The 458,660-nt window shown below is 72.2% G+C and carries 378 protein-coding genes, 4 tRNA genes, 3 rRNA genes, 1 other RNA gene, 6 pseudogenes and 1 riboswitch (1 of these 393 running past the window's edge); of the genes and pseudogenes, 159 read left to right on the top strand and 233 right to left on the bottom strand.

Annotated elements, in window-relative coordinates; genetic code table 11:
* From OEIGOIKO_RS26300 to clpS, 4 genes are all read right to left on the bottom strand, one after another.
* Positions 1–189 carry the 5' portion of a M67 family metallopeptidase gene (locus tag OEIGOIKO_RS26300; protein ID WP_031007361.1) on the bottom strand. It extends 234 nt beyond the left edge of the window, so only the first 189 of its 423 coding nucleotides appear in the window; the start codon lies at positions 187–189; its stop codon lies beyond the left edge, outside the window.
* A gap of 91 nt (positions 190–280) precedes the next feature.
* On the bottom strand, positions 281–1,753 hold the full coding sequence (locus tag OEIGOIKO_RS26295) for an amino acid permease (RefSeq protein ID WP_125056080.1): 1,473 nt from the start codon (positions 1,751–1,753) through the stop codon (positions 281–283).
* Between the two features lie 387 nt (positions 1,754–2,140).
* Positions 2,141–2,779, bottom strand: coding sequence for a DUF2017 domain-containing protein (locus tag OEIGOIKO_RS26290; RefSeq protein WP_125056079.1), 639 nt, complete (start codon positions 2,777–2,779; stop codon positions 2,141–2,143).
* The gene (clpS, locus tag OEIGOIKO_RS26285; protein ID WP_238782702.1) at positions 2,779–3,138 is read right to left on the bottom strand and encodes an ATP-dependent Clp protease adapter ClpS; all 360 of its coding nucleotides are present in this window, start codon (positions 3,136–3,138) and stop codon (positions 2,779–2,781) included. The genes OEIGOIKO_RS26290 and clpS overlap by 1 nt, the downstream gene beginning before the upstream one ends.
* Positions 3,139–3,219: 81 nt before the next feature.
* Here clpS and OEIGOIKO_RS26280 point away from each other — a divergent pair, with 81 nt between their 5' ends.
* Positions 3,220–4,548: a nicotinate phosphoribosyltransferase gene (locus OEIGOIKO_RS26280; RefSeq protein WP_125056078.1), complete on the top strand. Its 1,329-nt coding sequence runs from the start codon at positions 3,220–3,222 to the stop codon at positions 4,546–4,548.
* Positions 4,549–4,694: 146 nt separating this feature from the next.
* A complete protein-coding gene (locus tag OEIGOIKO_RS26275) occupies positions 4,695–5,291 on the top strand; it encodes an isochorismatase family protein (protein ID WP_125056077.1) in 597 nt (198 codons plus the stop codon).
* A 1,120-nt stretch (positions 5,292–6,411) separates the two neighbouring features.
* On the opposite strand, the gene OEIGOIKO_RS43055 is transcribed toward OEIGOIKO_RS26275, so the two are convergent.
* Positions 6,412–6,723, bottom strand: a complete 312-nt coding sequence (locus tag OEIGOIKO_RS43055; RefSeq protein ID WP_125056075.1) for a hypothetical protein — start codon at positions 6,721–6,723, stop codon at positions 6,412–6,414.
* A 116-nt stretch (positions 6,724–6,839) separates the two neighbouring features.
* Positions 6,840–9,239, bottom strand: coding sequence for an immune inhibitor A domain-containing protein (locus OEIGOIKO_RS26260; protein ID WP_170251864.1), 2,400 nt, complete (start codon positions 9,237–9,239; stop codon positions 6,840–6,842).
* A gap of 399 nt (positions 9,240–9,638) precedes the next feature.
* On the opposite strand from OEIGOIKO_RS26260, the gene OEIGOIKO_RS26255 reads away from it, so the two are divergent.
* Positions 9,639–9,980, top strand: a complete 342-nt coding sequence (locus tag OEIGOIKO_RS26255; protein WP_125056073.1) for a hypothetical protein — start codon at positions 9,639–9,641, stop codon at positions 9,978–9,980.
* Positions 9,981–10,095: 115 nt separating this feature from the next.
* Here OEIGOIKO_RS26255 and OEIGOIKO_RS26250 read toward each other — a convergent pair whose 3' ends face one another.
* Together OEIGOIKO_RS26250 and OEIGOIKO_RS26245 are read right to left on the bottom strand one after the other, a co-directional pair.
* Positions 10,096–10,893: an RDD family protein gene (locus tag OEIGOIKO_RS26250; RefSeq protein WP_125056072.1), complete on the bottom strand. Its 798-nt coding sequence runs from the start codon at positions 10,891–10,893 to the stop codon at positions 10,096–10,098.
* Between the two features lie 87 nt (positions 10,894–10,980).
* Positions 10,981–12,597, bottom strand: coding sequence for an RDD family protein (locus tag OEIGOIKO_RS26245; RefSeq protein ID WP_125056071.1), 1,617 nt, complete (start codon positions 12,595–12,597; stop codon positions 10,981–10,983).
* A gap of 249 nt (positions 12,598–12,846) precedes the next feature.
* On the opposite strand from OEIGOIKO_RS26245, the gene OEIGOIKO_RS26240 reads away from it, so the two are divergent.
* Positions 12,847–13,323, top strand: a complete 477-nt coding sequence (locus OEIGOIKO_RS26240; RefSeq protein WP_125056070.1) for an SsgA family sporulation/cell division regulator — start codon at positions 12,847–12,849, stop codon at positions 13,321–13,323.
* A gap of 22 nt (positions 13,324–13,345) precedes the next feature.
* Here the strand turns inward: OEIGOIKO_RS26240 and OEIGOIKO_RS26235 are convergent, their stop codons facing one another.
* From OEIGOIKO_RS26235 to hppD, 5 genes are all read right to left on the bottom strand, one after another.
* On the bottom strand, positions 13,346–13,756 hold the full coding sequence (locus OEIGOIKO_RS26235) for a VOC family protein (protein ID WP_125056069.1): 411 nt from the start codon (positions 13,754–13,756) through the stop codon (positions 13,346–13,348).
* A 197-nt stretch (positions 13,757–13,953) separates the two neighbouring features.
* Positions 13,954–15,417 (bottom strand): dihydrolipoyl dehydrogenase family protein, encoded by a 1,464-nt coding sequence (locus tag OEIGOIKO_RS26230; RefSeq protein ID WP_125056068.1) that lies wholly within the window; start codon positions 15,415–15,417, stop codon positions 13,954–13,956.
* A gap of 111 nt (positions 15,418–15,528) precedes the next feature.
* Positions 15,529–15,822 carry a ribosomal protein L7/L12 gene (locus OEIGOIKO_RS26225; RefSeq protein ID WP_125056067.1) on the bottom strand — a complete coding sequence of 98 codons (294 nt, stop codon included), beginning with the start codon at positions 15,820–15,822 and terminating at the stop codon, positions 15,529–15,531.
* Positions 15,823–15,898: 76 nt separating this feature from the next.
* Complete coding sequence (locus OEIGOIKO_RS26220) at positions 15,899–17,263, bottom strand: FAD-binding oxidoreductase (protein WP_125056066.1); 1,365 nt, start codon at positions 17,261–17,263, stop codon at positions 15,899–15,901.
* Between the two features lie 212 nt (positions 17,264–17,475).
* Complete coding sequence (gene hppD / locus OEIGOIKO_RS26215) at positions 17,476–18,621, bottom strand: 4-hydroxyphenylpyruvate dioxygenase (protein ID WP_125056065.1); 1,146 nt, start codon at positions 18,619–18,621, stop codon at positions 17,476–17,478.
* Positions 18,622–18,750: 129 nt separating this feature from the next.
* Here hppD and OEIGOIKO_RS26210 point away from each other — a divergent pair, with 129 nt between their 5' ends.
* From OEIGOIKO_RS26210 to OEIGOIKO_RS26190, 5 genes are read left to right on the top strand one after another with little or no spacing between them, the layout of a single operon-like run.
* Complete coding sequence (locus OEIGOIKO_RS26210; RefSeq protein ID WP_031007388.1) at positions 18,751–19,218, top strand: Lrp/AsnC family transcriptional regulator; 468 nt, start codon at positions 18,751–18,753, stop codon at positions 19,216–19,218.
* A 15-nt stretch (positions 19,219–19,233) separates the two neighbouring features.
* Positions 19,234–19,881: an ABC transporter permease gene (locus OEIGOIKO_RS26205; protein WP_125056064.1), complete on the top strand. Its 648-nt coding sequence runs from the start codon at positions 19,234–19,236 to the stop codon at positions 19,879–19,881.
* Positions 19,874–21,127 carry a betaine/proline/choline family ABC transporter ATP-binding protein gene (locus OEIGOIKO_RS26200; RefSeq protein ID WP_125056063.1) on the top strand — a complete coding sequence of 418 codons (1,254 nt, stop codon included), beginning with the start codon at positions 19,874–19,876 and terminating at the stop codon, positions 21,125–21,127. Before OEIGOIKO_RS26205 ends, OEIGOIKO_RS26200 begins: the two co-directional genes overlap by 8 nt.
* A complete protein-coding gene (locus tag OEIGOIKO_RS26195; protein ID WP_125056062.1) occupies positions 21,124–22,023 on the top strand; it encodes an ABC transporter permease in 900 nt (299 codons plus the stop codon). Before OEIGOIKO_RS26200 ends, OEIGOIKO_RS26195 begins: the two co-directional genes overlap by 4 nt.
* Positions 22,020–23,033, top strand: a complete 1,014-nt coding sequence (locus OEIGOIKO_RS26190) for a glycine betaine ABC transporter substrate-binding protein (protein ID WP_125056061.1) — start codon at positions 22,020–22,022, stop codon at positions 23,031–23,033. The genes OEIGOIKO_RS26195 and OEIGOIKO_RS26190 overlap by 4 nt, the downstream gene beginning before the upstream one ends.
* 29 nt (positions 23,034–23,062) lie before the next feature.
* On the opposite strand, the gene OEIGOIKO_RS26185 is transcribed toward OEIGOIKO_RS26190, so the two are convergent.
* The 4 genes from OEIGOIKO_RS26185 to OEIGOIKO_RS26170 all read right to left on the bottom strand — a co-directional run bounded on the left by OEIGOIKO_RS26185 (position 23,063) and on the right by OEIGOIKO_RS26170 (position 28,412).
* Positions 23,063–23,842, bottom strand: a complete 780-nt coding sequence (locus OEIGOIKO_RS26185) for a S16 family serine protease (protein WP_125056060.1) — start codon at positions 23,840–23,842, stop codon at positions 23,063–23,065.
* Between the two features lie 136 nt (positions 23,843–23,978).
* The gene (locus OEIGOIKO_RS26180) at positions 23,979–24,620 is read right to left on the bottom strand and encodes an IclR family transcriptional regulator (RefSeq protein WP_030025056.1); all 642 of its coding nucleotides are present in this window, start codon (positions 24,618–24,620) and stop codon (positions 23,979–23,981) included.
* 391 nt (positions 24,621–25,011) lie between these two features.
* Positions 25,012–26,808, bottom strand: coding sequence for a DEAD/DEAH box helicase (locus tag OEIGOIKO_RS26175; protein WP_031007405.1), 1,797 nt, complete (start codon positions 26,806–26,808; stop codon positions 25,012–25,014).
* 41 nt (positions 26,809–26,849) lie between these two features.
* On the bottom strand, positions 26,850–28,412 hold the full coding sequence (locus OEIGOIKO_RS26170) for an MFS transporter (protein ID WP_246177537.1): 1,563 nt from the start codon (positions 28,410–28,412) through the stop codon (positions 26,850–26,852).
* Positions 28,413–28,561: 149 nt separating this feature from the next.
* Here OEIGOIKO_RS26170 and OEIGOIKO_RS26165 point away from each other — a divergent pair, with 149 nt between their 5' ends.
* The 4 genes from OEIGOIKO_RS26165 to OEIGOIKO_RS26150 all read left to right on the top strand — a co-directional run bounded on the left by OEIGOIKO_RS26165 (position 28,562) and on the right by OEIGOIKO_RS26150 (position 31,803).
* The gene (locus OEIGOIKO_RS26165) at positions 28,562–29,425 is read left to right on the top strand and encodes an alpha/beta fold hydrolase (RefSeq protein ID WP_125056059.1); all 864 of its coding nucleotides are present in this window, start codon (positions 28,562–28,564) and stop codon (positions 29,423–29,425) included.
* 136 nt (positions 29,426–29,561) lie between these two features.
* Positions 29,562–29,633: transfer RNA gene (locus OEIGOIKO_RS26160), tRNA-Cys, on the top strand.
* Between the two features lie 1,167 nt (positions 29,634–30,800).
* Positions 30,801–31,655: a helix-turn-helix domain-containing protein gene (locus OEIGOIKO_RS26155; RefSeq protein WP_125056058.1), complete on the top strand. Its 855-nt coding sequence runs from the start codon at positions 30,801–30,803 to the stop codon at positions 31,653–31,655.
* On the top strand, positions 31,597–31,803 hold the full coding sequence (locus OEIGOIKO_RS26150; RefSeq protein WP_125056057.1) for a DUF397 domain-containing protein: 207 nt from the start codon (positions 31,597–31,599) through the stop codon (positions 31,801–31,803). Before OEIGOIKO_RS26155 ends, OEIGOIKO_RS26150 begins: the two co-directional genes overlap by 59 nt.
* 290 nt (positions 31,804–32,093) lie before the next feature.
* On the opposite strand, the gene OEIGOIKO_RS26140 is transcribed toward OEIGOIKO_RS26150, so the two are convergent.
* The 7 genes from OEIGOIKO_RS26140 to OEIGOIKO_RS26110 form a co-directional block, all read right to left on the bottom strand.
* Positions 32,094–34,424 (bottom strand): xanthine dehydrogenase family protein molybdopterin-binding subunit, encoded by a 2,331-nt coding sequence (locus OEIGOIKO_RS26140; RefSeq protein ID WP_125056055.1) that lies wholly within the window; start codon positions 34,422–34,424, stop codon positions 32,094–32,096.
* A complete protein-coding gene (locus OEIGOIKO_RS43050; protein WP_246177536.1) occupies positions 34,421–37,096 on the bottom strand; it encodes a 2Fe-2S iron-sulfur cluster-binding protein in 2,676 nt (891 codons plus the stop codon). Before OEIGOIKO_RS43050 ends, OEIGOIKO_RS26140 begins: the two co-directional genes overlap by 4 nt.
* Positions 37,093–37,989, bottom strand: a complete 897-nt coding sequence (locus tag OEIGOIKO_RS26130; protein WP_031007419.1) for an FAD binding domain-containing protein — start codon at positions 37,987–37,989, stop codon at positions 37,093–37,095. The genes OEIGOIKO_RS43050 and OEIGOIKO_RS26130 overlap by 4 nt, the downstream gene beginning before the upstream one ends.
* A gap of 469 nt (positions 37,990–38,458) precedes the next feature.
* Entirely contained in the window at positions 38,459–40,147 is a 1,689-nt protein-coding gene (locus OEIGOIKO_RS26125) for a beta-N-acetylhexosaminidase (RefSeq protein WP_125056054.1), read from the bottom strand.
* A 73-nt stretch (positions 40,148–40,220) separates the two neighbouring features.
* The gene (locus tag OEIGOIKO_RS26120; RefSeq protein WP_125056053.1) at positions 40,221–41,111 is read right to left on the bottom strand and encodes a carbohydrate ABC transporter permease; all 891 of its coding nucleotides are present in this window, start codon (positions 41,109–41,111) and stop codon (positions 40,221–40,223) included.
* Entirely contained in the window at positions 41,108–42,001 is an 894-nt protein-coding gene (locus OEIGOIKO_RS26115) for a carbohydrate ABC transporter permease (RefSeq protein WP_246178104.1), read from the bottom strand. The genes OEIGOIKO_RS26120 and OEIGOIKO_RS26115 overlap by 4 nt, the downstream gene beginning before the upstream one ends.
* 62 nt (positions 42,002–42,063) lie before the next feature.
* Positions 42,064–43,362: an extracellular solute-binding protein gene (locus OEIGOIKO_RS26110; protein WP_125056051.1), complete on the bottom strand. Its 1,299-nt coding sequence runs from the start codon at positions 43,360–43,362 to the stop codon at positions 42,064–42,066.
* A gap of 299 nt (positions 43,363–43,661) precedes the next feature.
* Between OEIGOIKO_RS26110 and OEIGOIKO_RS26105 the strand changes: the two genes are divergently transcribed.
* Positions 43,662–44,087 (top strand): SSI family serine proteinase inhibitor, encoded by a 426-nt coding sequence (locus tag OEIGOIKO_RS26105; RefSeq protein WP_170251862.1) that lies wholly within the window; start codon positions 43,662–43,664, stop codon positions 44,085–44,087.
* 161 nt (positions 44,088–44,248) lie between these two features.
* On the opposite strand, the gene OEIGOIKO_RS26100 is transcribed toward OEIGOIKO_RS26105, so the two are convergent.
* Entirely contained in the window at positions 44,249–44,545 is a 297-nt protein-coding gene (locus OEIGOIKO_RS26100; protein WP_125046688.1) for a DUF3039 domain-containing protein, read from the bottom strand.
* Between the two features lie 95 nt (positions 44,546–44,640).
* Here OEIGOIKO_RS26100 and OEIGOIKO_RS26095 point away from each other — a divergent pair, with 95 nt between their 5' ends.
* Positions 44,641–45,006: a hypothetical protein gene (locus OEIGOIKO_RS26095; protein ID WP_125056049.1), complete on the top strand. Its 366-nt coding sequence runs from the start codon at positions 44,641–44,643 to the stop codon at positions 45,004–45,006.
* A 120-nt stretch (positions 45,007–45,126) separates the two neighbouring features.
* On the opposite strand, the gene OEIGOIKO_RS26090 is transcribed toward OEIGOIKO_RS26095, so the two are convergent.
* Positions 45,127–45,717 (bottom strand): YqgE/AlgH family protein, encoded by a 591-nt coding sequence (locus OEIGOIKO_RS26090; protein WP_030018029.1) that lies wholly within the window; start codon positions 45,715–45,717, stop codon positions 45,127–45,129.
* Between the two features lie 298 nt (positions 45,718–46,015).
* Between OEIGOIKO_RS26090 and murA the strand changes: the two genes are divergently transcribed.
* The gene (murA, locus tag OEIGOIKO_RS26085) at positions 46,016–47,362 is read left to right on the top strand and encodes a UDP-N-acetylglucosamine 1-carboxyvinyltransferase (RefSeq protein ID WP_031007446.1); all 1,347 of its coding nucleotides are present in this window, start codon (positions 46,016–46,018) and stop codon (positions 47,360–47,362) included.
* A 544-nt stretch (positions 47,363–47,906) separates the two neighbouring features.
* On the opposite strand, the gene OEIGOIKO_RS26080 is transcribed toward murA, so the two are convergent.
* The 6 genes from OEIGOIKO_RS26080 to OEIGOIKO_RS26050 form a co-directional block, all read right to left on the bottom strand.
* A complete protein-coding gene (locus OEIGOIKO_RS26080; protein ID WP_004571953.1) occupies positions 47,907–48,188 on the bottom strand; it encodes an HU family DNA-binding protein in 282 nt (93 codons plus the stop codon).
* A gap of 307 nt (positions 48,189–48,495) precedes the next feature.
* Positions 48,496–49,929, bottom strand: coding sequence for an NAD-dependent malic enzyme (locus tag OEIGOIKO_RS26070; protein ID WP_031007448.1), 1,434 nt, complete (start codon positions 49,927–49,929; stop codon positions 48,496–48,498).
* A 466-nt stretch (positions 49,930–50,395) separates the two neighbouring features.
* On the bottom strand, positions 50,396–52,870 hold the full coding sequence (locus OEIGOIKO_RS26065) for a HelD family protein (protein ID WP_174857220.1): 2,475 nt from the start codon (positions 52,868–52,870) through the stop codon (positions 50,396–50,398).
* A 284-nt stretch (positions 52,871–53,154) separates the two neighbouring features.
* Complete coding sequence (locus OEIGOIKO_RS26060) at positions 53,155–53,895, bottom strand: zf-HC2 domain-containing protein (RefSeq protein WP_125056048.1); 741 nt, start codon at positions 53,893–53,895, stop codon at positions 53,155–53,157.
* Positions 53,892–54,494 (bottom strand): sigma-70 family RNA polymerase sigma factor, encoded by a 603-nt coding sequence (locus tag OEIGOIKO_RS26055; RefSeq protein WP_371858966.1) that lies wholly within the window; start codon positions 54,492–54,494, stop codon positions 53,892–53,894. The genes OEIGOIKO_RS26060 and OEIGOIKO_RS26055 overlap by 4 nt, the downstream gene beginning before the upstream one ends.
* A 501-nt stretch (positions 54,495–54,995) precedes the next feature.
* Complete coding sequence (locus tag OEIGOIKO_RS26050; protein WP_125056047.1) at positions 54,996–55,637, bottom strand: CGNR zinc finger domain-containing protein; 642 nt, start codon at positions 55,635–55,637, stop codon at positions 54,996–54,998.
* A 155-nt stretch (positions 55,638–55,792) separates the two neighbouring features.
* Between OEIGOIKO_RS26050 and OEIGOIKO_RS26045 the strand changes: the two genes are divergently transcribed.
* Positions 55,793–56,569, top strand: coding sequence for a class I SAM-dependent methyltransferase (locus OEIGOIKO_RS26045; protein WP_125056046.1), 777 nt, complete (start codon positions 55,793–55,795; stop codon positions 56,567–56,569).
* Positions 56,570–56,616: 47 nt separating this feature from the next.
* On the opposite strand, the gene OEIGOIKO_RS26040 is transcribed toward OEIGOIKO_RS26045, so the two are convergent.
* Positions 56,617–57,867 (bottom strand): uroporphyrinogen-III synthase, encoded by a 1,251-nt coding sequence (locus OEIGOIKO_RS26040; RefSeq protein WP_125056045.1) that lies wholly within the window; start codon positions 57,865–57,867, stop codon positions 56,617–56,619.
* 140 nt (positions 57,868–58,007) lie between these two features.
* Positions 58,008–59,507 (bottom strand): nitrate/nitrite transporter, encoded by a 1,500-nt coding sequence (locus tag OEIGOIKO_RS26035; protein WP_125056044.1) that lies wholly within the window; start codon positions 59,505–59,507, stop codon positions 58,008–58,010.
* A gap of 309 nt (positions 59,508–59,816) precedes the next feature.
* Between OEIGOIKO_RS26035 and OEIGOIKO_RS26030 the strand changes: the two genes are divergently transcribed.
* From OEIGOIKO_RS26030 to OEIGOIKO_RS26015, 4 genes are all read left to right on the top strand, one after another.
* Entirely contained in the window at positions 59,817–59,960 is a 144-nt protein-coding gene (locus OEIGOIKO_RS26030; RefSeq protein WP_125056043.1) for a lasso RiPP family leader peptide-containing protein, read from the top strand.
* Positions 59,961–60,158: 198 nt separating this feature from the next.
* Entirely contained in the window at positions 60,159–62,036 is a 1,878-nt protein-coding gene (locus OEIGOIKO_RS26025) for an asparagine synthase-related protein (RefSeq protein WP_125056042.1), read from the top strand.
* Between the two features lie 5 nt (positions 62,037–62,041).
* Positions 62,042–62,296: a lasso peptide biosynthesis PqqD family chaperone gene (locus OEIGOIKO_RS26020; RefSeq protein ID WP_031007465.1), complete on the top strand. Its 255-nt coding sequence runs from the start codon at positions 62,042–62,044 to the stop codon at positions 62,294–62,296.
* Positions 62,293–62,703: a lasso peptide biosynthesis B2 protein gene (locus OEIGOIKO_RS26015; protein ID WP_371858965.1), complete on the top strand. Its 411-nt coding sequence runs from the start codon at positions 62,293–62,295 to the stop codon at positions 62,701–62,703. The genes OEIGOIKO_RS26020 and OEIGOIKO_RS26015 overlap by 4 nt, the downstream gene beginning before the upstream one ends.
* Positions 62,704–62,731: 28 nt before the next feature.
* Here OEIGOIKO_RS26015 and OEIGOIKO_RS26010 read toward each other — a convergent pair whose 3' ends face one another.
* Together OEIGOIKO_RS26010 and OEIGOIKO_RS26005 are read right to left on the bottom strand one after the other, a co-directional pair.
* On the bottom strand, positions 62,732–63,259 hold the full coding sequence (locus tag OEIGOIKO_RS26010) for a DUF4232 domain-containing protein (protein ID WP_246177535.1): 528 nt from the start codon (positions 63,257–63,259) through the stop codon (positions 62,732–62,734).
* A 103-nt stretch (positions 63,260–63,362) separates the two neighbouring features.
* The gene (locus tag OEIGOIKO_RS26005) at positions 63,363–64,334 is read right to left on the bottom strand and encodes a LysR family transcriptional regulator (protein ID WP_125056041.1); all 972 of its coding nucleotides are present in this window, start codon (positions 64,332–64,334) and stop codon (positions 63,363–63,365) included.
* 124 nt (positions 64,335–64,458) lie between these two features.
* Here OEIGOIKO_RS26005 and OEIGOIKO_RS26000 point away from each other — a divergent pair, with 124 nt between their 5' ends.
* Positions 64,459–65,763, top strand: coding sequence for an MFS transporter (locus OEIGOIKO_RS26000; RefSeq protein ID WP_125056040.1), 1,305 nt, complete (start codon positions 64,459–64,461; stop codon positions 65,761–65,763).
* 121 nt (positions 65,764–65,884) lie between these two features.
* Here the strand turns inward: OEIGOIKO_RS26000 and ssrA are convergent.
* The 5 genes from ssrA to ftsE all read right to left on the bottom strand — a co-directional run bounded on the left by ssrA (position 65,885) and on the right by ftsE (position 69,796).
* Positions 65,885–66,254: a transfer-messenger RNA gene (gene ssrA / locus OEIGOIKO_RS25995) on the bottom strand.
* A 116-nt stretch (positions 66,255–66,370) separates the two neighbouring features.
* Entirely contained in the window at positions 66,371–66,880 is a 510-nt protein-coding gene (gene smpB / locus OEIGOIKO_RS25990; protein ID WP_125046675.1) for an SsrA-binding protein SmpB, read from the bottom strand.
* 18 nt (positions 66,881–66,898) lie between these two features.
* Positions 66,899–68,095 carry a S41 family peptidase gene (locus OEIGOIKO_RS25985; protein WP_125056039.1) on the bottom strand — a complete coding sequence of 399 codons (1,197 nt, stop codon included), beginning with the start codon at positions 68,093–68,095 and terminating at the stop codon, positions 66,899–66,901.
* Between the two features lie 67 nt (positions 68,096–68,162).
* On the bottom strand, positions 68,163–69,074 hold the full coding sequence (gene ftsX / locus OEIGOIKO_RS25980; RefSeq protein WP_125056038.1) for a permease-like cell division protein FtsX: 912 nt from the start codon (positions 69,072–69,074) through the stop codon (positions 68,163–68,165).
* Positions 69,075–69,106: 32 nt separating this feature from the next.
* Positions 69,107–69,796, bottom strand: coding sequence for a cell division ATP-binding protein FtsE (gene ftsE / locus OEIGOIKO_RS25975; protein WP_030025118.1), 690 nt, complete (start codon positions 69,794–69,796; stop codon positions 69,107–69,109).
* A gap of 294 nt (positions 69,797–70,090) precedes the next feature.
* Between ftsE and OEIGOIKO_RS25970 the strand changes: the two genes are divergently transcribed.
* Positions 70,091–70,279, top strand: a complete 189-nt coding sequence (locus OEIGOIKO_RS25970) for a hypothetical protein (protein ID WP_125056037.1) — start codon at positions 70,091–70,093, stop codon at positions 70,277–70,279.
* A 158-nt stretch (positions 70,280–70,437) separates the two neighbouring features.
* Here the strand turns inward: OEIGOIKO_RS25970 and OEIGOIKO_RS25965 are convergent, their stop codons facing one another.
* From OEIGOIKO_RS25965 to OEIGOIKO_RS25950, 4 genes are all read right to left on the bottom strand, one after another.
* Positions 70,438–71,373 (bottom strand): hypothetical protein, encoded by a 936-nt coding sequence (locus tag OEIGOIKO_RS25965; RefSeq protein ID WP_125056036.1) that lies wholly within the window; start codon positions 71,371–71,373, stop codon positions 70,438–70,440.
* Between the two features lie 391 nt (positions 71,374–71,764).
* On the bottom strand, positions 71,765–72,877 hold the full coding sequence (prfB, locus tag OEIGOIKO_RS25960; protein WP_031007486.1) for a peptide chain release factor 2: 1,113 nt from the start codon (positions 72,875–72,877) through the stop codon (positions 71,765–71,767).
* Positions 72,878–72,979: 102 nt separating this feature from the next.
* Positions 72,980–74,326, bottom strand: a complete 1,347-nt coding sequence (locus OEIGOIKO_RS25955; protein ID WP_125056035.1) for a serine/threonine-protein kinase — start codon at positions 74,324–74,326, stop codon at positions 72,980–72,982.
* A gap of 248 nt (positions 74,327–74,574) precedes the next feature.
* The gene (locus OEIGOIKO_RS25950) at positions 74,575–76,356 is read right to left on the bottom strand and encodes a serine/threonine-protein kinase (protein ID WP_125056034.1); all 1,782 of its coding nucleotides are present in this window, start codon (positions 76,354–76,356) and stop codon (positions 74,575–74,577) included.
* A gap of 475 nt (positions 76,357–76,831) precedes the next feature.
* Here OEIGOIKO_RS25950 and OEIGOIKO_RS25945 point away from each other — a divergent pair, with 475 nt between their 5' ends.
* The 5 genes from OEIGOIKO_RS25945 (at position 76,832) to OEIGOIKO_RS25925 (ending at position 85,459) form a co-directional block, all read left to right on the top strand.
* Positions 76,832–80,239: an FtsK/SpoIIIE domain-containing protein gene (locus OEIGOIKO_RS25945; protein ID WP_125056033.1), complete on the top strand. Its 3,408-nt coding sequence runs from the start codon at positions 76,832–76,834 to the stop codon at positions 80,237–80,239.
* 313 nt (positions 80,240–80,552) lie between these two features.
* Positions 80,553–81,941: an ABC transporter substrate-binding protein gene (locus OEIGOIKO_RS25940; RefSeq protein WP_125056032.1), complete on the top strand. Its 1,389-nt coding sequence runs from the start codon at positions 80,553–80,555 to the stop codon at positions 81,939–81,941.
* Between the two features lie 103 nt (positions 81,942–82,044).
* Positions 82,045–83,397 carry a carbohydrate ABC transporter permease gene (locus tag OEIGOIKO_RS25935; RefSeq protein ID WP_125056031.1) on the top strand — a complete coding sequence of 451 codons (1,353 nt, stop codon included), beginning with the start codon at positions 82,045–82,047 and terminating at the stop codon, positions 83,395–83,397.
* Positions 83,394–84,275 (top strand): carbohydrate ABC transporter permease, encoded by an 882-nt coding sequence (locus OEIGOIKO_RS25930; protein WP_031007498.1) that lies wholly within the window; start codon positions 83,394–83,396, stop codon positions 84,273–84,275. The genes OEIGOIKO_RS25935 and OEIGOIKO_RS25930 overlap by 4 nt, the downstream gene beginning before the upstream one ends.
* Positions 84,276–84,475: 200 nt before the next feature.
* Complete coding sequence (locus OEIGOIKO_RS25925) at positions 84,476–85,459, top strand: class I SAM-dependent methyltransferase (RefSeq protein ID WP_125056030.1); 984 nt, start codon at positions 84,476–84,478, stop codon at positions 85,457–85,459.
* 17 nt (positions 85,460–85,476) lie between these two features.
* Here the strand turns inward: OEIGOIKO_RS25925 and OEIGOIKO_RS25920 are convergent, their stop codons facing one another.
* On the bottom strand, positions 85,477–87,777 hold the full coding sequence (locus OEIGOIKO_RS25920; RefSeq protein WP_125056029.1) for a bifunctional glycosyltransferase/CDP-glycerol:glycerophosphate glycerophosphotransferase: 2,301 nt from the start codon (positions 87,775–87,777) through the stop codon (positions 85,477–85,479).
* A 352-nt stretch (positions 87,778–88,129) separates the two neighbouring features.
* Here OEIGOIKO_RS25920 and OEIGOIKO_RS25915 point away from each other — a divergent pair, with 352 nt between their 5' ends.
* Together OEIGOIKO_RS25915 and galE (OEIGOIKO_RS25910) are read left to right on the top strand one after the other, a co-directional pair.
* Positions 88,130–89,779, top strand: a complete 1,650-nt coding sequence (locus tag OEIGOIKO_RS25915; protein WP_170251860.1) for a glycosyltransferase family 2 protein — start codon at positions 88,130–88,132, stop codon at positions 89,777–89,779.
* A 165-nt stretch (positions 89,780–89,944) separates the two neighbouring features.
* Positions 89,945–90,922 carry a UDP-glucose 4-epimerase GalE gene (galE, locus tag OEIGOIKO_RS25910; protein WP_125056027.1) on the top strand — a complete coding sequence of 326 codons (978 nt, stop codon included), beginning with the start codon at positions 89,945–89,947 and terminating at the stop codon, positions 90,920–90,922.
* Between the two features lie 84 nt (positions 90,923–91,006).
* Here galE (OEIGOIKO_RS25910) and OEIGOIKO_RS25905 read toward each other — a convergent pair whose 3' ends face one another.
* The 3 genes from OEIGOIKO_RS25905 to OEIGOIKO_RS25895 all read right to left on the bottom strand — a co-directional run bounded on the left by OEIGOIKO_RS25905 (position 91,007) and on the right by OEIGOIKO_RS25895 (position 96,347).
* On the bottom strand, positions 91,007–92,152 hold the full coding sequence (locus OEIGOIKO_RS25905; RefSeq protein ID WP_125056026.1) for a glycosyltransferase family 2 protein: 1,146 nt from the start codon (positions 92,150–92,152) through the stop codon (positions 91,007–91,009).
* Positions 92,153–92,221: 69 nt separating this feature from the next.
* Complete coding sequence (locus OEIGOIKO_RS25900; protein WP_125056025.1) at positions 92,222–93,376, bottom strand: glycosyltransferase; 1,155 nt, start codon at positions 93,374–93,376, stop codon at positions 92,222–92,224.
* Positions 93,363–96,347, bottom strand: a complete 2,985-nt coding sequence (locus OEIGOIKO_RS25895) for a bifunctional glycosyltransferase/CDP-glycerol:glycerophosphate glycerophosphotransferase (RefSeq protein WP_246177534.1) — start codon at positions 96,345–96,347, stop codon at positions 93,363–93,365. The genes OEIGOIKO_RS25900 and OEIGOIKO_RS25895 overlap by 14 nt, the downstream gene beginning before the upstream one ends.
* Positions 96,348–96,715: 368 nt before the next feature.
* On the opposite strand from OEIGOIKO_RS25895, the gene OEIGOIKO_RS25890 reads away from it, so the two are divergent.
* The 3 genes and pseudogenes from OEIGOIKO_RS25890 to OEIGOIKO_RS25880 all read left to right on the top strand — a co-directional run.
* The gene (locus OEIGOIKO_RS25890) at positions 96,716–99,310 is read left to right on the top strand and encodes a YfhO family protein (protein ID WP_246177533.1); all 2,595 of its coding nucleotides are present in this window, start codon (positions 96,716–96,718) and stop codon (positions 99,308–99,310) included.
* Positions 99,311–99,388: 78 nt separating this feature from the next.
* On the top strand, positions 99,389–100,360 hold the full coding sequence (locus OEIGOIKO_RS25885; RefSeq protein ID WP_125056023.1) for a glycosyltransferase family 2 protein: 972 nt from the start codon (positions 99,389–99,391) through the stop codon (positions 100,358–100,360).
* Positions 100,357–100,818, top strand: a pseudogene (locus OEIGOIKO_RS25880) (GtrA family protein); the annotation flags it as partial. The gene OEIGOIKO_RS25885 and the pseudogene OEIGOIKO_RS25880, both read left to right, overlap by 4 nt.
* Before the next feature lie 128 nt (positions 100,819–100,946).
* Here OEIGOIKO_RS25880 and OEIGOIKO_RS25875 read toward each other — a convergent pair.
* Both OEIGOIKO_RS25875 and OEIGOIKO_RS25865 read right to left on the bottom strand, forming a co-directional pair.
* Positions 100,947–103,181, bottom strand: coding sequence for a PIG-L family deacetylase (locus OEIGOIKO_RS25875; RefSeq protein ID WP_170251858.1), 2,235 nt, complete (start codon positions 103,179–103,181; stop codon positions 100,947–100,949).
* A 359-nt stretch (positions 103,182–103,540) separates the two neighbouring features.
* Positions 103,541–104,173: a TetR/AcrR family transcriptional regulator gene (locus tag OEIGOIKO_RS25865; RefSeq protein WP_125056021.1), complete on the bottom strand. Its 633-nt coding sequence runs from the start codon at positions 104,171–104,173 to the stop codon at positions 103,541–103,543.
* 391 nt (positions 104,174–104,564) lie between these two features.
* On the opposite strand from OEIGOIKO_RS25865, the gene OEIGOIKO_RS25860 reads away from it, so the two are divergent.
* Both OEIGOIKO_RS25860 and OEIGOIKO_RS25855 read left to right on the top strand, forming a co-directional pair.
* Positions 104,565–105,500, top strand: a complete 936-nt coding sequence (locus OEIGOIKO_RS25860; RefSeq protein ID WP_125056020.1) for an ABC transporter permease — start codon at positions 104,565–104,567, stop codon at positions 105,498–105,500.
* The gene (locus OEIGOIKO_RS25855; protein WP_125056019.1) at positions 105,493–106,317 is read left to right on the top strand and encodes an ABC transporter ATP-binding protein; all 825 of its coding nucleotides are present in this window, start codon (positions 105,493–105,495) and stop codon (positions 106,315–106,317) included. Before OEIGOIKO_RS25860 ends, OEIGOIKO_RS25855 begins: the two co-directional genes overlap by 8 nt.
* Before the next feature lie 107 nt (positions 106,318–106,424).
* Here OEIGOIKO_RS25855 and OEIGOIKO_RS25850 read toward each other — a convergent pair whose 3' ends face one another.
* On the bottom strand, positions 106,425–111,401 hold the full coding sequence (locus OEIGOIKO_RS25850; protein WP_125056018.1) for an NAD-glutamate dehydrogenase: 4,977 nt from the start codon (positions 111,399–111,401) through the stop codon (positions 106,425–106,427).
* 543 nt (positions 111,402–111,944) lie between these two features.
* Here OEIGOIKO_RS25850 and OEIGOIKO_RS25845 point away from each other — a divergent pair.
* The gene (locus OEIGOIKO_RS25845; protein WP_125046652.1) at positions 111,945–112,511 is read left to right on the top strand and encodes a DJ-1/PfpI family protein; all 567 of its coding nucleotides are present in this window, start codon (positions 111,945–111,947) and stop codon (positions 112,509–112,511) included.
* Positions 112,512–112,591: 80 nt separating this feature from the next.
* Here OEIGOIKO_RS25845 and OEIGOIKO_RS25840 read toward each other — a convergent pair whose 3' ends face one another.
* Positions 112,592–113,314, bottom strand: coding sequence for an HAD family hydrolase (locus OEIGOIKO_RS25840; protein WP_125056017.1), 723 nt, complete (start codon positions 113,312–113,314; stop codon positions 112,592–112,594).
* Between the two features lie 69 nt (positions 113,315–113,383).
* Entirely contained in the window at positions 113,384–113,890 is a 507-nt protein-coding gene (locus OEIGOIKO_RS25835) for a DUF6912 family protein (RefSeq protein ID WP_125056016.1), read from the bottom strand.
* A gap of 309 nt (positions 113,891–114,199) precedes the next feature.
* Here OEIGOIKO_RS25835 and OEIGOIKO_RS42180 point away from each other — a divergent pair, with 309 nt between their 5' ends.
* Entirely contained in the window at positions 114,200–114,733 is a 534-nt protein-coding gene (locus OEIGOIKO_RS42180; RefSeq protein ID WP_174857219.1) for an Rv3235 family protein, read from the top strand.
* 103 nt (positions 114,734–114,836) lie between these two features.
* Here OEIGOIKO_RS42180 and secA read toward each other — a convergent pair whose 3' ends face one another.
* Positions 114,837–117,671: a preprotein translocase subunit SecA gene (gene secA, locus OEIGOIKO_RS25820; RefSeq protein WP_125056014.1), complete on the bottom strand. Its 2,835-nt coding sequence runs from the start codon at positions 117,669–117,671 to the stop codon at positions 114,837–114,839.
* Between the two features lie 554 nt (positions 117,672–118,225).
* On the opposite strand from secA, the gene OEIGOIKO_RS25815 reads away from it, so the two are divergent.
* Together OEIGOIKO_RS25815 and OEIGOIKO_RS25810 are read left to right on the top strand one after the other, a co-directional pair.
* A complete protein-coding gene (locus tag OEIGOIKO_RS25815) occupies positions 118,226–118,807 on the top strand; it encodes a GNAT family N-acetyltransferase (protein WP_125056013.1) in 582 nt (193 codons plus the stop codon).
* Between the two features lie 71 nt (positions 118,808–118,878).
* Positions 118,879–120,084, top strand: coding sequence for a winged helix-turn-helix domain-containing protein (locus tag OEIGOIKO_RS25810; RefSeq protein ID WP_125056012.1), 1,206 nt, complete (start codon positions 118,879–118,881; stop codon positions 120,082–120,084).
* A 51-nt stretch (positions 120,085–120,135) separates the two neighbouring features.
* Here the strand turns inward: OEIGOIKO_RS25810 and OEIGOIKO_RS25805 are convergent, their stop codons facing one another.
* The 10 genes and pseudogenes from OEIGOIKO_RS25805 to mtnA all read right to left on the bottom strand — a co-directional run bounded on the left by OEIGOIKO_RS25805 (position 120,136) and on the right by mtnA (position 130,886).
* Positions 120,136–120,891: a response regulator gene (locus OEIGOIKO_RS25805; protein WP_125056011.1), complete on the bottom strand. Its 756-nt coding sequence runs from the start codon at positions 120,889–120,891 to the stop codon at positions 120,136–120,138.
* 236 nt (positions 120,892–121,127) lie between these two features.
* On the bottom strand, positions 121,128–121,820 hold the full coding sequence (hpf, locus tag OEIGOIKO_RS25800) for a ribosome hibernation-promoting factor, HPF/YfiA family (RefSeq protein ID WP_125056010.1): 693 nt from the start codon (positions 121,818–121,820) through the stop codon (positions 121,128–121,130).
* 320 nt (positions 121,821–122,140) lie between these two features.
* Positions 122,141–122,425 (bottom strand): ComF family protein, encoded by a 285-nt coding sequence (locus OEIGOIKO_RS25795; RefSeq protein ID WP_371859029.1) that lies wholly within the window; start codon positions 122,423–122,425, stop codon positions 122,141–122,143.
* 650 nt (positions 122,426–123,075) lie between these two features.
* A complete protein-coding gene (locus tag OEIGOIKO_RS41780) occupies positions 123,076–123,414 on the bottom strand; it encodes a hypothetical protein (RefSeq protein ID WP_170251856.1) in 339 nt (112 codons plus the stop codon).
* Positions 123,415–123,835: 421 nt separating this feature from the next.
* Positions 123,836–124,174, bottom strand: a pseudogene (locus OEIGOIKO_RS43045) (hypothetical protein); the annotation flags it as partial.
* A gap of 97 nt (positions 124,175–124,271) precedes the next feature.
* Entirely contained in the window at positions 124,272–124,556 is a 285-nt protein-coding gene (locus OEIGOIKO_RS42175; RefSeq protein WP_174857101.1) for a hypothetical protein, read from the bottom strand.
* Positions 124,557–124,594: 38 nt separating this feature from the next.
* Positions 124,595–126,331 carry an LpqB family beta-propeller domain-containing protein gene (locus OEIGOIKO_RS25775; protein WP_246177532.1) on the bottom strand — a complete coding sequence of 579 codons (1,737 nt, stop codon included), beginning with the start codon at positions 126,329–126,331 and terminating at the stop codon, positions 124,595–124,597.
* A 178-nt stretch (positions 126,332–126,509) separates the two neighbouring features.
* Positions 126,510–128,684, bottom strand: a complete 2,175-nt coding sequence (gene mtrB, locus OEIGOIKO_RS25770) for an MtrAB system histidine kinase MtrB (protein ID WP_125056008.1) — start codon at positions 128,682–128,684, stop codon at positions 126,510–126,512.
* Positions 128,685–129,039: 355 nt separating this feature from the next.
* Positions 129,040–129,717, bottom strand: a complete 678-nt coding sequence (gene mtrA / locus OEIGOIKO_RS25765) for a two-component system response regulator MtrA (RefSeq protein ID WP_030017937.1) — start codon at positions 129,715–129,717, stop codon at positions 129,040–129,042.
* Positions 129,714–130,886 carry an S-methyl-5-thioribose-1-phosphate isomerase gene (gene mtnA / locus OEIGOIKO_RS25760; protein ID WP_125056007.1) on the bottom strand — a complete coding sequence of 391 codons (1,173 nt, stop codon included), beginning with the start codon at positions 130,884–130,886 and terminating at the stop codon, positions 129,714–129,716. The genes mtrA and mtnA overlap by 4 nt, the downstream gene beginning before the upstream one ends.
* Positions 130,887–131,056: 170 nt before the next feature.
* Here mtnA and OEIGOIKO_RS25755 point away from each other — a divergent pair, with 170 nt between their 5' ends.
* The 5 genes from OEIGOIKO_RS25755 to OEIGOIKO_RS25735 are packed head-to-tail and all read left to right on the top strand — an operon-like array spanning position 131,057 to position 136,685.
* A complete protein-coding gene (locus OEIGOIKO_RS25755) occupies positions 131,057–132,496 on the top strand; it encodes a DUF7544 domain-containing protein (RefSeq protein ID WP_125056006.1) in 1,440 nt (479 codons plus the stop codon).
* Positions 132,497–132,539: 43 nt separating this feature from the next.
* Positions 132,540–133,196 carry a DUF4129 domain-containing protein gene (locus OEIGOIKO_RS25750; protein ID WP_125058943.1) on the top strand — a complete coding sequence of 219 codons (657 nt, stop codon included), beginning with the start codon at positions 132,540–132,542 and terminating at the stop codon, positions 133,194–133,196.
* Entirely contained in the window at positions 133,193–134,419 is a 1,227-nt protein-coding gene (locus OEIGOIKO_RS25745) for a DUF4350 domain-containing protein (RefSeq protein ID WP_125056005.1), read from the top strand. The genes OEIGOIKO_RS25750 and OEIGOIKO_RS25745 overlap by 4 nt, the downstream gene beginning before the upstream one ends.
* Positions 134,400–135,365 carry an AAA family ATPase gene (locus OEIGOIKO_RS25740; protein ID WP_125056004.1) on the top strand — a complete coding sequence of 322 codons (966 nt, stop codon included), beginning with the start codon at positions 134,400–134,402 and terminating at the stop codon, positions 135,363–135,365. Before OEIGOIKO_RS25745 ends, OEIGOIKO_RS25740 begins: the two co-directional genes overlap by 20 nt.
* Positions 135,366–135,374: 9 nt before the next feature.
* The gene (locus OEIGOIKO_RS25735; RefSeq protein ID WP_125056003.1) at positions 135,375–136,685 is read left to right on the top strand and encodes a DUF58 domain-containing protein; all 1,311 of its coding nucleotides are present in this window, start codon (positions 135,375–135,377) and stop codon (positions 136,683–136,685) included.
* A 410-nt stretch (positions 136,686–137,095) separates the two neighbouring features.
* Here the strand turns inward: OEIGOIKO_RS25735 and rrf are convergent.
* The 4 genes from rrf to OEIGOIKO_RS25715 all read right to left on the bottom strand — a co-directional run bounded on the left by rrf (position 137,096) and on the right by OEIGOIKO_RS25715 (position 144,003).
* Positions 137,096–137,212, bottom strand: a 5S ribosomal RNA gene (gene rrf / locus OEIGOIKO_RS25730).
* A gap of 76 nt (positions 137,213–137,288) precedes the next feature.
* Positions 137,289–140,410, bottom strand: a 23S ribosomal RNA gene (locus OEIGOIKO_RS25725).
* Positions 140,411–140,712: 302 nt separating this feature from the next.
* A 16S ribosomal RNA gene (locus OEIGOIKO_RS25720) occupies positions 140,713–142,241 on the bottom strand.
* The 16S, 23S and 5S rRNA genes sit together here, the layout of an rRNA operon.
* A gap of 754 nt (positions 142,242–142,995) precedes the next feature.
* Complete coding sequence (locus tag OEIGOIKO_RS25715; RefSeq protein WP_125056002.1) at positions 142,996–144,003, bottom strand: stage II sporulation protein M; 1,008 nt, start codon at positions 144,001–144,003, stop codon at positions 142,996–142,998.
* A gap of 130 nt (positions 144,004–144,133) precedes the next feature.
* On the opposite strand from OEIGOIKO_RS25715, the gene OEIGOIKO_RS25710 reads away from it, so the two are divergent.
* Positions 144,134–145,249, top strand: coding sequence for an RDD family protein (locus OEIGOIKO_RS25710; protein ID WP_174857218.1), 1,116 nt, complete (start codon positions 144,134–144,136; stop codon positions 145,247–145,249).
* 112 nt (positions 145,250–145,361) lie between these two features.
* Here the strand turns inward: OEIGOIKO_RS25710 and OEIGOIKO_RS25705 are convergent, their stop codons facing one another.
* Together OEIGOIKO_RS25705 and ahcY are read right to left on the bottom strand one after the other, a co-directional pair.
* A complete protein-coding gene (locus OEIGOIKO_RS25705; RefSeq protein ID WP_125056001.1) occupies positions 145,362–145,976 on the bottom strand; it encodes a hypothetical protein in 615 nt (204 codons plus the stop codon).
* A gap of 132 nt (positions 145,977–146,108) precedes the next feature.
* Entirely contained in the window at positions 146,109–147,566 is a 1,458-nt protein-coding gene (ahcY, locus tag OEIGOIKO_RS25700) for an adenosylhomocysteinase (RefSeq protein ID WP_125056000.1), read from the bottom strand.
* A gap of 923 nt (positions 147,567–148,489) precedes the next feature.
* Between ahcY and OEIGOIKO_RS43040 the strand changes: the two genes are divergently transcribed.
* Positions 148,490–151,591 (top strand): fructose-specific PTS transporter subunit EIIC, encoded by a 3,102-nt coding sequence (locus OEIGOIKO_RS43040; protein ID WP_371858964.1) that lies wholly within the window; start codon positions 148,490–148,492, stop codon positions 151,589–151,591.
* Between the two features lie 411 nt (positions 151,592–152,002).
* Here OEIGOIKO_RS43040 and OEIGOIKO_RS25675 read toward each other — a convergent pair whose 3' ends face one another.
* The 7 genes from OEIGOIKO_RS25675 to OEIGOIKO_RS25645 all read right to left on the bottom strand — a co-directional run bounded on the left by OEIGOIKO_RS25675 (position 152,003) and on the right by OEIGOIKO_RS25645 (position 159,816).
* Entirely contained in the window at positions 152,003–152,962 is a 960-nt protein-coding gene (locus OEIGOIKO_RS25675) for a cation diffusion facilitator family transporter (protein WP_125055999.1), read from the bottom strand.
* A 189-nt stretch (positions 152,963–153,151) separates the two neighbouring features.
* Positions 153,152–154,453: a mannose-6-phosphate isomerase, class I gene (manA, locus tag OEIGOIKO_RS25670; RefSeq protein ID WP_125055998.1), complete on the bottom strand. Its 1,302-nt coding sequence runs from the start codon at positions 154,451–154,453 to the stop codon at positions 153,152–153,154.
* A 90-nt stretch (positions 154,454–154,543) separates the two neighbouring features.
* Positions 154,544–155,686 (bottom strand): SIS domain-containing protein, encoded by a 1,143-nt coding sequence (locus OEIGOIKO_RS25665; RefSeq protein WP_125055997.1) that lies wholly within the window; start codon positions 155,684–155,686, stop codon positions 154,544–154,546.
* 64 nt (positions 155,687–155,750) lie between these two features.
* Positions 155,751–155,933: a Trm112 family protein gene (locus OEIGOIKO_RS25660; RefSeq protein WP_125055996.1), complete on the bottom strand. Its 183-nt coding sequence runs from the start codon at positions 155,931–155,933 to the stop codon at positions 155,751–155,753.
* A 129-nt stretch (positions 155,934–156,062) separates the two neighbouring features.
* Positions 156,063–157,421 (bottom strand): phosphomannomutase/phosphoglucomutase, encoded by a 1,359-nt coding sequence (locus OEIGOIKO_RS25655; RefSeq protein ID WP_174857217.1) that lies wholly within the window; start codon positions 157,419–157,421, stop codon positions 156,063–156,065.
* Positions 157,422–157,571: 150 nt separating this feature from the next.
* Entirely contained in the window at positions 157,572–159,206 is a 1,635-nt protein-coding gene (locus OEIGOIKO_RS25650) for an L-lactate permease (protein WP_125055994.1), read from the bottom strand.
* Between the two features lie 166 nt (positions 159,207–159,372).
* Positions 159,373–159,816, bottom strand: coding sequence for a DUF3499 domain-containing protein (locus OEIGOIKO_RS25645; protein WP_125055993.1), 444 nt, complete (start codon positions 159,814–159,816; stop codon positions 159,373–159,375).
* 271 nt (positions 159,817–160,087) lie between these two features.
* Between OEIGOIKO_RS25645 and OEIGOIKO_RS25635 the strand changes: the two genes are divergently transcribed.
* Positions 160,088–160,627 (top strand): metallopeptidase family protein, encoded by a 540-nt coding sequence (locus tag OEIGOIKO_RS25635; protein ID WP_174857216.1) that lies wholly within the window; start codon positions 160,088–160,090, stop codon positions 160,625–160,627.
* A 40-nt stretch (positions 160,628–160,667) separates the two neighbouring features.
* Here the strand turns inward: OEIGOIKO_RS25635 and OEIGOIKO_RS25630 are convergent, their stop codons facing one another.
* The 3 genes from OEIGOIKO_RS25630 to OEIGOIKO_RS25620 form a co-directional block, all read right to left on the bottom strand.
* Entirely contained in the window at positions 160,668–162,218 is a 1,551-nt protein-coding gene (locus OEIGOIKO_RS25630) for a DUF5719 family protein (protein ID WP_125055992.1), read from the bottom strand.
* Positions 162,215–166,108 (bottom strand): glycosyltransferase, encoded by a 3,894-nt coding sequence (locus OEIGOIKO_RS25625; protein ID WP_125055991.1) that lies wholly within the window; start codon positions 166,106–166,108, stop codon positions 162,215–162,217. Before OEIGOIKO_RS25625 ends, OEIGOIKO_RS25630 begins: the two co-directional genes overlap by 4 nt.
* A gap of 292 nt (positions 166,109–166,400) precedes the next feature.
* Complete coding sequence (locus OEIGOIKO_RS25620; RefSeq protein WP_003983763.1) at positions 166,401–166,664, bottom strand: WhiB family transcriptional regulator; 264 nt, start codon at positions 166,662–166,664, stop codon at positions 166,401–166,403.
* 691 nt (positions 166,665–167,355) lie between these two features.
* Here OEIGOIKO_RS25620 and OEIGOIKO_RS25610 point away from each other — a divergent pair.
* Genes OEIGOIKO_RS25610 through OEIGOIKO_RS25600 form a run of 3 tightly spaced genes read left to right on the top strand, consistent with a single transcriptional unit; the run spans position 167,356 to position 170,195 of the window.
* A complete protein-coding gene (locus tag OEIGOIKO_RS25610; protein WP_125055990.1) occupies positions 167,356–167,853 on the top strand; it encodes a cysteine dioxygenase in 498 nt (165 codons plus the stop codon).
* Positions 167,854–167,865: 12 nt separating this feature from the next.
* Positions 167,866–168,822, top strand: a complete 957-nt coding sequence (gene cofD, locus OEIGOIKO_RS25605) for a 2-phospho-L-lactate transferase (protein ID WP_125055989.1) — start codon at positions 167,866–167,868, stop codon at positions 168,820–168,822.
* Entirely contained in the window at positions 168,819–170,195 is a 1,377-nt protein-coding gene (locus tag OEIGOIKO_RS25600; RefSeq protein WP_125055988.1) for a coenzyme F420-0:L-glutamate ligase, read from the top strand. The genes cofD and OEIGOIKO_RS25600 overlap by 4 nt, the downstream gene beginning before the upstream one ends.
* 33 nt (positions 170,196–170,228) lie before the next feature.
* Here the strand turns inward: OEIGOIKO_RS25600 and OEIGOIKO_RS25595 are convergent, their stop codons facing one another.
* The 3 genes from OEIGOIKO_RS25595 to OEIGOIKO_RS25585 all read right to left on the bottom strand — a co-directional run bounded on the left by OEIGOIKO_RS25595 (position 170,229) and on the right by OEIGOIKO_RS25585 (position 173,970).
* Positions 170,229–171,143, bottom strand: a complete 915-nt coding sequence (locus tag OEIGOIKO_RS25595) for a DNA-3-methyladenine glycosylase family protein (RefSeq protein WP_125055987.1) — start codon at positions 171,141–171,143, stop codon at positions 170,229–170,231.
* A 162-nt stretch (positions 171,144–171,305) separates the two neighbouring features.
* Positions 171,306–172,388, bottom strand: coding sequence for a mannose-1-phosphate guanylyltransferase (gene manB / locus OEIGOIKO_RS25590; protein ID WP_125055986.1), 1,083 nt, complete (start codon positions 172,386–172,388; stop codon positions 171,306–171,308).
* Between the two features lie 73 nt (positions 172,389–172,461).
* Positions 172,462–173,970, bottom strand: coding sequence for an N-acetylmuramoyl-L-alanine amidase (locus OEIGOIKO_RS25585; RefSeq protein ID WP_125055985.1), 1,509 nt, complete (start codon positions 173,968–173,970; stop codon positions 172,462–172,464).
* A 127-nt stretch (positions 173,971–174,097) separates the two neighbouring features.
* On the opposite strand from OEIGOIKO_RS25585, the gene OEIGOIKO_RS25580 reads away from it, so the two are divergent.
* The 4 genes from OEIGOIKO_RS25580 to OEIGOIKO_RS25565 all read left to right on the top strand — a co-directional run bounded on the left by OEIGOIKO_RS25580 (position 174,098) and on the right by OEIGOIKO_RS25565 (position 180,683).
* Complete coding sequence (locus OEIGOIKO_RS25580) at positions 174,098–174,850, top strand: TIGR03089 family protein (protein ID WP_125055984.1); 753 nt, start codon at positions 174,098–174,100, stop codon at positions 174,848–174,850.
* Between the two features lie 410 nt (positions 174,851–175,260).
* Complete coding sequence (locus OEIGOIKO_RS25575; protein ID WP_125055983.1) at positions 175,261–176,598, top strand: LCP family protein; 1,338 nt, start codon at positions 175,261–175,263, stop codon at positions 176,596–176,598.
* A 228-nt stretch (positions 176,599–176,826) separates the two neighbouring features.
* Positions 176,827–178,641, top strand: coding sequence for an LCP family protein (locus OEIGOIKO_RS25570; RefSeq protein WP_125055982.1), 1,815 nt, complete (start codon positions 176,827–176,829; stop codon positions 178,639–178,641).
* Between the two features lie 110 nt (positions 178,642–178,751).
* Entirely contained in the window at positions 178,752–180,683 is a 1,932-nt protein-coding gene (locus OEIGOIKO_RS25565; protein ID WP_125055981.1) for an LCP family protein, read from the top strand.
* Here OEIGOIKO_RS25565 and OEIGOIKO_RS25560 read toward each other — a convergent pair.
* The 3 genes from OEIGOIKO_RS25560 to OEIGOIKO_RS25550 all read right to left on the bottom strand — a co-directional run bounded on the left by OEIGOIKO_RS25560 (position 180,671) and on the right by OEIGOIKO_RS25550 (position 184,578).
* A complete protein-coding gene (locus OEIGOIKO_RS25560; RefSeq protein WP_125055980.1) occupies positions 180,671–181,777 on the bottom strand; it encodes a polyprenyl synthetase family protein in 1,107 nt (368 codons plus the stop codon). The two genes, OEIGOIKO_RS25565 and OEIGOIKO_RS25560, sit on opposite strands and share 13 nt — an antisense overlap.
* 35 nt (positions 181,778–181,812) lie before the next feature.
* Positions 181,813–183,243 carry an MFS transporter gene (locus OEIGOIKO_RS25555; RefSeq protein WP_170251852.1) on the bottom strand — a complete coding sequence of 477 codons (1,431 nt, stop codon included), beginning with the start codon at positions 183,241–183,243 and terminating at the stop codon, positions 181,813–181,815.
* A gap of 276 nt (positions 183,244–183,519) precedes the next feature.
* Positions 183,520–184,578 (bottom strand): glycosyltransferase family 2 protein, encoded by a 1,059-nt coding sequence (locus OEIGOIKO_RS25550; protein ID WP_125055978.1) that lies wholly within the window; start codon positions 184,576–184,578, stop codon positions 183,520–183,522.
* Between the two features lie 285 nt (positions 184,579–184,863).
* Between OEIGOIKO_RS25550 and OEIGOIKO_RS25545 the strand changes: the two genes are divergently transcribed.
* Positions 184,864–186,336: an LCP family protein gene (locus OEIGOIKO_RS25545; RefSeq protein ID WP_125055977.1), complete on the top strand. Its 1,473-nt coding sequence runs from the start codon at positions 184,864–184,866 to the stop codon at positions 186,334–186,336.
* Between the two features lie 43 nt (positions 186,337–186,379).
* Positions 186,380–187,135 (top strand): hypothetical protein, encoded by a 756-nt coding sequence (locus OEIGOIKO_RS25540; protein ID WP_125055976.1) that lies wholly within the window; start codon positions 186,380–186,382, stop codon positions 187,133–187,135.
* Between the two features lie 52 nt (positions 187,136–187,187).
* Here the strand turns inward: OEIGOIKO_RS25540 and OEIGOIKO_RS25535 are convergent, their stop codons facing one another.
* A complete protein-coding gene (locus OEIGOIKO_RS25535; protein WP_125055975.1) occupies positions 187,188–187,634 on the bottom strand; it encodes an ATP-binding protein in 447 nt (148 codons plus the stop codon).
* Between the two features lie 244 nt (positions 187,635–187,878).
* On the opposite strand from OEIGOIKO_RS25535, the gene OEIGOIKO_RS25530 reads away from it, so the two are divergent.
* From OEIGOIKO_RS25530 to OEIGOIKO_RS25510, 5 genes are all read left to right on the top strand, one after another.
* Positions 187,879–188,727 carry a Scr1 family TA system antitoxin-like transcriptional regulator gene (locus OEIGOIKO_RS25530; RefSeq protein ID WP_125055974.1) on the top strand — a complete coding sequence of 283 codons (849 nt, stop codon included), beginning with the start codon at positions 187,879–187,881 and terminating at the stop codon, positions 188,725–188,727.
* 13 nt (positions 188,728–188,740) lie between these two features.
* Positions 188,741–188,932, top strand: coding sequence for a DUF397 domain-containing protein (locus OEIGOIKO_RS25525; RefSeq protein WP_125055973.1), 192 nt, complete (start codon positions 188,741–188,743; stop codon positions 188,930–188,932).
* A gap of 238 nt (positions 188,933–189,170) precedes the next feature.
* The gene (gene tgmA / locus OEIGOIKO_RS25520) at positions 189,171–189,470 is read left to right on the top strand and encodes a putative ATP-grasp-modified RiPP (protein ID WP_125055972.1); all 300 of its coding nucleotides are present in this window, start codon (positions 189,171–189,173) and stop codon (positions 189,468–189,470) included.
* Positions 189,470–190,429 carry an ATP-grasp ribosomal peptide maturase gene (tgmB, locus tag OEIGOIKO_RS25515; protein WP_125055971.1) on the top strand — a complete coding sequence of 320 codons (960 nt, stop codon included), beginning with the start codon at positions 189,470–189,472 and terminating at the stop codon, positions 190,427–190,429. The genes tgmA and tgmB overlap by 1 nt, the downstream gene beginning before the upstream one ends.
* Positions 190,426–191,610, top strand: coding sequence for a methyltransferase domain-containing protein (locus OEIGOIKO_RS25510; protein ID WP_170251850.1), 1,185 nt, complete (start codon positions 190,426–190,428; stop codon positions 191,608–191,610). Before tgmB ends, OEIGOIKO_RS25510 begins: the two co-directional genes overlap by 4 nt.
* 27 nt (positions 191,611–191,637) lie before the next feature.
* Here the strand turns inward: OEIGOIKO_RS25510 and OEIGOIKO_RS25505 are convergent, their stop codons facing one another.
* On the bottom strand, positions 191,638–192,192 hold the full coding sequence (locus OEIGOIKO_RS25505) for an acyl-CoA thioesterase (RefSeq protein ID WP_030021674.1): 555 nt from the start codon (positions 192,190–192,192) through the stop codon (positions 191,638–191,640).
* Between the two features lie 203 nt (positions 192,193–192,395).
* Here OEIGOIKO_RS25505 and OEIGOIKO_RS25500 point away from each other — a divergent pair, with 203 nt between their 5' ends.
* The 8 genes from OEIGOIKO_RS25500 to OEIGOIKO_RS44100 all read left to right on the top strand — a co-directional run bounded on the left by OEIGOIKO_RS25500 (position 192,396) and on the right by OEIGOIKO_RS44100 (position 197,115).
* A complete protein-coding gene (locus OEIGOIKO_RS25500; RefSeq protein ID WP_125055970.1) occupies positions 192,396–193,721 on the top strand; it encodes an LCP family protein in 1,326 nt (441 codons plus the stop codon).
* A 433-nt stretch (positions 193,722–194,154) separates the two neighbouring features.
* Entirely contained in the window at positions 194,155–194,361 is a 207-nt protein-coding gene (locus OEIGOIKO_RS25495; RefSeq protein ID WP_125055969.1) for a hypothetical protein, read from the top strand.
* Positions 194,345–194,875 (top strand): DUF6879 family protein, encoded by a 531-nt coding sequence (locus tag OEIGOIKO_RS25490; protein ID WP_125055968.1) that lies wholly within the window; start codon positions 194,345–194,347, stop codon positions 194,873–194,875. Before OEIGOIKO_RS25495 ends, OEIGOIKO_RS25490 begins: the two co-directional genes overlap by 17 nt.
* Positions 194,872–195,702 carry a helix-turn-helix domain-containing protein gene (locus tag OEIGOIKO_RS25485; RefSeq protein WP_125055967.1) on the top strand — a complete coding sequence of 277 codons (831 nt, stop codon included), beginning with the start codon at positions 194,872–194,874 and terminating at the stop codon, positions 195,700–195,702. The genes OEIGOIKO_RS25490 and OEIGOIKO_RS25485 overlap by 4 nt, the downstream gene beginning before the upstream one ends.
* A gap of 32 nt (positions 195,703–195,734) precedes the next feature.
* Positions 195,735–196,049, top strand: a complete 315-nt coding sequence (locus tag OEIGOIKO_RS25480; protein ID WP_125055966.1) for a hypothetical protein — start codon at positions 195,735–195,737, stop codon at positions 196,047–196,049.
* 39 nt (positions 196,050–196,088) lie between these two features.
* Positions 196,089–196,319, top strand: a complete 231-nt coding sequence (locus OEIGOIKO_RS25475) for a DUF397 domain-containing protein (RefSeq protein ID WP_125055965.1) — start codon at positions 196,089–196,091, stop codon at positions 196,317–196,319.
* Between the two features lie 92 nt (positions 196,320–196,411).
* Complete coding sequence (locus tag OEIGOIKO_RS25470) at positions 196,412–196,876, top strand: hypothetical protein (RefSeq protein WP_125055964.1); 465 nt, start codon at positions 196,412–196,414, stop codon at positions 196,874–196,876.
* A gap of 17 nt (positions 196,877–196,893) precedes the next feature.
* Complete coding sequence (locus OEIGOIKO_RS44100; protein WP_125055963.1) at positions 196,894–197,115, top strand: DUF7848 domain-containing protein; 222 nt, start codon at positions 196,894–196,896, stop codon at positions 197,113–197,115.
* 60 nt (positions 197,116–197,175) lie between these two features.
* Here OEIGOIKO_RS44100 and OEIGOIKO_RS25460 read toward each other — a convergent pair whose 3' ends face one another.
* The 6 genes from OEIGOIKO_RS25460 to OEIGOIKO_RS25430 all read right to left on the bottom strand — a co-directional run bounded on the left by OEIGOIKO_RS25460 (position 197,176) and on the right by OEIGOIKO_RS25430 (position 203,356).
* Positions 197,176–198,549, bottom strand: a complete 1,374-nt coding sequence (locus OEIGOIKO_RS25460; RefSeq protein WP_125055962.1) for a DUF3987 domain-containing protein — start codon at positions 198,547–198,549, stop codon at positions 197,176–197,178.
* 88 nt (positions 198,550–198,637) lie between these two features.
* Positions 198,638–199,381, bottom strand: coding sequence for an Lsr2 family DNA-binding protein (locus OEIGOIKO_RS25455; protein WP_125055961.1), 744 nt, complete (start codon positions 199,379–199,381; stop codon positions 198,638–198,640).
* A gap of 895 nt (positions 199,382–200,276) precedes the next feature.
* Complete coding sequence (locus OEIGOIKO_RS25445) at positions 200,277–201,188, bottom strand: phage major capsid protein (protein WP_125055960.1); 912 nt, start codon at positions 201,186–201,188, stop codon at positions 200,277–200,279.
* 14 nt (positions 201,189–201,202) lie between these two features.
* Positions 201,203–201,556, bottom strand: a complete 354-nt coding sequence (locus tag OEIGOIKO_RS25440; RefSeq protein ID WP_125055959.1) for a hypothetical protein — start codon at positions 201,554–201,556, stop codon at positions 201,203–201,205.
* A gap of 1,008 nt (positions 201,557–202,564) precedes the next feature.
* A complete protein-coding gene (locus OEIGOIKO_RS25435; RefSeq protein WP_125058938.1) occupies positions 202,565–202,717 on the bottom strand; it encodes a helix-turn-helix domain-containing protein in 153 nt (50 codons plus the stop codon).
* A gap of 93 nt (positions 202,718–202,810) precedes the next feature.
* Positions 202,811–203,356 (bottom strand): hypothetical protein, encoded by a 546-nt coding sequence (locus tag OEIGOIKO_RS25430; RefSeq protein WP_174857215.1) that lies wholly within the window; start codon positions 203,354–203,356, stop codon positions 202,811–202,813.
* A gap of 132 nt (positions 203,357–203,488) precedes the next feature.
* Between OEIGOIKO_RS25430 and OEIGOIKO_RS25425 the strand changes: the two genes are divergently transcribed.
* The gene (locus tag OEIGOIKO_RS25425; RefSeq protein ID WP_125055957.1) at positions 203,489–204,667 is read left to right on the top strand and encodes a tyrosine-type recombinase/integrase; all 1,179 of its coding nucleotides are present in this window, start codon (positions 203,489–203,491) and stop codon (positions 204,665–204,667) included.
* 200 nt (positions 204,668–204,867) lie between these two features.
* Here the strand turns inward: OEIGOIKO_RS25425 and OEIGOIKO_RS25420 are convergent, their stop codons facing one another.
* Positions 204,868–206,040: an acyl-CoA dehydrogenase family protein gene (locus OEIGOIKO_RS25420; protein ID WP_125055956.1), complete on the bottom strand. Its 1,173-nt coding sequence runs from the start codon at positions 206,038–206,040 to the stop codon at positions 204,868–204,870.
* 199 nt (positions 206,041–206,239) lie between these two features.
* Between OEIGOIKO_RS25420 and OEIGOIKO_RS25415 the strand changes: the two genes are divergently transcribed.
* Positions 206,240–207,580, top strand: a complete 1,341-nt coding sequence (locus OEIGOIKO_RS25415; protein WP_125055955.1) for a UDP-glucose dehydrogenase family protein — start codon at positions 206,240–206,242, stop codon at positions 207,578–207,580.
* 67 nt (positions 207,581–207,647) lie between these two features.
* On the opposite strand, the gene OEIGOIKO_RS25410 is transcribed toward OEIGOIKO_RS25415, so the two are convergent.
* From OEIGOIKO_RS25410 to OEIGOIKO_RS25400, 3 genes are read right to left on the bottom strand one after another with little or no spacing between them, the layout of a single operon-like run.
* On the bottom strand, positions 207,648–208,835 hold the full coding sequence (locus OEIGOIKO_RS25410) for a dipeptidase (RefSeq protein ID WP_125055954.1): 1,188 nt from the start codon (positions 208,833–208,835) through the stop codon (positions 207,648–207,650).
* Positions 208,832–209,371, bottom strand: coding sequence for a 5-(carboxyamino)imidazole ribonucleotide mutase (purE, locus tag OEIGOIKO_RS25405; protein ID WP_125055953.1), 540 nt, complete (start codon positions 209,369–209,371; stop codon positions 208,832–208,834). Before purE ends, OEIGOIKO_RS25410 begins: the two co-directional genes overlap by 4 nt.
* Positions 209,368–210,564, bottom strand: a complete 1,197-nt coding sequence (locus OEIGOIKO_RS25400) for a 5-(carboxyamino)imidazole ribonucleotide synthase (RefSeq protein ID WP_371858963.1) — start codon at positions 210,562–210,564, stop codon at positions 209,368–209,370. The genes purE and OEIGOIKO_RS25400 overlap by 4 nt, the downstream gene beginning before the upstream one ends.
* 144 nt (positions 210,565–210,708) lie before the next feature.
* Here OEIGOIKO_RS25400 and OEIGOIKO_RS25395 point away from each other — a divergent pair, with 144 nt between their 5' ends.
* Together OEIGOIKO_RS25395 and OEIGOIKO_RS25390 are read left to right on the top strand one after the other, a co-directional pair.
* Complete coding sequence (locus OEIGOIKO_RS25395; RefSeq protein ID WP_125055952.1) at positions 210,709–211,146, top strand: protease inhibitor I42 family protein; 438 nt, start codon at positions 210,709–210,711, stop codon at positions 211,144–211,146.
* Between the two features lie 135 nt (positions 211,147–211,281).
* Positions 211,282–211,818 carry a GtrA family protein gene (locus OEIGOIKO_RS25390; RefSeq protein WP_125055951.1) on the top strand — a complete coding sequence of 179 codons (537 nt, stop codon included), beginning with the start codon at positions 211,282–211,284 and terminating at the stop codon, positions 211,816–211,818.
* A 70-nt stretch (positions 211,819–211,888) separates the two neighbouring features.
* On the opposite strand, the gene OEIGOIKO_RS25385 is transcribed toward OEIGOIKO_RS25390, so the two are convergent.
* Both OEIGOIKO_RS25385 and OEIGOIKO_RS25380 read right to left on the bottom strand, forming a co-directional pair.
* A complete protein-coding gene (locus tag OEIGOIKO_RS25385) occupies positions 211,889–213,136 on the bottom strand; it encodes an ATP-binding protein (RefSeq protein ID WP_125055950.1) in 1,248 nt (415 codons plus the stop codon).
* Between the two features lie 58 nt (positions 213,137–213,194).
* Positions 213,195–213,875 (bottom strand): response regulator transcription factor, encoded by a 681-nt coding sequence (locus OEIGOIKO_RS25380; RefSeq protein ID WP_030021664.1) that lies wholly within the window; start codon positions 213,873–213,875, stop codon positions 213,195–213,197.
* 521 nt (positions 213,876–214,396) lie between these two features.
* On the opposite strand from OEIGOIKO_RS25380, the gene OEIGOIKO_RS25375 reads away from it, so the two are divergent.
* Entirely contained in the window at positions 214,397–215,926 is a 1,530-nt protein-coding gene (locus OEIGOIKO_RS25375; RefSeq protein WP_125055949.1) for a peptide MFS transporter, read from the top strand.
* Positions 215,927–216,018: 92 nt separating this feature from the next.
* Here the strand turns inward: OEIGOIKO_RS25375 and OEIGOIKO_RS25370 are convergent, their stop codons facing one another.
* From OEIGOIKO_RS25370 to OEIGOIKO_RS25345, 6 genes are all read right to left on the bottom strand, one after another.
* A complete protein-coding gene (locus tag OEIGOIKO_RS25370; protein WP_246177531.1) occupies positions 216,019–217,473 on the bottom strand; it encodes a hypothetical protein in 1,455 nt (484 codons plus the stop codon).
* A complete protein-coding gene (locus tag OEIGOIKO_RS25365) occupies positions 217,473–218,624 on the bottom strand; it encodes a hypothetical protein (protein WP_246177530.1) in 1,152 nt (383 codons plus the stop codon). The genes OEIGOIKO_RS25370 and OEIGOIKO_RS25365 overlap by 1 nt, the downstream gene beginning before the upstream one ends.
* A gap of 8 nt (positions 218,625–218,632) precedes the next feature.
* The gene (locus OEIGOIKO_RS25360) at positions 218,633–219,670 is read right to left on the bottom strand and encodes a COG1470 family protein (RefSeq protein WP_125055948.1); all 1,038 of its coding nucleotides are present in this window, start codon (positions 219,668–219,670) and stop codon (positions 218,633–218,635) included.
* An 89-nt stretch (positions 219,671–219,759) separates the two neighbouring features.
* On the bottom strand, positions 219,760–220,545 hold the full coding sequence (locus OEIGOIKO_RS25355) for an LPXTG cell wall anchor domain-containing protein (RefSeq protein ID WP_125055947.1): 786 nt from the start codon (positions 220,543–220,545) through the stop codon (positions 219,760–219,762).
* 351 nt (positions 220,546–220,896) lie between these two features.
* Positions 220,897–221,394, bottom strand: a complete 498-nt coding sequence (locus OEIGOIKO_RS25350; RefSeq protein WP_031009363.1) for an ATP-binding protein — start codon at positions 221,392–221,394, stop codon at positions 220,897–220,899.
* Between the two features lie 181 nt (positions 221,395–221,575).
* A complete protein-coding gene (locus tag OEIGOIKO_RS25345; RefSeq protein ID WP_031009365.1) occupies positions 221,576–221,944 on the bottom strand; it encodes an STAS domain-containing protein in 369 nt (122 codons plus the stop codon).
* Between the two features lie 261 nt (positions 221,945–222,205).
* Between OEIGOIKO_RS25345 and OEIGOIKO_RS25340 the strand changes: the two genes are divergently transcribed.
* Positions 222,206–223,213, top strand: a complete 1,008-nt coding sequence (locus OEIGOIKO_RS25340; RefSeq protein ID WP_174857214.1) for an RNA polymerase sigma factor SigF — start codon at positions 222,206–222,208, stop codon at positions 223,211–223,213.
* Positions 223,214–223,360: 147 nt separating this feature from the next.
* On the opposite strand, the gene OEIGOIKO_RS41775 is transcribed toward OEIGOIKO_RS25340, so the two are convergent.
* The 10 genes from OEIGOIKO_RS41775 to OEIGOIKO_RS25290 all read right to left on the bottom strand — a co-directional run bounded on the left by OEIGOIKO_RS41775 (position 223,361) and on the right by OEIGOIKO_RS25290 (position 235,655).
* Positions 223,361–223,801 carry a hypothetical protein gene (locus OEIGOIKO_RS41775; RefSeq protein WP_170251848.1) on the bottom strand — a complete coding sequence of 147 codons (441 nt, stop codon included), beginning with the start codon at positions 223,799–223,801 and terminating at the stop codon, positions 223,361–223,363.
* A 177-nt stretch (positions 223,802–223,978) separates the two neighbouring features.
* On the bottom strand, positions 223,979–225,184 hold the full coding sequence (hutI, locus tag OEIGOIKO_RS25330) for an imidazolonepropionase (RefSeq protein ID WP_125055945.1): 1,206 nt from the start codon (positions 225,182–225,184) through the stop codon (positions 223,979–223,981).
* Positions 225,185–225,213: 29 nt separating this feature from the next.
* Positions 225,214–226,539, bottom strand: coding sequence for a formimidoylglutamate deiminase (locus OEIGOIKO_RS25325; RefSeq protein WP_125058935.1), 1,326 nt, complete (start codon positions 226,537–226,539; stop codon positions 225,214–225,216).
* A gap of 74 nt (positions 226,540–226,613) precedes the next feature.
* Positions 226,614–227,849, bottom strand: a complete 1,236-nt coding sequence (locus tag OEIGOIKO_RS25320) for an allantoate amidohydrolase (protein ID WP_125058934.1) — start codon at positions 227,847–227,849, stop codon at positions 226,614–226,616.
* 296 nt (positions 227,850–228,145) lie between these two features.
* A complete protein-coding gene (gene hutU / locus OEIGOIKO_RS25315) occupies positions 228,146–229,804 on the bottom strand; it encodes a urocanate hydratase (RefSeq protein WP_125055944.1) in 1,659 nt (552 codons plus the stop codon).
* A gap of 121 nt (positions 229,805–229,925) precedes the next feature.
* Positions 229,926–230,525 carry a hypothetical protein gene (locus OEIGOIKO_RS25310; protein WP_246177529.1) on the bottom strand — a complete coding sequence of 200 codons (600 nt, stop codon included), beginning with the start codon at positions 230,523–230,525 and terminating at the stop codon, positions 229,926–229,928.
* A gap of 96 nt (positions 230,526–230,621) precedes the next feature.
* Positions 230,622–231,650: a proline racemase family protein gene (locus OEIGOIKO_RS25305; protein WP_125055943.1), complete on the bottom strand. Its 1,029-nt coding sequence runs from the start codon at positions 231,648–231,650 to the stop codon at positions 230,622–230,624.
* A gap of 11 nt (positions 231,651–231,661) precedes the next feature.
* Complete coding sequence (locus OEIGOIKO_RS25300; protein ID WP_125055942.1) at positions 231,662–232,636, bottom strand: dihydrodipicolinate synthase family protein; 975 nt, start codon at positions 232,634–232,636, stop codon at positions 231,662–231,664.
* Complete coding sequence (locus OEIGOIKO_RS25295) at positions 232,633–234,408, bottom strand: FAD-dependent oxidoreductase (protein ID WP_246177528.1); 1,776 nt, start codon at positions 234,406–234,408, stop codon at positions 232,633–232,635. Before OEIGOIKO_RS25295 ends, OEIGOIKO_RS25300 begins: the two co-directional genes overlap by 4 nt.
* Positions 234,396–235,655 carry an NAD(P)/FAD-dependent oxidoreductase gene (locus tag OEIGOIKO_RS25290; RefSeq protein WP_125055941.1) on the bottom strand — a complete coding sequence of 420 codons (1,260 nt, stop codon included), beginning with the start codon at positions 235,653–235,655 and terminating at the stop codon, positions 234,396–234,398. The genes OEIGOIKO_RS25295 and OEIGOIKO_RS25290 overlap by 13 nt, the downstream gene beginning before the upstream one ends.
* Positions 235,656–235,807: 152 nt before the next feature.
* On the opposite strand from OEIGOIKO_RS25290, the gene OEIGOIKO_RS25285 reads away from it, so the two are divergent.
* Together OEIGOIKO_RS25285 and OEIGOIKO_RS25280 are read left to right on the top strand one after the other, a co-directional pair.
* On the top strand, positions 235,808–237,166 hold the full coding sequence (locus OEIGOIKO_RS25285) for a type III PLP-dependent enzyme domain-containing protein (RefSeq protein WP_125055940.1): 1,359 nt from the start codon (positions 235,808–235,810) through the stop codon (positions 237,164–237,166).
* Positions 237,167–237,195: 29 nt separating this feature from the next.
* On the top strand, positions 237,196–238,575 hold the full coding sequence (locus tag OEIGOIKO_RS25280; protein ID WP_246177527.1) for an APC family permease: 1,380 nt from the start codon (positions 237,196–237,198) through the stop codon (positions 238,573–238,575).
* Between the two features lie 15 nt (positions 238,576–238,590).
* On the opposite strand, the gene OEIGOIKO_RS25275 is transcribed toward OEIGOIKO_RS25280, so the two are convergent.
* The 4 genes from OEIGOIKO_RS25275 to OEIGOIKO_RS25260 all read right to left on the bottom strand — a co-directional run bounded on the left by OEIGOIKO_RS25275 (position 238,591) and on the right by OEIGOIKO_RS25260 (position 243,181).
* The gene (locus OEIGOIKO_RS25275) at positions 238,591–239,190 is read right to left on the bottom strand and encodes a hypothetical protein (RefSeq protein ID WP_125055939.1); all 600 of its coding nucleotides are present in this window, start codon (positions 239,188–239,190) and stop codon (positions 238,591–238,593) included.
* A 148-nt stretch (positions 239,191–239,338) separates the two neighbouring features.
* The gene (locus OEIGOIKO_RS25270) at positions 239,339–240,205 is read right to left on the bottom strand and encodes a MurR/RpiR family transcriptional regulator (RefSeq protein WP_125058930.1); all 867 of its coding nucleotides are present in this window, start codon (positions 240,203–240,205) and stop codon (positions 239,339–239,341) included.
* A 244-nt stretch (positions 240,206–240,449) separates the two neighbouring features.
* On the bottom strand, positions 240,450–241,982 hold the full coding sequence (locus tag OEIGOIKO_RS25265) for an aromatic amino acid lyase (protein ID WP_125055938.1): 1,533 nt from the start codon (positions 241,980–241,982) through the stop codon (positions 240,450–240,452).
* Between the two features lie 170 nt (positions 241,983–242,152).
* Positions 242,153–243,181: a LacI family DNA-binding transcriptional regulator gene (locus OEIGOIKO_RS25260; RefSeq protein ID WP_125055937.1), complete on the bottom strand. Its 1,029-nt coding sequence runs from the start codon at positions 243,179–243,181 to the stop codon at positions 242,153–242,155.
* A gap of 167 nt (positions 243,182–243,348) precedes the next feature.
* Here OEIGOIKO_RS25260 and OEIGOIKO_RS25255 point away from each other — a divergent pair, with 167 nt between their 5' ends.
* The 4 genes from OEIGOIKO_RS25255 to OEIGOIKO_RS25240 all read left to right on the top strand — a co-directional run bounded on the left by OEIGOIKO_RS25255 (position 243,349) and on the right by OEIGOIKO_RS25240 (position 246,885).
* Positions 243,349–244,245: an amidohydrolase family protein gene (locus tag OEIGOIKO_RS25255; RefSeq protein ID WP_125055936.1), complete on the top strand. Its 897-nt coding sequence runs from the start codon at positions 243,349–243,351 to the stop codon at positions 244,243–244,245.
* An 11-nt stretch (positions 244,246–244,256) separates the two neighbouring features.
* The gene (locus tag OEIGOIKO_RS25250) at positions 244,257–244,886 is read left to right on the top strand and encodes a cysteine dioxygenase (protein ID WP_246177526.1); all 630 of its coding nucleotides are present in this window, start codon (positions 244,257–244,259) and stop codon (positions 244,884–244,886) included.
* Positions 244,887–244,952: 66 nt separating this feature from the next.
* On the top strand, positions 244,953–246,458 hold the full coding sequence (locus tag OEIGOIKO_RS25245) for a purine-cytosine permease family protein (RefSeq protein ID WP_125055935.1): 1,506 nt from the start codon (positions 244,953–244,955) through the stop codon (positions 246,456–246,458).
* Positions 246,459–246,468: 10 nt separating this feature from the next.
* On the top strand, positions 246,469–246,885 hold the full coding sequence (locus OEIGOIKO_RS25240; RefSeq protein WP_125055934.1) for a hypothetical protein: 417 nt from the start codon (positions 246,469–246,471) through the stop codon (positions 246,883–246,885).
* Between the two features lie 367 nt (positions 246,886–247,252).
* On the opposite strand, the gene OEIGOIKO_RS25235 is transcribed toward OEIGOIKO_RS25240, so the two are convergent.
* Complete coding sequence (locus OEIGOIKO_RS25235) at positions 247,253–248,644, bottom strand: cystathionine beta-synthase (protein WP_125055933.1); 1,392 nt, start codon at positions 248,642–248,644, stop codon at positions 247,253–247,255.
* A 311-nt stretch (positions 248,645–248,955) separates the two neighbouring features.
* On the opposite strand from OEIGOIKO_RS25235, the gene OEIGOIKO_RS25230 reads away from it, so the two are divergent.
* From OEIGOIKO_RS25230 to OEIGOIKO_RS25220, 3 genes are all read left to right on the top strand, one after another.
* The gene (locus tag OEIGOIKO_RS25230) at positions 248,956–249,987 is read left to right on the top strand and encodes an SGNH/GDSL hydrolase family protein (RefSeq protein ID WP_170252064.1); all 1,032 of its coding nucleotides are present in this window, start codon (positions 248,956–248,958) and stop codon (positions 249,985–249,987) included.
* A 341-nt stretch (positions 249,988–250,328) separates the two neighbouring features.
* Entirely contained in the window at positions 250,329–251,549 is a 1,221-nt protein-coding gene (locus OEIGOIKO_RS25225; protein WP_125055931.1) for an acetyl-CoA C-acetyltransferase, read from the top strand.
* Between the two features lie 428 nt (positions 251,550–251,977).
* On the top strand, positions 251,978–252,889 hold the full coding sequence (locus tag OEIGOIKO_RS25220) for a hypothetical protein (RefSeq protein WP_125055930.1): 912 nt from the start codon (positions 251,978–251,980) through the stop codon (positions 252,887–252,889).
* Between the two features lie 57 nt (positions 252,890–252,946).
* On the opposite strand, the gene OEIGOIKO_RS25215 is transcribed toward OEIGOIKO_RS25220, so the two are convergent.
* Positions 252,947–253,261, bottom strand: a complete 315-nt coding sequence (locus OEIGOIKO_RS25215) for a hypothetical protein (protein ID WP_125055929.1) — start codon at positions 253,259–253,261, stop codon at positions 252,947–252,949.
* A 98-nt stretch (positions 253,262–253,359) separates the two neighbouring features.
* Between OEIGOIKO_RS25215 and OEIGOIKO_RS25210 the strand changes: the two genes are divergently transcribed.
* On the top strand, positions 253,360–253,587 hold the full coding sequence (locus OEIGOIKO_RS25210) for a DUF4287 domain-containing protein (protein ID WP_003984087.1): 228 nt from the start codon (positions 253,360–253,362) through the stop codon (positions 253,585–253,587).
* Positions 253,588–253,696: 109 nt separating this feature from the next.
* On the opposite strand, the gene OEIGOIKO_RS25205 is transcribed toward OEIGOIKO_RS25210, so the two are convergent.
* The gene (locus OEIGOIKO_RS25205; protein ID WP_125055928.1) at positions 253,697–254,554 is read right to left on the bottom strand and encodes a Bax inhibitor-1/YccA family protein; all 858 of its coding nucleotides are present in this window, start codon (positions 254,552–254,554) and stop codon (positions 253,697–253,699) included.
* A 256-nt stretch (positions 254,555–254,810) separates the two neighbouring features.
* Positions 254,811–255,209, bottom strand: a complete 399-nt coding sequence (locus OEIGOIKO_RS25200) for a rodlin (protein ID WP_125055927.1) — start codon at positions 255,207–255,209, stop codon at positions 254,811–254,813.
* Between the two features lie 225 nt (positions 255,210–255,434).
* Here OEIGOIKO_RS25200 and OEIGOIKO_RS41770 point away from each other — a divergent pair, with 225 nt between their 5' ends.
* A complete protein-coding gene (locus tag OEIGOIKO_RS41770; protein WP_170251845.1) occupies positions 255,435–255,596 on the top strand; it encodes a hypothetical protein in 162 nt (53 codons plus the stop codon).
* Between the two features lie 126 nt (positions 255,597–255,722).
* Here OEIGOIKO_RS41770 and OEIGOIKO_RS25195 read toward each other — a convergent pair whose 3' ends face one another.
* From OEIGOIKO_RS25195 to OEIGOIKO_RS25175, 5 genes are all read right to left on the bottom strand, one after another.
* Complete coding sequence (locus OEIGOIKO_RS25195; RefSeq protein WP_125055926.1) at positions 255,723–256,124, bottom strand: rodlin; 402 nt, start codon at positions 256,122–256,124, stop codon at positions 255,723–255,725.
* A gap of 136 nt (positions 256,125–256,260) precedes the next feature.
* On the bottom strand, positions 256,261–256,569 hold the full coding sequence (locus OEIGOIKO_RS25190) for a hypothetical protein (protein ID WP_125055925.1): 309 nt from the start codon (positions 256,567–256,569) through the stop codon (positions 256,261–256,263).
* 235 nt (positions 256,570–256,804) lie between these two features.
* Complete coding sequence (locus OEIGOIKO_RS25185) at positions 256,805–257,038, bottom strand: chaplin (RefSeq protein WP_031009422.1); 234 nt, start codon at positions 257,036–257,038, stop codon at positions 256,805–256,807.
* 283 nt (positions 257,039–257,321) lie between these two features.
* Positions 257,322–257,723, bottom strand: a complete 402-nt coding sequence (locus OEIGOIKO_RS25180; RefSeq protein WP_125055924.1) for a rodlin — start codon at positions 257,721–257,723, stop codon at positions 257,322–257,324.
* Between the two features lie 348 nt (positions 257,724–258,071).
* A complete protein-coding gene (locus tag OEIGOIKO_RS25175; protein ID WP_030021621.1) occupies positions 258,072–258,362 on the bottom strand; it encodes a hypothetical protein in 291 nt (96 codons plus the stop codon).
* 343 nt (positions 258,363–258,705) lie between these two features.
* On the opposite strand from OEIGOIKO_RS25175, the gene OEIGOIKO_RS25170 reads away from it, so the two are divergent.
* Positions 258,706–259,263, top strand: a complete 558-nt coding sequence (locus tag OEIGOIKO_RS25170; RefSeq protein WP_125055923.1) for an STAS domain-containing protein — start codon at positions 258,706–258,708, stop codon at positions 259,261–259,263.
* An 80-nt stretch (positions 259,264–259,343) separates the two neighbouring features.
* On the opposite strand, the gene OEIGOIKO_RS25165 is transcribed toward OEIGOIKO_RS25170, so the two are convergent.
* Positions 259,344–259,425 (bottom strand) — tRNA-Leu (locus OEIGOIKO_RS25165).
* Positions 259,426–259,851: 426 nt separating this feature from the next.
* Here OEIGOIKO_RS25165 and OEIGOIKO_RS25160 point away from each other — a divergent pair.
* Together OEIGOIKO_RS25160 and OEIGOIKO_RS25155 are read left to right on the top strand one after the other, a co-directional pair.
* On the top strand, positions 259,852–260,631 hold the full coding sequence (locus OEIGOIKO_RS25160; protein ID WP_125055922.1) for an ABC transporter ATP-binding protein: 780 nt from the start codon (positions 259,852–259,854) through the stop codon (positions 260,629–260,631).
* Positions 260,632–260,678: 47 nt separating this feature from the next.
* Positions 260,679–263,219, top strand: coding sequence for an ABC transporter permease (locus OEIGOIKO_RS25155; protein WP_125055921.1), 2,541 nt, complete (start codon positions 260,679–260,681; stop codon positions 263,217–263,219).
* 123 nt (positions 263,220–263,342) lie between these two features.
* Here the strand turns inward: OEIGOIKO_RS25155 and OEIGOIKO_RS25150 are convergent, their stop codons facing one another.
* The 4 genes from OEIGOIKO_RS25150 to OEIGOIKO_RS25135 all read right to left on the bottom strand — a co-directional run bounded on the left by OEIGOIKO_RS25150 (position 263,343) and on the right by OEIGOIKO_RS25135 (position 268,505).
* Positions 263,343–264,653 carry an SAM-dependent methyltransferase gene (locus OEIGOIKO_RS25150; protein ID WP_125058929.1) on the bottom strand — a complete coding sequence of 437 codons (1,311 nt, stop codon included), beginning with the start codon at positions 264,651–264,653 and terminating at the stop codon, positions 263,343–263,345.
* Positions 264,654–264,878: 225 nt separating this feature from the next.
* Complete coding sequence (locus OEIGOIKO_RS25145) at positions 264,879–266,291, bottom strand: NAD(P)/FAD-dependent oxidoreductase (RefSeq protein WP_125055920.1); 1,413 nt, start codon at positions 266,289–266,291, stop codon at positions 264,879–264,881.
* Between the two features lie 462 nt (positions 266,292–266,753).
* Positions 266,754–267,329, bottom strand: coding sequence for an HD domain-containing protein (locus OEIGOIKO_RS25140; protein WP_125055919.1), 576 nt, complete (start codon positions 267,327–267,329; stop codon positions 266,754–266,756).
* A 21-nt stretch (positions 267,330–267,350) separates the two neighbouring features.
* A complete protein-coding gene (locus OEIGOIKO_RS25135; RefSeq protein WP_125055918.1) occupies positions 267,351–268,505 on the bottom strand; it encodes a helix-turn-helix domain-containing protein in 1,155 nt (384 codons plus the stop codon).
* 268 nt (positions 268,506–268,773) lie between these two features.
* Here OEIGOIKO_RS25135 and OEIGOIKO_RS43035 point away from each other — a divergent pair, with 268 nt between their 5' ends.
* Both OEIGOIKO_RS43035 and OEIGOIKO_RS25125 read left to right on the top strand, forming a co-directional pair.
* Positions 268,774–269,166 (top strand): ATP-binding protein, encoded by a 393-nt coding sequence (locus tag OEIGOIKO_RS43035; RefSeq protein WP_246177525.1) that lies wholly within the window; start codon positions 268,774–268,776, stop codon positions 269,164–269,166.
* Positions 269,157–269,660 carry a hypothetical protein gene (locus OEIGOIKO_RS25125; RefSeq protein WP_125055916.1) on the top strand — a complete coding sequence of 168 codons (504 nt, stop codon included), beginning with the start codon at positions 269,157–269,159 and terminating at the stop codon, positions 269,658–269,660. The genes OEIGOIKO_RS43035 and OEIGOIKO_RS25125 overlap by 10 nt, the downstream gene beginning before the upstream one ends.
* 53 nt (positions 269,661–269,713) lie before the next feature.
* Here OEIGOIKO_RS25125 and OEIGOIKO_RS25120 read toward each other — a convergent pair whose 3' ends face one another.
* From OEIGOIKO_RS25120 to OEIGOIKO_RS25080, 9 genes are all read right to left on the bottom strand, one after another.
* On the bottom strand, positions 269,714–270,655 hold the full coding sequence (locus tag OEIGOIKO_RS25120; RefSeq protein ID WP_125055915.1) for a Ppx/GppA phosphatase family protein: 942 nt from the start codon (positions 270,653–270,655) through the stop codon (positions 269,714–269,716).
* Positions 270,652–271,197: a DUF501 domain-containing protein gene (locus tag OEIGOIKO_RS25115; protein ID WP_125058928.1), complete on the bottom strand. Its 546-nt coding sequence runs from the start codon at positions 271,195–271,197 to the stop codon at positions 270,652–270,654. Before OEIGOIKO_RS25115 ends, OEIGOIKO_RS25120 begins: the two co-directional genes overlap by 4 nt.
* Before the next feature lie 98 nt (positions 271,198–271,295).
* A complete protein-coding gene (locus tag OEIGOIKO_RS25110) occupies positions 271,296–271,745 on the bottom strand; it encodes an FtsB family cell division protein (protein WP_125055914.1) in 450 nt (149 codons plus the stop codon).
* 187 nt (positions 271,746–271,932) lie between these two features.
* The gene (eno, locus tag OEIGOIKO_RS25105; RefSeq protein WP_031009438.1) at positions 271,933–273,213 is read right to left on the bottom strand and encodes a phosphopyruvate hydratase; all 1,281 of its coding nucleotides are present in this window, start codon (positions 273,211–273,213) and stop codon (positions 271,933–271,935) included.
* 378 nt (positions 273,214–273,591) lie between these two features.
* Positions 273,592–274,296 carry a transglycosylase family protein gene (locus OEIGOIKO_RS25100; protein WP_125055913.1) on the bottom strand — a complete coding sequence of 235 codons (705 nt, stop codon included), beginning with the start codon at positions 274,294–274,296 and terminating at the stop codon, positions 273,592–273,594.
* A gap of 1 nt (position 274,297) precedes the next feature.
* Positions 274,298–274,468, bottom strand: a riboswitch (cyclic di-AMP (ydaO/yuaA leader).
* Positions 274,469–274,720: 252 nt separating this feature from the next.
* Positions 274,721–275,731, bottom strand: a complete 1,011-nt coding sequence (locus OEIGOIKO_RS25095) for a LysM peptidoglycan-binding domain-containing protein (protein ID WP_125055912.1) — start codon at positions 275,729–275,731, stop codon at positions 274,721–274,723.
* A gap of 246 nt (positions 275,732–275,977) precedes the next feature.
* Positions 275,978–277,243 (bottom strand): cytochrome P450 family protein, encoded by a 1,266-nt coding sequence (locus tag OEIGOIKO_RS25090; protein ID WP_174857324.1) that lies wholly within the window; start codon positions 277,241–277,243, stop codon positions 275,978–275,980.
* Between the two features lie 141 nt (positions 277,244–277,384).
* A complete protein-coding gene (locus OEIGOIKO_RS25085; RefSeq protein ID WP_241269521.1) occupies positions 277,385–277,783 on the bottom strand; it encodes a DUF6479 family protein in 399 nt (132 codons plus the stop codon).
* Between the two features lie 108 nt (positions 277,784–277,891).
* Entirely contained in the window at positions 277,892–278,854 is a 963-nt protein-coding gene (locus tag OEIGOIKO_RS25080; protein WP_246177524.1) for a LysR family transcriptional regulator, read from the bottom strand.
* A 161-nt stretch (positions 278,855–279,015) separates the two neighbouring features.
* Here OEIGOIKO_RS25080 and OEIGOIKO_RS25075 point away from each other — a divergent pair, with 161 nt between their 5' ends.
* A complete protein-coding gene (locus OEIGOIKO_RS25075) occupies positions 279,016–280,281 on the top strand; it encodes an MFS transporter (RefSeq protein WP_125055910.1) in 1,266 nt (421 codons plus the stop codon).
* Here OEIGOIKO_RS25075 and OEIGOIKO_RS25070 read toward each other — a convergent pair.
* The 5 genes from OEIGOIKO_RS25070 to OEIGOIKO_RS25050 form a co-directional block, all read right to left on the bottom strand.
* The gene (locus OEIGOIKO_RS25070) at positions 280,227–281,237 is read right to left on the bottom strand and encodes a nucleoside triphosphate pyrophosphohydrolase (RefSeq protein ID WP_125055909.1); all 1,011 of its coding nucleotides are present in this window, start codon (positions 281,235–281,237) and stop codon (positions 280,227–280,229) included. The two genes, OEIGOIKO_RS25075 and OEIGOIKO_RS25070, sit on opposite strands and share 55 nt — an antisense overlap.
* Positions 281,238–281,298: 61 nt before the next feature.
* A complete protein-coding gene (locus OEIGOIKO_RS25065) occupies positions 281,299–281,940 on the bottom strand; it encodes a SurA N-terminal domain-containing protein (protein WP_125055908.1) in 642 nt (213 codons plus the stop codon).
* Between the two features lie 175 nt (positions 281,941–282,115).
* The gene (locus OEIGOIKO_RS25060; RefSeq protein WP_125055907.1) at positions 282,116–283,876 is read right to left on the bottom strand and encodes a serine/threonine-protein kinase; all 1,761 of its coding nucleotides are present in this window, start codon (positions 283,874–283,876) and stop codon (positions 282,116–282,118) included.
* Positions 283,873–284,550, bottom strand: coding sequence for a hypothetical protein (locus tag OEIGOIKO_RS25055; protein WP_125055906.1), 678 nt, complete (start codon positions 284,548–284,550; stop codon positions 283,873–283,875). The genes OEIGOIKO_RS25060 and OEIGOIKO_RS25055 overlap by 4 nt, the downstream gene beginning before the upstream one ends.
* Before the next feature lie 145 nt (positions 284,551–284,695).
* Complete coding sequence (locus OEIGOIKO_RS25050) at positions 284,696–286,753, bottom strand: N-6 DNA methylase (RefSeq protein WP_125058927.1); 2,058 nt, start codon at positions 286,751–286,753, stop codon at positions 284,696–284,698.
* 325 nt (positions 286,754–287,078) lie between these two features.
* On the opposite strand from OEIGOIKO_RS25050, the gene OEIGOIKO_RS25045 reads away from it, so the two are divergent.
* Entirely contained in the window at positions 287,079–287,858 is a 780-nt protein-coding gene (locus tag OEIGOIKO_RS25045) for a DUF4190 domain-containing protein (protein WP_125055905.1), read from the top strand.
* 87 nt (positions 287,859–287,945) lie between these two features.
* Here the strand turns inward: OEIGOIKO_RS25045 and OEIGOIKO_RS25040 are convergent, their stop codons facing one another.
* Positions 287,946–288,746: an HNH endonuclease family protein gene (locus OEIGOIKO_RS25040; RefSeq protein WP_125055904.1), complete on the bottom strand. Its 801-nt coding sequence runs from the start codon at positions 288,744–288,746 to the stop codon at positions 287,946–287,948.
* A 79-nt stretch (positions 288,747–288,825) separates the two neighbouring features.
* Here OEIGOIKO_RS25040 and OEIGOIKO_RS25035 point away from each other — a divergent pair, with 79 nt between their 5' ends.
* A complete protein-coding gene (locus OEIGOIKO_RS25035) occupies positions 288,826–290,289 on the top strand; it encodes a DUF2079 domain-containing protein (protein ID WP_125055903.1) in 1,464 nt (487 codons plus the stop codon).
* A gap of 17 nt (positions 290,290–290,306) precedes the next feature.
* Positions 290,307–290,876 carry a chloramphenicol phosphotransferase CPT gene (cpt, locus tag OEIGOIKO_RS25030; protein ID WP_125055902.1) on the top strand — a complete coding sequence of 190 codons (570 nt, stop codon included), beginning with the start codon at positions 290,307–290,309 and terminating at the stop codon, positions 290,874–290,876.
* An 88-nt stretch (positions 290,877–290,964) separates the two neighbouring features.
* On the opposite strand, the gene OEIGOIKO_RS42170 is transcribed toward cpt, so the two are convergent.
* The 3 genes from OEIGOIKO_RS42170 to mfd all read right to left on the bottom strand — a co-directional run bounded on the left by OEIGOIKO_RS42170 (position 290,965) and on the right by mfd (position 296,024).
* The gene (locus tag OEIGOIKO_RS42170; protein WP_174857100.1) at positions 290,965–291,522 is read right to left on the bottom strand and encodes a hypothetical protein; all 558 of its coding nucleotides are present in this window, start codon (positions 291,520–291,522) and stop codon (positions 290,965–290,967) included.
* 144 nt (positions 291,523–291,666) lie between these two features.
* Positions 291,667–292,200, bottom strand: coding sequence for a hypothetical protein (locus tag OEIGOIKO_RS25020; RefSeq protein ID WP_125055900.1), 534 nt, complete (start codon positions 292,198–292,200; stop codon positions 291,667–291,669).
* Between the two features lie 284 nt (positions 292,201–292,484).
* A complete protein-coding gene (mfd, locus tag OEIGOIKO_RS25015; RefSeq protein ID WP_125055899.1) occupies positions 292,485–296,024 on the bottom strand; it encodes a transcription-repair coupling factor in 3,540 nt (1,179 codons plus the stop codon).
* A gap of 574 nt (positions 296,025–296,598) precedes the next feature.
* Here mfd and OEIGOIKO_RS25010 point away from each other — a divergent pair.
* Positions 296,599–298,227: an MFS transporter gene (locus OEIGOIKO_RS25010; RefSeq protein ID WP_174857323.1), complete on the top strand. Its 1,629-nt coding sequence runs from the start codon at positions 296,599–296,601 to the stop codon at positions 298,225–298,227.
* A 94-nt stretch (positions 298,228–298,321) separates the two neighbouring features.
* On the opposite strand, the gene OEIGOIKO_RS25005 is transcribed toward OEIGOIKO_RS25010, so the two are convergent.
* The 4 genes from OEIGOIKO_RS25005 to OEIGOIKO_RS24985 form a co-directional block, all read right to left on the bottom strand.
* Entirely contained in the window at positions 298,322–299,563 is a 1,242-nt protein-coding gene (locus OEIGOIKO_RS25005; RefSeq protein WP_307721243.1) for a coiled-coil domain-containing protein, read from the bottom strand.
* Positions 299,564–299,672: 109 nt separating this feature from the next.
* A complete protein-coding gene (locus OEIGOIKO_RS25000) occupies positions 299,673–300,743 on the bottom strand; it encodes an LCP family protein (protein ID WP_371858962.1) in 1,071 nt (356 codons plus the stop codon).
* A gap of 87 nt (positions 300,744–300,830) precedes the next feature.
* The gene (locus OEIGOIKO_RS24995; protein WP_174857212.1) at positions 300,831–303,734 is read right to left on the bottom strand and encodes an SUKH-4 family immunity protein; all 2,904 of its coding nucleotides are present in this window, start codon (positions 303,732–303,734) and stop codon (positions 300,831–300,833) included.
* Positions 303,735–303,740: 6 nt separating this feature from the next.
* On the bottom strand, positions 303,741–304,748 hold the full coding sequence (locus OEIGOIKO_RS24985) for an SMI1/KNR4 family protein (protein WP_125055898.1): 1,008 nt from the start codon (positions 304,746–304,748) through the stop codon (positions 303,741–303,743).
* 341 nt (positions 304,749–305,089) lie between these two features.
* Between OEIGOIKO_RS24985 and OEIGOIKO_RS24980 the strand changes: the two genes are divergently transcribed.
* Both OEIGOIKO_RS24980 and OEIGOIKO_RS24975 read left to right on the top strand, forming a co-directional pair.
* Positions 305,090–305,602, top strand: a complete 513-nt coding sequence (locus OEIGOIKO_RS24980) for a YwqJ-related putative deaminase (protein WP_125055897.1) — start codon at positions 305,090–305,092, stop codon at positions 305,600–305,602.
* 8 nt (positions 305,603–305,610) lie between these two features.
* A complete protein-coding gene (locus OEIGOIKO_RS24975; RefSeq protein ID WP_125055896.1) occupies positions 305,611–306,189 on the top strand; it encodes an SUKH-3 domain-containing protein in 579 nt (192 codons plus the stop codon).
* Between the two features lie 119 nt (positions 306,190–306,308).
* Here the strand turns inward: OEIGOIKO_RS24975 and OEIGOIKO_RS24970 are convergent, their stop codons facing one another.
* Positions 306,309–307,754: a sensor histidine kinase gene (locus tag OEIGOIKO_RS24970; RefSeq protein ID WP_125055895.1), complete on the bottom strand. Its 1,446-nt coding sequence runs from the start codon at positions 307,752–307,754 to the stop codon at positions 306,309–306,311.
* 156 nt (positions 307,755–307,910) lie between these two features.
* Between OEIGOIKO_RS24970 and OEIGOIKO_RS24965 the strand changes: the two genes are divergently transcribed.
* From OEIGOIKO_RS24965 to OEIGOIKO_RS24935, 7 genes are all read left to right on the top strand, one after another.
* The gene (locus OEIGOIKO_RS24965) at positions 307,911–308,783 is read left to right on the top strand and encodes a hypothetical protein (protein WP_125055894.1); all 873 of its coding nucleotides are present in this window, start codon (positions 307,911–307,913) and stop codon (positions 308,781–308,783) included.
* 15 nt (positions 308,784–308,798) lie between these two features.
* Positions 308,799–308,873 (top strand) — tRNA-Gln (locus OEIGOIKO_RS24960).
* 105 nt (positions 308,874–308,978) lie between these two features.
* A complete protein-coding gene (gene glmU, locus OEIGOIKO_RS24955) occupies positions 308,979–310,436 on the top strand; it encodes a bifunctional UDP-N-acetylglucosamine diphosphorylase/glucosamine-1-phosphate N-acetyltransferase GlmU (RefSeq protein WP_125055893.1) in 1,458 nt (485 codons plus the stop codon).
* Positions 310,437–310,506: 70 nt separating this feature from the next.
* On the top strand, positions 310,507–311,481 hold the full coding sequence (locus OEIGOIKO_RS24950; RefSeq protein WP_030374403.1) for a ribose-phosphate diphosphokinase: 975 nt from the start codon (positions 310,507–310,509) through the stop codon (positions 311,479–311,481).
* Between the two features lie 222 nt (positions 311,482–311,703).
* Positions 311,704–312,288, top strand: a complete 585-nt coding sequence (locus OEIGOIKO_RS24945) for a 50S ribosomal protein L25/general stress protein Ctc (protein ID WP_125055892.1) — start codon at positions 311,704–311,706, stop codon at positions 312,286–312,288.
* Between the two features lie 102 nt (positions 312,289–312,390).
* Entirely contained in the window at positions 312,391–312,984 is a 594-nt protein-coding gene (gene pth, locus OEIGOIKO_RS24940; RefSeq protein WP_031006974.1) for an aminoacyl-tRNA hydrolase, read from the top strand.
* 121 nt (positions 312,985–313,105) lie between these two features.
* Positions 313,106–313,639: a hypothetical protein gene (locus OEIGOIKO_RS24935; RefSeq protein WP_125055891.1), complete on the top strand. Its 534-nt coding sequence runs from the start codon at positions 313,106–313,108 to the stop codon at positions 313,637–313,639.
* 85 nt (positions 313,640–313,724) lie between these two features.
* Here OEIGOIKO_RS24935 and ppc read toward each other — a convergent pair whose 3' ends face one another.
* Positions 313,725–316,517, bottom strand: a complete 2,793-nt coding sequence (gene ppc, locus OEIGOIKO_RS24930; RefSeq protein ID WP_371858961.1) for a phosphoenolpyruvate carboxylase — start codon at positions 316,515–316,517, stop codon at positions 313,725–313,727.
* Between the two features lie 405 nt (positions 316,518–316,922).
* Here ppc and OEIGOIKO_RS24920 point away from each other — a divergent pair, with 405 nt between their 5' ends.
* On the top strand, positions 316,923–317,912 hold the full coding sequence (locus OEIGOIKO_RS24920) for an acyl-CoA desaturase (protein ID WP_125055890.1): 990 nt from the start codon (positions 316,923–316,925) through the stop codon (positions 317,910–317,912).
* Between the two features lie 25 nt (positions 317,913–317,937).
* The gene (locus OEIGOIKO_RS24915) at positions 317,938–318,624 is read left to right on the top strand and encodes a TetR/AcrR family transcriptional regulator (protein ID WP_031006966.1); all 687 of its coding nucleotides are present in this window, start codon (positions 317,938–317,940) and stop codon (positions 318,622–318,624) included.
* A 23-nt stretch (positions 318,625–318,647) separates the two neighbouring features.
* On the opposite strand, the gene OEIGOIKO_RS24910 is transcribed toward OEIGOIKO_RS24915, so the two are convergent.
* Entirely contained in the window at positions 318,648–319,013 is a 366-nt protein-coding gene (locus tag OEIGOIKO_RS24910) for a VOC family protein (RefSeq protein ID WP_125055889.1), read from the bottom strand.
* 19 nt (positions 319,014–319,032) lie between these two features.
* Positions 319,033–319,851, bottom strand: coding sequence for a trans-aconitate 2-methyltransferase (locus OEIGOIKO_RS24905; protein ID WP_125055888.1), 819 nt, complete (start codon positions 319,849–319,851; stop codon positions 319,033–319,035).
* 174 nt (positions 319,852–320,025) lie between these two features.
* On the opposite strand from OEIGOIKO_RS24905, the gene OEIGOIKO_RS24900 reads away from it, so the two are divergent.
* The 3 genes from OEIGOIKO_RS24900 (at position 320,026) to OEIGOIKO_RS24890 (ending at position 323,823) form a co-directional block, all read left to right on the top strand.
* On the top strand, positions 320,026–320,523 hold the full coding sequence (locus tag OEIGOIKO_RS24900; RefSeq protein ID WP_031006950.1) for a MarR family winged helix-turn-helix transcriptional regulator: 498 nt from the start codon (positions 320,026–320,028) through the stop codon (positions 320,521–320,523).
* Positions 320,524–320,598: 75 nt separating this feature from the next.
* On the top strand, positions 320,599–321,537 hold the full coding sequence (locus OEIGOIKO_RS24895; RefSeq protein WP_246177522.1) for an SDR family NAD(P)-dependent oxidoreductase: 939 nt from the start codon (positions 320,599–320,601) through the stop codon (positions 321,535–321,537).
* A gap of 201 nt (positions 321,538–321,738) precedes the next feature.
* Entirely contained in the window at positions 321,739–323,823 is a 2,085-nt protein-coding gene (locus tag OEIGOIKO_RS24890; RefSeq protein ID WP_125055887.1) for a beta-galactosidase, read from the top strand.
* Between the two features lie 52 nt (positions 323,824–323,875).
* On the opposite strand, the gene OEIGOIKO_RS24885 is transcribed toward OEIGOIKO_RS24890, so the two are convergent.
* The 4 genes from OEIGOIKO_RS24885 to galT all read right to left on the bottom strand — a co-directional run bounded on the left by OEIGOIKO_RS24885 (position 323,876) and on the right by galT (position 328,272).
* The gene (locus OEIGOIKO_RS24885; RefSeq protein WP_032927488.1) at positions 323,876–324,655 is read right to left on the bottom strand and encodes a response regulator transcription factor; all 780 of its coding nucleotides are present in this window, start codon (positions 324,653–324,655) and stop codon (positions 323,876–323,878) included.
* A gap of 343 nt (positions 324,656–324,998) precedes the next feature.
* Positions 324,999–326,261, bottom strand: coding sequence for a galactokinase (gene galK, locus OEIGOIKO_RS24880; RefSeq protein WP_125055886.1), 1,263 nt, complete (start codon positions 326,259–326,261; stop codon positions 324,999–325,001).
* A complete protein-coding gene (gene galE / locus OEIGOIKO_RS24875) occupies positions 326,258–327,229 on the bottom strand; it encodes a UDP-glucose 4-epimerase GalE (RefSeq protein WP_125055885.1) in 972 nt (323 codons plus the stop codon). Before galE (OEIGOIKO_RS24875) ends, galK begins: the two co-directional genes overlap by 4 nt.
* Positions 327,226–328,272 carry a galactose-1-phosphate uridylyltransferase gene (gene galT / locus OEIGOIKO_RS24870; RefSeq protein WP_125055884.1) on the bottom strand — a complete coding sequence of 349 codons (1,047 nt, stop codon included), beginning with the start codon at positions 328,270–328,272 and terminating at the stop codon, positions 327,226–327,228. Before galT ends, galE (OEIGOIKO_RS24875) begins: the two co-directional genes overlap by 4 nt.
* A 234-nt stretch (positions 328,273–328,506) precedes the next feature.
* Between galT and OEIGOIKO_RS24865 the strand changes: the two genes are divergently transcribed.
* Both OEIGOIKO_RS24865 and OEIGOIKO_RS24860 read left to right on the top strand, forming a co-directional pair.
* On the top strand, positions 328,507–330,177 hold the full coding sequence (locus tag OEIGOIKO_RS24865) for a sodium:solute symporter family protein (protein WP_125055883.1): 1,671 nt from the start codon (positions 328,507–328,509) through the stop codon (positions 330,175–330,177).
* Between the two features lie 33 nt (positions 330,178–330,210).
* Positions 330,211–330,507, top strand: coding sequence for a hypothetical protein (locus tag OEIGOIKO_RS24860; protein WP_125055882.1), 297 nt, complete (start codon positions 330,211–330,213; stop codon positions 330,505–330,507).
* Positions 330,508–330,516: 9 nt separating this feature from the next.
* Here the strand turns inward: OEIGOIKO_RS24860 and OEIGOIKO_RS24855 are convergent, their stop codons facing one another.
* The 8 genes from OEIGOIKO_RS24855 to rsmI all read right to left on the bottom strand — a co-directional run bounded on the left by OEIGOIKO_RS24855 (position 330,517) and on the right by rsmI (position 339,593).
* Positions 330,517–331,233 carry a helix-turn-helix transcriptional regulator gene (locus OEIGOIKO_RS24855; protein ID WP_125046533.1) on the bottom strand — a complete coding sequence of 239 codons (717 nt, stop codon included), beginning with the start codon at positions 331,231–331,233 and terminating at the stop codon, positions 330,517–330,519.
* 251 nt (positions 331,234–331,484) lie between these two features.
* The gene (locus OEIGOIKO_RS24850; protein WP_125055881.1) at positions 331,485–333,287 is read right to left on the bottom strand and encodes an ABC-F family ATP-binding cassette domain-containing protein; all 1,803 of its coding nucleotides are present in this window, start codon (positions 333,285–333,287) and stop codon (positions 331,485–331,487) included.
* A 152-nt stretch (positions 333,288–333,439) separates the two neighbouring features.
* Complete coding sequence (locus tag OEIGOIKO_RS24845; RefSeq protein ID WP_125055880.1) at positions 333,440–334,345, bottom strand: 4-(cytidine 5'-diphospho)-2-C-methyl-D-erythritol kinase; 906 nt, start codon at positions 334,343–334,345, stop codon at positions 333,440–333,442.
* Positions 334,342–335,235 carry a 16S rRNA (adenine(1518)-N(6)/adenine(1519)-N(6))-dimethyltransferase RsmA gene (gene rsmA / locus OEIGOIKO_RS24840; protein WP_125055879.1) on the bottom strand — a complete coding sequence of 298 codons (894 nt, stop codon included), beginning with the start codon at positions 335,233–335,235 and terminating at the stop codon, positions 334,342–334,344. Before rsmA ends, OEIGOIKO_RS24845 begins: the two co-directional genes overlap by 4 nt.
* Positions 335,236–335,321: 86 nt before the next feature.
* Positions 335,322–336,998 carry a resuscitation-promoting factor gene (locus OEIGOIKO_RS24835; RefSeq protein ID WP_174857211.1) on the bottom strand — a complete coding sequence of 559 codons (1,677 nt, stop codon included), beginning with the start codon at positions 336,996–336,998 and terminating at the stop codon, positions 335,322–335,324.
* A 124-nt stretch (positions 336,999–337,122) separates the two neighbouring features.
* Positions 337,123–337,998: a TatD family hydrolase gene (locus tag OEIGOIKO_RS24830; RefSeq protein ID WP_125055878.1), complete on the bottom strand. Its 876-nt coding sequence runs from the start codon at positions 337,996–337,998 to the stop codon at positions 337,123–337,125.
* A gap of 57 nt (positions 337,999–338,055) precedes the next feature.
* Positions 338,056–338,553: a hypothetical protein gene (locus OEIGOIKO_RS24825; RefSeq protein WP_125055877.1), complete on the bottom strand. Its 498-nt coding sequence runs from the start codon at positions 338,551–338,553 to the stop codon at positions 338,056–338,058.
* A 170-nt stretch (positions 338,554–338,723) separates the two neighbouring features.
* A complete protein-coding gene (rsmI, locus tag OEIGOIKO_RS24820) occupies positions 338,724–339,593 on the bottom strand; it encodes a 16S rRNA (cytidine(1402)-2'-O)-methyltransferase (protein WP_125055876.1) in 870 nt (289 codons plus the stop codon).
* A gap of 152 nt (positions 339,594–339,745) precedes the next feature.
* On the opposite strand from rsmI, the gene OEIGOIKO_RS24815 reads away from it, so the two are divergent.
* Positions 339,746–341,473 (top strand): dolichyl-phosphate-mannose--protein mannosyltransferase, encoded by a 1,728-nt coding sequence (locus OEIGOIKO_RS24815; RefSeq protein ID WP_125055875.1) that lies wholly within the window; start codon positions 339,746–339,748, stop codon positions 341,471–341,473.
* Positions 341,474–341,520: 47 nt separating this feature from the next.
* Here the strand turns inward: OEIGOIKO_RS24815 and OEIGOIKO_RS41760 are convergent, their stop codons facing one another.
* Positions 341,521–341,859: a nuclear transport factor 2 family protein gene (locus OEIGOIKO_RS41760; RefSeq protein WP_170251843.1), complete on the bottom strand. Its 339-nt coding sequence runs from the start codon at positions 341,857–341,859 to the stop codon at positions 341,521–341,523.
* Positions 341,860–342,260: 401 nt separating this feature from the next.
* On the opposite strand from OEIGOIKO_RS41760, the gene OEIGOIKO_RS24805 reads away from it, so the two are divergent.
* The 3 genes from OEIGOIKO_RS24805 to OEIGOIKO_RS24795 all read left to right on the top strand — a co-directional run bounded on the left by OEIGOIKO_RS24805 (position 342,261) and on the right by OEIGOIKO_RS24795 (position 345,479).
* On the top strand, positions 342,261–342,608 hold the full coding sequence (locus OEIGOIKO_RS24805; protein WP_125055873.1) for a hypothetical protein: 348 nt from the start codon (positions 342,261–342,263) through the stop codon (positions 342,606–342,608).
* Between the two features lie 133 nt (positions 342,609–342,741).
* Complete coding sequence (locus tag OEIGOIKO_RS24800; RefSeq protein ID WP_125055872.1) at positions 342,742–344,400, top strand: penicillin-binding transpeptidase domain-containing protein; 1,659 nt, start codon at positions 342,742–342,744, stop codon at positions 344,398–344,400.
* 233 nt (positions 344,401–344,633) lie between these two features.
* A complete protein-coding gene (locus OEIGOIKO_RS24795) occupies positions 344,634–345,479 on the top strand; it encodes a DMT family transporter (protein ID WP_125055871.1) in 846 nt (281 codons plus the stop codon).
* On the opposite strand, the gene OEIGOIKO_RS24790 is transcribed toward OEIGOIKO_RS24795, so the two are convergent.
* The 6 genes from OEIGOIKO_RS24790 to OEIGOIKO_RS24770 all read right to left on the bottom strand — a co-directional run bounded on the left by OEIGOIKO_RS24790 (position 345,476) and on the right by OEIGOIKO_RS24770 (position 350,735).
* Complete coding sequence (locus OEIGOIKO_RS24790; protein ID WP_125055870.1) at positions 345,476–346,294, bottom strand: SDR family NAD(P)-dependent oxidoreductase; 819 nt, start codon at positions 346,292–346,294, stop codon at positions 345,476–345,478. The two genes, OEIGOIKO_RS24795 and OEIGOIKO_RS24790, sit on opposite strands and share 4 nt — an antisense overlap.
* Positions 346,295–346,370: 76 nt before the next feature.
* The gene (locus OEIGOIKO_RS41755) at positions 346,371–346,532 is read right to left on the bottom strand and encodes a hypothetical protein (protein ID WP_170251841.1); all 162 of its coding nucleotides are present in this window, start codon (positions 346,530–346,532) and stop codon (positions 346,371–346,373) included.
* A gap of 79 nt (positions 346,533–346,611) precedes the next feature.
* Positions 346,612–347,817 (bottom strand): serine hydrolase domain-containing protein, encoded by a 1,206-nt coding sequence (locus OEIGOIKO_RS24785; RefSeq protein ID WP_125055869.1) that lies wholly within the window; start codon positions 347,815–347,817, stop codon positions 346,612–346,614.
* An 89-nt stretch (positions 347,818–347,906) separates the two neighbouring features.
* Positions 347,907–348,740: an energy-coupling factor ABC transporter ATP-binding protein gene (locus OEIGOIKO_RS24780; protein ID WP_125055868.1), complete on the bottom strand. Its 834-nt coding sequence runs from the start codon at positions 348,738–348,740 to the stop codon at positions 347,907–347,909.
* Positions 348,728–349,489 (bottom strand): cobalt ECF transporter T component CbiQ, encoded by a 762-nt coding sequence (cbiQ, locus tag OEIGOIKO_RS24775; protein WP_125055867.1) that lies wholly within the window; start codon positions 349,487–349,489, stop codon positions 348,728–348,730. Before cbiQ ends, OEIGOIKO_RS24780 begins: the two co-directional genes overlap by 13 nt.
* A 1-nt stretch (position 349,490) precedes the next feature.
* Positions 349,491–350,735 (bottom strand): energy-coupling factor ABC transporter permease, encoded by a 1,245-nt coding sequence (locus tag OEIGOIKO_RS24770; RefSeq protein ID WP_125055866.1) that lies wholly within the window; start codon positions 350,733–350,735, stop codon positions 349,491–349,493.
* 150 nt (positions 350,736–350,885) lie between these two features.
* Here OEIGOIKO_RS24770 and OEIGOIKO_RS24765 point away from each other — a divergent pair, with 150 nt between their 5' ends.
* Both OEIGOIKO_RS24765 and OEIGOIKO_RS24760 read left to right on the top strand, forming a co-directional pair.
* Positions 350,886–352,931: an MFS transporter gene (locus OEIGOIKO_RS24765; RefSeq protein ID WP_125055865.1), complete on the top strand. Its 2,046-nt coding sequence runs from the start codon at positions 350,886–350,888 to the stop codon at positions 352,929–352,931.
* A 231-nt stretch (positions 352,932–353,162) separates the two neighbouring features.
* A pseudogene (locus OEIGOIKO_RS24760) lies at positions 353,163–354,361 on the top strand (serine hydrolase domain-containing protein).
* Between the two features lie 176 nt (positions 354,362–354,537).
* Here OEIGOIKO_RS24760 and OEIGOIKO_RS24755 read toward each other — a convergent pair.
* Positions 354,538–356,745, bottom strand: a complete 2,208-nt coding sequence (locus OEIGOIKO_RS24755) for an MMPL family transporter (RefSeq protein ID WP_125055864.1) — start codon at positions 356,743–356,745, stop codon at positions 354,538–354,540.
* Positions 356,746–356,884: 139 nt separating this feature from the next.
* The gene (locus OEIGOIKO_RS24750) at positions 356,885–357,457 is read right to left on the bottom strand and encodes a TetR/AcrR family transcriptional regulator (protein ID WP_125055863.1); all 573 of its coding nucleotides are present in this window, start codon (positions 357,455–357,457) and stop codon (positions 356,885–356,887) included.
* 219 nt (positions 357,458–357,676) lie between these two features.
* Between OEIGOIKO_RS24750 and OEIGOIKO_RS24745 the strand changes: the two genes are divergently transcribed.
* Both OEIGOIKO_RS24745 and OEIGOIKO_RS24740 read left to right on the top strand, forming a co-directional pair.
* The gene (locus tag OEIGOIKO_RS24745) at positions 357,677–361,012 is read left to right on the top strand and encodes a S41 family peptidase (RefSeq protein ID WP_246178094.1); all 3,336 of its coding nucleotides are present in this window, start codon (positions 357,677–357,679) and stop codon (positions 361,010–361,012) included.
* A 30-nt stretch (positions 361,013–361,042) separates the two neighbouring features.
* Entirely contained in the window at positions 361,043–361,639 is a 597-nt protein-coding gene (locus tag OEIGOIKO_RS24740; RefSeq protein WP_125055861.1) for a L,D-transpeptidase family protein, read from the top strand.
* A 72-nt stretch (positions 361,640–361,711) separates the two neighbouring features.
* Here the strand turns inward: OEIGOIKO_RS24740 and OEIGOIKO_RS24735 are convergent, their stop codons facing one another.
* Genes OEIGOIKO_RS24735 through OEIGOIKO_RS24725 form a run of 3 tightly spaced genes read right to left on the bottom strand, consistent with a single transcriptional unit; the run spans position 361,712 to position 365,084 of the window.
* Positions 361,712–362,593 carry an SDR family oxidoreductase gene (locus OEIGOIKO_RS24735; protein WP_125055860.1) on the bottom strand — a complete coding sequence of 294 codons (882 nt, stop codon included), beginning with the start codon at positions 362,591–362,593 and terminating at the stop codon, positions 361,712–361,714.
* Positions 362,590–363,552: an alpha/beta fold hydrolase gene (locus OEIGOIKO_RS24730; protein ID WP_125055859.1), complete on the bottom strand. Its 963-nt coding sequence runs from the start codon at positions 363,550–363,552 to the stop codon at positions 362,590–362,592. Before OEIGOIKO_RS24730 ends, OEIGOIKO_RS24735 begins: the two co-directional genes overlap by 4 nt.
* Positions 363,552–365,084, bottom strand: a complete 1,533-nt coding sequence (locus OEIGOIKO_RS24725) for a flavin-containing monooxygenase (RefSeq protein WP_125055858.1) — start codon at positions 365,082–365,084, stop codon at positions 363,552–363,554. Before OEIGOIKO_RS24725 ends, OEIGOIKO_RS24730 begins: the two co-directional genes overlap by 1 nt.
* 271 nt (positions 365,085–365,355) lie before the next feature.
* Here OEIGOIKO_RS24725 and OEIGOIKO_RS24720 point away from each other — a divergent pair, with 271 nt between their 5' ends.
* The gene (locus OEIGOIKO_RS24720; RefSeq protein WP_125058919.1) at positions 365,356–366,099 is read left to right on the top strand and encodes a MerR family transcriptional regulator; all 744 of its coding nucleotides are present in this window, start codon (positions 365,356–365,358) and stop codon (positions 366,097–366,099) included.
* Between the two features lie 28 nt (positions 366,100–366,127).
* On the opposite strand, the gene OEIGOIKO_RS24715 is transcribed toward OEIGOIKO_RS24720, so the two are convergent.
* Together OEIGOIKO_RS24715 and OEIGOIKO_RS24710 are read right to left on the bottom strand one after the other, a co-directional pair.
* Entirely contained in the window at positions 366,128–367,741 is a 1,614-nt protein-coding gene (locus tag OEIGOIKO_RS24715) for a phosphatidylinositol-specific phospholipase C domain-containing protein (protein WP_170251839.1), read from the bottom strand.
* A 148-nt stretch (positions 367,742–367,889) separates the two neighbouring features.
* Positions 367,890–368,540, bottom strand: a complete 651-nt coding sequence (locus tag OEIGOIKO_RS24710; protein WP_125055856.1) for a hypothetical protein — start codon at positions 368,538–368,540, stop codon at positions 367,890–367,892.
* Positions 368,541–368,808: 268 nt separating this feature from the next.
* Between OEIGOIKO_RS24710 and OEIGOIKO_RS24705 the strand changes: the two genes are divergently transcribed.
* Entirely contained in the window at positions 368,809–369,570 is a 762-nt protein-coding gene (locus tag OEIGOIKO_RS24705; protein ID WP_125055855.1) for an ALF repeat-containing protein, read from the top strand.
* 56 nt (positions 369,571–369,626) lie between these two features.
* Here OEIGOIKO_RS24705 and OEIGOIKO_RS24700 read toward each other — a convergent pair whose 3' ends face one another.
* From OEIGOIKO_RS24700 to OEIGOIKO_RS24685, 5 genes are all read right to left on the bottom strand, one after another.
* A complete protein-coding gene (locus OEIGOIKO_RS24700) occupies positions 369,627–370,544 on the bottom strand; it encodes an AraC family transcriptional regulator (RefSeq protein WP_125055854.1) in 918 nt (305 codons plus the stop codon).
* Positions 370,545–370,567: 23 nt separating this feature from the next.
* Positions 370,568–371,476 carry a zinc-binding dehydrogenase gene (locus OEIGOIKO_RS24695; protein ID WP_125055853.1) on the bottom strand — a complete coding sequence of 303 codons (909 nt, stop codon included), beginning with the start codon at positions 371,474–371,476 and terminating at the stop codon, positions 370,568–370,570.
* Between the two features lie 136 nt (positions 371,477–371,612).
* Entirely contained in the window at positions 371,613–371,738 is a 126-nt protein-coding gene (locus tag OEIGOIKO_RS43580; protein ID WP_281288384.1) for a hypothetical protein, read from the bottom strand.
* A 70-nt stretch (positions 371,739–371,808) separates the two neighbouring features.
* On the bottom strand, positions 371,809–372,105 hold the full coding sequence (locus OEIGOIKO_RS24690) for a hypothetical protein (protein ID WP_125055852.1): 297 nt from the start codon (positions 372,103–372,105) through the stop codon (positions 371,809–371,811).
* Between the two features lie 84 nt (positions 372,106–372,189).
* Positions 372,190–373,398: a methyltransferase domain-containing protein gene (locus OEIGOIKO_RS24685; RefSeq protein WP_125055851.1), complete on the bottom strand. Its 1,209-nt coding sequence runs from the start codon at positions 373,396–373,398 to the stop codon at positions 372,190–372,192.
* Positions 373,399–374,049: 651 nt separating this feature from the next.
* On the opposite strand from OEIGOIKO_RS24685, the gene OEIGOIKO_RS24670 reads away from it, so the two are divergent.
* From OEIGOIKO_RS24670 to OEIGOIKO_RS24660, 3 genes are read left to right on the top strand one after another with little or no spacing between them, the layout of a single operon-like run.
* Complete coding sequence (locus OEIGOIKO_RS24670) at positions 374,050–374,877, top strand: helix-turn-helix domain-containing protein (protein ID WP_125055848.1); 828 nt, start codon at positions 374,050–374,052, stop codon at positions 374,875–374,877.
* Positions 374,874–375,092: a DUF397 domain-containing protein gene (locus tag OEIGOIKO_RS24665; RefSeq protein WP_125055847.1), complete on the top strand. Its 219-nt coding sequence runs from the start codon at positions 374,874–374,876 to the stop codon at positions 375,090–375,092. Before OEIGOIKO_RS24670 ends, OEIGOIKO_RS24665 begins: the two co-directional genes overlap by 4 nt.
* Positions 375,093–375,134: 42 nt before the next feature.
* On the top strand, positions 375,135–376,625 hold the full coding sequence (locus tag OEIGOIKO_RS24660) for a DUF397 domain-containing protein (RefSeq protein WP_125055846.1): 1,491 nt from the start codon (positions 375,135–375,137) through the stop codon (positions 376,623–376,625).
* Between the two features lie 19 nt (positions 376,626–376,644).
* Here OEIGOIKO_RS24660 and OEIGOIKO_RS24655 read toward each other — a convergent pair whose 3' ends face one another.
* Together OEIGOIKO_RS24655 and OEIGOIKO_RS24650 are read right to left on the bottom strand one after the other, a co-directional pair.
* Positions 376,645–377,469 carry an ATP-grasp domain-containing protein gene (locus OEIGOIKO_RS24655; protein ID WP_125055845.1) on the bottom strand — a complete coding sequence of 275 codons (825 nt, stop codon included), beginning with the start codon at positions 377,467–377,469 and terminating at the stop codon, positions 376,645–376,647.
* A 100-nt stretch (positions 377,470–377,569) separates the two neighbouring features.
* Positions 377,570–378,154 carry a TetR/AcrR family transcriptional regulator gene (locus OEIGOIKO_RS24650; RefSeq protein WP_125055844.1) on the bottom strand — a complete coding sequence of 195 codons (585 nt, stop codon included), beginning with the start codon at positions 378,152–378,154 and terminating at the stop codon, positions 377,570–377,572.
* Positions 378,155–378,309: 155 nt separating this feature from the next.
* Between OEIGOIKO_RS24650 and OEIGOIKO_RS24645 the strand changes: the two genes are divergently transcribed.
* Positions 378,310–379,182, top strand: a complete 873-nt coding sequence (locus OEIGOIKO_RS24645) for a class I SAM-dependent methyltransferase (RefSeq protein WP_125055843.1) — start codon at positions 378,310–378,312, stop codon at positions 379,180–379,182.
* 79 nt (positions 379,183–379,261) lie between these two features.
* Here the strand turns inward: OEIGOIKO_RS24645 and OEIGOIKO_RS24640 are convergent, their stop codons facing one another.
* The 6 genes from OEIGOIKO_RS24640 to OEIGOIKO_RS24620 form a co-directional block, all read right to left on the bottom strand.
* On the bottom strand, positions 379,262–380,470 hold the full coding sequence (locus OEIGOIKO_RS24640) for a cytochrome P450 (RefSeq protein ID WP_125055842.1): 1,209 nt from the start codon (positions 380,468–380,470) through the stop codon (positions 379,262–379,264).
* Positions 380,467–381,141, bottom strand: coding sequence for a class I SAM-dependent methyltransferase (locus OEIGOIKO_RS24635; protein ID WP_170251837.1), 675 nt, complete (start codon positions 381,139–381,141; stop codon positions 380,467–380,469). The genes OEIGOIKO_RS24640 and OEIGOIKO_RS24635 overlap by 4 nt, the downstream gene beginning before the upstream one ends.
* A gap of 184 nt (positions 381,142–381,325) precedes the next feature.
* Positions 381,326–381,454 (bottom strand): hypothetical protein, encoded by a 129-nt coding sequence (locus tag OEIGOIKO_RS43575; RefSeq protein ID WP_281288383.1) that lies wholly within the window; start codon positions 381,452–381,454, stop codon positions 381,326–381,328.
* A complete protein-coding gene (locus OEIGOIKO_RS24630) occupies positions 381,451–381,798 on the bottom strand; it encodes a hypothetical protein (RefSeq protein WP_125055840.1) in 348 nt (115 codons plus the stop codon). Before OEIGOIKO_RS24630 ends, OEIGOIKO_RS43575 begins: the two co-directional genes overlap by 4 nt.
* A gap of 105 nt (positions 381,799–381,903) precedes the next feature.
* The gene (locus tag OEIGOIKO_RS24625; protein WP_125055839.1) at positions 381,904–382,707 is read right to left on the bottom strand and encodes an exodeoxyribonuclease III; all 804 of its coding nucleotides are present in this window, start codon (positions 382,705–382,707) and stop codon (positions 381,904–381,906) included.
* Positions 382,708–382,836: 129 nt separating this feature from the next.
* On the bottom strand, positions 382,837–383,166 hold the full coding sequence (locus tag OEIGOIKO_RS24620; RefSeq protein ID WP_125055838.1) for a hypothetical protein: 330 nt from the start codon (positions 383,164–383,166) through the stop codon (positions 382,837–382,839).
* Between the two features lie 293 nt (positions 383,167–383,459).
* Here OEIGOIKO_RS24620 and OEIGOIKO_RS24615 point away from each other — a divergent pair, with 293 nt between their 5' ends.
* Positions 383,460–383,993: a GNAT family N-acetyltransferase gene (locus OEIGOIKO_RS24615; protein ID WP_125055837.1), complete on the top strand. Its 534-nt coding sequence runs from the start codon at positions 383,460–383,462 to the stop codon at positions 383,991–383,993.
* A 104-nt stretch (positions 383,994–384,097) separates the two neighbouring features.
* Here the strand turns inward: OEIGOIKO_RS24615 and OEIGOIKO_RS24610 are convergent, their stop codons facing one another.
* The 3 genes from OEIGOIKO_RS24610 to OEIGOIKO_RS24600 form a co-directional block, all read right to left on the bottom strand.
* Positions 384,098–384,601 carry a DUF1269 domain-containing protein gene (locus tag OEIGOIKO_RS24610; RefSeq protein WP_125055836.1) on the bottom strand — a complete coding sequence of 168 codons (504 nt, stop codon included), beginning with the start codon at positions 384,599–384,601 and terminating at the stop codon, positions 384,098–384,100.
* Between the two features lie 105 nt (positions 384,602–384,706).
* A complete protein-coding gene (locus OEIGOIKO_RS24605; protein WP_125055835.1) occupies positions 384,707–386,002 on the bottom strand; it encodes an ATP-binding protein in 1,296 nt (431 codons plus the stop codon).
* A gap of 6 nt (positions 386,003–386,008) precedes the next feature.
* Complete coding sequence (locus tag OEIGOIKO_RS24600; protein WP_125055834.1) at positions 386,009–386,494, bottom strand: hypothetical protein; 486 nt, start codon at positions 386,492–386,494, stop codon at positions 386,009–386,011.
* A gap of 309 nt (positions 386,495–386,803) precedes the next feature.
* On the opposite strand from OEIGOIKO_RS24600, the pseudogene OEIGOIKO_RS24595 reads away from it, so the two are divergent.
* Both OEIGOIKO_RS24595 and OEIGOIKO_RS24590 read left to right on the top strand, forming a co-directional pair.
* Positions 386,804–387,606 (top strand): annotated as a pseudogene (locus tag OEIGOIKO_RS24595) (MerR family transcriptional regulator).
* Positions 387,603–388,889: a glycosyltransferase gene (locus OEIGOIKO_RS24590; protein WP_125055833.1), complete on the top strand. Its 1,287-nt coding sequence runs from the start codon at positions 387,603–387,605 to the stop codon at positions 388,887–388,889. Before OEIGOIKO_RS24595 ends, OEIGOIKO_RS24590 begins: the two are co-directional and overlap by 4 nt.
* 53 nt (positions 388,890–388,942) lie before the next feature.
* Here the strand turns inward: OEIGOIKO_RS24590 and OEIGOIKO_RS24585 are convergent, their stop codons facing one another.
* The 6 genes from OEIGOIKO_RS24585 to OEIGOIKO_RS24560 form a co-directional block, all read right to left on the bottom strand.
* Positions 388,943–392,011, bottom strand: coding sequence for an alpha-mannosidase (locus tag OEIGOIKO_RS24585; RefSeq protein ID WP_125055832.1), 3,069 nt, complete (start codon positions 392,009–392,011; stop codon positions 388,943–388,945).
* A gap of 126 nt (positions 392,012–392,137) precedes the next feature.
* Positions 392,138–394,327: an endo-beta-N-acetylglucosaminidase gene (locus tag OEIGOIKO_RS24580; protein ID WP_125058918.1), complete on the bottom strand. Its 2,190-nt coding sequence runs from the start codon at positions 394,325–394,327 to the stop codon at positions 392,138–392,140.
* A gap of 97 nt (positions 394,328–394,424) precedes the next feature.
* Positions 394,425–395,657: a glycoside hydrolase 5 family protein gene (locus OEIGOIKO_RS24575; protein WP_125058917.1), complete on the bottom strand. Its 1,233-nt coding sequence runs from the start codon at positions 395,655–395,657 to the stop codon at positions 394,425–394,427.
* A gap of 41 nt (positions 395,658–395,698) precedes the next feature.
* Positions 395,699–396,625: a carbohydrate ABC transporter permease gene (locus OEIGOIKO_RS24570; RefSeq protein ID WP_125055831.1), complete on the bottom strand. Its 927-nt coding sequence runs from the start codon at positions 396,623–396,625 to the stop codon at positions 395,699–395,701.
* Complete coding sequence (locus tag OEIGOIKO_RS24565; RefSeq protein WP_125058916.1) at positions 396,622–397,497, bottom strand: carbohydrate ABC transporter permease; 876 nt, start codon at positions 397,495–397,497, stop codon at positions 396,622–396,624. Before OEIGOIKO_RS24565 ends, OEIGOIKO_RS24570 begins: the two co-directional genes overlap by 4 nt.
* 171 nt (positions 397,498–397,668) lie before the next feature.
* Entirely contained in the window at positions 397,669–399,219 is a 1,551-nt protein-coding gene (locus OEIGOIKO_RS24560; protein ID WP_246177519.1) for an ABC transporter substrate-binding protein, read from the bottom strand.
* Between the two features lie 530 nt (positions 399,220–399,749).
* Here OEIGOIKO_RS24560 and OEIGOIKO_RS24555 point away from each other — a divergent pair.
* Positions 399,750–400,862, top strand: a complete 1,113-nt coding sequence (locus OEIGOIKO_RS24555) for a LacI family DNA-binding transcriptional regulator (RefSeq protein ID WP_125055830.1) — start codon at positions 399,750–399,752, stop codon at positions 400,860–400,862.
* Positions 400,863–400,982: 120 nt separating this feature from the next.
* Positions 400,983–401,516, top strand: a complete 534-nt coding sequence (locus tag OEIGOIKO_RS24550; RefSeq protein WP_125055829.1) for a M23 family metallopeptidase — start codon at positions 400,983–400,985, stop codon at positions 401,514–401,516.
* A gap of 940 nt (positions 401,517–402,456) precedes the next feature.
* Here the strand turns inward: OEIGOIKO_RS24550 and OEIGOIKO_RS42160 are convergent.
* The 9 genes from OEIGOIKO_RS42160 to galU form a co-directional block, all read right to left on the bottom strand.
* A complete protein-coding gene (locus OEIGOIKO_RS42160; RefSeq protein WP_174857210.1) occupies positions 402,457–403,269 on the bottom strand; it encodes a hypothetical protein in 813 nt (270 codons plus the stop codon).
* A gap of 147 nt (positions 403,270–403,416) precedes the next feature.
* Complete coding sequence (locus OEIGOIKO_RS24540; protein WP_125055828.1) at positions 403,417–403,848, bottom strand: DUF3995 domain-containing protein; 432 nt, start codon at positions 403,846–403,848, stop codon at positions 403,417–403,419.
* 1,284 nt (positions 403,849–405,132) lie between these two features.
* Positions 405,133–405,205 (bottom strand) — tRNA-Ala (locus tag OEIGOIKO_RS24530).
* Between the two features lie 75 nt (positions 405,206–405,280).
* Positions 405,281–406,453: a divisome protein SepX/GlpR gene (gene sepX / locus OEIGOIKO_RS24525; protein ID WP_125055826.1), complete on the bottom strand. Its 1,173-nt coding sequence runs from the start codon at positions 406,451–406,453 to the stop codon at positions 405,281–405,283.
* A 151-nt stretch (positions 406,454–406,604) separates the two neighbouring features.
* The gene (locus OEIGOIKO_RS24520; protein WP_125055825.1) at positions 406,605–407,228 is read right to left on the bottom strand and encodes a GNAT family N-acetyltransferase; all 624 of its coding nucleotides are present in this window, start codon (positions 407,226–407,228) and stop codon (positions 406,605–406,607) included.
* Positions 407,225–407,836: a MogA/MoaB family molybdenum cofactor biosynthesis protein gene (locus tag OEIGOIKO_RS24515; protein ID WP_246177518.1), complete on the bottom strand. Its 612-nt coding sequence runs from the start codon at positions 407,834–407,836 to the stop codon at positions 407,225–407,227. Before OEIGOIKO_RS24515 ends, OEIGOIKO_RS24520 begins: the two co-directional genes overlap by 4 nt.
* Positions 407,833–408,315 carry a cyclic pyranopterin monophosphate synthase MoaC gene (gene moaC, locus OEIGOIKO_RS24510; RefSeq protein ID WP_125055824.1) on the bottom strand — a complete coding sequence of 161 codons (483 nt, stop codon included), beginning with the start codon at positions 408,313–408,315 and terminating at the stop codon, positions 407,833–407,835. The genes OEIGOIKO_RS24515 and moaC overlap by 4 nt, the downstream gene beginning before the upstream one ends.
* Positions 408,316–408,520: 205 nt before the next feature.
* Positions 408,521–409,837 (bottom strand): molybdotransferase-like divisome protein Glp, encoded by a 1,317-nt coding sequence (glp, locus tag OEIGOIKO_RS24505; RefSeq protein ID WP_125055823.1) that lies wholly within the window; start codon positions 409,835–409,837, stop codon positions 408,521–408,523.
* Between the two features lie 4 nt (positions 409,838–409,841).
* On the bottom strand, positions 409,842–410,744 hold the full coding sequence (gene galU / locus OEIGOIKO_RS24500; RefSeq protein ID WP_125055822.1) for a UTP--glucose-1-phosphate uridylyltransferase GalU: 903 nt from the start codon (positions 410,742–410,744) through the stop codon (positions 409,842–409,844).
* Positions 410,745–410,824: 80 nt separating this feature from the next.
* Between galU and OEIGOIKO_RS24495 the strand changes: the two genes are divergently transcribed.
* On the top strand, positions 410,825–411,457 hold the full coding sequence (locus OEIGOIKO_RS24495) for a 5-formyltetrahydrofolate cyclo-ligase (RefSeq protein ID WP_125058913.1): 633 nt from the start codon (positions 410,825–410,827) through the stop codon (positions 411,455–411,457).
* A 133-nt stretch (positions 411,458–411,590) separates the two neighbouring features.
* Here OEIGOIKO_RS24495 and OEIGOIKO_RS24490 read toward each other — a convergent pair whose 3' ends face one another.
* A complete protein-coding gene (locus OEIGOIKO_RS24490) occupies positions 411,591–414,500 on the bottom strand; it encodes a penicillin acylase family protein (protein WP_174857209.1) in 2,910 nt (969 codons plus the stop codon).
* A gap of 274 nt (positions 414,501–414,774) precedes the next feature.
* On the opposite strand from OEIGOIKO_RS24490, the gene OEIGOIKO_RS24485 reads away from it, so the two are divergent.
* The 5 genes from OEIGOIKO_RS24485 (at position 414,775) to mscL (ending at position 421,080) form a co-directional block, all read left to right on the top strand.
* The gene (locus tag OEIGOIKO_RS24485; protein WP_246177517.1) at positions 414,775–416,493 is read left to right on the top strand and encodes a potassium/proton antiporter; all 1,719 of its coding nucleotides are present in this window, start codon (positions 414,775–414,777) and stop codon (positions 416,491–416,493) included.
* Positions 416,494–417,022: 529 nt separating this feature from the next.
* Positions 417,023–418,246 carry an MFS transporter gene (locus OEIGOIKO_RS24480; RefSeq protein WP_359872819.1) on the top strand — a complete coding sequence of 408 codons (1,224 nt, stop codon included), beginning with the start codon at positions 417,023–417,025 and terminating at the stop codon, positions 418,244–418,246.
* A 69-nt stretch (positions 418,247–418,315) separates the two neighbouring features.
* Positions 418,316–418,675, top strand: a complete 360-nt coding sequence (locus tag OEIGOIKO_RS24475) for an FmdB family zinc ribbon protein (protein WP_125055820.1) — start codon at positions 418,316–418,318, stop codon at positions 418,673–418,675.
* Between the two features lie 279 nt (positions 418,676–418,954).
* Positions 418,955–419,788, top strand: a complete 834-nt coding sequence (locus tag OEIGOIKO_RS24470) for an S-methyl-5'-thioadenosine phosphorylase (protein WP_125055819.1) — start codon at positions 418,955–418,957, stop codon at positions 419,786–419,788.
* 773 nt (positions 419,789–420,561) lie between these two features.
* Positions 420,562–421,080: a large conductance mechanosensitive channel protein MscL gene (gene mscL, locus OEIGOIKO_RS24465; protein ID WP_125055818.1), complete on the top strand. Its 519-nt coding sequence runs from the start codon at positions 420,562–420,564 to the stop codon at positions 421,078–421,080.
* A gap of 49 nt (positions 421,081–421,129) precedes the next feature.
* Here the strand turns inward: mscL and OEIGOIKO_RS24460 are convergent, their stop codons facing one another.
* Positions 421,130–421,408 (bottom strand): hypothetical protein, encoded by a 279-nt coding sequence (locus tag OEIGOIKO_RS24460; protein ID WP_125055817.1) that lies wholly within the window; start codon positions 421,406–421,408, stop codon positions 421,130–421,132.
* A gap of 131 nt (positions 421,409–421,539) precedes the next feature.
* Here OEIGOIKO_RS24460 and OEIGOIKO_RS24455 point away from each other — a divergent pair, with 131 nt between their 5' ends.
* Positions 421,540–422,757, top strand: coding sequence for a helix-turn-helix domain-containing protein (locus OEIGOIKO_RS24455; RefSeq protein WP_125055816.1), 1,218 nt, complete (start codon positions 421,540–421,542; stop codon positions 422,755–422,757).
* A gap of 182 nt (positions 422,758–422,939) precedes the next feature.
* The gene (locus tag OEIGOIKO_RS24450; RefSeq protein ID WP_174857208.1) at positions 422,940–423,356 is read left to right on the top strand and encodes a recombinase family protein; all 417 of its coding nucleotides are present in this window, start codon (positions 422,940–422,942) and stop codon (positions 423,354–423,356) included.
* 84 nt (positions 423,357–423,440) lie between these two features.
* Here the strand turns inward: OEIGOIKO_RS24450 and OEIGOIKO_RS24445 are convergent, their stop codons facing one another.
* Positions 423,441–423,956, bottom strand: coding sequence for an AMP-binding protein (locus OEIGOIKO_RS24445; RefSeq protein ID WP_246177516.1), 516 nt, complete (start codon positions 423,954–423,956; stop codon positions 423,441–423,443).
* A gap of 287 nt (positions 423,957–424,243) precedes the next feature.
* Here OEIGOIKO_RS24445 and OEIGOIKO_RS43020 point away from each other — a divergent pair.
* Both OEIGOIKO_RS43020 and OEIGOIKO_RS43015 read left to right on the top strand, forming a co-directional pair.
* Positions 424,244–424,786, top strand: a pseudogene (locus tag OEIGOIKO_RS43020) (MFS transporter); the annotation flags it as partial.
* A 438-nt stretch (positions 424,787–425,224) separates the two neighbouring features.
* Positions 425,225–426,031, top strand: coding sequence for a hypothetical protein (locus tag OEIGOIKO_RS43015; RefSeq protein ID WP_246178290.1), 807 nt, complete (start codon positions 425,225–425,227; stop codon positions 426,029–426,031).
* On the opposite strand, the gene OEIGOIKO_RS24435 is transcribed toward OEIGOIKO_RS43015, so the two are convergent.
* Complete coding sequence (locus OEIGOIKO_RS24435; RefSeq protein ID WP_125055815.1) at positions 425,991–427,424, bottom strand: MBL fold metallo-hydrolase; 1,434 nt, start codon at positions 427,422–427,424, stop codon at positions 425,991–425,993. The genes OEIGOIKO_RS43015 and OEIGOIKO_RS24435 overlap by 41 nt on opposite strands.
* 415 nt (positions 427,425–427,839) lie before the next feature.
* Between OEIGOIKO_RS24435 and OEIGOIKO_RS24430 the strand changes: the two genes are divergently transcribed.
* The 3 genes from OEIGOIKO_RS24430 (at position 427,840) to OEIGOIKO_RS24420 (ending at position 431,186) form a co-directional block, all read left to right on the top strand.
* Entirely contained in the window at positions 427,840–428,625 is a 786-nt protein-coding gene (locus OEIGOIKO_RS24430) for a GntR family transcriptional regulator (RefSeq protein WP_125055814.1), read from the top strand.
* Between the two features lie 229 nt (positions 428,626–428,854).
* Complete coding sequence (locus OEIGOIKO_RS24425; protein ID WP_125055813.1) at positions 428,855–429,766, top strand: sulfite exporter TauE/SafE family protein; 912 nt, start codon at positions 428,855–428,857, stop codon at positions 429,764–429,766.
* Positions 429,767–429,980: 214 nt separating this feature from the next.
* On the top strand, positions 429,981–431,186 hold the full coding sequence (locus OEIGOIKO_RS24420; protein WP_125055812.1) for an NAD(P)/FAD-dependent oxidoreductase: 1,206 nt from the start codon (positions 429,981–429,983) through the stop codon (positions 431,184–431,186).
* 8 nt (positions 431,187–431,194) lie between these two features.
* Here OEIGOIKO_RS24420 and OEIGOIKO_RS24415 read toward each other — a convergent pair whose 3' ends face one another.
* The 3 genes from OEIGOIKO_RS24415 to OEIGOIKO_RS24405 all read right to left on the bottom strand — a co-directional run bounded on the left by OEIGOIKO_RS24415 (position 431,195) and on the right by OEIGOIKO_RS24405 (position 433,848).
* On the bottom strand, positions 431,195–431,887 hold the full coding sequence (locus OEIGOIKO_RS24415; protein ID WP_174857207.1) for a TetR/AcrR family transcriptional regulator: 693 nt from the start codon (positions 431,885–431,887) through the stop codon (positions 431,195–431,197).
* Between the two features lie 63 nt (positions 431,888–431,950).
* The gene (locus OEIGOIKO_RS24410) at positions 431,951–433,150 is read right to left on the bottom strand and encodes a MerR family transcriptional regulator (protein WP_246177515.1); all 1,200 of its coding nucleotides are present in this window, start codon (positions 433,148–433,150) and stop codon (positions 431,951–431,953) included.
* A gap of 89 nt (positions 433,151–433,239) precedes the next feature.
* Positions 433,240–433,848 carry a dihydrofolate reductase family protein gene (locus OEIGOIKO_RS24405; protein ID WP_125055811.1) on the bottom strand — a complete coding sequence of 203 codons (609 nt, stop codon included), beginning with the start codon at positions 433,846–433,848 and terminating at the stop codon, positions 433,240–433,242.
* A gap of 70 nt (positions 433,849–433,918) precedes the next feature.
* Here OEIGOIKO_RS24405 and OEIGOIKO_RS24400 point away from each other — a divergent pair, with 70 nt between their 5' ends.
* Positions 433,919–434,494: a TetR/AcrR family transcriptional regulator gene (locus tag OEIGOIKO_RS24400; RefSeq protein WP_125055810.1), complete on the top strand. Its 576-nt coding sequence runs from the start codon at positions 433,919–433,921 to the stop codon at positions 434,492–434,494.
* 95 nt (positions 434,495–434,589) lie between these two features.
* Here the strand turns inward: OEIGOIKO_RS24400 and OEIGOIKO_RS24395 are convergent, their stop codons facing one another.
* Positions 434,590–435,939: a M20/M25/M40 family metallo-hydrolase gene (locus OEIGOIKO_RS24395; protein ID WP_125055809.1), complete on the bottom strand. Its 1,350-nt coding sequence runs from the start codon at positions 435,937–435,939 to the stop codon at positions 434,590–434,592.
* 575 nt (positions 435,940–436,514) lie between these two features.
* Between OEIGOIKO_RS24395 and OEIGOIKO_RS24390 the strand changes: the two genes are divergently transcribed.
* From OEIGOIKO_RS24390 to OEIGOIKO_RS24350, 8 genes are all read left to right on the top strand, one after another.
* On the top strand, positions 436,515–436,868 hold the full coding sequence (locus tag OEIGOIKO_RS24390) for a type VII secretion target (RefSeq protein WP_125055808.1): 354 nt from the start codon (positions 436,515–436,517) through the stop codon (positions 436,866–436,868).
* An 83-nt stretch (positions 436,869–436,951) separates the two neighbouring features.
* Positions 436,952–437,347 carry a hypothetical protein gene (locus OEIGOIKO_RS24385; RefSeq protein ID WP_125055807.1) on the top strand — a complete coding sequence of 132 codons (396 nt, stop codon included), beginning with the start codon at positions 436,952–436,954 and terminating at the stop codon, positions 437,345–437,347.
* A 136-nt stretch (positions 437,348–437,483) separates the two neighbouring features.
* Positions 437,484–439,103: a cysteine peptidase family C39 domain-containing protein gene (locus tag OEIGOIKO_RS24380; protein ID WP_125055806.1), complete on the top strand. Its 1,620-nt coding sequence runs from the start codon at positions 437,484–437,486 to the stop codon at positions 439,101–439,103.
* An 8-nt stretch (positions 439,104–439,111) separates the two neighbouring features.
* Entirely contained in the window at positions 439,112–440,011 is a 900-nt protein-coding gene (locus OEIGOIKO_RS24375) for a hypothetical protein (RefSeq protein ID WP_125055805.1), read from the top strand.
* 53 nt (positions 440,012–440,064) lie between these two features.
* Positions 440,065–441,216, top strand: coding sequence for a low temperature requirement protein A (locus OEIGOIKO_RS24370; RefSeq protein WP_125058907.1), 1,152 nt, complete (start codon positions 440,065–440,067; stop codon positions 441,214–441,216).
* Between the two features lie 348 nt (positions 441,217–441,564).
* Entirely contained in the window at positions 441,565–442,377 is an 813-nt protein-coding gene (locus OEIGOIKO_RS24360; protein ID WP_125055804.1) for a L,D-transpeptidase family protein, read from the top strand.
* A 153-nt stretch (positions 442,378–442,530) separates the two neighbouring features.
* A complete protein-coding gene (locus OEIGOIKO_RS24355; protein ID WP_125055803.1) occupies positions 442,531–443,760 on the top strand; it encodes a P1 family peptidase in 1,230 nt (409 codons plus the stop codon).
* 54 nt (positions 443,761–443,814) lie between these two features.
* Complete coding sequence (locus tag OEIGOIKO_RS24350) at positions 443,815–444,438, top strand: YIP1 family protein (RefSeq protein WP_246177514.1); 624 nt, start codon at positions 443,815–443,817, stop codon at positions 444,436–444,438.
* A gap of 59 nt (positions 444,439–444,497) precedes the next feature.
* Here the strand turns inward: OEIGOIKO_RS24350 and OEIGOIKO_RS24345 are convergent, their stop codons facing one another.
* Complete coding sequence (locus OEIGOIKO_RS24345; RefSeq protein ID WP_125055802.1) at positions 444,498–444,764, bottom strand: hypothetical protein; 267 nt, start codon at positions 444,762–444,764, stop codon at positions 444,498–444,500.
* A gap of 407 nt (positions 444,765–445,171) precedes the next feature.
* On the opposite strand from OEIGOIKO_RS24345, the gene OEIGOIKO_RS24335 reads away from it, so the two are divergent.
* Both OEIGOIKO_RS24335 and OEIGOIKO_RS24330 read left to right on the top strand, forming a co-directional pair.
* Positions 445,172–446,329, top strand: coding sequence for a CaiB/BaiF CoA transferase family protein (locus OEIGOIKO_RS24335; protein WP_125058905.1), 1,158 nt, complete (start codon positions 445,172–445,174; stop codon positions 446,327–446,329).
* An 80-nt stretch (positions 446,330–446,409) separates the two neighbouring features.
* Complete coding sequence (locus tag OEIGOIKO_RS24330; protein WP_125055801.1) at positions 446,410–447,684, top strand: L,D-transpeptidase; 1,275 nt, start codon at positions 446,410–446,412, stop codon at positions 447,682–447,684.
* A gap of 77 nt (positions 447,685–447,761) precedes the next feature.
* Here the strand turns inward: OEIGOIKO_RS24330 and OEIGOIKO_RS24325 are convergent, their stop codons facing one another.
* From OEIGOIKO_RS24325 to OEIGOIKO_RS24310, 4 genes are all read right to left on the bottom strand, one after another.
* Entirely contained in the window at positions 447,762–449,759 is a 1,998-nt protein-coding gene (locus tag OEIGOIKO_RS24325) for a PTS fructose transporter subunit IIABC (protein ID WP_125055800.1), read from the bottom strand.
* 96 nt (positions 449,760–449,855) lie between these two features.
* On the bottom strand, positions 449,856–450,803 hold the full coding sequence (pfkB, locus tag OEIGOIKO_RS24320; RefSeq protein ID WP_125055799.1) for a 1-phosphofructokinase: 948 nt from the start codon (positions 450,801–450,803) through the stop codon (positions 449,856–449,858).
* Positions 450,800–451,570, bottom strand: a complete 771-nt coding sequence (locus OEIGOIKO_RS24315) for a DeoR/GlpR family DNA-binding transcription regulator (protein ID WP_125055798.1) — start codon at positions 451,568–451,570, stop codon at positions 450,800–450,802. Before OEIGOIKO_RS24315 ends, pfkB begins: the two co-directional genes overlap by 4 nt.
* Before the next feature lie 354 nt (positions 451,571–451,924).
* Positions 451,925–452,926, bottom strand: coding sequence for a sigma-70 family RNA polymerase sigma factor (locus OEIGOIKO_RS24310; protein WP_125055797.1), 1,002 nt, complete (start codon positions 452,924–452,926; stop codon positions 451,925–451,927).
* Between the two features lie 174 nt (positions 452,927–453,100).
* On the opposite strand from OEIGOIKO_RS24310, the gene OEIGOIKO_RS24305 reads away from it, so the two are divergent.
* Together OEIGOIKO_RS24305 and OEIGOIKO_RS24300 are read left to right on the top strand one after the other, a co-directional pair.
* Entirely contained in the window at positions 453,101–453,622 is a 522-nt protein-coding gene (locus tag OEIGOIKO_RS24305) for a GNAT family N-acetyltransferase (RefSeq protein ID WP_125055796.1), read from the top strand.
* A 114-nt stretch (positions 453,623–453,736) separates the two neighbouring features.
* On the top strand, positions 453,737–454,318 hold the full coding sequence (locus OEIGOIKO_RS24300) for a hypothetical protein (RefSeq protein WP_174857206.1): 582 nt from the start codon (positions 453,737–453,739) through the stop codon (positions 454,316–454,318).
* A gap of 105 nt (positions 454,319–454,423) precedes the next feature.
* Here OEIGOIKO_RS24300 and OEIGOIKO_RS24295 read toward each other — a convergent pair whose 3' ends face one another.
* Entirely contained in the window at positions 454,424–454,987 is a 564-nt protein-coding gene (locus OEIGOIKO_RS24295) for a pyridoxamine 5'-phosphate oxidase family protein (protein ID WP_246177513.1), read from the bottom strand.
* Positions 454,988–455,141: 154 nt separating this feature from the next.
* Here OEIGOIKO_RS24295 and OEIGOIKO_RS24290 point away from each other — a divergent pair, with 154 nt between their 5' ends.
* Positions 455,142–456,197, top strand: a complete 1,056-nt coding sequence (locus OEIGOIKO_RS24290; protein ID WP_125055795.1) for a questin oxidase family protein — start codon at positions 455,142–455,144, stop codon at positions 456,195–456,197.
* A gap of 143 nt (positions 456,198–456,340) precedes the next feature.
* Positions 456,341–456,838, top strand: a complete 498-nt coding sequence (locus OEIGOIKO_RS24285) for a MarR family winged helix-turn-helix transcriptional regulator (protein ID WP_125055794.1) — start codon at positions 456,341–456,343, stop codon at positions 456,836–456,838.
* A 205-nt stretch (positions 456,839–457,043) separates the two neighbouring features.
* Here OEIGOIKO_RS24285 and OEIGOIKO_RS24280 read toward each other — a convergent pair.
* Positions 457,044–458,577 (bottom strand): annotated as a pseudogene (locus OEIGOIKO_RS24280) (MFS transporter).
* Between the last annotated feature and the right edge of the window lie 83 nt (positions 458,578–458,660).

Raw genomic sequence — 458,660 nt, 5'->3', positions numbered from 1 at the left:
GAGCTTGAGCAGGTCCTGGGAGTCGAACTCGTAGAAGGTGGGCGAGCGGGCGGCGTTGAGCATCGGGATGAACCGCTCGGGGCGGCCGCTGCCGGCCGGACCCGCGACCATGCCGCAGGCCTCGTCGGGGTGGTCCTTGCGGGCGTGTTCCACGATCTGGTCGTACAGGGCCTTGGTAAGGGTCAGCATGGGCCCCAGAATAAGCAGGCGGGCCGGCTCGTACCGAAGGTTGGTACGAACCGGCCCGCATGCTGGACAGCCCGTCGTGAGCGGGCCGCCCTCAGCCCTGCCGGCCGCCCTGCGGCGCGGACGTGGCGACGGCCGCGGTGTCGCCCTTGCCGAACATGTCGGGATTGCGGGACTTGAGCACCAGGTAGCTGACGGCCAGCACCAGCCCCCACAGCGGCGCCGCGTACAGCGAGACCCGGGCGTCGGGGTCGGCGCCCATCATCACGATGACCATGCCGATGAAGGCCAGCGCGAAGATCGAGGTGTACGGGGCGCCGGGCGCCTTGAACTCGGACTGCGGCAGTTCGCCGCGGTTGGCCTTGGCGCGGAACCGGAGCTGGGCGAGCAGGATCACGATCCAGGCCCACATGCCGGAGATCGTCGCGAAGGAGACCACGAGGTCGAACGCCTTGCCCGGCCACTGGTAGTTGATCCAGACGCCGAACAGCATCATCGCCACCGAGACGCCGGTGCCCCAGGTCGGCAGGCCGTTCTTGCTGAGCCGGGTGAACAGCTTCGGGCCCTGGCCGTTGAGCGCCAGGTCACGCAGCATCCGGCCGGTGGAGTACATGCCGGAGTTGGCCGAGGACAGCGCCGCGGTCAGCACCACGAAGTTGACGATGGCCGCACCGGCCGGCAGGCCGATCTGCTGGAAGGCCGCGACGAACGGGCTCACGCCCGGCTTGAAGACGGTCCAGCTCACCACGGACAGGATGATGATCAGCGCGCCGATGTAGAAGAGACCGATCCGCCACGGCACGGTGTTGATCGCCTTGGGCAGGACCTTCTTCGGGTCGGTGGCCTCCCCCGCGGTGACACCGACGAGTTCGACCGCCATGAAGGCGAACATCACGATCTGGAGGGTCATCAGCGTGCTGCCGATGCCCTTCGGGAAGAATCCGCCGTCCGACCAGAGAAGGCTGAAGGAAGCGGTGTCACCGGCCTTGGAGAATCCGATGGTGATCACGCCGAGGCCGATGAGGATCATGCCGATGATCGCGGTGACCTTGACCATCGAGAACCAGAACTCCAGCTCACCGAAGAGCTTCACGGAGATCAGGTTGATTCCGAACAGGGCGACCGTGAAGACCAGGGCGGACGCCCACTGGGGTATTCCCTTGTTCCAGTACTGCACATAGGTGGCTGCTGCAGTCACTTCGGTGATACCGGTGACCACCCAGAACAGCCAGTACGTCCAGCCCGTCACGAATCCCATGAACGGGCCGAGGAATTCCCGGGCGTACTCCGAGAAGGAGCCCGACACCGGCCGGTACATGAGCAGCTCGCCCAGGGCGCGCATGATGAAGAAGATGACCAGGCCCACGATGGCGTAGGCCAGGATGATGCTGGGTCCCGCTTTGGAGATCGCCTTGCCCGCTCCGAGGAACAGACCGGTTCCGATGGCGCCACCGATGGCGATCATCTGGATCTGCCGGTTTCCCAGCCCCCGCTGGTAACCCTCTTCCGAGGCAGATCCCGCGGCGTCGCTGCCGCCGGCGTTCTTTTCGACCTGCACAGAGGTCATGTGTGGTGCGCCCTTCTCCATTCCGACCCGGTCTGTCCGGATCGGGTTCCGATCCCCCCGGATGGAGTTCCTGCACGCCGACGGTCGGCCGGCCAAGCGCTCCCGGAGTGACAGGGGTGGCGTCACTCACGGCAGGTTCGTGAACATGTATCACGGCCCCTTGGACATCTACCAGTGATGTCTTGGAGCCGAGCACAAGAAAAGTAGGATAAATGCTGGAATGGGCTGGTGGGTAGTCAGGGTCGGTGACGCGATCGTTATCCGGATTTGAGCGTCCGTTGAGCGGCCCCCCGCGATCGGGACATCCGGGACAGGCGGCGCGGGAGGACGGGCGGCCGGGCGGCGCGCCGGGCGGAAGCTCCGGCTCCGGGCCCGAAAGCCCGGGAGTCAGGCCGTCAGCGTCTCGATCAGGCTCTCCTGGAGCCCGCCCAGCCACAGGTACGCCATCACCATCGGCTTGCGCGGGTCGCTGTCCGGAAGCCGCAGCAGCTCGCCGCTCTCGTCCTCGTCGGTGACCTCCAGACGGGTGCCGATGGCCAGCCGGAGGTCGTTCAGGGCGCCCAGCCACTGCCGCGACTCGTCCGGCTTCAGACGCAGCACGGCGCCGTCCACGGCGCCTTCCGGAGCGGTCTCGGGCGTCTCGGGCTTTTCGCGTGCACCGCCGACCGGGCCGAGCGCGTCCAGGGCCCGTACGACCGCGAGCGCGTCCTCGCGCTTACGGGTGCGCAGGTCGTTCTCCGTGTAGCGGCGGAACTCGGCCGCCGCGGCGTGCGTGGCGTCGTCCGGCACCTCGTCCGGGCCGCCGTACGCGTCCGGGAAGAGGCGGGCCAGCGCCGGGTCGGACGGGGGCTCGCTGGGGCCCTCGGTGAACAGCGCGGCCAGCGGGTCGTCGCCCTCGGCGGGCTCCTCGCCCGGGCCGATCAGCTCCATGAGCTGGACGGCGAGGCTGCGCAGGATGGAGATCTCGACCTCGTCGAGGGGGGCGGCCGCGCCGCCGCCGGGCAGGGGCTCGAAGTGGCCGGCCATCAGCGGTCCTGGGTGAGGGTCGCCCACAGGCCGTACCCGTGCATCGCTTGCACGTCGCGCTCCATTTCCTCGCGGCTGCCGCTGGAGACGACCGCCCGTCCCTTGTGGTGAACGTCGAGCATGAGCTGCTTGGCCTTGCCCTTCGAGTAGCCGAAGTAGGTCTCGAAGACGTACGCCACGTAGCTCATGAGATTGACGGGGTCGTTGTGCACCAGCGTGACCCAGGGCACGTCCGGCTCCGGCACCTCGAAGGGTGCCTCGCTGGACTCGGGTCGTTCGATCTCCACGGGGGCGCCGAGCGCGCAGCGCGTCGATCGAAGGGCAATGGTGGCAGACGGGTCGGCGCTCACGGTCTCCATGCTGCCACCCGCGGTGGGGCATCGCACAAACAGCCCGGGGAAATCGTCAGAGTGACGAGTATGAGAGGTAGCATCCCTACCATGAACACAGCAGACCTGGGGCTGCCGGTGGACGTGCCGTCGACTGCGCTCTTCACCGACCAGTACGAACTCACCATGCTGCAGGCCGCACTGCGGTCCGGGACCGCCGAGCGCCGCTCGGTCTTCGAGGTCTTCACCCGGCGCCTGCCGGAAGGCCGCCGCTACGGCGTCGTCGCCGGAACGGGCCGGGTCCTGGACGCGGTGGAGAACTTCCGGTTCGACGAAACGATTCTCGGCTTCCTGCGCGAGCGCGGCATCCTCGACGAGCGCACGCTGGACTGGCTGGCGGACTACCGCTTCCGCGGTGACATCTGGGGCTACCCGGAGGGCGAGGTCTACTTCCCCGGCTCACCGATCATGCGCGTGGAAGGCACCTTCGCCGAGGCCGTCCTCCTGGAGACGGTGATCCTCTCCATCCTCAACCACGACTCCGCGGTGGCCGCCGCCGCGTCCCGGATGGCCGTCGCGGCCGGCGACCGGCCGCTCATCGAGATGGGCGCCCGCCGCACCCACGAGCTGGCCGCCGTCGCCGCGTCCCGCTCGGCGTACGTGGGCGGCTTCCACTCCACGTCCGACCTCGCGGCCGGCTTCCGCTACAACATCCCGACCGTCGGCACCAGCGCCCACTCCTTCACCCTGCTGCACGACAGCGAGCGCGACGCGTTCCGGGCGCAGGTCGACGCGCTCGGCAGCGGTACCACGCTGCTCGTGGACACCTTCGACGTCACCGAGGCGGTCCGTACGGCCGTCGAGGTGGCCGGGCCCGGCCTCGGCGCCGTCCGCATCGACTCCGGCGACCTGCTGCTGCTCGCCCACCGCGTACGGCAGCAGCTGGACGAGCTGGGCGCCCGCGACACGCGCATCGTCGTGACCAGCGACCTGGACGAGTACGCCATCGCCTCGCTCGCGGCGGCGCCGGTGGACGCGTACGGCGTGGGCACCCAGCTGGTCACCGGCAGCGGCCACCCGACCTGCTCCATGGTCTACAAGCTGGTCGCCCGCGCCGACAGCGACGCGGCGGACGCGCCGCTGCGGCCGGTGGCCAAGAAGTCCATGGGCGGCAAGGCGTCGCTCGGCGGCCGCAAGTGGTCGGCGCGGCGGCTGGACGAGCACGGCGTCGCGGAGGCGGAGGTCGTCGGCACCGGGCCGGTGCCGGCGGAGTTCGCCGAGCGGCAGCTCGCGGTGCCGCTGGTGCGCGGCGGTGAGGTGGTCGCCCGTGAGCCGCTGGACGCGGCGCGGGAGCGGCACATCGCGGCGCGGGCCGGGCTGCCGATGTCCGCGATGCAGTTGTCCCGTGGGGAGGCGGTACTGCCCACGGAGCAGGCTTGACGGGGCGCGCCTGCCGGTCCCCGGCGCCCGCCCCTCGGCCCCGGGTGCCCACTCCCCCTCGGCCCGGCTAGTGGCTACCCTCGGTCACACCACTTCGCGCCCACTCCGCGCCCACTCCACCGCTCCCCAGCCGGAAGGCTCGCACCATGCACCGGGCATTGATCGTCGTTGACGTGCAGAACGATTTCTGTGAGGGCGGCAGCCTTGCCGTGGCGGGAGGTGCGGATGTGGCTGCCGCCATCACCGATCTGGTGGGTGAGGCCGCGGGCAGCGGTTACCGGCACATCGTGGCGACCCGCGACCACCACATCGATCCCGGTGAGCACTTCTCCGTGCGGCCGAATTACGAGACGACCTGGCCGCCGCACTGTGTCGCCGGTACGGAGGGCAGCGGCTTCCACCCGAACTTCGCGCCGACGCTGGCGTCCGGGGCGGTCGACGCGGTCTTCTCCAAGGGCGCGCATTCCGCCGCCTACAGCGGCTTCGAGGGCGTGGACGAGAACGGGCACCCGCTGGCGGACTGGCTGCGGGCCCACGAGGTGAGCGAGGTGGACGTGGTCGGCCTGGCCACGGATCACTGCGTGCGGGCCACGGCGGTGGATGCGGTGGGTGAAGGGTTCCGGGTGCGGGTGCTGCTGGATCTCACGGCGGGGGTGGCGGTGGGGACCACGGAGCGGGCGCTGGAGCAGATGCGGGCCGCGGGAGTCGAACTGACCGGCAAGCCGGTGATCATCGCTGCCTGAGGGGCGCGCTTTGCGGGGCGCGCTTTGCGCGCGGTTGGTCCGGTGGGTGGGGGCCCGGGTCATAGGCGGGCCAGCGTGCGGACTGCCTGCGGGGAGACCCCTGCACGACCCCGAGCCCCGGCCGTCCGGCGGCATTCCGAGCGATCGGGCTGAGCTTTTTACAAGCCCAAGCGAAACCCGGCCCGGGGGTGAGCTCGCGTGGTGCGCGATGGTCCGGTGGGTGGGGGGCTCGGGGCCACTCCGGGGTCACTCCTCGGCATCCTTTAGCTGCAGTGAATCGGATACGTGCGCCAGCGTGCGGACTGCCTGCGGGGAGACCCCTGCGCGACCCCGAGCCCTGGCCGGAATGGCGGCTTTCCGAGCGATCGGGCTGGGGGCTTTCACAAGCCGGGCGCGTCCCGGTGCGCCCCGGCACCCCGGTGCGCCCCGGCACCCCGGTGCGCCCCGGCACCCCGGTGCGCCCCGGCACCCCGGTGCGCCCCGGCACCCCGGTGCGCCCCGGCACCCCGGTGCGCCTCGGCGCCCGAGTGCCCGGGCGCGCGAGTGCCCGAGTGGCGTCCGGCGCACCAGCTTCCGAGGGCCCGCGTGCCCGAGTGGCCGCGCGTCGTCCGGCGCGCCAGCGTCCGAGTGCGCGAGCGTCCGGGTGCCCGAGTGGCCGCGCGTCGTCCGGCGCGCCAGCGTCCGAGTGCCCGAGCATCCGGGTGCCCGAGTGGCCGGGTGTGGTCCGGCACGCCAGTGCCCGGGTGCGCGAGTAGCGTCCGGCGCGTCAGCGCCCGAGTGGCGCGGCGGAGCCGCGTCGGGGTGGGCTGGTCCGGGGCGCGCGTCTCATCGCCGGGGAGTGGCCTGCCGTGCCGCCATGCCCGCCGTGAGCCTCACCACCAGGAGGGCGGGCACCGGTGTGATCGGAAACCTCCCCCCACCGACCTCGGCTCGCCGAACCGGCCGGAGGGGGCGTGTAGGGGGCCATCCCCGCAGGCAGTCCGCACGCTGGCCATGTATCCGATTCACTTCAACTAAAGGATGCCGAGGAGTTGGCCCCCTGCGCGCCCCCGCCCCCACAACGAAAGCAACGCGAGCCGAACGCCGGCACACATCCTCGCGCGAAGCGCAGAGGGAACCCCTACGCAGACCGGAGCAACGCCCTGATCGGATGCCACGACTCCGTATCGTCGTCGGGGGTCTCGCGCCACACCAGCCCGTCGGGATGGTGCAGGACAGCCGTGACCTCGTCCGGAGTAGGTGGCTCCGTGTTACCGCGGAGATACACCGCCCGCAGCCCCAGGTTCCGCAGCCTCGTCAGCGCTCGCTGCCGGTTCACGGCGTGGACCAGGACGCGGACGCGATGCCCGTTGTCGCCCGGTCTGGGCAGGGCCAGGGCGACCACCACGCTTCCGGCGGGAAGCCTGATGAATCCTCCTCCGGATGTGGGCACGGTTTCCCCCGTGAGACTCGGCGTCAACAAGGACTCGCAAGGTGCATCTAAACGCGATCGGCCGCCGCCCGCTAGGGGGCGGCGGCCGATTGGCCTGTGACCTGCGGTTTTGTTGACTACTTGGTGGAGGGGCCCACCTGGAGGGTCACCGTGGAGCCGTTCCAGGCCTCGTTGAGGATCTTGATACGGGTGTTGGTGTCAGCAACGATCACGCCGCCGGTCGGGTTCGACTCGTCGTAGTAGTCGCCCTTGCGGTCGTCGAAGACGGTCACCCCGGGCTTCGACTTGATCTTGGTGACCTTGCCGTCCTTGTGGAGCGTGAGCGCATCCGTGCGGTGCCGGGTGAAGGTCGAGTCGTACGTCTGGAAGCGGTTGCGCATCAGCTTGCCGTCCGACCACTTCTCGGCCTTCGGGTGGGCGTCGACCGGCAGGATCTGGCCGTAGCCGGGGTGCTGGCCGACGTTGTTGTCCGGCTGCGAGGTGTCCCACAGCCAGATCAGGACGCCGTTCTGGTACGGGAAGTGCTCGACCCACTGCGGACGGGAGGAGGCCCAGCCGAAGTTGTACGGGCCGGTCTTCAGGGTCTTGTCGTACGAGACGTACTGGCGGTTCTCGGCGATGTAGTAGCGCGGGTAGTCCTTGGTGAAGGAGGCGCCGATGCGCGAGAAGCCCTTGGCGGCCCAGCCGTTGTCCCCGGCCTCGGCGCCATCCGTGAACAGCGCCTTGCCGTCGGCAGTCACCGAGATCGCGTCCGCGGCGAAGCCCTTCTGGGCGGCGCCGCCGTCCGTCTGGTAGCGGAAGCGGAGGTCGATCTTCTTGCCGGCGTACGCGTCGAGCGGGAAGACGAGGTCCTTGTAGGCGCCCGAAGTGCCCGTCAGGGCGGGCTTGTCGCCGCCGTCGCGCGGCACCGGCTTGCCGTCCGCGGTGCCTTCCAGCGGCGTGTAGTTGGCGCCGCCGTCCGTGGAGACCTCGGCGTAGGCGAAGTCGTAGTTCTGCTCGATGTCCCACCAGCCCTTGAGAGTCAGGGCGGCCTTCTTCTTGCCGGTGAGGTCGACCGGACGGGAGAGCGTGTTCTTCAGGTCGTTGCCCATGCCGCTCCACCACTGCTGGGTGCCTTCGGCGGGCTTGACGACGTCGGTGCGGACCGTCTTGGCGGGGAGTTCGACAACCAGCGCCTGCTTGTTCTTGGTGTTGTACTCGGCCACGCCCAGCTTGTGGGTGGACTTGGTGGCCGCCTTGGCCTTGTCGTAGTTGAGCCAGCCGAGCTGGAGCTTGTCCCAGGCGCTCATGTCGCCGGGGAGGTCGCCTATGGAGTCCTTGCCGCGGCCGAGCCAGGAGCCGGCGGACATCAACGACCAGGAGTCGACGGAGGATTCACCGGTGCCGGTGGTGTCGTACTCGTCGGGCAGGCCGAGGTCGTGGCCGTACTCGTGGGCGAAGACGCCGAGGCCGCCGTTCTCGGGCTGCATGGTGTAGTCGCCGACCCAGATGCCGGTGCTGCCGATCTGGGTGCCGCCGGCCTTGTTGCCGGCCGGGCCGGTGCGGCCGGAGTCGCTGCCGTACGCGTACCAGCGGTGTGCCCAGATGGCGTCGGTGCCCTGCGCGCCGCCGCCCGCGGACTCGTCCTCGCCGGCGTGCACGATCTGGAAGTGGTCGATGTAGCCGTCGGGCTCGTTGAAGTTGCCGTCGCCGTCGTGGTCGTAGCGGTCCCACTGGTCGTACTTGGCGAGGTCGGCCTTGATCTGGGCGTCGGTGCGGCCCTTGGCCTTCTGGTCCTCGGCCCAGCGGTTGACGCCGTCGCGTATCAGGTCCCAGGCGCTGGCGCAGTTGGTGGAGCCGCAGAAGTTTGACCCGTAACGGGCCTCGTTCCAGTCGACCTTGACCCAGTCGGAGACCTCGCCGTCGACGGAGTAGCGGCCCGAGGACTGCTTCTCGTAGTACTTGGCCAGGGACTCCTTCTTCTTGTCGTGCGAGAAGTAGAGGTCCTGGAAGTGCCGGCGGTTGTAGTCCTTCTGCCAGGCGGTGGAGTTGTCGTTGCGGCGGTCGGGCTGCGCGATGGTGTTGTGCGCGGGGCCGGGCTTGCCGCCGTACTTCTTCACCGGGGGCTTGGGGCCCTCGCCGTCCGGGTCGTACATCGTGGTGTCGTCGACCTTGTCGCCGAACTCGACCAGGATGGTGAAGATCTTGTCGGTCTTCTCGCGGGCGAGTTCGACGTACTTGCCGCGGTCGAGCTTGACGACCTGGGAGGCGCCGCGCCGGGTGGGCTTGGCGTCGCCGGAGATGACCTGCTGGAGCGCTTCCTTGCGCTGCGCCGCCTGCTGGTCGCTGAACGGGCCCTTGAGGTCGTGGTCGACGGCCTGCTTGGCGGGCGCGCCCGGGTCCTGCCGCTGGACGGCGAGCGGCGGCCGGCCGTCGTCGGCCTGCGCCGGCGCGCCGGAAGACAGGGCGGCCGCCCCGATCGCGGCGGCGGCCGTGGCCAGGGCGGCCGGTTTGAACGCCCGTCTCTTGGCTCTCACTTGGCGCATTCCTCCCCTTGAAAACGGTCACTGGATGCCAGCATTTGACCGGAAGGGGGAGGGAAAAGACAGATCTTGACTTGCGCACGACAGAGAAGTACGGTTTTCGACCTTCAGGTTGCGGGTAGCGGACACGTTTGGGTACGTACGGGGGCGTGGTGCGCGTGCGTACCCGCACTACCCCGGCGGCTCCCCCGCGTCGCGCCCCGGGCACGCCGACGGACGCGCCGATCAGGTCCGTTCAAACCAGGAATGAATCCGTGCGCCCCGTATGCCTCGGAACCGTGGGTCAGGTCACGCTTACCGCCAGTTCCGCTCGGGCAGTAAGGACCGTAGAGTCGTTTGACGGCGCGCCCCTGTCGACCACACCCCTGCCGACCTCCTGAGGACGGATCCGCCATGCCTCGTCCGACTGCCGCACAGCTCGCCTACGGATCGGCCACCGTCGTCTTCTCGACCCTCGCGTTGTTACTGCTCTCGCAGACGCGGACCGGGGTCGGAATCGCGGTCATCGCCGTCGCAGCCCTCGCCCTCGGCCTGCTGGTCGCCCTCACGGCGCCACTGCCGGGGGCTTCTCATGTGACCCGCCGCCGCGTGGCCAGGCGCCCCGGCGCGCGCGCCGTCCACGGCGCACGCACGCACGTGCCGTCCACCACCCGTGCGTCGGCCCTGCGGGTACCGCGTCAGCACACCCACGCGGGCGTCTCCTCCGAGGGGCGCGTCAGCGAGCACTCGCGTTAGTCGCCCGTCCGTGGCTGGCGGACGCGCGTAGGCGGCCGGGCACCGCTCGGAAGAGGGGTGCGCCGACCGCCGGTTGACGCGCCGGAGCCGCCAGGAAGGACGGCCGGAGCCGGCCTCAGGCCGTGGAGACCACCACCGTCTTCGCCGTCTTGTCGTGCAGGCACTGCTGGTACGGCTTGTCCCAGGTGCACCACAGGACGTTGACGAGCCAGAAGATGAAGCCGCAGCACGGCACGATCTCCGGCAGGGTGTAGACCGCCGCCCGTACCCAGCCCGCCTGCCCGGCCGGTACCGCGCCGTTCTCCAGCATCCCCACCCGGATCTTCATCGCCATCTTGCCGACGGTCTGGCCGCGGCTGGTGAGCATCAGGCCCTCGTAGACGAGGTAGACCAGCATCGTCACGAGGGAGACGGACGCCTGGCGTCCGGTCTGGGTGCCGTCGGTCGTCCAGTAGTCGAAGCCGCCGACGACCCCGCTCATGATCAGGCCGACCGGTACGCAGACGATGATCCAGTCGATGATGCGGGCGACCAGGCGGCGGCCGCGGCTCGCCAGCGGCGGCATGCCGGCCAGCGGGTCGGCAGCGCCGTACTGGCCGCCGTACGGATTGCCCCCGTACGGGTCACCCCCGTAGGGCGGCGGGGGCATCCCTCCGGGCGGCGGCCCGCTCCCGGGCGGCGGGGCACTGCCGCCGTACGGGTCGCCGCCGGGCGGCTGTTCGCCGTGCGGGGTGGCGTTGGCGGGGCGGTCGTACGGGGAGCCGCCGGCCGGCCGGCTGCCGTACGGAGAGCCACCGGCCGGCTCGGCACCGTACGGAGAGCCGCCCGACGGCGGTTCCTGCGGCTTCTTCAGGTACGGGTCGTGCTCCGGCGGTTCGCCCGCGGAGCCGGGCCCGGGCTGGTCGGTGCTCATGGCCCGAGTCGAACCCGGGCCGCGCGCCGCCGCATCCGGCGAGGTCCGGGCGGGTGACGCGGCCGGGCGGGCGGTCTGCTCCCGGGGCTACTTCTCGGCGACGAACGTCCGGGCGATCTTGTCGTGCCAGCACTGCCGCCACGGCCGGTCGAACAGGCACCACACGGCGTTGACGACCCCGACGGCCAGCACGCCGAGCACGCCGTACACCAGCCACCGCTTGATCACCGAGGCCAGGGGCGGGGTGTCGTGGCTCTCAATGTCCAGCACCTTGACGCCGCACACCTTCTTGCCGAGCGTGTGGCCCCACTTGACGGTGGGCAGCACCTCGTACAGGCCGCCGCCGATGAGCAGCACGGCGAGCACGATGGCCAGGTAGGGGCCGGTGGTGCCGTCGAGCAGGTAGACGGTGACCTCCCGCCCGGACTGCTTGGCGGCCTCCACCTTGGCGTCGATGTGGTCGGTGGCCGGGCCCCACAGCGGTACGGCGGCGGCGCCGGTGAGAACGGCCAGGACCAGGGTGTCGAGCAGGCGGGCGGCGAACCGGCGGCCCAGGGGGGCCGGGCGGCCCTGTTCCTGCGCGGCCGCGAGGAACGGGTCGGTGGTCGGCGGCTTCCAGGGGACGACGCCTTCGGCCGCGCCGTCCTGCTGCGGCGGGAAGCCGGCGAAGGGGGCGGGCCGGTCCTGCGGAGCGGGCTGCGGCGCGGCGGCCGGCCCGGGGGTCTGCGGTGCGGGAGCGGCGGCCGGTCCGGAGGTGGGGCCGGGGGCGGACCGGGAGGTCGGCTGGTGCGGCGGAGCGTGCGGCGCCGGTGACTGCTGCGGCATCTGGGGGTGCTGAGGCTGCTGCGTCGGGAACGGCTGGTGCTGCACGGGCGGCACGGCGGGCCCCGGCCCGGACTGCGGCTGCGGCGGGGACTGCGGCTGTACGGGCCCCTGCGGCGCCTGCTGGGCCGGTCCCTGGGCGGCGGGCGCCCGGACCCCGGGGGCCGGCTGCGCGGCCGCCTGCTGCGGTCCGGAGGACGTCGGCGGCTGATGCGCGCCCGTGGACGGCAGCGGCTGCGGCGCCGCGGCGCCGGGCAGCGGCGACGCCGGGGCGCCGCCGGCCTGCGGCGCCATCCGGATCGACATCGTGTCGCTCTTGCCGCCCTGGGGCCCGTCGGGGCGTACGGCACGGATGGTGGTCGTGCCGCGGTCGCGGCCGGGGGCGCCTTCGTCCCGTACGGCACGGATGGTGACCGTGCCGTCGGTCCGCGGCGGCTGCTCGCCGGACGCCGCCGTACCGGGCGCGGCCGCGGCCTCGTCGCGCTGCTGCGGCAGACCGGCCTGCCCCTCCTCGGGCGCCCCCCAGGCGATCCGGCGGTCCTGCTCGCCGCCGAAGCCGCCCTGCCGGGCGGTGTCGGCCTGCCAGGCGGAGGCGGGCGCGCCGCTGCCCGCCCCGGTCAGCCGGCCGGGTTCCTCCTCCTCGTCGAGGAAGACCGGGCCGGTCTCCTCCACGGCGGGGGTGGGGGCCGGTGCGGACGCGGGGGCCGGGACTGCGCCGGGCGGCGGCGCGGGGAGCGCCTCGCCCTCGGCGGGTGCGGGCCGGCTGGTGCCCGGCACCCATGCGGCACCGTTCCAGTACCGGATGTAGCCGGGGATGGACGGGTCCGGGTAGAAGCCTGGCGTGGGGCTGCCGCCGGCGGATCCTGAGGAAGGGGCGCTCATGTCCGAAGTCCCGTATCTGTTCTCGGCCTGGTGTGGTGGGTGGGGCATGTGCAGTCTGCCGCAACGCAGCGTCCACATCTATCAGACGGAGGGTCGGGGCGGGTGTCCCGGCCGGGCCGGACCACCTGGAAGAGGCCCGCGAAAAAAGTTGTGCGAAGTCGCGTAATGGTCCGGGCTCCGGAGCCTCTATCCAAGTGCGGGCCCCGTCACAGGGGGGTTCGCAGGAGGTACCGAAGAGAGGCGGACCGTATGCACACCGTGGTGGAACGAGAGCTGGAGCTGGGTCTGGTCCTGTCGCCGGAGCGCAGCATTCCCGTCCCGGCCCGGCTGACCTACCGCACGGACGACCCCTACGCCGTCCACGTCACCTTCCACATCGGCTCGGACGCCCCCGTCAACTGGACGTTCGCGCGCGAACTGCTCGTCGAGGGGGTGTTCCGGCCGTGCGGCCACGGTGACGTGCGGGTGTGGCCCGCGAAGGTGGACGGGCGCAGTCTGGTCTGCATGGCGCTCAGCTCCCCGGACGGCGACGCGCTGCTGGAGGCGTCGGCCGCGGCGGTCTCGGCGTGGCTGGAGCGCACGCTGCGGGTGGTCCCGCCGGGGTCGGAGCAGGACCACCTGGGGCTGGACAAAGGGCTGAGCGCGCTGCTCGCCATGACGCCGCGGGACGACCGGTGGCTGTCCGGCCCGTGGCCCTCGGACGAGTCGCCGGAGGCGGGTGCGTAGCGGCGGGCCGGACGTACCAGGGTCAGGACGATGCGGTACCGAGGTCCTCCAGGCTGTGCTTGCGGGTGAGGAACTCGATGGCGTGGCCGTCCGGGTCGCTGACGTAGACCCCGCGGCCGCCCGCGAGGTGGTTGATCTCCTGCGGCTTGTGGTGGTACGGGTCCGCCCAGTACGGCAGTTCGCGCTCCTGGATGCGGGCGAAGATCGCGTCGAACTCCTCCTCGGAGACCCGGAACGCGAGGTGCTGGGGCACGATCGCGGCCGCCTCGACGACGTGCTCGGCGTAGTCGATGGTCAGGCCGTTCGCGGTCGGTACGGCGGCGAACGGGCCGAACGCCGTCGGCTCCTCCAGTCCGGCCAGCTCCGCGAGGAAGCGCGCGGACGCGAACTTGTCGGTGGCGTGGATGATGGTGTGGTCGAGTTGCACGGACACGGGGTGCCTCCTGCGACGTCTGCTCGGGCCGGTGTGTTCAGGCCCGTCGGGCTCTGGCACTCCTGACCGTACGGCGGCTCGGCGCGCCTGAGTATCGGGATTCCGACCTACGTCGCCGGTCCGGCCTCGCCCGGTCCGACGTCCTCGTCCGCGGCACGCAGTCCGCACCGCCGCCCGGCCGCGTACGTACCGCCGCCTCAACCGCGGTACGTCTCCAGCAGCCGGAGCCACACCTCGCTGATCGTCGGATAGGCGGGCACCGCGTGCCACAGCCGGTCGAGGGGGACCTCGCCGGCCACCGCGACGGTGGCGGAGTGCAGGAGTTCGCCGACGGCCGGGCCGACGAAGGTGACGCCGAGGAGGGTTTCGCGGTCCAGGTCGACGACCATACGGGCGCGGCCGCGGTAGCCGTCGGCGTACAGGCCGGCGCCCGCCACCGAGCCGAGGTCGAAGTCGACGGCGCGGGTACGGTGTCCGGCGCGTTCGGCTTCGGCGGCGGTCAGGCCGACGGAGGCGGCCTCGGGGTCGGTGAAGACGACCTGCGGCACGGCGGCGGTGTCGGCGGTCGCGGCGTGCGCGCCCCAGCGGCCGGTGTCCAGGGCGGTGCTGCCCTGGGCCTGTGCGGCGATGGCGGCGCCGACGATGCGGGCCTGGTACTTGCCCTGGTGGGTCAGCAGCGCGCGGTGGTTGACGTCGCCGACGGCGTACAGCCAGCCGTCCGCCACGCCCTTGACCCGGCAGGTGTCGTCGGTCTCCAGCCAGGAGCCGGGCTCCAGGCCGACCGTCTCCAGGCCGATGTCGTCGGTGCGCGGCGCGCGGCCGGTGGCGAACAGGATCTCGTCGGCGACCAGCTCTTCGCCGTTGTCGAGCACGACGGTGGCGGGCCCGTTGGGCATCTCGCGCCGTACCCCGGTCACCGAGACGCCGGTCCGTACGGTGGCACCCGCCTCGGCCAGGGACTCGGCGACCAGTTCGCCCGCGAACGGCTCCATCTTGGGCAGCAGCCCGCCGCCGCGCACCAGGAGCGTCACCCGGGAGCCCAGGGCCTGCCAGGCGGTGGCCATCTCGACGCCGACGACGCCGCCACCGACCACCGCCAGGCGCGGCGGTACGGACTGCGCGCTGGTCGCCTCGCGGCTGGTCCAGGGGCGGGCGTCCGCCAGTCCGGGCAGGTCGGGGAGGACGGCGCGGCTGCCGGTGCAGACGGCGACGGCATGGCGGGCGGTGAGGACGCGGTCTTCCCCGCCGCCCGTGGCGACCACGACGCGCCGGGGGCCGTCGAGACGGGCCCGGCCGCGTACGAAGTCGATGCCGGCCGAGTCCAGCCACCGGACCTGGCCGTCGTCCTTCCAGTGGGAGGCGAACGCGTCACGGTGGGCGAGCACCGCCTTGCTGTCCAGCGGCACGGCCGCCGCCTGGAGCAGGCCGGGGACGCGGCGCGCGTCGGCGCGGGCGGTGACCGGGCGCAGCAGTGCCTTGCTGGGCATGCAGGCCCAGTACGAGCACTCGCCGCCGACCAGTTCGCTCTCCACGATCACCGCGCTGAGGCCGAGGGCGTGCGCCCGGTCGGCGACGTTCTCGCCGGTCGGCCCGGCGCCCAGCACGACGACGTCGTACGTGTCCCGGGCGGTGGCCTCTTCGGTCCCTGTGGTGGCTGACATCGCTCTTCGCTCCCTGCGTCGGCGTCGCGGCGGTCGGCTCCATCCTCGTCCCGGGCGCCCGGCCCGGCCACATGTATCGGGGCATTCGCCGGGCGGCGGGGGCACCGGCTCTCAGCCTTCCCGGCGCTCCACGGCCTCCTTGGCCTCGACCAGGCCGGCGCCGGTCAGTTCGCGGTAGCGCTTGATCGCCTCGACCTTCTTGCCCTTGTGCAGCAGCGCGTCGATCTCGGCCATGCCCTCGGGGCCGGGCTCCTCGATGCCGAGGTGTTCCATGACGAGGTTCAGCTTGCGGTCCATGTGCCGGAGGCGGCGTTCGAGTGTCTTGTGGCGCGCGTCCATGGTGGAGGCGAGGACGACGATGACGACGGCCGCGGCGCCGATGATGGTCCAGAGGTCGGAGTTCATGGTCCGAACCCTAGAAGGTGCAGCTCATGACAGCCGAACCGCGGCCGGCCCACGGTGGGGCCGCCGACGGTGCCGGTCAGAAGACCTTGCCGGGGTTGAGCAGCCCGAGCGGGTCGAACACGGCCTTGATGCCGCGGTGCATCTCCAGGCCGACCGGGCCCAGCTCGCGGGCCAGCCACTCCTTCTTCAGGACGCCGACGCCGTGCTCGCCGGTGATCGTGCCGCCCAGTTCCAGGCCGAGCGCCATGATCTCGTCGAAGGACTCGCGGGCGCGCCGGGACTCGTCGGGGTCGTTCGCGTCGAAGCAGACGGTGGGGTGGGTGTTGCCGTCGCCCGCGTGCGCGCAGACCCCGATGGTCAGGTCGTACTTCTCGGCGACGGCGGCGGTGCCGTCGAGCATCGCGGCGAGTTTCGAGCGCGGTACGCACACGTCGTCGATCATCGTGGCGGACTTGACGCGTTCCAGGGCGGTCAGGGTCAGCCGCCGTGCCTGGAGGAGGAGGTCGGATTCGGCCGGGGTCTCGGCCGGTACGACCTCGGTGGCGCCGGCGGCCTCGCACAGCGCGCCGACGGCGGCGAGGTCGGCGGCCGGTTCCGGGGTGTCGAAGGCGGCCAGGAGCAGGGCCTCGGTGCTGTCCGGCAGGCCCATCTGGGCCATCGCGTTGACGGCGCGGATGCTCGTACGGTCCATGAGTTCGAGCAGCGAGGGGGCGTGGCCGCGCGCCATGATCTCGCAGACCGCGTCGCACGCGGCGGCGGTGGAGGGGAACTCGGCTGCCAGCGCGAGCTGCTGGGGCGGTTCGGGCTTGAGGGCCAGGACGGCGCGTACGACGATGCCGAGGCTGCCCTCGGAGCCGACGAACAGGCGGGTGAGGTCGTAGCCCGCGACGCCCTTGGCGGTGCGGCGGCCGGTGGTGAGCAGCCGTCCGTCGGCGAGGACGACGTCCAGGCCGAGGACGTACTCGGCGGTGACGCCGTACTTGACGCAGCACAGGCCGCCGGAGGCGGTGCCGATGTTGCCGCCGATGGAGCACTCCTCCCAGCTGGAGGGGTCCGGCGGGTAGTAGAGGCCGTGCTCGTTGACGGCGCGGGAGAGCGCCGCGTTGACGACGCCGGGCTCGACGACCGCGATCCGGTCGACGGGGTTGATCTCGATGATCCGGTCCATCTTGACCAGGGAGAGCACGATGCAGCCGTCGCTGGCGTTGGCGGCGCCCGACAGACCGGTGCGGGCGCCCTGGGGGACGACCGGGACGCGCAGTGCGGTGGCGGTGCGCATCACGTGCTGGACCTGCTCGACCGTGCGCGGCAGGACGACGACGGCAGGGGTGCCGGCCTCGCAGAAGCTCGCCATGTCGTGGGCGTAGGCGCCGATGACGTCCGGGTCGGTGAGGATCGCTTCCGCGGGGAGGGCGTCGCGCAGGCGTGCGATGAGGTCCATGCCGTCAGCCTCCCATCCGTGGGCCGTACACGGAAGATCCTCTCCCGCACCCGGGGTCCCCGCCGCCGGGGTTCCCCTCCCGCACCCGGGTGGCGGTCCCGGGTGCGGGAGTGCCGCTCCCCGCGGGAAGGGCCGCGGCCCCGCCGGGTCAGGTGTCCGGCGAGGCCGCGGGGTGGGGGGTGGCGTCCGGAGGACACCCGGGCGGGCCGGGGTCAGAGGTTGCCGCGCCGTTCCTGCTCCCGCTCGATGGCCTCGAAGAGGGCCTTGAAGTTGCCCTTGCCGAAGCCCAGCGAGCCGTGGCGTTCGATCAGTTCGAAGAAGACGGTGGGGCGGTCCTGTACGGGCTTGGTGAAGATCTGCAGCAGGTAGCCGTCCTCGTCGCGGTCCACGAGGATCTTCAGCTCACGCAGCGTCTCGACCGGGACGCGGGTCTCGCCGGCCCACTCGCCGAGGGTGTCGTAGTAGGAGTCCGGGGTGTCGAGGAACTCGACGCCCGCCGCGCGCATGGCCCGTACGCTCTCCACGATGTCGTTGGTGGCCAGGGCGATGTGCTGGCAGCCGGGGCCGCCGTAGAACTCCAGGTACTCGTCGATCTGCGACTTCTTCTTGGCGATGGCCGGCTCGTTGAGCGGGAACTTCACCTTGCGGGTGCCGTCCGCGACCACCTTGGACATCAGCGCGCTGTACTCGGTGGCGATGTCCGAGCCGACGAACTCCTTCATGTTCGTGAAGCCCATGACGTTGTTGTAGAAGGAGACCCACTCGTCCATCTTGCCGAGCTCGACGTTGCCGACGCAGTGGTCGATGGCCTGGAAGCGGCGCTTGCCGGGCTCGACGATGGGGTCGGCGGCGACGTAGCCGGGCAGGTAAGGGCCGTCGTAGTCGGTGCGCTCGACGAGGGTGTGCCGGGTCTTGCCGTACGTGGCGATGGAGGCGCGGACGACGACGCCGTGCTCGTCCTTGGTCTCGTACGGCTCCTCTATGCCGGTGGCACCGTGCTCCAGGGCGTACGCGTAGGCGGCGCGGGCGTCCGGCACCTCGATGGCGAGGTCGATGACGCCGTCACCGTGGGCGGTGACGTGGTCGGCCAGGAAGTGGCCCCAGTCGGTCGACGGCTTGACGACCGAGGTGAAGACGAAGCGGGCGCCGCCGGATTCGAGCACGTAACTGGCGGTCTCGCGGCTGCCGTTCTCCGGCCCGGAGTAGGCGACGCGCTTCATGCCGAACGCGGTGGCGTAGTAGTGCGCCGCCTGCTTGGCGTTGCCCACGGCGAAGACGACCGCGTCCATCCCCTTGACCGGGAAGGGATCGGCCTGCCGAGCACTGGTGGGGGTGGTGTGGTCCGTGGTCTGTGTCATGCCCGCAGACTCCCTCCGGCCCACAAGGTGCGCAATAGTTTGCGCATTCACTGGGCAACCTGTACAGCGAACTGCCTGATTCACCAGACGTTTCGTACATGATGACCATCAAATTCGGAGGCAACGGCCGTGGCGATCGATCATTTGGACGGCAGGCTCCTGGAGCTGCTCGCCGAAGAACCGCGCATCGGCGTGCTGGAGGCCTCGCGCCGGCTCGGGGTGGCGCGCGGCACGGCGCAGGCGCGTCTGGACCGGCTTCAGTCGAACGGAGTGATCCGGGGATTCGGCCCGGACGTGGACCCGGCGGCGCTGGGCTACCCGGTCACCGCATTCGCCACGCTGGAGATCAAACAGGGCCAAGGGGCCGACGTCCGGGCGCACTTGGCGTCCGTACCGGAAGTGCTGGAGCTGCATACAACGACCGGACATGGGGACATGCTGTGCAGACTCGTTGCCCGTTCCAACGCCGACCTGCAACGGGTGATCGACCGAGTTGTGGGTTTCGATGGCATCATGCGGGCTTCCACCGCGATCGTCATGGAAAATCCGGTTCCGTTGCGCATCATCCCGCTGGTCAAACAAGCCGCGGGGGACTGACCGAGGAGAGCGCGTGTGAGCTTCTGGGAGTACGTCGGCAACCGGCACGCCCAGCTGCTGACGGATACGTTTCAGCACGCCAGCGCCGTTTTCCAGTGCATGGTGCTCGCCACCGTGCTCGGCGTGCTGCTGGGCATCGCCACGTACCGCACCGAATGGGCCGGGAACCTGGCCACCGCCACCACCGCGACGATCCTGACGGTCCCCTCGCTGGCCCTGATCGGCCTGCTGGTGCCGATCGTCGGCCTCGGCGTGGCGCCGACCGTCATCGCCCTGACGCTGTACGGGCTGCTGCCGGTGGTACGTAACGCCGTCGTCGGCCTGCGCGGTGTCGACCCCGCGCTGATCGACGCCGCCAAGGGCATAGGGATGTCCCGTACGGCCCGGCTGCTGCGGGTGGAGCTGCCGCTGGCCTGGCCGCCGATCCTGACCGGCATCCGGGTCTCCACCCAGATGCTGATGGGCATCGCGGCCATCGCCGCCTATGCCTCCGGGCCCGGCCTGGGCAACGAGATCTTCCGCGGCATCGCCTCCCTGGGCAGCGCCAACGCGCTCAACCAGGTGCTGTCCGGAACGCTCGGCATCGTCGTCCTGGCCCTGCTCTTCGACGCCGCGTACGTCGTCCTCGGACGTCTGACCATCTCCAGGGGGATCCGTGCCTGACACCACCGCCTCCGGCGCCGGCATCGCGCTGGAGAACCTGAGCAAGCTCTATCCGGGCAACCCCACGCCCGCGGTCGACAACGTGAGCATGGACATCAAGCCGGGCGAGACGGTGATCCTCGTCGGGCCCTCGGGGTGCGGCAAGTCCACCACCCTGAAGATGATCAACCGGCTGATCGAGCCCACCTCCGGGCGCATCATGATCGGCGACGAGGACGTCACCGGCATCGACCCGGTCGGGCTGCGCCGCAAGGTCGGCTACGCCATCCAGTCGTCCGGCCTCTTCCCGCACATGACCGTCGCCCAGAACATCGCGCTCGTCCCCAAGATGACCGGCTGGCCGAAGGCGAAGGTGAGCAGCCGTGTCGAGGAGATGCTCGACCTGGTCGGCCTGGACCCGCGCGAGTTCCACGGCCGCTACCCGAGACAGCTGTCCGGCGGGCAGCAGCAGCGGGTCGGCGTGGCGCGGGCGCTGGCCGCCGACCCGCCCGTCCTGCTCATGGACGAGCCGTTCGGCGCGGTCGACCCGATCACCCGCGACCACCTCCAGGACGAGCTGATCCGGCTCCAGCACGAACTGCGCAAGACCATCGTCTTCGTCACCCACGACTTCGACGAGGCGATCAAGCTGGGCGACCGCATCGCGGTGCTGCGCGAGCAGTCGCACATCGCGCAGTTCGACACGCCCGAGGCCATCCTCACCAACCCCGCCGACGACTTCGTCTCCGGCTTCGTCGGGGCGGGCGCGGCCCTCAAACGCCTCAACCTCACCCGCGTACGGGACGTCGGCGTCGTCGACTTCCCCACCGCGTCGATGGACGACCCGCTCCAGTCCATCTTCGACCTGCTGCGCTCCGGCGCCACCAACGAGATCCTGCTGCTGGACCGGCACCGGCGCCCCTACAAGTGGCTGCGCCGCGGCGATCTGATGCGCGCCAAGGGCTCGCTGGCCCGCGCGGGCACGCTCGTGCACGACACGGTCACCCGCGACGCGACCCTGCGCGACGCGCTGGAGGCGGTCCTCACCGACAACGCGGGCCGGGTCGCGGTGACCGGGCGGCGCGGCGAGTACATCGGCGTCGTCGACATGGAGACGCTGATGAACAACGTCCACGAACTGCTGGAAGAGGACCGGCTGGACGCCGTCGAGCACCGGCACGCACTGGAGGAGCAGCGCGCGCGGCAGACGCGGCTGGCCCAGGAGGGCGTGGACCCGGCGGGCGGCGCGCACGGGGTCAAGGCGTGAGCCCCCGGGACCGGCGCCGGCCGCCGAGGGGCGAACGGCCGCCGGGCGAGCACGAGGTACGCGGGGTGACCTTCCGCGACGAGGCGGCGGCCGGGGAGCGCGGGCCGGTGCTGACGGCGGAGCCGGAGCCCGCACCGCCGGTCACCCGGCCGCCGCGGCGGATCACCTGGAAGAAGGTGGTCACGCTGCCCGCCGTGCTGGCGGCGGTGCTGCTCGCCACCTGGCTGTGGTTCCGCGGCGTCGAACTGGACTCGATCGGGCACCAGGCGGTGGACGACGGCAAGGTGGGGCTGGCGCTGCGCCAGCACATCCAGCTGACCGCCGTGTCGACCTTCTTCGTACTGATCATCGCCATCCCCCTGGGCATCGCGCTGACCCGCGCCAGGCTGCGCCGGGCCGCACCCTTCGCGGTGGCGGTGGCCAACCTCGGGCAGGCGGTGCCCGCCCTGGGCCTGCTGGTGCTGCTGGTCATCTGGATCGGCATCGGTCCCGAGGCGGCCGTCATCGGCATGGTCATCTATGCCGTACTGCCGGTACTGGCCAACACCGTCGCGGGCCTGAAGGCCATCGACCCGACACTGACCGAGGCCGCCCGCGGCATCGGCATGTCCGCGGCCGGGGTGCTGGTCAAGGTCGAACTGCCGCTGGCCGTACCGCTGATCCTGGCGGGCGTACGCAACGCGCTCGTCCTGAACGTCGGCACCGCCACGCTGGCCACCTTCGGCGGTGGCGGCGGGCTCGGCGACCTGATCTCGGCGGGCATCATCACCCAGCGGATGCCGGTGCTGGTGCTCGGCTCCGTCCTGACGGTGGTGCTGGCGCTGCTGGTCGACTGGCTGGCGTCGCTCGTGGAACTGCTGCTGCGCCCGCGAGGGCTGGAGGTGGGGGAATCATGACCGCAGGACCGCGCCGGCTCCGGCCCCGGCTCCGCCGGACCGTACCGGCCGCCACTGCCTGCCTGCTGCTGGGCGCGGCCGCGCTGAGCGGCTGCGGGCTGGTCAGCGGCAGCCCGATGAGCGACGACGTGCGGCCCGGCACGATCGGCCGGGGGCAGCCGCTCAAGGGCGCCGAACTGACCGTGACGTCCAAGGAGTTCACCGAGAACATCATCCTGGGCCAGCTCATGGGCCTGGCCTTCAAGGCCGCCGGCGCCACGGTCGTCGACAAGACCAACATCCAGGGCTCGATCGGCGCCCGGGAGGCGGTCAAGTCCGGTACGGCGGACGGGATGTACGAGTACACCGGCACCGGCTGGATCACCTACCTCGGCCACGAACGCCCCATAGTGGACCCGCAGAAGCAGTGGGAGGCGGTACGCGACGGCGACCGCGCCAACGGCCTGGAGTGGCTGCCGCAGTCGAAGCTCAACAACACCTACGCGCTGGCGCTCAACGCCGAGCAGGACAAACGGCTGGGCGTCGAGACCCTGTCGGACGTCGCCGCGCTGTCCCGCAAGGACCCGAGCGCGGTCACCCTGTGCGCGGAGGCCGAGTTCTCGGCCCGTAACGACGGCCTGCCGGGCATGGCCAAGGCGTACGGCATGCGCATCCCGCCCGGCAACATCAAGAAGATGACCAGCGGTGTCGTCTACACGCAGGTGGCGGAGGGCCGCGCCTGCACCTTCGGCGAGGTCTACACGACCGACGGCCGGATCAAGGCGATGGGCCTGAAGACCGTCAAGGACGACCGGCACTTCTTCCCGAACTACAACGCGGCGCCCGAGATGAACGCGGCGACGATGAAGAAGTATCCGCAGATCGCCGACATCCTCGGGCCGATCACCGCGGCGCTGGACAACGCCGTCGCGCAGAACCTGAACGCGAAGGTGGACGTGGACGGGCAGGACCCGCACGAGGTCGCCAAGGAGTGGTTGATCGAGAAGGGGTTCATCGAGGAGGGGGGCTGAGGGGCGGGCCCCTCAGCGGGTACGCGTCCTCAGCAGCTGGGGACCTCGCCGCCGGACTTCAGCGCCTTGAGCGCGTCCACGGTGCCGGACAGCGTGGTGATCGGAACCAGCCGCAGTCCCTCCGGCTTCTCGGCCTGCGCGTCCCGGCACTCCGACTTCGGTACGAGGAAGACCGTGGCGCCGTCCCGGCCCGCGGCCTGCGTCTTCAGCGCGACCCCGCCGACCGCTCCGACCTCGCCGTCCGCGGTGATCGTGCCGGTGCCCGCGATCTTCTTCCCGCCGGTCAGGTCGCCGCCCGCGCCGTCCCCGGCCAGCTTGTCGATGATGCCCAGCGAGAACAGCAGGCCCGCGCTGGGGCCGCCGATCGTGCCCAGGTCCAGCTTGACCTGGACGTCCTTGTCGCTCTTGTGCAGGTAGTTCAGGGCGGCGCGGGTGGCGACGTCCTGGGAGGAGCGCATGTCCTTCAGGTTGTGCTCCACGGCCTTCTCCGCCGTGTCGCCGACCGGGTAGACCGACTCGACGGGCATCACGGCCTGGTCCGTACGGAACCAGCCCTTGACGATGTCCGGCAGCCGGACCGGCGCGTCCGGGCCGGTCGCCACGATCGCCGCCATCCGCAGCTGTCCGCTGGTCTCGCGGGTCGGCGCCCCGCTGATCGTGATCACCTGTTTGCCCTTGTGCTTGCCGAGCACGTCCGCCGTGTCGCCGGGGAAGGCGACCGAGAACGGCAGCGGCGCGAAGGCCACCGTGGCGAGGAGCGCGATGACCAGGGCGGCGCAGATCCCGAGGGCGCGAGTGCGAGAAGACACCCCGCCACCCTAGATGACCTGGCGGCCAGGCCTCTCACCACGGGGCGGGGCGGGGTACGCGCGCCCTCGGCGTCCCCGGCCCGGGCCGTCACCGCCCCGGACCCTCACCGCCCCGGACCCTCACCGCCCCGGACCCTCACCGCAGCGCTTCGGACACCTCACGGGCCGCCTCGACCACCCGGGGCCCGACCCGCTCGGGCACCGTGTCGGCGAGCATCACGACTCCGACGCTGCCCTCGATACCGCTCACCCCGAGCAGCGGAGCCGCGGCACCGCTCGCACCCGCCTCCAACTCGCCGTGCGTCAGGGCCAGTCCGGCGTCCTCGATGCGGCCCTGTCGGGCCTTGAGGATCGCCCGCCCGGCCGCGCCCCGGTCCAGCGGATGCCGGAAGCCCGCGCGGTAGGCGACGTGGTAGTCGGTCCAGGACGGCTCGACGACGGCGACGGCCAGCGCTTCCGTACCGTCCACGAGCGTCAGGTGGGCGGTGGCGCCGATGTCCTCGGCCAGGGCGCGCAGGGCGGGCAGCGCCGCCTCCCGCACCAGCGGGTGCACCTGGCGGCCCAGGCGCAGCACGCCCAGGCCGACCCGGGCCCGGCCGCCGATGTCACGGCGTACCAGGGCGTGCTGCTCCAGGGTGGCGAGCAGACGGTAGACCACGGTCCGGTTGACCCCCAGCTTGGTGGACAGCTCGGTGACGGTCAGGCCGTGGTCGGTGTCGGCGAGCAATTTGAGGACACGTAGTCCCCGGTCGAGCGTCTGGGAGGTCTCCGCGGTCACGACGCCCCCTCCTCGGGTGAGTGGCGGCTCGTCCGCGGGGTGCGCTGCCGGTCCCGGGGCAGCGCGCGCAAAGAGGCCGCCGGCCGCATGGCACCGGCTGCGCTCCGCGGCGGCGCTGCCACGGGGCGTGTGCGTGACCGGGACAGTAGCGAGCCGGTCCGGTCAGCGGAAGAGTCCGTCCAGAATCCGGTCTTCCGTGACCGCTTTATCCCTGAACATCCGCAGGTTGTGACCGGATGGCGGCGCACACCGGCCTTTCGGTCTGGGGTACAACACGGAGCGGTACGGACACGGGCGCGCGCCCCCGTACGGCCGCGGCCCGCGCCCCGGGACACCGTCCGGACCGCGGGCCGCAGCCTCGCCTCACGCGTGGGGCCGTCTCACCCGCACGTCACTTCATGCGCGTGGCCCACTCCCGCACCTTCTTGATCCGCTCGTTGAGCTGCCCGGCCGTGGCCTCCGCGCTCGGCGGGCCGCCGCACACCCGGCGCAGTTCGGTGTGGATCACGCCGTGCGGCTTGCCGCTCTGGTGGACGTACGCGCCGACCAGCGTGTTCAGCTGCTTGCGCAGCTCCAGCAGCTCCTTGTGCGTGACCACCGGGCGCCGCTCGGCGGGCATCTCCAGCAGGTCGGCCTCGGAGTCCGGCTTCTTCTTGCTGTGCGCTATCTGCCGGGCCTGCCGCTTCTGGAGCAGCATCTGCACCTGGTCCGGCTCCAGCAGTCCGGGGATGCCGAGGTAGTCCTGCTCCTCCTCGCTGCCCGCGTGCGCCTGCATGCCGAATTCGGCGCCGTCGTAGAGCACCCGGTCGAAGACCGCCTCGGACTCCAGCGCCTCGAAGGAGAACTGCTCCTGCTCCCCCGTGTCCTCGTCCTGCTGCTTGTTCGCCTCGTCCATCTCCTTCTCGGACTCGGCATACGGATCTTCCTCGCCGTCCTTCTTCGGCTTGTCCAGGACGTGGTCGCGCTCGACCTCCATCTCGTTGGCGAAGCCGAGCAGCGAGGGCACCGTGGGCAGGAAGACGGACGCGGTCTCGCCGCGCTTGCGGGACCGTACGAAGCGGCCCACCGCCTGCGCGAAGAACAGCGGGGTGGAGATCGTCGTCGCGTACACGCCGACCGCGAGCCGCGGCACGTCGACGCCTTCGGACACCATCCGGACCGCGACCATCCACCGGTCGTCGGAGTGCGCGAAGTCGTCGATGCGCTGCGAGGCGCCGCTGTCGTCGGACAGCACCAGGGTGGCGCCCTCGCCGGTGATCTCGCGGATCAGCTTGGCGTACGCGCGGGCCTGCTCCTGGTCGGAGGCGATCACCAGCGCGCCGGCGTCCGGTATCGCCTTGCGGACCTCGGTCAGCCGCTGGTCGGCGGCCTTGAGGACCTTGGGCATCCAGTCGCCGCGCGGGTCCAGCGCGGTGCGCCAGGCCTGGGAGACCGCGTCCTTGGTCATCGGTTCGCCGAGCTTCGCCGCGATCTCGTCGCCGGCCTTGGTGCGCCAGCGCATGCTGCCGCTGTACGACAGGAAGATCACCGGGCGGACGACGCCGTCGCCGAGCGCGTTGCCGTAGCCGTACGTGTAGTCGGCGGAGCTGCGCCGGATGCCGTCGTCGCCCTCCTCGTACGTCACGAAGGGGATCGGGTTGGTGTCGGAGCGGAACGGCGTACCGGTCAGCGCGAGCCGGCGGGTGGCCGGCTCGAACGCCTCCAGGCACGCCTCGCCCCACGACTTGGAGTCGCCGGCGTGGTGGATCTCGTCGAGGATGACCAGCGTCTTGCGCTGCTCGATGCGGTTGCGGTGCAGCATCGGACGTACGCCGACACCCGCGTACGTGATCGCGATGCCGTGGTACTCCTTGCCGAGCGGACCCGCGCTGTACTCCGGGTCCAGCTTGATGCCTATCCGGGCGGCGGCCTCCGCCCACTGCTTCTTCAGGTGCTCGGTGGGGGCGACCACGGTCACCTGCTGCACGACGTGGTGGTGCAGCAGCCAGGAGGCGAGGGTGAGCGCGAAGGTGGTCTTGCCCGCGCCGGGGGTCGCGACCGCGAGGAAGTCGCGCGGCTGCGTCTGGATGTACTTGTCCATCGCGTTCTGCTGCCAGGCGCGCAGCTTGTTCGCGGTACCCCAGGGGGCCCGTCCGGGGAAGGCCGGGGACAGGTGGTGGTTGTTGGTGGCGCTGGTGGTGGTAGTCACGGTCTCCGTCGACTGGCTCGGCGATCGGCAACCGCGTCAGCCTAACGCTCCGCGGGAGCGGACGGCGTTCGCGGGCCGGGCACCGGTGCCGTCTTCCCGCCACCGGCCGGGGCCGCCCCGAGACCCTTTTCCGCGGGCTTCAGGCGTGTGGCCACCCACGATCCGACGAGGGCGACCGCCGCCATGGTGACGAAGACCGCGGCGAAGGCGGCGGGCTGCCCGGATGCGGCGTTGGTCACGTCCGGCGTGCCGCACGTGTCGACCGAGGCGCCGCCGAAGGCGCTGAACAGCAGGCCGCTCAGCCCGACGAAGGTGATGTTGCCGAGGGCGTCGGAGACCTGGAGCGAGGCCGAATTGCTGCCCGCGTCCTCCGGCGGGGACAGCTTCAGCAGCAGCACACTCCCGCTCGAAATGTTCAGCCCCATCCCGAACCCGGCCACCACCCACGCGACCGCCACGATCCAGACCGGCACCCCGCCGAACAGCACCAGCGGCACGACCAGGATCGCCACCGTGATCAGCAGCAGCCCGATCCCCATGATCCGCTCCCGGTACGGCTCCAGGCGCGGCCGGCTCTGGGTGTACGAGCCCAGGGCCCAGGTGAGACCGCCGCCGGTCAGCGACAGCCCGGCCAGCGTGGTCGACAGACCGCGCTCCGTGACGAGCATCAGCGGGATGAAACTCTCGGCGGCGACCAGCGAGCCGGCTGCCAGGCCACGGATCAGTACGACGGACGGCAGACCGCGCGCGGCCCGGAACGTCCCCCTGGGCAACAGCCGGACAATGGCCGGCACCAGCAGTACGAGCCCGACCGCCGCAGGCACCAGAGCCACCCAGTCCCGCCGCTGCGCCGCGTACTGAAGCAGCCCGGCACCCGCCGCCACTGCCAGGGCCAGCAGAATGCGGCGCCGGTCCATCCCCTCGTCCCCCTTCCGGGGCGGCAGCTTGCGCAGCGCGGGAAGCATGACCGTCACCGGCAGCAGAACCAGTACAGGTATGGACAGAAACACCCAGCGCCAGCCCAGATGCTCGGTGACCGTCCCGGCGACGAGCGGCCCGACGATCACCGGCAGCACCCAGGCCGCCGAGAACGACGCGAGGACGGACGGCCGCAGCGCCTCCGGATAGGCGCGGCTCACCACCACGTACAGCGCGACGATCACCAGCCCGCCCCCGAGCCCCTGCACCCCACGCCCCACCACGAACAGCCACATCTCCTGTGCCGCCCCCGCGACCACCAGCCCCGCGCCGAACGTGGCGATACCGGTGAACAGCGGCGCGAGCGGCCCGCCCCGGTCGCACCACTCCCCCGACAGGGCCATCGCGAACAGGCTCGCCGTGAAGTAGGCGGAGAAGGCGAACGCGTACAGCTCGATCCCGTCCAGTGCCTGCCCGACCGCCGGCATCGCGGTGTTCACGGCACTCGCCTCGAAGGCGATGAGCGAGACGACGGAGATGATGCCGAGGGTGAGCGCCCGGTACGTACGGCCGAGGACGCCTTCGGCGGGCGGCGGGGGCACGGGGCCCGCGACGGGCGGCGCGGCCGCCACGACGCTTGCGGGCGGGGGCACTTCGGCAGCATCACGCGGGTCCACGGCAGTCATGCGGTCAGCGTAAGAGGCGTCACGGGCCTGCGCCCCTGTCGCGGGGCGGGGATCTTGTCCGCCGTTGGAACTAGGGCGCCGGGCCACCCCCGCCCTCGCCCCGCCCTCGGCTCTCCCACCCTCTTCCCCCGTACGGCAGGCTTGCCCCCATGCCCCACTTCACCAGCTACGACGCCACCGTCCTGCACCACCGCGCACTCGGCCCGGACGATTCCGGGCTGCCGCCCCTGGTGTGCCTGGCGGGCGGCCCCGGCCGGGACGCCGCGTACCTGGGCGACCTGGCCGGTCTGGCGGAGCAACGGCAGCTGCTGATCCCCGACAGCCGCGGCACGGGCGCCTCCCCGCCCGCCGCCGACCCGTCCCGCTACGCCTTCCCGCACCTGGCCGAAGACCTGGAGGCACTCCGCGCCCACCTCGGCCTGGACCGCTTCGCGCTGCTCGCCCACGACGCCGCGACGGCAACCGCGCAGGCGTACGCGGCCGCCTACCCGACGCGCCTCACCCGCCTGCTCCTGATCGCCCCCAGCCCCCACCTCCAAGGCGAATTCCCCGACGACACACGGGACATCATCACCTCCCGCTCGAACGAACCATGGTGGCCGGAGGCATCAGCCGCGCTGCGGCGCCTGGCCGAATCCCCCACCCCGGCCGAGGCACACGCCCTGCTCCTGAGCGCCGCCCCGCTCGCCTACGGCCGCTGGGAAGCCCCCCAGCAAACGCACGCAGCCGCCGAAGCCGAACAACTGCACCCAGTGCCACGCGCCGCGTTCTGGCAGGGCGTGGACGAACCGGCCCGCCAGACACTGCTGGCGGGCCTGCGCGAGGTGACGTGCCCGGTCCTGGTCATGACCGGCGGCCGGGACGCGGTGGCGGGCGTACGGGCGGGCGAACTGGTCGCCGCTTCCTTCCCCGACGGCCGGACCCACCGTCTGCCCGAGGCGGGCCACTACCCCTGGGTCGACGAACCGGCCCGCTTCCGCCAGGCGGTGGAGGAGTTCCTGCACACGCCCTGAGCGACGCCACCACACCCCTGAATCCAGCCGGCCGACCGGACTCATGAACACCGCATTGCAACCACATGCCAGCCCGCCCGAATCCCTTGCCCCACCCCCGGGCCCGCGGCCTAATCTCGGTGCATCGCCTCATCACGGCCGTGTGCCCGAGCGGTTCAGGGACCGGACTGCAAATCCGGTTACGCAGGTTCGAATCCTGTCACGGCCTCTGACCAGAAATTTCGCTGGTGTCGCTCCTGTGGGAAGCGCCCCACAGGAGCGCTGCGTAAGTTGATTCCCGGAGTGGGACTTACGCACCGATCCCCCACCCGGGCGCGCGATCATGCCGCACAGGAGGGCCCGACTCACCCGGCCCGAGACCTACGCGTTCTAGAACCGCACAAGGCGGCCCGGTACCCGGCCGTGCCAGGCCCGGGCGATCGAGAGCTACGACCATCCAGCGCGGGAGCACTGCAGTCCTGCCCGGACCTTTTCCGAGCTGTCCGTAAGGACCGCGGACGACCAGGAACGGGGTTTACTGACGGCCTGCCTGAACGCAGACCAAGCACGGTTCCTCGCATGACTTGATGGCGTCGCGCGGGAGAACGATCATGCCTCGCAATCCATACGGGGGCACGACTGCGGCCATAGCCGAGTAGTCGAACAGGTCACTGTCGGCCTTCACGTGTGGCCGCGATATCCGACTGTTCAAGATCACGGACTCGCACTTCCTTCACTTGGCCTTCGGTGGCCTACGAGATGACGGCTGAACTCCACGGCGATGACAGCCGCCTCAGCCGCGAACCCTTCGTTGAGAGCTTTCCGGCGCTTCGCGTCTTTCCGCTCGCAGGTGGAGCAGCCCGGTACGGGGGCCGGGTCCAAGCTGCCGAACGGATCGGTCAAGAAGACAGGTGGACTCAGGTATCCGCCAGACATGGGGATCACACTGCGCCTTCGATCCGGCCGTCGCCGGAGACGGCACGCTCAGCCGGGGTGGCCAGCCATAGATCCTCGATAATCGCCTGCCAGGCCACCCCGCTCCGACTCAAGAGCAGGACCCGGTTGGGGCCCTCCCCGTCCCGGAGGACTTTGCCAACTCGGCTGCTGTTCCTATCGAAAACCCAGCAGCCTTCGCGGTATGTCATCTGCATCCGACGTCCTTCCCTCGTGCATTCCGACAGCATCCACATTCATGGGTGGCGCAACCGCTATGAAGACCCTCAGCGTTGGCAATGCCAATTGCTAGCTGACCTGCCCCTCCACCACAGGCGTCACATGCGTAGCACCGAACTAGCCCATTTGGGTAACGCGTTGGGGTACCGGCCGGCGCTCTGCGGTGGGAAAATCTGGGTCGCTGAGGGGGTTAGCAATCCAGCCTGCTAGAGGGGCCTCAAAGATGCACGTAACGTACGAAATCCTGCGTAATGAGCTGGTGTATCAGCGTGAGCAGGCGGGGCTGAAGCAGACTGAACTCAGCGCTCGAGTAAATATCTCAGCGGCGTATCTGTCGCAGATAGAGGGAGGCGTCAGGCGCGCTCGCCTCCCTCTGTGCAAGCGGCTGGATCAGGAACTGGGTACCGATGGCGTCCTCACTCGCATGGCGACGGAGGTCGAGAGGCGGGCGCAGCTGGCCGACTACTACGTCCAGGCAGCCACGCTCGCACAGCAAGCCCTGGTGATCGCTGAGTACGCGAGCGCCCTGGTCCCCGGACTCCTTCAGACACGGGACTACGCGACGGCCGTCGTCGAGGACGCAGACCCGGAGAAGTCCGAGGAGGCAGTGACCGCAGCAGTGGATCTCAGGATGGAGCGAGCGTCCATTCTCAAATGCCCACATAAACCACGCCTCCGGGTAATCCTCCACGAAACAGCGCTTTTCACCTCGGTTGGCTGTGGCCGTACCATGTATGAACAGCTCCTGAAACTCGTCGGGTTGGGACGCCGCCGACGCCTCACCCTTCAGGTGCTCGAAGCTAAAGAGGGTTCTCATGCGTTGATGGGAAGCATGTTGACGCTCATGGAGTTCGAAGCGTCGCCACCGGTCGCGTACCTGGAGAGCGCCTACTCAGGTGATCTGGTGGAAAGCCCGGACACCGTGGACAAGTACATGCGAGCGTACGAACAGGCACGGGCCCTATCCCTACCGCCTCAGCGATCCCTGAACGTCCTTGAATCTGTCGCGAAGGAATACCATGGAGCAGTCGCAGATAAGCCGTCCAACGGGCGGTTGGCGCAAGAGCAGTTGGAGTAATGGTGACGGTGGGCACTGCCTAGAGGTGATGGACGGGTGTCCCAACGTTCCCGTCCGGGACTCCAAAGCGCCGGACCGGGCCCACCTCGCCTTCAGTACCGACGCGTGGTCCCACTTCATCAGTGCCGTGAAGGACGGAACCGTCTGACGACGCAAAGAAAGGCGGGGCGACATCGGCTGCCCCGCCTTTCTCATGCCCTCGCAGACAGTTCCGCATGGCGACCCGCGTAGCCGGCAAGTCACCGTCGTCAACGGGCAGACCTCCCCCGCCGCCATCCACGGGGCGTACGGCACATTCCTCAGCGCAGGCGGGCCCGGCCCCGAACGGTACGGAGTCACGATCGACGCGGACGCCCAACGCGTCTGGCTGGACTCCCCGCGCGGGCCGGACTGGAATCTCACGCACTGACACCAGAGACGCCGTTCCACGTACGCCGCCTACTGCTGCTGCGCCACCGCCGCCTGTGGCCGGATCGGCAAGCGGCCTATCGGGCGGCCCGTGGCGGCGCGTACGGCGGAGGCCACGGCTGCCGGGGAGGTGACGACCGGGACGGCGCTGGCCGGTTTGGCGCCGAAGGGGGCGACCACGTCGCGTTCCTCGACGAGTTTGACGATGCGGATGTCGGGGGCGTCGAGGGCCGTGGGCATCGCGTAGCCGGTCAGGTCGGGGTGGCGGATCTGGCCGCGGGTGGTGCGCAGGTTCTCCATCAGGGCCGCGCCGAGGCCCTGGGTGACGCCGGCCTCGATGCGGGCGCGAAGCTGGCGCGGGTTGAGGACCCGGCCGACGTCTTGGGCGACGGTCATCTCGACGACGCGGATGGTGCCGAGTTCGATGTCGACGTCCGCGACGCAGCGGATGGCGCAGAAGGCGAGGCCGACGAAGGCGTCGCCCTGGCCGCTCTCGTCGAGGGGCTCGGTGGGGTGCGGGCGGCACTGCGCCGTGGCCCACAGTTCCTTGCCGTCGAGGGCTTCGGCGACGGTGGTGCTGAGGACGCCGTCGTACGAGGTGATCTTGCCGTCGTTGATCTGGAGAAGTTCGGTGGACATGCCGAACTTGTGGGCCAGGGGCTGGAGGAGCTGCGTACGCACCATCTTGGCGGCGCGTTCGACGGCGCCGCCGGAGACCCAGGTGTGGCGGCCGTGGCAGGCGCGCCCGGCGGACGGCTGGTCGGTGTCGACGCCCGCAACGTGCACCTCTTCGATGCCCAGGGTCTCCTGGACGATCTGGCGGGCCAGGGTGGAGAAGCCGGAGCCGGTCTCGACCGCGGCGCACAGCACGGTGGCGACCGAGCCGCTGACCTTGACCGTGGCGGTGGACACCTCGTCGGCGCCCTCCGCGCCGAGCATGTGGACCATGCCGAGCGCGTAGCCGACGCCGCGGCGCACCGCGGACGGCTCGCCCGCGCCCTCCAGGCCGCCGGGCAGCAGCCAGTCCTCCTCCGGGGTGTCCTTGGGGAGTTCGGGCAGCGGCTCGTCCTTGACGGCGCGCAGCAGTTCGGCGACCGGCGCGGGGCAGGTGACGGTCTGGCCGGTGGGCAGCAGGTCGCCGGTGGCCAGGACGTTGCGCAGCCGGATCTCGGCCGGGTCCATACCGAGCTTGGCGGCCAGCTTGTCCATCTGCCCCTCGTATGCGGCGCAGACCTGCATCGCGCCCTCGCCGCGCAGATGGCCGGAGGGAGGGTTGTTGGTGCGGACGGCCCAGCCCTCGATGAAGGCGTGCGGGACGACGTACGGGCCGCAGGCGAAGGAGACGGCGGCCGCCAGCGCTTCGGCGGAGGTGTCCGCGTACGCGCCGGCGTCCATCAGGATCTGCGCCTCGACCTTGACCAGCTTGCCCTCGGTGTCCGCGTGGTGGCGGTAGCGGAGCAAGGTGGGGTGGCGGTGGGCGTGGCCGAGGAAGGACTCCTCGCGGGTGGCGGCCAGTTTGACGGGGCAGCCGGTGCGCAGTGCGAGCAGTCCGAGGGAGAGCTGCATTCCCGGGTCTTCGCGGTCCGCGGTGGCGCCGGGCACGCCCGTAACGACGATACGGACCCGTTCCGGCGCCAGCCCGAAGCAGGCGGCAGCCAGGTCGCGGTCGGCGTGCGGGTCGGTGGAGGCGGTGTAGATCTCCACGCCGCCGTCCGGGCGCGGCACCGCGAGCCCCGCTTCGGCGCCGATCGGGGCCGGGTCCTGGCGGCCGATGCGGTACAGGCCCTCGACGATGGTCTCGCCCACCACCTCGGGGTCGCCGAAGTGCAGCGGGATGTGCCGGATCAGGTTGCCGTCCGGGTGCAGCGGCTCGGCCTCGAAGGCCAGTTGGGGGTCGGTGACCGGCTCCAGGACGTCGTACTCGACGGCGATGGCCGCGGCCGCCAGCCGGGCCGTGTCGGGGTGGTCGGCGGCGACGGCGGCGATCGGCTCGCCGTGGTGGCGGACCACGTCGTGCGCGAAGACCGGCCGGTCGGGGACGCCCCGGCCGTGTCCGGCGTCGCCCGGCACGTCCGCGTGCGTGACGACGGCCCGTACGCCCGGCATCTCCACGGCCTGCTTGGTGTCGATGGAGAGGATGCGGGCGCTGGGGTACGGGGAGCGCAGGACGGCGGCCCACAGCAGGCCCTCGGCCCACAGGTCGGAGGCGTACGGGAAGACGCCTTCCGTCTTGGCGGGCGCGTCCGCCGACGGGAGGGAGACGCCGAGGCCGTGCGGCGGCGGGTCGGCGGGCCCGCCGGAACGGTCGCCCGCGGCGGGCGCCGCGGTGACGGCACCGGCGCCCTCGGATGTGCCGGTCATACGGAGCCTCCGGACTGCGGATCAGCGCCCGGGCCGTGGGGGTGCGGCCCGTGGGGGTGGTGGCCGTGGGAAGCGGGGCCCTGCGGGTCGGCGGGGCCCGCCTGGTGCGGGATGCGGGGGGTGGCGGCGGGGCCGGCCTCCTCCGGGGCGGCGGCCGCGGCCTCCTCCGCGGCCGCCGCGGCGTCGGCACGGCCGCGTACGACCTCGTTGACCGCATCGAGCACGCCGCGGTAGCCCGAGCAGCGGCACAGGTTGCCGCAGAGGGCCTGGCGGGTCTCCAGCTCGGTGGGGGCGTGGTTGCCCTCCAGCAGGTCGTGGACGGTCATCGCCATGCCGGGGATGCAGAAGCCGCACTGCACGGCACCGGAGTTGGCGAGGGCGCACTGCACGTCGGAGGGTGCGCCGTTCTGCGCGAGCCCCTCGACCGTACGGACCTCGCTGCCCGCTGTCGTCGCGGCGGGCACCAGGCAGGAGGCGACGAGGCGCCCGTCGACCTGCACGGAGCAGGCGCCGCACTCTCCCTGCGAGCAGCCGTCCTTGGCCCCGGCGAGGCCGAGGCGCTCGCGCAGTACGTACAGCAGCGATTCGCCGATCCAGGCGTCGGTGACGGGGCGGTCGGTGCCGTTGACGGAGAGGACGTAGGAGGTGTGGGGGTGTTCGTCGTGGGGGAGGGCGAGGGGGTCCGGGGCCTGGGAAGCGGAATCGGCCGTGTCGTCGGCCGGGGGCGGGGTGGCTCCGGGGGCGGGTTCCGGTGCTGCGGGCAGTTCTTCGGCCGCGGGGGTGGTGACGGGGGCCGGGACGGTGGGCGGTAGGGCCGGTTCCGTGGGCTCGGCGGGGGCGGGCTCGGCGGGGGCGGCCACCGGGGCGTCGGAAGCGGCCGTCGGGGCGTCGGGGGCAGCCATCGAGGCGTCCGGGGCGGCTTGGCCGACGGGCTCGGCCTGGGCGGGCAAGGCCGACGGAGCCTCGGCGTCGGTGCCGGGGGCGGTTTCGGACTCGGGCTCGGTTCCGGGCACAGGCTCGGTTCCGGGCACAGGCACGGTTCCGAGGTCGGGGACGGCTCCGGGCACAGGCTGGGCTCCGGGCACAGGCTCGGGAACGGTTCCGGGCTCGGTTCCAGTTTCGGTCACGGCCCCGGTCTCAGGGGTCGCGGTCTCAGGGGTCGCGGTCTCAGGGGTCGCGGTCTCAGGGGTCGCGGTCTCAGGGGTCGTGGCCTCGGCGGGCCCGCCGTCGGCAGCCTCCTCCGGCCCGGGCGCCTCGGGGGCGGCGGGCTGGACGTCGGCGGCCGGAGACGCGTCCGTGGCGGTACGGGTGTCGGCCGCCGGGGAGGCACCGGGCTCGGCGCCGGCTTCGACGGTGGCGTCCACGGGGGCTTCGCCGGTGGCCTCGTCCGTACGAGCCCCGGCGTCCGTAAGGGACCCTGCGTCCGTAAGGGACCCCGCGTCCGTACGAGCCCCCGCGTCCGTACGAGTCCCGGCAGCAGGCGTCCCGCTCTCGTCCACGGGCGGTTCGGAAGCATCAGCGGCAACCGGGCCGAGCGCGATCGGCCCGGACCCGGGCTCCCGAGCAGCCTGGCCGACGTCTCCCCCAGCCTCCGGCTCGGGGTCCGACACCGGCTCGGGTTCCGTTACCTGCTCCAGCTCCGGCCCCTGCTCCGCCTCGTCCTGCGGCTCGGCCGGAGGAACATCCTGCGGCTCGGCCGGAGACACATCGCGCGGCTCATCCACCGGCTCCGCACGCGGCGGCCACTGCGCCAGTGCGTCGGCGGGCAGCGACCAGTTGCCCGCGCCGCCCAACGTGCCGCCCGCGCTGTCGCCGGACGCGGGTACGTGGTGACCGGGGTCGTAACCGGGTGTCACCTGGTCGGCGGGGCGGTGCGGCTGCTGGCCGTACGACGGCAGGTGGCCGGCGCCGATGTGCTGGTCGGTGGTGTGCTGGCCGGTGGTGAAGTGCCACTGGCCGGTCGCCGCCGGGTCCACGGGGGCGTGGCCGTGGCCGTGCCCGTGGTCGTAGGGGCCGTACGCGGTGCCGTACCCGGAGGCCGGGTGCGTACGGTCGTCGCCCAGGAGGTACTCGCCGGACTCCTCCAGCACCTCGTCCGGGGCGGTCGGGATCGCCCACTGGCCCGTGGTGCCGCTGGACCCGTCGGTGCCCGCCGCCGGCCAGAGGGCGTGCGAGGAGCCGTCCGTGCCGTCGGTGTAGTGGCCGCCCGGCGCTCCGGTGTGCGGGCCGCCGTCCGTCATCCCGTGGGCGGGCAGGTCGGTGGCCGGGGCGTCCGCGAACGGCAGCGTCCACTGGCCGGTGGCCGACGGGTCGGTCGTCGCGCCCGGGGTGGGCGGGGCGAAGGAGGACGGCGGGGTGTAGCCGTGGCCGGGCGCGGCGAGCGGGTCGGCGGCGTAGCCGCCGTGGTCGCCGGTGCCGGGTACGCCGTGGGCGTCCGGGGTGCCGGTGCCGTGCGGGTCCGGGTAGCCCTGGTAGCCGTAACCGCCCGGGTAGGGGCCGCTGGTGAAGCCGTCCGGGAGCTGGACGAAGGCGGTGGCCTCCGACTCGTACTCGTTGCCCTGGGGCAGCGGTTCCCAGCGCTGGCGGTCCTGCGGCCGCACCACGCGCAGCGGCTGGGTGTCCTCGGGGCTGTTGCGCCGGTCGTTACGGTCGGGGCGGTCGGCGTCGCTCACGAGAGCGCCCTCCCAAGTGCTCGGCGGGCCAGGGCCGCCACCGTACGGCGCAGGTGCAGTGCGGCGGGCGGCAGGGTCTGCGGTTCCGTGCCGTCCTGCGGCGGTGGCGGGTCCGGGATGCAGGCGGCGGCCACGTAGTCGCCGAAGGCGGCCAGCGCCTCGGGCACCAGCTTGCGTTCGCCGTCCCAGTCGATGATGGAGGCCACCCACTGCTCGGCCTCCAGGGGCCGCAGCGGCATGGCGGCCACCGCGCCGACCGCGCAGCGCACGCCGCGCCGGGCCGGGTCCAGGACGAGCGCGACGGAGGCGGTGGCGCGGCCGGGGCCGGTGCGGCCGGTGGCCTTCAGGAAGGTCTGCGGGGCGTGCAGCAGCGGCACCCGTACGTAGCCGACGAGTTCGCCGGGGCGCAGCATCTCGCGGCCGGCCAGCAGGTGGCTGACGGGGATCTCGCGGCGGGCGCCGCCGGGGCCGGCGACGACGAGGTTCGCTTCGAGGGCGGCGAGCACCGGCAGGGTGTCGCCGGTGGGCGCGGAGGTGACGATGTTGCCGCCGAGGGTGCCCGCGTTGCGTACCTGCGGGGGGCCCGCGGCGCGGGCGGCGGCGGCCAGGCCCGGGATGAGGGCTGCGAAGTCGGGGCGTCCCATCCGGGCGAGGGTCAGGCCCGCGCCGAGCAGGGCGTGGCCGTCCTGGTACTGCCAGCCGCGGATCTCGCTGATCCGGCCGAGGCCCACCAGTCCCGCGGGCCGCAGCAGCCCGGAGTTGACGGCGGCCATCAGGTCCGTACCGCCCGCGACGGGCACGGCGGCGGGCATGGCGGCGAGCGCCGCCACGGCCTCGTCGAGCGAGGCCGGCAACGTCACCGATTGCGAAGCCTGCGGTGCGTGCGTGGTCAACCCAGCTGCCCCTTCCCCGGTGTCCCGGCTGTTCCGCTCCGCCGTACGGTACGTGCTCACGGTCCGGACGTGGCAACTCTGGCACATCTTTGCAGGCCCGCGGCGCTAGGGCCCGGCTTCCGGACGCCTTCGGACGGCAGCGGGCGCGCCGCGTACGGGACATGGCCGGTGTTCGGGGCGTTCGGGACGTTCGGGGCGCGCGCCGGCGGGCGGCGGCGCCGGGCGGGCGGCGGACGGCGGCCGGGGAGCGGTGGAGCAGGCGTGACGTGCGGGACGGCGTCCCGGCACAGCTTCCGGCACGGCCCCCGACTGTGGTCGGAGCCGGGGGCCGTGCGGTGCGCGGGCGGACGTCGCCGACCCCGCCTGGTGCGATGTACCGGACATGTCTCACCTTGGCTGCCTTCAGTGCGTTCCGCGGGAACCACCGTCCCAGGTACCGCCGTCCCGGGCCGCCCGCATCGGCTCCGGCTCACACGTTTGGGGGCGACCCCTCGATCGGACGTCCGAGCAACCCGGGGCGCCGTTGCCACGGGAAGGGGCCACCGGGCGGCCGGTAGTCGACGCCGAGGGCGTCCAGGCGGTGGTAGTGGGCGTCCATCCGGCGGGTGAAGCCGGCGTGGTCACGGTCCTCCGGGGGCGGCAGCTGCGACCAGGCGACCTCGGCGAAGGCGGCGAGCCGCGGGAAGACCTGGTAGTCCAGGCGCTGCTGGTTCTCCATCACCTCGGTCCAGACGTTGGCCTGGGTGCCGAGGACGCGGGCGGCCTCGTCCGGCGTCAGCTGCGGGGGCACCGGCTCGAAGCGGTAGACGTCCTCCAGGGTCCGTACGTAGCCGATCGGTACGGGTTCGTCGGCGCCGCCGTCCTGCCGGTGGTCCAGGTAGACCTGCTGTTCGGGGCACATGACGACGTCGTGGCCCGCCTGGGCGGCGGCGATGCCGCCCGCGTAGCCGCGCCAGGACGACACGGCGGCGCCCGGCGCGAGACCGCCCTCCAGGATCTCGTCCCAGCCGATCAGGCGGCGGCCGCGGTCGCCGAGCCAGCTGTCGAAGTGCCGGATGATCCAGCTCTGCAGCTCGTCCTCGTCGGCCAGGCCCAGTTCCTTGATGCGGGCCTGGGCGGCCGGCGACGCGCGCCACTGGTCCTTGGGGCACTCGTCGCCGCCGATGTGCACGAACCGGGAGGGGAAGAGGTCGAGGACCTCTTCCAGCACCCCTTCGTAGAAGCGGAGGGTGGTGTCGGTGGGGGCCAGGATGTTCGGGTTGACGCCCCAGGTGTCCCAGGGCTTGAGGGCGCCGGTGTCGATGACGTCGGTGTTGCCCAGCTCCGGGTACGCGGCGATGGCGGCCTGCGAGTGGCCCGGGATGTCGATCTCCGGGACGACGGTGATGTGCCGGGCGGCGGCGTAGGCCACGATCTCGCGGATGTCGTCCTGGGTGTAGTAGCCGCCGTGCGGCCGGTCGTCCCACAGGGGCGAGGCGCGGTGGCCGAGCTTGGTGCGCTCCCGCCAGGCGCCCGCCTCGGTGAGGCGCGGGTGGCGCTTGATCTCGATGCGCCAGCCCTGGTCGTCGGTGAGGTGGAAGTGCAGGACGTTGAGCTTGTGCGCGGCGAGCAGGTCGATGTAGCGCAGCACGCCGTCCTTGGGCAGGAAGTGGCGGGCGACGTCGAGCATCATGCCGCGCCAGGCGAAGCGGGGCGCGTCCTCGATGCGTACGGCCGGTACGGACCAGCGCTGTCCGGGGCGCAGGGGCGCGCGGCGGTACGCGTCGGCGCCGAGCAGCTGCCGCAGGGTCTGCGCGCCCCAGAACGCGCCGGCCGCGCCGCCGCCGAGGAGGGTGACGCCGGTGCTGTCGGCCGTGAGCCGGTAGCCCTCGGGGCCGAGTGCGGCGGTGGTGTCGGCGTCGATGCGGAGGCGGATGACGTCTCCCCCGGGGCCGTCACCGGTGGCGCCGTCCCGGCTCGGGCGGGGCGGGAGCGGCAGGCCGGTCGCGACGCCGACGGTGCCGCGCAGCCAGGCCGCGGTGGCTTCCGTACCGGGGCCCGCGTCCAGTGCGGTCTCCGGGCCCAGGAGGAACGCGCCCTCCCCTGGCCGGGTGTCGGGTGGTTCGGGTATCAGGCCGGTCTCCGTACGGGCGCCGTCCGCCGTCGCTGCGTCGTCCATGTGCTGACCCTTCCGTTCGGGGGCTAGAGGGGTGGGGGTGGCCGGGGTGGTTCAGGGGGTGTGAGGGGGGGCGTCAGTCCTTCACCGCGCCGCCCAGGCCCGACACGAGCCTGCGCTGTACGAGCACGAAGAACACCAGCACCGGAACGGTCATCACGGTCGAGGCCGCCATGATCCCGCCCCAGTCGTTCTCGTCCGGTTTGAAGAACACCAGCAGCGCCATCGGGAGGGTGGAGTTCTCCGTCGCGCTGATGATGAAGGACTTGGCGAAGAGGAAGTCGTTCCAGGTGCTGATGAAGGAGAAGACGCTGGTGGCGACGAGCCCGGGGAAGACGAGCGGGAAGAGGATCTGCCACAGGAAGCGGGCGCGGGACGCGCCGTCCAGGTAGGCGGCCTCCTCCAGGGCCTCGGGCACGGCCCGGACGAAGCCGCGCAGCATCCAGATCGCGAAGGGGAGGGAGAAGGCGAGGTGCGGCAGGATCAGGGAGCCGAGGGTGTTCAGGCCGATGCCGGGTACGGCGTCGCCGACGTCCCGCATCAGGAAGAACAGCGGAATGGTCAGCGCTTCGACCGGCACCATCTGGGCGACCAGGAACATGATCATCAGCGTCGTGCGGAACCGGAAGCGGAAGCGGGTGACGGCGGTCGCCGCGAGGAAGGCGATCAGCGCGGAGGCGATGACGACGACGCCCGCCACGAAGAGGCTGTTGAGGAAGTAGCGGCCGAAGTCCTGCTGCTGGAAGACCCGCCGGAAGGCGTCCAGGGACGGGTGCAGGGTCCAGGGCACCGGTTCGGTGGACTGGATCTCGCCCGCCGGTTTGAAGGCGGACAGCACCATCCAGTACAGGGGGAAGGCCACGGCGGCGGCGAGCAGCAGCGCGCCCGCCTCGGCGGCCAGCCGTCCGGGCCGCCGTATCCGGGGTGTGCGGACCGGCGCGGGGGCCGGTGCGGGGACCGTACTCACAGTTCCTCCCCCTGTCGGCGCAGCAGGCGCAGATAGACGAGCGTGACGGCCAGCAGGATCAGCAGCATCACGATGCCGATCGCCGAGCCCAGGCTGTACTGGGACGAGGCGAACGCCTTCTGGTAGGCGTACACGTTCAGTACGAGGTTCTGCCCGGCGATGCCGCCGCCGTTGGTCATGACGTAGATCTGGGTGAAGACCTTGAAGTCCCAGATGACCGACTGGATGGTGACGACGACGAGGATCGGCCGCAGCATCGGCGCCATGACCGAGCGCCAGATCCGCCACTGCGACGCGCCGTCCATGGCGGCCGCCTCCAGGACCTCGCCCGGGATGGCCCGGATGCCCGCGTAGACGGTCACCATCACGAACGGGAACGAGCACCAGACGACTTCGAGCAGGACCAGCGCGAAGGCGCTGTAGCGCCCGTAGGTCCAGGAGAAGTCGCCGAGGCCCAGCAGCCGGTTGACCGGCCCGAAGTCCGGGTCGAAGAGGAAGACCCAGACGGTGGAGCCGGTGATGGCGGGGGTGGCCCAGGCGCCGAGCGCGGCGAGCATCAGGGCGAGCCGCGGCACCGCCCGGATACGGGTGAGCAGGACGGCGGTCGAGCAGCCGACCGCCAGTGTGCACAGGACGCAGGCCGCGGCGAACACCACCGTCGCCAGCAGCACCTGCCAGAACTGGCCGTCGCCGAACAGTTCGGCGTAGTTCGCCAGCCCCTTGAAGCTGGTCGGCTCACCGCCGCTGACCTGGGCCTGGGTGTATTCGAGGAACGAGATCAGGCCGAGCTGGTAGATCGGGTAGACGAGCAGGCCGACGAGGACGACCAGGGCGGGCGCGAGGTAGAGCCACGGTGTCCAGCGGCTCCCGTGCCGGGACGGCGGCCGCAGCCGGCGGCCGCCGGTGAGCGGCGTCCGGCCGCTCCCGGGGCGTGCTTCCTTGACCGTGAGCGTCACTTCTTGAACGCCTCGTTCATCTTCTTGGCCGCGTCGCCGGACGCCGTGGCGACGTCCTTACGGCCGCTGACGATCTCCTGGTACATCGTCGGCAGCACCAGCGAGGAGTCGATGCCGCCCCAGGCCGGGGAGGCCGGGACGAACTTGGCGCCGGCCTCCAGCGTCCGGACGAAGGGCTGCACGAACGGCTGCTTCTTCGCCGCCTCGGCCCGTACGTCGCCGTACGTCGGCAGGAAGCCCATCGCGTCGAACAGCCGCCGCTGGGTGTCCTTGCCGGCCAGCGACTTCATCAGGTCGACGGCCAGCGTGCGGTGCGAACTGCTCTTCAGCACACCGACGTTGTTGCCGCCCGCGAAGGCCGGGGCGATCGAGCCCTTCGTGGTGCCGGGCAGCGGCACGACCGCGTACTTGCCCTTGACCTTGCCGTCCTCCATGGCCTGGTGGCTGAAGTCGCCGCCGATCGTCATGCCTGCCTTGCCGGCGGCGAAGGCGGCGACGGAGTCGTTGCCGCCCATCTCGGCGCACTTGGCGGCCGGGCAGTTGGCGTCGCCGAAGAGGTCCGCGTACGCCTTGATGCCCGCCTGCGCCTTGGGGCTGTCCACGGCGGCGGTGTACGCGTCGCCCTTGCCGGTCGCCAGCTCGCCGCCGTGCGCCCAGAGGAAGGGCAGCGCGCCGTAGGTGTACGCGCCGCCGACGGAGATCCCGTACAGCTCGGGCCGCTCCGCGCGGATCTTGCGGGCGGTCGTGGCGACCTCTTCCAAGGTCGTGGGGACCGTGAGTCCCAAGTCCTTGAACACATCGGTGCGGTAGTACAGCGCCCGGACGCCGACGAACAGCGGCGCGCCGTAGACCTTGCCGTCCACGGTCACCGACTGCTTGGCCGCCGGGTCGGTGTCCTTGGCGTCCTTCCAGGCGCCGAACTCCTGGCTGACGTCGGCCAGTCCGCCGTCCTTCACGTACCCGGCGGTGTCGGTGTTGCCGTACTCGATGACGTCGGGGGCGCTCTTGGGGTCGTTGAAGGCGGCCTTGATGCGCTGGGCGCGGGTGTCGACCGGGATGTAGTCGACGTCGACCTTCGTGCCCTTGTGGGCAGCCTCGAAGTCCGCCACCGCCTTGCGGACGACTTCTTCCTTGGGCTTGTTGTTGACCTCCTGGAAGAGCCAGACCCGCAGCGTGCCGGTCTTGCTGTCCTCCTTGGCCCCGCCGCCCGAGGTGGACGGGGCGCAGCCGACGGCGGTGCCGAGGGCCAGGGCAAGTGCCGCGGCACGGGCGGCTGTTCGGGCGGAGAGCTGCATTGGGTACCCCCTGAAAGGTCGTTGCAACATACGCAACGGGCGTTTCGCCATGCACAATCCTCAGGAGGCTAAGCGCGCCGACGCTCCCCCACAAGAGCCGATCAGGCAACGGCACGGGCGACACGCCGCCACTGGCCCACATTCGTCGCCGATTCGCCCCGGTACGTCTATCTATGAATCAGATGTCCCTCCTCGGCTCCCAGAAGCGGCCCCGGGCCTCGTCCGCGCGGACCGGCCCCCGGCAGCACCTCCTGGAAGCAGCTCCCAGCCGCACGACACACAAAGGACCGACCGAACCCATGCGCGCAAGACCCGTACGCACCGCCCTGCTGGCCGTCGCCGCCCTGGGCCTGCTCCCCCTCACCGCCACCCCGGCCACCGCGGAGGCCCAGCCGGAGACCGGCGGCCGCCAGCACATCGCCATCCACGAGGGCACCGACCCCGCCGGCCCGCTCCTCGCCGCCGCCTACCTGCGGTGCTTCCCGACCGGCGGCAGCCACCCGACGCCGGAGGCGTCCTGCCTCAAGCTGGCCCTCGCCAACGGGGACTACGCCCGCGTCCCGCAGATCCGCCGCGCCTGCACGAGGATCTACCAGCCGGTCACCGTCGTCACCCACGGCACCTGGCACGGCCGGACGACCGCCTACCAGCACACCTATGCCAACCAGTGCATCGCCAACGCCGAGAGCGGCGACATCTTCAACCTCACCCCCTGGAACGACTGACCCACCCGGCGCACCCACACACAGAGGCCCGGTCCCCACGCGGGGACCGGGCCTCTGTGCACGGCGCGCACCACACGCGCGGCCCGCTCCTGGTACGGAACGGGCCGGACACGCGCGAGGCGGGCGGGGAGCCGCGCGCCGGCGCGCCGCCCCCGGACGGACTACTTCTTGCCGCCGCCGTCCTTACCGCCCTTGTCCTTGTCGCCGCCGGCGCCCATGGACTCGTAGATCTCCTTGCACATGGGGCAGACCGGGTACTTCTTCGGGTCCCGGCCCGGCACCCACACCTTGCCGCAGAGAGCGACGACGGGGGTCCCGTCGAGCGCGCTCGCCATGATCTTGTCCTTCTGGACATAGTGGGCGTAGCGCTCGTGATCGCCGTCACCGTGCGACGTCTGCGGCGTCGGCTCTACGAGGGTCCCCGTACCTGCCCCGCGCTCGGGCTCAACAGTGCTCATAACCGCCAAGGGTACCGACGCGCGCGGCGTGCCGGGAGCGGCGGCCCGTACGCGAGGACCGCCTCGCTGAACGCACCGTGACGAGAGAGGTTGGCATGTCGCAGACCGAAGGCGCACGACTGTTCCGGGAGAGCTGGATCGCGGGGGTGCGCCGGCACTTTCCCGGGGAGCCCAAGGCCGGGTACGTCACTCCGTGGGACGACACCCCGCAATGGGAGCGCGACGCCGCCGGGGCCGTCTACACGCAGATCCGTCAGTTCGTGGAGGTCAGCGGGGGACGGACGTCGAGGCTGTCCCGTGAGCAGAAGAGCCGGTTCGTCGCGACGTGCTGGACGGCCCAGATGTTCAAGCACTTCGAGGACCCCAAGCCCGGCTACGTGGCCGACTGGGCCGACCTGCCGTCCTGGCAGCGGGAGACCGACGCGGACATTTTTGACGCCGTCGAGGAGGCGTTGGGCTGAGCTGTCGAGGCGAGGCGGGAGGGGCGGTGGCACAGCGGATTGGGCGGTGGCCTACCGGGCGCGCGTCTGCATCCCCCCAGCGGGGTTTACCCGGTGCGGGGTGGGGTGGAACCCGGGGCGTCAGTTCAGTGACGGGTCGTCCGGGTACGTCGCCACCATCGCCAGTTCGTTGCGCTGGCGGCGCAGGACCGCTCGCCAGAGTTGTTCCGGGTCCGGGGAGGACACGTCGCCCGGTTCGGACTCGACGACGTACCAGGCGCCCTCGACCAGTTCGTCCTCCAGCTGGCCGGGGCCCCAGCCCGCGTAACCGGCGAAGATCCGCAGGCTGCCGAGCACCGTGGAGAGAAGTTCGGGCGGGGCTTCCAGGTCCACCAGCCCTATGGCGCCGTGCACGCGGCGCCAGCCCAGCGGGCCGTCGCCGACCAGTGCGCTCTCCGGGGTCTCGGGACCGCCCGGCACCACGGCCACGCCGAGGGCCGAGTCCAGCGAGACCGGGCCGCCCTGGAAGACCACGCCGGGCTCGCCGGCCAGGGACGCCCACGGCTGGAGGATGTCGCCGACGCCCACGGGCGTCGGGCGGTTGAGGACCACGCCGAGGGACCCCTCCTCGTCGTGGTCGAGCAGGAGCACCACCGCACGGTCGAAATTCGGGTCGGCGAGCGCCGGTGTGGCGACGAGCAGCCGGCCGGTGAGCGAGGACACCTCGGTCATGGGGACATGATCCCGCACTTCGGACCGCCGCGGGGAGTCAACTGCGGTACCCGGGCGAGAGCAGCGCAGGGCGTACGACGGCAGCCCCGGCGCACGGGTCGGTGACAGAGACGGCATAGCGGGGCATAGCCGTACGCAACGTACCGAAAGTCGATTACAGAGCAAAGGCGGACCGTAGCGGAGGGTGTTGTGACAAAGCCATTACACGCCCCGAACCCGCTCCGGCCTACGGGCACCCCCTCCCCCGCCCTTACCATTTCCCCTTGGCCCCCTGTCCGTCTCCAGGAACGCGAGATCCATGACCGTCTCTACCGACGACGTACTGCTTGTCCACGGCGGCACCCCGCTGGAGGGCGAGATCCGGGTTCGCGGCGCGAAGAACCTCGTGCCCAAGGCCATGGTCGCCGCGCTGCTCGGCAGCGGCCCGAGCAGACTGCGCAATGTGCCCGACATCCGCGACGTACGCGTCGTACGCGGCCTGCTGCAGCTGCACGGCGTCACGGTGCGCCCCGGTGACGAGGCGGGCGAACTCATCCTCGACCCGTCGCACGTGGAGAGCGCCAATGTCGCCGACATCGACGCGCACGCCGGCTCCTCGCGCATTCCGATCCTCTTCTGCGGCCCGCTGCTGCACCGCCTCGGCCACGCCTTCATCCCGGGCCTGGGCGGCTGCGACATCGGCGGCCGCCCGGTCGACTTCCACTTCGACGTGCTGCGCCAGTTCGGCGCGACCATCGAGAAGCGGGCGGACGGGCAGTACCTGGAGGCTCCGCAGCGGCTGCGCGGCTGCAAGATCCGCCTGCCGTACCCGTCCGTCGGCTCGACCGAGCAGGTGCTGCTGACCGCCGTCCTGGCGGAAGGCGTCACCGAGCTGTCGAACGCGGCCGTGGAGCCGGAGATCGAAGACCTGATCTGCGTCCTGCAGAAGATGGGCGCGATCATCTCCATGGACACCGACCGGACCATCCGGATCACCGGTGTCGACAAGCTGGGCGGCTACAACCACCGCGCGCTCCCGGACCGCCTGGAGGCGGCCTCCTGGGCGTCCGCGGCGCTGGCCACCGAGGGCAACATCTACGTGCGCGGCGCGCAGCAGCGCTCGATGATGACCTTCCTGAACACCTACCGCAAGGTCGGCGGCGCCTTCGAGATCGACGACGAGGGCATCCGCTTCTGGCACCCGGGCGGCTCGCTGGACGCGATCGCCCTGGAGACCGACGTGCACCCCGGTTTCCAGACCGACTGGCAGCAGCCGCTGGTCGTCGCCCTGACGCAGGCGTCCGGCCTGTCCATCGTCCACGAGACGGTGTACGAGTCCCGGCTCGGCTTCACGTCGGCGCTCAACCAGATGGGTGCGCACATCCAGCTGTACCGCGAGTGCCTGGGCGGCAGCGCCTGCCGCTTCGGGCAGCGCAACTTCCTGCACTCGGCGGTGGTGTCCGGACCGACCAAGCTGCAGGGCGCCGACCTGGTCATCCCGGACCTGCGGGGCGGCTTCTCGTACCTGATCGCCGCGCTCGCGGCGCAGGGCACCTCGCGGGTGCACGGCATCGACCTGATCAACCGGGGCTACGAGAACTTCATGGAGAAGCTCGTGAGCCTGGGGGCGCACGTGGAGCTGCCGAACGGGGCGCTGAGCGCCTGATCGGCAGCGAGCGAAGAGGCGGTCGTCCGGGAGGGCGGCCGCCTTTTCTGCTGCGCTCGGGCGCCGCGCCAGGCCATATGCTGTTTGCTTACGCGAATGATTGAATGCGGGCCTTCGGGTCGGGTGACACTCGCGGGCCGGAGCTCCGGGGATTGCGGTTGCGACGGGCGTGCGAAGGGTGGGGGCGGGGGCCCGCGCCTTCGCCGGTGACGGTCCTCCGCATGCCGCCCGAAAGGCGTTCGTACGACGTTCGTACGACGTTCGTACGACGCCCGAGTGCCGTCCGTACGACGTCCGCGGCCTGCCCCCGCCCCATGAGCCGCTTCTACGCCCCTGTAGAGCAACGGGAGGCATCAGGAGACACAAGGGCCCCACCGGCCCCATCCGCGGGCCTTCTGGGCGCCTGCGTGGCCGCTGAACGCCGTACTCCGGAGGCCGGACGCCGGGTGCCGGATGTCGCGTACGCAAAAGAGCGGCCGTCCCCCGAAGGGGACGGCCGCTCTCACGCCTTTGTCACCAGGGGGCCGGTCGGGCCCCCGGCGGCTTACTTGCCCTTGGCGGCTTCCTTGAGCTTGGAGCCCGCGGAGACCTTCACGCTGTAGCCGGCCGGGATCTGGATCGGGTCGCCGGTCTGCGGGTTGCGCGCGGTGCGAGCGGCACGGTGGGTGCGCTCGAAGGTCAGGAAGCCGGGGATGGTGACCTTCTCGTCGCCCTTGGCGACGACCTCGCCGACGGTCTCGGCGAGCGCGGCCAGAACGGCGTCGGCGTCCTTGCGGGTCACCTCGGCACGGTCGGCCAGAGCGGCCACCAGCTCACTGCGGTTCATGTTTGTACTCCCGTGTTCTTCTTGCCAATGAGGCGTGAGATCGAAGCCGATGCTGCCAGGGCCCTTGGACGGTGCCCGGACCCGGGTCTGCTGACAGACCCTCGCGCCCGGATACGCATCCTGCCCCCACCTGCGGCGGTAAAGCCAATCCGGCACCCAGGAGGGTCACACGAAAAGCGCCACTGCCTCAGAGTGGTGACGTCCCGCACCGTGCCCCACCGGGCCGACCCCGCAGGGCGGCGGCCGTTCGCTGCCCGCCACCCTATGGGGGCGCCGCGGGCCCGGTGCCACGCGACGCGCCGGGCGGTCAGGCCGTCGTGGCGGCCGTCACAGCCTCTCCCGCGGCCTTCGCGGCTTCCTTCACCGCGTCGGCCACCGCGCCCGCGACCTTGTCGTTGAAGACGCTCGGGATGATGTAGTTCGCGTTGCGCTCGTCGTCCAGGACGACGTCGGCCAGCGCGCCGGCCGCGGCCAGCATCATGTCCGTGTTCACCGTACGGGACTGCGCGTCCAGCAGGCCGCGGAAGACGCCCGGGAAGACCAGCACGTTGTTGATCTGGTTGGGGAAGTCGGAGCGGCCGGTGGCCACGACGGAGGCGGTCTGCCGCGCGATCGCGGGGTCCACCTCGGGGTCGGGGTTGGCGAGTGCGAACACGATCGCGCCCTGCGCCATCTTGGCGACGTCGTCGCCGTCCAGGACGTTGGGGGCGGAGACGCCGATGAACACGTCGGCGCCGACGACGGCCTCCTTGAGGGTGCCGGTCTCGCCCTCCGGGTTGGTGTTGTCGGCGATCCAGCGCAGCGGCGAGTCGGGGTCGGCGTCGACCAGGTCCTTGCGGCCGGCGTGCACCACGCCGTCGATGTCGGCGACGACGGCGTGCTGGATGCCGGCCGCCATCAGCAGCTTGAGGATGGCCGTACCGGCGGCGCCGGCGCCGGACATCACCACGCGGACGTCCTCGAACTTCTTGTCCACCACGCGCAGCGCGTTGGTCAGCGCGGCGAGCACCACGATGGCGGTGCCGTGCTGGTCGTCGTGGAAGACCGGGATGTCCAGGGCCTCGCGCAGCCGGGCCTCGATCTCGAAGCAGCGGGGCGCGGAGATGTCCTCCAGGTTGATGCCCGCGAAGCCGGGGGCGATCGCCTTGACGATCTCCACGATCGCGTCGGTGTCCTGGGTGTCCAGGCACAGCGGCCAGGCGTCGATGCCGGCGAAGCGCTTGAAGAGGGCCGCCTTGCCCTCCATGACGGGCAGCGCGGCCTTGGGGCCGATGTTGCCCAGGCCCAGCACGGCGGAGCCGTCGGTGACGACCGCGACGCTGTTGCGCTTGATGGTCAGGCGGCGGGCGTCCTCGGGATTGTTGGCGATGGCCTGGCAGACCCGGGCGACGCCGGGGGTGTAGACCATCGACAGGTCGTCACGGCTGCGGATGGGGTGCTTCGACTGCATCTCGATCTTGCCGCCGAGGTGCATCAGGAACGTACGGTCGGAGACCTTGCCGAGCGAGACGCCCTCGATGCCGCGGAGCTTCTCGACGATCTCGTCCGCGTGGGCGGTGGAGGTCGCGGCGATGGTGACGTCGATGCGGAGCTTTTCGTGGCCGGAGGCGGTCACATCGAGACCGGTGACGGAGCCGCCGGAGGACTCCACGGCGGTGGTGAGCTGGCTGACCGCCGTACCGCTCGCGGGAACCTCCAGTCGCACCGTCATCGAATACGAGACGCTAGGCGCCGTTGCCATGGCCGACTTCCTCTGCTTTCCCTTGTTTCTCTCTGCGCGCCGCTCCGGGGTCCTCAGGAGGGGCCGGGCCGGAGTGCGAAGACCGATCGTCCCACCTACCAGCCGGTAGACGGTAACCAGCCACTCATTCCGGAAAGATTTTTCCACCATACGAGAGGGTGCGGTCGAACGGAAGACCTGGTCGGCAACCGCCGATGAACAGTGCGCGAACGCCGACGGGCGCCTCCCGGATTGCTCCGGAAGGCGCCCGTCGTGTGGTTCAGTGACACCGACCCGCCATGCTCGCCTCGCGGCAAGTGGTCGCTCGTAGCGACTATGGTTGGGCCCGGGGGCTTGGATCGGGCCGGTGCCACCATCAAGGCTAACAAACCATCCCTGGAAGCGAATCCCGTCCCGCCACCTTCTTTCGCGGCGGGGCACCGCCGTTCGGCGGACACCCGCAGACAGCCGGGGACGCCCCGGCCGTTCAGTCCCTGAGCAGGTCCGGGACCCCGTCCTCGTCCGGTTCGTCGCGCGTCCCGGACAGCACGGTCAGCTGCTGGGTGGCCCGGGTCAGCGCCACGTACAGCACCCGCAGCCCGGCCGGCGACTCGTCCGCGATCTCGGCGGGCGAGACCACCAGTGTCGCGTCGTACTCCAGGCCCTTGGCCTCCAGCGAGCCCAGCGCCACCACCCGGTCGCCCAGCTCCGCCAGCCAGCGGCGCGCCTCGGCGCGCCGGTCCATCGCGACGACGACGCCGACGGTGCCGTCCACCTCGTCCAGCAGCTGCCTGGCCGCTTCCCGTACGGACCCGGCCAGGTCCTTCTCGTCGGCGACGGCGAAGCGCGGCGTCAGGCCCGTGGAGCGGACCGCCTCCGGCGCCTCCATGCCCGGCATGGCCAGCGCCAGCACCCGCGCCGCAAGCTCCGCGATCTCCGCGGGGTTGCGGTAGTTGACGGTGAGGGTGAAGCGGCGGCGGGGGCGGGTGCCCAGCGCCTCGTCGCGGGCGACGGCCGCCTCGTCCGGGTCGGACCAGGACGACTGCGCCGGGTCGCCGACCACCGTCCACGTCGCGTGCCGGCCGCGGCGGCCGACCATCCGCCACTGCATGGGCGTCAGGTCCTGCGCCTCGTCGACGATGACGTGGGCGTAGTCCGTACGCTCCTCCTCCAGGCGCTCGCGGCGGCTGCGTCCTCCGCCGGACATACGGTCGGCGTACGTGCTCAGCTCCTCCAGCCCGGTGAGCTGGTCCAGCGGGTCGGCGTCGCGGGTCCTGGCGGGCCGGGGCGGCGCGCCGAGGATCAGCTGGAGTTCGTCCAGGAGTGCCACGTCGTGGACCGACAGCGGGCCCTGTCCCGTGTCGTCCAGACGGCTCAGCGAACGGGCCAGCTTGCGTACCTCGCGCTGGTTGAGCACCCGGCGCGCCCAGCGGCCGAGGCGGCGCTCGTCGGCCATGGCGGCCAGTACGCCGCGCGGGGTCAGCTCCGGCCACCAGGCGTCGAGGAAGTCCTGGAAGTCCGGCTCGGTGGTGATGTCCTCGTCGAACGCCTGGCGGGCCTCGGCGGCCAGTTCCGGGTCGGTGTAGCGCTTGGCCGCGCCGGACCGGGACCAGAGGGCGTCCAGGATCAGGCGGCGGGCGCGCGGGCGCAGCAGGTTGACCGGCGCGGTGCCGCCGAGGGCGGAGTGCCGGATGCGGTGCAGGTCGCGTGCGTCCAGTTCGACGCGGGCGCCGAAGACGACGACGCGCAGCCGGTCCGGGGGCCCGGCGGGGGTCTCCGCGGGCTCGTCGTCCTCCTCGCCGAAGGCGAGCTGGCCGTCGGGGAGCGCGGCGGCGGACGTGGAGACGGGCTTGGATGCGGGCTTGGATGCGGGCTTGGATGCGGCGGCCCCCGCGGACGCCGTACCGGCCGTTTCCAGGGCCCCGCGCGCCGCCTTGCGCAGCAGTTTCTGCATGCGGCTGGAGCCCTTGACGCGGGCGACGGCCGGGGAGTCGTACGCGGTGGCCTCGGCGCCGTCCACAAGCGACCCCAGCGCCCGGATGGCGACCTGCCCCTCCTCCCCGAGGGACGGCAGGACGCCCTCGGTGTACGCGACGAGCAGCGGCGTCGGGGAGACGATGAGGATGCCGCCCGCGTAGCGGCGGCGGTCCTGGTAGAGGAGGTAGGCGGCGCGGTGCAGCGCCACCGCGGTCTTGCCGGTGCCGGGGCCGCCCTCGACCTCCGTGACGGAGGCGGCGGGGGCCCGGATGACCATGTCCTGCTCGGCCTGGATGGAGGCGACGATGTCGCGCATCGTGTGGCTGCGGGCCCGGCCCAGGGCGGCCATCAGCGCGCCGTCGCCGACCGCGGGCAGTTCCTCGCCGTCCAGCGTCGCGGTGATCTCCGGGCGCATCAGGTCGTCCTCGACGCCCAGGACGCGGCGGCCCTTGGAGCGGATGACCCGGCGGCGTACGACGCGGCCGGGGGCGACCGGGGTGGCCCGGTAGAAGGGCGCGGCGGCGGGTGCGCGCCAGTCGATGACCAGCGGGCTGTAGTCGGCGTCCAGCACGCCGAGGCGGCCGATGTGCAGGGTCTCGGCGATCTCGGCGCGGCCGTCGGCGATCGCGCCGTCGGCGGGTTCCACGGAGGTGTACGCGCCGTCCGGGCCCTTCTTGCCGTCCTTGCCCAGGAGCAGGTCGATCCGGCCGAAGAGGAAGTCCTCGTACTCGGAGTTGAGCCGGTTCAGGTGGGCGCCGGCCTGGAAGACCTGGGCGTCCCGCTCGGCGAGGGCGCCGGGCGTGCCGACCTGGCCGCGTTTGGCGGCGTCGTCCATGAGGAACTCCGCCTCGTGGATCTTCTCCTCCAGACGCTGGTAGACACGGTCGAGATGCTCCTGTTCGGAAGCGATCTCGCGGTCACGAGTGCTGTCCGGCTGTGCGTCGTGGACGGAGTCCGGCGCGTGCGTGGCATTCTGCGCGGCCACCCAGGCCCCCTTCTTCTGTGCGTAGGGCAGCCGTCAACCGTACGCGAACCGGGCACCGGGCGCACCTGACCCAAAGGACGAAATCACCACCGGGCGGGAGCAAACCGGGCACCGTGGACGGGCGGGCGGGGCGGAATCAGCGGTTCCGATCAATCGGGAGGGGACCGGTCGGCAACCGGGAGGGGACCGGTCGGCAACCGGGAAGGGACCGGTCGGCTATCGGGAGGGGCCCGGTCGGCCGGTCACACCTCGCGCTCAGGGCCGGGCGGCCGGTCGCACACCGGTCACACCTTGATCTCGGCCAGCCGCCTGCCGTCGAGCGTGCGGACCTCGAAGCGGTCGATGTAGGAACGGTTCATCGCCGAGCCGCCGTGGGTGTAGAGCGGCTCCTTGTTCCACTTGGCGGCGCCGTCCTTGAGGCCGTAGCCGCCCGGGGGCACCGCCCAGGTCGTCACGGTCTGCTCCGCGCCGCTCTTGCCGACCGCGACCAGGTCGCAGGTCAGCGGTCCCTTGACGTTGCCCAGCTTGAGGGCGACGTGGGTGCCCCAGGGCTTGCGCTCCATGGAGACGCTGGCGGCGACCTTGGTCACCGGGTCGACCGTGCCGGCCTTCTCGCCGTGCTCGTACATCGCGCGGGCGTAGCCCGTCAGGTGCTCCGGGCTCTCCTCGGCCTCCCCCGCGGTCAGCGCGTACGTGGCCAGCGGGCCGCCGGCGACCAGTACGGCAGCGGCGGCGACCAGGTACAGGCGGCGCCGGCGGCGGGTGCGGCGCACCGCGCCGACCTCCTCCAGCAGCCCCGCCAGGAGGCCCGGCCCGGGAACCGGAGTGACCGCCTCCGGGTCGGGCGCCGACTCGCTGACGTCGGCGAGCAGCGGCGGCAGGCCCAGCAGGCCGTCCAGTTCGGCGGCGCACCGGCCGCAGTCGGCCAGGTGCTCCTCGAAGCGAGCCGCCTCGGCGGCGTCCAGGACGCCCAGCGCGTAGGCGCCGACGTCGGTGTGTGCTACGGGCTCAACGGGCCGCTTCACGCCGTCACTCCTCGTTCTTCGAGCGAGAGCTTCAGGGAGCGCAGGGCGTAGAAGACCCGGGACCGGACGGTTCCGGCCGGCACCCGCAGGACTTCGGCCGCCTCATTGACCGTACGCCCCTTGAAGTAGGTCTCTATCAACGCCTCCCGATGGGCCGCACTGAGGTCGCCGAGCGCTTCGGTGATCGTCATCAGGCGCAGGGCCCGGTCGATCTCGTCGGCGGCCGGCATCGATTCCAGCGGGCCGGCGTCGACCTCCTGGGGACGCGCCTGACGGCTGCGGTGACTGTCGATGACGATGCGCCGGGCGACGGTGACCAGCCAGGGACGGACGGACCCGGTCGCGCGCTGCAACTGGCCGGCGTTGCGCCAGGCCCGCAGCAGGGTCTCCTGCACCACGTCCTCCGCCCGGTGCCGGTCCCCGGCGACCAGGCGCAGCACGAAGGCGAGCAGCGGGCCGGCGTGCTCCTCGTACAGGGCCCGCATCAGCTCCTCGTCCGGCGCCGTACTGTCTGCCACGTCGGCATCCTCGCGCACGCCAACTCCCGGGTCGATAGCGCGGATCGGACATTCGCTGCGCACGGGCATCAGCGCTCGCATCCGTCGCCGGTGTCACTGCCGCCACCTTCCGCACCGTCGATCACCTCGATCTGCCGTCCGCGGCCGGGCTCGCGCATGTCCGCCCCCTCGTCTCGCATTCCGGGCCGATCAGGACCTGGGTAAAGGCCCCTTCAGCCAGCAGTACGGGGGTCGGAGCGCCGCGGCTCAGTACTCGCCGGGTGAATTCGGGCGGGGGTGACGGGGGTTAGGGAGTACGGGCGGGTGTTCGACGAAGGGGCCGTACGCATTCCCCGGTACGCGGGACGGTTGACGGAGCGGTTCATGGGGCCGTTCGCGGGACGGTCCATGGGGCCGTTCATGAGGCCGTTCGCGGGACGGCTTTCCGCCGGGAGGCGTCGGAGAGCGGCCCCGAGGGGCGCCGTCTGCATTTCCGGCCGGGGTGTCCGGGTGCCCGGCGGGGACAGCACTGAATGGTTTCTCTTTCAATCTCCGTACGCCACCATTCCCGCGCCCCCGGAGGCGGCACCCTTACCGGCCCGCTTAAGTGTTCGTCGGCACCCCGCGTACGGCAGGGAGCTGAACCTGAGCGCTCACAGGGGGCTGCCGGCCCGCGCGGCTCTCCGCCCGCCGGCGATGCCGGGCCACCCGTTCCCGGTTCCCGCACACCTCGCTGGAGCACCACCGGCGCCGCCGCCCGCGCGAGGTGTCCAGGTACACCAGCGCGCAGCTCTCGCCCTCGCACTGCCGCAACTGGCCACGGGTGACCGCGTCGGTCAGCATCCCTATGGCGTCCCGTGCCACCGCCGCCAGCAGTCCGGCGCAGTCGGGGGGCGCGGAGAGCGCGCGGACGAGGGCGCCGTCGTCGGCGCGTACGGCGCGGGCGGGCGGGACCGGGGCGGCGGCCGCCGCCGCGTTGAGCAGGCGCAGGTCGCCGTCGGCGGCCCGGCCGCGCAGTTCGTCGTGGACGACGCGGCGCAGCAGTTCGCGCAGCATCCGGAAGCGTACGACCCAGCCGCGGTCCACGGCGCCGAGCTGGGTGCTGCCGGGGACGACGCCCGCGCCCACCAGCCAGGCCGCCAGTTGTTCGGGGCCGGCCAGCCGTTCGGCGGACCGGCCGGTCGTGGCCATCAGGTCCAGGCAGATCCGCCCGCAGTCGAACCGCAGGTCAAAAGGCGCCGCCATGTGCCCGTCACTCCTTGGGAGACAACCTCTGCCCTATCAGAGTGCCCGGCGCGGCCCCCCGCCGGAACCCTCGGCACCGCCGCGTACCGGGCCCCGCCCTGCGTATACATGGCGTGTATGCATCGCGTGTATACCCCTGTTGTATAGTCCGGGGCATGTCGGCCAAGACCCTGCTCAAGAACCGCTCCAGCCTGACGCACAAGGTCCGTTACGCGGTCAGCAATCCGGCGCGGATCGCGCCGTACCTCAAGCGCACCGCCCGCGATTCCTGGCTGCGCCTCAAACACCCCGACCACGTCGCGTACTACCGCGCCGTGATGGCCTCCGACGCCGGCCGCAACCCGGAGGCCGCGGTCGGCAGCCGCAGCCACGAACGCTGGCTGGCCCTGGGCGAGATGCAGTTCACCTACCTGACGGAACACGGGCTGCGTCCCGACATGCGGATGCTGGACATCGGCTGCGGCAACCTGCGGGCCGGCTGGCGCTTCATCGCCCACCTCGACACCGGCAACTACTACGGCATCGACATCTCGCCGGACATCCTGATATCCGCCAAGAAGACCCTGGCCACCTACGAACTGCAGGACAAACTCCCGCACCTGACGATCACCCAGGACCTGACCTTCGACTTCCTGCCGGACCGGCACTTCGACGTGGTGCACGCGCACAGCGTGTTCTCGCACTCGCCGCTGTCCGTGATCGACGAGTGCTTCCGGCACGTCGGCCGCATCCTGGCGCCCGGCGGGTTCTTCGACTTCACCTTCGACCGCACCGAGGGCACCGAGCACCAGGTGCTGCGTGAGGACTTCTACTACCGCACCGGGACGCTGCTGGCGCTGGCCCGCAAACACGGGCTGGAGGCCCGGTTCATGGAGGACTGGGAGACCCGTCCGCACGGCCAGTCCAAGATCCGGGTGACGAACCCCGCGTAGCGGCCGCGGTTCGGACACCCCCGGACACAGCCGTACGGCGCGGTACGTCACCCGTCGCCGTACTTGGCCCCCACCTGCGGGTCGAGCGCCAGCCGGTACCCCCGCTTGACCACCGTCTGGATCAGCTTGGGCGCGCCGAGCGCCCCCCGCAGCCGGGCCATCGCCGTCTCCACCGCGTGCTCGTCACGCCCCGCACCCGGCAGGGCGCGCAGCAGGTCGGCGCGGGAGACGACCCAGCCGGGGCGGCGGGCCAGTGCGCGCAGCAGCGCCATCCCCGCCGGGGGCACGGGCCGCAGCGCGCCGTCCACCAGGACGGCCTGCCCGCGGATCTCCATCCGCCGCCCGGCGACCGTCAACGGGCGGACCCGCTCAGGCAGTTCACGGCACAGCAGCTGGACGAGCGGGCCGAGCCGGAACCGTTCGGGCTGGTACGTGGTCACCTCGTGCGCTTCGAGGGGCAGCGCGGTGACCGGCCCGACGCAGGCGGGCAGCACGTCGCGCCGCAGCGCGTCCAGCAGCCCGTCCCGCAGGCCGCGTTCCTCGGCGCGGCGCAGCAGCGAGGTGGCGGCGGGCGCGCTGGTGAACGTGATCGCGTCCAGAGTGCGGCCGACCGCCGCGTCCAGCAGCCGGTCGACGGGGGCGATGTCGGCGGGCGGCATCCAGCGGTAGACCGGTACACCGACCACCTCGGCGCCGCCCGCCCGCAGCGACTCCACGAAACCGGGCAGCGGTTCGCCGTGCAGCTGGAGGGCGATCCGGCGCCCGCGCACGCCTTCCTCCAACAGCCGGTCCAGCACCTCCGCCAGCGACTCGGACTGCGGCGACCAGGCCTCCGTCAGCCCGGCCGCGCGGATCGCGCCCTTGACCTTCGGGCCGCGCGCCAGCAGCTCGACGGCGCCGAGCCGGGCGAGCAGCGCCTCGCCGAGCCCCCAGCCCTCGGCGGCCTCGATCCAGCCCCGGAAGCCGATCGCGGTGGTCGCGATCACCACGTCCGGGGCCCGGCCGATCAGGTCCTCGGTGGCGGCGAGCAGTTCCGCGTCGTCCGGCAGCGGCACGATGCGCAGCGCGGGGGCGTGCAGGACCTGGGCGCCACGCCGTTCGAGCAGGACGCCCAGCTCCTCGGCGCGGCGGGCGGCGGTCACCCCGACGGTGAAGCCGTCCAAAGGGCGTACGTCCGGGGCGCCCGGCTGTGCGCCCGGCGCGGCGTCCCGCGCCGGGTCGGCGTGCCGCCCCGCGCCGTCCGGTGCGCCGTCCCGTGCGCCGTCGTCGTGACGCTCGTCGTGCTCGCCCTCGTGCATCGTCCGTCCCTGGCTCGTCCTGGCTCCGGTGCCGCCGGGCACCGGTGGCGGTCCGAGCCTGCCAACCGCCGGTGACAGGCTCGCTCCCGCAGTATTTCCCAGCTGTTACGGACCACGGCGGCCGCCCGGCGCGGCGCGCGTCACACCTCCGCGAGCGCGGGCTCCGCCGCCTCCCGGTCCCGTACGGCCACGGCGGCCGCCACAGGCCTCAGGTATACGGCCCAGGTCACCGCGGAGCACAGCGCGTAACAGCCGAGGAAGGCGACGAACGCCGGGGTTCCGGAGCCCCCGGCCTGGAACGCCTGGCGGAAGGCGAGGTTGACGCCGAGCCCGCCGAGCGCGCCGACGGCGCCGATCAGTCCCATCGCCGCGCCGGACAGCCGCCGCCCGTGGGCCGCTGCCGCCTCGCCGGTCAGGCCCTTCGCCAGCGCCTTGGCCTGGAAGATGCCGGGGATCATCTTGTACGTGGAGCCGTTGCCGAGGCCGCTGAGCACGAACAGGACGACGAACCCGGCGAGGAAGACCCCCAGCGAGTGCCGCGCCGAGGCCACGATCACCACGCCCGTGGCCAGGGCCATCGCCGCGAAGTTCGCGAGGGTGATCCGGGCCCCGCCGTACCGGTCCGCCAGCCGGCCGCCCACCGGCCGCACCAGCGACCCGAGCAGCGGCCCGAGGAAGGTCAGCGACGCCGCCTGGAGGGGCGTGCGCGCGAACTGGGTCTGCAGGACCAGGCCGAAGGCGAAGCTGTAGCCGATGAACGAGCCGAAGGTGCCGACGTAGAGGAGCGAGACGAGCCAGGTGTGCGGGTCGCGGGCGGCGTCCCTGGCCGCTCCGGTGTCGTTGCGCACCGGGCGCAGGTTGTCCATGAACAGGGCCGCCAGTACGGCGGCGACCACGATCAGCGGCAGGTAGACCGCGAGCACCAGTCGGGGGTGTGCCGCGCCGGCCGTGGCGATCACGAGCAGCCCCAGCAACTGGACGACGGGTACGCCGATGTTGCCGCCGCCCGCGTTGAGGCCGAGCGCCCAGCCCTTCTTCCGCAGCGGGTAGAAGGAGTTGATGTTCGTCATGGACGAGGCGAAGTTGCCGCCGCCGATCCCCGCCAGCGCCGCGACCAGGAGAAGGACGGTGTACGAGGTGCCCGGCCGCACCGCGTACGCCGCGGCGGCGGTGGGAATCAGCAGCAACGCCGCGCTGAACACCGTCCAGTTGCGGCCGCCGAACCGCGCCACCGCGAAGGTGTACGGCACCCGCAGCAGCGCCCCCACCAGCGTCGGCACCGCCACCAGGAAGAACTTCCCGGCCGCGTCGATCCCGTACTCGGGGCCCATGAACAGCACCAGCACCGACCACAGGCTCCAGACGGAGAACCCGATGTGCTCGCAGAGGATGGAGAGCGCGAGATTGCGCCGGGCGATCCGCCGCCCGCGGCCGCGCCAGAAGGCTTCGTCCTCCGGGTCCCAGTGCTCGATCCAGCGGCCGGGTCCCCGGGCGGGGGTGCGGGCTCGGGCCGCCGCTTCTCCGCCCGCGGCTGTTTCTGTCGTTCCTGTCGTTGCCGCCTTTTCTGCCGCTCCTGCCGTTTCTGGTGTTGCTGGTGTTGCTGTCGTTGCTGTGTCCGCCGTCGCGTCGGTGCCCGTCATCGCGCCTCCCAGCTGCCGGTTGCCGCCGTACCGCGACGCTAGGAAGGCCGCGTTTCCCCTCTGTGGCGGCGCGTGACCGCCGCGAAACCTTGCGCTCACCGCGTCCGGGAGCGCGCGGTGAGCGGAGAACGCGCTGGTGGCGCACAACCGCCGGAGGTTACGCCAATGCACCCCGTGCGCCCCCGACGTCACTCGTTAGGGGCAATGGCAGGGAGCGGGGACTTTGGCAACATCTCCCTTGGATGCGTTGAGTAATCGCGTGGACACCCAGAGTGTTCGCGCCGTGACCACGGGAAGGGGACGCAGCCGATGCGGGACGTACAGGAACGCGACGAAGTGACCGAGTACGAGGCGCCGGAGCTGGCCGACGCGGGCGCTTTCGCCGAGCGGACGCTCGGGTTCACCGGTGAACTCGCAGACAGCTGGGGCGGGCTGCACAGCACCTTCTGGTGACCTCCGGCCCCCCGGCCGCGCCGACCCCCGGTCCGGCGGCCCCTGCCCGGGCGCGCACCGTCCGTCCCGGCAGGGGCCGCCCCCACCACCACGGCATCCGTCACCTACGACCCATGACCTGTCCGCAGCCGCCGGCACCCGTCCGCACCCGACCATGTGCCGTACACCCGCACCGCACGCCAGGGGTGGTAAGTCATCGTGGATTTCGTCGTCTTCCCCGACCATCCCGCGACCGGTCCGCTGTGTCTGAACCTGCGCCGCGACCCCGCCGTGCGCACGGTGCGCCACCCCTCCGGACGCCCCTGGGTCATGGGGCACTGGACCGATGACGAGGCCGTCGCGGCCGGTTCGGGTCCGGACCGGCTGCTGCTGCTCGGCACGACCTCGGCGGACGCCGGGACCCTGGGCCGGATGCTGCGCCGCCTGCGCCGACTGGACGACCTCGACACCCGGGTCCGCGAACTGCCCGGCAGCTTCTTCCTGCTGGCCGCGATGGGCTCCCGTACCCGGTGCCAGGGCAGCCTGTCGACGGTCCGGCAGCTCCACCACGCGACCGTCAACGGCGTCACGGTCGCCGGCAGCCGCCCGCAGGACCTCGCGGCGCTGGCCCGGGAGGCGGCCGCCGTCGGCCTGCCCACCGGCGCGCCCGGCCTCGGTACGGTCGACGACGAGAGCCTGGCGCTGCGGCTGCTCACGCCGTTCGCGCCCTTCCCGCTCGCCCAGCGCCCGGCCTGGCGGGCGGTGCACGCCGTACCGCCGGGCCACTGCCTGACCTTGGGCGCCGACGGACGGCACGGCACGGCGCGCTGGTGGCGGCCCCCGCAGCCCGACCTGTGGCTGGAGGACGCCGCCGAGTCCGTACGGGACGCGCTGACCGAGGCGGTCCGGGTGCGCGCCCGCCGCCCGGCGCTCAGCGCCGACCTCTCCGGCGGCATGGACTCCACCAGCCTGTGCTTCCTCGCCGCCCGAGAGGACACCCGGCTGATCACCACGGCCTGGGTGTGCCGGGACGAGGCCAACGACGACAACGTCTGGAGCGACCACGGCGCGGCCCTGCTCCGCACCGCCGAGCATGTCCCTCTCCCCTACGCCGACGCGCCCACCTGGTACACACCCCCGTCGCCCGCGCACACCGACCCGGCCGGCCCGCTCGCCGTGATCCGCGAGAGCGCCCGGCTCGGCCACCAGGCACGCATCGTCGCCGCCCGCGGCTCCCGTACCCATCTGGTCGGCGTCGGCGGCGACGAACTGTTCGCCCCGCGCCCGGTGGCACTGAACTCCCTGGCCCGTACGGACTTCCGGTCCGCCGCCCGGCGCGCGTGCACGGCCCGCCGCCTCGGCCGCTGGACGCTGGTGGACACCCTGCGCACCCTGTTCGGCGGCGTCCCGTACCCGCAGTGGCTGGAGTCCTGCGCCGACCGGATCGTGCCCGGTGTGCGGTCCGGCGACAGCGGCGCCGACTGGGAGGTCGTACCGGCCATGCCGCCGTGGGCGCACCCGGACGCGGTGTCCACCGTGCGCCGCCTGGTGCGCGACGCCGCCGCCGGGGAGCCCGAGCCCTTCGCGCCGCTGCGCTGCCAGCACGAGACGCTGCGGGCCGCCGCCCGCGCCGGGGAGATCGTGCGCGGCGCGGCCGCCCTGACCGCGCGGCACGGTGTCACCTTCGAGGCGCCGTTCCTCGACGACACCGTCATCGAGGCCGCACTGACCGTGCGCCTCGTGGACCAGGTCGCGGTCGGCTCGTACAAGCCCCTGCTCAGCGCGGCCATGCGCGGCATCCTGCCGGACGCGGTGCGGGCCCGGGGCACCAAGGGCGAACACAGCGCCGAGGTCTACGCGGGCCTGCGCCGCCACCGCCGGGCCCTGTCCGCCCTCTGCGACGACTCGCACCTGGCCGGGCTGGGCCTGATCCGGCCCGAGATGCTGCGGACGGCCCTGACCTCGCTCCAGCCGCTCGCGCACACCCTGCATCCCCTCGACCCCACCCTGGCGGCCGAGTACTGGCTGCGCTCCCTCCGGGAGACGCAGGCCCCCGTCCCCACCCGCCCCACCGTTCCCGCCGCGGAAGGAGCCTGAACCCGATGTTCGCCCTCGCCCCCCACGTCAGCAGCGTGCGCACCCCCGGAGGCATGGTGCTGCTCAACGCCCGTACGGGCCGCTACTGGCAGATGAACAACACCGGCGCGTTCGTCCTGGAGCATCTGCTCGCGGGCGGCACCTGCGCGTCGGCCGCCGACGAGCTGCGCCACCGCCACCCCTCGGCGGCGGACCGGGTGGCCGCGGACGCCGTCGCCCTGCTGGAGTCGCTCCGGTCGGCGAAGCTGGTGACCTCGTGAGCATCCCGGTCGCCCTGGGCATGCCCGCACGCCTGTCCTTCGCGGAACGCTGCGCCGCCCTCGGCTGCGTCGTCGCGGCCCGCCTCCTGACGCGCTGCTCCCCCCGTAGGCTGTGCCGCGCGCTGGAGGCCGTACGGCGCGGCGCCCGCCCCGCCACCGAACCGGAGGCCGCGCGTGCCCGGCACGCCGTCGTCACGGTCAGTGTGCGCTGCGCGGGCAACGGCTGCCTGCAACGCTCCGTGGCGACCGCCCTGTTGTGCCGCCTGCGCGGCCACTGGCCCCAGTGGTGCACGGGTGTCCGTACGGAACCGTTCCGCGCCCACGCGTGGGTGGCGGTGGACGGCCGTCCCGTGGGCGAGCCCGACGACACCCGGCTCTACCAGCCGTTGCTGACCGTCCCCCGGTAGGTCCGCGTCCCCGGACGCCGCGGGCCGGTCAGCCGGCCGCCGCCCGCGGCGGTGCCATCCGGATCACGTCGCCGCAGACGTCCATCCCGGTCTCCCGGCCCTTCTCGTCCTGTATCGGCGCCATCGCGTCGTTGCCGGTGTCGCGGGGTGCCGCCGCCACGGCGTGGCCGTTGGTGAAGCAGTCGCCGAGAGCCGGTCCCGCGCCCGCGGGGTCCCGGTACCGGAAATCGATCACGACGCTGCCACCGCTGGGCAGGCCCACCGGCCGCGTCCGGCCCTGCCCGACGCCGTTCGCGAAGGGCCCCTTGCCGAGGAACACCCGGAAGGCCGGGTAGCCGCCGAAGACGCACTTGCCGGAGCCGGTGTTGACCGCCGAGAGCCGGCCTTCCCGGTGCGTGGTGCGCGCCTTCTTCTTCAGGACCGTGACCTTCCACTTCAGGTTCTTGGTGGCGCACTTCGCGTGCAGTGCGTCGACGCGCGGGTCGTCACAGGCGACCAGGCCGCCACTCAGAGCGAGCACGGCCAGGGCCGCCACGGTCAGCGGGCGCTTGCGCACGGGAACCCCCTTCGATGTCCGGCTACGGTTCCTGACGCCCTTAGGGAGGGATTCCAGCGCTTACAGGTTGCTTATACGGTGAAAATTCGGCAGCCGGGGGCGGTCATCGGCCGTGCGCCATCAACGCGGCGTCCTCGTCCGGCAGCCACACCGGGCCCTCCGGCCGCCGGAGCCAGCCCCGTTCGGCCGCCAGTCTCCGGCCGGCCGCCCGCAGCGCGTCCAGGCCCGCGTGGCGCAGACCGCGCCGCCACACCAGGGATATCGGCGAGAGCGGCACGGGGTCGGTGACCGGCCGCAGCGCCATGCCGGGCACGTCGATGAACTCGACGCTGGCCAGCACCGACCAGCCCTGCTTACGCACCACGCGCATGAACTCCGCCGATCCCTCGATCTCCGGGAACGGCGCCGCCATCGCGATGTCCCGTCCGGCGAAGAGGCGCGCGGCGAGGTCGGTCCACTCGGCGGTGTGCGGGTTCCCCGCCCCGGCGTAGAGGGTCTCGCCCGCGAGCTCGGCCAGCGGGACGGCGGGGCGGGCCGCCAGCGGGTGGTCCGCGTCCAGCAGGACGGCCATCGGCTCGTACCGTACGGGCTGGTGCTCCAGACGGGCCCGGACGGCCGGGGGCAGTCCGGCGAGCCGCCCGAAGGACACGTCCAGCCGGCCGGCGGCGAGTTCGGCCGCCGCGCCGGTCAGGCCGCTGTGGTAGCGCGCGACGAGTTCACAGGCGGGGGCCAGGCGGCGGGCTTCCTCCAGGACGGCGTGCGCCGTGCCGATGGGGACGCTGACGTCGACCAGCAGCGGGCGGTCGTCGGGGGCGCGGAAGGCGGCGGCCAGGTCGTCGTGGGCGGCCAGCACCTGGCGCGCGTACGGGAGCAGCCGGGCGCCGTCCTCGGTGAGGGCGACCCGGCGCGTCGTACGGTCGAAGAGGTCGGCGCCCACTTCCCGTTCCAGCCGCCGGATGTCGCGGCTCAGTGCCTGCTGGGCGATGTACAGCCGGGCGGCGGCGCGGGTGAAGTGCAGTTCGTCGGCGACGGTGGTGAAGGCGCGGAGCAGGCGCGGGTCGAGGTCTCGGGGCACGCGCACATCGTGCCACCGGCGTGCGCGGGGGCCGGACGCGCCGATGGCATTGACAACAGGAACGCGTGAATGCGCGCACTTCAGGTGTTGGACGGGGAACGGCGCTCCCGGCGACGGTAGTTGTGTGATCCTCTTCCTCGCCGCCCGGCCCGTGACCGCCCCGCCCGTCCGCCCCGTTCCGCCGTCCGCCCGCCGTCGGCGCCGCCGCTGCCCCGCCGCGCTCCGGCGCGTACTCGCTCCGTACGGACGGATCTTCGCCGTCCCCGGCACCCGCGCCTTCACCGCCGCCAACCTCCTCGCCCGGCTGCCCATGGGCATGTTCAGCGTCAGCGCCATCCTGATGATCGCCGGGTCGCGCGGCTCGTACGCGCTGGCCGGGGCGGTCACCGCCACGGGGCTCGCGGCGACGGCGGTCGCCGGGCCGTGGACGGCGCGGCTGGTCGACCGGTACGGGCAGGCCAGGGTCGCCGTCCCCGCGACGGCGCTGGCCGTGCTCGGGTCGCTGGCGCTGCTGCTGTGTGTCCACTTCGGTGCGCCGTCCTGGACGCTGTTCGCCGCGTACGCCTGCACAGCGACCACACCGAACACCGGCGGCATGGCGCGTGCCCGCTGGGCCCACCTCCTGCGGGACGACCCGCGCGCGCTGCACACCGCCAATTCCTTCGAGCAGGCGGCGGACGAGGTGTGCTTCATGCTCGGGCCGGTGCTGGCCGCCTTTCTGTGCACCGGGCTCTTCCCGGAGGCGGGCACGCTGACCGGCGCGGTGCTGCTGCTGACGGGTGTGCTGCTGTTCGCCGCCCAGCGCCGTACGGAGCCGCCGGTCGCGCCCGCGTCCGCCCACCACGGCGCCGGACAGCTGGTGACGGCGCTGCTGCCCCTCCTGCTGACCTTCCTCGCCACCGGCGCGGTCTTCGGCTCGCTGGAGGTCGTCACGATCGGCTTCACCGACGCGCACGGACAGCGCGCCGTGGCGGGCGCGCTGCTCGCCCTCCAGGCGGCCGGGTCCTGCGCGGCGGGCCTGCTGTACGGGGTGCTGCGCCCGTCCGGGCCCGCGGACCGCCGCTTCGTACGGTGCGTCACCGCGATGGCCGCGCTGATGTGGCTGCCGTTCGCGGCGGCGGGCGCGGGCGGCGGAATTCTCCTGGCGGCGGCCCTCCTGCTCGCCGGGATGGCCACGGCGCCGACCATGGTCACCGGGATGGGACTGATCCAGTCCCGGGTGCCGGCCGGCCGCCTGAACGAGGGCATGACGCTGGCCGTCACCGCGCTGCTGACCGGCATCGCGGCGGGCTCGGCGGGCGGCGGCTGGGCCGTGCAGCACCTGCCCGCCGGGACCCCCGCGGGCTACACCGTGCCCGCCGCGGCGGCCGCCCTGGCCCTGACCGCGGCCGTCACCGCCCACCCCGTACGGGCCCGGCGGCCCGCGTGAGGCCCGGGCCCCGGAAGCAACGACAAAGGCGGCAACGACAAAGGCCCCGCTGCCTGGGCAGCGGGGCCTTCGCCTCACATGGGGTGACGGGTCCGGGGGCCAGGGCCTCCGGTTCTCCGTCGAGTGGAGATGGCGGGAATCGAACCCGCGTCCAACGGTGCGGAAACAGGGCTTCTCCGAGCGCAGTCCGCTGCGATTTTCTCGGCCCCGGAGATCTCGCGGACAAGTCTCCGACGGGCTCAGTCACTGTTTGATTTCCTCCTAGGACCCGTGACCGGACCTAGAAGTTTAGTTCCCTAGCTGATGCCAGGATCCGGGTCGGGAACACCCCCGGGCTGACACTTCGCAGGTCGCTACTTAGGCAGCGAGGGCGAAGGAATCGCGCTTGGTGTTGGCGATTATTTTTTGCGACATATGGTTTACGAGATCATTGCCGCTTCCTCGGCTCGCTTCCCCTGCTTCGACATCCGCTGTCGAAACCGATCATCCCCATGTTGTTTTTTCAAGGTGGTGCCTGCACCGGCGTGCGGTGCGTAGCCCATCGTACGTGACCAACGCGCGACGATGCCAGCGTATTCCTGCCCGGGGCGGCGGGCCGCGCCGCCGCTCAGGCCCGCTCGCGCCGCTTGGCCGCCGAGATCGCCCGGTCCGCCTCGCGCCGGTCCTGCTGCTCCCGCAGCGTCTGCCGCTTGTCGTACTCCTTCTTGCCCTTGGCGAGCGCGATCTCGACCTTCGCGCGGCCGTTCTTGAAGTACAGCGACAGCGGCACGATCGTGTGGCTGGTCTCCTGCGACTTCGACTCCAGCTTGTCGATCTCCAGGCGGTGCAGCAGCAGCTTGCGCTTGCGGCGCGCGCTGTGGTTGGTCCACGTGCCCTGGGCGTACTCCGGGATGTGCACGTTGTGCAGCCACGCCTCGCCGCGGTCGATCTGCACGAAGCCGTCGACCAGGGACGCCCGGCCCTGGCGCAGCGACTTGACCTCGGTGCCGGTCAGCACCAGCCCGCACTCGTACGTGTCCAGGATGAGGTAGTCGTGCCGCGCCTTCTTGTGCTGGGCGATGAGCTTGCGGCCGGTCCCGTCGTCCTTCTTGTTGTTCTTCTTGTTCGCCTTAGCCATAGTGGCGCCATTTTCGCATCACGCCCCGCCCCCGAGGCCACTCAATACCGTGCGGGCGCGGGCCGGGGCGTCGTCCTCGGCGATCAGGTCGGGGGTGATGCCGTGCTCGTCCACTTCCCGCCCCGACGGCATGCGGTACCGGCCGACGGTCAGCTCGGCGACCGAGCCGTCCGGCTGGGCGCTGGGCAGCTGCACCGAGCCCTTGCCGAAGGTCGGGGTGCCCACGACGACCGCGCGGCCGCGGTCCTGGAGCGCCCCGGCCAGCAGTTCGCCGGCGCTCATCGTGCCGCCGTCCACGAGGACCGCGACGGGGATGTCCGGGTTGCCGCCGGCCTTCGCGTACAGGGCGCGCTGGCTGCCGCGTACGTCGTACGTGGCGACCAGGCCGCCGTCCAGGAAGGCGGAGGCGGCGGTGACCGCCTCGTCCACCAGGCCGCCGGTGTTGCCGCGCAGGTCCAGCAGCACGCCGCCGCGCGGGGAGGCCGTGCGCACCGCCCGGCGGATCTCCTCGCCCGTACCGCTGGTGAAGGCGCCGACCTTGATCCGGGTGGGGCCGTCCGGGCCGTCGGGACGGTCGGTGACGACGTTCCGGTCCCGCAGGCGGGCCCGGCGCAGGGTCTCGGTCCACTGGCGCGTACCGCGCACCAGCTCCAGGGTGACACCGCTCCCGGCGCCCGGCGCGGGGCCCTCGGCGGCCGGTCCGGCGTCGCCGCGCAGCCGCGCCACGACCTCGGTGACCGGGCTGCCCCGGGAGGCCACGCCGTCCACCGCGCGCAGGTCGTCCCCGGGGCGCAGGCCGGCCGCCGCCGCGGGGCTGCCGGGCCGTACCCGGGAGACCAGGGCGCGGCCGTCCGGCGCCTGCCGCAGCCACAGGCCCACGCCCACGTACTCGCCGCCGAGCTCGCGCTGGAAGTCCTCGTACTCGCGGGCGGAGAAGGCCGTGGACCAGCGGTCACCACTGCGGCTGACGACGTCGTCCGCGGCTCCGGAGCCGTCCGGGTGCGCTCCGGCGGGGCGGCCGGCGTGCGCCGGCCGGTGGCCGTGGCCGGCCCCCTCGGCCGCCCTCCCGGACACCTGCTGCCCGTCCGCCGGGTGCCCGGTCTCCTTCCAGGTGCCCGCCGCCGCGCCGGTCGCCAGCACGCTCACGAAGACCAACGTCAGGGCCGCCCCGCGGCGGCTGCGGCGGGGCCGGGCGAACAAACTCGGGCCCGTCATGCCGGTGAGTGTAGGACAGAAAGAAGCGCCGTACGGGGAGTTGACCGTACGGCGCCCTTGGCATACGTCACACCTTGAGGTACTTACGGAGCGCGAAGAACGCGGCGAGCGCCGGCATCAACAGGCCGATCAGCAGCACCAGCGGCAGCACCGCGACGACCGAATCCCAGCCGATGAACTTGATGACCAGAATCTTCGTGGCCAGCCAGTTGTTGATCAGTACCCACTTGCCGCCGACGATCAGCACACACGCGAACACCGCGCCCAGCAGGCCCGCGATGGCCGCCTCCAGGATGAACGGCATCTGGATGTAGAAGCTGGACGCACCCACCAGCCGCATGATCCCGGTTTCCCGCCGCCGGCTGAACGCCGACACCCGCACGGTGTTGACGATCAGCATCAGCGCCACCACCAGCATCAGCGCCATCACCACCAGCGCGGCGATGTTCATGCCGTTGAGGAGGTTGAACAACGGCTCGATGGTGTCCCGCTGGTCCTGCACCTCCTGCACGCCCGGCCGTTCCGAGAAGGCCGATTTGATCACTTCGTACTTCGTGGGGTCCTTGAGCTTGACCCGGAAGGACTCCGGCAACTGGTCGGGGGTGACCAGGCCCGCCACGGGCGTGTCGCCGAACTGCTCCTTGTAGTGCTTGTACGCCTGGTCGCTGGACTCGTACTGCACGTTCTGCACGATCGGCAGCCGGTCCAGTTCGGCCTTGATGTCGTTCTTCTGCTGCTGGGTGGCCGCACCCTTGGCGCAGCGGGTCCCCGTCTCGGCGTCGTTCTTGTTGCAGAAGAAGATGGAGACGTTGACCTTGTCGTACCAATAGCCCTTCATCGTGCTGACCTGGTCGCGCATCAGCAGCGAGGCGCCGAACAGACCGAGGGAGAGGGCCACGGAGACGATGACCGCGAAGGTCATCGTGAGATTCCGGCGGAGACCGACGCCGATCTCCGACAGGACGAACTGGGCGCGCATGGCGTCCTTTCAGTGCTGGGGGCCGTACACGCTTAGTGCTGGTAGCCGTACACGCCGCGCGACTGGTCACGCACGAGCCGGCCCTTTTCGAGTTCCATGACGCGCTTGCGCATCTGGTCGACGATCTGCTGGTCGTGGGTGGCCATGACCACCGTCGTACCGGTCCGGTTGATCCGGTCCAGCAGCTTCATGATGCCGACCGAGGTCTGCGGGTCGAGGTTGCCGGTGGGCTCGTCCGCGATGAGCAGCAGGGGCCGGTTGACGAACGCCCGCGCGATGGCGACGCGCTGCTGCTCACCACCGGACAGCTCGCCCGGCATCCGGTCGTCCTTGCCGCCGAGGCCGACGAGGTCGAGGACCTCGGGGACCGTCTTGCGGATCTGGCCGCGCGGCTTGCCGATGACTTCGAGGGCGAAGGCGACGTTCTGCCCCACCGTCTTGTTGGGGAGCAGCCGGAAGTCCTGGAAGACGGTGCCCACCTGGCGCCGCATCTGCGGCACCTTCCAGTTGGACAGCTTCGCGAGGTCCTTGCCCAGTACGTGCACGGCGCCATGGCTGGCACGCTCCTCCCGCAGGAGCAGACGCAGGAAGGTGGACTTACCGGAGCCCGAGGAGCCCACCAGGAAGACGAACTCACCGCGCTCGATCTCCAGGGAGACATCCCTGAGGGCGGGGCGGTTCTGCTTCGGGTAGGTCTTGGAGACGTTGTCGAATCGGATCACTGATGCACCACGGTCGACCTGGGTAGCGGCACGGGATGCCCCTGTTGGGGCTCCTGTCGGTGAGCGTGACCCTACGCGAGTCTCGCGCGAAGGCGCAGTCGCCGTTCGGGGTTGGTGCGTTTATTCACGGCATCTACGGGGACAAAACGAGCACATTCCGGCCCGGCGGCGCGGGCAGGCCCGCGGAAAAGGCCGGAAGGCGACCGGGGCGCGCCGTTCCGACGGCGAGCTGGCAAAGTGGTAGGGGAACCATCGTGGTCCCTTGCGCGTTGCAGCGGTTGAGGAGGAGGTCGCATGACGTACGACCGGCTGGTGTGCGCCAACTGCGCGGCCCCTGTGAACGAGGGCCGCTGCCCCGTGTGCCGGGCCAGCAGGGAACGGCTGCAGGAGAACGGGCTGTTCGGCCAGGTGACGCCCGCGGCCGTGGTGGCGTTGCTGGTGGCGCTGGTCGCGCTCGCGGTGCTGCTGCACCAGGCCGCCTGAGGCACCTCGGGGCCCGCGGCCCCGTGTGACGTACCGCGTACGGAGCGTCGCCGCACCCGGCGCGCGGACGTGGCCGAGGACGCCGGAGGGCCCGGAGCGCTGCTCGCGCTCCGGGCCCTTCGTCATGTGCTGCCCCGGGTGCGGGGCGGGACCTGGTGTCAGGCCGCGGCCGCGCCGCCGTTCTTGTTGATCAGGCGCGGCATCAGGCGGAAGCCGATGCCACCGGCGATCATCGTCGCCGCGCCGACGAGCAGGAAGGTGGTGCCGGAGGCACCGGTCTCCGCCAGCTCGCCACCCTTGGCCTGCTGCTGCGGCTGGCCGGGGGTGTCCACGATCTGCTGGCTGCCCTCGCCGGGCTGCTCGATCGGCTTGCTGCCCTCGTTGTCGGTACCGGTGCCGGTGCCGTCGTCGCTGCCGCCGGTGGCGGAGCCGCCGGTGCTGCCGCTGCCGCCGGTGGAGGAACCGCCGGACTGGCCGCCGTTCCCGTTGCCGCCGGTCTGGCTGCCGGACTGGCCGCCGTTCTGGTTGCCGCCGGTCTGGCTGCCGCTCTGACCACCGGTCTCGTTGCCGCCGGTCTGGCTGCCCGACTGACCGCCGGTCTCGTTGCCGCCGGTCTGGCTGCCGCTCTGACCACCGGTCTCGCTGCCGCCGGTCTGGCTGCCGCTCTGACCACCGGTCTCGCTGCCGCCGGTCTGGCTGCCCGACTGCCCACCGGTCTCGGAACCACCGGTCTGGCTGCCACCGGTCTCGGAACCACCGGTCTGGCTGCCGCTCTGACCACCGGTCTCGCTGCCACCGGTCTGGCTGCCACCGGTCTCGGAACCACCGGTCTGGCTGCCGCCGGTCTCGGAACCACCGGTCTCGCTGCCGCCGGTGCCGCCGATCTGACCGGCCGTCTCGCTGCCGCCGGAGTCACCGCCGCCGCTGAGCAGGTCGTCGATGAGGCCACCCAGACCGCCGGAACTGCTGGACCCCGCCGTCGTCGGCTCGTTGCCGACCGCGGAGGCCGCGCCGGCCGCGGTGAGCGACGCGCCGGCCGCGATCACCGCGCCGGCCGCGATACGCGCTACACGCAGCCGCGTCTTTTTCGTCATGTGCTGCTACCCCCAGTAGCTCTACTCATCCATGGAGCATCGCCGTTCGGGGCAGCGGCCGACCCGGGTAGGCGAGTCGCGGTACCGCCCTGCGGCCGTTGCACTCATTTCCCCGTTCACACGCACGCCCCGGACATACGCATGCCGCGTACCACCCTTCCCAGTTCTCACAGCGTCGTCAAGGTCAAATAAAGGCGCGATGACCGAATTGAGAGGAGTTGCGGGGTCCATGGACGTATGACTGTGACCAAATTGCCACACGGCCGAACGGCAGCAAAAACAACTGCCGCTCAGAAAGCGGCAGTTGTTTTCACAGAAAATCCATAAGGCCTTCAGCCGCGGCTTACCGGTTTATCGACTCGGCGACCTTCCGGCCCGGCGGCCGGCCGGCTTACTTTCCCTGCTCCTGCTGCTTGCGCCAGCGGATGCCCGCCTCCAGGAAGCCGTCGATGTCGCCGTCGAGCACGGACTGCGGGTTGCCGACCTCGAACTCGGTGCGCAGGTCCTTGACCATCTGGTACGGGTGCAGCACGTACGACCGCATCTGGTTGCCCCAGGAATTGCCGCCGTCGCCCTTGAGGGCGTCCATCTTGGCCTGCTCCTCCTGGCGGCGGCGTTCGAGCAGCTTCGCCTGGAGGACGTTCATCGCGGTCGCCTTGTTCTGGATCTGCGAGCGCTCGTTCTGGCAGGAGACGACGATGCCGGTCGGGATGTGCGTCAGGCGCACCGCGGAGTCGGTCGTGTTGACGCCCTGGCCGCCGGGGCCGGAGGAGCGGTACACGTCGACGCGCAGGTCGGACTCGTCGATGTCGATGTGGTCGGTCTGCTCGACCACCGGCAGCACCTCGACGCCCGCGAAGGACGTCTGGCGGCGGCCCTGGTTGTCGAAGGGCGAGATGCGCACGAGGCGGTGGGTGCCCTGCTCGACGGAGAGGGTGCCGTAGGCGTACGGCACCTGGACGGCGAAGGTGGTCGACTTGATGCCGGCCTCTTCGGCGTACGAGGTCTCGTACAGCTCGGTCTTGTAGCCGTGCCGCTCGGCCCAGCGCAGGTACATGCGCTGGAGCTTCTCGGCGAAGTCGGCGGCGTCCACGCCGCCGGCCTCGGCGCGGATGTTGACGACGGCCTCGCGGGAGTCGTACTCGCCCGACAGCAGCGTGCGGACCTCCAGCTCGTCGACGGCCTTGCGGACGTCGGCCAGCTCCTTCTCGGCCTCGGCACGGGTCTCGTCGTCACCCTCGGCCTCGGCGAGCTCGAAGAGCACACCGACGTCGTCGACCCGGCCGCGCAGTTCCTCGGCCCGGCGCAGCTGGCCCTGGAGGTAGGACAGCCGACTGGTGATCTTCTGTGCGCTCTCCGGGTCGTCCCAGAGGGACGGCGCCGCTGCCTGCTCCTCAAGCGCGGCGATATCGGCCCTCATCTTGTCGAGGTCCAGGACGGCCTCGATCGACCCCATGGTCGAGGAGAGGGACTTCAGCTCTTCGGATACATCGACGACTGCCACGCACCCCAGCCTAACGGCTGCCGCCGCCTGCGTGCCCCGAGCCTCGCGCCGCTCGTGGGGCGGCGGCGCGAGGAGGGCGGCGGGGCGGGGTGTCGCCCCAGGTCAGCGGGTGGGCCGCGGGGTCGCCGCGTCGGAGTGCCGGACGTCCGGCTTGGCGTCCTCGCCGGAGTCGCCGTGCTGGGAGGCGAACCAGCCGCCGAGCCCGGCGGCGGCCACCACCGCCGCGGCGGCCAGCCCCAGTTTCACCCGGCGGCGGCGTACCGCCTCGCGGTGCCGGGCCGAGCCGGCCCGCGGCTCGCCCGCGGCGCGCGGGGCGCGGGCCGTGCCGTGCGCGCCGCCCGCCAGCTCGTCCGGGCCGGGGACGCGCATGCTGGTGTGCGTCTCGCGGTTCGAGTCGGGGGCGGCCGAGCCGTGGACGAGGGGTACGGCGCCGCGCGGGCGGGAGCCGCCGGGCGCGACCGGCGGGTAGAGGGCTTCGTCGTACGCGCCCGGAGCGGACCCGGTGGCACCGGACACGTACGGACCGGTGGCGGTGTCCGCCGCCTCCTCGGCGGCCTGGTCGCCGTCGGGCTCGTCGATGTCCAGCGGCGGGTGGCCCGCCAGGCCGGGCAGGATCTCGCGCAGCCGGGTGGCCAGTTCGGGGGCGCGCAGCCGGGAGGCGGGCGCCTTGGCCAGGCACTGGAGAAGGAGCTGCCACAGTTCGTCCGGGATGCCGGGCAGCGGCGCCACGGCCTCGGTGACGTGGCGGCGCAGCACCGCGCCGGGGTGGCCGCCGCCGAACGGGGTGAAGCCGGCGAGCATCTCGTACAGCACCGTGGCGAGCGCGTACACGTCGACGGACGCGCGCGGCGGCAGGCCCTCGATGATCTCGGGCGCGAGGTAGTCGGGGGTGCCGATCACCTTGGCCGAGCGCAGGTTCCCGGCGGCCGGGGGCTGCGGGAGGGCGCGGCGCGGTGTGTCGACGAGGCGGGCGATGCCGAAGTCGGTGAGGAGCGCGGGGTGGGCGCCGCCGGGCCCGAGCGGCCCCTGCATGTCCAGCAGGACGTTCTCGGGCTTGACGTCGCGGTGCACGATGCCGGCCTTGTGGGCGGCGGCGAGGCCGTCGGCCACGTCGGCGGCGACGGCGACGGCGGCCTCCGGGGCGAGCCGTCGCTCCCGCTCCAGGCGGGTGCGCAGGTCCGTGCCGCGGACGAGGTCCATGACCAGGGCGAGGTCGTTGCCGTCGACGACCAGGTCGCGCACGCCGACGACGTGCGGGTGGTCCAGGCCCAGCAGTGCCGCGCGCTCCTGGACGAAGCGGCCGACCAGCTCCTGGTCGGCGGCCAGGTCCTCACGCAGCAGCTTGATGGCGACGGCCCCCTCGGGTCCGTCGCCGAGCCATACCGTGCCGGCACTGCCGCGGCCAAGGATCTGGTGGGCGGTGTACCGGCTGCCGATCTTCCGTGCCAAGACTGCTCCGACGTGTCGGGCCCGCTGAGCGTCCTCAGGGGGCTGAAGGTGGCGTCAAAGCTACGCGGGTGCCGGGGGGTTCCGTGCCCAGGATGGGCCCAGGTATCACTTCTGTGGGGGAAATCGCCCGCTGGAAGTCGACAAATCCCCTTGGTCACCGTGCCGGACGCGAGCGCGGCGCTCCCTCGGCGGGCGTGCCGGAGCGGCCCCGCGACCTCGGCGGCCGCCGAGGTCGCGGGCACCGGACGTCACTTGAACCAGGTGCCGACGTCGTTGAAGAAGTCCCGGACGCTGCCGATGACGTCGCCGATCTGTTCGAAGTAGCCCTTGGTCGTGCCGATCCACTCCTGGAGCGGGGAGAACTCCCAGACCGCCCAGCCGCCGACGAACAGGATCACCAGGACGAACAGGCAGCCCTTGAGGCAGCCCAGGCCCGGGATGCGCATCGGGTTGGCGCTGCGCTGCCGGGGCTCGCGGCGCGGCCGGGGCTCGCGCTCCCGGGGCGGCGGCTCGGGCTCGTAGCGCTGGGGCGGCGGCTGCTGCCGGCGCGGCGCCTGCTGGGGCTGGTGCTGCGGCGGCTGGTAGGGCGCGGGGGCCTGCTGCTGGTACGGCGCGGGCGGCTGCTGGTACTGCGGCGGCTGCTGCTGGGGGCGCTGCTGCGGAGGCTGCGGGGGCTGCTGCGGCTGCGCGGGCTGGCGCTGCGGGCGGCGGCGCAGCGGGTCCTGGCCCGGGTCCAGGTACTGCGTCTGCTCGTTGCGGTCCCGGGCGGCCCGCATCTGGGACTCCCACGGGTGCGGGCCCTCGGGCTGGCCACCGGGCGGGCCCGGCGGTACGGGCGGCATCGCGCGGGTCGGGTCGGCGCCGTTCCGGCCGTACCCCTGGCCGTAGTCCTGGCCCTGGCCGTAGTCCTGCCCCTGGCCACCGGGGCCGGAGGAGAGCACCTGGGTGGGGTCGGCGTCCGGGCCGCCGGGCCCGCCCCGGCCGCCGGTGGACGGCAGCACGCTGGTCGCCGCGGCCGGGTCGTACGTAGCGCCGGTGGACGGCAGCACCTGGGTGGGGTCGGCGTCGCCCGTACCGCCGGTGCCGGTGCCGGGCACCGTGGCGGGGGACGGGTCCGGCGCCAGCAGCGCGGCGACGCCGAGCGCGGCCTCGGCCTGCGCGGGGGTCGCGTGCACGCCGACGCCCGCGGCGACCGTGCGCAGCGCGCGGGCCAGGTTCTCGGCGCTGGGCCGCTCGCCCGGCTCCTTGCTCAGACAGCGCTCGATGACCGTCCACAGCGGCTCGGGCACGGTGGACGGGCGGCGCGGCTCCTCGCTGAGGTGGCGGTGCAGCACTTCGAGGGCGCTGGCGCCGCCGAACGGCGGGCGGCCGGTGACGAGCTCGTACAGCAGGATGCCGGCGCCGTAGATGTCCACGGCGGAGGTCTGCGGGCGGCCCTCGGCGGACTCCGGCGCCACGTAGGCGGGGGTGCCGACGAATTCGTGGGTGCGGGTCAGGCCGGGCGAGTCCGCGAGGCGCGCGATGCCGAAGTCGGTGAGCATCGGGTGCAGCTCGGCGGTGTCGCCCTCGCCGGTGCCCTGGAGCAGGACGTTGGCGGGCTTCAGGTCGCGGTGCACCACGCCGTCGGCGTGGCTGGCGGCCAGCGCGTCGGCGATCTGGGCGGTCAGCAGGGCGGCCGCGACCGGGCTGAAGGGGCCGTTGTCGCGGAGGTGGCGGTGCAGGTCGGGGCCGTCGACGAGGTCCATGACCAGGGCGAGCAGGTCGCCCTCGACGACCAGGTCGCGGGTGCGGACGATGTTCGGGTGGGTGAGCCGCAGCAGCACCGAGCGCTCGCGCAGGAAGCGCATGACGACGTCCGCGTCGTGCGCCAGCTCCTCCTTGAGGACCTTGATCGCGACCGTCTCGCCGGGCTCCCCGGCCACCGACGCCTCGGCGCCGGCCGTCTCCCTCTGACGGGCACGCCAGACGGTGCCCGTGGCGCCGCGTCCCAGCGGCTCCTCAAGCAGGTACTTGCTGCCTACCGGCCGCACGTGCGCTCCCTGGTCGTGATCGATCCTTGCCGGGCCGGTGGGTCGCAGCGGCCCGTCGCCCCACTGTAGTGCCGCCGTACGGGCCGTACGGCGGGACGATCGGGCGGGGCTCGGGGGAAAGACGCGCATTCAGGACAGATGGTTGCGAGCGCGCCGCACCCGGTGTCCACGTCAGGCCGAACAGCGAACGCCGATGATCGAAAACCGGCCGTTCGCCGTGCTCGATCAGGTGCTTTTCCGCCCGGGGACGACCGATCAAGATCACTGAGTGATGGTCGGCGGGCGTGTTGTCAGTGGCAGGTGCGAGGATGCACCCAGCACGGAAGCGGTGGGGGTGCGGGGCCTCCGTCGCGCGCGTGCGGCGCGGGAGCACGATCCCCGCGCCCAGGGACTTGTACGTGCCGAGTGCCCGGCGCGGCGGGGGAGGTCACGGGCCCCTGCCGAACGGTCCGGGCGGAAGGGACCGCTGACGGCGATGCAGATCCGGCTGACCGTCCTCGGGCCGCGCAGCGGCCACCCCACGCGGGTCTGCGACGTCCTCGTCACGGCCCCCGCCGGGACGGCGCTCGCCACGGTCGCGGGCGGCCTCGCGGCCGCCGTGGCCGGGTCCGGCGCGGACATCGGCAGCAGCACCAGCGGCGGCACCGGCAAAGGCGGTGCCGCCACCGGCGGCTCCGGCGGCACCGTCGTGCTCTACGCGGGCAGCGAGCGGCTGGACCCGCAGCGCGCGGCGGTCGGCGAGCCCCCGCTGATCGACGGCGCGGTGCTCTCCCTCGGCGCCCCCGGACCAGCCCCGGCGCACGGCCTGCCGCACGGCGCGCCCCGGCTGCGGGTCGTCTCCGGACCGGACGCCGGCGGGGTCCACCTCCTGCACGGCGGCCAGGGCGCTATCCGCGTCGGCCGCTCCGCCGAGGCGGACGTGCCCCTCGACGACCCGGACGTCTCCCGGCTGCACTGCGCCGTGACGGTCGAACCGGACGGTGCGGTGCTGGTCGCCGACCTCCGCTCGACCAACGGGACGGCCGTCGGCGGCGCCGAGGTCGGTGAGCACCCGGTGCCGCTGCCGCCCGGCGCGCTGCTGCGCATCGGCGAGTCCGCGCTGCGCCTCCAGGCCGCGCCTGCCGGGCCCGACCCCGCCCTGGTGTGCGCGCCCGACGGCGAGGGCCAGCTCCGCGTCTCCCAGCAGGACGCCGCCGCCCCGGGGGCCCGGGGCGGCGGGCCTTCCGGCGCCCCCGCCGTCCCCGGCGCGCGGTCCGCCGCGCACGATCAGGACGTCCGGCGGCCCGAGGTGCCGCGTCAGGACACCCGGCGGCCCGAGGTGCCGCACCGGAGCTCCCCCGCCGCTCCCCTCGCGGCCCGGAGCGTCCCGTCACCCGCCCCCGCGCCGTTCGCCCCCGCCTCGTACGGTGACCCGCGGCCGCCGGAGGAGCTGCCCGCCGCGTACGACAGCCCGGCGCGCCGCGGCACCCCGCTGCGCGGCACTCCGTACCCCGGCAGCCCTCAGGAGCACTACGCGCCGTACGGCCCGGACGGCGCCGGTTCGGAGCAGACCCACGGCGGCGGTCAGGACCTGGCCCCGGCCGAGGGGCACGATCCGCGCCAGGAGGAGCCGGCCCCCAAGGCCGCGCGCCGGGGCGGCATCGGGGCCTGGGCCCGCCGGCTGACCGGCGCCCGGCCGGCCGACGGGCGCGCCGGGACCGGCCCCGCCCCCGCACCGACCGTGTGGGAGGAGCAGCAGCGGCAGTCGCAGGCCGCGGTGTCCGGAGCGGCGGACCGGGCGGACGAGCCCGCCGGCGGGCGGCTGAGCCCCGAGGCCGCGGACGAGCGCTGGCCGGACCCGGCGACGGTGCTGCTGACCGCGCTCGGCCCCGGGCCCCGTCTCTGGGAGCGCGGCCCCGACCACCCGGACGCGCTCACCGTCCGGCTCGGCACCGCCCCGCAGGACGGCGGCCGGGCCGCCGTGCCGGTGACCGTCGAGCTGCGCAAGGCGGGCGCCCTGGGGCTCGCCGGACCGCGCACCCGGCTCGGCGGCCTCGCGCGCGCCGCCGTCGCGCAGCTCGCCGCCCTGCACTCCCCCGCCACCCTGGAGATCGTGCTGGTCAGCACGGACCGCGCGCGGTCCCTGGAGGACCGGCTGGCCGACTGGTCCTGGCTCGGCTGGCTCCCCCAGGTGCGCCCGGCCCACGCCCAGGACTGCCGGCTGCTGCTCGCGTACGAGAAGGAGCAGGCGACGGCCCGTACGGCCGAGCTGGCGCGCCGCCTCGACGACGGTCCGCTGGGCCCGCACTGGGCCGGTGCCGACCGCGCCGCCGTCGCCTCCGCCGCCGCGCGCTACAACGGCCCGTACACCCTCCTGATCGTGGACGGCGACCCCGGCTCGTCGGCGCTGCGCGAGACGACGGCCCGGCTCGCGGCGAACGGCCCGGCGGCCGGCATCCACGTGCTGTGCCTGGCCGAGACGCCCGCCGCCACCCCGGCCTTCCCGCTGTCCGCGACGTACGAGGCGGCCCGCGCGGCGTCGCCCGCGTTCGGCGAGTGCGGCGCGGTCGCGGTGCTGAGCGGCGACGTCGCCACCGCGCTGCGCGTCGTCCAGCCCGGCTCGGGTCCGAACGGCACGGTCGCCGCGGTCGACGCGGTCTCCGCTGCCTGGGCCGAGCGGTTCGCGCGCGCCCTCGCGCCGCTGCGCGAGGCGGACACCGGCGAGGGCCTCGGCGGGCGCCCGGCGCGCAGCGCCGCCGTACCGCTGCCGGACACCTCCCGGCTGCTGGACGAGCTGGGCCTGGCGCGGGCCACCCCGGCCTCCCTGATGGCCCGTTGGGCCGCCGCCTCGGACCCCGGCCGGGCGGGCGCCGCCGCCGTGCTGGGCGCGGGCCCGCACGGGCCGCTGTGCGCCGATCCGGCCACCGACGCCTGCCATCTGCTGGTGACCGGCGGCCCGGGCAGCGGCAAGACGGAACTGCTGCGCTCGCTGGCCGCCTCGCTCGCCGCCGCCGACCGCCCGGACCTGCTCTCCCTCGTCCTGGTGGACGGCGCGGGCCCGGAGCGCGGCGAGGGGCTGCGGCTCTGCACGGACCTGCCGCACGTGACCACCCACCTGACGGCCTCCGACCCGGTGCGGATGCGGCAGTTCGCGCAGGCGCTCAGCTCCGAGCTGAAGCGGCGCGCCGAGACCCTGGCCGGCACGGACTTCGCCGAGTGGCGGGCCCGGCACCTCCCGGACCCGCGCACCCCGGCGCCCCGCCGCCCCGGCGAGGGCCCGTCCGGCGCTCCGGCCGCCGAGCGCGACACCACCTCGACGGGCACCCTGCGGCTGCGGGCGCGCGGCGCCTCCGGGGGCGGTGCCGAGGCGCAGGCGCCGCAGACCGCGCCGCTGTCCCGGCTGTTCGTGCTGGTCGACGACTTCGACGCGCTGGTCGCCCCGGCGCTGGGCAGTACGGGCCGCCCGGCGGCCGGTTCGGTGGTGCGGGCGCTGGAGGCGGTGGCGCGGGACGGGGTGGCGCTCGGCGTGCACCTGATAGCGGCCACCGGCCACCCGGACCGTACGGCCGACACGGCCACGGACCGCGCGGCCGGACTGCGCGTGGAGCTGGGCCCGGCTGCGGACGCGGCCGAGCCGGTGCCGCCCGGGCGCGGGCGGCTGCACCGCGCGGCGGACTCCTCCGTCACCCCGTTCCAGGCCGGCCGGGTGACCGGGCGGATACCCCGGACGTCCACGCTCCGCCCCACGGTCGTACCGCTGGAGTGGGAGCGGATGGGCGATCCGCCGGCCCGCCGCCCGCTGCGCGAGCTGGGCAACGGGCCGACCGACCTGGCGCTGCTGGCGAGCGCCCTCCAGCGGGCCGCCCAGTCCTCCGGCGCGTCCGCCGCGCCGCCGCTGCTCTGACCTCGCCACCGCTGCTCGGATCACGCCGCCGCCGCTCCGACCTCGCCGTCGCTCCCGGAGCCGGTGGCCCGGCCCCGGCCTGGGTGCCCCGGCGTCCGCACGCGGCTACGGCGTGCCGTGCTCCGGCGCGCCGTACGTGACGCGATCGTGAGGTGTACGCGAGGGGTAACGGGCCGGTCACGAAAGGCCAGTTGGGGCCGGAGGCGGTATTGCGGGGCCGGTGCTCCGGGCGTAGGACTGTGCCCGGCGGACCGTCGCACGGCGCGGACCGCCACACGGCGCTCGGTGCACCGCACGGGAGGGGTCTACGGGGATGGGCACTTCACGCACACGGCGCGCCGGCGCGCGCGCCACCGCAACCACCCGCGCCGCCCTGGCACTTGCCGCGGCGGGCGCGCTGACACTGACCGCCTGCGGCGGCAACGGCGGCGGCGACGGCGGCAAGAGCAAAGGCGGCAGTGAGGGCAGCAGCGGCGGCGTCTCCGTCCAGCTCCCCAAGCTGACCGGCCAGAAACTCCAGGTCTCGGCGGTGTGGACCGGCCCGGAGCGGGCGAGCTTCCTGAAGGTGCTGGAGGAGTTCGAGAAGCGCACCGGCGCGACCGTCGACTACATCCCCAGCGGCGACGACATGGCCGGCTTCATCGGCTCGAAGGTGGCCGGTGGCGGGCAGCCGGACGTGGCGTTCCCGCCGCAGGTCGGCGTGTTGCGGGAGTTCGCGCGCAAGGGCTGGCTCAAGCCGCTCGGCCCCGAGGCCAAGGAGCAGCTCGCCAAGAACTTCTCCCCGGGCTGGCGGCGGCTGGGCTCGTACAACAGCACCGAGTACGGCGTGTACTACAAGGCCAGCAACAAGTCGCTGGTCTGGTACAACACCAAGGCGTTCGAGGACGCGGGGGTGGCCGAGCCGAAGGACTGGGCGGAGTTCTTGAAGACGGCGCAGACCGTCGCGGACTCCGGGGTGCCGCCGGTCTCGGTGGGCGGCGCGGACGGCTGGACGCTGACCGACTGGTTCGAGAACATCTACCTCTCCCAGGCCGGACCGGAGAAGTACGACCTGCTGGCCCAGCACAAGATCAAGTGGACCGACCCGTCCGTCACCCAGGCGCTGACCGCGCTGGGCCGCCTCTTCGGCACGCCGGGACTGCTGGCCGGCGGCAACAACGGTGCGCTGCAGACCCAGTTCCCGGCGTCGGTCACCCAGACCTTCAGCGGCGAGCCGCCGAAGGCCGCCATGGTCTCCTCCGCCGACTACGCCGCCACCAACATCGCGCAGACCAAGGCCGAGGTCGGCAAGGACGCCAAGGTCTTCCCGTTCCCCGCGGTGGGCTCCCGCTCGCCGGTGGTCACCGGCGGCGACGCGGCGGTGGCCCTGAAGGACACCAAGGGCGCGCAGGCCCTGCTCACCTTCCTCGCCTCCACGGACGCCGCGAAGATCTGGGCGCAGGCCGGCGGGTTCATCTCCCCCAACAAGGAGCTGGACCGGGCCGCGTACGCCAACGACACGATGCGCGAGATCGCCGATGCGCTGATCAAGGCGGGCGACGACTTCCGCTTCGACATGTCCGACCAGGCACCGGCCAGTTTCGGCGGCAAGCCGGGCCAGGGCGAGTGGAAGGACCTCCAGGACTTCCTGAAGAACCCGAAGGACATCGCGGGCACCCAGAAGAAGCTGGAGCAGGACGCCGCCAAGGCGTACGGCAGCTGACCCGGGGCGTCCGTACGGTGGCGGGCCTCCCGCGGGCCCGCCACCGCAGCAGCGCACCCACGGCGCGCACCGCCGCCGACCGCATCGACCGGGGGACACCACCATGAACGCTGCGACCGCGGGCGGGCCGGCCGGCCCGGTCCGCCCGCGCACCGGCACGCTGCGCCGGGTCAAGAGTGTGGCGGGCACCCGCCCCTGGGTCGCCGCCGTCTTCCTGCTGCCCGCCCTCGTCCTGCTCGGGGCGCTGGTGGTCTACCCCATCGGCTTCTCGGTCTACCGGAGCCTGTTCGACACGTCCGGCGACGGCTTCGTGGGGCTGGGCAACTACGTCGAGCTGTTCTCGGACGAGCGCATCCGGATCGCGCTGAAGAACAACGTCATCTGGGTCGTGGTGGCCCCGACCGTGTCCACCGCGCTCGGCCTGATCTTCGCGGTGCTCACCGAACGGGTCCGCTGGGGCACCGCCTTCAAGCTGGTCGTCTTCATGCCGATGGCGATCTCGATGCTGGCCGCGGGCATCATCTTCCGGCTGGTGTACGACCAGGACCCGGAGCGCGGCGTCGCCAACGCCGTGTGGGTCGGCATCCACGACACGTTCGCGAAGCCCGCGCCGTACCCGGGCGCCAAGCCGCGGACCGACTCCGGCCTGACGGCCTCCGGCGGCGCGTACACCACGGCGAAGCCGGTGCGCGCGGGCGATCCGGCGAACCTGCCGCTGGTGGCCGTCCAGCCCGGCGACCTGGGCGAGGCGCGCCCCGCGACGGCCGCGCGCCCGGAGCCGGGCAAGGTCACCGGCACCGCCTGGCTGGACTTCACCCGCGGTGGCGGCGGCACCGCGAACATCATCGACCGCACCGAGAAGGGGCTGCCCGGCCTGACCGTCGAGGCGGTCAAGGACGGCCGGACCGTGGCGAGCGCGACCACCGGCCCGGACGGGCGGTTCACGCTGCCCGCCGCGGCGGACGGCGCCCTGCTGCGGCTGCCGGCGGCGAACTTCGCCGCGGCCTACAACGGGGTGAACTGGCTCGGCCCGGCCCTGGTCACCCCGGCCATCATCGGCGCGTACGTGTGGATGTGGGCCGGGTTCGCGATGGTGCTGATCGCGGCGGGCCTGGCCGGGATGCCGCGGGAACTGCTGGAGGCGGCGCGGGTGGACGGCGCCAACGAGTGGCAGGTCTTCCGCCGGGTGACGGTGCCGCTGCTGGCGCCCGTGCTGATCGTCGTGCTGGTCACGCTCATGATCAACGTGCTGAAGATCTTCGACCTGGTCTACATCATCGCGCCCGGCTCCAGCCTCAAGGACGCCAACGTCCTGGCCCTCCAGCTCTTCCAGTCGTCCTTCGGCACGGATGTGGACCAGGGCATCGGCAGCGCCATCGCGGTGTTCCTGCTGCTGCTCGTGCTGCCGGTGATGTACGTCAATCTCCGGCGCCTACGGAAGGAGCGCGGGCGATGACGACCGCCGACGGTGTCGTACGGGCCAAGCAGTCGCTGCCCGCCCGGATCGCGGCCCGCACGGGCGGCGGTGTCCTGCGGATCGTGCTGATCCTGGTCGGGCTGTTCTGGCTGATGCCGACGGTCGGCCTGCTGGTGTCCTCGCTGCGCGCGCCGCAGGACATCGCCGAGTCCGGCTGGTGGACGGTGTTCACCGAGCCCGCCCAGCTCACCTGGGCCAGCTACGGCCATCTCCTGGAGAACGCCAAGGTGATGGACTCGCTGCTGACCACCGCGCTGATCACGGTGCCGGCGACGGTGCTGGTGGTCGTCATCGGGGCGCTGGCCGGTTACGCGTTCGCCTGGATGGACTTCCCCGGCCGCGACGCGTGGTTCATGGTCGTGGTCGGGCTGCTGGTCGTGCCCGTGCAGGTCGCGCTGATTCCCGTCGCCGAGCTGTTCGGCGCGATCGGGCTGTTCGAGACGACGCCCGGGGTGATCCTCTTCCACACCGCCTTCGGTCTGCCCTTCGCGGTGTTTCTGCTGCGCAACTTCTTCGCCGAGATCCCGCGCGAACTGCTGGAGGCGGCCCGGCTGGACGGCGCCAACGAGATCCGCCTGTTCACCCGGGTGGTGCTGCCGCTGGGCGGGCCCGCCATCGCCTCGCTGGGCATCTTCCAGTTCCTGTGGGTGTGGAACGACCTGCTGGTGGCGCTGATCTTCGCGGACAGCGGCAGCCCGCCGATCACGGTCGCGCTCCAGCAGGAGGTACGCCAGTTCGGCAACAACATCGACGTGCTGGCGCCCGGCGCGTTCCTGTCGATGGTGGTCCCGCTGGTCGTCTTCTTCGCCTTCCAGCGGCAGTTCGTGTCCGGGGTGATGGCGGGCGCGGTGAAGTGAGCGCGCCGGGCGGGTGACGCCGCAGGGGTACGGGAACGGGTGCGGTGGCGTAAGGGAACGCTGTGCCGTACGCCACTTTCCGTTCACGTTGCTGCCCCACGATGACGGGCACGCCGACGGCGGGTACGGCCGCCGCGGCGCGGGCGTCCGCGCGCGCCGCACGGGCCCGACCCCCTCGACCGTCTGGAGACGGACCGCACATGACTGCCCGCACCGCAGACCTCAGTGACGGACACCTCCCGCGCCCCGGGCGGCTGTCCGACGTCAAAGGCTGGTTCTTCACCGCCGACCAGTTGCTCTTCGACTGGTTCCTGGCCCGCCAGGAGGACCGGGCCGAGCCGGGCGACCTGCTCGAACTCGGCGCCTACCTGGGCAAGAGCGCCATCTTCATGGGCGCCCGGCTGCGGCCCGGCGACCGCTTCACGGTCTGCGACCTGTTCGACTCCCCCGCCGAGGACGCGTCCAACTCCAAGGAGATGGCGAAGTCCTACGCCACCCTGACGCGCCGCGCCTTCGAGGCGAACTACCTGGCCTTCCACGACGAGCTGCCGGAGATCGTGCAGGGTCTCAGCTCCAGCGTGGCGCAGCACGTCGAGCCGGGCAGCTGCCGCTTCGCGCACATCGACGCCTCGCATCTGTACGAGCATGTGCACGGCGACATCGTCACGGTGCGCGACCTGCTCACGCCCCAGGGCGTCGTCGTCCTCGACGACTTCCGCGCCGAGCACTGCCCCGGGGTGGCGGCCGCCACCTGGCAGGCGGTCACCGGCCTGGCGCTGCGTCCGATCTGCATCACGCCGACCAAGTTCTACGGCACCTGGGGCGACCCCGCGCCCGTACAGGCGGCGCTGCTGGCGTGGCTGACCGGCCGCGAGGGGGTGTGGCACGAGGTGCAGGAGGTCAACGGGGCGCCGCTGATCCGGCTGAGCGCCAAGAACGCCAAGGAGCCCGCGCACCCGGTCTCGCGGCACCGTACGGAGGCCGCGCGCGACGCCGCCCCGGCTGCCGCGGCCTCCTCCGCCTCCTCCGCCTCCGGGGCGCGGACGCCCGCGCGTGCCGCCGCGTCCCGTCCGGCCGCCGCCCGGGCCCGCCGGAGCCCGGCCCGCCGGCTCGCGGTGAACGTCCTGCCGCCGTTCATCACCAAGGCCGTCGTCGCCGCCCGCCGCCGCTCGGCGGCCCGCTGAGCACACGCCGGCCCGTCTCACCCGACGACCGCGCCGGGCCCCGTGAGGGTGCGGGTGGCGCCGTCCTGCCGGGCCGCGGCCCGTTCGGCGGCCCGGGGCGACGGGGCGGTGCGGCGTTCGCCGGGCGGCAGCAGGGGCAGCAGGTCGTCCTCGCCGAGGAGCACCCGGCGCACCACCCGTTCCGCGGCCAGCCCGTCGTCGTACTGGCAGAAACGCTCCCGGAAGGCGGCCCGCAGCGCCGCCGCCGCCGGGCCGTCCCAGCGCCCCGAGTGGAAGGCCCCGGCGATGTCCGCCTCGTCCGCCGCGAGGACGCCGGGGGTGTCGCCGGGCCGCCCGGACAGCAGGTCGACGTAGACGCCGCGGGTGAGCCGGAAGGCGTCCCAGTCGGCGGTGTGCACGACGATCGGCCGGTCGAGGCCGGCGTAGTCGAACAGGACCGAGGAGAAGTCGCACAGCAGCGCGTCGGCGGCCAGGCACAGGTCCTCGATGTGCGGGTGGCCGGAGACGTCCAGGACCGCGCCCTCCTCCTGGAGCGCGGCCGTGCGCGGGTGCGCGCCCTGGTGCGGGCCGCTGTACGGGTGTTCGCGGACCAGCAGTTGGAAGCGCGGGCCGAGTGCCGCGGCGAGGCGGACCACGTCCAGCGGCGGGACGGCGCCGTCCGGCCGGACGCGGTGGGTGGGCGCGTACAGGACGGCGGTCGCGCCGGGCCGGATGCCGAACGCGGCCCGCAGGGCGCGCACTTCGGCCGCGGTGGCGGTGGCGTACCGGTCGTTGCGGGGGAAGCCGGTGGCCAGCGTCTCGTACGAGCTGGGGTAGGCGCGCTGCCAGATCTCGCTGGAGTGCTGGTTGGCGGAGAGGCAGAAGTCCCACTGGTCGGCGTGTTCCAGCGCGCGGCCGGGGCCCGGCCCCGCCGGGGTGCCCGGGTAGCGGTGCGAGTCCAGGCCGGTGGCCTTCAGCGGGGTGCCCTGGTGGGTCTGGAGGCAGATCTGTCCCGGCCGCCCGGCCGCGCCGGGAAAGTCGCCGTCGGTGACCAGGTAGGTGGCGCGGGCCAGCAGTTCCCAGTAGCGGCGGGAGCCGACGGTGACGTGGTCCGCGCCTGCCGGGACGGCGTCCACCGCGTCCTGGTGGACGGCCCAGACGCCGTGCAGCTGGGGCGCGATCTCGCGGGCCTTGCGGTCGACAGCGTACGGGTTGCCGGTCACCGCGCGGTTGCCGCGCGCGCCGTAGAGCACCAGGTCGGCGTCGAGCGGGGTGTGCAGCCGCAGGCCGTAGTAGCGCCGGAAGGCCGTACGGGCAGCGGCCTCGCCGCGGTCCCGCAGTTCCTTGGCCACCTCGCGCCGCAGCACCTGAGCGCCGTGCAGCGACCGGTAGGCGCGGTACGAGCGCAGTGCGGCGGGCAGCGGCGCGCCGTCCGGCCGGTGCGCGCGGATGCAGCGGCTCGCGGCGCGGAAGAAGGCGGCGCGGTCGGCGGGCACGATGCGGTCGGGGTCGTCGAGGATCGCCAGCAGCCGGTCGGTCATCCGGGCGTGCAGGACGGTCCGCAGCGGCAGCAGACCGTCGCCGGCCCCCTCGCCGTCCCGCTCCCCCGGCACCAGACCGTCGAGCCGGGCGAACAGTTCCTCGTAGCGCTCGACGGCAACGAAGTGATGGCGCCCGGGTGTGGTGACGGCGCTGCCCCGCCGCCGCTCGCGCCAGGTGACGCACACCTGGTCCAGCGTCGCGACGCGCCCGGCGGTCAGCAGGCTCCCGTACGCGTACGGGACGTCCTCGTACGGGCCGTCGGCGAAGGCGAGTCCCCGGCCGGTCCAGTGCTCGCGGCGCACCGCGCGGTTCCACGCGGCGGGTTCGACGCCGAGCACGCCGGGGCGCTGGACGGCGTCGAACACCGCGTCCCCCGCCGCCTCCAGGAAGGCGCCGTCGCCGCTGGGCCGCCGCCGTTCCCAGACGTCCATCCGTTCGTGGTCCCACAGCAGGACGTCCGGCTCGCCGCACGCCCGCAGCCGTGCGTCGACGGCGGCCAGGGCGCCGGGGGCCAGCGTGTCGTCGCCGTCGAGGAAGAGCAGGTAGTCACCGCGGGCCAGTGCGGCACCGGCGTTGCGGGACGGACCGGCGCCGCTCGGGCGGCGCTGGTGCAGGGCGGTCAGGCGCGGGTCGCGGCGCGCGTACTCGTCGATGATCGCGCCGGTGGCGTCCGCCGAGCAGTCGTCGACGGCGATCAGCTCCACGTCCCGGTGGGACTGCTCCAGTACGGAGTCCAGGCAGGCGCGCAGAAAGCCCTGGACGCTGCGGGCGGGGACGATGACGCTGAACCGGGGCATGGCCATCCCAAGGTCGGGGAGTACACAGGGGGACGGACGCAGAGCGTAATCGCACGGCTACTTACTGTCGATCGCGCTTGTCACCCGTTCGGCCCAGGGCCGGTGACCCGCCACTGTGGGGCGAGTCGAGCGGTACGCGACGGACGGCGGGTCCACGGGCCACGGGCGGAGGGGCCCACGGACCGCAGGCGGCGGGCCCCGCGCCCGGCCGTGGGGCGCGGGGCGGCAAGATGGCCCTGAGCAGGGGCGCGCACGCAACCGCGGGCCGACTTGCCGCCTCCGCGCAGAGGAGGCGGCAGCCCTCGGCCCTCCGGCGCCGACCACACCGACACGAAATGTAGATGTAGTGACTGTGAATGAAGCCCCAGAGCCGCGGCCGGAACCTGCCCGCACGCCGTCCGCGCAGGTCAGCATCGTCGTCATCGCCTACAACGACGCCACGCTGGTCGGCGAGGCGGTGCGCTCCGCGCTGGCGCAGGGGGACGCGATCGCCGAGGTGATCGCGGTCGACGACGCCTCCACCGACCGCACCGGCCAGGTCCTGGACGACCTCGCGCGCGAGCACCCGCGGCTGCGGGTGATCCACCGGGAGGACAACAGCGGCGGCTGCGGTACGCCCCGCAACGACGGGCTGCGGGCCGCCGCCGGCCGCTTCGTGATGTTTCTGGACAGCGACGACGTGCTGCCCGCGGGCGCCGTTGACGCCCTCCTGGCGGCCGCGCTGCGCCATGACACCCCGGTGACGGCGGGCCTGTGCGTACGCCGCGAGCTGCCGGGGCCGCGCGAGGTGCCCTGGCAGCCGGACCTCTACCGCGCGCCCGCGCTGCTCGGTCCGGTCACCGCCCACCCCGAGCTGGTCGGCGACACCCTGTGCGTCAACAAGCTCTACGACCGGGCCTTCCTCCTGGATCACGGCATCCTCTTCCCCGACGGCCGCTTCACCTACGAGGACTTCGTCTTCACCTCCCGGGTGCTGGCCGCCGCCCCGCGCCTCGCGGTCGTCCCCGACGAGGTGTACATCTGGCACGTCCGGCGCAGCGCCAAGAAGCAGTCGATCTCGCTGGACCGCAAGGACGTCGCCAACTGGGAGGCCCGCATCGAGGCGCACCGCACCAGCGTGCGGATCTTCGCCGACGCCGGGCACAAGGGCCTCGCGCACGCGGCGCGCACCAAGTTCCTCGACCACGATCTGCGGATGTACGTACGGGAGCTGCACACCCGCGGCGCGGACTACCGGCAGGAGTGGTGGCGGCTGACCCGCGCCTACCTGGCCGGCTTCGAGGAGAGCGAGCTGCTCGCCGCCACCGCCCCGGCCCGCTGGCTCGCCCGGGTCCTGCTCGCCTCCGAGGCACCGGTGGACTCCGACCGGCTCACCCAGCTCGCCGCGCGCCCCGGACGGCTGCTGCCGCCGTACGCGCGGGACGGCGGGCGTCCCGTGTGGTCGTCCGCCCTGTCCGAGGCCGAACTGGACGGCCTGGACGCGCTGCCCGCCGACCAGTTGCCGGTGACCGTCGACGCCGAGCCCGTCCTCGGCACCCGCTCCCTGCTGCGGCTACGCGTGCACGAGCTGTACGGGCGGGTGGCCGCCGCCGGACCCGTCAGCATCGACGTGGAGCTGCGCCGCCGGGCGGACGGCCGCCGCGGGCCCGTACACACCGCCGCCCTCACCCCGGACCCGTCCGGGGACGCCTGGACGGCCGAGACGGCGCTCGACCTCGGCGCCCTGGCCATCCGCGGCGACAGCGGTTCCGGCACCCCCGTGCCGTGGGACCTGACCGCCCAGGTGCGCTGCGCGGACGGCTCCGTCCTGCATGCCGCGCTGCGGGCCACCGGCCCCGGGCTGCGGCGGCACGCGCTGCCCAGCGCCCGGCACGGCCTGCTGCTGGCACAGCCGTACGCGACCACCGGCGGCGCGCTTGCGCTGCGGATGGCGTCCGGTATGCGTACCGCGTGGCAGATCGCGGCCCGCAAGGTGCGTCGCGTCGGCGGGCCCGCTCGTTAGTCATGTCACAGCGGTCCGGCCGGCGGCGGCCGGGCCCGGCGCGGCGGAGGCCGTGCGACGGCCCCGGTCAGCGCGCCGGACCCGGCCGTCACGGCCTCCGGGGCGCCGCCCGGCGGTGTCCGCACCGCACCCCCCGACGAGCAACGACCCCCTTAGGATGGCGAGATGTCTTACTTGATCACGGGCGGCGCCGGCTACATCGGCGCCCACGTCGTACGGGCCATGACACAGGCGGGCGAGCGGGTCGTGGTGCTCGACGACCTCTCCACGGGCGTGGCCGCCCGGGTCCCCGGGGGCGTGCCGATGGTGGTGGGCTCCACCCTGGACCGCGAGCTGCTGGACCGGACGATCTCCGAGCACGGCATCACCGGTGTGGTGCACCTCGCCGCGAAGAAGCAGGTCGGCGAGTCCGTGGAGATGCCGCTGCACTACTACCGCGAGAACGTGCACGGCCTGCAGACGCTGCTGGAGGCGATGGCGGCGGGCGGCGTCGGCCAGTTCGTCTTCTCGTCCTCCGCGGCCGTCTACGGCATGCCGGACGTGGACCTGGTCACCGAGGACACCCCCTGCGCGCCGATCAACCCGTACGGCGAGACCAAGCTCGTCGGCGAGTGGATGGCGCGCGCGGCGGGCAAGGCGCACGGCATCAACACCGCGTGCCTGCGCTACTTCAACGTGGCCGGCACCGCCACCCCCGAGCTGGCCGACATGGGCGTCTTCAACATCGTCCCGATGGTCTTCGAGAAGCTCACCGAGGGCGCGTCCCCGCGGATCTTCGGCGACGACTACCCGACGCCGGACGGCACCTGCATCCGCGACTACATCCACGTCGCGGACCTCGCGGACGCCCATCTGGCCGCCGCGCGCAAGCTGGCCGAGCCGGGCCCGGTGCGCGACCTGACCCTGAACATCGGCCGCGGCGAGGGCGTCTCCGTCAAGGAGATGGTCGACCTGATCACCGAGGTCACCGGGCACACCGACGCGGTCGCCGAGGTCACCCCGCGCCGTCCCGGCGACCCGGCCCGGGTGGTCGCCGCCGCCGACCGGATCGCCGGTGAGCTGGGCTGGAAGGCCCGCCACGACGTGCGCGACATGATCACCTCGGCCTGGCAGGGCTGGCAGCACCACCGCGCCGGCGCCTGATCCGAGCCCCTTCGTACGCCCCCGGTGCCGCCGGGGGCGTACGTGTTCTCAGGTTTTCAGGCCGTTTCCCGGGCATGCGCCTTTTCAGGCCGTTTCCCGGGCCTCCGCCGGCCGCAGTGCGTAGCAGACGTCCGGGATGCCGCGCTCCGGGTCGCGGAAGTACGGGTAGGCGGCGTACTCCCGGCCGTCCTCGCCGGTCACCGGCGGCCCCGGCTCCCGCCCGGTGTCCGCGCCGATGATCTCGCTCAGCTCGTCCACCATGCCTTCCCTCAGACAGTGCGCGCGCAGCCGCAGCCGGGGCGGGAGGGCGGCCAGCACCCGGCCGGTGAGGTAGGACTCGACCAGCGGGCGGGCGGCCTTCGCCATGGCGTGGCGCCCCTCGGTGTCCCGGGCCAGGTACGGCGCGGCGAACTGGGCGAGGATCTCGCCGTGGAAGTGGCGCACCATGAGCGTGTCGCGCTCGGGGCCCGGCGGCACCAGGTCCGCGACCTGGGCGAGCACGGTCGCGATGTAGCCGAGGTGCTCGGGCCAGTCGAGGTCCTGGCGGCTGGCGTTGGAGTCGTCGTCGCGGCCCTGGAGGTAGTAGCAGTCGTAGTCGCCGAGGACGGAGACGGTGTTCGCGCCGAGCAGGGCGCTGATGCCGAAGGGCAGGTCCTCGGCGAGCAGCCGCCCTTCGACGAAGCGCAGGCCGCGCTCCTGGACGTAGGAGCGGCGGAAGAGTTTGTAGGCGGCCAGCGTCCAGTAGACGGGCGAGTCCCAGGGCGTGACGCGGGGGCTGGTGGTGCGCAGGTCGACGGGGGCCGGGCGCCCGCCGGTGCCGACTATGCGCCCGTAGACGAGGTCGGAGCCGTGGGTGTCGGCCAGGGCGGTGAGCCGTTCCAGGGCTTCGGTGCCGAGGTGGTCGTCGGAGTCGAGGAAGAAGAGGTACCGGCCGCGGGCGTGGTCCATGCCGACGTTGCGCGGCCGTCCGGCGCCGCCCGACGGCGGCTGGTGGAGCACGGTCAGGTTCGGGTGCGTACGGGCCTGTTCGTCCAGCCAGGCGCCGCTGCCGTCGTCGGACCCGTCGTCCACGGCGATCACCTCGACGGCCTCAGGCCCGAGGCTCTGGGCGAAGACGGACCCCAGGCACTGTCCGAGGTAGCGCCGGGTGTTGTGCACCGGCACGACGACGGAGACGGCCGGGTCGCGGGGACCCCGGCCGTCGGGAGCGGGCGGACGGTCTGCTGCCACGGTGTGCCTCTTCCGTCATCCGGTACGGGCCGGCCCCGCGGCGTGCGGAGCCGGCCCGTCCAGGGTGCCTCAGCGCTCCAGCAGGGCGAAGAGATCCTCCCAGCGCTTGAGGATCCGGTCGGTCGAGTAGCGCTGGACGTTCTCCCGCGCCGCCGTGCCGAGCCGGTCACGCAGTTCCTTGTCGGAGATCAGGGCGTCGATGTGGCGGGCCAGTTCGGTGGTGTTGCCGACCACGGCCAGCAGGCCGTCCTCGCCGTCCCGCACGATCTCGTGGACGCCGGGCGCGCAGTCGAAGGCCGCACACGGCACGCCGCTGGCCATCGCCTCCATGAGGGAGAGCGGGAAGCCCTCGGCCCGGGAGGACTGGGCGAAGACGGACGCGCCGCGCAGCGCCCCGGCCACGTCGTCGGTACGGCCCATGAACTCCACGGAGCCGTCCAGGCCGAGCATGGCGGCCTGCTTCTTCAGCAGATCCTCGTCGTCGCCGGAACCGTAGATGCGCAGGGTCCAGTCCGGGTGGTCCGGCGCGACCACGGCCCAGGTGTCGAGGAGCAGGTCGACGCCCTTCTCGTCGGAGAGCCGGCCGATGCTGGCGACGACCTTCGCGGTGCGGTCGGAGGGCACCTCGGGCGTCACCGGCAGCGGGTTGGGCATGAAGTCCGCGTTGTCCATGCCCTGGCGGATCCACCGGTCGGCGTCCTCGCGGGTGAGCGCGAGCAGCCGGTCCACACCCTTGTAGTACTTCTTGACCCGCCCGAAGCGCGAGGAGTTGCGGCAGGCGTCGAAGGACTCGTGGGTCATGCCGACGACCGGCAGGCCCGCGGTGTCGGCGAGCGCCACCCACTCCATGGCCCACACCTGCGTCACGATGACCACGCCGCCCGGCCGGGCGCCGCGGAACAGCGCGCTGAGCTTGTCCGCCTGCTCCTGCATACCGGCCTGGCGGGCGGCGCGCCGCCGCTGCTCGGCGATGTTCAGCCGGCCCTTGATGCCGCGGGGAGCCGGTACGGCTCTGGGCGGGTGCACGTCGTACAGGGTCGTGGTGGCGTACGGCAGGTCGTCGCCGAGGTCGGCGCGCAGCTCCTCGGGGGCCGGTACGACGCCGACGACGTGCACCCGGTGGCCGCTTTCGGTGAAGAGCCGGGCCATCTGGTGGGACCAGGTGGTCACACCGCCCATCTCGTCGACGTTGTTGTTGACGATGAAGATGTCACGCCCGGTCATGGGCTTCCCCCTTCACGGAAGAACCGCTGTGCGCGGAGCCGGTGATGACGGTGGGGCCGGGCAGCGCTTCGCCGTACGCCGGGCCGCTGTCCGCCGGGCGGTCGGCGCCTGCGCCCCCGCCGAAGAACCGGCCGACGATCTGGCGGGCCGCGTCGCCCTGGTCGTACTCGCCGAACTCGGCGGTGAAGCGGCGCCGCGCCTCCCGGTGCCCGTCGTCGGCCGCCTTGAGGCCCTCGATCGCCGCGAACAGCTCCTCGGCGGTCTCCAGCACCGGACCCGGCGCCTTCTCCTTGAGGTCGAAGTAGGTGCCGCGCGCCTCGTTGGCGTACTCCTCGTAGTCGTACGCGAAGAACAGCATCGGCCGGTCGAGCAGGGCGTAGTCGAACATCACGGAGGAGTAGTCCGTGATCATCCCGTCGGCGAGCTGGAGCAGCGGGGTGATGTCGTGGTACCCGGTGACGTCGATGACCTTGCCGCGTACGGAGGGCGGCAGCACCACGTTGTTCAGGTAGTGCGAGCGCATCAGCAGCACGAAGCGGTCGCCGAAGCGCTCGGCGAACTCGTCCACGTCAAAGGGGAGTTCGAAGCCCCGTACCGAACCGTTGGGGTTGGCGCGGAAGGTCGGCGCGTACAGCAGCACGGTCTTGTCCGCGCCGATGCCCAGCTCCTCGGCGAGCGGGCCGCGTTCGCGCGCGCCGCCCGCCTCCTCGGCGCGGCGCGTCGCGACCAGCGCGTCGTTGCGGGGGTAGCCGCTGCGCAGCAGCACCTCGTCGCGCAGCCGGAAGGCGTTGGCCAGGGTCCGTACGTCGTGCTCGGAGCGGACCAGGAAGTGGTCGAAGCGGTCCAGGACCTTCTGGAAGTCCGCCTTGGCGGCCCGCGTCTTGAGCTTCATGCGCGGCTCGTCGAAGCCCATGCGCTTGAGGGCGGAGCCGTGCCAGGTCTGGATGTAGGTGGTCTCCGGGCGCTTGACCAGGCGCAGCGGGAAGCCCTGGTTGTCGATCCAGAACTCGGCCTGGGCGAGGGCGCGCAGGTACTGCCAGCTCCAGCGCTTGACGAGGGTGGCGTCCTTGGGGAAGCCCTCCGGCTTCCGGCCGTCGTAGGACCACACGGCCTCGAAGTCGACGCCCTGGCGGCGCATCTCCTCGTAGACGGCGCGGGGGCTGTCGCTGTACTGCTTGCCGAGGTGGCTCTCGAAGACGACCAGGCCCTTGCGGACGGGCAGCTTGCTGAACACCTCGTGGTAGACGCGCAGCTTGGTCTCCCCGGAGTTCAGGTCGCGCTGCGCCTTGCGGGCCTTGCGCACCCCGCTCTTGGCGAGGTCGGCGGCGGGGCTGCGCAGCGCCTGCCGCAGCACGTCGTTGGTGCGGCGGGCCGCCTTGCCCTGGGCGTCCAGGACGAAGGTGAGGTGGCCGCGCTTGGAGGTGGCGGGCTCGACGCGGTCGGAGACCAGCCGGGTGAGCCGGGGGCGGACCCGCAGCGCGTGGGCGCTGTCGAGGTCGACGCCGCCGACGGTCAGGCGGGTACGGGTGGTGACGCCGTCCACGTCCAGGATCAGCCGGACGTCCCAGACGGCGTCGATCATGCCGAGCGGGCGCAGCCGGCGGGCCAGGTCCAGTTCGGCGTCCCAGTGCAGGCCGTCCGCCGCGATGCGCAGGGAGGTCAGCGGGAAGGAGAACGCCTGGAGGCTCTTGCGGCGGGCCTTCAGTTCGAGCCGGCCGCGCAGCGGGGTGCCGGGGGTGACCTTGCCGAGCGGGTTGACGACGGTGCCGGCCAGCCGGACGGTGCCCTGTCCGTCGTCCTCGTAGGCGGTGAGCTGGTTGCGCAGGAACAGCTTGCCGACCGAGCGGGTGTGGTACCCGGCGTCGGTGACGTCCAGGACCCGGCGGCCCTCGGGGTCGTCGAGGTGTTCGGCGCACCAGTAGATGCGGCCGTCGCGTTCGGCGAGCGGCGAGGAGAGTTTGTCGCGGTTGATCAGTGTGTCCACCGCGGGCATCAAATTCGCCCAGTCCTCCCGGGCCAGGAGGTAGGCGCAGATCGCCTGAATGCGCTGGACGCGTTCGTACGCCTCGGGGGCGATACCGGCGAGATAGCCGTTGGCCATCCGGGCGAACTCGCGGCGGTAGTCCTCGTCCAGCAGCGGAAGATCACGCAGATGCAGCACGAGGTCGTGCTTGAGGAACTTGACGTCCTTGTGGAATTTGAGGTCGTCCAGCCCCTCGCGCTCCAGCAGTTCGTCCACCCGGCGGTGGATCTCCATGCGGTGCGCGAAGTTGGCGATCTCGTGCCGCCGGTTGCTGATCGATTTGGTGGCGGCCTTCTCGAACACGTTCCAGAAGTAGACGTGGTTGGGGATCAGCGTGATGCGCTGGGCCGCCACGTAGGCCTGGGCCGAGAAGAGCAGGTCCTCGTAGTGGATGCCGACGGGAAAGACGAGCCCGGCCGCCAGGAGGAATTCCCGCCGGTAGCACTTGTTGGTCGACAGCGTGTCGAAGACCAGCAGGTCGGGCAATTCGGAAACGGATTCGATCGTCCGGGTCCGGGAGTACAGCCAGGGATACCACTCGGTCTGCTTCTTGTTGCGGGAATCGACCTCGACCCGGACACACATGCCGGAGACCAGGTCGGCGCCGGTGCGCTCGGCCGCCTCCAGCATGTTGCGGCAGGCGTTCGGCTCCAGGACGTCGTCGCTGTCCAGGAACATCACGTAGCGGCCGGTGGCGTGCTGGACGCCGTGGTTGCGGGGCGCTCCGCAGCCGCCGCTGTTCTCCGGCAGCTGCAGCGCCCGCACCCGGTCGGGGTGGGCGGCGGCGAGCCGCCGGGCCACGTCGAAGGATCTGTCCGTGCTGCAGTCGTCGACGATCAGAACTTCGACTCCGTGGAGCGTCTGGTCCAGTACGGACCGGACAGCCGTCGGTAGCCGGTCGGCGTCGTTATAGACGATCACGACTACGGAGACGTCAGGCACGGGCACCCCAATCCTCTTTTCATAGCGCTGCGGGATCCCAAAGCTACCTTGGCCAGCGACCGGCCCGGCACGCCGTCGACCGGCGTACGAGCGCACGTTCGCCGCCGCACCTCGCTCTTGTCAAACCGCATTATTGCGGACATTTGACTTACCGTAGGACGCTCGACCCGGGGACGATCACCCGCATCGAGATCCGGGTCCCGACATGCCGTACATGAAAAACGCATCACCCAAAAGCGGCATCTACTCGCTCAAGACGCAGGTGACCAGGGAAGCGCGGCCGCCCCGTGAATGTGACGATCAAAATGCCGACCGCGCCGGGCCGGCGCCCGGCGACGCCGTGGTACGCGCCGTCTTTCGCAGCATTGCTGGCCATGGGCGCCTATTGCCTCGGTATGACGATGCTCGGCAGCTATCCGTTCGGTACCCGCTCGCGCGCCGTCAACGACCTCGGAAATCAGTTCGTACCGTTCCACGCCCATCTGTGGGACTTGCTGCACGGCAACACCACCGGTGACCTGCTCCTCAACTGGAACAGCGGTTACGGCGTGCCCTTTCTCGCCGACTTCCTCACCTATCTGATGAATCCGTTCTCCTGGCTTGTCGGCCTCTTCCCGCGCGACCTGGCCGAGCTGCCGGTGTTCCTCGTCACGCTGGGCTGCATCGGCCTGGGCTCCGCCCTGATGACCGTCCTCCTCGGCCGGGTGCACCCCGGCGCGCCCTGGCCGCGCGCGCTGCTCGCGGTGGGCTACGGCACCTGCGCCTGGGTCGTGAGCGACGGCACCGCCGACCCCATGTGGATGTGGGGCCTGGTCTCACTGCCGCTGACCGGCATCGCCGCCGACTGGTGCCTGCACCGGCGCCGCTGGGTGGCGGGCGCCCTGCTCGTCGGCGTGTCCTGGGCGGGGAACTTCTACACGGCGGCGATGGCCAGCCTCGCCATGGCGCTGGTGCTGGCGGTACGCCTGCTGCTCGCCGCCGAGGTGCCCGTACGCGACCGGCTGCGTTCCCTGGTCCGCGCCGCCACCATGGCGCTCACCGGCATCCTGCTGGCGGCCCCCGCGATCACCGTCACCCTCGAGGCCAGCAAGGCGTCCCGGCCCGCGCCGGAGGCGGTCTACCGGGGGCGGCCGCCGACGCTGGACTTCGTCGCGGAGCTGCTGCCCGGCGGGCGCGGCTCGGTGCCCGCGCCGCACCTGTTCATCGGGATGCTGGGGCTGCTGCTGGTGGCGGCCTTCCCGTTCGTCCGCGCCGTTCCGGTCCGGACGCGCGTCGCCTGGTACGGGCTGGCCGCCTGCGTCGCGGTCTCCTTCGTGTGGAAGCCGACGCTGCTGCTCTGGCACGGACTGGCGGTCCCCAACGGCAGCCCGTACCGCGCCTCCTTCGTGCTCAGCGCGCTCCTGGTGATCATCGCGTGGCTGGCGCTGGCGCACCGGCCGCGCCCGCGCGAGCTGGCGGCCGGCGCCGTCCTGGTCGCCCTGATCGCCGCGCTGTGCAGCGGCCGCAGCGTGGTCGGCCCGGCCACCTGGATCCTGGTGGCCGGATGCGGCCCGGTGGTGCTCGCCGCGCTGTCGGCGCTGGCCGGGCATCGCGCGCGCAGCACCGTACGTACCCTCGCCACGGCCGCCCTGACCTGCGCGGTCTTCTTCGGGTCGGCCTATGCGGCGTTCTCCGTGACGGCCGTCAGGGACCAGCTCGCCTGGTGGGACCCGAAGATCACGCTCGACGACCGCTCGATCGCGGTGCACCGGGAGATCAAGGCACGCGAGGACTGGCCGCGCTCCCGCACCGACCCCGGACCGCACGAGTTCGCCAACAACGACCCCCTGCTGCTGGGGGGCGAGGGCGGCTCGTACTACAGCAGCTACGTACCGGAACGGACCGCACGCACCCTGCGCGAGCTGGGCGGCGGCTGGTACATCCACGGCCGTCACCTCCGCAGCGTCGAGGACCCCGTCAGCCGCGCGGTCCTGGCGGTGAGCAGCTTCCGCACCGGTCCGCAGGCCGGACCGGTCGACGTGGGGCGGGCCGCCGCCGCGCCCCTGCTGACCGTACGGCCCGGCCTGTCGGCGGGCGACCTGGACCAGTCACGGCGCGGGACGGCCGGGCGGGGCATGGACGTACGCGCCGATCCCCGCGTCGGCGGCGGCTCGGTCTTCGCCCGCCAGGAGCGGCTACTGGGTGCGCGGGTGTACGAGGTGCCCACGCTGCGCCTGGCGGGCGGGGGCAGCGGCGGCACCGGGGGCCCCGCAGCGGGGAGCCATGCGGCGGCCGCTCCCGAGAGCGGGGCCGTGCGTCCGGTGCCGCGCCTGGTCGACGGCGAGTGGCGGCTGCCCGCGACCCGCCGGGGCGGCGCGGCCCTCTTCACCGTCCGCTGCACGCCGGGCTCCGACGTCTTCTGGTACGCGCCCTGGTACCACGGCAAGGTACGGGCCGCCGGCCATACCTCCCCCGGGTTCGGCATCCGGGAGACGACCGCGAATCCGGTCAAGGGCCTGGGTGTCGCCCCGCCCGACGGACGGCTGACAATCGCCTTCAGCAACCCGAGGGCCCAGCGCGTCCCCGAGCACCCGCTCGGCTGCCTGAGCCGCGAAAAACTTGCCACCGCCGTCGTCGGCCTGCGGAAGCAGGGCCCGGTGCGGCTCTCGTCGAACGGCCACGGGCTTGTTGCCGAGTTGCCCGCGCACAGCACCGGCACGGCCGTCCTCGCCGTCCCGGCCGTCCCCGGCTGGGGCTGCCGGGTGGACGGCGGCGCCTCCCGCGCCCCGCACTCGTTCGGCGGCCTGGTCGCCGTACCGCTCGGAGCGGGCGCCACGCGCCTGGACTGCTCGTACCGGCCACCCGGGCTGCTGCCGGGGCTGGCGGCGAGCGGCGCCGCGCTGGGGGTGCTGGCGGCCGTGGCCGTCGCCTGCGGCGTGCGGCGGCACCGGGGCGGAGCGCACCGCCCGGCCTCTTCGCTCGAATCGTGACATTTCATCTGATTAGTAGAATTGCTGCCTGGGACGTGGTGGCTCCCGCCGCGCTCCGCCCCGGCGAAAGGGCTCCCCATGAAGCTCTCGGTCGTTGTCCCCTGTTACGACGAAGAGGAAGTCATCGGGCACTTCGACGAGGAGATCCGCGTGGTGCTCGGACAGCTCGCCGTCGAGTACGAGCTGTGCTACGTCGACGACGGCAGCACCGACGGCACGCTGCACCGGATACGCACCCTCGCCCAGCAGCACCGCCCCACCACCCGCTACCTCTCCTTCAGCCGCAACTTCGGCAAGGAGGCGGCGATGCTCGCGGGCCTGAAGGAGGCCAGCGGCGACGCCGTCATCCTGATGGACGCCGACCTCCAGCACCCGCCCCAGCTCATCGAGAAGATGCTCGACCTCTACCAGCTCGGCCACGACCAGGTCATCGCCAAGCGCAGCCGGGACGGCGACAAACCGCTGCGCAGCGTGTGCAGCCGCCTGTACTACCGCGCCGTCAACAAGTGGGTGGACGTGGAACTGACCGACGGCGTCGGCGACTTCCGGCTGCTGTCCCGCACCGCCGTCGACGCGCTGGTCTCGCTGCCCGAGTACAACCGCTTCTCCAAGGGCCTGTTCTCCTGGATAGGCTTCGACACCGTCACCTTCGACTACCGCAACGCCCGGCGCGAGGGCGGCCGGACCAAGTGGTGCTTCGGCGCCCTGGTCAACTACGGCATCGACGGGATGATCTCCTTCAACAGCCGCCCGCTGCGGGTGGCGATCTACACCGGCCTGAGTTTGGCCGCGCTGGCCGCCGCGTACGCCCTGTGGATCGTCGGCGCCGCGGTCGCCGGCGGTATCACCGCGCCCGGCTATGTGACGCTGGTGGCGATCATCGTGGGTCTGGGCGGCCTCCAGATGGTGATGCTCGGCCTGATCGGCGAGTACATCGGCCGCATCTACTACGAGACCAAGCGGCGCCCGCACTTCCTGGTCAAGGAGACCAACGGGACGGCGCCCACCCACACCCCCACGGCCCGGGTCGCCGGGCGGACCCGCCGATGAGGCATCGGCCCTACCGCCGCCCGTACCGCCGTCCGTCACGGGGCCGGTCCCCGCTCGGGCGGCTGCCGCTGGGGCGGCTGCTGCGCTTCGCCGTCGTCGGCGGCGTCAACACCCTCACCTTCTACGGGTGCTACCTGGCACTGCACCCCTGGATGCCGTACTTCGCCGCCTACACGGTCGCGTTCCTGTTCAGCATGGTCGGCTCGTTCTTCCTGAACACCTACTTCACCTACCGCACCCGGCCGAGCTGGAAGAAGTTCCTGCTCTTCCCGCTCACGCAGGTCACGAACTACGTGGTGCAGAGCGTGGGACTGGTGGTGCTGGTGAACTGGTGCGGGCTCGGCACCCGCGTCGCGCCGCTGCTCGCGGCGGTGCTGGCGATCCCGTTCACCTATCTGGTGTCCACCCGCATTCTGGTGCCGCGGGCGCGGGATGCCGGGAAGGCCGCTCCGGCCGGGGGTGCCGCTCCGGTCAGTGAGGCCGGGGGTGCCGCTCCGACCGGCGAGGCCGGGGGTGCCGCTCCGGCCGGCGAGGCCGGGGGTGCCGCTCCAGCCCGCGAGGCAGACCGCCGTACGGGGGACGAGGCTCAGCCGGCGCGTTTCGCCGGGCCGCTCTGACCCCGTGGGGCCGGCTGGGCCCGCCACTCCTGGAACGCGCCGTCCGCCCCCACGTCCCGCTGCCGCACCACATGCAGCCGCCCGTCGTTGCCGAGGACGGCCAGCACCGCGCGGCCGTCGGTGTCCTGCCCGACGGCCGCCGCGCCCGAGTGCGGCACCTTCCCCGTCAGCCAGCGGCCCGGCGTGTCCTGCCCCGCGTCGCTGAGCGCGTACCGCAGCAGGCCGGCGTTGTCCCGCCCCGCGACCACGACGGTCCGCGCGGGCTTGCCGACGGCCGCCAGGGCCACCCGCCCGTATCCGCCGACCGGCTCGTACCGCGCCGACTGCCGCCAGGCCCCGGGCCGCGGCCGCCGCTCGGCCAGCAGCACCTGGGCCGTGGTGCTCTGCCGGTACGCGAGGCGCACCTCCCCGCCGCCCAGCGGCACCAGGCTCAGCGGGCCCCCGGGCTCGGGCAGCCCGGTGTCCCCGGTGGGCTCCGGTATCTGCCCCGCCTCCCTCGACACCCAGTGGTGCACGGCCCGGTCACTGGGCGCCACGACGTGCACCAGCCCCTCGGAGTCCACACACGCGTCCAGCCCGTCCACGACAGCCGGCACCCGGCCCCCCGCGCCGGGGGAGGCCGTCGGCGCTTCCAGGTGCCGCCACAGCGACCAGTCCCCGCCCTGGGCGCCGCTGCGGTACGCGATGCCGCCGCGCCAGTCGCGGGCGAAGAGGTGCACCGTGCCGTCCTGGCCGACGGCCGCCGCCGGGAAGCCCGTCTCCAGGGACTTCAGCGGCGCGGCGTCCGGAGTGCCCAGCGACTCCCACGGGCCGAAGGCCGGTACGCCGTTGCGCGCGGTGCCGTTCTGCAGGGCGGTCAGCAGCTCGCGGCGGTGCGCGTGGTTGGGGGCGGGCAGGACCGTACGGGAGACGAAGAGCTGGAGCGCCCCGCCGGGGTGGCTCACCGCGTGGACCTGGCCCTGGAGGAGGCCGCCGCCGAGCCGGTGCGGACCGCTGAAGGTGCCGTTGCCCGGCGCGGTCTCGGCCCAGCACACGGCGGTGCCGTCCAGCACGGCGAAGGCGGCGAGCCGGCCGTCCTTCAGGGGCCGCAGCCAGCTGTTCGAGCCGGGGGCACGCAGCCGGGTGCTGCGCGTCCAGTTGCGTGACCAGCCGTCGAGAGCCGAGCCGCCGACCTTGCGGTCGCCGCAGCCCGCCCGGTCGCCGCAGTCGCGGCCGTCGGCCCACCCGTAGACGGACAGCAGCTCGGCCTTGCGCCGGGCGGTCGGCAGGTCGACGTTGTTGGGCAGTACGCCCGCCTCGTACCCGATGTAGTTCTCCACGACGGTGGGACGGCTGGGCCTGCCGCCCCAGTAGGCCGCCAGGGCCGCCTGTGTGAAACAGGCCGAGCTGATGTGGTCCTGGTGGTCGTAGTACTGGAAGCCGCGCAGCTTCGGGTCGTCGGTGGGCGGGGGCTGATGCGGGGCATGCACCGCGTTCGGGTCGAGGGTGCGCACCACGGTGGGCCGCACCCGTTCCAGCAAAGCCGTCAGCGACTCGACGACCTCCTCACGGGTGTACTGGAACGTGCGCTGCACGGGAGTGCCCTCCGACCGCAGCGTGGGCAGCACGTCGACGGCGCCGAGCCACAGCCCGCGCAGGCTCCGCGCGCGCGGCTCGGAGACGGTCCGCGCCTCCACCAGCTCCATGAAGACGAGCTGGTTGCGCGGCGCGGCGCGCAGCGTCTGGATCTCGACCTGGAAGCCGGGCAGCAGGGAGATGGCCTCGACGTCCCAGGGGCTGAGCGGGTCGCCGGTGGCCATCACCGCGTGCGCGGCCCGCAGCCCGTTGGTACGGGCGCGCGCGAACGCCGGGCGGTCGCGTGGCGGCATCCGGTCCCCGCGCCCGTGCTCGGCGGTGTTACGGCCGTCCGACTCACCGCCGGTCAGACACACCGTCACCGAGCGGGCGCCGCTGCGCACCGACTGCTCCAGCGCCGGGTTCATGAAGTACAGCGAGTCGTCGGCGTGCGCGATGACGTGCAGGAACGCCTGCTCCGCGCCGGACGCGGCGGCCTCCCGCTCCAGCGCCGGGTCGGCCACCTGCGACAGCGGCATCCCCGGCCCGATCCAGGCCCACCCCGCGGCTCCGGCCGTCACCGCGGCCGCGCCGCCCCCGGCAACCTGGAGCAGCCGCCGTCGGGACCACCGGGACGGGTGCGTCGGCACAGGTCACGCCCTCCACGGCGCCCGGCCACGCCCCGCTCGTCACCACCCGGCCCACACCGGAATGAGCCACCTCGCGCACTGCACCTCCCCAGTATTCGGCCGCGCGGCGCGCGCCGCTCGCCCGATTAGTCCGGGGTCGCGGGGGCGGGGCCTTCGCGGTGGCCGTAGGAGGGAGCCGGGACTGAGGCCGGGGCCGGGGGCCGGGCCGGGGCCGATACCGGGACCGGGGGCCGGGCCGAGGCCGGTACCGAGACCTGGGGCCGGGTCGGGGCCGGGATCGGGCCGAGGCCGGTACCGGGACCGGGGGCCGGGGCGGGGGCCGGGGCGGGGCCGAGATCTGGCCGGGGCCGGTTGCCGCGCTACGCCTCCAGGGCCGACGCCACCGCGAGGGCCAGTTCGTCCAGGTAGCTCTTCGGGAGTTCGTCGCGCACGACCATCAGGCGCCAGTAGAGCGGGCCGGTCATCAGGTCGAGGGCCAGGCGCGCGTCTGCTTCCGGACGCAGCTCGCCGCGTTCGACCGCACGGGCCACCATCGCCGCCGCGACGCCCTGCTGGCTGTCGAGCAGGGCGGTGCGCAGCGCTTCGGCGATCTCGGGGCTGCGCGCGGCCTCGGCCAGCAGGTCCGGGATGATCTGCGAGGCCATCGGGTGCCGCAGCGCGCGGGCCGCGACCTCCAGCAGCATCCGTACGTCGCCGCGCAGCGTCCCGGTGTCCGGCGTCGGCAGCCCCTCGGCGGCCACCGCGGAGACCACGTCCAGCACGAGGTGCAGCTTGGAGCGCCACCGCCGGTAGACGGCGGTCTTGCCGACGCCCGCCCGCCGGGCGATGCCCTCGATGGACATCCGCGCGAACCCCACCGCCGCCAGCTCCGCGAAGACCGCGGCGCGGATCGCCTCGGTCTTCTCCTCGCGCAGTACGGCGGCTCCGGCCGGCGTCCGCCGCCCGCCCGGTACGCCCGGTGTCCTGGTCATGTCCGTGCCGTCCTTTGCCATGCCTTGATCGTAGCGTCGCGACGGAACGGTTACGTCGCGACGGGACGGTCACGTTCCGACGGGACGGACACGTTCCGACGGGACGGCTGCGTTCCGACGGAACGGACACGTTCCGACGGAACGGCTACGGCACGACGGGACGGCTGCGTTCCGACGGAACGGCTACGGCACGACGGGACGGCCGCGTTCCGACGAGGCGATCACATGTCGACGATACGGTCACGCGTCGACGATACGGTCACGTATCGACGAAACGGTCACGTATCGACGATACGGTTGCGTCCCGACGCACGCCGGCCGTACGCTCGACATCGTCACGACGATACGGGAGCGTTCTAACGTCACCGGCGCTCCTCGTCCCTCCCTCTCCCACCCGGAGGCGACCGCCCGCATGTCCCAGACCCTCGCCCCACCGGCCCGCCCCGCCGAGGCGTCGCCCGCGGTCCCGGCCGCCGCCCCGCCCGACCCCGGCCTGCAAGCACTGGCGGAGCAGTACGGACTGACCGTCAGCGGCGCCCGCCCGCCGCTGCGGGAGTACACCCGCCGCCTGTGGGCGCGCCGCCACTTCATCGCGTCCTTCGCCACCGCCCGGCTGACCGCCACGTACACCACGGCCCGGCTGGGCCAGCTCTGGCAGGTGCTGACCCCGCTGCTCAACGCGGGCGTCTACTACTTGATCTTCGGCATGCTGCTGCGCACCAACCGCGGCATCCCGAACTTCATCCCGTTCCTGTGCACCGGGATCTTCGTCTTCACCTTCACCCAGTCCACGGTCCTGGCCGGCACCCGCGCCGTCTCCGGCAGCATCGGCCTGGTCCGCGCCCTGCACTTCCCGCGCGCCGCGCTGCCCGTCGCGCACACCCTCATCCAGCTCCAGCAGCTCATCTGTTCCATGGGTGTGCTGGCGGCCATCGTGCTGATCTGCGGCGTACCGGTGACGTGGCACTGGCTGCTGATGGTCCCCGCCCTGCTGCTCCAGTCGGTCTTCAACACCGGCCTGGCGCTGGCCATGGCCCGGATCGGCGCGAAGACCACGGACACCGCGCAGCTGATGCCGTTCGTGCTGCGCACCTGGATGTACGTGTCCGGCGTCTTCTACAACCTCTCCACGTTCACGAGCAGCGCGCCCCACCTGGTCTCGGTGGTCCTGAACTGCAATCCCGCCCTGATCTACATCGACCTGATGCGGTACGCCCTGATCGACACGGTGCGCGCCCAGGACCTGCCGCCGCACGTGTGGCCGCTGGCCCTCGGCTGGGCCCTGCTGGCCGGCGCCGCCGGATACGTCTTCTTCTGGAAGGCCGAGGAGGAGTACGGCCGTGGCTGACACCACCGTCGAACGCACCCCCGCACCCGTCGCACGCACCCCCGCACCCGCGCCCGCCGACGACCGCGTCCCCACCGTCATCTGCGACAACGTCCACATCGTCTACAAGGTGCACGGCGGCAGCGCGGGCAAGGGCGGCGCGACGGCCGCCCTGAACCGGATCGTCCGCCGCCGGCCGAGTGCCGCCGTCCGTGAGGTGCACGCAGTCAAAGGCGTCACCTTCGTCGCCCACAAGGGTGAGGCGATCGGCCTGATCGGCTCCAACGGCTCGGGGAAGTCCACGCTGCTGCGGGCCGTCGCCGGGCTCCTGCCGCCCGCCGCCGGCCGCGTCTGCACGCACGGCCAGCCGTCACTCCTGGGCGTGAACGCGGCCCTGATGAACGACCTGACCGGCGAGCGCAACGTCGTCCTCGGCGGGCTCGCCATGGGCATGTCCCGCGCGGAGGTCCGCGACCGCTACCCGGGCATCGTCGACTTCTCCGGCATCAACGAGAAGGGCGACTTCGTCTCGCTGCCGATGCGCACGTACTCCTCCGGCATGGCGGCCCGGCTGCGCTTCTCCATCGCCGCCGCGAAGAGCCACGACGTCCTGATGATCGACGAAGCGCTGGCCACCGGCGACCGCGCCTTCCAGAAGCGCTCCGAGGCCCGTATCCGCGAACTCCGCGCGGAAGCCGGCACCGTCTTCCTCGTCAGCCACAACAACAAGGCGATCCGCGACACCTGCGACCGCGTCCTGTGGCTGGAGAAGGGCGAACTGGTCATGGACGGCCCCACGGAGGAGGTCGTGACGGCGTACGAGCGGGGCGCCAGGTAGCGCGGCGGGCGGCGTGAGCGGCAAGGGCGCCCTGCCGGAGCGCCCAGAACGACGGCGGCGCGGCCCGGCAAGTGCCGGACCGCGCCGCTCGCACACCGTGGTGCGCGTCAGCTGTGCGTACGCAGCAGCGTCCGCATCGTCCGCATCGCGACCGAGAGGTTCGCCAGGTCGAAGCCCTCCGACCCGTGGATCTCCTCCAGCGTGGTCCGCGCGCGTCCGAGGATCGCGGCGTTCTTCTCCTCCCACGCCTTGAACCGCTCCTCCGGCGTCGCGGAGTCGCTGCCCACCGACAGCACGTCGTTGGTCAGCGCCGCGTGCGCGGCGAACAGGTCCTCACGGATGGAGGCGCGGGCCATCGACTGCCACCGGTCGTTGCGCGGCAGTTCCAGGATGCGGTCCAGGAGCTGGTTGATCCGCAGCCGGTCGCCCAGGTCGTAGTAGACCTCGGCGACGTCCAGCGGTGCCTTGCCGGTGCGGTCCGCGATGGCCACGATGTCCAGCGCGGGGAAGACGGAGGAGAATCCGGCCACCCGGGTGGCCAGCTCCGCCGGGACCCCGGCCTCGGCCAGCTCGTCCAGGATGCGCTGGTGCCATTCCAGGTCGCTGCCGCACAGCAGCTTGGGCAGTTCGGCCCAGACCTCGGCGACCCGGTCCGCGAAGAAGTCGATGGTCTCGGAGAGCTCCAGCGGCTGCGGGCGGTTGTTGAGGAGCCAGCGGGTGCCGCGCTCCACCAGGCGCCGGGAGTGCAGCCGGATACGGGTCTGCACGTCGGCGGCGACGGCGTTGTCCAGTGCCTCGACGGCGTCCCAGACCGTGCCGAGCCCGAAGATCGCGCGGGCCGCGGTGTGCGCCCGTACGACCTCTTCGAGGGCCGCGCCGGTCTCCTCGCGCATCCGGTGCAGGAAGCTCGTACCGCCGGAGTTGACGGTGTCGTTGACCATCACGGTCGTGACGATCTCGCGGCGCAGCGCGTGCGCGTCGATCTGCTCGGCGAACTTCTCCCGCAGCGCGCTGGGGAAGTACGCGTGCAGCAGGTGCTGGAGGTACGGGTCGTCGGGCAGCCCGGTCTGGATCAGCGCGTCGGCGACCGTGATCTTCGTGTAGGCGAGGAGCACGGCGGTCTCGGGCTGGGTCAGACCGCGGCCGGCGTTCAGCCGTTCCTTGATCTGCCGGTCGCTGGGCATGAACTCCAGCGACCGGTCCAGGTGTCCGTCGCGCTCCAGGCGGCGGATGAAGCGCTGCTGGGCGGAGAGCATGCTCGCGGACTGCGCCTGGGCCAGGGACAGCGCGATGTTCTGCGCGTAGTTGTTGCGCAGCACCAGCGCGCCGACCTCGTCGGTCATCGCGGCCAGCAGCTTGTTGCGCTGCTTGACCGTCATGTCGCCATCGGCGACGACCGCGTTCAGCAGGATCTTGATGTTCACCTCGTGGTCGGAGGTGTCCACACCGGCGCTGTTGTCGATCGCATCGGTATTGATCTTGCCGCCGTTCTGGGCGAACTCGATCCGGCCGAGCTGGGTCAGCCCCAGGTTGCCGCCCTCACCGACGACCTTGACCCGCAGGTCCTCGCCGTTGACGCGGATCGCGTCGTTGGACTTGTCGCCCACGTCCGCGTTCGACTCCGCCGCCGCCTTCACGTACGTACCGATGCCGCCGTTCCACAGCAGGTCCACCGGCGCGCCGAGGATCGCCCGCATCAGGTCGGCGGGGGTCATCTTCTTGACGCCCGCCTCCAGGCCGAGGGCGGCCCGCACCTGCGCGTTGATCGGAATCGATTTGGCGGTACGGGGGTGGATGCCGCCGCCCTGCGACAGCAGCTTGGTGTCGTAGTCCGCCCACGAGGAGCGCGGCAGCTCGAACAGCCGGCGGCGCTCGGCGTACGAGGTGGCCGCGTCCGGCGTCGGGTCGAGGAAGATGTGCCGGTGGTCGAAGGCGGCCACCAGCCGGATGTGCTCGCTGAGCAGCATGCCGTTGCCGAACACGTCACCGGACATGTCGCCGACGCCGACGACGGTGAAGTCCTCGCTCTGGGTGTCCACGCCCAGCTCGCGGAAGTGCCGCTTGACCGACTCCCAGGCGCCGCGGGCGGTGATGCCCATGCCCTTGTGGTCGTACCCGGCGCTGCCGCCGGACGCGAACGCGTCACCGAGCCAGAAGCCGTACGACTCGGCGACCTCGTTGGCGATGTCGGAGAACGTCGCGGTGCCCTTGTCGGCCGCGACGACGAGGTAGGTGTCGTCCTCGTCGTGCCGTACGACGTCCGCGGGGTGCACGACCTCACCGCCGACCAGATTGTCGGTGATGTCCAGCAGCCCCGAGATGAACGTCTTGTAGCAGGCGATGCCCTCCGCCAGCCACGCGTCGCGGTCCACCGACGGGTCCGGCAGCCGCTTGCCGACGAATCCGCCCTTGGCGCCGACCGGCACGATGACGGTGTTCTTCACCATCTGCGCCTTGACCAGGCCGAGTACCTCCGTACGGAAGTCCTCACGCCGGTCCGACCAGCGCAGACCACCGCGTGCCACCTTGCCGAAGCGCAGGTGGACACCCTCGACGCGCGGCGAGTACACCCAGATCTCGTACGCCGGGCGAGGTGCCGGCAGGTCCGGGATGGCCTGCGGGTCGAGCTTCATCGACAGGTAGGAGTGCGGCTGCCCGTCGCCGTTCTTCTGGTAGTGGTTGGTGCGCAGCGTCGCCTTGATGACGGTCAGGAACGACCGCAGGATGCGGTCCTCGTCCAGGCTCGCGACCTGGTCCAGAGCGCCGTCCAGCTCCTCCAGCAGCCCGTCGGTCAGCTCGGTGCCCGCTCGCTGCCGCTCCGGCGACATCCGCGCCTCGAAGAGGCTGACCAGCAGCCGGGTGGTGTGGACGTTGTTGGAGAGGGTGTCCTCCATGTACGTCTGGCTGAACGTCGAACCGGCCTGCCGCAGGTACTTGGCGTACGCCCGCAGCACCATCGCCTGGCGCCAGTTCAAGCCGGCCCGCAGCACCAGCTTGTTGAAGTTGTCGCTCTCCGCGCGGCCCGTCCACACCGCCGTGAAGGCGTCCTGGAACCGCTCGCGGGCGTCGTCGCCGTTCATCCGCTCGGGGATGCGCAGCCCGAAGTCGTAGATCCAGGCGGTGGCGCCGTCGGTGCAGCGCAGCTCGTGCGGCCGCTCGTCGACGACCTCGACGCCGAGACGGTTCAGCACCGGCAGGACCTTGGACAGGGAGACCGGCTCACCCGTGCGGTAGATCTTGAAACGGCGCTCGTCCGGGCCCGCGCCGACCGGCTCGTACAGGCTGACCTCGAAGTCCTTGCCGCCCTTCGCCGTCAGCTTCTCCAGGTGCTGGAGGTCGGCGACCGCGCTGCGCGGCGGGTTGTCGGCCTTGTAGCCCTCGGGGAAGGCGTGGCTGTAGCGGCGCAGCAGCTCGGCCGCGCGCTCCTCGCCGACCTCGGCGGTCAGCGCCTCGGCGAAACCGTCGGCCCAGGAGCGGGCGGCCTCGACCAGCCGCGCCTCGATGCGCTCGGCGTCGGCGTCGGTCAGGTCCGGCAGGGCGGCGCCGGGCTCGACCCGGACGACGAAGTGCAGCCGGGAGAGGATCGACTCGGTGTTCCAGGCGGTGAAGTCGACGCTGGTGCCGCCCAGTTCCTCCTTGAGGATGTCGATCAGGCGCAGCCGTACGCCGGTGGTGTAGCGGTCGCGCGGCAGGTAGACCAGCGCCGAGAAGTAGCGCCCGTACTCGTCCTGGCGCAGGTACAGCCGCAGCCGGCGGCGCTCCTGGAGGTACAGCACGCTGGTGACGATGGACTGGAGCTGGTCGACGCGCGTCTGGAACAGCTCGTCGCGCGGGTAGGTCTCCAGGATCTGGAGCAGGTCGCGGCCGTCGTGGCTGTTGGCGGTGAAGCCCGCGGCGTCCAGCACCTCGGCGACCTTGCGGCGGATGACCGGCACCCGGCGTACGGACTCGGTGTACGCGGCCGAGGAGAACAGGCCGAGGAAGCGGCGCTCGCCGACGACGTTGCCCTGGGCGTCGAACTTCTTGACGCCCACGTAGTCGAGGTAGGAGGGGCGGTGCACGGTGGAGCGGCTGTTGGCCTTGGTCAGGATCAGCAGCCGGTGCTCGCGGGCCTTGGCGCGGGCGTCCTTGGGGAGCCGGTTGAACGACGGGGAGACGGGGTGGCCGTCGTCGCCCTCGCTGTGCGCCGGGTCGGAGCGCAGGATGCCGAGGCCGGTGCCCGCCACGGCGGTCAGCACGTCCTCCTCGGCGCCCGACTCGCCGGGGACCGAGGTCAGCTCGTACTCGCGGAAGCCGAGGAAGGTGAAGTGGTCGGCGGCCAGCCAGCGCAGCAGCTCGCGGGCCTCCTCGACCTCCTGGTCCCGCAGGTCGTCGGCGGTCGGCTCGGTGGGCAGCTCGTCGGCGATGCGCAGCGCGGCGTCGCGCATCTTCTCCCAGTCCTCGACGGCCTCCCGCACGTCGGACAGCACCCGCAGCAGATCGGCGGTGATCTGCTTGAGGTCGGCGCGGTCCGTCTCCCGGTCGATCTCGACGTGGATCCACGACTCGATCAGCGCGTCGTGCGGCAGGTCCCGGCCCTTGCCGTGGCCCGCCTTGTCCTTGCCGGTCCGGCCGTGCGCGTCGCACGTGTTGTCGAGGACCTCGATCAGCTTGCCGGTCACGTCACGGCGGACGATCACCTGCGGGTGGATCACCACATGGATGCCGCGGCCCTGACGCGACAGCTCGTTGGTGACCGAGTCGACCAGGAAGGGCATGTCGTCGGTGACGACCTCGACCACGGAGTGGCTGCAGGTCCAGCCGTTCTCCTCGACCGTCGGGGTGTGCACCCGGACGTTCGCGGTGCCCTGCGGCCGGTTCTCGGCCAGCCGGTAGTGGGAGAGCGCGGCGCCGAAGACGTCCACCGGGTCGCGGCCGGTCAGGTCCTCCGGCGCGGTGTGCAGGTAGTAGCGCTGGAGGTATCCCAGGAGGGTGTCCGGGTCGAGACCCTGCACCGGTGCCTGTCCCCCGGCCGGGCTGCTTTCAGCGACCCGGGCCGCCCGCGCGAGCAGCTCGGTCTTGGCTTCGTCCAGCTTGGTCTGCATGTCCTCTGGCTCCTGTCGCGCGCCGTTGCGTGACGTTGTGGATGAACTCCGTGGAAGCTGCACGACGCCGGTCCGGCCGGTGAGGGTTCCACCGCCGCAACGCGGGGAAGTGTCCGGTCGGGGACGACGCCGTGCCGCGATGAGCGATGGCCGGACCGCTCGGCACCGACCCGGTCGGGGTCGGTTTCCGGTCCTGATCGCAACGGTCAGCGGCCGCCCGGTCACTGTGCTGTCCCGGGCGCACGACGAGGGCCTCGATGCCCTCGCGGGTTATCGCGCTGATCACGATGCAAGGCTATCGCTCCCGGCCGGGGTGCCGTCATGGTCCAGCTGTGTACAAAACCACTAGCCGAAATTTGACGATCCGGACAGCGACGGGTAGGTGCGCCGCATCCCTGGAATCCCACGGTATCCCGCGGGGGCTTGGCAAGGACGGCGATCCGGAGGACGTTGAGCGGGACACCGAGGAACGGACCACGGGCGCACGGATGTGACGAACGGCACGTCCGCGCGTGGTGCGCGACCCGAGCGGAGGTGGACGGCATGGCCGCCAAGATCCTGATCGTGACCGGCGACGCTGCGGAGTCCCTGGAGGTCCTCTACCCCTACCAGCGGCTGCGCGAGGAGGGCTACGACGTGCATGTCGCCGCCCCCGCCCGTAAGACACTGCGGCTGGTCGTGCACGACTTCGAACCGGGGTTCGACACCTACACCGAGAAACCCGGCTACACCTGGCCCGCCGACCTGGCCTTCTCCGAGGTCGACCCGGGGCAGTACGCGGCGCTCGTGGTGCCCGGCGGGCGGGCGCCCGAATATCTGCGCAACGATCCCGAGCTGCGCAAACTCGTGAAGTCCTTCTTCGACGCGGACAAGCCCGTCGCCCAGATCTGCCACGGTCCGCTGCTGACCGCCGCGATCGGGGGCCTCAACGGGCGCCGGGTCACCGCCTACCCCGCCCTCGAAATGGACATGCAGGCCGCCGGGGCCGCCTTCCGGGACGCCGAGGTCGTCGTGGACGGCACTCTGGTCTCCTCCCGCGCCTGGCCGGACCACTCCGGGTGGATGCGCGAGTTCATCGCGGTGCTGCGGGCCAAGGCACCGGTGACCTGAGGTCGCGGGGGCGGTGCCGTGCGGGGCGTGAGCTTCCGGGGGGCCGTGTCCGGGGCGGCACCGGGGCGCCTGCCTCCGCTTTACGCGGCTATCTCCTCCGCCAGCTCCACGGCCTCCGCCAGGGTGTCCACCACCGGCACTCCGGCGGCCGCCAGGCTGGCCCGGCTGTGTGACCCGCCGGTGTAGAGCACGGCGTGGGCGCCCGCGTGCCGTGCGGCCACCGCGTCGTCCACCGCGTCACCGATCACGACCGTACGGCCCGGGTCTATGCGCCCCGCCGCGCCGCCGCGTCCCGCCGTGCTGTTCCCGTTCCCGTTCCCGGCAGGCCCGGTGGTCAGGGCCGCGAGGTGGCGCACCATGTGTTCGCTCTTGCTCCCGCCGGAAGGCCCCGTACGGCCGTCCACGCGCAGGAAACGCGCCTCGATGCCGAAGCCCCGCACCAGCGGCGTCAGCTCGTCATGGCCGTACATGCTCAGGATCGACTGGCTGCGGCCCGCCAGCTGCCAGCTCTCCAGCAGCAGCTCGGCGCCCTCGGTGAGGCCGCACGCGGGCCGGTGGGCGGCGTAGTGCCGATGGAACGCCTCGTCCATGACCAGCCACTCCGCGTCGGTCGGCAGCCGCCCCAGCAGCCGCTCGTAGAACCGGGGGATCGGGACGCAGTACAGCTCCCGGTAACGGTCGAGGGTGATCGGGGGCAGTCCGAGCTCGGCGAAGGCGGCGTTGGTCGCGCCCATCACCGCTTCGGTGTCGTGAAAGAGCGTGCCGTTCCAGTCCCAGACGATGTGCGTCGCGTGCGTCCCCATGCCAAGACGGTACCCATGACCACTGACAGCCCAGTCCTGGACCAGCGGCACCACGGGGCGCGCGGGCGGTCAGGCGATCAGGTTCGGGATCTCCTGCACGCCGAACCACATCAGCTCGTGGTCCTCCGCGCCGTCCACCGTGAACCGCGCGTCCTCGTCGCCGAGGTCCGCGGCGCCCAGCGCACCGGCGGCGGCCGTGACGTCCTGGACCGCGTCGTCGGAGTCCACGTGCACCGCCGCGGCCTTCGCCATCGGCACCGGCCCGGCGATCCGGACCTCGCCCAGCGCCGCCTGGTCCAGGCCCCGGCCGGGGTCGGCGACGGCCGCGCGGTCCGGTACGTCCACGGCCACCACGACCCGGCGCCGCGGGGCGTCCGGGTCGGCCGCGAGCCGGCGCAGTGAGCCCTGCGCGGCCCGGTTGAGCGCCGCGTACTCCAGTTCCTCGACGTCGTCGGAGACGTACCACTCGCGCAGCGCGGGCGTGACGGCGTAGGCGTCCAGCGGGCCGGGGCCCAGCTCCCCGGCCTCGTGCGCCGCCGCGAGTCCGGGCAGGGTCAGGGGGACATACACGCGCATGGCTGCCGCTTCCGCTCACATCGCCGGTTCCGAAAAATCTGTCCGGCCAGCATACGGGCGCGGGGTACGGCGTGAGATACGGGCCGGAGTCCCCCTTCGTGCTCCCGCTCCTCCGCCCCGGCACCGCCCCCGGCGGGCCGTGAGCCGTCTCGCGCCCGCACATCCGCCCGCTCTCACCCTGATGGGTGAATTCTCGGCCGTCCGCCCGGCCCGGCCGGCGGCCCTTGCCGCCGCCGATTCCCCGCCGGTAGAAGAACCCCACCGAAGCTACTGCCCGGTATCCACCGGACCGGCCGAACGGGGGCCCTCATGCTCACCACCCACACCGACGCCCTCCCACCCGCCCGCACCCGCTCCACCAGGGTTCCGCCCGCCGCGGGGCCGGGCCGCCCCCGCACCGGGCCGCCCGGACGGCCACCCGGCCGCCGTGACTCCCGGCGCCCGGCCGGTCCCCGCACGTCCCCCACCCGGGCCGTACGGCGCCGTCCTGCCCGCCCCGATCCGCACGACTGGTTCGCCGAGCAGCTGCTCCTGACCCTGAGCGGCCGCCGCCCCGTACACGCCCTCCTGGGGCACGCCCTGCCCGCCGCGTACGACCGCCTCGTCGAACTGGCCCCCCAAGCGCCCCTGCGTCCCACAGGCACCGGGGCGGGCCGCTACGCACCGGCCCCGTCGGTGGCCCACTGCGGTCTGTGCCTGCCGCGCCCGGACGTCATCGAAGCGTTCGCCCGCATCGCCTCCGGCGAGCGGCTGCGCGCCCTCGCCTTCCGCCTGGAACTGGGCGGCGACGCCCGGTGGCGCTGCGCCGCCGTCGACATCGGCCCGAGCACCCGTGTGTGGTGAGCGCCCGGCCCCGGCGCCCCCGTACGCAAAGAACCGGGGCGCCGCAGCTTCCCGCTGCGGCGCCCCGGCCTCACCCGTACCGGGTCTCAGACCCCGGCGGGTGTCACTTCTTGCGGCGGCGTCCGCCGCTCTTCTGGGCCTTGCGGCGCTCCGCGCGCGTCAGGCCGTCCGACTCCGAACGGGCCGGGGCCGTGTCCTCGCTGGTGAAGTCACCCTCGACGACACCTCCCTCGCCGTCCACGGTCGGCGCGGAGAAGTGCAGCCGGTCCGGGCGCTGCGGCGCCTCCAGGCCCTTCGCGTGGATCTCCGGCCGTCCGGCACCGGCCCCGGCGGGCACGGCGTCCTGGGCGTCCTTGTCCAGCGAGGTCTTCTCCTCGGCGTCGGCCACCGGGACCTCCTCGACCTGCTGCTCGACCTGGACCTCCAGGTTGAACAGGTAGCCGACGGACTCCTCCTTGATGCCCTCCATCATCGCGGTGAACATGTCGAAGCCCTCGCGCTGGTACTCGACCAGCGGGTCCTTCTGGGCCATCGCGCGGAGGCCGATGCCCTCCTGGAGGTAGTCCATCTCGTAGAGGTGCTCGCGCCACTTGCGGTCCAGGACGGACAGCACCACGCGGCGCTCCAGCTCGCGCATGATGTCCGAGCCGAGCTGCTCCTCACGGGCCGCGTACTGCTGGTGGATGTCCTCCTTGACGGCCTCCGCGATGAAGTCGGAGGTGATGCCGGCGCGGTCACCGGCCTCCTCCTCCAGCTCCTCGACCGTCACCTTGACCGGGTAGAGCTGCTTGAACGCGCCCCACAGGCGGTCCAGGTCCCACTCCTCGGCGAAGCCCTCGACCGTCTCCGCCTGGATGTAGGCGTCGATGGTGTCGTCCATGAAGTGCTTGACCTGCTCCTGGAGGTCCTCGCCCTCCAGGACGCGGCGGCGCTCGCCGTAGATGACCTCGCGCTGGCGGTTGAGGACCTCGTCGTACTTCAGGACGTTCTTACGGGTCTCGAAGTTCTGCTGCTCGACCTGCGACTGCGCGGACGCGATGGCGCGCGTCACCATCTTGTTCTCGATCGGCACGTCGTCGGGGACGTTGGCCATCGCCATGACCCGCTCGACCATCTGGGCCTTGAACAGGCGCATCAGGTCGTCGCCGAGGGAGAGGTAGAAGCGGGACTCGCCCGGGTCGCCCTGCCGGCCGGAGCGGCCGCGCAGCTGGTTGTCGATCCGCCGCGACTCGTGCCGCTCGGTGCCCAGGACGTACAGCCCGCCGAGGCTCTTGACCTCTTCGAACTCCGCCTCGACCGCGGCCTCGGCCTTCTCCAGGGCGGCGGGCAGCGCGGCCGCCCACTCCTCGACGTGCTCGACCGGGTCCAGGCCCTGGCTGCGCAGCTCGGCCTCGGCGAGGTCGTCCGGGTTGCCGCCCAGCTTGATGTCCGTACCGCGGCCGGCCATGTTCGTGGCGACCGTGACGGAGCCCTTGCGGCCGGCCTGGGCGACGATGGACGCCTCCCGGTCGTGCTGCTTGGCGTTGAGGACCTCGTGGCGCACGCCGCGCTTGTTGAGCTGCTGGGAGAGGTACTCGGACTTCTCCACGGAGGTCGTGCCGACCAGGATCGGCTGGCCCTTCTCGTGCTTGTCGACGATGTCCTCGACGACCGCGGCGAACTTGGCGACCTCGGTGCGGTAGATCAGGTCGGCCTGGTCCTTGCGGACCATCGGGCGGTTCGTCGGGATCGGGACGACGCCCAGCTTGTAGATCTGGTGGAACTCGGCGGCCTCGGTCATGGCCGTACCGGTCATGCCGGAGAGCTTGTTGTAGAGGCGGAAGAAGTTCTGCAGGGTGATGGTGGCGAGCGTCTGGTTCTCGTCCTTGATCTCCACCCCTTCCTTCGCCTCGATGGCCTGGTGCATGCCCTCGTTGTAGCGGCGGCCGGCGAGGATACGGCCGGTGTGCTCGTCGACGATCATGACCTCGCCGTCGATGACGACGTAGTCCTTGTCGAGCTTGAACAGCTCCTTGGCCTTGATCGCGTTGTTCAGGTACCCGACCAGCGGCGTGTTGACCGACTCGTACAGGTTGTCGATGCCGAGCCAGTCCTCGACCTTGCTGACGCCCGACTCGTGGATGCCGACCGTGCGCTTCTTCTCGTCGATGTCGTAGTCGCCGGTCTCCTCGATGCCACGCTGCGGATTGGCGGGCTCGCCCTTCTTCAGGCGCTTGACCAACTTCGCGAAGTCGCCGTACCACTTGGTGGCCGAGTCCGCCGGGCCCGAGATGATCAGCGGCGTACGGGCCTCGTCGACCAGGATGGAGTCGACCTCGTCGACGATGGCGAAGTTGTGGCCGCGCTGGACCAGCTCGTCCTTCGACCAGGCCATGTTGTCGCGCAGGTAGTCGAAACCGAACTCGTTGTTCGTTCCGTACGTGATGTCCCGGTTGTACTGTTCGCGCCGTTCGGCGGGCGTCATGTTGGCCAGAATGCAACCGACCGTGAGCCCGAGGAACTTGTGGACCCGGCCCATCATCTCGGAGTCGCGCTCGGCCAGGTAGTCGTTGACCGTGATCAGGTGGACGCCCTCGCCGGACAGCGCGTTCAGATACGCGGGGAGGGTGCCGACCAAGGTCTTGCCCTCACCGGTCTTCATCTCGGCGACGTACCCCATGTGGAGGGCCGCGCCGCCCATCAGCTGGACGTCGTAGGGGCGCTGGCCGAGCACCCGCTTGGCGGCCTCACGGACCGTCGCGAACGCCTCGGGCAGCAGGTCGTCCAGGGTTTCGCCGTCCGCGAACCGCTGCTTGTACTCGTCGGTGAGCGCCCGCAGCTCGGCGTCGGAGAGGGCCGCGAAGTCCTCCTCGATGGAGTTGACCTGGCCCGCGATGCGGTGCAGTTTGCGCAGGATCTTTCCTTCGCCTGCACGCATGAGCTTGTTGAAGACGGACACTTGGGCTGGTCTCCTTGCCGGTCGGGCCTGGCGCTGGGGGTACCCCCCGCCGCAGGCAGGGGGAGGGTGCGCGGGCGCGGCATTTTTCCAAGGGGCAGGCCCCGCCGCAACGGCCATCGTAAAGGAGGACCCCATCCGGCCGGGAGGTCCACCGCCGCGAAGCACACCGCTCCCCGGTGCACACCCTTCCCTACGAGAACGCGTGAGGCCACGAGAAAGTGCCGGGAGGGACCCGGGAAGCGGGCGGGGGGCCGGGGGCGGGCGGGGCCGGAGAGCAGGTGCGGGTGGGGCGGAGGTGAGCCGTGGGGCGCCGGAGCCGGGGCGCGGGGCGGGGGCGGGGCGGGAAGCGGGCGAGCCGGGCCGGGGGTGCGGCCGGGAGGCGGTCGAGCCGGACCGGAGGACGGGACAGGAAGCGATCGAGCCGGGCCGGCGGGCGGTCCGGAGGACGGGACAGGAAGCGATCGAGCCGGGCCGGCGGGCGGTCCGGAGGACGAGCCGGGCGCGTTCCCGGAAAACCGCTCGCCCCGCCCGTCCCGTCTCCGCACACTCCCTCCATGGAACCCGTCACGCTGACCACCGAGCGTCTCCTCCTGCGCCCCTTCGCCCCCGCCGATGCCCAGGCGGTGCACACCGCCTGCCAGGACCCGGCCATACCCCGCTGGACCTCCGTACCGGCCGCGTTCGAGATGGCACAGGCGCACGACTACATAGCCCGCAGCCAGGAGGAGTGGCACACCGACACCCAGTACCGCTTCGCCGTGACCACCAAGGCGGACGGCACGCTGACCGGGGCCGTGAGCCTGTTCGGCGTGACGCCGCGGTCCGCCGAGCGGCAGGCCGAGATCGGCTACTGGACGACGAAGGAACAGCGCGGCAACGGCTGGACCGCCGAGGCCGTACGCGAGGTCGCGCGCTGGGCCCTGACGGAACTCGGCGTCGAGCGCCTGGAATGGCTCGCCGAAGTCGGCAACAGCGCGTCGCGCGGCGTGGCGCTGAAGGCCGGATTCCGGATGGAGGGCACCCTGCGCGCCAAGATCTCGTACCGGGGCGTCCGGCGGGACGCCTGGATCGGCTCGCTGCTCCCCGGCGACCTGGGGCTGCCCTCCGGGACGCCCCATCTCCCGTTTTCGGGCTGACGAGTTCGGGCGGTACGGCCCGCCGGACGCGGTCAGCGGCTTTGTCAGTGGTCACTCCTACGCTGTGCCCCATGACAGCTGCGAAGCCCGCGAGGCCCGTGAAGCCGAAGCCCGTGACCACCCTGTCCGCCGACGACGCCCGGCGCATGGCGCTGCGGGCCCAGGGTTTCCTCGGCGCGCCGGACCGCCGCGCAGGCGTGCGGGGCGTCCTGCGGCGCCTGGGCGCGGTGCAGCTCGACACCATCTCGGTGCTGGCCCGCTCCCACGAGCTGATCCCGTACGCCCGGCTCGGCGCCGTCGGCCGCCCCGCCGTCGAGTCCGCCTACTGGTCGGGCGGGCACAGCTTCGAGTACTGGTCGCACGCCGCCTGCATCCTGCCCGTCGAGGAGTGGCCGCACTTCGCCTTCCGGCGCCGCGCGATGCGCGCGAAGGGGCACCGCTGGCACCGGATGGAGGACCGCGAGGGCTCCTGCGCCGCCGTCCTGGACCGGCTGAAGGCCGACGGCCCGCTGACCACCTCCGACCTGGGCGGCGGCCGCAAGGGCGGCGAGTGGTGGGACTGGTCCGAGACGAAGATCGCGGTGGAGTGGCTGCTGGACACCGGCGAGGTGGTGTGCACGGAGCGCCGCGCCTGGAAGCGGGTGTACGACCTCGCCGAGCGCGCCGTCCCCGACCACCTGCTGCACGACGACCTGTCCGACGCGGAGTGCCTGCGGCGCCTGGTCGCCCAGGCCGGCGCCGCACTGGGCGTGGCCACCCGCGCGGACCTCGCCGACTACCACCGCCTCAAGAACGAGCAGGTGGACGCCGTCATCGAGGCATCGGGACTGGTCCCGGTCGAGGTGGCGGGCTGGGGCAAGCCCGCCTGGGCGGACCCCGCCGCCCTGGCCGAAACACCGCGCGGCCGGCACCGTACGACCCTGCTCTCCCCCTTCGACTCGCTGATCTGGGACCGCCCGCGCACAACCCGGATCTTCGACTTCACCCACCGCCTGGAGGCCTACGTCCCGCGTCCCCAGCGGATACACGGCTATTTCGCGATGCCGCTGCTGGCCGGCGGCCGGCTCGCCGGGCGGGTGGACCCGGCCCGCGAAGGCAGCACACTCGTCGCCCGCCAGGTGTCCCTGCGCGACGCCAAGGCCGTACGGCCGATGGCCCAGGCACTGACCGAGGCCGCGCAGTGGGTCGGCTGCGACTCCGTACGCATCGAACGCTGCGACGACGCCGCGCTGCGGGCGGCGCTGGTCGCGGAGGTGGGGGTGGAAGCGGGGGCGTAGGGGCGTAAGCGGGGGCGCAGGGGGTGGAGCGGACCGTGGCGCGCCCCTCCCTCAGCGGATCTCCAGGATCTTCTCCCGCATCGCGTACACGACCGCCTCCATCCGGGAGTGCAGCTGCAGCTTCTCCAGGATGTTCCGGACGTGGTTCTTGACGGTGTTCTCGGAGATGAACAGTTCCTTGGCGATGTCCCGGTTGTTCATACCGGTCGCGACCAGCTTGAGGACCTCCAGCTCACGGTCGGTGAGCCGGGGCGCCGGCACCAGGCGGCGCTCGTCGGTGCGCTGGATCATCGACTTGAACTCGGTCAGCAGCTTGGACGCCATGGACGGGCTGATCTGGGACTGGCCGTCCGCCACCGCGCGGATCGCCGTCGCCACCTCGTCCGTGGAGATCTCCTTGAGGAGGTAGCCGGTGGCCCCGGCCTTGATCGCGTCGTAGAGGTCGGCCTCCTCGTCGCTGATCGTCAGCATGATGATCTTCGCACTGGGGGCCACCTCCTTGATGGAGGTGCACGCCTCGATGCCGCCGCGCCGGGGCATCCGTACGTCCATCAGCACGATGTCGGGCAGCAGGTCGGCGGCCTTGTCCACCGCCTCGGCGCCGTCCCCGGCCTCACCGACGACCTCGATGTCCTCCTCGTGGGCGAGCACGATCTCCAAGCCCCGGCGGAAGAGCGCGTGGTCGTCGACGACCAGGACCCTGATCGGCTCCGCGCGCGACACGCCCGCGTCCGGGCCGGAACCGTCACCGACGCCGACCCCGTCGTCGTCCGCTCCGCCGCGCACGGGCCCGAAGCTGTCCCCCATCGTTCCTCCCCGTCAACTACTCGGCCGGTGAAGGCCGGAGTTTGGACATAAGGCTGGTTGACTACAGCCCGTTGCGGCCGGCCCGAACAGCGCCATACAACCGTCTCCCCCGCATGTCGCCATCACGTGTTCACAAGCTCCCTGGCCGGCACAGACACTATACGGCCTCAACTCCTGCCCCCCGCAGGCGCAATGGTGCCCCCGGGCGTACGCCGGGGGCACCACTTCAGCGGCCGTCAGCCGCCGAGCGCCCCACCGGCGCCACCGGGCTCCTCTCCCCCGAACGAGTCGGGGTTCAGGTGGATGACGCCGTAGTCGTAGGCGTGCCGCCGGTAGACGACACTCGGCTGCTTGGTCTCGGCGTCGACGAAGAGGTAGAAGTCGTGTCCGACCAACTCCATCTCGTAGAGCGCCTGGTTGAGGGTCATCGGCGCCGCCGAGTGGGTCTTCTCGCGGACGACCAGCGGGCCTTCACCCTGGACCTCCAGCGAACCCATCTTCGTCGTCGGCACCTGCTCCTGCGGCTCGCCGTCCACGGTCAGGTGGCCGGTCTCGTCGAGCTTCGCCGCGTCCGGGACGCTGACCGCGACGTCGCTCGCCGGGATGCGCCCGTTGCCGCGCCGCGAGTGGCGCTTGTCGTGCTGCTTGCGCAGCCGCGCTTCCAGCTTGGCCGTGGCCAGGTCCAGCGCGGCGTAGGGGTCGGCGGCGGCCGCCTCGGCCCGTACCACCGGGCCTCGGGAGCGGAGGGTGATCTCCACTCGGTCGGAACGGTCGGCCTGCCGGGGGTTGGGCTCCTTGGACACCTCGACGTCCAGGCTGATCACCTTGCCGTCGAGCTTCTGGACCTTGTCCAGCTTCAGCTTCTCGGCCACGTGCTTGCGGAACCGCTCGGGCACCTCGGTCTTGCGGCCCTTGACGACGATGTCCACGCAGAACTCCGTTCCCGGATCACCCCGCTGCTACGCGCGGAGCGATTCCTTCTTGCACCAGGCTCCGGTGAGTGCCGAAGCCTCGGACTTGGCGACTTTCACCTCCTCCTCCCCCGTCGGCAGGGTCCCCACTCCCGTTCATTTCAGGGTCCCTGCAAAGACCCGTAAACGCACCTATCCCGGCATCCGCGGCAAAGCGTCAGCCAAGTCCTCACAACCGAACATAGCTCTCCCGGACGGGTGACGGCACCCCCTGGCTGGCACTAGCTCCGTTTGGGTGCTTTTTCGCCCTCGTTACCTGCAACGATGAATTTTGGCGGTCAGTTCCAGTTGATTTCGAAAGCACTCCGCGGCGCCGCCACCACACCTGCCCCCACCACCTTCCCCCCGGCCGCCCGCACGGCCCGCGCCGCCTCCGCCAGCGAAGCCCCGGTGGTCAACAGATCGTCCACCAGTACCACCGGGGCCGCTGCCAGCAGCCGCACGGCTCCGGGGACGACTGTCAGGGCTCCGGAGACGTTGGCCACGCGCTGGCGGGCACTGAGGCCCGCCTGATCAGCAACCGTACGCCGCTGCCGCAGCGCGCAGAGGACCCGGACGGGCATCCCTTCCCGCCGAAGGTCCCGAGCCGCCGCCAGCGCGATCCGGCGCACCGGATCATGCCCCCGCCCAGCCACCGCCCGCCGGGCCGAGGGGACGGGGATGAGGAGGAGGGGGGTGGCGGGGTGGGTAGGGCGAGTGGGGTGTGGGTGGCGATCGCTTCGGGTGGGGTGGATGGTGGCTGTGGGGGAGGTGTGAGCTGAAGGGCCGGTGACGGTCAGGGCACCGAGGGCGACCGTCGGAGCGGCAGGCCTGAGCTGACCTGGCGGGCCGGGGACGGCCCGAGACAGCGCTGAGCCGCCGCCGTCCTCCAGTGGCCGGAGGTAGTCACGTAGGCAGCGGCACGGCTCTTCAGCCGTCCCTGGCACCCCAGGACTGTCTGAACCAGCGAGATCGAAGGCCCCGCCGCCGGCACGCGGGCACGCCGCACCGGACCGTACGGCCCCGGAGCAGCCCACCCCGCCGCCAAGGCCCGCCCTGGTACGGCACAGATCACCCGCAGCCGGTCGCGAAAGATCTTGCTCGTTGCCCCTCCCCGCCGGGTGGCCCGGCCGGCCCAGCTGCTCATGGGGCTGACGCGGACAGCCCGGCACCGGCTCCGACCCGGCAGCGCCCGCTACGCCACCAGACACAAGCCGAAACCTCACCTGCTCCCCTACCCAGCCAGACCCCGAATCACCACAGGCCCCATGCACACCCCCAACCCCAGCCCCAGCTCCAGCCCCAGCTCCAGCTCCAGCTCCAGCTCCAGCTCCAGCTCCAGTCTTCGGTGACTTCGCAGCACAAAGCTCCCCACCGCACGAACGCACACGCCCAACCACCCCAGCCCCCACCACCTCGCCAGGATCAGACGCACCACCGAGCTGACGTGCACCACCGACCTGCACCCCCGGCTCTCCACCAGGCCGCGTCCCTGGCTCTCCACCAGGCTGCGCCTCACTGCCGGACCGAAGGTCACCGCCGGGCCGAGGGCCGCCACTGGGCTGATGCTCACCACGGGGCCGATGATCACCAGCGGCGCCAGGCCCACAACCAGCCCACAGGCCCGTCCTCCAACCGGACTGAGGCTCACCACCAGGGGTGACCGCTCCACTGACCTCGGGCTCACCACCGGTCGTAACAGCGCCCCTAGCCCCAAGCTCTCCACCGGACGTAGCGGCACCACTGACTCCAGGCTCTCCACCAGACATAGCAGCGCCACTGACTCCAGGCTCCCCACCAGACATAGCAGCGCCACTAACCCCAGGCTCGCCACCAGACGTAACAGCGCTACTGGCCCCAGGCTCGCCAATGACCCAAATCCGACCACCTGCCCCAGCACCCACACCAGCCCCAGACCACCCACGGGACCGAAACTCACCACCACCCCCAGAGTCACCACCAGCCCCAGACTCCCCACCGTAAGAACTCAACGGCCCACCCCGCACCCACAGCCCCCGCACAGCCCTCGCAAGCGCCTGCCCCAACGGACCGGCCAGCCTCAACGCACCCCGCTCCTTGTGCGCGAGCAGCACCGCCCGCACCTCATCGGCGTACGGCGCAGCAGCACAGGTGGGCGGAAGTCCTGGCGGGACAGGGCGCGGCCGCACCCTCCGGGGGCCCCGGGGGCCTCCCCCGCCCCCACCCCCACTCCCCCTCGCCCCCCGGATCAGCGCCTTGTGGCAGTCCTCGCACAGCTCCGTACGAGGAAGGCCGCATCCGGCGCAGTCCACCGGTAGTACCAGACCGGTGATTTCCCGCCATACGCCCCGCATGGATCTACTGTCCCGCGGGGTGGGATGGGGCACCACCCCCTGTGGATAACCCGGGTGACGGGGTGAATCCACAGGGCTGTGCCGATCTCAGCCCCGGTCAGAGCCTGCCGAACACGGCACGGTCACACCGACAGCCACAACGGCCCTGCCTCACATCCGCATCCGCATCCGCATCCGCATCCGCATCCACTGCCACTGCCACTGCCACTGCCACTGCCACTGCCAGATCTACACCTGCCTTCCCCCACCCACACCCCATCACCCAAAACCCCAACCCCAACCCCAACCCCAACCCCAACCCCAACAGCAACAGCAACAGCAACAGCAACAGCAACAGCAACAGCAACAGCAACAGCAAGAACACGAACACCCCAAGCGTCACCCGCCCCGCCCCACCTCACCCAACCCCTAAACCCCGCCCTACCCCGGATAAACCGGCGCCTTCCCCTCCTTCGCCACGGTCTTCCAGTTCGCGTCCTGCGGCAGCCGCACGATCCCCTCGGCCCCGTCCGCGACCAGCGGCCTCGTCTCGTCCTCCGAAGCCGTCACCGCCTTGACCCCGTTGACGCCGGGCAGCGTCTGCGCGCTCGACGCCGAGCCGTCTGTCTCCATGTACTGCATCTGCTGCACCCCGCCGGACTGCCGGCCGACCACCACGAGCCGGCTGCCGCCCGCCCACGAGGCCGCCACCACATCCTCCAACTGGGGCGCGATCGGCCGCAGCTCCTCCACCGACAGCACCGGGTGCTGCGCCGTGCCGCCGCGTTCGACCCGGCCGAGCTGCAGCGTCGTACGTCCCTTGTCCTCGACCAGCACCGCGATCCGGATGCCGTCGGACGCCACCTTGATCGACTTGATCCGCCGGTCGCCGAGGCCGGGCACCGTGACCACGTCGGGCGTGCCCTTGCCCTCACGCAGGCGCAGCAGCCGTGAGCCCTTGTCGCTGCGGTCGGCTATCCACAAGTCGCCCAGCCCGTCCCAACTGGGTGCCGAGAATCCGTTCTTGGCCGTGCTGTGCAGCAGCTCCGGGCCGCGTTCGGTGCCGTACTCCAGCGGAGCCACGTACAGCGACCGGCCGTCGGCCGAGACGCCCGCCGCGGTGTCCTCGCCGCGTGAGATCGCGATCGAGCTCAGCGGGGTCTTGCCGGACCCGAACGGTCCCGGCACCGGCCGCGGCTCCGTGGTCGTGTCCGGCATGCTGACGACCTTCTGGTCAGCGTCGATGAAGTACTCCTGGACGGGCCGCCCGACGTGCTTGCGTGGCGCGAACTCGCTGTTGGCGCGGTCCTGCGACAGGACGCACAGCCGGTTGCCGGTCTCGTCCTGCAGCTCCACCTCGCTGATCTTCGAAGCCCGGGTGATGTCCTGGACGGTGAAGAACAGCTGGGCCGCCATCCGCCGGCACTGCCCCGGCCCGGCGGCGGCTGCCCGCTTGCTCAGCTTCACCCGCAGCGCGTTGGAGTCGTCGAGGGACAGGCCGCTGCTCCTGAGCACGGTGCCCGTCGGGAACGCGGAGGCGGTGACCTGGTTCAGCCAGTTCGTGGGCCCCTCCAGCAGCGCGGTCACACTCGCGGTGACCGGGTCTATCCGCTGCCGCAGGTAGACGGGGTCGGCGACCAGCACGTTGTGGCCCGCCCTGGCCGACTGCGCCTCCGACTTGTAGTCGGCGAAGTAGTACTTGTTGACGGAACGGTAGATCCGCTGGAAGTCGGACTGTCCGAGCACCAGACCGTTGGGCAGCCGGTCGATGCGCCACTGCCCGTCATCCTTGGTCAGGTGGATGGTCTGCTGATACGCCCGCTCCTCCGGCGTGTAGGCGTGGTTGCTGTCGACGGTGGCCACCTGGCTGCCGGACAGCGTGATCGTGTAGCCGTTCGGGTCCTCACGGTTGGCCTGCCCCACGGGTTCGGCCTTCGGCCGCTGCTGGAGCACCTTCGTCGCGGAGAACGGCTGCCACGTCTTCTTCGTCGAACTGGCCAGGTACTGCACGGCCGTGCTGAAGTCCACCTCGTCGCTCGTCGTCGCGTCGAGGAAGCCACTGACGATCTCCGTGGGCTGCGCCCCGTCCTGCGGAGGTACGCCGTAGACCCGTACCTGCGCGTCGGCCTCCGCCCGCGGCGACTGGTCGACCGCCTGCATGTCCCCGCTGTCCGGCATCGTCGCGCACCCGGCGAGCAACAACGCGCTGCATCCGAGGACAGCGCCCGCACGGACAACCCTGCCGGGCACCTTCGGACGCACCCGCGCTCCACCACCGGCGCGCACCTCGGCGCCCCCGGCACCACTCCGGGCGCCAACACCAGCCCTCATCTCGGCTCGCGACCTCGCGCCCGGTTCAGTGCCCACGAACCTCGTCCTCCTGCTCAGCGCCCTCTCTGCCCCCGCTCTTCCGGTCCGGGCCGCCCCCGTTCCCGTTGCCCGACGGACCGAACACGCCCGATGCACCCGACGCACCCGACGCACCATCGTGCCCGCGCTCCGCCCCACCACGTACGCCGTTCCGGTGCACACCGTCCACCGTCGCCCCGGCGCCGTCCTCACGGGCGCCCGCATGGCCATCCGTACGGACATCCGTCTCCGCCCCCGCAGCTTCCCCCGGCTCCGACGACCGCTGCGCAGGCGTACGCGCCGAGGTACGGGCCGAAGTACGGTCGGACGTGGGGGCCGCGTCCCGGGCCGAAGTACGCGCCGCGTCGTACGGCTCAAGAGGCCACGGTTCCGCCAGCCGCTGCTGCGCCGGAATGGCGGCCGCCTTCCGCACCGCCGCCGCACCGCGCGGCAGCCCCGCACCTGCCGTCTCCCGGTTGCGCCGGGAGTCCTCGGGTTCGAGCGGTATCGGCGAACCGCGCAGCGCCTCCCCCGCCGTACGCGGCAGCGTCAGCCGGAACTGCGATCCGCCGCCCGGCTCGCCCCACGCCTGCAGCCAGCCACCGTGCAGCCGCGCGTCCTCGACGGCGATCGACAGGCCCAGGCCCGTACCGCCGGTCGTACGGGCCCGCGCCGGGTCCGCGCGCCAGAAACGGTTGAACACCCGGGCCGCCTCGCCCGGCTTGAGGCCCACACCGTAGTCGCGCACCGCGACGGCGACCGCGCCGCCGTTCCTGCCGCCGGCCGCGGCCAGCCGCACCACGACGTCCCGGCCCTCGCCGTGCTCCACCGCGTTGACGACGAGGTTGCGCAGCACCCGCTCCACCCGGCGGGCGTCCGCCTCCGCGATCACCGGCTGCTCGGCGCCGCGCACCAGGATCCGGCTCCCCTTGCGCTCCGCCAGCGGCTCGGCGCCCTCGATGACCCGGTGCACCACGTCCCGCAGGTCGATCGGCTCGGCCTCCAGGGCGGCCGCGCCCGCGTCGAAGCGGCTGATCTCCAACAGTTCGGCGAGCAGCGACTCGAAGCGGTCGAGCTGTCCGCGCAGCAGTTCGGCGGAGCGCGCCGTCACCGGGTCGAAGTCCTCGCGCGCGTCGTGGATGACGTCGGCGGCCATCCGGACGGTGGTCAGCGGGGTGCGCAGCTCGTGCGACACGTCGGAGACGAACCGCCGCTGCATCCGGGACAGCTCCTCCAGCTGCTGAATCTTCACCTGGAGGTTCTGCGCCATCTTGTTGAAGGACTCGCCGAGGCGGGCGATGTCGTCCTCGCCGGTGACCTTCATCCGTTCCTGGAGGAGCCCGGCGGCCAGCCGTTCGGAGATGCCCGCCGCCATCCGGACGGGCGTGACGACCTGCCGCACCACGAGCCAGGCGATCGCGCCCAGCAGGACGACCACGAACACCCCGGCCGTGGCCAGGGTCCCCTTCACCAGGCTCAGCGACTTCTCCTCCTGGCTGAACGGGAAGAGGTAGTAGAGCTGGTACGGGTTGCTGTTGACGTCGTTGAGCCGCTTGCCGATGATGATCGCCGGCTCGCCCTCCTCCGACCCGACGCGCTTGATCTGCGTGGACTGGCGGAAGGTACCGGTCTTGGTGTCCAGCATCTGGCGCATCTCGGCGGGCACGCTGCGCTCGGGGTCGACGTCACCGGAAGCGCGCGGGCCGCGGGTGTCCGGGCTGCTGTCCCCGAACGGCTCCTCGACGGCCGAGCCGGAGCTGAGCGCCACCACGGAGAAGACGCCCTGACCGCCACTGGCGAGCTGCTCGACCAGGCTGGTCAGCCAGGTCGCGGAGTCCTGCGCACCACGGCTGCCGGAGCGTACGGGGTCGTCGCCGCGGCTGTCGGTGGTGCCGTCGGCCAGCTTCTGCGCCACGGCGAACCCGCCGGCCGCCTGGCTCTGCGCCGCCTGCCGCTTGGCCTCCAGCAACCCGTTGCGCACCTGCCCGATGACCACGACGCCGAGCAGCAGCACCACGCCCAGCGACATCAGCAGGGTCGTGGCGACCACGCGGAGCTGGATGTTCCGGCGCCACAGGCGCAGCGCGGGCAGCAACGGGCGGCGTATCCAGCGGCCGAAGAGACGCAGCATCGGGTGGACCGGGCCGGCCGTGGCCCCGTCGGGCAGCAAGCGCGCGGGCATGCCCCGGAGCCGCTCTCCCGGCCGCTCGGCCCGCCCCGGACGAGCAGCGGACCGCGCCGTCTCGTCTCCGGATCGCTCACCGGCCCGAACACCGCGGCCAGAGCTGCGGTCATCACGACCGTCAGCGTTACGGCCGTAAGTGTCACGACCGTCAGCGTTACGGCCGTCAGCAGCACGGTCGTGAACGTCACGACCGTCGGCGCGTACGGCGTCCCCGTCCGACGACCGCCTGTTCAGCCGACCGGAGAACCGGCCGGGCAGCCATCCGAGCAAACGCCCCGAAAGGGGCATATCACCCACCGGGCGGACGGTCCGCCCCCGCTCGTCCTCCGGGGCCGAACCGTCCCGCGACATGTCAGGAAGGTCCGGCCTTATAGCCGACACCGCGCACGGTCACCACGATCTCCGGGCGCTCCGGGTCCTTCTCGACCTTGGACCGCAGGCGCTGCACGTGCACGTTGACCAGCCGGGTGTCGGCGGCGTGCCGGTAACCCCAGACCTGCTCCAGCAGCACCTCGCGTGTGAACACCTGCCACGGCTTGCGGGCCAGCGCCACCAGCAGGTCGAACTCCAGCGGAGTCAGCGCTATCGACTGGCCGCTGCGCTTGACGGAGTGCCCGGCCACGTCGATGACCAGGTCACCGATGGCCAGCTGCTCGGGCGCCGGCTCCTCCGAGCGGCGCAGCCGTGCCCGGATGCGGGCCACCAGCTCCTTGGGCTTGAACGGCTTGACGATGTAGTCGTCCGCCCCCGACTCCAGGCCGACCACCACGTCGACCGTGTCACTCTTCGCGGTCAGCATGACGATCGGCACACCGGACTCGGCACGGATGAGCCGGCACACCTCTATGCCGTCCCTCCCGGGCAGCATGAGGTCGAGCAGCACGAGGTCCGGCTTGGTCTCCCGGAAGGCGGCGAGCGCCTTGTCCCCGTCCGAGACGAACGACGGTTCAAAGCCTTCGCCGCGCAGCACGATGCCGAGCATCTCTGCCAGTGCGGTGTCGTCGTCGACGACCAGGACGCGTCCCTTCATTCGGCCATCATCCCATTACCTGATCGTGACTTACCCAATCGTGACGTGGAACACAGCTCCGCCAGGCCGCCCGGAGTGACGGGTGAGACCACTCCGTTCTCGGTGACGATGGCCGTCACCAGCTCGGCCGGCGTCACGTCGAAGGCGGGGTTGTAGGCCAGCGCGCCCAGCGGAGCCACCGGCACCCCGGTGCCGGCCTCCGCCCCGGCGCCGGGCACGAACGACACCGCGATCTCCGTCACCTCGTGCCCGGGCCGCTGCTCCACCTCGATGAGCGCTCCCTCCGTCGTGTCCAGGTCCACCGTGCTGGTCGGCGCCACCACCACGAACGGCACGTGGTGGTACCGGGCCAGTACGGCCAGCGGATAGCTGCCCACCTTGTTGGCCACCGAGCCGTCCGCCGTTATCCGGTCGGCGCCGATCAGTACGGCGTCCACCTCGCCCGCCGCGAAGAGCGACCCGGCCGCCCCGTCCGCGAGCACCGTGTACGGCATGCCCGTCCGCGCCGCCTCGTATGCGGTCAGCCGTGCGCCCTGCAGCAGCGGCCGCGTCTCGTCGACCCACAGCCGCCGCAGCTCACCGGCCCGGTGCGCGGACAGCGCCACGGCCAGGGCGGTGCCCTCGCCTCCGGAGACCAGCGCGCCGGTGTTGCAGTGGGTGAGTATGCGGTGCCCGCCGCCCGGCACCAGTTCGCCCAGCAGCGCCAGCCCGTGCGCGGCCATCCGGGAGCTGGCTTCGGCGTCCTCCGCGTGGACGGCCCGGGCCTCGGCCAGCGCCGCGGCGGCGGCCCGCTCACGGTCCGCCCCGCTCTCGACCGCGTCGCGGTAGGCGCCGGCCGCCCTCCGGACGCCGTATTCGAGGTTGACCGCCGTCGGACGCGCGTGCGCCAGGGTGTCAGCGGCGTCGGCCACGTCGAATCCCCGCGAGGCGGCCAGGGCGACTCCGTACGCCCCGGCGATGCCCAGCAGCGGAGCGCCGCGCACAGCCAGCGTTCGAATCGCCTGCACCAGAGCCGGTACGTCCGTGCACACCAGCTCGACTTCTTCGGACGGCAGCCGGGTCTGATCGAGGAGAACCAGTACGGGCCCCTCGGGAAGCTCCTCCCAACGCAGTGACGGAACCACGGGAGCGTCGGCGCCCGCCTCGGACTTCTCGTAGCGATCGGCCATTCGCCCAGTCTGCCGTCGACACCGGTCGGAGCAGAAGGGCTCCCCCGTGCAAGGGCGCTCCCCCGGACAAGGGCCCGGGGACGCCGGGCCCGTCGCCATGACACGATGACAGGCACTGCGGACGCCGCACACCGGCCGTTCGAACGGGCGGGAAGCATGAAGGAGCGACGATGAACAACTCTCCGGGCTGGGCCTCGCCCGGATCCTCCCCTTCCGACGAGCCGGACCGCACCACGCAGGACCAGCCCGGCGCCGCGGAACCCACCGGCTCGAACGCTCCTGCCGGCCCTGCCGGTGCGCCGGGCCCCACCGAACCTCCGGGCCCGTCCGACGCCACGCCGGCCGGCGGTTCCTCGGTCCCTCCGCAGTGGTCCAAGGAGCAGCCTCCCGCCGGACAGTGGTCCGCGCCCACCGGCGGCTCCGGCCACGGCGGGCAGAGCGGGCCCTCCGGCCCGCAGGGCGGCCCCGGTGGCTGGGGCGGACAGCAGCCCGGCCGGGGAGGTCAGCCCGGATGGGGAGGACAGCCGGGCTGGAGCGCCCCCTGGGCACCGCCCCCCGCGGCCAAGCCGGGCGTGATCCCGCTCCGCCCGCTCGGCGTCGGCGAGATCCTCGACGGCGCGGTCTCCACCATGCGCGCCCACTGGCGCACCGTCCTCGGGATCTCGCTGGTCGTGGCGGTCGTCACGCAGACCGCGATCACGCTCGTCACCGGGTTCCTGTTCCGCAGCGCCGGAGACCTGTCCGCGCTGGAGAACAACCCCGACGCCACCCTCGACGAAGCACTGGACGCCGTCGGATCCACCCTCGCGGGCAGCGCCGTCACCTCGGTGATAGAGCTGCTGAGCACGATCGTCGTCACCGCGATGCTCACCATCGTCGTCAGCCGGGCCGTGCTGGGACGCTCGGTGACGGCCGGTGAGGCATGGCGGGACTCCCGGGGCCGGCTGCCGCGGCTGCTCGGCCTGCTGCTCCTGCTGCCCCTCATCGTCTCGGCCGTCATCTTCGTCGGCACACTGCCCGGTATCGTCGTCGCGGCCGTCGGCTCGCCCACGGCCGGTCTGATGCTCGTCGTGCTCGGCGGTGTGGGCGCGATCGTCGTGAGCATCTGGCTGTGGGTCCGCTTCAGCCTCGCCGCCCCGGCGCTGATGCTGGAGAAGCAGGGCGTCATCGCCTCCATGCGGCGCTCCGCCAAGCTGGTGCGCGGCGCGTGGTGGCGGATCCTGGGCATCCAGCTCCTCACCCACCTGCTGATCGCTCTCGTGCAGATGATCGTCCAGGTGCCGGCCACCGTCGTCGCCGTCCTCCTCGGCGGTGAGAGCTTCACGGCCTGGACCGAGGGCAACGGCGACACCGGCTGGACGTTCCTGATCGTGCTGGCCGTCGGCACCGTGATCACCTCCGCGGTCACGTACCCCATCAGCGCGGGCGTCACCTCGCTCCTCTACATGGATCAGCGGATCCGCCGCGAGGCCCTCGACCTCGAACTCGCCCGCGCCGCCGGCCTGCCCGGTTACGGCGCGGACGCGCCCGGCCCGCAGGCACCCGGCCAGTACGGCCCCGGTCCGGACGGCACCGGCCAGGGCACGGCCGGCAGCACCCCGGGAAGCTGATGCGGTGACGGTGGTGGGGAGGACTGCCGTGCTCGCGCAGCTGATGCCGGGCTCCGGGGACGACGGACCGGTGCGCGTTCCGCGGGTGCCCGCCCGAGAGGCGGCCGAACGTGAACTCGCCGATCCGCGGTACCACCAGAACGACCCGAACCTGCTCCAGCGCGCTCTGGACTGGTTCTGGGACCGCATCGGCGACCTCTTCGACGCCGCCGCCGGGGCCACGCCGGGCGGCTGGACCGGCCTCCTCGCCATCGTTCTCGTGGTCCTGCTGCTCGCCGTCGCCCTCCGGCTCCGGCTGGGTGCCCTGCGCCGCACCCCCACCTCCGGTGGCGGCGCACTCTTCGGTGACCGCCCCCGTACGGCCGCGGAACACCGTGCCGCCGCGGAACGGCACGCGGCCGACAGCCGCTGGACCGAAGCCGTCCAGGAACGGATGCGGGCCATCGTCCTCGCCCTGGAGGAACGCACCCTGCTCACCCCGGGCCCTGGCCGTACCGCCGACGAGGCCGCGTCGGAGGCGGGCCGGGTCCTGCCCGCCCACGCCGAGCGCCTGCGCGCCGCCGCCCGTACCTTCGACGACGTCACGTACGGCGGCCGCCCCGGCACCGCACAGGAGTACGCCGCCCTGAGCACCCTGGACACCGACCTGCGGCACAGCAAACCCCAGCTGTCCGCCGCTCCCCACGGGAGCGCCGTATGAGCGCCACCACGGCCGGAACCACTTCGCTCGCACCGACCACGCGCCGTCTGTGGACCCGCTCGCGCGGACTGCTCGCCGGCCTCCTCGTCCTCCTTCTGGGCGGCGTCGGCCTCGCGCTGCTGCGGTCCGGGGACCAGCACGGACGCCTCGACCCCCGGTCGGTGGACCGCTACGGCAGCGGCGCGGTCGCCGCGCTCCTCGCCGACCACGGCGTCGACACCCGCGTCGTGACCACCACGGAGGAGGCAGCCGCCGCAGCCGGTCCGGACACCACGGTCCTGGTCGCCGATCCGAACCTGCTGACCCGCCGCCAGCTGGGCTCCCTCCACCAGGCCGTCGGCCGCACAGCGGGACGCACCGTCCTGCTCACGCCGGGCCCGGCCGCCCTGGACGTCTTCGCACCGGGGACCGAGGCCAGGACACCCACCGACGTGAAGCCGCTGCCCCCGGGCTGCGCCCTGCCCGCCGCCCGCTCCGCGGGAGACGCCGAACTCGGCGGCCTGCGCTACTCGACATCCGCCCGCACCGCCGACCGCTGCTACCCCAGCGACGGTGCCGCCACCCTGCTGCGCCTGCCCTCCACGGCCGGCGGAGACACCGTCCTCCTCGGCGCCCCGGACATCTTCTACAACCGCAACCTCACCGAACGCGGCAACGCCTCGCTCGCCCTGCAACTGCTCGGTTCGCACAAGCATCTTGTCTGGTACCTCCCCTCCGTCAGCGACCCTTCGTCCACGCAGGACGGCCGGCGCGGCTTCTTCGACCTCATCCCCTCCGGCTGGCGCTGGGCGCTGCTCCAGCTCCTCGTCGCCGCCGCCCTCGCGGGCTTCTGGCGGGCCCGCCGGCTCGGCCCCCTGGTCCCCGAGCGGCTGCCGGTCACCGTCCCCGCCGCCGAGACGACCGAGGGCCACGCCCGCCTCTACCAGCGGGCAGGCGCCCGCGACCGCGCCGCCGACGTCCTACGGGCCTCCACCCGCGCCCGGCTCGCACCGCTCACCGGCGTGTCTCCCACGCACGCCCACACCCCCGACATCCTTCTCCCGGCGGTCTCCGCGCGCCTGCCCTCGGACGCGGAGACCGGCACCGCCCTGCACTCCCTGTTGTTCGGGCCCGCGCCCGCCGACGACAAGGCCCTGGTCACCCTGGCCGACCAGCTCGACCACCTGGAACGTTCGATCCTGTCCCCAGAGAGGCACGACCCCCGTGAGCACCCCGACAGCTGACAGCGCCCGAGCCTCCCTGGAGGCCGTCCGCACCGAGATCGCCAAGGCCGTCGTCGGCCAGGACCCGGCCGTCACCGGCCTGGTCGTCGCGCTGCTCTGCCGCGGGCACGTCCTGCTCGAAGGCGTCCCCGGTGTCGCCAAGACCCTGCTCGTCCGCGCGCTCTCGGCGACCCTGGAACTCGACACCAAGCGCGTTCAGTTCACCCCCGATCTGATGCCGAGCGACGTCACCGGCTCGCTCGTCTACGACACCCGCAGCTCACAGTTCTCCTTCCAGCCCGGCCCGGTCTTCACCAACCTGCTGCTCGCCGACGAGATCAACCGCACCCCGCCCAAGACCCAGGCATCCCTGCTGGAGGCCATGGAGGAGCGTCAGGTCACCGTCGACGGAACGCCCCGCCCTCTCCCCGAGCCCTTTCTGGTCGCCGCAACGCAGAACCCCGTCGAGTACGAAGGCACCTATCCGCTGCCCGAGGCCCAACTCGACCGGTTCCTGCTGAAGCTGACGGTCCCGCTGCCCGCCCGCCAGGACGAGGTCGACATCCTCACCCGGCATGCCCAGGGCTTCAGCCCCCGCGACCTCGACGCGGCCGGCCTGCGTCCCGTCGCAGGCCCCGCCGATCTCGAGGCGGCCCGGGCCGCCGTGGCCAAGGTCGCCGTGTCCCCCGAGGTCACCGGCTACATCGTCGATATCTGCCGTGCCACGCGCGAATCCCCCTCACTCTCCCTCGGCGTCTCACCCCGAGGCGCCACCGCCCTGCTCTCCACCTCCCGGGCCTGGGCCTGGCTCACCGGCCGCGACTACGTCACCCCTGACGACGTGAAAGCCCTGGCCCTGCCCACACTCCGGCACCGCGTCCAGCTCCGCCCGGAAGCCGAGATGGAAGGAGTCACCGCCGACTCCGTCATCAACTCCGTCCTCGCCCACCTTCCCGTCCCCCGCTGAGACCGAGCCGTGGCCCTGACCGGACGCACCGCCCTCATCTCCGCCCTCGGAGCTCTCTTCGTCGGCCTCCTCCTGCCGAGCTGGACCGGTATCCTCACCGTCCAACTCGCCTTGCTGCTAGCAATTTTGTGCGACCTGGCCCTCGCCGCGCCAGTGCGGAAGCTCCAGTTCACCCGAACCGGTGAAACATCCGTTCGACTTGGCCAGGAAGCCCGTACGCACCTGGCCATCACCAACCCGGACCGGCGCCCGCTCCGCGCACAGCTCCGCGACGCCTGGCCGCCCAGCTCGTTCGCCCCCGGCGCCGAAGCCCCGGCCTCCCGCCACCGCGTGGGCATCCCCGCGGCCGAGCGCCGCCGCGTCACGACGACGCTCCACCCCACCCGCCGCGGCGACCATCACGCCGTCCGCGTCACGGTCCGCTCCTACGGCCCCCTCGGCCTCGCGACCCGCCAGGGCAGCCACCACGTCCCGTGGACCGTGCGCGTCCTGCCGCCCTTCACCAGCCGCAGACACCTGCCGGGAAAACTGGCCCGGCTCCGCGAACTCGACGGCCGCACCAGCATCCTCACCCGCGGCGAAGGCACCGAGTTCGACAGCCTCCGCGACTACACCCCCGGCGACGACACCCGCTCCATCGACTGGCGCGCCACTGCCCGCCGCCAGACCGTCGCCGTACGCACCTGGCGCCCGGAGCGCGACCGGCACATCCTCCTGGCCCTGGAGACCGGCCGCACCTCGGCCGGCCGCGTCGGCGACACCCCGCGCCTGGACGCCTCCATGGACGCCGCGCTGCTGCTGGCCGCGCTGGCGTCCCGCGCCGGCGACCGCGTCGACCTCCTCGCCTACGACCGCCGGGTACGGGCCTCCGTCCAGGGCCGCGCGGCGGGAGACCTCCTGCCCGCCCTGACCGACGCCCTCGCGCCCCTCGAACCCGAACTCGTCGAAGCGGACGCCCACGGCCTGGCCGCCGCCCTCCACCGCAGCACGCCGCGCCGCTCCCTGATCGTCCTCTTCACCGGCCTGGACACGGCCCCGGTCGAGGAGGGCTTGCTGCCCGTCCTCCCCGGCCTCACCCAGCGCAACGAGATCATCGTCGCCGCGGTGGCAGATCCCCGTATCGAGGAAATGGCCGCCGCCCGCCACACCCCGCAGGCCGTATACGCCGCAGCCGCAGCCGAGCAGACGCGCGCGGCCCGTCACCGCAGCGCGGACCGCCTGCGCCGCCTCGGCATCACGGTCATCGACTCCACCCCGGCCCGCCTCGCCCCCGACCTCGCGGACGCGTATCTGTCTCTCAAGGCTTCCGGCCGACTGTAGGGGCCGCCGACTGCAGGCGGTCCGGAGCATCAGCTCTTCTCCCGCCCCCCGCCTAGCCGCTGGCCCCTGTGCCCAGGCTGTACGGATCAAGGTTGTTACGGGGCATAGGCGCACGGCCCCGGGCCGGGCACTCAGTGCCGTAGGCACGGCGCGGCTCGCCCGGGGTCGGCAGGCCGCTGACCGCAGGGCTGCTCGCGGTACGGAGTCCGCGCCGGCTCCGGTCGGCATCCGCACACACGAAAGGCCCTGCTGGTGAGCCTGGCAGGGCCTTGGTCGCGATCGTGGACGTGGCGTGGCGTGGCATAGGCATGGTCGAATACGGCGCGGAGCGCCCAGCCCCCGTCAGCGCCGGGGCACAAACGCAGAAAGCCCCGCACCATACGGTGCGGGGCTTTCCACTATCAAAAGGAGTTCGGCGGCGTCCTACTCTCCCACAGGGTCCCCCCTGCAGTACCATCGGCGCTGAAAGGCTTAGCTTCCGGGTTCGAAATGTAACCGGGCGTTTCCCTAACGCTATGACCACCGAAACACTATGAAGATAACAACTCCAGCCGACAAGGCGAGTTCGTTACTTCAGAACTAACACAGTGGACGCGAGCAACTGAGGACAAGCCCTCGGCCTATTAGTACCAGTCAACTCCACCCGTTACCGGGCTTCCATATCTGGCCTATCAACCCAGTCGTCTACTGGGAGCCTTACCCTCTCAAGGAGGAGGGAGCCCTCATCTCGAAGCAGGCTTCCCGCTTAGATGCTTTCAGCGGTTATCCTTTCCGAACGTAGCCAACCAGCCATGCCCTTGGCAGGACAACTGGCACACCAGAGGTTCGTCCGTCCCGGTCCTCTCGTACTAGGGACAGCCCTTCTCAAGACTCCTACGCGCACAGCGGATAGGGACCGAACTGTCTCACGACGTTCTAAACCCAGCTCGCGTACCGCTTTAATGGGCGAACAGCCCAACCCTTGGGACCGACTCCAGCCCCAGGATGCGACGAGCCGACATCGAGGTGCCAAACCATCCCGTCGATATGGACTCTTGGGGAAGATCAGCCTGTTATCCCCGGGGTACCTTTTATCCGTTGAGCGACGGCGCTTCCACAAGCCACCGCCGGATCACTAGTCCCTACTTTCGTACCTGCTCGACCCGTCAGTCTCACAGTCAAGCTCCCTTGTGCACTTACACTCAACACCTGATTGCCAACCAGGCTGAGGGAACCTTTGGGCGCCTCCGTTACTCTTTAGGAGGCAACCGCCCCAGTTAAACTACCCACCAGACACTGTCCCTGATCCGGATCACGGACCCAGGTTAGACATCCAGCACGACCAGAGTGGTATTTCAACAACGACTCCCCCGCCACTGGCGTGACGAGTTCACAGTCTCCCACCTATCCTACACAAGCCGAACCGAACACCAATATCAAGCTATAGTAAAGGTCCCGGGGTCTTTCCGTCCTGCTGCGCGAAACGAGCATCTTTACTCGTAGTGCAATTTCACCGGGCCTATGGTTGAGACAGTCGAGAAGTCGTTACGCCATTCGTGCAGGTCGGAACTTACCCGACAAGGAATTTCGCTACCTTAGGATGGTTATAGTTACCACCGCCGTTTACTGGCGCTTAAGTTCTCAGCTTCGCCCTGTCGAAACAGAGCTAACCGGTCCCCTTAACGTTCCAGCACCGGGCAGGCGTCAGTCCGTATACATCGCCTTACGGCTTCGCACGGACCTGTGTTTTTAGTAAACAGTCGCTTCTCGCTGGTCTCTGCGGCCACCACCAGCTCAGAGTGCAAGACTCATCACCAGCAATGGCCCCCCTTCTCCCGAAGTTACGGGGGCATTTTGCCGAGTTCCTTAACCATAGTTCACCCGAACGCCTCGGTATTCTCTACCTGACCACCTGAGTCGGTTTAGGGTACGGGCCGCCATGAAACTCGCTAGAGGCTTTTCTCGACAGCATAGGATCATCCACTTCACCACAATCGGCTCGGCATCAGGTCTCACCCTTAACGTGCGACGGATTTGCCTACCGCACGGGCTACACCCTTACCCCGGGACAACCACCGCCCGGGCTGGACTACCTTCCTGCGTCACCCCATCACTCACCTACTACAAGTCTGGTTCGTCGGCTCCACCACTCCCCTACGCTCCGAAGAGCTCAGGGCGGCTTCACGGACTTAGCATCGCCTGATTCGATGTTTGGCGCTTCAAAGCGGGTACCGGAATATCAACCGGTTGTCCATCGACTACGCCTGTCGGCCTCGCCTTAGGTCCCGACTTACCCTGGGCAGATCAGCTTGACCCAGGAACCCTTAGTCAATCGGCGCACACGTTTCCCACGTGTGTATCGCTACTCATGCCTGCATTCTCACTCGTGAACCGTCCACAACTACCTTCCGGTGCTGCTTCACCCGGCACACGACGCTCCCCTACCCATCACAGTCCCCGTTAGGAGTATGTACTGCAATGACACGACTTCGGCGGTGTGCTTGAGCCCCGCTACATTGTCGGCGCGGAATCACTTGACCAGTGAGCTATTACGCACTCTTTCAAGGATGGCTGCTTCTAAGCCAACCTCCTGGTTGTCTCTGCGACTCCACATCCTTTCCCACTTAGCACACGCTTAGGGGCCTTAGTCGATGCTCTGGGCTGTTTCCCTCTCGACCATGGAGCTTATCCCCCACAGTCTCACTGCCGCGCTCTCACTTACCGGCATTCGGAGTTTGGCTAAGGTCAGTAACCCGGTAGGGCCCATCGCCTATCCAGTGCTCTACCTCCGGCAAGAAACACACGACGCTGCACCTAAATGCATTTCGGGGAGAACCAGCTATCACGGAGTTTGATTGGCCTTTCACCCCTAACCACAGGTCATCCCCCAGGTTTTCAACCCTGGTGGGTTCGGTCCTCCACGAAGTCTTACCTCCGCTTCAACCTGCCCATGGCTAGATCACTCCGCTTCGGGTCTTGGGCACGCTACTCAACGCCCTCTTCGGACTCGCTTTCGCTACGGCTTCCCCACACGGGTTAACCTCGCAACATACCGCAAACTCGCAGGCTCATTCTTCAAAAGGCACGCAGTCACGACGCAAGAACAAGTTCTTGCGCGACGCTCCCACGGCTTGTAGGCACACGGTTTCAGGTACTATTTCACTCCGCTCCCGCGGTACTTTTCACCATTCCCTCACGGTACTATCCGCTATCGGTCACCAGGGAATATTTAGGCTTAGCGGGTGGTCCCGCCAGATTCACACGGGATTTCACGGGCCCCGTGCTACTTGGGTGGTTCTCAAACGAGCCGCTGACGTTTCAGCTACGGGGGTCTTACCCTCTACGCCGGACCTTTCGCATGTCCTTCGCCTACATCAACGGTTTCTGACTCGCCGACCGGCCGGCAGACCGGTCAAGAGAACTCCCACAACCCCAACCACGCAACCCCTGCCGGGTATCACACGTGACTGGTTTGGCCTCATCCAGTTTCGCTCGCCACTACTCCCGGAATCACGGTTGTTTTCTCTTCCTGCGGGTACTGAGATGTTTCACTTCCCCGCGTTCCCTCCACATACCCTATGTGTTCAGGTATGGGTGACAGCCCATGACGACTGCCGGGTTTCCCCATTCGGACACCCCCGGATCAAAGCTCGGTTGACAGCTCCCCGGGGCCTATCGTGGCCTCCCACGTCCTTCATCGGTTCCTGGTGCCAAGGCATCCACCGTGCGCCCTTAAAAACTTGGCCACAGATGCTCGCGTCCACTGTGCAGTTCTCAAGCAACGACCAGCCACCCGTCACAACCCGCCGAAGCAGGCCTTTACCGGGGCCGGCGTTTGAAGGTACAGACCCTTGGTCCGTGCCCTCAGACACCCAACAGCGTGCCCGACACCCTCGCCCCACTGACACGTTCCACGCCGAAGCAGTACTAGTGACAGTTGAGTCAAGTGTGCCGAGTAGTCAACGTTCCACCCATGAGCAACCAGCACCGGACATTCGCCGATGTTCTGGCCTCTGACCAACCGAAGTTGGTAAGAAGTGCTCCTTAGAAAGGAGGTGATCCAGCCGCACCTTCCGGTACGGCTACCTTGTTACGACTTCGTCCCAATCGCCAGTCCCACCTTCGACGATTCCCTCCCACAAGGGGTTGGGCCACCGGCTTCGGGTGTTACCGACTTTCGTGACGTGACGGGCGGTGTGTACAAGGCCCGGGAACGTATTCACCGCAGCAATGCTGATCTGCGATTACTAGCGACTCCGACTTCATGGGGTCGAGTTGCAGACCCCAATCCGAACTGAGACCGGCTTTTTGAGATTCGCTCCACCTCGCGGTATCGCAGCTCATTGTACCGGCCATTGTAGCACGTGTGCAGCCCAAGACATAAGGGGCATGATGACTTGACGTCGTCCCCACCTTCCTCCGAGTTGACCCCGGCAGTCTCCTGTGAGTCCCCATCACCCCGAAGGGCATGCTGGCAACACAGAACAAGGGTTGCGCTCGTTGCGGGACTTAACCCAACATCTCACGACACGAGCTGACGACAGCCATGCACCACCTGTACACCGACCACAAGGGGGACCCTGTCTCCAGGGTTTTCCGGTGTATGTCAAGCCTTGGTAAGGTTCTTCGCGTTGCGTCGAATTAAGCCACATGCTCCGCCGCTTGTGCGGGCCCCCGTCAATTCCTTTGAGTTTTAGCCTTGCGGCCGTACTCCCCAGGCGGGGAACTTAATGCGTTAGCTGCGGCACGGACGACGTGGAATGTCGCCCACACCTAGTTCCCAACGTTTACGGCGTGGACTACCAGGGTATCTAATCCTGTTCGCTCCCCACGCTTTCGCTCCTCAGCGTCAGTATCGGCCCAGAGATCCGCCTTCGCCACCGGTGTTCCTCCTGATATCTGCGCATTTCACCGCTACACCAGGAATTCCGATCTCCCCTACCGAACTCTAGCCTGCCCGTATCGAATGCAGACCCGGGGTTAAGCCCCGGGCTTTCACATCCGACGTGACAAGCCGCCTACGAGCTCTTTACGCCCAATAATTCCGGACAACGCTTGCGCCCTACGTATTACCGCGGCTGCTGGCACGTAGTTAGCCGGCGCTTCTTCTGCAGGTACCGTCACTTGCGCTTCTTCCCTGCTGAAAGAGGTTTACAACCCGAAGGCCGTCATCCCTCACGCGGCGTCGCTGCATCAGGCTTGCGCCCATTGTGCAATATTCCCCACTGCTGCCTCCCGTAGGAGTCTGGGCCGTGTCTCAGTCCCAGTGTGGCCGGTCGCCCTCTCAGGCCGGCTACCCGTCGTCGCCTTGGTAGGCCATTACCCCACCAACAAGCTGATAGGCCGCGGGCTCATCCTGCACCGCCGGAGCTTTCCACACGGAGATCATGCGATCCCGTGTCGTATCCGGTATTAGACCCCGTTTCCAGGGCTTGTCCCAGAGTGCAGGGCAGATTGCCCACGTGTTACTCACCCGTTCGCCACTAATCCCCTCCCGAAGGAGGTTCATCGTTCGACTTGCATGTGTTAAGCACGCCGCCAGCGTTCGTCCTGAGCCAGGATCAAACTCTCCGTGAATGTTTCCGGGATCTCCCGGTAACACACGAGAGCGGAACAGGAAGCGGAATAGGCTTCCCGTTCACAGCGTCCTCGCTGTGTGTGCCACCCGCACCGCTCGGGTGCTGGTGGGCTTTTCAAAGGAACCTCATCCTCCGGCGTGTGCCGGTGGACGGGGTATCAACATATCTGGCGTTGATTTTTGGCACGCTGTTGAGTTCTCAAGGAACGGACGCTTCCTTTGTGCCTGTTTCACCAGGCTCTCCGGGCGCTTCCCTTCGGTCTTGCGTTTCCGACTCTATCAGATCCTCGCGGTCCTGATTTCCGCCGGTGCGTTTCGGCCTTTCGGCTTCTTCGCGGTTCCAACCTTACCAGATCCGTTCGGCGTTTCCGCTTTCCGTTTCCGGCTCCCTGCTGGAGCGGGGCGGCCGTCCGACTTTCGCTTTTCGGCCTTTCCGACTCTATCAGATCCGACTTGCGGTCCGTTTCCGGTCCTAATTCGTTTCCGATGATTGTCGGAGGGGTTTGCCTTTCGGCTGTTCCGACTTTATCAGAAGCGTTATGCCGACCTGAAATCGGAGAACGTTTTCCGGATAAAGATTCGGGGGTGCTTCGCGGAATCGATGTTCCGACCGAAGCAGACGAGAGACTAACCGTTGCGCTCGAACATGTCTAGTCCGTGGCAACCGTTCGAATCTACCTCCCCGCCCTGCCCGTGTCAACGGACATCTTGGGGAGATGAGGAGATTAGCAGGTCAGCGGGGTCGCGCGCACATCAGGCCGCGGTCGGTACGGGTGCCTCGCGGTCCGCCTCGTCGACATCCCCCGTTTCGCCTGATCGGACGGCACGGCCGCCGAGAGCGTACACGTACGCGAGAAAGGCCAGCTCGGCGACGACGCCGATGGAGATGCGGGCCGAGGTGGGCAGGCCGGACGGGGTGACGAAGCCTTCGAGGACGCCCGACACGAACAGTACGGCGGCCAGGCCGACGGCCACGCCGAGGGCGGAGCGGCCCTCTTCGGCGAGGGCGTTGCGGCGGGTGCGTGGGCCGGGGTCGATGACCGTCCATCCCAGGCGCAGGCCGATGCCGGCGGCGACGAAGACCGCGGTGAGTTCCAGGAGGCCGTGCGGGAGGAGGAGGCCGAGGAAGGAGTCGAGCCGGCCGGCCGACGCCATCAGGCCGAGGCCGACGCCCAGGTTGAGCATGTTCTGGAAGAGCACCCAGAAGACGGGCAGGCCGAGGAAGGCTCCCAGGACCAGGCACAGGGCGACCGCCTGCGCGTTGTTCGTCCACACCTGGGCTGCGAAGGACGCGGCGGGGTGACTGGAGTAGTACGTCTCGTACTCCCCGCCGGGGCGGGTCATGGCGCGCAGGTCTTCGGGGGCGCCGATGGCGGCCTGGACCTCGGGGTGGGTGGCGATCCACCAGGCGATGAGCGCGCCGACCGCGGTGGAGAGCAGGGCCGTCGGCACCCACCAGTGGCGCAGGCGGTAGACCGCGGCGGGGAACGACGCCGTGAAGAAACGGGCGGCGTCGCGCCAGGATGCCTTGCGCGCGCCGGTGACCGTACTGCGGGCGCGCGCCACGAGGGAGGTGAGACGTCCCGTAAGAGCGGGGTCGGGGGCGCTGGCCTGGAGGAGGGACAGGTGGGTGGTGGTGCGCTGGTAGAGGGTGATCAGTTCGTCGGCCTCGGCGCCGGTGAGGCGGCGTTTACGGCGCAGCAGTTCTTCGAGCCGGTCCCACTCGGCGCGGTGGGCCCTTACGAAGACATCGAGGTCCATGGATTCAGCTCCTGGCGGCGGCCGTGAGGTGACTGTGCCGTCAGCTTGGCAGACTGGCCCGGTCGGCCATGGGGCGGGCGGCGGTTCGGGAACGGACCGGTACGAGGTGGGGCAAGGAAGGGCGGCGCAGGTGAACGAGCTCGTGACGGGCGAGGCGGTGGTACTCGGGCTGCGGCCGGCCCGGTTGCCGAGCCGGGCGCTGGCGGTCCTCGTCGATCTCGCGGTGACCTGGAGTGCCTATGTGCTGGTGTCGCTGCTGCTGCTCAGCGCCACGGCGTCCATGGACGAGGCGGCGCGGGCCGCGGTGTCGGTGGCGTTGTTCGTGCTGGTGCTGGTCGGGGTGCCGATCGTGGTGGAGACGCTGAGTCACGGCCGGTCGCTCGGGAAGCTGGTGTGCGGGCTGCGGGTGGTGCGTGAGGACGGCGGGCCGGTCCGGTTCCGGCACGCGTTGGTGCGCGGTGCGCTGGGTGCGGTGGAGATCGTGCTGACGATGGGGGTGGTGGCGTGCATCGCCTCGCTGGTCTCGGCCAGGGGGCGGCGGCTCGGTGACGTGTTCGCGGGCACCGTCGTCGTACGGGAGCGGATACCCACCCCGCGTGGGATGCCCGCGCTGCCGCCCCCGCCGCCCTGGCTGGCGGCGGAACTCGGCGCGCTGGACCTGTCGCGGGTTCCGGACGGCTGGTGGCTCACGGTGCGCCAGTACCTGAGCCGAATAGGGCAGCTCGATCCGCAGGTCGGCGGGGCGATGGGGGCTCGGCTGGCGGCGGATCTGTGCGGCTGGACCGGGGCGTCGGTGCCGGCGGGGATGTATCCGGCGCTGTATCTGGCCGCGGTGACGGGTGAGCGGCAGACGCGGGAGGCACAGCGGGCGTTCGGGGCTCCGTTGGGGGCTCCGGGTCCGGTGGCTGCCGGGCAGGGGGGTGCGTATGGAGGTCCGTACGAGGGTGCCTATGGAGGGCCGTACGGGAGTGGCGTGTACGGGGGTGAGGCGTACGGAGGTACTGGCTACGGGCGCGGGGCGGACGGGTCGGGGGCGTCGCAGGTGGCGGCGTCGTACGTGGTGCCGGTGGCGGAGCAGGGTGGTGTGAGCGCCGGGGAGGATGCTGTTCGGGCCAGGGAAGTCGGGGGCGGAAAGGCTGGGTCCGGGGCTGGGGAGGCCGGGTCCGGGGACGTAAACGAGGACGGAGACGGGAGCGGGGCGGCGGGCAGCCGGGCGCGGCGTACGGGGTTCACGCCGCCGGTGTGAGGGCGGGGCCGGGCGCGGCGGGACGGTGACGAGGCCGAGGGGGCGGCGGGTATGCCGCACGCGGGGTACGAGGGGCGGCCGCCGTGCGGTGCGGGGTGGTGAGTGTCGGCGGTCAGGTGAAGGCCGAGGGTGGGGTATCCAGGTCTTCGAGTTCGATGCCGGGGGCCGACAGGACGACGTCGCCGGCGAGGTGGACGGCGTGCTGTTCACCGGTCTCCAGGTCGTTGACCTGGTATTCGTCCGCGGTCAGCGGGCCGTTGTCAGTGGGGTGTGCTGTCCTGTTCACCAAGGCCCAGGACTGGTCGAGCGTGCGGGGTGCGAGGACGGGGGGTGTGAAGGCCACGAGGCGGGTGCGGACGGCTCCGGTGCCGGGGGCGGGGCGCAGCAGCCGGGCGGTGGCGACGAGAAAGGCGGGGGACGCGCCGGTGAAGGCGTGGGCGGGGACGTTGCCTTCGGTGGCGTGGGCGCCGGTCGGGTCGGTGCGGACCCAGGTGACGCCTTCCAGGGCGGCGCCGCGTACCTGCCAGCCGCCGGCGTGGAGTTCGAGGCGGATGGGGCGGCCGAGGTCGTCGAGGGTGAGGTCGACGGAGCCCGCGTGGTCTCCGGAGGGGGTGGTGAGCTGGGAGACGTAGCGCCAGCCGGAGGGGCCGGTGGCGCAGTGGAAGTGTTCTTCGCCGAGGGGGGTGTGATCGTGCGGGTCGTGGAGGGAGTAGCGGCCGCGGGGCATGGGGGTCCTTGGTCGGGTCCGGTGGTACGGGTCAGGCCCCCGCCGTGGTGCTGGGCGGGGGCCTGGATCACCGGCTGCCGGTGGTGGTGCCCGATGGTCGCGGTGGCGGGGCGGGCACCGGGCGCGCGGGGATCAGTAGCGGTAGTGGTCGGACTTGTACGGGCCCTCGACCGTGACGCCGATGTAGGCGGCCTGCTCGGGGCGCAGGGTCGTGAGCTTGACGCCGAGGGCGTCCAGGTGGAGGCGGGCGACCTTCTCGTCCAGGTGCTTGGGCAGCACGTAGACGTCGGTGGGGTACTCCGCCGGCTTGGTGAACAGCTCGATCTGGGCCAGGGTCTGGTCCGCGAAGGAGTTGGACATCACGAAGGAGGGGTGGCCGGTCGCGTTGCCGAGGTTGAGCAGGCGGCCCTCGGACAGGACGATCAGGACCTTGCCGTCGGGGAAGGTCCAGGTGTGGACCTGCGGCTTGACCTCGTCCTTGACGATGCCGTCGATGGCGGCGAGGCCGGCCATGTCGATCTCGTTGTCGAAGTGGCCGATGTTGCCGACGATGGCCTGGTGCTTCATCTTGGCCATGTCGGAGGCCATGATGATGTCCTTGTTGCCCGTCGTGGTGACGAAGATGTCGGCGGTCTCGACGACCTCGTCCAGGGTGGTGACCTGGTAGCCGTCCATCGCGGCCTGCAGCGCGCAGATCGGGTCGATCTCGGTGATGATCACGCGGGCGCCCTGGCCGCGCAGCGACTCGGCGCAGCCCTTGCCGACGTCGCCGTAGCCGCAGACGACGGCGGTCTTGCCGCCGATGAGGGTGTCGGTGGCGCGGTTGATGCCGTCGATCAGGGAGTGGCGGCAGCCGTACTTGTTGTCGAACTTCGACTTGGTGACGGCGTCGTTCACGTTGATCGCCGGGAAGAGCAGCTTGCCGTCGCGCTGCATCTCGTAGAGACGGTGCACGCCGGTGGTGGTCTCCTCGGTGACACCGCGGATCTCCGACGCCAGCTTGGTCCACTTCTGCGGGGACTCGGCGAGGGTGCGGTTGAGGAGCTGCAGGACCGCGCGGTGCTCGTCGTTCTCCGCGGTCTCGACGGCGGGGGCCTTGCCGTCCTTCTCGTACTCGACGCCCTGGTGGACCAGGAGCGTGGCGTCCCCGCCGTCGTCGAGGATCATGTTCGGGCCGCCGGTGGGCGAGTTCGGCCAGGTCAGCGCCTGCTCCGTGCACCACCAGTACTCTTCGAGCGTCTCGCCCTTCCAGGCGAAGACCGGGACGCCCTGCGGGTTCTCGGGGGTGCCGTTCGGGCCGACCGCGATGGCGGCCGCGGCGTGGTCCTGGGTGGAGAAGATGTTGCAGGAGGCCCAGCGGACCTCGGCGCCGAGAGCGGTGAGGGTCTCGATCAGCACGGCGGTCTGCACGGTCATGTGCAGCGAGCCGGTGACGCGGGCGCCGGCCAGCGGCTGCGCGGCGGCGTACTCCTTGCGGATCGCCATCAGGCCGGGCATCTCGTGCTCGGCGAGGGTGATCTCCTTGCGGCCGAAGGCGGCGAGGGACAGGTCGGCGACCTTGAAGTCCTGGCTGTTGGCTGCGGTCGACATTCGGGTTGCTCCCGGGGTCGAGGGTGGTTGGCTGGCAGTCTGCGGCGCGGGCAGGTGGGGACGTCGCCGCCCGGAGTGTCGCGCGGGCGGACGTACCGCATGAGCGGAACACCGTCCGGGACGGCATACCGTACGGGCGGTTCCGCGTGGGCGGACACACCTCTCCCCTGGCCGCAGCGCAGTCCGTCGGAGGCCCTCTCTCCCTCGGCCGGTCCGCGGGGCGGACCGCCCGACCGCCATCAGCAGCGACGTCTGGCACTGGGCACGAATCTACACCGATCGCCCCCTGGAACCCCAGCCCGCCCTAGGAAAATGCGTACGGGCGGCGGGGTTCGCGGCCGACGGCCGCGGTGCGGGCAGCGGCGGCGGGTACGGGTGCGCAGGTGGTGGGGGCGTGGGCGCGGGCGCGGGTGGTGGACGCGGGGGCGTGGGTGGTGGGCGCGGGGCGTGGGTGAGGGGAGGCGTGGGTGAGGGTGCGTGGTGCGTGGTGCGGGAGGCGGACGCGCGGGTGCGGAAGGCGGGCGTGTGGGCGCGTGGGCGCGGGTGGCGGGGCGTGGGTGAGGGGAGGCGTGGGTGAGGGTGGCGGGTGCGTGGTGCGGGAGGCGGAAGCTCGGGTACGGAAGGCGGGCGTGTGGGCGCGGGTGGTGGGTGCGCGGACGCGAAATGCGGACGCATGGACGCAGGTGGTGGGTGCGCGAACACGGGAGGTGGACGCATGGACGCAGGTGGTGGGTACGCGGGTGCGGAAGGCGGACGCGGGAGGCGGGGGCGCGGGTGGCGAGTGGGTGGGGGCGGGTGGCGAGGTGTCGGCCCGTCGCGGAGTGGCGTGGGGCACTTTGCACCCGCCCCTCCGTATTGCAGGATGCGGGGAGCGCGAGGACCGTCGCATGTCGCCTCGCGCGCACGTCCGTTAGGAGAGCCACGTGACCATCAGTCCAGCCGATCCCCCCAAGGGCGCGGGAACGGGCGGGCAAGGGCTGAAGCTGCTCGCAGTGACCGCCTGCCCGACCGGCATAGCCCACACGTACATGGCTGCCGAGAAGCTGACCCAGGCCGCCGAGTCGCTCGGCCATGCGATGAAGGTGGAGACACAGGGGTCGATCGGCGCCGAGAACGTCCTGTCCGACAACGATGTCAGACACGCCGACGGCGTCATCATCGCCGCCGACAAGGACGTCGACCCGGCGCGCTTCGTCGGCAAGAGGCTGCTGGTGGTGGGCGTGGCCGAGGGCATCCGCCATCCGGAGGAACTGATCGGGCGGGTGCTCAGCGCGCCGGTGTACGGGGCGGAGAGTTACGGCTCGGGGGCCGACGGTGCGGGTGGCTACGGTGCGGAGGAGGACGGTACGGAAGGGGACGGTACGGAAGGGGACGGTGCGGAGGGGGGTGCCGCCGGGGCCGGGTACGCAGCCGGGGCCGGCGGCTGGGGCGGGGCCCGGGGCGGCGGCGGAGCCGGGCTCGGTGCCGGGGGCAGGGCCGGAGCGGGAACCGGAGGTGGTCCGGGTGGCAGGAGTACGGCCGGGGCGCGGCCGGGTGGGGGCGGTGGAGCCGGGGCGCGGACCGGCAGGAGTGGTGGGGCCGGGGCCGGTGGTTCCCGGGGGAAGGAGCGCAGCCTCGCGTACAAGGCGCTGATGAACGGTGTCAGTTACATGATCCCGTTCGTCGTGGTCGGCGGCCTGCTGCTGGCGCTGTCCCTGGCGGTCGGCGGGGAGGCGACGCCGAAGGGCCTGGTCATCCCGGAGGGCACCTTCTGGGCGCACGTCAACGACATCGGCACCATCGGGTTCCAGCTCATGGTGCCGGTCCTCTCCGGCTACATCGCGTACGCGATCGGGGACCGGCCCGCGCTGGTGCCGGGCATGATCGGCGGCTGGATAGCCAACACCGGCGAGCTGTACGACTCCAAGGCGGGCGCCGGGTTCATCGGGGCGATCGTCACGGGCTTCCTGGCCGGGTACCTGGTCATGTGGATCAAGAAGGTCAGGGTTCCCCGGTTCGTCCGGCCGATCATGCCGATCATCGTGATCCCGATCGTCTCGACGGCGGTGCTCGGGCTGTTCTTCATCTACGTCCTCGGCAAGCCGATCTCGTGGGTGTTCACGCACCTGACGGGCTGGCTCAGCGGGATGACGGGCACCAGCGCGATCGCGCTCGGCGCGGTCCTCGGCCTGATGATCGCGTTCGACATGGGCGGGCCGGTCAACAAGACGGCGTTCCTCTTCGGCACCGGGCTGATCGCGACCGGCAACCAGACCGTCATGGGCATGTGCGCCGCCGCGATCCCGGTGATGCCGCTCGGCCAGGGCCTGGCCACGCTGATCCGCCGGCGCCTGTACTCCGACCAGGAGCGGGAGACCGGCATGGCGTCGCTCTTCATGGGCCTGTTCGGCATATCGGAGGGCGCGATCCCGTTCGCGGCGGCCCGGCCCGCACAGGTCATCCCCGCGAACATGCTGGGCGGCGCGGTCGCCGGAGCGGTGGCCGGGATGGCCGGGGTGACGGACGCGGTGCCGCACGGCGGACCGATCGTGGCGATCCTCGGCGCGGTCGGCGGGGTACCGATGTTCTTCGTGGCGGTGGCGGCCGGATCGGTCGTGACGGCGCTGACGACGGTCGCGCTGGTGGATGTGGCGGAGCGGCAGAAGGGGCGCGCGGCGGCTGGAGAGGCCGGGGCGGCTGGGGTCACTGGCGTGGCCGACGTGGCCGGGGTCGCTGGGGTCGCTGGGGGCGCTGGGGTCGCTGGGGGCATCGGGGGTACCGAGAACGCCGGGGCGGCTTCGGGACCTGGGTCGGGCACGGGCGCAGGGCCGGGCACGGGAGCGGAGCCGGAACGGGCCCTAGCCGGCGTCGGCGCGGCCGGGGCCTTGGCGGACGGGACGGTGGCGGCCGGGGCGACCGGAGGTATGGCGGTCGGGGCGGCCGGAGTCGCGGCGGCCGAGAGGGCCGGGGACGAGAGGGCCGGGGGCGGGGGCAGTGCGGCAGCGGACGAGGCCCGTAAGAGCGCTGGAGCCGGAAGCCCTGAGGCCCGGAACGGTGCGGCTGAGAACGCCGGGGTCGGGGGCAGTGTGGCAGCGGACGAGGCCCGTAAGAGCGCTGGGGCCGGAAGCCCTGAGGTCCGGAACGGTGCGGCTGAGAGTGCTGGAGCCGGGAACTCTGCGGCCGGTGAGGCGAGAGGTGAAGAAGCGCCTGGTGGGGGTGCATCGGCGGAGGCCATGACGGGCGGGAGTGCGGCGGCCGCCGTTACGGAAGCGGGGGCGGCGCCCCGTACGGAGACCGGTGCCGGGGAAGGGCCCGGCCGTGCGGGGAAGCGTGGCGGCTCGACCGGTGGGGCCGCGGAGCGGAGCACCCCGAAGGGCGGCTCGCCAGGTACGGACGCGCCGGACGGAAGCACCACAGGCGGAAGCACCACAGGCGAAAGCACCTCGGACGGAAACATCACACGCGGAAACACCTCGGACGGGAGTCCGCTCGGTGCGGGCGAGGAACCGGCCGCTGAGGAGGTGGACGGTGTGGAGCCGAAAGGTGGTGGACCGGAAGGTGAAGGGCCGGAAGGTGAAGGGCCGGAAGGTGTGGTGCTTTCCGGGTATGTGACGCGGGAGACCGTGAAGGTACGGCTGGCCGCCGACGGCAAGGAGGCCGCGATCCGGGAGATGGCGGAACTCGCGGCGCGTACCGGCAAGGTGCGGGACGTCGACGAGCTGGTGCGGGTGGCGCTGGCGCGGGAGGCGCAGGGCACCACCGGTCTCGGCGAGGAGATCGCCATCCCGCACGCCAAGACGGACGCGGTGACCGCGCCTGTCGTCGGCTTCGCGCGTTCGGGCGAGGGCATCGACTGGGACTCGCTGGACGGTACGCGCGCCAAGCTGGTGTTCATGATCTCGGTGCCGGAGGCCGCCGCCGGTGACGAGCATCTGCGCATCCTGGCGCTGCTGTCGCGGAAGCTGATGGACGCGGACTTCCGGGCGCGGCTGCAGGGCGCGCCGGACGTGACGGCGATCCTGCGGGTGCTGAGCGAGGTGGGGTAACCGGACAGCCGGACAGTCGGACAGCCGGAAGCCCGGACAAAGCGGCCGGTCCGGCCCCAGCGATCGGGCCGGACCACGCAGCGGTCCGGCCGCAGCGATCGGCCCGGAGCACGCAGCGGCCCGGCCCCAGCGATCAGCCCGGAGCGGCCACAGCAGTCCGGTCGAAAACGGCCACAGCAGCCCGGCCGTAGCGGCCGGATCAGAGCGGCCCGACCGCAGCCGCCAGAGCGATCCGCGCCGAGAAACAACAGGGCCCCGCACCACTTCAGGTGCGGGGCTCTGCCGTACAAGCAGTCCTGCCGACAAGCAGTCCCTGCCATACAAGAAAGAAGTCCCTGCCGTACAAGAAGGCCAGGCCGTACAAGAAGGCCAGGCCGTACGAGAGGGCTCCCGTACGAAAGGGCCCAGCCCTCAGGCCCCGCCCGCTGTCCTGGCCGGGTTGTCGCCCGAGGCGGCGGCGGTCTCGTGGTAGATGTCGGGTTCGAGGTAGATCACGCGGGCGATCGGGACGGCCGCGCGGATCCGGTCCTCGGCGGCGTTGATCGCGTCGGCGACCTCCTTGGCCGTGTCGTCGTGCTGGACGGCGACCTTGGCGGCGACGAGGAGTTCTTCCGGGCCGAGGTGGAGGGTACGCATGTGGATGACGCGGGTGACGGTGTCGCCGTCGGCCACGGCCGCGCGGATCTTGGCGACCTGCTCGGGGCCGGCCGCCTCGCCCAGCAGCAGCGACTTGGTCTCGGCGGCGAGGACCAGGGCGATCAGGACGAGGAGGGCGCCGATGCACATGGTGCCGATGCCGTCCCACACGCCGTTGCCGGTGGCGAGGGTGAGGCCGACGCCGCCGAGCGCCAGCACCAGGCCGACGAGGGCGCCGAAGTCCTCCAGGAGGACGACGGGGAGTTCGGGGGCCTTGGCGCGGCGGACGAACTGGGGCCAGGTCTGCTTGCCGCGCAGTTCGTTGGACTCCTTGATGGCCGTACGGAAGGAGAAGCCCTCGGCGATGATCGCGAATACCAGGACGCCGACCGGCCAGACCCAGTTGTCCAGCTCGTGCGGGTCGTGGATCTTCTCGTAGCCCTCGTACAGGGCGAAGACGCCACCGATGGTGAACAGGACGATGGAGACCAGGAAGCCGTAGATGTAGCGCTCGCGGCCGTAGCCGAAGGGGTGTTCCTCGGTGGCGGCGCGCTTGGCCTTCTTGCCGCCGAGGAGCAGGAGTCCCTGGTTGCCGGAGTCGGCGACGGAGTGGACGCCTTCGGCCAGCATCGAGGACGACCCGCTGAAGGCGAAGGCCACGAACTTCGCCGCCGCGATCGCCAGGTTGGCGCCCAGCGCCGCGACGATCGCCTTGGTACCGCCTGATGCACTCATGGGTGGCGCATGTCCCTTCCGTCGACCGGCTGCGGTGCGCAGCCTGCTCCGAGGCCGCTCCGAGGGCCCTCTTTACGAGCCCTTTAGGCGGGTCATTGTTGCAGCCCGCCCGCCGGGGCGCGCACGGGGCGCCCCCGGAGCGGTGTCAGACCGGTACGGGACCGGCTCCGGGGCTCCCCCGGACTGCCGTCAGAGCGCCACCGTCGCCCGGAAAATCGTTCCCTCTCCCGTCAGTTCCACGCGCTCGCCGGCCGGCACGAAGGCCGACTCGCCGGGCGCGAGCGTCAGGTCCGTACGAGAACCCGCGCCCGTACGAGAACCCGCGTCCGCGGGGGAACCCGCGCCCGTACGGGAACCCGCGCCCGTACGGAAGCCGGAACCGCCCGCCGAACCCGCGCCGACCGCATGCAGCGCGACCGCCCCCGCCGTGCACAGCAGAATCTGCGGAGTGCGGTCGTCGAGCGTGCGGGCCGGACCGCCGGGTGCCAGCACGAAGCGGGAGAGCCGGAACTCGTCGGTCGGGGTCTCGTAGACCTCCTCGCCCGACGCCGTGGCCTCCTCCGGCCGCAGCACCCCCGCGTCGCGGGGTGCGAAGCGGACCACCCGCAGCAGTTCCGGTACGTCCACGTGTTTGGGGGTCAGGCCGCAGCGCAGCACGTTGTCGGAGTTGGCCATCAGTTCCACGCCGAGGCCGCCGAGGTAGGCGTGCGGGATGCCGGCGCCCAGGAAGAGCGCTTCGCCGGGCTGCAGCCGTACGTGGTTGAGGAGCATGGCGGCGAGCACGCCGGGGTCGCCCGGGTAGTGGTGGGCGATGGCGGCGTACGCGGCGTAGGCGTCGGCGTACGGGCCGCCTTCGCCGGCCAGGCGCCGGGCGGCGGTCGCGGCCTGCTCGACGATTTCGGCCGTCTCGTCCCGGTCTGCGCCCAGTACGGCGGTGAGGACTTCGCGCAGTGCGGCGTCCTCCGGGGCGGCGCGCAGGATGTCGGCGTACGGCTTGAGGGCGCTGACGCCGAGTTCTTCGAGGAGGGTGGCGGCCTCGGCCGGGTGCCGGAAGCCGCAGAGCCCTTCGAAGGGGGTGAGGGCGCAGATGAGTTCGGGCTTGTGGTTGGCGTCCTTGTAGTTGCGGTGCGGGGCGTCGGCGGGGACGCCCCGCTTCTCCTCGTCCGCGTACCCCTCCTGGGCCTGGGTCAGGTCGGGGTGGACCTGGAGGGACAGCGGGGAGCCGGCGGCGAGCAGTTTGAGCAGGAAGGGCAGCCGGGGGCCGAAGGCGCGTACCGCGTCGGGGCCGAGTTCGCCTTCCGGGTCCGCGGCGATGACGTCGGCCAGCGTGACCGGGCCGGCGCCGCGGTCGGTGCGGGAGGGGGCGCCGGGGTGGGCGCCCATCCACATCTCGGCCTGGGGTTCGCCGGTCGGCGCGGTGCCGAGGAGTTGCGGGATGGCGGTGGTGGAACCCCAGGCGTAGGGGCGCACGGTGTTGGTGAGGCGGTCCATGTGGCGGTCTTCCTGATTCTTCGTCTGCGGTCGGGCTGCTGCCGGGGCGCGCTCAGGTCTCTCGTACGCGCGGCGGCCGCGGCCGGCCCCTCATCCTCCCTCGGTGCCGGCGAGCGCCAGGTAAACGGCGGCGAAATCCGTCACAGCGAGGAGTTCGGCGGCCCTCTCCAGGGCGCTGCCGCCGGCCGGTTCCAGTTCGCTGACGGGGGTGTCGTGCTCCAGCGCCAGTTCGCGGGCGGCGGGCGCGGCGGAGAGCGGTCCCGGGGTGTCCTCGCGGAGCAGGACGACGCGGGCGTGCAGGGCGGTGGGCTGTTCGACGCGGTCGCGGAAGAAGTCGTCCGGGTCGGCGCCGGCCGCGAACGGGCCGGCGAGCAGCGCGCCGTGCGTGGTCATCGTCTCGGGCAGTTCGCCGGCGAGGGCGGGCCGGCCGGCGAGTCCGGCCAGGACGGTCGCGAAGTGCCGGCCGACGGCGCCGGAGACGGTGCCCTCGGTCCAGATCAGCGGGAGCGCGTCGGCGAGTTCGGCGGCGAGGGTCTTGGCGGGGTTGGAGTACGTCTCGATGGCGGGGCCGCAGCGTTCGGCGACCTGGTCGAGGCGGTCGGCGAGCTGGTCGAGCAGGTCGGAGGTGGCGCTGAGCAGGCCGATCCGGTCGGCGAGGGCGAGCATCGGGATGAGCAGCGACCAGAGGGTGCCGGGGGCGGCGGGCGGTGCGCCCTCGACGTCGAACTCGGCGTCGTACGGGGTGGTGGCCAGCGGTACGGACAGGCCGCGGGCCTGGACGACGGCGTCGGCGAGCTGCCCGCCCGCCGGGGTGACGGCGACGACGGAGCAGCCGCGGCGGTACGCCTGCTCGACGAGCTGCGCGAGTCCGGGGTCGGCACTGTCCGGGCCGGCGATCAGCAGCAGGTCGAGCGGCCCCGACCAGCCGGGCAGGGTCCAGCGCAGCGCGCCGGGCCGTGCCGCGACGCCGGTGGGCCGGATGAGGGTGACCGGGCAGGTGCCGCCGCCGAGGGCGCCGAAGAGGTCGGCGACGCAGGCGGCGGCCGGTGCCGGGCCCGCCACGAGGACGGTGCGGGGCCGGCCGTCGGGCCGCAGGTCGGCGATGCCGGACTCGGCGGCGTTGCGGGCCGCGGTGCGCACCCGTGCCCCGGATTCGGCGACGCCGCGCAGCAGTCCGTAGCGGTCGGCGCCGGCCAGCGCTTCGGGTGCGTCCAACAGGGACTCGTCGAGCATGGTGTGCGCTGCCTCCGATCGCCGGTACGGGCGGGGTGGGGTCCGGACGGCTCCGGCGCCCGGGTCAGGCGGGGCGCCGGGCCTCGTCCACCAGGAGGACGGGGATGCCGTCCCGGACGGGGTAGGCGAGGCCGCAGTCCGTGCCGGTGCACCGCAGCTCGGCCGGGTCGGCGTCCGACCGGTCCGCCAGCGGGGCGTGGCACGCCGGGCAGGCGAGGATCTCGATCAGGCTGGCGTCGACCGGCATGGGGGCTTCTCCTTCGGCGGAAACACGGCACTGCCAGCGTACCGCCGGGGCGGGCGGCGGGACGCGCCGCAGGTGGCGGGGCGGGACCGGGCAGGACCCGGCCCCTGGCCCCCTCGCCCCCTCAGCCTTTCACCCGCGAACGATCTCCAGCACCTCGTCCCGCACCCGCTCGACCGTCTCCTGGTCCCGGGCCTCGACGTTCAGGCGGAGGAGGGGTTCGGTGTTGGAGGGGCGGAGGTTGAACCACCAGTCGGCGGTGCTGACGGTGAGGCCGTCCAGCTCGTCGAGTCCGGTGCCCGGCCGGCCCTCGTACGCGGTCCGCACGGCGGCGAGGCGGCCGGTCTGGTCGTCGACGGTGCTGTTGATCTCGCCGGAGGCGGCGTACCGGTCGTACTGGGCGACCAGTTCGGACAGCGGTCCTTCCTGGCCGCCGAGTGCCGCCAGGACGTGCAGGGCGGCGAGCATGCCGGTGTCGGCGTTCCAGAAGTCGCGGAAGTAGTAGTGCGCGGAGTGTTCGCCGCCGAAGATGGCGCCGGTCCTGGCCATCTCCCCCTTGATGAAGGAGTGGCCGACGCGGGTGCGTACGGGCGTGCCGCCGTTCTCCTTGACGACCTCGGGGACGGACCAGGAGGTGATGCAGTTGTGGATGACCGTGCCGCCGGGGTGCTTGGCCAGCTCGCGGGCGGCGACCAGGGCGGTGATCGCGGACGGGGAGACCGGGTCGCCGCTGCCGTCGACGACGAAGCAGCGGTCCGCGTCGCCGTCGAAGGCCAGGCCGATGTCGGCGCCGACCTCGCGGACGCGGGCCTGGAGGTCGACGATGTTCGCCGGGTCCAGGGGGTTGGCCTCGTGGTTCGGGAAGGTGCCGTCGAGTTCGAAGTACAGGGCGTCCAGGTCGATGGGCAGGCCCTCGAAGACGGTGGGGACGGTGTGGCCGCCCATGCCGTTGCCGGCGTCCACGACGACCTTCAGGCGGCGGATGCCGGAGAGGTCGACGAGGCGGCGCAGGTGGGCGGCGTAGTCGGCGAGGACGTCGCGCTGCGTGACGGTGCCGGGGGCCGCCGCGGGCTCCGGGCCGTCGCCGTCGCGCCACTGCTCGACGAGGGCGCGGATCTCGGCGAGGCCGGTGTCCTGGCCGACCGGGGCGGCGCCCGCCCGGCACATCTTGATGCCGTTGTACTGCGCGGGGTTGTGCGAGGCGGTGAACATCGCGCCGGGCAGGTCCAGCGCGCCGCTGGCGTAGTAGAGCTGATCGGTCGAGCACAGGCCGATCTCGGTGACGTCGGCCCCGCGCGCGGCGGCGCCGCGGGCGAAGGCCCGGGACAGGCCGGGCGAGGAGGGCCGCATGTCGTGCCCGGTCACGATGGCGGTCGCTCCGGTCACCTGGGCGAAGGCCGCGCCGAACAGTTCGGCCAGCGGTTCGTCCCACTGGTCGGGGACCACACCGCGCACGTCGTACGCCTTCACGATCTGCGACAGATCAGTCACAGCCAGCCCTCCTGATGTCATGACGGAGTCTCAAACCTACCCGTACACGGCCGGCGGGAGGCTGGTTCGGGGCGGGGCCCGGCTGCCCGGGGCCTCTTGTGTCCCGTGCCGCGGGTGGTCATTCATGGCCGGAAGTCCCCTTCCCGGCCGCTACGGCAGCATCCACCCCAGTACGTCTGTGCTCTGCCCCGCCACGATCAGACACATCACCAGCAGCAGCCCCAGGCTCCACGGCAGCACCTTGCGCAGCAGGTCGCCCTCGCGTCCGGCCAGGCCGACCGCGACGCAGGCGATCGCCAGGTTCTGCGGGGAGATCATCTTGCCGAGCACACCGCCGGAGCTGTTGGCCGCGGCGAGCAGGACGGGTGCGAGGCCGGACTGCCGGGCGGCGGTGACCTGGAGGGCGCCGAAGAGGGCGTTGGCGGAGGTGTCGGAGCCGGTGACGGCGACGCCGAACCAGCCGAGGACGGGCGAGAGGAAGGCCAGTGCGGCCCCGGCGGCGGCGACGAAGTGGCCGATGGTGGCGGCCTGTCCAGAGAGGTTCAGGACGTAGGCGAGGGCCAGGACGGAGGTCACGGTGAGGATCGCCAGGCGCAGTTCGCGTACGGTCGCGGCCCATTCGCGTACGGCGGTGGCGGCCCGTACGCCCAGTACCGCGGCGGTCAGCACGCCGGCCAGCAGCACCAGTGTCCCGCCGGTGGCGAGCAGCGGGAGCGAGAAGACGTTGCCGCCGGCCGGTTTCCCGTCCGGGTCCGCGACGTCCAGGAAGGGCCAGTCGAAGGTGCGGGTCGCGCGGGTGAGGAGGTCCTTGACGGGCGGGATCTGGGCGAGGGAGAAGACGGCGACGATCAGGGCGTACGGCGCGTAGGCGCGGACGACGTCGGCGCGGGAGTCGCGGACGTCCAGGTCCTCGCTGCGGGCGCCGGTCAGTACGGCGGCCCGTACGGGTGCGGAGGCGGGTCTGCGGGCGCCGGGTACGGCGACGAGGGCGGCGGCGCCCGCGAGGGCCGCGCCGATGTCGGCGAGTTGCGCGGAGACGTAGTTGGCGGCCGCGAACTGCACGGCGGCGAAGGCCAGTCCGCAGGCGAGCGCGGGCGCCCAGGTCTCGCGCAGGCCGCGCCGCCCGTCGACCAGGAACACCAGCAGCAGCGGTACGACGAGGGCGAGCAGCGGCGTCTGGCGGCCGACGACCGGAGCGACGGTGTCCAGCGGCAGGCCGGTGACCTGGGCGAGGGTGACGACGGGGGTGCCCATGGCGCCGAAGGCGACCGGCGCGGTGTTGGCGACGAGCGCGACGACGGCGGCCCGTACCGGGGAGAAGCCGAGGGCGACCAGCATCACCGCGCTGATCGCGACGGGCGCCCCGAACCCGGCGAGCGCTTCGAGCAGCGCGCCGAAGCAGAAGGCGATGACCAGGGCCTGGACGCGGGGGTCGGCGGAGAGTCCGGAGAAGGAGCGGCGCAGGACGTCGAAGTGGCGGGTGCGGACCGTCATCCGGTACACCCACAGGGCGTTGACGACGATCCACAGAATGGGGAACAGGCCGAAGAGCGCGCCCTGCGCGGCGGCGGACAGGGCCTGCCCGGCGGGCATGCCGTAGCCGAGGCAGGCGGTGGCGAGGGCGACGGCGAGGCCGGCGATTCCGGCGCGATGGGCGCGCATCCGTACGGCGCCGAGCAGGACGAGGACGGTGACCAGCGGGAGTGCGGCGACGAGCGCGGACAGGGCGAGCGAGCCGGCCACGGGTTCCAGTTGCTGCACGAACTCCCGCTGCGGTACGGACACACGGCCTCCCGGTGGGCAGCTCCCCCGTCACTTCCGCCATACGGAAGCGGATCTTTCGGGAGTGGAGGCATGGTGGTGCCCGCGGCGAGGCGGCGTCAATGGCGCGGACGGAAGTGCTCCCGCCTCGCGCCCGCGAGCAGGCGTCGCCCGGCCCCGGGACCCGGTCTCAGTTGTCCGGCGACCGCAGCACCCGCAGATGCCCCCGCCGGGCGACCTCCATCGGGTGGGCGTCGCGCCCGTTCGGCCCGCTGACCTGGGGGCCGTTGCCGCCGCCCGCCGCGCGTTCCTGGGGCCGGGCCGCCTCGCGCACCGCGTTGGCGAGCGCTTCGAGGTCGTCGCCGCTGGGCCGGGCCGGGCCGGTGTCGGTGGCCAGGCGGACGACTTCCCAGCCGCGCGGCGCGGTCAGCCGCTCGGAGTGCTCGGCGCACAGGTCGTAGCAGTGGGGCTCGGCGTAGGTGGCGAGCGGTCCGAGCACGGCGGTCGAATCCGCGTAGACGTACGTCAGCGTTGCGACGGCGGGGCGGCCGCACGCAGTGCGCGAACAGCGACGTACAGGGCTCACGACGTTGGACGGTACCGCACTCTTGAGCGGGCCGCGACGACTCTCCACGACCTCACCCAACCGTGTCGTCCCGGTTCGTCCGGTGCGCCTGACCTGCGGGCGCCCGGGCCGAACCGTACGGTGCGCACTGCGCCGGACGGCGCAGTGCGTCGAAACCTGTCACGACTCTATACATTTCATGTCATTCCCCATGCCCTTCCCGGTCCGTTGCATGGCCGCAACCGGACTCAACGAGCCTACGACCGGTCGCCCGACGACATGGCACCGGATCCGCCGCTCTCCCCCGCCGCCTGCCCCGGGACGGTTACGCTCGGTTCTGATGGACAGCCCCGTACCTCCTCCGGCCGACTCCGGGGGGCCCTGCGCACCGACCGGCACCGGCGGCACTCCCGCCGCGCCCGGCGGCGCCGCGCGGCCGCCCGCCCCGGCCGGGCCCCGCCCGCGCCGGCGCGACCGGCACGGCCGCGGTATGCGCGGCCCGGTCGCCCCGCCCCAGGTGCCGCTCTCGGTGAGCCGCGCGGACTCTTTCGTCGACCTGGTCTACGACTCACGGGACCGGCTGGAACGGCGCTGGCCGCAGCTGGCGGACATCGACTTCCTGGTCGTCGAGGTGCCCGGGTTCGGCCCCGACGGGGACACCGGGCCGGCCGCCGACGAGGAGACCGTGCCGCTGGGCCGGCTGCTGCCCGCCGCCGGCGACCAGCGGGAACGGGTCGTCGTCTACCGCCGCCCGGTCGAGATCCGCACCAAGAACCGCGACGAGCGGGCCCTGCTGGTGCACGAGGTCGTCGTCGAACAGGTCGCGGAGCTGCTCGGCCTGGCGCCGGAGTCGGTCGACCCGCGGTACGGGCAGGACTGACCCCGCGCGCCCCGACGGGCCTCGCGGTTCGGCCCCTGCCTCACTTCAGCAGCAGCCCGAGATCCTCCCCCGCCGTCGGCACCACCACCGTCCCCCGGTCGTCCGGGAGCGTCTGCACGGTGAAGGCGGGCAGGGCGCCCTGGGGCAGGGCCAGGGTCCGTGCCGCGTGGACCGGGCCGCTGCCCGCCGCCGGGGTGACGGTCAGGGCGTAGGAGCCCTTGAGGCCCTGCGGACGCGGCGGTTCGACGGCGAGGGTGCTGCCGCCCTTGACCGTGTACGTCTTCGACACCGGCGTACCGCCCCCGCTGCCCGCCGACGCGGTGACCGTGACCTTGGCGTCCTTGCCCTTCTCCGGCGCGACCAGGGACAGGGTGCTGCCCTTGTCCCGGTTGTCGGCGACGGTGGCGCGCCGGTCGACCGGCCCGGTGGCCGGGATGAAGGCCATCTCCTGCTTGTCGCCCTTGCCGCGGACGACCCGGAGGGCCACCGCGACGGGCGCCTTGGAGCCGTCGGCGGGGGTCAGCACCAGCGAGCCCGCCTCGCCCTTGGTGAGGTCCTTGAGGTCGGCGGAGGCCGTCATGCCGCTCTTGACGTGCAGGGTCTCCAGTCCGGCCGGGGTGATCAGGCCGTTGGGGGTGGCCAGCTGCACCTTGAGATCGGCGTCCTCCTTGCCCGGCGCGACGGCGACGAGGTGCACGCCGGTGGCGTCGGCCGGGATGCCGGGCAGGACCGCGCCGGGCGCGGGGTCGGCCGCCGCGGGCAGCCAGTCGCCGCCCAGTTTCGCGTCGGCGGCCTGTACGGAGGCGCCGACCCGGCCCTCGCGGGCGACCACGTGCAGGGCCGCGTCCTGGGCGGGCGTGCCCGTCAGGGTGGAGAGCAGGACCGGCACGGTGGAGTGCGGCGGAACGGTGATGTTCTCGCCGGAGGCGGCCTTCAGCGGGCCGTCCTTGCCGCGCAGGTCGAGGTCGACGACGGCCGGGGTGTCGTCGGGGTTGGTGAGGTGGATGTAGTCCTGGCGGTCCTTGGCGGTGCTGACGCCGGGGAACCAGAAGTCGGTGTCGGGCGCCGCGCAGGACAGGCCGAGCAGGCCGCGTCCGTTGCCGGCCGCGACGCTGGTGGTCTGCTGGACGGTCCAGCCGGGGCCGAGGGCGCCGTCGGCGGTCCCGGCGAGGGCGGGCGCGTCCGCGCGGTCCGTGGTCGCGGTGACGGGGGTGCCGGCCTTCTTCAGGGGCGCGACGGGGTCGGCGCCGGCCTGCGCGCCCTGCTGCCCCTTGCCGCCCGGCCCGCCCTTGCCGCCCGGCCCGCCCTTGCCGTCCGGCTGCTTGCCGGACAGTGCGGGCAGCAGCCCGGCGGTCCCCTGCGTACCGGCCTTGCCGCCCGTTCCCTCGGGGGTGAAGGCGGTGTACGTGGTGTCGCCGACCTCCGACGAGGTGGGCGGCGGGCAGAGCAGCGCCGACCGTTCGACGGGCCGCCGGGAGGCGCCCTCGGACGGGGTGGCGCGCTGCCCGTCGGGGGCGGCGACGGCGGCGACACCGGTGACCGCGCCGAGCGCCACGGCCGCGCCGATCAGGGACATGATGGTGCGCTTCACTGCTGGTCGCTCCCGTCACGGCGGGGCTCGCGGTAGGAGCCGGGGTACGTCGTGCCGTCGTCGTAGGGCTGCTGGTGCGGCGGCTGCTCGGACGGCTGCCGGCCGTAGTGGTACGGGTCGTGGGCGCCGGGCGCGTAGGGGGCGGCGGCCTGGTCCGGGCCGGCCGGGACGGTGCCCGCCGCGCCCGTGTACGGCTGGCCGTACTGGGGCTGCCCGTACTGGTCAGGTGCGTGCTGATCCGGCGCGTACTGGCCCTGGGCGTACTGCTCCTGCCCGTACGGCTGCTGCCACTGGTCGTACATCTGCTGGCCGTACGGCTGCTGCGGGTCGTAGCCCTGCTGTTCGTACCCGGACTGCTGCCCGTACCCGGGCTGCTGCTCGTAACCCGGCTGCTCTCCGTACGCCGGCTGCTGCTCGTAGCTCTGCTGCTGTGGCACGGCCGCGTACGGGTCGGCGGTCGGGGCGGCCATCGGGTCGGCGGCGGGAGGCGCCGCCGCCGGGTCGGTCACCGGGTCCTCCCCGGGCCGCGGGCCCGGGATGCCCGGCTCCGCGCCGCCTTCGGGGGCGGCCTGGGCGGCCCGCAGCCGCCGTGCGCGGCGGCCGTCGCCCGTGGCGTCCGGTGCGGCCGTCGCGGCCGCCCCGTCCTCGGGCAGGTCGTCGTCGATCTCCCGGCGGCGGCCCGGCAGGGCGAGCACCACCAGGACCACGGCGAGCAGGCCCTGGGCCCACAGCCACGCGGTGTGGCCCATGGGGTCGTCGTAGGTGAGGTCCAGGCGGCCGCCCGACGCGGGCAGTTCGAAGCCCTGTGCCCAGCCGTCGACCGTGACCGGCTTCAGGGCCTTGCCGTCGAGGGTGGCCTGCCAGCCCGCGTCGGCGGTGTCGGCGAGGCGCAGCACCCGGCCGTCGGCGCCGTTGGGCAGGTCGGTGTGGGCCGCGACGGGGCCGGACGGGACCGGGACCGGTGCGGCCGCGCGGCCCGCGCGCGTGCCGTCCTTGGTCTCCCCGGGCACGATCGAGAGCCGCGAGACGCGCTGGTCGACGCGCCACAGGGCGCTGCCGTCGTCCTGGCTGAGGCGGGTCAGGCCGGGGGTGGCGTCCAGGACGCGGCCCATGTCGCGGGGCGCGCCGTCGCGGACCAGGAGGTAGCGGACCGCGTAGCCGCCGAGCTGGTTGGTCTGGTCGGCGCCGGAGCCGGCGACGAGGTTGGCGACGATGCCGCCGAGCCGCTTGTCCTCCCCGGTCTCGGTGGCGATGTCGGCGTCGCCGAGGCGGGCGCCGGAGCCGCGTACCAGGGTGTACGCGACGTGGCCGGCGTCGCCGTCGAGGACGAGGGTGCGGGCCTGGTCGACGGAGCCGGTGTCCTCGGCGACGAAGGCGGGGACCTGGACGGGGTCGCGGCGCTCCAGCGGCCCGGCCGCGCCGGTGATCATCCAGCTGGCCGCCGCGTACAGCGGGGCGAGCAGGGCGGAGACCGCGATCAGGACGGCGACCGGCTGTTTCCATCCGAAGCCGAGGGTCTCCATACGGGAGCGGATGCCTTCGGCGCCGACGGCGGCGGCGCACAGCAGCGCGAGCCCGTAGACGAGGACGGCGGGACCGGCCCAGGCGGTGCGGTTGGCGAGCACGGCGAAGAGCAGGCCGGTCACGGCCGCGGCCCAGGCGACGCGGACCGCGCGCTGCCGGTCGGCGCGCAGGGTGGCGCCCAGCGCGGCCAGCACGATGCCGAGGAGCAGTACCCCGCCGGCGGCCTTCGGGCCGCCGGGGCTGATGCCGACGAGGTCCAGTACGGAGGCCGAGCCGGTGCCGAGGTCCAGTCCGGCTTCCCGGAAGAAGCGGGAGGGGTGGGCGAGCAGGGACAGCGACCAGGGCGCCAGGACGACGAGCGGGGCGGCGGCCACGGCGAGGAACCGCAGGGCGTAGGGCAGGAGCAGGCCGCGGTTGCCGTCGAGGGCGCGCAGCACCAGCAGGGCGATGCCGAGCAGGACGGCGACGGGCCAGACGACCGGGGTGAAGGCGGTGGTGAAGGTGAGCAGCAGCGCGTACGCCCAGGCGGCGCGCCAGCTCGGCCGGGTGCCGGGGGCCAGCCGCAGACCGCCGGCGGCGACCGCGGCGCGCGCCATGAGGGGCAGCAGGATCGCGAGGACGGCGGTGCCGATACGGCCGCCGGCCAGGGCGCCGGTGGCGGCGGGCAGGAAGGCGTAGACGACGCTGCCCCAGGCGCGCAGCAGGCGGGAGGTGACCAGCGGCCGGGAGGCGAAGTAGGCACTGAGCCCGGCGAGCGGTACGGAGCACACGAGCAGGACGGTGACGGCGGTGCCGGTGCTGCCGAGGAAGAAGGTGGCGACGAGGGCGAGGACGGCGAGGTACGGGGGCGCGGCGGCGGTGCTGCCGGTGCCGATGGCGTGCCAGCCGTCGAGGTAGCCGGTCCAGAGGTCGCCGAGGCGGTCGGGGGCGGGCAGCAGGGCGCCGCCGGTGAGGGCGCCGGAGCCGAGCAGGGAGCGGCAGGCGACGAGCGAGACGAGGAGCAGGAGGAGGAAGAGCACCGGGGCCGGCCGGCGGGCGATCCGCTTGAGCCGGGCGAACTGTTCGATCTCCAGGTAGTCGGCGTCGTCGCCGCCGGGTCCGGACTCGACGGCGCCGTGCCGTCCGGCGGAGGCGGCTTCGGGGGCGGAGCGTCCGGCGAGGTTGCCGGCGACCTGTTCGACGGTGGCCCGTACGGTCGCGCCGGGCGGCGGGAAGAGGGGCCGCAGTTCGCTCGCGTCCGCGGCGGGACGGCCGCGTTTCCTGCGGGCGGCGAGGATCGCGCCGGGGCGCAGCAGCGTGCCGATGAGGCCGGCGAGTTCGTCGAGGGCCTGGCCGGGGACCTTGCCGACGAGGTAGGCGAGGACGCGCAGCAGGGTGCCGAGGACGATGCGCAGGGCGACGTACGGGAGCAGCGCGCCCCGGGTGTTGGCCAGGAGGGTGTAGACGGCGCCGGCCTTGTCGACGCGGTGAGGGCTGGCGGTGGAGCGGCCGACGCAGTCGATGGGGCGGCGTTCGCGGGCGGACGCCTCGGCGTGCCGCAGGACGGCGTCGGGGGCGACGAGGACCTGGTGGCCGGCGGCCTGGGCGCGCCAGCACAGGTCGACATCGTCGCGCATCAGGGGCAGGCGCCGGTCGAAGCCGCCCAACTGCTCGTACACGTCGCGGCGGATGAGCATGCCCGCGCTGGAGACGGACAGGACGGGCCGTACCTGGTCGTGCTGACCCTGGTCCTGTTCGCGGCGGTCCAGGCCGGTCCAACGGCGGCCGCTGCGGGCGATGCTGACGCCTGCTTCGAGGAGCTGACGGCGGTCGTACCAGCTGCGGAGTTTGGGACCGAGGACGGCGGTGGCGGGGCTGGAGTCGGCGACGCGCAGCAGTTCGGCGAGCGCGTCGGGTTCGGGGGCGCAGTCGTCGTGCAGCAGCCACAGCCACTGGACGGGTTCGCCGTGCGGGAGTTCGGGCAGGTCGTAGGCGTCGTCGCGCCAGGTGCGGCCGACCGGGTCCCAGCCGCTGGGACGGCGCAGGTACGGCAGGTCGTCGGGGCCGAGGACGGGGGCGGCGCGGACGGCCTCGTCGACGGCGGTGCCGAAACCGGAGCGGCGGGCGAGGTGGAGCACCCGGTCGTCGCCGAGGGCCTCGCCGAGCAGCCGGGCGGAGGCGTCCGCGCTGCCGGTGTCGGCACCGAGGATCTGCTGCGGCGGGCGTTCCTGGCCGAGCAGTCCGGCGAGGACGTCGGGGAGCCAGCGTTCGCCGTCGTGGGAGACGAGCACGGCGGTGACGACGTGCCGGGGGAACTCGGGTGAGCCGTCGCGGTATCGGGCGGCGGCTTGCGCGGCCTGGTCGGCCGGCTGACTGTGCACGGACATCGAGGTAGGGGCCCTCCCCGGGGGTCTCGGGGTCCTCCCCCGGCATAGCGCTGCGCTGTGGACTGCGACGGACGGCGACGCGGTGCGGCCGACGGCACGGGTCGTGGCCGGGTGCCGGTCAGGGCGTCGGTGCGCCTGGGACGCGGCCCCACACTAATGCTTCGGCGGTGCGCCTCCGTCTGCCGCGTACACAGCGGTCCGCCTCCGGCAGGGGGCTGCGGAGGCGGACCGTTGTCTATCGGGGGATATGGGGAGAATCGGTGGCCCGGCGGCCGGGCCGTCGCACTGGACGTCAGACCGCTGCCTTCTTGAGCCGGCGCCGCTCGCGCTCGGACAGTCCGCCCCAGATGCCGAAGCGTTCGTCGTTGGCGAGGGCATATTCGAGACATTCGGAGCGGACCTCGCACGCGAGGCAGACCTTCTTGGCCTCGCGGGTGGAGCCACCCTTCTCCGGGAAGAAGGATTCGGGGTCGGTCTGGGCGCACAGCGCGCGCTCCTGCCAGCCGAGCTCCTCGTCCGCCTCTTCGACCAGCAATTCCTGGAACAGCTCGGTCATGTGCGCCCCTCGTCTGTCTTTGCGTCCCCGTGATGCAGCCGTTACCGATGACGGCTGAACGACACGAGTGAAATTACAAGTGTGCCGATCCGGGCCAGTCAAGCCGAGATCTGCTATTGGGCCCCTTATTCACTCTGCGGAACCAAGCCTATGCAGAAAGTGTTCAAATCGGCAAAAAACAGGACACTTCCTCACCCGCATCACCCGTAACTTCCCTCTCACACCCAAGGACGCGACGGGCGGCACAGCCGTTGCACCACGCCCGCCGAAGCGGGCCAGGTCACATTCAGATCACGAGACCGCAACGGCGCACAGGAGTGCGCGGTTGTCGCCCGTGTGCTCAGCACCTCGCCTGCACAAACCTTTCGCCGCTCGCAGTAACCGGATGAGGTGAAACATATCCCCCAAAACAGACACCCGGTTGACACGAGGCCGAGTACCCGGTCTCCTTGCATGCATGCCAGCGATTCCTGCGCTCCGCCTGACCCGTTCCTACGGGTCCCGCTGCGCTGCCCAGGCCCGCTGTCGCTGTTCCAGCTGTTGACGCCACCGAGCTCCAGCTTCCTGTTTTCCCGCAGCACCCCGCCGCACGGCTTCCGTGCCCGCCGCGCGCACCCCGCGCGCCGCGGCGCACCCCCTCCGCGTCATCTGATCTGCGCCACCTGAGCACCCTGCCGAGGAAATCCCGCACATGAACAGCGACGTCCAGATCGCCGGCGACCCGCTCGCGATCCCGCACCTGCTCCCGCCCGTCCCCGCCCACCCCGCCACCGTCGCCGGCTTCGCCGGACTCGCCCGCGAGATCGCCGCCGACCGCGCGGCCTGGGCCCCGCTGGTGCGCTACGACGCGACCACCCGCTGGTACCACCGGCTGCGCCGGGGACCGGGCTACGAGGTGTGGCTGCTGAGCTGGCTGCCGGGACAGGGCAGCGGACGGCACGACCACGGCCCCTCCTCCGGCGTACTGACCGTCCTGGAAGGCGAATTGAACGAGCGCGCCACGGGCGGGAATCGGACCCTGACGGCCGGCGCCCAGCGCGTCTTCGCCCCGGGGTACGTCCACGAGGTCGTCAACACCGCGCTCGTCCCCGCCGTCAGCCTGCACGTGTACTTCCCCGGCCTGACCGACATGCCGATGCACAGCGCCCGGTGCGCGGCGGGCGCCTCCCACGAGGCGGTCACCGGCTGACATGCTGGGACCATGCGCATTGTGGTTCTCGCCGGCGGCATCGGCGGCGCCCGCTTCCTGCGGGGTGTGAAAGCAGCGGCGCCGGACGCCGACATCACGGTCATCGGCAACACCGGTGACGACATCCATCTGTTCGGGCTGAAGGTCTGCCCCGACCTCGACACCGTGATGTACACGCTCGGCGGCGGCATCAACGAGGAGCAGGGCTGGGGCCGGGCCGACGAAACCTTCCGGGTGAAGGAGGAGTTGGCGGCGTACGGGGTCGGGCCCGAGTGGTTCGGGCTGGGCGACCGCGACTTCGCCACCCACATCGTCCGTACCCAGATGCTCGGCGCCGGCTACCCGCTCAGCGCGGTGACCGAGGCGCTGTGCGCGCGGTGGAAGCCGGGCGTGCGGCTGCTGCCGATGTCCGACGACCGGGTCGAGACCCATGTCGCCGTGGACGTCGACGGCGAGCGCAAGGCCGTCCACTTCCAGGAGTACTGGGTACGGCTGCGCGCCTCGGTGGACGCGCACGCGGTGGTGCCGGTCGGCGCCGAGCAGGCCAAGCCCGCGCCGGGCGTGTTGGAGGCGATCGCCGAGGCGGACGTGGTGCTCTTCCCGCCGTCCAACCCGGTGGTGAGCGTCGGCACGATCCTGGCGGTGCCGGGCATCCGCGAGGCGATCGCGGACGCCGGGGTGCCGGTGGTCGGGCTGTCGCCGATCGTCGGGGACGCGCCGGTGCGCGGGATGGCGGACAAGGTCCTCGCGGCGGTCGGCGTCGAGTCGACGGCGGCCGCGGTGGCCCGGCACTACGGCTCCGGCCTGCTGGACGGCTGGCTCGTCGACACGGTGGACGCGGGCGCGGTGCCCGAGGTCGAGGAGGCGGGCATCCGCTGTCAGGCGGTACCGCTGATGATGACGGACCTGGACGCGACGGCCGCGATGGCCCGTGCGGCGCTGGCGCTGGCCGAGGAGGTCCGCGCGTGAGCGCCTCCGAGCCCGCGCCGGACGCCGCGAGCGCACCCGGGGCGGCCCCTGCCTACCGGGTGTGGGCGCTGCCCGGCATCCCCGAGGTGCGGGACGGTGACGACCTCGCCAAGATCATCGCGGCCGCGGCCACCGCCGGCGGACTGCCCGGTCTCGCCGACGGCGACGTCCTGCTGGTGACCTCGAAGATCATCAGCAAGGCCGAGGGCCGGATCATGGAGGCCACCGACCGCGAGGCGGCCATCGACCAGGAGACCGTACGGGTCGTGGCGCGCCGCGGCACCCTGCGCATCGTCGAGAACCGGCAGGGCCTGGTCATGGCGGCGGCGGGCGTCGACGCCTCCAACACGCCGGCCGGCACCGTCCTGCTGCTGCCCGAGGACCCGGACGCCTCGGCGCGCGCCATCCGCGACGGACTGCGGGAAGCGCTGGGCGTACGGGTCGGTGTCGTCGTCAGCGACACCTTCGGGCGGCCGTGGCGCAGCGGGCTGACCGATGTCGCGATCGGCGCGGCCGGGGTCCGGGTGCTGGACGACCTGCGCGGCGGCACGGACGCGTACGGCAACCCGCTCAGCGCGACGATCGTCGCCACCGCCGACGAACTGGCCGCGGCGGGCGACCTGGTGAAGGGCAAGGCGGCCGGGCTGCCGGTGGCGGTGGTCCGCGGGCTGCCGCACGTGGTGCGCGAGGACGGCGCGGACGGCGAGCCGGACGACGCCGGGGCCCGCGACCTGGTGCGCTCCGGCCCCAACGACATGTTCCGGCTGGGCACCTCCGAGGCCGTACGGGAAGCGGTGACCCTGCGGCGTACGGTCCGCGAGTTCACCGACGACCCGGTGGACCCCGGCGCGGTCCGGCGCGCGGTCGCCGCGGCCGTCACCGCGCCCGCGCCGCACCACACCACCCCCTGGCGGTTCGTCCTGCTGGAGTCCGTGGAGGCCCGCACCGGGCTGCTGGACGCCATGCGGGACGCCTGGATCGCCGACCTGCGCGGCGACGGTTTCAGCGAGGAGTCGATCGCCAAGCGGGTGCGCCGGGGCGACGTGCTGCGCAACGCGCCGTACCTGGTCGTGCCGTGTCTGGTCATGGACGGCTCGCACACGTATCCGGATACGCGGCGCAGCGCGGCCGAGCGGGAGATGTTCGTCGTCGCGGGCGGCGCCGGCATCCAGAACTTCCTGGTCGCGCTGGCCGGGGAGCGGCTGGGGTCGGCGTGGGTGTCCTCGACGATGTTCTGCCGCGACGTCGTACGGGAGGCGCTGGACCTGCCGGCGGACTGGGACCCGATGGGCGCGGTGGCCGTGGGCCGCCCGGCGGCACCGCCCCGGCCGCGGCCGGACCGCTCGGGGGACGACTTCGTGGTGGTGCGCTGAGTCCGTACGCGCGGGGGCGCCGCCCGGCCGTCGCTACAGCCGGGCGATGTCCCCGACGGGAAAGCGCGGGGCGCGGCGCGGCAGGGTCCGGCCCGACAGCAGGATGAAGCGGGCGGCGCGGTGCCGCTGTCCCTCGTACGGGGCGAGCAGGTCGAGCATCTGCTCGTCGGTGCCGTCGCGCCGCCCGGTCAGCGCGTAGCCGACGATGCGCGGCAGGTGCAGGTCGCCGACGGTGATCGCGTCCGGCGCGCCGTTGGAGCGCTGGAGCGCCTCGGCGGCCGTCCACGGGCCGATGCCCTGGACCAGCTGGAGCCGGTGCAGGGCGTCCGGGAGGTCCATGGCCGCGGCCTCTTCGAGGCGGCGGGCGACCCGTACGGCCCGCAGGATCGTGGCCGAACGCTTGTGGTCGACGCCCGCGCGGTGCCACTCCCACGACGGGATCAGCGCCCAGCCGCGCGGATCGGGCATCACGCGCAGCCGCTCGAACGGGCCGGGCGCGGGCTCGCCGTGCCGCTGGAGCAGCAGGCGCCAGGCGCGGTACGCCTCGTCGGCGGTGACCTTCTGCTCCAGGATCGAGGGGATCAGCGACTCCAGGACCAGGCCGGTGCGGGCGAGCCGTACACCGGGATGGCGGCGGCGCGCCTCGTGGACGAGGCGGTGGCGCGGGGTGAAGGCCGCCGGGTCGTCGCCCTCTCCCAGCAGGGCGGGCAGCCCGTCCAGCATCCACTCGGCGCCCGGCCCCCATGCCTCGGCCTCGACCTGTCCGGCGCCGGGCCGGGCCCGTACGCACAAGGTGGCCGGCCCTTGCGGCGTACGGCTGGCCCGCCGGACCGCGCCGTCCACCACCCGGAACGCCGGGTCGCCGGGGCCGCGGCCGAGCACACCGAGGGTGCGGTGCAGGTCGTACGGGCCCGGTGGGGACCAGGTGCGGCGGAGGGGGGCGGGCATCCGGCCAGGGTAAGTGATGCGGGTGGGCGGTGGCGGGGGCGCAGGTTCCGGAGGGGGTCCGGGGGCGGGGGTCTCAAGGGGGTTCGGAGGGGGTCCTAGGGCGGCCGCCGGCGGCCTCCCGGGTGGTGCCCGTGTGCCGTCCTCCGGCCTCCGTCCTCCGGCCTACTGGTCGGAGGAGAAGCGGACCGACGCCTCGGGTATCTCGGCGCCGCACCACACCCGTATGCCGTCCCGCAGCTCGTTGTCGGCGCCGATGCGGGCGCCGTCGCCGATGACCGCGCCCTCCAGCACCGTGCGCGCCCCGATGCGCGCCCCGGCGCCGATCAGCGAGTCGCGGACGCGGGCGCCCGGCTCGACGACCGCGCCCTCCAGGACGGCGCTGCCGTCGATGCGCGCGCCCGCGCCGACCCGGGCGCGGGGGCCGACCGACGAACCACCGGTGATCTTGGCGTCGGGCGCCACGTCGGCGGTGTCCATGACCAGGCGGTCGCCGCAGCGGCCGGGGACGGCCGGGGAGGGCGCGCGGCCCAGCACCAGGTCGGCGGAGCCGCGGACGAAGGCGTGCGGGGTGCCCAGGTCGAGCCAGTAGGTGGAGTCGACCATGCCCTGGAGGTGGGCGCCGCTCTCCAGCAGACCGGGGAAGGTCTCGCGTTCGACGGAGACCGGGCGGCCGGCCGGGATGGTGTCGATGACCGAGCGGTCGAAGACGTAGGCGCCCGCGTTGATCTGGTCGGTGACGATCTCCTCGGGCGTCTGCGGCTTCTCCAGGAAGGCGGTGACCCGGCCGGTCGCGTCGGTGGGCACCAGGCCGAACGCGCGCGGGTCGGCGACCTTGGTCAGGTGCAGCGAGACGTCGGCGCCGGTGGTGCGGTGGGTGTCCACCAGGGCCGCGATGTCCAGTCCGGTGAGGATGTCGCCGTTGAAGATCAGGACCGGGTCGCCGGGCGCCGAGTGCAGGCGGGAGGCGACGTTGCGGATGGCGCCGCCGGTGCCCAGCGGCTCCTCCTCGGTGACGTACTCCAGGTGCAGGCCGAGCGCCGACCCGTCGCCGAAATACGGCTCGAAAACTTCGGCGAGGTAGGACGTGGCCAGCACGATGTGCTCCACACCCGCGGCGCGGGCGCGCGCCAGCTGGTGGGTGAGGAAGGGGACACCGGCGGCCGGGACCATCGGCTTGGGCGTGTGCACCGTCAGCGGGCGCAACCGGGTGCCCTTGCCGCCGACCAGGAGGATCGCTTCAGTCACCTTGTCGTCTCTGCTTCCTGCTGGGGTCGGCCGGTCGGCGGACCAGTGTAGGCAGATTCTTTCGAACAGTCTTTCAGCGCCCCTGGAGGCGGGCCGCCGAATTGCGCGCGGTGCCGAGCTTTCTGTACAGGCGGTCGCCGGGGCACTTGGTGTTGAATCCGTCCCGGTGCCCCGAGACGGCGTGCAGCTTGGCCCTGGTGCCCTTCGGGAACCGGTTGCCGCCGCCGGACACCAGGGTCGTGACGGCGCGCGGATCGACTCCGTACAGGCCGAGCTTCCAGGCCGTCAGTTTCGCCACCGCGGACACGGACGCGGCGGACGGATTTGCGTTCTCGAACGCCCCGAGGACAGCGATGCCCATGCTGTTCTGGTTGAAACCGCGGGTGTGCGCACCCATCACCGGCTTGGCCACGCCGCCCGCGCGGCCCTCGTAGACGGTGCCGCACTTGTCGATGAGGAAGTTGTAGCCCATGTCGCGCCAGCCGCTGCTCTTGACGTGGAAGCGGTAGATGCCGCGCAGCACCGAAGGGGCCTGCCGGCACGTGTAGTTGTTGCCGGTGGCGCTGTGGTGGACGAAGGCCGCCCGGACGGTCCTGGTGTACGCGAACTGCCGCTCGCGCAGCCGCTCGTCGGCGCCCCAGCCGGCCCGGGTGACGATGGCCGGGCGCGGGCCGATGTGGGAACGGGGGGTGGTGGGGCGGGAGGTGGCGGTGGGGCGGGGGGTGGGCTCGTCGTCGTAGTCGTCGCCGGGGCCGGCGGGCTTGCCCAGCGCCGGGAGGCGGAAGACGCCGAGCAGGGCGTCGAGGGCGGAGCCGACGCTTCCGGAGTTGCGGGGCGGCTTCGGGCGGCCCTCGCCGGAGGGCTGTTCGCCGGTCCGTGCCGCCCGCACCTGCGGAGTGTCCCGGCCGGGGTCGACCAGCTCCAGGCGCATCCCGGCGGGCAGGGACCGGCGTGCGGCCGTCCGGCCGCTGCCGCTGCGCTCCCGCTCGCGCTCCGGGAGGACGCGCAGTTCCACGGCGTCGGAGGGGCCCACCCACAGGGGTGCGGTGCTGCCCCGTACGGAGCCGCCCCGGCGCCCGGCGGCCCGCGGGTCGGGGGCGTCGTCGTCGTGCGCCTGGACGTCCTGCCAGCCGGACCAGCCGGTGCCGCCGACGGGGCGGGTACGGACCTGGACGTCGCCGTGCAGTTCGGCCGCCGGGTCGTCCCAGACGACGCCGACCATCGAGAACGGGGCGACACCGCGGGCGGACCGGCCCTGGGCGCCGGAGGACGCGCTCCGGTCCGAGGTGTGCAGGGGGCGCAGGGGCAGGGAACGGGTGCTGCCGGGGATGCCGGCGGGGGCGGCCTGAGCGGACCGCCGGCCGCTCTGGCCGCTCTGACCGCTCTGTGCGGGCTGTCCGGGCTGTGCGGGCTGACCGGGATGTCCGGGCTGTCCGGCCCGTGGTGCGGGCCGCCCGTCGGACGTACCGGCGGCGGATGCCCCGGCCGGGCTTGCGGTGGTCGCCCCGGCGGGCAGGGCGAGCGGGAGGGCGAGGGCCGCGGTGCACGTCACGGCGATCGAGGTAGCAAGAATGGCACGCATGGAGAAAGCGTGAACGAATGGGACATAACATGCCATTCATGAAACTGACGGCGCGTCGGCCCGGGTGCCCCGTACCCGCCCGCCGTCCGGCTGACCGGCACCCGTCCCCGCGCGTACCCTGACGCCGATGAACACCACCGATCGCACCCCCGCCGACCTGCTGCGTTCCGCACTCGCCGCGGACCCGGCCCGCCCGCTCGTGACCTTCTACGACGACGCCACCGGCGAGCGCGTGGAACTGTCCGTCGCCACCTTCGCCAATTGGGTGGCGAAGACCGCCAACTACCTCCAGGGCGACCTCGCCGCCGAACCCGGCGACCGCCTGGCGCTGCTGCTGCCCGCGCACTGGCAGACCGCCGTCTGGCTGCTGGCCTGCTCCTCGGTCGGCGTGGTCGCGGACGTCGGCGGCGACCCGGGCGCGGCGGACCTCGTCGTGAGCGGCCCGGACACCCTGGAGGAGGCCCGCGCCTGCACGGGCGAGCGGGTGGCGCTGGCGCTGCGCCCGCTGGGCGGCCGCTTCCCGCAGGCGCCGCAGGGCTTCGCGGACTACGCGGTCGAGGTGCCGAGCCAGGGCGACCGGTTCGCGCCGTACGCGCCGGTCTCCCCGCAGGACCCGGCACTCGCCGTGGACGGCCGGGAGCTGACCGGCGCCGAGGTCGTGACGGCGGCGCTGGCCGACGCCGCGGAGCGCGGGCTGGCCGAGGGGTCCCGGCTGCTGTCCGGCCTGCCGTACGACAGCTGGGCGGGCCTGTCCGCCGGGCTGCTCGCCCCGCTGGCCGCGGGCGGCTCGGTCGTCCTGTGCCGCAACCTCGACCGGCTGGCGGCGGACGGCCTGGCGCAGCGCGAGGAGAGCGAACGGGTCACGCACCGCGCGGTCTGACGGGCCGTCCCGCGTCTTCGGCGCGGGTCCGGGACGTCGGCCCGGCATCCGGACGTACCGGGTCCGGGGCGCTGCGTCGGCATCCGGACGTGCCAGGTCCGGGGCGCCGCGTCGGCATCCGGACGTGCCAGGTCCGCGCTCCGGTGTCGGTCCACGCCTCGGCCGGAGTCCACGTCGTCCCGTCCGAGGTCCATGCCCCGGCCGAGGTCCACGCCCCGGCCGCGCCCCCGCCCCGGGCCTCCCCCGCCCTGTCCCCCGTCCGGCGCACACCTGACCCTCCGTGAGGGGCCGGTACGCCCCGGGCGGGCCATGATCTTGGGATACGGACGCCCTTGCGGGCCCGCCCGTCCGCCCCCGGACGGTGGCCCGCGCGGGCGGGACGCCGACTCCGGAGGGATGGGGACGCACACGTGAGCGACAGCCCGGAGAACCCTTCCGGCAGGCCCGGCCGGCGGGACGCCGACGGCGCGCCGGGCGCGCGCCCGGCCCCGCCCGCGGCCCCGCCGCTGGACCTCACGGCGGAGAGCGGCGCGACGGCCACCGGCCCGCGGCCCAGGCGGCGGTGGGCGCGCTGGACCGCCCTCGGGCTCGCCGGGCTGCTGCTGGCCGCGACCGGCACCGGCTGGCTGCTCTACACCAAGCTGGACGGCAACATCCGTACCGACCACGACACCCGCAACGAGCTGGAGAAGTACGAGGCGGAGCGGCCCAAGTCGGAGCCCGGGGGCGCGGAGAACGTCCTGCTGATCGGCTCCGACCGGCGCTCCGGGGAGTCCAACGGCAAGTACGGCGAGGACAACGGCACCCAGCGCTCGGACACCGCGATCCTGCTGCACGCGGCGGCGGACCGCAGGAGCGCGACGGCGGTCAGCATCCCGCGCGATCTGATGGTGCGCATTCCCGCCTGCAAGCGTTCCGACGGAAAGCAGTCGGTGCCGCAATTCATCCAGTTCAACTGGGCGTTCGAGTTCGCGGGGGCGGCCTGCACGATCCGTACGGTCGAGAAGATGACCGGCATTCGCATCGACCACCACATGATCGTGGATTTCGCCGGATTCAAGAAAATGGTGGACGCGGTGGACGGCGTCGACCTCTGCCTGGAACGCCCCGTCAATGACGACGAGGCGCATCTGCGGCTGCCGGCCGGCTGGCAGACACTGCGCGGGGAGGAGGCGCTCGGCTACGTCCGGGCCCGTAAGAGCCTCGGCGACGGCAGCGACACCATGCGCATGGAGCGTCAGCAGCAGTTCTTGGCGGCGCTGGTGAACAAGGTCCAGAGCAACGGCGTCCTGCTGCACCCCGGGCGGCTCTACCCGCTGCTGGACGCCGCGACCAGCTCCCTCACCACGGACGAGGGGCTGGCGTCACTGCGGGGTCTGTACGAATGGGTTCGCGGTATGCGCAGCATTCCGACCGACAAGGTGCAGTTCCTGACCGTTCCGCGTCGGGAGTACCGCTACGACACCGACCGCGACGAACTCGTCCAGCCGGACGCCGACCAGCTCTTCCGGCAGCTGGACAAGGACCGCCCGGTGACCGTGCGGCCCCCTTCGGCGACCCCCTCGCCCGCCCCCGCGGCGTCCGCCGTACCGGGCCGGGCGCGGGGCAGGGCGGACGCGCCGCATTCCCCGCGCCCGGCATCCGGATCGCGGGAGGATTCCACGGGCGACGGGCCGGACGGTTCCGCCCTCCCGTCCGCGACACCCACGTTCCGGGGAACCACCGCCGAACGCGGGATCTGCCGCTAAAGCTCAGCAAAAATACGCTCGGCCGATCGAAAGCTGTCGAAAAGATGGGGTGAATTGCCCAGTTGTAGGGGAGTGGAATGTGTCACGGGCGTCGCTCGACGCCGAACCGGGCGGATAGTGTGAGCGATCCGGTCCGCACGACCACGCTGACCGCGCATTGCACAACCGACCGACCGAGCGCCTTGAGGGGGAGGCGCCGCGTGGCACCGACGGAGGACACAAGGCACCGTGGACGCGCAAGGCCGTGGGCGAGGGGACGACATCGATCCCGCCGATCAGTGGGTGTTCGACCCGAACACCGGCACCTACGAGTTGCGGCTGGACCCCGGCGACGCCCCGGCGACGCAGCCGGCCGGCCGCAAGGGGCCGGCGCCCGGACGCGGCCGCGGCACGCCGCGGCCCGAGGGGGGCCGGGGCACGCCCGCGCCCGGCAGCGGTACGGGACAGCCCGGCGGCGGTTCGGGGCGGCCCGGCAGCCGTACGGGGCAAAACGGTTCTGGAAGCAGTGCGCCCGGCCGGGACACCGACACCCGCGAACTGCCCGCGCAGCGCGACCGGCGGGCCGGGAACCGCTCCGCGCCGCCCGGCGGCGGCGCGCCGAGCCGTCGTAAGCCCAAGCCGAAGAAGTCCACGAAGAAGAAGGCGCTCTACTGGACGTCCGGCGCGCTCGGCTTCGTCCTCGTCGCGGGCTGCGGCGGCGCGTTCTTCCTGTACCAGCAGCTGAACGGGAACATCTCCAAGGTCGATGTCGGCAAGGAGAACCCGGCGGTCAAGGACGGCCCGGTCAACATCCTCGTCATCGGCACGGACGCCCGCTCCGGCAAGGGCAACCAGGGTTACGGCGACGCGGGCAGCGTGGGGCACGCGGACACCACGATCCTGATGCACATCTCCAAGGACCGTTCCAACGCGACGGCCCTGAGCATCCCCCGTGACATGATCACCGACATTCCGGACTGCCCGACGAAGAAGGACGGCGCCACCCGGACCATCCCGGGCCAGCGCAACGTCCGCTTCAACACGAGCCTGGGCCAGGAGGACCGCGACCCCGGCTGCACCTGGCGCACCGTCGAGAAGATGACCGGCCTGTCCATAGATCACTTCATGATGGCCGACTTCAACGCGGTCAAGGAGCTGTCGGAGGCGGTCGACGGCGTCGAGGTGTGCGCCGCGAAGCCGATCGACGACCCGAAGTCCCATCTGCACCTGCCGGCGGGCAAGAGCATCGTCAAGGGCGAGCAGGCGCTGGCCTTCGTCCGGACCCGGCACTCCGTCGGCACCGGCAGCGACCTGAGCCGCATCCAGCTCCAGCAGCAGTTTCTCAGCTCGATGATCCGCAAGATGAAGTCCGGCGACACCCTCACCAGCGTGCCGAAGCTCTACGACCTGGCCCAGGCCGCCACCAAGGCGCTGACCGTGGACACCGGGATCGGCAGCGCGGGCAAGCTGGTGGACCTCGCCAAGGACCTCAGCCGGGTCGACATCAAAAACATCACTTTCGCCACAGTTCCCGTCCTGGACAACCCGAAGGACCCCGCGACCGTCGTACTGGACGAGGCGAAGGCCGGACCGCTGTTCCAGATGATCCGCGCCGACCACTCGCTGTCCAAGACGAAGGAGAAGAAGAGCAAGGGCACGTCGGACGACAAGAAGGTTCCCAAGGCCCCGGCCGACAAGGTCCGGGTGGACGTCAGCAACGGCGGCGGACCGATCGGTGCCGCCCAGGAGACGGTGGACTGGCTGCAGAACAGCAAGGCCGCGAAGCTGTCGACCAACGCCGGCAACGCGCCGACGAAGCTGGCCGCGACCCGGCTGGAGTACGCGCCGAACCAGGCCGACCAGGCGGCAGCCCTGGCCGACTGGATGGGCCTGCCCAAGAGCGCGCTGAAGAAGACCACCGCGGACGCGGGACCCAAGGTCCCGATGAAGCTGATCCTGGGCAAGGACTTCGAGGGACCGGGCAAGTCGATCGAGGCGCCGACGAAAACGCCGGACGGCGTGCAGAACGTGAACGCCGACGACCAGAACATCTGCGCCAAGTAGCCGGACACCGGCCGGGCTCCCCGGCCGGTCCGCGGCTGCACGGGGCAGCCGGAAAGACCAAGCGAGCCCCGGCCGCCGTGACCGGCGCCGACTGACGGGGGAGAAACCCAATGCGGCACAGCAGTGCGCGTGGCGACGGGCCACAACGGCGCCGGCCCGACGCCGAGGATCTGGGCTGGGACGACAGCCTGTACGGGAACGGGAACGGTCGGAACGGTACGCCGGGGCCCGGTGCGCCGGAACCGGCGGGCCAAGGGGGCACACCCCCTCCGGACGCTCCGGACGCTCCTGCCGCCCCGGTAGCTCCCGGCGTCACCGGCACGCCGTCGGCGGGCGGCGGCGCGGCCGTCCCGCCGGTGATCACCGGCGGGATGACGGGTCCGCCCGTGATCACGGGCGGTGTCGCGGGCCCGGCCGGCGCGGCCGCCGCCGGTACGGCCGCCACGGGGACATCCGCCACCGCCACCGCCCTCAAGGACGCGGCAGCCCCCGGCTCCTCCCCCGCCGACGGCTCCGAGCCCGAAGCCAAGGGCACCCGCCGCGCGCGCAGACCCCGCAGCACGACCCGGCGCGTCCTGCGCTGGAGCGCGATAACCCTGGCCGTGCTGATAGTCGGCACGGCCGGCGCCGGTTACTGGTACTACGAGCACCTCAACAGCAACCTCCGCAAGGACGCCCTCGACCTGGGCTCCGGCGGCCTGGAGAAACCCGAGCCGAACGCCTTCGGGCAGACGCCGCTGAACATCCTGCTGCTGGGCTCGGACGGCCGGAACAGCGAGAAGAACATCGAGCTGGGCGGCGCCCGCCAGGACGCGGACCGCAAGCCGCTGGCCGACGTACAGATGCTGCTGCACGTCTCCGCCGACCGCAGCAACATGTCGGTCATCTCGATCCCGCGCGACACCCGCGTGCCGATCCCGGAATGCAAGGACCCGGACGACGGCAAGGTCTACCCGCAGACCACCGCGGCCATCAACACCTCGCTCCAGCACGGCGGCCCCGGCTGCACCGTCGCCACCTGGAAGGAGCTGACCGGCATCTACATCGATCACTTCATGATGGTCGACTTCGCCGGCGTGGTGGACATGGCGGACGCGATCGGCGGCGTACCCGTGTGTGTGGACAAAAACGTCTACTCGCACGACAAGAAGGGCCACGGCAGCGGCCTGAAGCTCACCGCGGGCACCCACTCGGTCAAGGGCGTACAGGCCCTCCAGTGGCTGCGCACCCGGTACGGCTTCGAGGACAACACCGACATCGGCCGGGCCAAGGCCCAGCACATGTACATGAACTCGATGGTCCGCGAGCTGAAGGCGGGCACCAAGCTCACCGACCCGCTGAAGCTGCGCGACCTGGCCGAGGCCGCCACCAAGGCGCTGACCGTGGACGAGGGCCTGGGCAGCGTCAAGAAGCTGTACGACCTGGGCGGCGACCTCCAGCGGGTGCCGACCGAGCGGATCACGATGGTCACCATGCCGTGGCAGTACGCGGCGGGCGGCGAGTACGTCGTACCCAAGCCGGGCGACGCCGAGCAGACCTTCTCCCTCCTGCGCAACGACACCGCGCTGGACGGCAAGGACAAGAAGAAGAAGAAGCCCGCGCCCGACCCGCAGCCGACGACGGCCAAGGACAAGCTGGACGTCGTCGTACAGAACGGCACCAACAGCACGGTCACCGGCCCGGTCTCCGGCCGTGCGAACGTGATCGCCGGCCACCTGGCGTCCCTCGGCTACACGAGCGCCGCCACGGACTCCCGTCTCACCACCCAGGCCGACACCACGATCACCTACCCGGCCAAGGAGGGACGCGGTGACGCCCTCGCCCTCGCGAAGGCCCTCGGCCTGCCCAAGGACGCGGTCAAGGAGTCGCGTTCGGCCACCAGCATGCGGCTGGTGATCGGCAACGACTGGCGCAAGGGGACGTCGTTCCCCAAGCCGGCGGAGGACAAGAAGGAGGCCGACAAGGCGCCGGACAGCGCCGACGCCCTCAACGGCGAGGACAAGAAGGCCTGTATGAAGGTGAACCCCGCCTACACCTTCTGACCGGACCGCGGCCGGGTACGGCCCGGCGGCACCGCAGGGCCCGGCGGCAGGGTGCAGTGCGCGCCGTGCGGGCCCGCCGGCGCATAGGCGTTCGCGGTGGTCCGCACCTCGTCGTCTACGCGCCGGTGCAGGGACGCGGTGAAGGGTGATGCGGGGGCGAGGGTGTCCAGCAGGGCGTGGGCGCGCTGGTGGACGTCCGCGAGAATGCGCCGGTACGGGGTGAGGACGTCCGGGGCGAACATCATGGCGGCCAGCCGGCGGCGGTCGGCGGGCGAGTCGGCGGCCCGGCCGAGGAGTTGCAGCGCCTGCTCCCGGTCCGCGCCGGTGGCCGCGTGCAGCAGCTGGACGAGGAGGTAGGTGGCGGTGCGGTTGCCGAGGTCCTCGCTCTGGCCGGAGCGCAGGTCGTCCTCGTCGTTGCGGAACTGCGCGAGTATCCCGACGGCCTGCCCGAACTCTCCCCAGGCGGCGGCCCGCGGGTCGTCCGCGCCGTCCGCGCCGAGTGCGAGGCGGGCCGCCATCGTGGCGGCCATGGCGTAGACCGCGCCGCTCTTGTGCCGGTAGACCGTCAGCACTTCCTCGGGGCTCGTCCCGGTCGGTGTGCCGAGGAGGTCACCGACCTGCCCGTCGCAGGCGGCGGTCCAGCCGTCGAGGTAGTCCGCAGCCAGGCGCTCGCGCAGGGGCCCGGGCACCGGCAGGGCGGCCAGGGCGCGCAAGGGCAGGGCGTAGCCGCATTCCAGAGCCGCCGTCATGACGGCCGCCGGGGCGCCGCCGTACAGCCGGGCGCCGGTGTCGCCGTCCGACACGTCGTCGAAGGTGTTGGCGGCACGCCACCACAGGGTGTGTGCCCCGGCCACCGGTACGGCCGGTTCGAGGGTGCCCGCGACAGCGCCGTGCACGAGGAGCGGCAGCGCGCATTCGAGGGGAGACCGCCTGCCGTGGGTGACGAGCCGTTCGAGCGCGGGCCGCAGGTGCGCGTACCGGGGCCGGTAGGCGTCGAGCAGCCCGGCCACGTACCGGCTGACCTGCGGGGCGGTCTCGGCGAGCCGGGCTTCGGGGCTCGGCCGCGCGGCGGCGGACCGGGAATGGGGGGACAAGCGTGTCTCCGTACGGTCGGGGGATCGGTCCGGTGTCACATCGGGAGGTCGCGCGCCGCCGGTGCGCCGAGGGCGTCCTCCGGCAGGCCGGCGGGGGCCGCAGCCGGGGGCAGGCCGCGGGCGAGGACCGCGGCGGCCGCCGAGGTCGTGGTCAGCGCGGTGGTGGTGACCGCGAAGGCGGCTACCACGTCGGCCGTGGCGCGCACCTGGGCGAAGAAGAGGAAGCCGTAGACGCACACGCCGAGCGCGGCGCCGAGCTGCTGGGCCGTGGAGACCACGCCGGACGCCGCGCCCGCGACCGGCTCCGGCACGGTGCGCAGGGTCACGGACAGGGCCGGGGTGACGCACAGGCCCAGCGCGCCGCCGACGGCGCACACCGCGCCGAGCAGCCAGCGGGGGTCCGTGCCGAGGGCGCCCACGGCGCAGCCCGCGTATCCGGCGGTCGCGGCGAGGGAGGCCAGGACCAGCAGCCGCACCTCCGCGCCGCGGGCCAGCCGCGGCGCGATCAGCGAGCCGGCGGCGAACGCGACCGCGGCCGGCACCATGCCCGCTCCGGTGGCCAGCGGGCTCCAGCGCAGGCCCTTCTGGAGCAGCAGCCCGAGCATCAGCACGAAGGCGGCGAGCCCGCAGTTGACCAGCACGATCAGCACGATGCCGCGCCGGAAGCCGTCGAGCCCCAGCAGCCGCGGCGGTACGAGCGGGGAGCCGCCCCGGGCGTCCAGCGCGCGTTCGTGGCGCAGGAAGCAGGCGGCGACCGGGACGGAGGCGGCCAGGCAGGCCGGCCCCCACCAGACCATGCCGCCCGTGCCGCCCGCCACCAGGGGGAGGGTGAACAGCCCGAGCGCGGCCGCCGCGAGGCCCAGGCCGGGCAGGTCGGCACGCACCGTTTCGCGGCGTACGGGCGGGTGCCCGCCCGCCGCCCACGGCAGGAGGGTGAGCGCCAGGACGCCCACCGGTACGTTGACGAGGAAGACCGCACGCCAGCCGAGGCCGAGGACGTCCGCCGACAGCAGCCAGCCGCCGAGCAGTTGCCCGCCGATCGCGCCGAGCCCCATCACCGCGCCGATCGCGGCGTACGCCCGGCGCTGCGCCGCGCCGGTGAACAGGGTCCGCGCCGCGCGGTAGACCTGGGGCACCATCAGGGCCGTACCGGCGCCCTGGAACAGCCGGGCCAGGACCAGGACGGCCGTGGTGGGCGCCGCCCCGCAGACGACCGAGGCGCCGGTGAAGACGGCCATGCCGAGGCCGAAGACCCGCAGGGAGCCCAGCGCGTCCCCCAGTCGGCCGCCGGCGGCCAGGCCGAGCGCGTAGACCAGCTGGTAACCGGCGAGGACGAGCTGCTGCTGGCTGCCGTCCGCACCCAGGTCCCGTTCCAGCGCGGGCATCGCCACCACCACGATGAAGACATCGAGGTTGGCGAGGAACGTGCCGCACAGCAGGACAACCAGCGCCGCCCAGGGACGCACGGGGGCACCTCCAGCCGATCGCCGGGCACGGTACGTGATGATCGTGACACGCATCGTAGCCGCGCCGGGGTGCCTGTGCCCAGCCCGCGTTAACTGCCGTGACGGGAGTGGCGGGCGATACGGGAGGGGCGGCGCGCGGCGGCGCGGACCGTACGGCGGGGTGCGGCGACGCGGACCGTACGGCGGGGCCCAAAAGGCGCGGCAGCCCGCTCACCCGGCGGGGCGCGTCCTTGAGGACGCGGCCCCGTAAGCCGGACGCGCGGGCCGCCCGCGCGGTCACTCCGCGGCGGCCGGCTGCGGCGCCGGCACCGCCGGGCGGCGGCTGGCGATGACCTTCTCGGCCAGCGACCGCGGACTGGTCAGGAAGCCCCAGCCCCACGACATGTGCATGGTCGCCAGGGCGACCGGGATCTGGGCGCGGGCCTTCAGCGGCAGCCCCTTGCCCGCCGGGACCGAGCCCGCCGCGATGGCGGCCAGGTACCCGGCCGGGACGGCGAAGCCCCACGGCGTGACGAGGGCGCCGACCACGGCGCCCGCCGCGATGGCGCACACGGCGGTCGGCGGCGCCAGGTACCGCAGGTTGATCGAACCGGAGTGGTAGCGGGCCACGACGTGGCGCCAGCGCCCGTAGTCCTTGTACTGCTTGGCCAGCGCGCGGACGCTGGGCCGCGGCCGGTACTGCACCTTCAGCTCGGGCGAGAACCAGACCTGCCCGCCCGCCTCGCGGATGCGGAAGTTCAGCTCCCAGTCCTGGGCGCGGATGAACTCCTCGTTGTAGCCGCCCTGCTGCTCCAGCGCCTCGCGCCGGAAGACGCCCAGGTAGACCGTGTCGGCCGGGCCCGCGGCACCGCCCGTGTGGAAGGCCGCGTTGCCCACGCCGATCCTGGAGGTCATCGCGGCGGCGACCGCGTCCTCCCAGGCGTTCTCGCCCTCGGCGTGCATGATGCCGCCGACGTTCTGCGCGCCGGTCTCCTCCAGGAGGCGGACGGCGGTCGCGATGTAGTTCGGCGAGAGCATGCCGTGGCCGTCGACGCGCACCACGACCGGGTGGCGGGAGGCCTTGATCGCCGCGTTCAGGGCGGCCGGGGTGCGGCCCGTGGGGTTGGGCACGGTCACCACACTGGCCCGCTCGTTCGCGGCGTTCTCGGCGACCAGCTCGGCGGCGATCTCGTCCGTACGGTCCGTCGAGGGGCCGAGCGCGATCACCACCTCCATCTCACCGGCGTACTCCTGTTCCAGGATGTGCTGGACCGAGCTGCGCAGATGACGTTCCTCGTTGAGCACCGGCATGATCACGGAGACGGCCGGGAGCTGCTGCGGTGGCGTGGCGTTCATCGCGGTCACGTTACCGCTTATGGGGGACGGGGGCCGACGGCAGGCGGGTGGCCCTGGGGACGCCGCCCGGCGTGTGGTGCTTTACAGCCGATCATATGGGCCTACGGTGACCCGGCCCGCTCCATCCCGTCCGGAGCCGGTCCGTCCGGCCACGGAAACGGTTCCTCCCGCCCCGATCCCGTCCCCGCCGATCCACCCCCGTTCCCGTCCCCGCCACCGCGACCTCCCCTCCCCCACTCCGCTCCCGCACTCCGTCCGCCCCGACCCTGCCGCGGAGGTGTCCCCATGACCGCACCGCACCGCTCGTCCCGCCCGCGCGCCCGTCACCGGCGACGGGACGGGCGGCCCCGCTGGGGCCTGCGCATCACCGCGGGCGTCTCGCTGCTGCTGCTGGCCGCGGGCGGGGTCGGGCACGCCATGGTCACCGGCGTCGAGGACGGCATCGCCCGGGTGGACGCCTTCAAGGGCCTGGGCAACCGGCCGGACAACAGCGGCGGGGACGGCATGAACTTCCTGGTCGTCGGCACGGACGGCCGGGACAAGCTCTCCCCCGAGGAGAAACGCCGGTACCACCTGGGCGGCGAGCCGTGCCACTGCACCGACACGATCATGATGGTGCACCTGTCCGCCGACCGGAACCGCGCCAGCGTGGTCAGCCTGCCGCGCGACTCGTACGCGCAGACGCCCCCGCACACCGACGGGACCACCGGCAAGCACCACCACGGCCACCCCGTGAAGCTCAACGCGGCATACGCGGAGGGCGGCCCCGGCCTGACCATCCGGACCGTCGAGCGGATGACCGGGGTGCACATCGACCACTACCTGGAGGTCGACTTCACCAGCTTCATGAAGACGGTGGACGCGGTCGGCGGCGTGCACGTCTGCACCAACCGCCCCCTGAAGGACAGCTACAGCGGCCTGGACCTGCCCGCCGGGCGCTCCCGGCTCAACGGCGGCCAGGCCCTGCAGTACGTCCGCGCCCGGCACCTGGACAGCGCCTCCGACCTCGGGCGGATGCAGCGCCAGCAGCGTTTCCTCGCCGCGCTCATGCACAAGATCACCAGCTCCGGCGCGCTGCTCCACCCGGTCCAGTTCAAGGAGATCACCGACGCGCTGCTGGAGTCCGTACGGGCCGACGAGGGGTTCGGCGCGGACGAGATGGTCGACCTCGGCCAGGCGCTGCGCGGCTTCAACCCGTCGTCGTCCGAGTTCGCCTCCGTGCCGCTGGGCGACATCGACTTCCAGGTGCCCAACGTGGGCTCGACCGTGATGTGGAACGAGGAGAAGGCGAAGCAGCTCTTCCAGGCGCTGCGCGAGGACCGGCCGCTGGCCGTGCGGCGGTCCGGCCGGCAGCGCGCGACGGTCGTGGACGTACCGCCCGCCACCGTCCGGGTGCAGGTCGACAACGGCGCGGGCCGGACGGGACTGGGCCGCGCGGTGGACAAGTCCCTGCGCGCCACCGGATTCGACACCACCGGCACCCCGGGCAACGCCGCCACCCGCGTACGGCGCACCGTGATCACCTACGACCCGCGCTGGGACCGCTCGGTCCGCTCCCTCGCCGCCGCCCTGCCCGGGGCGGCCCTGCGCCAGGTACCCGGCCAGGGGGCGGTGCTGCGGGTCACCGTCGGCAAGGACTTCAAGGCGGTTCACCGGGTGCGCTCCGACGACCCGACCCAGCCGACGGGCGCCGGCGACTTCGGGACGCTGACCGGCGACGAGGCGGCGTGCCCCGGACCGCCGGGCACCCGGTCGTGAACCTGGTTGCCGAGACCGACTGTACTCAGTACAGTCCCCGCCCGTGGACGAAAAACGATCACCACTCAGCGACCGGTGGTTCCTCGACCAGATCGCCGTCGTCATGCAGCAGTTCCAGCGCGCACAGCCCGACAGCCAGGTGCCGGACACTCCGGGCGCTCCGGGCGCTCCGGGCGCTCCGGGCGCTCCGCGGCACTCCGGCCACGAGGACCTGACCGCCCGAGCCGCTCGCCTGTCCGCGCAGCGGGCCCGGCTGGAGCAGGAGGAAGCCGCACTCCAGGCGGACGTGGAGCGCCTCAACCACGCCCTCGCCCCCACCCCGGCCGCCGGCTCCGGCTCCGCGCCTCGACCGGCCCGGTCGACCCCCGTCCCGCACCTCGACATCAGCGCCGACGACCTCACCCTCACCGAGGCGGGCCGCATCCGCCGCGCCTACAAGATCACCGAAGCCGCCCTGCCGCGCCTCGTCCTGGAGGCCGCGGCGGACGGCCTCGACACGCCCGCCATCGCCCGCGACCTCGCCGTCACGCCCTCGTACGTCTACCGCATCCTGCGCGAACGCGTCCGCTACAGCTGGCGCCTCGACGTACGCGACGGCGGCACCTGGACCGTACGGAGCAGCGGCCAGGACGTCGTGGACCGCGCCCTCGGCAGCGACACCCGGCTCGCGGAGAAACTCCTCGCCGAGTCCGGCGCCGACCGCGTACTGCTCTGGGAAGGCGCCCGCACGACCGACGCCCAGGCGACCCTCGACCTGGCCCGGCCCGAACTCGGCCCGCCCCGGCCCGAAGGAAGGTGACCGCCCGCGCCGCCGCGACGCCGCGCCCGGCGCCGCGTCGCTCCTGGCGTGATCACACGCGAGGCAGTCGCACTTCTCTGTCGAGTGCGAACCACACGCCCTTTCGGGTGCGGGATTCGACGTTGGGCCGGTAGACGCCCCAGCGCGCCGCGAGCGCCTGAACGAGCAGCAGGCCGCGCCCGGACCCGTCGTCGACCAGGGCAGGCAGGCTGAGGAGTCGGCTACGAGGGGCGTCGTCCCACACGGCCACGCGTACGGACGTGGCGCGTACGGCCACGTCGAGGCGCACGACAGCCGTGGACGTGTGCAGATGGACATTCGTGACCAGCTCACTGACCAAGACGCGTGCGTCGTCGGCGAGTTCGTCCGCGCCGAGCAGGGCCAGCAGTTCACTTACGACGGTCCGGGCGATCTTCGGCGCGATGCTGCCGCAGGGCAATTCGAACCGGAACGAGTGATGTTGTGCTTCAGGGGATGGTGCGGGGGGTGCGAGAGTCATGGCTACGTCTCCCAACGCGGTCCGACACGCGCCGCTCGCCGCTGCTGTGTCCTTGGCCGCTCTTCAGGGGCACGCCCGAAGGCGCGTGCGAGCGGCTGCACTTCGGCGGTCCGAGATGCGGCGCGGTGTTGCGATGACCGTAGCGCCTCCGTCTCACTTGTTGTACCCCTCTGCACGAAAGGTGGAACGCCGTGGACCCACGCAGGTACACGGTCCACACTGAGACGGAGCCGAAAGGGGCCCGATGCCACCAAGAAAGGCGCCAACCGCGCGGCAACGCCGCGTAGGGGCCGAGTTGCGCAAGATGCGCGAGCACGCCGGTCTCGCACTGGGCGAGGCCGCGACCCTGCTCGGCACCGACCGGACCACGATCAGCAACACCGAGTCCGGGCGGTTCGGAGTGAGCGGTGAGCGCGTACGCCAGTGGGCGACGCATTACGCCTGCCCGGACACCCACTACGTCGACGCACTGGCAGCCATGACCGAGGAGCGCATACACGGCTGGTGGGAGGACTACCGGAACGACCTGTCGAGCGGCGTTCTCGACCTCGCCGAACTGGAACATCATGCGGTCGCACTGCGAGCAGTGCAGATCATGCACATGCCCGGCTTGCTCCAGTCCGAGGACTACGCTCGCGCCGTCTTCGAGGAAGCCGTTCCACCCCTTGAGCCTGCCGCCCTTCGCCGTCGCCTGTCGCACCGCTTGAGGCGACGGGACGTACTCGACCGCGTGACGCCCCCTTCGTGCACCTTCCTGATCCATGAGGCCGCCCTGCGGATGGAGTTCGGCGGACGCGCGGTCGCCCGCACCCAACGCGAGTACCTGCTCAAACAGATGGACCGGGACAACGTCGAGGTTCGAATCATCCCGTTCGGCGCCGGCTTCCCCAACGCAGGAAGCTCGACGCTGTACGCGTACGGCCCCGTACCGCAGCTGGACACCGTGCAGACCGACATCCCGACGGGCCCGACGTTTCTGGACGCGGAAACACGCTTGTCCAACTACCGAGCCGTTCTCGACCGCACGCAAGAGCGATCTTTGTCCCCCGCGAAGTCGGCCGACTTCATTCGTCAAATAGCAAAACAAGCGTAGGAGGCTGGAGACAGTGGAAATTCAGTGGCGGAAGTCGTCCAAGTCGACCGACGCAGAGGACAACTGTGTGGAAATCGCCACGCATGAGGGCGAAATACTGATGCGCGAGAGCGACGCCCCGCATGTCGTGGTCCGCACTTCGCGCGCCAAGTTCCGCGCCTTCCTCGCCGGCGCCAGGGAAGGCGAGTTCGACGACATGACCTGACCCCTGCCCCCCTGCGACCGCCCCCCGTCCGCCGCGATGGGGGTTTGTCGTTCAGTGCAGGTATCAATCCTTGGAACATGCAGTCTCACTCTTTAGACGTACAACTATTGAGACGGTCACCAGAGAGGCGCTACGGTCGCGGAACGTCGCCGATCCGAGACCTCATTCCGCAATGCGGGGATCGGCTCGCGGGCACAGCAATTAAGCAGGGTTACCCCACGAGGGAAGGAAAGACTCTGTGACATCGGTTGCGCACCCCAAGGAAGTATTTCCGCTCGCCTCCGAGGGCGGGCGGATTCCCCACAGCAACGAGTCCCCCACCGGCCCAGCCACCCGCCCGTGGATTCTCCGGTTCACTCGTGTCCCGGACGCCACCCGCGCGACCGTACGGCCGGCCGCCGTCTACGACGCCGAGTTGCAGGTGTCCGTGACACCGCTCGGTGATCCCGTCGTCACCTTTGGCCAGACCCACGCCCCCACCATTCCCGACGGGAACCCTGCCGACCCTCCCCCACTCGACGAGGGAACCAAGGACTGATGACCGTCCTCGTCATCGCGGCCCGCGATGACTGGCCCACCGACCGCGTCGTACGGATGCTCAGCGACCGCGGCGCCGACGTATTCCGCCTCGACTCCGCCGACTTCCCACAGCAGCTCGCCCTCGACAGCCGCCTCGGCCCCAACGGCTGGACCGGAGCCCTGTCCAACGCGCACCGCGCCGCGGACCTGAGCACGATCACTGCCGCCTATTTCCGCGCTCCCGCGGCCTTTGAGTTCCCACCCGGCATGTCCGGACCGGAACGGACCTTCGCCGCCGCCCAGGCCCGCGCCGGCCTCGGCGGCATCCTCACCGCGCTCGACTGCCGCTGGGTCAGCCACCCCGCCGCCATGTCCCGCGCCGAGTACAAACCCCTGCAACTCACGACGGCCCGCGAGTGTGGTCTGACCGTCCCCCCGACGCTCATCACCAACGACCCGGCCGCCGTACGGACTTTCGCCGAAGACATCGGCGGTCCGATCGTCTGCAAGCCGATCGCCACCCCCGTCTTCATCGAGGGCGACCAGCTCAAGACGGTCTACACCCGCCGCCTCACCGACGACGATCTCGCCGACCTCTCCGGCATCGACACCACCGCCCACCTCTTCCAAGCATGGGTGGACAAGACCCACGAGGTCCGCCTCACCATCGTCGGCTCCCGCCTGTTCGCCGCCGAGATCCACGCCGGCAGCCCGCAGGCACACGAGGACTGGCGCAGCGACTACCCGTCGCTCACCTACAAGCCCACCCGTACACCCGACCGCATCGCGCACGCCGTACGCCGCCTGACCAGCAGTCTCGGCCTGCGCTTCGCCGCCTGCGACTTCGTCGTCAGCCCTGACGGCGAGTGGACGTTTCTCGAAGCCAACCCGTGCGGCCAGTGGGACTGGATCGCACACGCCACGGGACTGCCCATCGCTGAGGCGATCGCCGACGAACTGCAAGGAGCAGCGCCGTGAACGTCCACCTCCCCGACGACGTCCGGCGCCGGTCGGCCGCCCTCGTCACCGACCTCGAAAAGGCCGGTGCACTCCGCTCCGAGTCCTGGGCGCGGATTTTCGCCACCGTGCCCCGGCACGTCTTCGTGCCGCGCTGGTACGAGCAGCAGACCACCGAGGCAGGCATCACCGCTTGGCGCCTGCGCGACGACTCCGACCGGGAGGCATGGCTCACCGCCGTCTACAGCGACCGGACCCTCGTCACCTCCCTGGACCCCGCCACCGCCGAGCAGATCGACGCCCACACGTGGACCGGCATTCCCACCTCGTCCAACACCATGCCCCGGCTCGTCGCCGGGCTGCTCGAAGAACTCGACCTGCGCGACGGTCACCGCGTCTGGGACATCGGCACCGGAACCGGCTATCTCACAGCCCTGCTGTGCGCCCGCCTCGGCTCCCGCCACGTCCACTCCAGCGACATTACCCCTGACCTCGTCGACGCCGCCCGCGACCGCTTGGCCGGCCTCGGCCACACCCCCCACCTCACCACCGCCGACGCCCGCCTCGGCCACCCCGGAACAACCACGTTCGACCGCATCCTCGCCACCTGCTCCGTGCAGGCCATCCCCACCACATGGCTCCAGCAGACCCGTCCCGGCGGCGCCGTCCTCACCGACCTCGACCTCGGCATCGAGGGCGGGCTCGTCCGCCTCACCGTCGACGAGCACGGGAACGCCGCCGGCCGCTTCACCCCCACAACCGGCCGATTCATGGCGGCCCGCGGCGACGCCCACACCTACCCCCGCAAGCCACGTCTCTCATACGCACCAGTAACCGCCACACGGCCCACCACGGTCACCGCAGCAGACATCCGGGCCAACTACCCTCTCCGTCTGCTCCTGGCTTTCCACCTGCCGTACAGCACCGTCGTCTACCACTCCGCCGACGACGGCACCCTGTCATTCCAGCTCCAGCAGCGTGACGGCACCTGGGCTCGCGCCCCGATCACCGGAGATCACCCTCACACCGTCACCTACGGCGGAACACGCAACCTGTGGACAACCGTCGAGGCCGCATGGCGGTGGTGGACCGAGCATGACCGACCCACACAAGATCAGTTCGGCTACGCCTGCGAGCCGAACGGCCGACACTACGCATGGCACATCCCCGACGGCCGCCGCTGGGACCTGAAAAACGGGTGAGCTACGCAGCGTCGTCCCCGCGCCGCCCTAAGCGTCGTCGATCCCGTCCGCCACCCGCTGCGCCCGCAGCTCCTTGATCGCACGCCGCCGGGCCAGCCGGTGGGTGCGGCGGATCTGGGCCTCCTGGTAGCGGCGCTTGTCCCGCTCGGTCTCCGGAACCACCGGCGGTACGGGGCGAGGCTTGCCCTCCTCGTCGACCGCCGCGAACACCAGATAGGCCGACCCGACCTGCGTCGCAGGCGTGGACTCGTTCCAGCGCTCGGCCAGCACCCGCACCCCGACCTCCATCGAGGACCGTCCGGTCCAGTTGACCTGGGCCTTCACATGCACCAGGTCGCCCACCCTGACCGGCTCCAGGAACGCCATCTCGTCCATGGACGCCGTGACCGCGGGCCCGCCGGAGTGCCGCCCGGCCACCGCGCCCGCCGCGTCATCGACGAGTTTCATGATCACGCCACCGTGCACCGTGCCGAGCAGGTTGGTGTCGCCTGCCGTCATGATGTGCGACAGCGTCGTCCGGGAGACGGAAGTGGGCTTGCCCGGAAGGTCGGCCTCCGGGCCGGTGGTGACGAGATCGGTCATGCGCCCACTGTATGCGCGGGCGCACCTCCCTTCCCGCGCGCCCACCCCGCATCCCCGGCCAGCGGCGCCCGTGCCGGATTGATCACCTCCGTCCGCATTGTGCAAGCGGCGTTCCGTGTCACTTTGCATCAGCTCTGCAACAGCGGCGGCCCGATCTCGTACTCCCCTGTATGGGGGAGCCGTAGGACAGGCAGACTTCCCCCATGAACGAGTGGCCTGGGTCCGACAACAGAGACCGGTACGGACGTGGCAGCGGCGCCGAGCCGGAGGGCGCGCGCGCCATGCCGCACGTCCGGCGTGGCGGTCCCAACGGCCCCGGTGGCCCCGGCGGGCCCTACCCCGGGCCGGGGCAGCAGCCGCCCGAGCCGCCGCTGCCGCCGCACCTCTCGCCGCGCCGCCGCCCCTCCGTCCCGCCCCAGGGCCAGGGCCCCGACCCGTACGGCAACAACTACGCCGGCGGGCACGGCGACGGCTACAACACCGGACAGGTCTACGGTGGCGGCCGCGGCGGCGGGCAGGGCGGCGGCGGTGGCCGTGACCCGCGTCCCGCGCCCAACTGGGGCCGCCGCGTCAAGTGGACCGTCCTGACGCTGGTCGCCGTGCTCCTCGTCACCTCGGTCGCCACCTACTTCTGGGCCGACGGCAAGCTGCGCCGCGAGGTCGACCTGAGCAAGGTCATCGACCGGCCCGAGGAAGGCGACGGCACCAACTACCTGATCGTCGGCTCCGACAGCCGCGAGGGCATGTCCGACGAGGACAAGAAGAAGCTGCACACCGGCTCCGCCGAGGGCAAGCGCACGGACTCGATGATGATCCTGCACGACGGCGGCAACGGCCCGACGCTGATCTCGCTGCCGCGCGACTCGGACGTCGAGATCCCCTCGTTCGTCGGTTCCAAGTCCGGCAAGAAGTACGCCGCCAGGGGCCGCCACACCAAGCTCAACGCGGCCTACGCCGAGGACGGCCCCGAACTGCTGGTGCGCACCGTCGAGCACAACACCGGCCTGCGCATCGACCACTACGTCGAGATCGGCTTCGCGGGCTTCGCCAACATCGTGGACGCGATCGGCGGTGTCGAGATGGACATCCCGAAGGCGTTCAAGGACAAGAAGTCCGGCGCCGACTTCCAGGCCGGCAAGCAGACCCTCAACGGTGAACAGGCCCTCGCCTTCGTCCGCACCCGCTACGCCTTCGCGGGCAGCGACCTGGACCGCACGAAGAACCAGCAGAAGTTCCTCGCGGCCCTGGCCAGCCAGACGGCCACCCCCGGCACGATCATCAACCCGTTCAAGCTCTACCCGACGATGAGCGCGGGCCTGGACACCGTGATCGTCGACAAGGACATGGGCCTCTTCGACCTCGGCTCGATGTTCTTCGCGATGAAGGGCGTCACGGGCGGCGACGGCAAGTCGATGAACATGCCCATCGCCGGCAGCGTCGGCGGCAACCTCCGCTGGGACAAGGCCAAGGTCGCCAAGCTCGTGGAGCAGCTCAAGAAGGACGAGCCGGTGACGGTGAGCGGGGACTAGAGGCCGTACGGAAACCATGAAGCAGCCCCCGCCCGAGGCGGGGGCTGCTTCATGTCACGAGTGCGGCAGCCGTGCCGGCCGTTACGGCAGGTTCCGTGCCATCACGATCCGCTGCACCTGGTTCGTGCCCTCGTAGATCTGGGTGCTTTACAGCGCACACGGCTCTGACCTGGGGAGACACCCCCTCTGTGGGGTGCTTCCCCAGCATTTCCCCATGATCGAGAAAACAACCCCCTTGGGGCCTTCTTCGCCCCGCCGGTCACGCATGGGCCACGTGCCATCCGGGTGTGCGGCTGCTTCCCTCCCTCGCTCACGGCTGCGGCATGCCGCGTGCGTGCCGAGTTTCCTGTTCTCTCAACTGGGCCACCTTGACCCGTGTGTCACGGCGTCGCGAGGATCGAACAGGACACCAACCTACGCAGGGGGTCAGCCAGTGAAGCTCAACCAGCTCGCAAGCGAGTGCGACGAGGGGCCGTGCCCGACCGTGTGGGCGGTAGAGGGCACGGGGAGCGTCTTAGTGCAGGGCTTCAAGGTGGATGACGAGGAAGCGCTCACCACCATGCAGCTACCGAACAACGAAACCGCCGTGCGTATCCCTATGTCGCTGATTCTGAGGGTGGCCCGTGAACATCTCGCCTGACGAGTTCGGAAAGCTCTTCACGGAGTTTCAGCGGGAAGCGTTCCGGCTTGAGACCCTGGACGACTACAGCAAGTCGGGCGGGGTCGACGCTTACCACGCATTCTTGGCCGGTAAGCCGCAGCCGGAAGAGTACAAGTCAGCCGGTTGGGTCAGGACCGTACGGGATGCCACACAATCCGGTAAGCGCATGTATCGCGTGCACATCCTGGCTCGCCCCTTGAGTGATTACCTGCGGTTCGAACTCGGTTGGGGTTACGTCCGGAACCAGGAAGCCGGGGAAGAGTTCTTCATCCTCGACATCACCGAACAGCCGAACCCGCTAGAGGGTGTACCGGACTTCTGGGCCTTCGATGAACACTCGGTCGTGACTATGCAGTACGGCGACGGCGGAGAATTCCTAGGTGCAGAACTGATCCCCGAGGAGCAGGCGCAGGAATGGCTAGAGCGTCGAGACGCAGCCCTGAGTAACGCTGTACCGTTCCGCGACTGGTGGGAGCAGTACAAGCCAGCGTGAACAACATCAATATTGGTCGGGCGCTACGGGAACTGCGAGAAGCCAGCGGAAAGCAGGCTAAGGCGGTCGCCCGTAGCGCTGTCATGTCTCCGAGCAAGCTCAGCAAGATTGAGAACGAAGCGCTTGCGCCAAGTCTGATAGACGTGGAGCGCATCCTCACGGCCTTGGAGGTCTCGGAGGAGGTCAAGGCCCGACTTGCCGAAGCTGCCCGTAAGGCAGCCACGGAGGCAACGGCATGGCGCATCTTGCGGCGTACCGGGCTTCACAAGCACCAGGACGAGATCCGGGCGATAGAAGCTCAAACGACCCTCATGCGGCTCTTTCAGCCGTCGTGCGTTCCCGGCCTACTCCAGACCCCCGAATATGCCCGCGCCATTCTTAGTAGACACAGTTACACGCAAGGCGCCTTAGAGAAGATGATGGGCGCACGTCTGCTCCGGCAAGAGGTCCTGCACGACACCGACCGAACCTTTCGGTTCGTGGTCACTGAGTCCGTGCTCAGATGGAAAATCGTTCGTCCCTCGATGCTGGCAGCGCAGCTAGACAAGCTCATCACCATGTCGAGAATGTCGAACGTGAGCATCGGGGTGCTTCCCCTATCGGCACCTATGACTGACTTGCCCAGTTCCTCGTTCGTTCTCTTCGACACCAACCTAGCCATTATCGAGATCCCTCACGCTGAGATCACCACTACCGAAGCCAGGGACGTCGAGCTATACGTGAACAAGTTCGATGGCTTCGAGGGTGCGGCCGTCACGGGCGAGGAAATGAGGTCCTTCGTTGCAGGGCTCCGGGACGACTTCTTGAGGCAACAGGAAACGGGCTAGAGGTCCCTCGGTGACGGTCCGAGGATGTACTCATGCCGACCGAACCGAAGAACGACAGTCAGAAGGCCCCGCAGGGTTGGCGGATGGACCCGATCCCCAGCCGTCCGGCGTACCGGGATGTCGATGGGAACATTCGTGTCCCGATGTGGTTGACGAAGAACGGTCGGCATACGGCAGACACGGAAATGATTCTGCTTCCGTCTGAGGCCGCCCTACTGGTCGACAGCCTGACGAACGCCATGAAAGACAACGCCAGGTCGACGCTGCACGAGCTCTTTCGAGAGTCCGCGACGGCTGTTGGCCCGGGTGTCTTGTACGTGTCGAAAACGGATCAGTACCGGCTCTAGGTCCGTCCCCCAGCACTGACCACACAGGAAGGCACACCCATGCCCGAAACCGACCTGTACAGCCTGCCCATCGACGGCGCCACGTTCTTCAAGGCGTGCGGGGGCAACACGCATCCCGACGGTGAGTCCTGCGCCACGCTGGCGAAGATCGGCCCCCACGCGTGGGCGCTGGGCGACAGCAAGCGTCCCGGTGCGGAGCCGTTGCGCTTCACCACCGAGGAACTGGACGCGGCCGGTATCGACCCGGCCCGCTTCGGCCTGTCCGCCTGACGGTCATCCCTGACGCCCCCGGCCCTGGCTCACCCCCGAGAGACAGGGCCGGTCGGGCACCCCTCTTCTTCCTGCTCTGAACGGGACGACAGTTGCACCACCACGGCTATCTGTGGACCGGCTCCAAGCAACGGTTCGATGACGAGGCACTGAGACGGCCCCCGCACCCTGATCCACCTCCGGCCGATAAGCCGGAGCTTGTCCAGCGGTACAAGGAAGTGAAGGCGGAGTTCCCGACCGTGGACCTGCCACCGCTGGAAACGGCCCACTGGCTGATCAAGCCCGCGAAGTTGATACGCGGTACCTGGGAGGAGCCGAAGGAAGCGGCGGAATGGCTCGGGCGACAACTGACCGAGTACGCGCCCCGGTTCTCCTCCGAGTCGGAGCGCGACAGCACGCGGCTAGCACTACTGGTCTCCTCCGCCGCCGAACGGCTGGGCTGGGGCGGTGACGTGTCCCATGGCTTCTATTTGGAGAGGCCCACATTTCTGTCTGTAGCTCTGGTGACGTGCTCCCCGAACCGTGCCGCACCGGACCTTGTCTGCCCGATCCTCTGAGGAGGGGGGACACCACGATGCGCCGTTCGATCCTGCGGTACACGAAGCATCGAATCACTCAGCAGCCGGACACAGAGGCGACGTTCGAGGCGAAGTGCCTGACGTGTGCCTGGGAGGCTAAGCCTGCGTCGGACGGTGCGACCGTCGATGTGGAGTGCATGAGTCACACTGGCCGGACCCAGCACAATCGGTTCCGACGCCTGTGCACATCGGTCGCTCTGGTGGAACGGGCCGAGTAGGGCCGAAGCAACGAAAGAGCCCCGGCCAGAAAATGGGCCGGGGCTCGCTTTGTTGGTTGGTTAGAGGAGCGCTCGGAAGGGGTTGGAGTCGGCGAGCGGCTCCGGACGCTTCGGTTCGGGTGTGGGCTCCGGGGCCTGCTTGGGCATCGAGCGGTACGCGTCCATCTGCACAACCGTGGCGCGGTTCTCATCACGCTCTGGAGCGGCCGGCATCGTGTGCGGAGTCGAAACCGGCTGCTCTACGTGAACGGGAGTGTCACCGCGGATCGTGAAAACGGTGGCCGGTCGGCCGGTCTTACCTGAGCGGTCCACCGTTACGACGATTCCGGGCAGTGCCTTGACCTCAGCGGCCGACGCACCCACGTACGGGAGCACCTGCGACGAGGTGGCCTGACCGCCGTGCAGTTCGATTCGGGCTCGTACCTTGTCGGCGAGGCTGAGCGGCTGCCGCTTCACCTTCGGAGCATCGGCCCCCTTGTTGATCCGTACCGTGTCCTGAACGGAGCGGCGAACCAGGGTGAACGCGGCTGTCAGGATCTCGTCCGTGATGGTCTCGGAGCACTCGGAGGCGGCCAGGCAGGCGGCCACCCTGAGCGTCTGCTCTGCGGTGCGTTCGATGAAAACGGCCTGAGCTTCCGGCAGTGTCTCGCCCAGGATGCGGGCGTACCGGCGAACGGTCCGCCACAGCGGCCGGGCATCCTCGGAGAGCGTGATCACGCGGGGCCGGGCGGTGGCCCACCCGTACGCGTCGGACAGTTCCGAGCCGTCCACCTTCGGCAGGCTCACACGGTCGTCATCCAGCATCGGGACCGATCCGAGCAGCAAGGGCAGGATGCGGTTGTACGAGCCTCCGGCCGCTTCCGATTCGCCTACGTACTTGGCCCAGTCGGAGGGGGTGACGTGGCAGTGCAGCACCATGGCGGGGTCGCGGACTTCCTGCGCCTCTTCCTTGGTGGTGTTCCTTAGAGTCGCCCCGTCCCAGGCCGCCCGAAGCTTGGTCGTGAACGACGCGTCCCGCTTGACCCTGCGGAGCACTTCCGACCACTCCTCTTCGACTACCAGGGCCCGTACGTCCCGCCCGTGTTCGGTCTCGGCGGTGGCTTCCTGTTGCTCCCACAGGTGGTTGACCATGCTTGCCCCGGACGTGATCCCGGACGTGGTGTGCGTTGCCAGGAAGCGGCCCAGGGAAGCGTCCTGGACGTGAAGCGCGGCCCGCAGCGCGGTCCCCTTGCCTCTGCCCGTTCCGGCGACCAATGCCGACCACAGCAGTACGGGCCGGGCAGAGCCACGGGACGACACCTTGACCGTGCCCCCGATGGCGGCCGACCACATCGAGAGGGCGGCCACGTACACCCCCAATGCGTCCGCTTCCAGGAACGGGGAGATCTTGCGGACGGCGCGACCGATGGGACCGTACAGAACGGGGGTGCTCATGCTGCCTCTATCTCGAAAAGGGATACTTGGGCGGCCTTTGGCCGGGGAGGCCGGGCGCACTCAGCGCCCCGCACGGTGGGGGCGGCACTCAGGCCGCTACCGCTTTTCCCTCCGGGGCGTCCTGATGGGCCAGTTCGTACGCATGGCGTACCTGCATCGGGACACGCCCCTGCACGGGGAGGGCGGGCCACCCGTTCTCGCGGGCCCATGCCCGGATCACACGGTTACGCTCCCGATCGCTCATCCCCGACCGATCGACTGTGACAGGCTCGGGAAGCGGGTCACCACCTACGAACTCACCAGAGAGAACGGCCGACTTGAAGCGGCCCGGAGTACGCACGTCCATGCACGGGATGCCACGCTCGGACGCGTCCCGCAGCTTGTGACCGTTTCGCTCCCCACCCTCACCCAGGATGAGCAACACAGTGGAGTCATCGGCACGGCCCACCACCTCATAGCCAGCGTTCCGCACAGCGTCACGGGCCGTGTCCCAGTCGTACCCCGGCACCTCACCCGCGATCATCACGGATCGCACAGGCTCAGGCTCGCTCGCTTCCTCGCTCACGTCCGGTTCATCGCACTCCGCCACGGGCGCAGGGACAGGCTCAGCAACCGGCACACTCACAGGCTCAGGCTCGGTCGCCACCCCTTCGGAGGGAGCGCCCAGCGCATCGCACAGGTAGCGGCCGAAGGTCACGTTGTGTTCCAGGCACAGGTCCCAGGCATGCCGCCCCAGTGTCAGGGTGTCCGTCGCCTCTACCTCGGAACCGTCACGCGCTATGTGGGCGTCACACAAAACCTTTTCCACGGGCATGAGCACGGTCTTACGCATAGCGCTGCATTCCTTTGTTAGGGCGGAAGTGTCAGCGGGTGGCCGGAGCACTGCTCTGACGACCTCCCCGCTTAACAACTATTCTTCCGCACCCCTATCACAAGATGGTAACTAACGTATATCTGAACCATTACTCAATATGGGGGTAATGGTAATTAGATAAAGAATAGGACCCACCGGGGGTGCCTTCCTTCCATCGTTTGTTTGTCAATCAATTCTCAGCACTCGAAGCACGATTCCGGATCGTGTCGGCGGCCGTCGTCCCACGGCTGCGCCGCCCTGCCCGTGGCGACCCAGGCGACGTGCAGGCACCAGGTCAACCAGCACTGTGAACAGGTGTTAGGGCACTCGGTGCCTGTCCTGTGTCCCCGCTGCTCGGCGGGCTCGGGCGGCCCGCTGACGCTCTGCTGAGCCCTTCGACGGGCTACCTTGTTACTCATCGCCCATTACCCATCCGAGAGCCCGCATACCCTCCGGGGTGAGTCCCAGAGCCTTGGTCAGGTGTCGGTACTCCATGCTGGCCGTATTCGACGCGGTACCGGCGAGGATTGCTGACCAGTAGACGACTACAGCAGCCACGATTCCGGCCGTGGAGTCGTCCCACTGTGAGGCCTGAGGCGTCTCCCATAGTTCCTTCCAGTACGCCCGCTCGTGATCCGACCAGTCCCGGCCCTCCGGCAGGTCGGGCACGGGCAAATCGTGTTCGAGCGGCAAGGCAGTAATCCTCTGCGCTTCCCGATACCGAGAATGCGGAGAATTGGGGTTACGCATCTTGGGCATAGAGGTGTCCTCCGGTTTGTGTCGCGGGGAGTCACGGCCGGCTCACGGGGTAGGTCAGCGGAGCGTGAACGGGACCGGGCCCCTGCCCGTCGGCAGGGGCCCGAACTAATCAGGGTCAGGCCGCGGTGGCCCATTCCACGGTGGCCTTCACGATTCCCTTGGTCGGCTTGGACTCATCAAAGGTGTTGTCCGCCTTCTTGGTGTCCAGCTCCGGGTACCGCACGATCTTGCCGCCGTACAGGTGGAGGGTGTCGATGTAGTCGGCGCGGTACTTCTCCGACTGCCCTTCACGGAACCCGGTGAACTGGCTGGCGTAAGTGGCGAACTCCTTGTGTCCCGCCACGATGTCCACGCCCTTGGGCATGGCCGTGGTGGTCAGAATCGTGAACCCGGCCAGCTTGGCCAAGACGCCGTTCACGGTCACACCACCTTCGCCGTACGCGGCAGCGTTCGCTACGGCGGGGTGCTCGATGAGATACCGCTTCACGCGGGGCGAGACGACCACGTAACGACCCGCCGGAATGTCGTTGTCGTCCAGGGCCAGCATCATGTCCAGGATCGCGCCGTAGAACGCCTGCGGGGCAGTCTCCGGCGTCGCCTTGACCGTGGGCAGGGCCGTGGCGCTGTTCGTGATCACTCCACCCATGAACGTGTCGGCCTCACGGGCAAGGGAACGGATCATCTGCTGGTTGATCGGAGAACTGAGACCACCAGCGAGCTGGACGCGCTCCGCGTCCTCGATGAGGACCTGGAGGTACTTGGCTTCAGTGACCGGGAGCTTCTGGTCCACAGTCTCGGGGCGCTGTGAAGTCATGCCGTCCGGCAGCTTGTAGTCCCCGACCGTGGGCCGCAGCAGCGAGTTGATGTGCACAACATCGCCCTGCTGGCGGATGTCGCCCTCGTACTTGTTGTTCGCGACGATCGGCGAAGCCCAGACCAGCAGCGGATCGAAAGCGACGAGGAGTTCAGCGTCCCAGATCTCCGGGACGAAGGTGTGGGTGGCAGCGTTCTGGTAGGCAAAGGTCATATGGGTACTCCTGGTTAGCGCTTGCGGACGTCAAGGGAAACGGGGCGGCGCTCAGGCATTGAACCGCCACTGCGGTTAGGGCCTGAGCCGACGAGATGAGGGAACGTCGGTTCGCTGGGCTTGAAGGGGGCCAGGGCCTTCCCGATGGCCTCGGCCGAAGGGGTGCCGTCCTCACCGAGGAGCTTGGAAGGGTCCAGGTAGTCGGTGAAACCTTCGCCCAGCTTGATACCGGCCTGGGCTGCCTGGGCCCTGAGTTCGGCATGGGCGAGCTTGGCCGCGTACTCGCGCTGCACCTCAGCTCGGACGGCGTCGGAACCGTCGGCCGGCACCGGGGCCGGAGAATGGGAATCAGTCTGGGGGTCGCTCACGGGCGACACCTCCTAAGAATCTAAGTAACCAGAAGTAGTAAGGGCCGCTCTCAGGGCGTCCCTTCACCCCTCACAAGAGGACAACGTAAGAGAAACACTGCCCCCCTTACCCCCCACTGTGGACGAGTCAGCAGGAAGCAAGGGGAGGAGTCTTTCCCTACGCTGCCCCCTCACAGGGAGGTGTCCGCAGAGCCTCATAACGACTTAGGAACTGCCCGGCCCGTAGGCCGCGCCAGAGGCACACCGCCGAGTGTGCATGGCCCCAGAGAGTTGCCCTCTCCATTGGATGGGAATAAATGCCAGGAAACCAGTACGGGCCGCCCCCGGGGGCGGCCCGCCTGCCTATCGACTGGGAAGGTTCGAGTCCTCCCACACGTCCCGGTTCTGCTGGAATTGGTCCGTGCAGCGTCCCCCTATAGGGGTCCTGGCTCCCCTCCTCCATACGGCGTGGTCTGCGGGGATGACTGCCCTGCATGTATCCCGGTAGCTCATATTCCGGTGCTTTCCCACATGGATGCCCCAGTACCTGAGACGTTGTGTTCGGGCCTTCGCCGCCTTCTGGTGAATCTCGCAATACTTCCTCGGGTTGCCGCGCCCCCTTGGCTTATCGGGGGCGTACAGCGGTTCCGGACATCCCGACCACCTACATTCCTCTGGTGGGTCGGCTATCTGCTCAATCTTGAATCCTGAGCCGTACTCAGGTGCAGGGCTGAAATCAGTCCCGTAATGCATCCTCAGTAGCTCCCCGTAATGGTCCGGCTTCTCGTCACCGGGTCGTTGCTCCATGAGCGATCGAAGTTGCTGGAGCTCGTCCATCTCGGGACACAGGGTGTCGGTCGCTAGATCGTGCTCACAGGGCTTGAAATTTGAGGGCCACGACTCCCGGGGTTCTTCCGGTATTCCCTCCAGGAGCTTGTCGGCCTGAGCCTCCAGCCCAGCCCATCGCCGCGAATCTTTCAGAAGCCCCACGAACTAACCTGCCTTCCTGCGGGTGCGGTCTGTTTCTGTTCAGTTCTGGCGGTCGAGCCACTTCTCAAGGTCTACCGGGCGGCACCGGAGCGATTGCCCAACCTTGCGGAACGGGATCTGTGCGCCACGCCAGTTGTCGTACACCCAGCTCCTAGGCTTGCTTAGGAAGTCCGCCACTTCAGTAACCGTCATCAGCTTGACCAATATGTCCTCCGGGAAAAGAAAAACCCCCGAGGGGCCTCGGGGGCTGTAGTGCGAATTCGCGAGCGGCCTACATGGCGAGCGTTAGCTGTCCTTGTTGGTCCTTGCGGCAAGGACGGCCTCGGCCTTGTCGGTCAGTTCCCCACCGGCCTTGCCTGCGATGGTCGTCAGGAAGCCGTCTCGGCGGGCCTGCTTCAAATGGCCCTTGACCGTCTCGGGGCTTCGGTTGATACGCCGCGCCAGCCACTGGACGGGGGCTGCCTCACCAGCGTCCGCAGCGGTCTTGTAAACGGCAGCCAGGACAGCTAGGTACGCGTCGGACACGCCCTCACTTTCGAGCAGTGCGCCAGCCGTGTCCCCGGCCTGCTGCATCGCCTCGGTGAGTTCATGCATGACCTCCTGGCCTTTCGGCGCCGTTTCGGCGGCCGTCTTCACCGCGCTAGGCAGGTCCAACCTCCGGAGAACGGTCGTGGAGATACCGCGCGCTACGTCACGAGCTGGCGCACCTTCCGCGCCCTCGATGGTGATGCGCTGCGGCCCGCCACTCACGGGGCCGGGGGGCCACCACATGCGGATCATCCAGGCGCCTTGCTGCTGGGTGATCTCGAATCCGCTCTCGTCTGCCTTCATACCCCCAACGTACCACACAGGGTTGCCCACCCTGTGTTGACAACCCAGGGTGGGCCGTGTGCATGCTGGGAAAGGAGGGGGCTGGCCACCACAGGGCGGGCTCCGTAGGGAACGAGAAAGGCCAGCTCAGACGTGGCGAGGGCATGGGTAGCGCGCTCAAAAGACGACGCGAAGAAGTGGACGACGTTCTGGTACGACCCTGACGGCAAGCAGCGTCAGAAGTCGTTCGAGACCAAGAAGCGCGCTGACGACCACCGCAAGCGCAAGGAGCAGGAACTCGATGCTGGGACCTACCTGGACGACAAGTTGGGCAAGCAGCCCGTGACGGCCGTCTGGGGTCAGTGGTCGAATCAAAGGAAGTTGGAGAACAGCACCAAGAAGCAGTACCGGTCGATCCTGAACACGACCATCGAGCCGTTCTTTAAGGCGCGCTCCATCGTGTCCCTCAAGGTGGCCGACATCGAGCAGTGGCTCTTGTGGATGGAGGCGGACCGCAAGCTGTCCGCGCGGACGCGACGTCAGCGGTTCTCGTTCTTCTCCGGGATGATGGACTGGGCCGTTGTCAACGAGATCATCGGCCGCAACCCGTGCAAGAAGATCAAGCACGCGGGCAGTCGTGCCAAGGAGATCCGCGAGCACAAGAGCAAGGCACGACGGCTCACAACGCGGGAAGTTCTGGCTGCGCTCGACGGCGCCCCACCCCGGTACCGCGCAATGCTGTGGCTGATGGCCGGTTGCGGGCTCCGTATCGGTGAGGCCATGGCCGTCTCTCGGGATCAGATCGACTTCAAAGCCGAGGTTCTGCGCGTTGACTTCCAGATCGCGGAGGACGGCGAAACGGAGTCCGGCAAGAACAGCGCGCTACAGCGGCGGCACATCAAGGCCCGCGACGAGGAAGAGCCCGGCCGCGTGGTGCCACTCCCGCCCAACGTTGCCTTCGAGCTTCGGCGGCACATCAAGAACCACGGTGTGTGGGGGCCCGAGCGCCTGTTGTTCCCCAACGTGTCGCGCACCGGGTACCTGTACGCGTCGTACTTCTACCGGCAGATCTGGATGGTGGCTCTATCCAAGGGTGAGGTGACGTACTGCAAGCCACACTCCATGCGGCACTACTACGGATCGCGACTCCTGTACGCGGGCGTCCCTGAGAACGATGTGGCCGACTGGATGGGGCACAGCAGTACGGACGTGTTGCGCGAGCACTACCACTACATCTTTGAGGGAGCCGAGCAGCGCGGGCGGGCGGCCATCGCCACGATGCTGACGCCCGGGGCGGACGACCCCACAGAGGCACAGGCCGAAGTCGCCTGACAGAGCCCATGCGAACGGCCCCCGGCAGAGTGCCGGGGGCCGTTGCGTTTATGCAGGTGAGAGGCGGTTTTCCGTCCAGCGCCAGCCCAGGATTTCCCCAGCATGACGCCCATGATCGGCCCGAAACGGACCCGAACGGACCGGAAGCCGATCACAGCCCGCGAGCCATCGAAAATGGCCGCTGACCTGTGAAAACCCAGTTACGGCAGGTTCCTCGCCATGACGATGCGCTGAACCTGATTCGTGCCTTCATAAATCTGCGTGATCTTGGCGTCGCGCATCATGCGCTCCAGCGGGTAGTCGCGGGTGTAGCCGTAGCCGCCGAGGAGCTGGACGGCGTCGGTGGTGATCTCCATGGCGGCGTCGGAGGCGTAGCACTTGGCGGCGGCGCCGAAGAAGGTGAGGTCCTCGGGCTTGCCGCCGGCGGAGATGCGCTCGGACTTGGCGGCGGCGGCGTAGGTGAGCTGGCGGGCGGCCTCCAGCTTCATGGCCATGTCGGCGAGCATGAACTGCACGCCCTGGAAGTCGCCGATCGGCTTGCCGAACTGCTTGCGCTCCTGGACATAGCCCTTGGCGTAGTCGAGGGCGCCCTGGGCGATGCCGAGGGCCTGGGCCGCGATGGTGATGCGGGTGTGGTCCAGGGTCTTCATGGCGGTGGCGAAGCCGGTGCCTTCCGCGCCGATCATGCGGTCGGCGGGGATGCGGACGTTGTCGAGGTAGACCTCGCGGGTCGGGGAGCCCTTGATGCCGAGCTTCTTCTCCGGGGCGCCGAAGGAGACGCCCTCGTCGGACTTCTCCACGACGAAGGCGGAGATGCCCTTGGAGCGCTTCTCGGGGTCCGTGACGGCCATGACCGTGTAGTACTCGGAGACGCCGGCGTTGGTGATCCAGCGCTTCACGCCGTTGAGGACGTAGTGGTCGCCGTCGCGTACGGCCTTGGTCTTCATGCCGGCCGCGTCGGAGCCGGCGTCCGGCTCGCTCAGGCAGTACGAGAACATCGCGTCGCCCTTGGCGAGCGGGCCCAGGTACTTCTTCTTCAGCTCCTCGGAGCCGGAGAGCATCACAGGGAGGGAGCCGAGCTTGTTGACCGCGGGGATCAGGGAGGAGGAGGCGCAGACGCGGGCGACCTCCTCGATGACGATGACGGTGGCCAGCGCGTCGGCGCCGGCGCCGCCGTACGCCTCGGGGACGTGGACGGCGTGCAGGTCGTTCAGGGTCAGCGCGTCGCGGGCCTCCTGCGGGAAGCGGGCCTGTTCGTCCACCTCGGCGGCGAACGGGGCGATCTTCGCCTCGGCGAGCGAGCGCACCGACTCGCGGAGCATGTCGTGCTCCTCGGATGTCCGGTACAGATCGAAATCAGCGGTTCCCGCCAAGGTTTCTCACTCCCCTGAGAGCTGACTGCAGTGCTAACTACCGTTAAGTAACCCGAATTCTAGGGGGCTGCGCGGGACCGGGGATACGTGAGTTTGCCGACAGCACCCGATCGGTACCGGCCACCGGGCCCGGGCCGCCGGGCACCGGCCGGACTATGCTCAGGCAGCGCACTCCTCCCCGTATGCACCTGGAGCACCCATGGCCCTGAAGATCACCGTGATCGGCACCGGCTACCTCGGCGCGACGCACGCCGCGGCCATGGCGGAGCTGGGATTCGAGGTGCTGGGGCTGGACATCGACCCGGCGAAGATCGCGATGCTGGAGCGGGGCGAGACCCCGATGTACGAGCCCGGCCTGGAGGAGCTGCTGCGGGCGCACGTCGCGGGCTTCGAGGGCGCCAGCGGCCGACTGCGCTTCACCACCTCCTGGGAAGAGCTGGCGGACTTTGGCGACGTGCACTTCGTGTGCGTGAACACGCCGCAGAAGCACGGTGAGTACGCCTGCGACATGTCCTACGTCGAGTCGGCCGTCGAGTCGCTGGCCCCGCTGCTGCGGCGCCCGGCGCTGGTGGTCGGCAAGTCGACGGTCCCGGTGGGCAGCGCGGCGCGGCTGGCGAAGCGGCTCGTGCAGCTGGCGCCGGCCGGTGAGGACGTGGAGCTGGCCTGGAACCCGGAGTTCCTGCGCGAGGGCTTCGCCGTGCAGGACACCCTGCACCCGGACCGGATCGTGATCGGCGTCGACGGCGGGCGGGCCGAGGAGCTGCTGCGCGAGGTGTACGCGAAGCCGGTGGCCGAGGGCTCGCCGTTCGTGGTGGCCGACTTCCCCACCGCGGAGCTGGTCAAGACGTCCGCGAACTCCTTCCTGGCCACGAAGATCTCGTTCATCAACGCCATGGCGGAGGTGTGCGAGGCGGCCGGCGGCGACGTGGTGAAGCTGGCGGAGGCGATCGGCCACGACGAGCGGATCGGCAAGAAGTTCCTGCGGGCCGGCATCGGCTTCGGCGGCGGCTGCCTGCCCAAGGACATCCGGGCGTTCATGGCGCGCGCGGGGGAGCTGGGCGCCGACCAGGCGCTGACGTTCCTGCGCGAGGTCGACTCGATCAACATGCGGCGCCGCGGTCACATGGTCGAGCTGACCCGGGAGGCGGTCGGCGGTTCCTTCCTCGGCACCCGGGTCGCCGTCCTGGGCGCCACCTTCAAGCCGGATTCGGACGACGTACGGGACTCGCCCGCGCTCAACGTCGCCGGGCAGATCCACCTCCAGGGCGGCCAGGTGACGGTCTACGACCCCAAGGGCATGGAGAACGCGCGGCGCGTGTTCCCGACGCTGGGGTACGCGGACTCGGCGCTGGAGGCGGTGCGCGGCGCCGACGTGGTGCTGCACCTGACCGAGTGGCGGGAGTTCCGCGAGCTGGACCCGGCCGCGCTGGCCGAGGTGGTGGCCACGCCGCGCATCCTGGACGGGCGCAACGCGCTCGACCCGGAGCTGTGGCGCAAGGCGGGCTGGACGTACCGGGCGCTGGGCCGTCCGCAGGCCTGAGACGGGAACGAACGACAGGGGGCCGGGCTCGTCATGAGCCCGGCCCCTTGTGGCGTTGTCGCGCCGCTCAGCCGTCGAGCTGGTCGATCGTCGCGACGGACGGTCCGCGCTCGGCCTGCACCGTGCGGGCGACACCCTCCGCGCCGCGCAGCGTGCGTACGGCGTTCTGCCAGGTCAGCTTGGCCAGGTCGGCCGTGGACCACTTCCGGTCCAGGAGTTCGGCGACCAGATTCGGGTAGCCGGACACGTCGGCGAGGTCGGCGGGGGTGAAGGCGGTGCCGTCGAAGTCGCCGCCGATGCCGATGTGGTCGACGCCGGCGACCTCGCGCATGTGGTCGAGGTGGTCGGCGACGGTGGCGGCGGTGGCCAGCGGACGCGGGTTCCCGGCCTCGAAGGCGCGGTGCACGGCCATGCCCTCGGCGGTGGTGTCCAGGTGGTGGAAGCCGTGCGCGCGCATGTTCTCGTCCGCCCGCAGCGTCCAGTCGACGGCCTCGGGCAGGATGAACTTCGGTACGAAGGTGGCCATCGCGACACCGCCGTTGGCGGGCAGCCGCTCCAGCACGTCGTCCGGGATGTTGCGCGAGTGGTCGCAGACCGCGCGCGCGGAGGAGTGCGAGAAGACGACCGGCGCGACGCTGGTGTCCAGCGCGTCGCGCATGGTGTCGGCGGAGACGTGCGAGAGGTCGACCAGCATGCCGAGGCGGTTCATCTCGCGGACGACCTCGCGGCCGAAGGCGGTCAGGCCGTGCGCGCGCGGCTCGTCGGTGGCCGAGTCCGCCCAGTCGATGTTGTCGTTGTGGGTGAGCGTCATGTAGCGCACGCCCAGTTCGTACAGCGCGCGCAGGGTGGCCAGCGAGTTGTTGATGGAGTGGCCGCCCTCGGCGCCCATCAGGGACGCGATGCGGCCGTCGGCGCGGGCCGCTTCCATGTCGTCGGCGGTGTAGGCCAGGCGCAGGTCGCCGGGGTAGCGCGCGGCGAGCCGGCGCACCACGTCGATCTGTTCGAGCGTGGCGCTGACCGCCTGGTCACCGGCGTAGTCGCTCTGTACGTACACCGACCAGAACTGCGCGCCGACGCCGCCGGCCCGCAGCCGGGGGATGTCGGTGTGCAGGTGCCCGGTCTGGTCGGCGGCGATGTCGCGCCGGTCGAGGTCGTAACGGACCTGCTCGCGCAGGGCCCAGGGCAGGTCGTTGTGGCCGTCGACGACGGGGTGCTCGGCGAGCAGCGCGCGGGCCGCTTCCAGCGAGGCGCTCACTTGCCGCTCCCGAAGCCGAACCCGGCCGGGGAGGCGACCTTGTTGCGCAGCCGCTTGCCCTTCTCGGTGGCCTGCTCGTTCAGGTGCTGCTGGAACTCGCGCATCCGGCCTTGCAGCTCCGGGTCGTGGGCGGCGAGCATCCGGGCGGCGAGCAGTCCGGCGTTGCGGGCGCCGCCGACCGAGACGGTGGCGACGGGCACGCCGGCCGGCATCTGCACGATGGACAGCAGCGAGTCCATGCCGTCCAGGTACTTCAGCGGTACGGGCACGCCGATGACCGGCAGTGGCGTGACCGAGGCGAGCATCCCCGGCAGGTGGGCCGCTCCCCCGGCACCCGCGACGATCGCCTTCAGGCCGCGGCCGGCGGCCTCCTCGCCGTACGCGATCATCTCGTGCGGCATCCGGTGCGCGGAGACGACGTCGACCTCGTAGGGGATCTCGAACTCGTCCAGGGCCTTGGCGGCGGCCTCCATGACGGGCCAGTCGGAGTCGGAGCCCATGACGATGCCGATGAGGGGGGAGCTGCTGCTGGTCATTCGGTGATGGTTCCTCGCAGGTAGCCGGCGGCGTGCGCGGCGCGCTCTCGCACGTCGGCCAGGTCGTCGCCGTAGGTGTTGACGTGTCCGACCTTGCGGCCGGGCTTCACGTCCTTTCCGTACATATGGATCTTCAGCTGCGGGTCCCGTGCCATGCAATGGAGGTACGCGGAATACATGTCCGGATAGTCGCCGCCGAGGACGTTGGCCATCACGGTCCACTTCGCGCGCGGGCGGGGGTCGCCGAGCGGGAGGTCGAGGACGGCCCGCAGGTGGTTGGCGAACTGCGAGGTGATCGCGCCGTCCTGGGTCCAGTGTCCGGAGTTGTGCGGGCGCATGGCCAGCTCGTTGACGAGGATGCGGCCGTCGGCGGTCTCGAACAGCTCGACCGCGAGGTGGCCGACCACGCCGAGTTCGTGCGCGATGCGCAGCGCCAGCTCCTGGGCCTGGCCGGACAGCGCGTCGGAGAGGTCCGGGGCGGGCGCGATCACGGTGTCGCAGACGCCGTCGACCTGGACGGACTCCACGACCGGGTACGCGACGGCCTGGCCGTGCGGCGAGCGGACCACGTTGGCGGCCAGTTCCCGGACGAACGGGACCTTCTCCTCGGCCAGCACCGGCACTCCGGCGCGGAACGGCTCGGCGGCCTCCTTGGAGGATCGTACGACCCAGACGCCCTTGCCGTCGTAGCCGCCGCGTACGGTCTTGAGGACCACCGGGAAGCCGCCGTCCCGCCCGTCGCCCGGCCACCGCCCCTCATCGAGGCGCTGCGCGCCGCCCCCGCTGATCTCTGCGGCGAACCGCTCCACATCCGTCGGATCGGCCACGATGCGGTGCCGGGGGCAGGGGGCCCCGATCGCGTCGAGCTTCGCTCGCATCACCCCCTTGTCCTGGGCGTGCACGAGCGCGTCGGGGCCGGGCCGGACGGGGATACCGTCGGCCTCCAGAGCCCTCAAGTGCTCAGTGGGGACATGCTCGTGATCAAAAGTGATCACATCACAGCCACGGGCGAAGGCGCGCAGCGTGTCCAGGTCGCGGTGGTCGCCGATGACGACCTCGCTGACCACCTGGGCCGCCGACTCCTGCGGAGCGTTGCTGAGGAGCTTGAACTTGATGCCGAGGGGGATGCCCGCCTCGTGGGTCATACGGGCGAGCTGACCGCCGCCGACCATGCCGACTACCGGGAACGTCACGCCCCCAGGGTATCCGCCCGCCCGTCGGACCCCGTCGCCGCCTTGGAGGAACGTACGAACACAAGTGCGCCACTCTCCCCGTTCCGGCCCCCGGGGATCGGCGGGGGCGGTAGGCTCGCCGCCCGCGCCGAGGGGAAGGAACGCATGAGCGAGGGCCGGATACCCGGGCGCACCAGGACCGTGGGCATCGTCGTCGCGGTGGCGGCCCTGGCCGCCGCGGTCTACGCGGTGGTCTCCCAGCTGACCGGACCCGTCGTCTTCGGCGAGGACGACCGGGAGATCACGGTCTCCTCCGGCACCCACTTCTCGATCCGCCTCAAGGACAACCCCTCGACCGGCTTCCGCTGGGTCCTCGCCGCGCCGGAACCGGACCCGGCCGTACTGCGCAGGACCGGCGGGCACTACGACGCCGACGAGCCGGCCCGCCCCGGATCGGGCGGCCTGCGCTACGTCGATTTCATGGCGCGGGGCGCCGGACATACCGAAGTGACTCTCAGGTACTGCTTCCGCTGCGGCACCCCGCAGGCCGACGAGCAGGACGAGAACAGCCGGATCCGGCGGTTCCGCGTGACCGTGGACTGACATGTTCCGTACGTCCCTGCCGTCACGGATGGCAGGCAGCACACAGGTCCCCTGGTTAGCATGAGCGTGCGGTTGCACGGGGGCGACCGTGCACAGCCGTCCACGACCGCCCACCACAGGAGCTGAACGATCACGATGAGTGAACGGAGCGCACTGCGGGCCCGACTGGACACGCTGGCCCGCGAACTCATGAAGTTCGGCGCTGTCGGGGGCGCGGGGGTCCTCGTCAACTTCGTCGTCTTCAACCTGGTACGGCACCTGACCGAGCTGCCCGTCGTCCGGGCCAGTGTCGTGGCGACCGTCGTGGCCACCGGCACGAACTACCTCGGCTACCGCTACTTCACCTACCGGGACCGTGACAAGAACGGGCGGACCAAGGAGCTGACGCTCTTCCTGCTGTTCAGCATCGTCGGCCTGGTCATCGAGAACGGCGTCCTGTACGTGGCGACGTACGGGTTCGGGTGGGACACCTCGCTGCAGAGCAACATCTTCAAGTTCCTCGGCATCGGCCTGGCCACGCTCTTCCGCTTCTGGTCCTACCGCACCTGGGTGTTCCGCGCGCTGCCCGCGCGCGAGGCCGTGGAGACCGCGGAGTCCTTCCTGGCCGAGGGCGCGCAGCCGCAGCGGGCGGGGACGGCGAGCGCGGCCGCCGGCGAGCGGGCGCGGGACTAGGGCGCTTGCGGAGCGCGGCTGAGGACGGCCGCGCGCTCGGGGCGGCCGGCGCCCCGGGGGCCCTTCGGGCTCACTCCGCCGACGGCTCGGCCTCCCGGGCGAGGAAGAGGGCGAACACCGGCGGATGCTGCTGGAGGAGTTCCAGCCGTCCGCCGTCCGCCTCCGCCAGATCACGGGCCACGGCCAGCCCCAGCCCCGTCGAATTCCGGCCACTGACCGTCCGCTCGAAGACCCGCGAACCGAGGTCCGGCGGTACGCCCCGGCCGGCGTCCGTGACCTCGACGACCGCCTGGTTGCCGGTGACCCGGGTGCGCAGCGCCACCGTCCCGTCCCCGTGCATCAGCGAGTTCTCGATCAGGGTGGCGAGGACCTGGGCCACCGCCCCCGGGGTGCCGACCGCCCGCAGCCCCTTCTTGCCGGAGCGGACGATGGCCCGGCCCGCGCTGCGGTAGGCCGGGCGCCACTCCTCGACCTGCTGCTTGACGACCTCGTCGAGGTCGAAGGCGACGGCGGAGCCGGACCGCGGGTCACGGGAGTTGGTCAGCAGCCGCTGGACGACGTCGGTGAGCCGCTCGACCTGGCCCAGCGCGATGCTGGCCTCCTCCTTCACCGTGTCCGGGTCGTCGGTGAGGGTGATCTCCTCCAGCCGCATGGACAGCGCGGTCAGCGGCGTGCGCAGCTGGTGGGAGGCGTCGGCGGCGAGCCGGCGCTCGGCGGTGAGCATCCGCGCGATGCGCTCGGCGCTGGCGTCCAGCACGTCCGCGACCCGGTCCAGCTCCTGGACCCCGTACCGGCGGTGGCGCGGCCGCGGGTCGCCGGAGCCGAGGCGTTCGGCGGTCTCCGCGAGGTCGGTCAGCGGCGCGGTCAGCCGGCGGGCCTGCTGGACGGCGAGCACCACCGCGGCCAGGATCGCCAGGATCGCGACGGCCAGGATGACCAGCAGCGTCCGGCCGATCTCGGCACTCACCGCGGAACGCGGTTCCTCGACGGTGACGGTCTCGCCGCGGTCACCGTGCTGGGTCGAGGCGATGACGTCACCGGCCGGCCGGGAGCCGATCTCGATGCGGGCCCGGCCCGGCACCTTGATCTCGGCGTACCGCTTCGCGGTGATCTGCTCCGAGAGGATCTCGGGCGTCAGTTTCTCGCCGCTGCCCAGCCTGCTCTCCACGATGCCGACGAGCCGTACGGCTTCGGCGGCGACGCTGTCCTGCGCCCCCGACTGGATGGTGCGGGTCTCCACGATGACGAGCGAGACGCCGAAGACGGCGATCACCACGAGCACCACGGCGAGGGTGGAATTGATCAGACGGCGGCGCACGGTGTCCTCCGGGCGGGATGCGTTCTTTCTTCTGCTTCTTCCCGCCCGGCGGCGGGTCTCAGCTCTTCTCGAAGCGGAAACCGACGCCACGCACGGTGGCGATGTAGCGCGGGTTGGCCGCGTCGTCGCCGAGCTTCTTGCGGAGCCAGGAGATGTGCATGTCCAGCGTCTTCGTGGACGACCACCACGTGGTGTCCCAGACCTCGCGCATCAGCTGGTCACGGGTGACGACCCGGCCGGCGTCCCGCACCAGCACCCGCAGCAGGTCGAACTCCTTGGCGGTGAGCTGGAGTTCGTCGTCACCCATCCAGGCGCGGTGCGACTCGACGTCGATCCGTACGCCGTGCGTGGCGGGCGGCTGCTGCGGCTCGACGGAGGAACCGCGGCGCAGCAGGGCGCGGACGCGGGCGAGCAGTTCGGCGAGCCGGAAGGGCTTGGTGACGTAGTCGTCGGCACCGGCGTCCAGGCCGACGACGGTGTCGACCTCGTCGGCGCGGGCGGTGAGCACGAGGATGGGGAAGGAGTGGCCTTCGTTGCGCAGCCGGCGGGCCACCTCCAGGCCGTCCATGCCGGGCAGGCCCAGGTCGAGGACGACCAGGTCGATGCTGCCCTGCAGACCGGCGTCGAGCGCCGTGGGGCCGTCCTCGCGCACCTCGACTTCGTAACCCTCGCGGCGCAGGGCGCGGGCGAGCGGCTCCGAGATGGACGCGTCATCCTCGGCGAGCAGTACACGGGTCATGGGCCGATGGTAGTCCCAGGTCTTACCTCCCCGGGCGGGACCCGGTACGCCCGCGGGTGGCCGGAAAACGTCCCGCGGACGGCGCGCCGGCGGCGTCCTCGCGGCCGGCGGGTGATCACGGGGCGGGGCGTACGGCGCGGGCCCGGACCTCCGTACGGTTCCCGGTCGATCATGTGACCGTTGTCTCACTGGTCCCATCGGTGCGGTTGCTGGACGTATGGTGTCCCAACGTCCGTAGCACAGCCTCGGGACCCGTGACGCTCAAGAGCCGTCATCGGTCCCTGTTGTGTGCGGGGCCGGTACCACCGGTCCTGCTACACAGTGAATGACCTGTCGACCGGGTCCACCGCGCACACAGCACGGGGGCGTGGATCCCGGTGTCGCGAGTGTCCTGCCGATTCCTCTTCCAGTGGCGTCGGCCCCCGAGGACGTGGGGGCGGGCAACGTGACGCCGGTGCCGGTCAGCCGACCCGGGCGCGCTGCGGTCTCCTCACGCGTCCCGAGCACACCTAGGAAGCACCATGGCGTCCAGCCTGACGAAGGACGCCGGCGCGCAGGGGAACCCTGTCAGCGACGGCAAAACCTTCTTCGGCCACCCCCGCGGACTGGCCACCCTCTTCATGACCGAGATGTGGGAGCGGTTCAGCTTCTACGGCATGAGGGCGCTCCTCGTCCTCTACCTCATCTCGGGCGGCGCCGACGCCAAGGTGGGCGAGCAGGGCGGCGGCCTGGCCATGACCGCCGCGACCGCCTCGGCGATCTACGCGGTCTACATGGCGATGGTCTACCTGCTCGCCATGCCCGGCGGCTGGTTCGGCGACCGGGTCTGGGGCCCGCGCAAGACCGTGATCATCGGCGCGTGCGTGGTGATCGCCGGTCACCTGACGCTGGCGCTGCCCGGCCAGGGCACGTTCTTCGCCGGTCTGGCCATGGTGGCGCTGGGCTCGGGTCTGCTCAAGGCCAACATCTCCACGATGGTCGGCCAGCTCTACGACGGCCCGCAGGACCCGCGCCGCGACTCCGGCTTCACGATCTTCTACATCGGCATCAACCTCGGTGGCGTCTCCGCCCCGCTGGTGGTCGGCACCATCGGCCAGAGCATCAACTGGCACGTGGGCTTCGCGACCGCCGGCCTCGGCATGGCGCTGGGGCTGGTCGGCTTCCTGTTCGGCACCCGCAACCTGAACCCGCGCAGCAACGAGGTACCGACCCCGCTCACCCGCGAAGAGCGCATGGGCTGGCTGCGCAAGGGCCTGATCTGGACCGTGATCGCGGCCGTCTTCTACGGCATCGTGGTGGCCACCGGGACCTTCACGCTGAACTGGGCGCTGATCCCGATCAGCCTGCTCGGCATGATCATCCCGATCTCGGTCCTGGTGCGCATCAAGCGCGACAAGGAGCTGACGCAGACCGAGCAGACCAAGGTCAGCGGCTACATCTGGTTCTTCGTCGCGGCCGCGATCTTCTTCATGATCTTCGACCAGGCCGGCTCGACGCTGAACGTCTTCGCCGACAAGAACACCGCGGACACGGTCTTCGGCCTGCACTTCCCGTCGACCTGGTTCCAGTCGGTCAACTCGGCCTGGGTCCTGGCGCTCGCGCCGCTCTTCGCCGCGGCGTGGACGGCGCTGGCCCGGCGCTCGAAGGAGCCCAGCACGGTCGTGAAGTTCGCGATGTCGATGCTGCTGGTCGGCGCCTCGTACTTCGTGTTCATCGTGCCGATGCAGATGTCGTCCGGCGGCGACAAGGTCAGCCCGATGTGGCTGATCACCGTCTACATGATCCAGACCATGGGTGAGCTGTGCCTCTCCCCGGTCGGCCTGTCGGTGACCACCAAGATGGCCCCGCAGAAGTACGCCAGCCAGATGATGGGCGTGTGGTTCCTCGCCGTCACCACCGGTGACTGCGTGGTCAGCCTGATCTCCCTGGCCGGTGCCGACCTCAGCGGTGTGGGAGTGGTGGCGTCCGAAGCGGCCCTGGCCGTCCTGGCCGGTGTCGCGATCTGGATGTCCCGCAAGAAGATCGAGGCGTCCATGGGTGACGTCCACTGACGCTGACGTAGCGCGTCCCCTGTACGCGGAGGGGCTCGGTGCCATGGGGCACCGGGCCCCTCCTGCGTTGTGCGGGGCCCGGTCGTGCGCGCTCAGCGCCGTCGCAGGGTCCGGCCGGGTACGAAGGTGAAGACCGCGCCGCCCAGCAGGACCACCGTGCCCGCGATCAGGGCGAGGGCGCGCAGGCCGCCGTGGTCGCCCGCGCCGGTCTCCGCCAGGCCGCCCGACGTGCCGCCCGCGCTCGCCGGGCCCATCGAGCCGCCGGAGCCGCCGGACGTGCCACCGGACGCGGACGAGCCGCCGCCGGTGCCGCCCTGCTGGGCCGTCGTGTCCAGGGCGAGGGAGACACCCGGGTCCTTCTCCGGGGTGCACGTCGTGGTCGTCCCCAGGGCGTTGACGGTCAGCACGCCCGGCGTCAGGGTCGCCTTCCCGGTGGCACCCGGGGTGTAGGTGCCCTTCAGGTCGGGGATCGCGATCGGCTGTCCGGCCTTGATGGGTTCCGTGTTCGCCGGGCCGCCGGCTGTGACCGTGCCCTTGTCGGCGCCGCCGACCCGTACCTGCATGGACGGCTTGACCGCGCCGGCCGGGATGTCCGCCGGGCTGTCCATCACCGACTTCGCGAACTTCACGGTCAGGTCGTAGGCACCGCCCTTCTTGGTGGCGTCGATCTGCACCGGGGAGGTGGCCTTCTTGTCGCCGATGGGGGTCTTGCAGGCGTACGGGACCTGGACCTGCTTGCCCGTGTAGGAGGTGCCGTCGGGGTCGCCTCCGCCGCCGGAAGAGCCGGAGGAGCCGGAGGAGCCGGAGGAGCCGGAGGAGCCGCCTGTGCCGCTCGTACCGCCGCCGGTCGAACCGCCGGTGTCCGAGCCGCCCGCGGAGCCTCCGGTACTGCCGGTGCTCGTACCGCCGCTCGCCGTGCTGCCGCCCGTACCGCTGCCGCCGGTGTCACCACCGCCCGTACCGCCCCCGGTGGTGCCGCCCGAGCCGCCGCCGTCCGTCACCTTGATCGTGGCGGCGGGCCGCACCTCCTCCTTCGGGGTGCACTTCGTGTCGGTGGAGATCGGCTTGTTGACGTTGATGTTGTAGAAGCCGGGCGCCAGGGTGATTTCGCCGGGCTTCTCCAGCTTCAGGGTGCCCTTCATGTCGGAGAGCTTCATCGGGCTGTTCTTGGGGATCGGCGGGTTCTGCCGCGGTCCCTGGACGCTCAGCTCGCCGCTCTGCGCGCCGCCCACCTTGATCTTCCCGCTGGGCTGCACGGTGTCCTTGTCCAGGTCGAGGATGTCGGGGTTCTTGGACGCGGCCTCGACCGTCCGCCACACCACCTCGACCTCGTCGCCGACCTTCGCCGTCGCGGGCGCGGTCACCTCCACCTTGGTGGTGCCCTGGATCGCGGGCAGTCCGGAGATCGGCGGCGGTACGCACTCGGTCCGGTACGCCGTCTCCGCGGCACCGGCCGGTCCGGCGCTCGCCAGAATGCCCGCACCGGCGAGCATCAGGGCGAAGCCGCCCGCGCTCGCTCTACTGCGTTGCCTCAGCACGTGGACCATCACGGGGAACCTTTCGACGTCGGCGGGTCGGTGGGTGGTGCTGTGGTGGCGGACGGTGCGGTGTCCGGGGTGAACCACGGCAAGGGTGCGGCGGCGTCGCCGTCCGCGGGGGCGGGCTCCGCCGTGCGGGGCGCGGGGGCGCGCGGACCACGGTGGCGCCCGGCGGCCGCCGCACGCCGGGGAGCCCGCGGTACGGCCTTCCCCCACGGCCGGCCCTTCGTACGGGTGGCTCCCGGGCGCGGGCGGACCCGGTCGACGACCGCCATGCCGATACGGAAGACGGCGGCCGGCACGACGACGCACAGCAGGATCCAGAACAGCGTCACGCCCCAGGGCCGCCCGACGCCCCACGGCTGCTCGGCGAGGACCTTGCCGCCGTACTTCAGTGACACGAGATAGTCGCCGTGCGCCCCGGCGGGCAGCTCCACCGGCAGTTCGATCCGCTGCTTCCGCCCGGCGGGCACCGTCCCCTGCCACGGCCGCTCCTCCCACTGCGGGGCGAAGACGCCGTGCGAGGTGCCGACCTCGAAGACCGGGTCCTTGGCCGGGGTGGCGCCGACGTTGCCCACGGTGACCACGAGCCGACGCCGCGCCGGTGCGCCGAACCAGGTCAGCAGGCCGCTGGAGCCTTCCAGCCGGGGCGGCGCCAGGACGCTCAGCCGTCCGCCCGGCTCCGCCCGCGGCAGCGGTGCGACCGGGTGCCCGGCGACCGTGAACGGGGCGTCGGCGGTGGCGGGCGCGCCGGTCACGGTGGCGGCGTGCACCACGCACGGGCAGGGCTTCGGCGGCTCCGCGACCGGGAGATCCTTGCGGAAGGAGCCGTCCGGGCCGGTGGTCACGGCCCGCCCGTCGCCGTTGGCGCACGCGTTGGTGCCGCCGATCATGTTCTGTCCGCAGATGAGCAGGGTGAGCAGCGTCCCGGGGCGCCAGCCGCTGCCGGTCACGGTGAGGGTGCCGCCCTTGCCCGCTTCCTGGGCGGAGAGCTGGATACGGGGAGCGGCGGCTGTCTGCGAAGCGGGGGCGGCCTGAGGAGCGGGGGCTGTCTGCGGAGCAGGGGCTGTCTGCGGAGCGGGGACGGCCTGAGGAGCGGCTGATGCCGCGGCGGGTACGGGCAGCAGGACGAGGCAGAGAAGGACGATGAAGGGGCTCATCCGGCCGCTCATGCGTCCGCCCCGGCCCGGGAGGCTGTCACAGAGGCCGCACAGGGCTCCTGTGACGGCCCCTGTGGCGCTTCCGGCGCCGGAGCGCCGTGCCGAAGCCCCGACGTCCGCCTCCGGCGCCGTACGCGCCACAGGGCCGCTCCCGCCAGCAGTCCCAGGGGCGGCAGCGCGGCAGCACCCCATGGCACCGCCGTGTAGGAGGCCCCGGCCGTCCCGCGCGCGCCGCCTGCCGCCGTGGCCGTCAGCCGGACGTCCACCGAGTCCAGCGCGGGCGGATCGGGCCACGGCTCGGTCAGCGGGACCTGGTGGCCCGGCGGCAGCGTGACGGGGAGGGTGTGCGCTGCGCGGCGCAGGGCCGGTCCGAAGAGCCCATCGGCGTCGACCGCGAGACGTGGCGTGAGCGTGGTGTTGCCGCGGTTGACCAGTACGTAGCGGATGACAGCAGCGCTTCCCCGACGTTCCACCGCCACGTCCTCGACGCTCAGCGCGGCGAGCGCGGGCCCGGTCACCCGCAGGTGCACCGGGACCGTGGCCGTCCTGCCGCCCCCTTCGGCGACGAGCGCAGCCGGGTGGTCGCCCGGGGTCGCGTCCCTGGGGACGGTCACGGTGAAGGGCACGGCCGCCCGGGTGCGCGGCGGTACCCGTACCTCCTTGCCCGCCGTGGAGATCCAGCCGCCGGACCCGGTCGGCCCGCCGCGCAGCCGGAGCGTCACCGCGCTGCCGCCGGGGTTGGTGAGCGACAGCCGGTCCTCCAGGACCGCGCCGGGGGCGCCTTCCAGGTAGAAGTACGGGCGGTCCTGGGCGCTCGGGCGCGCTCCGCCTCCCGGGGCGGGCGCGGCGGTCCACCGCCCGCCACCCGGGCCCGGGGCGGAGGCGGACGGGCCCGGGGCGGACGGGCCGGGGACGGGCGCGGCGTACGCACCGGCCAGGCCGGACGAGCCGGGGACGGGCGCGGCGTACGCACCGGCCGGGCTCAGCAGCGCGACGGCGGTCGCGAGCGCTGCGCCCGGGACCACCGAGCGGGTACGGGACGGCATCGGCGGCTCCTGGGGCTGGTGCAGGTGCTGTGCTCGTACGCGTGCGGGGCGGGGCGGGAGGGTGCGGGGCTCCCGGGCCGGGGGCGGCCTCAGGCGCGCTTCTGGTTGCGCCGGGTCAGCCAGAGGACGCCTGCCGCGCCGGCGAGCAGCACCGTGCCGCCGAGCGTGCCGAGGGCGACGGCGGAGTCGGCCGGGCCGGTCTGCGGCAGCTCGCCGCCGCCGGAGGTGCCCGCCGAGCCGCCGGTGCTGCTCCCGGAGCCGCCCGTGGTCCCGCCGGTGCCGCTGCCGCCCGTGGTGCCGGAACCGCCCGTTCCGCCGGAACTCCCCGTTCCGCCCGCGCTCTTGACGTCCAGGGTGAGCGACGGCTTCGGGTTGTTGACGGGCGTGCAGGTGGTGGTCGTCCCGAGGGCCTTGATGGTGAGCGTCGAAGCGGTGAAGGTGACCTTGCCGCTCTTCTGGGGCGTGTACGTCCCGCTCAGGTCACTGATCTTGATGGGCGTGTTGGCGGGGATCGCCTTGTCGTTGGGCGGCCCGGACACGGGCACGGTGCCGTCCTCCGCGCCGCCCACCTTGATGAGCGCGCTCGGCTTCATGGCGCCCGCGCCCAGTTCGACGGGGCTGGAGGAGACGCCCTTCTGGAAAGACATCACGAGCTTGTACGCGCTGCCGCTCCGGGTGCTCCTGATGTCGATGGGCGAGACCGCGCCCTTGTTCCCGATCGGCGTCTTGCACTGGTAGTTGACGTCCACGACGTCGGCCTGCGCGGCCGGCGCGGTGAGCAGGACCGCGGACCCCGCCGTCAGCGCCACGGCCGCGGCCAGGCCGGCCGCGCGGCGGCGGGGGCGCGCGGCGTGCTGTTCGTAGAAGCGGGCCACCTTGAGTTCCCCTTCTCGCGGTTGAGCGCCGCCCGATGTTACTGACGGCACATCAGATCGGTGGCTCAAGGTACGCCGGGGACCTTGTCGAGGGAAGTCACAGAACAGGCCGGATCCGTACGGCGCGGGACGCCGGGGGAAGGCGGGGAGCGCGGAGAACGGGGCGGGAGGGGCGTAGGGGGCACGGGGTGCGTACGAGGCAGAGGGCGCGGACGCGTCACCGGGCACGTACGCGTCACCGGCCGCTCGGCCACGGAGCCACGCCGCCCCGGTCGCGCCGCCCCGGCCGTACGTCGCCGCACGCCGCGCCCCGCCGCCCCGGGGCGCGAAGGAGGGCCCCGCCCAGGGGCCCTAAGAGGGAGCCGCCAGCTCCGCCCACACGGTCTTGCCCGTGCCGTCGGGGTTGCGTACGACCCCCCAGTCCAGACACAGGCGCTGCACGATGAACATGCCGTGTCCGCCGGGCCGCCCCGCCCGGTGGGGGGTGCGGGGCGCGGGCGAGCCCGCGCCGAGGTCGGTCACTTCGATGCGCAGCACCTTGGCGTTGCTGCGCAGCCGGAGTTCCTCGGGCCCCTCGGCGTGCAGGCAGGCGTTGGTGACCAGCTCGGAGACCACGAGCAGGACGTCCTCGGCGGCCGCCCGCTGGTCGGCGCCGGCGGCCGGGAGCCAGCCCCAGTCGTGGAGGGCCTGCCGTGCGAAGTCACGGCCTCGCGCGACGGCTCCCTGCACACCCGCCAGGCGCAGCCTGCGGATCTGGCCGGCCGGCACGGCCGGGGAGGCGGAGGGAGCGCCGGCGTTGCCCGGCTCCGGGCCGAGGTCGCCCGGCGGGTACGGCCGGGTGGTGCTCATCAGCGCTTCACCTCACCGATTCGCCATTTCACGGATAGCGGTTACCTGACAGATTCAACAGATTCAGATGTCTCCTGCCCGACGGGACCGTGAGAACACCCACTTCTTGGGTACGGAAGTTGTGACGCGGGCAACGCGCACGGGAGGAACCCCCCGTAGTACGTCACCTGCGCCGCCACCGTCAGTCGGCGAGAGCCTTGTCGAGGGAGTCGTGCACGGTGAACACCGCGTCCGCACCAGTGATCTCGAAGACCCGCGCCACCACCGGTTGCATCCCGGCCAGATGTACTCCGCCTCCCCCGGCCTCCGCCTTCAGGCGGGCGCCGAGCAGTACGTTCAAGCCGGTGGAGTCCATGAACTCCAGCTGCGAGCAGTCGACGACCAGTCGCGCGAAGCCGTCCGCGACACACCCTTCAAGTGATTCCCGCAACAGGTCCGCGGTGTGGTGATCCAGCTCACCCGCGACGGTCACGATCGCGCTGGCACCCTGATGCCGGATCGCGACATTGAGCCGTCCCCGACTGGCACTGCCGACCGTCCCGCGGTCCATGCGCGTGCACCCCTCTTGCTGTCTCGGCGTCCGATTGCTTACGACTGCGCTGACCGAACACTACGCCTTCGATCCACACAGCTGGTAGCCGAACAATACGTAATTCTCAGCAAACCCGGACAACACGCACTTGCCATCTTCCGGCAAACCCAGGTAGGCGTAGTAAGGACACATTCGAAACGGCCGGCTTTGGAGGCGCCGCACACCGCAGCTTCGCGTAGAGGCATCGGCAGCCATATGCCGAGAACGATGGAGGACAACATGTCACCCCGGCTCGACGAATTGCGCACCGAAGACACCACGGAGACCGCGTCGTCGACTCCCTTGTCAGAGACCACCCTCGCGGAGGCCGCCCTCACCGAGGCCGTCCTGTCCGAGGCCGCCCTGCCCGAACAGTCCCAGACGTCTCATTCCCCGCAGATCACATCTGAATCGTCCGCACCGGACACGACGGGAATCCCCGAGCTCGACGGACTGCCCGAGATCCCCCCGTACGCCGAGGTGGGTCCGGTGGACGCGCGGGCCCTGTCCAAGACGCTCTTCCAGCGCCTGGAGTCGCTGGAAGAAGGCACCCACGAATTCGCGTACGTCCGCAACACCCTGGTCGAACTCAACCTCGCGCTGGTGAAGTTCGCGGCCTCCCGGTTCCGCTCCCGCAGCGAGCCCATGGAGGACATCGTCCAGGTCGGCACCATCGGCCTGATCAAGGCGATCGACCGCTTCGAGCTCGGCCGCGGCGTGGAGTTCCCGACGTTCGCCATGCCGACCATCGTCGGCGAGATCAAGCGTTTCTTCCGCGACACCAGCTGGTCCGTACGGGTGCCCCGGCGCCTGCAGGAGCTGCGCCTGGACCTGGCCAAGGCCGGCGACGAGCTGGCGCAGAAGCTGGACCGTTCCCCGACGGTGAGCGAGCTCGCCGAACGCCTCGGCATCACCAACGACGAGGTCGTCGAGGGCATGGCCGCGAGCAACGCCTACACGGCCAGCTCGCTGGACGCCCAGCCGGAGGAGGACGACAACGAGGGCGCGCTGGCCGACCGCATCGGCTACGAGGACCACGGCCTCGAAGGCATCGAGTACGTCGAGTCGCTCAAGCCGCTGATCGCCGAGCTGCCCCCGCGCGACCGCAAGATCCTCTCGCTCCGCTTCGTCGCCAACATGACGCAGTCGGAGATCGGCGAGGAGCTGAACATCTCCCAGATGCACGTGTCGCGGCTGCTGTCGCGCACGCTCGTCAAGCTCCGTAAGGGGCTGATGGTCGAGGAGTGAGTCCGGCGGACACTTCGCGGTCGCGGCCGGCCTGACGGGCCGGCCTCCGCCCGCGTGGAAGAGGGCCTGCCCCGGCTGTCCGGGACGGGCCCTCCTCTGCTGTACCGGCGGCTGCGGCGGGTGCCTGGCGCGCGCTGTGGCGGGTGCTTACCGCGTGGGCGCGGGTGCCTGCAGCGTGGTGATGATTTCCTCGCCCTCCAGGCCCGGGCCGTTCTCCTCCGTGAAGTCGACGGTGACCTTCACTTCGTCGCCTGCGGCGAAGTGCGCGCCGGCGGCCTGCGTCAGGTCCAGCTTCAGGGAGCGGCTGCGGTAGTCGCACGTGAGGTCACCGCCGGCGACGGTGCCGCTGGCGGACGCCGCCGGTCCGTCCGTCTTGACCGCCTTGCCGGAGAGCCCCCAGGTGTAGCCGGTGTCGCAGGAGTAGCCGAGGTGCACCGAGAGCCGCTGCCCGTCGAGCGTCACCTGGTCGATGGAGATCACGTTCGCCTTCGCCGCGGCGGCCGGTGCGGTGGCCAGGGCGGCGCCGCCGAGGACGGCGACGGTGGCCGCGGTGCCGGCGAGGCGGGCCTTGAGGCGGGTCGACTGCATGAGAATCCTTTCCCCCGCGCAGCCACCCCGCACGCACGCCGGAGTCACCTCCGGCCGCGCTGACTCCGGCGAAGGTTTCTCCGACTCTGCGGGGGACTGCGTCAGTTGTCCGTGTCGGTCCCGGACATTACGTGATCTTCGCGGAGACCGGTACCGGATACCGCCGCAGGGCGCGGTTCATACGCGTACGCCCCGGTGCCAGACGTCGGAGACGAGGGGGACGCCCGGGCGGTAGGCGAGGTGGACGTGCGAGGGCGCGTCGAGGAGGGCGAGGTCGGCGCGGGCGCCGGGGGTCAGGCGGCCGACGTCGGTACGGCGCAGAGCTGCCGCGCCGCCGGCGGTGGCGGCCCAGACGGCCTCGTCGGGCGTCATCTTCATGTCCCGTACGGCCAGGGCGATGCAGAACGGCATCGAGCTGGTGAAGGACGAGCCGGGGTTGCAGTCGGTGGACAGGGCGACGGTGGCGCCCGCGTCGAGGAGGGGGCGCGCGTCGGGCCACCGGGCGCGGGTGGAGAACTCGGCGCCGGGCAGCAGGGTCGCGACGGTCGCGCTGTTGGCGAGCGCGTCGATGTCGGCGGCGTCCAGGTGGGTGCAGTGGTCGGCGGAGGCGGCGTCGAGTTCGACGGCGATCTGTACGCCGGGGCCGTGGTGCAGCTGGTTGGCGTGCACGCGCGGGAGCAGGCCCTTGGCCTTGCCGGCGGTCAGGATCGTGCGGGCCTGGTCGCCGTCGAAGGCGCCCTGTTCGCAGAAGACGTCGATCCAGCGGGCGTGCGGGGCGCAGGCGTCCAGCATCGGGCCGGTGACCAGGTCGACGTAACCGGCCGGGTCGTCGGCGTAGTCGGGGGAGACGATGTGCGCGCCGAGGAAGGTGACCTCGTCGGTGTGGGCGGCGGCGATGCGCAGGGCGCGGGCCTCGTCCTCGACGTTCAGGCCGTAGCCGGACTTGGTCTCCAGGGTCGTGGTGCCCTGGCGGAGCGCCTCGGCGAGGTACTTGGCGACGTTGGCGTGCAGTTGCTCGTCGGTGGCGGCGCGGGTGGCGGCGACGGTGGTGCGGATGCCGCCGGCCGAGTAGGCCCGGCCGGACATCCGGGCGTTGAACTCGGCGGTGCGGTCGCCGCCGAAGACCAGGTGGGAGTGGGAGTCCACGAAGCCCGGGATCCCGGCGCGGCCGCCCGCGTCGACGTGACTGTCAGTGGCGGGTGCTTTGCTTGTCGTACCGATCCAGGCGACGCGGTCGCCGTCGAGGACGACGGCCGCGTCCTGGATCAGACCGAGGGGGCCTTCACCGAGGGAGGGGTCGTTGGTGACGAGGGTGGCGATGTTGGTGATGGCGGTGGTGCGGCCGGTGGCGGCGCGCTCCGCGGCCGTGGTGCTCGCGTTCATCGTGGGGGTGCTCTCCTTCGGCCGCGGTGTCAGCCGTGTACGGCCGCGATGGCCTCGGCCAGTGCGGTGGGGACGTCGGGCACGCGTACGTGGACTCCGTCGCGTACGACCTGGCGGCCGCCGACCACCGTGTGGCGCACGTCGGCGCCGGAGGCGGCGAATACGGCCGTCTCGGCGCCCAGCCGGGGCAGCGGTCCCGCGGTGCGTACGGAGTCCAGCGCGACCGTGGTGAGGTCGGCGAGCGCGCCGCGTTCGATGGTGCCCGCCTCGTCCCAGCCGAGGGCGGCGTGGCCGTCGGCGGTCGCGGCGCGCAGCAGGGCGTTGGCGGTCCAGTGGCCGCGGGTGCGGGTGCGCAGCCGTTCGTCCAGCTCCATCGCGCGGGCCTCTTCGAAGAGGTCGATGACGGCGTGGCTGTCGCTGCCGAGCGACAGGGGGCTGCCGGCGGCCTGGAGCTGGACGGCGGGGCCGATGCCGTCGGCGAGGTCGCGTTCGGTGGTGGGGCACATGCACACGCCGGTGGTGGTGTCGCCCAGCAGCCGGACGTCCTCGCCGGTGAGGTGGGTGGCGTGCACGGCGGTGGTGCGGCGGCCCAGGACACCGTGGGCGGCGAGGAGTTCGGTGGGGGTGCAGCCGTGCGCGGCGCGGCAGGCGTCGTTCTCGGCGGTCTGCTCGGAGAGGTGGACGTGCAGCGGCGCGTCCCGGTGCCCGGCCCATTGCGCGACGGTGCTCAGCTGGTCGGCCGGCACGGCGCGTACGGAGTGCACGGCCGCCCCGATGCGGGCGTGCGGGCGGCCGTCCTTCAGGGCCGCGGCGCGTTCGGCCCAGGCGTCGGCGGTGCCGTCGGCGAAGCGCAGCTGGTGGTGGTCGGGCGGGTCGCCGAAGCCGGACGAGAGATAGGCGGTGTCCAGCAGGGTGATGCGGATGCCCGCCTCGTCGGCCGCGGCGATCAGGGCCTCGCCCATCGCGTTGGGGTCGGCGTAGCGGGAGCCGCCCGGTCCGTGGTGGAGGTAGTGGAATTCGCCGACGCAGGTGATGCCGGTCAGCGCCATTTCCGCGTAGACGGCCCGCGCGAGGGCGTAGTAGGAGTCGGGGGTGAGCTTGGAGGCGACCTGGTACATCACCTCGCGCCAGGTCCAGAAGGTGCCGGAGCCGACCTGGACGGTGCCGCGCAGGGCGCGGTGGAAGGCGTGCGAGTGGGCGTTGGCGAGGCCGGGGAGGGTCAGGCCGCGCAGCGGTTCGGCGCCGGGCGGCGGTGCGGGGACCTCGGTGCGTACGGCGCTGATGCGGCCGTCGGCCGGGTCCACGTCCACGGCCACGCCCGGCTCGACGTGCGTGCCGAGCCAGGCGTGTTCCAGCCAGTACGTCGTCGGGGCGGCCGGCCCCGGCCCGTTGCCTCCGGGCCGCGGGGCCGGCCCGGATTCCTGCGGCGTCACCTGCACGCCAGGCCCTCCAGTACGTCGGCGAGTGCGGTCACCCCGGCGATGCAGTCGTCCTCGGCCGCGCGTTCGGCGGGCGAGTGCGAGACGCCGGTGGGGTTGCGTACGAACAGCATGGCGGTGGGCACGGTGGCGGACAGGATACCCGCGTCGTGTCCGGCGCCGGTGCCCAGCACGGGCACCTCGCGGGCGCCGCCCGGGCGGCGGTCCGCCGCGTGGGTGAGGATCTTGGCCAGCTCGTCCCGCAGGGCGTGCCCGAACTCGATGACGGGGGTGAAGGACTCCCGGGTGACCCGGACGTCGACGCCGTCGCGCGCGCCGCGTTCGGCGGCCGCCCGCTCGACGGCGGCGACGACGGTGTCCAGCGTCTCCTGGTCGGCGGCGCGGGAGTCCAGCCAGCCGCGGACCAGCGACGGGATGGCGTTGACGCCGTTCGGCTCGACGCTGATCTTGCCGAAGGTGGCCAGCGCGCCGGCCAGCTCGGCGTTCTCGCGGGCGGCGAGCACGGTCGCGGCGTAGGTGAGCATCGGGTCGCGCCGGTCCGCCAGGCGGGTGGTGCCCGCGTGGTTGGCCTCGCCGTGGAAGTCGAACCGCCAGCGGCCGTGCGGCCAGATGGCGGAGGCGATGCCCACGGGGTCGCCGGTCAGGTCGAGGGCGCGGCCCTGTTCGACGTGGAGTTCGACGAACGCGCCGATGCGGGCGAGGCGGTCGGGGTCCGGGCCGATGGCGTCCGGGTCGTGACCGGCCCGCTCCATGGCCTGCGGGAGCGTCATGCCGTCGCCGTCCCGCAGCTGGTGGGCGGCTTCGACGGTGAGCTGTCCGGCGCTGAGCCGGGAGCCGACGCAGGCCAGGCCGAAGCGGGCGCCTTCCTCGTCGCCGAAGTTGACGATCGCCAGCGGTTTGGCGGGCTCGGCGCCCCGGCGGCGGAGTTCGTCGAGGGCGGCGAAGGAGGACACCACGCCGAGCGGGCCGTCGAAGGCGCCGCCGTCCGGGACGGAGTCGAGGTGGGAGCCGGTGACGACGGCTTCGCCGGGGGCCACGTCCGCGGCCGACGCGGCGCCGAGCCAGGCCCACTGGTTGCCGTTGCGGTCCTGCTCGTAGGCGAGTCCGCGGGCGCGGGCCTGGGCCTCGAACCAGGCCCGGCAGTCGGCGTCGGCGCCGGTCCAGGCGAAGCGGCGGTAGCCGCCGGTGCCGGAGTGGCGGCCGATGGGCGCGAGGTCGCGCCACATCTCGTGGAAGGACGGCCCGGCGACGCCCGCACTCCCCGGTCCCTCCGGTGTTCCGGCGGCACCCGCCGGGCTTCCGGAGCGCCCGGCGGCACCCGTCGGGTTCCCGGAGCGCCCAGCGGCACCCGCCGGCGCCCCCGGCTTCCCGGCGGCGCCGGGCGCGGCGGCGGACGCGCGACCGTCCGCCGCTCGGCCGTCGGACGCCCGGCCGCCGTCCGCCCGGCCGCCGTCCGCCCGGCCGCCGTCCGCCCGGCTGCCGGACGCCGGGTCGCCGGACGCCGGACCGTCGTACGCCGGGGTCACTCGCCCTCCCGCATCGGGATGCGTACGCCGCGCTCGGCCGCGACCTCGTCGGCGCGGTCGTACCCGGCGTCGACGTGGCGGATGACGCCCATGCCCGGGTCGTTGGTCAGCACCCGGCGGATCTTCTCGCCGGCCAGCGGTGTGCCGTCGGCGACCGTGACCTGTCCGGCGTGGATCGAGCGGCCCATGCCGACGCCGCCGCCGTGGTGCAGGGAGACCCAGGAGGCGCCGGAGGCGACGTTGACCATGGCGTTGAGCAGCGGCCAGTCGGCGATGGCGTCGGAGCCGTCGAGCATCGCCTCGGTCTCCCGGTACGGGGACGCCACCGAGCCGCAGTCCAGGTGGTCGCGGCCGATGGCCAGGGGAGCCTGGAGGGTGCCGTCGGCGACCATGTCGTTGAAACGCTCGCCCGCCTTGTCGCGTTCGCCGTAGCCGAGCCAGCAGATCCGGGCCGGCAGGCCCTGGAAGTGCACCCGTTCGCCCGCCAGCTTGATCCACCGGGCGAGCGACTCGTTCTCCGGGAAGAGGTCCAGGATGGCCCGGTCGGTGGCGGCGATGTCCTTGGGGTCGCCGGACAGCGCGGCCCAGCGGAACGGCCCCTTGCCCTCGGCGAACAGCGGCCGGATGTAGGCGGGCACGAAGCCGGGGAAGGCGAAGGCGCGCTTGTATCCGGCGAGTTCGGCCTCGCCGCGGATGGAGTTGCCGTAGTCGAAGACCTCGGCGCCGGCGTCCATGAAGCCGACCATGGCCTCCACGTGGCGGGCCATCGACTCGCGGGCCCGGCGGGTGAAGTCGGCGGGCTGCTCGGCCGCGTAGGTGGCCATGTCCGCGAAGTCCACGCCGACCGGGAGGTAGGCGAGGGGGTCGTGGGCGGAGGTCTGGTCGGTGACGATGTCGATCGGCGCGCCGTCGGCGAGCATCTGCGGCAGCAGCTCCGCCGCGTTGCCGAGCAGACCGATGGACAGCGGTTTGCGCTGGTCACGGGCCTCGACCGCGAGCTGGAGGGCGTGCTGGAGGCTGTCCGCCCGCACGTCCAGATAGCGGTGTTCGATGCGCCGTTCGATGGCTCGCGGGTCGCAGTCGATGCAGATGGCGACGCCGTCGTTCATGGTGACGGCGAGCGGCTGGGCGCCGCCCATGCCGCCGAGCCCGGCCGTGAGGGTGATCGTGCCGGCCAGCGAGCCGTCGAACTTCTTCGCGGCGACGGCGGCGAACGTCTCGTACGTGCCCTGGAGGATGCCCTGGGTGCCGATGTAGATCCACGAACCGGCGGTCATCTGCCCGTACATGGTCAGGCCCAGGGCCTCCAGGCGGCGGAACTCCTCCCAGTTGGCCCAGTCGCCCACCAGGTTGGAGTTGGCGATCAGGACCCGCGGCGCCCACTCGTGCGTCTGCATGACGCCGACCGGCCGGCCGGACTGGACGAGCATCGTCTCGTCCTGCTTGAGCGTGGTCAGCGTGCGCACCATCGCGTCGAAGGAGCGCCAGTCCCGGGCGGCCTTGCCGGTGCCGCCGTAGACGACGAGCTGGTCCGGGTGCTCGGCGACCTCCGGGTCGAGATTGTTCTGCAGCATGCGCAGCGCGGCTTCCTGCTGCCATCCCCGGGCGCTCAGTTCCGTACCGCGCGGTGCCCGCACGGGTCGCGGTCCTGACATGGGCCGTGCCTCCCTGACGTCGATGCGAATGGATCGAGCTATTCACATCTTGGGGCGCTGAATAGGGCTAGTCAACAGGTCGGGGCGGTCCGTCCGCCGCCCCGGCCCGCCGGCCGTTCCCTCAGCGCACCGTCTGGTCGCCGTCCGGCACGTCCGTCACCGTGACCTTCGCGTCCGGCTGTCCCAGGCCGTCCGCCACCGCCGCCGCCAGGCCGCCGGGGTCGGGTTCGGAGGGGAACGGCACGCTCTCGCCGTCCCCGTAGCTCTCGATCGCCTTGGTGAAGTAGCCGGGCAGCCAGGCGCCGACCGCGCCCCTGACCTCCACCGCGGTCACGTCCCGGCCGCCCACCCGGTCCCGCAGGGCGCCGAGGATGCGGTCGGAGCGGTACTCCCCCGGCACCTGGAAGAGGCTGGCGTGCGCGCCCACCAGGCCGCCGTCCGCGAGGCGGACCGTCACGGTCAGACAACTGGTCACGCTCGGGTAGAGCAGTGTGCCGCCGGGGGCGGCCTCACGGACCTGGCCTTCGGTGATCCGTACGGCGGAGGCAGGCGCGGGGGCAGGTGCGGGAGCCGGGGCCGTGTGCGCCGCCGGGGCCGGCGCCTCGCCCGTACCCGAAGCCGCCGCCGTTCCGGTCTGCAACGCCAGCACTGCGGCCGCGGCGGCCAGCGTGCAGGCCCCTCGCCGCGCGTACTGCCGGCCCGATATCCCCTTGGTGAACATGTACTCCGCTTCCTCTTCGCTCGTGCGCGACGGCCGCGCACGACAGTTCACCTTCGCAGCCGCACACCCGGAACCGGGAACCCGCCACGGCCTCCGCTACAGCACGAACCCCCGCGGGAACGGGTCGCTCGGGTCGAGGACGTACCGGGCCGTGCCGGTGATCCAGGCCCGCCCGGTGACCGTGGGCACGACCGCCGCCCGGCCGCCGACCCGCGCGGTGTCCACCAGCCGCCCCGTGAAGCGGGTGCCGATCAGGGACTCGTTGACGAAAGGCCGGTGCAGCGGGAGTTCGCCGCGCGCGTGGAGCTGGGCCATCCGGGCGCTGGTGCCGGTGCCGCAGGGCGAGCGGTCGAGCCAGCCGGGGTGGATGACCATGGCGTTACGGGAGTCCGAGCCGTCCGCCCCCGGCGTGCCGGGGGCCGTGAACTGTACGTGGTGGCAGCCGGAGATGGCCGGGTCGGCCGGATGGACGGGCCGGTCGCGTCCGTCCACCGCGGCCAGCACCGCCAGCCCGGCGGCGATGATCTCGTCCAGGTGGGCGGCGGCGAACGGGATGCCCAGCGCGGCGAGCGGGGTGATCGCGTAGAAGTTGCCGCCGTACGCCAGGTCGTAGCGGACCTCGCCGTGGCCGGGCACCTTCACCACGGCGTCCAGTTCGTGCGCGTACGAGGGGACGTTGTGCAGAGTGACGTGCTCGGCGCGGCCGTCGCGGACCGCGACCCGGGCCGCCACCAGCCCGGCCGGGGTGTCCAGCCGTACGGTCGTGACGGGCTCGGTGACCTCCACCATGCCCGTCTCGACCAGGACCGTCGCGACGCCGATCGTGCCGTGCCCGCACATCGGCAGGCAGCCGGAGACCTCGATGTAGACGACGCCCCAGTCGGCATCGGGCCGGGTCGGCGGCTGGAGGATCGCCCCGCTCATGGCGGGGTGCCCGCGCGGTTCGTTGACGAGCAACTGGCGGATGTGGTCGAGGTGTTCGATGAAGTGGAGGCGGCGGTCGGCCACGGTCGCGCCCGGGATGGTGCCGACGCCGTCGGTGATGACGCGGGTCGGCATGCCCTCGGTGTGCGAGTCCACGGCGCTGAAGGTGTGCACGCTGCGGGCGGTGAAGGAGGCCTTCATGCCGTCGGCCGTCACCGCCCCTCGGCTTTCGCCCAGATCTCCAGCGCCTGCACGGCGCCGCGCAGATCCGCGTCCAGCTGCCGCCGGTGCTCGGGCAGCAGCGGGCCGCGCGGCGGCCGGCAGGGCCCGCCGTACCGGCCCACGATGTCCATCCCGCGCTTGATCGCCTGCACGAACTCGGTGCGCGAGTCCCACCGGAACGCGGCGACCAGCGGTTCGTACAGCTCCCGCGCCTCGGCCACCCGCCCGGCCAGGGCCAGCTCGTAGAGGCGTACGCAGGCGGCGGGGAAGACGTTGGGGAAGCCGGCGAACCAGCCGGTGGCGCCCATCAGCAGCGCCTCCAGCACCAGGTCGTCGGCGCCCGCCACCACGTCCAGGCCGGGGGCCTGCTCCTTGATGTGCAGCACCCGGCGGATGTCCCCGGAGAACTCCTTGACCGCCACGACCCCGTCGATCGCGGCGACCTCGCGCAGCGTCTCCGGCGTCAGGTCGACCTTCGTGTCGAGCGGGTTGTTGTAGACCATCACCGGCAGGCCGACGGCCGCCACCTCCTCGAAGTGGCGCACGACCTCGGCGGTGTTGGCCCGGTAGAGGGTGGGCGGCAGGCACAGCACGCCGTCCGCGCCGTCCTCGGCCGCCAGTTCCGCCCAGTGCCGCGCCTGGTGCGAGCCGACCCCGTGCACGCCGACGACGACCCGCGCGTCCCCTCCCACCGCCGCGACGGCCGTACGGGCCACCGCGCGCCGCTCGTCGTCGGTGAGCGAGGAGTACTCACCGAGCGAACCGTTCGGCCCGACGCCGTGACAGCCGCTGTCGACGAGCCAGCGACAGTGCTCGGCGTACCGGTCGAGGTCCGGCCGGAGCCCGGCGGGGGCGCTCCGGTCCTCGGCGTACGGCAGGGTGGTGGCGACGATGACGCCGGTCAGCGGCGCACGGGAGGCGGCGGTGCGGGACGTACGGGACTGCGGCGTCGCGTGGTCCGTCATGACGGGTCCTCTCGGTACGGCGGGGTCGGGGGCACGGGGCCGGGCGCGGCCAGGTCCGCGAGGCGGACCGGCTGGGCGATCGGGCGGCGGTCGGCGGTCTGGGGGTCGGGGAGGGCGTCCGGGCCGCTGAGTGCGGCCGCGTTACGGGCGCAGATCCGGCCCTGGCAGGGGCCCAGGCCGACACGCGTGGTCAGCTTGAACGTGCACATGCCGTCGGCCGCGAGGCTGCCCCCGTCGGGCCCGCCGGCCCCACCGTCCACGCCGCCTGTCCCCCGCTCCCCCGCCGCCGTACGCAGGACGCCGTACGGGACCTCCTCGCAGCGGCAGACGAGCGTGTCCTCGCCGAGCCAGGTGTGCCACCCGTCGCGTACGGGGTGGGCCGCGGCGAGCAGCCGGGCGAAGCGGCGGCCCGCGACGACCCGCCGCCGGGCGGCCGGGGCGCGCGCCACGACGCGGGCCGCCGCGGCGGGCACCGTCCGGCGGGCGGCCGCCAGCCCCGCCAGTTCGCCTTCCGCGGCGGCGAGTGCCGCGCCGCCGATGCCGGTGGGCTCACCCGCCGCGTACACGCCGGGGACGGAGGTCCGCTGCCAGGCGTCCACCGCGACCCAGGAGTTGTCGCGCAGTGCGCAGCCCGCGGCGAGGGCGAGTTCGAGTTGCGGGGTGAAGCCGTAGCCGACGCAGACCGCGTCGACGTCCTCGACGCGGCGTTCGGTGCCGGGCACGATGCGCCAGTCGGCGGTGAGGCGGGCCACCGTCACCGCCTCGACGCGCTCCCGTCCGTGCGCCGCGACGACGGCCTGGCGGGCCCGGTAGGGAACGCGGTGCCGCGCCAGACCGGCGGCATAGGTGAGCAGTTCGGGCAGCTTGGCGTGCCCGTCGCGGAGCGCGGCCACGGGGGTGCGCAGCCAAGCGGCGGGCGAGCCCGCCTCGTACACGCCGAGGACGCGCGCCCCCACGGTGAGCAGCGACGACGCGACCGGCAGCAGGAACGGTCCGGTGCCGGAGACCACCACCCGGCGGCCGATCGCCGTCCGCTGGCCCTTGGCGAGGGCCTGCGCCGCGCCCGCCGTGACGACGCCCGGCAGGTCCCAGCCGGGGAACGGCAGGGCCCGGTCGTACGCGCCGGTGCACAGGACGAGCGCGGCGGTGCGCAGGGTGTGGGCCGTTCGGCCGGGGGCGTCGGCGGGCCCTTGGAGGACGTGTACGGTCCAGCCGCCGTCCGTACCGGTGCACGATGCGCCCCCCGGCTCCAGCGCCCAGACCGTGCACCGGGGAAGCCACTCGATGCACGGATGCTCCTGTACGGCGCGGACCGCCGCGCCCCGCTCCGGACCGTCGGCCGCCTGCCGGAGGAACTGCCCGCCCGGCCGCTGCCCCTCGTCCACCAGCGCCACCCGTGCCCCGGCCCCGGCCGCCGCCAGCGCCGCCGCCAGGCCCGCCGGGCCGGCGCCCACGACGACCACCGGCACGTCGCGCACCGTCCCCTCAGGCGCGTCCACGCCCGTCTCCGGGGGAAAGCACGGCAACGGCGTGCCCTCCTGCGTCTCGATGCGGTCGCCCGCCTCGACCACGCGCCGGCAGGCCCGTACGTCCGGTACGCCGTTGACGACCACCAGGCAGTCGTGGCAGACCCCGATCCCGCAGAAGACCCCGCGCGGGCGGCCGCCCCGGGTGGTCCGCCAGGAGGCGCGCCCTGCCGCCAGCAGGACCGCGGCGGCCGTCTGGCCGCTACGGGCCCACCGCTCGGCGCCGTCGACCGTCACGCGGAACACCGCGCCTCCTCCGCCAGGCCCGGCCGCGCCACCCGGTACGGCTCCGGGTCGAGGCACGGCCGCTCGCCCGCGTACAGCTGGGCGAGGAGTTCGCCGGTCGCGGGGGCCAGCCCGATGCCCGCGCCTTCGTGCCCGGTGGCGTGCCACAGGCCCGGCAGGCGCGGGTCCGGTCCGACGACCGGGAGGTGGTCGGGGGTGTACGGGCGGAAGCCGCCGTACGCGCGGATCACCGGGACCCGGCCCAGCACCGGGAACAGCGCCGCCGCCTTGCGGGCCAGTTCGCGCAGGACGGCGACGCGGAAACGTTCCTCGAAGCCGGCCCGCTCCCGGCTGGACCCGATGAGCACGGTCCCGCCCCGGGTGGCCTCGACCACCGTCGAGGTGCGCAGGTCGGCGTCGCCGCTGCCGACGGCGCCCACGTAGTCGGCGTCGTACACCTTGTGCCGGACCGTACCCGGCGGCAGCGGCGCGGTGACCAGCACCAGGCCCCGGCGCGGCAGGACGGGCAGCGGCACGCCCGCCTCCTCGGCGAACCGGCCCGCCCACGGCCCGCAGGCGTTGACGACCGCCCCGCACGGCAGCGTCCCGGCCGAGGTGCGCAGGGCCGTCACCCGCCCGTCCGTGCCGCGTTCGACACCGAGCGCCCGTACCCCCGGCCGCAGGGTGCCGCCGCGTCGCCGTACGGCGCCGAGCAGCGCGGCGGCCGCCGCGACCGGCTGGACCTGGGCGTCCTGCGGGTAGTGGACGGCGGCGCGGACGCCCGGCGCGAGGTGCGGTTCGCAGGCGTGCACGTCGTCCGGTGCGACCTCGTGGGCCGTGACACCGGCGGCCCGCTGGGCGGCGGCGAACCCGGCCAGCGCCCGGGCGCCCGGCTCCCCGAGGGCGACGACCAGGCCGCCCTTGGCCTCGTACTCGCAGCGCTCGGCGAGCCCCGCGCCCAGTTCCTCCCCCAGCTCCGCGAAGAGCCGCGGCCAGCGGGCCGACGAGGCCAGTGCCAGGGTCAGTTCGGGTCCTGACGGCTTGTCGGAGACCAACAGGTTGCCCTCACCGTGGGCCGTCGTGCCGGAGGCGAGCGGCGCGCGGTCCAGCACGGTGACGCGGACGCCGCGCCGGGTGAGCGCCTCGGCGCAGGCCGCGCCGATGATGCCGCTGCCGACCACGGCCACGTCGGGGTACGGGAGCCGGGACGGCGGGTACGCGGAGCCGTGCCGCCCCGCCGGTCTCGCCTGGACGTGCCGGTATCGCATGAACCCGCACCACCGTTCCGCTCGCGCGTCTGCGTGAAGGGACCCCTCGGGAGAGCGCCGCGACGTTATTGCCGCCTGCCGGAGAGGTCAACACCGCCTGCGGGCCGGGCCGGTCGATGGCGGCCGCGGCGGGCAGGTGGTGGAGTGGTGCCATGAACCCCGCGACGCCCCCGCCCCCGCCCTCCTCCGACGCCGCCCTGCGGGACCGTGCCGTCGCGGCAGCCGTCGCCCAGGGGCTGGTGAGCGCGGCCGACCCCGTCGCGGGGCTCCTGGACGTCACCGGGATCCGCCGGTCCGCCGCCGAACTGCGCGCCGCTTTCGCGGAGTTCACCGCGCCCGGCACGCCGGTCCTGCACGCCTTCGCCGTCAAGGCCGCCTCGCTCGTCCCCGTACTGCGCCTGCTCGCGCGGGAGGGGCTGGGCTGCGAGGTGGCCAGTCCCGGCGAACTGGCGCTGGCCCGCGCGGCCGGTGTGCCACCGGCCCGTACCGTGCTGGACTCGCCCGCCAAGACCCCCGCCGAGCTGCGCGAGGCGCTCGCCCTCGGCATCGCCGTCAACGCCGACAGCTTCGGTGAGCTGGACCGCCTGGACGCCCTGACCGCCTCCGCGCCGACCTCCTCGCCACTGGGCCTGCGCGTCAACCCGCAGCTCGGCGGCGGCAGCATCGACGCGATGAGCACCGCCACCGATACGTCGAAGTTCGGCGTGGCACTGCGCGACGAGGACGCCCGCGAGCGGGTCGTCCAGGCCTTCCTCGACCGGCCGTGGCTGACCCGGCTGCACGCCCACGTCGGGTCGCAGGGGATGCCGCTGGAGCTGATGGCGGACGGGGTGCGGGTGCTGTACGAGCTGGCCGAGGAGATCAACGAGAAGGCGGCGCGGGCCCAGGTCGGCACGCTGGACATCGGTGGCGGCCTGCCGGTGAACTTCGCGTCCGACGCGGTGTCGCCGGCGTACCGCGACTACACCCGGCTGCTGCACCGCACCGTGCCGGGGCTCTTCGACGGCCGGTACGGGCTGGTGACCGAGTTCGGCCGCTCGCTGCTCGCCAAGCACGGGCTGGTCCTGGCGCGTGTCGAGTACACCAAGTCGGCCGGCGGGCGGCGCGTCGCGGTCACCCACGCGGGGGCGCAGATCGCCACCCGTACGGTCTTCGCGCCGGAGGCCTGGCCGGTGCGGGTCGCCGCGTACGACGCGCAGGGGCGCCCCAAGACCGGCGACGCGGTCGCCCAGGACGTGGCCGGGCCCTGCTGCTTCGCGGGCGACCTGGTCGCGCGGGCCCGGCCGCTGCCGCCCCTGGAGCCGGGCGACCACGTCGCCCTCCTGGACACCGGCGCGTACTACTTCTCCACCCACTTCGCGTACAACTCACTCCCCCGCCCCGGCGTGCACGGGTACGCGCCGGGGCCGGACGGGGGCGTGCGCTGGGCGACCGTACGGGCCGCGCAGCGGGTGGCCGAACTGGTCGCGGAGAGCGGCGGCGCGTACGGGGACGCGCTCACCCAGCTCTAAAGATCTTCCGGAGCGGGCATCCCGGGCTCATGCGGACCCCCTCCACGGACACCCCGGGACCGGCCGACCCGAGCGGCCCGAGCGACCCGAACGCCTCCGGCACCTCCCTGCGCCGCGCCATCGGTCCCGGACTGCTGGTCCTGCTGGTGGTCGGGGACATCCTCGGCACCGGCGTGTACGCCGTCACCGGCAAGGTCGCGGGCAAGGTCGGCGGCGCCCTGTGGCTGCCCTTCGTGATCGGCTTCGGGATCGCCGCGCTGACCGCCGCCTCGTACGTGGAGCTGGTGGGCAAGTACCCGAAGGCGGCCGGGGCCGCGCTCTACACCCACAAGGCGTTCCGGGTGCCGTTCCTGACGTTCCTGGTCGCCTTCATGGTGATGTGCTCGGGCCTGTCCTCGGCGAGCGCCGCGGCCCGCGCCTTCAGCGGGGACTACCTGCGCACCTTCGCCGATCTGCCGCCGACCCTGGTGGCGGTGGTGTTCGTGCTGGCGCTGGCCGCGCTGAACCTGCGCGGCGTGGCGGAGTCGGTCAGGGCGAACGTGGTGCTGACTGTGGTCGAGGTGTCCGGCCTGCTGATCATCATCGGGCTGGGGGTGGCCGCGGTCTGGACGGGCGGCGGGGAGCCGGCGCGGCTGGCCGAGCTGGACACCGGCGGTACCGGTTTCGCGGTGCTGACCGGCGTACTGGGCGCCACCGGGCTCGCCTTCTTCGCCTTCGTCGGCTTCGAGGACTCGGTGAACATGGCGGAGGAGACCCGGAACCCCGGCCGGAACTTCCCCCGCGCGATCTTCCTCGGGGTGGGGATCACCGGCACCGTCTACGTCCTGGTGGCCCTGGTCTCGTCGCTGCTCGTCGACCACCACCGGCTCCAGGAGTCGTCGGCGCCGCTGCTGGAGGTGGTGCACGCGAGCGGCGCGACGTTCCCGCCGGCGGTGTTCGCGCTGATGGCGCTGTGCGCGGTCACCAACTCCGCGCTGATCAACATGATGATGGCCTCCCGGCTGTGCTACGGCATGGCCAACGAGCGCATCCTGCCGCGCGCCGTGGCCCGCGTCCTGCCGGGCCGCCGCACGCCCGTCGTCGGCATCGCGCTGACCACGGCGCTGGCCCTGGGCCTGGTCCTCACCGGTGAGATCGAGGGGCTCGGCGACACGACGGCCTTCCTGCTGCTGTGCGTCTTCGCGGTCGTCAACGTGGCGGTGCTGGTGCTGCGCCGCGACCGGGTGCCGCACCGGCACTTCCGTACGCCCACCGTCTTCCCGGTGCTCGGCGCCGCCGGGGCCCTCGTCCTGGCCAGTCCGCTGGCCGACCGGGCGGTGGAGGTGTACGTACGGGCCGCGGTGCTGGTGGTGATCGGCATCGCGCTGTGGGGCGTGAACCGGCTCGTACTGCGCGCGCGGGAGGAGTGACTCCCCCCGCCGCAGTCAGGCCTTTGCCGCCTTGGGCCGGGCCGCCTTAGGCCGGGCCCCCTTCGCCCCGCCCGGACGCGCGTCCTTGGCCGCCACGCCCGTCGTCAGATAGCCGCGGACGTCCCGCCCCGCGGGCCCGCCGCGTACGGCCGCCTCCGTACGGACCCACAGCAGCGCGTCGTGGTCCCGCTCCCAGCGGCCCAGCCACAGCGCCTTGGCCCACAGCCCGAGCCCCGCCCCGGCCAGCAGCATCCCGCCCGCCGCGGGCAGCGCGAACGAGGAGCCGAGCGCCGCCAGGAACGCCGGCAGCAGCCACCAGCGGTGCGCCCGGCGCCAGACCCGCAGCGTCACCGCACGGTCCTGGAGGATCGCCGACTTGCCGGCCCGGGACGCCGCCTTCGCCAGGTGCGCGTACCGCTTGCGGCGCACCGCGAAGACCACGTACGCCGCGACGACGAACAGCGCCGCCCCGGCGTACACCCCGATCCGCCGCCCGGTCAGTCCGGGCACCAGCGCGCCCGCCCCCGCGGCCAGCACACCCGGCCACCACAGCCATCCGGCCGGCGCCCGTACCAGCACCGCCACCCGCGCCAGCGCAACAGCCCCGCGACCCACGACAACCTCCTCCTCGCTCCACGGTCCGGCTACGGACCGACGTCACGGCGGCGGATGGTAGCCAGCCCGTCTGAGAATTCCGTGAAGCCGCAGGGGTGCCGGAGGTGCGCCAAGAGGGCCGGGCGGGCCCACTCGGGCCCGCCCGGGCTCACTCCACGAACAGCCCCCGCTCGGCCGCCTTCGCGTCGAACTCCTCCAGCCGCGCCTGCGCGTCCGGCAGCGCGTCGCACATCGCCTCCAGCAGCACCCGGCCGAGCAGCATCGGCGCGCAGGCCGTGTCGAAGGCGAGGCCGGTGCCGACCGCGGCGGGCAGCAGCAGGTCGGTGTGGCGGGCGACCGGCGCGAAGGCGCTGTCCGCGACCGTCACGACGGTCAGCCCGGCGGCACGCGCGTACTCCAGGGCGTCCACCACCTCGCGCGGGTGGCGCGGCAGCGCGAAGCACAGCAGGGTGCTCGCGCCCGCCTGCACCGCCGCGTCGATGCGGTCGGTGAGCATCGTGCCGCCCTCGTCGAGCAGCCGGACGTCCGGGTGGACCTTGCGGGCGAAGTACGCGAAACCGGCGGCCTGCGCGGTCGCCGCCCGCAGCCCGAGGACCGGCAGGGGCCGGGAGGCCGCGAAGAGCCGGCCCGCCCTGACCACCGGGCCCGGGTCGGCCAGCACCGCCGCGAGGTGCCGCAGGTTGTCGATCTCGGCTTGCACGGCCTGCTGGTACTCGTTGTACGTCCCGGTGCCGCGCGCCGTCGCGGCGGGCGCGACCTCGCGCAGGTGCTTGCGCAGCGCCGGGTAGCCGTCGAAGCCGAGGGCGACCGCGAAGCGGGTCACCGAGGGCTGGCTGACCCCGGCCAGTTCGGCCAGTTCGACGCTGGAGAGGAAGGGCGCGTCGGCGGCCCGACGCACCATGCAGTGCGCGATGCGCCGCTGGGTCGGGGTGAGGCGGTGGCCCTCGAAGAGCTTCTGCAGGCGCGCCGCCGTGCCGGTGTCCGCTCCGGGACCGGACTCCGGTGTCCCCCGCATGCCCTCGTCCGCTTCCGCTTCCGCCGCCGTACCGCCGCGGTCCTCGCCGCCGTCCCCGTTCATCGCTGCCTCCCGGCCGTGTTCGCGGCCGTGCTCCCGGCCTTCGTGTCGTTCCTGGTCGTGCGGGGCGGCGGTGTACCGCGCGGGTCCCGTCCCGCCGCCCGACTGTACGTAATCGGGGCACGTTCCCCGTCCCGCTGCCCGCCGGCGTCCCCGCCGCCCGCTCCGGCTCCTTCGCCCCGGCTCACAGCGCGGCCAGCCCGTCCAGCAGCCCTTCCGCCACCGCCACGTCCGCCGTCAGCGGCCGGTCCGCCATCCGCGCGTCCAGCGCCCCGGCGGCCAGGGCGAAGGCGCGGGCCGCCGGTACGTCCGGCTCGGGCTCCAGCGCACGCATCCGCAGCGCCCGTACGGCCGCGACGAGTTCGCAGGCGAGCACCCGCCGGTACGTGACGCAGGCGCGCAGCGTCTGGCGGGCGCCGAGCGACGCGAAGCTGGCCTGCTCCTCGACGCCCCGGGAGAGGACCGCGTGCCCGAGGGACGCGGGCTGCGAGGCGGCCCGCAGTTCGCCGAGGGCGGCCCCGGCCGCGTATTCGAGGATCATCACGCCGGAGCTGGCCGGCGCCTGGTCCCCGAGGAACGGCCGCAGCCGGGTCAGGTCCGGTTCGGAGAGCGCGGCGAGGCGGGCGGCGGACAGCAGCGCGGTCTGGAGCACGGCGAGCCGGAAGCCGTCCAGGGCGAGGACCGGGTGGGCGGCGTAGAAGTTGCCGTGGTGGTAGGCCGCCTGGTCCGCCACGCTGATGAGCGGATTCTCGGCCGCGGCGTTCACCTCGACGGCCAGGACCCGGTCGAGGGCGTCGGCGGCGTCCAGCGCGGGCCCGTGGATCTGCGGGATGCAGCGGAAGCCGTACGGGTCCTGGATGCGGCCCAGCGGCGGCGCGGGCCGGGCGAGGGCGCCGGTCAGCTCCCGCATCCGGGCGGCGACGGCGGCCGATCCGGGGTGCGGGCGGGCCTGGACGACCGGCTCGGCGAACGGTTCGTGGGAGCCGCCGACCGCGAGCAGGGAGAGCGCGGCGACCGGCAGCGCCGCGGCCAGCAGGCGGCGCAGCCCATCCAGGGCGAGTGCGGCCTGCCCGAGGGTGAGCGCGTTGCTGCTGATGAAGGCGAGCGCGTCGTTGCCGTCCAGGGCGAGAGGGGCGGGGGCCGGGCCGCCGCCCGGCGTCGCCCAGGGGTGTTCACCGGCGAGCGCCAGCCCGGTCTGCGCGAGCGCGGCCAGGTCGCCGGTGCCGACCGCCCCGTACTCGTTGACGACCGGGTACGCGCCGGTCTCCAGCGCCCGGACCAGCGCGGTGATCACCGCCGGGCGCAGGCCAGCGCCGCCCGCCAGCAACTGGTTGGCGCGTACGGCGAGCATGGCGCGCACCTCACGGGCGGGCAGCGGGTCGCCGATCGCCCCGGCGTGGCTGCGCAGCAGGCGCAGGCCGTGTTCGTCGTCGGCGACGGCCACGTCTTCGGTGCGGTTGGCGCCGACGCCGGTGCTGCGGCCGTAGACCCGGCCGGTGGCGGCGAGGCGGCGGGCGGTCGCCCAGGACTCCTCGGCGTACGCGAGGTCCGCGGCGCGCAGGGCGGCGGGGCGGGCCGCACCGTCCGCGAGCGCGGCGATCCCGGCCACGCCGAGACCGCGACCGTCGAGAGCGACCGTGGGCGCGGCCCCGGCGGAACGCGCCGCTACGGGCCTACGGCCGGGTCGTCTGCCCTGGTCCAGAGTCCGGGACGGCATGGCGCGCGGCTCCCTTCCCCGACAGGCCTTATTCACTCACTGATGACTCTGCATGACGATATACAGTCGGGCAAGACCGCGGGCCGCGGAGCCCGCGTCACGGGCGTCCGGGACGACACGGGCCGCACGGGCGTCACGGTCTTGCACGAGCGCCACGGCTTGCACGAGCGTCACGGGCGTCCGCACACCCGTACCGCCGACCCCCGCTCACTCAGCCGCGGCGCGCACAGCATCCGCTTGCGCCGCACGCGCCGCCCCTCGACGGCCGCGACGGCCAGCCGCGCCGCCTCCTCGGCGATGCCGACGAGTCCCCAGTCCAGCGTGGTCAGGGGCGGGGTGAGCACCCGGGAGACGGGGTGGTCGTCGAAGCCGACCACCGAGACGTCCCGGCCGACCGTCAGCGACGCCTCGGCCGCCGCCGCGTAGACCCCGTACGCGATCGAGTCGGAGAAGCAGAACACCGCCGTCGGCGTCGCCCCGCCCGGCCCGCCGCCACCCAGCACGCGCCGCGCGACCGCCGTCGCCTCGCCCAGTTCCTGGGCACACGGCAGGACTTCGGCGGTGATGCCGAGGCGTCCGGCCGCCTCCCGTACGTACACGTCGGCGGGCCGGTCGGGGGTGGACGGGCCGGTCGGCGTCAGGACCGTGACCCGCCGGTGGCCCAGTCCCGCCAGGTACTCCAGTACGGCGTCGATCCCGGCGCGGTTGTCGAACAGCACCTCGCCCGCCGTACGGGCGCGGCGCAGCGAGTCCCCGATGGACACCACCGGCACCGCCTCGGCGATCTGCGCCCAGCCCGCCGCCGAGGGGTCGACCGGTGACACCAGCAGGCCGTCCACACGCTGGTCGCGCAGTTGTTTGGCCAGGGCTAGTTCGCGCTGCGGGTCGCCGCCCGCGTCGAGGATCAGGGCGTAACGGTCGCCCGCGAGCAGTTCCCGCCCTATCGCCGCCATCAGCTGCTGCTGCCACAGGTCCTGGAGGTCGCCGGCCAGTACGCCGACCATGCTGGTCCGGCCGCTGGCCAGGGCGCGGGCGATCGGGTCCGCCTCGTAGCCGAGTTCGGCGGCGGCCTTGCGCACCCGTTCCTCGGTCTCCTTGGAGACGTGCGTGCCGCGCAAGGCGTAGGAGACGGCGGCGGTGGAGAGCCCGGTGGCCTCGGCCACCTCGCGGAGGGTGGGGCGCTTACGGGGCCTGACCATGCCGGAAGCCTACCCAAGGCACCGGCGTGTCCCGCGTGTTGTGCCGCCCGTCCGCCGCCGGGTGCGCGCGGGCGCCCCTGGCGTTCCCTTGACGCCGTTCCGGTTAATCGCTTCACTCAATCGCATCACTGAAGCGGTTGACCTCCTCCACCCACGGGAGGAAGTCCGTGCCTTGCGACGTCCACCAGCACGTGTGGCCACCCCAGTTCACCGATCTGCTGCGCACCCGCCGCACACCGCCCCGCCTGGACGGCTGGACGCTGCACCTGCCCGGCGAACCCCCGTACGCCGTCGATCCCGCCGACCACGACCTCACCGCCCGGACGGAGCTGGCCCGCAGCGACGGGCTCGACCGGGCCCTGATCTGCCTCTCCAGCCCGCTCGGCGTCGAATTCCTGCCGCCCGCCGAGGCCGTCCCGCTGCTCGACGCCTTCCACGAGGGCGCGCTCGCGCTGCCCGCGCCCTTCGGCGTCTGGGCCGCGCCATGCCTGTCCGCCCGGACTCCCGGCCCCGCCTCCGTCGCGCGTCTGCTGCGCCGCGGCTGCGCCGGACTGCAACTTCCCGCCACCGCCTTGCTCGACGCCACCGGGTGGTCGCGTTGCGCGCCGCTCCTCGACGCCGCGGAAGACCTGGACAGGCCCCTGTTCGTCCACCCCGGGCCCGCTCCCCCGGCCCCGCCGGGCAGCCCTCCGTGGTGGCCCGCCCTGGCCCCGTACCTCCAGCAACTGCACGCCGCCTGGTTCGCCTTCCGCGCCTTCGGCCGTCCCCGCCACCCGCGCCTGCGCGTCTGCTTCGCCGCTCTCGCGGGCCTCGCCCCGCTGCACGGCGAACGGCTCGCCGCGCGCGGCGGCCGGGACCGCGGGCGCGTCGACCCCGGTGTCTTCTACGACACCTCCTCCTACGGCACGCGCGCCGTGGACGCGGTCGTGCGCGCCGTCGGCATCGACGCGGTGGTGAGCGGCAGCGACCGCCCGTACGCCGTACCGGACGTTCCCGACCTCGGCGCCGCAGCCGTACACGCCCTGCGCACCGCCAACCCGGCCCGCCTCCTCGGCCCGGCATAAGGAGCCCGCACATGTCCCCTGAGGTCCCCGCGGCACCCCCGCCGCACGACGCCCCCGCGCTCTTCACCGCCCTCCCCGCCCGCAACCTCGGCAAGCGCGAGCTGCGCACCCTGGTCGACCGGCTGGCCCTCGCGCCCGGCCTCTGGCGCGGCGAGGTCGCCTTCTCCGACGCCGAGCGGCACTACGCCTCCCTCCACCGCGACACCTATGTCGACATCTGGCTGCTGTGCTGGACCCGGCAGAACGACACCGGCTGGCACGACCACGACCTCTCGTCCGGCGCGGTGCGGGTCGTCCAGGGCGTGCTGACCGAGTCCAACCCGCGGATCGGCGGCGCGCACCTGGCCACCGCCGTCCGGGCCGGCGCCTCCTTCTGCTTCGGACCGGACCACATCCACCGCCTCACCGGCGCCACCGACGACGCGGTCTCCCTGCACGCGTACTCGCCGCCGCTGTGGCGTCTGGGGCAGTACGCCATCACCGAGGACGGGCTGATGCGCCGGCTCCCGGTCTCGTACGCGGACGAGCTGCGCCCCTTGGAGCCCGCGGCCTGCGCGGACCTCCGTACCCCCGGGTCCGGGGCAACGCCCGCAGCCGTACCGGGAAGCCCCGGCTCCTCCTTTTCCGGTCCCGGGTATTGATTTCTCCATTCAACCGCGCCGATCCTGCATGAACTCATACAGCCGATGCGCGGAAGAAGGCAGCCGATGGCGGCAGTGGTGGAACAGCGCACGATCGACGTCGTCCCGGACGACGAACGCCACGGCACGCCGGTCAGCCAGTTCACCCTCTGGCTCGGCGCCAACCTGCAGATCACCGCCGTCGTCACCGGAGCGCTGGCCGTCGTGTTCGGCGCCAACGCCTTCTGGTCCCTGATCGGCCTGCTGCTCGGCAACCTCCTCGGCGGCGCGGTCATGGCGCTGCACTCCGCCCAGGGGCCGCGCCTCGGCCTGCCGCAGATGATCACCTCCCGGGCGCAGTTCGGGGTGCGCGGCGCGGTGGTACCGCTGGCCCTGGTCATCGTGATGTACATCGGCTTCTTCGCCAGCGGCACGGTCCTGGCCGGGCAGGCGGTCGGCGAGCTGACCCATCTGGGCGACACACCGGGCATCGCCGTCTTCGCCGTGATCACGGCCGTCGCCGCCGCGGTCGGCTACCGGCTCGTCCACGTGCTGGGCCGCGTCGCCAGCGTCGTCTGCGCGCTGGCCTTCCTCTACCTCGGCGCGCGCCTGCTGGAGCGGGCCGACCTGGCCGTGCTCCTGCACGACCGGTCCTTCTCCTTCCCGCTCTTCCTCCTCGCCGTCTCGCTGTCCGCCTCCTGGCAGCTGGCCTTCGGCCCGTACGTCGCCGACTACTCCCGCTACCTCCCCCGGCACACCTCCACCCGCGCCACCTTCTGGTGGACGCTGTCCGGCTCGGTCCTCGGCTCGCAGTGGTCGATGACCTTCGGCGCGCTCGCCGCCGCCGCGGCCCCCGCCGCCTTCGTCGGCCACGAGGTCTCCTACGTCGTCTCCCTGGGCGGCACCGGCCTGATCGCCTCGGCGCTGTACTTCGTCATCGCCCTCGGCAAGCTGACCATCAACGTGCTGAACACCTACGGCGGTTTCATGTCGCTGGTCACCGGCGTCAGCGGCTTTCGCAGGCCGGGGCCGTCCGGCGCCGGAGGCAAGGGGAGCACGATCACGCCGCGCGGCCGGGCCTTCCACATCACCGGCATCATGCTCGCGGGCACCGCCGTCGCCCTGCTCGGCAAGGACTCCTTCCTCACCTCGTTCAAGGACTTCCTGCTGTTCCTGCTGACCTTCTTCACCCCCTGGTCGGCGATCAACCTGGTGGACTACTACCTGATCTCCAGGGAGCGGTACGACATCCCGGCGCTCAGCGACCCGGCGGGCCGCTACGGCGCCTGGAACGGCCGGGCGCTGGCGGTGTACGCGGCCGGGGTGCTGGCCCAGTTCCCCTTCCTGGCCACCCACTTCTACACCGGCCCGCTGGTCTCCCCGCTCGGCGGCGCCGACATCTCCTGGCTCGTCGGCCTGGCCGTACCCGCCGCCCTGTACTGGACCGTCACCCGCAACGACACGGGCCGCGTCCCGCCCGCCGCCCCGGAAGAACCGGGAGAGCCGGGAGGGCCGGGAGGGCCGGGAGGGCCGGGCTCCACCCCGGCGAATACGGGGGAAAGCCCTACCGCGCGGCCCGCCTCCCGTCCGTAATCTCGGCAGCATGGCTACCCATGACCCGGAGTTGCGGAAAGAACTCGACGCGACCCTGCAGACCCGCAAGGAGCTGGGGCCGGAGTACGAGTCGGAGTTGGTCGAGCGCTTCCTGGAAAAGCTCGACACATCGGTCGACCAGCGGGTGCGCCGGCAGTTCGCCGAGCAGCAGTTGCAGGTCGCGCGCGGCGCCCTGCCGCCCCGCCCGCGGTCCGCGCCCGGCAACGGCTACGGCGAGCGCTTCGGTTTCGCCACCGTCTCCCTGGTCCTGGCGATACCGCTGTCCGCGATCGGCGCCGCCCACGCGGACCTGATCGGGATGCTGGTCAGCTGGGCCGGGATCGTCGGCGTCAATGTGCTGCACACCGGCGGCCTCTTCGGGTGGGCACCCGGGAAGCGCAAGCGGGAGACGGACGGGTGGGACTGAGCCGGCCGGCGCGCGGGCCGGTGCGCAGACCCGCCCAGGGGCCGGTACGTCGACCGGCGCGCGGACCGGTGCGCGGGGACCGCCGCACCCCGGCCGGGGCCGGGGGCGGGACGACGGCGGTCCCCGCGGGGGACGCGGGCCGGGTCAGGGCCGGCCGTCGCGTCCGGGCGATCTGCGGAAGGTCCGGGAGCCGCTCCGGAAGTCCGTATCGCCACCGTCACCACTGTGCCCGGCCAGTGTTAAGCCCGTGCTGCGGGCGCGTGACGCATACGTACACCTTGCGGTGTCCGCCCGTTTCCTGACGGTCACTTGACGCCGGCTGTCCTCGGCGCCGCGCACCACCCGTCCCGGGCCCCGGCGTCCCGCGCTACGCCTGCTTGGCGTCCCGCGCCAGGAAGGCGAGCAGGTCCTGCCGGCTCACCACGCCCGTCGGCTTGCCCTCGACGAGCACGATCGCCGCGTCCGCCTTCTCCAGGACCGCCATCAGGTCACCGACCGGCTCGCCCGAGCCGACCTGCGGCAGCGGCGGGCACAGGTGCTTCTCCAGCGGGTCGTCGAGCGACGCGCGCTGCGCGAACAGCGCGTCCAGCAGCTCCCGCTCCACGACCGAGCCGACGACCTCCGCCGCCATCACGTCGGGGTGCCCGGCGCCCGGCTTGACGATCGGCATCTGCGAGACGCCGTACTCGCGCAGCACCTCGATGGCCTCGCCGACCGTCTCCTCCGGGTGCATGTGGACCAGCGAGGGCAGCGCGCCCTCCTTGTACCGCAGCACGTCGCCGACGCGCGCCGCGGGACCGGCGTCCTCCAGGAAACCGTAGTCCGCCATCCACTCGTCGTTGAAGATCTTGCTGAGGTACCCGCGGCCGCTGTCCGGCAGCAGCACGACCACCACGTCGTCCTCACCGAGCCGCTCGGCGACCTCCAGGCCCGCCACGACCGCCATGCCGCAGGAGCCGCCGACCAGCAGGCCCTCCTCCTTGGCCAGGCGCCGGGTCATCTGGAAGGCGTCCTTGTCCGAGACCGCCACGATCTCGTCGGCGACCGTACGGTCGTAGGCGCTCGGCCAGAAGTCCTCACCGACGCCCTCGATCAGGTACGGACGGCCCGAGCCGCCGCTGTAGACCGATCCCTCCGGATCGGCGCCGACGACCTTCACCCGGCCCTCGCTGGCCTCCTTCAGGTAGCGGCCGGTGCCGCTGATGGTGCCGCCGGTGCCGACGCCCGCGACGAAATGAGTGATTTTTCCCTCGGTCTGTTCCCACAGCTCGGGACCGGTCGTCTCGTAGTGCGAACGCGGGTTGTTCGGGTTGCTGTACTGGTCGGGCTTCCAGGCCCCCGGCGTCTCCCGCACCAGCCGGTCCGAGACGTTGTAGTACGAGTCCGGGTGCTCCGGGTCCACCGCCGTCGGGCAGACCACGACCTCGGCGCCGTACGCCCGCAGTACGTTGATCTTGTCGGTGGACACCTTGTCCGGGCAGACGAAGATGCACTTGTAGCCCTTCTGCTGGGCCACGATCGCCAGGCCCACCCCGGTGTTTCCCGAGGTCGGCTCCACGATGGTGCCGCCCGGCTGCAGCTCGCCGGACTTCTCGGCGGCCTCGATCATCCGTACGGCGATCCGGTCCTTCACGGACCCGCCCGGGTTGAAGTACTCGACCTTCACCAGGACGGTCGCCCGGATCCCTCGGGTGACGTTCCTGAGCTTCACCAGCGGGGTGTTGCCGACGAGCTCGATCATGGATTCGTAAAACTGCACGGTGGTCTCCGCTGTCGGGGGCGCGCTGTCCTGCGCCCATCCGACCAGCCTATTGCCCACCCCTCATGGAGTCGCCGCGCGTTGTACGGCCCGCCCGACGGGGCACCACCTTGGTACGGCGCTTCCGCCGCCGCCACCACGACGTACCGACCCAGGCCCCGCGACCGCCTCGCCACCGACTCCGCCGCCGCTCCGATCCCGTCCGCCCGTCCCTCCACACCGCACTCCGCACCACTGTCCGCACCGCATTCCGCACCGCATTCCGCACATGTTCCGCACGCACTGCACGGGGAGGTGCCCGGCCTATGCCGATGACGATGTCCAGGGCGAGGGTGGCACGGCGGATCGCCGCCGCCGCGGCGGTGGGCGGCGGTGGGATCGGCCTGCTCGGCGTGGCCGGTGTCGGCCTGCTGCTGACCGAGGTCCGTCTCGCCCGCCGTACGGTCGGCGGCTCCAGCGACCGGCCGCCCTGCGCGGACGGCCGCTACGGCTCCGCCTTCGCCCACCGCACCGACCGGCCGCCGCTGCGCCTGGGCTTCCTCGGCGACTCCACGGCCGCCGGACAGGGCGTCCACCGCCCCCGGCAGACCCCGGGCGCACTGCTCGCCTCCGGCCTCGCCGCCGTCGCGGAGCTGCCGGTCGACCTGCACAACGTGGCGCTGCCCGGCGCCCAGTCCGACGACCTCGACCGGCAGGTCACGCTCGTCCTGACGGATCCGGGGCCGGTGCCCGACGTCGCCGTCATCATGATCGGCGCCAACGACGTCACCCACCGGATGCCACCGGCCCGCTCGGTGCGCCTGCTGTCCGACGCGGTCCGCCGGCTGCGCGAGTCCGGCTGCGCCGTGGTCGTCGGCACCTGCCCCGACCTGGGCACCATCGAGCCGGTCTACCAGCCGCTGCGCTGGGTCGCGCGCCGCCTGTCCCGGCAGCTGGCCGCCGCGCAGACCATAGGGGTGGTGGCGCACGGCGCCCGTACGGTCTCGCTCGGCGATCTGCTGGGCCCCGAGTTCGAGGCGCACCCCCGCGAACTGTTCGGCCCCGACAACTACCACCCCTCCGCCGAGGGGTACGCCACCGCCGCGATGGCCGTACTGCCCACCCTCTGCGCCGCACTGGGCCTGTGGCCCGAAGAGGAGCACCCGGAGCCGCACCGCCGCGAGGGCATCCTCCCGGTCGCCGAGGCCGCCGCGCAGGCCGCGGACGAGGGCGGCACCGAAGTCACCCCCACCCGCGCCCCCTGGGCCCTGCTCAAACACCGCAGGCGGCGGCAGATCCCGCCCCCGGACCCGACGGAGACCGCAGAGCAGACAAGCCCGTCCCGGGGCACCTCCCAGCATTGACCGGGGACGCTTGAGGACGAGCGAAGCGAAAACGACCCGCCCGGCAAGTCCAGCCGGCCCGGCGCCTGAGGACGAGCAAAGCGAACCCATCCCGCCCAGCACTTGAAGACGGGCAAAGTAAACCCAGCCTGTCCGGCGCTTGAGGACGCCCGCCGCAGGCGCCCCGTGCCCGCAGACACACTTACGCCGCACCCCCATCCACCGCAGCCAAGCGCAGCGGTTGGCAGCGATAAGCACCCGCTTAGAAAAGAGTCCCGCATCACAAGCCCTACCGCGTGACCTCCGCCCTACGGCCGGGTAACTTCCCCCACAGCCCTGCCAGTCCTTCCCCTGGAGCCGTCATGCCCGAAGCCGTGATCGTTTCGACCGCCCGCTCCCCGATCGGCCGCGCCTTCAAGGGCTCCCTGAAGGACGTCCGGCCGGACGACCTGACCGCCGGGATCATCCAGGCCGCCCTCGCCAAGGTCCCCGAGCTGAACCCCGAGGACATCGACGACCTGATGCTCGGCTGCGGCCTGCCGGGCGGCGAGCAGGGCCACAACCTGGGCCGGATCGTCGCCGTACAGATGGGCATGGACCACCTGCCCGGCTGTACGGTCACCCGCTACTGCTCGTCCTCCCTCCAGACGACCCGGATGGCCCTGCACGCCATCAAGGCGGGCGAGGGCGACGTCTTCATCTCGGCCGGTGTGGAGACCGTCTCGCGCTCCGTGAAGGGCACCTCGGACGGGATGCCCGAGACCCACAACCCGCTGTTCGCCGACGCCGAGGCGCGTACCGCCGCCCGGGCCGAGCAGGCGGGCGCCGACTGGCACGACCCGCGCGAGGACGGCCTGCTGCCCGACCCGTACATCGCGATGGGCCAGACCGCGGAGAACCTGGCCCGTGCCAAGGGCGTCACCCGGCAGGACATGGACGAGTTCGGCGTACGGTCCCAGAACCTCGCCGAAGAGGCGATCAAGAACGGCTTCTGGGAGCGCGAGATCACCCCGGTGACCACGCCGGACGGCACGGTCGTCAGCAAGGACGACGGCCCGCGCGCGGGCGTCACCCTCGAAGGCGTGCAGGGCCTCAAGCCGGTCTTCCGCCCCGACGGCCTGGTGACGGCCGGCAACTGCTGCCCGCTCAACGACGGCGCCGCGGCCCTCGTGATCATGTCCGACACCAAGGCCCGCGAGCTGGGCCTGACGCCGCTCGCCCGGATCGTCTCGACCGGCGTCAGCGGCCTGTCGCCGGAGATCATGGGTCTCGGCCCGGTCGAGGCCTCCAAGCAGGCCCTGCGCCGCGCCGGCCTGGGCATCTCGGACATCGACCTGGTGGAGATCAACGAGGCGTTCGCCGCCCAGGTGATCCCCTCGTACCGCGACCTCGGCATCGACCTGGACCGGCTGAACGTCAACGGCGGCGCGATCGCCGTCGGCCACCCCTTCGGCATGACCGGCGCCCGCATCACCACCACGCTGATCAACTCCCTCCAGTGGCACGACAAGCAGTTCGGCCTGGAGACGATGTGCGTGGGCGGCGGGCAGGGCATGGCCATGGTCGTCGAGCGCCTGAGCTGACCCCGGCCGGACGGGCGCCGTCCACGGCGGACGGCGCCCGTCCGGTGAGTACGGCAGGTGCCCGCCCGGCATCCACGGACGGCCGCCCGCGGGCGGCCGCCGACGCACGGCCGCGGCCCGCTCCCGCGACCCTCCGTACCCGTACGCCCCCAGCGGCACCCCACCCGCACCCTGCGTCCCAACTGACGTACGCAGAGCGACCGTCGGTGAGCTGGGTCACCGGTTGACGCGATCGCGATCAAATAGCGCCCAGGATTGTGACCAACCCCCCCACGAGGTCACGTCCTCGCAGGTCAGCGCGGCGTCACCCGAACGCACGAGGACTGAATCCCCGTCCGGTCGAGGACCTGCGGCACTGGGCCCGGTCGCCGACGAGCGGCAGCCTGATGTAGGAAGTCGGGGGACATTCTGCTAATGGGAGTACGTCAGTGAGCGCCATCACCCTTGCCCTGCTGCTGGCCGCGGCGGTCGCCGTGACCTTGGGAGCTGCTGCCCTGTACACCGCCCACGCGCTGCGCCGCCAGGTCACCGGGCTGCGCGCCGAACTCCTCGCCGCGTACGCGGAGGCCCGCGCCGAGGCACGTGCGCAGACCGCCGCCGCGAGCATCCCCGCCGCCCGCACCACCCCGGACGCCGGGCACGCGCTCGCCGACATACGGGCCGCCGTCGCCGACGCGCTGGCCGAGGAGCGGGAGCGCGAACTCGCCGAGGCCCGCGCCTTCTGGGCCGCCCAGGAGGCCAGGGACGCCGCCGACGCCCCGTCCCTGATGGGCCCGCTGGACGGCGGCACCGACCACTTCGACCCGCACGAGCGCCTCGACGACGTGTACTTCCTGCCCCGGCAGGCCGACCTCGCCGGGCTGGAGCCGCTGCTCGGTCCGGACGCGCCGCTCACCGCCGACGGGCCCGGGGCCCTGGAGCCGGTGGACGCGCTGGAGAGCGAGGCCGCCGAGGAGGCGGAGTCCGCCGAGCTGGCCGCCGCGCGCCGCCGCCACCCCTCGCACCCGGACTTCACCCCGGCCCCCGCCGTCGGTGACCACGAGCGCACTGTCGGCCGCCTGGAGGAGCTGGCCCGCGACCGCACCCCGCTCGCGGACGTCCGCCCCGGCCCGCTCGGCACCCTGGACGTCTACGTCTTCACCGACGGCACCACGATCTGCATGACGCCCGGCCACCGCGAGACCGCCGAGCGCGTCGCCGCCGCCCTGCGCGCGGGCAGCTCTCCCGTCCTGCTGGGCGGCTCCGGCATCTCCGGCGCCTACGCCCTGACCTTCTCCTGGGGCCCCGCCACCACCGACAGCGTCTACATCCTCGCGGACCGCGTCATCGCGTCCCTCTGAAAGCCGCCCGCCGGAGGATCCGGCCGGAAGCAGCCGTTCCCCGAAGCCCCGGGGGCCTCAGCAGCGCGCCGCGGCCCCCCGCACCAGTTCCACCGCCTGCGCCAGCGCGCGCTCGTCACCGGCGGCGCGTATCGCCTCCACCAAGTCGTGCCCGGCCACCGCCACTTGGTCGCCGACCGCGAACATCCCGGCGTCCGGCAGCTCGCGCGGCTCCCGCCCCGGCTCTTCGACGCGCTGCGCCCGCGCCGCCAACTCTCGGGCCACGGCGAGCGCTTCGGCCGCGGCACCGCGCGCGAGGGCGCTCTGCGGCAGCGCCCGCAGGCGGTCGGCGAGGGCTTCCACGGCAGTCTGCAAAGGCGTCACGTCAAGCACGGACCGAGCTTATGCGCCACTCCCGGGTGGTTGCCAACACCCCAACGGTCAGGCACGGTGGGCTGAAGGACCAGCATCGAACGCGTCCGGAGGCGCCGATGTCTCAACTCTTCTCCGAAGAGACCCACCGGAACCTGCTCTCCCGCATCCCCCACTGCACCGGCCGCGAAGTCTCCGACTGGCTTCGCACGGTAGATGAAGGCCCCGCTCTCTTCCGCTTCGAGGAGAAGGTCAGCTGGCTCCGTGGCGAGCACAACCTCGCCTACGGGCACGCCAAGGCGATCGTCCACGAGTACGACCTCAGGCGCGCCGCGCGCAAGCTTTAGCCGTGCCCGCCGGAAGACAGGCGAAGGGCCCGCGGGAACACCCACGGGCCCTTCGTCAGGTCACCGGCCGGGGCACCGCGCCAGGCCTCGCCCGCCGCGGTGCCGTACCTCAGTCCCGGAGGATCGAGATCAGCCGCAGCAGCTCCATGTAGATCCACGCCAGCGTCACGGTCAGGCCGAACGCGGCCAGCCAGGACTCCTCGCGCGGAGCGCCGTACGCGATGCCGTCCTCGACCTGCTTGAAGTCCAGGGCCAGGCAGAGCGCGCCGAGCACCACGCCGACGACGCCGAACAGGATGCCCAGGCCGCCGCTGCGGAAGCCGAGGCCGTCACCGCCGCCGAAGGCCATGAACAGCACGTTGACGAACGACAGCAGCACGAAGCCGAGCAGCGCGATCATCAGGTAGCGGGTGAAGCGGGCGGTGACCCGCACGATGCGGGTCTTGTAGGCGACGAGCATGGCGACGAAGACCGCCATGGTGCCCATCACGGCCTGCATCGGCGCGCCGGCCAGCTTCGGCACGTCGTTGATCGCGCCGCTGAGGGCGCCGAGGAACAGGCCCTCGAACGCGGCGTAGGTCAGGATCAGGGCCGGCGAGGGCTTGCGCTTGAAGGACTGGACGAACGCCAGCACCATCGCGATCAGGCCGGCGCCGACGGCGAAGCCGAGGCTCTTGGTCAGGAAGATCCAGCCGACGGCCGCACCGGCGATCACGGTGCCGAGCGTCATGCCGGTACGCAGCACGACGTCGTCCATCGTCATCCGACGGGTCTGCGGCGCGTACTGCGGCGTCTGGGTGCCCTGCGCGGCGTCCTGGGCGTACGGGTTGCCGCCCTGGGCGTACGGGTTGGTCCCGGCGTAAGGGTTCGCTGCGGCCCCGGCCTGCGGCGGCGCGTCGAAGCCCGCGTAGCCGTTGTTGTCGCGGCTGAACCCCCGTCGCGAGAAGACCGGGTTGCTGCTCCTCATCTCACTCCTCCATGGCCGCCCTGCGCGGCCTTCCCACCAGGGTAATGGCTTGGCAAAAGCGCGTTCTAGTTCTTGAGCAGGATCTTCACCGCAACTTCGGGTGATCAATCCTGCCCGGGGACGAATCCCCCGGCGGATCACGTCGGTAAGACGTACGGGAGGCCGGGAAGGTGCCCGGACGCCGTTGAGGGACCGTACGCGGGCGGCGTGCGGTCCCTCAACGGGTTTCGGCGGCCGGTGGCGGCCGCCGGACGGGTCACTCGTTGTTGACGCCGTTCTGGGAGAGGATCGGCAGCTTGTCGATGAGGTGCGACAGCGCCTGGTCCTGCTGGGTCTCGGTCGAGTTCTCGACACACTGCTGGTTCTGGTCCGAGGACACGATGTCCTGCAGGCCGACGTTGACCAGGCCCACGATGTTCTGGACGTTCTCGACCGGGATGCCGATGCACAGCTTGTTGAGCGAGTCGCCGACGAGCGTGGCGTCCGGGCTCATGTCGCCCTCGGTGCCGCCGTTGCCGAACGCCTGGGCCGAGTGGTTGCCATTGGCCGTTCCCGTACCGCGGTCGTCCCCCACCGCCATGGCCTGCGGAGCGGCCGCAGCGGAGATACCGACCAGAGACGCGGCAACTGCCACGCTCGCCATCATCTTGTTCATCTCGAAACCCCTTCAGGAAATGAACTCCCATGACGAAGGGAGCCCTGTAAGCAACAACCCGGTACGGCCGAGAAAGTTGCGCATCATCACCCGAACAGATCGACATTCCAGTTCGCCGCCCGAAATGCCACTCGTCCGTGTGGGCTTTCGGCAGCACGTTCCGGGGACGATTTCCCCGGTCCCGTCGGACAGTGAAAGGACAAGGCATACCGCATGGTCGCCCCCGTGGACGCGATGCGCGTGAAAGAGGAAATCGTCGAAGCGGTGCGCCGCGGCGACGACGCCGGCGTCGACACCCTGCTCGGCCGCTTCGCGCGGGTCGCCGATCTGGAAGCGCTGATGAGTCTGCGCAGAGCTTTGCTGGAACAGCCGGACGAGGCCGGCTGACACCGGTGCGCCGACCGGTGCCGACGTTCCGGCCACCGGTGGCCGGTCACACAGGGAAAAGGGCCCGCGCTGCCGGACGGCGGCATCGCGGACCCTCGCCCCGGTTTCACGCAGCGACGGTGTCCGTCACTGGTTGTTGGTGCCGTTCTGGGAGAGGACCGGCAGCTTGTCGATGAGGTGCGACAGCGGCCCGTCGCCCTGGACCTGGGTCGAGTTCTCGACACACTGCTGCTTCTGGTCCGAGGACAGCAGGTCCTGCACACCGACGTTGACCAGACCCACGATGTTCTGCACGTTCTCGACGGGAATCGCGATGCAGGGCTTGTTGAAGGAGCCCTGGATGAGCGCGAACTGCGGGCTCATGTTCCCCATCGTGGAGAAGTTGCCGTACGTCTGGGCCGCACCGTTGCCGTTGACCGTGGTGACTTTACGGTGGTCTCCGACGGCCGCCGCCTCTGGGGCGGTGGCGGCCGCGATACCGGCAATGGAAGCGGCCGTGGCCACTGTTGCCAGCGCCTTGTTGATCATATGTGATCCTTCGCGTTTCGGGATGCTCTTTACCCGGGGCGGTTTGCACAACTCGATGTGACGAGCTTGGTTGTGCTCCATCACTCAAATGATTTCGGGTACAACTGAGCGGCACAGTTGTACTGCGGGCCGGGCCTTACTTCCTGGAGGGCTTGGCCACCTCGACGCCCCTGAGCCCCGGCGTCTTCTGCGTGACATTCCCGACGGTGTTCATCAGCTTCTTCGTAGCCGGGGAACTCTGCAGATCACCGGAGGTGTTCTCGACGGTCCGGACCACCGGGTCGAGCTGCCGGCCGTCCAGCTGCTTGTTCTTCAAGGCGTCCGCAAGGCCACCGTTCAGACTGAAACTCGGCACCTGCCCCGGTGCGCCGGCGAAAACGGGGGACGCCGCTCCCAGAGCCATGACGGAACCGGCCAGAAACGCGGCCGTCTTCGCGTACTTCACTTTCCGCTGTCCTTTCCTGAGCGGTGCTGGCGGCCGCCGCAGCGGAAATCGCCACGCGGCCTCCCCGGCTCTCTCCGGACCACCGCTTTTTCGGTGTTGAACGATGTCGGCCCGAAAGAGAAACCCATCCGTTTCACCACTTCCCGGCCCCCTCCGACGCGAAGGGCCCCGGCACGCTTGGCTGGCGCGCCGGGGCCCTTCGCTCCATCCACTGCTACCCGTTCGACGCGGTGCGTCAGTCGTTGACGCAGGTGTTGCCGAACGCCGGGTTCAGCAGACCGATGATGTCGATCGAGTTCCCACAGAGGTTGACCGGGATGTGGATCGGGATCTGGAGAACGTTGCCGGAGAGGACGCCGGGGGAGTTCTGGGCGGCGCCCGAGGTACCCGCGTCGGCGAACGCCGGAGTGGCGGCTCCGGCCGCCATGAGCGTTCCAGCAGCGACTGCGGCAACCTTCGCGTACTTCACTTTCAGCCCTTTCCGCAGCGGAGTCTGAAACGGTCACGTCCTTCGTGCCGCACGGGCGCCTTTGCGGCCGCCCGTAACGCCGCTACCAATATGTGTAACGATTCGTCCGCGCCGACGAAACTCCTGCGAAGTCGATTTTCACGAGGAATCGCCCGAATGGTTCAGCGCGGCCCGTTTAGAAGAGTGGGATTGCGGGGACTGCTCGCGCTTTTTGTGAAGCGCAAAGGCCCGAGTCGTTCAGGAGGAGAGAACCGACGTCCCGGGCCTTTCACGGCAGACCGGCTCAGCTGTTGTTGACGCCGTTCTCGGACAGCAGCGGGAGCTTGTCGATGATGTGCGACAGCGGCTGGTCGCCCTGCGTCTCGGTCGAGTTCTCGACACACTGCTGCTTCTGGTCCGAGGAAATGATGTCCTGCAGGCCGACGTTGACCAGGCCCACGATGTTCTGGACGTTCTCGATCGGGATTCCGATGCAGGGCTTGTTGAGCGTGCCTTCGATCAGGCTCAGCTGGGGGGCCATGTCACCCTCGGTGCTGGAGTTGCCGAACGCCTGCCCCGCGCCGTTGCCGTTGGCCGTCGACGTGCCGCGACCGTCACCGACGGCCATGGCCTGCGGAGCTGCCATGGCCGAGACGCCGACGACGGACGCAGCTACGGCCGTCGTGGCCAGGAACTTCTTGATCACGATTCACCCTTCTCGAAGCGGAGTGTCCGTTTCCGGAGCGTCCTGGACAACTCGCGTCCGCCGGTTCAGTTTCGCCGGTTCACCCGAATGCCACGAAACCGTAGACACATATCACCGCGCCGCGGCCCGCCCGGAAGTACGCCGGACAATCCGGAGCCCCCGCGGCCGGGCCGCCGTCACCGAAATCGCGAAAATGAGCGAAACTGCCATCGGCTCCGCCCGCCGTGCCTTTCCCCGTCCCTGCTGCCATAATCCCGCCGCACAGAGAAAGGCCCCGCGACACGCGGGGCCTTTCCTGGTCTCAGCGGGCGGGCGGGCCCAGGAGCCGCCCGTCCCGCGGAAGCCGGCTCACTGCTCGACGTTGCCGATCGCCAGGCCGACCTTGGTCACGTTCTTCTTGTACTTGAACTTGTACGTGTCGTTGTCGTTGTACGTGTACGCCTTGTTGTCGTTGTACTCGTTGTGCTCCTTGTGCACCCGGTCACAGTGGAACTTGCCGTACTTGGCACCGCAGTTGTTGCCGGCGCTGAGGCGCGGCGCGTCGTCCCACGACGCGGCGGAGGCCAGGCCCGAGAGCGGGACGACGGCAAGGGCGGCGATGGCGAACGAGCCCGCGGTACGACCGATGAACTTGCGCATGCTTTCTCTCCTCGTGCGCAGAAATGTGACACGGGATGTCTACCGCGGCCGTATCCGCTCGAACACGCACTGCCATGTGATATATCTGTTCGGGTCCGAAGTGCGACCATTTGCAGCACCAGCGTTTCCCCCGTGGAAATGCTTGCGCTATCCACGGCGAGATGCATTCGCGCGGTCCGCCGAATGCGGGACCGGCCCGCGGGGCGCGGCGCCGCCGACGGCCCCGCACGGCGGGCACGCCCCGTGCCGGCGCCGGGGAACGGCGCGCCGCCCGGCACACTGGACGGGAGCGGGGACACGCCCCGGGAGCCCGGCCGGATCCGGGCGCAGACGTGGAGGAGCGATGGCCCAAGGCAGGCGGCACCTGACGATCACCACGGTCGTCGACGCCGAGGAGTGCGCGGTCCTCCGGGTGGCCGGGGAACTGGACGTGCACGCGGAGCGGCAGTTTCTGGACGAGTCGGGCGCCGTGATCGCGGCCGGGCACCGGTTCCTGGTGCTGGACCTGACCGCACTGCGGTTCTGCGACTCCCGCGGCCTGAACTGCCTTCTCGCCCTGGAGTGGCTGTGCCGCCGCATGAACGGCCGTCTGCTGCTCGCCTCCCTGGGCGTCCGCGTCCTGCACGTCCTCCTGGTCACCCGCGCCGTGGACGCCCTGGCCTGCTTCCCGACCGTCGGCCACGCACTGGCCGCCGTTCCCGAGGAGATCCGCCCGTCCTGGCCGCCCGGCGGTACGGTGGCCGCCGACGGTGCCGGCAGCGGCGGCCGTGACGGCACCGGCAGCCGCGAAGGCAGTGAGGGGAGTGACGGCGACGGCGTCAAGAGCCGGGACCCGGACGCGTACCGGTCCGGCGAGCGGGAGCGGCCGCGGCAGGGCAGCCGGGACCGGTCCGCTCCGTAAGCGTCCGGCCGGACCTCACGGGCCTCGCCGGCACCGGAGCGCCGGGCCGGGCGACCGCCGGGTACGGCGGCCAAGTGCTGTGCCCGGAGCCGGACTTGAACCGGCACGGCCCGAAGGCCAGCGAGGTTTAAGCTCGCCGTGTCTGCATTCCACCATCCGGGCCTGGGATCCCCCATGCCGCCTCAAAGGGGGCAGCACGAGCCTAGCCCGCAAGGCCGTCCGAACAGGGGCCCGTCTTCCCGAGGTTGTCTTATTTTATTGGCAACTGAGGGGTCATCAGCGGCTGGTACGGGCCGTCGGCACATGCCTGCGGCCCACCCCCGCCGTTCCGGCGCCTGCCGCGCACCGTGTCCGGATTGACGGAAACTCGACGCCTTGCGTGCGCCCCCTTGAGCGCCCCTCCGCCCCCCGGCCCCTCGGGGTTCCCCTCATACCCAGGGATGAGGGACCGGTTCCGCGCTACGCCCCAGGGCTCCCCCAGGACGGGCTCAGGGGGTGACGTTGGCGTGCCCACGTCTCCTTCACGATGGGAAAGGCCGCGTCCACCCGGCCCGCCACGGTCCCGACGTTCGACAGGAGTCCCTTTCCGTGACCACCCCCCACACCGGTGTTGCCACCGCCACCCGAACCACGGTAGCCGCACGCGCCACAGAGCTCACCAAGGTCTATGGAGAGGGCGAGACCCAGGTGGTCGCGCTGGACCAGGTGTCGGTGGAGTTCCGCCAGGCCGAGTTCACCGCGATCATGGGGCCCTCGGGGTCCGGCAAGTCCACGCTCATGCACTGCATGGCCGGACTGGACGCGATATCCCGCGGCTCGGCCCTGATCGGGGACACCGAGCTGACCGGCCTGAAGGACAAGAAGCTCACCCAGCTGCGCCGCGACAAGATCGGCTTCATCTTCCAGGCGTTCAACCTGCTGCCGACGCTGACCGCGCTGGAGAACATCACGCTGCCCATGGACATCGCGGGCCGCAAGCCCGACCGGCAGTGGCTGGACCAGGTCGTGCAGACCGTCGGCCTGTCCGGGCGGCTCAAGCACCGGCCCGCGCAGCTCTCCGGCGGCCAGCAGCAGCGCGTCGCGGTGGCCCGCGCGCTCGCCTCCCAGCCCGAGATCATCTTCGCCGACGAGCCGACCGGCAACCTCGACTCCCGCTCCGGTGCCGAGGTGCTCGGCTTCCTGCGCAATTCCGTACGGGAACTGGGCCAGACCGTGGTGATGGTGACCCACGACCCGGTGGCGGCGGCCTACGCGGACCGGGTGATCTTCCTCGCCGACGGCCGCATCGTCGACGACATGGCCGACCCGACCGCCGACCGGGTGCTGGAGCGCATGAAGGGGTTCGACGCCCGGGGCCGGGTCAGCTGACCCGCGCCGGAAGCCCGCCGACCGCCCCTCTCCCCCCAGGACCCACCATGTTCCGTACCGCCTTGCGCAACGTGCTCGCGCACAAGGCCCGGCTGCTGATGACCGTCCTCGCCGTCATGCTCGGCGTGGCCTTCGTCTCCGGCACCCTGGTCTTCACCTCCACCCTCTCCGACGCCACGCAGAAGAGCTCGCAGAAGGGCTTCGACGGCGTCGACGTGGCCGTCCAGCCGCATCGCCCGGACACCGCCGGCGCCGCGCCCGGCAAGGCCCCCGGGCTGAGCCAGGCCCTCCTCGACCGGGCCGGGAAGGTCCCCGGCGCGGCCGGCGCCACCGGCACCGTCGACGGGTTCACCGCCATCGCCGACAAGAAGGGCCGGCAGGCCGGCAACGGCACCAGCGCCCGCGGCCGCAACTACTACCCCGGCGCGGACGGCAAGGACGCCCGCTTCCCGATGACGTCCGGCACCGCCCCCAAGGGACCGCACGAGATCGCGCTGGACTCCGGGACCGCCGAGAAGACCGGCTACAAGGTCGGCGACACCGTACGGCTGTCCGTCGACGGCCCGGTCCGCGAGGCGAAGATCTCCGGCATCTTCACCACCGACGACGGCGCGGTCTCCACCGGCGGCAGCCTCGCGCTGTTCGACACCGCGACGGCGCAGAAGCTGTTCGCCGCGCCCGGCGAGTTCAGCGAGATCGACGTCAAGGCCGCGCCCGGCACGTCCCAGGACGCGCTGAAGGCGGCGGTCGACAAGGTGCTGCCGGACACCGCCCGGTCGGTCACCGGCAAGAAGATGGCCGACGACCAGGCCGAGATGATCGCCAAGAGCATGGACAGCATGAAGACCGGCCTGCTGGTCTTCGCCGGCATCGCGCTGTTCGTCGGCATCTTCATCATCGCCAACACCTTCACCATGCTGGTCGCCCAGCGCACCAAGGAACTGGCCCTGATGCGCGCGGTCGGCGCCAGCCGCCGGCAGGTCACCCGCTCGGTGCTGATCGAAGCGTTCGTGGTCGGCCTGGTGGCCGCCGTCACCGGCCTGCTGGCCGGTATCGGCATCGGCGCCGGACTGCGGGCGCTCACCGGCGCGCTCGGCACCGTCCCGGAGGGCCCGCTGGTCGTCGCCCCCTCCACCGTCGTCGTCTCGCTGCTGGTCGGCACCGTGGTCACAGTGCTCGCCGCCTGGCTGCCGGGCCGCCGCGCCGCGAAGATCCCGCCGGTCGCCGCGATGAACAGCGTGCACGCGGCGGCGACCACGAAGTCCCTGGTGGTGCGCAACGCCATCGGTGCCGTCCTGGCCGGCGCGGGCATCGCCTGCGTCCTGGGCGCCACCGCGATGGGCACCGACGGCAAGGGGCTGATGGGCCTCGGCGCCGGGCTGCTCATGATCGGCGTCTTCGTGCTGACGCCGCTGCTGTCCCGCCCGCTGATCGCGGCCGCCGCGCCCGTACTGCGCGCCTTCGGCATCTCGGGCAAGCTGGCCCGCCAGAACGCGGTGCGCAACCCGCGCCGTACGGCCGCCACGGCCTCCGCCCTGATGATCGGGCTCACCCTGGTCACCGGCCTGACCGTGATCGCGGGCAGTGTCCAGAAGGCCGTCGACAAGATGGCGACCGACGCCCTGAAGGCGGACTACGTCGTCAGCATGGCCACCATGGGCCCGCTCTCCCCCGACGTGGCGAAGACGCTGGCGGCCGACCCGAAGGTCACCGCCGCCAGCCCGGTGCGCAGCGCCGCCGCCCGGATCGGCGGCCAGTCCGAGTCCCTGACCGGGGTCGACGGCAGGACGATCGGCGAGCTGACGGACCTGGAGTTCGCCGCGGGCTCCCTCGACGGGCTCGGCGCCCCGAAGACGAACCGGGCGGTCGTCGACCGCGACACCGCCAAGGAGCACGGCTGGCAGGTCGGCTCGTCCTTCGAGACGGCCTTCGAGGACGGCAAGAAGGGCCGCCTCACCGTCTCCGGTGTCTTCGAGGGCAACGAACTGCTGCGGGGCATCCTGCTCGACACCTCCGTGCTCACCCCGCACCAGCAGCACCCCACCGACGCGCAGGTGCTGGTCAAGGCCAAGGACGGCGCGAGCGAGGCCGCCAAGGACGCGCTGACCGAGACCCTCGGCAAGAACCCGGCGATCAGCATCAAGGACAAGAAGGACGTGTCCGAGAGCATCGCCCAGGCGATCAACCTGCTGCTGAACATGCTCTACGGGCTGCTCGCCATGGCCGTGGTCGTCGCGGTGCTCGGCGTGGTCAACACCCTGGCCATGTCGGTCTTCGAACGGTCGCAGGAGATCGGCATGCTGCGGGCGATCGGCCTGGACCGGACCGGCATCAAGCGGATGGTGCGGCTGGAGTCGCTGGTGATCGCGCTGTTCGGCGGGGTCCTCGGCATCGGCCTGGGCGTCTTCTTCGGGTGGGCCGCCGGTGAGCTGATCGGCGACTCGATGTCCACCTACGAGCTGGTGCTCCCGTGGGGCCGGCTGGGCATCTTCCTGGCGCTCGCCGCGGTGGTCGGCATGCTGGCCGCGCTGTGGCCGGCCCGCCGGGCCGCGAAGCTGAACATGCTGGCGGCGATCAAGGCCGAGTAGCCGCCGCCCGTACGACAGCACGCCGGGGCCCGTACGCCGGTACGGGCCCCGTACGGCACGACCCCGGTGCCCGGTCCGCTCCGCGCGGGCCGGGCACCGGGGTCGCCGTGTGCCGTACGGGGGTCAGCCGCGCCAGTCGCGGCTGCGCAGCGGCAGCCCGGAGGCGCCGGAGTCCGGCGTGCGGACCGCGAGCACCTGGTTGACCCCGATCCGGTTCTGCTCGAAGGACAGCGCGGAGGCGGCCATGTACAGCCGCCACACCCGGGCGCGGCCCGGTGTCGTCAGCCGCACCGCCTCCTTCCAGTGCGCCTCCAGGTTGGCCACCCAGGCGCGCAGCGTCAGCGCGTAGTGCTCGCGGATCGCCTCCACGTCCCGCACCTCGAACCCGGCGTCCTCCAGCTGTCCGACGGTGCGGCCGACCGGGGCCAGCTCGCCGTCCGGGAAGACGTACCGGTCGATGAACTCGTCGACGTGGTAGGCGTCCTCGTCGGCCAGCGGGCGGCGGGCGATCTGGTGGTTGAGCAGCCGCCCGCCGGGCTTGAGAAGGGCGTACAGGTCGGCGGCGTACTCGGCGTAGCGGGCGCGGCCGACGTGTTCGGCCATGCCGATCGAGGAGATCGCGTCGAACGGCTCGTCGTGGACCTCGCGGTAGTCCTGGACGCGGATCTCGATCCGGTCGGCGAGGCCCGCCTCGGCGACGCGCTTGCGGCCGTAGGTGGCCTGCTCCTCGGAGAGGGTGATGCCGACGACCCGCACGCCGTACTCGCGGGCGGCGTGCAGGGCCATCGAGCCCCAGCCGCAGCCGACGTCCAGCAGCCGCTCGCCCTCCTTCAGGCGCAGCTTGCGGCAGATCAGGTCGAGCTTGTCGCGCTGGGCGTCCTCCAGGGTGGCGTCCGGGCTCTCCCAGTAGGCGCAGGAGTAGACCATGGACGGGCCGAGCACGAGCTCGTAGAAGTCGTTGCCGACGTCGTAGTGGTGGCTGATGGCCTCCTTGTCACGGCGCAGTGTGTGCAGCGGACCGTGGCTCTTGGGGGCCTCTTCGGCGGGCGGCTTGGGCGGTACGGGGAGGCCCGCCAGGGTCACCAGTTCGCGGGCGGCGGCACGGATCTCCGGCTTGGCCAGGGCCCGCAGGGCGGCGGCACGCTGCGGCTTGTCCGCCGCCGTACCGCGCTCCCACACCATCCCCGACAACAGGTCCAGTGCCTCGTACAGATCGCCCTCTACATCGATCTCACCGGCCACCCAAGCGCGCGCGAGGCCCAACTCACCCGGCTTGAACATGAGGCGGCGCAGGGCGCGACGGTGGCGGATGACGAGGGTGGGTGCGCCCGGCGGGCCGTACTCGCTGCGGTCCCAGGCGCGGATGCGGACCGGGAGCGGGGCTCCCAGCACCTCCTCGGCGAGCTTGGAGAGCCGTCCAGCGGCGTCGGCCATGTCGCACACCTCCGTGTTGACGAGAAGGGCGAAGACAGTTTCACCCACCATGTAAACGCCGTCCGGGCGCCCGCTAGTCCCGTTCGTTCGTAAGGGAACAGCAAAACGACCGCGCTGCGCCACAACGAATACGCCGAAGGAGCGGCCGCACCACGGATGGCGGCCGCCCCTTCGGCGGTGGTGTACGGGTGACGTCCGCTGCCGGACGTCACTCCCGACGGAAGGTCAGGAAGCCTTGGCTTCCGCCTTGTCGCCGCTCTTGGCCTTCTTCTCGGCGTCATCAGCCGCGGCGGCGGGCGCCGGAGCCGGCTTGGCGGCCTCGTAGAACTCCTCGCGCGGGTTCTCCATCGCGCCGAGCGAGGTGATCTCGCGCTTGAGGAACATGCCGAGGGTCCAGTCGGCGAAGACGCGGATCTTGCGGTTGAAGGTCGGCATCGCCATGCCGTGGTACGCGCGGTGCATGTACCAGGCCAGCCGGCCCTTCAGCTTGATCTTCGTCTTGCCGACGACGATCATCGCGACGCCCTTGTGCAGGCCCAGGCCCGCGACCGCGCCCTTGTTGGCGTGGCTGTACTCCTTCTGCGGGAAGCCCCGCATGCCGGAGATCACGTTGTCGGCGAGGACCTTGGACTGGCGCAGCGCGTGCTGGGCGTTCGGCGGGCACCAGGCGTTCTCGTTGCCGGCCTTGCGGCCGACCAGGTCCGGGACCTGGGCGTTGTCGCCCGCGGCCCAGATGTAGTCGGTGCCCTGCACCTGGAGGGTGGCCTGGGTGTCCACGTGGCCGCGCGGGCCCAGCGGCAGACCGAAGCGGGAGAGCGCCGGGTTCGGCTTGACGCCCGCGGTCCACACGATGGTGTTGGAGTCGACCTCCAGGTCGTTGCTCAGCACCACGTGGCCGTCGACGCAGGACTTGGTGCTGGTGCCGAGGTAGACCTCGACCCCGCGGCTCTCCAGGTGCTCCTTGCCGTAGGCACCGAGCTTGGGGCCGACCTCGGGGAGGATCTTGTCGGCGACGTCGACCAGCAGGAAGCGCATGTCTTCGCGCTTGACGTTGTTGTAGTACTTCGCGGCGTCGCGGGCCATGTCCTCGACCTCACCGACGGTCTCCGCACCGGCGAAGCCGCCGCCGACGAAGACGAAGGTCAGCGCCTTGCGGCGGACCTCTTCATCGGTCGTGGAGTCGGCCTTGTCCAGCTGCTCCAGGACGTGGTTGCGCAGGCCGATGGCCTCCTCGATGCCCTTCATGCCGATGCCGTTCTCGGCGAGGCCGGGGATCGGGAAGGTACGGGAGACCGCGCCCATCGCGATGACCAGGTAGTCGAAGGGCAGCTCGTACGCCTCGCCGACCAGCGGCGAGATCGTGGCGACCTTGCGGTCCTGGTCGATGGTGGTGACGCGGCCGGTGAGGACCTCCGCCTTCGGGAGCACGCGTCGCAGCGGCACCACGACGTGGCGGGGAGAGATGCTGCCGGCAGCAGCTTCAGGGAGGAAGGGCTGGTACGTCATGTACGAGCGCGGGTCGACGACCGTGACCGTCGCCTCGCCGTACCGCATCTTCTTGAGGATGCGGCGTGCCGCGTACAAACCTACGTACCCACCGCCTACAACGAGGATCCTGGGACGCTCCGTGGTGCTCATGCAATCGAGTATCCACCCCCACCCGGAGCACCCCTCGTGAGCCCCTTCACAAGGTTGCGAAGGTCATCTGCTACACTCCGCGCCCCCGTGATCGACGCCATACCCCCAAGAGGGAACCACGCCACCCTCCGAAGCGTTGGAAACCCCTTTTGATCAGGGATTGCGCCCTCCGGCCCCGGTAGACCACACGGTGCGTAAGGATCTCTTTAACACCACTGAAACCGCACATTTTTGCGACCACAGGGGCCTACGGCTGCGGAACTAGGGCCAGGCGACCGGTTTGTCCGCTCCGTTGGACCCTTTTTCATGTGAAGAGTTTCACGAACTTTCTCGCGGAAGGGGTCGTTCACCCCCGGAAAAGACCCCACCAGGCCCTGCCGAGAGCCCGCACGAGGAGCCTCGCATCCCCTCCACGACGGCCGCGACACCAGCCCGTCGGACGGCTTCCGATCCCCCGTCACCTCAGCGCAGGAACACCCGCTGCCACTCGGCAGAACTCATGCCCTGCGCCGCTTCCGCAAGCTCGACGGCCGAAGCGGTCTTCAGCTTCGCCCGCGTGCTGTCCACCCACTCCTGGGCGTTGCGGTAACCCTGTTCGAGGTACTCGATCCCCTGGATCATGCACTCCAGCTTGTCCGCGTCGTGCGCCACCGTGACCTCCAGGGAGTCACCGTTCTCGTACTCCTCGACCACCGCCCGGACACCCGCCGCGACCGCCGGGTGGGCGTCGGCGACCTGATCGGCCGTGACGTCCTCGTTCTTCGCCGCCTTCAGATAGCGCCGGCCGACCCACGGGATGTCGCCGACCCGCGTCTCCTGTGTGTCGTGGAACGTGCACAGCAGCGCGACCTTCGCCGGATCGGCGCCTTCCATCATCGCCAGCACGGCACCGATGACGGCCGTACGGAAACTGTGCTCGGCGATCGTCTCCGGGTCCTTCACGCCGGCGATCCACCAGCCGGACCGCTTCGCGCGTTTCAGGGCCCCCATCTCCATCAGGTAGCTCATGGATCCCTTGGCGTGCTGGTCGTCGCTCATCCGGCCCGTCCTCTCGATGGATCATGGGTGACTCAACCTCAGACCGTATTGCACGGCGTCGAGCTCACACCGGGACTGCCGGGATCCGGTACCGCTGTCGAGCAGGCGCTCGACCCGGTGCCGCAGCTCCGCCACGAGTCCGGGATGAGCGGCCAGGGCGTCCGGACGAGCCGCGATCAGCGCCCACACCGAGTGGATGTTCAGATCCACGCAGCCGAGGCCGGGGTCGAGGCGATCCGCGAGGCTGCGAAGCAGCGCGCTCGCGTCCCACACCGGCGCGCGGTCCGCCATGAAGGAATCGTCGGGCCTCAGGACGCGGTCGAGCCCGAGCCAGTACGCCCAATAGTTGAGGTTCGCGATCTCGCCCGAGTCGTTCCCCATGCCGCGTTCGATGAAGGCGTGGAGCACCTCCATGTCGCCGTACCTGGTCAGCGAGGTGGCGAGGGAACGCACGTCGGCCCAGGCCGGCGTCCATACCGTGTCCCGCATCCGCAACGGCCTGCGGCGGCGCATGTCGGCGAGCCATGCGCACGTGTCCGGGGCCGAGTCGTAACTGCAGAGGTAGAGAGCCTGGCGCCGGAGGAGCGCTCCGTCCGCCCCCGCCCGGTCCGCGATCTCGGCGTATCTCCGTAGGTGGTCGAAGAGCCGCCGGCGCTCCGGCGCAGAGAGGGCCGGAGATGTGGGAGACGGTCCGCGCCTGCACGGTGTGGTTGCCGGGGCCGCGGGAACCGCCTTGGGGACCACCCCGGTAAGCGCCCAAGCGATCATGTGGACGGCCGTCCGTGTGCACACCCAGCCGGACAGCGGGTGGCTGCGGAACTCGTCCGCCGTCCCGGTCCCGGCCGCCAGGCCATGAGCGATCACCGAGTCGGCTTCCAGCGCGACGTCGAGCAGTATCAGCAGGGCGGGTTCGCCACCGTGCCGAAGCAGGTGGCGGCGGATCCGCAAGAACTGAGCGGATGGCACGGCCGCCAGCGACCGGCGGCCGGACTCCCAGCCCTGGACGGTCGCGGGGTCCACGTCCAGCAGCTCGGCCAGACCACGCTGCGTGCAGGGAATGCGCTCCCGAACGATCTTGAATAGGTGCCCGGTGATGCCCCCGTCACCGGCCCGTCTGCGGGAACCCTGCGCGCCGGTCAGCTTTTCCGAGCCGATCTGAGAACGCGTCGATGCCATGGCCTGCTCCTGTGTGCGTGGCCGCGAACAACTCGTACGGTGCGTCAGTTTTGTGATGTCCGCCGTGCCCCTAGCTTCGAAGACGGTGAGGAAACCAGCGGCGCCCGATGAGCATAGTGGCGCTGAGCAACCACATGTGTACGGTCGCGTATTGGCACATCCCCGCCCAAGAACCGGCAACGGTCAGCTTCCGAACTCATGGAGGTCACCAGTGGGACAGCAGTCGGGGAGCGTGTCCAGGATCGGACGTGGACCGGGAACAGCCTCCGTGTCCACAGCCCCGCTCCGGAGATTCCTGAGCAACGCACAGACGGCCCGACACGCTCGGACGTATGCGCGCGAGGCGGTCGAAGCGGCCGTCCCCGGCATCTCCGAGGACAGCCTCGCGGACGTACAGCTCATCGTGTCCGAGCTGGTCACCAACGCCTACCGATACGGCACCGAGCCAGGCGACCGGGTCGGCGTGTCCGTGGACGCGCAACCGGCAGGGGCGCGGGTCGAAGTACACGACCCGGCACGACGCCGCCCCCGGCCCAAGGCACTCGGTCAGGAGAGCGAGAGAGGGCGCGGCCTGCACGTCGTGCGCGAGATCGCCGACAGGTGGGGCATCGACGACCGCCCGTTCGGCAAGGCTGTGTGGGCGGAGCTGACGTGGCACTGACGCCCGACCGGCCGGTGCCAGGCCCCGGTTTCATCACCGGCGTGGTGACCAGTACCTGGCTCGACACGACGTCTCCCGCGGGCCCGGTGGCGTGGCTGCTGATGGCACACCCTGTGCCGCGACGCCCCGGAGAAACCGCCCAGGGCATCGAGAACCAGCTTCTCTGTATCGCGGGCGAGCTGGGTCTGCGTACGGCATCCCAGCGCATGACCGTGATCGGCGACCGGCTGTCCGTCCACGGCCCGCATCTCGTCCTGGACTACGGTCACCCAAGGTTCGCTCTCCGGGTGCCGAGCCCGTCGACCCGCTGGCTCCGCCACGTCCTGCACGGTGGGCACGGCTGTCTCGCCCTGGGGCTCGATCCTGTTCCACCCGGTGTCGGGCCCGATGTCATCGAGGCGTACCTGTGTCGTTCCGTCACCCGTGATCGGGTGTTCGTGGGCGTAACGGGGGTCCGTGCGGTTCGTGGGACTCTCGGGGGCCGTGAGCGGTAGCGTCCGCCTGACAGGCCGCCCGGCCTGGGGCCGGGCGGCTGTGTTCCGAAGTGCTACACGCAGCTCCAGGCGATCCCGTCCAGGATGTCGTGCTCCGAGACGACGACCTCGTCCGCGCCGATCCGTTCCATGATCGACAGGAGCACGAGGGCGCCCGCGCCGATGACGTCGACGCGGCCCGGGTGCAGCGACGGGATCGCGGCGCGCTGCTCGTGGGTGGCGGTCAGGAGGTGGTCGGTGATCTCGCGGACCTTGGACAGCGGGATGCGCGCGTGGTGGATGGCCTCGGAGTCGTAGCCGGGCAGGTCCAGGGCGATGGCGGCGACGGTGGTGACCGAGCCGGCCAGGCCGACCAGGGTGCGGGCCTCGGAGAGCGGGACGGTCTGCGCGGCCTCGTCGAGGGCGCGCTCGATGTCCGCCCGCACCGCGCTGATCTGCCCGGCGCCGTACGGGTCGGTGACCTCGCCGTCCCGTACGAGGTGCCGCTCGGTCATCCGTACGCAGCCGATGTCCACGGAGCGGGCGGCGCGCACGGTGTCGGAGCCGAGGACGAACTCGGTGGAGCCGCCGCCGATGTCCACCACCAGGTACGGGGTGTCGAGGTCGGTGCGGCCGGTCAGCTCCTTGGTGGCGCCGGTGAAGGAGAACTCCGCCTCCTGGCCGCCGGTGATCACCTCGGGCTCGACGCCCAGGATGTCCACCACGCCGCGCACGAAGTCCTCCCGGTTCTCGGCGTCGCGGGAGGCGGAGGTGGCCACGAAGCGGACGGTCTCGGCGCCCAGCTCCTCGATGACCGCGGCGTACTCGCGACAGGCCGCGAAGGTGCGCTCCAGGGCCTCGGGGGCGAGCCGGCCGGTACGGTCCACGCCCTGCCCCAGGCGCACGATCGTCATCCGGCGGTCCAGGTCCTTCAGCTCGCCGGTCGCCGGGTCGAGGTCGGCGACGAGCAGACGGATGGAGTTGGTGCCGCAGTCGACGGCCGCTACGCGCTTCATGCGGTCGGGTCTCCTTCGTCCTCGGTGGTGTCCGTGCAGGGGGTCACGCAGGGGCCCTTGCGCCACCACGCCGGCAGCATCGCCAGCGCCTCGTCGCCGAGCGGGTTGACGCCGGGGCCGGCCGCGAGCGAGTGGCCGACCAGGACGTGCAGGCACTTGACCCGGTCGGGCATGCCGCCCGCGCTGGGGAAGTTCTTCAGCTCCTCGATGGCGTCCCGGCGGCGGATGTAGTCCTCGTGGGCGGCCCGGTACTTGTCGGCCAGCTCCGGGTCCGTGGCCAGCCGCTCGGTCATCTCCTTCATCACGCCGTTGGCCTCCAGCGTGCCGATCGCGGAGGCCGCGCGCGGGCAGGTGAGGTAGTAGAGCGTGGGGAAGGGGGTGCCGTCCTCCAGGCGCGGAGCCGTCTCGACGACGTCCGGCTGTCCGCAGGGGCAGCGGTGCGCGATGGCGCGCAGACCGCGCGGCGGGCGGCCGAGCTGTTCCTTGAAGGCCGCGATGTCCGCATCGGTGGGCTCGGTGCGCTCGGTCTGCGGCGGGGGCATGAGGTGTTCAGACACGGACGTGGGTGCTTTCGGTCGTGGCGATGGTGGAGACGGCGGCGCCGTACGGCGGGCCGGGCCGGGCGCGCGCCCCGCACAGGCTACTTGTCGGCGGCGTCCAGGCCGTTCCAGATGTTGTCGTACCAAGGGTCTTCGGTGGCGGCCTGTCCGGTGCGCCGCTTCCCCGTGCCGGAGCCGTCCTGGACGATGAAGCCGGTCTCGCCGGGCCGGACGTAGTGCAGGTGCAGCCGCGCCTGCTGCCGTACGTACTCCGGGTCCTGCCACCGGGCCTTCTCGTCGCGCAGCTCGTCGGCGCGCAGCTGGGCCTCCGCGGCCTGGCGGCGCTGGTCGGCGATCTCGGCGCGCTGCGAGATGTACTGCCGGGTGGGGTACGCGAGGGCGACGACCAGGGAGCAGAGCACCAGCGCGAGCAGCGCCGCACGGCCGGTCAGGCGGCCCCGGCGGGGCCGGCCGGCGCGCTGGACGCGGGCGGCGGCCTGTTCGCCGAGCGCCTTGAGCCGGGTCGCGGTGGAGAACCGTTCCGCGGACACGTCGCCTCCCCTGGGTCACCGGGCCCGGGACGGCCCGGCCCGCAGCACGTACGTCCCCGGCAACGGTACGGGACCGCTGCCGGGGACGTACGTATTCACGGCTTCCGGGGCCGTTCGCGGCCCGCGGGGGTCAGCCCTGGCCGGGCCGGTCAGCCTTTTCCGGGCCGGTCAGCCCTTGCCGGGCCGGTCAGCCCTTGAAGCGCGGGAAGGCGGAGCGGCCCGCGTAGACCGCCGCGTCGTCGAGGATCTCCTCGATGCGCAGCAGCTGGTTGTACTTGGCGACGCGCTCGGAGCGGGCCGGGGCACCGGTCTTGATCTGGCCGCAGTTGGTGGCGACGGCCAGGTCGGCGATGGTGACGTCCTCGGTCTCGCCGGAGCGGTGCGACATCATGCACTTGAAGCCGTTGCGCTGGGCCAGCTCGACGGCGTCCAGGGTCTCGGTCAGCGAACCGATCTGGTTGACCTTGACCAGCAGGGCGTTGGCCGAGTTCTCCTCGATGCCGCGGGCCAGGCGCTCCGGGTTGGTGACGAACAGGTCGTCGCCGACCAGCTGCACCTTGGAGCCCAGGCGCTCGGTGATGACGTTCCAGCCGGCCCAGTCGTCCTCGAACAGCGGGTCCTCGATGGAGACCAGCGGGTAGGCGCCGACCAGCTCCTCGTAGTACGAGGTCATCTGCTCGGCGGTGCGCTGCTCGCCCTCGAACTCGTAGACACCGTCCTTGTAGAACTCGGAGGCGGCGACGTCGAGCGCCAGCGCGATGTCCTGGCCGGGGGTGTAGCCGGCTTCCTTGATCGCTTCGAGGATCAGGTCCAGGGCCTCGCGGTTGGAGCCCAGGTTCGGGGCGAAGCCGCCCTCGTCGCCCAGGCCGGTGGCCAGGCCCTTGCCCTTCAGGACCTTCTTGAGGGTGTGGTAGACCTCGGTGCCCCAGCGCAGCGCCTCGGAGAAGGACTCCGCGCCGATCGGGGCGATCATGAATTCCTGGATGTCCACGTTGGAGTCGGCGTGCGAGCCGCCGTTCAGGATGTTCATCATCGGCACCGGCAGCACGTGGGCGTTCGGGCCGCCGAGGTAGCGGAACAGCGGCAGGTCGCTGGCCTCGGAGGCGGCGTGCGCGACGGCCAGGGAGACGCCGAGGATGGCGTTGGCGCCGAGCGAGCCCTTGTTGTCGGTGGCGTCCAGGTCGAACATGGCCTGGTCGATCAGGCGCTGCTCGGTGGCGTCGTAGCCGACCAGCTCCGGGCCGATCTGCTCGATGACCGCGAGGACGGCCTTCTCCACGCCCTTGCCCTGGTAGCGGTTCGGGTCACCGTCACGCAGCTCGATGGCCTCGAAGGCGCCGGTCGAGGCGCCGGACGGGACGGCGGCACGGCCGGTGCTGCCGTCGTCGAGGCCGACCTCGACCTCGACCGTGGGATTGCCTCGCGAGTCGAGGATCTCGCGAGCTACGACGACGTCGATGGACGGCACGTTGTCTCCTTCATGGGTGTCTGGAGTTCTGCAGCACGAGCCTAACGGCCTCCGGGGGTTCCGCTCGCCGCCAGCCCGGTCCTCGGGACGAATACACCCGCAAAGCCCCTGTTCACAGGACGTATGGGTGCAATGTTCGCTGAAGGGAGAAGTCGGCGGACGGGGTGGCTCCCGGCGGCCGGGCGGGGGAAAGGGAGAAGCCCCGCCGCGGTGCCTGCGGGGGACAGGCGCCGTGACGGGGCGGTCTCACGGGAAGAGCGGGTTCCCGGGGCCGTGACACAGGCGGTGAGCGGCCCCCCGGGAGCCGGGCCGCCCGTACGTACCGCCGTACGTACGGAGTGCCTCGGTCACCCGGGATCTCTCAGGGCTTCGGCCGGCTCAGACGGCCAGCTTCTGGCCCGGGAAGATCAGGTTGGGGTTGCCGCCGATGACGGACTTGTTATTCGCGTAGACCGACTTCCAGTTCTTGCCGTGGGAAGCGGCGATCTTGGCGAGGGTGTCACCGGACTTCACGGTGTAGTTGCCCTCGGGGTTCGACTTCGGCGTGGACTTCTGGGCCGGGGCCGGGGTCTTGCGGGCCAGCTCCTCGCCCTGCTTGCGGGCCTCGGAGCGCGAGGTGTTCTGCGGGGCGGAGTAGGAGCGCTGCGACTTGTAGGTCTTGTGCGACTTGTGCGAGCTGCCCTGCGACGAGCCGCCGTCGGCCTTGGCGTTCGCGTTGCCCTGGCCGAGGTGGCCGCCGGCGCAGGTCCAGGCACCCGGGCCCTGGATGGCGAGCAGGCGCTCGGCCGCGGCGATCTGCTGGCTCTTGCTGGCCTGGTCGGCGCGCGGGGCGTACTGGGTACCGCCGGCGGCGGCCCAGCTGGAGTTCGAGAACTGCAGGCCACCGTAGTAGCCGTTACCGGTGTTGATCGACCAGTTGCCACCGGACTCGCACTGGGCGACGGCGTCCCAGTTGTTGCCCGCGGCGGAGGCAGAGGTGGCGCCCATCAGCGGGACGGCCACAGCGGCACCGGCGACGCCCGCCAGCGTGGCGACGCGGACGGCCTTGGAGGGACGACGGTGCTTGCCCTTGGTGTTCAGCATGGTTGTTCCTCACCGACGCCTGCGAGGTGAGCTGTCGGGTTCGGGCCATGTGAGTTGCCCGGCCGTGTGTGCTTCACACATGGCTTCACCCCTAGCCGGTTGGACCCGCTTCCGCGGGCGGGGCCGGCGCTTACCTTGGGTCCCCCGCTCCTGCCTTCGGCGCTCTCGCGTCGAGTGACCTCCGACCACCGGCAGGATTCGGCGTGTGATCGAAGGGCCCGCTTTGGCGAGCGATGAAGACGGTAAACAGGAACACCCCGCGGGTTCAAACCCCTACATCTGAGGCCAGTTGGCCCCCAGACATCACAGGATCATCACATTTCCGCAGGTCGCCGCAGGTTTGGAAACAACGGGCGGGACGGTCACCGCAGTCCCGAACGAGATCCATGTCTCACTTTCACCAAAGCGGGCAAAGCCTCACGAACTATCCCTGCTTGCCGTCCAGCTCAAGGCGCTGACCAGGGTGGATAAGGTCCGGATCGCCCCCGATGACGCCTTTGTTGGCCGCGTAGAGCGCCGGCCAGCCCCCGTCGACCCCGCGGTCCTCGGCGATGGCTGACAGGTTGTCACCGGGCCGCACGGTGTAGTCACCTGGCGCGCCCGGGTCCGTACGGTGCGCGTCGCCGCCCCGCGAGGGGTGCCCCCCGCCGGACCGGCCCGCGTCGCCGGAGCCCGCGCCCGTACCGGTGCCCGTGTCCGCGCCCGTACCCGCGTCCGCGCCCGTGCCGGGCTGCTCCGCGGGCCGGCCGCGGTGCTTGCCCTGCGACGGGGGCGTGGTGGGGCTCGTGGAGGCGCCGTCGGCCGGGTCGGCGGGCCGCGACGGGTCCTGCGTACGGCCCGTGCCGGACGGGTCCGGCGTACGGGACGGGTCCGGGGTGCCGGCCGGGCCGGTGGGCGACGGCTTCGGCTCCGGGGTGCGCGTACCGCCGGACTCCGGCGTCCCGGACGGCTCGGAGGGCTTCGACGGCTCGGCGGAGGGCGGCGGAGTGGACGGGGACGGCGAGGAGGGCTCGGGGGACGGCGTCGCCGTGCCGCCCGGGTCGACGTCCGGCCCGCTGCCGCCCTGCTTGAGTCCCGCGTTCACCGCGCAGCTCGGCCAGGTGTCGGGGCCGCGCGCCGCGAGGATCGACTCGGCGACGGCTATCTGCTGCGACCGGCTGGCCAGGTCGGGGCGCGAGGCGTACGACGGGCCGCCGTAGCGGTCCCACATGTCCTGGGTGAGCTGGAGCCCGCCGTAGAAGCCGTTGCCGCCGTTGGCGCTCCACACCCCGCTGCTCTCGCACTGTGCGACGCGGTCCCAGGTGGCCGCGTCGGCGGCCTCGGCGCTGCTCGCGGCGAGCAGGGGCATGGCGAGGGCGCCGCCGGCGACTCCCGCCGTGACGAAGATGGCCGGAGCCTGGCGGGGGCGTCGGTGACGGCCGTTCCCGGAGCGCATGCGGTTGCCTTTCGAGCGGCGGTTGAGTTGTCGTCGAGAGGCCGGCGCCGTCGGCTGCGTGGCCCGTGCGCTGCCGCGCCGCCCGCCCCGGCCTTTCAAACGGTTGAAAGTAGCGGGACGGCCCGTCCGTCACAAGCCGGTGTAGCGGAGATCACGCGCAGGTCACGGTCTGACGGGTGGTCATGTACGAACAGGCTCCCGGCCCCGTACGGAGGGGCGGGACGCCCTCTTTGCACGGGTGCGGCATCACCTGGGTACGGGGGTGAACTCCACCGGCAGGGCGCGCAGCCCGCGCATGATCAGACCGCCGCGCCAGCGCAGATCGTCCGGGTCGGCGCCGAGCCGGAGGTCCGGCAGCCGGGTCAGCAGGGTGGCTATCGCGGTCTGCCCTTCGAGGCGGGCCAGCGGCGCGCCCAGGCAGTAGTGGATGCCGTGGCCGTACCCGAGGTGCTGGTTGTCGCGGCGGGACAGGTCCAGCACGTCCGGCCCCGGGAAGCGCTCGGGGTCGCGGTCGGCGGCGGCCAGGACGACCAGGACCGGGTCGCCCTCGGCGATCCGCTGCCCGCCGAGGGTGAGGTCCCGGGTGGCGAAGCGCCAGGTGGCCAGCTCGACCGGGCCGTCGTAGCGCAGCAGCTCCTCGACGCCGGTGGCGAGCAGCCCCTCGTCGCCCTCGGCGGCGGCCTTCTGGAGCAGCCGGCGCTGCTCGGGGTGGCGCAGGAGCTGGTACACGCCGTTGCCGATGAGGTTGACGGTGGTCTCGAAGCCCGCGAACAGGAGGATGAAGGCCATCGCGGCGGCTTCGTTCTCGCTCAGGTGCTCGCCGTGGTCGGAGGCGCGGATCAGGCCGGAGATCAGGTCGTCGGCGCCCTCGTCGCCGAGCGACTCGCGCTTGCGGTGGATCAGCTCGGCGAGATAGCCGCGCATCTTCTTCACCGACCGGGCGACGCCGCCGCGCGGCCCGCCGCCGTGCCGGATCATCATCCCGGCCCAGTCGCGGAAGTCGTCCTGGTCCTCGCGCGGGACGCCGAGCAGGTCGCAGATGGCGTAGATGGGCAGCGGGAAGGCGAACTCGTGGATGAGGTCGGCCGCGCCGCGCTCCGCGAAGGAGTCGATGAAGGAGTCGGTCAGCTCCTGTACGCGCGGCGCGAACCGGGCGATACGGCGCGGAGTGAACGCCTTGGAGACCAGCCGGCGAAGCCGGGTGTGGTCCGGCGGGTCGATGTTGAGCAGGTGGGTCATCAGGTTGGCGCCGCGCTCGCCGGGGATGCCGACCTTGCCCTTGCCGTGCGCGGCCTCGCTGTGGTGCACCGGGTTCTTCGACAGCCGGGTGTCGGCGAGCGCCTGCCGCGCGTCCGCGTACCGGGTCACCAGCCAGGCCTCGACGCCGCTGGGCAGCCGCGTCCGGTGCACGGGCGCGTGCTCGCGCAGCCAGGCGTACGCCGGGTACGGATCGGAGGCGAACTCCCAGGTGAACAGTTCCGGACAGGCAGGGGCGGCCGCGGGGCCGGTCACCGGGCAGCCGGGTCCGGCCCCGGCGGGGTCGGCGGGCCGCTCGCCGGCGGGGAGACCGTCGGAGGAATCGGCGCGGGAATCGGCGGGGGAACCGGCGGGGGAACCGGCGGGGAAAGGAGTCTGCGGTCGCACCCCTCGACGTTAACCCCCGCCGAAGGACCCGCTGTGCCCGTCCTGCCAGCGCTTGCGCTCGCGGTCCTGGTCGGCGCCGTGCCGGGTGGGGGCGTTGCCGTAGTCGGGCAGCTCGTGCGGGGTCAGCCGGTGGTCGCCGTCGCGCGGCACCTCGTTCGGGTCGCGCAGTTCGCTCTCGTACCCGGTCGGGTTCTTGGGCGGGGTCGGCTGGGTCTCCGGCTCGGGCGGGTCGGGCTCACGGTCCCGGCGGCGCCTGCCGTAGACCACGGCGAGGATCAGCCCCGCGACGATGACGATCCCGGCGATCAGCGGACCGGTGCCGACGACCATGTCCCGCGTGAGGTCCACGGCCTGCTGGACGGCTGTGCCGTCCTGGGCCGGTGTGGTCGAAGCGATCGTTGCTGTCATTGGACCCGGGTACCCGGGTGGGCGGCGACGATGCGCGGGCGGCCGCGGCGCCCGGCCCGCAGGCCGGTACCCGCGCGAACGCCCTGGTCACCGGCTCGGGGCCGGGACTCATGTCCCCCGTACGGCGGAGCCCGGGTCCGGCTCGCGTACGGCCGGTCCCGGGTCCGGCCCGCGTACACCGGAGCCCGGGTCCGGCCCGTCGGGGTCCACCCCCAGGGCGTGCAGGAAGGCCGCGGCCGCCGGGGAGGGGCCGCGGGCGCTCCAGACGACGCGTTCGACCCGGGCGGGCGCGTCGGGGACGCGCACCACGCTCAGTCCGGGCAGTTCCGCGGCGAACGCCAGCGGCACCATGCCGATGCCGAGCCCGGCACGGACCAGCTTGGCCAGGAACTCCACGGTGGTCACCTCGAAGGCCACCTCGGTCGTCAGACCCGCCGCGCGGAACGCGTCGTCCCGCTGGCGGCGCGCCGCCGACCCGGCCGTGAAGTCCACGAAGGTCTCCTCGGCCAGCCGCCGCAGGTCCGTCCAGTCACGGCCCGCCAGCGGGTGGTCCGGCGGTACGACGGCGACCAGCTCGCCGTGGGCCAGGGCCCGCTCCCGTACGCCCGGACTGCGGGCGCCGGGCACCAGGCCGACGAAGGCGACGTCCAGCGCGCCCTGCCGGACCTGGTCGATGAGCTGTTCGCTCATCTCCGTGCGCAGGCTGATGCGTACCTGCGGGTAGCGGGCGCGGTAGGCGCCCAGCTCGCGGGCCAGGTCGACGGCCGCGACGGTGGAGATCGCGCCGACCGCGAGCCGACCGCGTACCTCGCCGGCCGCCGCCTCCACCTCGGCGCGAGCCCGCTCGGCCGCCTCCAGCGCCTGCCGGGCGACCGGCACGAACGCCTCCCCCGCGGCCGTCAGCCGCACGCTGCGGCTGGTCCGGTGGAAGAGCCGGGCGCCCAGTTCCTTCTCCAGGCGGGCGATCTGGTGGCTGAGCGCGGACTGCACGACGTGGCAGCGTTCGGCGGCGCGGGTGAAGCCGCCGGTCTCGGCGACCGCGACCACGTACCGCATCTGTTGCAGCTCCATGGCGGCGAGCGTAGCCAGCCGGGGACGGCCGACGAGGGAGATCCATCGCGCTGCACGATGGATGCGATGAAAACTATGCGTTGGACTCATCACCTGGCCCGGCGGAAGCTGAGGGCCGGAGCGTTACCGACAGGGTGGCGCGTCGTGTGGAAAGGGACCCGATGGCTTCCCAGGTAGAGGGGCATCCCGGGCTGGGGCGCGGCACGCTGCTGCTGATGTCCGTGGCGACCGGCCTGTCGGTGGCGGGCAACTACTTCGCCCAGCCGCTGCTGGACGTCATAGGCCGCGACCTCCACCTGGGGGCGGCCACCGCCGCGCTGGTGGTGACCGTCGCGCAGGTCGGCTACGGGCTCGGGCTGCTGCTCCTCGTACCACTCGGTGACCTGCTGGAACGGCGGCGGCTGGCGGTGGGCCTGACCGCGGCCACCGCGGTCTTCCTGACGGTGACGGCGAGCGCGCCCAATGGGACGCTGCTGCTGATCGGCACCGCCCTCACCGGCCTGACCTCCGTCGCCGCCCAGGTCGTCGTCCCGTACGCGGCCTCCCTCGCGCCGCCCGCCGAGCGCGGCCGTACGGTCGGCACCGTCATGACCGGGCTGCTGCTGGGCATCCTGCTGGCCCGTACGGCCGCCGGGCTGCTGGCCGACCTCGGCGGCTGGCGCACCGTCTACTGGGTCAACGCCGGCCTGATGCTGCTGATGGCCGTACTGCTGCGGCTGCGACTGCCCGCGCTGCACACCGGCGCCGGACTGCGCTACCCCGCGCTGATCCGCTCCACGCTCGCCCTCTTCGTACAGGAGCCGGTGCTGCGCTGGCGGGCCGCGCTCGGCGCGCTGTCCTTCGCCGCGTTCAGTGTGCTGTGGACGGCGATGGCCTTCCTGATGTCCGGCCCCTCCTACGGCTGGTCGGAGTCGGCGATCGGGCTGCTGGGCCTGGTGGGCGCGGCCGGGTCGCTGTCCGCCTCGGTCGCCGGGCGGCTGGCCGACCGGGGCCTGGCCCACCGGGTCACCGGCCTCGGCGGGTTCCTGCTGCTCGGCTCCTGGGTGCTGCTGGCGGCCGGGGGCGCGGGCGGCGTCTGGCCGCTGGTGGCCCTGCTGGCCGGGGTGGTCGTCCTGGACGCGGCGGTGCAGGCGGTGCACATCAGCAACCAGAACCTGGTCTACGCGGTGCGCCCGGAGGCCCGCAACCGCCTCAACTCGGCCTACATGACCAGCTACTTCGTCGGCGGCGCGGTCGGCTCGGCGCTCACCTCGGCGGTGTGGGGCGCGGCCGGCTGGGGCGGGGTGTGCGGCGTGGGCGCGGCGCTGGGCGCGGCCGTGGCCGCCGTCTGGACGGCCGAACGGCTGCGCGCCCGCGGCAGGCGGCCCGGGGCTCAGTCGGCGGCGCCGGAGGCCGCCTCCTCGGCGGACCGGATCGCGTCCCGGTAGGTGCGGGCGGCGGCACGCAGCGCGGTCTCCGGGTCCGTGCCGGCGGCCTCGGCCCGTACGGCGAGCGCGAGCAGCTCGTACCCGATGCCCTCGCCCGCCGGCAGGGCGTCGATACCGGACGCACGCGCCCGCGAGGCCAGCTTGCCGGCCAGCGCCAGCGCGGGCTGGCCGAGCGGAATGCCCTCGGTGACCGAGGCGCGCCGCTTCTCGGCCGCCTTCGTCCGCGCCCAGTGCGCCTTGACGTCCTCGGGGGTGTGCGCCTCGTCCTCGCCGAAGAGGTGCGGGTGGCGGTGGATCAGCTTTTCCACGATCGTGCCCGCCACGTCGTCGACGGAGAACGGCTCGTCCGGGTCGTCCTGCGCGATCCGGGCGTGGAAGACGACCTGGAGGAGCACATCGCCCAGCTCCTCGCGCACCGCCTCCCGGTCGCCCTCCTCGATGGCCTCGACCAGCTCGTACATCTCCTCGATGCCGTACTTCGCCAGGTCCTGGTGCGTGCGCACCCCGCTCCACGGGCAGCCGCGGCGGATCTGGTCCATGACCTGGACGAGGTCGAGCAGACGGGCGCCCGGCAGGTCGTAGGAGCCCGGCAGCAGCTCCAGGTCCGGCATGGTCTCCCGGCCGGAGCCCGCCATCCGGGCCAGGCCGTCGGTCAGCTCCGAGTCGCCGTCGGCCGAGGTGATCACGACCGCCGTACGGTCCCCGGCCCGGCAGAACTCCACCAGCTCACGGGCGCCCGGCACGTCCGTGCCGACCACGACGCCCGCCTCGCGCAGATACGGCAGCTGCGGATGGGCGGCGTCGGCGCACAGCACGAGGTCGGCGCCGCGCAGCGTCTGCCACGCGGGCCAGGACAGCAGGCCGGGCGCGACCCGGTGGCTGGTCGTGAGCAGGACCAGGCGGCCGGGGGCCGGGGCCTGCGGAGTGCCGGGGGCGTCGGTGGCGTCAGCGTTCACCCGACGAACGTAACGCACGGCACCGACAGCGCGACCGTCCGGCCGCCGCCCCCGGCCCGGCTCAGGTCTGCTGCTGCCCCGCGCCCGTCACGTCCTTGATCCACGGCTCCTTCGTCCCGCCGAGGACGACCTGGCTGTCGTCCCACTTCCCGTAGCGCGGATTGACGTCGATGTGCATTTTCCGGGACGTCTTGGCGAGCGACTCGGCGAGCCGCTGCTGGCCCTGCGGCTGCCCGCGGTCGGCACCGATGCTCTTGGCGACGCCGTCCAGCAGCAGCTGGTTGCGGACCACCGCGTCGACCTCGCCGGGCGCGATGGCCTGCTGGAGCCACATCTCCTTGAGCCGGTCCGCGCCCCCCGCGCTGCGCTCGGCCGCCGTGCGCCACTGCTGCACGTCCCGCCGGGAGACGGTGACCCCGGCGTCCTTCGCGCCGCGCTCCAGCACCCGGTCGAAGATCATGCCGTTGAGGGTGGCCGGGCTGAGCTTCCCGGTGTTCTCCACGAGTTGGGCGGCCTGCGGGGACTTCTCCTGAGCGGCGCGTACGTCCCGTACCCGCGACTGGAGCTGCGAGACACTGATCCGCTGCCCGTCCACCACGGCCGCGGCGCCGGGATGCGCCTCCGTGCCGCAGGCCGTGAGCAGCGGGGCGGCCAGCAGGGCGGCAGCGGCGGAAACGGGAAGCGCGGTCCTACGGCGGAACATCAAGCCTCCTGGCAGGGTGCGACGACGGTACGGCGACGTGCGACGTGCGGCTCTTCCGACCTGGCGTTGATCGATGCCGATGCTAAAGAGTCCGCGGGGTCCGGGCCACCGGTTCGACCAACGAGTTGTCCGGAAGGCGGTTTCTCTTCCGTCGCCTTCCCCGCCGCCCACCGGCTCAGCCGCGCACCTGCCCGAGCCAGTACAGGGTGCGGCGGACCTCCGCCGGGAAGGCGCCGTGCGGGCCGTGCAGGCGTTCCGCGTCGTGCAGGAGGCGGGCGAGGGTCTCCTGGGCGGCGCCGCGCTCTCCGAGGGCGAGCAGGAGGTGGCCGATGGAACGGCGGATCTCCAGGGGCCGCACGGGGTCGTCCGGGTAGCGCTCGAAGTGCGGCAGCAGGGCCCGGTACTCGTCCAGTGCCTGGTTGACCTCGCCCAGTTGCTCCAGGCACTGGGCGGCCTCGTAGTGGAACTGGAGCGCCTGCCGGGCCGGGCCGGGGCCGGTGTCGCGGCCGAATTCCTCGGCCAGTGCGCGCAGTTCCGGCAGGGCCCGGCGGTACTGGCCGTCGTCCATGAGGGTGGCCGCGTACTGCTTGCGCAGGGACCGTACGACCGGTGAGTGAGCGCCGTGCCGGGCGGCGGCCGCAGGCAGGATGCCGCCGAGGATGTCCACGGCGTGGGTGATGCGGCCCTGGTCCAGGAGACGTTTGACCTCGTCCACGGCCGCGGCGACGTCGGGGCCGCCGGTGCCCGGGGCCCGGGGGTCGGCGGTCCCCAGGGGCCCGTAGCCGCCGGTTCCGCCGGTTCCCATGGACATCCGCGGGTCGGTGCCCGCGGGCGGGAACGGGGGCGGCGGGGCGAAGGAGGCCGCGGGTGCCGCCGTCATCTGCTGCGGTACGGCCACGGCGTGCTGCGGTACGGCGGTCGCGGCCGCGACCGACTGCGGGGCCAGGGGCGTCGCGACCGCCTGCGGGGCCAGGGGCGTCGCGACCGCCTGCGGGGCCGCAGGCGTCGCCGCGCGGACGGGCCACGGCGCGTGCGGGTGCCGGAACGGGCGGGTCGGATCCATCGGCGCGCCCGTGCCCGTACCGGCCGTGCCCTGCGCCGCGGTGGGCAGCAGCGGCACCAGTGCCCGGTAGACCTCCTGCGCGTCGGCGGGGCGCTCCTGCGGGTCCTTGCCGAGCAGCCGCAGGACGAGTGCCTCCAGCTCTTCGGGCACGTCCGGCCGGAGGCGGCGGACCGGTACGGGCGGCTCGTAGAGGTGGCGGTGCAGCACGCCCAGCGCCGTGGAACCGGCGAACGGCACCTCGCCGCTGAGCAGCTCGTGCAGCAGCACCCCGAGCGCGTACAGATCCGTGTACGGGCCGACCGTGCCGCCCATCGCCTGTTCGGGCGCCATGTAGGCGGGGCTGCCGATGGGCGATCCGGTGCTGGTCAGGCGGGTGGTGTCGGTGTCCAGGGCGGCGGCGATGCCGAGGTCGAGGACGGTGAGGGTGCCGTCCGGCTTGACCATCACGTTCCGCGGTTTCAGGTCGCGGTGGATGATCGGTACGGCGTGCACGGACGCCAGTACGGCACACAGCTGCGCCGCGACGCTGACCGCCCACGGCCAGGGGTACGGCTCGTGCTCGGCCAGGTGGTCGGCGAGGTCGGCGCCCTCGACGTACTGCATGACCAGGTAGAGGTCGTCGCCGTCGCTGCCCGCGTCGTGCACGGTGACCAGGCCGGGATGGTCGACCTGCGCGGTGACGCGGCACTCGCGGACGAAGCGGCGGCGCATCTCCTCCGCGTCGGGGGTGCCGGACACCCGGTCGGGGCGCAGCAGTTTGACGCCGACGCGGCGGTCGAGGCGGCGGTCGTAGGCGATCCAGACCTGGCCCATGCCGCCTTGGCCGAGCAGCGCGGAGAGTTCGTAGCGCTCGGCGACGACGCGTCCGTTCAACGGCCCTCCTCCTTGCGGAGGTAGTCGCTCAGCTCGTCCAGTTCGGCGCGCACGCGGTCGATGCGCTGCGGCTGGGCCGGGTAGGGGGAGGCGGGCGGCTGCTGGTGCGGCGGCCGGGCTCCGGCGTACGGGTTCGGGGCGGCCGGGGCGGGGGCGGGGGCCTGGGCCGGTCCGGGGTAGCCGTAGCCCGCGGTGTCCGGCCCGGGACGTCCGTAGCCCGCGGCGTCCGGCCCCGGGTAGCCGTACCCCGCCGTGTCCGGCCCCGGGTAGCCGTACCCCGCGCCCGTCGCGCCGTACCCCGCCCCCGTGCCCGCCGTCCCGTACTGCGGCCATTCGGGCGTGACGCGCTGCGCGCGGACGTCGACGACGAGGTAGTACACGACGGCCCCGGCCATCTGGAGGAGGAGCACCGCCGCTGAGACGTTCGACTGCCAGGAATCCTCGTCGTGTCCGCCGGCGAACACGATCGCTGCGAACAGGAGGACCAGGTCGGCGCCGAACACCCACCAGCCCAGCGGCCGGCGCTGCTGCACGAGCGCGGCGCGCAGCAGCGTCAGCCAGGCCAGGAAGCCGATGCTGAGCACGGCCAGCGCCACGAAGACCACGCGCAGCAGGACGACCGTCCTGCGCGACGCGGGACGGTGCGGCGGTGCTGCCGGGGCGGGGCCGTGCATGACTGCTCCTGACGGATCGAGGCCCGGCGTGGGGCGGTGGAGTGCGGTGCCGGGACATGCTCGGATGCGTGGGATCGAGCGTATATACGACACCGCTGGGGCCGCCGGGGTTGTAGGAAATCAGCCGGGCGTCCCCGGACCGTCCTCAGCCGGGCGTCACCGAACCGTCCGTCAGGCCGTCGTGGAGTCCCTGGACGAGCTGTTCGCCCAGGCGGGCGGCGAGGCGCAGGGTCTCCTCGAAGGCGGCCAGTTCGCGAAAGCGCCGTCCGTAGCGGAGCTGGTCGGCCAGCGGCAGCCGCGGGAGCTGGAGGCGGCGGACGTCCAGGCGGGTGGCGGTGGACGCGTAGCTGCTGGCCTGCCGGGTATTGGCGGTGCCGCGCAGGAATCCGGCGAGGAACCACGGGTCGAGGGCGGCCGGGTCGGGCCGCAGGAGGAAGAGGTTGCGGCCGAGGGCGGCGCCCGCGGTGGCCTCGTCGACGACGCGGGCGACGGCGCCGCCGCCCAGGACGGGCACCACGACGTCCCCGGCCGCCACCAGGACGGGCTCCTCGGCCGGGGCGGCGCCGCCCTCGGGCAGCGCGCCGCTGGGTGCCGTGCCGCCGATGACGTCGTGCTCGGTGAGGACGGCGGGCACGGCGTCCGCGGTCGCGGTGCCGGGGCCGCCGGCGCGCAGCACGAGGGCTCCGGCGCGGGCGAGTTCCCCGACGGTGGTCAGCGGCCAGCGGGCGGGCGCGGTGTCGGGGCCGCCCGCCGTTTCCGGGGTCAGTTCGGCCGTACGGGACAGGGTGGTGGCCAGCCGCTGCCGGACGGTGGCCAGTTCGGCGAGGCCGCCGGCGGCGGAGGGGGGCGGCAGGTGGCGGGCCGGGGCCAGGTCCACGTCGTCGCCGATCAGGTCGATGGCGGCCAGCGAGCGCCGGACGCCGGGCTGTTCTGCGATCCCGCCGTCCCGGTCGAACGCTTCCCACGCCTCCAGCGCGGTGGTCCGTACGGCCTGCCAGTCGGGCTTGTCCCGGCCGGGGGCGCCGCCCGCGCCGAGGGCGGCGGTGTCGACGACGAGCAGGTGCGGCGAGGGCTGGGCGGCGGCGCCCGGCCTGCGCAGGACCCACAGGTGCAGCGGGATGCCGTACGGCGGTGCCGCCCCGGCGGGCAGGGCGATCACGGCGCGCAGGGCGCCGCGGCGCAGCAGGTCGGCGCGGATGCGGCGGCCGGAGCGGCGGGACGCGGCGGCGGGCGGCATCAGCAGGACGGCGGTGCCGCCCTCGCGCAGCCGGGCCAGCGCGTGCTGCACCCAGGCCAGTTCGGACTCCGTACGGGCCGGGAAGCCGTACTCCCAGCGCGGGTCGTAGGCCAGTTCGTCGTGGCCCCAGTTGCGTTCGTTGAACGGCGGGTGGGCGAGGACGGCGTCGGCGGCCAGTTGCGGGAAGGCGTCGGCGCGCAGGGTGTCGGCGGCGTGCACGCGCACCTGGGCGGCGGGGGCGTGCAGCGCCAGGCGCAGCGCGGTGAGCGCGGCCAGGTCCGGGTCGGCCTCCTGCCCGTACAGCTCGGCGGTGTCCTCGGCGGTGTCCGCGGCCGCGTCCAGGAGGCTGCCGGTGCCGCTCGCCGGGTCCAGGACGGTACGGGCCGGTCCGGCCAGCGCGGCCATCAGGGCGGCCGGGCCGGGCGGGGTGAGGGTGTACTGCCGGGGGTTGGCGTCCAGGTGGCGGCCGAGCAGGAACTCGAAGGCGGGTACGGCGCCGTCCTCGCCGGCGGCGAGTTCCGCGGTGGCCCGCACGAGGGCGGCGGACGGCAGGAGGGCGTCCCGGGTCAGGCCGTGCACGGGGTGGTGGGGGCCCAGATGGGCGGTGAGGACGGACGCGAGGACGGCGGGCAGCATCCCGGCCAGTTCGGTGTCGTCGGCGGCCTCGTTCAGCTCGCGCCAGGCGGAGGGGCGGTCGCGGACGAACAGCAGGACGGCGCCGGCGTGCCGCAGGGCGGTGGCGGCGCCGGCCGGGTGGGAGACGAGCTGTTGCCAGACCCGTTCGCGCAGCGGGACCTCGGCGAGTTTGCCCTGGGCGCGCAGCCAGTGCTCGACGTCGGCGAGGGCGAAGGTGGGGCTGGTCTCCGTACCGCCGACGGGCCGGGGGAAGCCGGTGTGCCGGCGGCGCCAGTTGCTGACCGCGGCGCGGCCGACGCCGGCCAGCCGGGCGATGCCGGCGGCGGTCACCTCGGTCACCGGCCCGGGTGCCGCGCCGTCGGCCGGTCCGCTCCCCGTCGTCGCTGCTGTCTCCGCCACCTGGCCGGCTCCCGTCCGCTCGCGCCCTGACCTGCCTGTGTCGCCGAGCATACCCACGAATGCAGCATCACCCCCTTCACGACGTGAATCCACTTCCATCCGTAAACAGTGTTGACTCGGTTCACAGGTAGTGCTGTTATTGACCCACCGCACCACCGGTTCACACGGCGGAACCGGCTCGTCCCGGCTCGTGGCGCACCCCGGTGCCCTGAACCGCCGATCTCCCGCTCCAGCGCCCGGAAGGGGCCGTATCTCCATGTCGCACCAGACGCACCACCCGCACGCGCCGCAGGCCCCGACGGGCATGCCGCCGCAGCAGGCCGCCCGCAACGGGCTGGGGATCGCCGCGCTCACCCTCGGCATCATCGGCATCCTCAGCGGACTGATCCCGCTGCTCTTCTGGCTGGCCGGCATCCTCGGCGTGCTGGCCCTGATCTTCGGCCTGGTGGGACTCGGCAGGGCCAAGCGCGGCCAGGCCACCAACCGGGGCGTGGCCCTGACCGGCACGATCCTCGGCGTCCTCGCACTGCTCGCGTCGGTGGCCGGCCTGGTGATCACCGTGACCGCGGTCGACCAGGCGGTGAAGGAGGTCAACAAGGCCCTGGAGGGCTCGGAGGCCAAGCCGAAGGACGGCGGCGCGGCCACGAAGGAGTACCAGGGCGGCGCCACCGCCGTCTACGGCACCGGCCTGAACGTCACCGTCTCCAAGCCCGCCGCCTTCACCCCCGACGAGTTCGCGATCGGGCACGCGAAGGGCAACAAGTCCTACAAGGTCACCGTGCGGCTGGAGAACAAGGGCACCAAGGACGTCGCCGGTGACCTGGTGACGGTCGAGGCGCGGGCCGGCAAGGACGGCAAGACCGCCGAGCGGATCTACGACGACAAGTCCGGCGCCGGCTTCAGCGGCACCGTGACGGCCGGCAAGACCGCCACCGCCGACTTCGCCTTCGACGTACCGGCCGGCGCGAAGACCCTGGACGTCGAGGTCCGCCCCGGCTTCGACCACAAGGCCACCCACTGGCAGCTCACCCTCTGACCGTACGGACCACCCGCAGACCGGCCGCCGGCCCGGAACCGCAGCACGCGGAACCGGGCCGGCGGCCTGTGTGGTGCGCCGCCCCCGCTACTTCGCCGTGAACCGCTCCGGCGCCTCCGTCGGCCCGCCGCCCGCCGGCAGCTTCAGCTTCGGGCACCCGCTGAGCACCTGGGTCATCGCGTCCTTCTCCCCCTGCGTCACCCACAGCCCGTACTTCTTCTTCACCGCCACCTGGTGCGCCACGTAGTCGCAGCGGTACGCCTTGTTGGCGGGCAGCCACGTCGCCGCGTCCCCGTCGCCCTTCTGCCGGTTGGCGGAGGCGTCGGCGGCGATCAGGTTCAGCGGGTCGTTGGCGAGCGCGACGCGCTTGCGGCCCGGCCACTGCTGGGCGCCCTTCTGCCACGCGTCCGACAGCGCCACGAGGTGGTCTATGTCCACCTTGCTGCGCCCGCGCTCGTACTGGACCGCCAGGCCGGTGTACGGGTCCTTCTTCAGCGTCCCGGAGGCGACCTTGCAGTGCCCGTCGGTGAACCGCACCTCCGTCAGGTCCCGCTTGAGGATGTCGTCGCGCGTGCCGCAGTGGTTGCCGTCCGTGTCGGCCCAGGCGGTGCCGAAACGGGCGCGAGTGTAACCGGTCTTGGGGGCGCGGCCCTTGACGGTGAGGGTGCCGACGGCGTGCAGCGCCGTGCCGCCCGCCGCGGGAACGGACGACGCCGTGCCGCCGTCTTCTCCCGTACCGCCCCCTTTGCCACCGTCGGGTGTGCAGCCGGTGAGGGCGAGCAGCGCGGCCAGTCCGGCCGCGGCGACGGCGACGCCGCGGCGGCGGGTGCTGGTCAGGGGTGTGGCGCGGGGCGACGATGCGGTCCGTATCCGGTGCAAGAGGGACATCCCATCTCAAAACAGGCGACAATACCGGCCGGTTCAGCGGCCTCGGATATCTTTTCGGAAGTTGAGAGTAAGGACGCCCATGGACACGGCCGCAGCAACCGCGACCAGCGGCAGGACGACGCCCGTGCCCGTCACCGGGAGCGGATACGCACCGGCCCCCGGCCGCCTCCGCGCCCGCACCGCCACCCTGCTCGGTCCGCGCCTGCTCCCCTACTGGACCGCCGCGGCCTTCTTCGTCCTGTTCGCCGCGGTCTCCGTGCTGCGCTTCCGCTCGATGGCGACGTCCTCCTGGGACCTCGGCATATTCGAGCAGGCCGTACGGGCCTACGCGCACCTGCGGGCCCCCGTCGCCGACCTCAAGGGCCCCGGCACGAACATCCTCGGCGACCACTTCAGCCCCGTACTGGTCCTGCTCGCCCCGCTCTACCGGATCTTCCCCGGCCCCCAGACGCTCCTGTTCGCGCAGGCCTTCCTCTTCGCGCTCTCGGCCGTGCCGGTGACCCGGACCGCCGTCCGCTTCCTGGGGCAGGGCCGCGGCCTGGCCGTCGGCGTCGCGTACGGGCTGTCCTGGGGCCTGCAGAAGGCCGTCGACTTCGACTTCCACGAGATCGCCTTCGCCGTACCGCTGATCGCCTTCGCGCTGGAAGCGGTGCTGCGCGGCCGCTGGACCGCGGCGGTGTGCTGGGCGGCGCCGCTCGTCCTCGTCAAGGAGGACCTGGGGGTGACCGCCGCCGTCGTCGGCGCGCTGATCCTCGTCCGCGCGCGGCGCGCCGTGCCGCTCGCCGTCGGGCTCGTCGCCTTCGGCCTGGTGGCCACCGCCGTCACCCTCGGCGTGATCATCCCCGGCTTCAACGGGTCCGGCTCGTACGACTACTGGAACAAGCTCAGCGGCGCCGGCGGACCGGTCCCCCGCATCCCGGCGGACACCGCCGTACGCACCCTGCTCTGGCTCCTCCTGCCCACCACCGGCCTGCTCGCGCTGCGCTCCCCCCTGCTGCTGGCCGCGCTGCCCACCCTCGGCTGGCGGTTCCTCTCCCACGAACCGCACTACTGGGGCATCGACTGGCACTACAACGCCGTCCTGATGCCGGTGCTCTTCCTCGCCCTGGCCGACGCCCTGCCGCGCACACTGGTCTCCGCGCGCCCCTGGCTCCGCGCCTACGCCCACCACCTGCCCGCCGCCGTACTGGCCGCCGCGCTGGCCCTGACCACCACGCTCCCGCTCGCCCGCCTCACCGAGGCCGGCACCTACCGCAAACCGCCGTCCGTGACGGCCGCCGAGCACCTGCTGGAACGTATCCCCGACGGTGCCACCGTCGAGGCCGACATACGGCCCATCTCCCGCCTGACCGACCGCACCCGGGTCTTCTGGATAGGGGACACCCGCGGCATCGACCCCGACTACATCGCCGTCGAACTGCACGACGGACGCAAGCCCGAACAGGCCCTGGAGGACGCCCGCAAGCGCCACCCCAAGGCCGTGTACGGCATCCTCGGGGCGGCCGGCGACGTCACCGTAATCCAGCGGACAGGACGGCTCTGACTCCGTACGGTGGCCCGATGACCACCGGCCTGCCCCGCACCCGCACCGATGTCGTCGTCCTGAACGGCGGCTCCAGCTCCGGCACTTCCACCCTGATCCGGCAGCTCCAGGAAGCCCTGCCCCGGCCCTGGCTGACCTTCGGCGTCGACTCCTTCATCGAGGCCCTGCCGCCGTCACTCGTCGTACCGGAGGCGTCCGACACCGCGCCGGGCCTCGGCCTCGCCCCCGACGGCAGCATCACCGTCGGGCCCGTCTTCCGCGCCCTCCAGGCCGACTGGCAGGAAGGCGTCGCCGCCATAGCCCGCACCGGCACCGGCGTCCTCCTGGACGAGGTCTTCCTCGGCGGCGCCGAAGGCCAGGAACGCTGGCGCCGCACGCTGAAGGGCCTGTCGGTGCTGTGGGTCGGCGTGCGCTGCGACGCGGAGACGGCCGCCGCCCGCGAGGCCGCGCGCGGCGACCGGATCACCGGCATGGCCGCGTCCCAGGCCGAACTGGTCCACCGGGGCGTCACCTACGACATCGAGGTCGACACCGGCGCCACCGACCCCCTCACCTGCGCACGGCGGATCGCCGCGCACGTGGTGTGAGGACGGGCCGGGCCGCGGCGGCTCACCGCCGATGCGGACGCCCGGCCCGCACAGCTCACTGCCAGTGCGGACGCCCGGCCCGCACAACTCACTGCCAGTGCGGACGCCCGCTCTGCATCTCGCAGCTCAGCGTCGCGCCGTGGGCGTCCTTCGTGGTCAGGCCGAGGTGGGCCTTCTTGCAGAACTGGCCGCGGCGGTAGTGGTTGCCGGACGGCGCGAGGATCACGTCGCCGGAGACGTCGCTCCCGGAACCACCGGAGCCGGAACCCGATCCGGAACCCGATCCGGAACCGGAGCCGGAGCCGCCGGAGGACGAACCGCCGGAGCCGGACCCGGACCCGGACCCGCCGGAACCGGAGTCCGAACCCCCACCGGTCCGGGGCGTCTTACGCGCCGGCGCGGGCGGTCCGGCCGCCTCGGGCGTCGGCGTGGGCGCGGCGGCCGACGGCGTCGCGCTGGGGCTCGGGCTCTCGGTCGGCGACGCGGACGGCGACGGCGTGGCGGACGCCGAGGCGGAGGCTGTCGCGGACGGGCTCGCCGCGCCGTCCTTGTCCGCACCGCCGTCCGGCGTGCATCCGGAGAGGGCGATCAGGGCCGCGGTGATCAGCGAGGCGGCGGACAGGGCGGCGCGGCGGGGTCTTATCACGGTGGGAACATCCAGTTCTCTGAGATCGGGTGGCCCCGTGAGACGCACGGGGCAGCCTGACCATAGAGCGATATCTCCTACCGGTCACCGTCAAGGTGCCTGAATCGGGCAGAAGGCAGCACAAACGCCGCTGGACGGATGTCTCTACGGCTTTCCGGAGGGCGCGGCGGGCGGCGGTGCGGGCTGGTAGCGCGGGTCCGGAACGGCCAGGGTGAGGGCCTGGCGGTCTTCCGGCGCCACGTGGTTGGCGAGGGACGTTCCGGGCTTGAGGATCCGCCGGCCCTCGGCCCGGGCGATGCGCCGGGCGGCCTCCGGTCCGCAGCCGCGGTAGTGCTGGACAGGGACGGTGAACGCGAAGTCGCGGAGCTTCCCGTCCTCCGTGCCGGTGTGCGTGAGGCAGTACCTGAGACGCGCCCGCAGCGGGTACTTGATCTGGAGACCCGGCGGGCACGACACCTTCGCCGCTTCCGCGCACAACTCGGGCAGGAGCGCCCGGAAGTGGTCCTCCCAGCGGCGCGGGTTCCGGCCCCACTCGCGCGCGAACCGCCGGGGGCCGACGTAGCGCCGGACCAGGAAGTCGAGGCTCGGTGTGCCGACGACCGCGTTCGCCATGACCGCGCAGACGTGCCAGGCCACCAGGAGCGCCCAGGCGAGGGCCGGCGCCGGCCACTGCAGCACGAACCGTACGAGGAGCCAGGTCCGGGGGTCTGGGGCAGGTACGGGGGTCCGGGGCAGGTCCGGGGGACCGGGGCAGGTACGGGGGTCCGGGGCAGGTACGCGGACCCGCTGAAGGAATCGCCTGTCTCGGCCCGTCGCGAGCCGCCCAACGTCTGCCCCGTGTCTCGTCCGGTCTGTCACGGCGTCGTCATCAATCACCGTGGGAGCGGAACCGTCCCGGGACGGTCCGCACCGGCGGACGGCGGCACCCCCGGCCGGCACCGACGGCCGGCCGGGCGGGAGCCTCAGGACCCCAGGATCGACGTCAGGAACTCCCCCACCCACGCGAGCAGTTCCCGTCCGACCAGCGGCTTGCCGCCGATCTTGCCGGTGGCGGGGCGCGGCACCAGGGCCTGGCGGGTGGCGGGCTTGAGGACGGTGCGCGGGTAGAGGCGCTTGAGGCGCAGTTCCTGGGACTCGCGCAGTTCGACCGGGCCGAAGCGGACGTTGGAGCCCTGGAGCGTGATGTCCGTGACGCCGCAGGAGCGGGCGAGCATCCGCAGGCCGGCCACCAGGAGGAGGTTCTCGACCGGCTCGGGCAGCTTGCCGTAGCGGTCGGTCAGCTCCTCGCGGACCGCCGCGATGTCCTCCTCCGAGGTCGCGGCGGCGATCGCCCGGTACGCCTGGAGGCGCAGCCGCTCGCCGGGCGCGTAGTCGTGCGGGACGTGCGCGTCCACCGGCAGTTCGATCTTGACCTCCAGCGGCGGCTCCTCCTCCACACCGCCCTCCAGGGACGCCCGGTAGTCGGCGACCGCCTCGCCCACCATCCGTACGTACAGATCGAAGCCGACGCCGGCGATGTGGCCGGACTGTTCGCCGCCGAGGAGGTTTCCGGCGCCGCGGATCTCCAGGTCCTTCATGGCGACGTACATACCGGCGCCCATCTCCGTGTGCTGGGCGATGGTCGCGAGACGCTCGTGGGCGGTCTCGGTCAGGGGCTTCTCCGGCGGGTAGAGGAAGTAGGCGTAGCCACGCTCGCGGCCACGGCCGACGCGGCCGCGCAGCTGGTGCAGCTGGGACAGGCCGAAGTTGTCGCCGCGCTCCACGATGAGCGTGTTGGCGTTGGAGATGTCGATGCCCGACTCGACGATCGTGGTGGAGACCAGCACGTCGAACTTCTTCTCCCAGAAGTCCACCACCACCTGTTCGAGCTGCGCCTCGCCCATCTGGCCGTGCGCGGTCTGGATCCGGGCCTCCGGCACGATCTCGCGCAGCCGGGCCGCCGCCCGGTCGATGGACTCGACGCGGTTGTGGATGTAGAAGACCTGGCCCTCGCGCAGCAGTTCACGCCGGATGGCCGCGCCGATCTGCTTGTCCTCGTACGGCCCGACGAACGTCAGGACCGGGTGCCGCTCCTCCGGCGGGGTGGTGATCGTCGACATCTCGCGGATGCCGGTCACCGCCATTTCGAGCGTACGGGGAATGGGCGTGGCGGACATCGTCAGCACGTCCACGTTGGCGCGCAGCTTCTTCAGCTGCTCCTTGTGCTCGACGCCGAAGCGCTGCTCCTCGTCCACGATGACCAGGCCCAGGTCCTTGAACTTGGTCTCGGAGGAGAACAGCCGGTGGGTGCCGATGACCAGGTCGACCGAGCCGTCCTTGAGCCCTTCGAGGGTGGCCTTGGCCTCGGTGTCCGTCTGGAAGCGGCTGAGCGCCCGCACGGCGACCGGGAACTGGCCGTACCGCTCGGTGAACGTACCGAAGTGCTGCTGCACCAGCAGCGTCGTCGGCACCAGCACCGCGACCTGCTTGCCGTCCTGGATGGCCTTGAACGCCGCCCGCACCGCGATCTCGGTCTTGCCGTAACCGACGTCGCCGCAGATCAGCCGGTCCATCGGGACGGACTTCTGCATGTCCTCCTTGACCTCGGCGATCGTGGTGAGCTGGTCGGGCGTCTCCGCGTACGGGAACGCGTCCTCCAGCTCGCGCTGCCACGGGGTGTCCGGGCCGAAGGTGTGGCCGGGCGCCGCCATCCGCGCGGAGTACAGCTTGATCAGGTCGGCGGCGATCTCCTTGACGGCCTTCTTCGCGCGCGCCTTGGTCTTCGTCCAGTCGGCGCCGCCCAGGCGGTGCAGCGTCGGCGCCTCACCGCCCACGTACTTGGTGACCTGCTCCAGCTGGTCGGTGGGGATGTACAGGCGGTCGCCGGGCTGGCCACGCTTGGCCGGCGCGTACTCCACGAGCAGGTACTCGCGGGTGGCGCCCTGGACCGTGCGCTGCACCATCTCGATGTAGCGGCCGACACCGTGCTGCTCGTGGACGATGAAGTCGCCCGCCTGGAGCGTCAGCGGGTCGATGGTCTTACGGCGGCGGGCCGGCATCCGGCCCAGCTCCTTGCTCGCCGACTTCTGACCCGTCAGGTCCGTCTCGGTCAGCACCGCCAGCTTCAGGCCCGGGTCGATGAAGCCGTTGTCGAGGCAGCCGCACGAGACGTGCACGACCGACGGGGACAGCTCGCCCAGCTCCGGGTCGAGGCGGGCCGCGATGTTCTCGTCGCCCAGCACCTCGACCGTACGGGCGGCCGGGCCGTGCCCCTCGGTGATGAACACCGACCGCCAGCCGTCCGCGATCCAGCGCTTGGTGTCGGCCAGCGCCCGCTGGGTGTCGCCGCGGTACGTCTCCGGAGCGTGCATCCCCAGCTTGAGGGTGTCCTCGTCCAGCTCCTCGTCGGCGGCGAACGGGCTCACCGTCCACCACATCATGCCCAGCTCACGGGCCCGGTCCCGGACATCGGCGATGCCCCAGAGGGAGGCGGCACCGACATCGATGGGGGCTTTACCGCCTCCCGCACTCGCCGCCCACGACGCCTGGAGGAACTCCTGCGAGGTGGCCACCAGGTCGGCGGCGCGCGTCCGTACCCGCTCCGGGTCGCACACCACCGTCATGCTGCCCGCCGGCAGCACGTCCAGCAGCAGCTCCATGTCGTCCACCAGCACCGGAGCCAGCGACTCCATGCCCTCGACGGCGATCCCCTCGGCGATCTTGCCCAGCAGCTCGCCCAGCTCCGGGTGCCGCTCCGCGAGGTCGGCGGCCCGCGCCCGCACCTGCGCGGTCAGCAGCAGCTCACGGCACGGCGGCGCCCACAGACCGTGCTCCGCCACCTCCAGGGACCGCTGGTCGGCGACCTTGAAGTAACGGATCTCCTCGACGTCGTCGCCCCAGAACTCGATCCGCAGCGGGTGTTCCTCGGTCGGCGGGAACACGTCCAGGATGCCGCCGCGCACCGCGAACTCGCCGCGCTTCTCGACCAGTTCGACACGGGCGTACGCGGCTGCCGCCAGCCCGTCGACGACCTCTTCCAGGTCCGCCGTCTGCCCCGTGCGCAGCGCCACCGGCTCCAGGTCGCCCAGGCCCTTGACCTGCGGCTGGAGCACGGACCGTACGGGCGCGACGACCACCTGGACGGGGCCGGCGGTGGGGTCGTCCTGGCTGGGGTGGGCCAGTCGGCGCAGTACGGCCAGGCGCCGGCCGACGGTGTCCGAGCGCGGCGAGAGCCGTTCGTGCGGCAGCGTCTCCCAGGACGGGTACTCCACCACCGCGTTCTCCTCGCCGGCCGGCATCAGCGAGCGCAGCGCGGCGGCCAGGTCCTCGGCCTCCCGGCCGGTGGCGGTCACCGCCAGGACCGTACGGGAGCTGCGGCGCGCGAGGGCGGCGACGGCGAACGGGCGGGCGGCGGGCGGGCCGACCAGGTCCACCTGGGGACGGTTGCCGTCCGCCGCGGCCCGCACGGCTTCGGCGAGCGCCGGGTCCTGGGCAACGGCGTCGAGCAGACCAGTCAGGCTCATGAGAATGGCTTTTCCGTCCCGGTGAGGCGAACAACGCGAACAGCCCGGCACGTGCGACGGGCCGGGTTTCCCAAGAGTACGACTCCCTGCTGACACCCGCGTTCCACTCGCCCCGGCAACCGGCCGGCCCGGGCGCGAAGCCCCGTTCCGGTAGCGGCGCCCCCATGGAAAAGTGTCACGTACACGCAAAAGCCGAGGGGGGCACGTGAGCCAGGACAGCGGGAGCGGTCACCGCACGAGCGGCCGGACGGAAGCGGAAGGGGCTGCGGGAAGCGGCATTGAGCCGGGTGCGGGGGCCGGCGGGGGTGCGAAGGCCGGAGGAGACGCTGGGGTAAAGGGAGGCGCAGGGGCTGGAGGGGGCTCGGGGGCCGGGTCGGGCGCGGGGGCTGGAGGGGGCTCGGGGGCCGCGTCGGGCGCGGGGGCCGATCGGGGGACGGAGGCCGGGCCGGGCGCAGAAACCGGGTCGGGCGCGGGGGCCGATCGGGGTGCGGAGGCCGGGCCGGGCGTGGCGGCCGCCCCCGTGCCCCCGATATCCCGGTCCCCCGAGAGGCGCGGGCGGGTCGTCGCCGCCCTGATGCTCTGCATGGCGCTCGCCGCGCTCGACTCGACGATCATCGCGACCGCCGTCCCGCAGATCGTCGGCGACCTCGGCGGCTTCGCCGTGTTCTCCTGGCTCTTCTCGGGATACCTGCTCGCCGTCACCGTCACCCTGCCGGTCTACGGAAAGCTCTCCGACACCTTCGGCCGCAAACCCGTCCTGATCACCGGCGTGATCGTCTTCCTCGCCGGGTCGCTGCTCTGCGCGGCCGCCTGGAACATGGCCTCCCTGATCGCCTTCCGCGTCCTGCAGGGGCTCGGCGGCGGCGCCCTCCAGGGCACCGTGCAGACCGTCGCCGCCGACCTCTACCCGATGAAGGAACGGCCCAAGATCCAGGCCAGGCTGTCCACCGTCTGGGCGACCTCCTCGATCGCCGGACCCGCCCTCGGCGGCCTGCTCGCCGCGTACGCCGACTGGCGCTGGATCTTCCTGGTCAACCTGCCGGTGGGGGCCTTCGCGCTCTGGCTCGTCGTACGGCACTTCCGTGAATCGCTGCCCGCGCGGGACCGTACCGGGCGCCCCCGGGTCGACTGGCCCGGCGCACTCGCGATCTTCGCCTGCGGCGGCCTGCTGCTGACCGCCCTCGTCCAGGGCGGCGTCGCCTGGCCCTGGCTCTCCGCCCCCTCCTTGCTGTTCTTCGCGAGCAGCGCGCTCTGCGGCGCCGCCACCGTCCTGATCGAACGCCGCGCCGCCGAACCGATCATCCCGGGCTGGGTCTGGCGCCGCCGGACGATCTCGGCCGTCAACCTGGCGCTCGGCGCGGTCGGGCTGCTCATGGTCGCGCCGACCGTCTTCCTGCCCACCTACGCCCAGGCCGTCCTGGGACTGGGGCCGATCGCGGCCGGCTTCGTGCTCTCCACCATGACCCTGAGCTGGCCGGTGTCCGCCGCCCTGAGCAGCCATGTCTACAACCGCGTCGGCATCCGCGCCTGCGCCATGACCGGCATCGGCGCCGCCACGCTGGTCCTGCTGGTCTTCCCGCTGCTCCCCTACCCAGGCGCCGCCTGGCAGCCCGCGCTGCTCATGTTCGCGCTGGGCGCCACCCTCGGGATCTTCCAGCTGCCGCTGATCATCGGGGTGCAGTCCTCGGTCGGGTTCGAGGAGCGCGGCACCGCGACCGCCTCGATCCTCTTCTGCCGCCAGGTCGGCCAGTGCGTCGGCGCCGCCCTCTTCGGCGCCGTCGCCAACGCCACCCTCAACGGCCGGCTGGCCGCCGCGCCCACGGGCATCCGGCCGGGCCTGCCGGACGACCTGGACTCCGTCTCGCACGCACTGGCCGACGCCGGCGCTCTCACCGACCGGGCCGCCGACTACCTGCGGCGCGCCGTGGACGCCACTGTCGAGCACGTCTACCTCGGCGCCGCGGCCGCCGCCGCACTCGCCTTCCTGATCCTGCTGTTCCTCGCACCGCGCCGCTTCCCGGTCCACGGAGAAACGGGTGGCGGGGCGGGGGGCACGTGCGGGGACGGGGCTGGGGAGGGGGCCGGGAACAGCGTTGGGGGCGGAGCTTCTTCCGAAGGCACGGGCAGTACGGCCGGTACAGCCGGTACGGCCGTGGAGCAGCCGGCCGTCAAGCAGCCGGCCGCCGAGTCCGCGAACGGCTGACGGCTGACGGTACTACGGCGCTACGGCGCCCGGCGGGGAAGAGGCGCGCGCCCCTCGGCGCCCGGCCCGTTCCCCGCCGGGTTCGCGGCCCGTATCACTGCTGCCCTTCCGGCAGCCGCGGCAGCTTCGTCTCCAGGGTGTCCTCGTTGTCCGGGTCCACCGGCGCCCGCGTGTCGGCGGGCTCCCCGGCGGCGGTCGCACCGGTACCGGACACAGTGGCCTCCCGCACCCGAACAGTTCCGTCGGACCCACCGGACCCACCGGACCCCTCGGCCTCACCAGCGCCCTCGGCACCCCCGGACACCCCGGTGCCCCCGGCCTCGTAGCCCTCATCGGCCTCCCCCGCGCCACCGGCCTTCTCCAGCAGCACGGTGCCGCCCTGCGCGTTCGTCGTGGCCCCCGCGCCCGCGACGTCCCCGCCGTCCTCGGCCGCCGCGCCGCCCGCCGGCTCGTCCTCGTCGGGGGCCTTGCCCGTCAGCGCGGCCAGCGTGTTGCGGACGTGCGTCATGTGCTCGCGCACCTTCTCGCGCCGCTCCGTGTGCTCCCGCAGTATCCGGTCGGTGGCCCGCTCGATCCGCTCGACCTCGACCCTGGCCTGCGCCAGCAGATCCGCGGCGCGCGCCTCGGCGTCCTCGTCGCGGTGCCGCGCCGCCTCCTCGGCCTCCGCGAGGAAGCGCTCCGCCTCGGCGACCTTGGCCCGGCCCAGCTCCTCCAGCTCCGCCACCCGCAGTTCGAGGTCGGCCTCCTGCGCGGCCAGGTCGCGGCCGGCCGCCTCCCACTCCTCGGTCTGCTCCTGCTCCTGCTCGCGCAGCATCGCGGTGGTGCGCTGCTCCATCTCGTGCAGCGCGTCCTGGGCGGCGGTCCGCCACTGCCCGGCGTCCTTGACGGCCGCGGCCTCGATGCCGTCCGCCTCGGCCCACGCCGCCTCGACCGTGCGGCGCGCCTGGTCCTCGGTCTCGTCCCGCAGCTGCTGCGCGGCCCGGTCGGCGGCCTCCTGGAGCTGCCGCGCGTACGCCTCGGCCTCGTCGCGGGCCCGCTCGGCCGCCTCCTCGGCGTCCTTGCGCAGCCGGGCCGCCTCGGACTCCGCCGTCGTCAGGATCAGCCGCGCCTGGTCGCCCAGCGACTCGTACGTCTGCGGCGGCAGCTGCCGGACGTACTCCTGCAGCTCCGCCAGCTCGGCCGTCATCTCGTTGGCGAGGACCGTCAGCCGTGCCGCGCGCTCCCAGCACGAGTCACGGTCGATCGAGAGCCCTTCCACCCGGCGGTCGACATCCTCGGGACGGTAGCCACGTCCTCGTACGATCTCGAACCCGTGAGGCGAAACCGATGCACTCATCCCTCAAGCCCCTCTCCGACGTGCGGCGCACTCGCGCGCACATCTTTCTGGATCGATTCGAAGCGACCGTTACGCGACACTCCGCCCCTTTCCATCGTCCAAGGATGCGTCAATTGTTGCCAGAAGTCGGAATCGGGACATCTTCGCGGAGCGCCTGGAAGAGCCGCCGCGCTCCCTGCTCGTCCCACTCCACCACATCTCCGAGACCACCCAGGTTCACCCCGGGGTTCGCCACCGGAACGGTGGTCGCCGCACCCGCCCCGTCCGCGATCTTCTTCATCGACCAGCCCAGGCGTGCCAGGTCCGGCACACCCGCCGACCGGTCCACCGTCAGCGCCGACAGCGCCGCGTCCAGCGCCGGGACCAGCGCGAACGGATTGAGCAGCACACCGGCCCCGAGCATCTTGTCGCCGAGCGCGCCGATCAGCTGCCGCTGCCGCCCGACCCGGCCCAGGTCGCCTTCCGGGTCGGTATAACGCGCCCGTACGTACGCAAGTGCCCGCACTCCGTCCATCTCCTGGCAGCCCGCCCGGAAGTCGGCACCCGACTTCTCGTCCTCGAGCGGTTTGTCCAGGCACATCCGTACCCCGCCGAGCGCGTCCACCACCTTCACGAAGCCGAGGAAATCCACCTCGGCGTAGCGTTCGATCCGCAGCCCCGTCGCCTGCTCCACGGTGCGCGTCAGCAGCTCCGGTCCGCCCTCGGCGAACGCCACGTTCACCTTGTTCCGGCCGTGCCCCGGCACCGCCACATAGCTGTCCCGCGGCAGGCTCACCAGGTAGGGACCGCTGTCCCCGTGGTGCAGCACCATGATCGTGTCGGTGTTCAGCCCCTGGTCGTTGCCGACGTGCAGCCGTTTCCGCTGCTCGGGCGTCAGGCTCTCGCGGCTGTCCGAACCGACCAGCAGCCAGTTCGTGCCCTTGCCCGGCGACGGCCTGCCGGAGTAGCCGGCGACGGCATCGGTACGGCGCACCTGGTCGCCCGCCCAGACGTACAGCGCCACCCCGCCTGCCACCGCCAGCACCACCAGAACCAGCAGCACCAGCGCGATCCGCTTCGGCCAGGACAGCCGGCGCCGCCGCCCGCCCGGACGGCGGCCCCAGCGCCCGGCCCCGGACCGGTACAGCGTCGACGTACCCTCCGGCGACGGAGGCTGCGGCGACCACGACGGCTGACCCATATACGAAGGATCATGGTGACCCGCCCGTCCCGCAGGTCTAGCGCCGCCGGAGGCGGCACCGGCAGCACGGGCGGTACCAACGGCGCCCTACAGCAGCCCGTCCCACATCTGTTCGAGCAGCACCGACCACCACGTCTCCGGCGACCCCAGCGCGGGCGCGTCCAGCGCCACCAGCTGCGCCTGGAAGTCCACCGTCCAGCGCCCCGCCTGCTCCGGCGTCAGCCCGTACCGCAGCCGCCACATCCGGCCCAGCATCGCCAGGCAGCGCACGAACTCCGGCAGCCCGCTGTTCACGAACTGCGGCACCGCCGGCTGACCGCCCGGCCCCTGCGCGCCGCCGTCCAACGGCACCGCCACGATGTGCGCCGTCCCGTACTGCACACACAGCTGACGCCCGAAGTCGTTCCCCATCACCAGGTACGACCCCGCGTCCGCGGCCGGCCGCACCCCGCGCTCCGCCGCCAGCTCCGCCAGCGTCGGCACCGGCCGCCCCGGCTGCGCCTGCGCCCAGAAGAACGGCCCGAAGTCCACCGGCAGCCCGGCCCACACCAGCGTCTGCGCCACCACCTCCGGCACCCCGTGCCGGGAGACCGCCCGCTGATCGAAACGGAAGATCCCCTGCGGACCGAACGCCTGCTCCAGCTCCTGCCCGAACACCTGCGGCGGCACCGGCGGCACCGCCTGCACCTGGGACGGGTGCGGCAAGGGTGCCCGCACCGGCGCGGGCCGCGCCGGACCGTCCGCCACCTGGTGCAGCTCACCCTGGTGCTCCACGAGGTGCCGCACGCCCTGCTGCCGCGAGACGTGCTCCGTGCCGTACGCGGCGGTGTGGCTGATCCGCACCTGCGGCCAGGTCTCCCGCACCATCCGCGCGCAGTACCCGCCCGGCACGTCGCACGACTCCAGCTCCGTGTGCAGCTCCAGCACCTGCTGCGGCGGGACGTTCATACCGCGCAACTCGTGCAGCAGCTGCCACTCCGGATGCGGGGTGCCCGGCGCGGAACGCCGCACGATCTTCTGCTCCGAACCGTCCGGGGCGCGGTAGCTCAGGACGGCCATGTAGCCGGGGCCGACGGTCGGCTGCCCGGACGGCTGCGCCTGAGGGTAGCCGTACGAGCCGGAAGCGGGCGGCGCGGCGGGCGGCTGCGCGGCGGACGGCGGCATTCCGGGCGGCGGTGCGGCCGGGCCGGATGCCACCGGGCCCGACGCCACGGGACCGGGCGCGGCCGGAGCGGGCGCGGGCGGGCCCGGAACGCCGGGTGGCGGCATCCCCGGGCCGCCCAGGCCTCCGGCGCCGTCGGCCAGCATCGTCGCCGCGGCGTGCACACCGCCGGGACCGGCCGGACCAGCGGGACCGGCCGATCCGCCGGGACCGGCCGAGGGCGGCGCGGACGGCGGAGCGGACGGTGGCGGAGGCGGGCCACCCGCAGCGCCGGACGCGGACTGATCAGCGGGAGTACCGGGACTACCGGGAGCACCAGGCGTACCGGACGCACCGGAAGCACCGGGCGCGCCGGCAGCCTTCGGCACGCCGGGAGGCGCCGGAGGCGGCGGCACACCGGGACCGGCAGAACCACCGGCGCCGCCCGGAGCACCCGGGCCGCCCGACCCGCCCGCCCCGGCCGCGTCGGACGACAGCACGGCGCCACCGGCCAGCATCGTCGCGGCCGCGTGCACCCCACCACCGGCACCGGAACCGGGCCCGGCCGACGGCGGAGCGGGCGGCCCCTGCTCCGCCTCCGGCCCAGCCGCCTCCGGACCGTCCACCGCACTCAGATCCACCTGATCGGCGTCGAGCTGCGACACGAGCTGCGTCGGGACGTACCCGCCCGCCGGAGCGGCGGCGGACGGCGCCGACGCGTCCGCACCACCGTCCGGCGCACCCGGCCCCGTACGGTCCGCAGCGCTCGCACCCGGCACCCCGGGGAGCGGCGGCGGACCGCCCGCGTTCCCCGGCAGCGCCGAACCGTCCGCCAACACCGTCGCGGCCGCGTGCACACCGGCACCGGGCGGCGCAGGCTGTGCCCCCGGCCCCTCGGCGGCACCGGAGCCCGCGTACGCAGGGGGCGGCGGCACATCGGCGATCGGCGGCCCGGACGGCGGCGGCAGCTCCGACAGTCCCGCCGCGTCCGGCCCGGCCGCGTCCGCGGGCGGCACCGGACCGCCGTACGGCACGGCCCCGGCGGGCGGCCCCGGCAGCGGCGACGACGGAGGCGACAACGGCATCGGCGGCACCACCGGCCCGCCGGCCCCTGCCTCCTCGACCGCCGGCGCCATCATCGTCCGCGGCAACCGGCTGCCGCCCGCGATCAGTTCCGTCCTGGCCTCGGACCCCGCGCCCGCCGGCGGCGTGTCCTCGTCGTCGAACCCGGCGAGCGGCGGCGCGAAGACCGTCGCGGGCAGCCCCACCGAACGGTCGTCGGTGTCCTCGTCCGCCCGGACGTCCGTCCCCGCCCACGGCGTCACGACGGCCGGCTCGTCCCGTACGGAAGCGGCCTGATCCGGTACGGACACGACAGGGGCGTCCACCGGTACGGGCGGCACCGCGTCCCGCACCGCCTCCGGCGCGGCAGGCTCCGGCGCGGCCGGCCCGTCGACCGGCAGCACCAGCCCCGCACCCGACGTCCGCCGGTCCGCCGCCTCCTGCAGCCACTCCGGCGGCGTCAGCAGGAACGACGTCGCCTCCAGATCGATCCGCCGCGGCGGCGCATCCGCCACCGCGGCGTCCGCCACCGCGCCGTACTCCTCCTCGTACCGCCGGATCACCTCACCCACCGGCAGCCCCGGCCACAGCGTCGTCTCCCCGCTGTCCCGCGCGATCACCAGCCGGGCCCGGCCGCCCTCCGTCGTCGGACCGCCCGCGCGGTCCTCCGCCCAGGCCACGAACCCCAGGTCGAACTCCCGCACCCGCACCTCACGCCGGAACGGACCCGGCACGTCCTCGTTGACCCAGCGCTCCGCGCGCTCCTGCGCCTGCGCGAACGTCACCACCGCGCCTCACCCCTCCACCGGAACGACACGCGCGAAGCCGCCGTCCACCATCAGACCCGCCACCGTCTCCAGCTCCGGCGGACTCCCCGCCAGCTCCTGCAGAAAATCGTCGAAATCCGCCCCGCACGGCAACAGGAGCTGCTCCACCCGCTCCCGCACCGGCCACCCGTCCCGGTCCCGCGCGTCGTCGTACGCGCAGAACCACACCGAACCCGGCGCCGCACCCCGCACCTGCACCGCTATGACCCCGCCCTGCACGAACCCCACACCCAGATAGTCCTTGGTGAAGTGATCGCGCAGACACTTGTTGACGTACACCAGATCGTTCATCGCGGCCTCGTCCCGCACCGTGAAGAACGGCTGGTCCACCAGCAGTCCCAGATCCGCGTACAGCCCCACACCCACCGGCGCGCACCCGCCCGCCGCCTTCAGGAACGCACGGTAGGCACCCGGCAGCCGGTACCCCAGCGCCTCCTCCGCCTGCCGCACCTGCTCCTCCGTCACCGACAGCTCCCGGTGCGGCAGTCCGAAATGCACCGGCCGGGTGTCCTGCAACGGCCGCGTCCCCCGCTTCCCGTGGTCCACCGCCGCCGTCGCCAGCCCGCCGTGATGCCGCAACAGCGCCTTCACCTCGACCGGCACCAGCTCCATCCGCCGCGAACCCGCCACGTGATGCCACGTCCAGCCGTGCGGCGTCGCCACCGCAGGCACGTCCTCCCACAACTCGTGCCCCCGCGCGTGCAACGCCACATTCGCCGACACATAGTCCGTCAGCCGCAACTCGTCCACGCCGAAACCCTCCGGCGGCTCCGCGATCTCCGCCGCCGCCCGCGCGTACGACGAGAAATCCGGGAACCCGGACCCGTCCACCGGCACCCCCCGCGGATACCGCGCCGCACGCACCGGATCCGGGAAATGCACGACCTGCCCGGCATAGGCCGTGTTCGGTGGCGCGGCGTGGCCCGCGGCCTGAGGGCCGGGAGGTGCCCCCAGCCCGTGCCGACCTGACGTCATGGCGGTGCTCCCTGGCTGAATCCGGCTACTGGGCACAGCCTATGCCGTACCGCAACCCGCCCTCCCGCGCACGTCGACCGACCTCCCCCACCCCCGCCCCAACAACCGGCGGCGCACCACCACTTCACCGCACGCCCCCACCCCGCAACCACCCGCCGCCCCCGGCCGCACCACCGCCCGGACACCCCGGAACCGGGCCCCGCACCCGGACACAACCGTGACATCACCGACAGCACACCCGACTTCCCCAACACCCACCACATTTGGCAGGCTGACCCTCCCCCTACCCTTGCGGGGGACCTCCGGCGTCCCGGGGATTCGGGGAGGGAAAAGCACTGACCATGCGCACCACGGCACACCACAACACCGCCACCGCGGGAGACCCCCGCGTCGGCTGGAGCGGCACCGCCGACGACGACCGTCCGCCTGCCCTCCGCCACCGCCGCGACGGCATCCTCCCCACCGTCGGCGCCGCCCTCTCCGTACGCGGACGCACCCTCACCTGCACCGCGAGCAAGGCCGAACAGCCCCCCGTGCTCCACCACCTCGTCCAGGACTTCCTCGACACCCTCGCCACCGCCCAGCGCGAACGCTTCACCGGCCGCTGCCCCGAAGCCGTCCTGCTCAGCCGGCACCTCACCGCCGTCGAGGCCAACCGAGGCAAACGCGCCTCCCGCAAACCCCTCACCAACGGCGAGGCCCGCCGCTCCTTGAAACACTCCAAGATCACCGCCCGGCACATCCGCGAGGACGGCGACCCCCTGCACGGCAGCTACGCTCCCCCCTGTCGCTCCTGCGACGCCCTCCTCGCCTTCTTCGGCGTCATGCCCATCGGTACGCACGCAGGGAGCTGACCCGCACCATGCCCCCCACCGCACCGTCCGCGGACTCCACCGCCCCGGCCTCCGCCGCGCCCGTCGCCCCGGTCTACGACTCCTACGACCGGACCTCGGCCACCCGCTTCCCGGTCGCCGTCGACGCCGCCCTCCAGGACGCCGGCTGGCGCACCGGCCGCTGGGACATCCAGCAGGCCGAACACTGGGCCGACGCCCTGCGCGCCCACACCTCCCCCGCCGGACACCGCCACACCGTCTTCCCCGCCGCCGTCGAAGCCTGGGCCGAATTCGGCGGCCTCGACATCACCCCCACCGGCCCCGGACGCCACCTCGCCCCCACCCCCTTCACCCTCGACCCCCTGCACGGCCTCCACCTCGCCCGCACCCTCGGCGACCTCGGCCGCGCCCTGGAGACCGACGTCGCCCCCCTCGGCCGGGAAGCCGGCGGACAGGCCGTCCTCGCCATCGACACCGAAGGCCGCGTCTACAGCCTCGACCACACCGGCGACTGGTACCTCGGCCCGCACATCGACCAGGCCCTGGGCACCCTCGTCCTCGGCATCCGCCCCACCCGGCTCAGCCAGGCCACGGCACGGGAGAACTGAACAAGGGCGCGCCCCGGAACGGCCGCGTCCCTCGGCGCCGGGAGAACTGAACAGGGGCACGCCCCGGAACGGCCGCGCCCCTCGGCGCCGGAAACACCCCTGCCGCCCCGGAAACTCCCCTACCGCCCCGGCAACACCGCCGACACCCGGAACCCGCCCGCCTCCGTCGGCCCCGACACGAACACCCCACCCAGCCCACTCACCCGCTCCCGCATGCCGACCAGGCCGTTCCCCCCGCTCGGCAACCCCACATCCGCCGCACCCCGCTCCGACGGACCGTTCTCCACCTGCACCGCCACCTCACCCGCACGATGCGCCAGCCGCACCCGGACCTCCGCGCCCGGAGCGTGCTTGTGCACATTCGTCAACGCCTCCTGCACCACCCGGTACACCGTCTGCTCCACCCCCGACGGATAACCGGCCTCCCCCGCCGCACCGTCCACCGACAGCTCCACCACCATCCCGGCAGCCCGCGACTGCCCCACCAGATCCCCCAGCTCCGCCAGCGACGGCCCCTCGCCCTCCGGCTCCGCCGTCACCACCGCCGCGCCACCGCGCACCGCACCACCACCGGACCCCGCCCCGGCCTCCGCCACCTGCGCGGACATCTCGGACCGCACCCCCGGACCACCGGCCCCGGACTCCGCCGCCTTCGCCTTCACCTGCGACGCCACCGCCACCAGCCGCTCCGGCTCGTCCGACACCGGCGCCGACGACCGGCCCGACGCCCCCTCCGCCGTCCGCAGCACCCCCAGCATCTCCCGCAACTCCGTCAACGCCTGCCGCCCCATGTCCCCCACCAGCCCCGCGTTCCGCGACGCCTTCTCCGGATCCTTCAACGCCACCGCCTGCAACGCCGCCGCATGCACCACCATCAGACTCACCCGGTGCGCCACCACGTCGTGCATCTCCCGCGCGATCCGCGTCCGCTCCTCGTTACGCGCCCACTCCGCCCGCTCCTCGGCCCGGTCCGCCAGCAGCGACAACTCCCGCTCCAGACCGTCCGCCCGCTCCCGCAGACTCTCCACCAGCCGGCGCCGCGCACCGACGTACAACCCCCACAGCACCGGCGGAGCCGTCACCACCAGCGCCACGGCCACCGCCATCACCAGCACGAACCACGTCGGCGGGTTGAAATCCGGCTCGCCCCCCACGTCCTGCCGGATGGTGAAGAAACTGGACACCAGCGTCCCCACCACCGACATCCCCGCCAGCAGCCCGATCACCCGCCGCGGCGCGTCCGAGACCGCCAGCGAATACAGGCCGATCATGCCCAGCAGCGCGCCCATCTGCGCCGGCGTCACCGCCACCGACACCAGCACCACCGCCACCGGCCAGCGGCGCCGCAGCAGCAGCACCGGACCCACGACCAGCCCGAGCAGCAGCCCGGCCCACGCCGGCAGCCCCGCGTCATGGGCGAAGTCCAGCCCTTCGAACGCGGTCTCCACCGTCGAGACGGCGGCCAGCGACACGTCCAGCACCGCGCTCCGCCGCCGCGGCCACCACCACGGTCCGGCGGGCGCGTCCCTCGCACCCGTTGCTTCGATTGCCCCCGTTGCGGTCATACCGACCAGCCTACGGGCGCGCGCAGGCGTTTTTCCGTCGAGCGCTCTGCACGCGAGTGCACCGTTACGGGCGGGTACTGAATTATTTACCCTCGAACTATTGAATCGTCCGCATTTTCGACCCCTGCGCGTCCATACCAGCCGCAACCTGGCCTCATGCACCACCACACACGAGCGGACTTCGAGTCCCTGCGCGACCAAGCGGTCACCCTGCGCCGCGCCGGCCTGAGCCGCCGCCAGATCCGCGACCGCTTACACGTCCACAACAACGACATCCTCAACCGCCTCCTCGAAGGCGAGCCGCCCCCGGACTGGACCCGCCGCCCGAACGCGAAGGACGACTTGCGGGCGAGGGCGCGGGAGCTTCGAGGGCGGGGGATGACGTACGACGAGATCCAGGTGGAGCTGGGCTGCTCGAAGAGCTCCATCTCCCTGTGGGTCCGCGACCTGCCCAAGCCGCCGCCTCGGCGGACCGCCGCGGAGCAGGCGAAACTCGCGAACCGTAAACGCTGGGAACACGAGCTGGCGGTGCGGGACAGGGAACGGCAGCGGACCAAGGCCGCGGCCATGGCCGAGATCGGCACGCTCACCGACCGCGAACTGATGCTGGTGGGCGTCGGGCTCTACTGGTCCGAGGGGTCGAAGAGCAAGCCGTACCGCATGTCGGAGACCGTCACCTTCATCAACAGCGACCCGACCATGATCCACGTCTATCTGGCCTGGCTGAACCTGCTGGACATCGAACCCGGCAAGCTGCGCTTCCGAGTGATGATCCACGAGTCCGCCGACGTGGCCGCGTCCGAGCGCTACTGGGCGAACCTGGTCGGCGTCGACGTCGCCACGTTCGGCAAGACGACGCTGAAGAAGCACAACCCGAAGACCGTTCGCAAGAACGTCGGCGAGGACTACCACGGCTGTCTGGTCGTCCGTGTCCTCCAGGGCGCGGAGCTGTACCGCCGTATCGAAGGCTGGTGGCAGGGCATCACGGCCGCCGCCCGGGGGCCCCAAGACCGGCGGACTCTCAGGTAGGGTCTGAAGCAGTGATCCGCCGTGGGGTAGCGGCATCCCGCAGGCCTTTGGAGCCTTGAGACGCTGGTTCGAATCCAGCCGGCGGAGCCACTGTTCGGGTCCTGACCTCCAGGTCGGGACCCGCCCGCGTTTCGGCCGCAAACCGCACCGGTATCCTTCGGGTGTCCACCACCCGAAGAAGCCGAAGGGCATCCCGTGAGCGCCAACCGCCCGGCCGCCGTCGTCGTTCTCGCAGCGGGTGAGGGCACCCGCATGAAGTCGTCGACCCCCAAGGTTCTGCACGCGATCTGCGGCCGCTCCCTCGTGGGGCACGTCGTCGCCGCCTCCCGTGAGCTGGACCCCGAGCACCTCGTGGTGGTCGTGGGTCACGCACGTGAGCAGGTCGGCGGGCATCTCGCCGAGATCGACCCGGAGGTGCGCACCGCTGTCCAGCACGAGCAGAACGGCACCGGCCACGCCGTCCGCATGGGCCTGGAGGAGCTGGGCAACGGCGGTGTCACCCTCGACGGCACGGTGATCGTCGTGTGCGGCGACACCCCGCTGCTGACCGGCGAGACCCTCAAGAAGCTCGGTGACACCCACGCGGCGGACGGCAACGCCGTCACGGTGCTGTCGGCGGAGGTGCCGGACTCGACCGGGTACGGCCGGATCGTGCGGGACGAGAACACCGGCGCGGTGACCGAGATCGTCGAGCACAAGGACGCCACGGACGCGCAGCGCGCGATCCGGGAGATCAACTCCGGGGTGTTCGCGTTCGACGCGCAGCTGCTGACGGACGCGCTGGGCAAGGTGCGTACGGACAACAGCCAGGGTGAGGAGTACCTCACCGACGTGCTGGGGATTCTGCGCGAGGCGGGTCACCGGGTCGGCGCGGCGGTGGCGGACGACCACCGGGAGATCCTGGGCATCAACAACCGGGTGCAGCTGGCGGAGGCGCGGCGCCTGCTCAACGAGCGGCTGCTGACGCGGGCGATGCTGGCCGGTGTGACGGTCGTGGACCCGGCGACGACGTGGGTGGACGTGTCGGTGACGTTCGAGGCGGACGCGACGGTGCACCCGGGTACGCAGCTGCTGGGCGCCACGCACGTGGCGGCGCACGCGCAGGTGGGTCCGGACACGCGGCTGAAGGACACGTCGGTCGGCGAGGGCGCGCAGGTGTCGTTCACGGTCGCGGACGGCGCGAAGGTCGGTCCGGGGGCGAGCGTGGGCCCGTACGCGTATCTGCGTCCGGGTACGGACCTGGGGCCGAAGTCGAAGGCCGGTGCGTACGTGGAGATGAAGAACGCCTCGGTGGGTGAGGGCACGAAGGTGCCGCACCTGTCGTACGTGGGGGACGCGACGATCGGTGAGTTCACCAACATCGGTGCGGCGAGCGTGTTCGTGAACTACGACGGGCAGGCGAAGCACCACACGACGATCGGGTCGCACTGCCGGACCGGCTCGGACAACATGTTTGTGGCTCCTGTCACGGTCGGGGACGGTGCTTACACCGCCGCCGGCTCGGTCATCACCAAGGATGTGCCCCCGGGTTCGCTGGCGGTCGCGCGCGGCCAGCAGCGGAATATCGAGGGCTGGGTCGCCCGTAAGCGTCCCGGAAGCGCCGCCGCGCAGGCTGCGTCTGCTGCTGGCCAGGAGTCCGACGGCGAGCAGTGATCGTGCTCGGGTGCGCCGTGCGGGGCGTACCGTGATTAGTGCACGCAAACAGGATTCGAGGAGATTTGCTGTGACCGGGATCAAGACGACCGGCGAGAAGAAGCTGATGCTCTTCTCCGGCCGCGCCCACCCCGAGCTGGCTGAGGAGGTCGCCCACCAGCTGGGTGTCGGGCTGGTCCCGACCAAGGCGTTCGACTTCGCCAACGGAGAGATCTATGTCCGTTACCAGGAGTCGGCGCGTGGTGCGGACTGCTTCTTGATGCAGAGCCACACGGCTCCCATCAATAAGTGGATCATGGAACAGTTGATCATGATCGATGCGCTGAAGCGGGCTTCGGCCCGGAGCATCACCGTGGTCATCCCGTCGTACGGGTACGCCCGTCAGGACAAGAAGCACCGCGGCCGCGAGCCGATCTCGGCCCGCCTGATCGCGGATCTGCTGAAGTGCGCGGGCGCCGACCGGATCGTCACGGTCGACCTGCACACCGACCAGATCCAGGGCTTCTTCGACGGCCCGGTGGACCACCTGTTCGCCCTGCCGGTCCTCGCGGACTACGTGGGCGCCAAGGTGGACCGCGAGAAGCTGACGGTGGTCTCGCCGGACGCGGGCCGGGTGCGGGTCGCGGACCGCTGGTGCGACCGGCTGGACGCGCCGCTGGCGATCGTGCACAAGCGCCGGGACAAGGACGTGGCGAACCAGGTCACCGTCCACGAGGTCGTCGGTGACGTGAAGGACCGGGTCTGTGTCCTGGTCGACGACATGATCGACACCGGTGGCACGATCTGCGCCGCGGCCGAGGCGCTGTTCGCCAACGGTGCCGCGGACGTCATCGTGACGGCCACGCACGGCATCCTGTCCGGTCCGGCGGCGGACCGGCTGAAGAACTCCAAGGTCAGCGAGTTCGTCTTCACCAACACCCTGCCCACCCCGTCCGAGCTGGAGCTGGACAAGATCACGGTGCTGTCGATGGCGCCGACGATCGCCCGGGCGATCCGTGAGGTGTTCGAGGACGGCTCGGTGACCAGCCTCTTCGAGGAGCAGTGAGCCGGATTCCGTAGCCCGTAGGGGCGTACGGAGATCGACTTTGGGGGCGGCCTCCCCGCCGGGTAGACTCGTGGAGTTGCTCGGCGAGGGAGGCCGCACTTTTCTGTGGTGCGGCGGTCCGTTATCGACGCGCTCTTCGTAGCAGGTCTGTCGTGGGCCGGGTGACGCCCCACAGATCCGTCCGGTCGTCCGTCGACCGTGCCGACTACGAGGAGTGCCGCCATGGCCGAGATCAAGCTCGAAGCCAAGATCCGTACCGACTTCGGCAAGGGTGCCGCCCGCCGTTCGCGCCGCGAGGACATGGTCCCCGCCGTGATCTACGGCCACGGTGACGCCCCGAAGCACGTCGCCATCTACAACCACGCGCTGATGATGGCCCTGAAGACCCCGAACGCGCTGATCCGCCTGGACGTGGACGGCGAGAGCGAGCTGGTCATCCCCAAGGCCGTGCAGCGTGAGGCCATCCGTGGCTTCCTGGTCCACGTGGACTTCCTGGCCGTCAAGAAGGGCGAGAAGGTCACCGTCGAGGTGCCGATCCACGTCGAGGGCGACCTGGCCCCGGGTGCCAACCTGCTGGAGCACCTGCTGAACACCCTGCCGCTGGAGGCCGAGGCCACCCACATCCCGGAGTCGGTGACCGTCTCCGTGGCGGGCCTGGACGCCGGTGACTCGGTGCACGCCAAGGACATCACCCTGCCGACCGGTTCGGCGCTGGCGATCGACGAGGAGACCGTGGTGCTCCAGGTCGTCGCGGCGCAGGCCGAGGCGCCGGCGGCGGGCGAGGGCGACGAGTCCGCCGAGGGCTGATCGCTTCCGTAACGCGCGTTACTGTCAACCGCTGCCCCGCACCCTGTGCGCGGGGCGGCGGTTGAGCCGTTTCAGGGTGGGTCGCTGCAAGGAGACATGAGGATGACGACGGACGCCGAGGGCCCCTGGCTGATCGCGGGGCTGGGCAACCCGGGCCCGGAGTACGCGGCCAACCGCCACAATGTGGGGTTCATGGTGGCGGATCTGCTCGCGGAGCGGATGCGGGGGCGTTTCAAGGCGCACAAGGCGCGGGCGCAGGTCGTGGAGGGCCGGATCGGTCCGCCGGGGCCGGGGAGCCGGCGGGTGGTGGTGGCCAAGCCGATGACGTACATGAATCTGTCGGGTGGCCCGGTGACGGCGCTGCGGGACTTCTACAAGGTTCCGGTGGCGAACATCGTCGCGGTGCACGACGAGCTGGACATCGATTACGGGGCGCTGCGGCTGAAGCTGGGCGGCGGCGACAACGGGCACAACGGTCTGAAGTCGATGACGAAGTCGCTGGGGCCGGATTATCACCGGGTGCGGTTCGGTATCGGCCGTCCTCCGGGGCGGATGCAGGTGGCGGATTTTGTCCTGAAGGACTTCTCCGGCGCGGAGCGCAAGGAGCTGGACTACTTCGTGGACCGGGCTGCGGACGCGGTGGAGGGGCTGGTGCTGGACGGTCTGGAGCGGGCGCAGAGCACGTACAACTCCTGACCGGGGCGGCGTCCCAGGTTGCGTGGGGCGGCGCCCCAGGTGGCACGGACCGGCACGTCAGGTGGCACGGACCGGCCCCTCAGGTTGACCGCGCGCAGTCATATGGCCAAGGATCGCCGCCATGCCCAAGAGCCGCCCGAGCAGCAAGAAGCGCAGCCGCCCCGTCAAACGCAGCCGTACCCGCCGTATGGGGGAGAGCGCCTACGGGCTGTTGCTCGTCGCCCGTACGGGGCTGATGGGCGCGCTGGCGCTGCTGCTGCTGGTGGCGGGTGTCTGGACGTCGTGGAACACGGCGCGGTACGCGATGCTCGTGGAGGCGCGGGAGCGCGGGACGATGACGGTGACGGCCTGCCACGAGGACCGGTGCACGGGCCCGTACCTGCCTTTGGAGGGCAGCCGGCGCCGGACTCAGGTGTCGATAGCCGCCGCGGCCGCTCCGGGCAAGGGGGAGCAGGTCGAGGTGACGGTGAAGCCGGGTACGGACCGGGCTGTGCGCATCGGTGCGGGTGGCGTGCTGCATGCGTGGGTGCCGTTCGCGGGGTCGCTGCTGCTGGCGGCTCTGGTGGTGGCGGGCGGTATGAAGCTGCGGCGTACGGCCTGGGTGATGGGGCTGATGGGGACGGTGCTGCTGGGGGCGACGTTCGCGGCGCTGTAGGCGGAGGGTTCGTCTCCGCGTACGGCTGTTGGCCGGGGCTTGGGTCCCGGCCAACGTTGTGTGTCCTAGCGGTCTGCCGTCCGGTTCACCCGGTGTTGCGGAGCCCCGCCGCCACCCCGTTGACGGTGAGCAGCAGCGCCCGCGCCAGTACCGGGTCGGCTTCCTCTCCCCGCTCCGCGGCGGCCCGCTGGCGGTGCAGCAGGGTGACCTGGAGGTAGGAGATCGGGTCCAGGTAGGCGTCGCGGATGTGGAACGTCTGCTTGAGCACCGGGTTGGATTCGAGCAGTTCGCTCTCGCCCGTGACGCGCAGGACTTCCTGGACGGTCAGTTCGTGCTCGGCCTTGATCGTGTCGAAGACGTGCTGGAGCTCGTCGGGGACGAGGGTGTCGACGTAGTGGCGGGCGATCCGCAGGTCGGTCTTGGCCAGTGTCATCTCGACGTTGGACAGGAAGTTGCGGAAGAAGTGCCAGTGCTCGTGCATCTCGTCGAGGACGACGTCGAGTCCGGCTTCGCGGGCGGCCTTGAGGCCCGTACCGACGCCGAACCAGCCGGGGACGATCTGGCGGGACTGGGTCCAGCCGAAGACCCACGGGATGGCGCGCAGGCCGTCGAGTCCGGCGCCGGAGTCGGGGCGGCGGGAGGGCCGGGAGCCGAGGTGGAGTTCGGCGAGCTGGTCGACGGGGGTGGACGCGAAGAAGTACGCGGGCAGGTCGGGGTCCTCGACCAGCTTGCGGTACGCGCCGTGGGCGGCGTCGGAGACGGTCTCCATGGCGGCGTCCCAGCGGGCGAGTGCCTCGTCGGACTGGCGCGGTGCGGTGTGCAGCGCGGAGGCCTGGAGGGTGGCGGCGACGGTCAGTTCCAGGTTCTCCCGGGCGAGGGAGGGGACCAGGTACTTGTCGGAGATGACCTCGCCCTGTTCGGTGACCTTGATCTCGCCTTCGAGGGTGCCGTAGGGCTGGGCGAGGATCGCGTCGTGGGAGGGGCCGCCGCCGCGGCCGACGGTGCCGCCGCGGCCGTGGAAGAGGCGCAGGCGTACGCCGTGCCGGTGGGCGACGTCGCGCAGCAGGCGCTGGGCGCGGTGGATCTCCCACTGGGAGGTCGTGATGCCGCCGAACTTCGACGAGTCCGAGTAACCGAGCATGACCTCCTGGACGTCGCCGCGCAGGGCGACCAGGCGCCGGTAGGAGGGGTCGGCGAGCATTTCGTCCAGCAGCTGGTCGGCGATCTTCAGCTCGTCGGTGGTCTCCAGGAGCGGCACGATGCCGATCTTGGCCCAGCCGGCGTGCAGGTCGATGAGGCCGGCCTCGCGGGCCAGGACGGTGGCGGCGAAGACGTCGTCGGAGCCCTGGCACATGGAGATGATGTAGGACTCGACGACCTCGGGGCCGAAGGTCTTCTTGGCCTTGAGGACGGTGCGGAAGACGCCGAGGGTCTTGGCGCCGGCCTCGTCGAGGGGGGCGGGGCTGGGGGCGAGGGGGCGGCGCGAGCGCAGTTCCTTGGCGAGGAGCTTGCGGCGGTAGTCGCGCGGCATGTCGGTGTAGCGCCAGGATTCCTCGCCGAGGCGGTCGAAGAGCTGGCCGAGGGCGTGGTGGTGGGCGTCGGCGTGTTCGCGGACGTCCATGGTGGCGAGCTGGAGGCCGAAGGCCGCGATCGTACGGATGGTGCGTTCCAGGCGGCCGTCGGCGACGAGGCCGCCGCGGTGCTCGCGCAGCGAGGTCTGGATGAGGGTGAGGTCCTCGATGAGACCGGTGGTGCCGAGGTAGTCGCGGCCCGGGACGTGGGGGGTGTCGTTGGCCAGGCGTTCGCGGGTGTTGACGAGCTTCTGGCGGATGCAGGTGGCCTTGAGGCGGTAGGGCTCCTCGGCGTTCAGCCGCTTGTAGCGGGGGCTGATCTCGGGGAGGGCGTCGAGGTCCTGCTGGAGGGAGGCGAGGAGTTCGTCGGTGGCGCCGCAGTTGCGGATGGAGTTGGACAGGGCGCCGCGCAGCTCGTCGACATGTTCGAGGGCGTCGGTGATGCCGTGTTCGTGCTGGAGGATCAGGACGTCCCAGGTGACCTGGGGGGTGACGTTGGGGTTGCCGTCGCGGTCGCCGCCGATCCAGGTGCCGAAGGTGAGGGGGCGGGTGCCGGGCGGGAGCTGGGCGCCGGCCCGTTCCAGTTCGGCGGCGAGGTCTTCGAGGACGTCGCCGACGGCGCCGCGGCCCAGCTCGTCGAGGTAGTAGATGGCGTTGCGGGCCTCGTCGGTGGGCTCGGGGCGGGCGACGCGCAGTTCGTCGGTCTGCCAGATGAGGTCGATGTTCTCGGCGAGGCGCAGGTCGGCGCGGCGGCGTTCGCCGGTGTCCGTGCGGTCCAGCAGCTCGGCGACCTTGCGGAGCTTGGTGAGGACGGAGCGGCGGGCGGCTTCGGTGGGGTGGGCGGTGAAGACGGGCCGTACGCCGAGGTTGGCGGCGGTGGCGCGCAGGTGCTCGGGGTCGGCGTCCTTGAGCATGTCGGCGGTGCGGGCGAGGATGCCGCCTTCGGCGGCGCGCCGGGCGCGCAGTTCGCGGCCGCGGTGCACCTGCTCGGTGACGTTGGCGAGGTGGAAGTAGGTGGAGAAGGCGCGGACCAGCTTGGCGGCGGTGGCGAGGTCGGTGTCGCCGAGGAGCCGGGCGGCGGCCTCGCCGTCGGTGCGGGTCAGGGCGCGCACCTGTTCGACGAGGTCCAGCAGCTCCTGGCCTTCCTGGCGGACGAGGGTCTCGCCGAGGAGGTCGCCGAGGCGGCGGATGTCGGCGCGCAGGGGCCCGTTGTCGCGTGCGGCGCCGGCGGGGGCGGTGGCGTCGGTGGCGCCGGTGGCGCCGGTGCGCTCGTCGTTCGCGGCGGGGGTGGGGTCGGCACTGCTCACAGGTGCGGCTCCTTGCAGTGATCTTCGTGATCTGAGCACGTCCGGGCGCTGGCAGGGGTGCTCCGCAGCGGCTGCCGGGGGGTGCCCGGCGGCGCTGGGGGCGGTTCGCGGACCGCGCTGTCCGACGTTCCCCAGGATAGGTCTCCGCGGCGTCGGCGGATCACCCTGTCCGTTTGGTGGGCACCTACCTGTCCGGGGCGGCGCTCACACCTGACCGTCGTCCGGATGTGACGGAACTTGCACGGTCCCCGCACCTTGCTTCTCGCCGTTTCTGCCGCAATTCGGTCACCCGTTACCGACCTGTCGGACCCTTGCCCGTCCTGGCGGCGCTGCCATACTTACGTGACCGTAGGTTACGGTCCCGTAGCCGTAACCGTGCCCCCGAGCCCCGACGAGGGACACCACATGACCGCTGGCACCGAAGTCGTCGAAGAGACTCCCGCACCCGCCGAAACGCCACTGCCGTCCGCGACCCTCGGCAGCGACAGCAAACGCTCGCTCGAACAGATCACCCTGCTGCTGTTCATCACCCTGCCCTTCGTGGCGCTGGTGGCGGCGGTGCCGCTGGCCTGGGGCTGGGGCGTCAGCTGGCTCGACCTGGCGCTGATGGCGGCGATGTACTTCATCGGCTGCCACGGCATCACCATCGGCTTCCACCGCTACTTCACGCACGGCGCCTTCAAGGCCAAACGCCCGCTGCGGATCGCCCTGGCGGTCATGGGGTCGCTGGCGGTCGAGGGGCCGCTGGTGCGCTGGGTGGCCGACCACCGCAAGCACCACAAGTTCTCCGACGCCGAGGGCGACCCGCACTCCCCCTGGCGGTTCGGCGAGACGGTGCCGGCGCTCATGAAGGGCCTGTGGTGGGCCCACATCGGCTGGATGTTCGACGAGGAGCAGACGCCGCAGCACAAGTACGCGCCGGACCTGATCAAGGACCCCGCGATCCGCCGGATCTCCCGCCAGTTCGTCCTGTGGACCGTCGTCTCCCTCCTCGTTCCGCCCCTGGTCGGCGGCCTGGTCACGCTGTCCTGGCAGGGCGCGGCCACCGCGTTCTTCTGGGGTTCCCTGGTCCGCGTCGGCCTGCTCCACCACGTCACGTGGTCCATCAACTCCATCTGCCACGCGGTCGGCAAGCGCCCGTTCAAGTCCCGCGACCGCTCCGGCAACGTCTGGTGGCTCGCGGTGCTCTCCTGCGGCGAGTCCTGGCACAACCTGCACCACGCCGACCCGACGTGCGCCCGGCACGGCGTCATGAAGGGGCAGCTCGACTCCAGCGCCCGCCTGATCCGCTGGTTCGAGAAGGCCGGCTGGGCGTACGACGTGCGCTGGCCGAACGCCTCCCGCCTGGACGCGAAGCGTCTGGACGCGGCCGCGCCCGGGGGTACCGGCCGGTGACAGCCGGGGAAGGCATCATTGACGGGTGGCGATCGACGGCAGCAGCGTGAACGACAACCAGGGCAAGGCCCCCTCCGGCGCGGGGACCCGGCGCACCCGCAGGGTGCGGATGACGGGCGCCCAGCGCCGTGAGCAGCTGCTCGACATCGGTCGCGCCCTGTTCGCGGAACGCGGCTTCGAGGGCACCTCGGTCGAGGAGATCGCCGCGAAGGCCGGCGTCTCCAAGCCGGTCGTCTACGAGCACTTCGGCGGCAAGGAGGGCCTGTACGCGGTCGTGGTGGACCGCGAGATGCGCCAGCTGCTGGACATGGTCACCGGCGCCCTGACCGCCGGTCACCCCCGCGAACTCCTCGAACAGGCCGCGTTCGCCCTCCTCGACTACATCGAGACCTACACCGACGGCTTCCGCATCCTGGTCCGCGACTCCCCCGTGGCCCAGTCCACCGGCACCTTCGCCTCCCTGATCAGCGACATCGCCACCCAGGTCGAGGACATCCTCGGCCTGGAATTCAAGGCCCGCGGCTTCGACCCGAAACTGGCCCCCCTGTACGCCCAGGCTCTGGTCGGCATGGTCGCCCTGACCGGCCAGTGGTGGCTCGACGTCCGCAAACCGAAGAAGTCCGAGGTGGCCGCCCACCTGGTCAACCTGGCCTGGCACGGCCTGGACGGTCTGGAACCGAAGCCACGGCTGATAGGCCATCGGCGGGCCTGATCCGGGACCGCGCCGGGCCCGCCTCACTCCGGGGATTCCAGGAATTCCAGCCGGTTGCCCACGGGGTCGTGTGTGTAGAAGCGGTGGTGGCCCGGGAGGTTGTCGTCCCACACCACAGGGATGCCGTGGGCGGTGAGGCGGGTGGCGTGGGTGTGGATTTCGGTGACGCGGAAGGCCGGATGGGTCTTGGGGGACGGGTGGAAGTCGGGGGTGGTGCCCAGGTGGAGTTGGGTGGTGGGGCCGGCCTCGAACCAGCATCCGCCCCGCGCGGCGAGCGACGGCGGCTTGGGGATTTCCCGGAGGCCGAGGACGCCGCCGTAGAAGGCGCGCAGGATGGTTTCGCTGCCTGGGGGTGCGGCGAGCTGGACGTGGTCGAGGCCGGTGATCATGGCTTCACCTCATCGGGGGTCAGTGTTCCTTGCGGGCCACGACGAAGATGCGGCGGAACGGGAAGACCGTGCCGTGCGGGCCGGGTGGATAGGACTTGCGGAGCAGGTCGCGGTACTGGGACAGGAATTCGTCGCGGGCGGCCGGGTCGCCCTCCAGGGCGGTCAGTACGGGGCGCAGGGCCGTGCCCTTGACCCAGTCGAGGACCGGGTCCTCGCCCTGGAGGAGCTGGACGTAGGTCGTCTCCCAGGCGTCCACGGCGCAGCCGAGCGCGGTGAGGCGTTCCAGGTAGGCGGTGGGGTCGAGGATGTGGACGAAGCGGCGGCCGTGGAGGGCGAGGCGGTCGCGCCACTGGGGTTCGTCGCAGAGTTCGCCGAGCAGGGCGTGGCTGGGCGAGGTGAAGTTGCCGGGGACCTGGAAGGCGAGGGTGCCGCCGGGGGTGAGGCCGTCGATCCAGGCCGGGAGGGATTCGGGGTGGTTGGGGACCCATTGCAGCGCCGCGTTGGAGACGATCAGGTCGAACGGTTCGGCGGGGCGCCAGACGGCGGCGTCGGCGTGTGTGAAGTCGAGGTGGCCGCCGCCGGGGGTGGGTCCGGCGTACAGGTCGGCTTCCTTGAGCATGTCCGCGGAGTTGTCCAGGCCGGTGATGTGCGCGTCGGGCCAGCGGTCGGTGAGCTGGACGGTGACGTTGCCGGGGCCGCAGCCCAGGTCGGCGATGCGGGCGGGGCGGTTGCGGTGGGGCAGCTCGGGTATGCGGGCGAGCAGATCGTGGAACGGGCGTGTGCGGTGTCCGGCGTGGCGCAGGTACTGCTGCGGATCCCAGGTTGGTGCGACGTGCATGTTCGAACCCCTTCGGCTGACGCAGGGTTGGTACAGGCCACGCGAGCGCAGCGTGAGCCCATCGCCGACGATGCCCAATAGTCCACCGAAATATATCTCGACGTCAAGAGATTCGGTGTCGAGAGGCTTGACACCAAGAGACTTCATGTCGACAGACCAACTACACTGATCAGCATGGAGGACGAGGTCGACCGACTGGTCGCAGCATGGCGCCGGGAGCGCCCGGACCTCGACGTGGAACCGCTTGAGGTCCTCAGCCGCATCAGCAGGCTGGCCAGACACCTCGACCGCGCGCGCCGCCTCGCCTTCTCCGAGGTCGGCCTGGAACCCTGGGAGTTCGACGTGCTCACCGCGCTGCGCCGCGCGGGGGCCCCGTATCAGCTCTCCCCGGGCGCGCTGCTGACGCAGACCCTGGTCACCTCCGGGACGATGACCAACCGCATCGACCGGCTGGCGAAGAAGGGCCTGGTCGAACGGCTGCCCGACCCCAGCGACCGGCGCGGTGTACTGGTCCGGCTGACCCCGGAGGGACGCGAGGCGGCCGACGAGTCGCTGGCCGGGCTGCTCACCCAGGAGCGCGCGATCCTGGCCGAGCTGTCCCCTCAGCAGCGCGGTGAACTGGCCGGACTGCTGCGGCAGTTGACGGCCCCGTTCGACAACACGCCGGGCTGACGGCCGGACCGGCCGCCGCGGCGCCCCGCCACGTCCCCTTGCCGCGCCCCCGCCCGTTGGGCTTGGATCGCGACCATGAGCCAGCACGGCCCGCGGGGCCAGCAGGGGCATGAAGGCGGGCCAGGGCGCGCGGACCGGCACGGACAGCACCAGGACCGGCAGCACAAACACGAGGCCGGGTACGGGCACCAGGACCCGTACGGGCAGCAGGGCCGCTCCCGGCGCCAGGGGCACCGGCGGCCCGCGGGAGCACCGGACGGATCGCGCTTCACCGGGCGTACGGTCCTGGTGACCGGTGCCGCCGCCGGGATCGGCGCGGCGACCGCCGACCGGCTGGCGGCCGAGGGCGCGCGGGTGCTGCTCCTGGACATCGACGACGAGCGCGGCGAGCGCACCGCCCGCCGGATCCGCGCCCTCGGCGGCCGGGCCTCCTACGAGCACTGCGACGTGGCCCGCGAGGACCACTGGCAGCGCGCCGCGCACGCCGCCCGGCAGCGGTACGGGCCGGTGGACGCGCTGGTCAGCAACGCGGCGCTGCAAGGGCCGCACGCGCCCGCCGACGTGACCGCGCCGGCGGACTGGGACCGGCAACTGGCGGTGAACCTGACGGGAGCCTTCCTGGGCGTGCGGACCGTACTGACGGACCTGCGGGAGCGGCGCGGCGCGGTCGTGCTCACCTCCTCGGTGCAGGCGCACTTCGGGCTGCCGGGCCGTCCCGCGTACGCCGCGACGAAGGCGGGGCTGACCGGCCTGGCGCGTCAGTTGGCGGTCGAGTACGGGCCGCAGGTGCGGGTGAACAGCGTGCTGCCGGGCCCGGTGCTGACGGCGGCCTGGGAGGCGGTCGGCGAGGCGGACCGGCGGGCCAGCGCCGAGGCGACCGCCGCCGGGCGGCTCGGGCGTCCGGAGGAGGTGGCGACCGCCATCGCGTTCCTGCTCTCCGACGACGCGTCGTACGTGACCGGTGCCGATCTGGTGGTGGACGGGGGCTGGAGCGTGCGCAAGGAGTCGTCCTGAGGGGCGGACGAAGGGGCGGACGGAGGAGCACAGCGGTGCGGTCCGCCGCCGTCCCGGCATCCCCGCACCGGCCCGCCGCGCCCCCGTAAGGCCGGATGTGCGCACTTCCCCGCCCCACCGCGGGAATCATGACGGTACGGGCGGTCCGCTCCCGCGCCGCCCGCAGCTCGTGCCGCCACACCTCGCGACCAAGGGAACCCGATGGGCATCCATTTCGGTGCGGACTACAACCCCGAGCAGTGGCCCGAGGAGGTCTGGGAAGAGGACATCGGCCTGATGAAGCAGGCCCACGTCACCATGGTCACGGCCGGGATCTTCTCGTGGGCGAAGGCCGAGCCCCGGGCCGGGGCGTACGACTTCGACTGGTTCGACCGGGTCATGGACCGCCTCGGCGGCGCGGGCATCCGCGTATGCCTGGCCACCATGACCGCCTCCCCGCCGCCCTGGCTCACCCGCGCGCACCCGGAGGTGCTGCCGCAGGGCCCGGACGGGCAGCGCCGCTGGCCCGGTGGGCGGCAGCACTACTGCCCCTCCAGCCCGGTCTACCGCGAGCACGCGGTCCGGCTCGTCGAGCGGCTCGCCGCCCGTTATGCCGGGCATCCGGCGCTGGCCCTGTGGCACGTCGGCAACGAGTACGGCTGCCACACCCGCCAGTGCTTCTGCGACGTGTCCGCCGCGGACTTCCGGCGGTGGCTGCGCGGGCGGTATGGAAGCGTGGCGCGCCTCAACGACGCGTGGTCCACGGCCTTCTGGTCGCAGGCGTACTCGGACTTCGAGGAGGTGCTGCCGCCGCGTACCGCGCCCACCTTCCCCAACCCGGCCCATCAGCTGGACTATCTGCGCTTCAGCGACGACGCGCTGCGCGACTGCTACCTGGCAGAGCGGGAGGTCCTGGCGCGCCTGTGCCCCGGGATGCCGGTGACCACGAACCTGATGCCGTTCCACAAGCCGGTGGACGCCTTCGCGTGGTCGCACGACATGGACGCGATGGCGCTGGACTTCTACCAGGACCCGTTCGACGCGGAGACGCACCTCAAGGCCGCGTACACCTTCGACCTGATGCGTTCTGCGCGCGGCGGGCAACCCTGGCTGCTGCTGGAGCAGGCGCCCGGCGCGGTCAACTGGCGGGCCCGCAACGGGCCGAAGCCGCCGGGCGCGATGCGCCTGTGGAGCTGGCAGGCCGTCGCGCAGGGCGCGGACGCGGTCCTGTACTTCCAGTGGCGGCAGTCGCGCGGCGGCGCGGAGAAGTTCCACTCGGCGATGGTGCCGCACGCCGGCACGGACACCCGGATCTTCCGCGAGGTGTGCGACCTGGGGCGGGAGCTGGCGTCCGTACCGGAGCTCGCGGGGACGCGGGTGGTGCGGCCGACGGTGGCGCTGGTGACGGACTGGGACAGCTGGCGGGCCCTGGAGCTGGACTCGCACCCGTCCACGGCGCTGCGCCTGCCGGAGCTCGCGCTGGGGCACTACCGGCCGCTGTTCGAGGCGGGGGTGGCATGCGACGTCGTGCCGCCGGACCGTGACCTGTCCGGCTACCGGCTGGTCGTCGTGCCGAACCTGTACCTGGTGACGACGTCCGTCGCACAGCGCCTGGCGTCGTACGTACGGGGCGGCGGTCACCTGCTGGTGTCGTTCTTCTCCGGAGTCGTGGACGGCTGCGACCGGGTGCATCCCGGCGGCTGCCCGGGGCCGCTGCGGTCGCTGCTGGGCCTGCGGGTGGAGGAGTTCTGGCCGCTGGACGAGGGCGCGACGGTGGGGGTGCGGGGCGTGGCGGGGGTACGGGGCCGGGGCGGCGGCCGGGCGCGTACGGGGGCGGCGGGCGGCTGGGAGCTGCCCGCCGGGACGGCGGACCTGTGGTCGGAGGCCGTCCGCCCGGAAGGCGCCGAGCCCGTCGCGGAGTTCGCCGACGGCGACCTGGCGGGCGGCCCGGCCGTCACCCGGCACGGCTACGGCGCGGGCACGGTGACGTACGTCGGCACCCGCCTCGCACCGCCGCTGATGCGCGCCCTGACGGACCGGGTACGGGAGGCGGCGGGCGTGCGGCCGGTGCTGGCCGGGCTGCCCGAGGGTGTGCAGGCCACCGTCCGGGAAGGCCCCGGCGGCCGCTTCCTCTTCCTGCTCAACCACGGCACGCGGGCAGCCGACATCACCCTGCCGTGCCCGATGGCCGACGCGCTCGCCGGGACGCGCGGGGAGCGGGCGCAGCACACGTACCGGATAGGGCTGCCGGCCCGTGGTGCGGCTGTGCTGAAGGACCTGCGCGGGGCGGTGCCCGCGGACGGCTGACCGGGGACCCGGGCGGTGCCGGGCGGCGGCGCGGGCGGGCCCGCGCCGCGCCTCAGGTCAGCGCGGACGCCGCGGCGGTGGCCGGTTCGAGCTCCACCGGGCCCACGCCGGCCCGCCGCGCCAGTGCCACGGCGGCGAGCGTCGAGTGGACGCCGAGCTTGCCGAGCACGTTCTGCATGTGCGTACGGACCGTGTGCGGGGACAGGAACAGCCGCTCGGCGACCGCCTTGCGGCCCAGGCCCGCCACCATGCAGCGCAGTACCTCGCGCTCGCGCGGCGTCAGCGACTCCACCAGCCGCTCGCTCTCCGTACGGTGCTTGCGTGCGGCCGTCAGCTCCCGCAGGACGCCGGTCAGCAGCGCGGGCGGCAGATGCGTCTCGTCGCGCAGCACGCCGCGGATGACGGCGAGCAGGCGGGAGAGCGAGCAGTCCTTGGCGACCCAGCCGCCGGCGCCCGCCTGGAGCGCGAAGGCGGCCCGGCGCGGGTCGTCCTTCTCGGCGAGCACGACGGTACGGACGTACGGGTAGGCCGTACGGACGCCGGCGACCAGCGAGATGCCGTCCAGCGGGCCGCCGTCGGCGGTGCTGTCGCGGCCCGGCGCGGGCCGGTCCGGTACGGACGCCAGCGGCGCCGCGACGGTGCCGAGGTCGGCGTCGATGAGCATCACGTCGAAGCGCCGGCCGTCCGTGGCCGCCCGCTCCAGGCTGCGCAGAGCCGCCGGTCCGCTGCCGGCCGCGGCCACGTCCACGTCCTGCTCGGCCGCGAGCGCGGCCGCCAGGGACTCGGCGAAGATGCGGTGGTCGTCGACCACCAGAACCCGGATGCGTTGCACTGAGACCCCCTGTCTCGGGGAACGGACCAAGTGGGCACGGCGCCCGGGACCAAGGCCGACGCAGCCGCACGGCCGCCGCCGTGCCGCCTGGCTACCCCACCCCGGGCGTCGTACCCGACTGTCTCGCCCCCTGATCAGCACCGGCCCCCACCGGTGCTGGGACTCAGAGTACGGACGGGGTGCGGCAACGGAAGGCTATTGGCAAAACTGCCCGGCCCAAGTGTTCACAGTGGGGCCCAGCGCCCGTCGAGGGGCACGAGTCGACAAGGTTCGTCCGAATCCGATCGGCCGCAGCGGCCGGCCGCCAGGCGCCCGGAGCGGGGTGAGCACCGGGCGCCGGGCCTCAGCGCAGCCGCCGGGCCCCCGCGCCCGGAACGGCCAAAAAGATCCGTGGCGCCGGGTGCCCGGCCGCCGCGAACGCCTCGGTGACCCGCGCGGTGACGGTGTCCGTGTCCGCCTCCTCGACCAGGACGACGGCCGAGCCGCCGAATCCGCCGCCGGTCATCCGGGCGCCCAGCGCGCCCGCCGCGACCGCCGCGTCGACGGCCAGGTCCAGTTCGGCGCAGGAGACCCGGAAGTCGTCGCGCAGCGAGGCGTGTCCGGCGGTCAGCAGCGGGCCGATGGCACGGGGTTCGCCGGCGTCCAGGCGGGCGATGACGTCCTCGACGCGCCGGTTCTCGGTGACGACGTGCCGTACGACGGCGCGGACACCGGGGCCGCCGTCGCCGGGCCGGTCGTCCGGGCCGTCCCCCGTCCCGACGCCCGGCTCGTCATGCTCCGCCGGGAGCCCGTCCAGTACGGCGGGCAGGTGTGCGTACGGCACATCGCGCAGCGCGTGTACGCCGAGCGCCCGCGCACCGCGCTCGCACATGGCGCGGCGCTGGGCGTACGCGCCGTCCCCCAGCTCGTGTTTCACCCGGGTGTCCACGACCAGGAGCCGCAGCCCCTCCCCCGCCAAATCGAACGGGATCTGCCGCTGGGAGAGGTCGCGGGTGTCCAGGAACAGCGCGTGGCCGTTCGTGCAACAGGCCGCGGCGGTCTGGTCCATGATGCCGCAGGGCACGCCCACGAAGGCGTTCTCGGCGCGCTGCGCGAGCTGCGCCAGGCGCTGCCGGGTGAGCCCGAGTCCGTACAGGTGGTCCAGGGCGAGCGCGGTGACGACCTCCAGGGCGGCCGACGAGGACAGTCCGGCGCCGACCGGGACGGTGCTGTCGTAGTGCAGGTCGGCGCCGCCGACGGGCAGTCCGGCCTCGCGCATCGCCCAGACGACGCCCGCGGGGTAGGCCGCCCAGCCGCCGTCGGGGGCCGGACGCAGGGCGTCCAGCCGCAGTTCGACGGTCTGGCCGTCACCGCTGCCGCCGCCGTCGCCGGAGTGCACCCGCAGGACGCCGTCGGTGCGGGGCGCGGCGGCGGCGAGGGTGGTGTGCGGCAGGGCCAGCGGCATCACGAAGCCGTCGTTGTAGTCGGTGTGTTCGCCGATCAGATTGACGCGGCCGGGCGCCGCCCACACTCCGGCGGGGGCGGCGCCGTACACCTCGCGGAAGCGCTCGGCGGTGTCCCGGGCGCGCTGCTCCTCACCCGCGGTCCGGCCGGTGGTGTCGGTCATGGGGTGCCGGTCTCCCTCTGCCGGGCGAACCGCCAGGCGTCGGCGACGATGCCGGCCAGGTCGGTGCGGCTGGGGCGCCAGCCGAGCCGGTCGATCGCGGTCCGCGCGGAGGCGACCAGGACGGCGGGGTCGCCGCCGCGGCGGTCCGCGGTGATCTCGGGGACGGGGTGGCCGGTGACCTTGCGGACGGTCTCGATCACCTCGCGTACGGAGAAGCCGTTGCCGTTGCCGAGGTTGCAGATCAGGTGCTGTCCCGGTTCGGCGGCCTCCAAGGACAGCAGGTGGGCCTCCGCCAGGTCGGCGACGTGGATGTAGTCGCGTACGCAGGTGCCGTCGGGCGTCGGGTAGTCGTCACCGTAGACGGAGATGGCCGCGCGCTTGCCCTGGGCGACCTGGAGGACGAGCGGGATCAGGTGCGACTCGGGGTCGTGGCGTTCGCCGTACGCGCCGTACGCGCCCGCGACGTTGAAGTAGCGCAGCGAGACGGCGGCCAGGCCGTGCGCCGCGCACTCGCCCGCGATCATGTGGTCGACGGCGAGCTTGGAGGCGCCGTACGGGCTGGTGGGCGCGGTGGGCGCGGACTCGGTGATCGGGGTCGACTCGGGTTCGCCGTAGGTGGCGGCGGTGGAGGAGAAGACCAGGGTGCGCACGCCGGCGGCGCGCATCGCGGCGAGCAGGTCCATGGTGCCGCCGACGTTGTTGCGCCAGTACTTCTCGGGGGCCGTGACGGACTCGCCGACCTGGGAGAACGCGGCGAAGTGCAGCACCGCGTCGTAGGAGGCGTCCAGGTGGCGGGCGGCGTCCTGGACGCGGCCCTCGATGAACTCGGCACCCGCCGGGACGCCCTCACGGTGCCCGGTGGACAGGTCGTCGAGGACCGTGACGGTGTGCCCGGCCTCGACCAGGTGGGCCGCCACGACGCTGCCCACGTATCCCGCGCCGCCGGTGACCAGGTACTTGTCGCTCACTCGCTCGCTACCTCTCGCAGTCGCTCGGCCGCAGCCTCCGGCGGCACGTCGTTGATGAACACGTTCATGCCGGATTCGGAACCCGCGAGGAACTTCAGCTTGCCGGAAGTACGGCGGACGGTGAAAAGCTCCAGATGGAGCGCGAACTGGCCGCGGTCGGCGGCGTACAGCGGCGCCTGGTGCCAGGCGGAGATGTACGGGGTCGGCGGCTCACCGGGGCCGAAGATCCGGTCGAAGCGCCGCAAGACTTCCAGATAGACCTGTGGGAACTCTGTGCGCGCGTCCTCGCCGAGGGCGAGCAGGTCGGGGACGCGGCGCTTGGGGTAGAGGTGGACCTCGTACGGCCAGTGGGCGGCGTACGGGACGAAGGCGGTCCAGTGCTCGGTGTCCAGGACGACGCGGCGGCCGTCGGCGCGTTCGTCGGCGAGGACGTCGTCGAAGAGGTTGCGGCCGCCGGTCGCCGTGCGGTGGGCGGCGAGCCGGTCGAGCATCCGTTCGGTGCGCGGGGTGGTGAAGGGGTAGGCGTAGATCTGGCCGTGCGGGTGGCCGAGGGTGACACCGATCTCCGCGCCGCGGTTCTCGAAGCAGAAGACCTGCTGGACGCCGGGCAGTTGGGAGAGTTCGGCGGTGCGGTCGGTCCACGCCTCCAGGACGAGCGCGGCCTGTTCCTCGGTGAGGGCGGCGAACGAGGCGTCGTGGTCGGGGGTGAAGCAGACGACCTCGCAGCGGCCGGTGTCGCCGGCCAGGGAGGGGAAGCGGTTCTCGAAGACGGCGACGTCGTAGTCGGCGGCGGGGATCTCGGTGCCGCGGCCGTCGCGGGAGGGGCACAGCGGGCAGGCGTCGGCCGGCGGGTGGTACGTACGGCCCTGGCGGTGCGAGGCGATGGCGACCGCGTCCCCCAGGAGGCGGTCGTGGCGGATCTCGGAGGCGGTGGAGACCGGGGCGAGCGGGCGGCGGTCGGTGTCGTCGCGCACCACGTCGTCACGCAGGTCGTAGTAGATGAGCTCCCGGCCGTCGGCGAGCCGCGTCATCGTCTTCTTCACTGGAGCACTCCTCGGGCACACCGTCACACCCACCAAACACAAACACACACAATGAAGCACAACTAAACAACCCAGTCAACGCCTGACCTCGGCCGGATCGACACCCGGACTATTCACCGCAAAGCACCCACTCCGATCACGATGGGGCCACGAGAACGAACAAAAGTCTTCAGTTTCTGAAGGACCGCGCGTAGTTTCCTGTGCGTTCATCACGCACAGAGAAGTGAGTGCCCCATGATCACCTTGGCCGCAGGGCTACGGCTGCCCACCAACGGACTCGATTACGCGATTCTGGCCGTCTACTTCGCCGTCGTCCTCGGCATCGGCTTCGCCGCCCGGCGCAGCGTGAAGACCAGCCTGGACTTCTTCCTGTCCGGGCGGTCGCTGCCCGCCTGGGTCACCGGTCTCGCCTTCGTCGCCGCCAACCTCGGCGCCACCGAGATCCTCGGCATGGCCGCCACCGGCGCGCAGTACGGCGTCGCCGTCGTGCACTGGTACTGGATCGGCGCCATCCCCGCCATGGTGTTCCTCGGCCTGGTGATGATGCCGTTCTACTACGGCTCGCGGGTGCGCTCCGTACCGGAGTTCCTGCTCCAGCGCTTCGACAAGTCGGCGCACCTGCTCAGTTCGGTGCTGTTCGCCTTCGCCGCGATCCTCATCGCCGGCGTCAACCTGTACGCCCTGTCGATCGTCGTGGAGGCGCTGCTGGGCTGGCCGCAGTGGGTGGCCATCGTGGTCGCCGGGGTGTTCGTCCTCGCGTACATCACCGTCGGCGGCCTGTCCTCGGCGATCTACAACGAGGTGCTCCAGTTCTTCGTCATCCTGGCCGCGCTCATCCCGATCTGCGTCATCGGTCTCAAGCGGGTCGGCGGCTGGGACGGGCTGACCTCGTCGCTGGACAAGAGCCACGGGCACAGCTTCCTGACCGCGTGGGACAACACCGGCATCGGCGAGCCCAACGCGCTGGGCGCCAACTGGCTGACGATCATCCTGGGCCTGGGCTTTGTGCTCTCCTTCGGCTACTGGACCACCAACTTCGCCGAGGTGCAGCGCGCGCTGTCCGCCAAGAACCTCTCCGCCGCGCAGCGCACCCCGCTGATCGCCGCCTACCCGAAGATCTTCATCGCCTTCCTGGTGATGATCCCCGGTCTGGTCGCCGCGGTCGTCGTGCCCCAGATCGGCCACGAGGGCTCGGACTTCACCTACAACGACGCCATTCCGCTGCTGATGCGGGACCTGCTGCCCAACGGTGTCCTGGGCATCGCGGTCACCGGTCTGCTGGCCGCGTTCATGGCGGGCATGGCCGCCAACGTCTCGTCGTTCAACACCGTGTTCACCTCGGACATCTGGGCGAAGTACGTACGGCCCGGCCGCGAGGACCGCTACTACCTGCGGTTCGGCCGCCTGGTGACCGCCGTCGGCGTGCTGTGCAGCATCGGTACGGCCTTCCTGGCCGCCAGCTTCAACAACATCATGGGCTACCTCCAGACGCTGTTCTCCTTCTTCAACGTGCCGATGTTCGTGGTCTTCATCATCGGCATGTTCTGGAAGCGGGCCTCCATGAAGTCCGGTGTGTGGGGCCTGGTCGCGGGCACCACCGCCGCGATGATCAACTACTTCTGGATCTACAAGCAGGGCATCATCGCCATCCCCACCGACCAGGGCGCCAACTTCGTCTCCGCGATCGTCGCCTTCGTCGTCGGCGCCGTGGTGATGGTCGGTGTCACCCTGTTCACCGAGCCCAAGCCGGAGGCCGAACTCGCCGGCCTGGTCTACGGCACCCGGTCCCCCGGCCTGGACGAGCCGCCCGCCGCGGGCGACGACGCGTGGTACCGCAAGCCGGCGCTGCTCGGCTGGGGCGCGATCGTCCTCGCCGCGCTCTGCTACGTCCCGTACTCCTTCTGACGCCCGCATCCCAGCCGAAGGAACGCACGCACCATGAGTGACTACCAGCACGAGGTCGAACTGGAGCGCAGGTCGGCCACGGCCGCCCGGCTCTTCGACATCCGGCTCATCATCGGCGGCCTGTTCACGGTCTACGGCGTCATCGTGATGATCGCCGGGTTCACCGTCTCCGACGCGGACCTGAAGAAGGCCGAGGACATCAACATCAACCTCTGGACCGGCCTGGGCATGCTGCTGCTCGGCCTGTTCTTCCTGGCCTGGATCAAGCTGCGCCCGGTCGTCCCGCCGACCGCCGAGGAGCTGGCGGCCCTCCAGGAGGAAACCGACTGACCGCGCGCGTCACGGCGGCGGGACGGCCTCGGCCCCCGCCGCCTCGCGCGCGGCCGCGCCCCGGGTCGCCGCCCGGTCCAGCAGCCCCGTACGGGCCGCCAGCGCCGCCGCCTCCAGCCGCGAGCCCACGCCCAGCTTCATCAGGACCCGCTGCACATGCGTACGGGCGGTGCTCGGCGCGATGCCCATCCCGGCCGCGATCAGCCGGGTGTCCTCGCCCTCGGCGACCCGTACCAGCACCTCGACCTCGCGCGGCGTGAGCATCTGGAGCAGCCGGGCGCCCTCGTCGTCGGGCTGCGCCGCCGGATGCAGCAGCTCCTCGAAGGCTTGCTGGAGCAACTGCGGCGCGATCGCCGCCTCCCCGGCCCGCGCCTTCATCATGGCGCGTTCCACGCCCTCGATGCGCTCGTCGTGGCGTACGTAGCCGGAGGCGCCCGCGGCGAAGGCGGCCGCGATACCGCGCGGGTTGGGCACCGGGCCGAGCACCACGACCGCGACCTGCGGCCGCTCCTTCTTGATCCGTACGACCGGGTCGAAGGCGCCCGGCTCGGCCGGGGACGCCGTGCCCAGCAGGCACACTTCGGGCGCCCGGCTCACCACCAGATCCGCCGCCCCGGCGCTCGGGGCGGCCGCCGCGAGCACGCGGTGGCCGCGCAGTTTCAAGGCCGAGGCGAGTGCCTCGGCGAGCAGTCGGTGATCGTCGACCACCATCAGCCGCACGCCCATTGCAGCAACCCCCCAAATTCCCCGGCGAGCCCAGCCCCCCGGCCCTCGCCAGGCCCCTTGCCCCCGGAAGCTACACGCTTGTTCGACGTTGCGCGCCCCCTAAGGGGAAGATGCCTGTCGTAATGCTGAAATCCCGGCCAGTCATGGTTGGTTACACACAGTTTCTTGGCCGAATGTGACAGGAGAGGCGCCGGAGCCGATCGATCGTGGCCGGCTCCGGCGGTAGCGGCTCCTTCGCCACGCGTGCCCCGCTACGCGTCCTCCGCCAGTTCCAGCCACCGCATCTCCAGCTCCTCCCGCTCGCCCACCAGCTCCCGCAGCTGTGCGTCCAGCCCCGCGACCTTCTCGAAGTCCGTCGCGTGCTCGGCGATCTGCGCGTGCAGCTTCGCCTCCTTCTCGCCGATGCGGTCGAGCTGCCGCTCGATCTTCTGCAGCTCCTTCTGCGCCGCCCGCGTCACGGCGGCCGGCTTCTGCTTCGGCGCCTCCGGTGCCGGAGCGGACGCGGGCGCCGCCGCGTCGATCACCTTCTGGCGCCGCTCCAGGTACTCGTCCAGACCGCGCGGCAGCATCCGCAGCGTCGCGTCGCCCAGCAGCGCGAACACCCGGTCGGTGGTCCGCTCGACGAAGTACCGGTCGTGGCTGATGACCACCAGCGAGCCCGCCCAGCCGTCGAGCAGGTCCTCCAGCTGCGTCAGCGTCTCGATGTCCAGGTCGTTGGTCGGCTCGTCCAGGAACAGCACGTTCGGCTCGTCCATCAGCAGCCGCAGGATCTGCAGCCGCCGCCGCTCACCGCCCGACAGGTCGCCGACCGGCGTCCACTGCTTCTCCTTGGTGAAGCCGAACTTCTCGCACAGCTGGCCCGCGGTCATCTCCCGGCCCTTGCCGAGGTCCACCCGCTCCCGTACCCGCTGCACGGCCTCCAGCACCCGCAGCGCCGGGTCCAGCTCCGCGACCTCCTGCGACAGGTAGGCCAGCTTCACCGTCTTGCCGACCACGATCTTCCCCGCGGCCGGCTGCGCCTCGCCCTCCGTACGCGCCGCCTCGGCCAGTGCCCGCAGCAGCGACGTCTTGCCCGCGCCGTTCACCCCGACCAGACCGATCCGGTCGCCCGGCCCGAGCTGCCAGGTCAGATGCTTGAGCAGCACCTTGGGCCCGGCCTGCACGGTCACGTCCGCCAGCTCGAAGACGGTCTTGCCCAGCCGGGAGTTCGCGAACTTCATCAGCTCGGCGGTGTCCCGCGGCGGCGGCACGTCCGCGATCAGCTCGTTGGCCGCCTCGATACGGAACCGCGGCTTGCTGGTACGCGCCGGAGCGCCCCGGCGCAGCCAGGCCAGCTCCTTGCGCATCAGGTTCTGCCGCTTGGCCTCTTCGCTGGCGGCGATCCGCTCACGCTCGGCACGGGCGAAGACGTAGTCGCTGTAGCCGCCCTCGTACTCGTGGACGTCGCCGCGCTGCACGTCCCACATCCGGGTGCACACCTGGTCCAGGAACCAGCGGTCGTGGGTGACGCACACCAGCGCCGACCGGCGTTCGCGCAGGTGGCGGGCGAGCCAGGAGATGCCCTCGACGTCCAGGTGGTTCGTCGGCTCGTCCAGCACGATCAGGTCCTGCTCGGCGATCAGCAGCTTCGCCAGCGCGATCCGGCGGCGCTCACCACCGGACAGCGGGCCGATCACGGTGTCCAGGCCCTGCCCCAGCCCCGGCAGGTCCAGCCCGCCGAACAGCCCGGTCAGCACGTCCCGGATCTTGGCGTTGCCCCGCCACTCGTGGTCCGCGAGGTCGCCGATGACCTCGTGGCGCACGGTCGCGGCCGGGTCCAGCGAGTCGTGCTGGGTCAGCACGCCGAGCCGCAGTCCGCTGTTGTGCGTCACCCGGCCGTCGTCGGCGTCCTCCAGCTTCGCGAGGATCCGGATCAAGGTCGTCTTGCCGTCGCCGTTACGCCCCACGACGCCGATCCGGTCCCCCTCATTGACACCCAGGGAAACACCGTCGAGCAGTGCACGGGTCCCGTACACCTTGCCCACGGCTTCCAGATTGACGAGGTTGACGGCCACACTTCACTCCATCGGTCGGGGTCCTCCCGACAGCCTAGTCCGGCCCCCGGAGGCTTTTCCCCGCGTGCTTCCCGCGCGGGAGTGCGAACCGGGGCCCCGCGCGCCGCGGGGGTGGCCGGGGTGCCGCACACGCCCCCGCTCCTTGGACGGCCTCAGACGACCGTCGCGCCGGGTACCGGTCCCGCCGCCACCCGGGCGGCCCGGCAGGTGCCGGAGGTCAGCAGGGCGTCGGCCACCGAGGCGGCCGTGTCGGCGTCCTTGGCGAGGAAGGCCGTGGTGGGGCCCGAGCCGGAGACCAGGGCGGCCAGGGCTCCGGCGGTGGTGCCCGCCGTGAGGGTGGCGGCCAGCGACGGGCGCAGGGAGAGCGCGGCGGGCTGGAGGTCGTTGGCGAGGGCGGGGGCCAGGGCGGTCGGGTCGCCGGTGCGCAGCGCGTCGAGCAGGGCCGGGGACGCTTCCGGGGCGGGGACGCTCACGCCTTCGGTGAGGCGGTCGAACTCGGCGTAGACGGCCGGGGTGGACAGGCCGCCGTCGGCCACCGCGAAGACCCAGTGGAACGTGCCGCCCACCTCCAGCGGCGTCAGCAGCTCGCCGCGCCCACGGCCCAGCGCCGCCCCGCCCACCAGCGAGAACGGCACGTCACTGCCCAGCTCGGCACAGATCGCGAGCAGCTCCTCGCGGGTGGCACCGGTGCCCCACAGCGCGTCGCACGCCACCAGGGCGCCCGCCGCGTCCGCGCTGCCGCCGGCCATGCCGCCCGCGACGGGGATGTCCTTGGCGATGTGCAGGTGCACGTCGGGCGCGATGCCGTGCCGGGCGGCGAGGAGTTCCGCGGCGCGGGCGGCCAGGTTCGTACGGTCCAGGGGGACGCGGTCGGTGTCCGGGCCGGTCGCGGTGATCCGCAGGGCGTCGGCCGGGGTGGCGGTGACCTCGTCGTACAGGCCGACGGCCAGGAAGACGTTGGCCAGGTCGTGGAAGCCGTCCGGGCGGGCGCCGCCGACGGCGAGCTGCACGTTGACCTTGGCGGGTACGCGGACGGTGACGGCGGGCCGGTCGGTCACGCGGCGCTCCCCTCGTGGACGGGCTTGTGCTCGGCGATGCGGGCGAACTCCTCGACGGTCAGCGCCTCGCCCCGGGCCTGCGGCGAGACGCCGGCGGCGACCAGCGCGGTCTCGGCGGCGGCAGCGGACCCGGCCCATCCGGCCAGGGCGGCGCGCAGCGTCTTGCGGCGCTGGGCGAACGCCGCGTCGACCACGGCGAAGACCTGTTCGCGACTGGCGGTGGTCTCGACCGGCTTCTCCCGGCGGACCAGCGAGACCAGCCCGGAGTCGACGTTGGGCGCGGGCCAGAACACGTTGCGCCCGATCGCGCCGGCCCGCTTGACCTCGGCGTACCAGTTGGCCTTGACCGACGGCACGCCGTACACCTTGTTGCCGGGCCGGGCCGCGAGCCGGTCGGCGACCTCGGACTGGACCATGACCAGGGTGCGGTCGATGGTGGGGAACGTCGCGAGCATGTGCAGCAGGACAGGAACGGCGACGTTGTACGGGAGGTTGGCGACCAGCGCGGTGGGCGCGGGCCCCGGCAGGTCCCGCACGAGCATGGCGTCGCTGTGCACGAGCGCGAAGCGGTCGGCGCGGCCGGGCAGCCGGGTCTCGACGGTGGCGGGCAGCGCGGCTGCCAGCACGTCGTCGATCTCGACGGCGGTGACCCGGTCGGCGGCCTCCAGCAGGGCCAGGGTCAGCGAGCCGAGCCCGGGTCCGACCTCGACGACGGTGTCGTCCGGCCGCACCTCGGCGGTGCGCACGATGCGCCGGACGGTGTTGGCGTCGATGACGAAGTTCTGGCCGCGCTGCTTGGTGGGGCGGACGCCCAGCGCGGTGGCCAGTTCGCGGATGTCGGCGGCGCCCAGGAGGGGGCCGGGCTCGTCGGTGGGGCTGCTGTTGCTCACCCGTGCAGCTTACGGCGCCCCGGGCCGCGGTCGGCGACAGCGGCCACCGCGCCCCGGGCTGCCCGCCCGCTCAGCCGTGCGGCTCGCTAGTCGTGCAGCTTGCGCCCGCACACCGGCCACGGGCTCGCGCCCCGGCTGATGTAGAGCTTCTTGGCGCGGTAGGTCTGCTCCCTGGCCGGTGCGTCCTGGGGGCGTCCGTTGCCGCCGAGGCCGCGCCAGGTGCCGGTGTCGAACTGGTAGAGGCCGCCGTAGGTGCCGGACGCGTCGACCGCGTCGGGGCGGCCGCCCGCCTCGCACTGGGCGAGCGCGCCCCAGTTCAGGTGGTCGGCCCCGTCCACGCTCATCGGCATCGGCTTGGTGCCGACGTGCACGATCCGGTCGCGCGGCTCGCGGACGACCTCCGAGCCGACCTTCTTGGGCTTCTGCTGGACGCCGTTGACCGTACGGATCTCGTAGGTCAGGCGGCGTACGCCGGGCTGTCCCTGGCGGACCACTGTCTCGGTGCCCTTGAAGAGCGCCGGGTCGGCCTGCTTGACGGTCTCGAACGGGATGGTCACCTCGCGGACCTTCTCGGCGCCGGTGATCCGCAGGACGGAGACGGTCTGCCCGTCGCGCGGGAAGGACTCGGGCGCCACGGAGGTGATGTCCTCGCCGCGCAGCACGATGCCCGCCTGGTCGAGTGCCTCGCTGACGGTGGCCGCGTTGGTGCGGACGGTGTGCTCGCGGCCGTCGGCGACGAAGGTGACGCTGCGTTCGGTGCGGACGTCGAGGTCGAGGCCGTTGCGGCCGATGCGCTGGGCGGGGTCGGCGGACAGGTAGGCGCCCTCGGCGCGGACGCCGAGTCCGCGCAGCGCGCCGCCGACGGTCTCGGCGGTCGTCCAGACCTGGCGGCGTTCGCCGTCCAGGGTGAGGCGGACCGGCCGTCCGTAGCGGACGGTGATCTCGTCGCCGCTGGTCAGCGCGGCGTCGGCGGCGGGCTGGACGAGGTCGTGCGCGCCGACCGGGACGTCCTCGTCGGCGAGCAGGTCGCCGACGTCGGCGGCGAAGGTGTGCAGGGTGCGGGGTTCGCCGTCGACGTCGATGCGGACGGCCTTGTCGTGGGCGATGAAGGCGGAGGTGCCACCGGCCAGGAAGGCCACGACGAGGGCCTGCGGGAGCAGGCGGCGGCGGGTTTCGGTGCCGTCGGCGCCGCGGCGGTCGGTGGCGTTGAGCCGGCCGGTCATGCCGCGGCGGTGGGCGGTGCCGCGGGAGGCGCGGCGGGCGGCGGCCCGGCCTCCGGCGCGGGGGGCGGGGACGCCGGCCAGGTCGTCGCGCAGCGGGATCAGCGGCCCCTGGTGGGGCACCCGCGCCGGCCCGGCGGGTGCGGGCGTCTCCCAGGTCTCGTCCGCGCCGGGCGGGTTCGCGGGGCCGCCCGGGGCTTCCTCCGGCGGCCGGGGGGCCTCGGTGGCGCGTGCCGGGTACGGGGACGCCGGGGCGGGGGCGGCGCGGCCGTCCCGCGCCGGGTCGTAGCGCTCGTACCGGTCTCCCGTTCCGTACGGACCGTACGTCTCGTACACGTCGTACGGCCCGTACTCGCCGTACGCGCTGTAGCTCCCGTACTCGCTCTGCGTCCCGTGTCCCCCGCGCGTCCCGTACGCCCCGTCGCCGTACGCCGCATACCTCCCGTACGGGTCGGGGTTCTCGACGGCTGCGTCACGCGGCGGCTCGGTGCTGGGTCCGTGTCCGCCGTGCGCGAGGTGGTGGCTGCCCTGCGAATGAGTCACGACGCTCCACGTGCCACGGGTCCGGGTGTGGCCCGGAATGTAGCGGAGCGCGGGTGACTCTCCAAAGCGGACCCGCTACACAGTGTCGTCGCGCTATGGTGCCGCGCCCGTCTCCGCGAACCCCTCAGTAGCCGAAGGCGCGCGCCGTGTTCGCCGCGACGGCGCTGGCCAGGGCGTCCTCCGGCATTCCCTTGACCTCGGCCATGGCCCGCAGCGTGACCGGAATGAGATACGGGGCGTTAGGCCGTCCGCGGTACGGCGCGGGGGTGAGGAAGGGCGCGTCGGTCTCGACGAGCACCAGTTCGGGCGGGGCGACGGCGAGGGCGTCGCGCAGCGGCTGGGCGTTCTTGAAGGTGACGTTGCCCGCGAAGGACATGAAGTACCCGGCCTCGGCGCAGACCTTCGCCATCTCGGCGTCGCCCGAGTAGCAGTGGAAGACGACGGTGTCCGGCGCGCCTTCTTCGCGCAGGATCCGCAACACGTCGTCGTGGGCCTCGCGGTCGTGGATGACCAGGGCCTTGCCGTGCCGCTTGGCGATCTCGATGTGGGCGCGGAAGGAGCGCTGCTGGGCGGCCATGCCGTCGGGGCCGGTGCGGAAGTGGTCCAGGCCGGTCTCGCCGACGCCGCGGACGTGCGGGAGGGCGGCGAGGGCGTCGATCTCGGCGAGCGCGGCGTCGAGGGCGGCGTCCCCGCCGGCCTCGCGGGCGCCCTGGCGTGACCAGCCCTCCGGATCTCCGAGCACGATCCGCGGCGCTTCGTTCGGGTGCAGCGCGACCGTCGCGTGCACGGCCTCGTGCGCGGCGGCGGTCTCGGCGGCCCAGCGTGAGCCGTTCACGTCGCAGCCGACCTGGACGACGGTGGTCACGCCCACGGAGGCGGCCTTGGCCAGCGCTTCCGGGACTGTGCCCTCCTGCATGTCCAGGTGGGTGTGCGAGTCCGCCACCGGCACCCGAAGCGGTTCGGGCAGCGGCGGCGGCGCGTCCTTGGTGCTCTTGCTCATGGCCGCGATCCTACGAGGGGCCGGTGACGGCCACCGGCCGGGACCGCGGCCGCGGGCTCACCTGCGGTGGTGCTGGAAGGGGTGCAGCAGGTCGGCGAGGTGCCAGTGGTGGCGTTCGCGGTGGCCGTCCGCGGAGGCACCGCCCTCGGCGGCGTTCTCACCGGCCCCACTGTTCCCGCTCTGCTGCGGGACGGCTCCCGCGCCCGCGCCCGCGTTGCCCTCGGCGGCGCCCGCCGACGGCTGCTCGTACAGACTCGCGATCGCCTTGGAGACCATGGAGACCTGTCCGGCCCGCATGATGCGGACGACGTGCGCGCCGCAGTTCAGGCAGGTGGGCCGGGTCAGGGGGGAAGGTACGCGCTCGCCGTCCGCGTAGTACACACAGTGCGCGCGCCCGTCCGCGTCGACGTGGTGCGTTATCTCGTACGACTGCTCCCAGCCGTGACCGCACCTCATGCACGCGAAGGCGTACGCCTCGTGTGCCGGGGGGTCGGTACGGGGGGTGGGGTGGGCGCCGGCGGTGATGCTGCCCGGCGTACGCGCGATGTCACTCATAGCCGCTCCTCTTGCCCGCTGGACAAGGTCTCCGGGGACGGACGTCCCACCTCCCAGTGGACGCCTTCCCCGGCGGTGGCGCAGCAAGGGCGGTCAGCTGTTGGCCCAGTTTTGGCGGGGGACAGAGAATCGGCCCCGCTGCGCGGCCCGCGTTTTACCTTCCAGGCTAGTCATTTACCTTCCGCCGGTCCCGTTCGCGCCGCATTCTTTGCCGCCACGACGGCATCGAACACCTCGCGTTTGGGAAGGCCGGTCTCGGCGGCGACGGCCGCGATGGCCTCCTTGCGGCGCTCCCCCGCCTCCTCCCTGACGTGTACGCGACGCACAAGCTCCTCGGGGCCGAGGTCCTGCGGGCCGGTCTCGGGGGCGCCCTCGACGACGATGGTGATCTCGCCGCGTACGCCGTCCGCCGCCCACGCGGCCAGTTCCTCCAGCGGCCCGCGCCGGACCTCCTCGTACGTCTTGGTCAGCTCGCGGCAGACCGCGGCGCGGCGGTCGGCGCCGAAGACCTCGGTCATCGCGGCGAGGGTGTCGTCGAGGCGGTGCGGGGCCTCGAAGTAGACGAGGGTGCGGCGCTCGTCGGCGACCTCGCGCAGCCGGGAGCGGCGCTCGCCCCCCTTGCGCGGCAGGAAGCCCTCGAAGCAGAACCGGTCCACGGGCAGGCCGGAGACGGCGAGCGCGGTGAGCACCGCGCTGGGGCCCGGTACGGCGGTGACCTTGACGCCGCGTTCGACGGCGGCGGCGACCAGCCGGTAGCCGGGGTCGGAGACCGAGGGCATGCCGGCGTCGGTGACGAGCAGCACGCGGGCGCCCGCTTCGAGGGCGTCGGCCAGCTCGGGGGTGCGGGCCGCCTCGTTGCCCTCGAAGTACGACACGACGCGGCCGGTCGTGTGCACGCCGAGCGCCTGGGTCAGGCGGCGCAGCCGCCGGGTGTCCTCGGCGGCGATCACCTCGGCCGCCGCCAGTTCGGCGGCGAGCCGCGGCGGGGCGTCCGCGACGTCGCCGATGGGCGTCCCTGCAAGTACCAGCGTTCCAGTCACGCCCCCATCCTCCCAGCCGTACGGCGCGGCGCGTCCCGGCGGCGGCTGCCGCACGCGGCTCACCGGCCCCGTACGCCCCGCCCGTACCGGTCCTGCGGGCCCGGCCGCGCGGCCCCCGCGTTCCGCACAGACCGCTTCCCTACGATGGGCCGGTGACGAGTGACACCGCGACAGACGCAGACCGCGCCGAGGAGGAGGCCGCCGGGCAGCCCCGGCGGTGGCAGCGCAGGCTGCGCCGGTTCGGCTACGCCGGGCAGCCGCAGGCCGACGCCCGCGAGCGGCTGGTGCCGGCGTTCCCCGAGCCGGGGACGCGGGTGTGGACGGTCCTGGGGCTGGGCCCGGGTGCCGCCGGCCGGCTGGCACGCTGGTCGGGCTGGGGCGGTCCGCTGCTGGTCGCGCTCTTCGCGGGCGTGCTGCGGTTCTGGAACCTGGGCAGTCCGGCGAAGGTGATATTCGACGAGACGTACTACCCCAAGGACGCCTGGTCGCTGCTCCAGTACGGCTACGAGGGCACCTGGGCGAAGAACGCCAACGACGCGCTGGTGGCGCACCCGCCGGAGATCCTGCTCTCGCCCGAGCACTCCTACGTCGTCCATCCGCCGCTGGGCAAGTGGATGATCGCGCTGGGCGAGTGGGCGTTCGGGATGAACCCCTTCGGCTGGCGGTTCGTGGTCGCACTGCTCGGCACCCTGTCGGTGCTGATGATCTGCCGCATCGGCCGCCGCCTGATGCGGTCCACGGCGCTGGGCTGCCTGGCGGGCGTGCTGCTGGCGGTGGACGGGCTGCACTTCGTGATGAGCCGTACGGCGCTGCTGGACCTCATCGTCATGTTCTGGGTGGTGGCGGCGTTCGGCTGCCTGCTGGTGGACCGGGACCGCACCCGGGCGCGGCTGGCGGCGGCGCTGCCGGTCGGCGCGGACGGGCTGGCCCGGCCGGACGAGACGGTGGGCGACCGGCTGCGGCTGGGGTGGCGGCCGTGGCGGCTGGCGGCTGGACTGTGCCTGGGCCTGTCCGCCGCGAGCAAGTGGAACGGCCTGTACTACCTGGCGGCGTTCGCCCTGCTGTCGGTGCTGTGGGACATGGCCGCGCGGCGCACGGCCGGCGCCCGGCACCCCGTACGCGCGGTGCTGCGCCGGGACGTGGTGCCCGCGTTCGTCTCGACCGTCGTGGTCGGCATGGCCGCGTACCTGGTGACGTGGACCGGCTGGATCGTCACCAAGGGCGGCTACCACCGCGACTGGGCCACCGCCACGCCGGAGGGCCGGGCGGGCGGGTGGCAGTGGCTCCCGGACTGGCTGCGCAGCCTGTGGCACTACGAGACGGAGGTCTACGACTTCCACAAGGGCCTGTCCACGCCGCACACCTACCAGTCCAACCCCTGGAGCTGGCTGGTCCAGGGCCGCCCCGTCTCGTACTTCTACGAGGACCCCAAGATGGGGCACGACGGCTGCAAGGCGGCCGAGGGCTGCGCACGGGAAGTGCTCGCGCTGGGTACTCCGCTCCTGTGGTGGGCGGGCTGCTTCGCGATCCTGTACGTGCTCTACCGCTGGCTGTTCAAGCGGGACTGGCGGGCGGGCGCCATCGCCTGCGGCATCGCGGCGGGCTATCTGCCGTGGTTCCTGTACCAGGACCGGACGATCTTCCTGTTCTACGCGGTGGTGTTCGTGCCGTTCGTGTGCCTGGCCCTGGCCATGATGATCGGCGCCCTCATCGGCCCGCCGGGGTCGAGCGAACGGCGGCGCGCGGTCGGCGCGGTCGGCGCCGGAGTCCTTGTCCTGCTCATCATCTGGAACTTCATCTACTTCTACCCGCTCTACACGGGCCAGCCGATCCCCAAGAGCGCCTGGCACAACCGGATGTGGTTCGACACGTGGGTCTAGGGCACCGCTGACGGGCTCCGCGGGCCCGTGCTCGGCGGGCGGGCGGGTCAGGTCGCGAACCAGACCCGCTCGATGCGCTGGGCGCCCACTTCGTAGAGAGCCACGGCGGTGCGCTCCTCGTCGCCCATGAAGCCGGTCACGCGCTCCTGGTCGATGACGATGCGGCCCTGGGTGACGCGCGAGACGAGTTCGGCGTGCAGCTCGGGGCTGGCGGCGAAGAGCTTGGCGTAGCGCTCGCGGAAGGCGGGGCCCGAGCGGTCGGTGAGTATCTCGCCCGAGGGGAAGGCGTACACGGGTACGTCCTCGGCGTAGTAGCTGAGGAACTTTTCGAGGTCGCCGGCGTTGTAGGCCGCCAGCTGGCCGTCGACGATTTCTTCCGGGGACATGGGTGACTCCTTTCCGCACCCGGTCGGCACGGGGGTGCGGCGGGTGCACCGGAACAGGGCAGGTGATCGTACCGGCTCAGGGCGCTTCGCCCGGAGACCGGGGGCTTGCGCAAGAGCGCGGCGGGCGGCCGGCGGTCGAGTCGGTCCTCGTGCGGGCGGCCGGCGTATCGGGGGCCGATGGCGGGCTGATTGGCGTCCGGCGCGCCGGGCGGGGCACTCGTCCCCTTGGGGCGGGGCGTCGTCGTCCATCGTCACCCGGGCCCGGGGGACGACACGGCCGGGACCCGTACGCCGAAAGCGCCGTCCGCGCAGGGTCGGCGGTCATACTTGGCCGTCATCGAACGATGCCGGTCAATGCCGATCGATGTCCTGGGGCCCGGACGGGCAGGGAGGGACCGTAGTTGAGCACACCGAAGATCGTCTACGTCATCGAGCACAACAAGCCGGAACAGGTCGAGGACCACGGCGCGCTGCGCACTGTCGCGCCCGCGTGCAAGGAGCTGGCTCTCGCCGCGTTCCTCGACATGGAGCAGGCCAGGGAGGAGGCCGAGACCTGGGCGGAGCGGCAGCACTACCCGGGGCTGACCTGGCAGGAGAACAACAACCCGCTGCTCGGCGACGCCCCGGGCCTCCAGGCCACGACCGAGGTCGACGGGCAGAAGACCACGGTCTTCCGGATCAGTCCGGTGGAGGTCGTCGCCGCCCAGCGCTGGCAGCGCCGGCCGCCCCTGCAGCAGCCGCACACCTGAGGCGCCGCGGCCCCGGCCGGGGTCGCCCGCGTCACAGGGCCGGAACTCACTCCCGTACCCCGTGTCCCATAGAGTGCGCTGCACGTTCTTGTGTGCGTGCTGAAGAACGAGGATTCGGGAGGGGATCGGCGACATGCGCCGTGAGGTGAGGTACGGGCTGATCGGTGGGGCGGTGGCCCTGGTCGTGGGCGGCGTCGGCGGCTACACGCTGCTCGGCGGGTCCGGCGACGGCGATCCGGCCCAGGAGGTCCGCGCGGCCCGGGACGGCAAGCCCGGTGACGCGGCGCCCGAGGTGAAGTCCGGTCCGCTGTCCGCCGACGAAGTCAGCGACACCGCGGGGAAGTTCCTGGACGCCTGGAAGGCGGGCGCCGCCGACAAGGCCGCCGCCCTCACGGACGACGCGAAGGCGGCCGCCGCCGGCCTGGCCGCGTACCCGAAGCAGACCCACTTCACGGACCTGAAGCTCACCCCGGGCAAGGCCACCGGCGACAAGGTCGCCTACACGGTCGCCGCGCAGATCTCGTACAAGAACCTGAAGGCTCCCTTCTCGTACGGCACCTCACTGACCGTCAAGCGTGACAAGGAGACCGGCGAGCCGCGGATCGCCTGGGCCCCGGGCATCCTGCACCCGAAGCTCGGCAAGGGCGACGTGCTGCGTACCGGCGAGGCCGAGGCGCCGCCCATCAAGGCCGTGGACCGCAACGGCGCCGAGCTGACCAAGGAGGCGCACCCGGCGCTGGCCGGGGTGCTGGACAGCCTGCGCGACAAGTACGGCAAGAAGACGGACGGCAAGCCCGGCGTGGAGCTGTCCGTCCACCGGGCCGCCGGTGACAAGGCGACGCAGCGGCCCGACGAGACGCTGAAGGTGCTCTCCAAGGGCACGCCGGGCACCCTGAAGACCACCCTGGACGCCAAGGTGCAGGCGGCGGCGGAGAAGGCGGTCAAGGGCAAGCCGAAGGCGTCCGCGGTGGCTCTCAAGCCGAGCACCGGCGAGATCCTGGCCATCGCCAACTCCCCGGAGAAGGGCTTCAACACGGCGACCCAGGGCTCGCTGGCGCCCGGCTCGACGATGAAGGTCGTGACGGCCTCGATGCTCATCGACAAGGGCCTGACGGCGCCGGACAAGCCGCACCCGTGCGAGAAGTTCGTGACGGTCGGCGGCTGGAAGTTCCAGAACCTGAACAAGACCGAGATCAAGAACGGCACCTTCGCCCAGAGCTTCGCCGCGTCCTGCAACAACGCCTTCATCTCCATGGCGCCCAAGCTCGCCGACGACGACCTGACCAAGCAGGCCAGGGACGTCTTCGGCATCGGCCTGAACTGGCAGACCGGCATCCCGACCTTCGACGGCGCGGTGCCGGTGCAGAGCGACGCGCAGATGGCCGCCTCGCTGATCGGGCAGGGCGGGGTGCGGATGAACCCGCTGACCGTCGCCTCCGTCGCCGCGACCGTGCAGAACGGCGGCTTCCACCAGCCGTACATCGTCGCGCCGTCGCTGGACGGCCGGGCGCTGGCCAAGGCGCCGCGCGCGATGAAGCCGGACACCGCGGCCGCGGTGAAGTCGCTGATGAAGCTGACCGCCACGTCCGGCACGGCGGCGGAGGCGATGTCCGGGCTCAGCGGTGACATCGGCGCGAAGACCGGCTCGGCCGAGGTCGACGGGCAGGAGAAGCCGAACGCCTGGTTCACCGCCTACCGCGGCGACATCGCGGCGGCCGCCGTCGTCCCGGCCAGCGGCCACGGCGGCTCGAACGCCGGGCCGGTGGTCCGGTCGATCCTGTCGGCGGGCTGAGACCCGCCGCCCCGGGGCGCCCTCCCGTGGTGCCCCGGGCCGCCCCCCGGGGTGATCTCCCCCACCCCGCCCGCGCACCATCGCATGGCCCGTACAGCTACAGCTAGCGTGCGGGTCATGCGCCATTTCCCGAACGGTCATGAAGCTCCCCGCCCACCGGCCCCCGGCGCCGCCCCCGGGCTCCCGGCCCCGTACGTGCGGAACCGGGCGGCCGACGTGCGCGAGCGCGCCGCATGAGCCCCCTGGTCGTCGCGGCGGTCCTGACCGCCGCCGTCACCCACGCCAGCTGGAACGCGATCGCGCACCACATCGAGGACCAGCTGATCGCCTTCACGCTGGTCGGCGGCGGCGGTGCGGTCTGCGGCGCGGTGCTGGCCTGCTTCGCGCCGCTGCCCGCGCCCGCCGCCTGGCTCCCGCTCGCCGGCTCCACCGTGCTGCACATCGTCTACCAGGTGCTGCTGATGCAGTCCTTCCGGATGGGCGAGTTCGGGCAGATGTACCCCATCGCGCGGGGCACCGCGCCGCTCGTCGTCACGGTCCTGGCCGCCGTCTTCGTCGGGGAGGTGCCCGACGCCTGGGCGCTGGCCGGTGTGGTGCTCGCCTCGGCGGGCCTGGTCGGCCTGGCGCTGTGGGGCATCCGGGGCTCCGGCACGAAGCCGCACTGGCCGGCCGTCGTCGCGGCCCTCGCCACCGGGCTGGCCATCGCCTCGTACACGACGGTGGACGGCATCGGCGTCCGCGCCTCCGGCACCTCGCTCGGCTACATCGGCTGGCTGATGATCCTCGAAGGCCTGGCGATCCCCGTGTACGCGCTCGCCACCCGGCGCCGGCTGCTGCCGGCCCAGCTGCGCCCGGTGGCCCTGCGCGGCGCGGCCGGCGGGGTGCTGTCCGTCTTCGCGTACGGCCTGGTCCTGTGGGCCCAGACGCGGGCCGACCTGGCGCCGATCGCCGCGCTCCGGGAATCCTCGATCATCGTGGGCGCGGCCATCGGCACCCTGTTCTTCAAGGAACGTTTCGGCGCCCCGCGTCTCGCGGCGGCGGGGCTGATGGTGGTGGGCATCGCGCTGATGCTGCGCTAGCGGGCCGCTTCCGGGCCGCCGCTGTGCAGCGCCCGGCTCAGGGACGTGTTGGCGATCAGGATGCCGCCGTCCACCGGGAGCGTGACGCCGGTGATCCAGGCGGCGTCGGCGGAGGCCAGGAAGGCCACGGCGGCGGCGATGTCGGCGGGTCGGCCGACGCGGCCCAGGGGGTACTCGGCCGCGGCGCGCTCCAGCGCTTCGGGGCGGTCGCCCCAGTTGGGGGTGTCCACCGTGCCGGGCGCGACCAAGTTGACCCGTACACCCCGCCCGGCCGCCTCGCCCGCGAGGGTACGGGTGAGCGAGGCCAGTCCCGCCTTGGCGGCGCTGTAGGCGTGGTTGCCGAAGTCCTGCTCGCCGTTGACCGAGCCGACGCTGACGATCGCGCCGCGGCCGCCCGCGGCGGCCAGGTGGGGCAGGGCGGCGCGGGCGCAGCGGTACGCGCCGTTGAGGGTGACGTCCAGGTCGCCGGCCCAGTCCTCGTCCCGCTGGCCGTCGAAGAGCGGTGCGTCGGGGGTGCAGCGGCAGGCGTTGTTGACCAGCACGTCGAGCCCGCCGAAGCGCCGTACGGCATGTGCGACGGCCGCCTCGACGGCGGTACGGTCCGCGACGTCGCAGGCGAGCGCCTCGGCGGTGCCGCCGCTGTCGCGTACGTCGGCGCTGTCCCGGATGGCGGCCGCCGCCCGCCCGGCCCGCTCCCCGTCCAGGTCGGTGACCAGGACCTGGGCGCCCTCGGTGGCGAGCCGCCGGGCGGTGGCCTCGCCGATGCCCTGGCCGGCGCCGGTGATCAGTACGCGGTAGCCGTCGAATCGCCTCATGCGCCCACCTTGGCGCATGCGTCCCACGGGCAACAGAGGGCGTCGGTACCGGCCCGGCAGGTCACGGCAGCGGCGGTCAGTACCGCTTCGGCGCCGGCTTCGGCTTCTCGCCGCGTACGGACGGCTGGTCCGCGTTGACCTCCTCGGCGCTGCGGTCCCGCTCGCTGTCCAGCGGCTTCGGCTTGTCCTCGTCGGGCCCGGCCTCCCGGGGGTCCTTCGTCTTGCGCTGCTCGGCCATGCCGACTCCTTGAGGTGGGCGGACGTGTCAGGCGTACGGGTGCCCCTCCCGTCCCTCACGACACGTCCGTACCGCGCGCTCAGCCCTCCAGCGCCGCCCGCAGCCCCCGTACCAGCGCCTGGGCCCGCGGGTCGGCCGTCACGTTCTGCTGCATCCCGTTGGTGACGTAGCCGAAGGCCGTACCGGACTCGGGATCGGCGAAGGCGAGGCAGCCGCCGCGGCCGGGGTGGCCGAAGGAGCCGGGGCCCAGGAGGGGCGCGGCGGGGCCGTGCAGCATGTGGCCGAGGCCGAAGCGGGTGTTGACCACGAGGACGCGGTCGGGGCCCGCGGACTCCTCCGTACGGGCCAGGGTGAGGGTGGCGGGCGCGAAGAGGCGGGGGTGGCCGTCGACGGGGCCGATGAGCGCCGCGTAGCAGCGGGCCAGGGCGCGGGCGGTGGCGATGCCGTTGGAGGCGGGGAGTTCGGCGGCGCGGTAGGCCTCGGCGTTCTCGTCGGGGGCCGGGGTGATGGCGCCGAAGGCGCGCCGGGTGAGGGAGGCGGGGTCGCGGTAGGCGTCGGTGACGCTGCGCTTGGGGCGGACGCGCAGTCCGGCCGCGGCGGGCGGGGCCGGTGCCTCGACGTCGGCCAGACGGCCGGTGCGGGCGAGCGCGTCGGCGGGGGCGCCGACCCACAGTTCCAGGCCGAGGGGGCCGGATATCTCGTCGGCGATCCAGGTGCCGATGGTGCGGCCGGTGACCCGGCGTACCAGTTCGGCCAGCAGCCAGCTGTAGGTCTGGGCGTGGTAGCCGTGCTCGGTGCCGGGGGTCCAGGCGGGGGCCTGGGCGGCGAGGGCGGCGGGGCCGCTGACGCCGTCGACGGCCTGTTCCGGGGTGAGCGGGGTGTCCAGGACGGGCAGCCCGGCGCGGTGCGAGAGGAGGTGGCGGACCAGGACGCGGTCCTTGCCGGCGGCCTTGAACTCGGGCCAGTACGTGCCGACGGGCGCGTCCAGGTCGAGCAGGCCGCGCTGGTGCAGCAGGAGCGGGACGATCGCGGCGACGCCCTTGGTGGCCGAGCGGACGACCTGGGCGGTGTCCGCCGCCCAGGGGGCGCCGCCGTCCGCGGGGGCGTCGGCGTCCCGGCTGCCGCCCCACAGGTCGACGATCTTGCGCCCGTGCCGGTAGACGGCGACAGCCGCGCCGCGCTCGCCGCGCCGCGCGAAGTTGGCCGCAAAGGCGTCCCGGACCGGCTCGAAGCCGTCCGCGACCGTGCCCTGGACGTCCACCACTGTTTCCCGCTTCCCACTCATCCGTCGCGTTTGTGACCTATCAATGGTGCAACGCGCGGATCAGTGCTGGTGACCAGGGGCGGCGGCGGACGCGGTGTGCGGGGGTGCGGTCAGGGCGTGGGGATCGTCACAGAGCGCGGGTCGAATCCGAAGGGCAGTTCGAGTCGGTGCGCGGTCATCAGTTCCGTGTCGCTCAGCAGGTGCTGGGTGGGCCCGTCGGCGGTGATGACGCCGTCGGACAGCACGACGGCGCGCGGGCACAGTTCGAGCGCGTACGGCAGGTCGTGCGTGACCATCAGCACCGTGACGTCCAACGCCCGCAGGATGTCGGCGAGTTCGCGGCGGGAGGCGGGGTCGAGGTTGGAGGACGGCTCGTCCAGGACGAGGATCTCGGGGTGCATCGCGAGGACGGTGGCGACCGCGACCCGGCGGCGCTGCCCGAAGGAGAGGTGGTGCGGCGGGCGGCCGGCGTACTCCGCCATGCCGACGCGGCCGAGCGCCTCGGTGACCCGCGCCGCCAGTTCGGCGCCGCGCAGTCCGGCCGCGGCGGGCCCGAAGGCGACGTCCTCGCGGACGGTGGGCATGAAGAGCTGGTCGTCGGGGTCCTGGAAGACGATGCCGACGCGGCGGCGGACCTCGGCGAGGTGGCGGCGGGTGACGGGCAGCCCGGCGACCGTGACGGTGCCGGCGCCGGGCGTGAGGATGCCGTTCAGGTGCAGGACGAGGGTGGTCTTGCCCGCGCCGTTGGGCCCGAGCAGGGCGACCCGCTCGCCGCGGGCGACGGTCAGGTCGACACCGTAGAGGGCCTGGTGTCCGTCGGGGTAGGCGTAGGCGAGCCCGGCGACCTCCAGGGAGGGCGCGGGGGCTTCCGGGGGCGGTACGGGTGCGGTGGTGACGGGCGTGGTGGTGACGGGTGCGGTCGCTCGGTCGTTCAAAGGGTCCATCCCAGCAGGCATACGGCGAGGGCGGCGGCGGGCAGGGCGGCGGCGCGGGTCCACTGGGCGCCGGTCGCCGCGGCGGCGTCCGGTACGGGCAAGGTGCCCGTGCAGCCGCGGCTGACCATGGCGAGGTGGACGCGTTCGCCGCGTTCGTAGGAGCGGATGAACAGGGCGCCCGCGGACTTGGCGAGGACGCCCCAGTGGCGGACGCCACGCGCCTCGAAGCCGCGGGAGAGACGGGCGACGCGCATCCGCCGCAGCTCGTCGGCGATCACGTCGCCGTAGCGGATCATGAAGGAGGCGATCTGGACGAGCAGCGGCGGCATCCGCAGCCGTTGCAGGCCGAGGAGCAGGCCGCGCAGGTCGGTGGTGGCGGCGAGCAGGACGGAGGCGGCGACGCCCAGCGTGCCCTTGGCGAGGATGTTCCAGGCGCCCCAGAGTCCGGGCTCGCTCAGCGCCGTCCCCAGGATGTGGACGCGCGGCCCGGTGGCGACGAACGGCATCAGGACCGCGAAGGCCACGAACGGCACCTCGATGAGCAGCCGCTTGAGCAGGAACCCGGCGGGCACCCGGGCCGCCGCCGCGACCGCGGCGAGCAGCAGCGCGTACAGGGCGAAGGTCCAGACGGCGGTGCGCGGGGTGGCGACGACGGTCAGGACGAAGCAGAGCACCGCCGCGATCTTGCAGTGCGGTGGCAGGGCGTGCACCGGCGAGTGCCCGTGCCGGTAGAGCTTGTGGGCGTGCCCGGCGCCCATGTCAGGCCGATTCCGGGCTGTGCCGCGGGGGCGCCGGGGCGTCCCCGCGTCCGGTGGCGGCCCCGGCCCCGGCCCCGGTGGCGGCGTCGGCCCCGGCCCCGGCCCCGGTGGCGGCGTCGGTCCCGGCCCCGGCGGCGGCTCCGGCATCGGTGTCCGCCCCGGCGGCGTCCCGGGCCGCGCCGCGACGCCGCCGTACGACCACGAAGACGCCGGTGCCGACGGCCAGCGTCGCGCCCACCCCGATCACTCCGGCGAGCCCGCCCGAGATCCGGGGGTTCGCGATGTCCTTGACGCTGTAGTCGGCCAGCGGCGAGTCCTTCGCGGCGTGCTCCTCGGCCTTGGCGTCGATGCCCTGATCCTCGGCGACCTTCTCCAGGCCGTCCGGGCTGGCGGAGGCGTAGTAGCTGACGCCGCCCGCGCAGACGAGCGCGACGGCGACGCCGGCCAGCCAGACGCGGCGGGCCGAGCGCCGGGCGGCGGGCCGGGCCGGGCCCGCCGGTTCCGGCTGTCGCTCCCCCGCTTCCGCCGCGGGCCCGGCCAAGGGGGAAGTCCGCAGCCGGAGCGGCTTGGCCAGCCCGCGCGCCCCGTACACGAGGTCGGGGCGCACGGCGAGGACCGCACCGACGGTGAGTGCGGTGATGGCGGCCTCGCCGATGCCGATGAGGACGTGCACGCCGGTCATCGCCGCGAAGACGGTGCCGATCGGTACGTCGGTGGTGCCGCCCAGCGCGTACAGCCCGGTGAAGGCGGCGGCCGCGGCCGGTACGGAGACCACGGCGGCCACGAAGGAGGCGGCCGTCACCGCGCGGCGGCCGCGCGGCAGCGCCTTCACCAGGCCGCGGAAGATCCCGTACGCGACGACGGTGGTCACCACCGCCATGTCGGTGATGTTGACGCCGAGCGCGGTCAGCCCGCCGTCCGCGAAGAGCACGGCCTGCATGAGCAGCACGACGGAGACGCAGAGCACGCCCGTGTACGGGCCGACGAGGATGGCTGCCAGCGCGCCGCCGAGCAGGTGGCCGCTGGTCCCGGCGGCGACGGGGAAGTTGAGCATCTGGACGGCGAAGATGAAGGCGGCGACCAGGCCGGCGAGGGGCGCGGTGCGTTCGGCGCCGAGTCCGGCGTGCGGTCCGTGGCCGCCCAGTTCGCGGCGGGCGCCGCGCAGGCTGACGGCGACGGCGGCAGCGGCGAGGATGCCGGTGGCGGCCGAGACGGGGGCGTCGATGAATCCGTCGGGTACGTGCATGAGAGTCTCCGCTCAGCCGCGCAATCCCTTCATCGTGGCCGTACTGCAAACGGGTCGCAAGAGCGCTCGGGGCGCGAAACGGCCACGGCCGCGTCACCCCCACAGCAGCAAAAGGTGGCGAAGCGGGGCATTGGCGCAAAGGCTTGGTCCATGACCACGGCCGCCGCGCACGCCTCCGCCCCCGAAGCGCGCAGCACCCCGCCCGCGCTCAGCCGCCGCCGTACCAACCTCGTCTTCACCACGATCGTGCTCGGCATGCTGCTGGCCGCCCTGGACCAGACGATCGTGTCCACCGCGCTGCCCACGATCGTCGCGGACCTGGGCGGCGGCGGGCACATGGCGTGGGTGGTGACGGCGTACCTGCTGGCGGAGACCGTGGCGACGGTGCTGGTCGGCAAGTTCGGCGACCTCTTCGGCCGGAAAATCATCTTCCAGGTCAGCGCGGTGGTCTTCGTCGGCGGCTCGATCCTGGCCGGTGCCTCGGCCTCGATGCTGATGCTGGTCGTGGCCCGCGCCGTGCAGGGCGTCGGCGGCGGTGGTCTGATGGTCACCGCGATGGCGCTGATCGCGGACGTCATCCCGCTGCGCGAACGCGGCAAGTACCAGGGCGCGCTGGGCGCCGTCTTCGGGGTGACGACGGTCGTCGGGCCCACGCTGGGCGGCCTGTTCACCGACCACGCGTCCTGGCGGTGGTGTTTCTACGTCAACATTCCCATCGCGATCGTGATGGTCGTGATGGCGGCGCGTACGGTGCCCGTCGTACGGGCCGCGGTCCGCCCGGTGATCGACTACATCGGCATCGTGCTGGTCGCGCTGGGCGCCTCCGGTCTGGTGCTGGGCCTGGAGTGGGGCGGCAACGAGTACGCCTGGGGATCGCCCGCCATCATCGGCCTGTTCGCGGGGTCGGTGGTGCTGCTGGCGGCCTTCGTCTTCGTGGAGCTGCGGGCCAAGGAGCCGATGCTCCCGATGCATCTGTTCCGCAACCCGGTCTTCACGGTCTGCTCGGTGCTCAGCTTCATCGTCGGCTTCGCGATGCTCGGCGCGATGACGTACCTGCCGACGTACCTGCAGTTCGTCGACGGGGTTTCGGCGACGATGTCGGGTGTCCGGACGCTGCCGATGGTCGCCGGGCTGCTGGGCACCTCGATGCTCTCCGGCGTCGTCGTCAGCCGCACCGGCCGCTACCGGGTCTTCCCCATCGTGGGTACGGGGGTGATGGCGCTCGGCCTGTACCTGATGTCGACCATGGGCGCGGACACCGGCGTCTGGCTCGAATCGCTGTACATGTTCGTCCTCGGCCTCGGCATCGGGCTGGCGATGCAGGTGCTGACGATCGCCGTGCAGAACACGGTCGACTACCACGAGCTGGGCTCGGCGACCTCCGGCGTGACCTTCTTCCGTACCCTCGGCTCCTCCTTCGGCACGGCCGTCTTCGGCACCCTCTACAGCAACCGCCTCGACCCCGACCTGAAGGCCGCGCTGGCGAAGTCGCCGGGCGTGCCGCCGGAGGCCGCCGCCAGCCCGCAGGCCCTGCATCGCCTGCCCAACGCGCAGGCCAGGCCGGTGATCGACGCGTACGCCGACACCGTCAATCATGTCTTCCAGTGGGTGGTGCCGGTCGCGCTGGCCGGGTTCGTGGTGGCGTGGTTCCTCAAGGAGGTGCCGCTGCGCGACAGCGCGCGGGCGGCCGCCGGCGACCTCGGCGAGGGCTTCGCCGCGCCCGACTCCACCGACTCCGACCAGCAGTTGGAGCGTGCGGTGGCGCGGGCGATGCGCAAGGCGGAGGGGCCGGTGAGCCTGGAGGTGCTGGCCGTGTCCGGCAGCCCGCTCACGCCCGGCCAGGCGTGGGCGCTGGGCCAGATCCACTGGCGTACGCGCATCCACGGTGAGACGTCGCCGGCGGCCGTCGCGCAGGCGCACCGGATGCCGGACGAGGTGCTGGAGCCGGTCTTCACCCGCGTGGTGTCCGCCGGGTACGCGCGGTACGGGGACGGCGGCCGGCTGGACCTGACCGAGACGGGCCGCACCGAGATCGACCGGCTGATCGTCGCCTGGCGCGAGTGGCTGGACGAGCGGCTGGAGGGCTGGACCGCGGAGGACCCCGAGGACCGCGCCCGGCTGGCGCGGGCGCTGGACAACATGGCGGCGCGGCTGCTGGACGAGGACACGTCGCACCGGGAGCGGACGGCGGTGTGAGGGCGGGGTGAGGGCGGTCTGACGGCATCTGAGGGCGCTGAGGGCGCTCCGGCGCCCCTCCGACGACTCTCCGACGACTCTCCGACGACTCTCCGACGACTCTCCGACGACTCTCCGACGACGGAAACGCGCCAAGGGCCGTCCAAGTGCCCAGCGGCATCCTGGACGGGGCCACGGCCCAGAGTTAGGTTGCCGAGGCAACCATGCAGCCCGCGTGAGGAGCCGCCGACCGTGACCGCAGCCGTTCAGGGCACCTGTGCCCCCCAGTTCGAGAACGTACGGGCCGAGTTCGCGCGCAACTTCGCCGAACGCGGTGAGGTGGGCGCCGCGGTCTCGGTGTGGCTGGACGGGGAGCCCGTCGTCGACCTGTGGGGCGGGCTCGCGGACGCCGACGAGAACCGCCCGTGGGAGCGCGACACGCTGGTCACCGTGTACTCGACGAGCAAGGGCTTGACCGCCCTGTGCGCCCATCTGCTCGCCGACCGCGGCGAACTGGACCTGGACGCGCCCGTCGCCCGCTACTGGCCACAGTTCGCGCAGGCCGGCAAGGGCGACGTGCCGGTGCGCTGGCTGCTCTCGCACCGCGCGGGCCTGATCGCCCCCGGGAGCCGCTGACGGCCGAGGACGTGTACGACTGGGAGAAGACCTGCGCCGTACTGGCCGCCACCGAACCGTGGTGGGAGCCGGGCACCGCCCAGGGCTACCACGCCGTCAGCTTCGGCTTCCTGGTCGGCGAGGTCGTCCGCCGTATCACCGGGGTCCCGCTCGGCACCTTCCTGCGTACGGAGATCACCGAACCGCTCGGCGCCGACCTGTACATCGGCACGCCCGCCTCGGAACACGGCCGCTGCGCCCGGTTCATCGGCCCGGAGGGCGACGGCGTCCTCAGCAGCGCGTTCCCGGGCATTCCGGACGGGGCCGTACGGTCCCTGGACTCCCACCCGTTCGCCCCGCTGGCGCTCGCCATGCGCCACCTGCCCATGGGGGACGTGAACAGCGCCGCGTGCCGCTCGGCCGAGATCCCCGCCGGAAACGGCAACGCCACCGCGCGCGGCCTGGCGGCGGTCTACCGCGCGCTGGCCGACGGCGAGCTGGTGGGCCCCGGCACCCTCGCGGCCCTGCGGGAGCGGCAGAGCCGCCCCGGCGAACGGGACCTGGTGCTCGGCGCGTTCGCGGACGAGGAGGCCCTGCCGTTCGCCTGGGCCTGCGGCTTCATGCTCAACGAGGCCCACTACTTCGGCCCGAACCGGACGGCTTTCGGCCATGGCGGCGCGGGCGGCTCGCTCGCCTTCGCCGACCCGGAGAGCCGGCTGGCGTACGCGTATGTGATGAACAGCTTCGGAGGCGGCACGACGGGCGACGACACCCGCAACCTCGCGCTGGTCGAGGCGGTGTACGCGGCGCTGGGGCAGGCCGGGGACGCCGCCTGAGGAGCCCCCGCCGTCCGGTACCCGGACACGGCACGGCCCGGCGACCGGCCCCGTTCCGTACGGAGCCCGTCGCCGGGCCGTGTCATCCGCACCGCGCCCCGTCCCCACGGGGCGGCGCGGGCCGGGGCGGACGCGCCGCTCACGCGGCCGCCCCGGGGATCGTCACGCCTCGGCCGTCACACCTTGGCGAGTTCCGGCTTCCCGTCCGCTTCGGGCGCGAGGTGCTTCTGGAGCTGTTCGCCCTCGACGTCCACGTTGGGCAGGGCCCGCTGGAGCCACTTGGGCAGCCACCACGCCGCGCGTCCGAGGAGCGCGAGGACGGCGGGGACGAGGGCCATGCGGACCACGAACGCGTCGAAGAAGACGGCCACGGCGAGCCCGAAACCAATCATCTTGATCATGGATTCGGAGGAGCCGATGAAGCCCGCGAAGACCGAGATCATGATGACCGCGGCGGCCGTGACCACCCGCGCGCCGTGCCGGAAGCCGGTGACGACGGCCTGCCCGGGGCGCTCCCCGTGGACGAACGCCTCCCGCATCCGGGTCACGAGGAAGACCTCGTAGTCCATGGCGAGTCCGAAGACCACGCCCACCATGAAGATCGGCATCATGCTCATGACCGGGCCGGTCTGCTCGACGCCGAACAGGTCCGCCAGCCAGCCCCACTGGAACACCGCGACCACCGCGCCGAGCGCCGCGACGACCGACAGCAGGAAGCCGAGGGCGGCCTTCAGGGGCACCAGGACCGAGCGGAAGACGACCATCAGCAGCAGGAAGGCCAGGCCGACCACGAGCGCCAGGTAGGGCAGCAGCGCGTCGTTGAGCTTCTCGGAGACGTCGATGTTCATCGCGGTGGTGCCGGTGACCAGCGCCTGCGCGTCGGCGTCCCGCGCCGCGTCGCCCGCCTTGCCGCGGATCTCGTGGACCAGGTCCTCGGTCTCGGTACTGCTCGGCTTGGACTTCGGTACGACGTTCAGCAGCGCCGTGTCGCCCGCCTGGTTGAAGGTCGGCGGGGTGACGGCCGCGACGCCGTCCAGCTCGGCGACGGTCCCGGCGACCCGGGTCGCCGCGGCCTTCGGGTCCTTGCTGCCCTGGCCGTCCACGACCAGCATCAGCGGGCCGTTGAAGCCCGGCCCGAAGCCGTCGGAGAGCAGGTCGTACGCCTTGCGCTGGGTCGTGCTGGTGGGCTGCGCGCCGTCGTCCGGCAGGCCCATCTCCAGCGAACCGGCGGGTACGGCGATCACGCCCAGGCCGACGACCCCGGCCAGCAGCACGGCGACCGGCCGCCGCAGCACGAACCGCGCCCAGCGGGTGCCCATGTTGGGCTTGCCGCCCTCGGCCTCCCCGGGGGCGGCGGCGCCCTTGCGGGCCTTGCGGCTCAGCACCCGCTTGCCCGCGAAGCCCAGCAGCGCGGGGATCAGGGTCAGGGCGACGAGGACGGCGATGACGACCGTGCCGGCCGCCGCGATGCCCATCTTGGTGAGCATCGGGATGTTGACCACGGACAGGCCCACCAGGGCGATGACGACGGTCAGTCCGGCGAAGACCACGGCGGACCCGGCGGTGCCGGTCGCGCGCCCGGCCGCCTCTTCCCGCTCCCGGCCCTCGGCCAGTTCGGAGCGGTAGCGGGAGACGATGAACAGCGCGTAGTCGATACCGACGGCGAGGCCGATCATCATGGCGAGGGTGGAGGTCGTACTCGACAGGTCCAGCACGCTGCCCAGCGCGGTGATCGACGAGACGCCGATGCCCACGCCGATCAGCGCGGTCAGCAGCGGGAGGCCGGCGGCTATCAGCGCGCCGAAGGTGATGACGAGGACGACGGCGGAGATGACGATGCCGATGATCTCGGTGGCGCCGGTCTCCGGCATCGCCTGGAGCGCGTTGCCGCCGATCTCGACGGTCAGGCCCGCGTCCCGGCCGTGCTGCGCCGCGTCCTTGAGCGCGTCGCGCGCGTCGTCCGTCAGCTCGAAGCCGGAGACCTTGTAGGTGACCTGCGCGTAGGCGATCTTGCCGTCCTGGGCCACGCCCTTGGCCAGGTACGGGTCGGAGACCGAGGCGACCTGCGGCGAGGAGGACTTCAGCTCGCCGACGACCTTCCCGACGGCCTCCTTCTGCGCCGGGGCCGTCACCTGCTGCCCGTCGGGCGCCTTGAAGACCACGCGCGCGGTGGCGCCGTCCGCCTTGGTGCCGGGGAAGCGTTCGCCCAGCAGGTCGAAGGTCTTCTGCGACTCCGTACCCGGTACGGAGAAGGAGTCGGCGGCGGGCGAGGACGCGGTGGCGGCGCCGACCCCGGCGACGGCCAGCAGCGCCACCCATATGAGGGCGACGAAGCGGCGTCGCCGGAAGGCGAACCGTCCGAGTTTGTAGAGGAATGTAGCCACGAGAAGGGGCGCTCCCGTCGGGATGAGGGACGTACAAGGGCGTACGGAGCCGGCCCGACGACGAGAGCGGCGCGTCGAGTGCTGCCGTTATGGGGGGAGTTGGGGACGGACGGCCCGGCCCGCGGGGGGCCGGGACCGGTCAGACGCCTAGGGCGGGGAGGACCACGGCGTCGACGTAATCGGCGAGGAAGGCGCGGTTCGGGGGCCGGTCCTCGATGAGCTGCTGGGCGACGAAGGCGCCGATCAGCATGTGGGGTACGTAGGCGAGCGCGGGGCGCCCGGCGGGGATCTCGCCGCGCTCGACGGCGCGGGCGAGCATCACGTCCATCCCGGAGATGTCCGGGTTGACGAACAGGTCGCGCAGCGCCTGGTGGAGGTCGGGGTTGTCGTGCGCGGCCCGTACGAGACCCCGCAGCAGCGCGCAGTCGCGTTCCATCTCGCAGTCGTCCGCGCGGGAGACCATGGCGTGCAGGTCGCCGCGGAGGCTGCCGGTGTCGATGTCGGCGACCTGGACGGGCTTGTGATGGTGGAGCGCCTGGGCGACCAGTTCGGGCTTGCCCTGCCACTGGCGGTAGAGGGTGGCCTTGCTGGCGTGGGTGCGGGTGGCGACGGCGTCCATGGTCAGGGCGTCGTAGCCGACCTCGCGGAGCAGGTCGAGCACGGCCGCGTAGAGCTCCGCCTCGCGCTCGGGGGTCAGCCGGCTGCGGCCCATGGCGGCACACCTCCTCAAGACGTCACGTGAACGAAACGGTTTCGTACAGCTTCGGTACGGCTCGACCGTACCTCCGGCCCCAGCGAAACGGAAACGTTTCGATGGTGGTGTGTGTCACGGCAACACGCGCCCGGCCGAGTTGCCACCGTCCGCACTCGCCGAAAGCATGGGGGCGTGAGTGACGGCGCGTATCTCCGGTTCCCGCATCTCCACGGCGAGATGCTGTGTTTCGCCGCCGAGGACGACCTCTGGGTGGCACCGCTGACGACCGAGGGCGGCAGTACGCCACGGGCCTGGCGGCTGACGGTGGACCGCACCCGGATCAGCCACCCCCGGATCTCCCCGGACGGCAGACAGATCGCCTTCACCACGTGGCGCAGCCTCGACCCGGAGATCCACCTCGCCCCGGTCGAGGGCGGCCCGGCCCGCCGCCTCACCTATTGGGGGAGCACCGACGCCCGGGTCTGCGGCTGGACCCCGGACGGCCAGATCCTGGCCGTCTCCTCGCACGGCCAGCCCTTCTCGTACTACTCCTGGGCCTACAGCGTCCCCACCGACGGCAGCCCCGGCGGCCGGCTGCCCTGGGGCCCGGTCTCGGACATCGCGGTCGCCGACTTCACCGCGGACGGGCACCGGCTGGAGGGCGACGGCCATCCGTACGGGCACGTCGGCGACGGGGACGACGGCAAGGACGGCGGAGGCGGCCACGACGACTCGGTGGACCGCAAGACGCTGCTGCTCACCGGCAAGCCGCCGCACGAGCCCGCCTCCTGGAAGCGCTACCGGGGCGGCGCGATGGGCCGGATGTGGCTGCACGGCACCCGGCTCGTGCCGGACCTGCGCGGCCACCTGGACGCGGTGATGTTCGTCGGCGACCGGATCGCGTTCCTCTCCGACCACGAGGGCATCGCCAACCTCTACTCCTGCAAGCCGGACAGCACCGACCTGCGGCGGCACACCGACCACGCCGACTTCTACGCCCGGCACGCCGCCACCGACGGGCAGCGCGTCGTCTACCAGTGCGGCGGCGACCTGTGGCTGGTGGACGACCTGAGCCCGGGCGGCACACCGCGCCGCCTGCGGGTGCAGCTCGGCGGCCCGCGCGCCGGACGCCGTACGTACCAGATCCCGGCCGGCTCGCACATCACCTCCCTCGCCGTGGACACCACCGGGCGGGCCAGCGCCGTCGGCGTCCGCGGCAGTCTGTACTGGCTCACCCACCGCGACGGCCCGGCACGCACCATCCACGACGAGCCGGGGGTCCGCGTCCGGTTGCCCGAGATGCTCGGCTCGACCGGCCGGATCGCCTACATCACCTCCGCCGAGGGCGACGACGCCATCGAGATCGCCGACCTGCCCAAGGCCGGCATCCCGCGCGACCCGCACCGCCTGGCGGCCGGCCGGCTCGGCCGGGTGCACGAACTGGTCGCCGCGCCGGACGGCGAACGGCTGGCGGTGGCCGCGCACGACGGGCGGCTGCTGCTCGTCGACGTGTCGGCCGACGGCGACGGCGCGGGCCGGGTCACCGAACTGATCAGGTCGGACAACGGGCCGGTGCGCGACCTGGCGTTCTCCCCCGACTCGGGCTGGCTGACCTGGTCCCACCCGGGCATCGGCCGGACGCTGCGCAGCATCAAGATGGCCCGGCTGACCGGCAACGGCTCCGAAGACGGCACGGAGGCCGCCAGCACCGTCGTGGACGTCACCAACGGCCGCTTCGAGGACGAGCAGCCGGTCTTCACCCGCGACGGCCGCTATCTCGCGTTCCTGTCCTGGCGCGGCTTCGACCCGGTCTACGACGTGCACACCGGCGACCTGTCCTTCCCGCTCGGCTGCCGCCCCTACCTCGTACCGCTGTCCTCCGCCACGCCCTCCCCCTTCCAGCTCTCCGCGGACGGGCGGCCCGCGGCGGGCGGCCTGGACCCGGCGGAGGCCCCGGTGACGGCCGAGGGCACGGCGCTGGTGGAGGTGGAGGGGCTGGCGAGCCGGGTGACGCCGTTCCCGGTGTCGGCGTCGAAGTACTCGGCGCTGCGCCCGGTCGCGGGCGGCGGGCTGGTCTGGCTGCGCTGGCCGATCTCCGGCGCGCTCGGCGAGACCTTCGCCAATCCCGACAACACCTCGGGCCAGCCGACGCTGGAACACTTCGACCTGGTCAAGGCCAAGCGCACCGAACTGACCGGCGCCATCGACGCGTACGCGCTCAGCGGCGACGGCACCCGGCTGGTCGTCAACGACGAGGGCGACCTGCGGGCGGTGCCCGCGACCGAGCCGCCGGACGCCGACTCGACCGTGCATCTGGACCCGCGGCGCATCCTGCACGAGGTGGACCCGCCCGCCGAGTGGCGCCAGGCGTACGACGAGGCGGGCCGGATCATCCGCGCCTACTTCTGGGACCCCGGGCTGTGCGGTGTCGACTGGGAGGCGGTGCTGGAGCAGTACCGGCCGCTGGTCGAACGGGTCGCCTCGCCCGACGAGTTCGCCGACCTGATGCGCGAGGTGCTGGGCGAGCTGGGCACCTCGCACGCGTACGTCACGGCGGGCAAGCGCAACGAGGGCCCGCCGCACTACCAGCGCGCGATCGGCCTGCTCGGCGCCAACTTCGTCTTCAAGGACGGCTACTGGGTGGTGCGGCGCATCCTGCCCGGCGACTCCTCCGACTCCCGGGCCCGCTCGCCGCTGGCCGGTACGGGCATCCGCGAGGGCGCCGCGCTCACGCACGTGGACGGCCGCCGGGTCGATCCGGTGGCCGGTCCGTATCCACTGCTGTCCGCGGCCGGCGGCACCACCGTCGAGCTGACGTTCGCGCCGGAGGGCGGCGGCCCGTCGCGGCGGGTCGCGGTGGTCCCGCTGGTCGACGAACGGCCGCTGCGCTACCAGGACTGGGTGGCCAAGCGCCGCGCGGTCGTACGGGAACTGAGCGACGGCAAGTGCGGCTACCTCCACATCCCCGACATGGGCGGCTCCGGCTGGGCGCAGTTCAACCGCGACCTGCGGATGGAGGTCTCACGGCCCGCGCTGATCGTGGACGTACGGGGCAACGCCGGCGGCAACATCTCCGAGCTGGTCGTGGAGAAGCTGACCCGCACCATCGTCGGCTGGGACCTGACCCGTGACGCGCGGCCGGTCAGTTACGCGAGCAACGCGCCGCGCGGCCCGGTCGTCGCCGTCGCCGACGAGATGACGTCCTCCGACGGCGACATGATCACCGCCGCGTTCAAACTGCAGGGCATCGGCCCGGTCGTGGGCCTGCGCACCTGGGGCGGCGTGGTCGGGATGACCGGGCGGCACCGGCTGGGCGACGGTACGTACATCACCGTGCCGATGAACGCCGCCTGGTTCGAGGCGTACGGCTGGGGCGTGGAGAACCACGGCGTGGAGCCGGACATCGAGGCGCCGCGCTCCCCGCTGGACTGGGCCGAGGGCCGCCACCCGCAGCTCGGCGTCGCCGTCCGTACCGCGCTGGACCTCCTGGAACGCCACCCCGCCGCGAAGCCGCCCGACCTGTCCGGCGTACCGGACCGGCGGCGGCCCCCACTGCCGCCCCGCAGCGGCTGAGCACCGTCCCCGCACGACAGGAGCACCTGCATGGGAACACACATACGCACAGCGTCACTGGCCGTCACCGCAGCGTTGACGGCGGGCCTCGCCACGGCCACGGCACCCGCCCACGCCGCCCCGCCCCCCGGCAGCGCGAGCCCCACCCACCTGGTCTTCGAGAAGAACCAGCGCGACCCGGCCACGTCCCGGGTGCGCCTGGTGCAGACCGGCACCGGCAAGGTGCTGGCCGACTACCGCGCCGGGTCCGGCCAGGGCGGCACGGCGGGCCGCGACGAATGCGTACGGAACAAGGGCTGGCTGCCGGACGGCACGTACCGGGTGCTCTCGCACACCACCCGCAAGAAGGGCGGGCGGGACGGCATCAACGGCTACGCGATCCACGTCGCCGACAAGGTGTGCCGGGACGGCCGCACCCCGCGCACCGCGCTGTTCGTGCACAGCGAGATGCGCTCGGACGGCGCCCAGGGCATCGCGGTCCCGGGCCGCGACAGCCCGTACCGCTGGGACGGCGACGGGGACTACCGCTCGCTGGGCTGCGTGAAGCTGGCCCCCGCGGACATCAAGAACCTCTTCGCGGCGGCGCAGCGGTACGGGTGGCCGACGTCGCTGAAGGTCGTCAAGTAACCCGTCGCACCGCCGGGTTCGGGGCGCACCCGCCAGTACCGCGACGGGTGCGCCCCACCCCGTCAGCCCTCCTCAGCGATTCGCGCGCACCTTCTCGTCCGCCTCCCCGCCCGCGCCGACCAGTCCCACGCGCATCCCCTCCAGCCGGTCGCCGAAGCGCCGCATCTCGCGCTGCCCCACCGTCCCGATGACGGACGGCAGATACCCGCGGACCGACTGCATGCCGCGCAGCCACCACTGTCCGTACACGTGCGAGGAGCGGCGTTCGATGCCCGCCACGATCCGGTCCACGGCCGGGCTCAGCGGGTACGTCTTGTTCGTCGGCCAGGGCAGTCGCTGCCGCAGCTCGCGCATGATGTCGTCCTGGTCGGCGCCGCGCACCATGTCGGTGTCGGTCCAGCTCAGGTAGCCGACGCCGACCCGTACGCCCTTGTAGCCGACCTCGGCGCGCAGGCTGTGCGCGAACGCCTCGACACCGGACTTGGAGGCACAGTAGGCGGTCATCATCGGCGCCGGGGTGAGCGCGGCGAGCGAGGCTATCTGGAGGAAGTAGCCGCGCGACTCCATCAGGACGGGCAGGAACGCCCGCCCCGTGACCGCGCCGCCGATGAGGTTGACCTCGACGACCCGCCGCCAGGACACCGGGTCGGAGTCCACGAACGGGCCGCCGGTGGCCACCCCGGCGTTGGCGACCACGATGTCCACCTTGCCGAAGCGCGCCTTGACCTCGCGCGCCACCTGGGCCATCGCCTCGTGGTCGGTCACGTCGGCGTGCCAGTGCGCCGCCTCGCCGTGCATCGAGGCGGCGACGCGCGCCAGTTCCTCCGGCTCCAGGCCGACGAGCGCGAGCGTGGCGCCGCGTGCGGACAGTTTGCGGGCGAGGAGTTCGCCGACCCCGCGGGCCGCGCCGGTGACGACGGCGACCTGCCCTTCCAGGCTCCTGCGTGCGCTCATACGGTCTTCTCCTTCGCTTCGGTGGCCGCCTCGACGCGGTCGTCACGGGCCGGCAGGTGATCGCGTACCAGCTCCCGGATGCGGCCGATGACCGCGTCCGGCTCCTCGATGGGTGTCATGTGCCCGGCTCCGGGCAGTTCGGTCAGTCCCAGGAACTGGGGCAGTACGGAGGCCAGCCGCCGGGAGAGGACGATCGGGGTGAGCCGGTCGGCGGTGCCCGCGACGACGGCGGTCGGCACCTCCAGCCGGGCGGCCCCGCCGGTCAGGTCCAGCCCGCCGAGCACCTTGCCCCACTTCGCCCGCGGCCGTACCTGGCAGGCGTGCACGATGCGCGCGCACGCCTCGACCTGCTCGGGCGTGGCGGCCGGCCCCATCGTGGCGTACTTCAGGATCCGCTTGGCGACCGCGCTGACCGGCCCGAGCGGCGCCCGCGACCCGAGGACGACCTGGTGCGCGACGCGCCGTCCGCCCGGCGAACGCAGCGGGATCACCAGGGACTCCGCCGTCAGGTTCGCGCTGCCGGTGCTGCACAGCAGGACGGCGGCGGCCCGCTCCCGGAACTCCGGGCGTTCGGCGGAGGCCATCATCGTCATGCCGCCCATGGAGTGCCCGGCCAGCACCGCCCGCTCCCCCGGCTCCAGCGCGGCGCCGAGGACGGCGGTCAGGTCGTCGGCGAGCGCGGTGGTGCTGTAGCCGCGCGGGCCCACCGCCGGGGTGCGGCCGTGCCCCCGCTGGTCGTAGAGCACCACCTTGTGGTCGGCGGCGAGATCCCTGACGACCGGAGCCCAGAAGGCGGTCGAACAGGTCCAGCCGTGCGACAGGACGACGGCGGGGGTGCCGGGCGTCTCCGGCCCGTGGACCTCCACGTGCAGCCGGGAGCCGTCGGCGGAGGTGGCGGTCAGTTCGCGGCGCGGTACGGGCGGGGCGTACCGTCCGCGCGTCATGGGGGTCGGTGCCATCACGCCACCGCCTTCGTGGTCTGCCCGGCCCGTGCGCCCGTACGGGACGCCGGTGCGCGCAGCACTTCGTACTCCGCGAGGTCCACCTCCCGCGTCAGCCTCCGGAACTCGGCGGTCGTGCCCGGCCAGGCCGTCGTGTTGCGGCCGTTGGCGTCCAGGTACCAGCTGTCGCAGCCGCCGGTGGTCCACACCGTGCGCTCCATCCGCCGCTGGATGCCGCGCGTCCAGGCGTGCACCGCGGACGGCCGCGCGTTCAGCGCGATCTTCCTCGTCCCGCCCAGCACGTCCAGCTGCCTCATGTAGTCGACCAGGTAGTTGAGCTGGGACTCGATCATCAGGATCATCGAGCTGTTCCCGAGGCCCGTGTTGGGCCCGATGATGGTGAGGAAGTTGGGGAAGCCGGCCGCGCTGGCGCCGCGCAGCGACTCCATGCCGTCCTTCCACTCCTCGGCGAGGGTGGTGCCGTTGGCGCCGGTGACCCGGTGGGCGATCGGCATGTCGGTGACGTGGAAGCCGGTGCCGAAGACGATCGCGTCCGCCTCGGTCTCCGTACCGTCCGAGGCGACCAGCACGTTGCCCCGGACCTCCTTCAGCCCGCTCGCCACCACGTCCACGTTCGGCTGCGTCAGCGCCGGGTAGTACGTGTTCGACAGCAGGATCCGCTTGCACCCGATGCGGTAGTCCGGCGTCAGCTTGGCCCGCAGCGCCGGGTCCTTCACGGCCCGCTTCAGGTGGCCCCTGGCCAGGCCCTCGATCAGCCCCAGCTCGTTCGGACGCTTGGTGAACGCGCTGACCTGCATCTCCCGTATGCCCCACAGCAGTCCGCGGCGCGCCACCCGGGTCGCGGGGATCTTGGTGTGCAGCCAGCGCTCCAGACCGCTGATCCGCCGGTCGGCGCGCGGCAGCACCCAGGCCGGGGTGCGCTGGAAGAGGGTGAGGCGGTCGACCGTCGGCTGGACCGACGGCACGATCTGGATCGCCGAGGCGCCCGTACCGATCATGGCGATCCGCTTGCCGCGCAGGTCGTAGTCGTGGTCCCAGCGCGCCGAGTGGAACACCTTGCCGGGGAACGTGTCCAGCCCCGGCACGTCCGGCACCTTGGGGTCGGAGAGCGGGCCGGTCGCCGACACCACCACGTCGGCGGTCAGCGCCCCACCGGCCGTCTCCACCTCCCAGTGCAGCTCCTCCCCGTTCCACCGCAGGCTGCGCACCTCCGAGTCGAACCGCAGGTGCGGCCGCAGCCCGAAGGTGTCGGTGACCCGCTCCAGGTACGCGCGGATGTGCGGCTGCCCGGAGAAGTTGCGCGGCCACTCGGGGTTGGGCGCGAAGGAGAACGAGTACAGGTGCGAGGGCACGTCGCACGCGCATCCCGGATAGCTGTTGTCACGCCAGGTGCCGCCCACCGAGCCGGCCCGCTCCAGGACCACGAAGTCGGTGATGCCCTGGCGCCGCAGCCGGACGGCCGCCCCCAGACCACCGAACCCCGATCCGATCACCGCCACCCGTACGTGCTCGTGTTCGCGCTCGGCCATGCCGCCGCCTCCCGAGTTGACCGTCAGAACGTCAAGCCTTCGCATCAATCGCGCCAGCAATCACTGGCACGATTGGAGGGTAGGACACGGACGTACCGAGCGGTAGGGGGTGTGCGGCGGGAAGTTACCGCTGGTTGCACCTCGGCCGGGGCCCGGTGGGGCGACATAGGGTGAAGGCGTGGCAGAGAACAGCAACGGGGCGCCCGTCCCGGACGAAGCGGTCCCGGACTCCCCGGCCGGCGCCCCCGGACCCGGCACCCGCGAGTTCCGCATGGCCGACCTCGCCGAAGCGGCCGGCATCACCGTCCGCACCCTGCGCTTCTACCGCGAGCGCAAGCTCATCCCGCCGCCGCGCCGCGAAGGCCGCATCGCCTGGTACAACGAGCACCACCTCGCCCGCCTCCACACCATCGCCGGCCTGCTCGAACGCGGCCACACCCTGGGCGGCATCGCCGAACTCCTCGCCGCCTTCGACACCGGCCGCGACGTCGGCGAACTCCTCGGCCTGGAGAACACCCTCGTGGCCCCCTGGTCCGAGGAGACCCCCGTACGCCTGACCCCCGAGGAACTCGCCGACCACTTCAAGGACGACGTCACCCCGGAGAACCTCTCCGCCTCCCTCGACATCGGCTACCTGGCCGTGGACGGCGACGAGTTCGTGCACATCAGCCGCCGCCTGCTCGACGCCTCCACCGAACTCGTCGCCAGCGGCGTACCGCTCTCCGCCGTCCTCCAGGCGGGCCGCGAGGTCCGCGCCCACGCCGACGCCCTGGCCGGCCTGTTCATCTCCGTCATCCGCACCCACGTCCTGGCCGACGTCCTCGACCGCGCCGCGACCGGCGCCACCGTCGACCCGGCCGAACTCGCCCACATCACCCGGACCGTCGAAAAACTCCGCCCCATCTCCAAGGGCATCGTCGACGCGGAACTCTCGATGGCGATGGACCGGAGGGTGCGGGCGGAGCTGGAGTCGTGGCGGCGGGAGACGGAAAGCGGAGGCGGGAGCGGGGACTGACCGGCCCCCGCTCCCGCTCCCGGCCCGCCTACTTCGGGCAGGTGTCCTGGGTCACCTTGCCGCCGTTGGCGGAGGCGGTGGCCGGGTCCATCGACAGGCAGAGATTGGTCCAGTTGTTGATGAACCGGAAGCTCTTCTTGGAGTCGCTCACGGACCCGATCTTGGTCGGGACGACATTCCACATCTGGCTGCCCGAGAACCAGCGGGTCTCGCAGTCCCACCAGAACAGCTGGGTGCCGGCCGACGGCGGCGTGCCGTTGTTGTAGGGGACGGTCAGGCACTTGCCGGTGCTCGTCTTGATCTGGAAGTAGCCCTTGCTGTCGAAGGACGTGGGCTTCTCGGCCCCCCACTGGTGACTGCTGGGCGCCTTCGACTGGCATTCGCGCTGGGTGACCAGACCGCCGGACTTGGAGCTGTCGAACTCCGGGCCCCGCACCATGCAGCGCCTGTACTGACTGTTGACGTACGTCTTGTCGGAGTTGACCAGCCAGATCGCCCGGTTGCCGCCGCCCTTGGGGATGTGGCCGTTGTTGCGGGAGATGATGTTGTCTATCAGGGCCCAGCCGGGGAAGTCCATCATGACCGTGCCGACGCGGCCACTGTCACCGGCGTTGAGGTGCTTCATCAGCCGGTAGTTGACGCCCTGGACTTCAGTGCGAACGCCGCCCTGCTCCTGCCAGTACCCGCCGGCGTACTCGAACGGGAGCCGGGTGAGCCCCTTGGACGCGGAGGCGTACGTCACGTACATCTCGTCGTTCTCGTCGCGGGCCGCCTTGTCGACGTTCCCCTTGACGTAGTCCCACTTCCGATCGACGGTCTCCGCGTTCCAGTGGTCTTCCTGGTTCTTGTTGAAGGTCTGGATACCGTACGCGCCACTGTCGACGTTGTCGAAGCTGCCCAGGACCAGCTTGCCGCGGACGTCCGCGAGACGGGGAACGGGCGCGCTGCCCCCGCCCGACACCGAAGGCGAGTAGAACAGGCCCCGGTAGTTCGACACGTACTTGCCGAAGAGCGTCCGGACATCGCTCGACGTCACCGGCTGCGGCTTCTTCGAGCAATCGTCGGAGTCGGACTGCCCTTCCGGACACTTGGGCTTTTGCTCGTGCGCACAATCGACGGGGCCGGATTTCCCGTAAGGGCACTCGGACCTCAGGCGCATCACGACCGTCTCGCTCGGATACTTCTTCAGGAAGGCCCGTGTCTCACTCAGGACGTCATCGAAGTTGGCCTTCTGGTAGACCACTCCGTGGTGGACCGTGAAGGACACGCCCCCGCTGACGCGGACTCGGATGTCGATGGCGCGGATTCCGTGTTCCAACTGCGCCTTCAGGGTCTTCGCACTGTCGCCGAAGTCCTCCTGGGTCTGGACGGCGGCGCCGCCGTGGACGGAGAGTGTGTCGTGGGTGCCGGGCAGGGACATCGCCGCCAGCGAGGTGTCGTCCGCGATGTTCGCCATCCAGTCCAGCCGGGTCGTCGACCCGAGGTCCCGGTAGGCGTCCTGGTTCCGCGAGCCGGCCGCCCCGGCGGCACCGGGCGCGAGCAGCCCCGCGCCCAGGGCGGCACAGACCGTGAGCAGACGCACCAGGGGGCGGGACCGCCGGCGCGATCCGGCGCCGATGTCGGGAGAGGTGGGGCGGGACATGGGACTCCTGTCGGAATTCACCGGAGACGACCGAAGACGGTCACGGGACGTCATGTGGACGCCCCTCACTCTGTCCCGCTGACCTAACGTTTTTCTAATGGCCCGGCCGCCGCCGGTATCCGGCGGGCGGCGGCCCGCCGATTACCGCTTACTGCTGTACGGGCTTCTCGGCCGGGACAATGCTGAAGCGCGCCCGGTTGGGGAACCAGGTCGTCGACAGTTCACCGCTCGGGTGGCTGGCGTAGTCGTTCGCTATCGCCAGGACCCGGGTCGCGGGCGCGCTCGCGGCGAAACGCATCCGGAGCTTCAGGGTGTGCGTACCGCCCGGCTGCACCGCGTCGATCGGCGCGGGGCAGTTCCCCCATTCGGTGAAATGCGGGTCCCGAGCCGGAATAGGGTTCGCCCGCGGGCAGATGTGGGTGGTGAAACGGCGGTCGCCGTACTCGACCACCAACGGGTGCCACTCTCCGCCCGCGAAGTACTGAAGTTCGGCGTCGCCGAACCGGAGTTGGCCCTTCGTGGAGCCGGTCGTGTGGAACACGATGTGGGACCAGTAGTGGGTTACGGCGTAGTCGTACCCGTTCTCCATGGAAAGCGAGAACTGCGTCCAATCGCCGCCCGCCGTGAAGGTGCTCGGCAGGTCATGGAATTGCATCACCATGGGCATCTGCTCGGCCTCGGCGGCCGGCGCGGACGCGCTCGTCCGCTGAGCGCTGTCGGCGAGGGCCGGGGTGGCGAGGAAGAGGGCAGGGGCGAGCGCCGCGGCAGCCACGGCGGCCGCGATTCGAGTGATCTTCATGCGGTCATGTTAAGCGCAGGATAAAGACGGATCTCAACCCATTTTTCCGACACGCTTCCGGACAGCCGACGGCCCGACAGCCACGGGAGCCATGGCCCCGGCGGGCGCGGGGAACGACCGGACCTGGCGCATTGACCAGCCCGCCGGCCGACGGGTATACGGGCGCCGTCAACACCCGAACGACATTGCCAAATTCCGGCAATGACACCGGGGCGAACCGGCGCGATGATCTCTTCATCGACAGTCCGACTCCGGAGGCACCCCACCCATGAGGCCGACCCGCGCCACCCTGATCGTCGCCGCCACCGCCCTGGCCCCGGCCCTGCTCCTGGCCACCCCGGCGCTCGCCGCCCCGGCGTCCGCCACCGCCCGTACGGCCGCGACGGCCCCCGTGGCAGCCACGCCCGAGACGCCGGTCGGCGAGATGTCGACGGACGACCTTCGCGCAGCGGTCTCGCGCATTCTGGCGGACAAGAACATCGGCAAGGGCGTGAAGCGCGAGGCCGCCAGAGCCCTTTCCGACGGCAGCCCCGAAGCCCTCCGCGCCTTCCTCGAAACCGGTCACCGACTCGCCCAGGCCGAGGACGACCGCGTCGCGATCTCCAGCATCCTCGCCCGCAAGGACACCGGCCGCGCAGTCAAGGAAGCCATTTACCAGCTCCTCGACAACGGCACGCCGGAAGAATTGCGCGCCTTCCTCGAAACGGGTTACCGCCTCGCCCGTTTCGAGGACGACCAGGTAGCCGTCTCCACCATCCTGGCGCGCAAGGAAATCGGTCCCGGGGTCAAGAAGGAGATCTACCAGCTCCTCGACAACAACGGCACGCCCGAAGAGTTCCGCGCCTTCCTCGAAACCGGCTACCGCCTCGCCCAGGCCGATGACGACCGCGTGGCCGTCGCCAGAATCCTCACCAGGCCGAACATCAGCAAGGCTCTCCGTAAGGCGGTCAACGAGGTCCTCGACAACAACACGCCGGAGTCACTGCGGTACTTCCTCGAAGTCGGCCAGTACAAGGTGGACGGCAAGTGACCTGACCCCTCCAGTGTGCGGCCGACGGCCGGCACCGGCCGCACGCTGGAAGGCGATCACGCGCGAAACCGGGAACGGTACTCGCCCGGCGGCATGCCCCGGGCACGTCGGAAGGCACGGCTGAAAGCGTGCGGCGAGGCGTAGCCGACCGCGCCGGAGATCGACTCGACCGGCTCGTCGGTGTCGCGGAGCCGGACGGACGCCAGGTCCATGCGCCACTGCGTCACGTAGGCGCCCGGCGTCTGACCGAGCGCGGACCGGAAGTGCCTGGACAGCGTCGTGCGGGAGACCGCCGTCGCGGCCGCCAGGGACTCGGTGGTCCAGGGGTGTTCCGGTCGGGCGTGGACACAGGCCAGCGCGTCGCGTACGACCGGATCACGCATCGCGCCCAGCCAGGAGCCGGACGGCTCCTCCGGGTGACGGGCCAGCCAGACCCGAACGAACTGGATGAGCAGCAGGTCGACGATGCTGTTGACGGCGGCGGTGGTGCCGATCTGCGGCTGTGCGAGCTCCGCCGTGAGAAGCTCGACCGTCCTGCTGAGCTGCGCGTTCTCCCGGCTCGTGACGTGCATCGGCCGGGCGAGGGAGGTGAGCACCGGCGTGCTCACCTCCGGGTCCTGCTCGTAGCGCAGGACGAGCACTTCCGTCTCCGCCGGCGCCGAGCCCAGATGCAGGGCGCTGCCGTCGGTGAGGGCCTGGTCGGTCGCCTTCCGGTCGCAGGGGCCCAGCACCGTACCGGCCCCGCCGGCGATCCCGTGGGCGGTGCCCGGCGACAGCAGCACGGCGTCTCCCGCCTGCATCTCCAGGGGTCTCCCGCCCGGGACATGGAGCCACATCGAGCCGCGGGACACCACGTGCAGCGCCGCTGCCGGAGAGGGGTCCAGCCACAGGCCCCAGCTTCCTCCGGCCTTCAGTACGACCCCGAGCGCCCCTCGCGCGCCCGATACACGCAGGGCCTCCGCGAGTACGTCCATCGTTCCATTCTCCTCGACGGGCGTCAGACCACGTCAAGAACGATCTTTCCGTGCACCGTCCGCGCGAACAGTGCCCGGACGGCGTCGTCCACGTCCTGCCAGCCGCCGCGCAGTCCGACCGGTACCGAGAGCCGCCCGGCGGCCACAAGGCCCAACAGGTCCGTCAGCTCTGCGCTGGTCGGCGTCATGTCGCCGTAGGTGGCGATGCTGCGGGGTTCGCCGAAACCGAACAGGACCCCGGACGGGAACGTGGTGTCCTGCCCCGAGGAGTAGCCGACCACGTGGAGGGTGCCGCCCTCGGCGAGGAGGTTCCACGCCTGGGCCAGCAGCGGCCCGCCGACCGTGTCCAGGACGAGGTCGAACCGGCACTCGGCCCCGGCCAGGTCGGTCAGGACCGTGTCGGCCCCGAGTTCGCGGAGTCCGGCGGCCCGCTCCGGCGAACCCACGAGCGCCGTCACCCGGGCGCCCGCCAACGCCGCCAGCTGGACGGCGAAGTGCCCCACGCCCCCGCTGGCGCCGGTGATCAGCACGTCGCGCGCCAGCAGGGACCGCTTGCGCAGCACCCGCAGCGCGGTGACTCCGGCGATCCCCAGCGCGGCCGCGTCGGCCAGTTCCACGCCCTCGGGGACGGTGCCGAGCGAGGCGGGGCGGACGGCCACCCGCTCCGCCCACGCGTGGGCGGACATCCCCAGCGCGACGCGCGTCCCTTCGGGCGGCCCCGAGCCGTCGGCCGCGGCGCGCACCACGACACCGGCCGCGTCGTGGCCGTGCACGGCGCCGGCCGGCCACTGGCGCACGTAATTCAGCTCGCCGAAGTTGAGAGCGATGTGCCGTATCTCGACCAACGCTTCGTCGCCGGCCGGTACGGGCTCGTCCACGTCGGCGAATCGGACGGGTCCGGCCTCGCCGTGATCGACCACAAGGGCGCGCATGGGGGTGCTTCCTTCGCTCGGGGATGCGCCTGAGAACTCGGCGCGGCAGGGGCGGCGGAGTGCGCGAATGCCGCACTTCCGCCTCCTGAAAACCCTCACGCGGGGGCGGTGCGGCGACCAGCCCCGTGAGAACCGATCAGTTGACGATCTGTAGCAGTGCGACGTGCGCGCGGAGGAATTCGCGACACCTCACACCGATCAGGGAGAGAACGCGAACGAGCCGCCGCCCGGCGATTTCCTCGCCGGGCAGCGGCTCGCTCATCTTTGAGACCGTCCGCCTCAAGGGCCGTCTACCTCCGGAACCCGCCCCGAAGACATCCGGCGATCAGACCTCAGCTGCCGAACGGGCCGGGGTTGTTCCTGTCCGCGTCCTGGCACTGCTTGATCCGCTTCTCGATCGCCCGCGCCTTGGCACGCTCCTTGCCGGCGGCCTTGTGCTGACCGCGGGCGTCCAGCTTCGCGGCCTTGGACCTGTGCGCCTTGGCCTCCTGGCTCATCTGGCCGATGTGGCAGGTGACCTTCCCACGGGCCGCCACGGCGCCCTGGGCCGCCTGCGCGGGAACGGCCGCGAACAGGACGCCGCCCGCGAGTGCGGCGGACACGGCAAGTGTGGTGATACGTCGACGCATGAAGCTCCCCGTTCACATAACGAGTCGTACCGACCGACCCGTTGAGGTGTGGCTGATAACAGTCGATCACTGTAGCCGAAGCGATCAGCATTCCCAGCCGTCACCCAATTCACCGCCAATCCCGCGAAAACCTGCCCTTTTCGCCGGATCGTCCAGCCACACCTCTTCACCCTCCTCGGTGACGGTCAGACCGAACCGTTCATGCCCGGGCCGGCCATTCCCTTCCCACCACCGGTGTGCGGCCTCCGCCTCGTCCCAGAGCCGGCGCGGGCCGCCCTGCCAGACGCGGGCTCCCCCGCCGTCCCGGAAGTACGCACACGCCCAGGACCGGTCCCGCAGGCCGTAGAGCCACACCGGGCGCGCGCCGTCCCGCTTCTCCGCCTCGACCTGCACACAGTCGGGCACCCGCAGCCCGATCACAAACCGTTGCGGCCCGAACGCCCCGCCCGTGAATTCCTCCTCCGTGAGTTCCGTGGACGTCTCGTCCCCGCCCCTCACACTCCCCGGAACGTACTCCGCGTGCTCAACCGGCCGCAGCCGATGTGCCCGCAGCTTCATGAATTCCACCGGCCCGGTGAATTTCCCCGAAGCGCTGCGACCGTCCTCCGCCACCACCAGACGGACCAGGCCGTCGGCATTGCTGTAATGCGTCCCCCAAGGCGCCACGAGCATTCCCCCGGGCCGGCACTGCTCGACCCACGCCCAGGGAAAGCGGCGGACCCCACAGGTCCCGACGATCCGGTCGTACGGCGCCCCCTCGGGATACCCCAGCCCGCCATCCCCGTGAACAACACGTACGGCGCTGCCGAACCGCTCCAACACCCCACGCGCCCGCTCCGCAACCCCCTCGTCCACCTCCACACTGACCACCCGCCCCGCCCCGGCCCGGTGCGCCAGCAGCGCCGCGTTCCACCCCGTGGCCGTCCCGATCTCCAGCACCTTGTGACCGGGCCGCAGGTCCAGTTCCCGCAGCATCCGGAACACCACCGACGGCATGGACGCGGAACTGGTGGCCGCCACGCCCGGTTCCGTACCGGCGTGGTCCCCGTCGTCCCACTGCGTGACCACCGGACAGTCCGCGTCGGCACAGGCCCGCCACCGCTCCGGCTCGTCGGCCCGGGAGACGAACACGCTGTGCCCGGCCTCCATGTCCCACGGCCACATGAGCGCGGGCAGAAAGGCCGACCGGGGGACGGCCGCGTACGACGGCGCCCACTCGGCGGACAGCACGCCGGTGCGGACGAGGGCGAGGCCCAACTCGGTACTCACGGGCCGCTGACGTTCGCACGCCATGCCTACACAACCTTCGGCGGATTGGGAACACCGGGTCCGCCGTCCGGTGTCGGCGGCTGGTGCGGGCCCGGGTAGGGCTGGCCGGGCAGCTTGTCGCCGCCACCGTGGTGGGGGTGCCGACGGATCAGGACTTGGCAGTCGGTCGCCCTGGACCGGTCCCCGGCCTTCAGCGCGACGACCAGGGCGCGCGCCAATTCCGCACACCCTGGGAACTCCCCGGCACCCCCTTGGGCCGAACGCCATTCCGTCATGCCCGCCCCCCTCGTCCGTGGGGGTGACCGGCGATGACGCCGTTGCAGCTCAGCACGGTGAGCAAGTGACCGTCGGCCCGAGCGGGCTCCCGGTCCCGGTACGCGGACGCGCACACGGTGCAGCCGGGGACGGGCGCCGGCTCCAAGTCGCGTTCTCCCGAGCGGCCTTCAACGGTCGCACCGGTCCTTCCTGTGACACCCATGGGCAGTACCTCACCTGTTCCAGAACCGCACATTCACTCAGTGCGGCCAACTGGTTACAGAGTGGCGCACGATTCAGTAGCCTTGGAGGATTCGGGCGCCCAACCTGAGAGCTGGGCCGTGCGGCATATGCACGCGCCGCTGACCACCGGAAACCCCCTTCCCCAGAGCCATGACCAGACCCTGAGTCGGGAGAATCGTGGACGAAGAAGTTGACACCCCGGAGGACCCACGCCGGGAGTTCGCCGAAGAATGCCGCAGCGCACGGGAACTGCATGACCCGGCGCCATTGACACAGGCCCACCTGGCCAAACTGCTACGCACGTCGAAGAGCACGATTTCGCGCGTGGAGACGTGTCACGGGGCGATCCCTCCGGACATTCCGCCACGGCTGGACGAAGTGTTCGCGACGGACGGGAAGTTCAAGCGGCTTTACGAGGAGGCAGTGGCGGCGTCCTACCCCACGCTCTACCGGCGGCGCATGGCCATGGAGCGCGCCGCTGTGGCCATCCGGGAATGGTCACCGACCCTCGTACCCGGGCTGTTTCACACCGCCGACTACGCACGCTGCCTGTTCAAGGGCGGCTTCCCGCGAGCCAGCACCAAGGAAACCGTTGCGTTCGTGAGCGACCGGCTGGCGCGTAAGGCCGTGCTGGAGGGGGGGATGGCACCGGATGTACGCCTAGTGCTGTGCGAGTCCGTCCTGTATCGCAGATTCTGCCCTCCCGACGTCATGCGACGGCAGTTGAAGGCCCTGCTAGATGCCGGGTCACGGCCCACCGTGCGTGTGCAGATCCTCCCCTTGGACGCACCCGGCCATCTGTTCAGCGACTGGCCGGTGTCGCTCATCACCTCCCCCGATCACACCGTTTCCGTCTGCGTGGAGAACTACCGAACCGCTGGCATCGTGGACGATCCGGACTCCGTTCGAACGGCGCTGCGGACCTACGATGAACTGACCGGCGACGCATTGTCCGCACGGGAGAGCGCGCGTCTGATCGCTGAGCAGATGGAGAAACTGACGTGAAGATCGGTCCGACTCGGTGGGTCAAGTCGAGCTACACCAGCGCGGAGGGAGGCAACTGCGTTGAGTGGTCCCCCTCGACGGCTGAGGTGACGGGCATCGTTCCGGTCCGCGACAGCAAGGACCCGCACGGACCCGTTCTCACCTTCCCCGCCCACTCGTTCGCGGACTTCATAGTCGGCGTCAAAAACGACGCATTCTCCGCTCTCCGGCAGTAACGCCTGCGCCGCAGGCGCGTCCCCTCGGGTAGGGCTGATCACATGGGCACGACCACGGAACTGGCACCTGGCGCGAACCTCGCGGCTCTCCGCAAAGCGCGCGGCATGTCGCAGACACAGCTGGCCTCGCGGGCGAACATCTCCGTCTCCCTCCTGTCCAAGATCGAGGTGGGGGACCGGGCCCTGACTTCCGCCGTAGCGGCGGCTCTGGGCAAGCCCATGGGCCTCAGCATGGCCGAAGTGCCGGGCCGGGCGTCGGTCTCCCAGGACGACGAGCAGCGGCTGGCGGACCTGCGCTCCGCGATCCGGGACTACGACCTGCCCAGGCAGCACGAGGTCCATGAGGCCGGCATAGTCACCGCGCTGGAAACAGCGCGGCGGCACCGCGACGCCGCAGAGGTGAACCGGCTCCTGGCGCTGCTTCCCCCACTGCTCAGGAGCGCCACCACCTACGCCCACACCGTCAACACGGCCGCCGCGTGGATGGCGCTTGCCGAGGTCTACAGCAGCGTGTACTGGCTCGCCGCCCGCCACCGCTGGATGGACATGGCGGAGCTGGCCGTGACCCGGCAGCGTTGGGCCGTCGAACAGCAACCCGACCCGCTGGGAGTGGCCATCGCCGCCCGCGACAGGGCGGGCGCGTACCTCAACGGCGGTGACTTCGAAGGCGGGTTGACGATCATCGACCGTGCCATCGCGAAGGCCCAGTCCGGCCTGTCGGGCCAGGACCGGGCCTTCGCCGTAGGCGTGCTGAATCTCCGCGGGATGACCCTGGCCGGACGTCTGAACGACAAGCAGGAAGGCCGACGCGAGGCCGAGCGGCACATCGCGTCCGCGCGGGAAGCCGCCGAGTGGTTCGACGACCGCGACTGGCACCGGCACAACATGATCTTCGGCCCCCGGAACACCACCACCCACGTACTGGCCACCCGCCTCGACCTGGGCCGTCCGCGTGAGGCCCTGGAAGCGGCGGAGAACCTCGACACGGCCCTGTCGGGCCTGCCCGCCACCCGCGTCGGCCCGACCAAGATGAACCTCGCTCGCGCTCAGCTGGACGTGGGCGACCGCGACGGCGCCTTGGAGAGCCTGAGCGCCGCATGGGACGCGGCCCCGCAAATGGCGCGCATCCACCCCACGGCGCGGGAGGTGTTCCGCGTACTGTCGTCCCTGCACCGCCGCAGCAAGCCGGAGCTGCTCCGCCTGTCCAAGCTCTCGGGCATCACCTCTAGTGGCAGGGCGCGTACGGGAGTCGTCGTCCTACGCCGACCGTACGACTCGCACGGCGCGCGCCGGGAAGTCCGCGCAGCAAACGGAGGCATTGTGAAGCCTTACCTGCCGTTCCCCTGGGTCAAGTCGACCCACAGCAGTCCGGACGGCGGCAACTGCCTGGAGTGGTCTCCCGCTTCCGGCATAGCAACCGGCGCCGTCCCCGTCCGGGACAGCAAAGCCCCGGACGGCCCCACCCTCACCATCCCCTCCGCCGCATTCGCGGAATTCATCGCGGGCGTCAAGGCCGGCGCCTTCTCCGCCTGAGCGGCTCGCCCGGTGTCCCTCACCCCTTCAAGAACCCACGCAGCGACGCCGTGAGGCTGGCCGCGAACGCCTCACGGGGCCCCTCGGGGAGCAGGTCCAGGGAAAGGTACGGATTGAGGTCCTCCAGCTCGACCAGGAGCAGGTCGCCCTCGGGGGTGCGACAGGCGTCCACGCGCTGGATGCCGTGATCGAGGGTGTTCCAGCCGATGAACTTCCGGGCGAAGGCGAGGTCCGCCTCGGTGGGCTCGTACGGTGCGAGTTCCCAGCGGCGGGCGGGGTCGGGGGCATGGAGGGCGTACTGGAAGGTGTCGTCCACGTAGTAGAAGGACACCTCGTAGCGGAAGTCGACGCGCGGCTGGACGAGGATGTCGCCGTAGGCGAGACCGGCGAGTTGGTCCCCGGGGGCGAAGGTCAGGCCGATGGAGTCCGCGCCCGCCTTCGGCTTGACCGCGTACTGCGCGGCCCGGGGCAGCAGGTGAAGGTCTTCGGGCCGGTCGACGGTGGGGATGACCGGGTAGCCGGCGGCGGTGAGGTCCAGCAGGTACTGCTTACCGGCCATGTCGCCGCGCCCGTTCAACGGGTTGTAGACCCGGGTGCCGCGCGCCAGAGCCTGTTCCCGGAAGGCGTCGTACTCCTCCTGGTAGTGCAGCACGGGACCGCTGTTACGGACGATCACCGCGTCGAACGCGTCCATCAGCCCGGCGGCGTCCAGGGGGTGGCACAGGGCGACGGCGAAGGCGTCGCGCAGCCGGGACGACAGGAAGATGTCCTCGTCGCAGTAGCGCCGCCCCTTGGCCTGATAGGCGAGGTCGGTCACGAACAGAACGCGGGGGCGGGCAGGCACGATGCATCTCCTTGAGCGGTGATCATCAGCCTAACCGTGCAGGTGGGAGGCGCCTTGGCCGGGCCGCCCCGCCCACCGCCACCGAGCCACGAACCGGCCCTCACCCCTCCACCAGCGCGCCCACCAGCCGTACGACCGGAGCCCGCGGATCGGGGGCGCCCGGCCAGGTCGTCATCAGCAAGTGGTGGGCGGCACCCACGACGGCGAGGGCCACGCTGGGCGGGTCGACGGACGTCGGCACCCGGCCCAGCTCCCGCTCCACCGCCACGTAATCCGCGATCGCCTCCTGGATCGCGTCGAAGCCGGGCGCTCCGCCCGCCAGCGCCTCGCGGATGCGTGCCGTGGCGGCGGGGCGGGTCATGGCGAGGCCCGAGATGGCCGGGCCGCCGGATTCGAACAGCGCGAGGGCGACGGCTTCGAGGTTCGCCGCGACCGTGCCCTGACCGACGCGTTCCGACAGCGCCCGCGCCTTCGTGGCCGTCCGGGCGAACCGGTCGAGGCAGAGTTCGGCCACGAACGCGTCGAGCCCCGCGAAGTGCGCGTGCAGCAGCCCCTTCGCGCAACCCGCCTCGGAGGTGACGGCCCGGCTGGTGAGCGCGCCGGGGCCGTCCCTGACCACGACGCGTTCGGCGGCCGCGAACAGCCGCTCGCTGACGTCCGGGGTCGCCACTCCGCGCGGTGACATGAGCTGCTGCCTTCCGTCTCGCCTCCGTCGCCCGTTTCTGGGGCGCGCAACACGGGTCAGCGTAACGGGGATTGCCGGTATGGGCCCATGCCCATACAGTCGGAGCACGGTTTGGGCGCCCGCCCATTCCCTGCCCTTCCTCTCAGGAGGCCCACGTGCCGGACATCGTCAACACCGAGCAGGCGCAGGCGTGGAACGGCCCCGAAGGCGCCCACTGGGCCCGTAATCAGGACCGCTGGAACGCCGTGAACGGCGGCTTCAACGCACCCCTGCTCGACGCAGCCGGGATCGCGGAGGACACCCGCACCCTCGACCTCGGCTGCGGCTCCGGCCAGACCACCCGCCTCGCCGCACTCAGGGCGCCCCGGGGCCACGCGCTGGGCCTCGACCTGTCCGGCCCGATGCTCAGCGAGGCGCGGGCCCTCGCGGCGCGGGAAGGCATCGCCAACACGTCCTACGTGCAGGGGGACGCGCAGACGCATCCCTTCGCGGGGGGCGAGTTCGACACAGCGATCAGCCGTTACGGGGTGATGTTCTACGCCGACCCCGTGGCGGCCTTCGGGAACATCGGCCGCGCGCTGCGCCCCGGCGGTCGGCTGGCCTTCGTCTGCCCGGCCGACGCCGCGCTCAACGACTGGGTGACGGCGGTCGCGTCACTGCGCGGCATCGTGCCGACCGGGGACTTCGGGCAGCCGGGCCTCCCCGGCATGTTCTCCCTGGCGGCACCGGACCGCATACGCGACGTTCTCACCGAAGCCGGTTTCACCGACGTCGCCGTCGAGCAGGTACAGGCGTACGGGACTTGGGGGCGGGGCGCGGCGGACGCCGCCGACTTCCTCCTGGCCACCGGGCCGGGCCGCCACCTCATGGACCAGGCGGCCGACGCGGCCACCCGTACCCACACCCGCGCCACCCTCACGGCCCACCTGCGCGCCCACGAGACGGCGGACGGCATGGTCCGGCTCCGCAGCACGTCGTGGCTGGTCACGGCAGACCGCCCGACGAGCCCTGCGGACGGCAGGCCCTAGCACCTAGCCGGAAACGGGTCCGTGCCCGGCGCATGCCGGACGCGTGCCCGACACGTACCCGGCGCGCGCCCGTCCCCTGTCACCACAGCACCGGCAGCCGCTCCGGAGTCCGTTTGATCCAGCCCGTACGCCAGTTGATCTCTTCCGGGGGGATCGCCAGGCGCAGCGCGGGCATCCGCTCCAGGACGGCGGACAGCGCGACGGACGCGTGGGTACGCGCGAGATACGTGGCCGAGCAATAGTGGCGGCCCGCGCCGAAGGTCAGGTGGTCCTTCGCGTTGCGGGTCAGGTCGAGTTCGTGCGGGTCGGGGAAGACGGCGGGGTCGTAGTTGGCGCCTTCCACCAGGACGAGGACGAGGTCGCCTTCCTCGATGGCCTGGCCGCCGAGTTCGGTGTCCCTGACGGCGATGCGCGGGAGGCCGTCGCCGATGGCGAGGCTGTAGCGGAGGAGTTCCTCGACCGCCGGTTCCATGGCTTCCGGATGGGCGCGCAGCCATTCCGCCTGTTCCCGGTGCGTCGCGAGTTGCAGCAGGGACAGCAGCAGGAAGGCCGCGGTGCTCAGTCCGCCCGCGACGAAGAGGTTGTTGATCATCAAGGTGATCTCTCCGTCGAGTTCGGGCGTCGTCCCGTTCTCGGTACGGAAGCGGGCCAGGCCGCCCAGCAGGCCCGGCGCGTCGACGGCGTCGGGGGCGAGCAGGGCGGCGCGCGTGCGGGCCAGGCACTTCTCCAGGTTGACCTGCGCGCCCTCGAACGTACGCGGCACGGTCATGATGCTGATGTCGAACCCGTCCATCAGCAGACGGCCGTGATCCTCGGTGAGCCCCAGGACGGTGGACATCACGGACGCGGTGTAGGGCTGGGTGAAGCGCGCCCGGAGGTCCGCCGGAGGCCCCTCGGCCGTCAGCTCGTCGAGCAGTGCCTCGGCCTTGCGGCGGAAAGCGCCAGTGGCTTCTTTCACCGCGTGCGGGGAGAGGGCCTGCATGACCGTCTCGCGCAGTCCCGCGCCCACCATCTCCTTGACGCTGCTGCGGTTCGACGCCGGGAAGAGCGGCGCGTATTGCAGGCGCCCGCCCGGTTCGGCCAGGGCCGACATGCTGAATGCCTCGTCGTGGAGCACCCGCGAGGCCAGTTCGTGCGTGCAGACCAGCCAGGCCGGGTCGCCGGTGAACGTACGGATGCGGGCGACGGGCTTGTGCTCACGGAGCCATGTACACGCTTCCGGGACGACGTCGCCGCGCCGCGCGAGGGGCCATTCCACGTCCACGTCCACGCCCACCTCCCCGGTCATCGGGCAGGTCTTGCGGAGTGAGCCGGGGGCCGGGGCAACGGAGTCTTCGCCCACAAGTACAGACCTCTCTCGGATGGGACCTCGCCGTCCGGCGGGTCCTCGGCGCGCACCTCCACGCGCTCGACCTCCAGACCGGCCAGTCGGGCGTAGCGGCGCACGTCCTCGCGCCGGCACCGCACGGCGGGGTACGTCCGGCCGAGGAACCGCGCGTCCTCGGGCTCCCGGCGTTCCAGGACCGCGACCAGAAGGGCGCCACCCGGCACGGCCAGGGCGGCGAGCCGCCGCAGTCCTTCCACGAAGGAGTGCTCGGGCTCGTCGACGAGGCAGAAGAGGCACACGACCGCGTCGTACACCCCGAGCCCGGCGGGGACGTCACCGAAGAGGTCGGCCAGCACGAAGCGCGCCTGGGGCACCTGGCGCCGCGCGTGGGCCAGCATGACCTCGGAGACGTCGGTGCCGGTCACCTCCATGCCCTTCGCACAGAGCTGCTCGGTGGTGGGCCGCCCCGTCGCGCACCCGACGTCCAGGACGCGGGAGCCGGGGCGGAGGCGGCGCGACAGCTCTTCGACGGCGTCGGTCTGGGCCTGCTTCCGGCCGGCGAATGCGTGCTCGAACTCCATGCCGAGGCCGTCGAAGATACGCGCCACCCGGGCGCCTTCCGGCGAGATCACCGCAGCATCAGGGCCGCCATTGCCACTCCTTGCGCGGCTTACGGATACATGACACATATGCCCGTAATGAGCAATTTCGATGCCGTCGGTACTCCGAAAGCGTGACGCCGGGCGGCCGGCGGTCGGGCGCTCCGCGTAGTCCTTCAGCGCACGGGCGGCGAGCCCAGCTGTCGACAGCTGGTGATCAATACGCCAGCTCCACTCGGGCCGCGTCGGACATCTGCCGCACGCGCTCAGGCAGCGCGTCGCGTGCGGCCTGGGCCTTGAGGGTCCAGCCCCTCTGCCAGGGCGGACCCATGGACCCATTGGTCACCGGCCGGGCTCCGTGCGAGCTGCCATGTGGCGGATGCTGGATGCTTCTTCCAGGAGCGCTTTGGCTTCGGCCGGGTCGGTGCACTCATAGGCGGCGCGGTGTTCGAGGCCGGTGACGTGGGCATCGAGCTGCGGGTCGCGGGCGATCGCATATTCGCCCCACCAACGGGCCATGAAGGCGGGCACCGTACTGGTGTCGTACGCGTCGGCGACGTACCGCTTCCCGTGCGCGTCGTAATCGGGCAGGAGCTGGGGAGCATGCCGGGCGATGGCTTCACGGAGGGCCTTCGGGTTTCTCTCCGGCATAGGGGGGATGTCCGGCTCGCCCACGGCAGCTGTGGTCATCGTTCCTCATCCGTCCGGCCTGTGCTTCCTGACGCGAATCCGAGCCGAGCCCCGTCCGTACGCCGCTCCACGAGACGTACGGGCGAGGCTCCCGCCGGACCAGTCCTACAGCTCGTAGACCACCGTGACCGGCGCATGGTCCGACCAGCGGGCCTCGTGGGTCGCGGCGCGCTCCACGAAGCCCTTGACCGCGCGGGCGGCCAGACCGGCCGTCGAGAGATGGTAATCAATGCGCCACCCCGCGTCGTTGTCGAAGGCGCGGCCCCGGTAGGACCACCAGGAGTACGGACCCTCGGTGTCCGGGTGCAGGGCGCGGACGACGTCCACGTAACCGCCGTCGTGCTCGTCGAGGACGCGGGTGAGCCAGGCGCGCTCCTCGGGGAGGAAGCCGGCCTTCTTGCGGTTGGCCTTCCAGTTCTTCAGGTCGGCCTCCTGGTGGGCGATGTTCCAGTCACCGCACACCACGACCTCACGGCCGGACGCGGCGGCCCGCCCGCGCAGCGCTGCGAGGTACGGCAGGAACTCGGCCATGAACCGTTCCTTCTCGTCCTGCCGGTCGGTGCCCACCTCGCCGGAGGGGAGGTAGAGGCTGGCCACGGTCACACCGGGCAGGTCGATCTCCACGTACCGGCCGCTGGTGTCGAACTCGGCCGACCCGAACCCGATCTGTACGCGCTCCGGCTCGCGGCGCGTGTAGAGGGAGACACCGGCCCGGCCCTTGGCGGCCGCGGGGGCGTGCACCGTGTGCCAGCCCTCGGGGTCGCGGGCCTCGGCGGGCAGCTGGTCCGGCTCGGCGCGTACCTCCTGGAGGCAGATCACGTCGGCGTCCGTCTCCGCCAGCCAGGGAAGGAAGCCCTTCTTGGCCGCGGCGCGCAGGCCGTTGACGTTGACGGTTGTCACAGTTAGCACTACTTGCTCCCTCATCGCGCTGGCGGCAGCGCAGCAGCCTACGCGACACGAGGGGGCGGAAACGACTCGGCGCTACCCGCGCGGGTGCCCGGCGCGGTGAGCGCCGGGCACCACGGTGAGCCGTCCCGGTCAGTGGCAGATCGAGGAGGCCGGGGTCGCGTACAGGTCGCGGTAGCAGGTCGGCAGCCGGTCGGTGTCGGTCTTGTTCACCGCCGTGATGACATACCTGCCGTTGCGGTCGCCGAGCAGCTGGTACGGCTTGTGGCCCCACCCGATGGTGCCGGGGTAATCCCGCTCGCCGCGGCCTTCGCCGTTGGCGCTGTCGTCGTTCGACTGGCCGCCGAAGCTGACCGGCGGTGCGGGGTCCGCCGGGGCCGCCGCCACGGCAGCCCCGGTCAGACCGGTTGCGGACAGGGAGAGTACGGCGGCGGCGGTGGCCAGCACGGGACGCAGACGCATGGGTTTCTCCTTCGGTTCAGCGTCAGTGGCGCAGCAGCCGTTCCCCGCCGCGGGCCCGTACTGTCCGTTCCCGTACCGACACACCCCCATCGGGTGCTTTGGCTCCGCCGAACCGCCGTATGCGGTGGGAGGGCGGGGGTGGGGTCCGGTAGAGGGGACGCGGGGTCCGGAGGAGGGGGCACGGGGTCCGGAGGAGGGGGCACGGGGTCCGGTGGAGGGGATGCGGCGGGCGGGCGCCGGTACCCCGTCCGGAACACTCGCCCCAGCGGCCGGACATCCGTACGATTCGACGGATGGAGATCCGTCCCGTCCCCTATGACCACCCCGACGCCGTCGACCTCGACCGGCTGGTGCAGCGCGAGTACGCGGAGCGCTACGACGACGAGGGCGACATCACGCCGCTCGATCCGGGCATGTTCCGGCCGCCGAACGGCCTGTACCTGATCGCGTACGAGGACGGCCGTCCGCTGGCCACCGGCGGCTGGCGGGCCCAGGACACCAACCCCGAGGGGTATGCGGACGGGGACGCCGAGATCAAGCGGATGTTCGTGGTCACGGAGGCCCGCGGACGCGGTCTCGCCCGGCGCATCCTCGCGGCCCTGGAGGCGGACGCGCGGGCCGCGGGCCGCACCCGGATGGTGCTGGAGACGGGCATCAAGCAGCCCGAGGCACTGGCGCTGTACGCGTCGTGCGGCTACCGGCCGGTGACCAAGTTCGGGCTGTACCGGATGTACGAGGACAGCCGGTGCATGGCGAAGTCGCTGGTGGCACCGGGGGACGACGCCGCAGCGCCGGCCGGCGCGGACAGCCGGGTGCACAGCTCGTAGGCCGTACGTCCGCTCAGCCCTCGCAGGCCGTACGTCCGCTCAGCCCTCGTAGGCCGTACGTCCGCTCGGCGCTCCTAGGCCGTACGGCCGCTCAGCGGCCCTCCTCAGCGGCTCTCCGCGATCAGCTCCTCCACGTGCTTGCGCACCTCGGCCGCCGGGTAGCGGATGACGCCTTCGCCGATGCCCGCCAGTGCCGCGTCGACCGGGCCCCTGGCCGGTTCGGAGACCTCGGCGACCAGGACGGTGCTGCCCGGTGGCACCTCCGCCGCCAGCATGTCCACGGCCGCGTTGTCCGCGCTGGCCCGCCGCGCGTCGTGCGCACCGCCGAGGAGGCCGCCGGCACCGAAGCCGACCACGGCGCCCAGCGGGCCGCCCAGCAGTCCGACGAGGCCGCCGAGCAGCCCGCCGACGGCGAAGCCGCGCACGGTGCCGGTGTGGTCGACGTTCTCGGGGAAGGTGACGTTGCCGTCGGTGTCCCGGGCGATCACGGTGGCCTCGCGCAGCGTGATCCGGTGTTCGGCGTCCTCGTGGCGCAGCGCGTCCAGGGCGCGCCGTGCCGCGCCCTCACCGGCGTCGGTGAGGTCCATGAAGAGCACGTTCTCGTCCATCGCGGTGGCTCCAGTGGTCTGCGGTCGACGGTGGGGGTACCGGTACGCCTGCTCCGGACGCGGGCGTCTCACACCACTCTTGGCGCCAACGGGCCGCTACGCATGTCAGGAGCCGTCGCAAGCGCGCCGGTCACGGCCCTGGGGCTCGCTCCCGCCCCCGGCCTCGCCGTCGCCGCCCGCTTCCCGCTCCGTACGCAGCGCCTCGCTCAGGTCCAGCGTCGCCAGCGCCCCGCCGCCCGCCGGATTGGCGAACGTCAGCCGTCCGCCCAGCACCCGCGCCTGCCCGGACGCGATGGTCAGCCCCAGGCCGAGCCCCTGGCCGTCCGAGCCGCCGCCCGTACGGAAGCGCTGCGGCCCGTGGGCGAGCAGGGCCTCCGGGAAGCCCGGCCCGCTGTCGCGGACCCGCAGCATGCCGCGTTCGATCTCGACGGACACCGGGGCCGCGCCGTGCCGCAGCGCGTTGCCGACCAGGTTGACGAGGATCCGTTCGACCCGCCGCGGGTCGGTCTCCACCAGCCCGTCCGAGAGGACCCGTACCTCCACGCCCGCCCCGGCGGCCTCGCCCAGCGCCGCCACCGTCCGCCGCGCCAGCTCGCCCAGCGGCCGCAGCTCCGTGTCGGCCTCCTCGGTACGCGCGTCCAGCCGCGCCACCTCCAGGACGTCCTCCATCAGCCCCCGTACCCGCTGGGCCCGGTCCTGGACCAGCTCGGTGGGGCGCGACGGCGGCAGCAGGCCGGCGGCCGCGACCAGGCCAGCGACGGGGGTGCGCAGTTCGTGGGCGATGTTCGCGGTGACGTCGCGTTCGGCCTGGAGGCGGGCGGCCAGCGCGTCGGCCATGGTGTTGACCGCGGTGGTGAGCTGGGCTATCTCGTCCTTGCCGCCACGCGGCAGCCGCGCGGTCAGGTCGCCCTCGGCGATCCGCTGCGCGGTGACCGCCGAGGAGGTCAGCCGCCGTCCCAGCCGTCGGGCGACCAGCAGGCCGACGACGCAGCCCAGCGCGGTGCCCGCGATGCCGGACAGCCACAGCACGCGGTCCAGACTGCGCAGGACTTCCCGTTCCCGTACGTACGGACGCTTGATGGCGATGACCTCGCCGCCCAGCTCGGTGGCGGCCCACAGATGCGGCTTGGGGCCGTCCGGTTCCAGGTAGACGCCGCGTTCGCCGTGCGCGACGGCGTCCTTCAGCGGGCCGGGGAGGTCGGGCGGGTCGACGATCGCCCGGCCGGTGTCCATACCGGCCGCCCGGTCCTGCACCAGGCTCTGCAGCCGCCCGTCGATCGACTCGGCCGCCAGGTCGAACTGCGCGTCCACGGTCCGGTTGTGCACGAGCACCCCGATGAGGACCGCGACCACGGCGGCCGTGGCGGCGATCGCCATGCCGATCTTCGCGCGCAACCCCATGACTGCCTAGAACTCCGGGGTGTGCAGGCTGACCCTGCCCAGTTCGGCGGCCTTCTGCGGCGACAGGCGGTCGGAGACGAGCGTGGCGCTCGAATAGAACGCCGGCCGGTCCTCCCGCCGCTTCGGCCCGTCCTGCCTGAGCAGTCCGCTGAGCGTGACCGCGACCGGGTACGGCTGTTCCCCGCACTCGGGACGGCACCAGGCGCCGCTGAGCCCCCCGGTGGCCTTGGCGGTCGCGTCGCCCCAGGACGACCAGTGCAGACCGGTCAGGCTCACCGAACCGGTCAGCTCGAAGGAGGCGGGGCGCTGCAACGGGCGGCGGGCCGCGTCGGAGACGTAGACGGGTTCGGTGACCTCGGCCGGGCCGGCCGGCGGCGAGGGGGACACGGCGGGGCCCGCCACCCGCAGGCCGCGCGGGTCGGAGCAGCCGGACAGCAGCAGCGCGGCCGCGGACATCGCGGCGGCGCAGGAGGTCGCGGTGAGTGAGCGCACGGGTCCCTCGGTCGGCTGGGCGGGCGGCGGGGCTGCACCGGGGTGCCGCCGGGACGCCGTCTGACGCCCCGGGTGGTGCCCCGGGTGGGCTTTTACGACAAAGGTAACCGTGTCCGCCCAGATTGCCCCCACGCTAAGCAGCCCGTTTCACGGCGGTCCCACGGCCGTGTAACAGAGGTTCATCGGAGGCCCCCGGGAGCCGACGGGGCCCGATCCGCTTGACCCTCCCCCACGTCAGGCCGCAGCCTGTGCCCGTACGGCGCGGGCCGTACGGCGGCCCCGGCGGGCCGTGGCACGAGAGGCGGTTCCATGGCGTACTCGGTCGGGCAGGTCTCCGGCTTCGCGGGCATCACGGTCCGCACCCTGCACCACTACGACAAGACCGGTCTGCTCTCCCCAGCGCCCGCAGCCCCGCCGGCTACCGCCGCTACGACGACGCCGACCTGGCCCGTCTCCAGCAGATCCTCTTCTACCGGCAGCTCGGCTTCGGCCTCGACGAGATCGCCGCCGTCCTCCGGGACCCGCAGGCCGACGCCCTGGACCACCTGCGCGCCCGGCACCGCCTGCTCAAGGAGCAGATCACCGAGCTGCAACGGCTGGTCGAGGTCGCCGAGCGGGCGATGGAGGTGCAGCGTACGGGGGTGGAGCTGACGCCCGAGGAGCGTTTCGAGGTCTTCGGCGAGGTCACCTTCGACCTGAGTTACGCCACCGAGGCGCACCTGAAGTGGCAGCACAGCGCGGGCCACCAGCAGTCCATGGCGCGGGCCGCCGCGCACACCAAGGAGGACTGGGCGCGGATCATGGCCGAGGCGGGCGCGTGGCGGCACCGGCTGCTCGCCGCCTTCGACGCCGGGGAGCCCGCCGACGGCGACCGGGCCATGGACCTGGCCGAGGAGCACCGCGCCCACCTCACCCGCTGGTTCACCCCGTGCCCCACCGACATGCACTGCCGGATCGCCGACGACTTCACGGCCGACCCGCGGGCCTACGCGCTCGTCGTACCGCCGTCCCAGCAGCGGCCCGGCCTCGCCGCGTACCTGAGGGCGGCGGTGCACGCCAACGCGGTACGTCAGGCCCCCGGCGCCCCGCCCGTCCTCCCGGAGCCGTCATGAAGATCCTCGTCACGGCGGCCGGTTCGTACGGCGACGTCGCCCCCTACACCGGTCTCGGCGCCCGCCTCCAGGAGGCCGGGCACACCGTCGCGCTGGCCGCCGACGCCTCGTACGCGTCGCTCGTGCGGGCCGCCGGGCTGGAGTTCCGGGCGCTGCCCGCCGACCCCCGAAGGGCCCGGGGCGGGGCCCCCGGCGGGCAGCGGGAGCTGATGCGCCGGGCCGCCGCCTTCGTACGGGAACTCGGGCCGGGCATCGCCGATGCCGCCGCCCAGGGCGCCGACCTGCTGCTCCTGTCCGCGACCACCGCTCCGCTCGGCCGGCACGCCGCCGAGGCGATGGGCATTGCGTCCCTCGACCTGCCCCTCCAGCCGAACGCCCCCACCGGCGACTTCCCGCCCGTGGTCGCGGGCACCCGCTCGCTGGGCCGCTGGGGCAACCGGGCCGCCGGCCGTCTCTCCCTGCGGGTGGTGGACCGCCTGTACGCGGACGGCGTACGGGAGCTGCGGGCCCGGCTGGGGCTGCCGCCCGTCCCGGCGGGCGCCCTGCGCCGCCGCCGGAACGCCGACCGCCGTACGGTGCTGCACGGCGTCAGCCCCGCACTCGTCCCCCGGCCCACGGACTGGCGCCCCGGCCTGGAGCTGGTCGGCAACTGGTGGCCGTACACGGCACCCGACGCCGCCCTCCCGCCCGCGCTGGAGGACTTCCTCGCGGCGGGCCCGCCGCCCGTGTTCGTCGGCTTCGGCAGCATGGGGGCGGGCGCGCGGGACGACGGTACGGCCGCGCGGCTGACGGCGAACGTCGTCGCCGCCCTCCGGCGCGCCAGGGTGCGGGGTGTGATCCAGTCGGGCTGGGCGGGGCTGGCCGGGCCGGAAGGCGGTGGCGGCACGGAAGGCGGTCCCGGACCCGGAGCAGGCGACGACATCCTGACCGTCGGCGAGGTCCCGCACGCCCTCCTCTTCCCGCGTACCGCAGCCGTCGTGCACCACGCGGGCGCGGGCACGACGGCCGCCGCGCTGCGGGCCGGGGTGCCGGCCGTACCGGTCCCGGTCGCCGCCGACCAGCCGTTCTGGGCCGCCCGGCTGGGCGCGGTGGGTGCCGGTACCGGTCCGGTGCCGTTCCGTGCGCTGACGGAGGAGGAAGGCGCACCGGGCCTCTTGGCGGAGGCCGTCGCGCGCGCCGTACGGGAGCCCGCCTACCGCGCTGCCGCAGCCGGGATCGGGCGGCGCCTGGAGGCGGAGGACGGCGCGGGTGCGGTACTGAAGGCGGTGGAGGACAGGGGGTGAAGCAGGGGCCGGGGCGGCCGGGTCCGCGGGACTCCGGCCGCCCCGCCCTCACATCAGCCCGCCGCGCGGGCCAGCCTTACGGTCACGATCTGGAACGGCCGCAGCGTCAGCGCCACCCGCCCGTCCCGCACCTCACCGACGGCCGAACCGGCCGTCTCCCGCTCCAGCAGATCCGTCTCCACGGCCCCCGCCGCCGGGAACCCGGCCGTGAGCGTCGCCGACGCCCGGCCGCCGTACGACTCGTACAGCCGGACCACGACGTCGCCGCTGCGGTCCTCGGCCAGCTTCACGGCCTCGACGACGACCGCGTCGTTGTCCACGCCGACCAGCGGCTCGACCGGCCCGCCGCCCCGCACCGCGCGCTCGGGCAGGTTGATCCAGTGGCCCTCCCGTACCGCGTCGCCGACCGCCGCGCCGGGCGCGAGCGCGTACCGCAGGTGGTGGTGGCCCTGGTCGGTCTCCGGGTCCGGGTAGCGGGGCGCGCGCAGCAGGGACAGCCGTACGGTCGTGGTCTGGCCGCCGTCCGGGCGGATGTCGCGGGTGACGTCGTGCCCGTACGTGGAGTCGTTGACCAGGGCCGCGCCCCAGCCCGGTTCCCCGACCTGGATCCAGCGGTGCGCGCAGATCTCGAACTTGGCGGCCTCCCAAGACGTGTTGGTGTGGGTGGCGCGGAAGACGTGCCCGAACTGGGTCTCGGAGGCGGACCGGTCGGCCTTCACGTCCAGCGGGAAGGCGGCCTTGAGGAACGTCTCGGTCTCCCGCCAGTCCACCTCGGTGTCGATCTCCAGCACCTTGGCTCCGGCCCGCAGCGTCAGGGTCTGCTCGACGGTGGAGCCGTGCCCGAAGGACCGGGCGACCTTGACCCGTACCTCGTGCGGGCCGGCCGCGTCGACCATCAGGTCGTCCACGGACACCAGGTCGGTGACGCTGTGCCGGTAGAACTCGTCCACGTCCCAGGCGTCCCACATGTTGGGGAAGTCCGGGTGGATCTGGAGGAGGTTGGCCGCCGCGCCCGGTGCCACGGCCTCCCGTCCGGCCTCGATGTCATATGCGGACACGACCAGGCCGCGGGCGTCGACGTCGATCCGCAGCCGGCCGTTGGCGAGACGGTGGCCGCCGGTGGCCCGGCCGTCCGCGGTCAGCGGCTCGACGGTCACCGGATGCACGGACACCGGGGTCCCGCCCTGCCCGGGTGCGGGCCGCGCGCCGCCCGCCGGGACGCCGCCGCGCGCGTGCGGAGCGGCGTTGAAGACGATCTCCTGGTCCCCCGGTCCCGCCAGCGCGGTCTGCGCCGCGCCGACGATCGCGGTCAGCTCCTCGCGCACCCGCGCGTACGTGTCGCGGGCCTCCCGGTGCACCCAGGCGATCGACGAGCCGGGCAGGATGTCGTGGAACTGGTGCAGCAGCACCGTCTTCCAGATGCGCTCCAGATCCTCGTACGGATAGCTGTAGGCGTCACCCGGCACCTGGACGGCGGCGGTGGCGGCCCACAGCTCGGCCTCGCGCAGCAGCGACTCGCTGTGCCGGTTGCCCTGCTTGGTCTTGGCCTGCGAGGTGTACGTGCCGCGGTGCAGCTCCAGGTACAGCTCGCCCGCCCACACCGGCGCGTCCGGGTACTCCGCGTGCGCCTTCTCGAAGAACGCGGCGGGCCGCTCGATCTCGACCCGCGGCGAGCCCTCCAGGTCCCGCAGCCGGGCGGCGCGGGCCAGCATCTCGCGGGTGGCGCCGCCACCTCCGTCGCCCCACCCGAAGGGCGCGAGCGACCGGGAACCCCGGCCCTTCTCCCGGTAGTTGCGGGCGGCGTGCGCCATCTCCTTGCCGCCGAGGTCGGAGTTGTACGTGTCGACGGGCGGGAAGTGGGTGAAGACGCGGGTGCCGTCGATGCCCTCCCACCAGAAGGTGTGGTGCGGGAACCGGTTGACCTGGCTCCAGGAGATCTTCTGCGTCAGGAACCACGACGAGCCCGACAGCTTCACGAGCTGCGGCATGGCCGCCGTGTAGCCGAAGGAGTCCGGCAGCCACACCTCCTTCGTCTCGATCCCGAACTCGTCCAGGAAGAACTTCTTCCCGTACAGGAACTGCCGGGCCATCGCCTCGCCGCCGACCATGTTGGTGTCCGACTCCACCCACATGCCGCCGACCGGTACGAACTGCCCCGTCTCGATCTTCGCTGTGACCCTGGCGAACACCTCGGGCCGGTGCTCCTTGATCCACGCGAGCTGCTGCGCCTGCGACATGGCGAAGACGAACTCGGGGTGCTCGTCCATCAGATTGACCATGTTGGACGACGTCCGGGCCACCTTGCGGACCGTCTCGCGCAGCGGCCACAGCCACGCCGAGTCGATGTGCGCGTGGCCGACCGCGCTGACGCGGTGCGCCGAGGCGTGGGCCGGGGAGGCGAGGACGTCCGCGAGCTGCTCGCGCGCCCGCGCGGCGGTACCGGGGATGTCCTTCAGGTCGACGGCGTCCAGGGCCCGCTCGACGGCGCGCAGGATGCCGTGGCGGCGCGCGTCGGCCACGTCCAGCTCCCCCATCAGGCTGCCCAGCACCTCCAGGTCCTGCACCAGTTCCCAGACCTCGGCCTCGAAGACGACGAGGTCCATCCGCCGCAGCCGGTACAGCGGCGCGTGGCTCGCGGTGAGCCGGTCGCCCTCGTAGGTGGGCCGGTGGTCCGCCAGTACGGGGTTGGAGGCCGCCTCCACGTACAGCTCGACCGCCTCGTCGCCGGTCGCGGCCTCGGCGACGCGCACCCAGTCGTTGCGCGGGTTCAGGCCCTTCACCGCCTCGCCGTCCGCCCGGTAGACCAGGCCCTCGCACTGGAAACCGGGCATGTTCGCGTCGAAGCCGAGATCCAGTACGGCTTCGACGGTGCGCCCGGCCCATTCCGCCGGGACCCGCCCGGTGACCCGGAACCAGGTGGTGCCCCAGGCGGGCCCCCACCCCTCCCCGGTCTTCGTCGGTTCGTAGACGGCGGCCAGTCCCTCGGCGGGCGGCACCGGCTCGCCCGGCGCCTCCCAGCGCTCGACCGTCAGCGGCACGGAGCGGCTGCGGACGGCGGGCGCGATGCGGTCGTTCAGGACACGGCGTAGACGGTGTTCCACGATGCTGCGGTCGTCGTGCATGAGGGGGCTCCGGTGGGTGTGTGGCGGGTGGGGTGGGTGCGGGATGCCTGCGAGCGGGCGGAACGGTGGCGCGGGTGCTGCGGGTTCTGCGGGTTCTGCGGGTTTTCTGCCCCTTGGGCGAGTGACCTACCAGGTGAATACGGCCGCGGCGGCTGCCGACGCGGTGTACAGCTCGCCGACCGCCCGTACTTCCAGCCGGGTTCCCGGCTCGCCGGACGTACGCCGCAGCGCGGGCAGGTAGAAGGCCGTGCCGCAAGTCCCGCCCAGGAAGCGCCGCTGCCCGTCCGGAAGGACCTGGTGCACCTCGTAGTGCCGTACGGGCACGGCCTTGGCCGACGGCTTCCAGGTGAGCCGCAGTTCGGCCGTGCCGTCGCCCGTGCCGCGCGACGCGGCGATCTGCAAGGCGCTCGGCGCTGCGGGCGTGTGCGCGGCGGGCTCGCCGTCGTGCACGGCGAGGGCGCCGAGACGCCAGCGCACGGGGTTGCCGCCGGGGGCGCTCAGCCGGACGCCGAGCGCGTACGCGGTACGGCCGGGCCCGCCCCCGATCCGTACGGTCGAGGTGACCCAGCCGTGCGGACCGTCCGCGGCCCGGAGGGTCCGTACGGTCCGGACCGGCAGCCGGCGGAACTTCGGCCGCCCGCCCGCCTGCGCGGGCTCCGCGTACGCCACGGCCGCCTCCACGGTGACCGCCGCCGAGCCCTCGTCGGCGCGGTGGGTGATCTCCAGGACGGTGCCGGCGCGCAGGGGCAGCCGCGTCCGGTACAGCTCCAGCGTCACGGGATGGTCGAGCGTGCCGTCCACGAGCAGGCTGCTGCCGCCGCGCCACGCCGCCCCGAAGTCGAAGCCGACGGCGGGCCGCCGGAACGTTCCGCCGCCGTCGTCCGCCCACCGGGCCCACCGCCGTCCCGGCAGCCGGTCCTGAAGGCCGAGGTGGTTCCACTCGGCGTCGCCGGTCCGCACCCCGCCCTCGTACCAGGCCGTCCCGTGACCGGTGTTGAAGGCGGAGGCGAACGGTACGGAGGTGACGGTCGAGCGGTCCGCGACCGTACGGGCGGCCGGGCGCCAGGAGCCCGGCCCGGCGGGCGCCGACGGGTCGGTGTTCCGCCCGCCCCAGAACTGGTCGTCGCGCGCGTGGAACGGTCCGGGCGCCTCGCCGGAGCGCCGCGTCCACTCCGGCCGGTAGAGCCCGTACGACACCACGTGGTCCCGGCCCTCCGGCACGAAGGCGTCCCAGTTCACGCGCGCGTCCCAGCCGCTCGCCTCGACATCGACACCGGCCCACAGCTCGTACGGCGAACGCCCCAGCCGCCGGGCGTACGCGGCCGACGACGCCAGCCGGGACGCGCTCCACCGGAAGTCCACGAACACCGTGTCGGACAGCTTCTCGGTCCCGCGCTGGAAGAACATCGCGTTCTTGTCGTTCAGCGCGCCCTGCCAGCCGACCCGGCCGTCCGCGTTGAACGCGTCGTACCAGGTGATGCGCAGTTCGGGCGCCCCCTTGCGCAGGGCCTGCACGAAGTCGGCGAACTGCCGGGCCAGCGCCGAGTCGCCGCCGTCGGTCTCGCCGTTGAGGAACCAGCCGTCGAACCCGTACGTACGGGCCACCTGGATCAGCTTGTCCGCCAGCGGGAAACGGCCGAGCGCGTCCTTCTGGACCAGCTCGCGCGTCCAGGCCAGCTCGCCGCCGTACGCGGTGGGCGGGAGGAAGACGTTGCCCAGCACGGGCACGCCGTTGCGGTGCGCGGCGTCGGTGACAGGGGCGTTGGGGGCGAGGATGACGCCCTCTCCCGAGGAGCCGCCCCAGAAGACGAGTTCGTCCAGGTAGGCCCAGTGGCTGAGGGCGTAGTAGTCCGCGTTGGAACTGCCCTGGGAGGGGTTTCCGGCCGTACCCGCGAAGGAGACGAGTGCCGAGATGCGGGCCTGGCCGGCGCGGGCGGTGGGGTTGGCGGGCACCGGAGTGAAACGTTTGGCCAGGGGGACGGTCGCGACGTTGTACGGCAGGTCCGCGTCGTCCTGTGGGCGCCAGCTCTTCAGGCTGCGCCAGACCGCGCCCGGATCGGGCTCGCGGCCCTCGGGGAAGCTGTCGGGGAACCAGTAGGAGGCGTAGGGCTGGAGGGAACCCGCCGCCTGCGGGGCCTCCGAGACCTCCGGGGCCTTCGGGGCGTGTTCCCGTCCCGCCGCTCCGGGGGCGCCCGCCCGTACGGCCGCGCTCGCGCTCCCGGATGTCAGCGGCAGCGCCAGGCCCGCCGCCGCGGCCCCGGCGACCAGTCCCCGCCGGGACGGCCCGCGCCCGCGCTCCACGTCCCCGCCCCGCATCACGTCGTACGTCCATTGCGTCCTCCACCGCTCGTCCCGCTCTCCGGTCATGTCCGCGCCCGTACCGCTCCGCCCTGTTACCGCACCGCCCCGTTCCTCACTTCACGTCCGAGGGCCACACCACCTCCCTGATCCCCCGCCCCTCCAGATACGCGGCGTCCCGCGCCCGGTCCGCCAGGACGGCTCCCGCCCGTACGCCCTGGTCGGCCAGCCGGACCCACGCCTCGAAGAAGGCCCCGCCCGGCGCGCACACCGACCGGTGCGGCGCCGTGCCGGCGTCCCCCGCGTCCAGGACGAGCGCGGTCGTCCGGCGCACCGGCCGGGGCGGCTCGGCCCGCAGCCGAGCCGCGGCCTCGGCCACCGCCCGCCCCGCCGGCTTGACGGCGCCGTCCGAGGTGAGCAGCCCGAGCCCGTACTCCAGCTCCGGGAAGTCCGCCAGCTCGCGGGACACGTCGTGCGAGCACCACCAGGTGATGGCGGAAAGCTCTTCGCAGGTCAGCGCGTTGTCGATGGTGGCGGTGGCGAACGCGGCGGCGTGTTCGGGCGGTACGAGCGGGGCGGGCGCGCCGACCTCCTGGAGCCAGACCGGACGCGCCGGGTCGTCGGCCCAGGCCGTTGCCACCTGGATCAGGTACTCGGCCAGCCGTACCGTCGCGGTCCCGTCGTGGCCGTGCCGCTGGGCCGTGCCGTTGAAGACCCAGGAGTGGAGGGTGGTGGCCCGGCCGAGGCGCGCGGCCTGGGCGGGGGTGAAGGGGTGGCCGTCCTGGAACCACACCGCGTCGTACTCGGCGTGGGTGTGCAGCCGTCCCGGCGCGGCCCGCTCGCACACGTCCAGCAGCCGGGCCAGCCACTGCCCGGCCTCCTCGTACGTGCACGGGTCGGGGTCCGGGTGCGGCGGCCCCGAGAACTGGTTGACCTCGTTTCCCAGCGTCATACCCAGGAAGTTGGGACGTCCGGCAAGGGACGCCGCGAGGGTCTCCAGGTACCGGGCCGCGCCGTCGACCGCTTCCGGGTCGGTGAACATGTTGCGCCGGTGCCAGGTGCGCAGCCAGGACGGTACGAAGTCGAAGCTGGACAGGTGGCCCTGGAGGGCGTCCACGGCGACATCGAGGCCGCACCCCGCGGCGGCGTCCACCAGCTGTCCCAGCTGTTCGACGGCGCGCGGGCGGATGAGGGAACGGTTCGGCTGGAAGACCGGCCAGAGGGCGAAGACCCGGACGTGGTCCAGGCCGAGCGCCGCGAGGGCGTCCAGGTCGCGGCGTACGGCGTCGAGGTCGAAGTCCAGCCAGTGGTGGAACCAGCCGTGGCCGGGGGTGTAGTTGGCGCCCATACGGGGCGCGCGGCCGGCGGACGACGTCACATCGCTTCCCTTCACGTCTTCAGCGCTCCCTCGCCGACGCCCTTGAAGAAGAACCGCTGGAGGGCGAAGAAGAGCGCCATCATCGGGATCAGCGCGGCCATCGCACCTGCCGCGATCAGCCGTTGGTCGTTGACCGTGGTGGCTCCGGCCAGCGATTTCAGTCCGAGTTGCAGGGTGTAGTGATCGCTGTTGGTCAGCACGATCAGCGGCCACAGGAAGTCGTCCCAGGCACCCATGAAGCTGGTCAGGCAGACCACCGCCAGCGCGCCCTTCGCCGCCGGTACGAACACCTTCGTGAAGCGCTGCCACTCGTCGGCCCCGTCCAGGACCGCGGCCTCCTCCACCTCCTTCGGTACGGCGAGGAAGGCGGCCCGCATGATCATCAGGTTGAGCACCGAGACCGCGCCGGGCAGCCAGACGCCGACGAGCGTGTCCACCAGCCCCATCGAACGCACCGTGAGGAACATCGAGATCATCACGGACTCGAAGGGGAACATCAGCGTCGCGACCAGCACCGTGAAGACGACGCGCCGTCCGCGCCACCCGGCGCGCGACAGCGCGTAGCCGCCCATCGCGGCGAACACGCAGTTGGAGGTGACGGCCAGCGCCGCCACGATCAGCGTGTTGCCGACGTAGTGCAGCAGCGGGAAGGACTCGGCGACCCGTACGTAGTTGTCCAGGGTCGGCCGGCTGGGCAGCACACCCCCGTACACGTCCTCCCCGCGCCCCTTCAGCGAGGTCAGGAACTGCCAGACGATGGGCCCCAGCATCACCACCAGCATCAGGCAGAGCGTGAGGTAGCGGCCGGAGAGGCCGAGGACGGCCTTGCGGCCGCGGGGCGGCTTGCGGACGGGAGGCGGCTTGCGGCCGGGGGCCGGCTTGCGTCCGCGGCCCGCGGCCGGGGCGCGCCGTACATCTGGCGAGGGCAGCGCGGTCACTGCACGTCTCCCTTCGACAGCCGGTGTCCCAGCAGGCTGAACGCCAGCGTCAGCAGGAACAGCAGGATCGATACGGCCGCCGCGTAACCGGTCTCGCCCGCGAAGCCCAGCCCGACCTGCCGGATCAGGAACGGCAGCGTCCGGGCCCCGCCGCCGGGGCCGCCGCTCTCCCCGCCGAGGATGTAGATCTCGGTGAACACGCGCAGCGCGGAGATCGCCGACAACGTCCCGACCAGCAGCATCATCGGCTTCACGCTGGGGACGGTGATGCTGAGGAAGCGGCGTACGGCACCCGCGCCGTCGAGTGCGGCGGCCTCGTACAGCGACGCCGGTACGTTCCCCAGCGCCGCGAGGTAGAAGACCATGTAGTAGCCCAGGCCCTTCCAGATCGTGACGATCATGGCGGAGACCAGCAGCATCGTGGAATCGGTCAGAAACGGAATCGGCCCGGAGATCAGGTGCAGCTTTTCGAACACGGTGTTGACCAGTCCGTCACTGCGCAGCACCCACTGCCAGATCAGCCCGACGACGACGGCCGACGCGATGACCGGCGTGTAGAAGGCGGAACGGAAGAACCCGATCCCGGGCACCTTGCGCTGTACGAGCACGGCGAGCGCCAGCGGCAGCAGCACCAGGCACGGAACGACGACGGCGAGGTAGACGACGCTGTTGACGGTCGCCGTCCAGAAGTCGGGGTCGTCCAGCGCCCGCCCGTAGTTCTCCAGCCCCACGAACCGGCCGCCACGCAGGATCTGCGCGTCGGTGAGCGACAGAACGACGGTGTTGACGAACGGCCAGAGGCTGAACAGCACCACCATGACCAGCCCCGGCAGCAGGAAGAGGTACGGCGTCCACCAGCGGCGGTGCACCAGACCGGTGTCCGTGTCGAGGGCTTTGCGGCTGCGCCGGGCCGCGCGCCGGGTGGGAGCGGGCGTGGCCGGGACCGATGTCGAGGTTGAGGCGGAGGCCGAGGGAGAGGCCGGGGGAATCGTCGTGTGTGTCGTGTGTGTCGTGCGCGTCGTACCGGATGTCATCACCGGTCACTACCGCTTCTGCTTCTGCTGCTGGTGCTTCTGCTGCTGTTCGAGGATCTTGTTGGCCGCTTCCTGCGCGTTCTTGACCGCCGCCGCAGGTTCCTCCGCCCCCTTGATCCCCTTCTGCATCTCCCGCACCACCGCGTCACCGACCTGGGTGGTCCACTCCACGGGTGTGTTCGCGTCCAGCTGGGCCGCCTTCAGCTCCTCGGCCCCGATGGCGCGCGCCATGGTCTCGGGGTCCTTGCCGTCGCCCCGGTCGGCGAAGTACGGATCGGCGAGGCCCTTGGCGTTCGACGGGTAGATGGTCACCTGCTTCGAGAACGCCACCTGGTTCGGCCCGTTGGTCACCCATTTCGCGAACTCCGCCGCCGCGTCCGGATGCTCGGTGTCCTTCCGTACGCCCAGCGACTGCGTGTAGATGCCGATGTGCTTCAGCGTCCCGGTGACGGCCGGCGCCACCTGCGTGTTCGCGTACGCCGACGGCGAGTTGCGCTTGACGTCCTTGAGGATCCCCGGCGACCCGGGCCCGAACACCAGCTTCCCCGCCCCGTAGAGCTGCGCGAGATCGTCGGCCTTGGTCAGCGACTCCTTCGGCATCGCCCCCATCGCGTACAGCTTCTTCATCCGCCGCACCCACTCGACGGCCTTGGGCGTGTCGAAGACGAACGCGCTCTTCTCCTTGTTCAGGATCGGCACGCCCATCTTCTGCCAGTCGCCGGGCAGCCGCCCCTTCGGGTCCGCCATGAACGCGCTGTACCGGCCGTCCGCCGCCTTCGCGATCCGCTCCGCCTGGTCGAAGAACTGCTCCACCGTGACGGGTGGCTTGTTCACGTCGAGCCCGGCCTTGGCGAAGAGTTCCTTGTTGTACGTGAGGATCTCGGGCGTCACGTACCAGGGATACGCGTACACGCCGTCCGCCTCGCGCGTGCCCTCGCGCGTGCCCTCGCGCTTTCCCTCGCCCGGCAGCTTGTACTGCTCCCAGGCCCCCGGTACGTACTCCTGCGCGATCTTCGGGTCCAGCCGGGCGACGTCCGCGAGCATCCCCCGGTCGCCGAGCAGCTGGAAGGAGTCGGTGTTCAGGTTGACCACGTCCGGCAGCCCGCCGGCCTGCGCATCGGCGACGAGTTTCTCGTTGTAGCCGTCGCCCGGCACGTCTTCCCAGATCACCTTCACGTCCGGGTACTTCTTCTGGAACGCGTCGATGACGCCTTGCACGTACGTCGTGAAGGTCGGCTTCAACTGAAGCGTGCGAAAGGTGATCTCACCGGACACCTTGCCCGTCCGCTTCGGCTGCCCCTCGGCGGCCGAAGATCCCTCGGCCCCGCCGACACCGCAGGCGGCCGTGGCCGACATCAGTGCGGCCGCGAGGGCGGTGGCGAGCACCAGCCGGGAACGGACGGACCGAACTCCACTCACGTTGTGCACGCTTCTCGCGTTGTGCTCGTTGTTCACGTCGTGCTCGTTGTTCACGTCGCGCGCTTTGTTCACGTCGCGCGCTTTGTTCACGCCGCGCTCGTTGCCTGCGCTGTGTACGGGAGCCAAGTGCCTGCGCGTCATGGTCACTCCTGCGTCGGGGAAACGCTTCTGCCCGGGAGGCACGTCCCCGTGAGGGAGCGCTCCCGCGTCGGGGAACCGCGAGGAAACAGCGAAGAGCCACGCACGGACCGGCACAGAACCGGCCGCGCCGCCGAATGGCGATGCCAACGTTGTCGTCCGTTCCCCCTCCCGTCAACGCACAGCCCCCAACTCCGCCCGCCATCACTCCCCTCACCCCCGCCCCAAACCCTCCCCGCCCCCCCACCTCTACCCTCCTCGCCCCCACCCCCATCTGCACTAATGCGCTAAAGCTCCCACTCACCGAACCCGCCATCTCAATTCCGTAACAACGCCTGCCAGTTCATACACCCCACCCCACCTCCCGCCACCTTCAACCACATCCCGTACAACGATTGACTTCCTTCACCCACACCGTGATCCTGAACCACCTAATGCGCTTTAGCCCGACGACCTAATGCGGTTTAGCGGCACGCGCCGTCCAGGCCGCCGCACCACGCAGACCGGGCCGACCGGAGGAGCTGACGGACGACATGACCACCGGCCCCCCGACCGCGGACGACGCCCCCCGCATCCCCACGGCTCCCCCGCGCCGCCGCCCGACCATGAAGGACATCGCCGAACGCGCCGGCGTCTCCCCCTCGGCCGTCTCCTTCGCCCTCAACGACCGCGACGGCGTCTCACCCGCCACCCGCGCCCGCATCCGCGAGGTCGCCGAGGAACTGGGCTGGCAGCCCAACAGCGCCGCCCGCGCCCTGTCCGGCGAACGCTCCGGCTGCGTCGGACTCGTCCTCGCCCGCCCCGCCCGCACCCTCGGCGTCGAGTCCTTCTTCCTCCAGCTGGTCTCCGGCATCCAGGAAGCCCTCGCCGCCCGGCGCGTCGCCCTCCTCTTCCAGGTCGTCGAAGACCTGGACGCCGAGTGCGCGACCTACCGGCGCTGGTGGGCCGAACGCCGCGTGGACGGCGTCCTCGTCGTCGACCCCCGCACCGAGGACCCCCGCCCGTCCCTCCTCACCTCCCTGGCCCTGCCCACTGTCGTCATCGGGGACAGGCGGGCGGGGACGGGGGCGGAGGCCGGGCCGCCGCTGCCGTACACGGCCCCTCTCTCCACCATCTGGGCCGACGACGCCGCCGCGATGCGCCAGATCATCGACCACCTCCACGCACTCGGCCACCGCCGCATCGTGCACATCGCCGGCCTGCCCGGCCTCGCCCACACCGACCGCCGGGTCGCCGCCCTACGAGCTGAGGCCACCCGCCTCGGCCTGGACGCCGCCGACGTCCGCTCCGTCTGCACGGACTACTCCGACGACCAGGGCGCCGAAGCCACCCGCCGCCTGCTGGCGACCGCCCATCCGCCCACCGCGATCGTCTACGACAACGACGTGATGGCCGTGGCCGGCGCCGCCGTGGCCGCCGGACTCGGCGTCCCCGTACCCGACGCCCTGTCCATCGTCGCCTGGGACGACTCACCCCTGTGCCGCGTGACCCACCCGCGCCTGACCTCACTCGTACGCGACACCGCGGGATTCGGCCGCCTGGCCGCCCAGGAACTGCTGTCCCTCCTCGACGGCGCTCCCACCCGCCGCCTCCAGGCCGAGCTCCCCCACCTCGAACTCCGCGAAAGCACCACCCGCGCGCCCTGATTCCCCGTCCACCCGGACTCACCCCTGTTACCACCCGGTACGGGGAACCTCTGCGCCGTTCGGGCGCCCACCGGGCGTTTCCAGATGCATCCGCCCGGCGTAGGGCGTGTCCTCACAACTATGAACTGGCTCCGCAGACGACTCCTGCTGCGCGGCGTGGTCCCCGCGGCCCTCGGCACCGTCCTCAGCCTGACCGCGACCGAGGCGGTCCCGGCCGTACCGGCGGGCACATGGACCCGCCCGATCGCCGTCAACGCCCGCGTCAGCTCGCCCTACGGCGTCAAGGGAAACTGGGCCGCCGGCCACCACACCGGCGTGGACTTCGCCGTACGCACCGGCACCCCGGTCTCCTCGGTCGGATCCGGCACCGTCGTCCTGGCCAAACGCTCGGGCGACTACGGCCTGGCCGTCACCATCCACATGACCGACGGCTACTACACCCTCTTCGGCCACCTCTCCCGCATCACCGCCCGCGTCGGCCAGCGCGTACGGGCCGGCACCCGCATCGGCTACAGCGGCGCCACCGGCCGCACCACCGGCCCCCACCTCCACTTCGAGGTCCGCCGTACCCGCAAGTACGGCTCCGACATCAACCCCCTCACCTACCTGGCCCGCCGCGGCATCCGCATCACGCACCGTGCCCTCCCCTATTAACCCCCACCCCAACCGACCACGCCCGCACCCCCGCCCCAACAGCCACGCCCTTCCCTCTCCCCCCGGCCCCCGCCCCCGCCCCGCCTCCCGCTCCCCACCGCACCACCACGAACACGACCACGACCACCGTCAACCCACAACCACGACCACGACCACGACCACCATCAACCCACAACCACGACCACCATCAACCCACCCCCGCCCCGACGCCCAGCCCAACAACAGCCCACTCACCCACGCCAAACCCCACGCTCACCCCGACACCAACCCCACGCTCACCCCGACGGCAGCCCGCTCACCACCCCCCGACCCGACAGCAGTCCGCTCACCCATACCCCGCCCAACGGCATCCCGCTCACCCACCCCCAGCCCGACGACCTTCCGCTCACCGGAGCCCAGCCGGACCGCGGTCCGCACACCGAACGGCGCACCGAACAGACCCCCGCATCACGGCACCCCACAGAGCGATCACCGGCACGCGCGGAGCCGGGCCATGAGAACCATGAGCGCGTCGACCTCGTGGCGCCGGACCGCCGCGGTGCCGGGGCGTCAGAGCGTCGGAGCGTCGGAGGACCAGCCAGTAGCTCTCCCCCCTCCCCACGCATCCGCCGAGCATGGTCAGCCCCAAGGGTCAGCCGATCGCCGACCAGGCGGAGGCGACGGCAGGCAGCCTCGCGGGCCCCACTGCCCCAGGGCCGGTGCGAGCCCGAACCAGCCCACAGCGCTGGTGGCGCAGTGGACGGTCACCGACACCACCGGTGCCACCCGCGTACGGGCCCGCCCCTCCAGGAAGTGGCCGCCACCAGCGCGAACATCCCAATCAACGGCACCGCACAGCTCCAACCAGCCGCCTCCCCGCCCTTCTCCCCGGACCTTCCGGACGTTTCCCGATCCCCTGTCCCAGCCTCCTCCCGCCCCTTTCCTCCCGCTACTCCCCCGCCTAGCCCTGCCCCTCCCCCCTCTCCCGGTCCCTCTCCGGCAACCCCTCGACCTCCGCCCGGTCGTACCGGCCGAGCCGCCCCGGGGCCAGACCGTTCCGCTCCGCCGCCACCTCGAAGCGGCCGGCCGACCACCCCAACAGCGCCGCCGCCTCCTTGGCCGTCACACTCCGTTCCATCCACCGCTGCCGCTCATCCACCACCGCCGCGACCAACTCGCCGTCCAGCCCGTCGAGGCTCTCCAGGCTGAACATGGGATACCCCCGGAACTCCCCCACCGGCCGAAGATGCCCCTGCCCCGCCAGCATCCGCACGTCCTCCCGCTCCACCTCCAGCTCCGTACGCCCGGCCAGGTGCTTCGCCGCGTCGATCGACCCCAGCCCGGGGTGGTCGCCCAGCTCTTCCCTGATCTCCGCCACCCGCTCCCGCAAGCCGTCCACGACCTCCCGCGACCATCGCTTGCCGTCCACGTCCGGCGGCGGGAGCAATCCCCGCTGCTCGGCCCGGCCGACCTGCCACCGCTGGAGGTCCAGCTCACTCGCCAGCTGGTGCGGCCCGAACGCGTCCCCCTTGGCCGGCTGGCGGCGTCCGGTCTTCCCGGCGCCCTGCGCTTCCCCGTAGTTCTCGTCCCCCACCACGGACAGGATCTCCTCGACCCGGTCCGGCAGCGTCTTGGCCAACCCCACCGACCATCGTTCGTCCCCCACGTCCGGGGGCGGAATCAGCCCCCGGGTCTCGGCACGCCGCACGTGCCGCGGCTCGATCCCCAGCCACTCGGCCAGCTGATGCGGCCCGAACGCCCGTTCCTTGGCCATGTGTCCTCCCGTCGCTACCGCCATCGGATACCCGATCACGTACCCATGACGAAGCCCACCGGCCCCGCAAAGAACAACTTTAGGGCCCAGGACCGACAAGCAACTGGGCCTGTGGATAACCCTCGTTCGACCGCGCCCCCGGAAGGATCAGCGCCTGCTCGCGGCCACCGCTACGATCCCGCCCAGGACGCCGAGCGCCACACACAACGGCGAGTACAGAAGGCTGTTCAGCCGCTGGAACTCGACGGCGGCTCCGGAGTTCATGAAGTACCCGCCAAGGCCACGGGCGAGCAGGACCGCGGCCAGACCGTACATGCCCACCAGCCGCAGCCAGTCCGGGCCGATCGCCGGGACGGACTCATTGACCATGAGCGTGAGCACGGCGCCACCGATCAGCGCCAACCCCACCAGAATCGTGCTCGGCGCCGACGGCATCACACCGTCGTCACTGCCACCGATCGTCTTGGTGAACGTCACCGTGTCCTTCATCGGCCAGGTCGAGAAAGCCCAGACGAAATGCAGCACCCCAACTGCCGCCAGAACAACCGCCAACCCCACCGGAACCACCGTGCGAACCATGTACAACGCCTCCCCCTAGCTGCATACGGAACAGATCCAGTATGACAACTGGCCGCCGCGACAGCGCAGTTAGGGCCCGTTGACACGCCAACCGACATCAACCGTCGAGTCGTGATCCGTGATCCGTGATCCGCCGCAGTGACACCCGCCCAACCCATGACGACCTCGGAAGCGTCACCCTCATTAGCGGCGGTGATCACTTCGAGCCAGAGGCCGACCGTTACAGGTGCTCTTACGCTGGGAGTTCGTCGAAGCCGCCGCCATACGTATCGATCAGCTCCTTGCAACCGTCGGGCAGCCGGGCCCCGAGGCGGCCTTCCCCAGCTCCCCGACGCGTCCCTGCCCTCCGCCTCGAACGGGACGGTCTAGTCAAGCGCACCGCCTGCGCCGAAACCGGAACCACCGCCACAACTCGATGGCCCCTCTGGCGCCTGCGTAGTCGCTTCCGGAGTGAGAACGCTGAACGCATCATTCATGCCTCCAGCTCCATAGGTGGCCATGAAGGCGGTGTAGTCGGAAGGGAATCCGACTCCCCAAGCTCTTCGCAGCGCATCCCAGTCCACCTGCTCATCCGCACCGTCATGGGCCGGCATGACGGACAGAAGTGCGGCGAGAGGTTTCCTCAGGCGGCATGCCCCCTCCAGGATTGTGCTTGTTTACGGCAACATATCCGGCGTCACCGACATCAGGTCTTCTGGGGCGTGGCGGTGAGGCAGGTCAGCTTCAGCTTCTGCCGCCACTTGCGACAGCCGGCGAACGGCTGGTCCACCTGACAATCACGCGCGAGACCCGGCGTTCCCTCACGAGCGAGGATCACGCCGCTCCGCGGTGCCGGGTTACGCGGGCCGGACGCGCGACCACAAGGCCCGGGACAAGGCCCCGACCCTGGCAGAGATAGGTACGGATCAGAGGATGCCGACCGCGGCCGCTCACCGAGACTCCGGCAGAGATCCCGGATTCCAGGAGGGGGCCGCTTCTCGCCCTGATGGAGAGCTCCGGAGCCCTTGGCCTGATCACCCACGGATGATCCAGACGAACACCTGGGGGCTGGCATCACGAGCCGCGAGCCGCGAGCCGTCGCGCCTCCAGACGGCCGGAAGCGTCGCGTCCAGGCGCACCACCCCCAGGCCATCCCTTCACCCCTGTCCATGGTCGGACGAGCACCGGGACGGGCGATCGGACACCAGCTCACCCCTGCCGCAAAAACGCAAAGATCCCGCTCCGCCTTCCGGCGGAACGGGATCTTCTGACGATTCCTGAGAGCTTCTCAAGAACCATCGTCGGTGGACCTGAGGGGATTCGAACCCCTGACCCCCTCGTTGCGAACGAGGTGCGCTACCAGCTGCGCCACAGGCCCTTGCGACGAGTGAAACTCTAGCATCCTTGTCGGGGTGCTCAAAAATCGCTTCCCGTGCTGGTCAGCTGCGGGGGGTCACTCGTTCGCCGCGCGGGGGCGGTCCTCGTCGGCGTACTGGTCGAACAAGGGGGTGCGGCCCCGGGTGCGGCGGCCGGGGGTGGTGCGGCGCTGCGGGGTGGCGGACGGGGCGGGCTGGGGGGTTTCGGTGGCCGGGCCGGAGCGGGCGGAGCTCCAGGCGTCGTCGGCGTCGAGGTCGACGTGGCTGGTGGCGCGTGGGGCGACCGGGGCCGTGACGTACGTCGGGAGCGGGACCGGGACGGGGTCCCAGCCGCCGGGCTCGGTGCGCTCGCGTTCGCGCTGCTGGTCCACCCACTCCGCGTGGTCGGTCTCCTCCACCAGGGCGCGGCGGCCGGCCGTCGACGCCGGCTCGGGGCGGGGGGCGGGCGCGGCGGCGTGCGCCGGGGCGGGGGGCGTGGCGGCGGCGTCCTCAGCGGGGGCTTCGTCGGCGGGGGGCTGCTGGGACGCCTGGGGAGGGCGTGGCCTGCCCTCCCGTAGCCGTTGGGCGGCCGCCTCCGCCTGGCGCTGGTCCATGGTGAAGGTGAAGCGGCGCCGCTCCTGGGCGCGGAGGTAGACGATGTACGCGCTGAGGAGTATGGCGGGGATGGCCGGCGCCCAGAGGAAGGCCAGGCCGCCGACGGCCGCGATGATCGTGCCGACGGTGAAGGCGAGGAAGAGGACGGTGGTGGTGCGCCGACGGCGGGCCAGTACCTTGGCGCGCTTCATGCGGTCGGCGGTGGAGGCCCGGTTGAAGCCGGGTTTCTTGCCGGGGTGGGGGGCGGGTCCGGAGGCGGCGGCACCTGCGGAGGCAGGCCGGCCGCCGGGGGACGCGCCACCAGGGGATGCGCTGCCGGGCGACGCGCCGCCGGCCGCGGGTGCCGCGTGGCGTTGAGCGGCGGGCGGGGCTTCGTCCGCGGGCGCGTCGAACTCCCGGACGTCGGCCTCCTCGGCCGCGGCGTCCGGCTCACGCGCTTCGCCCGCATCGTCGGTGGACCGGCCGCCCTGCCCCTCCAGCCCCTTGGCGTAACGGCGCTCCATGGCCGCCCGCCCGGACAGGAGCCGGATGGCGGTACTGAAGCGCTCCGTCGGCCGGGCTTCATTGAGCTCGTCCTGCCTGCGGAGCCACATCGGCACCAAGTAGGCGGCCCAGGCCCCGACGATGACTGCGTAGATGAGGCCGCTGCTGCTCACGTCTCACACGGTAGAGGGGTTTGCAGGGGGCCATCCGCCAATTGAGCCGGTGTGTCGCACGATCTGGCTGATATCTCGAACTTTTTTTGTGATTGTTGAGATCAGCCGTACGCGGTTGTGGTCAATTGGTGAAAGTATTCGAACACATATTTTATTTGTGGGGTGTGCTGGGCTTCTCCCGGTGCCAGCGGCTCAACAGCCCCTCGGGCACCTCCTCCGCCGTCAGCGCGAATACGAGGTGGTCGCGCCAGGCCCCGTCGATGTGCAGATAGCGCGGCCGCAGCCCCTCCTCGCGAAAGCCGAGTTTCTCCACGACCCGGCGGCTGGGCAGGTTCTCCGGCCGAATACAGACCTCGATGCGGTGCAGGCCCACCGAGCGGAAGCAGTGGTCGACGGCGAGCGCCACCGCCGTCGGTATGACGCCGCGGCCCGCCACCGCCTCGTCGACCCAGTAGCCGACGTGGCCCGAACACATCGAGCCCCAGGTGATCCCGGCCACCGTCAGCTGCCCGGCCAGCCGCCCCCGGTGCTCGACGACGAACGGCAGCATCCGGCCCGCGTGCGCCTCGGCGCGCAGGTGGCGGACCATCTGACGGTACGTGGGCCGGTGCGGCGCGGGGATGCCCGGCGGGGGCGGCGGGATGGTCGCCTCCCACGGGCGCAGCCAGTCGCGGTTACGGCGGTTGACGTCGCGCCAGGCCCGTTGGTCGCGCAGCTTTATCGGGCGGAGGGCGGTCTCACCGTCCGCCAGTACGACGGGCCAGGGGGCGTTCAGTGTGCGCTCCCCGTGGAGGTGGGGGTGGCGTCCGGGGGCGTCGGCGGCGGTGTTGGTGCCGACGCCGGTGTCGGCCCGTGGTCACCGCCCCGTAGCTGGTCCGCCGCGTGCGGGAGGAGGTCGGCGAGGACCGCCAGGCCGTCGCGGACACCGCCGGTGGAGCCGGGCAGGTTGACGATCAGCGTACGGCCCGCGACCCCGGCCAGGCCCCGGGAGAGCGCGGCGGTGGGCACCTTCGCGCGGCCCGCGGCACGGATCGCCTCCGGGATGCCGGGGACCTCGTAGTCGATGACGCGGCGGGTGACGTCGGGGGTGCGGTCGGTGGGCGAGATGCCCGTACCGCCGGTGGTCAGGACGACGTCGTAACCGGCGGTGACGGCGGCGCGCAGGGCGGCCTCGACGGGCTCGCCGTCCGGGACCACCTGCGGCCCGTCGACCGCGAAGCCCAGCGCGGCCAGGCCCTCGGCGAGCAGCGGCCCGCCCTTGTCCGGGTACACCCCGGCCGCCGCGCGGTTGGACGCGGTGACGACGAGGGCCCGGGGCAGGGCCTCGGGCGGCTGCGCGGCGGGGGTGGTCTGCTGGGACGAGGGGTGCGCGTCCGGCGTCATGACCGGCTCCAGTGGCCCGACTTGCCGCCCGTCTTCTCCTCGACCCGTACGTCGGTGACGACCGCTCCCTTGTCGACGGCCTTGACCATGTCCACGACGGTGAGGGCGGCGACCGAGACGGCCGTCAGGGCCTCCATCTCCACGCCCGTGCGGTCGGTGGTGCGGACCGTGGCCAGGATCTCCACGGCGTCGTCGGCCACCCGGAGGTCGATCTCCACCCCGGAGAGCGCGAGCGGGTGGCAGAGCGGGATCAGGTCGGGGGTGCGCTTGGCGCCCATGATGCCCGCGATACGGGCGGTGGCGAGCGCGTCGCCCTTCGGGACGCCCTCGCCGCGCAGCAGCTCGACGACGCGCGGCGCGACCAGGACGCGGCCGCTGGCACGGGCGGTGCGCGCGGTGACGTCCTTCTGGGACACGTCGACCATGCGGGCCGCGCCCGACGCGTCGAGGTGGGTGAGGTCTTGCTGGCCGCTGCTCATCGTTCTCCCGGTCCGGACCGTGCCGCCTGTGCGACGACACCGTACCCGCAGGCGTCGGCCGTCACCCGGCTGCCCGGGGCGGACGACGGCACGCGTGTTCGGTGCGGACGGTTCCGAGGGGTCCGAGGGGGTCCGTACGTACGGCTCCCACGGCGCCGTACGGACACCGCCCGCCGCACCCCCCGCCCCTGACACCTCACCCAGCTCACCCCAGCAGCACGACCTCCACCTCCGCCCCCGCCGCGACCTCGGTCGTCTCCTCCGGGATCACGATCAGCGCGTTGGCCTGGGCCAGCGCCTTGATCAGGTGGGACCCGGCGCCGCCCACGGGCGTGACGGTGGCGGTGTCGGCGTCGTACCGGCCGCGCAGGAACTGCCGCCGGCCCCGCGGGGACGAGTCGACGGGCGCGCCGCAGGTGGCCCGGGAGGTGTGGCGGTGCACGTCGGGCAGGCCCATGAGCGTACGGATGGCGGGCCGGACGAACAGTTCGAAGGAGACGTACGAGCTGACCGGGTTGCCGGGCAGGGCCAGCAGCGGGGTGCGGTCCGGGCCGATGAGGCCGAAGCCCTGCGGCTTGCCGGGCTGCATGGCCAGCCGGCGGAACTCGACGGTGCCTTCCTCGGCGGAGAGGTCGGCAAGGGTCTCCTTGACCACGTCGTACGCGCCGACGCTGACGCCGCCGCTGGTCACCAGGATGTCGGCCCGGATGAGCTGGTCCTCCAGGGTGGCGCGCAGCGTCTCGGCGTCGTCGGCGACGGCGCCGACGCGGTAGGCGATGGCGCCGGCCGCGCGGGCGGCGGCGGTGAGCTGGAAGCTGTTGGAGTCGTGGATCTGGCCGGGGGCCAACTCTTCACCGGGCTGGACCAGTTCGCTGCCGGTGGACAGGACCACGACCCGGGGGCGCGGCCGGACCCGGACCGAGGCGCGTCCGATGGCGGCGAGCAGGCCGGTCTGGGCGGGGCCGATGACGGTGCCGGCCGGCAGGGCCAGTTCGCCGGCCGGGACGTCGCTGCCCCGGGCGCGTACGTGCCGGCGCTCGTCGACCGGGCGGTAGACCCGGACCTCACCGCCGGCGGCCTCGGGCGCCGCGCTGTGCGCACGCATCGCCTCGGCGGGTCCGCCGCCCGTTCCGCCGTCGGTCCACTCCACGGGCACGACGGCTTCCGCGCCCGGCGGAAGGGGCGCGCCGGTCATGATGCGGGCGGCTTCGCCGGGACCGACGGCGGGCAGCTCGGCACTGCCCGCCGCGACGTCGCCGACCACGGTCAGGGCGGCGGGGAAGTCGTCGGTGGCGCCCGCCACATCGGCGACCCGGACCGCGTACCCGTCCATGGAGCTGTTGTCGAAGGGCGGCAGGGCGGCGGGCACGGTGACGTCCTCCACCAGCACGCAGCCCTGCGCGTCCAGGAGGTGGAGGTCGATCGGTTCCAGCGGGTGGATCTTGGACAGTACGTCGTCGAGGTGGTCGGCCACCGACCAGACGCGTTCCTGGTGGGTGGGCCGGCCGGTGGTGGCGCTCACGGTCTCACATCTCCTCGCTGACGAAGCTGCGCAGCCAGGTCCGGAACTCCGGGCCCAGGTCCTCACGTTCGCACGCCAGTCTGACAATGGCGCGGAGGTAGTCGCCGCGGTCGCCGGTGTCATAGCGACGCCCCTTGAAGACCACACCGTGTACGGGGCCGCCGAGGTCCGGGTCGGCGGCGAGCGCCTGGAGGGCGTCGGTCAGCTGGATCTCGCCGCCGCGGCCCGGCGGGGTCCGCCGCAGTACCTCGAAGACGGCCGGGTCGAGGACGTACCGGCCGATGATGGCGAGATTGCTGGGGGCGTCGGCCGGATCCGGCTTCTCGACCAGGTCGGAGACGAGCACCACGTCGTCGTCGCCGTCCGGGGCGGCGGCCGCGCACCCGTAGAGGCCGATCTGCGCCGGGTCGACCTCCATGAGGGCGATGACGGAGCCGCCGTGCTGCTCCCGCACCTCGATCATGCGCTGGAGCAGCGGGTCGCGCGGGTCGATCAGGTCGTCGCCGAGCATGACCGCGAAGGGCTGGTCGCCGACGTGCGGGGCGGCGCACAGGACGGCGTGGCCGAGGCCCTTGGGGTCGCCCTGGCGGACGTAGTGCATGGTGGCCAGGTCGCTGGACTCCTGGACACGGGCGAGGCGCGACTCGTCCCCTTTGCGGTCCAGCGCCTCTTCGAGCTCGTAATTGCGGTCGAAATGGTCTTCGAGGGGGCGCTTGTTGCGGCCGGTGACCATCAGGACGTCGCTGAGTCCGGCGGTGGCGGCCTCTTCCACGACGTACTGGATGGCGGGTTTGTCGACGACCGGCAGCATCTCCTTGGGCGTGGCCTTGGTCGCCGGGAGGAAGCGGGTCCCGAGACCGGCTGCCGGAATGACAGCCTTGGTGATCCGAGTACGCGATGGAGTCATGCGGATCACGATAACCGGCACTTTGCACCGGAAGGCGGGGTCCGGTGAACGGGTCACAGGAGCGGGAGCGACGGCGCATCATGAGCGGTTACGACGGTGGGAAACGCGGGTTGCGGCGCGATCTCCTGGACATGAGGGCCCAGTTGCCGGCCGGTGAAATCCGGGCGGCGGAGGCGGTGCTGGCGCGCCGCGCGCTGGCCCTGCCGGAGCTGGCCGGGGCGGGCACGGTCGCCGCGTACGTGTCGGTGGGGCGCGAGCCGTCCACGCACGCCCTGTTGGACCAGTTGCACGCCGCCGGGGTGCGGGTGCTGCTGCCCGTACTGCTGCCGGACAACGACTTGGACTGGGCCCCGTACGACGGCGCCGAGAGCCTCGTACGGGCCGCGCGGGGTCTTCGGGAGCCCGCCGGGCCCCGGCTGGGCCCGCAGTCCGTCACCGAGGCGGACGCGATGCTGCTGCCGGGACTGGCGGTGGACCGGCGCGGCATGCGGCTCGGGCGCGGCGGTGGGTCGTACGACCGGGTGCTGGAGCGGCTGGAGCAGGCGGGCGTCCGGCCGGCGAAGGTGGTGCTGCTGTACGACGCGGAGGTGCTGGCGGAGGTGCCGGCCGAGGAGCACGACCGGCCGGTGGACGTGGCGGTGACGCCGGGGGGTGTGCACCGGTTCGCGGTGCCGTCGCCCCCGTCGTCGCCCCCAACCTCGCCCGCCGCGTAGGCGCCCCTTACAGGAGACCGCACAGAGGACCGCACATAACGGCGCACAAAAGGCCGCCATAAAAAAACCGGGCGGACTCGAAAAAATTCGAGCCCGCCCGGTCTACGAGGTCAGCGCCCCGTCACGGCATCCGTCACGGCGACAGCGTCAGCGTGTCCTTGGCCGCGGCCTTGACGGCCTTCTGGGAGTAGGCCCAAGGGAGCAGTTCGCCCTTGGCCCACTTGTCCGTCTGGTCGTAGTAGTGCGCGCTGTACGCGTGCCCGGAGGCGCCCGTCAGGTTGATCCACCGCGACTTGTCCAAGTCGGCCAGGTTGACGACCATCCGCATCGACGGGACCCAGGTGACCCCGTAGCCGCCGGCCGCGTTCCAGCCGGTGGCGTTGACGGCCGCCTCGCCGCCGCCCACGTTCCAGGGGCCGCGGTTGAACAGGCCCTGGAGGAGGCCCGGGCCGCTGGTGCCCAGGGTCTGGTTCTTGAGGAACATCTGGTGCAGGCGTCCCCAGCTCCAGTTGTCGACGTTCTTGCCCAGCTTGCTGGTCAGCTCGTAGCGGGCGTCCCGCATGGCGTGCTTGAGGAGCTGGTCGCGGTTGGCGTCCAGGACCCGGCCGGGCCGGGACTCCGTCTTCCACCAGTCGTTCTTCGGGTCGTCGACGATGTTCCGGACGACCTCGTACCAGCGGTCGCCGCCGTCGGGCTGCGCCTGGTCGGGGGCGCGCTGGCCGCACTCGCGCACCAGCTTGTCCTGATCGTCGGCCGGGCCGGTGTCGTCGGCCGGGCGGACGTTGAGGCACTGCCCTTCGACCCGCAGCTCCTTGGGCATCTTGTTGCCGAAGGCCAGCTTGAGGGTGTTGCGCCAGACCGCGTTGAAGTAGGCGGCGGCGGCCGAGTCGGGCTCCTGGGTGTAGTCCCAGCCCTCCAGCAGCTTCTGCGCCTCGCGGACGTACGCGTCGTCCACGTCGATCTTCAGCAGGTAGGGCGTCAGCAGCTTGGCGATCTCGCTGCTGTTGTCCATCTGCATGGTCTGCATGTCGTCCGTGGAGACCTTGCCGCCGTCCTTGATCTTCGACTGGATCAGGTCGTTGATCCGCTGGCTGCGGGCGCCGTAGCCCCAGTCCTTGGTCAGCAGGTACGGGTACTTGTCCGGGTCGACGACCGCCTGGTTGGCGGTGACGATGTAGCCGCGCGCCGGGTTGTACTCGTTGGGCAGCGCCTTCTGGGGCACGTAGCCGGTCCAGCGGGCCTTGGGGTCCCAGCCCGGGGAGGGCAGCGTGCCGTCGTACCCCTTGCCGCGGACCGGGATCCGGCCGGGCGCCTGGTAGCCGATGTTGCCCTTGGCGTCGGCGTAGATCAGGTTCTGCGAGGGCACCTCGAAGTGCGAGGCGGCCTTGCGGAAGTCCGTCCAGTTCTTGGCGCGGTTCAGTTCGAAGACCGCGTCCATCGACTTGCCGGGGTCCAGGGCGGTCCAGCGCAGCGAGACGCCGTAGCCGTCGCCGCGGTCGGGTGCCGCGTTGCCGACCGGGGCGTGCTTGCCGACCTTGCTCATCTCGTCGTCGCGGTCGGAGATCAGCGGGCCGTTGTCCGTCGTGCGGACGGTGATCTCGCGGTCCGCGCCGCCGGCGACCTTGATGGTCTCCTTGCGGGTCTTGTACGGCTTGACCGTGTTGTTCGCCAGGTAGCCGTTGGCGCTGATCTTCTCCAGGTACAGGTCGGTGACGTCGGCGCCCAGGTTGGTCATGCCCCAGGAGATGTCCTGGTTGTGGCCGATGACCACGCCGGGCATCCCGGAGAAGGTGTAGCCCGAGACGTCGTAGTTGCACTTGGCGCTGGTGGTGCGGCAGTGCAGGCCCATCTGGTACCAGAGGGACGGCATCTGGGGGGCCAGGTGCGGGTCGTTGGCGAGCAGCGGCTTGCCGGTGGTGGTGTGGGCGCCGGAGACGACCCAGGAGTTCGAGCCGATGCCGTTGCCGTTGGGGCCGAGCAGGGCCGGGATCTTCTCCAGGGACTTGGAGACCGAGGAGAGCTGGGTCTGCACGCCCTGGGTGGCGGCGGAGGCGGAATTGGTTCCCGTTCCGGTGCCCGTACCTGTTCCGGTGCCCGTACCGGAACCGGTACCGGTGCCCGTGCCGTTGCCGGCTCCCTGGCCCGTACGCGTACCGGCGCCGTTCCCCGGGCCGGAGCCCGTACCGGCACCGGAGCCCGTACCCGTGCCGGTTCCCGACCCCGAGTTGTTCTGCAGGCCGCCGCTCGGCGTCGCCTTGGCGTCGAAGTCCTTGGTGACCGGGTCGACCGCGCCGCCGTCGACGATCGGGCGGTTCCGCTTGGCCGGGTACTTCGGGTAGAGCTGGTCGATCTGCGTCGGGCTGAAGCGGCTGGTCAGCAGGGCGCGGTCGATCTCGTCCTGCATGTTGCCGCGCAGGTCCCAGGCCATCGCCTTGAGCCAGGCCACCGAGTCGACCGGGGTCCACTTCTGGGGCTTGTAGTCGTTCTGGAAGCCGAGCGCCGCGTACTCCAGGGAGAGCGCCGAGCCCTCGTGGTCCTTGAGGTAGGCGTTGACGCCGTCCGAGTACGCCTGGAGGTTCTTCTTCGTCTCCGGGGAGAGCTTGGTGTCGTACTCCCGCTGCGCGACGTCGTGCCAGCCGAGCGTGCGCAGGAAGGCGTCGGTGTCGACCTGGCTCTGGCCGAACATCTCGGAGAGGCGGCCGGCCGTCATGTGACGGCGTACGTCCATCTCCCAGAAGCGGTCCTGGGCCTGGACGAAGCCCTGGGCGCGGAAGAGGTCCTCGTCGGTGTCGGCGTAGATCTGCGGAATGCCGTTGCCGTCGCGGGAGACGTCGACGGGCGCGGTCAGGCCGGCCAGTTTCAGGGAACCGGTGGTCTGCGGGTACGAGGCGCGGACGGTACTGACGCCCCAGTACGCGCCGTAGCCGATGCCCGCCACGAGCAGAAGCACGACCGTGGTCGCGACGAGGCGGCCGCGCCGCCCCTTCTTCTTCGGCTTCTTCGCAGCCTTGTCAGGGGCGGGGGCGGACTTGTTGGCGGGCATCTCTGTCCTTCGAGGGGCAGGGTGGGGGTGCTGGAGCAACCATAGGCGCACGGGTCCGCCGAGCCCTACGCGGTGTAGCCGGCGGCACCTTCAAGGTTCAAGCAATGGTAAATTGTTAGTCTCAGTAACTAGATACGGTAAGGAAAGCCCGCCCGTTCCACAGCCCTGTGCCCGTTCCCGTGCCTGACCGGCCCGCCACGAGGAAGGACCAGTCCTGACTGTCGACCGCCTCAACGAACTCCTGCTGATCTGCGCCCTCGTCCTGCTCGTCGCGGTGGCAGCGGTACGCGTCTCCTCCCGCAGCGGGTTGCCCAGCCTGCTCATCTATCTGGGGATAGGCATCGCCATGGGGCAGGACGGATTCGGCGGTGTCGTCTTCGACAACGCCGAGCTGACCCAGATACTGGGCTACACCGCCCTGGTCGTGATCCTGGCCGAGGGCGGCCTCGGCACGAAGTGGAAAGAGATCAAACCCGCGCTGCCCAGAGCCGCGGTGCTGTCCACGTTCGGTGTCGCGGTGAGCGTGGGGGTCACCGCGGCCGGCGCCCACTACCTCGTCGGCCTGGACTGGCGCCAGGCGCTGCTCATCGGCGCGGTGGTCTCCTCGACGGACGCGGCGGCGGTCTTCTCCGTCCTGCGCAACGTGCCGCTGCCCGCCCGGCTGACCGGCGTCCTGGAGGCCGAGTCCGGCTTCAACGACGCCCCTGTGGTCATCCTCGTCGTCGCGTTCTCCACCGCCGGACCGGTGGAGCACTGGTACACGCTGATCGGCGAGATCGCCCTGGAACTGGCGATCGGCGCGGCCATCGGCCTGGCCGTCGGCTGGCTGGGCGCGTACGGGATGCGGCATGTCGCGCTGCCCGCGTCCGGCCTGTACCCGATCGCCGTGATGGCCATCGCCGTCTCCGCCTACGCGGCCGGCGCGCTGGCGCACGGCTCCGGCTTCCTCGCGGTCTACCTCGCCGCGCTGGTCCTCGGCAACGCGAAACTGCCGCACTCGGCCGCCACCCGCGGCTTCGCCGAAGGTCTCGGCTGGATCGGCCAGATCGGCATGTTCGTGCTGCTCGGCCTGCTGGTCACCCCGCACACGCTGTTCGACGACGCGGTACCGGCGCTGGTCATCGGCCTGATCCTGACGATCGTGGCCCGGCCGACCTCCGTGTTCCTGGGACTGCTGCCCTTCAAGGTGCCCTGGCGCGAGAAGGCACTGCTGTCCTGGGCCGGGCTGCGCGGCGCCGTACCCATCGTGCTGGCCACCATCCCGATGGTGGGCGGTGTGCCCGGCAGCGACCGGGTCTTCAACATCGTCTTCATCCTGGTCGTCGTCTACACGCTGATCCAGGGACCGACGCTGCCCTGGCTGGCCAGGAAACTGCGCCTGGGGGACGACGAGGAGGCCGCCGACCTGGGGATCGAGTCGGCGCCGCTGGAGCGGCTGCGCGGCCATCTGCTGTCCACCACGATCAGCTCGAAGTCGCGGATGCACGGCGTGGAGATCAGCGAACTGCGGCTGCCCCCGGGGGCCGCGGTCACCCTCGTCGTACGGGACGGGACCAGCTTCGTCCCGTCGCCCACGACCGTGCTGCGCCGCGGGGACGACCTGCTGGTCGTGGCCACGGACCCGGTACGGGACGCGGTCGAGAACCGGCTCCAGGCGGTCTCCCAGCACGGCAAGCTGGCCGGCTGGCTGGCGCCGGGCGGGCCGGGCGGACGACGGGCCATCCAGAAGGCGGGGCTGCGGCCGGGCGACCGGGCCGGCGGCCGGGGCGGTGAACGTTCCGGGGAGCGGCCGGGGGAGCATCCTGGTGGCCGGGCCGGGGAGCGGGCCGGTGAACGGTCGCGCGGCCGGGCCGGTGAAGGCTCCGGGGAGCGGCCCGGCGGCCGGTCCGCCGCGCGGCCGGACGAGAAGGCCGGAGGACGGCCGGACGGAGCTGCCGGGGGCCGGCCCGACGGAGCGCCCGGAGGGCGGCCGCCGCACACGCCGGCCCGTTGAGCGACGGCGTCCGGCCGTCGGGCGGGCGACGACCGGCGACAGGCACCCAGCGGGCGGCGGCCGGGCGGCAGGCACCCGCGGGCGGCGGCCGGGCGGCACCTGCGGTCAGCCACCGGCGACCATCCGGGACCAACCGCCGGACATGCCGAAAATCGCCGGGGAAGCCCTGGCCGACGCCAGGGCTTCCCCCGTATCGGCCTGTACTATGACATGGCAATCAAAGGAACCAACTCTGCCTGACGCAGAGCTGGCGCGACCGCTCGGCGGCCGCGGTCCCCTGCCACACGCAGCCACCTCCCCGGTGCGGACCACGCGGTATCACTCGGTCCTGCGCGAGAGGACAGCTCTCGGCGCGCACACCCCGTGACAACCTCGCGGACAGCGCGCTACCAGGCGGTAGAAAGGCTCGGCCGTGGCATCCGCGGTCAAGGACAACGCGGGCAAGGACGTCCAGGACGAGGCCGTCCAGGACACGACCGCCCCCGCACAGCAGGCACCGGCCAAGGAGGCCCGTCCCGGTTACGGGCAGCTGTTGCGCACCCCCGGGGCGTGGGCGTTCCTGCTGCCGGGCTTCCTGGCCCGGCAGCCCTTCGCGATGCTGACGTTCAGCATCCTGCTGCTCGTCCAGCACACCACCGGCTCGTACGGCACCGCCGGTGTCGTCTCGGCGGTCACCGGCGTCTCCATGGCGCTGTTCGCGCCGCAGAGCGGCAAGCTGGCGGACCGGTTCGGCCAGCGCGCGGTGCTCGTACCCGGCGTACTGGTGCACGCGGTGGCGGTCGCCGCGATGATCACTCTGGCGCTGTCGCACGCCCCGCTGTGGGCGCTGCTGGTCATCGCCGTACCGACCGGCGCCTCGACGCCGCAGATCGGCCCCATGGTGCGCTCCCGGTGGGCCGCCAAGCTGACCGGTACGCCCCTGATGCCGACGTCCACCGCCTTCGAGTCGGTGACCGACGAGTTCACCTTCGTCGTCGGCTCGGTGCTGGCGACCGCGCTGTGCACCGGCATCCACCCGGCGGCCGGCCTGGTCGCCGAGGGTGTCCTGACGCTGGGCGGCGGCCTGCTCTTCGCGGCGCAGCGGCGCAGCCAGCCGCCGGTGCACCGGGCCGCGGACAGCTCCGCCAAGCGCGTGTCCGCGCTGTCGGTGCCGGGCCTGCGGGTCCTGATCGCGGGCCTCTTCGGCATCGGCACGGTCTTCGGCGGCATGCAGGTCTCCCTCACGGCCTTCGCCGAGGACATCGGGCAGCCCGGCATCAACGGCCTGCTGTACGGGGTCTTCGCGGCGGGCAACATGCTGGCGGGCATCGTGTGCGGCGCGATCTCCTGGAAGGTCGGCCCCCGGCGCCGCCTGCTGGTCGGGTACGCGCTGCTGACGCTGCTGACCACCCCGCTGTGGGCGGTCAGTGTGGCGCCGCTGATGGGCGCGGTGGGCCTGCTGGTGGGCCTGTGCATCGCCCCGGCGCTGATCACCGGCTACACACTGGTGGACTCGCTGGTCCCGGCCGCCGCCCGTACGGAGGCGTTCACCTGGCTGACCGGCGCGGTCGGTCTCGGCCAGGCCGCGGCGTCGACGGTCGCCGGTCTGCTGGCGGACCACTTCGGTCCGCATGCCGGATTCCTGGTGCCGCTGTGCGGTACGGGCCTGGCGCTGGTGGTGCTGGCGGTGTTCCGGGGGCACCTGGTGCCGCGCGCCGAAACCCTGGTCGTCGGACGTGGGGTGGGTCACCGCTCACCGGCAACAGTGGACTGACGGGCCGGAATACTGCACTATGGAGCGTCGTTAGCACTCATTGAGTGAGAGTGCCAGGAGGAAGTCACAGTGCCGACCTACCAGTATCAGTGCACCGCGTGCGGCGAGGGCCTTGAGGCGGTGCAGAAGTTCACCGACGATGCGCTCACCGAGTGCCCCGCCTGCAACGGACGCCTCAAGAAGGTGTTCTCCGCGGTCGGCATCGTGTTCAAGGGCTCCGGGTTCTACCGGAACGACAGCCGCGGCTCGTCGTCCAGCAGCACGCCCGCGTCGAGCTCGTCCTCGTCGTCCGGCTCCGCGTCGTCCTCGGACTCCGGCTCCTCGTCGTCTTCCTCGTCGTCCTCGGGCAGCGAGTCGAAGTCGTCCGCCGGTTCGTCGAGCTCTTCGGGTGCGGGATCCAGCTCGGCGCCCAAGACGTCGGCTGCCTGAGCCGGCGGCCGTCCGAGCAGGGCTCCGGCCCTGCCCGGCAGCGCTCCTGCGGCGCTCCTGCGGCGCTCCTGCAGCACCCCGGCCGGTCACGTACGTGCCCGTACCGGACATCTCTTCGTGAAAGCCCCGCCGTCACCGACGGCGGGGCTTCGCGCGTTACGGTGTTCCGGGCAGGCTGAGGAATGCCGGGCACGCCTCCCCCGCCCCCTTCTCGGCCGCCTCCTCGGCCCTCTCTTCGGCCCTCTCCTCGAACCCCCTCCCCGCGGCTAATGTGCTCGCATGGCTGACGCGGAGATCGGGGTCATCGGCGGATCCGGCTTCTACTCATTCCTGGACGACGTGACAGAGATCACGGTCGACACCCCCTACGGCGCCCCCAGCGACTCCCTCTTCCTCGGCGAGGTGGCCGGCCGCGCCGTCGCCTTCCTGCCCCGGCACGGCCGCAAGCACCATCTGCCGCCGCACCGCATCAACTACCGCGCCAACCTGTGGGCGCTGCGGTCGGTCGGCGTGCGGCAGGTGCTCGGCCCGTGCGCGGTGGGCGGGCTGCGCCCGGAGTACGGGCCCGGGACGCTGCTCGTACCGGACCAGCTCGTGGACCGTACGAAGGCCAGGACGCAGACGTACTTGGACGGGGTGCCGCTGCCGGACGGCAGCGTGCCGAACGTGGTGCACCTGTCGTTCGCCGACCCGTACTGCCCGGTCGGCCGCGCGACGGTGGCCGCGGCGGCCCGGGGCCGCGCGTGGGAGCCGGTGGAAGGCGGCACGCTCGTGGTCATCGAGGGGCCGCGCTTCTCGACCCGCGCGGAGTCGCGGTGGCACGCGGCGCAGGGCTGGTCGGTGGTCGGCATGACCGGCCACCCGGAAGCGGTGCTGGCTCGCGAGCTGGCTCTCTGTTACACGTCGTTGTCGCTGGTCACGGACCTGGACGCGGGTACGGAGACGGGCGAGGGCGTCTCGCACGAGGAGGTGCTGGAGGTCTTCGGACGGAACGTCGGGCGGTTGCGTGAGGTGCTGTTCGACGCGGTGGGCGCGCTGCCGGCGACGGCGAAGCGGGCCTGCGCGTGCGCGGACGCGCACGCGGGCTGGGACCTGGGAATCCCGCTGCCGTGAGGTGAGGGGCGGAAGGGGTTCGTGAGAGGCGGAGGAAGTTCCTGAGGGGCTGCGGGGGTTCCTGGAGGGTGGAGAGGCCCGCGAGGGGGAGTACTTTCTCCACAACCCACGGGTAGCGATCCTCGGCCCGCGCGCGCCGAGGTCCGTTGTCCACAGGGTCGAGCGGGCTCCGGCGAAGTCCGGCACGGTGGAGCTCGTCCGCACCGATTCCGGCACCGCAGGCGGTGGTTACCGTGCCCCACGACCTCGACCCAGACCTCGACATCGCCCCTCCCCTCCCCCTTCCTCCCCCGTGTGAGGTTGCGCACTTCACTCCCGTACGGGCGCAGGGCGGGCGGCACCGCTTGCGCAGAGCGGTACGGCGCCGTCGGCGCACCATGACGGCGGGGCTGGCGATGACCGCCGCGGCCCTGACCGCCACGGCCCACCAGAGCGGCGAGGGCCGCGCCTCGGGTCCGTCGGGCGCCTGTGCCGCCCCGGCACCAGGGGGCCACCCGGGCTGGGGACAGGCATGACGGCCCGGACCGCGCCCGGCGAAGATCGAGTGGCCTTTGCCCGATATGCGCGCGACACTGGCGAAAGTGGCGGGGTGCGTCCGCCGTGCCGTGGGGAAGGCTCTCCTGCGGCCGGCCGGGACGCGGCGCCGATCCGTACGGACGCTCTGTCCGCTCACCGGTTCAGGTCATGGGATTGGACAGCCTCGCCCTGCCCTGCCGTAGGTTGCGGTGCTGTTCGTTGCACGGTTCGTAGTGAGTGTGGAAAGAGGCTTTCAGTTGAGCGGGAAGACGGGCGTACTCTCGGGGTTCAAGGAATTCCTGATGCGCGGCAACGTGATCGAGCTCGCGGTGGCCGTGGTCGTCGGAGCCGCGTTCACGAACATCGTGAACGCGGTGGTCAAGGGCGTGATCAACCCGATCGTCGGCGCTCTGGGCTCGCAGAACCTCGACCACTACAAGACCTGCCTCACCACCTGCTCCACGAACGCGAAGACCGGCGACTACACGGACGGGATCTACATCCTGTGGGGCTCGGTGCTCAGCGCCGTCCTGACGTTCCTGATCACCGCCGCGGTCGTGTACTTCCTCATGATCCTGCCGATGAACAAGTGGAAGGCCCGCCAGGACGCCAAGAAGCCGGTGGACGACGGCCCGGCGGACCCGACCGAGGTCGAGCTGCTGATGGAGATCCGCGACGCGCTCGTGGCGCAGCGCAACGGCTCGCTGTCCGGTTCCTCCACGGGCTCGCCCGGCCATGGCGGCACCGGCTCGGTCGTCACGCAGAAGACGCAGTAACAGCCGCCGCGACGGACCCCGGTCCCGCGAAGCCGTCCCGGCGCCTCGGTCAGAGGTGGTGGGGCGGCTTTTCGTCGAGGAAGCGCGCGAGGTCGGCAGCGCTGTCCGTACGGCCCGGGCGCTCGCCCCAGCCACGGTCGGTGTCGTCCGACGACCGCCGGCTCAGCGGGTCGTCGAAGATCAGCGCCGCGTGCGCCGCGGACTGCGGGGGCCGCGGGGGCCGCTCGGAGTTCGCGGCGGGTTCGGAGGTCTCCGCGGCCTCCGGCCGCGCCGGACTCTCCTGCGGCTCCGCGTCGGCCTCGGGCCGGGGTTCGGGGGTCTTACTCACTCCTCCAGGGTACGGCCGCCGGAGAAACGCCGGGAGCGGCCCGGGCAGGCGCCGCCTCGGCCTCCCTACGTTTGCGGCCCGCCGGGCTGCCGGGCGTACCGTTGCTGGAACACCTTCCGGCGGGGGGCTTCATGAGTGCCGCGTACGAAGCAGGGATGGGCGACCGGCTGGCTCGGCTCCGGCTGCGCCGTGGCCTGACCCAGGAGCAGCTGGCCGAGGCGGCCCGCCTCTCGGTGGACGTCGTCCGCAAACTGGAGCAGGGCCGCCGCAGAACGGCACGGCTGTCCAGCATCAACGCGCTCGCAGCCGCATTGGACACCGAGCCGTCCCACCTCGTCGGCCAGCCCGGGACCTTCGAGGTCCAGCGGCCCGCGCAGGAGGAGGCCCCGTCGGTCCTGGCCCTGCGCCGCGCTGTGTCGCCGGTGTCGGACCTCCTCGGGGACGAGGATCACGAAGAGCCTCCGACCATCGGCCAGTTGCGCGCCGCCCTCCGTTCTACGGAGGGCATCCGGCGCGAGGGCCGGATGGGCGAGATCGGCATCCTGCTGCCCAGCCTGATCCGCGACGCGCGAACGGCTGCCCACGCCTTCACCGGTGCGGAGGCGGCCGCCGCCAACTCCGTGCTGGCCGTCGCCTACCAGGTCGCCGCCACGACGCTGGCAGCCTTGGGCAAGGAGGACGCGGCATTCACCGCCATGGAGCGTTCCATCGCAGCGGTCCACCTCTCCGACGACCCGCATCTGGAGACCCTCTCGGCATCCACCCTGAGCTGGGTACTCACCAAGCAGGGCCGCCTCGCCGACGCCGAGCGCGTGGCGACGGTCCGTGCGGACGCGATCGAACCGGGCTTCCGTTCGCCGCCCCGGGACATCGCGCTCTGGGGCATCCTGCTGCTGCGTGCCGCCACCGCCACCGTGCGGCAGAAGCGGTATGCCGCGGTCACCGACCTTCTGCGGATGGCCTCGGCGGCCGCCGAGCGGATCGGGGAGGACCAGATCGTCTACGCCATCCCCTTCGGCCCGACCAACGCCGGGGTCGCCAAGGTCAATTTCCTGGTGGAGATGGAGCAGAGCGAGCGCGCCGTGCGCGAAGCTCGCGGTGTGCCCGCCCTCGTCTCCCTCCCGCCCACGTGGCGGGCCCGCTTCCACGTCGACCGGGCCTTGGCGCATCACGACCTCGAAGACGACGTGGCGGCGACCCGTGCCCTGCTCATGGCCGAGCGGGACGCGCCCGAGTGGATGCGCTACCACTCGACGTCCCGACGCCTCGTCACCGAGCTGCGCGAGAGCGCCGGGCGCCGGGACGCACCAGTGCTGAGGCTCGCCGACCGGTTGGGGGTCGGTGGGTAGGACGTCCTGCCCCACCGTTCCGGCACCTGGGCCCGGCCGTCCTGCCGCTGACGCGACATGGGCCGGGGCGTCCCTGGTCCGGGACGGCGCCGATACCTAGCGTGCTCCGCATGACGCGGCGCCCGCACGCTCCCGGACCGGGGCGGAGACGGTGCCGCTCCGTGAACCACCAGGAGCCAGGTATGACCGATGCCGCCACACCCCCGCTCGCCTTCGTCTACGACCGTTGTGCCACGCGGTCGCACGCGATGTTGGAGTTGCGCTTGGCCGGGTGTCGTGCCTACGCCGAGCGGCAGGGGTGGGAGGTTGCCGGGTGGTGGGTGGATTTCGGGGATGCGGCGTTGGGGGGTGAGCGGCCCGAGTTGGGGGCGCTGGTCGGCGCGTTGGGGCGCCAGGTGGTGGTCCGGCGTGCCTTCTGTCTCGTGCACCACTGGAACCGGTTCGCGCACGACGCCGAAGGGCGGCTCGCGCTTCAGCGGCGCGTGGCCGAGGCAGGTGGGTACTCGGCCACGACGTTCGGCGAGAGCGACGAGAGTGATCAGAGCGACGAGCGAGCCGGGTACACGCGGGTGCCGGTGGGGCGGGCGCCCTTGAGGTAGCGGGTCGGGCGGGGCGGCAGCCTCTGGGACAGCGGGACCGGCCGGGTGGCAGCCCTTGGGACAGCGGGGCCGGCCGGGCGGGCGTCAGCGGGTGGCGAGGGCCTCGTGCCACCAGTGGTCGCGGCCTGCCGTCCAGGAGACCGGGCGGCTGGTGCGGTTCACGACCAGGACGGAACGTACCCAGGTGCAGTCGCGGCGCAGGGCGCGGTCCAGTACGGGCTTGACCGGGTGTACCGCGCCGTCCCAGAACGCGGCGTCCGCGGTGATGATCACCGTGGCGCCGCAGTCGCGTGCCGCCTCGGCGAGTTCCGGGACGGTCAGATAGACCGGCAGTGTCGTACGGACGGCTCCGAGCCGGCCGCAGGCGAGGGTGGCGATGACCGACTCCGGTACCAGCGGCAGGTGGACCGCCACCGGGTCGCCGGCCCGTACGCCGAGCCGGGCCAGCGCAGCGGCCGCCCGCTTGGCCTGGCCCATGAGCATGGTGTGGGTCAGCTCCTCGTGACGTCCCGGCTCACCGTGCCAGGTGAGGGCCATCGGGGACGGGGACGCCGGGGGCCCTTGCGTTTCCCGGGTCGTTTCCTCATGCTCGGAGATCACACGGCGCAACATGTGGACCAGCTTGAAGATCAGCGATCAACAACTGCTGAACGTCCGCTGTACGGCATGTCCCGTGCCCCGCAGCCGCCGTGTTCGCGACGCCCTGGAAGGCGTCGCTTCTCGTGCCCCTCGGGCGACGTACCAGTGCGAAACCGTAGGTGCCCGTACGGCACCCCCACGTCTCTGCCCCGTCTCCGGCACACCCAATCCCCCGCCTTTCCCTTCCTCGTCCGTACGTAGCGCGCCGTGCCGACCCGCGTGGCGCGAGAGGTGGAGCGGTGTGTCCGATGGCTGAGTGGAATGACGAGCCGTGTCGTGCGGGTGATGCCCGGATGGTGGTGCGGGGCCGGTTATGGGCTGTGGTGGCCGTGGCGATCGGCGGGTTCTGTGTGCAGCTGGATGCCTTCGCGCTGAACATGGCGTTGCCGGTGATCCGCCGGGACCTGCACGTTTCCGCAGCGGCCGGACCGTGGGTGATCAGCGGTTATCTGCTGGCGGCGGGGGCGCTGATGCCGGTTGCCGGGCGGTTGGGGGATCTGTACGGGAGGCGGCGGCTGCTGCTGTTCGGGCTCGCGCTGTTCGGGGGGACGTCGGCGGGGTGCGCGGTGGCGCCCTCGTTGCCGTTGCTGGTGGTGTTCCGGGTGTTGCAAGGGGCGGGCGGTGCGCTGGTCATGCCGGTGGGGCTGGCCCTGCTGACATGTTCCTTCCCACCGGGGCGGGCGCGCGTCGCGACGGGGTACGCGCTGGGGCTGGCCGGCCTGGCCACGGCGTGCGGGCCGTTCGTGGGCGGGGTGCTGGCCGAGGAGCTGTCCTGGCGGGCTGTTTTCTGGGGGAATGTACCGCTGTGTGCGGTGGCGATGCTGTGTGCCCGGAGGGCGATGGAGCAGCGGAGTGCGGTGGAGTTTCGGGGTGCGGGGGAGTCCCGGAGTGCGGGGAAGCCCCGGGGTGTGGGGGAGCTCCGGAGTGCGGGGAAGCCCCGGAGTGCGGGGAAGCCCCGGAGTGCGGGGAAGCCCCGGGGTGTGGGGGAGCTCCGGAGTGCGGTGGAGCTTCGGAGTGCGGTGGTGGGTCAGCGGGTCGGGGGTGGGGGTGTCCGGGGCGGGGTGGGCTGGCTGGCCGGGGGTGGGGAAGTCCGGGGCCGTCGGTGGGGGCGGAAGGGGTGGAGGGGACAGAGAGGTCGGAGGGGACAGAGAGGTCGGCGGGGGTGGTGGGGGCGGTTGGTTCGGTGGGGCTCGGTGGTTTTGGGGGTCGGGGTGCCGGTGTGTTCGGTGATGGCTGTCGAAAGTGTGGGGGTGTGGTGGCAGGCGGGCGGGTGGGCGGCGGGTGCTTTGGGGCTCGGTGCGTTGTTCGTACGGGCCGAGCGCCGGTCGCGCGCGCCGCTGATCGACCTCGCCCTCTTCCGTAACGCGCCCTATGTCGCGCTCACTTCGGCCGGTGCGGTGGCGAACGCGGCGACCGTGGTGCTGCTCTTCGTGGTCCCGTTCGTGCTCCAGGAGGTGCTGGGGCTGTCCGTACTGGGTGCGGGGACGGCCTTCCTCGTACCGGCGGCGGCGATGGCGGTAGCCGGGCCGGTGGCCGGGCGGGTACCGGCGGGCGCCGCCGAACCCGTGACGGCCGCCTGCCTCGGCCTCGCCGCTGCCGCCTTGGCAACGACGGCGGCTGCGACAATCACGGCCTCGGGAGCGACGGCGTCAGCAGCGGTGACAGCGGCGCCGCCGGCCGGTGCGGCAGAGGTAGCGGCAGCGGCGCCGGTCCTGCTGCTGGTGGCAGCCACCGTGGCCGCCGCCTCGCTGGGTGTGGCCGGGGCCTTGACGCTGACGGGCACCCAGGCCGTGGTCCCGCCGGGCCGGGTGGGCGAGGCGTCCGGGCTGACCAAGTGCGCGATCACGGTGACGGCCGGGCTGGGCCTCGCGCCCGCCGGTACCGACCCGGGTGGCGCGCTGCGCCTTGCCTCGGCCGGGTGCGCGGCCGCCTGCCTCGCCCTCCTGCTGCGGAGCGGGCACCGCCTGCGGCGCGTCAGCCTGCGGACCCGGCGCGTCAGCCGCAGGTGCTCGCGGCCGCCTCGTACCCGCCGATGACGTCCCGTACGTCCCGGAAGCCGCGGGCCTCCAGCAGCGCAGCGGCGATCACGGAGCGGCCGCCGCTGCGGCAGTAGAGGACGACCGGCCGCTCGGGGTCCAGCGTCGCGCAGCTGGTGGGGAGGCCGGCGAGGGGCAGGTTGCGGGCGTCCGGCAGGGCGCCCGTCTCGTACTCGGCGGGGTTGCGGACGTCGATCAGCTGGACGCCCTCGGACGGCACGTCACCGGGCGACAGACGACGGCTGCGGGACACCAGCTCGGGGTGGCGGGCGAGTTCGGCGGCCGGGTCGGGGACGTGCCCAAGGACGTGGTCGTAGCCGATGCGGGCCAGGCGGAGGCGGGCTTCGGCCTCCGTGCCGGGGTCGCTGACGAGGACGATCGGCGTGCCGGGCGCCACCACGCTGCCCGCGTACTCGGCGAACCGGGTGTCCAGGCTGATGTGCAGCGAGCCGGTGAAGTGCGCCGCGGTGTAGGCGGTGAGCGGGCGGCTGTCCAGGAGGACCGCGCCCGCGTCCCGGCAGGCGGCCAGCGCCTCGTCGAGGGTGAGCGCGGCGGGCGGCGCGGCGTCCAGGAGCGGGTGGCCGTCGCGGTTGAGGGCGGCGTCGTGGGCGAAGTAGCCCGGGGTGGCGGGCTGTCCGGCCGTGACCAGGCGGATGAACTCGGCCTCCGGCATGGGCTGCAGGGCGTAGTTGTGGCGGCGCTGGTCGCCGATGGTGGAGGTGGTCTCGGTGGAGAGGTTGCGGCCGCAGGCCGAGCCGGCGCCGTGGCCGGGGAAGACGCGGGTGGCGTCCGGGAGGGTGAGCAGTTTGCCGTGCAGGGAGCGGTAGAGGCGGCCCGCCATGTCCTGGGGCGTCAGCCCGGCCGTGGCGAGCAGGTCGGGGCGCCCGACGTCGCCGACGAAGAGCGTGTCGCCGGTCAGGACGCCGTACGGCTCCGGCGCCGCCGGGTGTTCGTGGACGACGATACAGATGGATTCCGGGGTGTGGCCGGGGGTGGCGAGGACGGTGAGGGTCACGCCGGAGGGTTCCGGTTCCTGGCTCGGTCCGGCGCCCGTCCCCCCGACCGGTTCGCCGCCCAGGTGAATCCGTTCGCCGCCCAGGTGAATCCGTTCGCCGTCGCGCAGCCGGCGTATCGGGTAGCCGGTCTCGGCGGCCTCGCCGAAGGCGATGGTGGCGCCGGTGGCGCGGGCCAGTTCGAGGTGTCCGGAGAGGAAGTCGGCGTGGAAGTGCGTCTCGATGATCAGTTCGATGCGCAGTCCGGCCGCCTCCGCGTCGCGCAGGTAGTCGTCGATGTCGCGGCGTGGGTCGACGAGGACGGCACGTCCGGTGGTCTCGTCGCCGATCAGGTACGACGCCTGGGAGAGGCAGTCGAGGTAGTACTGCGCGAAGTGCACGGTCGACCTCCGTGGTCCTGCGGGCCCGCCGTCGCGGTCCCCGCGGGGAGTGTGTTGTGCGGATGCACGGATGTACGTACATTAGGCATGCGGCGTCGGCGGCGACAAGTTCGGGCGGGTGCGGCGGCGGGTGTTGAGGAGGACGGCCGGCCAACCGGGTGCGCCGGAGGCGCTGCGCCGGTGACGCCGAAGCCAACGACCCAGCCGGACAACGCCCCGCCCGTACATCCGTACCCGGTAACCGGGTCGCCCGCACCGGCCGTACGCGGGGAACCGCTCCACCCGTACGCGATTGGCCGTACGCGATTGACCGCACCACCCGCTCCATCCGTACACGAAGAACCGCACCACCCGCACCACCCGTACACGAAGAACCGCACCACCCGTACCGCTCGCACCACACGGAGGCGCCCTCATGACCGACCACCCGCCGGGCCCGCGTCCCCTGGACCGGCGCTCCCCGCTGCCCCTGTGGGCCCAGCTCTCCGAAGACCTGCGGCGCCGGATGGAGGCGGACGAGTTCGCCGAGGAGTTCCCGGCCGAGCACCGGCTCACCGGGGAGTACGAGGTCAGCCGGCACACCGTGCGCGAGGCGCTGCGCAAACTGCGCGCGGACGGTCTGGTGATCGCCGAACGCGGGCGGGCCAGCCGCCTGAACACCCGGCGCATACAGCAGCCGCTCGGCTCGCTCTACAGCCTCTTCCGCGAGCTGGAGGGCCAGGGCGTGGAGCAGCGCAGCGAGGTGCTGCGGCTGGAGCGGACGGCGGACGGGCCGATCGCCGACCAGCTCGGGCTCGTCCCGGACGCGCCGCTGGTCGTGCTGGAGCGGCTCCGGCTGGCGGACGGCGAGCCGCTCGCCCACGACACCACGTATCTGCCCGCCGAGGTGGCCGAGCCGCTGCTCGACGCCGACTTCCGGCACACCTCGCTCTACGGCGAGCTGCAGCAGCGCTGCGGGATCAAGGTCACCGGCGGCCGGGAACGCATCCACCCCTTCCTGCCCGACATCCGGCAGGCGTGGCTGCTGGGGCTGGCCGACCGTGAGCCCGCGTTCGGCATCGAGCGGCTGGGGCGTTCCGGGGAGCGGCCGGTGGAGTGGCGCGAGACCGTCGTACGCGGCGACCGCTTCGCCTTCGTCGCCGAGTGGTCGAGCGACAGCCGCGCGGTCGAACTGGCGCCCCGCGCCTCGTGTCCGTCATGACGGCCGGGCTCGCGCCGCACCCCGCGACACGTCTCGAACCCCACCCCGCGACACGGCTCGAACCCCACCCCGCGACACGGCTCGAACCCCACCCCGCGACACGGCTCGAACCCCACCCCGCGACACGGCTCGCCCCGCACCTCGCGACACGGCTCGCCCCGCACACCGCGTCGCGCCCCGCGCCACGTGCCGTGACGCGACCGGTGCCGCCGACGAACCGCCGCCGGCGATGCCGCTCCTAGCCTGGGCAGCACTGCCCTGCGGGCTGGTCATCGGGCTGCTGCTGGGCGCGCTCGGCGGCGGCGGTTCGATCCTCGCCGTACCGGCGTTGGTCTACCTGCTGCACCAGACCCCGCACGAGGCCACGGCGGGTGCGCTCGTCGTCGTCGGGATCGGCGCGGCGTCCGGTCTGGCCTGTCATGCCCGTGCGGGCCGGGTCCGTTGGGCGGCGGGGGCGGCGTTCGGCGGACTCGGCACCGCAGGAACGTTTCTCGGCTCCCGCTGGAGCGCGTCACTGAACCCGACGGTCCTGATGACGGCGTTCGCCGGGCTGATGCTGGCGGTGGCGGCGGTGATGCTCGTACGGACGTGGCGCGAACGGGCACGAGAACGGGCACGAGAACGGGCACGAGAGCGGGAACGGGAACGGGCACGGGCACGCGAACGAGAGCGGGAGAAGGCGAGCGCCGGTCATGATGCGGTGGGTGCCGCTCCCAAGGCGACGCCCATCGCCCCGAAGCCCCCCTCCTCCCGCCTCTCCGCCGTCCGCCTCGCCTCCGCCCTGCGCATCGGTGTCACCGCGACCGCCGTCGGCCTGCTGACCGGCTTCTTCGGGGTCGGCGGCGGCTTCGTCGTGGTGCCGGCGCTGACCCTCGTCCTCGGCCTGGAGATGCCGGTCGCCGTCGGTACGTCGCTCCTGGTCATCCTCGTCAACTCCGGCACGGCGTTCGCCACCCGGGCCGGGGCGGGCGGCCTGGACTGGCCGCTGCTGGCCTCCTTCGCCGCCTGCGCCGCGCTCGGCAGCTGGCTCGGCAACCGGCTCGCCGCCCGGCTGCGGCCGCAGGCCCTGTCGACGGCGTTCGCGTCGCTGGTCACGGTGCTCGCCGTGTCGATGGCGGTGACCAGCATCCCCCGCCTGTGACCCGGGCACCCGGGCACCCGGCCCCTCCCCCGAACCGATCCGGTCCTCGACCCCGGCCCGACCCCATCTCAATCCCACCCTGACCTCAGCCACCCACCCCGACCCCGACCCCATCCCAATCCCACCCCGACCCCAGTTCGACCCCACCCCGACCCCAGCCAGACTCCACCCCGACCTCAGCTCGATCCCAGCTCGATCTCAGGAGGAAAGAACCATGACTTCCGCCCCGACGCACCACCAGGTCGTCATCATCGGCGGCGGCACCGCGGGCATCACCGTGGCCGCCCGGCTGCGCCGCGCCGGTCTGCGTGACATCGCGGTGCTGGAGCCTTCCGAGACGCACTGGTACCAGCCGATCTGGACGCTCGTCGGTGGCGGTCAGGCGCCGCTGCGGGCCGCGCTGCGTACGGAGGCGGAGGTCATGCCGCCCGGTGTGCGGTGGCTGCGCGAGTCCGCCGTCTCGGTCGACCCGTCCGCCCGTACGGTGGGCACCGCCTCCGGGCGGACGGTCTCGTACGACCGGCTGGTGCTCGCCCCCGGGCTGAGCCTGGACTGGGACGGCATACCGGGGTTGGCGCAGGCACTCGGCCACGGCGGCGTCTCCAGCAACTACCGCCCCGACCTCGCCCCGCTGACCTGGAACTACATCCGGCGCACCAAGCGCGGTACGGCGCTGTTCACGATGCCGTCCGGGCCGGTGAAGTGCGGCGGCGCCCCGCAGAAGATCGCGTACCTGGCCGCCGACTACTGGCGCAAGCGCGGGCTGCTGGGCCGTATCCGTACGATCCTGGTGCTGCCCGAGCCCGCCATGTTCAAGGTGCCGGTCTTCGACCGGGCGTTGCAGGAGACGGCGCGGCGGTACGGCATCGAGGTGCGGCTCCAGTCGGAGCTGACGCAGGTGGACGGCGGCGCGCGGGAGGCGGAGATCATCGACCACGCGACCGGCGCGAAGGAGACGATCCACTACGACCTGCTGCACGCGGTACCGCCGCAGCGCGCGCCGCAGTGGGTGGCCGACAGCCCGCTTGCGGACCCGGCCTCGCCCTTCGGCTATGCCAAGGCCGACCGGGAGACGCTCCAGCACCCCGACTTCCCCGAGGTGTTCGCGATCGGTGACGTGGCGAACCTGCCGACGTCCAAGACGGGCGCGGCAATCCGCAAGCAGGCTCCGGTCGTCGTCGCCAACCTGCGGGCCGGACTGCGCGGGCGGCCCGCCACCGCCCGCTACGACGGCTACACCTCCTGCCCCCTGGTCACCGCGCGCCACAAGATGCTGCTCGCCGAGTTCGACTACGACCTGGAACCGGCGCCGTCCATCCCGTTCATCGACACGACGAAGGAGCGCACCGACATGTGGTTCCTCAAGCGGTACGGGCTGCCGCAGCTGTACTTCAAGGGGATGCTCAAGGGCCTGGCCTGAACGGCCCCCTACCCCTCGTCCGGCAGCAGCTCCCACAGCATCGCCTCGAACTCCTCGGCAGCAGGGGGCTCGTCAGCCAGCAGGGCCTGGAGGCGCAGCCCTTCGTAGGCGCGGGTGAAGAGCGCGACGCGCATCGGGTCCTGTGTGTGGAGGCGGGCGAAGTCGGCGAGCGCTTCGGACCAGCGGCGGGTGTGGCTGCGTAGTTCGGGGCGGCGGGCGGCCAGCAGGCACAGTTCGAACTCCGCGAGCTGCGGCCCCCGGTCCGCCAGCGCCCCGGCCGTCAGGCGCGCCAGCATCCGCCGCTTGTCGCCGTGCCCGCCCGCCGCGTCCGGCCCGTCGGCGGGCGCGGCGGTGAGCTGCCGCAGCCGTTCGGTCTCCAGGTCCATGGCGCTGGTCAGCGCGGCGGTGAGCAGCGCGTCCGGGCTCTCGAAGGCGGACGTGGCGGCCGTGGTGGGCAGCTGCGCCTCTCGGGCGACGGTGCGGTGGGTGATCCCGGCCGCACCGTCCCGTTCGATGATCCGTAGGGCGGCTTCGAGCAGGGCCTGCCGCTGGAGCTGCCCTTCGGACCGGTATCGCCCGTCGGACCGGTGCTGCCCTTCAGACCGGTATTGCCCGTCGGACCGGAGCTGCCCTTCAGACCAGCGCTGCCCGCCGGACCAGTGCCCGTCGGCGGCAGGTACGTGCGCATCCGGATCGTTCACGGGGACTCCAGCGGCAGATACGGAATCGGAGACGTCGTCGGACGATACTCGCGCGCCTCGGCGCTACGTGGGCGCCGACACGTCCGTAGCCCCACCCACCGGCACGACCGGCGGCACCTCCGCGATCACGTCCGCCACCACGCAACTCACGTTGTCCGGCGCCCCGGCGTCGTGCGCCAGCGCCACCAGGCCCCGTACCGCCCGGTCTGGGCCGGGGGCCGCGCCGAGCACCTCCCGTACGGCGTCGGCGGGCACCACCGCCGACAGGCCGTCCGAGCAGAGCAGGTAGCGGTCGCCAGGGCGCGCCTCCCGCAGCCCCACCTCCGGTTCGACGCCGTCACTGCCGTCCAGCGCCCGGAACAGCAAGGCGCGCTGCGGGTGCGACTCGGCTTCCTCGGGCGTCAGCCGTCCCTCCTCGACCAGTGACTGGACGTGGGTGTGGTCGTGCGTGATCTGGAACAGCGCGCCACCGCGCAGCAGGTACGCCCGCGAGTCGCCGACGTGCACGAGGGCCAGGTGGGAGCCGGTCCAGAGCATGGCCGTCAGCGTGGTGCCGGTGTGGTCCGGGGTCCCGGCCGGCACGACGCCCCGTACGGAACGGTTCGCCTGCCCGGCCGCGTCCGCCAGTACGTTGAGCAGGTCGCCGGGGCGCAGCGCCCCGCCGTCGAAGCTCTCCAGGCCGCGCAGCGCCTCGACGGCCGCGGCCCCGGCGGACGCCCCGGCCCCGCCGAAGCCGTCGGCCACGGCCAGCAGCCGGTCGCCCGCGTAGGCGGTGTCCTGATTGCTCTCCCGGACCAGCCCGGTGTCCGAGAGAGCCGCGTAACGGATGCCGAGCGGTGGCGGCAGCGGTCGTCCGGGCCTCGCGGTGCCCGTGGACGTGTCCTTCATGGCTTCGTCCTCGTCCTTCCTCTTCAGATGGTCGACGAGGAAGGACGCCAATTCGCGGCGGGCGGCGGTGTCCGCCTCGGTCCGCGCCCAGTACGCCGCCACTGCCTCGGCGGCCGGACCCGCGGCCAGCTCGCACACGTCCCGGATACGGGCCAGTGGCATACCGAGCCGGCGCAGCCAGGCGACCAGCCGGGCGCGCTCCAACTGGGCGGGGGCGTAGCGCCGGTAGCCATTGGCGGGATCGACGTGGGCAGGCGGCAGCAGCCCCAGTTCGTCGTAGAGCCGCAGCGCCTTCGGCGAGAGCCGCGCCAGCCTGGCGAACGCCCCGATGCTCAGCAGCCGCCCGGTTCCCCTGCTGTCCGCCCGTTCCCTCACCCGTTCACCCTCCTCGTACGGGGACGGCCCCCGCAGACCTGAGGCTGCGTCTTCCCCCAGGGGCAAGGTCAAGGGCGGGGCGGACCCGTTCACCGCCGCCTGGTGAAGTGGGTGACCGTGACGCCGTTGTCGAACGAGACCCGGTCGGTCACGTCGAAGACGGTCGGGTCGAACTCCCCGTCGAACACGGGGATCCCGGCCCCGGCGACCACCGGATAGCTCTTGATGATCAGCTCGTCGATCTCGGGCTGCAGCGCGCCCGCGAGCCGGCCACCGCCGCACAGCCAGATGTCCCGCTCCTGCCCGTCCTCCTGCCCGCCCTCTCGCTTCAGGTCGCGGACCAGCGCCGACGGGTCTGCGCGGACCACGGTCACGGCGGGGTCGGTGTCCGGTGCGAGCGTGCTCGACACCACGTACTGGCGCAGGTGCGCGTACGGGCTGGTGATGCCCGCGTCCAGCGCGGGCCGGTAACTGCCGAGCCCCATCAGTACGGTGTCGAAGCGCCGGTTGGGCGTGTCGGCGAGTCCGAGGGCGGCGCGCATCGCGGTGGGTACGAATTCCGGGTAGCGGGCGTTGCACCACGCGCTGTAGGCGGCGGCCTGCTGCTCGTCGCCCACAGGATAGAAGTCGAACTCTCCGCCGGGACCCGCGATACGGCCGTCCAGGCTGACGGCAACGTAGTAGACCAGCTTGCGCATACCGACGACTCCATCCATAGTGCTCTAAGTGAAGTGGTGAGAACGTAGTACTACGAACGGAGTGGTGTCAATGGTGCGCAGGAACGACGAGCGGAGGGCCGCTCTCGTCGACGCCGCGATCGAGGTGCTGGCCGCGGAGGGCGCCCGCGGCCTGACCTTCCGCGCGGTGGACAACGAGGCCGCCGTCCCCTCCGGCACCGCCTCCAACTACTTCGCCAACCGCGACGACCTGCTCACCCAGGCCGGCGCCCGGGTCTACGAACGCCTCCAGCCGGACGAGGCGACGATCACGCGGCAGCGGCTGGCCTCGCCCGACCGGGAGACGTACGCGATGCTGATGCGCGAGCTGGTCGGCCGGGTCAGCTCGTTCCGCACCGGCTACCTGGCCCTGCTCGAACTGCGCCTCGAAGCCACCCGCCGCCCCGCACTGCGCGCCGTACTGACCGAACGCGTCCGTGCCGACGTCGACGCCAACGTGGCCTACCACCAGGAGTCCGGCCTGCCCGGCGACGCGACCGCCGTCCGGCTGCTGTACCTGGCCTTCAACTGGCTCATCGTCGAACAGCTCACCCTGCCCGACGTGTTCTCGGAGGCCGAGCGCGAAGAGCTGGTGTACGCCGCGGTCGACCGCATCGTGGCGCCCTGACCCCCGTACGCGAACCCGACGACGCGTGGTGTCGCACCGGTGGCGTCGGCCGTCCCGGGGGCGGGTGGCCTACGTACGGCAGGGTGTCCGGGAGATCACCGGGCCGGCTCCAGGTGGCTCAGGGCCGCGACGGTGAGCGCCTGCACGCCCATGGTCAGGGTGGGCTGCTTGACCGGGGTGAAGTGCGGCGAGTGGTTGGAGGGGATGTCCTGGGCGAGGCGTCCGGAGGACATCGCGGCGCGGAACTCGTCGGGGTCCCAGCCGCCGAGCCACCAGTAGTAGAGCGGCGCGCCGGCGGCCGTGGCGATCAGCCCGGCGTCCTCGCTGCCGGCGGCCGGTTCGTAGCCGAACAGCCGCTGGGCGCCGAAGTGGTCGGTGAAGGCGGCGTTGACCTGTTCCAGCGTCCGGTCGTCGTTGCGGGTGACCGGGAAGGTGTTCAGCACCTCGGTCTCCGGCTCGCGCGGCGCGCCGGACGCGGTGGCCTCGGCCTTGGCGATGCGGTCGACGGCCGCCAGCACCCGGCCGCGTACGTCCTCGTCGAAGGTGCGGACGCTGAGCTGCACCACCGCCTGGTCGGGGATGACGTTGGGCGCGTCCCCGGCCTGGAAGGAGCCCACGGTGACGACGGCGCGGTCCTTGGGCGCGACCTCACGGGCGACGACGGACTGCAGCCGCTGGACGAAGGCGGCGGCCATCACGATCGGGTCGACCGCGGTCTCGGGCCGGGAGCCGTGGCCGCCGGTCCCGTGGAAGGTGATCTTCAGGCTGTCCGAGGCGGCCATACAGGCGCCGGGGGCGTACGAGATCAGGCCCGCGCCGAGCGGGGCGACGTGCTGGGCGAGCACCACGTCGGGGGTGGGCACCCGCCCCCGCCCGTCGGCACCGGCACCGGCCCCGGCCTCGGGCCTGTCCGCTGCCTCGGGCCCGCCCGCCGCCTCGGCACCGTCGGCCGCCTCGGCACCGTCCGTCGCAGCCCCGAAGAGCCCGTCCTCGATCATCGCCCGTGCCCCGTCGCCGACCTCCTCGGCGGGCTGGAAGAGCACGACCAGGGTGCCGGACCAGTGCTCCCGGCCCGCCGCGAGCAGATCGGCGGCGCCCGCCAGACAGGTGACGTGCACGTCGTGGCCGCAGGCGTGCATGACGCCGGGGACGGCGGAGGCGTACGGCAGGCCGCTGCGCTCGGTGACGGGCAGGGCGTCCATGTCGGCCCGCAGCAGGACGACCGGGCCGGGGCCGTTGCGCAGCACGCCCGCCACGCCCGTCCGGCCGATGCCGGTGGTGACCTCGTAGCCGTACGAAGTCAGGCGGCGGGCCGCTTCGGCTGCCGTACGGGTCTCCTGGAAGCCGAGTTCGGGGTGCCGGTGGAGGTCTTCGTAGAGGGATTCGAGGTCCGCCATGCGGGCGTCGAGCGGGGCCAGTACGGTGTCACGCGCGCTATCGCTCATACGTAGCATTTGATCATCTGTCGGACGCGCGGGCGAGGTCCGGACCGGCCGCGGCGGGCCGGAAACCACCACCCGGGCCCGCCCTTCCCGGCAGACCGCTGCACGCCCCCTCCTTTCCTGGGCAAATCCTTTACGGACAACGTGCGTTGCAGAGCGCAAAGTTCCCGGCCGCGCCGCCTTCTCCCGCCTTCCACCGCCCCGGCCCCGGACCGCACGGAAACCCCATTGCGGTAATTCCCGGGACCGAAGCACCTGGAACGACTTATTGGGCGGCCTATCGGGCGGAATGGCCGCCGTATCACCCTGCGCCCCACTCTTCGTCCCGCTCTGCGCCCCGCTCCTCGTTTCGCTCTGCGCCCCGCTCATCGTCCGGCCGGAGTTCGACGGTAATCGGTTATGCTCCTCCGGCACCGGAGCGACCTGGTGAGCAGCGGAATCCGAGAACGTGTGGAATCGGCGTGCGGTACGCATTCCGTCCGCATCCGGAATTCAGTACGGCGCATGAGGTCGCGCGGCACGGGACGCGCACGCACGGGCGCACAGATGCACAGACGCACGGGGGACGGTACTCAGGCATGGCCGGCGGATCAGGTTACGCGATCAAGAAATCCGGTACGGAGAGCAGCGCGTCGGAACTCGATTCCGCCGCCGGACAACTCGCCTCCGTACAGAAATCCATCCCGCAGCAGTCGTGCAGCAGGCCGGAATCGTTCGGTGGCGAGGACGCGGCTCCCGCCCTCGACAACTTCGCCGGCGCCTGGCAGCGCGAAGCCACCGTTCTGCACGACGCCCTCGGTGAGATCGCGAAGAAACTCCGCACCACGACGGCGAACTACGGTGCCGCGGACCACTCCGCCATCTCCGGCCTCCGCCACGCGGCCGCCGCCGCACCGGTGTCCTCCGGCGCGGGCAGCACCCCCTTCGGCTGACCGGCGCGCACCCGCCACCGCCGCACCGGGCCAAGGCCAGGCCAGAGGCCGACACCACGTCACCAGAACAGGGCGAGCCAGCCATGACCGCATTCCCTCCGAAGACCGACGACGAACTGCTGCGCCTCGACGTGCCGTCCACGCTCCGCTTCGGCCTGCCCGCCGAGGGCCACGCCCGCCGCGTCCTCTTCGGCGACGGGGCGATCGCCGCCGCCGTGACGCTCGGCCGGCTCGGCGTGCTGCCCCGTTCCGTGGCCTACCTCGCGCGGGTCGTCCGTGCGGGCGGCGCCGCGTACGCCGCCGCCCTCGACCTGCCGCTGCCGGGCGAGACACCGGCCCGTACGGCCGGCGGCTGGCTCGCCGCCGCAGCGGGAGTCGCCGGAGGCGTGGACGACGACGAGACGCTCGCCCGCTGGTTCGAGGCGGTGGCCGCGCTGATGGAGCTGCGGCTGACCGCGGGCACCTCACCGGCACCGTAAGCACTCATAAGCATCCACTCGCACCAACAGCTCAGCACCACCAAATCAGCGCCACAGACACCACAAACACCACAGACACAACAGACACAACAGACACAACAGCAACAGCAGCACCACGGGGGAAAGGCGGCCCACCATGTCGGGCGAATCCACGACGGCACGGCGGGCCGAACTCGCCGAGCGGGTCAAGGGCATCGACGGTGCCGACAGCAAGAACGACCTGATGTCCGAGATCAAGAAGGCGCTCGCCGTGCAGGCGCCGTTCGGCAACCCCGCCTCGATCGAGAGCGTCGGCAAGAGCTACCGGGCCGCGGCCGACGCCTGCGCCCACGAGGTGCAGCCCCGCATCCGGAAGGTCGCCCAGGAGACCCTTCCGGACGCCTGGACCGGCACGACCGCGGTCAAGGCGGCGGACGTGGTGGCCGCGGCGGACCGGGCGGCGCAGCAGATGGCGGAAGCGTTCAGCAAGGCGGGCGGCGAGCTGATCCGGCTCGCGGACGCCGTACGGTCCGCCCAGGACACCGACCGCCGGGGCCGCCCCAGCCTGGAGGAGGCGCTGAGTCTGCTCGGCGGCGAGGACGGGTTCTTCGACGACATGTGGGAGGACGACGGCGAGGAGGACGCCAAGAACCGGGCGAAGAGCCTGGCCCAGACCGGCGTCGCCGACCTGCACAGAGCTGCCGTGACCGCCGACGACGCGGGGCGGGAGGCGGCGCGCGAGCTGAACAAGTACGCGGCGGAGGCCCGTTCCGGCAAGGTGACCGCCCAGGGCCTGACCGCCGCGGACAAGCTGATGCTCGCCGACACCTCCACCGTCGACGAGAACGACCCGGCCCGCGAGCAGAACGAGATCCTCACCAGCAACGATCTCCAGCGCTCCAGCCAGTACCTGAACAAGATGAGCGCCGCGGACCGGGCCGAGTTCGAGCGGATGCTCGCCGAGTCCAAGTCGCCCGAGGAACGCGCCTACCTGATGAAGGCGCTCGCCGCCGGCAACGGCCTCGACTCCGTACGCGGCTTCCGCGACAAGATCCACCCGCACGGCGACGACGAGGCGTGGCTGGCCGCCCACCTGACCCCGGTCGTCACCCAGGGCGACAGCAAGGACGACGAAGGGCTCAACGACGACGGGTCGAACGTCAACAAGGACACCGCGGCCTTCGACGGCCAGGCGTGGGCCCAGGGCGGCGACGGCCAGGAGGGCACCTGCGTGGCCTCCTCGACCGTCACCGCGCGGGCCATGGTCGACCCGGTCTACGCCCTGGGCCTCACGGGCGGCGAGTCGGGCCAGGAGAACGACCCCGAGGCGTTCCGCGAGCGGCTGGTGGACGAGCAGCACCGGGTGCACGAGGAGGGCGACGGCGGCCACGAGGGCTGGTTCGGCACCGGAGCGCCCAGCGGCATGGACAACGACGGCAAGACCGAGGTCGTCAACAAGGAGATCAGCCCGCACACGGGCGGTGCGTACGAGCTGCGCGAGACCGGCAGCGCGGACGCCCGCCGGGACGCACTGCCGGACATCGAGAAGGCGGTGGCCGAGGGCAAGCCCGTACCGATCGGCGTCGAGGGCTACAAGGACGGCGACCGCAGCGGCCACGCCATGATGATCGTCGGCCAGGAGGGCGACATGCTCCAGGTCTACAACCCGTGGGGGACCACGACCTGGGTCAGCGAGGACGACTTCGTCAACGGCCGGATGCAGAAGGCGTCCGACAACGACCTGCCGGACGCGTACGCCGTGCACGTACCGAAGTGAGCCGCCCGATGATGCGCACGACCGGCCCCCGGCCCGTACCCCGGAAACCCGCGTCCCGCGAGCCAGGCCCCCGGAAGCCCGCTCCCCGGCTGCGCGCCGCCGCCCTGGCCACGGCCGGCGCCGCGCTCGTCGCCCTGACGACGGGCGCGTGCGGCGGCACGTCGGACTGCTGCGTCAAGGCGCCGACCGCCTCGCCGTCGCCCACCGCACCGGGCGGGGTCCAGGAGTTCCCGTCCCAGGCGACGAGCCTGCGGGTACGGGCCGGTACGGACTTCGACATCGTGCTGCGGGCGGGCGGCGGCTGGCGGGTGGACGAGCCGAAGATCGAGGGCGCGGCGGTACGGCGACGGACCGGTCCCCCCGCTCCGCACGCCCGCGTACGGGCCGCCTTCCATGCCGTCGAGCCCGGCACCGCCCGCATCGTGCTGACCTCGGCGGACCGCGAGCGCACCATGACGTACCAGGTCACCGTCGGTACGGGACCGGCCACCGCACCGAGCGCGGCACCGAGTGCGGCGCACGGCGGCCTCGACCGGGGGCGCTCGCTGAGTACCGGTTTCGCGGCGGGTTCCGGCGGCGAGGTGACCGTCCGGCGCGGGGAACGCTTCTCGCTGCCGAACGCCTACTCGAACATTGCGGGCATCACCTGGCGGGTCGTCAGCCGCAGCTCCTCGGGCCCCGCTCCGCTGCTGAGCGACGTGCCGTACGTCGAAGGTGACGCGGCGGGCGACCGCACGGACTGGTACACCTTCTCGGCCGACCGGGCCGGCACCGCCGTCGTCGAGCTGTTCGGCTGCTACCGCTGTACGAACGGCGGCCCCGGCACCGGCACCGGCCCCGGCACCCCGGAATCGGCGGAGAGCCGCGCGTACTCCGCGACCAGAACGGTGCGGATCACCGTGCGCTGACCCCGCGCGTCTCATGACGCTTTTCGGCCGAGCGGACTGTACTGATCACCATGATGGCCCGAATGACAGCCCGCGGCCGCTCCGAGGCGCACCGCGCGGCCACCCCGCTGGAACTCTTTTTCGACCTGTGCTTCGTCGTGGCCGTCGCCCAGGCCGGGAAGCAGCTCGTCCACGCCCTCGCCGAGGGGCATCCGGGGCACGGCGTTCCCGGCTACCTGATGCTCTTCTTCGCCATCTGGTGGGCCTGGGTCAACTTCTCGTGGTTCTCGTCCGCGTACGACACCGACGACTCGCTGTACCGGGTGGTGACGCTCGTACAGATGGCGGGTGTCCTGATCCTGGCGGCGGGGGTGCCGCGCGCGTACGACGGTGACTTCGCGGTGGTCTGGTTCGGCTATCTGGTGATGCGGCTCGCGCTGGTGGCGCAGTGGCTGCGGGCCGCGCACGGCAGCACCGGCCCCGAGCGGACCACCGCGCTGCGCTATGCCGCCGGGGTGACGCTGTGCCAGGCCGGTTGGCTGGCCGTCCTGCTGTCCCCGGAGAATGTACGGCCGTGGGTGTTCCTCGCGCTGGCGGTCGCGGAGACGGCGGTGCCCACGGTGGCCGAGCGCGACCACCAGACGGCCTGGCATCCGCACCACATCGCGGAGCGGTACGGCCTGTTCGTCATCATCATGCTCGGCGAGACGGTCTCCGCCGCGACGATCGCGGTGCAGTCCGCGGTGGACGAGCAGGAGGAGCTGGGAAATCTGCTGCCCATCGCGGCGGGCGGGCTGCTGCTGATCTTCGCGGCGTACTGGATCTACTTCGCGGTCCCGATCCACCTGCACCTCTCCTCCAACCGCCAGGCGTTCCTCTGGGGTTACGGGCACTACCTGATCTTCGGCTCGGCGGCGGCGATCGGCGCGGGCATCGAGGTGGCGGTGGAGGAGTCGGTCGGCAAGGCGCACATCTCGCAGTTCGCGGCGTCGGCGTGCGTGACCGTGCCCGGCGCGCTGTTCATGTTCACCGTGTGGCTGATCCATTCCCGTCATCAGAAGCGGGGCCTGGCCCAGCAACTGGTCCTGCCGGTGTCCTCCGTACTGGTCCTGGCCTGCACCTTTGCGGGTCCTACGGCGGTGCTGTCGGCCGGGCTGGTGGCGTCGCTCACGGTCGCGGCGGGGGTGACACTGACTGCGCGGCAGGGGCAGGCGCTGGGCAACTGACCCGGGGTCCTGGGCCTTTGACCGCCTGCCCCCTGCCCCCTACCCCCTACCCCCCGCCTCTTGCCCCTCGCCCCTTGCCCCTTGCCCCTTGCCCCTTGCCCCCTGATCCTTGGTCCCTGGCCCTTCGCCCCCACACGTCAGTACGCTCGTACCGCGCACCAGCAGGCCCATGGAACCCATGGTTCCGGCCAAAGGGCCTGCGTTTTTCGGCCATTGCCCCCTCCTGACGCATGAACAGCACCAGGACCGGTACGGAGCATTTCCCCGAACGGTGTAGGGTGCAGATTGCCCGATTTATACCTGCGACAGCCCACCGGCCAGAGCCGACGGGCGAGGAGACGCCACGACATGGCTGCCCGCCACGCCCAGCCGGGCGGTACGCGAATAAGGATGACCCGTCGCGGCAAGGCCGTGAGCGGTCTCGCCCTGACCACCCTCGTGGGCACCGCACTGTGGGCCTGGCCCGCCTCCGGCGACGACCACGACGGCCACCGCGCCGACCAGGCCCGCCCGGCCCCGTCGGCACCGGACACCCCCGCGCACCACGTCACCGGCGGCACCACCGCACCGGCCCCGCGCGACATCCCGGGCCTGAGCGACGCCGCCCGCAAGCAGATCCCGGCCGAGTCCCGGCAGGTCCTGGTCGTCACGGGCCAGGGGCCGGACGCGCACGACTCCTCCGTCGTGCTCTACACCCGCGCCGAGCACTCGCAGGACTGGCGGCCCGGCACCCGCTGGGTGGCGCACAACGCCTCCCGCGGCTGGACCGAGGACCACCACTACGGCGACCTTCGCTCGCCCGAGGGCGTGTTCACGCTCAGCGACGCGGGCGGCAAGCTGGCACCGCCGGAGGGCACCAAGCTGCCGTACGACCGCAACAGCAGCTTCGTCGCGCACGGCACCGGCGTCGAAGGGGAGCCGCTGGGCGGCGCCTTCGACTACGTCATCGCCATCGACTACAACCGGGTCAAGGGCTCCTCGCCCCTGGACCAGCGGCGTCCGCAGGGTGCCGCGAAGGGCGGCGGCGTCTGGCTGCACGTCGATCACAACGGGCCCACGCAGGGCTGCATCAGCCTCAAGCCCGAGGTGATGCAGGAGTTGTTGCGGACGCTGGACCCGGCCCAGCACCCGGTCGTCGTGATGGGCCCGGCGGGCCACTGACCCCGCCCGCGTCGGACGGGCAGGCCACCGACAGCGCCCCGGCAGGGCCTCGACAGCCCCCGGTCCGGGGAGCCGGCCCCGCCCGGTGGGGCCCGGCCGAAAGCCCCGCCGCTCCCCGTACCGCTCCGGCTTCACACGTGGTACGCATGTGCCATGGCCGACGCCGCTCAGCAGTCGCACGACGAAGCCGCTCCCCGCGCCTCCCTCTCCGCTCCCGAGGAGGCCCCGCAACGCCCCGGCCCCCGTGACGCGTTGACCGACGTCACCGGCCTGCGGGTCGGCCACGCGCAGCGCCTCGGCGACGGGCGGCTGACGGGCACCACCGTCGTCCTGGCGCCCGAGGGCGGTGTCATCGCCGCCGTGGACGTGCGTGGCGGCGGCCCCGGCACCCGGGAGACGGATGCCCTGGACCCGCGCAACCTCGTCCAGCACATCGAGGCGGTCGTCCTGACCGGCGGCAGCGCCTTCGGCCTGGACGCCGCCTCCGGGGCGGTGGCCTGGCTGGCGGAGCAGGGCCGCGGCTACCGCGTCGGCCCGGACCCGGCGCAGGTCGTTCCCGTCGTACCGGCAGCGGCCCTGTTCGACCTGGGGCGCGGCGGCGACTGGTTCGCCCGCCCGGACGCCGCGCTGGGCCGCGCCGCCATCGAGGACGCCGCCACCACGGCGCTGAACGCGCCCGTACGGGAGGGCAACACCGGCGCCGGTACGGGCGCGGTGGCCGGCGGCGTCAAGGGCGGCGTCGGCACCGCGAGCGTGGTCCTGCCGTCGGGCGTCACGGTCGCCGCACTGGCGGCCGTCAACGCGGCGGGGTCGGTGGTCGATCCGCGTACCGGTGTGCTGTACGGGCGGTACGGGGACGTGTGCGAGGAGTTGGCGCGCGCGGTGCCGGAAGACGGCGCCGGACGGCTGACCCCGGGGGCGCCCTCCGGCCTGCCCTCCCCCGGCGCGCACGCCCGCGCGCGGCACCGTCTCGCCGAGGCCCGTACCGCTTCCGAGCGACGTTCGGCCGTCTCCGCGCGCCCGCCCCTGAACACCACCCTCGCCGTCGTCGCGACCGACGCGGCCCTCACCCGCGCCCAGGCCCAGAAACTGGCGGGCACCGCGCACGACGGGCTGGCCCGCGCCGTCCGCCCGGCGCACCTGCTCACCGACGGCGACACGGTCTTCGCGCTGGCCACCGGTGACCGGCCGCCGGCGTCGGAAGCGACCGCCGCCGACCCGACGTCCGGGGCGCTCTCCGAGACCGCCGCCCTCAACGAGATCCTGGCCGCGGGGGCCGACGTGCTGGTCCGCGCGGTGGTCAAGGGCGTACTGGCGGCGGAGACGGTGGACACCGCGGGCGGCTGCTTCCCGTCGTACCGCGACCTCTACCCGTCACCGTGAGCGTCGCCTACCCGTCGCAGCCGTCCTCCTGACACCGGTGGTAGAACGGGCCTTATGTCCGTGCCGCCGCCTCCCCCCACGCTCGTCCAGCCATCGCCCAGGAAGAACCCGGGCCCGCCGCAGCCGCCGAAGCGGCGCCGGCGGCTGTGGTGGCACCGTCTGTTCCTCGGGCTCTGGTACCGGCCCGTCGAGGTGATGGACGAGGCGCGCGACCGCAGCGCCTGGAGTGCGGCCGTCCTGCTGTGCCTGATCAGCGGCGCCCTCGGCATCGTGTCGGTGGACGCCTTCCGCAAGCAGTGGGCGCTGGACCAGCGGGACGCTCTGGAGCTGGCGGCCGTCGCGGAGGCGGGCGTCCTGCTCGCCAGCCTCGCGCTGGGCGTGGTCACCCACGCCATAGCGCGCACGATCGGCGGGAACGGCAGGTTCGAGCCGACGGTCAGCCTGTTCGTCGTGCTGTTCTGGGTCACCGACCTGCCGCGGCTGGTGCTGGCCACCTGGCTGCCGCACGGCTCGACGCTCGTGCAGGCCGTGGCCTGGACGACCTGGGGCTTCGGTTATCTGCTGGCCATCCTGCTCATCCGGGGCCAGCACCATCTGTCCACCGTCAAGGCGGCGGTGGCGGTGGCGGTGCAGATGCTGACCTCGCTGGCGCTGCTGAAGCTGGGGCCGGTGCGCTGAAGCCGGTACGCCAGGACGGACGCTGAAGGCCGGCCCGGCCCAGTGCCGCTCAGTGCCGCTCAGTGGCGCTCGTTGCCGTCCAGTTGCCGTACGAGTCCGGCGAACGCCTCGCGCTCGGCGGCGCTCAGCTCCACGCGCTCGGACGGCGGCCCGGCCGGGCCGGTCTGCCGCGGGACCGCGCGCAGCAGCGGTCTCGTGCCGTTCCCGGCCGGAGCCCCGAAACGGTGCCGGCGCACGAGCCGGGCCTGGCTCACGGCCCATCCCACGGTGACGGTGAGCAGGATGGCCAGGCCGATCTGCTGGAGGAGCGGAACGGAGGGGAGCATGCGGTCCTCCAGGTCGGGTGCGCGACGGTGCGGTTCCGGGCCCGTGCGGGCCCCGGCGGGCGGACTTCAGTAGTAGACACCATGTCAGGGACTTCCGTCAGGGGATTCAACGGACTTACACCCCACACGTGACGTAACTCCCACACCGCTCGCACACCTCCGCACCTCCCGCCCGGCCTCCCCACGTTCCCCGCACACCGCCGCACGCCGACGCCCCCTTCCCCTCGCCCAAGATCGTCCACGAGCATGTGGCACACCGCCCTCCCGACGCGAGGAGTACGCACGTGCCGCAGCCGATCGCGCCCCGCACCGCCCAGGAGACGCCCGCCGCCCCGACAGCCCCGGCCCGCACCGCCCAGGAGGCGCCCGCCGCCCCGACAGCCCCGGCCCGCACCGCCCCCAAGGCCCTGGAAGGCGTCCTCGTGGCCGACTTCAGCCGTGTCCTGGCCGGCCCGCTGGCCGCCGCCACACTGGCCGACCTGGGTGCCGACGTGGTCAAGGTGGAGCGGCCCGGCTCCGGTGACGACACCCGTTCCTGGGGGCCGCCCTTCTGCGCCGACAGCACGGCCGCGTACTTCGACGCCGCCAACCGCTCCAAACGCGGCCTCGCCCTGGACCTTTCCGACCCCGGCGACGCGGCGGCCGCCCGCGAACTGGCCCGCCGGGCCGACGTACTGATCGAGAACTTCCGGCCCGGCGCGCTCGCCCGTTACGGGCTGGACCCGGCGGCCACCCTCGCCGCCCACCCGGGCCTGGTGCACTGCTCGATCACCGGGTTCGGCTCCGGCGAGGGCGCCCGCCTGCCGGGCTACGACTTCGTCGTACAGGCCGTCGGCGGTCTGATGAGCATCACCGGCGAACCCGGCGGCCCGCCCCTGAAGGCGGGCGTCGCGCTCGTCGACGTGCTGACCGCGAAGGACGCCGCCACCGCCGTCTTGGCCGCGCTGCGCCACCGCGACCGTACGGGGCAGGGCCAGCACGTCGAGGTCAACCTGTTGTCCTCGCTGCTCGGTTCGCTGGTCAACCAGGCGACCGGGCACCTGGCCACCGGCCGCGACCCCGGCCCGATGGGCAACCGGCACCCGAGCATCGCCCCGTACGAGACGCTGGCCTGCCGGGACGGCGAGCCGCTGGCCGTCGCGGTCGGCAACGACCGGCAGTTCCGGGCGCTGGCGCAGGCGCTCGGTGCGCCCGGCCTCGCCGACGACGAGCGGTTCGCGCGCAATCAGGACCGGGTACGGCACCGCGCCGAACTGGTCGGGGAGCTGGAGAAGCGACTGGCGGCCGAGACGCCCGCGGTCTGGACCGAGCGGCTGACCGCCGCGTCGGTGCCGTGCGGGCCGGTCAACTCCGTCGGCGAGGCCCTGGCGCTGGCCGAACGGCTCGGCCTGGACCCGGTCGTGCCGGTCGGCGCCGGCCGGACCCCGCAGGTGCGCAGCCCGCTGCGGCTGTCCGCCACGCCGGTCGTCGCCCCGCACGCCCCGCCCGCCCTGGACGAGCACGGCGACCCCTTGCGCGCCTGGCTGTCCGGCCCGGACGACACACCCCCGCCACCCCTTACGTGACGTTCATCACAACAGTTCGGGGAGTGCAACCAAACCCGCCCGTAGTTGCTGTTTACCAGCACTGACGACAACACCCTTGCATGGAGCAGCCCGTGACAATGCCGGACAACACCGCGCCGCCCGCACCGTCCCGCGCCAAGCGCCGGCTGCGTCGGGGTCTCGCGGCGGCCTCCCTCCTGACCGCCGGTGCCCTGGCCCTGTCCGCGTGCGGCGGCGATGCCTCGGCGGGCGGCAACGACGGCAAGGGGCAGGCGGGCGCGGACGCCGCGGCCGCCAAGGACGCCTCCGAGGCGAAGATCTCGGTCACCTCGAAGGACGGCGCCACCGACGCCAGCATCAACGACACCGGTGTGAAGGTCAGCGGCGGCAAGCTGACCGACGTGAAGCTGGTACAGGCGGACAACGGGGCGGCGGTCAAGGGCGCGATATCCGCCGACGGTTCGTCCTGGAAGCCGTCGGCGCAGCTGGAGCGCGGGACGAAGTACAAGCTGGTGGCCAACGCCAAGGACGGCAAGGGCCGGCCGGCCACCGAGAACGCCACCTTCACCACCGTCTCGTCGAAGAACAGCTTCATCGGCTCCTACACGCCCGACGGCGGCAAGACCGTCGGCGTGGGCATGCCGGTGTCCTTCACCTTCGACAAGGCGATCAGCAACAAGAAGGACGTCCAGTCGCACATCACGGTGACCTCCAGCAGTGGCCAGAAGGTGGTCGGTCACTGGTTCGGCGCCCAGCGCCTGGACTTCCGCCCGGAGCAGTACTGGAAGGCCGGGTCCAAGGTCACGCTGAAGATCGACCTGGACGGGGTCAAGGGCGGCCAGGGCATCACCGGCGTGCAGTCCAAGACGGTGTCCTTCACCATCGGCCGCTCCCAGGTCTCGACCGTCGACATGAACACCCAGACCATGACGGTGGTCCGGGACGGCAAGACGGTGAAGTCGATCCCGATCTCCGGCGGCAGCGCGAAGAACCCGACGTACAACGGCCAGATGGTCATCTCGGAGAAGTTCACGCAGACCCGCATGGACGGCTCGACGGTCGGCTTCGGCGGTGAGTACGACATCAAGGACGTCCCGCACGCGATGCGGCTGTCCAGCTCCGGCACGTTCATCCACGGCAACTACTGGGGCAGCCCGTCGATCTTCGGCAAGGCCGGCACCAGCCACGGCTGCGTCGGCCTCCAGGACAACCGGGGCGGCGGTGGCGACACCCCGGGCAAGTGGTTCTTCGAGAACTCGCTCATCGGTGACGTCGTGGTCGTCAAGAACTCCCCCGACAAGACCGTGAAGCCGGACAACGGCCTCAACGGCTGGAACATGTCGTGGAGCGCGTGGCAGGCGGGCAGCGCGGGCTGATTCCGCGTAGGGCCTCCGGGCCCTGTACGGCATGACGGTGGCCGGTCCCCGGGCGGGGGCCGGCCACCGTCGTTCCGTCAGGCCGCCACCGGAGTGCTCTCGGCCGGAGCCTGGGCCGGTCCGGCCGCCACCTCGGGGGCGACCGGCTTGCGCAGTCCCTTCAGGAGGATCACCAAGGCGGCGGTGACCGCCGTACCGGCCAGCACGGCCACCAGGTAGAGCAGCGGCTGCCCGATCAACGGCACCACGAAGACGCCGCCGTGCGGGGCCCGGAGCGTGCAGCCGAACGCCATCGACAGGGCGCCGGTCACCGCGCCGCCCGCCATCGCGGACGGGATGACACGCAGCGGGTCGGCCGCCGCGAACGGGATCGCGCCCTCGGTGATGAACGACGCGCCCAGCACCCAGGCGGCCTTCCCGTTCTCCCGCTCGGTACGGGTGAACAGGCGGCCGCGTACGGTCGTGGCCAGCGCCATCGCCAGCGGGGGCACCATGCCGGCCGCCATCGCCGCGGCCATCACCTTCAGGCTGCCGTCGTTGGGGTCGGCGAGGCCGCCCACGGCGAACGCGTACGCCACCTTGTTGAGCGGGCCGCCGAGGTCGAACGTCATCATCAGCCCGAGGATGACGCCCAGGATGACGGCGTTGGCGCCGGAGAGCCCGCTCAGCCAGTCGGTCAGCGCCTTCTGGAGCGCGGCGATCGGCTTGCCGACCACCAGGAACATCAGGAAGCCGACGACCGCCGACGAGATCAGCGGAATGACGACGACCGGCATGATCCCGCGCAGCGCGGGCGGCACCGCGACCCGCTGGACCGCCATCACCACCGCGCCCGCGATCAGACCGGCGATCAGCCCGCCGAGGAACCCCGCGTTGACGGTCAGGGCGATCGCGCCGCCGACGAAGCCCGGCACCAGTCCCGGCCGGTCGGCCATGCCGTACGCGATGAAGCCCGCCAGTACGGGGACGAGGAAGCCGAACGCGACGCCGCCGATCTGGAAGAGCAGCGCCGCCCAGCTCGCGGACTCGCTCCACACGAAGTGCTCGGCGACGGACGGCGCCTTGTCGATGCCGTACCCGCCGATCGCGAAGCCCAGGGCGATCAGCAGGCCGCCCGCGGCGACGAATGGGACCATGTAGCTGACGCCGGTCATCAGCCACTTGCGCAGCCGCGTGGCGAAGCCGTCGCCCGCCTCGCCGTCGCGGTCCATCGGCGCGGCACCGGCCGCGGCGGGAGTGGTGGTGTCGCCGCGCGCGGCCTTCTCGCGCACCTCGGCGATCAGCTCGGCGGGCCGGTTGACGCCCGCCTTCACCCCGACGTCGACCGTCGGCTTCCCGGCGAACCGCGCCCGGTCCCGTACCTCCACGTCGTGCGCGAAGATCACGCCGTCCGCAGCGGCCACGACCTCCGGGTCCAGCCGCTCGAACCCGGCCGACCCCTGCGTCTCCACGACCAGTTCGACCCCGGCCTCCTTGCCCGCCTTGGCCAGCGCTTCGGCGGCCATGTAGGTGTGGGCGATGCCGGTGGGGCAGGAGGTGACGGCGACGATGCGGAAGGGGGCGGCGGGAGGAGACGTTTCCTCCGGGGCGGGGGCCGCCTCAGCGGTTGCCGCGGGTACGGACGCGGCCTCCGGCTCGTCGCCCCGGATCAGCGCCGCTGCCGCCGCCGGATCGTCCGCCGCCCGCAGCGCCCCCGTGAACTCCTCGTCCATCAGATGCCGGGCCAGCGTCGACAGGATCGACAGGTGGTCGGCGTCGCCGCCCGCCGGGGCCGCGATCAGGAAGACCAGATCGGCGGGGCCGTCCGCAGCGCCGAAGTCGATGCCGGCGGCGCTGCGCCCGAAGGCGAGCGTCGGCTCGGTGACATGTGCGCTGCGGCAGTGCGGTATGCCGATGCCGCCGTCCAGGCCGGTCGGCATCTGGGCCTCGCGCGCGGCCACGTCCGCGAGAAAGCCCGCCAGGTCGGTGACCCGGCCGAGCGCGGCCATCCGCTCGGCCAGCGACCGCGCGGCCGCTTCCTTGGTCTCGGCGGACAGGTCGAGATCGACCAGTTCCGCGGTGATCAGCTCACTCATCGCGGGCTCCTTCGCTCGCATCAAGTCCCTGCAAACTCAGCCCGTCCGGCGTTTGAGGACGAGCGAAGCGACAACACGTGAGCCGGCCCGGGGCGTTCACCCCACCGGTTCCCGCAACTCCAGCCCCAGCGGCACGGTGACGCCCACCAGAACCGCCGAAGGATCGAGATCCTTCGGCGCCGGCATGGCGCTGCCGGGCAGCTGCACGGCAGCCGCCCCGTAGGCCACGGCCGCGGTCAGGGCCCGTACGCCCGTGCCGCCCGCCGCCAGGAACCCGGCCAGCGACGCGTCGCCCGCGCCGACGTTGCTGCGTACGGCCGAGACCGGCGCGGAGGCGAAGTGCTCCCCGTCCGCGTCGACCAGTAGTTGCCCGTCGGCGCCGAGGGAGGCGAGCACCGCGCCCGCGCCCAGGGCGCGCAGTTCGCGCGCGGCCTCGACGGCGTCGCCGACGGTGCGCAGCGGCCGGCCGACCGCCTGGGCCAGCTCCTCCGCGTTCGGCTTGACGACGTCCGGCCGGGCCCGCAGCGCGGCGGTCAGCGACGGCCCGGACGTGTCCAGCGCGATCCGGGCCCCGGCCCGGTGCACCTGGGCGACCAGCTCCGCGTACCAGGAGGGGGCCAGGCCGCGCGGCAGGCTGCCGCAGCAGGCGATCCAGTCCGCTCCGGCCGAGCGGGTCCGTACGGTGTCCAGCAGCGCACGGGACTCGTCCGCCGTCAGTTCGGGGCCCGCCGCGTTGATCTTCGTCAGGGTGCCGTCCGGTTCGACGGCGGAGATGTTCGACCGGGTCTGGCCGGTCACCGGCACGCCCGCGACCTCGATGCCCTCCGCCCCGAGCAGGCCGCTCAGCGCCGCGCCCGCCGGTCCGCCGAGCGGCAGCACGGCGAGGGTGCGGTGCCCGGCGGCGGCCACGGCGCGGGAGACGTTGACGCCCTTGCCGCCCGGGTCGATCCGGTCCGCGGTGGCCCGCAGCACGGCGCCGCGCTCCAGCGCCGGGATCTCGTACGTCCGGTCCAGGCTGGGATTGGGGGTGACGGTGAGGATCATGCGCGCACTACTTCCGTGCCCGCGCGCTCGATGGCGAGGGCGTCGTCGGGGCTGAGCCCGGTGTCGGTGACGAGCAGGTCCACGTCGTCCAGACCGCCGAAGCGGGCGAAGTGCACCTGCCCGAACTTGCTGCTGTCCGCGACGAGCACGACGCGTCGCGCGGCGGCGACCGCCGCCCGCTTCACGGCGGCCTCCGCGAGGTCGGGGGTGGTCAGGCCGCCCTCCAGGGAGAAGCCGTTGGTCGCCAGGAAGACCACGTCGGCGTTGATCTCGCGGTAGGCGCGCAGCGCCCAGTCGTCGACGGCGGCCCGCGTACGGTGCCGGATGCGGCCGCCGACGAGGTGGAGGGTCAGCCCGGGGTGGTCGGCCAGCCGGGCGGCGACCGGGAGCGCGTGCGTGACGACGGTCAGCTCGGCCTCCAGCGGCAGCTCGGCGGCGATCCGGGCGGCCGTGGTGCCCGCGTCGAGGATCACGCTGCCGGGCGCGGACCCGCCGGGCAGCTCCGCAAGGGCGGCCCGCGCGATGCGCTGCTTCTCGCCGGCGGCGACGGTGTCCCGTTCGGCGAGGTCCGGCTCGAAGTCCAGACGCCCGGCGGGGATGGCGCCGCCGTGCACCCGGCGGACCAGACCGGCCCGGTCCAGGGCCTTCAGGTCCCGGCGTACGGTCTCGGCGGTGACCTGGAACTCCTCGGCGAGCGAGAGGACGTCGACCCGTCCGCTCTCCCGCGCGAGGCGCAGGATCTCCTGCTGCCGCTCCGCTGCGTACATGTGACTTCGCGCCTGCCTCGTGCCCGACTGTGTGGTTTCGAGCCAAAGGTACGTCCGGATCGACGAGAAGTAAACACATCCGGGCACGCAACAAAAGCAAACGGGCATGAGGGTATGAGGGTATGAGTGGACAGCAAAGAGCCCCGGCGCCGAGGGGGGGTTCGGCACCGGGGCTCGTCTATGGGGGAAGGGGTCGGATCGGGTCGGGTCGGACCCGATCGGGCGCAGGCTGCCGCCCCTCACCGGGTCAGGCCACCACTGACCAGCAGGAGGAACACCGGCGGAACACCGGCGGAACACAGCCACCACGTCCACCACCGGGCCGCAGACAGCGACCCCGCGGCTCCGCGGCCGTTACGCCGCCGCGTCGAACCCCGTGTCGCGCGCCATCCGCTTCAGCTCCAGCAGCGCGTGCTTCTCTATCTGCCGGATGCGCTCGCGCGTCAGGCCGTGCTGCTTGCCGACCTCGGTGAGGGTCCGCTCACGGCCGTCCTCGATGCCGTACCGGGCCTTGATGATCGAGGCCGTACGGTGGTCGAGCCGGTCGATCAGATCCTCCAGCTCCTCGCTGCGCAGCAGCGTCAGGACGGACTGCTCGGGCGAGGCCGCGGAGGTGTCCTCCAGCAGGTCGCCGAACTGGGTGTCGCCCTCGTCGTCGACGGACATGTTCAGGCTGACCGGGTCGCGGGCCCAGTCCAGGACGTCGGTGACGCGCTCGGGCGTGGAGCCCAGCTCCTGGGCGACCTCGGCGGGCTCCGGGTCGCGGCCGTTCTCCCGGTTGAACTCGCGCTGGACGCGGCGGATGCGGCCCAGCTCCTCCACGAGGTGGACGGGCAGCCGGATGGTGCGCGACTGGTCCGCGATGGAGCGGGTGATGGCCTGGCGGATCCACCACGTGGCGTACGTGGAGAACTTGAAGCCCTTCGCGTAGTCGAACTTCTCGACCGCGCGGACCAGGCCAGCGTTGCCCTCCTGGATCAGGTCGAGCAGGGGCAGGCCGGCGCGCGGGTAGCGGCGGGCGACCGCCACGACCAGGCGCAGGTTGGAGCGGATGAAGATGTCCTTGGCCTTCTCGGCCTCTTCGGCCAGCGCTTCGAGCTCCTCGCGGGTGCCGCCGGCGGCGTTGCCGTCATCGACGGTTCCGTCGAGGATCTGCCGGGCGTAGACGCCCGCCTCGATGGTCTGGGACAGCTCGACCTCCCTGGCGGCGTCGAGCAGGGGTGTTCGCGCGATCTCGTCGAGGTACATGCCGACCAGGTCGCGGTCGGCGATCTCCCCGCCTACGGCGCGAACACTGTTGGCCCCGTCAGCACCGCTGCTGGTGGCCTGACGTCGGGCGACGGCACGGGTTGCCATGCGTGTGCTCCCTTTGCGATGAGTCGGTCGCGGGATGGTGGCGGTGGGACACCGGGTGCGAGACCCGAGTACCCCTTCCGAAGGAAACAACGGCTGGAATCCGGACAGAATTCCCCTGCCGAGCACCTATTTTCGTGATCATGCAGTACCCTGCATCCCCACCAAGGGGGTCGGATGTCTCCGGAGTACCGGGAAGTGCAGGTCAGGGCGGCAACCGAGGCCGACCTCGGCAGCCTCACGGACCTCTACAACCACTACGTCCGTGAGACGCCCATCACCTTCGACACGGAGCCCTGCACCCCCGAGCAGCGCCGCTCGTGGTTGCTCTCCCACCCTGAAGACGGCCCGCACCGTCTTCTGGTTGCCCGGGACCGGACGTACCGGAGTCTTTTGGGTTATGTGACCAGTACGCCTTTCCGGATCAAGCCGGCCTATGCCACCTCGGTGGAGGTCAGTGTCTACTGCGCGCGCGAGGTCGTCGGGCGCGGCGTCGGCACGCTGCTGTACAAGGCGCTGTTCGAAGCGCTGGCGGACGAGGACGTGCACCGCGCGTACGCGGGCATCGCCCTGCCCAACGAGGCATCGGTCCGGCTGCACACCCGTTTCGGTTTCCGGCACGTCGGTACGTACGGCGAGGTCGGCCGCAAGTTCGGCCGCTACTGGGACGTCGCCTGGTACGAGAAGCGTCTGGACTGAGCGGGTGGGCGCCCCACCACGGACCGGCGACGGGGCCGGAACCGGCCCCTCCAGTTGACGGTGGCGAGGCCCGGGTGTCGCCTGGAAGACGGGGGCGAGTGAGAGGAGCCCGTCATGGAGACACCCGTCCACCGGCACGGCGCCACCGCGGACCCGCAGTCCGGGGCCACGTCCCGGCCCCAGGCCGCAGCGCATGAAAACGCACCCGGCTCCGCCTCCGAGCGGGGCTCCGGCTCCAAGCGGCGCGGCATGTCCACCACCGCGCTGGCTCTGCCCGTCGCCGCCGCGGCCCTCTACGGTCTGTGGACCGCCTTCGTCGACCGCACCAGCGGCTCCTCACTGGGTCACGCCTGGCTGCTGGGCCTGATCGCGGCCGTCGTCAGCGGCGTGCTCGGGCTGGCGCTGGTGAGCATCCAGTCGACGCTGATCACCGAGGTGCGGGCACTGGCGTACGGAGCGCTCTTCGGCACCGCGACGGGCTACCTGTACAGCATCTCCCACACGACCGGCCCGTCCATCCTGGAGTCGGTGCGGATGGGGCTGGTCCTGGGCGCGGTGATGTTCGTCGTCTCCCTGTACGTCTTCCGCACCCACCGCACCCGCGAGCCCCACGGCGAACACCGGCCGCGTGGAGGGCATCTGACGCATCGGTCCCAGGGAGCGCACCGGGCACACCAGCCGCATCCGACCCGATGAGAGGCGAACCCCGTGCGACTCCGTCCGGCTCCGTACGGCTGCACCCGGCTCCGTACGGCTGCACCCGGCTCCGTGCGGTTCCGTCCGGACGACCGCGCGGTCGTCCTACGCGGACGCGACGGTGACCTCGGGCGGCTCGTCACCGTTCCCCCGCCGGATGACGCGCAGGGGGCCGCCGGGCCGCCAGGCCTCCAGCACGATGTGCGGGTCCTCGACGTACGTACGGACCACCTCGGTCAGTTCCGCCCGGAACAGGTGGAACGGCTCCGGCGGCTTCGCCGCGTCCACGTAGCGCGCGAGCACCGCCGGGTCGGTCACCTCCACGGCCCGGCCGGCGACCCGTACGTCGCCGCCCGCCATGTCCGTCCCCGGCCCCGGGTTGGCGTGCAGCGCGAACCGGGGATCACGCCGCAGGTCCAGTGCCTTGCGGGAGTTGGCCATCATGCCCAGCCACAGTTCACCGGACCGGATGTCCGCCTCGATGCCGCTGAGACGCGGTGAGCCGTCGGCGCGCAGCGTCCCGAGGACGTGATGCCGGTACGCCGCGAAGCGCGCCTCCACCTGGCCCGCCAACTCCGGCTGCGCGGCCAGGAATCCCGCCCAGTCCGCGCCTTCGGCCGTCCGGCCAGGACGGTCGCCGCTGCTCGTTCCTGTCTTGTCGCTCGTCATGCGCCCAGCGTCCCTTCCATACCCGACATCTCCTGTCCGGTATGAGGAACGAGGTGGTGGCCGCGACCGCACCCGGCCTTACGACCATCGCCGTACAGCGGCCTAGGACCGGCGTCCGTTACGGAGGTCCGGCGCCCCGCCTAGCCTCGGCGGCATGGACTTGAGCAGCGGAATTCTCGACGAGGCTCTTGAGCGCCTGCACACCTCGGGCCCCGAATTCGAGGGGTTTCTCGCCAATCACGGGCCGATGGCGGTGGAGGCCCTGGTCCGGCACGGGCAGGCGGGTTCCGTCCACCGCTGGCTCGATCATTACGCGACGAAGCTGGCGGAGGTGCCGAGTCCGCAGGAGACGGTCTCGGACGCCGACTGGCGGGCGGCGCTGGGAGATCCGCGCCGGGTCACCGACTGGACCGCGTACTTCTCCCGGCTGGTCGCCGAGCGCCCGTGGCGGGACGTGCTCGCCGAGTGGTGGCCTCGGCTGCTGCCGGGCATCGCCGGTGCCGCGACGCATCCCGTCATCCGGGTGGGACATGTCGTACGGACGCTTCTGGAGGACGGTGAGGAGGCGCCTCGGGTCGCGGAGCTGGCGCACGCGCTCGGTTACTGGGCGGCGCGCCACACCACGCTGCCCGTCACGGTGCACCCCGCCGGCACCGCCTCCCCCGACGAGGCGCTGGCTGCCCTCCCGCGCATCGCCGACCAGCGGGTTCTGCCGCTCGACGGCCTGGCCCAGCTCCCCGGTACGCCGGGCTGGACGTCCGCGGCGGACTCGCTGCGCGTGCCGTACGAGGACCCGGACGCCGTCCGCGAACAGCTCGCCGCGCTCGTCCGGGCCGCCGTGCACCGCTATCTCGACCACGGGCACGGCAACGGTGTCCTGATGGTGCACACCGCCACCGCCCCGAACGCCGTGCTGCGCACCCTGCCCGCGCTCCCCCGCGAGCTGTGGGCGATGTCGCTCGGCGCGGCGTGGGCGGCGAGTGCCGCGATCACTTCGGTGTACGGGGCCGGTGAGGCACTGCCGCCACTGGAGGGGGCCGGGACGCTCGTCCCGGAGGACGTGTTCGAGCGTTCCGCCCGGCACGGCGACGAGCACGTCATCAAGATGACCGACACCGCGTTGGACGTGGCGGCCTCGGCCGCGGACGGTGACGACCGGGCGCTGGCGGCCGCCGTGCGCGCCCAGCGGCTGATTTCCGCCGTTTCCTGAACGGATTGCCATGGGTTGCGGCCGTTCCAGAGCGTTCCTGAAAAAACCGGTACCCCAGGGACAACGGCTCACCTGCGCATTTCTCGCCCGTCACCCTTAGTTAAATCTTCAAGAAATGGTGGAGCGGTGAGACAGTGGATGGTATGAGCACCGAACCCGCAGGTGAGCCTCGCTGGCTCAGCGACGAAGAGCAGTACGCCTGGCAGTCGTACCTGCACGCCACCACGCTCCTGGAGGACCACCTCGACCGCCAGCTCCAGCGTGACGCAGGCATGCCGCACGTCTATTACGGGCTGCTCGTCCAGCTCTCCCAGGCCCCCCGGCGCCGGTTGCGGATGACCGAACTGGCCCAGAACGCCAAGATCACCCGCTCCCGGCTCTCGCACGCCGTGGCCCGCCTGGAGAAGAGCGGCTGGGTCCGGCGCGAGGACTGCCCCTCCGACAAGCGCGGCCAGAACGCCGTCCTCACCGACGAGGGCCTGCGCGTCCTGGAGAAGGCCGCTCCCGGCCATGTCGCCGCCGTGCGGGCGGCGATATTCGACCGGCTCAGCCCCGAGCAGGTCGGCCAGCTGGCCGCCATCTGCCGCACGGTGGCGGACGGCCTGCAACCCGACGGCGCCGACCTGCCCTGGCTCCGCTGAGAAGACGGCAAGCGGGGAGCCGAGGGGCAGGCCGGCGCCGGAGGGTTCCGAGCCACCCGTAGTACGGACTGTGGCCTATGGCCTGTGGCCTGTGGCCTGTGACGGGCCACGGGCCACCGTCCACCGGCCACGGGCCACCGATCACGGGCCACCGGTCACGGGCCACCGGTGGGCGGGCCGGTCGCCGGCCCGCCCCCGCGCACGGTCAGTGCGCCATGACCGGAATCGGCACGTCCGCCTCCGCTTCGGCGCCCTCGGCCGTGTCCGCGCCGTCCCCGGAGCGGGCGACCGGTCCACTGCCGCCCTGGTGGCCGGTGGTGACCATGGTGAAGGCGATGACCGCCGCGACGGCCAGGATGCCGACCGCCCACCAGATGGCGGCGGTGTAGCCGTGCACCATCGACTCCAGCTTGAGCAGGTCCACCGAAGGCGTGCTCTTCGCGTGCGAGGTCGCGTACGCGGTGGTGGCGCTGGCCGCGATGGTGTTCAGCAGGGCCGTGCCGATCGCGCCGCCCACCTGCTGCGAGGTGTTGACCATCGCCGAGGCGACACCCGCGTCACGCGGCTGGACGCCGTGCGTGGCCAGGGACATGGCGGGCATGAAGGCCGTACCCATGCCGAGGCCGAGCAGCAGGAAGGCGGGCAGGATCAGGGCCGGGTAGGACGTGTCCAGGTCGATCCCGGTCAGCAGGAACATGCCGACGGCGGCGAGCAGGAAGCCCGGGGCCATCAGCAGCCGCGGCCGGACGCGGGTCATCAGCCGGGCACCGATCTGCGTCGAGCCGGTGATCATGCCGACGATCATCGGCAGGAAGGCCAGACCGGTCGTGACCGGCGTGTATCCCTTCACGATCTGCATGTAGTAGGTCAGGAACAGGAACAGACCGAACATGCCGATGACGGCCAGGCCCAGCGACGTGTAGACGCCGGCGCGGTTGCGGTCGGTGAGCACCCGCAGCGGCAGCAGCGGGGACTTGACCTTCGACTCGACGAGCACGAACGCGGCGAGCAGTACGGCGGCGGCCACGAACAGGCCGATGGTCATCCCGGCGCCCCAGCCGTCGGACTCGGCGCGCGTGAAGCCGTACACCAGGGAGACCAGGCCGAGGGTGGCCAGGATGACGCCGGGCACGTCCAGCTTGGACGGGTTGCGGCTGCCCGCGGGCTCGCGGATCACCAGCAGCGCGCCGGCGGCCGCGATCACGGCGAACGGGATGTTGACGAAGAAGGTCCAGCGCCAGTTCATGTACTCGGTGAGCACGCCGCCGAGGATCAGGCCCACGGCACCGCCACCACCGGCGATGGCGCCGAAGATGCCGAACGCCTTGGCCCGCTCCCGGGCCTCGGTGAACGTCACCGCGAGCAGCGACAGCGCCGACGGCGCCAGCAGCGCGCCGAAGACACCCTGGAGGGCGCGCGCCGAGCAGGACGCCCTCGTTGGACGCGGCGCCGCCGAGGGCCGAGGCCAGCGCGAAGCCGACCAGGCCGATGATGAAGGTCCGCTTGCGGCCCCACAGGTCGGCGACCCGCCCGCCGAACAGCAGCAGACCGCCGAACGCGAGCGCGTACGCCGTGATGACCCACTGCCGGTTCGCGTCGGAGATGCCGAGGTCGGCCTGTGCGGAGGGCAGTGCGATGTTCACGATCGTCGCGTCGAGCACGACCATGAGCTGCGCCAGGGCGATGAATATGAGCGCTTTCCAGCGCCGGGGATCGACGTAGGTGGTCGAATCAGACATGGGTGGGTCCGCCTAGTGGTGCGTGAGCGTACGTGAGCGAAAAAATCGGGACGTGGGCAGGGCGTGGAGAGCCGTGGCCGCGG

Origin of the sequence: Streptomyces paromomycinus (assembly GCF_003865155.1) — a bacterium.
GTDB lineage: Bacteria > Actinomycetota > Actinomycetes > Streptomycetales > Streptomycetaceae > Streptomyces > Streptomyces chrestomyceticus.
Note: the sequence above shows the minus strand (reverse complement) of the source record. Positions and strands in the feature narration are given on the sequence as shown.

Excerpts from the sequence above, each read along its gene's own strand:
- OEIGOIKO_RS24330 (WP_125055801.1), top strand. The coding sequence starts at position 446,410 with ATGGAGCAGCCCGTGACAATGCCGGACAACACCGCGCCGCCCGCACCG.
- OEIGOIKO_RS25200 (WP_125055927.1), bottom strand. The coding sequence starts at position 255,209 with ATGAACAAGATGATGGCGAGCGTGGCAGTTGCCGCGTCTCTGGTCGGT.
- cbiQ (WP_125055867.1), bottom strand. The coding sequence starts at position 349,489 with ATGGGCGCCGGGCACGCCCACAAGCTCTACCGGCACGGGCACTCGCCG.
- OEIGOIKO_RS25285 (WP_125055940.1), top strand. The coding sequence starts at position 235,808 with ATGAACCCCGCGACGCCCCCGCCCCCGCCCTCCTCCGACGCCGCCCTG.
- OEIGOIKO_RS25620 (WP_003983763.1), bottom strand. The coding sequence starts at position 166,664 with ATGACCGAGCTGTTCCAGGAATTGCTGGTCGAAGAGGCGGACGAGGAG.
- OEIGOIKO_RS24540 (WP_125055828.1), bottom strand. The coding sequence starts at position 403,848 with ATGGTTCGCACGGTGGTTCCGGTGGGGTTGGCGGTTGTTCTGGCGGCA.
- OEIGOIKO_RS24640 (WP_125055842.1), bottom strand. The coding sequence starts at position 380,470 with ATGACCGGGGAGGTGGGCGTGGACGTGGACGTGGAATGGCCCCTCGCG.
- OEIGOIKO_RS25795 (WP_371859029.1), bottom strand. The coding sequence starts at position 122,425 with ATGCCCGTCCGGGTCCTCTGCGCGCTGCGGCAGCGGCGTACGGTTGCT.
- OEIGOIKO_RS24690 (WP_125055852.1), bottom strand. The coding sequence starts at position 372,105 with ATGCGTCGACGTATCACCACACTTGCCGTGTCCGCCGCACTCGCGGGC.
- OEIGOIKO_RS25865 (WP_125056021.1), bottom strand. The coding sequence starts at position 104,173 with ATGGCAAAGGACGGCACGGACATGACCAGGACACCGGGCGTACCGGGC.
- OEIGOIKO_RS24555 (WP_125055830.1), top strand. The coding sequence starts at position 399,750 with ATGACCACCGGCCCCCCGACCGCGGACGACGCCCCCCGCATCCCCACG.
- OEIGOIKO_RS25845 (WP_125046652.1), top strand. The coding sequence starts at position 111,945 with ATGGCCGCCAAGATCCTGATCGTGACCGGCGACGCTGCGGAGTCCCTG.
- OEIGOIKO_RS25365 (WP_246177530.1), bottom strand. The coding sequence starts at position 218,624 with ATGAGCCCCTTCATCGTCCTTCTCTGCCTCGTCCTGCTGCCCGTACCC.
- mfd (WP_125055899.1), bottom strand. The coding sequence starts at position 296,024 with ATGAGCCTGACTGGTCTGCTCGACGCCGTTGCCCAGGACCCGGCGCTC.
- OEIGOIKO_RS26190 (WP_125056061.1), top strand. The coding sequence starts at position 22,020 with ATGACCGCAGGACCGCGCCGGCTCCGGCCCCGGCTCCGCCGGACCGTA.
- OEIGOIKO_RS24735 (WP_125055860.1), bottom strand. The coding sequence starts at position 362,593 with ATGAGCGCACGCAGGAGCCTGGAAGGGCAGGTCGCCGTCGTCACCGGC.
- OEIGOIKO_RS26070 (WP_031007448.1), bottom strand. The coding sequence starts at position 49,929 with ATGGCAACGGCGCCTAGCGTCTCGTATTCGATGACGGTGCGACTGGAG.
- OEIGOIKO_RS25225 (WP_125055931.1), top strand. The coding sequence starts at position 250,329 with ATGCCCGAAGCCGTGATCGTTTCGACCGCCCGCTCCCCGATCGGCCGC.
- OEIGOIKO_RS24750 (WP_125055863.1), bottom strand. The coding sequence starts at position 357,457 with ATGGGCCGCAGCCGGCTGACCCCCGAGCGCGAGGCGGAGCTCTACGCG.
- OEIGOIKO_RS25150 (WP_125058929.1), bottom strand. The coding sequence starts at position 264,653 with ATGGCCGACGCCGCTGGACGGCTCTCCAAGCTCGCCGAGGAGGTGCTG.
- OEIGOIKO_RS25035 (WP_125055903.1), top strand. The coding sequence starts at position 288,826 with ATGGACACGGCCGCAGCAACCGCGACCAGCGGCAGGACGACGCCCGTG.
- OEIGOIKO_RS24290 (WP_125055795.1), top strand. The coding sequence starts at position 455,142 with ATGGACTTGAGCAGCGGAATTCTCGACGAGGCTCTTGAGCGCCTGCAC.
- OEIGOIKO_RS26055 (WP_371858966.1), bottom strand. The coding sequence starts at position 54,494 with ATGCGAGCGCTGATGCCCGTGCGCAGCGAATGTCCGATCCGCGCTATC.
- OEIGOIKO_RS24725 (WP_125055858.1), bottom strand. The coding sequence starts at position 365,084 with ATGGCCGAGCGCGAACACGAGCACGTACGGGTGGCGGTGATCGGATCG.
- OEIGOIKO_RS24685 (WP_125055851.1), bottom strand. The coding sequence starts at position 373,398 with ATGGCGTGCGAACGTCAGCGGCCCGTGAGTACCGAGTTGGGCCTCGCC.
- OEIGOIKO_RS24495 (WP_125058913.1), top strand. The coding sequence starts at position 410,825 with ATGAGCGGTTACGACGGTGGGAAACGCGGGTTGCGGCGCGATCTCCTG.
- OEIGOIKO_RS26100 (WP_125046688.1), bottom strand. The coding sequence starts at position 44,545 with ATGAGCACTGTTGAGCCCGAGCGCGGGGCAGGTACGGGGACCCTCGTA.
- OEIGOIKO_RS25750 (WP_125058943.1), top strand. The coding sequence starts at position 132,540 with ATGCCGGGCTCCGGGGACGACGGACCGGTGCGCGTTCCGCGGGTGCCC.
- OEIGOIKO_RS25280 (WP_246177527.1), top strand. The coding sequence starts at position 237,196 with ATGCGGACCCCCTCCACGGACACCCCGGGACCGGCCGACCCGAGCGGC.
- OEIGOIKO_RS25505 (WP_030021674.1), bottom strand. The coding sequence starts at position 192,192 with ATGACCGATCTCGTCACCACCGGCCCGGAGGCCGACCTTCCGGGCAAG.
- OEIGOIKO_RS26125 (WP_125056054.1), bottom strand. The coding sequence starts at position 40,147 with ATGGACGACGCAGCGACGGCGGACGGCGCCCGTACGGAGACCGGCCTG.
- OEIGOIKO_RS25140 (WP_125055919.1), bottom strand. The coding sequence starts at position 267,329 with ATGAGCGACGACCAGCACGCCAAGGGATCCATGAGCTACCTGATGGAG.
- OEIGOIKO_RS26020 (WP_031007465.1), top strand. The coding sequence starts at position 62,042 with ATGTTCGCCCTCGCCCCCCACGTCAGCAGCGTGCGCACCCCCGGAGGC.
- OEIGOIKO_RS25920 (WP_125056029.1), bottom strand. The coding sequence starts at position 87,777 with ATGCCCCGGTTCAGCGTCATCGTCCCCGCCCGCAGCGTCCAGGGCTTT.
- OEIGOIKO_RS25625 (WP_125055991.1), bottom strand. The coding sequence starts at position 166,108 with ATGTCCGTGCACAGTCAGCCGGCCGACCAGGCCGCGCAAGCCGCCGCC.
- OEIGOIKO_RS24780 (WP_125055868.1), bottom strand. The coding sequence starts at position 348,740 with ATGGACCCTTTGAACGACCGAGCGACCGCACCCGTCACCACCACGCCC.
- OEIGOIKO_RS25115 (WP_125058928.1), bottom strand. The coding sequence starts at position 271,197 with ATGCCCCCGCCGCAGACCGAGCGCACCGAGCCCACCGATGCGGACATC.
- OEIGOIKO_RS24575 (WP_125058917.1), bottom strand. The coding sequence starts at position 395,657 with ATGGGCGCCAACTACACCCCCGGCCACGGCTGGTTCCACCACTGGCTG.
- OEIGOIKO_RS25045 (WP_125055905.1), top strand. The coding sequence starts at position 287,079 with ATGTCGCACCAGACGCACCACCCGCACGCGCCGCAGGCCCCGACGGGC.
- OEIGOIKO_RS26080 (WP_004571953.1), bottom strand. The coding sequence starts at position 48,188 with ATGAACCGCAGTGAGCTGGTGGCCGCTCTGGCCGACCGTGCCGAGGTG.
- OEIGOIKO_RS24425 (WP_125055813.1), top strand. The coding sequence starts at position 428,855 with ATGCCGCTCCTAGCCTGGGCAGCACTGCCCTGCGGGCTGGTCATCGGG.
- cpt (WP_125055902.1), top strand. The coding sequence starts at position 290,307 with ATGACCACCGGCCTGCCCCGCACCCGCACCGATGTCGTCGTCCTGAAC.
- OEIGOIKO_RS25375 (WP_125055949.1), top strand. The coding sequence starts at position 214,397 with ATGGCGTCCAGCCTGACGAAGGACGCCGGCGCGCAGGGGAACCCTGTC.
- OEIGOIKO_RS24970 (WP_125055895.1), bottom strand. The coding sequence starts at position 307,754 with ATGACCGCAACGGGGGCAATCGAAGCAACGGGTGCGAGGGACGCGCCC.
- OEIGOIKO_RS24360 (WP_125055804.1), top strand. The coding sequence starts at position 441,565 with ATGGCTGCCCGCCACGCCCAGCCGGGCGGTACGCGAATAAGGATGACC.
- OEIGOIKO_RS25145 (WP_125055920.1), bottom strand. The coding sequence starts at position 266,291 with ATGAGCACCACGGAGCGTCCCAGGATCCTCGTTGTAGGCGGTGGGTAC.
- OEIGOIKO_RS41755 (WP_170251841.1), bottom strand. The coding sequence starts at position 346,532 with ATGGCCGAGCAGCGCAAGACGAAGGACCCCCGGGAGGCCGGGCCCGAC.
- OEIGOIKO_RS25755 (WP_125056006.1), top strand. The coding sequence starts at position 131,057 with ATGAACAACTCTCCGGGCTGGGCCTCGCCCGGATCCTCCCCTTCCGAC.
- OEIGOIKO_RS25100 (WP_125055913.1), bottom strand. The coding sequence starts at position 274,296 with ATGCTGAACACCAAGGGCAAGCACCGTCGTCCCTCCAAGGCCGTCCGC.
- OEIGOIKO_RS24920 (WP_125055890.1), top strand. The coding sequence starts at position 316,923 with ATGACCGCTGGCACCGAAGTCGTCGAAGAGACTCCCGCACCCGCCGAA.
- OEIGOIKO_RS25000 (WP_371858962.1), bottom strand. The coding sequence starts at position 300,743 with ATGGGTCAGCCGTCGTGGTCGCCGCAGCCTCCGTCGCCGGAGGGTACG.
- OEIGOIKO_RS24395 (WP_125055809.1), bottom strand. The coding sequence starts at position 435,939 with ATGAGCGATAGCGCGCGTGACACCGTACTGGCCCCGCTCGACGCCCGC.
- galE (WP_125056027.1), top strand. The coding sequence starts at position 89,945 with ATGTCTTACTTGATCACGGGCGGCGCCGGCTACATCGGCGCCCACGTC.
- OEIGOIKO_RS24800 (WP_125055872.1), top strand. The coding sequence starts at position 342,742 with ATGCGCCGTGAGGTGAGGTACGGGCTGATCGGTGGGGCGGTGGCCCTG.
- ahcY (WP_125056000.1), bottom strand. The coding sequence starts at position 147,566 with ATGTCGACCGCAGCCAACAGCCAGGACTTCAAGGTCGCCGACCTGTCC.
- OEIGOIKO_RS25580 (WP_125055984.1), top strand. The coding sequence starts at position 174,098 with ATGAACACCACCGATCGCACCCCCGCCGACCTGCTGCGTTCCGCACTC.
- OEIGOIKO_RS25095 (WP_125055912.1), bottom strand. The coding sequence starts at position 275,731 with ATGCGCTCCGGGAACGGCCGTCACCGACGCCCCCGCCAGGCTCCGGCC.
- OEIGOIKO_RS25945 (WP_125056033.1), top strand. The coding sequence starts at position 76,832 with ATGCAGATCCGGCTGACCGTCCTCGGGCCGCGCAGCGGCCACCCCACG.
- OEIGOIKO_RS25345 (WP_031009365.1), bottom strand. The coding sequence starts at position 221,944 with ATGGACCGCGGGACGGTCGGCAGTGCCAGTCGGGGACGGCTCAATGTC.
- OEIGOIKO_RS26240 (WP_125056070.1), top strand. The coding sequence starts at position 12,847 with ATGCACACCGTGGTGGAACGAGAGCTGGAGCTGGGTCTGGTCCTGTCG.
- OEIGOIKO_RS25120 (WP_125055915.1), bottom strand. The coding sequence starts at position 270,655 with ATGAAGCGCGTAGCGGCCGTCGACTGCGGCACCAACTCCATCCGTCTG.
- OEIGOIKO_RS25545 (WP_125055977.1), top strand. The coding sequence starts at position 184,864 with ATGACCGCACCGCACCGCTCGTCCCGCCCGCGCGCCCGTCACCGGCGA.
- OEIGOIKO_RS25055 (WP_125055906.1), bottom strand. The coding sequence starts at position 284,550 with ATGCACGGCCCCGCCCCGGCAGCACCGCCGCACCGTCCCGCGTCGCGC.
- OEIGOIKO_RS26250 (WP_125056072.1), bottom strand. The coding sequence starts at position 10,893 with ATGAGCACCGACCAGCCCGGGCCCGGCTCCGCGGGCGAACCGCCGGAG.
- OEIGOIKO_RS25705 (WP_125056001.1), bottom strand. The coding sequence starts at position 145,976 with ATGCCCCGCGGCCGCTACTCCCTCCACGACCCGCACGATCACACCCCC.
- OEIGOIKO_RS26030 (WP_125056043.1), top strand. The coding sequence starts at position 59,817 with ATGCGGGACGTACAGGAACGCGACGAAGTGACCGAGTACGAGGCGCCG.
- OEIGOIKO_RS24310 (WP_125055797.1), bottom strand. The coding sequence starts at position 452,926 with ATGGCAACCCGTGCCGTCGCCCGACGTCAGGCCACCAGCAGCGGTGCT.
- OEIGOIKO_RS26225 (WP_125056067.1), bottom strand. The coding sequence starts at position 15,822 with ATGAACTCCGACCTCTGGACCATCATCGGCGCCGCGGCCGTCGTCATC.
- OEIGOIKO_RS24300 (WP_174857206.1), top strand. The coding sequence starts at position 453,737 with ATGGAGACACCCGTCCACCGGCACGGCGCCACCGCGGACCCGCAGTCC.
- murA (WP_031007446.1), top strand. The coding sequence starts at position 46,016 with ATGACCGTCTCTACCGACGACGTACTGCTTGTCCACGGCGGCACCCCG.
- OEIGOIKO_RS24745 (WP_246178094.1), top strand. The coding sequence starts at position 357,677 with ATGCTGTGTTTCGCCGCCGAGGACGACCTCTGGGTGGCACCGCTGACG.
- OEIGOIKO_RS24985 (WP_125055898.1), bottom strand. The coding sequence starts at position 304,748 with ATGACGTCAGGTCGGCACGGGCTGGGGGCACCTCCCGGCCCTCAGGCC.
- OEIGOIKO_RS25170 (WP_125055923.1), top strand. The coding sequence starts at position 258,706 with ATGGCCCAAGGCAGGCGGCACCTGACGATCACCACGGTCGTCGACGCC.
- OEIGOIKO_RS25595 (WP_125055987.1), bottom strand. The coding sequence starts at position 171,143 with ATGCCCGCCCCCCTCCGCCGCACCTGGTCCCCACCGGGCCCGTACGAC.
- OEIGOIKO_RS24585 (WP_125055832.1), bottom strand. The coding sequence starts at position 392,011 with ATGCACGACGACCGCAGCATCGTGGAACACCGTCTACGCCGTGTCCTG.
- OEIGOIKO_RS25415 (WP_125055955.1), top strand. The coding sequence starts at position 206,240 with ATGGCCCTGAAGATCACCGTGATCGGCACCGGCTACCTCGGCGCGACG.
- galU (WP_125055822.1), bottom strand. The coding sequence starts at position 410,744 with ATGACTCCATCGCGTACTCGGATCACCAAGGCTGTCATTCCGGCAGCC.
- OEIGOIKO_RS24325 (WP_125055800.1), bottom strand. The coding sequence starts at position 449,759 with ATGAGTGAGCTGATCACCGCGGAACTGGTCGATCTCGACCTGTCCGCC.
- OEIGOIKO_RS24580 (WP_125058918.1), bottom strand. The coding sequence starts at position 394,327 with ATGCGGGGCGGGGACGTGGAGCGCGGGCGCGGGCCGTCCCGGCGGGGA.
- OEIGOIKO_RS24865 (WP_125055883.1), top strand. The coding sequence starts at position 328,507 with ATGATCACCTTGGCCGCAGGGCTACGGCTGCCCACCAACGGACTCGAT.
- OEIGOIKO_RS24905 (WP_125055888.1), bottom strand. The coding sequence starts at position 319,851 with ATGCACGTCGCACCAACCTGGGATCCGCAGCAGTACCTGCGCCACGCC.
- OEIGOIKO_RS25065 (WP_125055908.1), bottom strand. The coding sequence starts at position 281,940 with ATGTTCCGCCGTAGGACCGCGCTTCCCGTTTCCGCCGCTGCCGCCCTG.
- OEIGOIKO_RS24695 (WP_125055853.1), bottom strand. The coding sequence starts at position 371,476 with ATGCGCGCCCTTGTGGTCGATCACGGCGAGGCCGGACCCGTCCGATTC.
- OEIGOIKO_RS24385 (WP_125055807.1), top strand. The coding sequence starts at position 436,952 with ATGACCGCATTCCCTCCGAAGACCGACGACGAACTGCTGCGCCTCGAC.
- OEIGOIKO_RS24295 (WP_246177513.1), bottom strand. The coding sequence starts at position 454,987 with ATGACGAGCGACAAGACAGGAACGAGCAGCGGCGACCGTCCTGGCCGG.
- OEIGOIKO_RS24550 (WP_125055829.1), top strand. The coding sequence starts at position 400,983 with ATGAACTGGCTCCGCAGACGACTCCTGCTGCGCGGCGTGGTCCCCGCG.
- OEIGOIKO_RS26245 (WP_125056071.1), bottom strand. The coding sequence starts at position 12,597 with ATGAGCGCCCCTTCCTCAGGATCCGCCGGCGGCAGCCCCACGCCAGGC.
- OEIGOIKO_RS24470 (WP_125055819.1), top strand. The coding sequence starts at position 418,955 with ATGGCTGACGCGGAGATCGGGGTCATCGGCGGATCCGGCTTCTACTCA.
- OEIGOIKO_RS25230 (WP_170252064.1), top strand. The coding sequence starts at position 248,956 with ATGACGATGTCCAGGGCGAGGGTGGCACGGCGGATCGCCGCCGCCGCG.
- OEIGOIKO_RS26290 (WP_125056079.1), bottom strand. The coding sequence starts at position 2,779 with ATGGCCGGCCACTTCGAGCCCCTGCCCGGCGGCGGCGCGGCCGCCCCC.
- OEIGOIKO_RS25305 (WP_125055943.1), bottom strand. The coding sequence starts at position 231,650 with ATGAAGGCCTCCTTCACCGCCCGCAGCGTGCACACCTTCAGCGCCGTG.
- OEIGOIKO_RS43580 (WP_281288384.1), bottom strand. The coding sequence starts at position 371,738 with ATGAGCGAGCCGCTGCCCGGCGAGGAAATCGCCGGGCGGCGGCTCGTT.
- OEIGOIKO_RS25350 (WP_031009363.1), bottom strand. The coding sequence starts at position 221,394 with ATGAGCACCACCCGGCCGTACCCGCCGGGCGACCTCGGCCCGGAGCCG.
- OEIGOIKO_RS25565 (WP_125055981.1), top strand. The coding sequence starts at position 178,752 with ATGCGGCACAGCAGTGCGCGTGGCGACGGGCCACAACGGCGCCGGCCC.
- OEIGOIKO_RS26295 (WP_125056080.1), bottom strand. The coding sequence starts at position 1,753 with ATGACCTCTGTGCAGGTCGAAAAGAACGCCGGCGGCAGCGACGCCGCG.
- OEIGOIKO_RS25395 (WP_125055952.1), top strand. The coding sequence starts at position 210,709 with ATGAGCGAGGGCCGGATACCCGGGCGCACCAGGACCGTGGGCATCGTC.
- OEIGOIKO_RS24420 (WP_125055812.1), top strand. The coding sequence starts at position 429,981 with ATGACTTCCGCCCCGACGCACCACCAGGTCGTCATCATCGGCGGCGGC.
- OEIGOIKO_RS24615 (WP_125055837.1), top strand. The coding sequence starts at position 383,460 with ATGGAGATCCGTCCCGTCCCCTATGACCACCCCGACGCCGTCGACCTC.
- OEIGOIKO_RS24740 (WP_125055861.1), top strand. The coding sequence starts at position 361,043 with ATGGGAACACACATACGCACAGCGTCACTGGCCGTCACCGCAGCGTTG.
- OEIGOIKO_RS25860 (WP_125056020.1), top strand. The coding sequence starts at position 104,565 with ATGTCCCAGACCCTCGCCCCACCGGCCCGCCCCGCCGAGGCGTCGCCC.
- hutU (WP_125055944.1), bottom strand. The coding sequence starts at position 229,804 with ATGTCAGGACCGCGACCCGTGCGGGCACCGCGCGGTACGGAACTGAGC.
- OEIGOIKO_RS25290 (WP_125055941.1), bottom strand. The coding sequence starts at position 235,655 with ATGCGATACCGGCACGTCCAGGCGAGACCGGCGGGGCGGCACGGCTCC.
- hppD (WP_125056065.1), bottom strand. The coding sequence starts at position 18,621 with ATGACACAGACCACGGACCACACCACCCCCACCAGTGCTCGGCAGGCC.
- moaC (WP_125055824.1), bottom strand. The coding sequence starts at position 408,315 with ATGAGCAGCGGCCAGCAAGACCTCACCCACCTCGACGCGTCGGGCGCG.
- OEIGOIKO_RS24350 (WP_246177514.1), top strand. The coding sequence starts at position 443,815 with ATGTCCGTGCCGCCGCCTCCCCCCACGCTCGTCCAGCCATCGCCCAGG.
- OEIGOIKO_RS24305 (WP_125055796.1), top strand. The coding sequence starts at position 453,101 with ATGTCTCCGGAGTACCGGGAAGTGCAGGTCAGGGCGGCAACCGAGGCC.
- OEIGOIKO_RS24715 (WP_170251839.1), bottom strand. The coding sequence starts at position 367,741 with ATGTCCCGCCCCACCTCTCCCGACATCGGCGCCGGATCGCGCCGGCGG.
- OEIGOIKO_RS25835 (WP_125056016.1), bottom strand. The coding sequence starts at position 113,890 with ATGCGCGTGTATGTCCCCCTGACCCTGCCCGGACTCGCGGCGGCGCAC.
- OEIGOIKO_RS25930 (WP_031007498.1), top strand. The coding sequence starts at position 83,394 with ATGACGACCGCCGACGGTGTCGTACGGGCCAAGCAGTCGCTGCCCGCC.
- OEIGOIKO_RS24370 (WP_125058907.1), top strand. The coding sequence starts at position 440,065 with ATGGCCCGAATGACAGCCCGCGGCCGCTCCGAGGCGCACCGCGCGGCC.
- mtnA (WP_125056007.1), bottom strand. The coding sequence starts at position 130,886 with ATGGCCGATCGCTACGAGAAGTCCGAGGCGGGCGCCGACGCTCCCGTG.
- OEIGOIKO_RS25805 (WP_125056011.1), bottom strand. The coding sequence starts at position 120,891 with ATGGGGGACAGCTTCGGGCCCGTGCGCGGCGGAGCGGACGACGACGGG.
- OEIGOIKO_RS24890 (WP_125055887.1), top strand. The coding sequence starts at position 321,739 with ATGGGCATCCATTTCGGTGCGGACTACAACCCCGAGCAGTGGCCCGAG.
- OEIGOIKO_RS25890 (WP_246177533.1), top strand. The coding sequence starts at position 96,716 with ATGGGCGCCTATTGCCTCGGTATGACGATGCTCGGCAGCTATCCGTTC.
- OEIGOIKO_RS24895 (WP_246177522.1), top strand. The coding sequence starts at position 320,599 with ATGAGCCAGCACGGCCCGCGGGGCCAGCAGGGGCATGAAGGCGGGCCA.
- OEIGOIKO_RS24400 (WP_125055810.1), top strand. The coding sequence starts at position 433,919 with ATGGTGCGCAGGAACGACGAGCGGAGGGCCGCTCTCGTCGACGCCGCG.
- OEIGOIKO_RS25675 (WP_125055999.1), bottom strand. The coding sequence starts at position 152,962 with ATGAGTGCATCAGGCGGTACCAAGGCGATCGTCGCGGCGCTGGGCGCC.
- OEIGOIKO_RS24455 (WP_125055816.1), top strand. The coding sequence starts at position 421,540 with ATGAGTGCCGCGTACGAAGCAGGGATGGGCGACCGGCTGGCTCGGCTC.
- OEIGOIKO_RS24390 (WP_125055808.1), top strand. The coding sequence starts at position 436,515 with ATGGCCGGCGGATCAGGTTACGCGATCAAGAAATCCGGTACGGAGAGC.
- OEIGOIKO_RS25430 (WP_174857215.1), bottom strand. The coding sequence starts at position 203,356 with ATGAAGGCAGACGAGAGCGGATTCGAGATCACCCAGCAGCAAGGCGCC.
- OEIGOIKO_RS26280 (WP_125056078.1), top strand. The coding sequence starts at position 3,220 with ATGAACACAGCAGACCTGGGGCTGCCGGTGGACGTGCCGTCGACTGCG.
- OEIGOIKO_RS26040 (WP_125056045.1), bottom strand. The coding sequence starts at position 57,867 with ATGCACGAGGGCGAGCACGACGAGCGTCACGACGACGGCGCACGGGAC.
- OEIGOIKO_RS24375 (WP_125055805.1), top strand. The coding sequence starts at position 439,112 with ATGATGCGCACGACCGGCCCCCGGCCCGTACCCCGGAAACCCGCGTCC.
- OEIGOIKO_RS24975 (WP_125055896.1), top strand. The coding sequence starts at position 305,611 with ATGCCCCCCACCGCACCGTCCGCGGACTCCACCGCCCCGGCCTCCGCC.
- OEIGOIKO_RS24490 (WP_174857209.1), bottom strand. The coding sequence starts at position 414,500 with ATGCCCGCCAACAAGTCCGCCCCCGCCCCTGACAAGGCTGCGAAGAAG.
- OEIGOIKO_RS24830 (WP_125055878.1), bottom strand. The coding sequence starts at position 337,998 with ATGAGCAAGAGCACCAAGGACGCGCCGCCGCCGCTGCCCGAACCGCTT.
- OEIGOIKO_RS24945 (WP_125055892.1), top strand. The coding sequence starts at position 311,704 with ATGGCCGAGATCAAGCTCGAAGCCAAGATCCGTACCGACTTCGGCAAG.
- OEIGOIKO_RS25940 (WP_125056032.1), top strand. The coding sequence starts at position 80,553 with ATGGGCACTTCACGCACACGGCGCGCCGGCGCGCGCGCCACCGCAACC.
- galK (WP_125055886.1), bottom strand. The coding sequence starts at position 326,261 with ATGACCGACACCACCGGCCGGACCGCGGGTGAGGAGCAGCGCGCCCGG.
- OEIGOIKO_RS26045 (WP_125056046.1), top strand. The coding sequence starts at position 55,793 with ATGTCGGCCAAGACCCTGCTCAAGAACCGCTCCAGCCTGACGCACAAG.
- OEIGOIKO_RS25250 (WP_246177526.1), top strand. The coding sequence starts at position 244,257 with ATGTCCCCTGAGGTCCCCGCGGCACCCCCGCCGCACGACGCCCCCGCG.
- tgmB (WP_125055971.1), top strand. The coding sequence starts at position 189,470 with ATGACCGTCCTCGTCATCGCGGCCCGCGATGACTGGCCCACCGACCGC.
- OEIGOIKO_RS25530 (WP_125055974.1), top strand. The coding sequence starts at position 187,879 with ATGCCACCAAGAAAGGCGCCAACCGCGCGGCAACGCCGCGTAGGGGCC.
- OEIGOIKO_RS26050 (WP_125056047.1), bottom strand. The coding sequence starts at position 55,637 with ATGGCGGCGCCTTTTGACCTGCGGTTCGACTGCGGGCGGATCTGCCTG.
- OEIGOIKO_RS25320 (WP_125058934.1), bottom strand. The coding sequence starts at position 227,849 with ATGTGGCGCGACCTCGCGCCCATCGGCCGCCACTCCGGCACCGGCGGC.
- OEIGOIKO_RS25715 (WP_125056002.1), bottom strand. The coding sequence starts at position 144,003 with ATGGACCTCGATGTCTTCGTAAGGGCCCACCGCGCCGAGTGGGACCGG.
- OEIGOIKO_RS25075 (WP_125055910.1), top strand. The coding sequence starts at position 279,016 with ATGGCTTCCCAGGTAGAGGGGCATCCCGGGCTGGGGCGCGGCACGCTG.
- cofD (WP_125055989.1), top strand. The coding sequence starts at position 167,866 with ATGCGCATTGTGGTTCTCGCCGGCGGCATCGGCGGCGCCCGCTTCCTG.
- OEIGOIKO_RS25885 (WP_125056023.1), top strand. The coding sequence starts at position 99,389 with ATGAAGCTCTCGGTCGTTGTCCCCTGTTACGACGAAGAGGAAGTCATC.
- OEIGOIKO_RS25300 (WP_125055942.1), bottom strand. The coding sequence starts at position 232,636 with ATGACGGACCACGCGACGCCGCAGTCCCGTACGTCCCGCACCGCCGCC.
- hutI (WP_125055945.1), bottom strand. The coding sequence starts at position 225,184 with ATGAACGCGAGCACCACGGCCGCGGAGCGCGCCGCCACCGGCCGCACC.
- OEIGOIKO_RS24700 (WP_125055854.1), bottom strand. The coding sequence starts at position 370,544 with ATGGACGTACTCGCGGAGGCCCTGCGTGTATCGGGCGCGCGAGGGGCG.
- OEIGOIKO_RS25665 (WP_125055997.1), bottom strand. The coding sequence starts at position 155,686 with ATGCTCGACGAGTCCCTGTTGGACGCACCCGAAGCGCTGGCCGGCGCC.
- OEIGOIKO_RS24795 (WP_125055871.1), top strand. The coding sequence starts at position 344,634 with ATGAGCCCCCTGGTCGTCGCGGCGGTCCTGACCGCCGCCGTCACCCAC.
- purE (WP_125055953.1), bottom strand. The coding sequence starts at position 209,371 with ATGACCAGCAGCAGCTCCCCCCTCATCGGCATCGTCATGGGCTCCGAC.
- OEIGOIKO_RS25500 (WP_125055970.1), top strand. The coding sequence starts at position 192,396 with ATGAACGAGTGGCCTGGGTCCGACAACAGAGACCGGTACGGACGTGGC.
- OEIGOIKO_RS26035 (WP_125056044.1), bottom strand. The coding sequence starts at position 59,507 with ATGACGGGCACCGACGCGACGGCGGACACAGCAACGACAGCAACACCA.
- OEIGOIKO_RS44100 (WP_125055963.1), top strand. The coding sequence starts at position 196,894 with ATGCGCCGTTCGATCCTGCGGTACACGAAGCATCGAATCACTCAGCAG.
- OEIGOIKO_RS24605 (WP_125055835.1), bottom strand. The coding sequence starts at position 386,002 with ATGGGGTTGCGCGCGAAGATCGGCATGGCGATCGCCGCCACGGCCGCC.
- OEIGOIKO_RS25660 (WP_125055996.1), bottom strand. The coding sequence starts at position 155,933 with ATGCCGGTCGACGCCAGCCTGATCGAGATCCTCGCCTGCCCGGCGTGC.
- OEIGOIKO_RS25965 (WP_125056036.1), bottom strand. The coding sequence starts at position 71,373 with ATGACGAAAAAGACGCGGCTGCGTGTAGCGCGTATCGCGGCCGGCGCG.
- OEIGOIKO_RS25535 (WP_125055975.1), bottom strand. The coding sequence starts at position 187,634 with ATGACTCTCGCACCCCCCGCACCATCCCCTGAAGCACAACATCACTCG.
- OEIGOIKO_RS25155 (WP_125055921.1), top strand. The coding sequence starts at position 260,679 with ATGTTCCGTACCGCCTTGCGCAACGTGCTCGCGCACAAGGCCCGGCTG.
- OEIGOIKO_RS25245 (WP_125055935.1), top strand. The coding sequence starts at position 244,953 with ATGGCGGCAGTGGTGGAACAGCGCACGATCGACGTCGTCCCGGACGAC.
- OEIGOIKO_RS26110 (WP_125056051.1), bottom strand. The coding sequence starts at position 43,362 with ATGCAGCTCTCCGCCCGAACAGCCGCCCGTGCCGCGGCACTTGCCCTG.
- OEIGOIKO_RS25585 (WP_125055985.1), bottom strand. The coding sequence starts at position 173,970 with ATGCGTGCCATTCTTGCTACCTCGATCGCCGTGACGTGCACCGCGGCC.
- OEIGOIKO_RS24610 (WP_125055836.1), bottom strand. The coding sequence starts at position 384,601 with ATGGACGAGAACGTGCTCTTCATGGACCTCACCGACGCCGGTGAGGGC.
- OEIGOIKO_RS24790 (WP_125055870.1), bottom strand. The coding sequence starts at position 346,294 with ATGAGGCGATTCGACGGCTACCGCGTACTGATCACCGGCGCCGGCCAG.
- OEIGOIKO_RS26170 (WP_246177537.1), bottom strand. The coding sequence starts at position 28,412 with ATGACTGCCGTGGACCCGCGTGATGCTGCCGAAGTGCCCCCGCCCGCA.
- ftsX (WP_125056038.1), bottom strand. The coding sequence starts at position 69,074 with ATGCGCGCCCAGTTCGTCCTGTCGGAGATCGGCGTCGGTCTCCGCCGG.
- OEIGOIKO_RS42160 (WP_174857210.1), bottom strand. The coding sequence starts at position 403,269 with ATGGCCAAGGAACGGGCGTTCGGGCCGCATCAGCTGGCCGAGTGGCTG.
- OEIGOIKO_RS25260 (WP_125055937.1), bottom strand. The coding sequence starts at position 243,181 with ATGGTCAGGCCCCGTAAGCGCCCCACCCTCCGCGAGGTGGCCGAGGCC.
- OEIGOIKO_RS25435 (WP_125058938.1), bottom strand. The coding sequence starts at position 202,717 with ATGACGGTTACTGAAGTGGCGGACTTCCTAAGCAAGCCTAGGAGCTGG.
- OEIGOIKO_RS24980 (WP_125055897.1), top strand. The coding sequence starts at position 305,090 with ATGCGCACCACGGCACACCACAACACCGCCACCGCGGGAGACCCCCGC.
- OEIGOIKO_RS25005 (WP_307721243.1), bottom strand. The coding sequence starts at position 299,563 with ATGAGTGCATCGGTTTCGCCTCACGGGTTCGAGATCGTACGAGGACGT.
- OEIGOIKO_RS25455 (WP_125055961.1), bottom strand. The coding sequence starts at position 199,381 with ATGCGTAAGACCGTGCTCATGCCCGTGGAAAAGGTTTTGTGTGACGCC.
- OEIGOIKO_RS24860 (WP_125055882.1), top strand. The coding sequence starts at position 330,211 with ATGAGTGACTACCAGCACGAGGTCGAACTGGAGCGCAGGTCGGCCACG.
- pth (WP_031006974.1), top strand. The coding sequence starts at position 312,391 with ATGACGACGGACGCCGAGGGCCCCTGGCTGATCGCGGGGCTGGGCAAC.
- OEIGOIKO_RS24710 (WP_125055856.1), bottom strand. The coding sequence starts at position 368,540 with ATGAAGATCACTCGAATCGCGGCCGCCGTGGCTGCCGCGGCGCTCGCC.
- OEIGOIKO_RS24660 (WP_125055846.1), top strand. The coding sequence starts at position 375,135 with ATGGGCACGACCACGGAACTGGCACCTGGCGCGAACCTCGCGGCTCTC.
- OEIGOIKO_RS25480 (WP_125055966.1), top strand. The coding sequence starts at position 195,735 with ATGCCGACCGAACCGAAGAACGACAGTCAGAAGGCCCCGCAGGGTTGG.
- OEIGOIKO_RS25205 (WP_125055928.1), bottom strand. The coding sequence starts at position 254,554 with ATGAGGAGCAGCAACCCGGTCTTCTCGCGACGGGGGTTCAGCCGCGAC.
- OEIGOIKO_RS24825 (WP_125055877.1), bottom strand. The coding sequence starts at position 338,553 with ATGAGTGACATCGCGCGTACGCCGGGCAGCATCACCGCCGGCGCCCAC.
- mtrA (WP_030017937.1), bottom strand. The coding sequence starts at position 129,717 with ATGAAGGGACGCGTCCTGGTCGTCGACGACGACACCGCACTGGCAGAG.
- OEIGOIKO_RS24965 (WP_125055894.1), top strand. The coding sequence starts at position 307,911 with ATGCACCACCACACACGAGCGGACTTCGAGTCCCTGCGCGACCAAGCG.
- OEIGOIKO_RS24770 (WP_125055866.1), bottom strand. The coding sequence starts at position 350,735 with ATGCACGTACCCGACGGATTCATCGACGCCCCCGTCTCGGCCGCCACC.
- OEIGOIKO_RS25840 (WP_125056017.1), bottom strand. The coding sequence starts at position 113,314 with ATGGGGACGCACGCGACGCACATCGTCTGGGACTGGAACGGCACGCTC.
- OEIGOIKO_RS26150 (WP_125056057.1), top strand. The coding sequence starts at position 31,597 with ATGGAGCAGTCGCAGATAAGCCGTCCAACGGGCGGTTGGCGCAAGAGC.
- OEIGOIKO_RS24405 (WP_125055811.1), bottom strand. The coding sequence starts at position 433,848 with ATGCGCAAGCTGGTCTACTACGTTGCCGTCAGCCTGGACGGCCGTATC.
- OEIGOIKO_RS25550 (WP_125055978.1), bottom strand. The coding sequence starts at position 184,578 with ATGAACGCCACGCCACCGCAGCAGCTCCCGGCCGTCTCCGTGATCATG.
- OEIGOIKO_RS25240 (WP_125055934.1), top strand. The coding sequence starts at position 246,469 with ATGGCTACCCATGACCCGGAGTTGCGGAAAGAACTCGACGCGACCCTG.
- pfkB (WP_125055799.1), bottom strand. The coding sequence starts at position 450,803 with ATGATCCTCACCGTCACCCCCAATCCCAGCCTGGACCGGACGTACGAG.
- OEIGOIKO_RS43015 (WP_246178290.1), top strand. The coding sequence starts at position 425,225 with ATGGCTGTCGAAAGTGTGGGGGTGTGGTGGCAGGCGGGCGGGTGGGCG.
- OEIGOIKO_RS25610 (WP_125055990.1), top strand. The coding sequence starts at position 167,356 with ATGAACAGCGACGTCCAGATCGCCGGCGACCCGCTCGCGATCCCGCAC.
- OEIGOIKO_RS24650 (WP_125055844.1), bottom strand. The coding sequence starts at position 378,154 with ATGTCACCGCGCGGAGTGGCGACCCCGGACGTCAGCGAGCGGCTGTTC.
- OEIGOIKO_RS25935 (WP_125056031.1), top strand. The coding sequence starts at position 82,045 with ATGAACGCTGCGACCGCGGGCGGGCCGGCCGGCCCGGTCCGCCCGCGC.
- OEIGOIKO_RS26165 (WP_125056059.1), top strand. The coding sequence starts at position 28,562 with ATGCCCCACTTCACCAGCTACGACGCCACCGTCCTGCACCACCGCGCA.
- OEIGOIKO_RS24380 (WP_125055806.1), top strand. The coding sequence starts at position 437,484 with ATGTCGGGCGAATCCACGACGGCACGGCGGGCCGAACTCGCCGAGCGG.
- OEIGOIKO_RS25635 (WP_174857216.1), top strand. The coding sequence starts at position 160,088 with ATGGACAGCCCCGTACCTCCTCCGGCCGACTCCGGGGGGCCCTGCGCA.
- OEIGOIKO_RS24730 (WP_125055859.1), bottom strand. The coding sequence starts at position 363,552 with ATGGCACCGACCCCCATGACGCGCGGACGGTACGCCCCGCCCGTACCG.
- OEIGOIKO_RS25925 (WP_125056030.1), top strand. The coding sequence starts at position 84,476 with ATGACTGCCCGCACCGCAGACCTCAGTGACGGACACCTCCCGCGCCCC.
- OEIGOIKO_RS24900 (WP_031006950.1), top strand. The coding sequence starts at position 320,026 with ATGGAGGACGAGGTCGACCGACTGGTCGCAGCATGGCGCCGGGAGCGC.
- OEIGOIKO_RS26155 (WP_125056058.1), top strand. The coding sequence starts at position 30,801 with ATGCACGTAACGTACGAAATCCTGCGTAATGAGCTGGTGTATCAGCGT.
- OEIGOIKO_RS25265 (WP_125055938.1), bottom strand. The coding sequence starts at position 241,982 with ATGCCGTCCCGGACTCTGGACCAGGGCAGACGACCCGGCCGTAGGCCC.
- OEIGOIKO_RS26230 (WP_125056068.1), bottom strand. The coding sequence starts at position 15,417 with ATGTCAGCCACCACAGGGACCGAAGAGGCCACCGCCCGGGACACGTAC.
- OEIGOIKO_RS24345 (WP_125055802.1), bottom strand. The coding sequence starts at position 444,764 with ATGCTCCCCTCCGTTCCGCTCCTCCAGCAGATCGGCCTGGCCATCCTG.
- OEIGOIKO_RS26220 (WP_125056066.1), bottom strand. The coding sequence starts at position 17,263 with ATGGACCTCATCGCACGCCTGCGCGACGCCCTCCCCGCGGAAGCGATC.
- OEIGOIKO_RS25340 (WP_174857214.1), top strand. The coding sequence starts at position 222,206 with ATGTCACCCCGGCTCGACGAATTGCGCACCGAAGACACCACGGAGACC.
- OEIGOIKO_RS24765 (WP_125055865.1), top strand. The coding sequence starts at position 350,886 with ATGACCACGGCCGCCGCGCACGCCTCCGCCCCCGAAGCGCGCAGCACC.
- OEIGOIKO_RS25445 (WP_125055960.1), bottom strand. The coding sequence starts at position 201,188 with ATGACCTTTGCCTACCAGAACGCTGCCACCCACACCTTCGTCCCGGAG.
- OEIGOIKO_RS25270 (WP_125058930.1), bottom strand. The coding sequence starts at position 240,205 with ATGCGGGGGACACCGGAGTCCGGTCCCGGAGCGGACACCGGCACGGCG.
- OEIGOIKO_RS25475 (WP_125055965.1), top strand. The coding sequence starts at position 196,089 with ATGCCCGAAACCGACCTGTACAGCCTGCCCATCGACGGCGCCACGTTC.
- OEIGOIKO_RS25175 (WP_030021621.1), bottom strand. The coding sequence starts at position 258,362 with ATGCGCAAGTTCATCGGTCGTACCGCGGGCTCGTTCGCCATCGCCGCC.
- OEIGOIKO_RS25810 (WP_125056012.1), top strand. The coding sequence starts at position 118,879 with ATGACAGCTGCGAAGCCCGCGAGGCCCGTGAAGCCGAAGCCCGTGACC.
- OEIGOIKO_RS41775 (WP_170251848.1), bottom strand. The coding sequence starts at position 223,801 with ATGCAGTCGACCCGCCTCAAGGCCCGCCTCGCCGGCACCGCGGCCACC.
- manA (WP_125055998.1), bottom strand. The coding sequence starts at position 154,453 with ATGGACCGCCTCACCAACACCGTGCGCCCCTACGCCTGGGGTTCCACC.
- OEIGOIKO_RS24590 (WP_125055833.1), top strand. The coding sequence starts at position 387,603 with ATGAAGATCCTCGTCACGGCGGCCGGTTCGTACGGCGACGTCGCCCCC.
- OEIGOIKO_RS25775 (WP_246177532.1), bottom strand. The coding sequence starts at position 126,331 with ATGCCGGACAGCGGGGACATGCAGGCGGTCGACCAGTCGCCGCGGGCG.
- OEIGOIKO_RS24515 (WP_246177518.1), bottom strand. The coding sequence starts at position 407,836 with ATGACGCCGGACGCGCACCCCTCGTCCCAGCAGACCACCCCCGCCGCG.
- OEIGOIKO_RS42180 (WP_174857219.1), top strand. The coding sequence starts at position 114,200 with ATGCTCACCACCCACACCGACGCCCTCCCACCCGCCCGCACCCGCTCC.
- OEIGOIKO_RS26275 (WP_125056077.1), top strand. The coding sequence starts at position 4,695 with ATGCACCGGGCATTGATCGTCGTTGACGTGCAGAACGATTTCTGTGAG.
- OEIGOIKO_RS26105 (WP_170251862.1), top strand. The coding sequence starts at position 43,662 with ATGCGCGCAAGACCCGTACGCACCGCCCTGCTGGCCGTCGCCGCCCTG.
- OEIGOIKO_RS26140 (WP_125056055.1), bottom strand. The coding sequence starts at position 34,424 with ATGACCGGCACATCCGAGGGCGCCGGTGCCGTCACCGCGGCGCCCGCC.
- OEIGOIKO_RS25985 (WP_125056039.1), bottom strand. The coding sequence starts at position 68,095 with ATGACGGGCCCGAGTTTGTTCGCCCGGCCCCGCCGCAGCCGCCGCGGG.
- smpB (WP_125046675.1), bottom strand. The coding sequence starts at position 66,880 with ATGGCTAAGGCGAACAAGAAGAACAACAAGAAGGACGACGGGACCGGC.
- OEIGOIKO_RS24560 (WP_246177519.1), bottom strand. The coding sequence starts at position 399,219 with ATGACGCGCAGGCACTTGGCTCCCGTACACAGCGCAGGCAACGAGCGC.
- OEIGOIKO_RS25460 (WP_125055962.1), bottom strand. The coding sequence starts at position 198,549 with ATGAGCACCCCCGTTCTGTACGGTCCCATCGGTCGCGCCGTCCGCAAG.
- OEIGOIKO_RS25135 (WP_125055918.1), bottom strand. The coding sequence starts at position 268,505 with ATGGCATCGACGCGTTCTCAGATCGGCTCGGAAAAGCTGACCGGCGCG.
- OEIGOIKO_RS26255 (WP_125056073.1), top strand. The coding sequence starts at position 9,639 with ATGCCTCGTCCGACTGCCGCACAGCTCGCCTACGGATCGGCCACCGTC.
- OEIGOIKO_RS25210 (WP_003984087.1), top strand. The coding sequence starts at position 253,360 with ATGTCTCAACTCTTCTCCGAAGAGACCCACCGGAACCTGCTCTCCCGC.
- mtrB (WP_125056008.1), bottom strand. The coding sequence starts at position 128,684 with ATGCCCGCGCGCTTGCTGCCCGACGGGGCCACGGCCGGCCCGGTCCAC.
- OEIGOIKO_RS25360 (WP_125055948.1), bottom strand. The coding sequence starts at position 219,670 with ATGCCGTCCCGTACCCGCTCGGTGGTCCCGGGCGCAGCGCTCGCGACC.
- OEIGOIKO_RS25815 (WP_125056013.1), top strand. The coding sequence starts at position 118,226 with ATGGAACCCGTCACGCTGACCACCGAGCGTCTCCTCCTGCGCCCCTTC.
- OEIGOIKO_RS25195 (WP_125055926.1), bottom strand. The coding sequence starts at position 256,124 with ATGATCAACAAGGCGCTGGCAACAGTGGCCACGGCCGCTTCCATTGCC.
- OEIGOIKO_RS25850 (WP_125056018.1), bottom strand. The coding sequence starts at position 111,401 with ATGCAGACCAAGCTGGACGAAGCCAAGACCGAGCTGCTCGCGCGGGCG.
- OEIGOIKO_RS25010 (WP_174857323.1), top strand. The coding sequence starts at position 296,599 with ATGCTCTGCATGGCGCTCGCCGCGCTCGACTCGACGATCATCGCGACC.
- OEIGOIKO_RS24785 (WP_125055869.1), bottom strand. The coding sequence starts at position 347,817 with ATGAGTGGGAAGCGGGAAACAGTGGTGGACGTCCAGGGCACGGTCGCG.
- OEIGOIKO_RS25970 (WP_125056037.1), top strand. The coding sequence starts at position 70,091 with ATGACGTACGACCGGCTGGTGTGCGCCAACTGCGCGGCCCCTGTGAAC.
- OEIGOIKO_RS25390 (WP_125055951.1), top strand. The coding sequence starts at position 211,282 with ATGAGTGAACGGAGCGCACTGCGGGCCCGACTGGACACGCTGGCCCGC.
- OEIGOIKO_RS25380 (WP_030021664.1), bottom strand. The coding sequence starts at position 213,875 with ATGACCCGTGTACTGCTCGCCGAGGATGACGCGTCCATCTCGGAGCCG.
- OEIGOIKO_RS24430 (WP_125055814.1), top strand. The coding sequence starts at position 427,840 with ATGACCGACCACCCGCCGGGCCCGCGTCCCCTGGACCGGCGCTCCCCG.
- OEIGOIKO_RS41760 (WP_170251843.1), bottom strand. The coding sequence starts at position 341,859 with ATGTCCCCGGAAGAAATCGTCGACGGCCAGCTGGCGGCCTACAACGCC.
- OEIGOIKO_RS25370 (WP_246177531.1), bottom strand. The coding sequence starts at position 217,473 with ATGGTCCACGTGCTGAGGCAACGCAGTAGAGCGAGCGCGGGCGGCTTC.
- OEIGOIKO_RS25085 (WP_241269521.1), bottom strand. The coding sequence starts at position 277,783 with ATGACAGCAACGATCGCTTCGACCACACCGGCCCAGGACGGCACAGCC.
- clpS (WP_238782702.1), bottom strand. The coding sequence starts at position 3,138 with ATGGAGACCGTGAGCGCCGACCCGTCTGCCACCATTGCCCTTCGATCG.
- OEIGOIKO_RS25745 (WP_125056005.1), top strand. The coding sequence starts at position 133,193 with ATGAGCGCCACCACGGCCGGAACCACTTCGCTCGCACCGACCACGCGC.
- OEIGOIKO_RS25310 (WP_246177529.1), bottom strand. The coding sequence starts at position 230,525 with ATGTTCACCAAGGGGATATCGGGCCGGCAGTACGCGCGGCGAGGGGCC.
- OEIGOIKO_RS24355 (WP_125055803.1), top strand. The coding sequence starts at position 442,531 with ATGGCCGACGCCGCTCAGCAGTCGCACGACGAAGCCGCTCCCCGCGCC.
- OEIGOIKO_RS24630 (WP_125055840.1), bottom strand. The coding sequence starts at position 381,798 with ATGACCACAGCTGCCGTGGGCGAGCCGGACATCCCCCCTATGCCGGAG.
- OEIGOIKO_RS24720 (WP_125058919.1), top strand. The coding sequence starts at position 365,356 with ATGGCCGACCTCGCCGAAGCGGCCGGCATCACCGTCCGCACCCTGCGC.
- OEIGOIKO_RS25080 (WP_246177524.1), bottom strand. The coding sequence starts at position 278,854 with ATGGAGCTGCAACAGATGCGGTACGTGGTCGCGGTCGCCGAGACCGGC.
- OEIGOIKO_RS24285 (WP_125055794.1), top strand. The coding sequence starts at position 456,341 with ATGAGCACCGAACCCGCAGGTGAGCCTCGCTGGCTCAGCGACGAAGAG.
- OEIGOIKO_RS24705 (WP_125055855.1), top strand. The coding sequence starts at position 368,809 with ATGAGGCCGACCCGCGCCACCCTGATCGTCGCCGCCACCGCCCTGGCC.
- OEIGOIKO_RS24620 (WP_125055838.1), bottom strand. The coding sequence starts at position 383,166 with ATGCGTCTGCGTCCCGTGCTGGCCACCGCCGCCGCCGTACTCTCCCTG.
- OEIGOIKO_RS25900 (WP_125056025.1), bottom strand. The coding sequence starts at position 93,376 with ATGACCGGGCGTGACATCTTCATCGTCAACAACAACGTCGACGAGATG.
- OEIGOIKO_RS24315 (WP_125055798.1), bottom strand. The coding sequence starts at position 451,570 with ATGTACGCAGCGGAGCGGCAGCAGGAGATCCTGCGCCTCGCGCGGGAG.
- OEIGOIKO_RS25040 (WP_125055904.1), bottom strand. The coding sequence starts at position 288,746 with ATGTCCCTCTTGCACCGGATACGGACCGCATCGTCGCCCCGCGCCACA.
- OEIGOIKO_RS24450 (WP_174857208.1), top strand. The coding sequence starts at position 422,940 with ATGACCGATGCCGCCACACCCCCGCTCGCCTTCGTCTACGACCGTTGT.
- OEIGOIKO_RS24855 (WP_125046533.1), bottom strand. The coding sequence starts at position 331,233 with ATGGGCGTGCGGCTGATGGTGGTCGACGATCACCGACTGCTCGCCGAG.
- OEIGOIKO_RS26095 (WP_125056049.1), top strand. The coding sequence starts at position 44,641 with ATGTCGCAGACCGAAGGCGCACGACTGTTCCGGGAGAGCTGGATCGCG.
- OEIGOIKO_RS24935 (WP_125055891.1), top strand. The coding sequence starts at position 313,106 with ATGCCCAAGAGCCGCCCGAGCAGCAAGAAGCGCAGCCGCCCCGTCAAA.
- OEIGOIKO_RS26090 (WP_030018029.1), bottom strand. The coding sequence starts at position 45,717 with ATGACCGAGGTGTCCTCGCTCACCGGCCGGCTGCTCGTCGCCACACCG.
- OEIGOIKO_RS24910 (WP_125055889.1), bottom strand. The coding sequence starts at position 319,013 with ATGATCACCGGCCTCGACCACGTCCAGCTCGCCGCACCCCCAGGCAGC.